Genomic DNA, 461,373 nt, shown 5'->3' with positions numbered 1-461,373 from the left:
GGCGCGCAGGTAGCCCCGGTCCGCGAACTCGGCCACCGCCGCGTCGAGGATGCGCTCGCGGGGGCTGCCATCGGCCGTCCTCCTCGGGCTAGCGCTCCTCGGGCCGGCGCCCCCCGCGCCCCCTTGGGCCGATGGGGCCGCCGTACCCCGGCGGCCCCTGCTTCCGAAACCATCAGGCCCCGCGCGGTGGTCGCCCGCGGGGGTGCCGCTGCTGGGCGTCCCGTCGTCGGCCATGGCTCGCCTCCATCCCCCTCGATCACGCGAAGTCCTTCCGCTCGAGGATCATCGTACCGGCCAGCGTGCCCGCCAGGAAGACCGCCACCAGGACGAGCAGGCCCGCCGCGTCGGGGTCGCCCGCCGCCGCCCGGTCGAGGGCGGCGTGGCGCTGCAGGCTGAGGTACCCGATGGGGTGCAGCCGGTCCGCCACCTGGCTCAGGGCGTGGAGGACGAAGGAGGCCAGTCCGACGCCGACGCCGGCGGAGATGGCCGTCTGGGCCCGGGGGAAGAAGGGCCCCAGGAGGAATCCGACGCCGCCACCGGCCAGCGTGGCGGCCAGACCCGCCAGGTGCGTCCACCGCTGGCGTCCGAGGTCGTAGGCGTCGCCCGCCACCGCCCAGCCCACCAGCGTGCTGACGGTAAAGATCGCCACCCACAGGATCACCACGCCCACGACGAAGGCGGCGATCTTGGCAACCGCCACCTGGCGGCGGGTCACGGGACGCGTGTAGAGGAACTCCACCGCCCCGAGGTCGGGCTCCCGGGCGACGCTGCCGCCCGCCTGCATCAGGCCGTAGATGGTGGCCAGCAGCACCAGGTAGCCCATGATGTACACGCCGTAGTAGCTGTTGACGTCGGCGATCATCGCCGGGGTGAAGCTGAACGCCTTCAGCAGGCTCTCGGGCATGGCCTTGAGCGCTTCCACCATCGCCGGGTCCTGGATGGAATCGAACAGTCCCAGGTAGAGGGCCACCACGCCAACCAGCACGGTGGTCCAGATCAGCAATCCCCGGCGTGCCAGCCGCAGTTCCATACGCGTCATGTGGATTGCGAGGCGCAGCCCGCCTCGGACGTTCATCGCCCCTGCCCTCCCACTTTGGGTCCCGTCCAGGGTCCCGCCAAGGATCCCGCCCGAAATCCCGCACAAAAAGCCCGTGCTGCGAGCAGGCTGCCACCCCATCGCAGCGCCCCTCCCAGCGCCCGCTCACGGCGCGCTATCATGGCGCCCCCTTACGGTTGGCCTCCCGACTCTCCCGGGACCCGGTACAGGGTGAGGAACACGTCCTCGATGCCCGGCTCGGCGATATTCAGATCCTCGAGCGTCAGCGGGGCGAGGGCCGCCACCAGCTCCTGCACCGGCGCCCGTACCAGGAGGCGGTACGTGCCGGGCTTGCCGGGCACCGGCTCGGGCCGCGGGTCGCCCAATCGGGCCAGCAGCTCACCCGGCAGCGGCGCACCCCCCTCCAGCCGCAGGGTCACGATCTTCATGTGCCGCCCGGGCAGATCGTCGACGGTCGACACCCGCAGCAGGCGCCCGTCGCGGATCATCGCCACCCGGTGGCAGAGCCGGTCGACCTCGTCGAGGACGTGGGTGGAGAAGAAGATGGTCGTACCGGCCGCGTTCACCTCGCGCAGGATCTCGAACAGCTCCGCCCGGATCAGCGGGTCCAGGCCACTGGAGGGTTCGTCCAGGATGAGCAGCCGCGGCCGGTGCAGGAGGGCCTGGACGATGCCCAGCTTCTTGCGGTTGCCCAGGGAGTAGGTGCGGACGGGGCGGGAGAGATCGAGCTGCAGGCGCTCCACCAGCCGGGCCACCCACCGCCGGTCGACCCTCGGGTAGAACCCGGCGGCGTAGTCCAGCAGCTCCTGGCCCGTCATGTCGGGGTAGTAGGCGACCTCGCTGGGCAGGTAGCCCACCTCGGCCAGCCAGGCGCCGCCGCCCGGCGGCACCGGCCGCCCGAACACCTCCACGCTGCCGGACGTGGGACGAACCAGCCCCAGCAGCGTGCGGATGGTGGTGGTCTTCCCCGCGCCGTTGGGGCCAATGAAGCCGAAGATCTCGCCCTCTTCCACCTCCAGGTCGAGGTCCTCGACGCCGCGCCTCCTGCCGTAGTACTTGGTCAGCCCGCGGATAACGATGGCGGCGGGCATGGGAGCACCTCCTTGCACCGCGGGCTCGCCTGTGGCCCGGAACGGGAATCCACTGCAACGGGAATCCACCGGTGGGGCGGGCGGTTGCATGGGGCGGCCGGTTGCACCGTGCCCTGGCTGACGACGGCGGGTCCATCCAGCACGCCTCCGTGGTAACACCCGTTTGAGGGTAGCACCCGTTTGAACGCCGGGTCCATCCGGCGGCGTCCGCAACGGTGGGCACGAGCGGTGGGGGCCGGTGGTTGCCGGCGCCGGTTGCCGTTTCGGGTTGCCATCCCCGGTCACCGGACGGGTAAGCCGGATTCGCCGGTCCCCCCGGGGGCCAGCCGGCTCGGCGTGGCTGGCGCGCTACGGATCCGCGGCCCCGACCGGCTGGCGGTTCGCCGCGTTCCGGCTATATGGTCTCAACAGCAAAACCTCGACAGCGGCGCCGATCCCGCATATGATGGAGGAACTCGCACCAGTCGCCTGCTTTCACCAGGCTGGCCGGGCGAGGAACACGCGGTGCGGGAAGCACGCCGGGAGTCGAGCCCGCCAGGCCTGCGCTGCCAACGAAAGGACCCCGAGACATGCCGACGACGCCGGAACCGCAGTGCCGCCCCCACGGATCTCCCGAATCCATCCCCGAATCTCGCGAGGATCATGCCGGTGCGGGAGGAGACGCGACACGGGAAGGGATGCCCAAGCTCCTCCCCGCGGCCACGCCCGCCGCAACGGTTACGGCCTCCATGGCCGCGGCCTCCCTTGAGGCAGCCCTCCAGCCCCTGGGCGAGTACACGCGCACATTGAAGCGTGTCTTGCCCCGCCACATCTTCCAGCCCGAGCCGTGGCGCATCCTCTGGTTGCTCCCGCTAGTGGCCGTTGCCGTGGCGGGCATCGTCACGGTCGCCCGGTTCGACCTGCACTGGGGCATTGATCTCGCCCTGGCGGTGGTCATCGGCCAGGCCTTCGCCAGCCTAGGCCTGTTCGGCCACGAGGTGCTGCACGGCAGCGTGGTGCGCACGCCCTGGCTGCGCAACCTGGCCGGCCAGATCTGCCTCTGGCCCTTCGCCATCGGCCCGCGGCTCTGGCGGCGCTGGCACAACGTCGAGCATCACGGCCATACCCAGGAGCACGGCGAGGACCCCGACGCCATGCACACCCTGGAGGAGTTCCACGCCCGCCCGGCCCTGCAGTACGTCTACCGCATCGCGCCGCCGGTGCGGGCGGTGCTGACGCTGGTCTCCCTCAGCGTGTGGTTCTCGCTCCACTCCGTCCAGATGCTGCGGCGCTTCCTGCCCGAGATGCCGGCCCGCGAGCGGCCGGTGGTGGTGGCCCAGTTCCTCCTGCCGGTGGCGAGCTGGGTGGCCCTCGGCGCCTGGATCGGGTTCGGTGACTGGGTGTTCGCCTACCTCGTGCCGCTGCTGGTCGCCAACTTCACCGTCATGAGCTACATCGTGACCAATCACCTGCTGAGCCCGCTGACGCCGGTCAACGATCCCCTGGCCAACAGCCTTTCGGTCACGGTCCCAAGGTGGGTCGACGTCCTGCACTTCAACTTCTCGCACCACACGGAGCACCACGTGTTCCCCGCCCTCAGCAGCAAGTACGCGCCGCTGGTCAAGCGGTGGTGCAAGACCCTGTGGCCGGATCGCTACCACGAGATGCCGCACTGGCGCGCCCTGTGGCTGGTGTGCACGACGCCCCGGGTCTACGAGCGGCCGACGGCCCTGATCGACCCGGTGCGGCAGCAGGTATACCCGGTGCTCGGCCACGGGCTCGAGCGGTTGGCCGGGGCCGGAACAGGGAACCGCGCGCACTCCGTGCCCGCCCCACTGCCCGTGTCCGCCGGCTTGACGGATGGCACGCAGCTCTCTCCGCCCGCCGCCCCTGCGTCCGACACCGCTCCTCCGCAATCACCGGGGCCGTCCGCGGAACGGCCTGCGACGCGCACCGCAGATCCCCGCAACCGCCGTCGTGGCGGCGTGGCGCCCAGGACAACCACGCCGTGACCGTTACGGCCGCGGAGGGCGGGCGAAGGCTATGTGAAGATTTGGACGGCATTCCTCCATGCCGGCGACCGGCATGGCAAGGCGAGGCGGGCCCGGGTTCCCGCGCACCGGTCCGCCGGCCGTGCGCGAGGCGTCGGCCCAGCGACGCGGAACCCGCCCGGGGTCAATCGGGCAGCCGCAGGAGCCGCCGGGCTAGCTTCCGGGAATCGGTGAGCTCGCCCGGCAGGCGCAGGTAAAGGGCGACGTCCAGCACGACGAGAGCCAGCGCGAGGGCGAGGTAGCCCCACCCGACGCGGTCGCGGACCAGGAGGGGCTTGAGCAGGACGAAGGCGATGGCCAGCTGCAGCCTCACGACGAGGCCCAAGGCCGCCCACTGGACGAGGGCGAGCATCACCGTAAGCGGCATCAAGAGCCGTTGTCTCAAGGTCGTCCCAGGCACCTCCCGGGCCGCGCCTGCGACGGGTTGCGGCCCGCTTCCGTTGGTAGCAGGCGCTGAGGGTGGTGGCAGGGGAGGAACCGGCAACTGCTTGGCGACCACGGTGCGCACCGGGCCGGCTACGCACACCCAGCGCACCGCACCCCGGGCGCAGGAGGCCCTGGGACGCCATGGGCCACAGAAGGTGCGGGGCAGGAGGAAGATCCCCCGCCCGGCTGCCCGGCGCGGGACGCCCCCAGGCAGGCAACGTTCCGCACCTTCACCCCCTGCGGACCGCACCTTCACGCCCCTGGGGAACCCGCACCCGGTTCCTGGCGGGCGAGGCGGCTGGCGACTCCCCCTGCCGGCGCCTGCAGCCGCTCCGTGGCCTCCCGCAAGGCCGCAGCGGCCTCGTCCACCATGCGCCGCAGCAGCTCGGCCACCGTGGGGATGTCGCGGATCAGGCCCACCCCCTGGCCCGCCCAGACGAACCCCTCGTCCAGCTTGCCCTCCAGGGCCGCCCTGGTGTTGGCCTTGCCGGAGATCAGGGGCAAGAGCTCGTCGAGGCCGGCCCCGCGGGCCTCGGCTTCGAGAATGCGCTCCGGCCAGGGACCCCGCAGCACCCGGCCCGGACGGCCCAGGCTCCGCTCGATGACCACCGTGTCGGTCTCCCGCGCATCCACCAGCGCCTGCTTGTAGGCGGGATGGGCCGGGCACTCCACCGTGGCCACGAAGCGGGTTCCCATCTCGATGCCGTCGGCCCCCAGCACCAGGGCCGCCGCCAGCCCCCGGCCGTCGACGATCCCGCCGCTGGCCAGCACGGGGATCTGGACGCTCTCCACCACCCGCCGCACCAGCACCAGGGTGCCGATGTCGTCCCGGCCGATGTGGCCGCCCCCCTCGACCCCCACGGCGATCACGGCGTCGGCGCCAAGAGCCTCGGCCTTCTGGGCCTGCCGGACACCGGCCACCAGCACCATCTTGAGCACGGGGTGGCCCTCGAAGGCCTTGAACAGGGGTTCGGGGTTGCCGCCCGTCACGCTGATGACGGGAACCTGTTCCTCAATGGTGACCCGGACGAACTCCGACAGATCCCGGTGTCCGATGGCGAAGTTGACGCCAAAGGGCCGGTCGGTCCGCTCCCGGACGCGCCGGATCTCCTGGCGCAACACCTCGGGCGATTCCATGGTGGCGGCGGTAAGCTGGCCCAGGCCCCCTGCTGCGGAGACGGCGGCGCAGAGCTCGCTGCGGGCCAGATAGGCCAGTCCTCCCTGGACGATGGGCAACTCCACTCCAAAACGCTCGGTAAAGCGCGTCCGCAACGCTTTCACCCCTCCGGGCTGCCGATCCAGGGCCGGTGCGGGACCGGAGATCGGGTATCATGGCAATGGTTTCGTGGGCTGGCCCGGGACTCCTTGCCGTGCCGGCATCGGCCCGCAGGGCTCGCAGCGGGCTCCCGTCGATCCTTGCCCGGCAGTTGTTGGGGGCGGGTTATCCGTAAAGGGCCGCCGGTGGTCGTCGCGCGGCGGTTGCTGGCGGCGGGTTTTCCGCGAACGGTACGCCGCCGGTCGTTGACCGGCAGCCCTGGGCGGCGGGTTGCTCCCCGCCGGCTCAGCCCGAGCCAGGGAAGGAGGACTCCAAGGTGCAGGGCAACCCCGCATTGATCCGGCTGCTGCTGGACGAGATCCGGCGCCACGGGGCGATTCCCTTCGCCCGCTACATGGACCTGGCCCTGCACCACCCCGAGCACGGCTACTATGCCCAGGACCGCCCGCTGATCGGGCGGGAAGGGGACTTCCTCACCGCCCCCTCCTTCCACCCGGCCTTCGGCCGCACCATCTGGCGCCAGGTCCGGGAGATGCTCCACATCCTTGGCTTTTCGCCCAGGCGGGGCCTGCCGGCCCGCCCCGCCCGCATCCTGGAGATCGGCGCCGGAGGCGGCCATCTGGCCCGGGACCTGTTGTTGGCGGCCCGGTCCGACGGCTACGGCCCCGGCCACCTGGAGTACGTGATCGTCGACGAGAGCCGCCAGTTGCAGGAGCGGCAGCGGGATTTCATCACCGCGGCCTGGCCCGAGGCTCCAGTGCGCTGGGTCCCCCGGGTCGAACAGGCCGGCCCGGTCCACGTGGTGCTGATGAACGAGCTGATGAGCGCCTTTCCCGTCCACCGCCTGGTGCGCAGGCCGGCGGGGCAGGTTGGGCATGTTGTCCCCACAGCCCCAGCCCCGCCGCCCGGAGAGATCGGGGTCCAGTCCGGCTGCCAAGACGCGGCGGGCGCCACCGGCGGCGGCAACGGCGGCAGAGCCGTGCCGGCTGCAACTGGCGGCAGCAACGACGACGGATTCGTGTCAACCGCCACCGGCGGCGGCAACCGCGGCGGGACCGTACCGGGCACCACCCGCGGCCAAGCCGTTTCGGCCGCCTCCAACGGCCACAACGGCGGCGGTCGCGGCAACCCGCCATTTGTGTCCGGCTCCGGTGGCGACCAGGGGGCGGCCCCGTGGCGACCCGCGCGCCGTGGTGGTCACCAGCATCCTTTCGAGTGGCGAGAACTCTACGTCACGGTGCAGGACGGCCGGTTCGTCCAGGTGGAAGGACCAGTCAGCGAGCCGCGGGCCGTGACCATTCTGCGGGAAGAGGGGATCGACCCGCAGCCGGGCCAGATCGTCGACGTCAACGTGGGAGCGGGGGACATGCTGCGGGCCATTGCGGGCGTCCTGGCCCGGCGGGCTTTCGTCATCACCATCGACTACGGTGGCCCAGCGGAGGTGGTCTACAGCCCCCAGCGCCCCCGGGGCACCGTCCGCGGCTACTACCGCCAGCGACTGCTGGACGACCCTTTCGCCCGGCCTGGCGAGCAGGACATCACCGCCGACCTGGACTTCACTTACCTGCAGCGGCTGGGCCGGCGGCTGGGGCTGCGGGATCTGGGGCTGCTGCCCCAGGGGGCCTTCCTCCTGAACCTTGGCATCGAGGAAGAAGAGGCCCTGCCCCTGGCGCGGCGGGCCTGGCAGGGGGATCTGGAGGCTGACCAGGCGCTGCAGCGGGTCTACGCCCTGTACGCCCCGGAAGGGCTCGGCGAGTCCTTCTGGGTGCTGGTCCAGGCCCGGGGCTTCCGCTGGCGGGCGCCCCGCCTGCAGGGGGTGCGGGTGCCGTGGCCGGAGCCGAAACCGTTGGCGGAACTGCTGGCTCTGGCCCGGGATCAGCAATAGGCAAGGCCGCTCGCCCTTGTATTTAAGCTTCGTCTGCTTCGCCTGCCTCTTTATTTTTGGGCAGGCGACGTGTCCAGACCAAAATACCAGCACCAATGATGGTAAATAGGCCACCAACCGCTGCCGCATCGGTGTCACCGTAAAGCAGACCATGGGCAAACAGAAGGAGGGACGCTGCAAAACCGAGCAGAGCGGCAAGAAAGTACCTCTTTGAAACCACCAACGAAATGCCAATTGCGTATAGGACATGCGGATTTGCCGCATTGAACACACCATCGACAAGTTCACGAATGCTCATGCTCTCAGCCTCGTTAAACGCTCGCCTTCGATGCCCGGACCCAATTAGGTCGGCTCATCGTTGCGTCCTTTCGGTCGGTTGCGTCCTTTCGGTCGATGCTTTCGGTCCATGGGTCTTTACCCATGCGCCCGTTCCAGCTCCCGCCGCAGCCCCTCCCAGTCCACAAGGGGCAGGGAACAGGTAAAGTTGCGGCAGACATAGGCCACGGGGCGCCCGCCCACCGGATCACGGCCTTGCCACACCGCCCGGCGCTCGGTGCCGGCACCGGGCGGCCGGATCGTCAAGAGGAGCCCCGGCAGGTAGAACCCGGCCAGCCGCCGGCGCCACTCCGCCATCACGGGGGCGTCAGGATCACCCACCAGGGTCACCTCCGTATACCCCTCCAGCCGGTCGGCCTCGACCCACACCGTCCGGGCCATGGCCAGCGGCTGCTCCGCCGCCAGGGCCCTCACCCGGTCGAGAAACCGGCCGGCCACGCGGTGGTAGCGCTCGTCGCCGGTGATCACCGCCAGCCGCGCCAGGACCCCGGCCGCTGCTGCCGGCGCAGCCGGCACCGCCTGGTCGAACAGCTCCACGGGCCGGGCCAGGGGGGTCTCGGCCTCCAGAGGCGCGTCGTAGAAGAGGCCACTTTCCTCATCCCAGAAGGTCTCGATCATGACCCCCGCCAGCCGGTCCGCCTCGTCCAGCCAGCGGGGGTCGCCGCCGGCGGCGTGCAACGCCAGAAGCCCTTCGATGAGGAAGGCGTAATCCTGCAGGAACCCGGGCACCTCCAGGGCCCGGCCCCGGTAGGCGTGGAGCAGCCGCCCGTCGGGCCGGCGCAGGGCCCCCAGGACGAACTCGGCCGCCCGGCGGGCCGCCTCCGCGTAGCCGGGTTCGTCCAGCACCGGTGCGGCCTGGGCGAAGGCGGCGATCATCAGGCCGTTCCATCCGGCCAGGATCTTGTCGTCCCGGGCCGGCGGGGTGCGGCGGCGCCGGGCTTCCAGCAGCCGCCGGCGGATGGACTCCAGCCGGCGGTCCAGCTCGGCAGGATCCAGGCCCAGGCTGCGAGCCAGGGCCGGGCGATCCTCGTCGGCCACCGCCCGGTAGAGCACCGTGGTGCCGTCCTCGAAGTTGCCCTCCTCGGTCACGCCGAACCAGCGGGCCGCCAGGGCGACGTCGACCGAGGCGGCAGCGGCGGGCTCCGCCTCGGCGGGTTCCACCGGTCCCGTGGGGCTGTTCGCGAGCCCCGTGGCGGCGAGGGGGTTCCTCGCAGGCTCCCCTCCGGCGGGCCCCCTACGGGTGCCGGGCGCGGCCGGACCCTCCAGGGCCTCCCGGAGCTGGGCGGGCGTCCAGACGTAGTAGGCTCCCTCGCGGCCGTCGCTGTCGGCATCCAGGGTGCTGATGAACCCGCCCTCGGGGGCGGTCATCTCCTCGCGGACGAAATCAAGGGTGCGACGCGCCACCCCGGCGTAGAAGGGATCCCCCGTGATCCGGTAGGCGTCGAGGTACAGGGGTACCAGCTGGGCCTGGTCGTAGAGCATCTTCTCGAAGTGGGGGATCAGCCACGCCCGGTCCGTGGCGTAGCGGTGGAACCCGCCCGCCAGGTGGTCGAACAGGCCCCCCAGGGCCATGGCTTGCAGGGTGTGCAGGGCCATGTCGAGGTAGCGCCGGGCGCCCGGGCCGGGCCCCTGGCCTCCCCCGGCCGGGTCCCGAGCCATCGGGGCGGCCGCCGGGCTCGCGCCGGAGCCAGCCTCTCGGCCCGCCCCGGCTGCACCCGCCTCGGCCGCCGGCGCCCGGCTGTCCCCGGTTCCCTCCTCAGTATGCCGTCCGGTCCCCGTCCCGGATCCGCCGGGTTGGTTCAAGCCGCTCCCGGCGCCGGCCCGCAGCAGCACCGCCACCGCCGTGGCATGGGGGAACTTGGGGGCCCGGCCGAAGCCACCGTACTGCGGGTCGTAGCTGCGGGCGATGCGGGCAGCGGCCTGCTCCAGCCAACGCCGTGCCGCCTCCCGGCCTGCAGTACCCTCAGGCGCCAGACCCAAGGCCACGCCGCCCGCCCCGGGCGCCCGAGTCCCGGCCCCGCCGCGCCCAGGGGCCACGCCCGCCTCCCAGGCCTCTTCCCCTTGCCCGGAGGCCTCGCCGGGCCCCGGGGCCGGAACCCCGCCGGCCTCCCCGGCGTCACCGGCGTCACCGGCGGCAGCCCCCTCCGGTCCCGGACCCCCGGGACGGCGGGCCGGCTCGGCCGTCCCCCGGTCCAGCAGGCCGGCACCGCTCACCGAACGGCGCAGCACCTCCGCCACCTGGCCGGCCACCCGCTCCACTTCGTCCCGGCGGTGGCGGTAAGCGTCCAGCACCGCCTCCAGCACCTTTGGGAACCCCGGCAGGCCGTGGCGGTCTTCCGGCGGGAAGTAGGTGCCGGCGAAGAAGGGCTTGAGGTCCGGCGTCAGGAACACCGTCAGCGGCCAGCCGCCCCCGGAACCCAGGATCTGCGCCGCCGTCTGGTAGACCTGGTCAAGGTCCGGCCGCTCCTCCCGGTCGACCTTCACGTTGACGAACCCGGCGTTCATCCGGGCCGCGATGGCCGGGTCTTCGAAGCATTCCCGCTCCATCACGTGGCACCAGTGGCAGGCCGCGTAGCCGATGCTGAGCAGGATGGGCCGGTCTTCCCGGCGCGCCCGCTCCAGCGCCTCCGTCCCCCAGGGGTACCAGTCGACGGGGTTGTAGGCGTGCTGCTGCAGGTAGGGTGAAGCCTGGTGGATCAGCCGATTGGGCCGGCGGCCGCTGCTCGCCATAAGGGGTGCCTCCCTTCGCCGGGTACCTCCCGGACGGCCGGTACCGGGGCGGGCCGTCACCGCCGTGGAGGTGGGCCGTCACGACCATACCGGTACCGTCATGCCGGCGCCTTGGTGCCGGCTACCGTCATACCGGGTGCCTGGGTGCCGGCGCCTTCATGCCCAGCCTTCATGCGATCCCTTCGGGCCGGTCCCTCAGCCCTTCACGCCGGGGCCTGAAACCCGCTGGCCTGCAACCCGCTGCTTTCATCCCGCAACCGATCCTGCCGCGACCGCCGCGACCTTCGTATTCCAATCCTAACATGCCGGCGGATGGGAGTCCCGGCACATGCCGGCGGATGGGGGGCCCGGAGGGCGGGGCGGCCACGCGGAACCTGCTCCTTTCCCTCACCTTCCCTGTACCGCCTCCCCCGGGTCACGGTCCTGGCACGGGCCTTGGCTTCCATGCCTCCTTGCGCTCGGCCCGCCGCCCCGGTGGCGCACCCGATCTCCACCGGATGATCCCCCGATTCCCCTCCGGATACAGATGGGGCAGACCCCGGCGATATACTGGGACCGGAACCGGGTGCGGGGGACCGGCCGAGGGTACGGGAACCCGTGCCGGACCACGGGGACCGGAGCCGGGACACGGGTGCCGCCACCCGCATGGCGCCCCGGCCGCGCCGGTACCGGCGGACCGGCCGCAGGTCCGGCGGGGACGAACCGGCCGCCCGGGCAGCTCCCGCGCCTGCACGCCGGGCGGCAAAGGGGGACCACCATGGACAGCCGCCGCCGTATCGCGCTCGTCGCCGGGTTGTTGCTCGTTGTGGCGGGTCTGGCCGCCGGCATCGCCGTCCTGGACAGGGACGAACCGGCCGCGCCGGGGCCGGGCGGAAGCCCGCCCAGTGGGCAGGCACCGCCGCCCGGCGCCCCGGGCGCGGGCGCTCCGGGCGCCGGCACCCCGGGAGCCGGGCAGAACCCGCCGGGTTCGTCGGGACAGGTGCCGGCTCCCGCCGAAGGGCCGGTGGTGGCCCCAGGGACCCGGGCACCCGACTTCACCCTGCGGGATCTGGAGGGCCGGCCGGTCAGCCTGTCGAATTTTCGTGGAAAGGTGGTCTTTCTCAATTTCTGGGCCAGCTGGTGCTACCCGTGCCGGCAGGAGATGCCGGAAATCCGCAAGCTGGTCGACCGGATGCCCGACGACGTGGTAGTGCTGGGTGTCACCACCAGTGACCCGGCCAGCCCGGAGGAGATCAAGGCCTACGTGGAAGAGAACGGGTACGACTGGGTCTTCGTCTACGACGAGGGCAGCCGGGTGGGGCGGCAATACCGCATCGTCTACCTGCCAACCAGCTACTTCATCGACCCGGATGGGGTGGTGCGGGCGCGGCACATCGGGCCCATGACGGCCGAGCAGATGGAACGGTACATCCAGCAGGCCCGGCCGGGCGGCGATTCGTAGGCCCGCGGCCAAGACTGGGAACCCGCCCCAGGGCTCGCCCCAGAGCCTGGCCCCGGCCCACCGGCCTGCCCGGCGGCCGGCACGGCGGCCCTGGCGGGAACGGTTGGGCCGGCCTGCCCGGCGGCCGTGCGGATGCCGGCCCATGCGTTCACAGTATCCGGTGTGGGGACCCGCCCGTGGGCCGGCAGGCCGGATCACGAGGGTACCCGTGCAGGCGCCCGGGCAGGCTCCTGGTGCACAGGGGGAGAGGAGGAGGGGGGCCCATGGTCAACGGAGGCAGTGAATCCCGGAGCTGGGCGGTAGCCTGCCACCTGGCGGCCCTGGCCGGCATCTGGATTCCCCTAGGCAACCTGCTGGGCCCGCTGGTGGTCTGGCTGGTCAAGCGGAACGACGACCCCTTTGTCGACCAGCAGGGCAAGGAAGCCGTCAACTTTCAGCTCAGCGTCACCCTGTACTTCATCGCCCTGATTGCCCTGGGCATTCTAGCCCTGGTGCCTATGGGCATGGCCGACATGCTGGTGGGCCCCATGGGCGGCCCGGGCCCGCGGGCCCTCACCTTCCTCTTCTTCGTGCTGCTGGCTTTGCTGGCGGCGGCCGTGTCCCTGGGGTGGCTCGTGCTGGTGATCGTGGCCGCCGTCCGGGCCAGCAAGGGCGAGGCCTATCGCTATCCGCTGACCTTGCGGCTGGTAAGATAAGGGCCCGCCTCCGCCAGAGCCCGGGCGGGCTGGCCGGGGTCGGGCGCGGGAGGCATGTACCGCTCCAGCGCTTGCCGCCAGGATGCAGGAAGGGGTTCGGGACGACCCTCGCGCCCCACGTGGACGGCCACCACCCGGCCGCGCACCAGCTCCTCCCGGCCAGGCAGCCGCACCACCCGGTGGCCGAAGGTGATGCTGGTCCGGCCGAGGGCTTCGATCCAGGTCTCGACCTCCAGCCGGTCGTCGAACCGGGCGGAGGCCCGGTAGTCGCACTCGGCGTGGACCACCATCAGGGCGTGGACGCCGCCGCCGGGCTCCACCGCCGCTTCCTGCCCGCCTTCCGGCTCGCCGGCGCTCCCCGCTCCCTGGGCCGTCGCTCCCTGCAGCCCGGCCCCCTGCGCCTCCCGCAGCAGGTCGACCCGCCCGACCTCGAAGTAGACGAAGTAGTTCCCGTAATAGACCACCCCCTGCGCGTCCGTCTCCGCGAAGCGGACCCGCAGGGGGGAACGCACCACGCGCCCGGTCTCCCCGGACGCAGGCCGGTCCAAAGGCCGATCGCCCAAGTCGATCCCTCGCCTCCGCCTCCATCCCGCGCTGGCGCCGCACCACCTGGCCCGGTCCCCGCGCCGCGCCCCGCTGCCGGGTACTACGCCCAGGGGCGCCGTCAGAACCCCAGCAGCATCCGCGCCCGCTCCGACATCATCTCGGGCCGCCAGGGCGGGCTCCAGACCAGCCGGACCCGGGCTTCCTTCACGCCCTCCAGCCGCTCGATGGCCTGCTTGGCCTGGCTGACGATCTGGTCGCCCAGGGGGCAGCCGATGGCCGTCAGGGTCATGTCGACCTCGACCACGCCCTCGTCGTCCACCTCGCACCGGTAGACCAGGCCCAGGTCGACCACGTTGAGCCCGATCTCCGGATCGATGACGTCGGTCAGGGCCTCGCGGACCTGTTCTTCCGTCACCTTCGCCATGGGATCACCTCCCGCTGCCGGGGGCCGAACCGGCTCCAGCGGAGGCAACCGGCCCAACCCCAGGCTCAACCTTAAGGATACCGCATCGCCTCACGGGCGGTCCCGTTCGTGTATCCTAGGGGAAGGTTGTAGGGGAAGTTTGCGGCATCCACCCTAGATTCCCGTACCGGCCGGCGCTCCGCGGCGCGCGGCCGCAGGAGGCGATGCACGTGCCTGCACCGACCGTTCCGGCAGAGACGCTGGCGTCGCTGGAAGAACGGGCACGCCAGCTCCGCCGCCACGTCATCCGTATGATCGCCCGGGCCGGCTCGGGTCACCCGGGCGGGTCCCTGTCCGCTGCGGAGATCGTCACCGCGCTGTACTTCCATGTGATGCGCCATGACCCGGCCCGCCCCAGCTGGGAGGACCGGGACCGGTTCGTCCTGAGCAAGGGGCACGGCGTGCCCATCGTGTACGCCGCCCTGGCGGAGGCGGGCTATTTCCCCGAGGCCTGGCTGGAGCGGCTGCGCCAGCTGGACAGCCCGCTGCAGGGGCACCCTTCCCGGCGGGACTGCCCGGGCATTGAGGCCTCCACCGGTTCCCTGGGCCAGGGCCTTTCCATCGCCGCGGGCATGGCCCTGGCGGGCAAGCTGGACGGCAAGGACTACCGGGTGTTCGTGCTGCTGGGCGACGGGGAGATCCAGGAGGGCCAGGTCTGGGAGGCGGCGATGTTCGCCGGTCACCACCGCCTGGACAACCTGATCGCGATCCTGGACTACAACCGCTACCAGCTGGACGACGCGGTGGACGCCATCGTGCGCCTGGAGCCGCTGGCCGACAAGTGGCGCGCCTTCGGCTGGGACGTGGAGGAGATCGACGGCCACGACCTCGGCCAGGTGGTGCCGGCGCTGGAGCGAGCCCGGGCCGGCACCGGGCGCCCGGTGATGATCATCGCCCACACCGTCAAGGGTAAGGGCGTGTCCTTCATGGAGAACAACAACGAGTTCCACGGCCGGGCGCCGACCCCTGAGGAGACCGAAAAGGCCCTGGCCGAGCTGGGGGACGAACCGGCCGCGGCCCGCTGACCGGCTGCAGTCCGCTGATGAGTGCGAGGAGGATCCTGCCATGTTCGGCCTTCCCACAGGCAAGCCAACCCGCCAGGCCTTCGGCGAAGCGCTGGTGGAGCTGGGCCGCCAGCATCCCGAGCTGGTGGTGCTGGACGGCGACCTGTCCAAGTCGACCTACACCCGCTACTTCGCCCAGGAGTTTCCCGAGCGGTTCTTCAACGCCGGCATCGCCGAGGCCAACATGGTCGGCCTGGCGGCGGGGCTGGCGTCGTGCGGAAAGATTCCCGTCTGCGCCAGCTTTGCGGCCTTTCTAATGTGCAAGGCCTTCGACCAGATGCGCATCGGCGTGAACTACGCGGGCCTCAACGTGAAGTTCGTCGGCAGCCACGGCGGCATCAGCATCGGCGAAGACGGCGTGTCCCAGATGGCCGTGGAGGATGTGGCCCTGGCCCAGGCGTTGCCCGGCTTCGTGGTGCTGGTTCCCGCGGACGAACACGCCACCCGTCGGGCGGTGGAAGCGGCCGTGGCGCACCCGGGCCCGGTGTACATCCGGGTGGGCCGGCCCAAGGCTCCCCTGGTCTACGACACCCGTCCCTGCGACTTCGCCATCGGCCGGGCCATCCTGGTGCGGGACGGCGGCGACCTGACCATCGCCGCCAACGGGCTGATGGTGGCGGCGGCCCTGGCCGCGGCCGAGCAGCTGGCCGCGGAGGGCATCGAAGCCCGGGTGCTGGACTTTGCCTGTGTCAAGCCGCTGGACCGGGACGCCGTGCGGGCGGCGGCGGAAGAAACAGGCGCCCTGGTGGTGGCGGAAGAGCACCTCAAAGCCGGCGGCCTGGGCAGCGCCATCGCCATGGCCCTGGCGGAGACGGTGCCGGTGCCGGCGGAGTTCGTCGCCCTGCAGGACACCTATGCCGAATCGGGCGCCCCGGAGGAGCTCATGCGCAAGTACGGGCTGACCCCGGAGGCCATCGCCGCCGCGGCCCGCCGGGTGCTGGAGCGCAAGCGGGCGGGGGTGGCGGGTGCGGCCCGCCGCTGAAGAGGGAACATCGCCCGCCGGGGTCGTCCCTGGGTGCACGGGGCCGGGACCGGCCGAAGGGCCTTGCCGCCTGCCGGTGCCCACCGGGACCCGGTCCCCTCCGCCGCGCCGGCCCCCTACTCCCCAACCCCCTACTCCCCGGCCCCCGTTCCCTGGCCCGCTTCCCGGCCCGACTCCCCGGCGGCAGCTCCCAGCACCTCGGCCGCCAGGGAGCCGTCCCCTTCCAGCGTCAGGGTGGCCCCCCAGTAGTCCCGGCTGCCCCCGGGCACCGTCTGGTGGTTGAACACGAAGTAGTCCAGGTCGTGGATGATCCGGTGGGCCGTGCGGACCCGGCCGGGGTCCCGCCGGCGGTAGCCCTCCTCCAGCGCCAGAATGAAGGCCTTGAGGTCCTGGCCGGCGGTGGGCGGTTGCAACCGCGCTGCCACGTCCCGCAAGAACTGTAGGCTCGCGCTTTCCAGCACCTGCTGGACGTCGTTCCACGCGGGGCTGTGGGCGTCCCGCAGCGCCGCCAGGTGCCCCCAGCCGGCGATCTGGTTCATCCGCTCGTGGACCACGTGCACGTTGCCCTTCGCCCGCTCCAGTTCCTCGCCCGTCGACGCCGCCAGGTGGCGGCCGACCTGCTCCAGTTGCTGGGGATCGGGGGCTTCGGGTCGTCCCAGCCCCTCCAGGGTGGCCTGCCACCACTGGCTTCCTGCCGGCGTCAGGGACCAGGCCACCACACCCGCCGCCACCACCGCCACGGCCACGCCGGCCGCCAGCCGGCGCCACCCCTGCCGCACCTTTCCCCTCCTCCCGCATGGGACGCCGCCCCTGCCGGGAACCCCGGCAGGCATAAGTTACCAGTTCCATGGTACCCGGAAGGACGCGCCGGGGGAAGACCCGGCCACGCCCTACCCGGTTCGCCCTCACCGGGGCTGGGGCGGCCTCGGCGCCCCGGTGCGCAACCCCTTCGTCCGCCGCGGCGTGCAGCCCGCCCGGCCCCGGCTCAACGGGGCGGAGGGCCGGAAGGGTCCTGAGGCCGCGGCGCCTCCCGCAGCGCCCCGGTGATGACCCGCACGTTGTGGCGCATCATGTCCAGGTAGGTTTCGGCCCCGCTGCCCGGAGGGCCCACAGAGTCGGCGTAGAGCTGGCCGCCGATGGGCACGCCCGCCTGGGCGGCCAGTTCCTCCATGAGCTTGGGATTGATGGTCGACTCCACGAAGGCCGGCACGCCGTAACGCCGCAGGTGCCCCAGCAGGCGGGCCAGCTCGGCGGCCGCCGGTTCTTCCTCGGTGCTTATGCCCCACACGCTGTCCACGACCCGGACGCCGTAGCGGCGACCGAAGTAGCGGTAGGCGTCGTGGGTGGTCACCAGCAGGCGGCGATCCGGCGGGACGGCGGCCACCTGGCGGGCGATCCAGGCATCCAGCGCCCTCAGCTCTTCCTGGAGGGAGGCCGCTCGCTGCCGGTAGAACCCGGCCCCCGCCGGATCGGCAGCGCTCAGGGCCGCGCGAATGGCGTCCACGTAGCCCATGACCAGCACGGGATCCATCCAGAGGTGCGGATCGACCTTCGCCGGATCGCCCGGCCAGGGCAGCAGGACGGCGGGGGGAAGGGTTTCCGCCACCCGCACCACCAGAGGGCCGCCCGTCGGCGGGGCAGGGGCCACCGGGTCCGGGGATGCCGCCCGCGGGGCACCGGGCCAGGCCGACGCGGAGCCGGGCGCCGCCGGGTCCGGGGACCCCGCCTGCGGGGCACCGGGCCAGGGCGCCACCGGGTCCGGGGGTCCCTCTGGGTCCGGAAGCCGGGTCCCCGGTGCAGGCCCGTCAAGGCCGGGCGGGGCGGGCGGCAGGCCGGAGCCTGTAGCCGTCCCTGGCGCCGAGCCGGTGGCGGGAGCCTGGGGCATCCCCTCCAGCAGCCGCTCGGCCCACAGGTCGATCCCGTGGCCGTTGAGCAGCACCACCCGGGCCCGGGCCAGGGCCAGGGCGTCCCGCGGCACGGGCTCGTAGCTGTGGGGATCCTGGCCCGGGGCCAGCAGGCTATGGACCCGCACCCGCGGGCCGCCGATGCGGGCCGCCAGGTCGGCCAGGATGGTGGTGCTGGCCACCACCAGGGGCCGCGGGTCGCCGGGGCCCATCAGCTGGCGCCACCAGTACCGGCCGGCCGCCAGCACCGAGCCGGCGCTCAGGAGGAGCACCAGCACCACCACCAGGATCGCGGCCGGTAGGGGTTGGGAACGCCTCATGCCGGCTCCTCCTCACGCGGGCCGGGCTGCGTCAGGGTCCCGTCCGGTTCCAGGGGATGAACCCGCAGGGCTGCCGCGGCGGCGGCGTCCAGCCACTGCCCCTCGGGGCTGGAGGCCTCCCCCGGCGCTTCGCTCCGCCCCGCCCCCTGCTCCGCAGCCACCGGTGCGGGCGGCTCTGGCCGTGGGCCCCGGCGCCCGGCCGGTTCCTCCGCCGGTGGCCCCGGAACCCGAACCTGGGAGGCTTCTTCGCGGCGCACCCAGAGCCCGTCCCGGGCGCGGCCGAGCACCTCCAGGCGGGTGCCCGGCACCAGTCCCGCCCGGCGCAGCCGGCCGAGAAGGTCCGGGTCCTCGTCGTCGACCCGGGCGACCACCGCCCGGGTCCCCGCCGGCAGCTGGTCCAGGGCCACCGGCGGCGGGCCGGGCTCCGCCGGCACCTCGCCGGCGGGGGTGGGAATGGGTGCGCCGTGGGGGTCGCGGGCGGGATGGCCCAGGGCTTCGGCCATCTCTTCCGCCAGGTGGGGCGGGGTGGCGTGCTCGAGCTCGTGGGCCACCTGGTGAACGTCTTCCCAGGCCATGCCGGCCACGTCGGTCAGGTACCGCTCCCACAGCCGGTGGGTCCGGATCAGCCGGCGGGCTTCCCGCACCCCGGCTGCGGTGAGGCGCGCACCCAGGGCCGGTCCTTGCGCCCGGGGCCCACGGCGCTCCCGGAAGCCGGCCCCCGCAGGCTGCGGGCCGCCGCCTGCGCCGTCACCGGCCGGCTGCGGTGCCTGGGGTCCGGGGTCCCCGGCCTCGGGTTCCGGATCCCAGGCCGCCAGGCCCCGGGCCACCAGCCGGGCCAGGGCCGCCCGTACCTCCCGGCGGGTCAAGCCGGTCCAACCGGCCAGAACGTCCAGCGGCACGCCCCGCGGGGACGCGGCCGCGGCTGCAGCGGGTCCTGCCGCGGGTCCTGCCCCCCGGGCGACCGCCTCGCCGCCTTCCACCCCCAGCTCGTGCAGGGCCTTGAGAACGTCCTCGGCGGCCACCAGCCGGGCGGTCCGGCGCCGCTGCAGGAGCCGGGCCAGGAGCCCCTGCTCGGGAGCCAGCACCAGGGCCACCACGAAACCCGCCATGGCCACCAGCACCATGGCGGGTCCCGAGGCCACGTCCAGGTAGAAGGACAGGTAGAGGCCGGTCACCGCCGCCACCGTGCCCAGCACCACGGCCAGGCCGATCAGGGCCGGGAAGCGGCGCACCAGCAGGTAGGCGGTGGCCGGCGGGGTCACCAGCATGGCCAGGGCCAGCACCACCCCGACGGCCTGTAGCGCCGCCACCAGGGTCGCCGACACCAGCACCATCATCAGGTAGTGGAGGGCACGGACGGGCAGTCCCGCCACCTCCGCGGTGACGGGATCGAACGCCCACAACTGCAGCTCCTTGAAGAGGAGCGCCACCAGCCCGGCCGCCACCGCCGCCACCACGGCCATGAGCACCAGGTCGGCGCGGGAGACTCCCAGGACGTTGCCGAACAGAATGTGGAACACGTCCACGCTGCTGCGGGCGCGGCTGAGGATGGCCAGCCCCAGGGCGAAGGCGCCGAGGAAGAGCAGGCCCGTGGCGGCGTCGGACTTGAGGCGGGTGTTCCGCTCGAGAAAGCCGATGCCGGCCGCCGTGAGCAGGGCGCTGGCCAGGGCGCCGGTAAAGTAAGGCCAGCCCAGCAGGTAGGCGACGGCCACGCCCGGCAGCACGGCGTGGGAGATGGCATCGCCCAGCAGCGACCAGCGGCGCACCAGGAGGAAGCTGCCCGTCACCGCTCCGGCCACGGCCACCAGCACCCCCGCGGCCAGGGCCCGGACCATGAAGGGGTAGCGCAGCGGCTCAGCCAGTATGTCGAGCCAGCCCGGATCGCCCGTCATGCCCGCACCCCTCCCGGTACCGGCAGGACCACCCGGTCCAGGTAGGTCAGCCGGCCGCCGTAGGTCTCCCTCAGCCGCTCGGCCGTCATGACCTCCGCCGGCGGGCCGAAGGCGATGACCCGGCCGTTGATCAGTGCCACCAGGTCGTAGTGGCCGATCCCCGCAAGATCGTGGTCGACCACCAGGATGGTCTTGCCCGCGTCCCGCAGCCGGCCCAGAAGCCGCCGCACCACCTCCTGGGTGGCGGCATCCACACCGGCATAGGGTTCGTCCAGCAGGATCAGGTCGGCATCCTGGGCCAGGGCCCGGGCGATAAAGACCCGCTGCTGCTGGCCGCCCGAAAGGGCCGCCAGGGGGCGCCGGGCGTAGGCCGCCATGCCGACCTCCTCCAGGGCCTCCGCCACCCGGCGGCGGTCCTCCGGCCCCGGGCGCCGGAACCAGCCCAGGCGCGGCACGCGCCCCATCATCACCACGTCGGCCACGGTGGCCGGAAAATCCCAGTCGATCAGCTCCCGCTGGGGCACGTAGGCGATCCGGCGCCGCTGGCGCTCCACCGGCTGGCCGAAGACCCGCACCGTGCCGGCGGCGGGCCGCACCAGCCCCAAAATGGCCTTGAACAAGGTCGACTTGCCGGCCCCGTTCGGCCCCACCAAGGCGACCAGCAAGCCCGCCGGCACCGCCAGCCGCACGCCCCGCAGGACGGGCCGGTGATCGTACGCCACATAGAGGTTGCGCACGGCCACGGCGGCCTCGCTCTCACCAGCCATGTTCCGTCCCCCCTGGGGGGCCGGGCCGGTTCAGCCCGGCGCGATCCGGACGAACCGGCGCAGCCACACCCTGCTAGTTGTTAGCCAACAACATTTTTGCATAAATGCAAAACCAGGGTACAGAGCGGCGCCCCTTCCTCGGGCGGCAGTTCAGGCCCGGCGGCAGCTTCTCCACCGGGGAGGCGGAGTCCGGGCAGCGGTCCCCCTTGCAAGAGGTGGCCCGGCGGGACACAGCCCCGCGGCCTGGGCTACCATCGCCGTTCCTCGGGGCTCCATGGCCGGCGCCCGGCGCAAGGGGCTCCCTGCCCCGGGCCCGGCCTAACCCTCCGGGCGGCGGGCGCCCGGCCGGCCCGGGTGGGTGAGCCCGTTGCGGCCGGGTTCGCCCGCCGGCAAAGGCCGGGCCAGGCCGCGTACCGGGTGCGGGCCTTCCTCTTCGGGAGGCCGGGCGTTGGGCCGGGGCACCTCCACCACCGCGATCTCCATCCACCGCCCGTCCATCCAGGTGTTGGCGTAGATCAGGTCGGGCTGGCCGTCCGCCTCCAGCCGGGGGTAGAGGTGGAAGCGCAGCCCGGCTACGTCGGCTGCGTTGTAGAAGCCGGAATAGTACAGGATGTCCAGCACCTGCTCGGCCAGGGCCAGGGCCTCCCGCCGGTCGGGGCAGATCACGGTGCCGTCTTCGCGCAGGGTGGTTTCCATGAAGACCCGGGCCAGGTCGTCCAGGACCCGGGTGTCGTACGGGTGGTCTCGCCGCGGCCGGGAGTAGCCCTGGCGCAAGGGGCGCGGGCCAGCGGCTCGCCGATCGCCCTCCGGGGCCCCGGGCGAGCCGGACGGGCCGGCCGCTGCCGGCGTGCCGGGCGGTTCCGGCGCCCGGCCGGTACCGCCCGAGCGGGCCGGTGGCCGGGCCGGGGCAGGATGGCCAGGCCGGGCACCTCCGGGTCCGGCGCCGGGTCCGGAACCAGGTCCGGCGCTGCCGGGTCCGGTGCCGCCGGGAGCCGGGCCCTTCTCTTCCTGGGGATCGGACGGCCCGCCGGGGCCGGGCCGGTGATTGCGCTCCATGGCAGTCGCCTCGCTTGCTCTGACGGGCCGGCCACGATGGCGGGCTCGCCCGGCGATGGCCGGCTAGCGATTAATCATAGCACAGGAGCGCCCGGGCGGAGACAACGCCACCCCATCCGGCACCCGGGCGGCCGGCCCGGCCCGCCGGCCACGACCCGCCAGGACCCGCAGCCGGGTGCCCGTCGCCGCCCCTGCTGGCCGGCCGCTCAGGGATCACAGGGCGCCCCCGGGGAAGACGGCCCCTTCGGGCAGTTCCTCCGCCCGGCCGGCCCTGCCCGCGGCCGCCGGCAGTCCCTCCGGTGAGAGCCCGGAACCGGCCGGGGCCGCAGGGCCGGCCCGCTCCAGGGGCGCCGGATGCCGCACGGACAAGACCGGCCGCACGGGAAGAACCGGCCGGGCCAGAATCCGCTGCAGGTACAGCGCGCCCGCATCCATGCCCTGGGCCCCCAGCAGGAGCAGGAGATCGCCTTCCCCCAGCAAGGAGACCGCCGCCGCCACCGCATCCCCCAGCCGGGTGAAGGTGCCGACCTGGGGGGGCTTGAGCCCGCCCGTCTCGAGCCCGGCCAGGCACGCCTCCCACTCCGCGGGCCGCACCATATCCCGCGCCGTGGTATCCCCCGCGCTGGCGGTCACCAGCACCGCCGCCCCGAGGCGGCGGGCCTCGCAGGCCAGTTGGAGGCCGTTGGCATAGTTGATGGCCGCACCCCGCCCTCCCCGCACGGCATAGACCACCACCGCCCGCCGGTGGGGGATCCCGGCGGCCACGGCGAAGCAGGCCGCCAGGCTGTCGGGCCGCCCGGCGGTATCGTCGATGACGGTGAAGGGGCGGCGCATCAGCACCTGGGTGCGGCGCCGAGGTGCGGCAAAGCCCGGCAGGGCGCGGGCGACCGTGCCCGGATCCAGGCCCAGCCACAGGGCGGCTCCCACGGCCGCCACCACGTTGAGGGCATGGTGGGGGCCCATGAGCTGAGTCTCCAGCCAGACGCCCGGCCGGGCCGGCGCCGGCCCCTCGGGAGCCACCCGAGCGCCGGCAGCCGGGGGCGCCCCGGCAGCCGGCACGGCCCTGAAGTGCCCATTCCCTTCGGGACGATCCCGGCCCAGCCGCAGGGCGGGCCCCGGCGGCCAGGCCGGCGGCAGTTCCAGATGCAACCGGTTCGTCCAGAGATCGGGGCCCACCCGGGCGGAGAGCGCCGCGGTGGGGGCGGCCACCTGCTCGGCCGCCAGCCGCAGGTGGCAGGCGGGACCGCGCCCGAACAGGACCACCGGCGCCCGGGCATAAGGGCCGAGGCGCAGGGCGGCCTCGCCCTCGTGCATCAGCACGCCGCCGCCGGGCGGGATCATGGCGACGAAACGGCCCTTGGCGGCCGCGTAGTCCTCGTAGGTGGGGTGGTACTCCAGATGTTCCAGGGGAGCCAGGTTCGTCACCACGCCCAGGTCGAAGGCCACGTCATCCACCCGCCGCTGGTCGGCACCCTGGGACGAGACCTCCATCACCGCCACCCGGCAACCGGCATCGGCCATCACCCTGAGGTACCGGTGGAGGTCCAGCGGGTCGGGGGTGGTCAGGTTGCCCGGCCAGCGGTGCCCTCCGGCGCGCACCTCCAGCGACCCGATGAGGCCGGCCGGGATTCCTGTGGCGCTCAGCAGATGGTGGAGGAGAAGGGTGGTGGTCGTCTTGCCGGTGGTCCCGGTGACACCCACCACCACCAGCCGGCGGGACGGGTGACCGTAGCGGTTGGCCGCCAGGCGGGAGAGGGCCGAGCGGGCACAGGGAACCTGAAGCCAGCTGACCCCGGGAGGCAGCGGCTGCCCCGGGGGCTGCTGGGCCACCACCACCCGGGCCCCCCGGCGCAGCGCCTCGCCGGCGAAGGCGGCACCGTCGTGCCGGCGCCCGGGAATGGCCACGAACAGGTCGCCGGGTTCGACCCGGGCGGAGTGGGAGCGGATCTCGCCGACCCAAGGAGGCAGCGGCTCGCCGGACAGGGAAAACGACAGCCCCTGCAGCAGCGGAACGACATCCAGCGCCATGGTAATGGTTCAACCCCCCCGTTTGGGGTTCCCCGATAGGCGTATGTCGCATGCCCCGGGCAGGTGTCACGGAGGGGGGAAACGGTCAAAGGCTCGCCAGCCAGCTGATCAGGGCAGGGGCCAGCAAGGTGAGGATGAGGCCGTGGACGAAGGCCAGGGCCGTGGTGCCCGCATCCCGCGCCGCCGCGGCGATGACGGGCAGGGTGGTGTCCATGGTGGTGGCGCCTCCCGGCAGGACGGCCAGCCAGGACCGCCGGCCCGCCAGGCGCGCCAGGAAGGGCACCGCCACCACCGTCAAAAGCTCCCGCATCACGTTGGCCAGAAAGGCCAGGGCACCGGCGGCCGGTCCCCAGAGCTGGGCCACCAGCACCCCGGCCATGCTGTACCAGCCGAAGGCGGCCGCCACCGCCAGGGCCAGGGCAGGCGGCTCGCCGGTCAGCCGCCCCGCCAGCCAGCCCCCGGCCAGGCTCCCCGCCGCACCCAGCAAGGGCAACAGGAGGGCCTTGCCCCGGACGGCCCGGAGGCTCTCCCGGGTGGCCGGCCACTGCCGGCCGAACTCGTACCCGTAAAGGGCCATGAGGAGGAGCAAGGCGTACCCGGAGCCGGCGGCGGCCAGCCGCCCGGCAGCGGCCACCAGGGGGGCCGATCCTTCCGGCCCGCCGGCCACCCCTCCCGTCCCGCCGCTCGCCGGCGCCTCCACCGGCGCCTCCAGCCCGCCGGCCATGGCCGCCGCTTCTCCGGCCACCGCCGCCCCCACGCTGCCTCCCGGCAGGCCGCCCAGCCAGTGGACGAACACGGCTCCCGCCAGCCAGCCGCCGGCCACCGCCAGGACGGCTGCGGCGCTGAGGCGCAGGGCTTCGCCGGACCGGCCAGCCCCCCCGGCGGCCGTGGCCGGGTCCCCCGCGGCGGGATCGTGGCGGGCCGGGTCCCGCCGGGTCCTCGGGGCCTCCGGGCCGAGGTTTCCCCGGGGGACGGGATCCGAAGGGAGAAGGTGGGGTCCTGCCGTCCCGCCCGAGAGCGTGATCGAGCCCTGGCGGGTTCGTCCCGCCACCTCGCCGGCCCCGCCCGCGGCCCTGGATCCAAGCCGCCGGGTGATGGGGGTGGCCTGGCACCACGCCATGCGGATACGCCGGCACCAGGCGCCGGGGGCGCGCCGGCGCCTGGCGCTGGGGGCGCCCTGCCGAAAGGCCGTACGAGCACGCCATGCGGCCCCCAGGGCCGAGCCCAGCAGTCCCGCCAGCAGCGCCCCGCCCGCCGTGGCCACGGCAAAGGCGGCGGCCCGCCCGCCCAGCCGGGCCAAACCGGACCCTACCTGGGGATCCAGGCCCAGCCGCAGGCCCATGAGAAAGAGCAGCGCCCGCAGCGTCCACCGGGATGCCGCATCCCACCAGGCTGCCGGCAGCCGGCCACCCAGGCCGCTCAGCCCCGCGGCCATGCCGGCGGCCAGGGCCACCAGGACCGCGGTCACGGCCGGCCTCGCCCCTGGGCGGGGCCCGCTCCGGCGGTGTCCCCGGCACGGGCCCCGGGCCGGCGCGGTCGACCCGCCGGACCCCTGCTGGTGGCGGCCACAAGGCGGCCGGCCGCTCCGGTCGTGCCGCCGGCCCCGCCGCGGCCACCGCCGCCGGTGTCGCCGCGGGCGGCCCCACCACGGGCGGCATCGCCGCGCCGGCCGCTTTCCAGCACGCCCATGAGCCGCGCAAACCCCAGGGCGCCCAGCAGGACGGCGACCGCCAGCGCCGCGGTGAACCCCAGCAGCCCCGCCACCGACCCGCCCGTGCGGCGCTGCCACAGGGCGGCGATCACCACAAACAATCCCAAGGCCATCGCCCGGACCACGGGCTTCAATCGCTCGCGCAAGCTGGTTCCCCCGTTTCGCCCACCCGTTGACCTGTCCTCGTGCGGGCCGGATACTGGAGATGGTAGCACCGTGGGGGTGCTGGCGCCACGCCGGCTGAGACGAGCCAACCGGCTCGAACCCCTCGAACCTGACGTGGGTAATGCCACCGGAGGGAACGGTGCGGTCCCGCTCCAACGAAGCCTCTGGATCGCTTCCTGGCGCCTGGGCCGCGTTCGTCCCGCGGCCCTTTTCGTTGCCGGCCGCACCTTGCCCTGCCGCGGCAGCCCCGCCAGCCCGTACCACTTGTGGGAAGGGAGCGATCCGCCATGCCCACCCCTGCCGAGCCCCGTCCTGGCGAGTCGGATGCGGGGGCTTCCCGCCCGCACAGGCGCCCGCATGCGCCCCACCCGGGCACCCCATCCCAGGCCCCGCCGCCCCGCGCCATGACCATCGCCGGCTCGGACAGCGGCGGCGGCGCCGGGATCCAGGCGGACCTCAAGACCTTCAACGCCCTCCGGGTCTTCGGTACATCGGCCATCACCGCCCTGACGGCCCAGAACACCGAGGGGGTCAGGGACGTCCACCTGGTGCCCCCCGGGATGGTGGCCGCCCAGATCGATGCCGTGCTGGACGACATCGGCACCGACGCCGCCAAGACGGGCATGCTGGGCACCACCGTCATCGTGGAAACCGTGGCGGAGCGCATCGGCTACTGGCGGGACCGGCTGGGTCCCTTCCCCCTGGTGGTCGACCCGGTGATGATCGCCAAGAGCGGGGCCCCCCTCCTGGACGAACCGGCCCGGGAGGCGGTGCGGCGGCTGCTCCTGCCCCTGGCGACGGTGATCACGCCGAACCGCCACGAGGCGGAGGAACTGGCCGGCGTCCCCATCCGGACGCTGGACGACGCCCGCCGGGCGGCCCAGGTCCTCCACGGGCTGGGGCCGGCCTGGGTGGTGGTCAAGGGCGGCCACGTGGCGGAAGATTCGGCCGACGCCGTGGACGTGGTCTACGACGGCCGCGACTGGCACCTCTTGCGGGCGCCCCGCATCGCCACCCGCTCGACCCACGGGACGGGCTGCACCTTCTCCGCCGCCATCACCGCCTACCTGGCCAGGGGGTACGGGGTGCTGGACGCCCTTCGAGCCGCCAAGATCTACATCACCGGGGCCATCCGCCATGCCCCCGCCATCGGGCGCGGCCACGGCCCGACCTGCTCCTTTTACCCCTGGGAGGCTGCGCCCGATGATCCGTTGGGTGACCCGTTGGGAGCGGCGGCCGGGGAGGGCGGCGCGCCGAACGGCGCGCCCGTGGACCAGGCCGCATCCGGGGCCGCGGGCCCTGAGGGCCGGCAGCTCGACGGAGGTGAAGAGGGATGACGGCACCTCAGCCCGGCGCGCCCCCCCACCGCACCCGGCGGCTGGTCCGGGCCGCGATGCTGATCGCCCTGGGCACCGTCCTGGCGGGCATGGTCCGGGTCCCCGTCGGAGTGGCCACCGCCACGCCGGTGCAGCATGCCGTCAACGTGCTGGCCGCCGCCTGGTTCGGCCCCGCGGGCGCCGTGACCGTGGCCTTGCTCATCAGCCTGCTGCGCAACCTGCTGGGGCTGGGCACCCTGCTGGCCTTCCCGGGAAGCCTCTTCGGCGCCGCCCTGGCCGGGCTCGCCTACCGGGCCGCCCGGCGCCCCGCCGCGGCCATGGCGGGGGAGGTGGTGGGCACGGGCCTCTTGGGCGGCCTGGCCGCCTTCCCCGTGGCCCGGTGGCTGCTGGGCCAGGCCGAGGCGGCCTGGTTCTTCTACGTGGTGCCTTTTACCGTCAGCAGCCTGCTGGGCGCCCTGGTGGGCGGCCTGCTGCTGCGCTGGCTCCCCGCCCCGGCCCCGGAGGGCGACGGGGGGCCGGTTCCCGGCCCGGGCCCGGGGTCCAGCCAGAGCCCGCCCTCGTCCCGCAGGTGACCCCGCGCCTTCAGAGGGGCGGCAATCGCCCCCGCGGGGAACGCGCGGACCGGGCCGCCACCGGGGCCGTGCGTCGTGGCACCCCCCGACCCGCGGCAGGCCGGCATGCACCGGTACCACCGGGGCCCCGGATCCGTCGCTCGCCCCGGACCGGAGCCGGGCGACGTGACAAGGTTCCGCCCCGCCCGGGGCTCGTGGCCCACCCTGGCCCGCCGTGGGCCGGGATGACCGGGGCGCTGCCCGGTTCGCCATGAACCCGGCGGTTCGCCCGGACCCGCGCCGGGCCGGCATGAGCCGGCTCCGCCCGGCCCCTGGACGCGCGTCTCGCCCTGGCCTGGCAGGACGATCAGGCGTTCCACAGGCATTCCAGAGGAGGGATCCCCGTGACGAACATGGGCGCTCCCCAGCCGCCGGCTCCGGAAGCCTCCAACTCCTCCACCGGCCCGGCGCCCGCGAGCTGGGCGGCGGAAGCCGCCCGGGTCCTGGCCCGGATCCGCCACCGGCGACCGCTGGTCCACCACCTGACCAACTACGTGGTGATGAACTGGACGGCCAACATCACCCTGGCGCTGGGGGCATCCCCCTTGATGGCGCCGGAACCGGAGGAGTTCCCCGCCATTGCTGCGGCGGCGGAGGCCCTGGTCCTGAACATCGGCAGCCTGCGGGCAGGGGATGAAGCCGTCTTCAAGGCGGCGCAGGCGGAGGCCCTCCGCCACGGGCGCGCCGTGGTGGTCGACCCCGTGGGGGCCGGTTTCACCCCCTTGCGCACCCGGCTGGCCCTGGACCTGCTGGCCGGCGGCGCGACGGCCGTGCGCGGCAACGGCGGCGAGATCCTGGCCCTGGCCGGGGCGGGCACCGGCCGCACCCGGGGCGTGGACAGCGGCGCGGTGGAGGAAGGGGAGGTGCTGGAGGCAGCCCAGGCGCTGGCCCGGCGTTACCGCTGCGTGGTGGTGGCCAGCGGACCGGTGGACCTGGTCACCGACGGCCTCCAGGCCTGGCGGGTGGCCAACGGCCACCCCTGGCTGGCGGCGGTGACCGGCGGCGGGTGCGGGGCGACCACCGCGGTGGCGGTGTTCCTGGCGGGCTCGGTCGCACCCCTCAAGGATGCCACCCTGGCCATGGCCGTCTACGGCCTGGCCGCCCAGCGGGCGGCGGAGCGCACCTCGGGGCCGGGCTCGTTCCAGGCGGCCTTCCTGGACGAGCTGTACCGGCTGGGGGCGGGGGGCACAGGGGATGCCGAAGGGCTTTCCATTCTCCCGGGGCCGCCACACGGATCCCGGGAACGGTGAACCGCGCGGAGACGGCGGGAGGTGATCCCATGACGGAGGGTTCAAGGAACGGTAAGGACGGGTCCGGCCGGGGCGGCGCCCGCCTCCCGTTGCCCGCGGGCATCCCTGCCGGGGGTGCGGATCCCGCCCGCCCCGCAACCGGCCTGCTCAAGGTCTACTTCATCTACGACCTGGGCCTTGTGGGCACCGCCGACCCGGCCCCTCTGCTGGAGCCGGTGCTGGCGGCCGGGGTCCGGGCGGTGCAGTTCCGGGCCAAGGCGGCGGCCGACCGGGTGGCCTACGAACTGGCCGAGGCCGCCCGCCGGATCACGGCCCGCTACGGCGCCCTGCTGGTGGTCAACGACCGGCTGGACCTGGCGCTGGCGGTGGGTGCCGACGGCCTGCACGTGGGACAGGACGACCTGCCGGCGGAGGTGGTGCGCCGGCTCTGGCCCGAAGGCCTGCTGGGCGTTTCCGTCCGGAGCCCCGAGGAGGCGCGGGCGGCCGAGGCCGCCGGGGCGGACTACGTGGGCGCCGGGGCGCTCCGTTCCACCTCCACCAAGGACGATGCCCGCGTCATCGGCCTGAAGGGGTTGAAGGCGGTGGTGGCCGCCACCCGCCTGCCCGTGGTGGCCATCGGCGGCATCACCCTGGATGACCTCCCGGCCCTGCGCGGGGCCGGCCTGGCCGGGGTCGCCGTCGCCTCGGCCATCGCCCGGGCGGCCGACCCGGGCGGAGCGGCGGCCGCCTTCGTGCAGCGGTGGGACCGGTGAGTGCACCGCAGGTGCATGACGCCGTCCCCTTTTCTACGGCACGGCACCGGCTCCGGCCCGTCGTGCTACACTCCCTTTGTAGTGCTTGCCCGTCTGCTTGCCCGGCCGCGTGGTCCCGCCGGCCGCGGCCCGACCGGACTCGGCCCAGCCGGCGGCGGCCACGGTCGAAAGGGGGGCCGGGCAAGCCAGCCCGACGACAGGAGTTGACCTGCCGTGTCCCACCGCCAGCCAAGCGGCCGGCGAAGCGCCGGTGCGGCCTCGGGCGCCGGTTCGTCCCGGCCGAACGCCGCCGGGGGCGGCCTGCCAGAGCCCGGTCATGGGGCCCAATCCGGTAGCGGCGGCCAGCCGAAGGCTCCGACCGGACCCACCCAGCCGGCGGGTCCCGGCACTGCCCGCGGCTCCTCCACGCCCGTCCGGCCCTCGACTCCCGCCGGTGCCGCCGGCCGGGCCGGTGCCGCCGGCCGCGAAGGCGTCGCCGATCCCCAGGGACAGCGCGTCCTGGGCGTCCTGCTGCTCGGCGTGTTCCTGGGGGCGCTGGACATCGCCATCGTCGGCCCGGCCCTGAGCGCCATCGGCCGGGACTTCGCCGTCAGCGAGCGGCAGCTCAGCTGGGTCTTCACCATCTACGTGCTGTGCAATCTGGTGGGGAATCCGCTGATGGCCCGGCTCTCCGACCTGCGGGGACGCCGGCCGGTCTACATGCTGGATGTGGCGCTCTTCGGCCTGGGTTCGGTGGTGGTGGCCGCCGCGCCCTCCTTCCCCGTCCTCCTGGCCGGGCGGGCGATCCAGGGTCTCGCCTCGGGCGGCATCTTCCCGGTGGCCAGCGCCACCATCGGCGAGACCTTCCCGCCGGAGCGCCGCGGCCGTGCCCTGGGCATGACGGGCGCCATGTTCGGCCTCGCCTTCCTGCTGGGGCCCGTGATCGGCGGCGTGCTGCTGCCCTTCGGCTGGCAGTGGCTGTTTCTGATCAACGTGCCCCTGGCCGCCCTGGTGCTGTCCTGGAGCCGGCGGGTCCTGCCGGCGCCGCGGCCGGCGGCTCGCACAGCCTTCGACTTCCCCGGCATGGTCCTGCTGGGGTCGGGCCTGGTGGCCCTGGCCCTGGCCATCAACCGCATCGACAGCCAGGCGGTGCTGGCCAGCCTGGCCTCGGCCCAGGTCTGGCCCCTGCTGGCGGCCGGGCTGGTGCTGCTGGTGGCCTTCCAGCGGGTCGAGGCCGCTTCGCCCGCGCCGCTGATCGACCCTGGGCTGCTGGCCAACCGCCAGCTGGCGGTGGCCAACGCCCTTTCCGGCCTGAGCGGCCTGCTCCAGGCGGGGCTGGTCTTCGTCCCCTCCCTGGCCGTGGCCGCCTTCGGGGTCGAACCCTCCACCGCCGCGTACCTGCTCGGGCCGGCGGTGCTGGCCAGTGCCGTAGGGGCGCCGCTGGTGGGCCGCCTGCTGGACCAGGCGGGCTCCCGGGTGGTCCTCACCGCCGGAACGGCCGTGCTGGCCGCCGGGCTCTTGCTGATCCCCGCGGTCACCCGCAGCATGGGCCTCTTCGTGGCGGACGGCGTCGTGGTGGGCCTCGGCCTGGCCAGCCTGACGGGCGCGCCCCTGCGGTATGTGGTCCTCAACGAAGCCGGGGCCGGCCACCGGGCGGCCGCCCAGTCCCTGCTCACCGTGGCCAGCAACATGGGCCAGATCGTGGGCAGCGCCGCCATGGGCGCCATCGTGGCCTCCCACGCCGGCGACGTGGCGGGATACGAGCAGGCGTACGTGGTCCTCGGCGCCCTGGCCGCCCTGGGCATCCTGGCGGCCCTTTCCTTGAAGAACCGGGAGGAAGAGCGCCGCACCGCGCTGAAGAACAGCCCCGCTTGAGGCAGGTGGCCCGAAGGCGCCGGCGTCCGGCGCAGGGGGGCTCCGGGCACCGGCCGGAGTCGTAGTGCCGGCTGCGGCACCGCCGGATCCGCGCTGCCGGATGCGCAGCACCGGATCTGCGCTGCCGGATCCGTACGGCCGGATCGACACTACCGGATCCCCACTGCGCGATCCGCACGGCTGGCTCCGTCATGGAAGGGGCAGGCGAACCGGCCTTCCGGGGCGGCCTGTCCCCCCCCCCGGCCCGGCGACCGGCAAGGAGGGTGGACGTGAAACGACGGCGGGTGCGGGCCCCCATGAGACGTCTGGCTGTCCTCTTCGTGGCGGCCCTACTGGCGCTGGGCAGCGGGTGCGGTCCCCTGGCCGAATGGGCGGGCTTGGCGCCGTGGGGGAATCCTTCCGCGGATCCTGCCGGCCATGCCGCCGGGCCCCAGGGTAGCTCCGGCGGCGGCCGGGTTCTTCCCGGCGAGGACGACGAACCCCGCCCCGCGGGCGAGCCCGCCGACCGCAACTGGCAGCGGGCCAGCCTGGCCAGCGTGGGGGATGTGCTGATCCACAACACCCTGCTGGCGGCGGCCCGGCAAGGGGACGGAACCTACGATTTCGGGCCGGCCCTGGCGGCTGTGGCGCCGGCCTTGCGGGCCGCGGACCTGGCGGTGGGCAACCTGGAACAGCCCGTCACGGGCGCCGACCTGGGAGGCTACACGGGGTATCCCCGGTTCAACTCGCCCCCGGAACTGCTGGCGGCCCTGCGCCAGGCTGGCTTCGACGTCCTGACCGATGCCAACAACCACACCCTGGACCGTGGCCGGCGGGGGGTGGAGCGCACCTATGCCAACCTGGAGCGGTTCGGCTTCATCCATGCCGGCACCGCCCGCACCCCGGAGGAACGGGACCGCATCGCCATCGCCGAGGCGGGCGGCATCCGCATCGCCTTCCTGGCCTACACCTACGGCACCAACGGCATCCCCCTGCCGGCGCCCTATCTGGTCAATCTGATCGATCCCCGGCAGATCGAGGCGGACATCGCTCGGGCGCGGCGGGCGGGCGCCGACCTGGTGTCGGTCTCCCTGCATTTCGGCAACGAGTACGAGACCGAGCCCAACAGACAGCAGGAGGACATGGTCGATCAGGTCCTGGCGGCAGGCGCCGACATCGTGCTGGGCCACCATCCCCACGTGCTGCAGCGGGCCGAGCTGCGCCCGATGAAGCGGGCGGGGGACGAGGCGGCAGCGGAAGCGCCGCCACCGGGTGCCTCAGGACCACCGGATCCGAGGCGGGAGGGGCCGGGGCGGGGGCCCGGTGAGCCCGGGGAGGAGGATCAACCCGGTTCCGCGGGTGGCGCCCCTGTGGCCGGCGCCCCTGCGGCCGGCGCCCCTGCAGCCGGTGCCCCCGGCGCAGGGGCCGCCGCTGCCGGGCCAGACCGTTCCTGCACCAGGCCCGGATCCGGGTCCGGGCAGCCTGCCGGGTACACCGGGTCCACCGGAGGCCGTCCCTGCCTTTATAAGGCGGTGCTGTTCTCCCAGGGCAACTTCCTGGCCGGGCAGATCGGGGAAGACCGCATGACCTCCGCCCTGTTCTGGCTCGACCTGGCCCGCGACCCCCTCACCGGCCGGGCAGGGGTCACGGGAATCCGTTACGTGCCCCTTTACATCCACAAGGGGAGGGTGGACGGGCGCTGGCTCTGGCGCCCCCTGCCGGCCCGGGAGGCGGCCGGCGATCCGGCCCGGTACCAGGTGCCCCAGGCCGATGTGCCCCTGCTGGAGCGGGCTTACCGGCGGGCCCTGGAGCGCCTGGAGGCACCGGGCGTCCGCTGGGTCCCCATGGAGGAGCTGGCACCCGCGCAGGGGCCGTGATCGAGGGCTCGTAGCTGCCTACCATTCCATCGTCATCTCTTATCAGCCGTAGGCGAATCTTGTGCCGCCGGGTCGCCGTTTCAAAGCCGCCCGGCCACGGCGACACCTGCCAGTGCGCCCAGCACGGCGATCAGGCCGGCAATGAACCATCCCGTTAGGCGGTCCAAGCGCTGTTCGAGGCGGTCGATGCGCTGTTCGATGCGGTCAGCCCGTTGCTCAATGTAGTTGTACAGGCGGTCCTGTTCCCGGCGGACATCGTCCAAGCGCTGGAGGATCAACCACGACGTGTCGGGGGTCGTAGGAGGCATGTCGGCGTCTTTGGACGCTGCCGTTTCGTGGTGCATGGTACCGCCTCCCAAACCACTGTGAGAAGAGCATAGCATAGCCACGACAGGCGAGGATGGGCCCATCAAACGCCGGGATCGGTTCTCCGATCCCCAACAGACCCCGCGCTGGCGCGTCTGGACGGAGCAGGTGACGCCCGTCCGCATGGAAGCGCTGGAACCCCCCGTCCCTCTACCCGTGAGGAATCGAGAGTGGCACGTCTGGAGCGATTAGCGGCGCATCGCCCCGTCGGTGTGCGGCAAGTTGGCGCACCGGCTCTAGGAGAGGTCCTCCGAGGACGCCCACGTGGCGACCGGCGACATGGAATCCGGCCGGCACCTCATCGTCGCAACCGTCGAACGTTGACGGCCCGGCCACGGGTGTAGGAACCCGCGGCCTCCCTCCGCCTCACCCGGCCGTCCCCGCGCTCTCCCCGGCCGCTTCGTCCGCCACGGCGTCGCCCGCTGCGGTTGCCAGCGCTCCAGCCAGGGGCCGGCGCGCCGCACCCGGCAGGGCCACCCGGCCACCGTCGGAGAGCCGGAACAGGTGAAGGCGCGACACCGGCAGCCGGACGCCCACCGCCTCCCCCTCGACCACGGCGGCGTCGGCGGGCACCAGGGCCTGCAGCCTCAAGCCGGTCCCGGCCGTGGGGCCGGCAGGGCCGGAAGGAGCCGCCCCGCCGGGGACGCGGCCGGCTTCCACCGTCACCAGCTTCTCGTGGCCCAGCAGCTCGATCATGGTCACCCGGCCGTCCAGGTGCCCGCGACCGGGCGCCACCAGCTGCACGTGCTGCGGGCGGATGCCGATGGCCACCTCGCCTTCCCGTGCCGTCGCCGGCAGCGGCAGGTACACGGGCAGGCCGTCCACCTGCAGCCGCGACCCGCTGACCCGCCCCTGCACCCAGTTCATGGGCGGGTGGCCGATGAAGGAGGCGGTAAAGCGGTTGGGCGGCGTCTGGTAGAGGTCGTAGGGGGTGCCCTGGGCGACGCAGCGGCCCCCGTTCATCAGCACCACCCAGTCGGCGATGCTCATCGCCTCGGTCTGGTCATGGGTGACCAGCACCGCCGTCACACCCAGTTCCCGCTGGATCCGCCGGATCTCGGCGCGCATGGCCTGCCGGAGCTGGGCATCCAGGTTGGAGAGGGGTTCATCCAGCAGGAGCAGGGCCGGCCGCTTGACCAGCGCCCGGGCCAGGGCCACCCGCTGCTGCTGGCCGCCGGAGAGCTGCTCCGGCCGCCGGTCCAGGAGGCTGCCCACCTGCACCAGCTCGGCCATCTCATGGACCCGGCGGCGGATCTCCGGCTCGGGAAGCCGCTGCATCCGCAAGGGGAAGGCGATGTTCTCGAACACCGTCATGTGTGGGTAGAGGGCGTAGCTCTGGAAGACCATGCCCACGTTGCGCCGCTGGGGCGGCACGTCGTTGACCCGCACGCCGTCGAAGAAGATGTCACCCTCCGTAGGCCGCAGCACGCCGGCCAGCATGTACAGGGTGGTCGACTTGCCGCACCCGGACGGCCCCAGCAGCGCCACCAGCCGGCCGGGTTCCAGTTCCAGGGTCAGGCGGTCGACGGCCGTTACGGTGCCGAAGCGCTTGGTGACCCCTTCCAGCCGGATCCTCACCGCTTTACACCCCCCGTGTACAGCACCATCAGGTAGCGCTGGAGGAACAGGTAGACCAGCATCACCGGGATCATGTAGAACACGGCGACGGCGGTCACGGTGCCGTAGCGGGCCACGTCGGCCTGGGAGAGCAGCGCCCCCAGGTACACCGGCAGCGTCTGCACACCGGCGCCGGGCGCCAGCACGTAGGGCAGCAGGAACTCGCTCCACCCGGACAGGAAAGCAAAGACCGCCGATGCCATCAGGCCGGGGCGGATGATGGGCAGCACCACCCGCCACCAGGCGGCCAGGCGGCTGGCCCCGTCCAGCAGGGCCGCCATCTCGTGGTCCCAGGACACCTGGTCGTAGAAGCCCTTGAGCACCCACACGTGGAACGGCAGCTCCAGGGCGATCTTGGCCAGCACCACGCCCGCCAGGGTGTCATACAGGCCCAGTTGCCGGAGCAAGAGGAACAGCGCCACCAGCAGGGTGATCCCCGGAAAGGCGTGGAGCACGATCAGCATGGCCAGCCACAGCCGCCGGCCCGGCACGGCCAGGCGCGACAGGGCGTAGGCGGCCGTGCTGGCCAGCAGGACCTCGCCCAGGGCCACCAGAAGGGCAAAAAGCAGCGTGTTGATGGTCAGCTGCACTATGGACGGGCCGAAGGGGTCGGGCTGCCAAAGGAACGACCAGTTCTCCCAGGTCCACCCCAGCGGCCGGAACCCTTCCATCCCATCGCTCCAGGACGCCACCAGCAGCCACGCGTAGAGCAGCAGCACCGGCGCCGTCACCGGCACCAGCAGAAGCCACGCCCAGCGCGCCGGGCGCTGGGTCTCGCTCAGGCTGCCGAGCACGCCGCCACCTCCCTTCCCGCGACCGGTGCCGCGATCCGTTCACCTGGACACCTTGAGCCCCTCGCGCTCCAACCGCCACGACGCCCAGGGGCTGCGCCGCGCTCCCCACGCCTCTTGCGCGTTCCCCACGCCTCTTGGCCGAGGCGCACCCGCCGGGCTCAGCTCACCTCGATCCGCGGCGGCTGGGTCAACTGGCGGAAGTTGAAGAAGCGCAGGTAGAGCACCGACGCCACCAGCCCGATGACCACCAGCACCGTGGCCAGGGCGGCACCCAGGCCGTACTGGGCGTTGCCGAAGTAATTGGACAGCGCCGTGTGGAAGGCGTAGAGGGCCCAGACCTCGGTGGTGTAGAAGCCCGGCCCGCCGTCGGTGGCCAGCAGGATGTACTCGTAGGACGCCAGCAGCGACAGGGTCTGGTACGCGGCGACGAACAGCGCCGGCCACCGCAGCTGGGGCAGCACCACCCGCCGCACCAGCGCCCAGGTGCCCGCGCCGTCCACCTGGGCCGCGACCAGCTGTTCCCGCGGGATGGCCTGGATGGCGGCGCTGAAGATGATCATCCCCATGGACGCCCCGACGAAGCCGTTGATGGCGATGACAACGGGCCATGGGTGCTCGTAGAGCCAGTTGCCGCCCGCCGGCAGGCCCAGCGCGCCCAGCACCTGGTTGATCACGCCGTAGGGCGGCTCCGCCGCGAAGTACTTCCACATGAGGACGTACACCACCGACGGCGTGATCCTGGGCAGCAGCCACACCGCCCGGAAGAACCCGCCCCAGCGCCGGGGCAGGAAGGCCGTGGCCAGCGCCAGCACCAGGGCAAGCCCCACGTTGAACAGCGTCAGGGTGGCGCCCACGTAGAGCAGCGTGTTGCGCAGCACCAGGCCCGCCACCGGGTCGGTGAGGATGCGCCGGTAGTTCTCCAGGCCGACCCAGCGGAAGCCCTCCAGGCCCGTGGCGACGCTGAGGTCGGTCAGGCTGAGGATCACCGTCAGCACCGCCGGGACCAGGAAGAACACGGCCACCACCAGGGCGAAGGGCAGGAGGAACCCTGCCCCCAGCCGCCACGGCGCGGCCGGCCGGGCGGCCGCGAGGACCTCGGCCGCCCGGCTCACCGGATGATCACCTCGTCCCGGAGCTGCGACTGCAGCTGCCGGACCACCGTGTCGACGGCCTGTTCGGGCGTCATCTGCCCGGCCACGACCGCCGACAGGCCGCGGTAGATGGCCTGGTCGTAGTTGCCGAACTGCTCGTGCAGCGGGACGAACCCGGCGTGCTCGACCATGTACGCGAGGTCACCCAGCAGCCGGTTCTCCTGGTACGCCGGCTGGTCCAGCTGCGGCTTCATGATCGCCAGGTGGTTGCTCTCCACCGCGTGGCGCGTGTTGAACTCGGGATTCGTCGCCTCGAGGATCAGCCGCGCCGCCAGCTCGGGGTGCTGCGAGTACTTCGTCACCATGTACACCAGCGGGTGCGAGAGGGTGACCCCCGGCTTGCCCTTCTCGCCCGCGGGCAGCAGCGCGTAGCCCAGATCCTGGACGTCGGCGTCACTCAGGCCGTACTGGTCCTGCCACTCGGCCACCTGCCACGAGCCGCCGACCCAGAGGCCCACCTGCTTGCCCGTCACCGTCCGGTGCCAGATGGACCAGTCGGTACCCAGCAGGGACGGCTTGAGCACGCCCAGCTCCCGCGCCCGTGCGAAGAACTGGTATTCCTTCAGAAGCGCCTCCTTGTCCAGCACCAGCTTGCCCGTTGCGGGATCCTGCATCTGGCCGCCGTAGGCCAGGTAGAACATGTAGAAGTCCACACCCGGCTGCGGCCGCGTCCACAAGCCCTGCCCCGCCGGCACGATGCCGCGGTCCTGCAGCTGCTTGGCCAGGTCGAGCAGGTCATCCAGCGTGAACTCGCCCTTCTCGATCTGTTCCGGCAACCGGGCGATCTGCTCGTCGGACCAGCCCAGCTGCTTCAGATGCGACTTCCAGAAGTAGAGGGGCCGCGCCTCGGTATCCTGCGGGATGCCCCAGATCTTCCCGTCCAGGGTCACCGACTCCCACAGCGTCGGGAACACGTCCTGGTACACCGGGCTGTCCTTGACGTACTCGTCCAGCGGGATGATGTGCCCGGCCGCGGCCCACGGCGCCACGTCCTCGTGGCCGCTGAGGATGATGTCCGGCGCCTTCCCGGCCTCGGCCGCCAGGATGAAGCGCTGCTTGTACTCGTCCCAGGGCCGGTCCTCGTGGGAGCCCTCCAACTGGACGCGAACGCTGGCGCCCTCCTGCTCCAGCTTCTCGTTCAGCCGGTCCACGGCTTCCCTGAGGTTGTCAAACCGCCAGTGCTCGGTGGGCTTGCCGATGGTCATGGCGCGCAGGGTGACGGTCTGGACGCCCTGCTCTCCGGACGAACCGGCCTCGCCCGTACCGCCGCCCGCCGCGCCCGGAGAGCTTCCCCCGCTGCCGCATCCGGCCAGCAGCACCAGGCTGAGGGCCAGCAGGGCCGCCAGCAGCCGGGCACCCGACCGGTTGCGGTCCTGGCGCCCCTGACGCCGCGGGCCACCCTCTAAGCCAGGCCTCCGCTCGCTACCGCTCCGGCGTTCCAGACAACGGTTCCACCAGCCAGCACGCACAGGACGGTCACCTCCCCTTGCTCGTCGCTCGCCGCGGACTCCTGCTGACGGCTCGCCGAGGGGCGGCATCCCGCAGGGTAAGGGCCAGGCCCCAGTCCCACCGCCTCACCCCGGCTTGACCGCCCGGGCACGCGGCCGGTCTGGGGCGGTTCCGCCCCTCATGGCGGCACCTCCTCCCGGGGAGCCCGGAGGCGCCCCTGGCAGGGGCATCGCCTTCCCGCAGTGCCGCCGCCCCGCCGCACCACAAGCGCCGTCACCGCGGTCTTGCCCGCCTGTTCCTCACCCGTTTGTGCTGGTCGCTTTTCTGAACGTGAACGGTGCTGGAAGGATGGCGAAGGTTGCCCCGCATGGCGCCGTACCGGGGCCGCCTGCTATTAGCAGGCTGCAGCAATGAGTGCTAACAAGCAATTGGAATATAGCCCTGGCTTGTGATCGATGTCAAGTTACGGCATATGAAGCCATTTATCCGGCCGCACCATCCATCTCTGGAATTCCCCGGTTGGACATGGGCGGGCCCCATGCCGCCCACGTCAGAGCCGGGCGAACCGCAGTGTAAAGCGGAGTGCCCAAGGAGCGGGGGCCGTGGCATCATGAGAGTAGCCGCCGCAACGAGGTGAGAAGTTTGGACCGGAGCCAGGACTGGTGGGACGAGGCTCTGGGAGACCTTGCCCATGCGGAAAGCGACGACCTGGAACGCGGCTTTTATAACTGGGCCTGCTTCTCAGCCCAACAGGCTGCCGACAAGGCCGTAAAGGCTGTCTGCCAGCGATTCGGGGGCGAGGCCTGGGGACATTCGGTCTATGCCCTCCTCGAGGCGCTGGCGGAGCAGGTTCCCGTACCCGACGACCTTCGGGATCGGGCCCTCGAGCTCGATAAGGCGCATATTCCCACCCGGTACCCTGATGCTCATCCTGTTGGAGCGCCGAGGCGACTCTACACGGCTTCCGAAGCCAGGAGGATGCTGGATCATGCACGGGTCATCCTGGAATTCTGTGCGCGTTACCTTTCCGTCTCTGAGCCTTGAGGAGGTCGTACAGCGCATCAGGGACAGCCTTCCCCGGCTGGCGCAGCAACTGCCGCTCCAGCGGGTGGTCCTCTTCGGGTCCTATGCCCGGGGGCGGTTTACGGCCCGCAGCGACATCGACTTGCTGGTGGTCTACCACGACCCTCCGGTGGCCGACGCCTTCCAGCGGGTACGGCGGGCCATCCCGCTGCGGGCCCTCGAGCCCCACGTCTACAGCGTCTCCGAGGCGCAGGCCGTCGCCGCCGTGCTGGAGCGGATGACCCGGGACGGGATCGTCCTGTTCGACAGCTGCAGGGATCGGCCTGCTATGGGGCCGGCGGGCCCCGGGGTGCGCCGGGGTGGGGCCGCCGGGTCCCCGGGGTGCGCCGGGTTCCACCGGCGCCAGGTTCAGGCGTCGCCCTCCCGTTGCCGGGCCAGCGGCGGCAGGCTCGACCGGGCGATGGTCTTGTCCAGCTCCTCGTAGCCGAAGTAGCGGATGGTCTCGTAGAGCTCGGCCCGGTCCTGCATCTCACCCAGGAGCTCGCGGGTCGAACCGGCCTGCCGCAGGTGCCGGTACAGCCGCTCCACGGCCCGCGCCGCCACCCGCAGGGAAGAGACCGGGAAGAGAATGATGTCGTAGCCCCACGCCGCCAGATCCGCCGCGCTGTAATACGGAGTCTTGCCGAACTCCGTCAGGTTGGCCAGGAGCGGCACGCCGGGCAGCGCCTCCCGCACGGCGCGGAATTCCTCCTCGGTGGTCAGGGCCTCGGGGAAGATGGCATCGGCCCCGGCCTCCACGTAGCGCCGGGCCCGGGCGATGGCGGCTTCCAGCCCCTCCACCCCGTGGGCGTCGGTGCGGGCGATGACGTAAAGGGACGGCGCCGTCTCCTTGAGGGCCCGGATCTTCTGCACCATCTCGTCGGCCGTGACCAGGCTCTTGCCGCTCAGGTGGCCGCACTTCTTGGGCATCTCCTGGTCTTCGATCTGGACCCCCGCCACCCGCGCCTCCACCATCTCCCGGCCCGTGCGGGCCACGTTCAGCACCCCGCCGAAGCCCGTGTCGATGTCCACGATCAGCGGCAGGTCCGTGGCGCGGACGATGTCCCGGGCCCGGTCGGCCACCTCCTGGCTGGTGACCAGGCCCAGGTCGGGCAGGCCGCGGCTGGCGGTATAGGCGGCCCCGGACAGGTAGACCGCCTCGAACCCGGCGCGCCGGGCCAGGAGCGCGGCCATGGCATCGTGGGCGCCCGGCAGCACAACCGGCCCCTTCCGCACCAGCTGGCGGAAACGCTCGGCCAGCTCGGGCTGGGGCGTTTCCTTCTGCAGCAACCAGGCCATGGGAATCCCTCCTCACAACCTCCCGGGCTCACGGGACGGACCGGCCCGCCCGGGCGGGTCGGTTCGTCCCGGACGGGCCGTAGCCGTCCCTGGCCGGCCCACCTTGCGCCGGAGGGCCGGGGAATCCGCCGTCCCCGAACGGCGCCCAAGGCGCCAACGGTGCCACAGGCGCCGGCCTCCCGGGCCTTCAGGGCCGGTGCAGCTCGTCCATGAAGCGGTCCACGGGCATCTCCGGCAGGGCGGGGTCTTCGGCCAGCAGGTGGAACAGCCGCTCCGCCCGCTTGGCCGGGAAGACCTCCCGCAAGGCGCCCCGCACCTTCTCGTGCAGCCGCGGCAGGGCTTCGTCCCGCCGGCGCCGGTGGCCCAGGGGGTACTCCACCTCCACCTTTTCGGTGGCGGTACCGTCGCGGAAGAACACCTGCACGGCGTTGGCGATGGACCGCTTCTCGGGGTCCAGGTAGTCGCGGCTGTACCGCTCGTTCTCCACCACCACCATCTTCTCCCGCAGGGCGTCGATGCGGGGGTCGGAGGCGATGGGCTCCTCGTAGTGCTGGTAGGTCAGCTCGCCGTAGATCAGGGCCACGGCGGTCATGTACTGCAGGGAGTGGTCGCGGTCGGCCGGGTTCGTCAGCGGGCCCTTCTTGTCGATGATGCGGACGGCCGATTCCTGGGTCTCGATGACGATGCGCTCGATCTCGTCCAGCCGGTCCTTGACCTGGGGGTGCAGGCGCAGGCCCGCCTCCACCGCCGTCTGCCCGTGGAACTCGGCCGGGTAGGCGATCTTGAAGAGCACGTTCTCCATCACGTAGGACCCCAGGGGCCGTGCCAGGACCACCTTCTCGCCCCGGAAGACCACGTCCTCGAAGCCCCAGCGGGGGGCGCTCAGGGCGGTGGGATAGCCCATCTCGCCCTTGACGGCGAAGAGCGCCAGCCGCACGGCCCGGCTCACCGCATCGGCCGCCGCCCAGGACTTGCGGGAGCCCGTGTTGGGGAAGTGGCGGTAGGTGCGCAGGGCGGCCCCGTCGATCCAGGCGTTGGAGAGGGCGTTGACCACCTCGTCGCGCCCGCCGCCCCACAGGGCGGTGGCCACCGCCGCCGACGCGACCTTCACGAAGTGCACGTGGTCGAAGCCGAAGCGGTTGAGGCTGTTCTCCAGCGAGAGCACGCCCTGGATCTCGTGGGCCTTGATGGCCATGGTCAGCACGTCGCGGACGGTGTAGGGCGCCTCGCCGCGGCTGCGCCGCACCCGGCTGACGTGGTCGGCCACGGCCAGGATGGCGCCCAGGTTGTCCGACGGGTGCCCCCACTCCTTGGCCAGGAAGGTGTCGTTGTAGTCCAGCCAGCGGATCAGGGCGGTGATGTTGAAGGCGCCCTCCACGGGATCCAGCACGTAGGGCGTGCCCGGCACCTTGACCCCATGGGGCACGATGGTGCCCGGCACCGTGGGGCCCAGCAGCTTGGTGCACTCGGGATAGGCCAGGGCGTAGAAGGCCGCCGCCAGGGAGTCCATCAGCACCCAGCGGGCGGTGCGGTAGGCCAGCTCGCTGTCGATGGCCTGGTTCAGCACATAGTCGGCGATCTCCACCAGGACCCGGTCCGGTTCCTGGGGTTTCGTGGCCCCGCCGGCCGGGGCGCTTGCGTCGTGGCTTGCCATGGTGCCGTCCTGCGACCTCCCCTGCGATGATCGCCACGGGATTCAACTGCCATCGCCACGGCATTCAACCGTCGCCGGTATCGCCTTGGCGGCTCTCGCCATCGCCTTCACGGCCGTCGCCATGCCCGGGGCACCCATGGCGCATCGCCGCCACAGGCGCCGCCATGGCGGTCCGCCGCGGAATGGCCACGACCGCTCAGGCCTTGAGCCCCCGCGGCCCCAGATATCGTACCCGCGGCCGGAAGAGCCGGTTCTCCGCGTGCTGCTCCACCACGTGGGCCACCAGGCCCGCCGTCCGCGCGGCGAAGAAGATGGGCGTGTACAGCTCGATGGGGATGCCGAGCACGTAGTAGATCGGCGCGGCGTAGTAGTCCAGGTTCGGATAGAGGCCCTTCTCCTCCCGCATGATGTCCTCGCCCCGCTGGCACATGGCGAGCCAACGGCGGCCCTCCTCGTCGCCGCGTTCGTCCACCAGCCGGGCCAGGGTCTGCTTGAGGATCCAGGCCCGCGGGTCGAACTTGCGCATGTAGACCCGGTGCCCGAAGCCCATGATGCGCTCCTTGCGGGCCAGCTTGTCCCGGATCAGCCGGTCGAGGCCCTCCACGTCGCCGGCCTCCAGCATCATGTGGGCCACGGCCTCGTTTGCGCCGCCGTGCAGGGGCCCCTTCAAGGACGCCACCGCCCCGGTCAGGGCGCCATAGACGTCGGACAGGGTCGAGGCGATGATCCGCGCCGTGAAGGTGGAGTTGGGCATCTCGTGCTCGCTGTAGGCGATCAGCGCCTGGTCGAAGGCCCGCGCCCCGGCGGGGTCCGGCCGCCGGCCGGTGATCATGTACACGAAGTTCTCGGCGAAGCCCAGCTGGGGACTGGGAAGAACCGGCGCCTCCCCCTGGGCCACCCGGGTCAGGTTGGCCACGATGGTGGAGACCTGGCCCACCAGGCGGACGCCCTTGGCCCGCTCGGCCTCGGGGTCGGGCGAGTCGGCCTCGGGGTCGAACCCGGCCAGGGCCGAGACGGCGGTGCGCAGGCGGTCCATTGCGTGCATCGACGCCGGCAGCTTGGCGAGGATGTCCCACACGGCCTGGGGGATCTCGGCGGCGAGGAGCTGCCGCTCCAGCTCCTGGCGCTCTTGGTCGCCGGGCAGCCGCTCGTGGATCAGCAGGCCCAGCACGTCCACGTAGGTCTTCTGGGTGATGAGGTCGAGCAGGTTGTAACCGCGGACCACGATCTCCTCGTTCTCCACGTCCAGGTAGGAGATGCGGGTCTCGGCGGCGATCACGCCCTCAAGACCGGGGCGATACTCCTGGTTCTCCATGACGCCACCCCTTTGGGAGGATGATCAGCGGGCGCGCGGCCGGAACCGCGCCCGAGCCACCGAATTGCCCTTGGATTCCTACCCGAAAGGAGCCCCGACCTCCTGCCAGGCCCGAACGATGCAATCGTACCGGCGCCGGCGGTCGCGGGAACCCCATTCGGGGCCGCGGCGTCCAAAGGGCAACGGCGCACCGTGAGGAGGAGCGTTTAAAGGGTCACAGTGCCAGGGGGCAGGCTGCCTCGACCGTCGGGGCCGCTTCATACCCGACTCTCAGGGCCGCCTCCAAGCGGCAGTCCAGAGGCGCCGTCGAAGGGCAGGACCGTCCAGAACGATGCAGGGACGGACGCGAAGGTGTCAAGGGCGGACTCCCGGGCAAACCGAGACTGGAGGGGGCGAGGACATTGCAATTCCCAGAAGGCGGGTTCTTGGGCCAGCCGATGATTCCAATCAGGGTGACGAGGAGGGCCAGCCGAGGGGTGACGGGGAGTGGGCGACGAACGCGGCGTCCCCGTGCAAAAGGCCGTCGAGCCCGGGCAGCAGTGCGACGCGTGGGATGGGTGGTGGGATGGGTGGCCTTGTTCACCGTGGCCATGGCCGGGTTCGCAGGTGCCCTGGCCCAGGCTTCCACGGGACGTGGCGCTCCGGGGAAGCCCCCGGAATCCGCCGGCTCCCCGGATCGACCCGTGTCCTGGGTGGTCGCGCCGGACGACGTTCAGGCCGCGGAAGCCTACCTCCGGGAGCGCTTCGCCGACCGGTTCGGTGGCCTCTACGTGGAAGAGGCGGGCAACGGCCAAGCGGCGGTGGTGGTCGTGCTGACGCGACCCCTCGACCCCGCCGGTGAGCAGGCGCTGCGGGATCGCCTCGCTGGACACCAGCTGCGGTTCGAGGAAGGCCAGTACACGCTGAGGGAACTCGAGCAAGTGCAGGCGACGCTGAACCAAAACATGGCCCGCCTGCAGGCCCAGGGAGTCGAAGTGGTGTGGACCGGGGTGGACGTTCGGACGAACCGGGTGACGCTGGGGGTCTCGAGCTCCGTCGCCGAAGCCCGGGCCGCGATCCAGAGCCTTCCCGGGGCGGACGCCATCGAGGTGGTGGCCGCCCAGCCCGCCCAGCTTCTTGGGGCCGAGGGCGGTCCAGCCGCCACCGTCGCGCCGGCTCCGGGGGCCGCGGACACGGGTGCGGCGACCACCTGGGAGCCCGCTTCCGGGAACGGCGCCCCAGCCCCTGCGGAAGGGTGGTGGGCCGGTCTGCTCGCGACCCTCAGCCGGTGGTGGGCGGCGCTGGTTGCGCTGTTGCGATAATTGCCGCTGCGTCATTCGGCCCCCCACACCAACCAGTGGCCATTGCGGCGGATGAGGTAGAAGTTCCCCCGTAGCGACAACGAGGCGGTGGCTCCATCGGCCTCGCGAGGAAGCGTTTGAATCCACCAGCTGGCCTCTAGCGTATCCTCACCGCAGTGGTTTCGGATGAGTTCCGCATGCGGTGCCTCGCTCGCAGGGCCGAATTCCGCGACGCGGCTCTTGTCCAGACCCTCGGCTTCATCGGCGGCATGGTTCTGATTGGCCAGCATGGAATCGAGGATCGGCCAAAACGACTGGTCCGCCGTCTTGCGGGCTGCGTCCTTGTCGCCTCGAGCTATAGCCATCAGGTGATCCGAAACGGAATCGATCAGGTCGGAAACATCGGCATGGCTTACGCGTTCGAGTCCGGCAGGATTGGGGCACGCGGCGGCGAGAGAAAACCCGTCATGCTGGGTCGGAACCGGCGGTGGAAAGATGTCGCTTGGAAGTGACGCGGTGCCTAGCGGGGTAGCCTTCGTTCAGACATTTTGGGCAGCCCGTTAACGGCTCAAGGTCTTGAGGGTTGTACGTGCTTTCACAGCGGATGCACACGAAATGCGCAAATCTCGGATTTCGCTCGAGCATTGTCCTCAAATCACAAAAAGTTTCCCAAGTCTCGTGCGTCTATCTAGGAATCCCCGCGCATGACACGGATGAGCCAATTTACCACTAAAAGCGACAGTGGTATCAACATAAACGTAATAAACACACTAATTACATTGGTTATGCCAGTAACAGGTATCGATAGCCTATTCCAGATAAAAGCCAGTACTTTTAATAAGACGATAAAAACGATTGCCATTAACGCAAAAACACAATACGTTCCTTCACATTATCGCCCCACTTCATTAATATTCAATCGACCAGCCGCCGGTGCGCTCTGTCTAATATTCGTTATTTCCTTCGCTCCCGGGGGAAGGTCAGGGATCTAACATTTATCAGCCCATGTCTTCCCAACCCCCACCTCCACTTCAGTCTCGGCTGGGTCGACCGGCACCGCCGGCCCCTAAGTGTTCCTAAGTGTTTCGGGTAACACGCGACACCAAAATCACGGGTTGTGGCGAGAGGACCAGGGTAGCCTTCGCAGAACCGTTACCCCAAGACCACCACACCCGCACCGCCGCAAGACATGGTCACGCTCCTTGCGTAACGCCCATGGCTGGGGCCGGCATCTCGGGCATCTCGTGGATGGCCGTGGCCTCGGCCGGAGCCGGTGGCCACGGGAACTGGGCCCTCGAGGGGGGTGCGTCTCATGTCGAACCGCACCGTGGGGCTGATTTCGTGGTCGGTGCTCGCCTTCCTCCTCTTCACAGCGGCCGGTTGCGCGCAATCGGGGACCACGGAACGCCTGGCGGCTTCTGCCGCGGCCACCGGCCAGAACCAGGGCCAAACTGGCGACGCCGGCCCGACGTCCCTGGAGGAACGCGGACCGGCATCGCCAGAACCAGCCGGCGGGGGAGCCTCGTCGCCCGCCGGGGCCGACCTGATAACGGTCGAGGCCTTCTTGCAGACCAACAAGGGGATCATCGCCTTTGTCTCCCAGGGGCTGTCGGACTGGTCGAGCGGGCTCAAGGAGCTCGGTATCTTGCCCATCAGCCTCGACGGCAGTCCTCTGGAACACGCCACCCCACCGGCGATTCACATCGACCCCGCTCTGACTCCGCCGAGGAACGAGAGTCACCTCCGCGTGGTTGCCACCCGGGTCACCACCCTGGGGGCGTACATCGCGCGCATCGATCTCCATCCGGATTCCATCGACGTCACCATCGTGCCGCAGGATGGGACGTTCCACGACGTCGAGATCGACTTGAACCGGTACAAGAACGGCCGGCGCGTTCCTGTCCGCTTCATTGTCACCGGCCCATCCCAGGAATTCGTGGTCGAAAAGGTGCCGGCACGGGAGTAGGCCACGCGCCGGCACCTGGGCAACAGGTCTGCAACCGCTACCTCACCGTCCAGCGCCTGATCCCTCACCGGTTCCGGTCCGCCGCCACCTCGTAGTGGATGTTGCGCGCCTCGAAGAAGTTGACGATCTCCGGCACGTCCACCTCGGTGGCCATCCACTTGGCCGGATTGGGCGTGCCAAAGTGGGGGCCGAGGCCGAGTTCGTCCAGGCGCCGGTCGATGACGTATTCGATGTAGGCGTTGAGGTAGTCGGCGCTGACGCCCAGGATGGGCCGCGGCAGCAGAGCGCGGTTGTAATCCCGCTCCAGCTCCACCGCCCGCAGGATCAGCCCCTTGACTTCCCGGGCGAAGGCCGGCGTCATCAGCTCGGGGTGCTCTTCCAAGAGCGCGGTGATCAGGTGGATCCCGAAGGACAGGTGCAGGCTCTCGTCCTTGAGCACCCAATCGACCAGGGTCGCCAGGCCCTTGAGCAGGTTGCGACGCCGGAAGGTGTAGGCGAACAGGAACCCTCCGTAGAAGAACACGCCCTCCAGCACGATGTAGTAGCCGATCAGGTTGCGCAGGAACGCCTGCCGCCCCTCCAGGGTCGAGACGTCGGGCCGGACCAGCAGCTGCCGGGTGAGCTCCTGCTGGAACGCCTCCTTGGCGCGGATGGCCGGCACGTTTCGGTGGGCGGCGAAGACCCGCTCCCGGTCGACGGGCAGGGTCTTGAGCACGTACTCGAAGGCCATGGTGTGGTTGGCCTCTTCCCAGATCTGCCGCGCCAGGTAGAGGCGAATCTCGGGCGGCGTCAGCAGCGGGTAGATGGACATCACCAGGTTGTGGGTGACCAGGGACTCCATCGGGTTGAAGAAGCCGAGCAGCAGCTCGACCGCCCGCCGCTCGTCGTCCGTCAGGCGCAGCTCCCAGTCGCGCACGTCGTCGGCCAGGGGGATCTCCTCGGGGAACCAGGTGTTGCGCTTGCCCTGCTGGGCGTGGGCGTAGGCCCAGGGATACCGCAGCGGGAAGAGCTGGATGGGCTCCAGGGGGTCGCCGCCCAGCAGGCGGTCGCCGGGCTGGTGCGTAGCGGGTGCCACAGGAATCGCCTCCTTCTTGGCTGGCACTGGTTGGAGTGCATTGGCTTGGGCCGCATCATCCACCGGGATGGGCGCCCCGTCGCCGGCTATCCGCAGTCGGGGCGGGGCCGGGCGCGGTGGGCCGGACCGGCGCGGCCCGTACGCCCTGACCCGCTTTCCGGTTTCTGGCCAGGTCACTGGCACGCCTCACAGATCAGGTCCGGGTCGTCGGGACGAACCCGGCAGGCGGCCGGCGCCTCGGAGGTGCCGGCACGGTCGCCACCGGATCCCGCCGGCAACCCTGCTCCGCCTCCGTCCCGCCCGGCCCCGGCCGGCGTCGCCGGGCCCTTCGGATGTGCGCCTGCCGGCGGCTGCAAGGCACCGGGCAGCACCGTGCCGCTGGGCGCCCCACCCTCCCCTTCGGGGTTCAGGAGCGCGGCCAGCCCCGCGCCGCCGTTCCACACCGCCCGGGAAGGCTGCGAGCCGGCCGCCCGAGCACCGGCTGCCGGGACGGCCCCGGACGGCCGTGCCCCGGCGGACGAACCGGCCGGAGCCGGTTCGTCCAGGTTCCAGCGCAGCTTGCGGCGGGCCTTGTTCACCCGCACCGTCGACGGCTCGGCGTACATCCGCGGCGCCATGAACAGGTAGTAGGTCGACTTCAGCCCGCGCCGCCACGCCTCCCGGTAGACCCGCTCCATGGCCCCCAGGTCCCGATCGGCCAGGAACAGGTTACGGCTGATGCCCATGTCGACCCACTTCTGGGCCCGGGCCGCAATCTCCAGGTAGGCCTCGGGCGGTACCTGGTAGGCGGTGGGGTAGCGGTGCCGGATGTCGGCGGGCAGCTCGGCGATGGGCTGGAGGTCGCCGCGTTCCTCCACGATGCGGTCCCGCACCTGCTCCCACAGCCCCCGCTGCCGCAGTTCCTCCACCAGCACCCGGTTGACCTCCAGGAACTTGCCCGAGAGGGTCTGCCGCGAGAAGACGTTGGAGTAGGGCGGGTCGAGGCTGGGAGTGGTGCCGGCGATCAGGCTGATGGTAGCGGTGGGCGCCACCGCCAGCACGGCGCCGTTGCGCATGCCCTGCCGGACGCGGGCCCGGACCCCCTCCCAGTCCAGCCGGGCGCTGCGATCCACGGTCACGGGCCGGCCGCGTTCCTCCTCCAGATCGGCCAGGGTATCCAGCGGCACCTTGCCCCGGGCCCAGCCGCTCTCGGCGAAGGAGGGGAAGCTGCCCCGCTCCCCGGCCAGCCGGTGGGAGGCCAGGATGGCATGGTAGCTGATGAACTCCAGCACCCGGTCGGCCAGATCGGCCGCCTCGGGGTCGGCGTAACCCAGCCCCAGGCGGTTGACCGCCTCGGCGAAGCCCATCACCCCGAGCCCCACCGGCCGGTGGCGCAAGTTGGAGCGCCGCGCCTTCTCGATGGGATACAGGTTGAGGTCGATCACGTTGTCCAGACCCCGCATGGCGACCGCCACCGTGGCGGCCAGGGCCTCCCAGTCGATGCCCGCCGGCCCCAGGTGCCGGGCCAGGTTGACGCTGGCCAGGTTGCAGACGGCGACCTCGTCGGCGGTGGTGGGGAGGAAGATCTCCGTGCAAAGGTTGCTGGAGTGGATCACCCCCGGCAGCAGGGAGCGCACGTTGCCCGCGTCCTTGAAGACCAGCCAGGGGTGGCTCGTCTCCTGCAGGGTGGCCAGGATCTCCCGGAAGAGCTGCCGGGCGTCCACCCGCTTCCAGGCCCGGGCGGGCAGCTCCCCGGCCTCGGCCTGGCGGATGCGGGCGGCGTAGGCGTCACGGAAAGCCGCGCCGAAGCGCTCGGGCAGCTCCGGCACATAGGCCGGGTCGAACAGGTACCAGGGCTCGCCCGCCTCCACCCGGCGCAGGAACTCGTCGGGGATCCAGAGGGCGGTGTTGACGCTGTGGGCCCGCAGGTAGGGGTCGCCGCTGTTGCGTTTGAGGTCGAGGAAGGCCTCGATCTCCAGGTGCCAGGGCTCGAGGTACACCGCCAGCGTCCCCCGCCGGCGGCCGCCCTGGTTCACCGCCTTGATCAGGGCGTCGTAGAAGTGGATGAACGGGATGACGCCCGACGACTCGCCGTTGATCCCCCGCACCGGCGATCCCGCCGCCCGCAGCCGCGTCACCGAGGCCCCGATGCCGCCCGCGTACTTGGCCAGCCGGCCGAAGTCGCCGGCCGCCTCCAGGATGTGGTCCATGGAGTCGTGGACGTCGGCCAGATAGCAAGAAGAGAGCTGGTGGTGGGGAGTGCCGGCGTTGAACAGGGTCGGCGTGCTGGGCAGGTAGCGGAAGGTGGACATGAACTCGTAGAAGCGCAGGGCCCAGTGCACGCGCCGGGCCGGTTCCTCCGCCAGGGCCAGGCCCATGGCGACCCGCATGAAGAGGTACTGGGGCGTCTCCAGCAGCCTGCGGCTCTCGGGCTCCCGCACCAGGTAGCGATCGGCCAGGGTGACCAGGCCGATGAAGGGCAGCGACTCGTCCCGCTCGGGGCGCAGGGCACCGGCCAGCTCGTCCAGGTCGAAAGCGAGCAAGCGCTCGTCCAGGGCGCCGCAGGCCACCCCGCGCCGGATGTAGGCGGGGAAGGCCGCCCGGTACCGCTCTGGGCCCGGCACCGGCTCGCCCAGCACCTGCCGGTACAGCTGGCGTAGCCGGGCCCGCACCGCCACCCGCTCGAACTCGGGATCGCGGTGCAGGTTCTGGGTGGCCGCCTGGACGAGCAGTGCCTCAAGGAAATCGCCGGTGCCCGCGGCACCCGTGGCGCTCGCAGCGCCGGCTGTACCGGCGGAAGCAGCAGCATCAGCGGCACCGGCGGCATCGGCGGCCGCATCGGCCAGCGCAGCAGTCGCCCCGTTGCCGGCCGGTGGGGCGCTCGGACCGGCGGGCGGTACGATCCAGGACAGGTCCTGGCGGAGGACGTGCTGCAGGCGATCCGCGTCAGGCAGGCCTGCGGTGAGCTCGCGGAGGATGGCGTCCACGGGGTTCCTCCCCTCTCCTCTGGCGGTTCCGCCCCCGGCCGGCGGCCGGCACGGAGGAGGAGAGGAACCGAACCCGGGCCGCGTTCCCCTGCCGCCCGCGGGCGCCCGGATGCAACAGGCGGCCCCGGAAGAACGCGGAGACACGCTCGGCCCGCCCTCACCCCTCCGCGGGGGCGGTACGGAAGCGCGATGTGGGTACTCGGGCTTCCGGCCGGCGGGGCCGGTTACCGTTGCGGGACAGCGCCGGACTTGCACCGGACTTCCCCCAGCGGGCTGCCGAGGGACCCCCGTGAGGTGGGCGATCCCTCGCATGGCGGCAGCCACGCCCTGCCCTGTCGGACAGGCACCGCGCTGTGGCCCAGCGGCCAAGGCACCAAGGGAGCCGAGGGCCACGTGGCCACGTGCCAGATATGGAAGTTTGTCCGAGGGGATCATACTACATGTTGTATTGGGCGGCAAAGCCGATGGGAGCCGGAGGGGACCCGCCTGCGCCCGGGACGCCACCCGCACGCCCCCGGGCGCGGGCGGGTTCCTCCGCACGGCCGGCGCCGCCCTTAGCGGCGGGTCGCCACCAGTTCGCTCAGGGCCAGGGGATCATCGGATTGGACGATGTCCACGCCCCACCCCGCCAGCTCCCGCAGGGTGCCCGGGTTGGAGCCGAAACTGTGCACGGCGATCCGGGCCCGGTGCAGCAAGTCCACCTCCCGGGGCGCCAGGTGCTCGGCATCGACGCAGAGGACATCGGCGCCGGCCGACCGCACCACGCCCACGGGATCGATCAGCCGGGCCTGGCAGATGGCGCCCGTGAGGATGTCGGGCGCCATCTCCTTGCACCAGCGCAGCACGTGATGGTCGAAGGAGAGCAGCATCACCTGGTCCTGCATGTCACGCTGGCGAACCAGCTCCACCACCCGCTCGCAGAGCAGGGTGGCGTCCGCGCCGTAGGGCTTGAGCTCGATTTGCAGGTAGACCCGTCCCCGAGCCCAGTCCAGAACCTCCGCCAGGGTGGGCACCCGCTCACCCCGGTAGCGGGCGCCAAACCAGGCGCCGGCGTCGAGCCGGCTCAGTTCATCCCACCGCCGGTCGCGAACCCGCCCGGTGCCGTTGGTGGTTCGTCCCAGCTCGGCGTCGTGGAGGACCACCACTTCGCCGTCGGCCGTCAGCTGCACGTCGAGCTCGACCATGTCCACGCCGGCCGCCACCGCCTGCCGGAAGGCGGAGAGGGTGTTCTCCGGGGCCCGGGCTCGCCCGCCCCGGTGGGCACAGGTCAGCGGCCGCTGGCGCTCCAGCGCCTGATGCAAAGCCGGCAGCCCTCGTTCCATGGGGTGTCCGACCAGCCTCCGCGCAAATTCGGCGGGCCGGCGGTAGTCCGCCGGCCCGATGTCACGACGTGCCTGCTTCTTCCCTTGACCTTCCGATCCACGTTCGCAGTGTTGGGCCCCCTGCCGGAGAAAAGCCGCTCTCGTGTACCCAGTGTAGCGGGGGCAGGCGGCGCCGGGAACCCCCTAGTGCAAGGTGATCCGGCCCTCCACCCGGGCGTTGAAGGGCTGGGGCAGCTGCTCGACGTAGCGCACCAGGGCGTCGATGTCCACCGGCCCCACCACCCGGTCCTGGCCCTCGGTGAACACGCTGAAGTTGTCGCCCCCGGCGGCGAGGAAGCTGTTGGCCGTGATGGTGTAGCGGGCGTTCAGATCCAGGGGCTGCCCGCCGATGCGGATGTCCGCCGGGTCCACCCGGTCGCCCACCGGCCTGCGGGGATCCCAGCTGTAGTCCAGGCCCGACACCTGCAAGATGCGGGGATAGGGCTGGTTGAGCCACTGCTGCTCGAGCAGCCGCTCGATCTGGGCGCCGGTCAGGGTCATCTTCACCAGGTCGTTGCCGAAGGGCTGGACCTCGTAGAGCTCGCCCCAGGTCACCTCACCGGCGGCGATGTCGGCCCGGATGCCGCCCGGGTTCATGAAGGCCACCTGGGTGCCCATGGCCCAGCGCTGGGCGTCGGCAATCAGGTTGCCCAGTTCCGACTCGCCCGCCGGCGTCTGCTCCCGCGTGATGTCGTCGGCGGCGGTGCCCACGACCCGGTTGATGATGGGCTCCACCTGCTCCTTCGCCCGGGCGACCAGGCGGGCGATCTGCTTGTCGGGCTCGGTGCCCGGCGGCACGTCGGCGTAGGTATCGACGATCCGTGCTCGCTTGTCGATCACGTCGCCCGTGGCCCCATCCAGCACCAGATCGACATCGGCGAAGGCAGTGCCGCTGGAATAGGCCTGGGTGACCAGCTTGCCGTCGATGATGCCCCAGTAGCCCCGGTGGGTGTGGCCCGAAAGGACCACGTCCACCTCATCGTCCATGGCCTCGACGATGGGCACGATGGCGCCTGAGATGGGCCCGCCGCGGCGGTCGCCATCGCCGCCCTGGTGCAGGAGCACGATGATGGTCTCGACGCGCTGCCGCTTCAGCTCGGCCACGTAGCGGTTGACGCTCTCCGCCTCATCCAGGAAGCGCACGCCCGCCACGCCCGTCGGGGTCACGATGGTGGGCGTCTCCTTCAACGTGACGCCGATGAAGCCCACCGGAATGCCCCGCACCCGCACGATGGCGTAGGGCGGGAAGAGGGGCTCCCCCGTCTTGGCGTCGACCACGTTGGCGGTCAGGTACTGGAACTTGGCTCCTTCAAAGCAACCCGTGACGGGGTGGCAGCCGCCCTCCTGCAGCCGCCTGAGCTCCGCCACCCCCTCATCGAACTCGTGGTTGCCGACGGCGCTGACCAGGAGGTGCATTCGGTTCAGGGCCTCGATGGTCGGTTCGTCCTGGAGCAGGGCCGAGACCGGCGGGCTGGCCCCCACCAGGTCGCCGACCCCCACCCGCAGGGTGGTGAACCCGTCCTTCTTGGCCTCCTCCTCCCAGCGGTCCCAGTAGGCCGCCAGCACCGCGGCGCCGCCGATGGGCCGCCCGCCCAGGGTACGGGACTGCAGCGCCCCGTGGAAGTCGTTGATGGCCAGCAGCTGCAGGCGCACGGTGCGGCTCCCCGCGCCCTCCGCCGAGGTGACGGCGGGAGAGACCAGCAAGAGCACCAAGACCACCGGCAGCAACCATGCCGGCAGCCGGCCCACCCGGCGCACGCCGGCACGGATCCACCTCTTCATGCGCCGCATGCGCGCAACCCCCTTCGCACCGGTTCTCAACCTGGTTGCCTGGCCGCGTCACCGGTCAACCCCGCTCGCGGGAGCGAGCCCTCATCAACGACCTCACGGGGGAACGGGTGGACAGGCTCGCCAGCGCTCCCTCCAGGGAGCGGGCGCATCTCCAGCCCGGCCCCCGGAAGCGGGTGAACAATCCGTACCGGTCGATCAAGAGCGTCCGCACCCCCATCTCCAGGACGGGCAGGATGTCATTGAGCAGGTTGTCGCCGATGGCCACCATGGCGCTGCGCGGGATTCCCGTCTGCCGCTCCAGCAGGGGGATGATCCGGCGCCGACCCCGCGGTTTCTCCGCTTCACTGAAGCGATAGGACTCGGGCGGTGGCAGGGTGACCCGTGACCGCGTCTCGGCCATGGCCGCCACACAGTCCTCCATGGTCAGGCCACCGCGCAGGGCGGCGGCGGTGATCAGGGTCCAGGCGTCGCCGAGGGTTAGGTAGCGGTCCCCCGCGCCCACGTGCCCGCCGGGCCGGGCGGGTTGCCACGGCCGGCGCACCGCGCCGTCCCAGGAGAAGGCGCTGCCCGGTGCCAGCAACGGGTGCCCCAGCAGGGTGTCGGTTTCGCGATCGAAAATCATGCCCAGCCGGAGGCGGCGGTTGAGCGGGGCCAGCGGAAAGGCGTCCCTCAGGAAGGGGCTTCGCTTCTGCACGGGCAGGCGTGCGGCCAGGGCACGGGCGTAAGCGGTGGTATAGAGAAGGTCGTCATACAGGGTGCCGTCCAGGTCGAAGATCACCAGCCGGACCTTGTCGCCGTCCCCCTGCGCGGTGGCCAGCGGGGACGGGAGCCTGGTTCGACGCCCTTCAGCCCTCGCGGCCGTCCTGCGGTGCCTCGCCGTGATCTGGGCGATGGTGGCCACCGTCACCAGCGCCATGTTGCCCGGAGCCTGTCGCCTGCCCCGGGCCAAGGCCTTCTGTGCAGGTTGTTCTTGTTCGACCCGGCTATGCGCCATGCCACTCGCCGCTCCTTTCGCCGGTCGCCGGGGAGAGCCGTGGGGGAGCCTGCCGCGACCGGGGGTCTTCCCCGTTCCCCGTCCTGTTTCAGGGTAGCGCGGCGAGCGTCCGCTCAGGTTAAAGGCACTTCGAGGCTTCGCTAAGGCTTTGTGAACGTTGCTCGTGTAGGCGCCGCTCGCTTGCGGGCGCTTCCTGCCCCTCCTGCCCTGGGCGGCGCCCACGGCCTAGGCAATCCCATCGGGTTCTCCGGCTGGCCGCCCCGGGCCGGTCACCCGGGGCCGCCAGCGGCAAGCAATGGACCGAGGGGATCCGGGGCGGCAACGCCAGCCCGGATCCCCTCGTGGACGCCGATGGGCGCAGCCGACCGGTCGCCAGCCGCTAGGATCTGCAGGCGGACCGTGTCGTCGCTGGCGCGGCTGCCACTGTTCTCCCGGCCGTCGCCAGCGGCGGCCCCCACTGCTGGTAAGGCGGTGAACAACAGGACCGCGACCAGGCCTGCGTAGGCCAGCGCCCGCCACCGTCGCGGCGTACCACCCCGTTGTACGCCCATCCGATGACCCCCTCTCCGGCCCCTGCCGGATCGACTGGTGTGGACGAACCGGACCCATCAGGCGGCGTCTCCCCGAAGACTTCCACCCAGAGGCGCCCAGCCGGCGGCGTCACCATGCCGTCACGGGAGGGGCGGGGGCCGCAGCAAGGCGGGTCCCTTGGCCCCGGGGGTGGGCCCGGCTCGTCCATCAGGACAATACGGCGGGCGAGGTGGTTTTCCATCCCTTCCCCACCGGGAACGCGGGCCAGGTCCACCGGGGAACACCCACCGGGACACGGCGCGGGCAGGGGCGAACCGGCAGGAAACATGGTAAACATTGACGAACCAGGCATCGATATCTCCAATTGGGCTCCGTGGGCATCCCACCCGGCTGCGGCACTCGGCCACAGGCTCTGCATCCGCGGACCAACCGGTCGGGCGCCAACGGGCGGGAAACCCCGGTCAAACTCGGCTCCTTCCGTCACCGCGGGTGATTCCCTCGATCCGACAATCCACGTGCCTGGGAAGACGGGGTGGGTCCATGCGTTCACCTCTGCGTTGGCTCTTGGCGGCGGTACGGTACTGGCTGGCCGGGGGCGATCCCCCGCGGGCCTGGGACGCCTACCGGAGCTGGTTGTCGGCCCACGGCCTCGACGCCTGGTTCCCCAAGCCGGAGGAACAGGCCGCCCTGGACCGGGCCGGTTTCCGCCCCAAGGGAGGAAGCCCCGCGGAATGCCGGTCGATCCTGCGGATCGTTCATCTTCCGGATGTGGCGGCCCCCGGTTCCGCGGGGCGCCGCCCCGGGGCAGCCGGTTCTCCCGGTGGCCCACCGGTCCCGCCACCGGCGCAGGCACCGCAACCTGTTGGTGACCCCGGCGCCGTCCTGAGGGAGCTGGCCGATTGGCTGCGGCAAGCCGGCTCGGAAGAGCTTGGGGTCGACGCCTTCCTCGAACACGTCGCCGGCTCCCTTGCCCGCCTGGCCTGGCCCGACGGGACCGGCGTGATCCCCTTCGTCCTCGGCATGCGGCTCGAAACGGCCCTGGCCCTGGCCGTTCACCAGGCCGACGATCCAGAGCAGCCGTGCCTGCTGGTCGGGGGCGACATCTCTGGGATCCAGCGGTTCATCTACACCATCAGCAGCACGGGCGCCCTAAAGTCCCTACGGGCCCGGTCGTTGTACCTGGAGATGCTGAGCCGGTCCCTAGCGGCCGACATCGCCTCCCTGGCCACCCGGGACCTTTTCGGCCCGGGGGCCGAAGGGTTGGCAGAGGTCTACGTCGGGGGCGGGCGATTCTACTGCATCTTACCAAACCGGCAGGACGTCCATCGGGCGCTGGACGACCTCATCCGGCGGCGGACGGGGGCCCTCCTGGACGAGTTCGACGGGGACCTGCGGGTGGGTGTCGCCCGCACGCCCTTCACCCCGGCCGACGCGTGGTCCGATGCCCGCTCCCTCTGGGCCCAGGTGCAGCATGGCCTCAGCGAGGCGAAGAACCGTCCCTTCCACGATCGGTTGGGCGACCCGAAGTTCTGGCAGCCGGGTTCCACCACGACCGAATGCCAGGTGTGCCGGCGACCCTCCGCCGACCTGGGTCCCCTCACCCCCGAGTTCGACCCGGATGAAGAACCGCCTCAGGCTTGTCCGGCCTGCCGGGCCTTCTATGAGGTCGGGGGCCGCTTGGGTGAACTTCTCGGCTTCGCCGAGGTGGCGGCGAATGGCCCCACCCGGCGCCCGACAACATGGCGGCTGGCCGGCACGACCTTGCACACCCTGGACGGCAAAGGCGGCCCAGACACGAGGGTCGTGCGGCGGTGGATCCTACCCGGGTACCGCTTGGGACCCACGGATCGGCGTCTGCCGGCAGCCCGCCAGATCGCTCAGGGACCGGACGGGGACGTGCTCACCATCGAAGAACTGGCGGCCCAGTCGACCGGGGCCAGCTGGCTCGGCGTCGTGCGGATGGACGTGGACCGATTGGGACGCCTCTTCGGCACGGGGTTACCCGACGGCTTTCGCAGCGTCGGCCATGTGGCCGCCCTCTCCCGCGCCCTGGAGGAGTTCTTCTCGGAGCGCCTCGCCGACATCTTGGGCTCGGACGGGGAGGGCAGGCCCCGGTCCATCACGATGATCTACGGCGGCGGCGACGATGCCTTCTGGATCGGGCCGTGGGACCAGGTGGTCGAGTCCCTGTTCGACGTCCACCGGGCGTTCGAGGCCGAGACCGGCGGCAATCCCTCGGTGTCCGTCAGCGCTGGCTTCATCGTGGCCCGGCCCCATACGCCGATCTACCGGCTGGCGGAAGTGGCGGGAGAGGCGGAAGACGCGGCCAAGGAGGCCGGTCGCAATCGGGTCGCCCTGTTCTGGGCGCCGGGGGTCGTGACACCAAGCCGTGATGACCAGCCGGATGGCGACGCCGGATTCCCTGGGCGGCACCGGCCGAAGTCCCCGTATGTCATGGAGTGGCAACGGGCGTGGCAGCTTCGGTCGGACTTCTTCGAGACCATCCGGCGCCAGTTCATGGCGCCGCCCGGTGAGGGTCCAGAACCGGCCGGCGAGGACGCGGGACGGTTGGAAGGCGGCCCTCGGGCACCGGCGCCGGCGCCCTGGCAGTTCCGTACGGACCGGGGCTTATCGCGAGCCTTGATCAACCGGCTCATCCAGCTCTTGCAGGCGGCCCACTACCAGGACCGGGAACCGCTGGTCGCGCTGGTCTGGGCTTTGTCCCGCTGGCGGGAGCGGTTGAGCCGTCGGGCGGACGGCGCCGAGGACGACCCGGCCCTGAAGGCCTGGAAGGCGGTGAGCGGCTCCTTCGTCCAACCGGAATTGCGTAGGCACCTATTACCCTTTTTGATTTGGATCGCGCTGTTGACGCGGGAGGAGGAGAAGGAATGAACCACCGAGGGGAAGCGGGCCGGCCCGGTGGATCCGGTTCTCGCCCAGGGCAAACCGCGCCCCGGCAGGATGCTGCGGTATATGGCGAATCGCGGGCCGCTGTCTTGCAGGTCGAGAAGCTCAGCGATCTTGACGCCGGCGTCCTGGTGAGGCACGCGGACAAGATCGGCGAGGATTTGAAGCCCAAGGTGAAACATGCCCAGTTGCGCCACATGCTGGACGAGGTGAACCGAATCCGCCTCGACCTGCGCAAGCCGTCCGAGAAGTCGGAGGAAACCCTGCTCACCCGGATCAAGCTGCTCAAGCCGCGGTTCGCCTACCTGGCAGGCCGGGAGACCAACCTCCGGCCCCTGTACAACGTGCTAAGCGCCATGATCGACCGAACCAAGGGGGCCGAGGACTTCGAACGACTTGCCGAATTCGTTCAAGCGGTTGTCGCTTACCACAAGTTTCATGGTGGCTCGGACCGTTGAACCCGCCAACCTCAAGGCGGGCATCGTGAGGAGGATTTCGGAGCGATGACCAGTGCGCAAACCGGTCGCCTGATCCGGGGCAAGGTGATCTTCGAGGGGCGTCTTCGCACCCTCACCGGCCTCCACATCGGGTCCCAGGTGGCAAGGATGGAGATCGGGTCCATCGACAGCCCGGTAATCCGCGACCCCTTGACCCGCCGTCCTTATATCCCGGGCTCGTCCCTCAAGGGGAAGCTTCGCGCCCTGATCGAGCGTTCACTAAACGGGATCGCCTTCAACCGGGAGGGGGGGTCGGGGATCCGGCGGCATGAGTGCAGCGATCCTGCCTGCCCCTCCTGCCGGATCTTCGGGTCGACGGGCAAACGTACGCCAGACGGAAGAGAACCGAACCAGCCGGCCCGCCTGGCCGTCCGCGACCTCTTCCTCACCGACGAGTCGGCGAAGGAACTGGAGGGCCTAGAGACGGGACTGCTGTACACAGAGTGGAAGTTCGAGAACGCCCTGGACCGGCTGACGGCGGCGGCCAACCCCCGCCAGATCGAACGGGTGCCGGCCGGGGCCGTCTTCGGCTTCCAAATGGTGTACACCCTGGACCAGGCGCCGGAGACGGTGGCCGAAGATCTCGACCGGCTCATCATGGGCATGCGGTTGCTGGAAGACGACGCCCTGGGTGGACACGGGTCCCGCGGGTACGGGCGCGTTCGCTTTGAAATGGTGACCGTCCGCCGTCGCCCCCTGGCCTATTACAGGGGTAAAGGAGAGGAAGAGACGCGGGAGATCGGCACCCTGGCCGGTTGGGACTCCAGCCTGGCCAGCTGGGCGGCGAGATGATGACGGCCATGGGGACCGTCTTCCACCTGCGCATCTGGCCCCAGGGGCGCCTGCGGATTGGCGACCGTGGCCTGGGCGAAGAAGGGGTCGCCCGCCGGATCCCCGCGGAGACCCTGTTCTCGGCCCTGTGTCACGCCATCGCCCAGGTGTGGGGCAGGGCGACCTTGGAGGATTGGCTGGCGGAGTTCCGTTCCGGTGAGGCGCCGCTGCGTCTGACCAGCGGCTTCCCGTCCGTGGAAGGCGTGGACTTCGTCCCCAAGCCGCTGCTGCCCGCTCCGGGGTTTGACGATCCCGACCTGCGGGCGGAGTGGGCCAAGGAGGTCAAGAAGACGGAGCTAGTTCGGGCAGAGACGTTCCTGCGCTGGCTGCGGGGCCAACCCATCGACTACCAGCGGTTGAAGGATGACCGTCAGCTCCTCGCCAAGGCCTTCGCCGTGACCACCGTCCCCCGCGTCGCCCTCGACCGCCTGGGGCGGAGCAGTGCCCTCTACCACACGGCAGCGGTGGTCACCGACCCCCATCGCCGGGCCGGGTTCCATCTCTGGATCGACGGGACGGAAGCCACGTGGCAGTTGATCGAACCTGCGCTGCGATGGCTCGCCGATCAGGGGATCGGGGGCAAGCGGACCCTGGGAATGGGTCGCTTCGCATTCCGCATGGAGCCTTGCGAGCCGGAATGGCAGAAGGCTTTGTCCGGAGAGGGACGGCACTACTGCCTCCTCTCACCGGCTGTCCCCCGCCCGGAAGAATTGCCGGGACTCATCGAGGGGAGCCACTACATCCTGCAGCAGCGCGGCGGGTGGGCCGCATCGGGCACCTGGTCGGCGCGGATTCGGCCCTACCGCGTGTTGGCTGAAGGGTCGGTATTTATCCGTCGGCCCTTGGGATCTCTGCTGGAGGTCACCCCGCCGGGAGCCCCCCATCCCGTCTATCGTTACGCTCTCGCCATGGCCGTGGCAGGGGGGTCAGACTGATGGGCGCGATCCGTCGCTTTCGCCTGCACTTCAAGGTGCGGACCCCCGTTCACATCGGCGCATCGGGCCTCCTGGGACCCAACGCCTACACGGTGACCGACCCGGCCGGGTCCTCGGGGGGGAGGGTGGTCGTCTTCTCCGAGCGCAGGCTGCTTGACTGGTTGGTAGAGCGGGGCTTGGCCTCGGCCTTCGTCACCTTCATGGAACGACAACACACGGGTCCGGCTGGCTACGCTCGCGGGCCGGTGGGGCAGAGCCCGCTAGAGACCTTCTTGCAACAGTTCTACCGCCGCCCCGTGCCTTGGGACCAACTGGCTGCTTACGCCGTGCCGTGGTATGGCTGGCGGGATGAACCCCGATGGAGACGGCCCAGCGGCTCCATACGACCTTTTTTGCGGGACGGCCGCCATCGCGTCCTCATCCCGGGTTCGTCCGTCCGGGGGGCTATGCGAGAGGCCATTCTCGGCCAATGGGCTGTGACGTCGGAGACGGTGAAGCTGCGGATCGAGGACTTCACCCGCCGGAAACTGGATGAAGACGGGTCCCGGGCACCGACCCACGCGGGCCATACCGGAGGACGCTCCGGCCAGCGGCGATACCCCGCCAGCGAACTGGACAAAGAATTCTTCGCCCGGTTGAAGTGGGTCGAAGAGAGCAAACGCGTCCAGCCTCCCCACCGGGACGTCCTTCGCGCCGTCAAGGTGGCCGACGTGTCCGATCCCTCGCAGCTTCAGGTGGCCGTCTACCTGGTGGTGAGCTGGAGCCTGCGCGCCGATGGGACGGAGTACGTCAAGCACGCCCAGTGGGTCGAGTGCCTTGAACCAGGCAGCCGGTTTGCCGTCGACGTCTCCTTCGACCCCTCCGTCCTGCGGCTCGGCATCCGGAATCCCCAGGAACTGCCTCCGGTCCCGCTGGACGCCCGCACCCTGGTCGAAGCCCTCGCTCGCTGGGCGAACGCCGTCTGGTCGGCCGAGGGGCAGGCGGCCCAACAGTACCCCCTTCAGGCCAGGCACCTGGCGTCGTTGCGGTCGTTCTACGGCAAAGGGAGTTCCGCCGGTTTCCGGATGGGTTGGGGATCGGGGTGGCTGGGAACCACCCTGGGGCCCCTGCTGCAGGCCGACACCCGCCGCGCCATTGGGGCGGTCTACTTCAACCGTCACCGGCAGTCCATCTTTCCCAAATCCCGTCGCTTGGCGGTTCTCGCCACCGGCGACCACGTGCCCATGGGCTGGCTGGATGTCGAGGACGTGGAGGCGGTCCGGTGAGACTGAGGGCGAGGCTCGTGAAGGAGCTTGCCCAACTTGAGGCTGGGGGCGATCTGGGATGAAGGCCGTTCTTATTGCCAATCTTGGCCACTCGGATCTGCAACTTAAAGCCGACATCCCCGATTGGGGGTTCTGGCGCACCGACCAGCCCGACCGGCGGAGGTATATGCCCACCGAGCAACTGCGCCAACTGGCTGAACGGATGCAAGACGCCGAGTCTGCGGAGTTGCGTGCCCTGGGGCTCCCCTTTGACCTCCCCTTGCTCCGCGCCTACATCCAATTCATTCCCATGGACGAAGGGAACCCCCAGCTGGATCGGATCTACCTCATCGGCTCGGAGCAAAGGGACATCCTCCATGCAAAGGGGGATACCTATCCCCTCGCCAAGGCGCTGAAAAAGCATAGTTCGATCCTGGGCTTGCCGCCGGTCAAACCCTATGCCCTGGAATGCGATCCGTCCGATTGGTCCGGCGTATTCGACGAGATGGAAAAGCTCGTGCGGGCGATCAGCCGGGACATCAAGAAGATCAACGATGAGGTCGTGGTCTACGTCGGCCTCAGCGGCGGAACCCAGCAAATGAACTCCGCCTTGATGATTGTAGGTGCCGATGTACTGCGCCAGGAGTTCAACGTCAAAGGCTTGTACGTTCCCCGGGGCGCATTTGCCCAGCCTGTCTCGTCCATCGAAGACTACCGCCGCCGGAAGGAGGCGACAGCCTTACGGGCCCTGGTAAAGAAGTATCAGTACCACACACTGGATGAGTATCTGAGGTCTAACTTCTCCCCGGACAACCGAAGGACGCGGGCCTTGATCGAACTGGCGCGATACGGCTCGGCCCGCCTCCATTCCGACTGGGACGCCGCCCAGCGGCAGCTGATGGCCATCCGGAATCTTTTCAACCAGCTCGACGTGCCGGCCCAGATTCGATCGCATCTGACCATTTGGGATCGCGAGATCCTGAATCTTAAGAACGACACGACCCATGGCATGTCCTGGCTGCAGGAGCTGGTTTGGCATGCCGGGGTGACGCTGGAACAAGGGGTATGGTGGGCCTTTCTCGTCCGGACAACCACCTTCCGGGAACTTGCTCTACGGATGGTAGCCGCCCGACTGGGAGTTCCCTTTCGCCATCCCCTGAGGGACCGTTGCCTGCCCTCAACGTACGTAACCAACGAGTTGCGCCAGTTTGCCCGTGTCTTCGCCCAACAGCGGGATTTCAAGGTCAACGGCGTCTATGACGTGAACCTCGACGGAGAGATCAACCACATCGTGCTGGAGTGCGTCTGCGAGTTTGAACTGCAGACATCGCCAAACCCGGAGCTGCAACAGGTCTACGACTTCCTCCAGTCCTTGCGCCCGTTGGTGAGCCTTCGTAACCGGGTCGTCCATGAAGGCATGGCGGTCAACGCCGAGCAAATCTGGGCGGCCCTGAAGGACCAGCGGGAAACCGTCTTCCCGGCCGGTGCGGCGGAGACGGCGGCAGCCCAGGATCCGGGGGTTCCGGAACAGACCGCTCTCAACGCCCTGCGGAACCTGCTGGGAAAGCTCGTACAGGTGACGGTCCTCCTGGGCGGAACGGGGCCTCAGAACCCCCAGGGCCCCTACGCCGACCTCAACGAGGTGCTGGATCACATGATCGAGGCATGGTCCCGCCGGGAGTGACGGGCACCAAAAGGCCGACAGTCCTACCGACCATCTCCCAAGGTCACCGGAGGCCTGGCGTCCGTCGCCAGGCCTCCGCCCTTCCCTCATCGCTCAAGCTCGCATTGCCCTGGCATATTCCTCGAAGAACCGCAGCGCCTGGGAAGTGCTCATCGAATCGGGGTTGGCCGCCTTCTCCCGCGACACCCCACCTTCCGGCGAGAGGGGCGAGTCGGTGGCCCCTACGCACTTCAGGGCGCTGAGGTCAACCTCCCGTCCGGGTTCGATGCCCGCCTTCATGCAGGCGGTGACGTAGGCGGCGCTGGTGCCGAACAGGTTCATCCCCGTCGCCTCGGCGAAACGCCACAGGGCGTTCATGTCGGGGTGACCGGGACTGCCGTCGTACAAAAGCACCGTGGCCCCACCAAAAGACCGCTGGTCAAAAAGCTCCAGATCATCTAGCCCAAGGTCGTGAACCAGAAGAACCGGGCCCCTCGCCTGAGGTCGCTGTGCAGCCCCAGCATCTTGAGGTGCTCGAGGAGGATGCCGCCGTGCCCCTGGACGATGGGCTTGGGGAGACCCGTGGTGTCCGAGCCGTAGAGCACCCACAGCGGGTGGTCGAAGGGCACCGGCTCGAAGGTCAGCGGCCCACGCCGGCGCAGCAGCTCCGACCAGGGCAGGGTTCGTCCCAGGAAGAACCCGGCCGCCACAACGCCGCTCGCCCCGGAACCGCCCTCGGGAGCGGAGCAGCCCGTACGCCGCGACCGAGCCCAAAAGCAGCGGCAGCAAGGTTCAACGAGAATGGTTCAGACGACCCTTAAGAAGGTACGAGCCGGTGACAAGTTTTTGGCAACAAGGCCGGGAACAGGGTGTCCAAAGAACGGATGATCACCCAATCCCGGGCAACATGCTGCAGGTAGAGGCCATACCGGTCTACCAGGACGGCCTGCACACCCAGTTCTCGCACAGGCAGCACGTCGTTGAGCAGGTTGTCGCCCACGGCCAGCATCGCCTGGCGGGGAATTCCGGTGACCTGCTCCAGCAGTGGGATGATCCGTCGCCACCCCTGCGGCTTTCCTGCCTCGGTGAAGCAGTGGCTGAAAGCTCCGTCAAGCCCAAGGAGTTTCAGGATCGTCTCGGCATGGCCCCTGGCGGCGTTGGTCACCAAAACACGGAGGGGCTCACCGGGAGAGGTGAAGAAGGGCTCTTCGCGGTAGGACTCGGGCGGCGGCACCGTAACCCACGAACGAACTTCGACCATCGCCTCGAGGCATTCGTCGAGGGAGAGCCCAAACCGCAGCGCCGTGGCCGTCACCAGCATCCACATGTCCCCGAGGGCCAGATAGCGCCCCGGTGCTCCGATGTAGCCGCCGGTATCGGTGACCCGCCTCCACGGTGAAGGAGAACCGCCCTCCCAACGTACCGCCACGCCGGGTTCCAGCTGAGGGTGGCCAAGCAGGACGTCCTCGATGCGATCGTAGATTCTCCCCATTCGCAGCCGGCGGTTCACGTCGGAGAACGGAAAGGTCTCGCGCAGAAACGTGCCGCGAAGGTCCTCAGGCAGATGGGCCGCAAGGACCCGGGCATAAGCAGTGCTGTAGAGGAGGTCGTCGTACAAGGTGCCGTCGAGGTCGAAGATCACCATCCGTACCGCACCGGGCTTCGCTTGGAACGGCAGGTCCGTTCACCTCCTTCTGCTGCGACCAGGTCCCGTCCCTAGCCTACCGCGGCCTGCCGCCGCACCCGTTAAGGGCCCATCAAGGCTTGCGTAAACTTCGGCAACAAAGCCACTACCGTTTCTGCAGGCGGCGACCACAGTCCGGCCGGCGGCCGGCGGCCGGGATCCCGCTCGAAACAGAAAAATGCCGGTACCGGGCGGGGTCGCGGCCCCATTGGTACCGGCAGCTGGTATCCCTTGCGTGGGATCCCTTCCCTACGGCCTCATCGCCGCTTGACCACAACGGCTGGCCGCTACAACTGCTGGGCATATTGTTCGAAAAACGCCAGCGACTCCGGATTGCTCATCGAATCCGGGTTCACCGCCTTCTCCCGCGGAACGCCCATCAGGATCTTCTTGATCGGCACCTCCAGCTTCTTTCCGTTCAGCGTCCGCGGCACCTCGGGGACGGCCACGATGTCGTCGGGCACGTGACGGGGCGAGAGGCTCTCCCGGATGCGCTGCTTGATGCGGCTGCGCAGGGCGTCGTCCAGTTCCACCCCTTCCCGCAGCACGACGAACAGGGGCATGTAGGGCCCGCGGCCGGGTAGCTCCAGGTCGATCACCAGGCTGTCGAGGATCTCGGGGATGTCCTCCACCACCCGGTAGATCTCGCTGGTTCCCATGCGGACACCCTGGCGGTTGATGGTGGAATCGGAACGGCCGTAGATGACGACCGTGCCGCGGCGGGTGATCTTCACCCAGTCGCCGTGGCGCCAGATGCCGGGGAACATCTCGAAGTAGCTTTCCCGGTACCGCTTCCCCTCCGGATCGTTCCAGAAGAAGAGCGGCATGGAGGGCATGGGCTGGGCGATCACCAGCTCCCCGACCTGGTCCACCACGGGCCGGCCCTCCTCGTCGAAGGCCTGCACATCCGCACCGAGACAGCGGCACTGGATCTCGCCGGCATGCACCGGAAGCAGCGGGCAGCCGCCCACGAAGGCGGTGCAGAGATCGGTGCCGCCGCTGACCGACGCCACCCAGAGGTCCTTCTTGACGTGCTCGTAGAGCCACTGGAACCCTTCGGGGGAGAGGGGCGAGCCGGTGGAACCCACGCTGCGCAGGGCGCTCAGGTCCAGCTCCCGGCCCGGTTCGATGCCGGCCTTCATGCAGGCGGTAACGTAGGCGGCGCTGGTGCCGAACAGTTTCATCCCCGTGGCCTCGGCAAAGCGCCAGAGGGCATACATGTCGGGATAGCCCGGGCTCCCGTCGTAGAGCAAAACCGTCGCCCCCACCAGCAGGCCGCTGGCGAGGTAGTTCCACATCATCCAGCCCGTGGTGGTGAACCAGAAGAACCGGTCCCCCGGCCCCAGGTCGCTGTGCAGGGCCAGCATCTTGAGGTGCTCCAAGAGGATCCCGCCGTGGCCCTGGACGATGGGCTTGGGCAGGCCGGTGGTGCCCGAGCTGTAGAGGATCCACAAGGGCTGGTCGAAGGGCACCTGCTCGAAGGTCAGGGGCCCGCCCTGGCGCAGCAGGTCGGACCAGGGCAGGGTTCGTCCGGGGAAGAACCCGGCCCCGCCGCCATCCCCGGCGGGACCGCCGCCCTGTCCCGCCGGGACCGGGCCGGCGACGGCCGCCATCCCGCCGACAACCGCCCGCCCGCCCCCCTCACCCAGGTACGGCACCAGCACCGTCGCCTCCAGGGACGACAGCTGCCGCTGGAGCTCCGCCACCACCGGCCGCCGGTCGTAATCCCGGCCGTTGTAGCGGTACCCGTCAACGGCAAAAAGGATCTTCGGCTCGATCTGGCGGAAGCGGTCGGCCACGCTGGGCGCACCGAAATCGGGCGAGCAGCTGGACCAGATGGCCCCCAGGCTGGCGGTGGCCAGGAAGGCGATCAGGGCTTCGGGGATGTTGGGCAGGTAAGCCACCACCCGGTCGCCCGGCCGCACTCCCAGCTCCCGCAGCCCGCTGGCCACCGCCGCCACCTGCTGGATCAGGTCCGACCACGTCAAAATGCTCAGAGGGCGCAGTTCGGACTGGTAGATCACCGCCGGGTCCTGGGGATCCACCACCGGCCGGGCGGGCGCGCTCCCGTCCTCGCCCGGCGTTCCCTGTCCGCCCGCCCTGGCGGCCGCGGCCCGCAAGGCATGCTGGGCGTAGTTGAGGCGCGCGCCCACAAACCACCGGGCGCCCGGCATCTCCCGCCGGCCCAGCACCCTGGTGTAGGGGGCCGACGCCTGGATGCCGAAATACTCCCACAGGCTGCTCCAGAACCCTTCCAGATCCCGCACGGACCACTGCCATAGGGCCTCGTAGGTGGAGAAGGCCAGTCCCCGGTGCCGGGCTAGCCAGTCCATGTAATGGCGCATGCGGGAACGCTGCTGCAGTTCCTCGGGAGGCGACCAGAGCAGGGTGCCCTCGCTGACCGCCGCCATGACCCAACCCCCCATTGCCGGGCGGGCGACCCGCCCCCTTCATTCCTCACCGCTTTGCCGGGACCGGTTCGCCGGGCGACGGACGCTGCCCGGCAAGCCGGGTCCGGTTGGACAAAGGAGATGATAAGATCGGACAACGGTAGGACGGCGGGCACAAGCCCCGACACGCCAGGTCCCAAAGACCTGTACCCTTACGAAAGGGGTTCGCAACACCAGGCGGGGACACCTGCCGGATCTGGCCGGGGGCCGGCGGACCCGCTCGGGGAGCGGAACCGCTCCGGACAACGACAACGGTTGGCCAATTCCCGCGCACACCGGTGCAGAGACGCCAAGCGAAGGTTGGCGAAGCCTGATTCCCGAGGCGCCGGGCGGTCTGGTCCGGCCACCGACGGGATGCGAAAGGAGGGGCCGCCGCGATGGTCTCCGAGCCGGCCAGCCGAGGCCACCGCCCCCGCTCGACGGGCGCCGGGGCCCTGCGGGGGGAACGCTGGCGTCGCCTGCGGCAGCTGGCCGCCCGCCTGCCCCAGTACGCACAGCTGGCCCGCCTCATCCTGGCCCTGAACCGGCGGAACGGGGTCCCTGGTGGAGGGCGTGCCCGCCGGCTGGTTCTGGCGGGCCTCGCCTATCTCCTGGTACCCCTCGACCCGCTGCCGGGCTTTGTCCCCGTGCTGGGCCAGTTGGACGACCTGCTGGTAGCGCTCTTCACCCTGCGCCTGGCCCTGCGGTCCCTGCCCGCACCCGTTCGCTCGTCCCTGCTGCGGCAGGCAGGGCTCGACAGCGCCACCGTGGAACACGACTGGCGCCTGGTCTGGGGCCTCTCCCGCGATCTGGTGGCCGCCACCGGGCGCGGTGCCTGGCGGCTGGGACGCGGCGGGGCCCGCCTTGTCGCCCGGCTGGGGCTTCACGCCGGGGCCCGGCTGGCCCGCCGCCTGCGGGCCCGGCTGTCTCGCCGCTCCCGGGCCAGGCCGTGACCGGCCCCGTGGCGGCCCGGCATCACGGCCTACCCGGCCTGAACGGCACCCAAAACCAGGGGCAGGCTCGGCCAGCCCGGCAGGCTCCCTCGACGCCATCGCATGGACCCTCTCGTGCTCCACCCCATCCACCCCGGGGGGATGGGTCCACAGGATCCACAGGTTCCTCAGGGGCCATGAGGGCGCATCAGAGTAACATCCGGAGCCCAAGGCGGCCGGAGCCCCCGTGCCCGGAGCCGCCTCCCACCCGGGCCCCGGTGTGCGGCAGGGAACGTTCGCCGCCCGGGACGGGAGCTCACGCCACGCGGACCAGGATCCGCCCCCGCACCCGCCCGGCCAGGACGTCTGCGAAGGCCTCGGGCAGCTCGTCCAGCCCCACCTCGCGGCAGACCAGGGCGTCCAGGGCGGGCGGCCGCAAATCGCCGGCCAGCCGCTGCCAGATCCGCATGCGCAGGGGCATCGGGCAGTATACCGAGTCGATGCCCAGCAGGGAGACGCCCCGCAGGATGAAGGGGAAGACGGTGGTGTTCAGCTGGCTGCCCCCGGTGAGGCCTACGGCCGCCACGGCGCCGCCGTAACGGGTGGTCCGCAGCACATGGGCCAGGGTGTCGCCCCCCACCGCATCGATGGCGGCCGCCCAAAGCTGCTTCTCCAGCGGCTTGCCGCCCTGCACCGCCACCTCGCTGCGGGGGATGACCCGGCTGGCCCCCAGGCGCTTGAGGTATTCCACCGCGCCGTCCTTGCCCGTGCTGGCCACCACCTCATACCCGCGGCGGGCCAGGATGGCTACGGCCACAGAACCCACGCCGCCCGTGGCGCCGGTGACCAGGACCGGGCCCTGGCCCGGCGCCAGGCCGTGTTCTTCCAGGCGATGGAGGGCCAGGGCGGCGGTGAACCCTGCCGTGCCCAGGATCATCGCCTCCCGCAGGTCGAGGCCGCGGGGCAACGGCACGATCCACTGGGCGGGCACCCGGGCGTATTCGGCGTAGCCCCCGTAGTGGCTGACCCCCAGCTCGAAACCCGTCACCAGGACGGGATCCCCGGGCCGGAAGCGGGGATCGGCCGACTCCACCACCTTGCCGGCCAGGTCGATGCCCGGCACCATGGGATAGGACCGCACCACCCGGCCGTCGGGCCGGCTGGCCAGGCCGTCCTTGTAGTTGACGCCGGAATAGGCGACGCGAAGGGTGACCTCGCCCGGCGGCAGGTCGCCGGCACCCAGCGTACGCACCCCCTGGCGCAGGCTGCCGTCGCCGTCCCGCTCGACCAGGTACGCCCTGAAAGACTCCGCCACCGCTGGACTCATGGCAGGTCCCCCTTATGGATGTTTCAGGCCTTCCCCTGCGCCCGGCGCTGCAGGTAATCGGCGATGCCGAAGGCACAGATGTCCAGGTCCAGGGCCACGGCGGGTTCCACCTCAGCCCAGTCCAGGCCGTGGGCCTCCGCGTCGCGGCGGATGTGCTCGGCCAGGCGGCGGCGGGTCTCCTCCGGGCCGGCCGGCCGCCCGTCCGCCTGCCCGCAGGCCACGAACAGGGGAACTTGTTCTTCCAGGCGCTCGGCGATCTCCTCGGGCGACAGGCTGGTGGCCGCAAAATGGGGCAGCAGCATCGTGGCCGGGCGCAACTGGGGCAGCCGCCGGGCGGACTGGAGCATCAGTTCCGGGTCGAACTGGTTGGGCGCGGTGGAAGGCAGGAGGTAGTCCCGGCCCAGGCGCCGGCAAAGGGCGGGATAGCGGACCCCCGCCTCGTCGGCGGTGACCAGAGCCCCTGTGCCCTCATCCAGGATCATGTACTGGTGCCGGGCATGGCCGCCGGCACCGATGAACCGCAGCCGGTGGCCGGCCCCCAGATCCAGGGTCTCGCCGTCCTCCGGCGTGAGCATCCGCTCCGCAGCCACCGGCTCGGGCAGGCCGAAGAGGCTTTCCAGGCGATCCCCGAAGATCGCCCGGGCTCCCTGCACCAGCCGGGTCGGATCCTGCAGGTGCCGGGCGCCCCGCGGGTGGACCACCACCTGGGCCCGGGGCAGCAGCCGGGCCAGGGTACCGGCCCCCGCCGCGTGGTCCAGGTGGATGTGGGTCAGGATGATGTAGGCGATCTCGTCCCGGGGAATTCCCTGCTGCTCGAGGGCCTCCAGCCATGCCTGGACGCCGGCCCGGCCGCCCGTCTCGATCAGCGCCGGGCGGGGTGCCCGGATGAGGAACCCGGCCGTGCGCTCGGCCTGGCCGCCCTCCCGCAGGTCTACAACGAAGGTGTCGGGGGCCACCCAACCGGCCCCGCGGTCGCTTACGTTGGCGGTCACGGCCCCGCCCCCTCTGCTTGCCATCTTCCAGCAGGGATACATTACGCGAACCGGCGGCCGGTGCCTGCCGGCAGGCCGCGCGGGAGGCGGGCCACATACCGCGGGCGTGCCCCGTTACAACCCGGCCGGTGGCCGGCGCAGGACGAACCAGTAGAACCCGTGGGGGCCCAGGGTCAGAAAGTACGGCTCCTCCCCCACCGGGGGCAGGGCCGAGCCGCCGAAGGCGTCGGCAGGTATGGCGCCCCGGTACGGCCCGAGGCCAAGCCGGACCCCCTGGACGTAGCGGGACAGGTTGGCCACCACCAGAACCGCCAGATCGCCGTGGCGCCGGATGAAGGCCAGCACCCGGGGATTGTCGGCCTCGACCAGCTCCAGGCTGCCGCGGCCCAGCGCCGGCAGACCCTTGCGCACGGCGATGAGCCGCCGCATCCAGTTGAGCAGCGAGTCCGAGCTGGCCAGCTGGGCCTCGACGTTGACCGCCTCGTAGTGATAGGCCGGGTCGACCACCACCGGCGCGCAGAGCCGCTGGGGGTTGGCCGGTGAGAAGCCCGCATTGCGCCCGCCGCTCCATTGCATCGGCGTGCGCACCGCATGCCGGTCGGGCAGGTAGATGTTGTCGCCCATGCCGATCTCGTCCCCGTAGTAGATCACCGGCGTGCCGGGCAGGGAGAAGAGGAGGCCGTAGGCCAGCTCGATCCGCCGCCGGTCGTTGCCCAGCAAAGGCGCCAGCCGGCGCCGGATGCCCAGGTTGACCCGGGCCTGGGGATCGGGCGCATAGGCGTCAAGGAGCGCTGCCCGTTCCTCCGGCGTCACCATCTCCAGGCTCAGCTCGTCGTGGTTGCGGAGGAACACGGCCCACTGGCAGGCCGGGGCGATGGCCGGCGCGTCCCGCAGCACCTGCTCCAGCGGCCGGGCCTCTTCCCGGGCCAGGGCGAGGAACAGCCGGGGCATCAGGGGGAAGTGGAAGGCCATGTGGCACTCGTCCCCCTGCAGGTAGCGGGCCAGTTCGGCCGGCGGCTCGTTGGCCTCGGCCAGCAGCACCCGCTCGCCGTAACGGGACTCCACGTGGGCGCGGAACTCGCGGACGAAGTCGTGGGTCGCGGGCAAACCCGCACAGGTGGTGCCCTCGGCCTCGTAGAGGTACGAGACGGCATCCAGCCGGAACCCATCGACGCCCAGGCGCAACCAGAAATCCGCCACCCGCAGCATGGCCCGGCGCACCAGGGGATTTTCATAGTTCAGGTCGGGCTGGTGGGCATAGAAGCGGTGCCAGTAGTAGGCCTGGGCCACGGGGTCCCAGGTCCAGTTGCCCTCTTCGTAGTCGGGGAAGATCACCCGGACCCCGCGGTAGCGGTCGGGCGTGTCGCTCCAGACGTAGAAGTTGCGCCACGGGCTGCCCGGCCGGGCGCGCCGGGCCCGCTGGAACCAGCGGTGCTGCCGGGAGGTGTGGTTCAGCACCAGGTCGATGATCACCCGCAGCCCGCGGCGGTGGGCTTCCGCCAGGAACCGCTTGAAGTCGCCCAGCGTGCCGTAGGCCGGGTGGACCGCCGTGTAGTCCGCCACGTCGTAGCCGTCGTCCGCCAGGGGCGACGGGTAGAAGGGCAGGAGCCAGAGCGCCGTGACGCCCAGGTCCTGCAGGTAGTCCAGCCTGGCCGTCAGGCCACGGAAGTCGCCGGTGCCGTCGCCGTTGCCGTCGAAGAAGGTGCGCACGTGCAGCTCATAGATGATGGCATCCTTGTACCACAGCGTGGGTGGAACCGGCCCCCCGGCCGGCCCCCGGCCGTCCGCCGCTGCCCGAACCTGCAGCACGGTACCGGCCGCTCCCCCTTGCGCCACCCCTTGCCGGGGATGGCCGGCAGCCTGTCCCTCCGGCGCCTGCACGCCAGCGGTCCCTCCCACCGGCTGGGTCGAAGCACTGTCCGGGTTGCCAGGGCCCTCCCGGGATGCCCGGGGCAACATCCTATGCAGCGGCCGGAAGGCCGGTCAAGGGCCGGGGTACCCCCTGGACATGCCCTGACAGGGCAGGGAACCGCTGATCTCCGCCGGCCTGGCCCGCGCGCTCGCCTTTACACCGCCGGGCGCCCGCTCACCTTTCCGCATGCCACCACCCGCCCCCGCGCCCGGCCCCTCCACCCTGCGTCACCCGCAGGTATGTTTGTCACCGCCGCTTCCGGCAGCGCCGCCCCCTCGACGTCGGTGGAGACGCGGCCTGTCGGCGCGGTGTCAAGCCCCTATAGGCAGGATTTCAGGCCGCTACAACGAATGTGCTAATGTTCGCATCGATTGGAGGAATCCTGCCATGGCAAAGGTCCGGCTGGTGGACGTAACGAAGCGCTTTGGCTCCACCGTGGCGGTCGACCGGGTCTCGCTGGACATCGCCGACGGGGAGTTCCTGGTCCTGGTGGGGCCTTCGGGTTGCGGGAAGTCCACGCTCTTGCGGCTCATCGCGGGCCTGGAAGACGTGACCGAGGGCCAGGTGTACATCGGTGACCGGGTGGTCAATGACGTGCCGCCCAAGGACCGGGACGTGGCCATGGTCTTCCAGAATTACGCCCTCTATCCCCACATGACCGTCTACGACAACATGGCCTTCGGCCTGCGGATGCGCAAGGTGCCGCGGGACGAGATCGACCGCCGGGTGCGCCAGGCGGCGGAGACCCTGGGCCTGACCAACCTGCTGCGCCGGCGTCCTGCCCAGCTCTCGGGCGGCCAGCGCCAGCGGGTGGCCCTGGGCCGGGCCATCGTCCGCGATCCCAAGGTGTTCCTGATGGACGAGCCCCTCTCCAACCTGGACGCCCAGCTCCGGGTGCAGATGCGCACGGAGCTGGCCCGCCTGCACCAGCGCCTGGGTACCACCACGATCTACGTCACCCACGATCAGGTGGAGGCCATGACCCTGGGTGACCGCATCGCCGTGCTGCGGGACGGCAGGCTGCAGCAGGTGGCCACGCCCCAGGAGATCTACGCCCGCCCGGCCAACGTCTTCGTCGCCTCCTTCATCGGCTCGCCGCCGATGAACTTCATCCGCGGTGTGGTGGAACAGGTCGACGGGGAGGTACGCTTCGCAGGCGGCGGCTTGATCTGCCGGCTGGAGGGCGAGCTGGCCGAAGTGGCCGGAGCTTACCTGCCCTCCGGGGACGGCCGCCGGCGGGAAGTGCTCCTGGGCGTCCGGCCCGAACACATTCACGCCCGGCCGGCCGAGGGCAGCGCCGTGCCCGGTGAGGCCCACCTGGTGGCCACCGCCGAGGTGGTCGAACCGCTGGGCGCCGAGACCTTCGTATACGTGACGGCAGGGGCGACGTCCCTGACGGTGCGGGTCGACCCGCGCCTGACGGTGCGCCCCGGCGACCGGCTGGCGCTGGCCCTGGACGGCGAGCATCTGCACCTGTTCGACGCCGCCACCGAGCAGTCCCTGCGGGAACTGGCCGCGCTGGTCCCGGCGTAGCGTACCGGTGTCGCGGTAAACCGTCGGCAAGATCGCAGGCCGAGGTCACCATGGCAGAGCGTGGCATGGGCGATGGAACAGCGTGGCACGGCGCATGGCGATCACGTCGGCAAGACAAGGAGGGCCAGGACCGGGTGCTGAGCTTTGATACGGACGGCGTGCGTTTCAACCTGCGGGTCGCCGGCGTGATCCTCGCCGGCGACCATGTTCTTCTTCACCAGATCGCCGGCACCGATTACTGGATCCTGCCCGGTGGCCGGGTCGAAGGGGGCGAGGCGACGAGTGCTGCTCTGCACCGGGAACTGCAGGAGGAGCTCGGCGTCAACGTCCAGGTGGGCCGCCTGCTCTGGGTTGTGGAATCCTTCTTTACCTTGCAAGGGCGGCGGTTTCATGAGCTGGGGTTCTACTACCGGGTGACGTTGCCCGGTTCCCCGGGCGGACGGGTCCCGGCGCGGGGGCAATCCAGCCACCGGCAGGATGGGTCCAACCTGCTCACCTTCCGCTGGTTCTCCCTTGGTGACCTCGGCCACGGCGTGCGGCTCTTGCCGCCCGTCCTGGGCGCAGCGCTGGCCCACCCGCCCCTGACCACCCGTCACCTGGTGTACCGGGACGAACCGGCCGATTCCTAGCACCCTGCGCCAACGGACTTCGGCTTTGCCCCTCCGCCGGGGGTTCGCCGGCCCGGGCCACGGCCATGGAACGAGCCTCCTTACCACGGGGCTCGCGGCTCATGCCTCGCTGGGGGGTGGGTCCTGCGGCTTGCGAGGGCGCCGCGCCACGGCCGGTGCCACCGGTGCCGGCATGGGCCCGTCCCCGGACCCGCCGGCCCCCAAGCCGCTGCGGGTTGCGGTGCCGCCGGCACGCGGGCTGGGGAGCGGTTCGGGCGGCGGGGAGGAGAACCGGCCGTCCGCAGGGCCCCCGTGGGAGGATGAGGGCCGTTTGCCGGGTTCGTCCGGCACCGCACCGGCCGTGTGGAACCCGGCGCCAGCGGGCGCGGTCCCTGCGGCCACCTCCGGCGTGGGCACCGTACCCTGCCGCCGGCTCTGCAGAATGAAGTATCCCGTCACCAGCAGCGTCGCAGCCACGTGGGCCGCCAGGAGCACCCTTTCGGGCACACCGGCCAGGGCCTCGTGCACAAGCCGGTCCTCGAGCAGCATCTCCACGGCCACCCACACCAGGATGCCGGCGCCCACGTAGATCAGCCACGGCCACCGGTCCATGAGCCCGCTGAGGAGCGAACTGCCCCAGATGATCAGCGGCACCGACAGGGCGAGCCCCATGACCAGCAGCCCCAGATGACCGCCCGAGACGCCGACCAGGGCGAGCACGTTGTCGAGGGACATCACCACGTCGGCCAGGATGATGGTCTGGACCGCCTCCCAGACACTGGCCGCTTCACGCACGTTCTCGTGGCCGCCGTGGTCGTCGACCACCAGCTTGCGGGCGATCCACAGCAGGAGCAGCCCGCCCACCACCTGCAGCAACGGGATGTGGAGCAGCCACGTGACCGCCGCCGCCAGCGCCAGGCGCAACCCCACGGCGCCGCCGGCGCCGAGCAGGATGGCCTGCCGGCGCATGCGCCCGTGCAGGCGGCGGGCCGCCAGGGCGATGACCACCGCGTTGTCACCGGCCAGCAGCAGATCTACAAATACAAGCCCAAAGAACCGCGCCGCCTGTTCCCAGAGATCTGCCACCCATCATGCCTCCCGGGAGGATCCAGCAGGTTGGCCCGCCGCCGTTGCGAAGCGCCGTGCCCCGATGCCGTGGGCGGCTCCGGCGGCGTTACCTATAACGTATAACGTACCACTGTTGGACAGGGTGAGGCGGGCGCGGGACTGGCCATACTTGCAGGTAAGAGGGCGTGGACCCGCCGGCTCCGGACCACGGGCTGGGGCGCACCGGCGGGCGTCCTGGTCATTCCATGGAGCGGGCCGCCGGGCCGCCGGTGAAGGGGTCGGGCGATGCGCTCCGATCCCACGCCCGTTTCCGGAAAACGGGGCGACCGGCTGCGATCTTGGTCGCCGGCGGGGGATCGGGTCAGGGGGGAGGCGGCATGGAAGCGGGAGTGCAAGGCACCGGTCGAACACGCACCGGCGGCGCGGGGCGCGGTCCTGCCGCCGACAGCTGGCGCTGGGCGGGCCGGCTGCTGGTGGCGGGAGGCCTGCTGGCGGCGGCGAGCACCGTCCTGCACCCCGTCACCTTGGACCCGGGCAACGCGGCGGAGGTGCTGGAGGCGGTGCGCCGGGCCCCCGAACGCTGGGTTGCGGTCCACGTGGGTCTGGGCCTTGGGGTGGCCGCCTGGTCCCTGGGCTGGTTCCTGGTGTACCAGGGCCTGCGCGAGGCGGGCCGTGCCCGCTGGAGCGGCACCGGCGCCATGCTGGCCACGGCAGCGCTGGCCGTGTGGCTGCCGCTGCTGGCGCTGGAAGCCGCCGGGCTCCCCCTTTTGGCCCGGGCCGCGCGCCCGGATGAAAGCCCCCTCTGGTTTGATGTGGCCTGGCCGGCCACCCTGGCGGGTGGGTACGTGGCCACCTGGCTCTACTGGCTGGCGGGGATGGCGGCGGCCTGGGATCTGGCCTCCTTGGCCCCCACCGGGGGTCCCCGGGTTTCCCGGAGCATGGCCCTGGCCGCCCTGCTGCCTGGGCTGCCCGGCATGGTGCTGGCCTGGCTCTTCCCCCATGCGGCCGTTCCCCTGCTGCTGGCGTCCCTGATCCCGGGCGCCCTGTGGGCGCTGGTTCTGGCGTGGCGCCTGGCCAGGGGACCCGGCGGCAGCCGGCGCTGAGCCGCGCCGGCTGGCCAGCCACCGGCCGGATCCACGCCGCCGATCCCTCAGCAACGCTCCCGGTATCCGTTACCTGGCGCCCCCAACGGGCCGGTGGCCTCGCTTGCGGGCACGTCCCGGGTCCGGCCGGGACTCCGGCCTCCGCTGCCTAGCACCATTCCAGACGGGCCAGACTGGCCTCCGGGCACCATTCCGGCCTGGCCTGATCGCGCCGCCCGCAGCCGCTCGCCGCACGTTCTTCCCCTCCGCCCCCGCGTTGCGCCCTGGCCATCCTCCGCGACGACTGCCCGCCGACCTCCATCCCCGGCCCGCCCGAGCCGCCTGCCGGCTCCGCCCTCCCCGCGCGGGGCCCGCCGGGCGGTCCGCTCCGTCCCCGGCATGCGGCATGCTTGGATCCCAAGCCAGCCATTTCCGCCCGTGAAATCGCCCCTACCGGCAGGAACGGCCCGGCGAACCGCGAAGAGCCGCACATGAACAAACATTATCGATAATACCTGAACACTTAGTCGAACATGTTAGATCAACACCCGGCCCCTGGGATGGCCTCGCCCCTGTGGCAGCCTTCGCGGCAGGCCCACGGCGGCCTCGGCCGCGAGGTGGCGCCAGGGCGGCCCGCGGCGGTCTCCACCCCCAGGCAGCCCCGAAGCGCCCCCACGGCGCCTTGCCCCCCAGGCAGCCCCAAGGTGCGGCCCGCGGCGGCCCGGGGGCCCGGCCCCGGAGCCGGGCCGGGCAGGAGCGATGTCACCATGCTGGCCGAAGAACGGCGCCGGCAAGTCCTGCAGTGGCTGGAAGCCGAAGGGCGGCTTGAGGTCAGCGAGGTGGCCCGGCGCCTGGCCGTCTCCCCCATGACCGTACGGCGCGACCTGGAGCGCCTGGAGGCGGACGGGTTGCTGGTGCGCACCCACGGCGGTGCCCTGCCCGTGGGCGCCGTCACGCCCAGGGAACTGCCCTACGCTACCAAGCGGGCCCGGCAGGTGGAGGCGAAGCGCAAGATCGGCCGGGCGGCGGCGGCCCTGATCCGCCCCGGCGAGACGGTGATCCTGGATGCCGGTTCGACCACGCTGGAGATCGCCCGCCACCTGCCGCCCCGGATCACCCTCAAGGTGGTGACCAACGACCTCTTGATCGCCCGGGAGCTGGCGGATCGCGAGGGCGTCGACGTGTACGTGACAGGCGGCCAGGTGCGCCGGGGTGTCTACAGCCTGCAGGGGCCCGAAACGGAGGCTTACCTGCGCGCCACCCACGTGGACCGGGCCTTCGTGGGGGCCGACGGGGTCGACGTGGCCTACGGCGTGTCCACCACCAACCGGCAGAAGGTGCCGGTGAAACAGGCCATGCTGGCCGCCGCCGAGCGGTCCTACGTGGTGGCCGACCACAGCAAGCTGGGGCGGCGCGCCTTTGCCCGGTTTGCCGGGATCGACCAGATCGGCACCCTGATCTGCGACGACCAGGCCCAGGCGTCCGCCGCCGTGCAGCTGGAGGCCCTGGCGGAAGCGGGCGTCGAGGTGGTGCTGGCCCCGTGACGGTCATCCCCGCTCCCGGACCCAGGGAAGGGAGAGATCCCGGCATGTTCGGACTGGTGGCCGACGACGTGACCGGTGCCAACGCCACCGCGGCCCGGGTGGCCGCGCGGGCCGGTGTTGCCGGCCGGGTGGTCCTGCACCCCCTGCCCCTGGCGGGCCCTGCCGCCGGGCTCGCCCCGGCCGGTGCGGCGCTCCTGGTGGCGCCCACCCACTCCCGGGCGGTCGAACCGGCCGTGGCGCGCCGGCGCGTGCGGGCGGCGTTTCAGGCCCTCCGGAGCGCCGGGTGCCGGTTCTTCGGCAAGCGCATCGACAGCACCCTGCGGGGCAACCTGGGAGCCGAGCTGGCGGGTGCCCTGGAGGCCCTGCCCGGGCACCTGGCCGTGGTGGTGGCCGCCTTCCCTGCCTCCGGACGCGCCACGGTGGGCGGGCGGCTCCTGGTCAACGGGGTCCCGCTGCTGGTGACGGAGGCCGCCCGCGATCCCCTCACCCCCGTGACGGACGACCACGTGGCCCGGCTGCTCGCCGCCCAGAGCGGCCTGCCCGCTGTCTACCTGCCGCCGGACGGCGAAGGCTACGACCACCGCCTGCCGGAGCGGCTGCGTGAGCTCCACCGGGCGGGCACCCGGGTGGTCGTCCTGGACGCGGCCCGGGATGAGGACATCGAAACCCTGGCCGCCCTGGTGGCCCGGGCCCCCATCCCCGTCCTGGCCGTCGACCCGGGGCCCTTCTTTGCGGCCTGGGTCGCCCACCGGCTGGGGGAACGGCCCAGCGAGGGCGTGGCCGGTGCGGACCACCACCGTGAGCTGGCCACCCCGGCCTCTCGGGCCGCCTCGCCTGCCGCCCCGCCGGCAGCGGGTCGACCTGGCGGGCCGGCATCCCCCGCCTCCCCGGGGGCTGCAGGCGCCGGCGCGGGTCCCTGGCTGGTGGTGGCGGGAAGCCTCACGGACCTGACCCAGCGCCAGCTGGCCGCCGTGACCCGGCGCTGGCCGGTGCCGCGCCTCCACGCCGCGCTGCCCCAGCTGCTGGCCGATCCCGTCGCTGCAGCCCAGACCCTGCTCCCGCAGGTCGAGGCCGCCCTGGCCCGCTGGGGGGTGGCGGTGGTGGAGACGGACCGCTCGGCGGCGACAACCCGGCCAACCCGGCCCCCCGCGGGGTCGCCCGCAGCGGCTGCCCGGAACGCCGGGCGCTCCGGCGGCGCCATTCCGGAAGGCCTGGCCCGGCAGGTGGCCCGCCAGCTGGGGACCCTGGCCGCCACCCTGGTGGACCGCCTCCCCGCCCTGGCGGGGCTCGTGCTGACCGGTGGCGATACCGCGGCGGCGGTGGCGGCGGCGCTGGGGGCCGGTGCCTTGCAGGTGACCGGCGAGCTGGCGCCCCTGGTGGCGGCCGGCTCCCTGGAAGGCGGGCGGCGGCCGGGGCTGGCGGTCATCACCAAGGGCGGGCTGGTGGGGGACGAGGACCTTCTGGTCCACCTGCTGGAGCCGCGGGTCCGCCCCCTGGCGAAGGGGACGGCAGCCGCCGCGGAGGGGCCGGGGCCACCCCGAGGGCCGGGGTCGCCCCACCCTGATCCGGGCGGCCGGTCCCAGGCCGCCGCCGGGGCAAGGCCTCCCCGCCCCCAAACCGGGACCTCACCCGGCCGAATCCCCTGAAGCCCGCCGGATGCCACGAAGGAGGTGCAGGAGCATGCCAAGCGACCCCTACCACCCCACGCCCCGCGACGGCCGCCCCCTGGTGGCCATCACCCTGGGCGACCCCGCGGGCATCGGGCCGGAGATCGTGGTCAAGGCGCTGGCCGATCCCGGAGTCTACCAGGAGCTGCGCCCGCTGGTCATCGGTGATCGCGGCGCGGTGGAGCGGGCCCGCACCCTGGTGCCCGGAGCGCCGGCGGTGCGGGTCGTCACCCGGCCGGCGGAAGGCGCTTACACCCCCGGCACGCTGGATCTGGTCGACCTGGCCAACGTGCCCCCGGACCTGGCCCTGGGCCAGGTGCAGGCCGCGGCGGGCCGCGCCGCCTACCAGTACATCGAGCGGGCGGTGGCCTGGGCGCTGGCCGGACAGGTGGATGCCGTGGCCACGGCACCCATCCACAAAGAGGCTCTGCGGGCGGCCGGCGTCCCGCACATCGGGCACACGGAGATCTTTGCGGAGCTGACCGGCTCGCCCGACCCCCTGACCATGTTCGAGGTGGCGGGCATCCGGATCTTCTTCCTGACCCGCCACGTCTCCCTGCGCCAGGCCCTCGACCTGGTGCGCAAGGACCGCATCGTGGCCACGGCCCGCGCCGCTTTGGAACACCTGCGGAACCTGGGCATCGCCCGGCCGCGGCTGGCCGTGGCCGCCCTCAACCCTCACGCCGGCGACGGCGGCCTGCTGGGCCGGGAGGAGATCGACGAGATCGCCCCGGCCGTCCAGGCCCTGCAGCAGGAGGGCCACCAGGTGGTGGGGCCCGTGCCGGCCGATTCGGTCTTCCACCTGGCGCGGCAGGGGGCCTTCGACGCGGTCCTGTCCCTTTACCACGACCAGGGGCACATCGCCGCCAAGAGCATGGACTTCGAGGGCACCGTCAGCGTGACCCTGGGCCTGCCCTTCATCCGCACGTCGGTCGACCACGGCACCGCCTTCGACATCGCGGGAACGGGCAAGGCCAGTGCCGTCAGCATGAAGCGGGCCATCCTGGCCGCCGGGCGCCTGGCCGCAGGACGGCCGGGTGCGGGGCGGGCGGGTACGGGGCACCGGGTGGCCGGCGGTCGCCCGGCGGCCGGACAGGAGGAGGCCGGGCTGTAATCCGCCCGGCCGGCGGACACGAGGCCGGGGGCCGGTTCCTCCCCCGCGGACGAACCGGCGCCCGCCGAGAGGGGAGCGTGACCTGTATGCACGGGGACGGAACGCAGATGGTCCTGGGCCTGGTGCTGGGCGTGGCCGTCCTGATCTTCCTGGTGTTGCGGACCAAGATCCACACCTTCCTGGCGCTGATCGCCGCCGCCGCCCTGACGGGCCTGGTGGGCGGGATGGCGCCGGGCGATCTGGCCCAGGCCATCACCCAGGGTTTCGGCAACACCCTGGCCAGCATCGGCATCGTCATCGGCTTTGGCGTCATGCTGGGGCGGATCCTGGAGGTGACCGGCGCCGCCCAGCGCATGGCTCTGACCTTCCTCCGGCTCTTCGGGCGCGGGCGGGAGGAGTGGGCGCTGGGGGCGACGGGGGCGGTGGTGTCCATTCCGATCTTCTGCGACTCGGGCTTCGTCATCCTCTCGCCGCTGGCCCGGGCCCTGGCCCGGGAGGCGGGCAAGCCCGTCCTGGGCCTGGGCGTGGCCCTGGCGGCCGGCCTGATGGCCACCCACCACCTGGTGCCGCCCACGCCGGGGCCTCTGGCCGCGGCCGGCACCTTCGGTGTCGACATGGGCCTGATGATCTTCTGGGGCCTGGTGATCGCCCTTCCGGTCTACGTGGTGACCATGCTCTACGCCCGGTGGATCGGCCGCTGGGCGGCGGCCCGGGGCATCACCGTGGAACGCGGTGCTGCGGCGCGGGCGGCGGGTTCCCGGGCGCAGGCGGCCACCACCGGCATGGCGCCCATCACCGGCGGGTCGGGAGCGGACGCTGCGGCCGGGACGGCCGCCGGCTGGGGCTCCGGGCTCGCCGGCACGGGCGGAGACGACGGCCTGCCCGGCGCCTGGCGCGCCTTCGCCCCCATCGTGGTGCCGGTGCTGCTGATCTTCCTCAACACGACGCTGACAGCCCTTCAGGCTCAAGGGACCCTGGCCAGTTACCTGATCTTCCTCGGCCACCCCGTGATCGCCGTGGCCATCGGCCTGCTGCTGGCCGTCTACGGCCTGATGGGTCGCGCCCCGCGGGAAGAGGTCCTGAAGCGGGTGGAAGAAGGGGTGGCGTCGGCCGGCATCATCATCCTGGTCACCGGCGCCGGCGGCGCGCTGGGCAACGTGCTGCGGGCCAGCGGGACCGGCGACTTCATCGCCCAGCAGATCGCCCAGATGCCGCTGCCGCCGCTGCTGCTGCCCTTCCTGGTGGCGACCCTGGTGCGGCTGGTCCAGGGCAGCGGCACCGTGGCCATGGTGACCGCCGCCTCCATCACCGCCCCCATCCTGGCCTCGCTGGACGTGGCGCCGGTGATGGCCGCCCAGGCGGCCGCCGTGGGGTCCATGGTCTTCTCGTACTTCAACGACAGCTACTTCTGGGTGATCAACCGCACCCTGGGCATCACGGACGTGAAGACCCAGATCCTCACCTGGTCCGTGCCCTCCACCCTGGGCTGGCTGGCGGGGCTGGTCACGCTGCTGGTGGTCAACGGCCTGTTCTTCTGACGGGCGAACCGGCGCGGCCGGTAAGAGCGGCCTGAGGCGGATGCCCCGCCGGGGAAATCGGGGCACCCCGTCGGCCCGGTGAACGCGGCGGGGCGGGTCTTCCGAAGACCCGCCCCGCCTGCTCTCCTGGGCGGGGACACCGGCGGCGGAGGGCGCCGGCGGCAAAGCCCGGTGACGGCGCCAGGGCCTAGGGTGGTGCACCTGGGCCGGTCCCGGCCTGCCGCCCCCGCGCCACCGAGGGGCGTCCCCCGGCCGGCTGTCCCGGAGAGGCGTCAGGTCCGGGCGTACGCCCGCTGCGCGTAGGCCTCGTGGCTTCCGGCGTGGCCCGCCGTGTGACCGTAGGCCTGTTGACCGTAGGCCTGCTGCCCGTACGGTGCCTGGAACCCGGAGGCGAAGCCGCCCTGGCCATGGGTGCCGTAGGCACCGGCGCCACCGTGGGCCGCCTGATGCATGCCCGCACCGGCCGTGGCGAAGCCGCGCTGGGCCGGCACCAGGCCCTGCGCCGCCACGGCCTGCCCCACCTGCATCAGCTGGTGCAGCTTCTGGGTGTACTCCTGCACGGCGTGCTGGTCGATGGGCGGCGAGGCGTACACCTGGTGCTGCTCGAGCCAGCGGTAGTGGTCCATGGCCATGCGCAGGTGCTCACCGGCCAGCTGGTACAGGTACGAGCGGGCCGGCTCGCCGCACTCGGTGGCCCCCCAGATGCACTGGACGGCGAAGGTCTTGCACGTGCGCAGGCAGTCGGAGGCCAGGGCGATGTCCAGGGGCTGCCCCTGGATGCCGGCCGCGCCGTAGACCTGGTTCGTCCCGTGGGCCTGGGGCTGGGACTGCCAGGTCGCGCCGCCGCCGGCCTGCCACTGGGCCTGATAGGGCGACTGCCAGGCGGCCGCCGGCCACTGCCAGGAACCGGCCTGCCCCTGCTGGCCGTCCTGGCCGTACCGGCCGTGGGTCCCGTAGCCGCCCTGTTCCTGCAGGAAGCCCATCAGCCGCTGGGCGGCCTGCTGGAACTCCCCGGCGTGCCGCTCCAGGGTCTGGCGCAGCGTGCTGTCCTGGCAGCTTCCGGCCAGGGCACGCAGCTTGGCCCCGGCGACGGCGTGGTCCCGGCAGAGTTCCCACAGCTCGGCCGCCTGGTGCTGGGCCATCTGGGGCATGAGCGTCCCTCCTCGGGGGATGGATTTGGCACTCGGCACGAACCCGCGCCCGCGGCCGCCCCTAGTATGCGCCCGCCGCCCCGCGGCCAAGGATGGTATGATGATGGCGATTACCACCAGCAGGCGGCGCGGCCGGGCCGTACAAGGCACCGGCGTGATGGGCCCGGCGGGCCCGGGCGGGCCGCCGGGGACCGGGAGGTCAGGCCGTGCCCCTCTTGCCCCTTCTGTTGTTTTTCCTGCTCTCGCTGCCGATGCTGTTCTTCTTGACGTATGCCCAGGTGGCCGCGCTGTCCTTTGCGCGCCTGGGCTTGAGTCCTGCCGGCGCCTTCCTGCTGTTTGCGCTGTCTCTGGTCGGTAGCGGCATCAACCTGCCCCTGCGGCGGGAGCGGGTGCCCCTGGATCCGCCGCCGGTTCCACCCATCGCCTTCTTCTGGCTTTTCCCCATGGTGCAGCCGCCGCGGGTGGCGGAGCGTGTTCTGGCCATCAACGTGGGCGGCGCGGTGATCCCCACCTTGTTCAGCCTGTTCCTGCTGGGCGCGGGCCGCGCGCCCCTGGTGGCTGCCCTCGTGGCGACGGTTCTGGTGGCGGCGGTGGCCAAGGCCCTGGCGCGGCCCGTACCGGGACGCGGCATCGTCCTGCCTGCCTTCATTCCGCCGCTGGCGGCGGTGGTCATCACCCTGCTGGTGGCGCCACCCGGCAGCCGCGCCGCCGTGGCGTACGTGGCCGGCACCCTGGGCACCCTGGTGGGCGCCGACCTCCTGAACCTGCGGGCCCTGGACCGCATGGGTCCGGGGATGTTGAGCATCGGCGGCGCGGGGGTCTTCGACGGGATCTTCCTGGTGGGCGTGCTGGCCGCCTTTCTGGCTTGAGGCGTGATGTGGCGTCCGGGCACCGGCCTGGCGGCGGAGCGGCATGGGCCTGGGGCCTGCGCACCCGGCCGGACGTACGGATCGAGGTCGTCCACCGCGACGGGGAGTGGGTCTGGTTGGCACGGCGACGCTACGTGGTCACCGCGGCCGATGAGGGACAGCGATTGCACCGGCTGGCCCGCCGGTGGCTGGCGGACGTGCCCCTCAGCGCCGTGTTCCGCATGCTGCGGCAGGGCCGTATCACCGTCAACGGCCGCCGCGTGCCCCGGGACACGGTCCTGCGCGCCGGGGACGTGGTGGAGGCCGAGGTGGTCGATGCGCCGCCCCGCCAGGCCGCACCCGGCGCCCCGCCCCCGTCGCCGGCAGCAAGGCCCCGGAGCGGTCCCGCCGGTTCGTCCCGGCCGCCCCGCTTGCCGGCCCCGGCCCGCCACGAGCCCCGGGTGGTGTACGAGGACGAGCACCTGCTGGCGGTCGACAAGCCCGCCGGCCTCCTCACCCACGGCGCCGGCGACCGGCGGGAATACACCCTGCTGGACTGGGTCCGGGACGAACTGGCCCGCCGCGGCACTCTGCCCGAAGGTGCTCTGTACCAGCCGTCGCCCGGGCACCGCCTCGACCGCAACACGTCGGGGCTGGTGGCCTTCGGCAAGACCCGCCAGGGAGCGGCTCGCCTGGCGGATTGGATGCGCAGCGGCGCGGCCGTCAAGGAGTACCTGGCCGTCGTCCGGGGCTGGCCGCCGGAAGGGGTCCTCCAGCACCAGCTGCAGCGCGATCGCCGGCGCCGGGTCACCCGGGTCTTGCCTGTCTCCGTAGCGCAAAAGCAGCCTGCCGCACCGGTGGAGATAGGGGAGGCTGGCCTCGAGAAGGCGCCGGGCGCGGCGGAGCAGGCCCGCAGCGCCACCCTTCACCTAACGGTCGTGGGCGCGTCCCGGGGCTACACCTTGTGCCGGATCCGCCTGCTCACCGGACGAACCCACCAGATCCGCGCCCAGCTGGCGGCCGTGGGTCACCCCCTGGCGGGCGACCGCAAGTACGGCGGGCCCAGGGTGGAAGGGCTCGACCGGCCCGCGTTGCACTGTCACCGGCTGGTTCTTCCCGGAGGAATGGAGCTGGTGGCGCCGCTGCCCGCGGACTTGATGAAGCTGTGCCGGCGTCTCGGGCTGCCGGTACCGCAGGGTGCGCCGGGCCGTCGCGAGCCCTGACCCGGCGGCTCCTACCACGGGGCGCCGGTTCCCGGCTCGGTGGGCGGGTGCCGGGCGCCGGCAACGTGCGGGCTGCCCGGGCCGCCGGTGCTGCCAGCGGGCGGCGCCCGCGCTGGGTTCCGGGCCGGGCTCTGCGAGGCCACCGGTCCCCGAGCCAGCCTTCGCTCCGCCTCAACCTTCCTGGTGAGGGTCGATGGGACCCTGCCACTTCCCTTCGGCCCGCAGCTTGCGCCGGTACTGGCGAACGGCCTCCTTCAACGTGCTCAGGGCCAGGGTGGCGCAGCGGGGCCGGGTAGCCAGGGCCGATTCGCCGACGAACTGCTTCATGTCTTCCCCGCGCAGGTGGAGGACCTGGTCCATGGTGAGGCCGTCGTCGACCACCTTTTGCAGCAGCATGGACGCCGCTGCCTGGCTGACGTTGCAGCCGCTGCCCTCGAACTTCACCCCGGCGATGCCGTGGCCGTCGCCCGTGCCCTTGAGGTAGATGTGCACCACGTCCCCGCAACCCGGATTGCCGCCCGACACCGTCACGTCGGCGTCGTCCAGCCGCCCGCGCATCCGCGGGTTGCGGGCCTCCTCGATCAGGATCTGGATCAGGGTCTCCCGGTCCCATTCCACGGTTGCGTCCCTCCCAGGCGGTTACCTAACTAATGTATCATGCGCGGCGGGAGTTCCATGGGGGGCCGGTGGATCCGGGCCGGTACGGAAAGACTGGTTGCTGTACCGGGTTTTATTACCTTACAATTCCCCTTAGCTAACTCATCTTTCCCGAGGAGGGATTCCCGTGTCCGAGGCCGCGGAAAAGGTCTTCCAGGAGCGGGGCTACGCCCACCCCGAGGTCCTGGTCAGCACCCAGTGGGTGGCCGAGCACCTGGACGAGCTGGCCGACCCCAACAGCACCAAGTACCGCCTCGTGGAGTCCGACGAGGACGTGACCCTCTACGAGGTCGGCCACATCCCGGGCGCCGTCAAGATCGACTGGCAGACCGACCTGCAGGACCCCGTGGTGCGCGATTACCTCTCGCCCGAGCAGTTCGCCCGGCTGATGTCGGAGAAGGGCATCGACAACGACACCACGGTGATCTTCTACGGGGACAAGAACAACTGGTGGGCAGCCTACGCCTTCTGGGTCTTCCAGCTCTTCGGCCACAAGAACCTGAAGATCATGGACGGCGGCCGCGCCAAGTGGGAGGCGGAGGGCCGGCCGCTGACCAAGGAAGTGCCCACCTTCCCCAAGACCAACTACAAGGCGGTCACCCGCTACGACCCCTACATCCGCGCCTTCAAGGAAGACGTACTGCGCCACATCGAATTCGGCAAGCCGCTCATCGACGTGCGCTCGCCCGATGAGTACTCCGGCAAGCTGCTGCACATGGAGAACTACCCCCAGGAGGGCGCCCAGCGGGGCGGCCACATCAAGGGCGCCAAGAACGTGCCCTGGGCCAAGGCGGTCAACCCCGACGGCACCTTCAAGTCCGCCGACCAGCTGCGCAAGATCTATCTGGAGGAACAGGGTCTCAAGCCGGACGACGACGTCATCGTGTACTGCCGCATCGGCGAGCGGTCGTCTCACACCTGGTTTGCCCTGAAGTACCTCCTGGGCTTCGAGAGCGTCCGCAACTACGACGGCTCGTGGACCGAGTGGGGCAACCTGGTGCGGGCGCCCATCGAGCGGTAATCGAACCAGCCCGGGACAGGACCATCGCCGGTAACGGCAGGAGGCCCAACCGGGGCCGCCTGCCGCCCGCGGGCGGGCCGGACGCCTGGAGGCTCCGGCCCGCCCGCGCCTTTTTCCCAGGGGCGGTTAGAACCGGCGGGCTGGTGCCCATGCTAGGTGCGCCGGCCCTGCATGTCCAGAAGGGCGCCGGTACCAGGGAGGTGGCGTCCGGTGCAGGATCCTTCCATTGCACGCAATGCCGGCCGGGCGGTGGACCCGGCCCCAAAGCCACAGGAAGCTGCAGCGACGGGTTCCCCAGAGGCACCCGAGCCGGTCTTCCACCCGCGCGCGGCACGACTCGGGACCTCCGGCGCAAGACCTGCGGGTTCTGGTTCGGTCCGGGCCGGGGGGTTCAGGCGGAGCCGGCCGGGCCGCCGTCCTCTACTGCTGGCGGCCACGGCCCTCCTGACCGCGGCCGCCCTGGCCGGGGGCTGCAGCCTGCCCTCCACCAAACCCAGCAGCGGTGGAACCCGGCAAATGGTGACCTCGCTGGCCGACGATCCCCAGGTCCAGCAGGCGTTTGCCGCCGGTCGCGGCGAGGTGATCGCCACCGATCCCCAGGCCCGGCGGATCATCCTGGAGGAGATGGTCCGCGAGCAGCGCCGCCTGCTGGAGGAACCTGCCGTCCGGGAGGAGGCGCTGCGGGTCAACGCCGCCCTCACCCGGGCCACGTCGACCCACCGGGAGACGCGCCCGGAGATCCTCGAGAACACCGTCGGCCTGCTGGAGGCGATTCCCGGCGACCCGGAGCTCCGCCGCCGGATGGTCGACGTGATGCGGGAACTCCTGAAGGACCCGGCCATCCAGGCCGACATGGCCGCCATGATGCGGGCCATGATGGCCTCGTCCGGTGCCGGAGGCAACAGCGGCCAGGGAGCCGGCGGCACCGGGGCAGGCGCGGGCCAGGGAGGCGAAGGTGAAAAGGAAGGCAGCGGCCCCGGCGCGGCGGGCACCCGTCCCGGAGAGGGCAGCAGCGGCCGCTGAGGGACTTCAGCAGGGCAGAGCAGGACGGGGCGACGCCGGGGAGGAAGGCGGCGGAGCGCCGCCCTCCGGCCTCCCGCCCCTCGCCACGGGGCAGGGTTCAGCCCGTGCCGGCGCCCTCCTTGCCGCCCGCAGCGGCGGTCCCGACCGGCGCCTGCCACAGGCTGGTTTCGTCCAGCATCAGCCCGCACGCCGTCTTGACCTCTTCCATGGTCTGGCGGGCGATGACCCGGGCGCGGCGGATGCCCTCCCGCAGGACCCGCTCCAGGTAGGCGGGGTCGTTCTCCAGTTCGGCCCGCCGGCGGCGGAAGGGCTCCAGGCTGCGGATCAGGGCATCGGCCAGGGTGCGCTTGAGGTTCACATACCGTAGCGTACCCGCGTCGTACTCCGCCCGCAGCTGGGCGTACTCCTCTTCCGTACCGAAGAGCTTGAGCAGGTGGAACAGGTTGGCCACCCCAGGGCTCATCTCCTCGCCCGCAGGCCCGGTGTCCGTCACCGCCTTCATGATCTTGTCGCGGATCTCCTCGGGCGGATCCGCCAGGGCGATGAGGCTGCGGGCCCCCAGGCTCTTGCTCATCTTCTTCTCCGGCTCGGTCAGGCTCATGATGCGTGCCGTATCTTCCTGGACCAGCGCCTGGGGCTCGGGAAAGATCCGCACCCCGAACAGGTGGTGGAACCGGCGCACGATCTCCCGGGCCAGCTCCAGATGGGGCAGCTGGTCCTCCCCGACGGGCACCACCTCGGCCTTGTACAGGACGATGTCGGCGGCCATCAGCACGCCGTAGGAGAGCAGGCCCAGGTGCACGTAGTCGGGGTGCTGCTCCACCTTCTCCTTGTAGGTGGGCACCCGCTCCAGCCAGGACACGGGTGTCACCGTGCCCAGGATCCAGGCCAGCTCCGTGTGTTCCGGAAGCGCCGACTGGACGATCAGGATGGACCGCTCCGGATCCACCCCGGCCGCCAGGTAATCGATCAGCAGTTCCCGCACGTTGGCCCGCATCTCCGCCGGATCGTAGGGCGTCGTCATGCCGTGGTAGTCGACGATGGCGTAGATGCACTCGTAGCGGTCCTGCAGCTCGATCCAGCTCTTGATGGCGCCCAGGTAGTTGCCCAGGTGGATCTGTCCTGTGGGTCGAATGCCGCTGAACACGCGCTTGCGCGCCACCGCTTGCGCCCTCCCGTCCTTGCCCGGCCCGTGAGTCTCGTAAGTCTCGGCAGGCGTTGCCACACGTGTGTTCATCATCTTAACCTTCCCGGCGGCCGCAGGCCAGCTTCCTGGTGACGTCCGGCGCCGCCGCCCGCGCCCGGCCGCTGGCCGAACCGGAGCGGCTCCCCGGGCGGCCCTGCCCGGCGCCCCGGGGCCGCGGCGGCGAATGCTGCCATACCGCCGGCTGCGCGCCAGCCATGCAGGCAGGCCTAACCAGCCATACAGGCAGGCCTAACCGGTTCCACACCTTGCATACCGATGATTGCCATGAACACCGGCTTGCGCCAGCCCCGTCCCGTCCCGGCCCGTCCTCCCGGAGCCCCCCTCGCCTCCGGGATGGGAACGCCGCCTGCCGGGGGAAGGCAACCGCCCCCCTCCCCGGGGTCGCCGCGGGCGCCGGGGGATGCTGCCGGGCCGGGCGCCTGGCCCGTGGCCGCCACCTTCATCGGCACCGTGGTGGGTGCCGGCTTCGCCTCCGGGCAGGAGATCCTCTCCTTTTTCACCCTCTACGGATGGCCCGGCAGCCTGGGCATCGTGCTGGTGGCCGTGGCCTTCGCCGCCGGCGGGAGCTGGTGGCTGGAGCTGGGCGCCCGCACCCGGGCCCGCTCCTACCGGGACGCCCTGGCCGCCACCGCCGGCCCCTGGGCCGGCAGCCTGCTGGACGGGCTGCTGACCGCCTCCCTGTTCCTGGGCGTCGGCGTAATGACCGCAGGAGCGGCCGCCGTCACCGCCGAGCAGCTGGGGTGGCCGCCCTGGGCGGGGCGGGCTGCCTTCCTGTTCCTCTGCGTGGTGACGGTCTGGCACGGGCTTCCCGGGGTCCTGGCGGCCAACACGACGGTGGTGCCCCTGCTGGTGGGCGTGGTGATCGTGGTGGCGGTGCACGGCCTCCGGGCGGCACGGCCGGCAGCGCTGGCGGCCCTGGCCCCCATGGCTGCCGCCCTGCCCGCCGCCCCCGCTCCCCACTGGCTCGTGGCCGCCCTCCTCTACGCCGGCTTCAACCTGCTGCTGGCGCTTCCCGTGCTCGTCCCCCTGGGAGCGTCGGCTCCCCCCGGCGCCCGGCGGCTGGGCAGCCTGGCGGGTGGGATGGGCCTGGCCGCCCTGGCCCTGCTGCTGCACATGGCGCTGCTCGCCCACATGCCTGCTTCTGCCACCCGGGAGATCCCGGTGCTCTACCTGGCGGCAGGGCTGCCCGGCTGGTTCCGGGCGCTGCTGGCGGTGGTGTTGTGGACGGAGATCTTCACCACCGCCGTCGGCAGCCTTTACGGCCTGGCCAACCGCCTGGGGGTGCCGGGCTCCGGTTCCTACCGCCTGGCGGTGCTGGTCACGGCTGCCCTGGCGATGGCCGTGGCGGAGGCCGGCTTTGCCCACCTGGTCCGGGTCCTTTATCCCTTGCTGGGCTGGCTGGGCCTCGGCCTGGTGGCCTGGCTGCTGCGGGGCGCGCGCCGCTGAGGTTCTGCCGCCTTCCCAGACAGCCCCGCTCCGGCTACCATGGGACTAGCGCCCCGGCCCTGCCGGTGGCCGGCCGGCCCGCCGCGGCCTGCCGTCCCGGGGCCGCGGCAGATCCGCACAGGGAAAGGATGGAGATCGTGCCCCCCAGGTCGACCCCAGCATCCGGAACCGGGCCCCAGGCCGGTGGCCGGGGGTCCCAGGCGGGAACCCGCTCCGGTCCCCCTCTCCGTCCGGGATCCGGGTCCGGTGGCTACGGCCGCTCCCGGCGCGAGGCGGAAGCGCGGCGCCGCCGGCTCCGGTGGCTCACCCTGGGCACGGCCGCCGTGATCGTCCTGGCCGTGGCCCTGGCCGTGGCCGCCACCCGCCAGGCGGACCGGCAAGCCGCCCCGGCGGACCTGTTCCAGCTGGAGCGGCAGCCGGCCCTGGGCTCCGCCAGCGCCCCGGTCACCGTGGTCGAGTTTGCCGATTTCAAGTGCCCCTATTGCCGCGAGTTCACCCTGAACGAGTTTCCCCGGTTCAAGGAAGCCTATATCGACACGGGGAAGGTCCGGTTCTACTTCATCAACTATCCTTTCATCGGCCCCGATTCCGATACGGCGGCCCAGGCCATGGAAGCGGTATACGCCCAGTCCCCGGAGGGCGTCTGGGCCTTCATCGACCGGGTGATGCAGCTGCAGGGGCCCGAAGACCAGCAGTGGGCAACCCCGGAATTCCTGGTGGACGTGGCACGCCAGGCGGTGCCCGGGATCGACGCCCAGCGCCTTTTGGATGACCTGCGGTCCGGGCGGTACGCCGGCGAGGTGGATGCCGACCGGGCCATCGCCGTCCGGGCGGGCGTGCGCGGCACGCCGTCGGTGTTCGTCAACGGCAAGTTCGTGGAGAACTGGTCGTTCGAGGGACTCAAGGCCGCCGTCGACCAGGCCCTGGCCGAGGCAGGAGGCAGCGGCGAGGGCGGCGGGCAGAACGGCGCCGGCGGCGGCCCGGCGGGAACGGGTTCCCAGGGTGGATCCTGACCCGGTCCGGGCGGGTGCTGGCGCCGGCCACGATGCCGGCCGGCTCCGGCCGTCCGGCGTTGCCAGCCGGGGCCGGGCCGTGAGGAGGCGGGGCGTTGCGCCGGTTCTTCCGGGAATACGGGCTTTACCTGGCGTGGCTGGTCGCGACGGTGGCGACCCTGGGGAGCCTCTACTTCAGCGAGGTCCTGGGGTTCATCCCCTGCAAGCTCTGCTGGTGGCAGCGGATCTTCATGTACCCCCAGGCGCTGCTTCTGGGCATGGCCAGCTTCCGGGACGACCGGCGCATCATCCCCTATGCCGTACCCCTGAGCGTGGCCGGCGGGTCGATCTCGGCCTTCCACTACTTGCAGGAGCAGGTGCCCGGCCTGCGGCTGCCCGTCTGCGGGGTGGACGTCTCCTGCTTCACCCCCTGGATCAACTGGTTCGGGTTCATCACCATTCCTTTCATGGCCCTGGTGGCCTTCGCTCTGATCGTGCTCTTCCTCAGCCTGGCCCGCCCGGACGAACCGGCCTGAACCGCACGGCGTGAGCCGCACGGCCTGGGCCGCACCCCCGCTTTCCGCCGGGCTGGCGCCCCAGGTGTGCCCGCTGGCTAGCGGCCCAGTTGCCGGATGAACCGGATCACCGCCCAGCGCTCCTCCTCCGTGAGCACGTCGCCGAAAGCGGGCATGGCGGTGCCGTCGATGCCGTGGGTGATCCACCAGTACAGGTCGCCGTCGGTGTGTTGGCGGGTGTGGACGCCGGTCAGGTCGGCCGGCGGGGGCAGCATGCCGGCCGCCGCCGGCCCGTCCCCGCGCCCCTCGGGGCCGTGGCAGGCTGCGCAGTGGGTGGCAAAGACCTGCCGCCCCCGCTCGATGACGGCCGGCGTGCTGGGCAGGGGGTTGGGAACGTCGGTGGTTGGGTAGGCGTCGATCCAGGCCACCTGGCCCAACAGCCAGGCGCCTGCCGCCAGGGCGATGAGGCCCGCAGCAAAGGGGATGGGCCACAGGCGCCGCCAGCCCAGCACCACCAGGACGGCGGCCTCCAGAAGGCCGAGCAAGGCCACCGTCGCCTGCACCGCCCCGGCGGTGGACTGGTAAGCCGCCCGCAGGCTGAGCCGGCCCTGGCGCTGGTTGCCGGGCGCCCCGGCCGCCTCGAAGTTGGTGACCGCCGTCTCCTGGCGGCCGTCCGCCAGGGCCAGGGTCCAGGTGAGCTGCCAGGCACCGGGCATGGGCAGCACGGCGCGGGCCTCCAGGGTCCCGTTGGCGCGGCCGGCAGGTGGACTCAAGGTGACCTGGTAGAGCCCCATGGGATGCTCCGGCATGTCCAGGCGCACGGCGCCACGGGCCAGGACCACCTGCCCCAGGGAGCGGGCCGAGAGGGTCACCGCGCCCCGGTCCCCCGGTTCCAGGGCCAGTTCCACCGGCACCCCGGCCACCTGGACCCGCCAGGTGACGGGCTCGGTGGCTGCGGCGGGCCGGTCGGCGGGCGGCAGCACCGCCAGGATCCCCGAGGCCAGCAGCACCGCCAGGGCGGCCAGAGCCTCTGCCCGCACCAGCCGGCGCACGACGGCCACCACGGGTCCGGGCCCTGCGGCCTGAAGCCGGTGGACGCCGCCACCTCCACCCGAGCTGCCGTCACCGGAACTACCTTCACCGTAGCCGCCTGCCGCCGCCCTCCGCTCCAGCCACGGCCGCAGGGCAAAAAGGTTCACCGCCGCGATGGCCAGCACCACGGCGACCAGCAGCAGCTTCACCAGCAGGGCCTGGCCATAGGGGCTGCGCAGCAAGGCATCGGCCCCGTAAAGGTTGCGCCGGGCAGCCAGGATCCCGCTGGTCGCGACGAGCAGCACGGCCAGCGCGCCCAGGTTGGAGAAGCGGCGGATCAGCGGGGGCAGGAGGGCAAGGACGGCGGGGGCCCGGTGTTCCGCGGGCCCGGAGGGGTGCAGGCGAGGGCGGCTGCCACCCGGCGGGCCCGCGTGGGGCCGGCCGGGTACGGGTCCGGCGCCTGGCGGCGCGGCAGCCCCGCCGGGTGTGGCCAAGCCGGTGGCGGGTGCCCGTGGACCGGCCAGCTCGCCGAGCCGCCGCCAGTCGAGCAGCGCCAGGCGCAGCAGGCCACCGATCCAAAAGGCCACCGCCACCACGTGGACGCCGTCGACCAGCAAGGCGCTGCCGCCCCGGATGCCGGCGTGGCTGTTCCAGACCAACGCCCCGGCGCCCGCCAGGCCGGGCAGGATCCACCAGGGGCCGGGGGTGGTGGCCCGCGGCCAGCCCGCCGCCGCCAGGGCCGCGCCCGCCAGCCCCACCGCCGCTTGCACCAGGGTGGCCCGGCCCGTGCGGGTGGCGACCAGGTAACGGCCGAGCATCTCGGGTCGTCCCCCGGTCACCTCCCAGGCGGCGACCAGAGCGCCTGCCAGGGCGCCCAGTGCCAGCACCAGCCCTCCCGCCACGGCAAGAGCCCGGCTGCGGCGCCAGTGGCCCGGACCGGCGATGGGGCCGGCCTCCCCGCGGAGGATCCAGCCGTCCAGCACGGCGGGGCCGGCCAGGCCCATCAAGCCCAGCAGGCCCACCCAACGCACGATCCCCGCCGCCAGTTCAGGCAAACCCGACCCCTCCCGCGAACCTCCCGCGGGCCACAGCCTTGTGGAACAGCCCGGGAGCCCGGCCGCACCGTCCGGGACCCATCTCCTTCTTGGGATTGGGCCGTACGGCACCCGGCCACCCTGCAGCTCCCAGGGCCACGAGGATCTCCAGGCACCTTCCGGCTGCGCAGCTCGCCGGCGCGGCCGGCCCGCCGCCGGGGCCTGACACCCGCCCTTACCGCGGGCGCCGGAGCACCGTCATCAACCCGACCGCCACCACGGCCACCAGGGCCACCACCGCGGCCCACAGCCAGGCCTGGGAGCCACCGTCCTGGGCCGGCGCTGGCTCCGCCCCGGCCGGCGGCGTGGTGGCCCCGCCGGGTTCGTCCTGGCCGGGTGCCGGGGGCGCGGGTTGCTGGTCCGCCGTGCCCGACCCGGGCGAGGGCGCGGCGGCCACCACGGAGAAGGTCACGTCCCCTTCCACCTGATGACCGTCCTGGGAGAGCACCTTATAATGCAGGACGTACTGGCCGGCCGGCATGGAGCCCCGCACCTCGGCGCGCAGGGTCTCCCCTTCGGCTTCCATGGGCCCCAGTTCCACGGTCCCGCCACCCTGCCGGGTCAGCGTCAGTTCGCCAAACTCTGGTTCCACCGCTTCGGTGAAAATCAGCTCGATCTTCCGGGGCGCTTCCTGCAGCTGCGCGCCCGGCTCGGGAAAGCTCCCAACCAGGGCCGCGTGGGCCTCCGCCGGGGTCCAGCCGCCGGCACCGGAAGCCACCAGCACCACTGCGAGGACCCCTCCAAGGAGGCTCGCCAGAAAGGCCGTTCGGACCAGCCGCCTCCAGTTCATGATCTTCCCTCCTGCCGTCGTCATGCCTGGTTCGCGCAGCACCGCTAGCGCCAAGGTCCCGTTTCGCCGCGGCGACGGTCGCCGGCCGGAGCTCGGCCGGCGGCCGGAATCTTGCCGCCACTCCCCGAGGGGGCGCGTGCCAGGCCGCGACCCGGACCCGGTACCGGTCGCCGCGGTAGCCGGCAGGGCCGCCCCAACTCGGGCATAGCACAACGGCCGTGGCGCCATCCATCGGGAGGGAATCCCATGCCCCGCAGCGACTCAGGCGGATAACCGATCCCGCCCGTCCGGCGGTCCCTACCCCGCGGTCCCCGCCCGGTGGTCCCTGCCCCCAGTCCCCGGCCGGCAGCCCTAGCCTGCGGCCCACCCGATCGAGCCGGCGAGGGAGGCTACGGCACCGGTGGCGCTAGGGGCGAGGCTGTTTCGACCGGCGCTGGGACTGAATCCCATCCAGCACCCCCAGCCACCCCACCACCAGCGCGCCCGCCATGGCGCCAAAGGCCGCCAATGGCTGCCAAGGCAGGGCGGCCTGCGGCACCACCTGCACCCGCACCGTGCGCGTCACCACCCGCTGGGGACCGACCCGGGCGGCCAGCACCAGGGCATACACACCGGGCTCCGCCTCACGGGGCACCCTCAACCGCAGCCTGGCCCCCGCCGGGCCGCGTTCTTCCCAAACGGTCTCCCAATCCCGCGGCCGGTCCGCCACCTCCCAGTTCACGGGATCGGAACCCATACCGCCCCTGTCACCGGGGCCAAGCTGGACCATCGTGAGGCGGACGGATGCCGTCCCGCCCGGCACCAGCCCGGTCGCCTCCACCCCGGCCGCCAGCTGGAGCGCCGGCCAGGCACCGGGGTCGACCCGGCCCACGTAATCCCGGCCGTAAGCGGCAAACCAGATGGCGCCGTCCGGCCCGCGGGCGAGCCACTGCACCCACGACTGGGGCTCGGCGGCCGGCAGCTGGAACAGCTCCATCGTGCTGGTGGCCGGGTCGATGCGGGCCAGGGCGTTGCCGGTGTGCAGGGCGGCCCAGAGTCGCCCCTGCCCGTCCCACTCCAGGTCGTTGGGCCGGGTGGCCTGGATCTCTTCGCCCGGGGGCGCCGGCGGCGTGAGCAGGGGAACCCAGGCCCGGGTCGTGACGTCGAGGCGGCCGATGGTGCGGCCGCCGTGCTCGGTGACCCAGACGCCCTCCCCGTCGGGCGTCACCGCCACCCCGGCTGGTCCCGCCACGTCGGGGGGAAGGGCAAAAGTCGCCCACGTCCCGTCCCGGGGGTCGAACCGGTACACCGTGCCGGTACGGGGGCTCACGGTCCAGAGGCGGCCGGCTGCGTCCCGGGTCAGATCCCAGGTGGAAGGCCACGGGTAGTCCGGCAAGGGAAGGGGGACCACCTCGACGCGGCCGGTGGCGGGATCCAGGCGGCCCAGCCGGTTGCCCTGAAATTGCAGCAGCCACACGGCATCGCCGGCCGGCAGCACCGCAGCCGCGCCGGCAAAGGGCAGGGGGTAAGCCTGCCAGCGGCCGCCGCTCCCGCTATTCGGGACGAACCGCCAGGCGGTGGGCGCGGGATCCCGACCGAAGTCGTTGTCGGTAAGCCACAGGGACCCGTCCGGGGCGGCGGCCAGGCGCGCCGGCTGGCGTACCTCCCGTGGCATGGTCACGAAGCGCCAGCGGCCGGTGGCCGGGTCCAGCCCACCCAGCCGGCGGGAGCCGGTCAGGGTCACCCACACCGTTCCGTCCGGTGCCACGGTCACGGCCCAGGGTTTGCTCCCCGGCGGCAGGGGATAGCGGTCGAACCAGCAGGTTCCGCCCGTAGCGGCCCCGGCCGGCCGCCCCGCACCCATCACAGCGACCAGCAGGGCCAGGGCCAGCAGGGTCGCCCAAAAGCCGCCCCTCCGGGCGGCCCGCTGTCCCCTGGGTTCCTCCGGCAGGGGCCGGTTCACGGCCGCCCCGCCCATGCCAGGGGGCGTAGCCCCGGGCCCCGTCCCGGCAGGAAGCGGCCGTCCTCTCACGGCCTGGCGGCGGCGCGCCGCCGGCCCGGCGTCCATGGCCTATCACCCCCAAGGTGCCCGCCCAGCGTGCCAGCTCGCCCCGATCGAAGCCTGCCAACCCCTATCCCAGTCTGCCAAAAAGAAAGGGCGCCGCACCATGGTGCGGCGCCCGCTGCTTTCCGGTGCAGGAGCTTACAGAACGATGACGTTCTGCGCCTTGGGGCCCTTCTCACCCTCGACCACGTCGAAGGTGACCTTCTGGCCCTCCTCCAGCGTCCGGTAACCGGCTCCGACGATCGCGGAGAAGTGGACGAACACGTCGCCCTGGCCGTCATCGCGGGTGATGAACCCGTAACCCTTCTCCGCATTGAACCACTTGACTGTCCCGGTCAAACCGCGGATACCTCCGTACTGATGTGAGACTCGCTAGCCGGGATTGCTCCCAGGACCCCGCTACCGGCCAGTGGGTGCCGGCCCCCACTGCCCCGCGCGCCGGCCCAGGTCGCGACGGTGAAGCCCGATCGTCGTGACCGGCCTACCGAACGGCTAACTGGTCGTAGTTTACCACACCCGCGGCCCGCGCACTACACATTTTTTTGGTCCCCGCGTTTCTGGTCCCCGCCCACCGTGCCGGCCTCACCGGCGGCGCTCTCCCGCCAGCGGCTGCGCCCTGGGTGGCCGTCCCCAAGGGCTCCCGCCCCCGCGGGCCGGCGGCCGCGCGTCACCGGCGGGTACGCGCCAGGGGATGCAGCGGCATGCCGCCCAGCACCCGCGCCACCAGGGAGGCACCCCCGATCCGGTACAGGTACCGCCAGAGGGTGGCCGATTTCAGCACCCGCGCTGCATGGCCCGTGACCCGGTACCCGTTGCGCAAGAGACCCACCCCGTCCCGGCGGCCCAGGCTGATCACGGTCCCCAGCAGGTGGGGCGTGAAGGGCTCCACGGGCTGCCCGCGCAGGCGGCGCGCCAGCGCGCGCCCCAGATACTCGCCCTGCTGCAGGGCCACCTGGGCCGTGGGCGGGAGGGGGCGCCCGTCCTCGCCGGGGAACGCCGCCGCGTCTCCCGCCAGGTAGACGCCGGCGAAGCCGCGGGCCTGCAAGTCCGGCCCCACCAGCGCGCGGCCCCGCCGGTCCACCTCAAAGCCCGCCTGTTCCACCAGGCGGTGGGCGCGAACACCTCCCGTCCAGATCACCGTGCCCGCTTCCAGCCGCCGACCGTCGGCCAGCACCACGTGGCGCGGGGTGACCTCCCGGATGGGCGCGCCGGTGATCACCCGCACCCCGGCCTTCTCCAGAAAGCGGGTGACGTAGCGGACCAGGGGCGGGTCGAACCCCGGCAGCAACGACGGGGCCGCCTCCACCAGGAAGATCTCGATGGCGCCCGGCGCCACCCCCGTCTCCCGGGCCAGGTCGACCCTCGCCTCGGCCAGCTCGGCAGCCAGTTCGACCCCGGTGTAGCCGCCCCCGCCGATGACGATGCGCCGGCCTTCGGGGCCCAGATCACCCGCGGCGTAACGCGCCAGGCGCTGCTCCACCGTGCTGCGGATGACCGGGCCCGAAGACAGGTCGCGCACCGTCAAGGCGCGTTCCTCCAGCCCGGCGATGCCGAAGAAGAGAGGCTCGCTGCCCACGGCCACCACCAGCAGGTCGGCCTCCAGGCGGCGGACGGCGCCGGTGGCCCGGTCTTCCACATCCACCACCCGCCGCCCGGGATCGACGGCGACCGCCCGGCCCAGCCACAGGGCCACGTTGGGGGGCAGGTAAGGTGCCAGGGGCAGGGCGATGCGCTCCCGCAGGCGCGGGCGCGCCACAGGCTCGTGCAGCAGTGTTGTAAAGTAGTGATACGGATAGGGGTTGACCAGGGTTACCCTCGCCGGGGCCGCCCGCAACCCGCGGGCCACGGCGAATCCGGCGTAACCCGCACCCAGGATCACCACATGGGGTGGGCCGTTACGGGAGGCCCCGGCCGGGCCCCGCGCCGGGTCGACCACAGCAGTCCCTCCTCAGGGGTTAGGGTGTCCAGCCCGCGGCCCCGCCCTCGGAAAGGGGTTTCCCATGGCGGAGGTCACCGTCACCATCCAGCATCCCACGGGCCTGCACGCCCGTCCAGCAGCCCTTTTCGTGCAGACCGCCAGCCGCTTCCGCAGCCGGATCGAGGTCACGGCCAACGGCAAGACCGTGAACGCCAAGAGCATGATGGCCATTCTGAGCCTGGGGGCACGCCAGGGCACCACCCTGACCCTGCGGGCGGAGGGCGAGGACGCGGCCGACGCCCTGGCGGCCCTGAAGGAACTGGTGGAAACCAACTTCGGCGAAGGGTCGTGATCCCGTGCAGGACGAACGGGCCACACCGGCTACCCCCCAACCCCCTGGCGCGCCCGGCCTGGCCACGCCGGGCCCGGCGGCGCCCGGTGAAGGCCCGCAGGCGGCGGGAGCCGTGGCGAGCGGTGGGCCGGCGCCGGGCGAGCGGGTGATCGAGGGCATTGCCGCCGCGCCCGGGCTGGCGCTGGGTCCGGCGTGGGTCTACCGGCCGCCCGACCTGACGGTGCCGCCGCCGGCGGGCCCCGTCGACCCGCAGGCGGAAACGGCCCGGTGGGAAGCGGCCCGGCGCCAGGTGCGGGAGCGCCTGGACCGGCTGGCCGCCCGGGCGCGGGAGCAGGCGGGGGAGGACGAGGCGGCCATCTTCGCCGCCCACCAGCTGCTGGTCGACGACCCCGAACTGGACGGCCAGGTACGCCAGGCCATCGCCGGCGGCAGCACGGCGGAAGCAGCCGTGGCCCGCGCCACCGAGGATTTCGCCCGCATGCTGGAGCAGCTCGACGACGAGTACCTGCGGGGCCGGGCCGCCGACATCCGGGATGTGGGGCGCCAGCTTCTGGCTGCCTTGCTGGGCGCTTCCCTGGATCTGACGCCGGACGAACCCAGCGTCATCGTGGCCCACGACCTGGCGCCGTCGGACACCGCCCGCTGGCCCCGGGAAAAGGTGCTGGGGCTCGTCACGGAAGCCGGCGGTGCCACCTCCCACGTGGCGATCCTGGCCCGGGGCGCCGGGGTGCCGGCGGTGGCCGGCGCAGCCGGAGCCATGGCGGCGGTTCGGCCCGGCCAGCCGGTGGTGGTCGACGGCACGGCGGGCCGGGTCGTCCTCGACCCCAGCCCCCAGCGCCGCCAGGCGGTCGAACAGGCCCTGGCCGAGCAGGCCCGGCGGGCCCGGACCCTGGCCGCCCTGCGGGACCTGCCGGCCGTCACCCCCGACGGCCGGCGGGTGGAGCTGGCCGTCAACATCGGCAGGCCCGAGGACATTGCCGCAGCGGAGCCCTTCGGCCCGGAGGGCGTGGGCCTCTTCCGCACCGAGTTCCTGTTCCTCGACCGGTCCGAGCCGCCGGGAGAGGAGGAGCAATGGCAGGCCTACGTGGCCGCGGTGCGGGCCCTTGGGGGGCGCCGCCTGGTGCTGCGCACCTTGGACGTGGGCGCCGACAAGCGGCTGCCCTTCATCGACTGGCCCGAGGAGATGAACCCGGCCCTGGGCTGGCGCGGGGCACGGCTGGGGCTGGAACGGCCGGACCTGCTGCTGGCCCAGTTGCGGGCCGTGCTGCGGGCGGCCGCCGAGGGGCCGGTCAGCGTGATGTTCCCCATGGTGACCACCCTGGAGGAGGTCCGGCGCCTGCGCCAGGCGGTCCAGGAGGCGGCGGCAAGCCTGGAGCGGGAAGGGATCGCCCACGGCCCGGTGGAAGTGGGGATCATGATCGAGGTGCCGGCGGCCGCCCTGGCGGCCCGGACCCTGGCCGGCGCCGTGGACTTCTTCTCCATCGGCACCAACGACCTCACCCAGTACACCCTGGCCGTCGACCGGACCAGCCGGCAGGTCGCCGGCCTGTACGATCCCCTCCACCCGGCGGTGCTGCGCCTGATCCTGGAGGTGGGCCGCGCCGCCGAAGAGGCGGGCATCTGGGCCGGCGTGTGCGGCGAGCTGGGCGGCGAGCCCCTGGCGGCGCCCTTCCTGCTGGGCGCCGGCATGACCGAGCTCAGCATGCACGCCCGCGCCCTGCCGGAGGTCAAGCAGGTGATCCGGGCCGTGCGCTATGCCGACGCCCGGCTTCTGGCGGAAGAGCTGGTCACCCTGCCCGATGGCGACGCGGTGCGCCGGCGCCTACGGGCCTTTCTGGCCGGGGTGGGCGTCGAACCAGCCCATTAGCACCGGCCCTTTTGCACCCTGTAGGTGAGGCCGAGAGGAGGAGCCCGCGGCCGGGAGCCCGTGACCGGACCCGGCTGCCGCTGTGACGGGGGTGATCACGGTGGCCATCCGGCGCGTGCTGATCGCCGGCGGTGGCTGGGGCGGCATCAAGGCGGCCCTGGAACTGCGCCGCCGCCTGGACCCTGCGGACGAGGTGGTCCTGGTCGACCCCAACCCCACCTTCCGGCTGGGGTTCCGCAAGACCTGGCTGCTGGTGGGCAAGACCCGGCTCGACGAGGCCACCCGCTCCAAGCATGCCCTCAACGACCGGGGCGTCCGCTACCTGCAGGCCCGCATCACGGCCATCGCCCCCGAGGAGCGCTGGGTGGAGGTGGAACCGGCGGGCGGGCCGGGGTCCGGGGACCGCCGCCGGCTGGAGTGGGACTACCTGGTGGTCGCCCTGGGCGCCCAGCCCCGGCCGGACCTGGTGCCAGGGCTGCTCGAGGCACCCGGCGCCTTCAACCTCTATGATCCGGAGGGCGCCCTGGCCGCCGGCCGCCGGCTGGCCACCATGACCGGTGGGCGGGTGGTGGTGGCCATCCTGGGAGTGCCCTACAAGTGCCCGCCGGCTCCCTACGAGGCGGCCCTTCTGGTCGACGAGGCCCTCCGCGGCCGCGGCCTCCAGGGCCAGCCGCCCGCCGGCCGGCCGAACTTCTCCATCGCCGTGTTCACGCCCCAGGCCGGCTCCCTGCCCGTGGCGGGCCCTGCCGGCTGCCAGGCCATCGAGTCCAGCCTGGCCCTGCGGCAGATCGACTTCCACCCGAACCGCCGGTTCGTCCGGGTCGAACCGGGCCGCCTGGTGGGCGAAGGGGGCGAGACCGAGCCCTACGACCTGCTGCTGGCCGTGCCTCCCCACCGGATCCCCGACGTGGCCGTGACCGCCGGGCTGGCACCGGGGGGCGGATGGATCGCCGTCGACCCCGCCACCCTGCAAACCCGGTTCCCCCGGGTGTATGCCATCGGCGACTGCACCCAGATCGCCATGGCCAACGGCCAGCCCCTGCCCAAGGCGGGCGTCTTCGCCGAGGGAGAGGCCGTGGTGGCGGCGGCCCACATCGCGGCGGCCCTGACGGGCAGCCGGCCGCCGGAACCGTACCGGGGCGAGGGCTACTGCTTCCTGGAGCTAGGCGGCGGTCTAGCCACCCTGGTGCGCGGCGAGTTCCTGGCCCGGCCTGCACCGCGGGTGGAAGTGGCCTCGCCCTCCCGGGAATTTCTGGACCAGAAGCTGGCCTTCGAACGGGAGCGGCTGGAGGGGTGGTTCGGACCGGCCTCTTGGTCCGCGGAGCCTTCGCGGCTAAAATAGTTTGAGTACCGAAATATTTGTCCGGTGGAGCCTGCCGCGAGCTCTGGAGGTTGACCCATGCCGGATCGAACACCCCCGCCGGCCGGTCCCGGTGCCGGCCATGCCCCTGCCCCGGGTGTCCCCGGCGGATGCCCCCCATCGGGCAACGGGAGGTCGCAGGGGGAGCCTGTGGCCGTTCGGGGCCGGCCGGCGGGGCCCGCCTTGGGGACGGGTCGGCCCCGAACGGGTACGGCCCGGCCGCAGCGGGAGATCCCCCGCACGGAGGAAGGGGCGGCCGGCGGCGGCCCGGCCGCGGAGGAGCAGCTCTCCCGGCACGGCTTCTTCATCTTGCTGCTCACCATGTTTTTGACGGTGGCCGGTTTCGGCATCGTCCTGCCGGTGCTGCCCTATTTTGCGCAGGATCTGGGCGCCAGCAGCCTGGAGATGGGCCTTATGGTCTCCCTGTACGCCCTGGCCCAGTTCCTGTTTGCCCCGGTGTGGGGGTCGCTCTCGGACCGGATCGGGCGCAAGCCCGTGCTGATCCTGGGCATGACCGGCTTCGGCCTGTCCTTCATCGCCATGGCCTTCGTCCACTCGGTGGCGGTACTGATCCTGGTACGCTTCCTGGGCGGCATGCTGTCGTCATCCACCTTCCCATCTGCTCAGGCCCTGGTGGCCGACCTGACGCCACCCGAACGCCGCGGCAGCTCCCTGGCCCTGATGGGTGGGTCCAGCAACCTGGGCTTCGTCTTGGGCCCGCTTCTGGGGGTGCCCATCACCTCCCTGGGCTACGGCTTTCCCGGCCTGGCCCTGGCAGGCGGCCTCGCCATCCTGCTCACCGCCCTGCTGGCCATCGCCGTGCTGCCCGCACCCCGGCCCCGGGCCGCGACCGCCGGCCGGCGCCCGCCCCTCACCCGGGCCCTGCGGCTGGCCGTCACCAGCGCCGAGGCACCGTGCTACTGGCTGGTCCTGGTGGCCGCCATGGCGGGTTCCAGCGTCTTCTCCATGCTGGGGTATTACCTGATGGAACGGATGGGCGCTCCGGAATCGGCCAACCAGCTGGCCTTCTCGGTGATGGGCATCGCCTCGGCCGTCATCCAGTTCACCGTGGTGGGCCGGGCCATGGAGCGCTGGGGCGAGACGCGGACCTCCAGTGCGGGGTTTCTGGCCGGTGCTGTGGCCTTCGTCCTGCTGCTTCTGGCGGGGCGGGTCTGGCAGGCCTGCGCGGCCGTGGCGGTGTGGGGTGTGGCCCTGGCCTTGATTCGCCCGCCCTTGACCACCCTGGTCTCGCGCCGGACCCGGCTGGGCCAGGGGACCGCCCTGGGGATCCAGGCCTCCTTCGAGAGCATCGGCCGGATGGCGGGCCCGCTGCTGGCGGGATTCTTGTTCAGCCTCCATCCCCAGCTGCCCTACGGCGCGGTGGAGGTGCTGCTGCTGGCCGCCCTCTTCTGGGGAAGCCGCGCCCTGCGCCGCCTGGAATCGGGAGACGCCGGTCCGGACGGCGCCGGCAGGACGGGGGCTGGCCCTGCGCCGGGTGAGGCGGCGCGGCCGGCGGCGGGAAGTCTGGTGGCGACGTCGACCCGGTAAGGGAGGCGCCGTCCCCCATCATCGTGGATGCGCCGTTCGGCATGGCGGCGCAGGATGGCGGCCCGGAGCGGGGACACCACCGGCGGCGCCCGGTGCTCAGGCGAGGCGGCTGCGGGCCGGCGTGGGGCCCAGTTCCTCCAGCACGGCCAGGGCCTCGGGGGCGCGCTCGTAGGCCAGGAGGATGCCGTCGGCGTAGGCATCGGCCACCCGAGCCGCCTTGAGCAGGGCCTTGCGGTCCACGTTGAGCGCGTACAGCTCGACCACAAAGGGCGTGTCGCCCAGAAGGTCACGGAAACCCCAGGCCAGGGTTTCTACCCAGTACGTCGTGCTGTAGTGGAGATCATAGATAGGCACTACGAAGAAGTCGACCAGCGGGGCCAGCTGGGCCACGTCCACGCCGAAGCGCCGGAACTGGTGATCGCCGTAGGGATCCGGGTAGAGGGTCAGCGAGAGCAGGGGCCGTGAGGACGCCGGCCGGGTTCCGCCATGGCGGCCTGCCGGACCCGGCAGGATCCCGCCCGCAGCGGAAGCGGAACCGTCCCCTCCCGCCTGCCCCGGGTCCAGCCGGTCCCGGTGGCCTCGACGCGGGCCGGGGCGCGGGCCGGACCCCGCGCCCGGGTCAGAGGGCGGTGCCGGCGGCCGCCCTGCCCCCGCCCGGGCCAGGGCCTCCCGGACGAACCCGGCAATGGTGGCCGCTCGCCACTCCTCTTCACCCAGCCCCGAGGCCGCCTGGGCCGCCCGGCAACGGGGGCAGCGGCAAAACCCTTCGCGGGGAAAGCTCACCGTGTCCAGCCGCAGGCCCGCGATGCCCTCCGCCGCGGCTCGCTCCACCAGCTCCAGCAGCCGCCGGCGGTAGGCCGGTTCGCTGGGGCAAACCCAGTCCCAGTCGAAGTAGGGGGTCCCCCGCACCGCCCGCAGGCCGTCGGGACCAACGGCCGCCAGGCCGGGGTCGGCCTCCACCGCCCGGTTGTCTCCAAAGCAGCTGATCATGTTGTGGGCCCCGGGGAGGGGCGGCTCGACCCGGCCCAGCACGCTTTTGATCTCGTAGAACACGTGGAGGGGAAAGGGCAGGTTTCGGGCGCCCGCCTCCCCCGCCCCCATCCGCTCGCCGCCGGGCAGGAACCCCATGTCCCGCAGCACCCGTAGGTCCCGCCGGTCGTAGGTGACGATGCCCCGCATCCCCATTCCCCCGCTCAGACGTTGAACCGGAACAGGATCACGTCACCGTCCTGGACCACGTAGTCCCGGCCCTCCAGGCGCAGCAGACCCGCCTCCCGCACGGCGGCCATGGAGCCTAGGCGGATCAGGTCCTCGTAGGCGACCACCTCCGCCCGGATGAAACCCCGCTCGATGTCGGAGTGGATCTTGCCGGCCGCCTGCTTGGCCGTCAGCCCGCGGCGGATGGGCCAGGCCCGGACCTCCTCCTCCCCGGCGGTGAAGAAGCTGATCAGCCCGCTGGCCTCATAGGCCGCCCGAGCCAGGCGCGTCACGCCTGGCTCGCCGATGCCGTACTCGCCCATGAAGGCCTCCCGCTCGCCGGCGGGCAGCTCGGCGATCTCGGCTTCCACGGGACCGCAGAAGGTGATGAGGGGCTCGCCCCACTGGGCGGCCGCCTGGCGCAGGGCTTCCTCGCCCGGGAAGGTCCCCTGCTGCAGCTGGCCCTCGTCCACGTTGACGGCCAGCACCAGGGGTTTGAGGGTGAGCAGGCCGAAGCCCTTGACCAGGCGCAGGTCCTCATCGGTCCAGGAGAGCTCCCGCAGGGGCCGCTCCTGTTCGAGCAAGGCCTGCATCTCCGGGAGCCGCTCCAGCAGGGCCTGGTCGTCGGGCCGGCGCTTGCGGGGCGGCGTGGCCTCCAGCCGCTGGCGGGCGCTCTCCACCGTCGCCAGGTCGGTGAGGATCAGCTCGTCGCGGATCAGGCGGGCATCCCGCAGGGGGTCCACCTCGCCCAGCACGTGGGGCAGGGAGCCGCCGCCGAAGGCGCGGATCACGTGGACCAGCACGTCCGCCCCTCGCACAGCTTCCAGGAACCGGTTCCACCGCGCCCGGTCCTCGCCCGGCACGGCGCCGGGGATGTCGGTCACCCGCAAGGCGGCGGGGGTCACCTTCCGGGGCTTGTAGAGGGCTGCCAGGCGGTCCAGGCGCGGGTCGGGAACGGACGCCATGCCCACCGTCGCCTGGCCGGGACCCCCCCGGCCCTCGCCGGCCAGCAGCCGGAAAAGCAACGACTTCCCCACCTGGGGAAGGCCGATCAGACCGATGTCCACGGGCGGGCCTCCTTGGTTCGCAGTTGGCTGGTGCGCCGCCGGCGGGTCCGCACCCGCTCCTCCGCGGCGGCGCGGCGGCGTTCCGGGCCCGGCGGCGGGCAGGGCGGCTGGACCCGGCCACCCTGCCCGGCCGGATGCCCCTTATGGGCCGGCCTGCTGGGGACTCCGGGCCACCACGCCGGCGATGCGCACCGCGAGCCGCCCGCCGGGGCCCGGTTCTTCCGTGAAAGTCACCGTGATGCGCACGCCGTCGCTGCGGGTGACCACCAGGGGGCCGCGCTCGTAGTTGCCCCCGACCGCCTCCACCCGCCAGCCCTGACCCAGGGGCCGCTGGACCAGCAGGTCCCGGCCGGCACCGGCCACCGCGGCATCCTGCTGCCGCACCAGGGCGGCGGCCTCGGCCCACCGCCCCCGGCTTACCAGGGTAATGAAGGCTTCCAGCACGCTCAAGGCCCGGTCCACCGGGCGACTCCATGCCAGCCGGTAGGTGTCCCCCGTCCAGATCCAGCGCTGCTCCCACAGGCCGGGGGCCGGGCCGTCCCGGGTGACCAGCACGGGGCTGCCGCCGGTACTCAGGGCGAGATCGAGCCCGCTGCCGTCAGGGGCCATGCGGACCTGCCGGATGACGATCCCGGCGCCGTCTTCCGGCCCGACCCCGGACTGCGGGCGGCCGGGGGACTTGGGCCCCGGGCTGCCCCCCAAGAGGCTCCACCCGTTTTGCGGCCCGCCGCCGGACGGCCTCCCGAAGACCAACGAGCCGCCGGGCACCACACCCCGGGGCACGGCCGGCGCCGCCGGCGGTTCAGGCCATCCCAGGAACCCCACGGGCACCCACTGGTCACCCCATGGTTCCAGCAGCGTCACGCGCAGCGACGGGTCCCGGCCCCCCAGGTGATGCTCCGTCACCACCACCAGCCGGGGCCGCCCGTCAACCCCGGGAAGAACCCACCCGTCCCGGAAGAGGGCGGCCAGTCCCCACCCCCCTCCGGCGGGCGATGCCTGCCACGGGGTGGGCTCGGGTGCCGCTGGCCCACCGGATCCCGGCCCTGGCTGCTGGCCGGTGCCGGTCGCTGCCCACCCTCCAAAACCTTGGCCCGCGGAACCAGGGGCAAGGGGAGCCGGCGGGGCCGACCCGGGGGCCGGATCCCTCCAGGACACCGGCGGCTCGGGCGGCACCCGCCCTTCGTCCTGTGCCGGGCCGGGTGGCGGGCCGCCCATCCCGGCACCCTGTGCCGCCCCGCCCGGCCGGGAGATCGAGGGAGCCTGCCCCCGCGTCCCAGGGTCAGGGGCAGCCGGCCCGCCCGGAGCAGGTGCCTGCCCGCCCGGTTCGACCGCGGCCGCACCGCCCGCCCCCGACCCGGCGGGTGGCAGGCCAGCGGGAGCGGCCCGCTCTCGCTCGTCCAGCACCTGGACGTGGACCCTGCCCTGGTCCGTCCAGGTGGCGATCACGTGCGCCACCGTTTCGGGAAAGCGGGGCCCGAAGGCGATCAGCAGCACGGCCGCACCCGGGCGGAGGCCGCCGGTTGTGGCCCCTGCCGCCCCGTCGCCGCCATCGCCGGGGGCCGTCCCACCGGCGCCCGGGCTCCCGCCGCCACCCGGGCTCCCACCGGCGGAACCCGGCCCGCCGGAACCGGCGCCGGATGGACCGGCGCCAGGCGGCTCACCGCTCAAGGAACCCGCCGCGGCCACCCGCCCCGGAACCTTGACCGGGGCCGCGGCCGGCACCGGGCGCGGCACCAGCACGTTGACGAACGGCATCTCGGGGGTGGCCAGTTCCAGCTCGAGGGCCGCGGGATCCCCCTCCAGGCGGGCCGGATCGAGCCGCTCGAGTCGGTAGAGCAGCTGCTGCACGGCTCGGGCGAAGGCGTCGCGCGGGCCGGTGCCCCCCCGGGCCGGATTCGCGGCCCCCGGCCGCGAATCCGGCCCGGCCTGCCCCGCCGCGCCGCCGCCCCCCGGCGGCGGCGCGGCGGGGGGTGCGGCCAGCCCCTGGCTGCCCGCGCCGGCGCCGGGCCCGCCCATCCCCAGGCCGCCCCCGGCGCCGGCCGAAGGCCCACCGGCGCCCGCCAGCAGCTCGACGGGAAGCCCACCGGCGCCGGCGGCACCGGAATCCTGGCCGGCCGCGCCGGCCAGGATTCCGGTGGCTGGGCCCCACGCCCCGGCGGCTGCCCCCGCCGCCTGCCGCCAGAAGGGACCTGCTACCAGAAGGGCGAGCACCACGGCGCCCGCTGCCCGCAGGCGCAGGCCCGGCGGCAGGCGGCGGCCCCGCCCGGGCCCCTCCGGCCGGGCGGGATTGTGGGGCCCGCCATGGCTTCCGCCGTGGCTTCCGGCCGGATCTGGGGCCGGGGCCGGAGCTTCCACGGCCGGCGCGCCCATACCCGGCGTGCCCTGCCGGACCCGGCCGGGCGAAGGCCCTGCCCCTGGGGCCGGCTCCGCCGTCCGGTCACCGGAAGGCCTCCCAGCCGCCAGGGCTGCCGCCGGTGATGCCGCCTGCTCTGTCCCGCCGGCAGGTTCCGGCCCAGGTTCACCCTCAGGTCCAGGAGCAGGTGCAGGACCAGGTGCAACAGGTAACGGGCCGCCCGGCCCCCGCCCGGGGGCATCCCCGGTCGTGCTGGGGCTTGACCGGCCTGCCGGTTGCGCCCTGCCGGGCTCCCGCTCAGGCCCGTGCGGAAACCGGGTCGAGGAGGTGTTCATATGGGGAGTTTAACATTTTTGAAATGATTTCGTCATCTTCGGTGAATAAGGACGGGTCGTGCCAAGACTGTGGAAACGCGGTTTCCCTGCGGAACCGCGGCTTCCCGGGGCAACAGCGCGCCACACCGCACACCCGGTCGCCCCCTGTCAGGACCAGGCGGCCGGGAACCCCTCTCCCAGCACCTCCGCCGCATCGGTCACCGCCACGAAGGCCTGGGGGTCCATCTCCCGGATCAGTTGCTTGAGCCGGGCCAGCTCCCGCCGGTTGAGGACGACCAGCACCACCGCCCGCTCTTCGCCCGTCCAGGCGCCCGTGGCCCGCAGGATGGTGGCCCCGCGCCCCAGCTGGACGGTCACCACCCGTGCGATCTCCCGGGGCCGGCTGGTCACGATCCAGGCGCTCTTGGCCCGCAAGGGTCCTTCCTGCACCACGTCGGCCACCCGTCCGCCCAGGAAGGTCACCAGGATGGAGTAGAGGGCGGTGTCGGCCCCCAGGGTCAGGGCGAAGGCTGCCAGCACCAGGCTGTCGGCCACCAGGAAGGTCTCGGCGATGCCGATCCCGTACCGCTCCTTGAGGAACCGGGCGACGATGTCGATCCCGCCGCTGCTGGCGCCGGCCCGGAACAGGAGCCCGATGCCCGAGCCGATGAAGGCGCCGCCGTACAGGCTGGCCAGCAGGGGCTCGTCCACCCGGAAGGCCACGCCCTCCGTCAGCCGCAGGGCCAGGGTGACCAGCAGGGTGGCCAGGCCCGTCCGCAGGATGAACCCCCGGCCGATGGCCCACCAGCCGAAAACGAACAGGGGGATGTTGAGCAGCAGGTAGAGCAGCGAAACGGGCAGGCCCGTGGCGTAGTGCAGCAGCAAGGAGACGCCGCTGAGGCCGCCCTCGCCCAGCCGCGCCGGCACGAGAAAGCCGTTGATCCCCAGGCTGAACAGGGTCGCTCCCGCGGCCAGGAAGGCCACCTGGACGAACCGGCCCGCCTGGAGCGGCCCTGCCCCCGGCCGCCCTCCGGGGCCCCCGGCGCCCGGGCCCGTGCCGGCGCCCTGCGAGGTGGTGGCCGTTCCGCCCACAGGTGCAACCCCCTTCCCGAACCGGCGGCAGGAGTTTCGCCGCCTACAGCCGCCACGCCAGCCGGGCCGGCGGCCGGACCGCCCCAGCCCGCAGCCCCCGGCGGCCCGGCCGCGCAGCGGATCCACCCTCCCCGCAGCGGATCAGTCCTTCCAATCGATCAGGATGGCATCGCCGTCGACCCGCACGGGATAGGTGCGCAAGGGCACGACCGCCGGCAAGGCCCTCACGGCCCCCGTCCGCACGTCGAAACGGGCCCCGTGGCGCGGGCAGATGCACACGTAGCCCTGCAGGCCCCCCTCGCTCAGGGACGCCTGGGCATGGGTGCACGTATCATCGGTAACGAAGAACTCGCCGCTGGCGGTATGCCAGACAGCCACAGGATGGCCGTCGATCTCCACCTTCAGCCCCGTTCCCGCCGGGACCTGATCCCGGGTCGCCACCTGCCTCCAGGCCATGGATCAACCCTCCTCCACGCGAAGGCCGGTGGCCCGAGGGCCACCGGCCTTGCCGGTTCGTTCAGAGCCTCGCTGCCGCCCAGCGCGCCGCCCCGCGCCGCCTTCCATGCGGCCGCCCGGCACAATGCAGGCCGCCCGGCGCAGCGGTACCTCTGGCGCAAGCGGCGGGCGCCGCCCGTCCCGGGGACCGGCCTCCCGGCTTGCCCAGCCGACCACCGCTTCCCAGGGGCGCCCGGTCACGCCCGGCCGCCCCGGTGGGACCGGTGGCGGAGCGGACGGCGGCCGGCCGGACCTGCAAGCCCGGCCGAACGGACGCAGCCGCCGGCCCCAGGAACCCCATCAGCCGACGGAGCCTTCCATCTCCAGCTGGATCAGGCGGTTCATCTCGATGGCGTACTCCATCGGCAGCTCCTTGGTGAAGGGCTCGATGAAGCCGCTGACGATCATGGTGGTCGCCGTCTGCTCGTCGATGCCGCGGCTCATCAGGTAGAAGAGCTGCTCCTCGCTGACCTTGGACACCGTCGCCTCGTGCTGGATGGTGACGTTGTCCTCGTTGATCTCGATGTAGGGGAAGGTGTCCGTCCGGGAGTACGGGTCCAGGATCAGCGCGTCGCACTGGACGTTGACCTTGGCCCGCTCGGCCCCCTCGTGCACCTGGACCAGGCCGCGGTAGCTCTGGATGCCGCCGTCCTTGCAGATGCCCTTGGACACCACGGTGGACGAGGTGTCGGGGGCCACGTGGATCACCTTGCTGCCGGCATCCTGGTGCTGCCCCCGGCCGGCGAAGGCGATGGACAGGATGTCGGCCTTGGCGCCGCGGCCGAGCAGGTACACGCTCGGGTACTTCATGGTGACCTTGGAGCCGATGTTGCCGTCGACCCACTCCATGGTGGCCTCTTCATAGGCGACGGCCCGCTTGGTCACCAGGTTGTAGACGTTGTGGGACCAGTTCTGGATGGTGGTGTAGCGGCAGCGGCCGCCCTTCTTGACGATGATCTCCACCACCGCGGAGTGCAGCGAGTCGGTGGAGTAAATGGGCGCCGTGCAGCCCTCCACGTAGTGGACGAAGGCCCCCTCGTCCACGATGATCAGGGTCCGCTCGAACTGGCCCATGTTCTGGGCGTTGATGCGGAAATACGCCTGCAGGGGGATGTCGACCCGCACGCCCGGCGGCACGTAGATGAAGCTGCCGCCGGACCACACCGCGGTGTTCAGGGCGGCGAACTTGTTGTCTTCCGCCGGCACCACCGTGCCGAAGTACTCCCGCACCAGGTCGGGGTACTCCTTGACCGCGGTGTCGGTGTCGCAGAAGATCACGCCCTGCTTCTCCAGGTCTTCCCGGATGCTGTGGTAGACGACCTCCGACTCGTACTGGGCGCTGACGCCGGCGAGGAACTTGCGCTCCGCCTCGGGGATGCCCAGCCGGTCGAAGGTGCGCTTGATGTACTCCGGCACCTCGTCCCAGCTGCGCCCCTGGCGCTCGGCGGGCTTGATGTAGTAGTGGATGTCCTCGAAGCGCAGGCCCGAGAGATCGGGGCCCCACGTGGGCATGGGCTTCTTCTGGAAGACCTCGAAGGCATGCAGCCGGATCTGCCGCATCCAGTCCGGCTCGTTCTTGTAGTGGGAGATGCTTTCGACGATCTCCCGGGTCAAGCCCTTGGGGGACTTGAACACGTAGTTCTCGGGGTCGTGGAAACCGTACTTGTACTCCTGGCCCAGTTCGACCAGTTCCTTGGCCACCCAGCTCACCTCCGGGCGTGGCCCCGTGGGCGATGGCGGACCAACCGTCCAGGGGGATGTTTTTGCGAATCTATCCTTATTTGGTTCTGGTCTAAGGTTACCCGCGGGCCGGTGTCACTGTCAACCGCACGGGGAGCACCGAAAGCGCCCCACGGCCCGGCCCCACGGCAGACCGGGACCGGCCCGCAGGACCGGAGGCGCTTGGCGTCATCCGCCGCATGCGCGGCGGGGACCCTCTGGCCGGCCGGCAGCGGGTGGTGGACTGCCCGGCCCGGGCAGGGGCCGGGCGCTGGCCCGGGCAAGCCCGGCAGGTCCTGCTGAAGAGACAGGTTGGCGCAGCTCAAGGCGGCGGGGCGGGGGAACGCGGATCAGTGGGCAGCGGGAATGCGGACCTCCAGGTAGCTCAACTTCCCCGCCTGGGGGTCGAGGACGTAGCCGGGGTGGAACTCGAGGCCACTCACCCGGGCCAGGTCGGGCTCGAGCCCCGTGCGGAAGGCCAGCACCACCCGCGCCTGCCGGGTGGCGCCCGGCGGGATGCCGCGGGTGAGATCATCGCCGTTGCTGCTACGGTAATACAGCTCGTACCGCCGGCTCGGGGTGAGCACTGCGCCCTGGGAAGGGCCACAACCGCCCAGCAGCAGCAACCGCTGGCCGTCGGCCGTGTTCTTCACCGTGACATCCACCAGCACCCGGCCGCTGTCCAGGCTGATGCCGTCGACGCGCAGGGAAAGCCCCCCTGCGCTGTACCAGGCGTCCGGAAGCGGCATGAGGAGTCCGGGTTGGGACGAACCGGCTTCACCGGCTCCGCCCGTGGGCGCTCCGCCCGCGGGCGCGGCAGTCCGGGCAGGCGTTGACGCGCCCGTTCCCACTTCGAGCGGACCCGGGGTGCAACCGGCGACCAGAAGGGACACCGTCAGCAGGACGGCCCCCGCCAGGACCGCCCGCAACGCCCTCCACCCGACTCGGCCGGCCATCGCACCCACCTCCCCGGGGCGTCCCGACCACCCCCGCGGGCCAGGGCGCCGGCACCCGTCGGCCCGGCCTGTCCATGGGCCTTCGTGCAGGACGGCGCACTCACCAGGGCGGGCCCGAAAACCGGACACCCCAGCTCACCAGCCCGTTCCTCCGTCACCTCCATGCTACGCCCGCGGGGCTGAGGCGCGGCTGAACGCCGCCTGAGGGCAGCCTGAGGGTCGGCCAGTCGGGAGAGGTCGAGCCAGCAGAGCCCGCCCGGTAGGAGCCGCCGGTCCTGCGCGTGCAACTCGGGGAATCCGCCCTGGAAGGATGGTGGAGACTTGCGGGAGCCCTTGACGATGGCGTTTCGGCGTGGAAGGGCCCGGCAGCCGTTACGGCCGCCACCGTGCCCGCGGAGCGCGCCTGGCGCCGCCGTGCGCCCCCGCCCCGTCTGGCACGGCCGTGCGCGCCCCACCGGTCTTTGCCGGCCCCGAGCCCCGCCCCCTCTTCGTTGCAGGCGCGCCTGCAGGCCGGGCCGCCGCCCCAACCCGGCGCCCTTGGCCCTACCCGCGCTTCAGGTCCTGCAGCGGAACGCCCTGGCGGCACAGGGGACAGTCGCCCGGCGGGTAGGCGGCCACGGAGCGGGTCAGCAGGGCGGCGAAGGGCACGCCGAAGTCCACGGCGCCGCCGCTGCGGTCGACCACGGCCCCCACGGCCACCACCCGGCCGCCCGCCGCCGTGACGGCCTCCATGGTCTTGCGGACCGAACCGCCGGTGGTCACCGCGTCCTCCACCACCACCACCGGCTCGCCCGGCTCCAGGCGGAAGCCTCGCTTGAAGGCCATGCCGCCGCCGGGCTCCTTCTCGGCGAAGAGGGAGCGGGCGGGCAGGCACCGGGCCACGGCGTGGGCCAGCAGGATCCCGCCCACCGCCGGGCCGGCCACGGCACCCACCGGCATCCCCGCGGGCAGCACGTTCTTCAGCGCCTCCGCCAGGGCCGCCCCGATGGCTTCAAGGACCTGGGGATACTGAAAGGCCTGGGCCAGGAGGAAGAACTCGTCGCTGTGCAGGCCGGTGGTCAGCCGGAAGTGCCCTCGGCGGTGGGCGCCCGTCTGCTCCAGCAGCGCTGCCACGGAGTCTCCGGCCGATCCGGCGCCGCCGGCCAATCCGCCACCGCCGGCCCATTCGCCCCCGGTCGCCCCTCGCTGGGCCATCCTGGGGTTGCCCCCGCTCATGCCTGGCTCACCTCTTCGTCGCCGGCAGGCCGGGCGCCGGCCCCAACTCCCGCCGGCTTCCCAGCAGCACCTGCGGCAATGCCTTCCGCAGAGTTGCCAGCGGGCCCGGTGGCCCCCGCCGGCCCACCGGCCCCGGGGGCGGCCGCCGGATTAGCCGCTCCGGCCCGCTCCACCTCGGCGGCGATGGCCTCCAGGGCCGCCCGGGGATCGGCGGCTTCCGTGACCGGGCGCCCCACCACCAGGTAGTCGGCGCCCGCCGCCACGGCCTCCCCCGGTGCGGCCACCCGCCGCTGGTCTGCCGCCGGCGCCCCCGAGGGACGGATGCCGGGCGTCACCAGCACCATGCCCGGGCCCAGCACCCGGCGGGCCGCCGCCAGGTCCACCGCCGCGCAGACGATCCCGTCAAGCCCCCAGGCCCGGGCCCGTTCCGCCCGCCGCACCACCTCGGCGGCCAGGGGCAAGGCGGTGCCTGCCGCCTCCCGCAGCGCCCCTTCGTCCAGGCTGGTGAGGACCGTCACCCCCACCAGGAGGGGGCGCAGGCAGCCGGCAGCGGCGGCCCCTTCAGCGGCCCCTTCCACCGCCGCCCGCACCATGTCCGCCCCGCCCGCCGTGTGGACGGTGATCATCCACGCGCCCCGGGCGGCCAGGGCGCGGGCGGCCCTGAACACGGTGTGGGGGATGTCGTGCAGCTTGGCGTCGGCGAAAACCCGCAGCCCCTGCCCGGCCAGGCGGTCGATCCAGCCGGCCCCCAGGGCGTAGAGCATCTCCAGGCCCACCTTGAACGCGCACCCCTGCGGGGCCAGGCGCCGGACCAGCTCCTCCGCCCGCCCGGCGTCGGCCACGTCCAGGGCCACCACCAGGCGCCCCGCCGGAGCCACCTCGACCATCATCCCGCTCCCTCCTGTCCGCGGCCGTGGGCCCGGCCGGTGAGCCGGGCCGCGTCCAGACCCCTGGCCGCCAGGATCGCCGCCAGTTCGTCCAGCACCCGCACGGGGGCCAGGGGGTCGGCCAGGGCCGCCGTGCCCACGGCCACCGCCGCCGCGCCGGCCAGCATGAGCTCCGCCGCGTCGCGGCCCGTGGCCACGCCGCCCATGCCCAGGATGGGGACCCGCAGCCGGCGGTACGCCTCCCAGATCCAGTAGACGGCCACGGGCCGGATGGCCGGGCCCGACAGCCCGCCCCCCACCGTGGCCAGCACCGGCCGCTCCGCGTCCACGTCGACGGCGGCACCGCGCAGGGTGTTGATCAGCGAGAGCCCGTCGGCCCCCGCCTCCATCACCGCCGCGGCCACCTCCAGGAGCCGGCCGCCCTCCGGCGACAGCTTGACCAGCAGGGGCCGCCGGGTCACCCGGCGCACCTGGCGCACCAGGGCCGCCGCCGTGGCCGGATCCCGGCCGAACTCGAGCCCTCCCGCCTTGACGTTGGGGCAGGAGAGGTTGAGCTCCAGGGCATCGACGCCGGCGGCATCCAGCCGGCGGGCCACGGCCGCGTACTCCTCCGCCGTCCGGCCCACCACGTTGGCGATGACCGGCACCGCCAGGCGGCGCAGCCAGGGCAGGTCGTGGGCGACGAAGTGCTCGACGCCCGGGTTCTGCAGGCCGATGGCGTTGAGAAGGCCCGCCGGGGTTTCCACCGCCCGGGGCGGCGGGTTGCCGGGCCAGGGTTCGAGACTCAGCCCCTTGACGGTCACCGCCCCCAGCCGGTCCAGGGGGTAGAACTCGGCCGCCTCGCGGCCGTAGCCGAAGGTGCCCGCCGCGGTGACCACCGGGTTCTTCAGCACCAGGGAACCGAGGCGCACTTCCAGGGAGGGAACCGGGTTCATCCCAGGATCACCTCCCGCGCCGGAAACCAGCGCCCTTCCCGGCAGGCCCGGGCGTACCGCACGGTTCCGGCGGGACCGCGCAGGGGCACGGCGCAGCCCAGGCACACCCCGTACCCGCAGGGCATGTAGGCGTCGACGACGAGAAAGCCTTCCGCCGCCGTGCCCTCCAGCGCCGCCTGCACGCCGCGCAGGAAGGGGGCAGGGCCGGCCGCCACCACGCGGCCGGGGCCCGCCGCGCCGGCCAGGGCCGGATGGGCGCGCAAGGCCTCAAGCCAGGTCCGGCCGCCTCCCGGGGTCCGGCCGCCCCCCGCCGCCTTCCCACCGGAGGAACCCGGCCAGAAGCCGGAGGAACCGGCCCAGAAGGCGAGGGGCGGCGCCGCCGGCGAAAGCCCGTTCCACACCGCCTCCAGTGCCGCTGCGGGGTCGCTCCCGTCACTGGCGGGGACCGGTGCCGGGCGCTCCGGGCTCGGGGAAGGCACCGGCGGCTGGGGGGGCCGGGGCTCGATCACGCTGGCCACCGTCACCGGCACACCAGCCGCCTGAGCCCGGGCGGCAAGGAGCCGCAGGGCCAGCACCTGCCAGCCGGGCGCCACCAGCAGCAGGGGCCGCGGCGCCGCGGCGTCCGGCCTGCACCCGGGCTCCGGCCCCGCTGCCGTTCCGGCCGCTGCCGCTGAGGCCTCCGCCGCCGCCCGGCCGCCGGCCGTCCAGCCCGCCGGCGCCGGCCGCCCCAGGGGCCCCAGCACCACCAGCCCGGCGCCCGGCGGCAGCGACGCCAGGGCCGCGGTGGCCGGCCCGATGACCCGGTACACGAGGGTGATGCGGCCCCCTTCGGCGTCGGCACCGGCCACGGAAAAGGGGCGACCCAGGAAGGGGCGCCCCACGGTTCCGCCTGTCGCCACGGGCGGCCGCATCCCCGGCCCGGAGCCGCCGGTCTCCCCGGCGTGCCCCGAGGGCCCTGAAGCCCTGGCGCCGCCGGGGTCCCCGGCGGTGCCGCCGGAGCTCTCCGGGCCGCCAGCGAAGCCGCTGGTCCCGCCCGCCGGCTCCGCCTCCGGCACCGGCGGCAGCGGGCTGCCGGCCGGGAGCGGCCGGCCGGCTGCGGGCACCAGCACCTGGACGAACTGCAGCGGCTCGACCCGCCGGGCCAGGGCCGGCTCGGCCAGCGTGGTCATGGCGACGCCCGGCGCCACCCACCGGGTCTCCACCACCCGGGCCAGGACGCGGGAGGGAGAAAACCCGCCGCCCTGGAGGCCTGGGCATGGTTCCGCAGCCCGGTTCACCGCCGCTCCCTCCCCGCCGGGAAGGCCTGAACCGTCCCGGGGACCTGGTGGCCCGACCGCCCGTCGCGGTGCGCTCCGCCACCCGCCCCGCCGCCGGCCACCGCCGGGCCGTGCCCCGCCGTGGCCCCGGGCGCCCCGGCGCCGGGCCGGCTCCCGCCGGCCGCCACCGGCTTGAGGTCCTGCAGGGCGCGGACCTGGGCCGCCAGGGCCCGCCGGTCGGGCCGGTGCATCAGCACCTCCACCAGGGCCGCGGCGGTATCCAGGGAGGTCAGGCAGGGGATGCCCCGCTCCACCGCCGCCCGCCGGATGCGGAACCCGTCCCGCTGGGGATCGCGGCCCTGGGTCAGGGTGTTGATCACCAGGCGCACCCGGCCGTCCCGCAGGGCATCCAGCAGCGGCGTCCGGGACGGGCCGGGGGCCGGTTCGTCCGGCGCGGCGGCAGAGAGCTTGGGCAAAACCGTGGCCTCCAGGCCCGCCGCCGCCAGGGCGGCCGCGGTCCCGGGGGTGGCGTAGAGCCGGTAGCCGGCCGCCGCCAGGCGCCGGGCCAGTTCCACCGCCGCCGGCTTGTCCGGGTCCGCCACGGTCAGCAGCACCCCCTGCCCCGGCTCGGGCAGCTTCATCCCCGCCGCCAGCAAGCCGCGGGCCAGGGCGCCTTCCAGGGTCACGTCGATCCCCATCACCTCGCCCGTGGACTGCATCTCCGGGCCCAGGGAGGGGTCGACCCCGGGCAGCTTGCTCCAGGAGAAGACCGGCAGCTTGACCGCCACGTGCTCGGGCGGCGGCAGGAGGCCCGTCCGCCAGCCCAGGCCGGCCAGGCGCTGGCCCAGGGCGGCCCGGGTGGCCAGCTCCGCCAGGGGCACGCCCGTCGCCTTGGTGATGAAGGGCACCGTGCGGCTGGCCCGGGGGTTGACCTCGAGCACGTAGAGCGTCCGGCCGTCCCAGACGAACTGCAGGTTGATCACCCCGCGCACCTCGAGGGCCCGGGCCAGGGCCACCGTGGCGGCCTCCACCTGGGCCAGCACCGCCGCCGGCACCCCGGGGGCGGGCACCACGGCGATGGAGTCGCCGGAGTGGACCCCCGCCCGCTCGATGTGGCGCATCACCGCGGGGATCACCACCGTCTCCCCGTCGGCCACCGCGTCGACCTCCAGCTCCATGCCGGCGATGTAGCGGTCGATCCAGACGGGCCGGTCGCCCGCCACCCGGGCGGCCGTCTCCAGGTAGGCGGCCAGTTCCTCCGGCGAGGAGGCCACCTGCATGGCCCGCCCGCCCAGGACGTAGGAGGGCCGGACGATCACCGGGTAGCCGATGCGCTCCGCCGCGGCCATGGCCTCCGCCACCGAGCGGGCCGCCGCCCCCCGCGGCCGCTGGAGGCCCAGCCGCGCCAGCAGCTGGTCGAACCGCTCCCGGCTTTCCGCCGCGTCCACCGACTCGGGGGCGGTCCCCAGGATGGGCACGCCCGCTGCCGCCAGGGGGGCCACCAGGTTGACGGCCGTCTGGCCGCCGAACTGGGCCAGGACCCCCACGGGCTGCTCCAGGTCCAGCACGTTGCGCACGTCTTCGGGGGTCAGGGGCTCGAAGTAGAGCCGGTCCGCGGTGTCGAAGTCGGTGCTCACCGTCTCCGGGTTGTTGTTGACGATCACCGCCCGGTAGCCCAGGGCCCGCAGGGTCCGCACGGCGTGGACGGCGCTGTAGTCGAACTCGATGCCCTGGCTGATACGGATGGGCCCCGCGCCCAGCACCACCACCACCGGCCGGTCGCCGTCGGCCGCCCGGCGCTCGCCGGCTTCGTCGGCCTCGCCGTGGGTGGAGTAGAAGTAGGGGGTCAGGGCCTCGAACTCGGCGGCACAGGTGTCGACCATCTTGTACCCGGGGCGCAGGCCGGCAGCCCGCCGCGCCTGCCGCACCGCTTCTTCCGTCGAACCGGTGAGCTCGGCGATGCGCCGGTCCGTCAGGCCAAGGCGCTTGGCCTCAAGGAGCAGGTCCGGGGGGACCGGCGCGTCGCCGGTGCCCGGGGCGGCGGCGGGACCTGCCCGCCGCCCCGCGTCCCGCAGCCGCTCCTCCAGCGCCACCACCCGGGCGATGCGGTGCAGGAAAAACCGGTCGATGCCTGTCCAGGCATGGAGCTCCTCCACGCTGCGGCCGCGGCGCAGCGCCTCCGCCAGGAGGAAGAGGCGCCGGTCGTCGCCCTCCCGGATGGCCGCCTCAAGGGCTTGTTCGTCCAGCTGGCGCGCCTCGGGCCACTCCAGGGCGTCGACCCCGATCTCCAGGGAGCGCACCGCCTTGAGCAGGGCGCCCTCGAAGCTGCGGTCGATGGCCATGACCTCGCCCGTGGCCTTCATCTGGGTCCCCAGGCGCCGGTCGGCGGTGGCGAACTTGTCGAAGGGCCAGCGGGGGATCTTGGCCACCACGTAGTCCAGGGCCGGCTCGAAGAGGGCCGAGGTGCCGGTGATGGGGTTGCGGATCTCGTCCAGGCGCCGGCCCAGGGCCACCCGGGCCGCCACCTTGGCGATGGGGTAGCCCGTCGCCTTGGAGGCCAGGGCGCTGGAGCGGCTGACCCGCGGGTTCACCTCGATGACCCGGTACTCCGCCCCGTCGGGCTGCAGGGCCAGCTGGACGTTGCAGCCCCCCTCCACGCCGATGGCGCCGACGATGCGCAGGGAGGCGGAGCGCAGCCGCTGCAGCTGCCTGTCGGTCAGGGTGAGCGCCGGCGCCACCACGATGCTGTCGCCGGTGTGGACGCCCACGGGGTCCACGTTCTCCATGCTGCAGATGGCGATGGCGTTGCCCGCCCCGTCGCGGATGACCTCGAACTCGATCTCCTTCCAGCCCAGCAGGCTCTCTTCCAGGAGCACCTGGCCGATGGGGCTGGCCGCCAGGCCGCGGTCGACCAGGGCCGCCAGCTCGGCCTCGTTGCGGGCGATGCCGCCGCCGGTGCCGCCCAGGGTGTAGCCGGGCCGGGCGATGACGGGGAAGCCCACCCGCCGGGCGAAGGCCAGGGCCTCCTCGTAGGAGCGGACGATGGTGCTCTGGGGCACCGGCTCGCCGATGGCCAGCATCAGCTCCTTGAAGGCCTCCCGGTCTTCGGCCCGCTGGATCGCCTCGGGCGGCGTGCCGAGCAGCTGGACCCCGTAGCGCTCCAGCACCCCTGCCCGCACCAGCTCCATGGCCAGATTGAGGCCCACCTGCCCTCCCAGAGTGGGCAGCAGGGCGTCGGGCCGCTCGCGCCGGATCACCGCCTCGGCGAACTCGGCGGTCAGGGGCTCCACGTAGATGCGGTCGGCGGTGCCGGGGTCGGTCATCACCGTGGCGGGGTTGGAGTTGAGCAGCACCACCTCCAGGCCCTCTTCCTTGAGGGCCCGGCAGGCCTGGGTGCCGGAGTAGTCGAACTCGGCCGCCTGGCCGATGATGATGGGCCCCGAGCCGATCACCAGCACCTTGCGCACCCCGGCGGGTGCCCGGCCCGGGTCCCGGCCCGCGCCGGCCCGGGCGCTCCGCACGGGGGCTGCCGGCAGGGAGCGGGTCGGTAGGGGGTCAGTCACCGGCCAGCCCTCCTTCCCCTGCCACCAGGGCGGGCTCGCCCCGCCCGGCCGCCGCCCGCGCCGGCCCGGGCGCCAGCAGGCGGAGGAACTCGGCCAGCAGCGGCGCCGCGTCCCGCGGGCCGGGAGCCGCCTCGGGGTGGAACTGCAGGCCCCGCACCCGCAGGTGGGGGTGGCAGAGGCCCTCCACCGTGCCGTCGTTGACGTTGATGTGGGTCACCACCAGCCCCGCCGCCTCCAGGGATTCGGCGTCCAGGGCATAGCCGTGGTTCTGGGAGGTCATGAACACCCGCCCGTCGCCCTGCCCGGAACCCGGCCAGGCCGCCGCGGCGATCTCCTTGACCGGGTGGTTGGCGCCGCGGTGGCCGAAGGGCAGCTTGTAAGCCCGGGCGCCGAAGGCCAGTCCCAGCAGCTGGTGGCCCAGGCAGATGCCGAAGGTGGGAACCGCCTCCGCCAGCCGCCGGACCGTGCCCAGCACCGCGCCCAGGTCCCGCGGGTCCCCCGGCCCGTTGGACAGGATCACCGCGTCGGGCCGCAGGTCCAGGATCTCGCCCGCGGGGGTCAGGGCGGGGACCACCGTCACCCGCCACCCCTGGGCCACCAGGGCGCGCAGGATGTTGCGCTTGACGCCGAAGTCCACCAGCACGGCGTGGGGCGGGAGGAACCCGGCGCGGCGGGCGGGCGGGGCGGCCGCCGCGCCCGCCGGTTCGACCCGGTAGACCTGCTGCGTGCCCGCCGCCAGGGCCGTGGGCGGGGTCCAGGCCGCCGCCCGGGCCGCCAGCTCGGCCGTGGCGGCACGCAGGTCAGTGGTCAGCACACCCCGCAGCGTCCCCCTGCGCCGCAGGTGCAGGGTGAGGGTCCGGGTATCGAAGCCGTCGGCGGCCGGCACGCCGGACCGGGCCAGGTGAGCCGTCAGGGGATGCAAGCCGATGGCGCCGGCATCGAAGAGCTCCCGGGCAATGAGCGCCGTGACCCGCGGGCCGGCCGACTCGTCTTCGTCCTCGTGGACGCCGTAGTTTCCGACCAGGGGGTAGGTGAGGACGACGATCTGGCCGTCGTAGGAGGGGTCGGACAAGAGCTCCTGGTAACCCGTCATGCTGGTGTTGAAAACCACCTCGCCGGTGACGGCCCAGGCGCTCCCTCCGGACTCCGGGCCGGACGGACCGGCGGCCGCGCCGCCGGGGGCGACCACCACCCGGCCGAACCACTGGGTGCCGTCTTCCAGCACCAGCCGGGCCGGCACCACCACTTTGGCGGTGGAGGTGGGAGCACCGGGCTCACCCGCCGGCTCCGCCGATCCTGCCTCCTGTGGCCCCAGGCTTCCAGGCTCCATGCGTGCGCCCTCCTTCGCCAACGGCACCCCAGGCATCCGCCTGGAACGGTCACCGTGGCCGAACAACCTTTCCTCCGTGCGATGCATCCGGGCAAGGCAAGCCATGCTGCCCGTTGCAGACTGCATAAATATACACATAGCCCTTAACATTATACAATCCCGGCCGTCTCCTGGGTCCCCGCCGCCTCCTGAGCCGCGGTCTCGCCGGCCGGCACCGGCACCGGCCCGCCGTCCAGGCGGAACACCATCCGCCCCCCGACCAGGGTGCCCACGGCCCGGCCCCGCAGGGTCCAGCCGGCAAAGGGGGTGTTGCGGCCCAGGCTGGCGAACCGCTCGGGTTCGACCACCCACCGCCGCTGGGGGTCGATCAGGGTGACGTCGGCGGGGGCTCCGGGCCGCAAGGTGCCGCCCGGAAGGCCCAGGATGCGGGCCGGTCCCGCGGCCATGAGCTCCACCAGCCGGGCGGGCGACAGGGGGCGGGGCACCAGGTGGGTGAGCAGAAGGCCCAGGGCCGTCTCCAGGCCCACCACGCCAAAGGCGGCCTCGGGAAAGGGGCAGTCCTTGTCCATCCCGTGGTGCGGCGCGTGGTCCGTGGCGACGGCGTCCACCGTGCCGTCGGCCACCGCCTCCAGGAGGGCTTCCCGGTCCCGGCGGGAGCGCAGGGGCGGGTTCATCTTCCAGTGGGGGTGGAACCCGGCCGCGGCCACGTCCTCGTCGCAGAGCAGCAGGTGGTGGGGCGTGACCTCCACGGTCACGGGGATGCCCCGCGCCTTGCCCCACCGCACCAGGTCCAGGGTGACGGCCGCGCTGGCGTGCAGCACGTGCAGCCGCGCCCCGGCCTGTTCGGCCAGGAGGAGATCCCGGGCCACCATCACTGCTTCGGCGGTGGCGGGGATGCCGGGCATCCCGGCGGCCGCCGCCACGGCGCCCGCATGCATGGCGCCGCCGGCGCTGAGTTCGGGTTCTTCCGCGTGGACCAGCACGGGCAGCCCGGCGGCCGCGGCCCCTTCCAGCACCCGGACCATCACGCCCGCCCGGGCGATGGGCCGGCCGTCGTCGCTGACCGCCACGGCCCCCGCGGCCTTGAGGGCGGCGTAGGGGGCGGGTTCGTCCCCGGCCAGGCCGCGGGTGGCGGCGGCGACCACGTAGACCCGCACGGCAGCCTCGGCCGCCGCCTTCATGGCCAGCCACTCCACCCGGATGGCATCGTCCAGGGGCGGGCGGGTGTTGGGCATGCAGGCCACCGCGGTGAAACCGCCTGCCGCCGCGGCCGCTCCCCCCGTGGCCAGCGTCTCCTTGTGGGTCTCCCCGGGGGTGCGCAGGTGGACATGGGGGTCGATCAGCCCGGGCACCACCCAGAGCCCCCGGGCATCGAGAACCTGCAGTCCTGCACCGGCGGGATTTGGCCCGGTACCACCGCCGGCTGCCGCGCCATCGCCCAAAGCGCCCGCGTCGGGAAGCCTGCTGCCGGCCTGGGCCGCCGCGGGGGCGCCGGGCAAGGGGGGGCCGGCATAGACGATGCGCCCCCCGGCGATCACCAGGTCGCCGGGCCCGTCCAGCCCCTGGCTGGGGTCGATCAACCGGCCGCCGCGGATCCAGAGGCGCATCAGCGGCCCCCCTCCCCGGTCCTGGCCTCGTCCCCGGGAACGGAAACGAGCCCGACACCGGCCGGGTGTGCCGCGCCCGCCGGTTCGGGCGCCACGCCGGCGCCGGCATCCGGAAGGGCCGGAGCCAGGGCCCACTCCAGGACGGCCATGCGCGCCGCCACGCCGCCAAGGACCTGGTCCTCGATGACGCAGCGGGGATCGTCCATCACGGCGGGATCCAGCTCGACCCCGCGGTTCACCGGGCCGGGATGCATCAGGATGGCATCGGGCCGGGCGCGCTCCAGCTCCCGGGGGCCGATGCCCCAGCCGCGCCGGTACTCGCCCAGGTCGGGCACCACCCCGGCCAGCCGCTCCCGCTGGATGCGCAGGGCCATGACCACATCCGCCCCGTCCAGCGCCGCATCCCGGCTCGGCGTGAGCTTCACGCCCGGGCAGGGCGGGGCCGCAGGCAACAGCCCCGGCGGCCCGCAGAGCCACACCTCGGCCCCCAGCCGGGACAGGAGCAGCGCCGCCGACCGCGCGACCCGGCTGTGGCGCACGTCGCCCACGATGGCCACCTTGAACCCCGCGGGCCATCCCTTGCGGGTGAGGATGGTGACGGCATCCAGCAGGGCCTGGGTGGGGTGCTCCCCGGTGCCGTCCCCGGCGTTGATCACGGGCACGTCCAGGACCGAGGCCGCGTAGGCGGCCGCGCCCGTCACGGGGTGGCGCAGGATCACGGCGTCAAAGCCCAGCGCCTGGCAGGTGCGCAGGGTATCCCGCAGGCTCTCCCCCTTCTGGACGCTGCTGCGGCTCACCGGCAGGTCGAAGGCCGCCGCGCCCAGCCTGTGGGCGGCCAGGTGGAAGGACTGGGCGGTGCGCGTGCTGTTCTCGTAGAACACCGTCACCACCCGGCGGCCCCGGAGGGTCGCCGGCCGGCGGCCGGTGCCGGCCCGGTCCCCGCCACCGCCGTTACGGTGCCCGGTGGTCGAGCCGGTCGCCGCGTCGGCGGCGGCCGGGTCATCCCCCGTATCCCCGGCGGTGCTCACGAGGACGGCGTGATGCTCGAGGGCGCGGGACAGCAGGTGAAGCAGGTCCCGGGTGGAAAGCTGCGCGATGCCGGTCAGGGAACGGCGGAAGCGCCGGGCAGGCAGGGCAGGCTCAAGGGGAAGAACCGGCGACCCGGCGGGTCCGGCCCGCTCCGGCCGGCGCGGGGCCTTCAGCGGGGCCGGCTGCGAGCCGGGCGGATCGGCTGGAGGCCGCGCCAGGGGCTCCGAAGGGGGCAGGGTGCGGATCCTGGCGGCCGCGGCACCGCCGTTCCCGGAGTACGGCAGCCGGTCTACGGGGCTCACGGGGTGGGGCGTCGTCCCGGTCCTCACGGTCTCGCCTCCAGATCGCCCCGTCCCGCAGGCACAAAAAAACTTCTTGCCTGCCGGCAAGAAGTCGTGGCAGCTGGCGCGGCCGGCTCGACACCGGACCTGGCTGCGGGCTTGCGCCCGCCAGGGCGGCTCCCGGCCGGGCGGCCGGTTCGACCGCGCCCTGGATGGCTCCTTACCGGCCTCACGGGACCAGTTTAAAGGGGCGTTTTTTGCTCCGGGCGGATGCTATCACGGGACCTGACCCGTGTCAACGACGATTTTTGAACCGAGCACCTGTGGGCCTACCGCCGCAGGATCCGGGTGGCGTTGAGCACGGCCACAAGCGCCACCCCCACGTCGGCAAAGACGGCTTCCCACAGGGTGGCCACGCCCCCGGCGCCCAGGCCGGCGACGATCGCCTTGACCGCCAGCGCCAGGACGATGTTCTGCTGCACCACCCGCCGGGTGGCCCGCGCCACCTTCACCGCCTCCGCCAGGCGGGAGGGGTCGTCGTCCATGATCACCACGTCGGCGGCCTCGATGGCCGCATCCGAACCCAAACCGCCCATGGCCACGCCCACCGCCGCCCGGGTCAGCACGGGCGCGTCGTTGATGCCGTCACCGGCAAAGGCGACCACCGGGCGGGAGCTGCGCCCGCGGCCACCCCCGCTGCCCTGCCGCCGCCGCCAGCCGCCCGCCGGGGCCCGGCCCGGCCGCTCCAGCCCCTCTTCCAGCGCGGCCAGCGCCGCGACCTTGTCTTCCGGCAAGAGCCCGGCGCGGACCTCATCGAGGCCCAGCTGGGCCGCCACGACCCGGGCGGCCGCCGGGGCGTCCCCCGTCAGCATGACCTGGCGCCGGACGCCCAGCCGGCGCAGGCTGCGCACCGCCTCGAGCGCCCCCGGCTTGAGGCGGTCGGCGATGACGATCCGGCCCGCCAGGCGGCCGTCCACCGCCACCAGCACCGCGGTCCCCCGGGTGGCGGGCAGGCCGGCCGTCTCCCCGGCCTCCGGCACCGAGCCGGCACCCAAGTCCGCAGCGATCCCCTCCTCCCGCAAGAAGCGAGGGCTGCCCGCCACCACCAGATGCCCGTCGACCCGGGCCCGGACGCCGCCACCGGCCCGCTCCCAAGCCTCCCTTACCCGCCTCCCGTCCAGGGGCTGGCCGTACGCCCGGGCCAGGGCTCGGGCGATGGGATGGCCGGAGTGGAGCTCGGCGTGGGCCGCCAGCTCCAGCATCCGGCCGGGCGGGACCGGCGCGCCGGCAACCCCGGCCACCTCGACCACCTCGAACTCGCCCCGGGTGAGGGTGCCGGTCTTGTCCCACACCATGGTGTCGAGCCGGGCCAGGGCGTCCAGGAAGTGGGCGCCCTTGACCAGGATGCCCCGGCGCGAGGCCGCGCCCAGGCCGGCGAAGTACCCCAGCGGCACCGAGAGCACCAGGGCGCAGGGACAGGCGATGACCAGCAGCACCAGGGCGCGGCGGAGCCAGAGGTCCCAGGCGGCGCCGGGCAGAACCAGCGGCGGCACCACGGCCAGCAGCGCAGCCGCCGCCACCACCGCCGGCGTGTAGTAGCGGGCGAAGGTGGTGATGAACCGCTCCGTGGGGGCCTTGCGGGCCGCCGCCTCCTCGACCAGCGAGAGGATGCGGGCTACCTGGGAATCGGCGTAGGGCCGGCTGACCTGGACGGCCAGCGCCCCGTCACCGTTCACCATGCCCGCCAGCACGGTGGCGCCGGGTTCGACCCGCCGCGGCACGGGCTCGCCCGTCAGGGCGGAGGTGTCGACGAAGGATGCCCCCTCCACCACGCGGCCGTCCAGGGGGATGCGGTCGCCCGGCCGCACCACGATGGTTTCGCCCACCGACACCTGGGCGGGGTCCACCACCTCCACCCGGCCACCCCGCCGCACCCGGGCCTGCCGGGGCCGCAGGTCCAGCAGCGCCCGGATGGACCGGCGCGACCGCCGGACGGCCAGGTCCTGAACGAACTCGCCGGCGGTGTAAAACAGCATGACGGCGGCCGCTTCGGCCAGCTCGCCCATGGCGATGGCGCCGGCCGTGGCCAGGGTCATGAGGAAGTTCTCATCGAACAGCCGGCCGTGCCGCAGGTTGCGGAGCGCCTGCCCGATGACGCCGTAGCCCGTGGCAGCGTAGACCGCCAGCAGCATGGCCCCGGGCAGCCAGGAAGGGATCCCTGCCGGTTCCGTCGTCTCCAGCCCGAGCGCCGCCAGGAAGACCAGGGCCGCCCCGGCAAGGCCGGCCAGCCGCCGCGCGGCTCCGGTGTCCCGCGGTTCCTGCCGGGCTCGCCGGTGGGGATCCCTCGGTGCGGGCGCTTCCTCCGCCGGGTGGCCGGGGGATGCGGCGCCGGCCTCTTGAGCCTGCAGGCGGGCGCCGGGTTCGACCCGGGCAATGACGGCCCGGGCCCGGTCCACCTGGCCGGGCGGGAGCAGGACGGTGGCCGTGGCGTAGCTGACGGTGGCCCCTTCCAGTCCCGGTTCGCGCCGCAGCGCCTCTTCGATGCGCTGGGCGCAGCGGGCGCAGTCCACGCCTTCCAGGGTATAGGCCTCCATCCGGGCCGGCCGCACCGGGGTCGCCATCCTCACCGCTCCTCGGCGTAGTGTTCCTGGGCTACCTGGATGAGGCGCAGCACGTGGCCGTCGGCCAGGGAGTAGTAGACGTTGCGCCCCTCCCGCCGGCTCCTGACCAGGCGCATGGCCTTGAGCAGCCGCAGGTGGTGGGAGACGGCGGGCAGGGACAGGTCCAGGACGGCCGCCAGGTCGCAGACGCACAGCTCGCTCAGGGACAAAAGGTACAGGATGCGGGTGCGGGTCTCGTCGGCCAGCGCCTGAAACAGGCCGGCCAGGCCGGCCACCTCGGTCACGCGGGCGCGCAGGACCGCCACCTGGTCTCCATGGGGTTCGAAGCGGGCGCAGGTCGCTTCCGCGCCGGCCGGCTCGCCGGTTCCCGCCCAGGTGGATTCCCTGAGGGCGTCCATCCCGCCACCTCCCGCCGGGCATCCCGGTCCGCACCCGGGGTCGTCGCCGGGGCGCGGCCGGAAGCGAGAGCACAAGGATCGAGATCAAAAAACGGTATCACGATTCCACAACTGTTTAATCGTTGTTCACGGTAAGGGTATGCCGCGGCGCCGGCCGGCGTCAACGGTCACCGCGCCCGGTGAAGTCAACGGTTACCGTTGCGAGGAAGAACGGGCGGGCCCAGTGGGAGCTCTGCCCATCACACCCTGAGCGGCCGGTGGCCGCCCGGGTTGCGGGCGATGCGGGCGAAATAGAAGCGGTGCAGGTCGCCTTCCCGCTGGTGGGCGCAGCGCAGGCCGAGGCGGGTGGCGATGCGCTCGAACTGGCCGTAATAGAAGGCATGCCACTGGTCGCGGTCGATCCCGAAGGCCGCCAGAAGGTCGCCGTCTTCGGGCGGCGGCTCCAGCTCGAGGCAGGCGATGCCGCCCTCCTCCCGGACGGTGACCACCCGGTCGCCACCGGCGGTGACCATCTGGGCCAGTGCCTGGGCAAACTCGATGCCCGAGCACTGGCGCAAGGGCCCCCAGGTCTGGACCACCTGGTCACCCAGGTAGCGGGCCAGGGACTCCGGCGAATCGCCCCGCTCCCGGGCATAACGCAAGAGCAGCATCAGATACCCCCGCAGGTTGGCGCGGGCGATGCGGAGCTGCTGTTCCAGCTCGGCCGGCTCGGGCCGGCCGCCGGGAGCACCGGCAGGATGGGCGTCCAAGGCATCACCTGCGGCCGGAGGGGGCCTGGGCGGGACCTCGCTCCAGGTGGCCGAGCCACGCGCTTTCGCCGGGGGGTAAGTCCCGGAGGGCCGAACACCGCCGCCGGCTGGATCAACCCGGCCGCCTTCCCATTGTAAACCACCCAGGCCCCCGGCATGTACCCGGCCTCTGGATGCGACGGCAGCAAGCTTCGGCAGGCGTCCCCGCCCCAGAGTCTGGCCGTCCCAGGGAATGGTTCGCCCGGCGGCGGGGCGCCGGGACCCGCTCGGGGCCGGCGCGGGGCTCGAGCAGCGCCGGGATCCGCGCGTCCCGGCACCCAGTGACAACGGCTCACATCGCGGAAATGGTTCAAGAAGCGCCCATTCTTCGACGCACCTTCGCCCGGGCTCACCGCACCAGTGTGACCACGCCGTACGCGCCCATCGTCAGAAGGATCAATGCCAGCGGCAACGCTGCCAGCGCAGCAGCGACGCGAATGTCGCCTTTCCTCCGGAGAACGACAATGGCGGCGATGGCGAGCAAGATCCCGACTGGAGCGACATACTGGAACCGCGGTGTGAGGGCGAAGTAGCAGAGGGGGCCAATGGCAAACAACGCTGCCGCGTAGACCCAGCCAGCCCGCCGGGTAACCCAGCCGGCGATGGCTGAGCCAATGGACACGATCCAGGCCGGAATCCCCAGCAGGGTTCCCGCCAGCAGCGAGCCAAGGGCTGCCCATGTCATCCCGAGCGTCCCCCTTTCGCAGGCCCGTCAGCGCCGGGAAGATGGTTCGCCAGGCTCCCCGCCATCCTCCTCCCCGCTGCCGTCCCCCCGGGGGGCCTCCGCCCCGCCCCAGGACTGGATCACCTGGGCCGCTCCGGCCTTGCCCTCCCAGAAGGCGGCCAGCGGCGGGCGAACCTGCCGCGCCACATCCCGGTGCTCAGGCCCCGGCGCGCCGGGGGCCGTGGGATAGGTGACGGCCAGGCGCTGCCAGCGGCCCCGAGCGTTCTGGTTCCACACGCCCAGCACCAGGTGCTCCAGCTGCTGCCGGTAGACCGCCGGCAGGGGGCTGCTCGCCCGCCAGGCGGCCAGGGACGTGACATCGGCCGGTACCGCCAGCAGCCGGCGGGTGAGCACGTCGGTGCGCCAGCGGCTGAGGAACCGGGCCAGCTCGACGGCCGCTTGGGTGTGGTCGTCGCCCCGGTACCGGTTCTTCCGGAAGACCATGAGTCCCCCGGTTTCCAGCAAGGCCGGCCGCGGCGCTCCTGCGGGAACGGGCGGCGGCAAGAGCACCAGCCCGTCGAAGCCGGGTGGAACCAGCGGGTCCAGGCGCCGGGGATCGACCGGGTCCGGGATGCCGCCCGCCAGGCGGCCGCCGGCATCGACCCGCGGAGCCGGAGGAACGGGCCAGCGCTCGGGGACGGCAGGGGTACCGCCGCCGCGGTCCGCCACCAGGGGCGGCACCGCCACCACCCCGGGCCGGGGGGCCGGTTCCTCCGGCCGGCGCGGCACCAGGCCGGCATAACGCTCCAGCAGCCACCGGCCCAGGGCCGGGGTGAACCCGCCGGCGGGTCCCTCCAGGTCGCCCTCGGCCAGCCACTCCACCACCCCCTCGCCGGTCACGGCATGCAGCCGCTGCTGGGACCGGAGCCGCTCCAGCCACGCCAGCGCCGCCCGGCCCTCCGGCCCGGCCCAGGTCACGGCGCCCGAGGGCGCCAGAGGCGCCGCCAGGCCACGCACCCGCAAAAGCTGCTCCAGGGGCAGGTCCGGCCGGGCCGCCCACAGGGTCAGAACAGGCTGGTCTCCCGGCGGTAGGGGTTCCGGCGGCTGGGATGCCGGTGGCTGGGATCCCTGCGCCCGGCCCGCCGGAGCCTCGCCCGCTCCAGCCGAGCCCGGCTCACCGCCCGAGGACTGGCCCGCCAGCCCCACCAGGCGCTCCACATCGGCATACGTCCAGCCCGCCAGCAAGAGCGCGTTGGGGTCGAGCCCCACGGCCCGCAGCCGGGCCGCCGCCACCCACCAGGTGTGGGGCGCCACCCAGCGGGGCCAGACCCAGCTCCGCCGGTCCGCCTGGTACAGCAGCAGCGCCGTGGGGTTGTACCAGCGGCGCTCGGACCGGCCGAGGTAGGGGTCCAGCGGCACCTGGAGGGGGTGGCGCACCAGCAGGGCGCTGCCCCACCCGCCGAAGACGTCGGGCGGCTTGCCGTCGGCCAGGGCCCGCTGCAGGCGGTCCTGCGCCTCGGAGGCCGGGATCCACTCCACCCGCACCCGGATGTTGGGGAACTGGCGGGCAAAGGCCGCCAGGGCCTGCTGGAGGTACTCGCGGTGGGTGAAAGGACCCGGTTCCGCAAGAGGTGGAACCGGCGGCGGGCCGCCCCGACGGCCGGGTTCGGTTCCCGCCCCGGGGCCGGTTTCGGAGGAAGAAGGAGCGCCGGACTTGCCCGCTTCCGGTGGCGCCGTGGGACCGGGCTGTCCCGCCAAGTCGGACGGACCGGGGGAACCGGCCGCGCCGGAGGGTTCTTGTCCGGAGGGAATCTCGGCCCGGGCCGGTTCCGAGGAACGGGTTCCGGGGCCGCCGGCTGCGCTGCGGCCGCCCCCCGGTCCTGCGGCGCCCGGGGCCCGGGGCTCGGGGCTGGGTCCTCCGGGCAGCCGCAGGGGATCGGGCAGGACGGCCACGGGCATCTCCGTCTCCCAGAGCACCAGCTCATAGGTCTTGCCGGGGTCCAGGGGGACGGGACGGTACCGGGCCCAGGGATCACCCTGGCGCTGCCGCCAGAGGGCGAGGGCCCCGGCGGCCACTACCAGCAGGGCCGCCACCCCGATCACCAGGGCCAGGCGCTGCCAGCGTTGCCGCCCGGCGGGTGGCCCTCCAGGCGTCCCCCGGCGCCGGTTCGTCCGCGGTGGCATGGTCTCTCCCCCCTGCGCGGTCCTCTCGTTCCCTACGGCTCTGGCCCCGCTACCAAGATGGCGGCGGCGATGCCCCAATCCTCCGCCCCGCTCCCCAGCAGGATGTGGCGGCGATCTCCCACGGCACCGGTCCCGCCGGCCACTGAATGGCAAGGCGATCTCCCGGCCGCCCGGGGCCGGCCGCGCCTTTGGCGGCCGTTACGGCCGGAAGCCGCTACGGCCGGAAGGCGTCACGGCCGGAAACCCACCAGCCGCTGCAGGGCCGCGTCGGCCGTGCCGTCGGGATGCAGGCCGAACCACCACTGCGCTTCGGCCACGGCCTTCTCCGTGGCGCCGCCGTAGACGCCGTCGGCCACCCCGGGGTCGAACCCCGTGGCCCGCAGCGCCAGCTGCAGCAGCACCACATCCTGGCCCACGTCCCCGCGCCGGTAGACGGGCAGGCGGTAGTAGACCTCGGTGGTGCCGGTGATCTTGACCGGGGTCCCCACCTGGACCAGGTGGTCCAGGGTCATCACGTCTTCGTTGAACATGCGGATGCAGCCGAGGCTGGCGTAGGTGCCGATGGAGCCGGGGTTGTTGGTCCCGTGGATCCCGTACGACCCCCAGGGGGCGCTGAGGCCGAACCAGCGGGCGCCAAAGGGGCCGCCGGGCCAGTGGGCGATGTCCGTCACCCGCCACTCGCCCACGGGCGACGGCTCGCCGGGCCGGCCCGCGGCCACCGGGAAGGTCTTGACCGGCACCCCGTCGCGGTAAACCGTCAGCTGCCGCCGGTCGATATCGATCACGATCAGCACGTCGCCGCCGGAGGCCGCCACCGCCTGCCCGCCCTGCAGGGCAAGTCCCGCCACCGACCGCCACCAGCGGGCAAACCGCCAGTAGGCGCTGCGGGCCCCTTCCTGCTCGCCGCAGACGGGACCGGCCCCCTCCAGGCCCCCTCCGGCCTGGTGCCCGCCCACCCAGAGGAGGGCGCCGGCCAGCACCAGGCCCGCCAGCATCCCCCGCGGTAGCCGCCGTCCCGGCCGGGGCGCCGGGCGGTGTTGCTCCGCCCGGGCCGCTCCTGGGGCTGGCGGGGGAGCGGGGGCTCCAGGGCCGCCCGGGCCGCCCCGGACCCGGGCCAGCTTGCCCCGAAGGGCCCGGACCGCATCGCCGGCGCCGGACGAACGGGCCCGGAAGGGCCACCGCCCCGCGTGCCGTTGACCACCGCCGGGCCGGAACGGCCCGCGCCCGGAAGCGCGGCCTGGTCCAGCCATAGGTCCACCCCCACCCGGTCCCGGTGGAACCAGGGATGCCGGGCCGGACCCCCGCCCGGACCCAGCCGGGTCCCCACCGGCCCGGGCACCAGGGACCGGCCCAGGCTAGGCTATGCGCGCTGCAGGCGGGGTAGAAGAAACAGGGGACGCGGGCACGGGAGAGGCCCGGCCAGGGGCCAGGTAGAACAGGCCGCGGGCGGCGCCGGGAAAGGGCGGGGCCTGGAAGGAACAAGGGGCCGCGTGCCGGTGCAGGGGCACCTGGGGGCGAAGCCGGGCGGCTTTCGGGGTGCCGGCTTGGGAGAATCCTGCTCATGATGAGGGGACCGGCGGCGGGGCGTCAGGTCAGCGCTTCCCCCGACGCCGCGTCGGCGGGGGCGGGGTGCAGCAGCCGCTGCAGGTCCTCGAGGGCCTCCCGGAGGGCCCGGGCACCGGCCTCGATGCACTCGGGCACCCGGTGCAGGTCGGTCAGTTCCACATCGGGCAGATCGGGCTGGACCACCAGGTCGGCGAACCGCTCCAGCTTGAAGGCTGCCAGGTCCCGGGCCATGAGGTCGAAGGCCTGCCCGAGAAAGTCCAGCAGGCCCGCGGGTTCGCGGCGCTGCCGCACCGACACGTCGACCGCCAGGACCACCTGGGCGCCCAGGGCTCGGGCCGCCTCGGCCGGCACCTTGTCCTTGACGGCACCGTCCACCAGGAGGTACGGTCCCAGGCGCTTGGGCTCGAAGATCCCCGGAATGGCGATGCTGGCCCGGACGGCCGCGGCCAGGCTCCCCTTGTCCAGCACGATGGCGCCGGGCATGGCCCGTTCGACCCGTTCCCGGTAGGCGGGCGGGCAGAAGACCGCCGCCCGGCCCGAGCGCACGTCGGCCGCCATGATCGCCACCGGCCGCTCCAGCTGCTCCAGCCGGATGCCGCGGGTCCAGAGGCCGATGAGGCGCTCCAGCTTCTGGCCCTGCAGCATGCCCTGAGGAACCGGCCGCCGGGGCCGCCAGCGCAAGCCCAGCACCTGAGCCAGCACGGCCAGCGCCGAACCCCAGGTGAGGTTGGAATCGTAGAGCTCGGCCGACCGCAGGCGCCGGGCCACGTCTTCCATCTGGGCGGGGCTCCAGCCGCAGGCCCAGAGGGCGGCCAGGATGGCGCCGCTGGAGGTGCCGGTGACGATGTCCGGCGAGTAGCCGGCTTCCTGGAGGGCCCGCAGCACCCCGACGTGGGCCAGGCCCCGCAGGCCGCCCCCGCCCAGGGCGACACCCAGCAGGACGGATCCGTGCCGCCTGTTCATCCGCCGCCACCTCCTCGCCGGCCCGGCGCCCGTTCCTATGCCTATTATGGTGCTTGCAAGCCGGCCCGAGCGCCCGGCGCTGGAGCGCCGGGCGCTGGAGCGGAGGGTGTTGAAGCGCCTTGGCACGCGAGCGCCGGGTGCCGGGGCGCCGGGCGCTAGCGCGAGCGCCGGGCCAGGGTCCGGTCGAGAACCGTGGCAAACATGGCGGCGCCCCGCTCCGCCCGGATCCGGCTGTTCGTATGGGCGCCGACCTCCAGCAACAGGGTCCTGGGTCCCAGATCCTGGTTGTAGTTGCCGCGGCCGTAGTAGATTCCCTTGACCAGCCCGGGAAAGCTGCGGTCGGCCTCGGCCTTGAGCCGGCGCGCAAAGGCCAGGTTCGTGCGGCGGAAGGGATTCTCCCGCCCGACCACCAGCCGGATCTGGGTGACCGGCTGGCCCTTCACCACCTCCCGGTAGAACTCGGGCGGCGTGGCGTCCCGGTGCACGTCGAGAAGCACCAGCGGGTTCTTCGGCATCATCTTGAGGGCCGTACGCCGCGAGCGGCGGTAGGCTCCCCGGTCGTGGGGCAGGTGCAGCGCCTCGGACTTCACCACCCGGAAGCCGTGCTCGGCCAGCTCGCGCCCGAGAACGTCGCCCACCTTGTGGATGCCCCCGCGGCCCTCCACGCTGTGGGTCCCGTCGGTCGGGATGTACGACTCGTCGTTATGGGTGTGGTAGATGCCGATGAGCCCCTCGCCCCGGGGAGTGGGCCGCACAGGGGCCGGGTCGACCACCTTCTGGAACAGGGCCCCCAGCGGCAGGGCCGCTGCCAGGGAGGCCGGTCCCGGCCGGGGGCCAGGCCCCCACCCGCCCAGGCCTGCCGCAGCGCCGGCCGGGACTGGTTCGGACCCGCCCGGCACGGCTCCCCAGGGATCGGGCACCATTCCCGGCGGGGCGAGCCGCCAGGGGGAGAAGAGGGCGGGCGGCGGCGCGGCAAGGCTGTCCAGGTTGGGACGACCGGGCTCCCCGGCCAGGGTCCCGTCGGCGGGGGGGAGCAGGGCACGGGCGTAGGCCGTGCGGCCGTCCACCCGGACGATGCGGTACCAGCGGTCGGCCGCGTCGATCCAGATGTCCCCGGCCATCATGATGCGGGCCGAAGCCAAAAGCAGCCGCTCCGTCCCGATCTCGCGCAGTTCCATGTGGGTATCGAAGAGCTCGTCGCCGGCAGGGTTCTGGAACCGCGGCCCCAGCCAGGCGGTGGTGGCCACCACCGCCACCGCCAGCCCTGCCAGGAGCCACGAGGCCGCGGCCGAGGGCGCCGCCGGCTGCTCCGCCTCCGCCACCGGCGGGCGCGCCACCGGCCGGGCCGCGCCGCGACGCCAGGGCGCGCGGCGGGCCAGCCACTCCCGCGCCTCCCCGACCAGTTCCGCCAGGGCGACCGCACCCACCCCCGCCAGGACCACCGCGTCCAGCACCCCGCCGCCCCCCAGGTTGGCCCAGGCGCCGGGGATCCCGCGGAGGCTGCCGGTGACCGCGCCGATCAGGTCGACCAGCATCACGCCCAGGGTCGCGGCGATGAAGGCCGACCGGCGCGAGCGCCCGGCCAGGTATCCGAAGACGGCCGCCACCACCACGGGAGCCCACAAGGGGTCCATGAGCCACCAGCGGCCGCCGCCGGGATCGCTGGGGAGGAACCAGTCGCTGGCGTAGACGGCCGCGGCCGTCCACAGGGATGCCACCAGGGCCCGGCGGCGCTCGAAGGCATGGTCGGCCGTGACCAGGAGATAGATGGCGACGGCCGCCGGGACCAGGGCCCCGCCCAGGTCGACGCTGACCCGGGGTCCCAGGGACACCTCCGGCAGGAAGGTGCCCGCGATCATCAGGCCGAGAAGGACCAGGGCCGCCGTCTTGCTGAGCCGCATCCGGTCCAGCACCTGGTGGGTCACGCCCAGCAGCACCAGAAGGGCCAGTCCGATGAGCAGCGCCGTCGTTCCCGCCAGCAAGGCCCGCCCCACCCCCTGGGATCCTGGGATCATGGTCCATGCCGTCCATGTCGCTGCGCATGCAGCCCGCCAGGGCGTTCCCGTTGGGCGCGCCCCCATAGGATGCCTCCACCCACCGCTCGGCTTGAGCGGGGCGCTTGGCTTGAGCGGGTCTTCCGGGGGGGTCGCCGAACTTGCAGCTCTGCTTCACCGGTGCAACTCCGCCACTCAGGTCATCACCCGACGCAGAGATACCACCTGCGCCCGATTGGGCCGCTTTCTGCAAGGCTGCTATTTTAGACTTGCAATCGGGCCCAACACCCGGCCCGGTTGCAACCGATAAGCGGGCAACACCGCTGTCGGTACACCCCTCTCGCGGGCGGCCGCACCGCCCCGTGACGCATCCCCCAGACACAACAAGCCTCCTTGCGGAGGCTTGTTGTGTTTCGTGATGGATTTCACAAGGCCTGGACTTGCAATTCGGGATGGCCCTCCGGGCGTTGCAATCCGGGAAGATCAGGATCAGGGCAGGAGCGTACCCCCGGGACCCAGCGGAAGCGCCATCCACTGGGCCAGGAGGAACATCGCCGCCATGGCCGCGGCCATGGCCAGGGCAAAGGCCCACTGGGCTTCGCCACGGAGGCGGCGCGCCCCCGGCACCAGCCGCCCGCCGGCCAGCCCCGAGAGCACCAGGCCGGCCGCGGCGGCCCGCAGCACCAGGCTCCAGGCGACCAGCCCCGCACCGGCGGGGAGGACTGCCGTCACCAGGGGGGGCAGGCCGGCCACCACGCCCCCCGCCAGGAGCTGGCGCCGCGGCGGCCGCCGGCCGTCGGCCAGCAAAAGGCCCAGCCCCCACGCCAGCAGCAGCCGGGCCGCCGCCAGAGCGGCAGCCGGCGCGGCGGCGAGCCCGCCCGCCTCCAGGGCCGCGCGCACTACCCAGGCCCCCGCGGCTCCGTCCAGGCCGAGGGCGGCGGCCCAGGTCCAGCCGACCCGCCGGCCCATCCGCCCGCCGGGCCGGAGCCAGCCGGCGTAGGCCGGGATCAGGAAGGCGGCAAGAAAGGCGGCCTGGAGCCACAGGCCCCGGCCCCACCCGGGGCCCTCCAGGCCAAGCCCCAGGGTCGCCAGCCAGTTCGACAGCAAAAGATAGGTGAAAAACCCGGCCGCCAGCCCGCGCCCGCCCGTGGTGCCGCCAGGCCAGCTGCGGGGCCTGCCGCGGGGCCCGGGCTGCCCTCCCCCGCGACCTGGGAGCCGGGAAAGGGCAAGGCCCAGCACCAGGGGGAGGCCATAAAGCACCAGCCCCCACCCCAGGCCGGCCAGCGGGAACCACCAGGCCGTCACCGGAATCCGGATCACCAGCGGCATCGCCTCCAGCGCCACAGCAAAACATGTTACCACTTGAGGGGCCGGCTGGGACACGATTCCTGGGACGGCCTGCGGGCCGGCTGCCGGCGGGCCCGCGGCGGTTTCCCCCTGCCCTGCGGGGCGGTAGAATTCGCGGTGGAGGGGACGAATCCGCTTCCGGAGGGAGGAAAGGGCATGGAGAACGTGGTCGGCCGGCTGGACCAGCCCCTGTTCCGCCAGACCATCGAGGAACTGGAACGGCGGCGGGTGACGGGTACGGCCTTCGACCGGCTGGTGGACGAGGCGCCCGCCGGGCAGCTGGGCCCGCGGGTGGCCCGCTTGCGGGAGGCCCTGGCGGCGCGCTTCGGCGAGCCCCGGGTGGATCCCGAGGCGGAGCAGCCCAACTTCCGCTTCCTCTTCGAGCTTTCGCCCAACACGTCGTACCTTGAGGTGGGCACCACCGACGGTCGCCGCGTCTACGTGGACTTCCTGAGCACGTACCTCTTCATGCGGTCCGTCACGCCCAGCAAGGAGACCTGCCGGGCCCTGTGGCTGCCGGCCTATGTCCAGGACGCCATCGCCGAGCTGAAGCGGATCGCCATGGAGGCGGGGGCCCTGGACCGGCCGGCGGCGTGATGCGGCGGCGGGCTGGACCCGCGGCGGACGGGTCCTGCTGCGCCGGTCCCCCCGGCAGGCCGGTCCGGCCGGCCCTGGCCCGGCCGGGCCCGCCCGACCCGGACCAGGTCTAGCGCCACACCAAGCCCGCGGGGGACCTGCGCCCCCCGGGCGGAGGAGGCTCTGTTGCAACATGGGTCCGGAAACCCAGGTGACGGCGGGCATCGCCCTGCTGGCCGGGATGGCCTACTTCTTCTCGCCGTGCGTCTGGCCGCTCTACCCGGCCTATCTGGCCCTGCTGGGTGGCACGGCAGGGCCGGCGCAAGGGACTGCCCCGCCGGGGCCGGCAACGGCGCCGGGTGGCCTGCGACACCCTTCTTCCCGGCGCCTGGCCGGCGCGGCCGGGTTCGTCCTGGGGCTGGGACTGGTGTTCATGGCCACGGGGGCCAGCCTGTCGGCGGCGGGAGCCCTGCTCATCGCGTACAAAAGCGTGCTGGAGAAGGTGGCGGGGGTCCTGATCGTCTTCTTTGGCCTGCAGATGCTAGGGGTCATCCGGCTCCAGTGGCTCCAGCGCGAGTGGCGCCCGGCGTGGGCGCAGGCGCCGGCCGCCGGCGCGGGCGGATTCTGGCCCGGGACCCTGATGGGTGCGGCCTTCGGCGTGGGCTGGACACCCTGCGTGGGCCCGGTGCTGGGATCCATCCTGCTGCTGGCTTCGTCCACGGGGACCGTTGCCCAGGGCATGCTCCTGCTGGCCGCTTTCACCGCGGGGTTTGCCGTCCCGTTCTTCACCCTGGCGGTGCTGATCGACCGCCTCCAGCCGGACCGGCTGCGCCGGGGCGGCCCCCTGCTCCGCCGGGTGGAACAGGCCAGCGGCGTGGCGCTGGTCCTGCTGGGCGTGCTGGTGCTGACGGGCCAGCTGGCCTACATCGCCTCCTGGCTCTGGTACACCGTGCAACCTTGAGCCCGGGCGCAACCTCAAGACCCCGGGCACCCCGGGCTTGAAGGCCACAGGCTGGAAAGGGGAAACGGGCCTTGCCGCCGCCCCGCCCGCAGGCCGGATCGTCCGCCCAGGCCGGGTCGATGGTCGCCAAGGCCCGCAGCCTGTTTCCGATCCCACGTACCGCCGGTCTTCCCGGTATCGCCGTGTTGCCGGTGGAACCGGCCCCCGGCCCCTGCCTCGCCCGGTGCGGCCGTCGCCTCGGGCTGCAGGGCCGCCCGTCCGGGCAGCGGCCGGGATCCCGCCCGGCGGAAGCCGTGACGGGCTCTACCGCCCGCAGGACCCCGCCGGCGACGGATGGCCGGCTCGGCCGGCAGGATCACCGGGCCGGAGAACCCGCCGGCCGGTCAAACCCGGGGGGCCGGCTGGAAGGCGTCGGCCCGGCCGGCCGCCCAGTTCGCCGTCCCGAAGGCCGGCGCTGCGGCGCCGCGGGTCGCGTCGGCCGGCGGCAGGGTGCCCCGCTGCGCCAGCTGCTGCTCCGCCAGGGCGATCATGCGGCGCACCATATGGCCGCCGACGGCACCCGTCAACCGGGTGGGCATGTCACCCCAGTACCCGTCGGGAGGAATCTGGATGCCCAGCTCCCGCGCCACCTCATACTTGAACTGATCCAGGGCCCGTGAAGCACCCGGGACCAGATGCCGGTTGCTCTGCTGACCACGAGCCAAGGCCTGTCACCTCCTCCCGAGGCCCGTGCCTTTTTGCCGAGGCTGGCAGTCGTAATATGATCCGTCGCCCTTCGCCTCACGCCGGCAAGTCATGGCAGGGGCGCCCCGGCGCACCTGGCGGCCAGGACCGGAGCGGCCGGTGGAGGCCCGCTCCCGAGGGAAGTCCCGGGGACGCGGCCGCCGGTGGGCCACAGGGCCCGGGCAGAGCCGGCGGCTGCCGGCCCTGGGGAGGCGGCCGCCCGGCCACGGTCGCTGGGCCGCACCCTATGGCGGTCCGAAACCCCTGCTGCCCCCGCAGTCAGCGGCTGCCGCCCCGCGCTCCGGCGGGGGCCCCGTGTTTCGGGCCGGCGCACCACCCTGCGCAGCGCGCCGTTCAGTCACCCTGGCGCGACCCCTCGGCGGCCGGGCCGTTCTCCCTGCTCCCCGTACGAGCCTCCTGCTGGCGCCCTTCACCCGGCTCGCCGGGCTCGCCGGGTTCGTCCCCTCCGGTCAGGACGTTGTCCGCCGCCGTGAAGGTATCGCCGCCCACCGTGGGCTTCCGGGGGTTGACCGGCCGGCCCTCCACCGGGCGGGGCCGGGAGGGGATGTCGCCGGGCAGGCCGGCCCGGATGCCCGCCCGGTTCACCACCCAGAAGGCCAGGCCCCCCACCACCAGAAGCCCCAGAACAATCATGACGCCCGTGTTCTCCATGGCCACGACCTCCTCTGCCGGGATGGTGATGGCGCCGCAACGCGGCCAGCGTGCCTGGGCCGGAACGGCCCGTCCCGTCAAGCAAAGGATGCCCCGCCGGCCCGGCCGTTGCGGAAGCGGCTGCGGGCACGAGGGATGCCCGGGCCGGACATGCCATAATGGCCGCAGGGGGCGGGGCGCACCGGGAACGCCGCGGCCGGGTCCGATGGCCCCGGCGGAACCGAGGGACTGCGCCCCGGACGGGCTGGTGCGCGGAGCCGCGGGTCATGCGGCGGGGGTCTCGGGTGCAGGCGAGCCGGTCCGCTGCACCGGGCCAGTCGTGGGCGGCGGGGCCCGTCGCGGGGGCCGCCGGGCGCCGGCGTACCGTGCCCGGGGCACGGCGCGGCGCGCAGGGCGCCTGCCGGGCGGCGGGCGGTCGCGGTGACTGCGCGGTGCCGGGCAGGGGTGGCAGGGTGCGCGAGCCGCTCATGCCTCCGGTCCCAAGGGACCTCCGGCCCTTGGGGGGAACGGTTGCGGGGAAAGGAGATGGACGTCTTGGAGGTCGGCATCCTTGGGGTTCCCATGGACCTGGGCAGCAGCCGCCGCGGTACCGACATGGGTCCGAGCGCCATCCGCTACGCCCGCCTGACCGAGGCGCTGAGGCAGGTGGGGTGGCAGGTGCGGGACCTGGGCAACCTGGAGGTGCCCGTGGCCGAAAGCCTGGATGCGGCCAACCCGCGCCTCAAGCACATCGAGGCCATCGAGCCGGTATGGCGGCTGCTGGCCCAGCGGGTTGCGCGCATGGTGACCGAAGGCCGGGTGCCTCTGGTCCTGGGTGGCGACCACAGCCTGGCCGTCGGTTCGGTGGGCGGCTTCCTCAGCGCGGGGGCCGGCGACCTGGGGGTCCTCTGGTTCGACGCCCACGCCGACTTCAATGACGCCGCCACCACGCCCTCCGGCAACGTGCACGGCATGCCGGTGGCGTGCATCGTCGGCAAGGGCGATCCGGAGTTGCTGGCCCACACCCGCTGGCTCCCGCGTTACCTGCCCCCGGACCGCCTGGTGATGATCGGCCTGCGGGACGTGGACCCCGGGGAACGGGAGAAGCTGCGGCAGACGGGCATGGTCACCTACACCATGCAACAGATCGACGAGCTGGGCATCGCGGAGGTGACCCGGCGCGCGCTGCAGCACCTGCAGGGCCGCGGCGTGAGGCGGCTGTACGTCAGCTTCGATGTGGACGTGGTCGACCCCGACGTGGCGCCGGGGGTGGGCACTCCGGTGGTAGGCGGGCTGACCTACCGGGAATCCCACCTGGCCATGGAGATCGTGGCCGAATCCCGCCTGCTGGCGGGCATGGAGGTGGTGGAGGTCAACCCCATCCGGGACGTGCACAACCGCACGGCCGAGGTGGCGGTGGCGCTCATCGCCTCCGCCTTCGGCAAGCGCATCCTGTGACCGGGGTCGGGGAACGGGCCGGCCCGGAACCTTCCACCGGTGGCTTGTCACCGGGTGGCTTGTGGCCCGGTGGCCTGTGGCCCGGAGCAGGGACCGCCGGAGGGGCCAGTGGTAATGTATTCATGAGGTGGACGGGCGCCGGCCGGCCAGCCGCCGGTGCCTGCCCGCCGAGGACCGGTGGCGCCGCCCGGCCGGTGGCCGGGACCACCGCGGCCGGATACGGCGACCGGGTGAAAGGGAGGTTCGGGATGAGCGACCGCATCGAAGTCCGCATCGAGTACTGCACCTCTTGAGGGTACCTGCCGCGAGCCGCCCGTGTGGCGGAAGAGATCCTGGAAGCATACCCGGACCGGGTCGCCTCCTTGACCCTGGTCCCCTCTTCGGGTGGCCGGTTCATCGTCACCGCCGGAGGCCGCGAGGTCTACAACAAGGCGGAAACGGGCCGGTTCCCCGAAGAGGGCGAGGTCCGCAGGCGCATCGGCGAGCTCTGGTAAGCCACGGGCGCCGGTTCCCGGCTGCCGGACGAACGCAGCCCGGTGCGGCAAGGCGGGGCATCACGCCCCGCCTTGCCGCTTTGTCATTCCTGCCCCGCCGCCCCCGCCCCCTCCCTGGCCCCGCCCGGCCCCGTCCGGCTCCGGCCCGGCAGCGGTTCCGGCCGGGACCGTTGCCCCGGCGCCTGCTCCTGCAGCCGCGGCACCTGCCCCCGCAGCCCCGGCACCTGCCTCTGGGGCAGCTTTGCCAGAACCTGCATGGCTTGCTCCAGCAGCCTCCGGTCCAGGGAAGCCATGGGCAGGCCGTCCAGGTGGCCGAGGCCGACCCACCGGACCGCTCCGGAATCCCAGGGCCCAGGCGTTTCGGCCACCCGACCGGCAGGGCCGGGCAGGCCCGCGCCGTGCGGGGGCGCCGCAGCGCCCGACCCCGCGCCCCCGGCCGGAGTCCGATCCCCGCCGGACCAGGCCAGGTAAAGGCGCCAGTGCCAGCGCCGGTGGCTGAAATCCCACCGCCCCTGCAGGGTGTCAGGGTACCAGCGCAGGGACCCCCCGAGTTCGGCGGCCAGCACCGCCCCCAGCCGGTCCCGGGCCTGCACCCAGGTCTCCCCTTCCTGCCGCAGGGCGTAGGGCAAGGCCCAGAGCCCGCCCAGCAGCCCCCCTTCCGGCCGGCGGATCACCGCCACCTGATCCCCCCGCAGGCACCCCACCACCACCACGTCCTCTTCAGCCCAGCGCACAGCCCGCTGGCGCACCGGCCAGGCCTCGGGCTGCCCCGACCGTCCGGCCACGCACAGGCCGGCCAGCGGGCAACGGTCGCAGCGCGGCCTGCGCGGCGTGCAGACGGTGGAACCCAGCTCCATGACCGCCTGGTTGAGGGCTCCGGGGCGCGGTCCCTGGACCAGCCGGCGCGCCAGCTCGTCCAGCCGGCGGCGCCCCGCCGCCCGGTCGGCCGGTTCGTCCACACCGAACAGGCGGGCCAGGACTCGCTGGGCGTTGCCGTCCACGGCCGGCACCGGGAGGTCGAAGGCGATGCTGCAGACCGCCCCGGCGGTATAGTCGCCCACGCCGGGCAGGGACCGGACCGCCTCGAAGTCCGCAGGAACCCGGCCCCCGTAGCGCTCCACCAGCACCCGGGCCGCCTGGTGCAGCTGGCGGGCCCGCCGGTAATAGCCCAGGCCCTGCCAGAGCCTGAGGACCTCCTCCTCCGGCGCGGCCGCCAGCTGGCAGGCCGACGGGAATCGCTGGAGAAAGCGAAGGTAATACGGCAGGGCCGTGGCCACCCGGGTCTGCTGGAGCATGATCTCCGACACCAGCACCGCGTACGGGTCCCGGGTGCGGCGCCAGGGAAGATCCCGGCAGTGAGCGTCATACCAATGGATTAACCGGGACCGGATCTCCGCGGGGTCCGGTCCCTCTGACGGAGCGTTGTTCATGGTCCGATTTCGCGCACTGGGAAGCGTGCTCATGGAACTCCTGCAAACGCTGGTCCTGTCCCTGCTGCTGGCCCTGGTGATCCGCGCCTTCGTGGCCGAATCCTTCGTGGTGCAGGGCCACTCCATGGAGCCCACCCTCCACCACGGCGAGCGGGTCCTGGTCCTGAAGCTGGGCGCCCGCTGGCGGCAGCCCCGCCCGGGGGAAATCGTGGTGTTCCGCCCGCTCCAGCAGCCGGGCGGCGAGTACATCAAGCGCGTGGTGGCCGGACCCGGTTCCACCGTGGCCATGGAGGACGGCCGGGTGATCCGCGACGGCACCGTCATCGACGAGCCGTACGTGGTGTACGGTGACCGCTCGGACCTGCCCCCGGTGGAGGTACCGCCGGGAACGGTGTTCGTCCTGGGGGACAACCGGCCGAGCAGCTACGACAGCCGCTCCTTCGGGCCGGTGCCCCTCGACCGGCTGGACGGGCGGGCGGTCCTGGTCTTCTGGCCCTTGTGGCGGGTGCGCTGGCTCCACTGAAGTCCCCGCCCGGTGGCCGAGCCCGGCCCCGGGACCGGGCCCCGCCCGCTCACAGTCCAAGACGGCCGGGGCCCAGCCGGCGCCGCCGCTCGGCGGGACGGGCGCCCAGGGTCGAACCGGCCAGCGCCGCCAGCAGCCCTGCCACCCAGAGCGGCCGGGAGCCGAGCACGGCCAGCAGCAGCACCGGCGGCGTCACCCGGCCGGCGGTGAGGGGTTCGACCCGGGCCAGGGCGCTGGCGGCCGCCAGGACCAGGAGTGCCGCTCCCCCGGCCCACACCAGCGCCAGAGGCAGGCGCAGCCAGACGCTGCGCCCGTCCATCCACCGGCCCCAGCCGGCCGCTACGATGCCGTAGGCTCCCGCCGCACCCAGCAGGGCCAGGGCCAGGGCGGGCCAGGCCAGCTGGGGGAAGGCCTCAGCCCCCTGCCGGGCAGCCGGTTCGACCACCGCCCGGGTGGCCGCCAGCCCGCCGAGCCACAGCACGACCCACGCAACAAGGCGGAGGATGACCGCCACGACGAAGCTCACACCCTTTCGCCTGCCGTTCACGGCCGCTTGCGGCAGCGAGTTCTTCTGCCGTGTGCTGGCTGATCGAGTCCTTCCTTGTCGAGTCCTTTCTTTCCGACGGCCGCGCCTTTTCCTCCCGCCCCGCTGCGGCTCGCAAAAATTGGTGCCGGCCGGACCGGGGGCCTGCCATATCCTGCCCGGCTGCCGCATAGGCTGGCTTGAGGCCCCGTGGCCCCCGCGGCATCACGCAGCACCGCACGCGGCATCATGCAGCACCGCATGGGTTTGCGCGCACCGGTCCCGCCGGTTCCCGCCAGCTCCGGTCACCACGAAGGAGGCTTGGTCATGGCGTCCCGTCGACCCCTCCCCTTCCGCCGGCCGGTCCGCGGCCCGGCAGGTGACGGCGGCCCCCGCCGGCCCGGCGCCGCGGCGGATCCCTCCCCAGGGGAGCACGCCCGCAGCGCAGGGGAAGGGCCGCCCCTGATGGTGGTACCGCCCCTGCCGGCCCCCCCGGCGACCGCAGCCATGGCCCGGCGCCAGGCCGCCGTCCCGGCGGCCCTCCCGGGCCCCGTCCCGGTGGCTGCGGGGCCCATTCCGCCAGGGCCGGACAGGCCCACGCGGGATACCGGACAGGAGCGGCCCGGTGCGGGGCGCTTGGCCGGCCCGGCCGGGGACCCGGCGCCCCGCGGGGCGCGCGGCAGCGGGCCGCAGCCGTGGGCCTGGGGGGCCGCCATGGGCACCGTGCTGGCGGTGGCCGGCCTGTATGCCACGATGGCGGCCTCCGTCCGCCACCCCGCGGGCGAACCCGTGCCGCACCCGCTGCTGCTCCTGGGCCTTGCCGCACCGGCGGCGGGGATGGCCGCCTCGGGCCTGGCCGCAGCGGTGCGCGGGCTCCGGCGCGGGTGGCGCCTTCACTCCCGGGCACCGGGCGGCAACGCCGGGGCCCTGCGCAGGAACGCCGGGGCGCAGGGCGACCCCCCCCTCAAGGACAACGGCGACCCCCGCCAAAGCCCCCCGGCGGCAGGGGTCAACCCCTGCTCGCAGGTTCCCTACCCGGTTTCGCCCCAGACCCTGCGCCATGTCGTTCCCCTCACCCGGCCTCCAGAGCAGGAGCCGGCCCGGCCCCGCCCCCGGCCGCCGGCCCAGGTCCGGGGACGGCACCACACCGTGGCCCAACCCGAAGCGCAGGGACGGCTCCGGTGGCTGCGGGCGGCCGCCCGCCGCGGGTTGGGCGGGTTGCCGCACCTGGTGGCCCTGGGCGGCTATCTGGCAGCCGCAGCCGGCTGGGCGGGCTGGGGCGCGGACGTGGCCCTGCCGGCCCTGGGGCAGGCCCTGTGGCCGGCCCGGGACCTGGCCGTCCTGGCCGCGGCCGTGCTGGCCGCCCTGGCCGCCGGCGATCTGGCCGGACGCCAGCGCCCCACCCCGGCCGGGAAGGAAGCCGGGACGGAGGTTCTGCAGGACGACCCCCGGCCCCTGGTGCTCCGCTGGATCCTGCACGGCGGTGCCCTGGCCCTGGCTCTCGCCGCCCTCGCACCTTGGGAGTTTGCCGCCCTGCCGGCGGACCATCCTGCCCGCCGGCTGCCCTCTGGGCTTTACGCCGCCGCTTCCGTGACCCTGGCAGCCTGGGTGCTGGCCCACGCCGCCGGGTCGGCCCGGCGGCCGGAAGACGCCCCCGCGGCGGCGGCTTCCTATACGATGCTGCGGACCGGGATCATGCTGGCCCTGGCCGGCAGGGCCGAGGTGCCCGCCCCGGCCCAGCCGGTCATCCTCTCGGGCCTGCTCTGGCTCTTGCCGGCCCGCGGCGGCAGGCGCCCTGCCCGCATGCGAGCCGGCCGCGGAACGGAGACCTCAGGGGCCGGCGACCCCGGGCCGGCGGCGGAGGGACGCCGGCCCCGGAAGCTCCTCCGCCGGCGGGTCGGCCGCCATGCCGGAGCCGGGCACGGCGGCCGGCCCGCCGCCCCACCGCACCGCTCCCCCGCACCCGCCGGTGAACAGGGATCCGGGGCACCCCTGCCCGCCCTCCCGGGCACCGGCGGCGGGTCCCGGTCCCCGGGCCGGCGGGCGGCCCGCTCCGTGGCCCTGGGCGTGGTCGCTGCCGTCCTCTTTGGGATCGCCCACACCGGGCTGCTCTGGATCACGGGCGCCTGGGAGGCGGGCCCCGGTCTCGGCAACAACCCTCCCGCCAGCGGGCCGGCCATCTCGGGGCCTGTCTCAGGGCCTGCGGGGACGGCCGCCACCGGCACCTTGGCCCCAGGAACGGCGGGCGGCCCGGGGTGGCCCAGCTTCCTTCCCCCCGGTCCCGCCGGGTACGCCGTTCTGGCCGCCCTGGCCGGCCTGGCCGGGTTCGTCCTGGGCTCAGCGACGGCGGCGGCCAGCCGGTGGTGTCTGGACACCGCCCGGCTCCCGGTCCCGGTCGCGGCACGGGCCCGGTCCTTGCCCGGCTCCGGCCTGGCCGAGGCCCCGGGGCCCGGAGGCATGGCAGGCGCTTCGGCGCCGGGAGCCGCCCCGGACCCTGGCACCGAGGCCAATCCCGCAGGTCCCGCAGCGGATGCTGGTCATGCCCTGGACGCCCCACCGGCACGCCAGGCGGCGGGCCTGGAAGTCGCGCAGGTCTTCCTCCCGGCGGTCGCCCGGCCCCTCTTGCCGCCCTGGCAGCCCCGCCCGCCGCTGCCGGCACCCGGCCCTGCTGGCGCCGCTGCGCGTCCCGGCACCCCACCCGGCACCGTGCCCGGCGGCCGGTCCGCGGAAGGCAGGGGGAAAGCCTGGGGGGGGGTCGACCAGGCCGGCGGTGGCACCGGGGGAGGTCCCCCAAGGTGCCCCCGGCCAGGCCGGCGTGCTGGGGGAGATCCCCCAGGGTGCCTCCAGCCATGCCGCTACGGTGGGGCAGGTCATCCAGGGTGTCTCTAGCCAGGCGGCGACGCTGGGGAAGGCCACCCAGGGTTCGGCGAGCCCGGCGGCCGTACCGGGAGATGGCTCTCGCGCCTTCCCCGGCCCGGCCACCACCCCGGGGGAGGTCGCCCACGCTGCCCCCGGCCCGGCCGGCTCGCCGGCCGAGGCCCCGCTCCCTGCCCACCCGCCGCAGGAACGCCTCGAGAAAGGTCTTGGTGGGGGTGGGCAGCCACCGTCCACGACCACCAGGGGGGAGGAAGACTCCCTGCCGGTACCCCAGCATGCCTCCGGCCGCCCCCCTAGCCAGCTCCAGATCCCGTCCGGGCACAACCCACCGCCCGGCATTGGGGCGCCGGCGTCCCCAGGGGCCAGGCCCTCCCCGGCGGCGCCCCCTGCGCCTGCCGCACCCGGCGCCTGCGGTGGACCGGTGGCTGCGGGGGCGGGAGCCGGTGCCGCAGCACCGGACGGAACCCTCCCGGCTCCGGACCATGGGGCGGGTGGACCGCAGCAGGTTCCCGCTGCCATGCCGACGAGCATGCCACGGCCCATGACACCGCCGGCTGCTGCTGACCCGGACGCGGCCCATCAACCGCCCGGCCCCGGGGGGACCGCCCGCCAGGCTACCTCGGGCCGGAGCGGAGCGATCCGGAGGATCCGGCGGCGGGTGTTACGGTCATCGGGCCGCCCCTCCCGGACTCCGGCGGGGTGCTCTCCGGCAGCCGCGCAAGGACCGCCCGTGCCCGGGGGACGCCCGCCTGCACCGGCGGGCCTGCAGCCCGAGGACCGGGGGAGACCTCCGGCCCGTTCCGATGCCCCCGGTCCCAGCCTGGGGCGAGTGGTCATGCCGGCGTGGGCGGGCTGGCGAGCGGCGGCAGGCAGCAGCTCGCCTGCCCCACAGCCCTCGGGCCCGCCCGGATCCCCCACGCCCGGCTCCCCCACCGGCCCGGGCGGCCGGCCCCCCCTTGGCAGGCCGGTGCTCCCCTTGCGCAGGCCCGCTGCCCGCGGCGGCAGCCTGCCCAACCGCTGACGCCCTGCTCCCCTGGGCCGCCGGCACAGCGCACCGCTGACGGGCTTCCGGGCTACCGCGATGGCCCGGGAGCCCGTCGGGCTTCGATCCTGGGCTCCGATCCTGGCGGCGGGGGCGTAGCGCCGAATCTCGACGCCAGGGAAGCCCCCTGTTCCGGCGCCCGCCGCGTGGCTGTGCACCCGAATTGACAATGCGTGCCATGTCTCGCGAAAGGAGCTCTCATCTGGAAGGCGAAACCATTCCCCCAGACAGGCTGTTCCAGAGGAGGGATGTGGCGTGATGCATCGTTCCCGTCGTCGCCGTGCCCGCCGGCTGCTGGCAACGGCACTGGCCGCTGCCGTCATGGGGACCGCCCTGGTAGCATGGCCCGAGACCGGCTCCGGCAGCCAGGCGCTGGCGGCAGGCGCACCGAAGGCATCACCCGCTGCGGCCGGCGGCACAGCTGCCGCCGGTTCTGCCGGTTTCACCGAGCCGGAACCCATCGACATCGGACCCGCCGTCCGGCACAAGCAATTCCCCGTGATGCGCAAGGGCCAGGTGATCGGAGCCGACCCAGTCGACCAGCCGGGCATCCGGTATGCCAGCGCGGCTTATGACCCCCTCCCAGGAACGCGGCGGACTTTCTTCACCCTGGACTATGCGCGGGGCAGGCTGGTGCCGACGACCTTCGTGCTTCGGGGCATCAGCGAGCACGCCGAAGTCTGGGTGGCGGAAAATCTGGCGTTCCCCGCAGGTGATCCGCGCAACGAGATGGTCGCCATCACCGACGAGCAGGTGGCCTACCTGCTCAATGAGTTCGAGGGCAACATCCGCCCCAAGGAAGAAGCGTTCTTCGGTCCCTGGGATCAGCACGACGGGTCCGAGGCCCTTCTAGATGTGTGGGGCTACGTGCCCGACGGCTATTACACCGCCGCCGACGGCAAGGCACGGGACATCATCCTGGTAGAGAACGTCAAGGACGAGAACTACTATGACCCGAGCTATCCCTCCTACGTGGCCGGGTTCTACGCGTCGGCCTACGAGGCCTACATGGACCGCAACATCGTCACCGTCGACGCCTTCGACTGGGCCCAGCGGCTGGGACCCAACGACGCCCCTTGGCGCCGCGTGCCCGGAACGGGCCGCGCCCACCTGTACGACGGGACCCTGGCCCACGAGTTCCAGCACCTGATCCACGATGACTACGACAGCGACGAGGACAGCTGGATCAACGAGGGGATCTCCGATTTCGCCGAGTTCCTGGTGGGATACGGCCATCCCGACAGCCACGTGGACTGGTACCTGGACAATCCGGAGAACTCCCTGACCGCCTGGGGGGATCAGGGCGACCGGCAGATCCTGGCCGACTACGGGATCGCGTACCTGTTCCAGCTCTACCTGCACGACCATTTCGGCGGAGGTGAGGTGATCCGCCGGCTGGTGGCCAACCCGGCCAACGGCTCCCAGGGTGTGGACGCCGTGCTGGCGGAATTGGGTTACCGGCAGCGGTTCACCGATGTGTACCGCGACTTCCAGGTGGCGCTGCTGGCGGCCGGCCAGTCCCGCCTGCCGCGGGAGTACGCGTTCGACAGCATCGACCTGACCCGGTTCGGCAGCCGCGGCGGCATCAACCTGGACGCCGCCACCTACGGGGACGGGCAGGTGGCGGGCTGGGCGACCGACGTGGCGGCCACCTGGACCCGCGATCAAGCCCGGGCGACCCGGGTGCAGTTCAACGGCGACGACTACCTGCCCATCCCCTGGTCGGTGGTCGCGGCTCCGGCCGGCGGCGAAGGGCTGGCCCTGTGGAGCGGCACCGGCGACCTGCTGGACCAGTGGCTCGTGCTGTCCCTCGACCTGCGGGGAGCCAGCGGCACGGTGCTGGAATTCGACCACTTCTACGACATCGAGGCGGCATGGGACTACGGGTTCGTCCAGGTCTCGGCCGATGGCGGAAAGACCTGGACCAGCCTGGCCAACGAGAACACCACGGACGTGCTGGACCCCCATGCCCACCCGCGGATCCAGGAAAACGTGCCGGGCTTCACCGGCTCGTCCGGCGGATGGCGCCACGAATCCTTCGACCTCTCGGCCTACGACGGCCGGTCCCTCCTGCTGGCCTTCCGCTACGTGACGGACTGGGCCGCGGCCGGCAACGACGGCGACCCCGCCAACGACGGCTGGTTCATCGACAACGTGGTGGTCCGGGCCAGCGGCGGGATGGTGGCGGGCCCCTTCGACGGCGGCAGCCTGGACGGGTTCAAGAGCCTGGGCGAAGCGACGGGCCAGCCCATCACGTACCTGGTGACCGTGGTGCAGCTGGAGCGGAACGGCAAGGTCCAGGTCCGGGACTTCCGCTTCCACAACCAGCCGCGCCAGGAGGACCTGAACGCCCTGCAGGCGACCCTCGGGCGGAGCAACGCCAATCGCCAGCTGATCCTGGTGACCCACCTGGGTCCCGGTGACGCCGGCACCACGGTACACTATCAGCTGGACGTGCAGCGGCGGGAGCGCTGACGCCAACCCCGCCTTGGCCGTGCGGTTCCGGTTCCGGCCTGCAGCCGGCAGGCCGGCGCGCGGAGGGCCGGGCAGGCGGCAGGCCGGGGCATCCGCCGGGCCCGGGGAACCCGGGAGCCCGTCGGGGACGGGACGCCTCCGGCGCCCGCAAAGGAACGACCCGGCCCGCGCGGCACGGCGGGGCAGTCCCGCTCGCCATGCCGGGGCAAGGGATGAACCGAGCGCGGGGCGTGGACACCGGGATAGGTGCCACGCCCCGCTTGCTCGCCTCAGCAGGCCGGCCGGCGTTGGACCTTCACCCGCAGCAAGCAGGGCCCCGGTAAGGCGCGGGCGGCCCCGGTAGGACGCGGGCGGGCGCGGCCCCGGAGGGAGGGCGTGGGCGGCGTACCCGCTCTCCCGGCCGGCTTGCCGGACCGGCTTGCGGGACGGGCCGCCCGGGGTGGCCGGGCGGGCCACCCCGGCGGCGACGGCCTGCCCACCGGGCGGCGACGGCCGGTCCGTCCGCCAGCGACGCCCTGTTCGGCCCCCCGGCCCCTCGAACCATGTGAGAAGGATGAAGAACCGGCGAACCGGCGGTGACAATCGGATCGTCTCCGGCGGCGAGGCCGCGGGGCTCCGCGGCGGTGCCGCCGCGGGAGGGAGGCCCGGCGCCGGCCGCCCAGGCGGCGGCGCACCGGGTGGCGCCCGCTTGGCCCGCGGCAACCCGGGCAGTGGTGACGCGGCCGTGCTCCGGCGCCCGCAGCGGGGCGTGGCAAGGGCAGGCCGGCAACCCCTGTCACCGTGCCCGGCCCGCGTGGCGGCTCTGGACGTGGCCCGCGGTCTCAGCATCAGCCTGGTGGTCCTCGGCCACACGCCCCTGCCCGCCTGGATCAACGGGCCGCTGAGCACCCTGCGCCTGCCGCTGCTGTTCTTCGTTTCGGGCTATCTCTTCAACTGGGACCGGTACGGCACCCGGCCCGGACAGCTTGTGCGCCAGCGGGCCCGCCGCCTGCTCCTGCCCTATCTGGCGGGCGGCCTCATGACCTACCTTTTCTGGCTCCTGGCGCGCCGCGCGGCGAGCCCGGAGGCCCAGGCCGTCCCCTGGTGGTGGCCCCTGGCCGGCTGGCTCTACGGCAGCGCCAGCGCCGGCTGGCTCGTCTTCAACCTGCCCCTCTGGTACCTGCCGGCCGCCTTTTGCGGCCAGGTGCTGTTCTGGGGGCTCCTGCGGCTTGTTGCCCGCCGGCCGCCGCTGCTGCAGGCCGCCGCCGCCCTGGCGGCAGGCCTGGCCGGGATCGCCCTGGGCCGGCACGCCCCGCTGCCGTGGTCGCTGGACGTCGCCCTGGCGGCCCAGCCCTTTTTCTGGGCCGGCTGGTTTGCGCGCCAGGCCGGACGAACCCGGCCCGGCCGCCCCGGCCCCAGGCCCTGGCCGCGGGCAGCGGAGGCCGCCGAGGCCGAGGGTGCAGCCGGCGGCGCCGGCGGCCTCCTGCCGGGGGATGCGACGGCTGCGCCGGGCCGCTGCGGAACAGATCACGACGCAGGGCCGGAAACCGGTTGGACGACCGTGGCTCCCGCCATGCCGGCCCTCACCGGAGGCAGGGCCCGGGCCCAGGCTGCGGGCCCGTCCCTCCTGCCTGGCCGGCTCGGGCGGCCGGGGGCGGTTTTGCTCGGGTTGGGGCTCTGGCTGGTGGCCCTGGTGGAGAACGGCGCCGTGGCCATCAACACCCGCCAGTACGGCCATCCCTTCTGGTTCTACAGCGGCGGCATCGCGGCGTGCGTGCTGGCCCTGCACCTGGCCACGGCGCTGGCGCGCCTGCCCCTGGCCTGCCGCACCCTGGCCTACCTGGGGCAGCACTCCATGGTGGTGCTGGTCTTCCACGTGGGCCTGGCATTCCCCGTCCTGGCATGGCTGCTGGCCGCGCTGGCGGGCGATCCGCTGCTGGATGCATGGGGCCTGTACTGGTTGTGGGGGCTTGGCTTCACGGCGGCCCTGGCGCGACTTGTACAGCCCTTCCCCCGCCTGGCCCTGGCGCTCGAGGGCGCCATGCCGCAGCGGGCCGGATCGCTCTGGCCCCGTCGGCCTGAGCTGCGACCGTCGGCAGCGGGCCGGCCCGTGCCGGCGCGCGCTGCCCGGGACCGCAAGTCCGGCCATCCCGGACGGCCCGCAGGTCGCGTCCAGCCCGGCCATCACCCCCAGACCCGTTGGCACGGCGCGGCCGACTGACGGTTGTCCGGGCGGTGCCGCCCCGCCGGAGTCGTCACCGGTGTGCCGTGGACCACGCCGCCCGGACCTTTTCGACCGCCGCCTCCAGGGCGTCGGCCGTCTCCAGCTCCAGCACCACCGGCCCGGCAAACCCCGTTTCGGCCAAGGCTGCGGCCAGCTCCGGCAGGCGCAGGCTTCCTTGTCCCAGGGGCAGGTGGGCCCTGCCGGCGGCTGCGCCGCCGGTCCCCTGGCCCGCTGGCGGCACGGCATCGTGCAGGTGCAGGCCGCGGATGCGGCCGCCCAGGGTGCGCGCCAGTTGCACCGGATCATCACCGTTGCTGACGGCGTGGCCTACGTCCAGGCAGACCGCGACCCCGGCGGCGCGGGCCACCGCGTCGAAAAGAGCCCAGGGCATCCCCTCCAGGTTCTCCAGCGCCAGAGCCGTTGCCGTTGCCGGGGGGACCTCGGCCTGGAGGCGGCGCAGGGCGGCCACCAGGCGGTTGGCCAGTTCGTCCAGCAGGCCGGGCCGCTGGTCGGCCGGTGTAGCCAGCACCAGTGCCTGGGTGGCGTAGTTGGCCGGGTGGACCGCCGCCAGGAGGGGGGCCAGGGGGGATGTGGCACGCAGGGCCGTGACGATGGAGGCGATGCTGCCCTCCCAGACGGGCTGGTCCAGGGCGGTGAGGTCAGGCCACACGTACGGCAGGTGGACGGTGGCCGCCAGGCCCTCGGCGGCCAGAACGGCACCGGCCTCGCGCCACGGGCCTGAAGCCGCATAGCGCGCATCCAGCACGCAGGCGTCGGCATGAAACTCCACGGCCCCCGCCCCTTGCCGGCGCAGCCGGCGGGCCTCGTCCCGCAAGGCGGCCAGGAAGCGGTCCGGGTCCTCGGGTCGATGACGGCTTCGCCAGAGGGAGCGGCAGGGCAGGGCCAGAAGCGGGTGCGGGCTGCGGGGCCGACCCGCCGGCGACGGAACCGGGGCCGGCGGAGCGGGCTCCGGTGGGGTCGATGGCGGTTCCGCCACGGGACCTCCTCCTCCCTTTTCCTCGCGCAGTCTCCTCGCATCCTCTGCCGGTTTCTTCCCGTAGGCTTTCTTGCCCAAGAGTTCCCCGCACTCCCCACGGCCCCTGCACGCAAAAAAGAAAAGGCCGCCCTTGCTCCGGCAAGTGCGGCCCCCACATCTATAAACCTTGGGGCCGAGCCAGCCTGTAAGCCGGGTTCTGTCGAGGGTGATCATCTATCTAGGGCACCCGGTCACCCGGGGCCTCAAGCGGCCAACCCGAGGGCTCGGCGGGCCACCTCATCGCCCTCCTACTCGGCCTTGCTGCCGGTGGGGTTTGCCTAGCCGGCCAGTCGCCTGGCCGCTGGTGCGCTCTTACCGCACCTTTTCACCCTTACCGGTGACCGGCGGCGCGCGGTGCGGGCCGCGCGCCGGGCCGGTTCCACCGGCGGTATGTTTCTGTGGCACTTTCCCGGGGGTCACCCCCGCTGGGCATTACCCAGCACCGTGCCCTGTGCAGCCCGGACTTTCCTCGGACGCGGCCTTGCGGCCCTGCGCCCGCGATCACCCGGCTGACTCGACCCGCCATGCCTGCCGCGCCGACCGCACGCCCGGCTCGACTGCACCCCCCTGCGCCCGCCTGCTCCGGCCACATCACGGGCGGAGCAGGCGGCAGGGCGTTCCAGGCCGCGCCCGGAATCGCGCAGCGGGCCTGGTGGGCGTGCTGCAAGCGCAGTCGCGGCGGATCCCGGGAGCGGTACATGGGGCCGCGACCCGGGCCTGCCCGCGGCCGCCCTGCGCGGCCTGGAACGCGACCCGGGGCCCGGCCTGGGACGCGGCACAAAAGGCGGGACAAACCTGCGGTCCCCGCGTGGGGGACTCCATGGCCATTTTACGGGCCACGGTGCGGCCTCACAAGGTCGGGACGAACCAGCCCCGCCGGAACCTGCCTCCCGTGCGCCGGGCCATGCCCGCCCCATGGCGGGACCTTCCGCCTGCACGCCGGGACGTGCCGCGCCCGCGCCGGAATCTGCCGGCTGCACCCGGGGGTTGGAGACCGGCACGGCCGCCGCGCTGCCCGGGGCGCGGCACCGGCCGCCATGCCTTGACGCGAACCAGTCCCGTCACCGGTCCCTGGTGCCCCCGGCACCTTCGCGGCGTCAAGCCGGTCCCGGCGTCCCCTGGGCGCCAGCCATGCCCTGGTCGATGCCCTGGTTGGCCAGCCGGTCGGCTTCCCGGTTCCGCTCCCGGGGCACGTGAATGAACCGCACCCGTTCGAACTGCGCTGCCAAGCGCGCCGCTTGCTCGAACAGCGGTTTCAGCCCCTCGTTCTTCACCCGGTACTGGCCGTTGAGCTGGCGCACCATGAGCTCGCTGTCGGAATAGACGTCCAGGCGCCGGGCACCCCGTTCCAGGGCGCGCTGCAGGCCGGTGACCAGCGCCGTGTATTCCGCCACATTGTTGGTCGCCGCGCCGATGAACCGCGCGATGCGTTCAGCCACCGCCCCGTCCGGCCCGACCAGCACCACCCCGATCCCCGCCGGGCCCGGATTGCCGCGGGCTGCACCGTCGGTATGCAGGCGCCACGGGGCAGCGGCCGCCGCCTCTGTCCTGTCCAAACCTTCCCCTCCTGCCGGCGTGCCCGCCGGTGAGCTCGCGTCCAGATCAGGAGCCATATTCCCCGCTTCCAGGGCCAGCACCTCCCCGAGAAACCCCAGCCATGCCGCCGCCTCGCTCCGCCGCCGCACCGCCCGCGGGGTTGAACCAGTGTTCGCCCGCAGCGCTTTCCGCCAGGGCCGGGCGAGCTCATGGAGCCAGCAGGCAAGCCACGGGCCGGCGCGCCCTGCGGCAGGTGGCCCGGTGACATCCTGGGCCGGCCCGGCACCCGGACCGGCACCCCTTGTCCCAAGGCTGCGGGCGGGGTGCGCCAGCAGGGCAGGCCCAACCCGACCCACGGCCTCTCCGGGGTCGACGCCCCACCGGAGCGCCAGCCCGGCCAGCCGGTGGGCGGCCTCGACCACCGGGGCGTCCCAGAGCCAGATGAACGGCCGTTCGTCCGGAGCGGCGCCCTCCGGACCCGCAGGGTTCGCTATGGCGAACGCCGGACAGCCCACGGGCAGGTGGGACGGAGGTTCAACCACGCGCCCGGCGATGATCACGTAGGCATGGCGACCGTCCACCACCACCCGCTCCTCTTCCAGGGCCAGGCACAAGCAGCGCTGATCAACGCGCAGCGACAACCGTTCCGGCCACAGCCTTCCGGTGCGCCGGTCCAGGGCAGGAAGGTGCAGGGCGGCGGCGCCGCGGGTGGGCTGCAACAGGAGCCGGGTCCCCGGCTCCAGCCGGCCAGTCCCTGCGCGCAGGATGGCCGCGATGGTCTCCCCGTGAAGGCCGCTGATGACCACGGCCCCGGCCTCGCCCGGCCTCAGGGGCAGTAGCCCCGGCCCCTGGCGGAGTTCGACCCGGTCCTGGGTGCCCGTTTCCTCCACCAGCCGCCGCGCCGCGGCCAGGGGCGCGGCCCGCAGGTCGGTGGCGATGGCCCGCCGGGCGCGGCCGCGCAGCACGGCGGTGACGGGCAGCAGGCCGTGGTCGGTGCCGATGTCGGCCAGCACCTCGACCCGGCCCAGCATGTCCAGAAGGGCCTCCAGCCGGGGTCCCAGGCGGCGCGCCGTCATAGGCAAACCCCTTCCTTGCCGCTTCCATTCCGCCGCTGCTATCATGGGCACGCAAGGGACGATCCCGCAAAGGGGGCTTCCCGATGAAAGTCACCGTTCCCATTCCCGTGCGCAAGGTCTATGAGATCAAGGGTCCCAAGCGCGTGCAGGAGATCCTGGACGAGCTGGGCCTGCCATACGAGTCGGTCATCGTGATCCACGAAAAGCGGCTGCTGACCCCCGATGCCCGGGTCCCCGACGACGCCGAGATCGAGGTGCGGCCGGCCATTTCCGGCGGTGCGTAGACCCGGTGCGTAGGCCCGGAGGCTTGTAGAAGAGGCGGCTTGTAGAAGGGTTCGTAGAAAGGAGGTGGCGCCGGTGAAGTGCACCAAGTGCGGCGAACCGGCCGTGGTGCCCATCCGGCGGCACAACGCGGCTTTTTGCACCGAGCACTTCTTCGAGTACTTCGACAACCAGGTCCAGCGCGCCATCAAGGAACACCGCATGTTCACGAAGGACGACCGCATCCTGGTCGCCGTATCGGGTGGCAAGGACAGCCTGGCCGTCTGGGACGTGCTCTTGCGCCTGGGCTATGAGGCCCACGGCTTCTACATCGATCTGGGCATCGGCGAGTACTCCAAGCGCTCCACGGAGAAGGTTCGGAACTTCGCCGCCGAGCGCGGCGCCACCCTGCGCATCGTCTCCGTGGAGGAGGAGTACGGCCTCGGCACCCAGGAACTGGCCCGCAAGGTCCGGCGGCCGGCCTGCTCCGCCTGCGGCCTGAACAAGCGGTACCTGTTCAACAAGGTGGCGCTGGAAGGCGGCTATGACGTCATCGTCACCGGGCATAACCTGGATGATGAGGCGGCCACGCTCCTGAGCAACGTGCTGCACTGGAACACCGGTTACCTGGCCCGGCAGGCGCCCGTGCTGGAGGCGACGGCTCCCAACCTGGTGAAGAAGGTCAAGCCCCTCTTCCGGCTGACCGAGCGCGAGATCGCGTCCTACTGCGTGCTGCGGGGGATCGACTACATCGTGGAGGAGTGCCCCATGGCCAAGGGGGCCAAGTCGATCCAGTACAAGCACATCCTCAACCAGCTGGAAGAGCTCTCGCCCGGCACCAAGGCGGCCTTCTTCTTCGGCTTCCTCGAGCGCGGCCGCCAGCACTTCGAGGAAGAGCGAGAGCAGGTGGAGATCCGCCCCTGCACCGTCTGCGGCCAGCCCACCACCACCGAGATCTGCGCCCACTGCCGCATGCTGCAGCGCGCCGGGGTGGCCGTGGCCGGAGCCTGAGGCGAGCGGGCCCGGGGCGGGCGATCCTCAGGTGAGCGGGGCGGGTGATGCCGAGCGGGGTGGCCGTCCTGGTGGCGGGGCAGGTTATCACCGGAGGTGAGATCCATGCCCCGCACCGGGGAAGAACCCGGCCCCGGCATCTACACGTGCACCCGCTGCGGGCAGACGGTGCGCCTGGACGACCCGGGCGACCGGCTGCCGCCGTGTCCTGACTGCCGCAACACCGAATTCACCCGTGCGGTGACGGATCCCGCGGCAACGGGGGTCAGCGCGCGGATCGAGCCCCAACAGGACGGCCGGAACGGGCGATGACGGAGGCCGGCGGAAGCAGGTGACGAAAGCAGAAGCAACTGAAAGCAAAAGAAAAGCGAAGAGGCCGGCACCAGCTGCCGGCCTCCGTCTTTGCTGGCTGGTTTGAGCGGGAGACGGGAATCGAACCCGCGGCCTTCACCTTGGGAGGGTGACGCTCTACCACTGAGCTACTCCCGCCTGTTGAGCTCCTTCCGCATGTCGCGAGACACCGTCTTCGGTCCTCGGTCGCCCGGGTGCGTCGGCTCACCGGGAACAATCCCCGGCATCGACCGGCTGGCGGCCAGCACCCGGAGCGGCGCCCGTCTCGTCGCGGCGCAGCCCTAATCATAGCGCAGGCCCCGACGAAAGGCAACCCGGCGCAACCACTCGACTGCATCAAGCTTCGGTAGGCGTCAGCCCGGTCCACGGTCTTGTCATGCCGCGAAAAGGACCGCCAGATAGCGGAGCGCCCGGACCCAGTCGCGGTCGGCGTGGGGCCCGTACAGCGCCGGGATCCGTGCCCGAAGCCGCGTCCTCAATCTGCTGCGTTGAGAGGCTGGTCCCGAACAACCGCCCTTATGGGATGGATGTCCCGGACGAAACATCGCGGCGTCGCTAGGCCGGGCGTGCGTACCGGTCCAGTTCCCCATTCGCTCGCGCCGCCGGCAGGCGGCCCAGGTGCCGGGCACCGTCTTCGCTCCACGACGCACCCCGCCGTTTCATCCGCCGGCCAGCACGTGATAGTTGGGGCCTTCGATCGTGCCAAGCCGGCGTCCATCGGCGTGCGTCCCAATCCCGTGCCACTGGTTTCTTGAGGTAACGCTTCAGTTCGTTCACCCGTTCCCGATGGTCGCCCTCCGCACGCCGGCGGGCGGCATTCAGGATCGCCGCCACCTCCCCCCAGGCCTTGCCCGCCTCGAGAGCCGCCGTCAGCTGCCGATGGGCTTCCGGCCATGCCGCAAGGCCCGACGCATGGCCTGTTTGACTTGAGGTGGAACGAGTCGAGGCGATAGGTGGCCTGGGAAACGCGCTCTCGCACGAGCTTAGCGCACAAGTGTGAGCACACCGTACACGCCCATCGTCAATAGAATCAATGCTAGGGGTAACCCTGCCAGCGCAGCGGCGAGGCGAATATCTCCGTTCCTCCGGAGAACGACAATGGCGGCGACGGCGAGCAAGATCCCGACTGGAGCGACATACTGGAAACGGGGTGTGAGTGTAAAGTAGTAGTAAAGGGGGCCAATGGCGAACAACGCTGCCGCGTAGACCCACTCAGCCCGCCGGGTGACCGAGCCAATGATGGCTGAACCCATGGACACGATCCAGGCTGGTATCCCCAGAAGGGCTCCCGCCAGTAGTGAGCTAAGCGCTTCCGCCGTCACCTCGATCACCCTTTCGCCGGCTCCACTTGTTATACTGTACCATTTGATCGCCCCTTCGTATGATGATCGCGCAATCGAACGGTACTGGGCGGCCCAAACCCGCCGCGAACGCTACGCCATCCTGAACGATGTCCAGCAAGTCTGCGGCTACCACCGGAAGTACGTTCGGGCCGTACGCGTGAAGCCGCGTGCGCCCCGGCACTCGGAGAGTCATTGCTCGAACCGCAGTTCAAGGCCGAAGACCTCGGCCAGGCCCCGGTGCCCGGCAGCGGTCAAGCGCACGGCGCGGGTGCGCGGTACCCGCCGGATCCAACCCAGGTCGAGGAGCCTCGACGCCAGCGCGGCGCCCAGCGCGCCGGCCAGGTGATGCTTGCGCTCGCTCCAGTCCAGGCAGGGAAAGGCGAATCGCCGGCGCTGCCGCCGCAAGCCGTCCACGTCGATCCCCCACCGGGCGAGCCGCTGGTGACCCCGCGCCGTCAGGTCGAACGCACCGGCTGACTCGACCAGCCAGCCCAGTTCAAGCAGGCGCTCGGTCAAGGCGACCCCGAGCCGCCCGGCCAAGTGGTCATAGCACATGCGGGCAAGACGGAGGGCCTCGCCCTGTTGCGCGGCCCGCAGCGAGCGAGCCGGCAGGGGCGGGGAGATGGCGGCCAAGGCCTCCAGGGCCCGGCCCACCTCCGGTCCAGCCAGGCGGAAGTAGCGATGGCGACCCCGTCGCTCGACTTCCAGCAAGCCGCCTTCCACCAACTTGGCCAAGTGCAGGCTCGCCGTCGGCCGCGACACACCGCCCAGCATGGCGAGCTCGCTGGCCGGGCGTGCGCTGCCATCCAGCAGCGCCAGGAGCATGCGGGCCCGCGCAGGATCACCGATGAGTGCGCCCATGGCGGCGAGATCCGCGTCGGCATTCATGGTTTGATGGTATTCAAATCGTTATGGCTCTACAATCCCCTGGGGCCCCTGGCCCGTGGCCCGACCACCGTCCCGAAGACGCCCGTCGCCGGCGACGGGAGCGGCGTGGGCGGGTCACCGCTCGGCGGGCCAGGCGGGCCGGCCCACGAGGCAGGAGCCACGTCGCCGCATGGCAGGCAAGAAATCGTCTCCACGGCGCGGGAAGCACGCCGCCATTCGGTGCGGCTGAAATCTCACCGTCGGCGCGGGCTCAAGGAGACCATCGCCTGTCGCACAGGCAGAGAAAGGAGGCCAGCCCTTGTCTGCACAAGCCGTCCCGGACAGCCACGTGGTGGTCGAACCCCGGATTCTCTACTTCGGCACGCCGGTCGTGCTCGTCACCACGCTGAACGAAGACGGAACGCCCAATCTCATGCCCATGTCCTCCGCCTGGGCGCTGGGGCACCGCCTCGCGCTTGGGTTCGGGGAGGGGTCCAAGACTCTCCTCAATCTCCGGCGAGAGCGGGAGTGCGTGCTCAACCTGCCTTCGCCGGAGCACTGGACCATGGTGGAACGGCTGGCGCCGCTGACCGGGATGAACCCGGTTCCACCTGCGAAACGGCATCTCTTCCGGCATGAGAAGGACAAGTTCGGAGTCTCGGGCTTCACCCCGGTGCCGTCCCAGGTGGTGGCGCCCCCCCGGGTCGCCGAATGCCGCCTGCAGATCGAGGCCCGGGTCGACCGGTGGTATCCCCTTGGAGACGCGGCCTGGATCGTGGTGGTCGAGGCGGTGCGAGTCCACGCCCATCCGGAGATCGTCGCAGGGCCACATCACATCGACCCGCGGGCCTGGCGACCGCTGATCTACAATTTCCGGCACTACTTCGAGCTGGGGCGGGAACTGGGCCGCACCTTCCGCGCCGACACGCCGTGCCGGCGCGCCGGCGCACAAGGGGGTGCAGGCCGGAAACCGGGTGGCGCTGCCCCGGGTCCCGGTCCGACCGCCCTGAGAGCGCGGCCACCCGGCTGCCCGGCGTCGTAGGAGCCCAGCCCGCTGGCGTCGTAGGATGACCACGGCGGTGCCAACCGGTCGAAGGAGGCCTCCAGATTGAGCGAGCCGGTCGTCGACGTGCTCTGGACGGCAGACGAGGCCGAGCGCCACGCCTTCGCGCCCGGCGAGGCAGCAGCCTTCCTGGACATCTTGCGCGCCACCACCACCATGACCGCCGCCCTGGCCGCGAGGGCCCGCGCCGTCGTGGCCGTGGCCGATCCCGCCAAGGCCCTCGCGTTGCGGGAACGCCTCACGCCCGCCCCCCTCCTGGCCGGGGAGGAGCGGATGGAACGCCGGCCGGGGTTCGATCTCGGGAACTCCCCTCGCGAGTTCACCGCCGAGCGTGTGACGGGCCGCACCCTGGTGATGTGCACCACCAACGGTACCCGGGCCGCCGTCGCAGCCCTGCGCGGTGGGTGTCGCCGGCTGTTCGCCGCGTCCCTGCGCAACCGGACAGCCACCGCCCGCGCGTTGCTGGCCGACCCGAGCGTCGACCGGATCACCCTGATCTGCGCGGGCACCCACGGCCGCTTCTCCCTGGACGACGCCATCGGCGCCGGGGCGGTGATCGAGGCGGTGATCGAGGCGCTGATCGGCGCTCCCGACAGCGCAACCCACCGTCCCGAGCCGACCGCCCCGCCCGGGGCGGCGGTGACGCCGCCGGCGGCCGCCCGCCCGCCAACCGGAGGCCGACCGTGCCGCCTCTCCGACGCCGCCGTCGCCGCCCTGCAGCTCTGGCAGGCCGCACGGCCCCGGCTTGCCGAGGCCCTAGCCGGCTGCCGGCACGGGCGCCTGCTGGTAGAGGCGGGGTTCGCGGCCGACCTCCCGGTGGCCGCCGCCGTGGACGCCGCGGATTTCGCCATCGCCTGGCAGCCCGCGCCCGACGTGCCGGAGGATGTCGGCGGCGGCTGGTTCGTCCCGACGCATTTCCCGGGAAATCGACGGCCGTCGCTTTGAGAGGGTTCCGCGGCCACTCGCTCCCGCGGCGGGGGACATGGTCCGGCGGGCGGCACCACGGGGCGCGGCGGGTGCCTCCGATGCGGCCACGGCCCGTAGCCCTGGCGAAACGGCCCGGTCCTGCGGCCTGCGGTCCGGCCAGGCTCTTGCACCGTCGCCGCGGCCATGCCCTTCGCCCGCCCCGTCAAGCGCTGGCCGCCAGTTCCCGATCCAGATCCCGGAGCCAGCGGATCTCCGCGGCGTAGTCCAGCTCGCCGTCGATGGGGGTCTCCAGCAACATGGGCAGGGCGCGCAGCCGGGGATGGCGCAGCAGGTTGGCGAAGCCCTGGCGCCCGATCTCACCCTGGCCCATCTTCTCGTGGCGGTCGCGGCGGGAACCGCAGGGGAACTTGCTGTCGTTGACGTGCAAGGCCTGCACCCGCTCCCAGCCCACGGCGCGGTCCAGGTCTTCCACCAGGCGGTCCACCTGGGCGGGATCGCGCCAGTCGTAACCCGCTGCGAACAGGTGGCACGTGTCGAGGCACACGCCCACCCGCGGGGGCCAGCCCAACCCCTCCAGAATGGCGCGGAGCTCCTCCAGCCGGCCTCCGATCTCGCTGCCCTGCCCCGACATGGTTTCCAGCAGAAGCCACGGTGCGCCGGGTTCTTCCAGAAGGGGAAGAACCGGCTCGATAGCCGCAATGATGCGCCGGATCCCGTCGGCAGGGTCACCCTCCACATAGCTGCCCGGGTGGGTGACGGCGGCGTCCGCCCCGACCCAGCGGCAGCGCTCAAGATCTTCGCGCAGCACGCGCCGGGCGAACTCGTAGGCCGCAGGCTTGGGGGAGGCCAGGTTCACCGTGTAGGGGATGTGGGCGATGGTGTAGCGCAGGCCGGCCTCCTCCCGGCGCTCGAGCCACTGGGCGCGCTCCGCCTCGCTCACCTGCCGCTGGGCACCGCCGCGGGGGTTGCGGGGGAAGAACTGCAGGGCGTTGGCACCCACCTGGACCGCGACCCCGGCCGCTGCAGGAAACCCCTTGGCTACCGAGAGGTGGCACCCCACCACCAGCGACCCCGCCTGGGATGGATCGAAGGGCATGTCCAAGGGCTCGCGCCTCCTTTGCCTTCCGGGCCTGCTTTGGATCCAGCTGGCCTGCTTCGTCCAGACCCTGGGTCCAGACTACCGCCCCCGGATCTCAGGGGGCTGGTGCGGGGGCACGGGTCCCCTCCCTGCCAGGCGAGGGCGGGCTGGCCGCGGCATCCACCGGCCACCCGCTCACCTGCGAGCCGTCTCCAAGCGCCCCGCCAACCTGCCCAGCGGCCGCCCGCGCGCCATCCCCCCACGGGCCACCGGCCGGCGTGCCGCCACCCGGCCGCCGGCCGGTGACGGCGTCACCGGGCCCGCCGTCACCGGCGGCCAGGGCGTCGATCTCCGCCGCCACCCGGGTCTCGTCCTCGGACCATCCCGCCAGCACCGCCTCCGCCGCGGCCACCAGCCCCTGGCGCAACCGGGCGTAGTCGGCGGCGGCAATCTTGCCGCTCCGGTAGTCGTACTCGAGTTCGGCCAGTTCCGCCAGAATCCGAGCTCTCCCCGTGGCCAGCGCCGGCCGGGGCCAGAGGGAGAAGAGGGTGCCGCCCACCACCAGATAACCGCCGATCCAGATCCAGGCCACCAAGGGGTTCAGGTAGAACTCGAAGCCGGCCGCGTCCCCTTCCCAGCCGCCCAGCACCACGTACAGGTCGCGGCTGAAGGAGGTCAGCATGGCGACCTCCGGTGTGGCCCCCAGGGTCTCGACAAAACCGGGGTAGAACCGGCGTTCAGGCTGCAGCCGGCCGATCTCCCGCCCCTCCCGGCTGACGGAGAGGTCGGCGTACACGGCCGGAACCCCTTCGGCCACCCGCTGGCCCAGGCCGTGGTATGTGATGGTGAACCCGCCAAAGGTGTAGCTCTCGCCGGGCGAAAGCCCCACCGCCTCCACCTGCTGGTAGCCGTACATGCCGGTGAGGCCGATCATGATCAGGACCACGCCCAGGTGCACCACGTAGCCGCCGTACCGGCGCGGGTTGCGGTTCAACATCTGCCACAGGCCGCGCAGGGAGCGATCGCCGGTGCTCTCGACCCGCGCCGCGTAGGCGGCGATGACGTCGGCCACGGTGGCCGTACCGACAAAAAAGGCGATGGCAAACCCCAGCACGATGGGAAGCTCCCGCAGGCCCAGGACCGCCAGGGCCACGCCCAGGGCCACGGCCCCCACCGCCGGCAGGGCCAAGAGGCGCCGCACCCGCGGCCACGAGGCCTTGCGCCAGGCCAGTACCGGTGCCACGCCCATGAGGATCATCATGGCCAGGAACAGGGGGACCCCCACCCAGTTGAAGAAGGGCGGCCCCACCGAGACCTGCGCTCCGAACAGCGGCGTGACCAGCGGCAGAACCGTTCCCCAGAACACCGCAAAGGTCAGGCCGGCCAGCAGCAGGTTGTTGAGGAGGAAGCCGGTCTCCTTGGAAAAAGGCGATTCCGGCCGCCGCTCGTCGGCCAGCAGGGGGGCCCGGTCGATGAACAGGTAGGACGCGACCACCAGCACCAGACCCAGAAAGCCGAGAAACCACGGGCTGGTGGGCGATGTGACGAAAGCATGCACCGACGACAGGATGCCGCTGCGGGTGATGAAGGCGCCGAAGATGGTCAGGAGGAAGACGAAGATCACCAGCCCGGCGTTCCACCGCTTCAGCATGCCGCGCTTTTCCTGGACCAGGGACGAGTGGATGAAGGCCGTCGCCAGAAGCCACGGCATCAGGGCGGCGTTCTCCACGGGGTCCCAAGCCCAGACGCCGCCCCAGCCCAGCTCCGTGTACGCCCAGCGGGAGCCGATGAGGATCCCCACGGACAGAAACAGCCAGGCCAGCAGGGTCCAGCGCCGGGTCACCCGGATCCAGGCATCCCCCGCGTTCCGTGTCCAGAGGGCCGCCATGCCAAAGGCGAAGGGCACCGCCATCCCCACGTAACCCAGATAGAGCGCCAGCGGGTGGGAGACCATCCACGGGTTCTGCAGCAGCGGGTTCATCCCCCGGCCGTCGGCGGGAGGGTTGGGCAACACGTCGAAGGGCCCCGACACCACCGCCACCTGAAGGGCGAAGAAGGCGGCCACGAAGCCCAGGGTTGCCAGGGCGTAGGGCAGCAGCGCCGGCACCGCGCGGCGCGCGCTGAAGGCCACCGCCGCCGTGTACCCGCTGAGCAGCCAGAGCCAGAAGAGCAGGGCCCCCTCTTGGCCCGACCACAGGGCGCTGATCTTGTACGGGGCCGGCATGTAGCGGCTGGACTGGCTGGCCACGTAGCGGAAGGAGAAGTCGTCGGTGAACAGGGCGTAGACAAGGATGAACACCGCCGCGCTGACGCTGACGAACAGGCCCGCCGCCAGCCAGCGGGCCGGAGGCATCCAGCGCAGCCGCCACCGCCATCGCCCTTCCAGCGGCGCCCACACGGCCAGCGCCAGGGCCAGCGCCAGGGCGAGGATGGTCAGGGCATGTCCCACGTAGGCCATGGAAGTCCTCCCATCTTCACATCCACCGGCGCACTGCCTCTTCCAGGGGGCCGGCGGAGGAGGAGCCGTCGCCGGCGGGGCCGGTCGGCCTGCCGGCACCTTCCGGCGATTGCACGGGGACCGGCGGAGCCGTTCCGGAAGCGGCGAAGCCGGGAGCCGGTTCGTCCCCGGCCGGCTCGCCCGCGGTCACGGCCTCACCCGCAACCAGCGGGCCGGGGTGGTGCCCCCTGCGGCCCTGCCGCCACCACCAGGCCAGCAGGCCCGCCCCGGCGGCTACCGCCAGGAACGGAGCCGCCCAGCCGAGAACATACCAGCCGTGCCGGGGCGGCATGTACACCACCCAGGCCCCGTACCGGTCGGCAAAGGCCTGCAGGATCTCGTCCCGGGTGCGGCCTTCGGCCAGCATCCGGCGGATCTCCTGGCGCATCTCCAGAGCGACGGCGGAGTTGGAATCGGCCACCGACTGGCCCTCGCAGACCGGACAGCGCAGGGCCCTTTCCAGCGCCCGCGCTTCCCGGTCGCCCGGATCGGCCGAGCCCAGCTGCCAGGCCAGGAGCGGGGCCAGCACCAGGGTGGCGGCCAGGACGGCGATCCACAGCCAGGACGGGCGGGTCACGGCGCTCACCCCGTCCACCAATGTAACCTAGGCGGCTGGGCCCTGCCACGGGCCGCCGCCCGAGTATCGGGTCGAAGAAGGACCCGTTCCGGAGGAGACACCCGACCCATGGCGCGAACGCTCCTTAGGCGGCTTAAGCACTGGGCCGGCCCGCTGCTCCGGCTCCCCCTCAACCGCAAGGCCACCTGGCTGCTGGTAGGGGTCAACGCGGTGGGCTCGGTGTGGGGCTTCTGGTGGTACCGTGACCAGCTGGCCGCCACCCCCGCCTGGAAGTGGCCCGTGGTGCCCGACTCGCCCACGGCGTCGACCCTGTTTACCGTGGCGCTGCTCCTGCAGCTCGCGGGCCGGCGGCTGCCCGCCCTGGAAGCCTGGGCGTACGCGGTGATGATCAAGTACGGGCTCTGGACGGTGGTGGTCCTGGGAGCTTACGCCCTCCGGTCCGGCTCCCTGGGGGCGGAGGCTGCCCTGCTCATCGCCTCCCACGCCGGCATGGCCGTGGAAGCCGTGATCTACCAGCGGGTGTATCCGGGCTCGCTGCGGGGGCTGGCCGCGGTGGTGGCCTGGAGCCTTTTCAACGACGGGGTGGACTATCTGGCCGGGCTCCATCCCACCCTGCCGGGACCGGAGGTGCGAACCCTGGCCGCGGCCAGCGCGCCGCTGCTCACCCTGCTGGCCGCCACTGCCGTCTACCGCGCGGCCGCTGGAGCGGCCGCCGGCGCCGCGACGGGCGCTCCCTCGCCGGCCGGGGACCGCGACGGCGGGAACGGTGGCCGTTGAAGGCCGTTGTGACCGTGGCGTGGAAGGGCGCGCAGGCCGCGATCCGGAAAAGGCCGCGATCTGTAGCGAGCCGTGGTGAGGGTCGAGTAACCCGGGTAGGATCGCGGCCCGGCTTAGCAGGCAAAGACGCTCAGCGGGCAAAGACGTGGTTGCCGATCCGGGCGGTCACCTCGAGGGAGCAGAAGAAGTCGCCCCGCGCCCCATCCCCCTCGCACGGGTGCCGCGCGGGGTTGTAGAAGTAGAGGGCCCCCTTGGAAGGATCCTGACCCGCCAGGGCTTCCCGGGCCGCCCGCCGCTCGGACGAACCCGGCCGCACCCGGGGCAGCTTCTCCGCCGCCGTGGGGAACTGGCCCGGCTGGAAGATCACGGCCCGGACGGAGTCGGGGAACCGCGGGCTGCGTACCCGATTGAGGATAACGGCCGCCACCGCCACCTTGCCCTCGTAGGGCTCGCTACCCGCCTCGATCTCCACCATGCGGGCCAGCAGCTCCAGCTCGTCCAGCTGGATCGCACCGCCGGCCGAAGCCGCCCGGGCACCCGTCCGGGACGCCGGCCGGGACCCGGCCTTTTCCGCCTTGGCCACGGCCTCCCGGCGGGCCTGCTCGCGACGCTTGGCCTCTTCCCTGCGGCGGGCTTCTTCCTTCCGGCGCGCCTCTTCCTGCTGGCGCAGGCGGGCCAGCCGCTCCTGGCGGGCCCGTTCTTCCCACCGGGCCTGCCACATGGCCCGGCCCAGCGCGAACTTGTGTCGCTGCTCGATCCGGGCGGCCTCCTGCGCCTCGCGCTCCAGCAGCTTCTGCCGCTCCACCTCCGCCCGGAGCGCCGGGCGGGGCACCAGCGGCGGGGACGAGCGGGCCTGCACGTCGTGGACGGAAGCCAGTGCGGAGAAGGACCAGAGCAGGACGCCCGCCATGATCCCGGCAGGGAGGACCTGCCGGGTCGCCGGGCATGCCCTGGGTGGCACCTGGGGCCGTACATGGGGACGTGTCATAGTGAGGCCATAGTAACCGGTATGTAACAAAAATGCAAGAGGTCCGTGTCGGAAATTTTACATCCCCGGGCCACGGCCCCAAGCCACGCCAAGCCCCTGGCGAAGCATCTTTCCACTTGACACGGCGCCCGCCCGGGACAGGGAGGCCGGGGCGACGGCCCGGCCGGTCACGACGGCTGCCACCCCTGGGGCATCCCCAGCATGAGCCGGAACGGTTCCACCAGCTCCGCCGGCGCCGCCAGCAGCACGTACTTGGCCTGCTCCCGGAAGTTGCGGGCGATGTTGGGCGCCAGGACCGACACCTCCGGATCCGCGGTGGAGTAGACCCGGTCCCCCGCCACCACGGGCACCTCGAAGAACAGCTCCTTGCCGCCGCCGACGATATCCACCAGCAGGTGATGGTCTTCCACCGGCCGGTTCAGTCGCCGCGCCAGGGCGCGGCAGGCATCCCGGGCCCAGGCTTCCCGCTCCCAGTACCCCGCCCGCACCAGGTCGCGGATCTCCGCCCCGTATTCGCCTGCCAGGGCCCGCGGGTAACTGAGGCGCGCCACCCGCTTGTACAGGCGGCGCCCGGCGCCCGTCAGGCGCTCCACCAGGTCGCGGGTCGCAGGATGGGGAACGGCCCGCAACAGTCCCAGGGCCTGCTCGTCGTCCAGGTCGACGAAGTCGTCGATGGCAAAGGCTCCCGCCCGCAGGGCCTCGGTCAGGGCCCGCCGGAGCATGGCGGCGGCGATCCGCCCCGTGTGATGCCAGTACACGTCCCGGTACATGATGTAGGAGGCAAAGATCAGGGTCTCCACCGCCGAGACGCCCTTGGGCGTCACCCCGACGCCCAGGCCGTCGGGGGTCCAGCAGACGGCGTCCAGCAGCCGCTGGTAGTCGATCCCCCGCCCGTAGGGCACGCCGATGTGCTCGCTGTCCCGGGCCAGGTAGTCCAGCCGGTCGGGGTTGATGGGGCCCGCCAGCAGGTTGGCCAGCCGCTGGGCCCCCGGGTCGTCCGGTGCCGGTTCTTCCCGGATGATGCGACAAAGGCGGTCCGGATCCACGCCCCAGAGCTCCGCCAGGATCTGACGGATTTCGGGGTTCTGCCGGATGATGGCGGCCCCCCGCTCTTCGTGGCGCGGCAGGCGCCCTGCCAGGAACGGGTCGTCGCCGGGGATCTCTTCGATCGTGTGGGAGAAGGGATAGTGGCCCACGTCGTGCAACAGGGCCGCCACCAGGAAGGTGGCCACGTCGCCGGGCGTGAGGAACGTGCCGTCCATGGCCGCCGCACCCGGCTGGCGGCCCGGCCGGGCCAACAGGGCCAGGACGAGCCGGCGGGCCATTTCATAGGTCCCCAGGGAATGCTCGAAGCGGGTGTGGACGGCACCCGGGTAGACCAGAAAGGCCGGTCCGGTCTGGCGGACCCGGCGCAGGCGCTGGAAGGCCGCGCTGTCGATCAGCGCCCGCAGGCGGCGGGTGGTGGGGATGTTGCCCGTCACCGGGATCCGCACCGGCGGCAGCCCCCGATCCCAGGCCAGAAGCTCGGGCACCTCCGCCGGATCCCAGGTGGCGGTGGTTGCCGGTGGGGTCAAACAGGCTCTCCTCCTTTTCCGCTGCCGCTGCGCCGCACGCCGGTGCTTCCCGCCGGCGGCGGGGCGTCACGCCGGCGGCAGCTCTCGGCGCCGGGCGTGGGACCTCCCGCCGGCAGCGTTTCACGCCGGTCGCTTCAACGCCAGCAGCGCTTCAAGCTGCGGCGCCTACCACCGGGGCGGCGAGGCGTCACGCCGGCTGTCCCTGGTCCGGGCCGGCCGCCGGAATCCCCACCCACTCGACCTGCCCGTCGGCATAGTGTTCCCGCTTCCAGATGGGCGCCCGGACCTTGAGCTCGTCGATGGCGTAGCGGGCCGCGGCAAAGGCGGCCGGGCGGTGGGGCGCAGCGGCGGCCACCACCACGCTGGCCTCGCCGATGGGCACGGCGCCGGTGCGGTGCCCGATGGCCAGGCGCGCACCGGGCCAGCGGGCCTCGGCCTCCGCGCCGATGCGGGCCAGTTCCTCGGCGGCCATGGGCAGGTAGGCCTCGTACTCCAGGTGCTCGGTCTCCCGGTCCCCGGTGAAGCGGCGGGTGATGCCCACGAAGAGGACCACCGCCCCGTGGCTGGGCCGTGCGACGTGGCGAAACAGCTCGTCCAGGGACAGGGGCTCCGCCGTCAGGAAGAACCGGCCCTCCGGCCCGGCCGCCACCCTGCCGCTTGGGCCGGCTGGCGCGGCCGGTTCGCCCGGCACCGAGCCGCCACTGACCGGCGGGATCAGCGCAATCTCGTCGCCCGGGCCGATGGGCGTGGACGGTTCGCAGTAGCGGCCGTTGACCGCCAGGCGGCACAGGTCCAGCAGCGGCCGCCATCGGGGATGCTGCCGGGCCAGTGCGTCCCGTACCGACCCGGCCGTGGCGCCTGCGGGCAACTCCAGTTCCAGCTGCCGCGCGCCCAGCCGCTCGGCCACTACCGCGAAGAGGCGCACCCGCACCGCGATCGCCGCCCGGGTTGACGAAGCCGCCGGATCGGCCATGGCCCTTCCCCCTCCCGCTTGCCCTCTTGCACCTTGCCCTCTTGTCTTGCCTACCCGCTCTAGCCAGTCGCTCTGGCGACTTGCTCTGGACGCTACTCTGGACGCTCGCTCAGGACACCCGCCGGGGCCGCCCGGCCTCGCCACTCTTTCTGGCCGCTCGCCCTAGCGCTCGGCGCAGCCACCCGTTCGGATCGCTCTTCCTGCCGGCTCCGCCTGGGCCCCTCGACGCCCAGCCGGGCAGCAGGACGCCTCGACACCCAGGCCTGCCGCCTCGCCTGGACGCCTCGACAGCCGGCCTGCCACCTCGCCCGGCCATCCCACCCGTTCCTTGCCTCTTTCCTTGTTTCGCCCTGGAGGCGCCCGCGCCTGCCGCCTCGCGGTGCGGCCGCGGTCCCGGTGCCCGGCGCCCACGCCTCTCACGCCTCTGCTGGGCCGGCCCCCGGTCCTAGTCCCGGAACCCTGCAGCCCCCCATAAGCAGGGCGCCCACCTTGGGCCGGCGGGCGCCTGAATGGACACGATTTCAGCCGCAGGCGACCGTCCTGGCCGGCGGGCGGGACCGTCCAGGCCGACCCCCACCCTATACCAGCCGGCCGCGCAGGCGGGAGCTGACGGCATCCACTACCAGGACGGTGGCCAGGATCCCCACCAGCACCATGCCAACGTTCTCCCAGTTGCGCAGCTGGACGTTGAAGATCAGGGAGGTGCCGATGCCGCCGGCGCCGATGACCCCGACCACGGTGGCGGCCCGGATGTTGATCTCGAAGCGGTACAGGGCATAGGAGAGGAATTCCGGCAGCACCTGGGGCAACACCCCGTGCCAGAAGGTCATCAGCGGCGAGGCCCCCACCGCCTGCAGCGCCTCGATGGGCTCGCGGTCGACGGCTTCCACCGCCTCCGAGTAGAGCTTGCCCACCGTGCCGATGGAGTGGAAGCCCACGGCCAGTACGCCGGCGAAGGGCGAGGGGCCGACGGCCGCCATGAAGATGATGGCCAGCACCAGCTCGGGGAAGGTGCGGATAGCATCCAGCAGCCCCTTGCCCACCACCGCCAGGGTCGACGCCACGTTCCGCGCCGCCAGGAACCCGAAGGGCACCGCCACGAGCGAGGCGATCAAGGTCCCCAGGAAGGCGATCTGCAGGCTTTCCGCCACGCCCTCGAAGACCTTGCCGGCATAGTCCCAGTTGGGCGAGAAGAGGCCGCGGAATACCGGCCCCGGATCGCCCACCAGGGCGAACCGGACCCCCTGGAAGGCCCAGGCGTAGAGGGCGGCCAGGATGCCGAGGGCGAGGCCCCACCGCCACCACGGCCGCCGCGGCGGTTCGAGCCCGGCGCGGGTGCCCGCGCCCCCAGAGCCCCGGAACGTCCCGGGCTGCCGCCCACCGGCATCGCCTGGGCCGGTACCGGTGACGCGGGTCGAACCAGCTCCTGCGCCCGGGCGCGCGCCAGGGTCGCCGGCCGGGGTGAGGGGGCCGGCTTCCGCAGCCTGGCCGCCGGCCACCGCCGCGGCCCCCGCGGGCGCCGCGGCGGTGGTGCCCGCGGGCGAGCGGGCCAGGCCGGGTTCTTCCGCCATGAGGACCGGATCGCTCGCCGCCAGGGCGGGCGCGCCCTCCACCAGGCGCTGGCGCCAGCGGGTGCTGATCCAGTCGACCACCACCACCAGCACGAACAGCATGACCACGATGGCCATCAGGCGGTCATAGCGGAAGAAGGTCAGCTGGGTCATCATGGTGGAGCCGATGCCGCCGGCCCCCACCAGGCCCAGCACGGTGGAGGTGCGCAGGTTGATCTCGAACATGAAGAGCGTGTAGGCGATGAAGTGGGGCAACACCTGGGGCACCACCGCGTAGACGGTGCGAGCCAGGCGGGAGGCGCCCACGGCATCCAGCGCCTCCAGGGGCCCGGGGTCGATGGCCTCCACCGACTCGCTGACCAGCTTGGCCACGATGCCCGTGGAGAACAGGGTCAGGGCGAGAACGCCCGCCGTGGGACCGATGCCCACCGCCGGGACCAGAAGCGCCGCCCAGACCAGGTCGGGGATGGAACGGATAAAATTCATGATGGCGCGGGCGATCTGGTACGCCCAGCCCGTGCCCGCCACGTTGCGGGCCGCGAGGAAGCTCAGGGGGACGGCCAGGATGGCCCCCAGGGTGGTGCCCAGCAGGGCCAGGCGCAGGGTCTCCAAAAGCGGCCCCACCGTCTCGGGGAGGTAGGCCCAGTCCGCCGGCCACATGCGGCCCAGCATGCGCCCTACGGTGTCAAGGCCCTCCCAGAGGTCGACCAGGCTGACCCGGGTTCCCTCCGAACTCCAGATGTAGAGCAGCACCAGCACCACGAGCCAGAAGAGGGTCTCCACCCGGGCCCGTCCCGGCATCCGGGGACGGCGTTCCCGGCCCGCAGGCACCTCCCTGCCGCCGGCGCCCGAACCCCGGGCAGGGCCGCCTGTTCCCCGGGTTCCGGGATCCCGCCAGCCGCGAACGGACAGGCTCACCGGGAGCTCCCCTCCATCGGCGCCACCGCCGCCTCCCGTGCCAGGGGCGCCGCGCCCTCCGCGCCCCCCCGGAAGTCTTCGGCGCGCACGGGCCGGCCGTAGATCTCCTCGAAGGTCTTCTCCGTGACCCCCGCGGCGGGCCCGTCGAACACCACCTGGCCGTTGCGCATGCCGATGATGCGGTCGGCGTAGGCCAGGGCCAGGTCGATGAAGTGCAGGTTGACGATGGTGGTGATCCCGTCCTCGCGGTTGATCCGGCGCAGGTCGCTCATCACCACGTGGGACGTGGGCGGGTCCAGGCTGGCCACCGGCTCGTCGGCCAGGATGATCTTGGGCCGCTGTGCCAGGGCCCGGGCGATGGCCACCCGCTGCTGCTGGCCGCCGGAAAGCTGGTCGGCCCGCACCCAAGCTTTGTCCGCGATCCCCACGCGGTCCAGGCATTCCAGGGCAAGGCGCACGTCTTCCCGCGGGAACCAACCCAGCAGCCCGCGCCAGGCCGGGGTGTGGGCCAGGCGGCCGGCCAGCACGTTCTTGATCACCGAGGACCGCTTGACCAGGTTGAAGGTCTGGAAGACCATGCCGATCTGCGAGCGCAGGCGGCGCAGCTCGGCCCCCTTCAACTTGCGCACGTCCACGCCGTCCACCAGGATCTCGCCCTCGCTGGGCTCGATCAGGCGGTTGATGCACCGCAGCAGCGTGGACTTGCCGGCGCCGCTCAGGCCCACGATGACCACGAACTCGCCGGGGTTGATCTTGAGCGACACGTCCCGAAGGGCCCGCACGCCGCCCGGGTAGACCTTGCTGACGTGGCGGAACTCGATCAATGGCGTCACCCTGCCGTTGTAGGATCCAGGCGCAAGGGGACGGGGAGCCTCCCGTGCCCCCCGTCCCACCGCGCCGGCACCGGTGTACTCAGTCGGCCAGTTCTTCCAGGTTGATCCCCATGTCCTTGGCCACGTTGCGGATGATGTCAAAGTCGCTGTCCTTGGCGTCGGTCAGGCCCTCGATCTCGTAGATGTCGAAGAGGACCTTCTTGCCCTCTTCCGTCTGGGCAATCTTGGCAAAGGCGTCGTGGATGCGCTTCTTCAGATCGTCGCTCAGCCAGCTGGCCACCGAGATGGTGTCGTTGGGGATGGGGTCGGTGTAGGCGATGACCTTGACCTTGTCCATCACGTCGGGGTAGTCGTCCTTGAGCAGGGTGCGAGCGTCTTCAAAGCTGGCGCCACCGTCCGTCTGGCCGTTGTACACGCTGAGCACGGCCCCGTCGTGGCTGCCCGCCATGATGGCCTCGATGTCCTTCTCCGGGTCGATCCCGTTCTTGAGCAGGTAGTGGGCCGCGAACAGGTAGCCGGAGGTGGAGGCGGGGTCCACGAAGGCGAACTTCTTGCCCTTCAGGCCCTGCACGTCATTGATCCCGCTATCCGCCCGGACGAAGATCTGCGCCCGGTAGCTGTCGTTGCCGTGGCGCACGCTCTTGAACATGACCTCCACCGGGTCGCCGCGGTCCTTGGCAATAACGTAGGCAAAGGGGTTGAGGAAGCCGATGTGGACCTGCTCGTTGGCCATGGCCTCGACCAGGCCGATGAAGTTGGTGGAAACGAAGACCTCGACAGGAATCCCCAGCTCGTCGGAGAGCATCTTCCCCAGCGGTTCGGCCGTCTCCTGAAGGGTGGTCGCGTTCTGCGAGGGGACGAAGCCCATGACCAGCTTGTCAGGGTCCTTGGGCTCCTCCGCTTGCTGGTTGCCGCCGCCGCAAGCGGACAGCACGAAGGCCGCGACCAGTAAAAGGGCCACCAGGATCGAGGCGGCTTTGCGCTTCGGCACGTCCGGAAAGCCTCCTTATTGATGCCCTAGTCGGCTGGCGAGCCGGGTGCCGGCAACCCGGCTCGTCCAAACCCAGATGTTGTTTGGCGACCGGCGGCCGACTTCCTTCCGGTGGCGCGCGGAAAGTCGCCGGGAATGCGTGGGGCCGCGGGGCCTCCTCCGGCACCCCGCTCCGGTACCCCTGCCGGACGAACCGGCCCACGGCATCGCTCGGCGAACCAGCTTTGGTGCACCACCACCGTGGAGGGGAGGCAGTGGTGCACCGGGTCGCCGGATGCCCGCGGCCACCTTCGTGTCTAGTGTAGGCAAGTGGGCTTGGTCCAACCCGTCCCCTGCGGTGGCGAGCACCGACGCAACGGTAAGGACCTGCGAATGCGGCGGGGGGCAAAGGAGGAGAAACATACCGGGGGTAAACAATCAGGACCGGATGGTGGCTTCACCAACCAGTCCTGGTTCCCGTAGTGTTCCCTTACGCGCCAGCGGCCCATCCTGGCCCGTTCAAGAAATCCTTCTGTGGTGCGACTTTCTTCACTGTGGGCGCGGGAGGACTCGAACCTCCGACCTCTTGAATGTGAGTCAAGCCCAGCGCTTTTCTTCCCTAATGTTGATTAGTATTCGTCAATCTAGCCGCATCCAATTGCGTTCTGCCGCTCAATTTCCCGTTTATTACAACGAATTTCGCGCCCGTCCACCGCCGTCCGTCTACATGCGTTGGAAAGATGTTGGAATGGGCGCCGCCCGAGAAGCCTTTGCGGAAGCGGTTTTCCGGCGACGCGCGAGGCGGAAGCTCGCATCCGGCCCCCCGGGAGACTGGCGGGGCCGCGAGAGATATGGAGGGTGATGCGGCATGTTCCTGCATGGCCAGGCGCCGTGGAGGTTGCACGTTCTGCGCAACGGGAGGGCGGAGGTCCATGAGTCCCCGGCGGTGGCCGGCGTACTGGCGAAGCTGGCCGAGGCCGTCGGCCGGGCGGCCGAGGAAGGCGGTGGAGTGCGGGTCCACCTGGAAAGCCCCTGCGGGCACGTGGTCTTCGCAGGGACGGCCGGCAGGGGGCTGAACTGGGAGACGGCCGCAGTGGTCGAACGGGTGCGCGAGGAGATGACGGCGGACCCCGAGGGGTGGGCGGCGTGGGTCGAGGACGCCGAGGCGGGGCTGGATGCGGTCGAGGCGGCCGTCGCGGGGCTGGTGTGCCTCGACGACGCCCCCACCGCGCTCGCGCGGCGGGTCCTGGCCCACTTCTTGCGGCAGGTCAACGCCGCGGTGGTGCAGGAGTTCGTGTTCGCCCTGGCCCGCCACGGGGACCCCGCCGCGCGGTGAGGGCGGCGCGATTCGGGGACGTGCAAGCCAAAGGGGCGCCACGCAGGCGCCCCTTCTCTCTTCAATTCAACCGGTGACCAGTCCCCTGAGAGCCGGCGTGGCACGGATGACGTCGGGGCGCCCCCGGGCCTGTACGGGCTCGCCGGGGAGCGACCCCGCGAACCCGCGCGCCAGGATGACGTGCCGCGGCGCGCTGGCCCCCGGGCGCGGGCGCTCAAGCCAGGCCTCAACGAGTTCGCCACCCTGAATCAGTTCGTCGAGCATTGCCCGCACCGCGGCGCCGGCGTACAGGCCGCCCACCCGCTGGCGGAGGACCTGCCAGCGGACCGCCCCGGGGCCATACCGCGGCGGCTCGCCGGCGGCGACGGCGCGAAGGATCGCCCGCCGCAACAGCTCCTGGCGCCCGACCGGCGGCGGAATTGCGCCCACCGTGACGATCGGCTCCATGTCCGTCACTCCCTGTTATTCGACCACGACATGGTCCGCCGTGACGAATCGCTCTCCGTCAACAGTGATGATGCGGCCTTCGATTCGCAAGGTGATCGCCTTCCCTTCCCCCATGATGGAAACGGCACCCGGCAGGTCGGCCACCCGGAGCAGGAGCAGGTGGCGCCCCATCGCCTCGCGGGCATAGTCGACCGCGATGGTGTCCCGTCGGTTCAAGTCCATCGCGAATCCTCTCCTCTCAAGAGCGCGGCCGCCCGTGACAACGCCCGCACGTGCGCCACGCGGTCCCCTGCGGCGGCCGCCCGGGCTGCGGCCCGTACGGCGTCCTTCAGGGCCTTCTCGCGCTTGGCACGCCCCGCCCGCTCTGCCGCCGCCGCCTCGGTGGCCGCGGCCTCCGCAGCGCGGCGCCGGGCAAACTCTTCGATGGCTTTATAGGCGCCCTGTCGCGCCCGCCAGCTCGCTGCGGCCTCCGCATGGGCCACCAGGGCCTCCACGGCCTGTTCCACGCCGGCCTGCAGCAGGCGCTCCAGGTCGGGAGGCGGAGGCTCGCCGTCTGCGGCGGCAAGCTCACGGGCCCGGGCCGCAAGGTCCTGCCAAAACGTTGCCGGCTCCTTTCTCACCACCACCACCCCTTTCTCAATTCGCGCTCAACCGCCGGCGGCGGGCGGCCGCGGGAGGGCCGCGGCCCCGGGCGGGTGACCCCTCCGCCCGGCGGCGCAGCCACTCGGGGCAGTCGCGCCAGCGAATCTCGTGCACCTTGCCCGTGAACGGATCACGAACCGCCACCCATCCCCATTGCTCCTGCCACGCCTCCAGCGGCCAGTACGGCGGCCAGCCCTGAAGCAGGTTCGCCAACTGTCTCGCCTGCTGGTGCATGGCCCGGGCCGACGCCGGGGTCAACGCGCCCTTGGGTGCCCGGAACCGCAGGGCGCCATTCTCAACCCACAGCCGCACGCCACGGCGGCGCAGTTCGTCCAGCAACTCTGCGGCCGTCATAGCGGGATGGCCCCCTCTTCAAACTCGCCGTCGTCATCCCCGCTGGCGCCCATGTGTGCCACACTCTGGCTTGGCACAGTTGGCACAGTTGGAAGAAAGCCTTGCGCCATGCGGGTTTCTTGGAAGTGTGCCAACTGTGCCAGCGAATTGTTTGTCACGGTTGGCCCGGTATCTGTGCCAGGCGTATCGGCCAGCTCCCAGACCCACGCGGGGCCCACCTTGCGAGTGCGAACGCCAACCTGGCGGGCGGCGCGCCACAGGGTGCGCTTGCTGGCGCCGATCTCGACCGCCGCGCGCTCTTTGATCTCGCCAGACGACACCGGTCCCTCGGCCAGGACCTCCAGGAGCCATTCGACGGCCCGCGGCAACTTCGGCTCACCGTCATGCTCCACCCGCGGGGCCAGCAGCGCCTCCGCGTCCACGTCCGCCGTCCCTTCCCAGTAGAAGGCGCCCTCCCGGATGCTGTACGCCAGCGAGGGCCCCTTCTCGGCCAGCGATGATTTGACGTGCGCCACCACCCGCCGGGCGCCCGTTTCATCGTCCGGGTCCTGGCCAACCAGCAGGATCGAGCGGGCCGCGGCCGCGAAGTCGATGCTGCCCAAGCCCCGATGGATGGCGCGGTCGGTTGAGGCCTTGGCGAGATGGCGAACCAGCAGGATGGCGCACCGGTACTCCTCGGCCAGGCGCGCAAGCCCGGCCAGTACGCCCCGCACCTCATTGGCCCGGTGGATGTCCACCCCGGCGCCAATGAACCCTTGCACCGGGTCGATGACCACCAGCGCGGGCCGATGCTGCGCGATGGCCGCTGCCAGGATGTCCACGTCCTGAAGGGTGACGGCCCCGGTCCGCTCGCGGCCCTCGTCGTCGCGGCCCTGCCAGCCGGTCAGCGCGAAGACCCGCTCCGGATCCGCACCCGCCGCATCCAGCCGCGGCCGCAGCGTATCGCCCAGGCCGTCTTCGGCCGTCAGGTACAGGACATTGGCCGGCTCCCGCCACTCGCGCGGCACGCCGTCCGGCCCCGGCAACGGTTCGCCCCGCGACACGCCCGCAGCAAGCCGCAGGGACAGCCAGGTTTTCCCCACGCCAGGGTCGCCTTCAACGATCGTCAGCTTGCCCAGGGGGATGTAGGGCCTCCACAACCAGCGGACCTCTTCGGGGTCCACGTCCGCTAGCCGCTTGACGGCCGGTCGGCGCTCCACCACCCGCCCTGAGCGGCCCTCAGCCAGTAGCGCCAGCGCGGACAGGTCCAGGTTCACGCCGACCGCCCCCCTGCCGGCAGCCCCCGCCGGGCCGCTTCGCGCTTGGCGATGCTGGCGACGACGCGCAGGACCTCTTCGGCCGGCAGCGGCGGCTTGAACCGGGCCTCGTTCAGCGCCAGCAGAAGGGCCGCCGTCGCGTAGCCGTCCACGCCGCGCCGGAGCAGGTGGCCCGCCAGCCGTGCGACGGTGACGTTCCGCTGGCCTTCCTCCACCCCGAAGGCCGCCAGCCGACGCCACTCCTCCGGCGGCGTGGCCCGCCGCTCATCGGCCCCGGCCAGTACTAGGTCCAGCAGCCATTGCGGCGCCGCCGCGATGGGGACCTCGCCCGGCCGGCTGGACAATTCCCAAACATAGCGCCGGCCGCTCACGTGAAGCGATGGTGCCGCCACGACGAAGCCGCCGTCACCGCGCACGTCCAGCCCCCGCGCCAGGGCCACCTTGTTGGGCACGGGACGGCCCGGATACCGGAACAGGAGATGGCGGCCGCCGCTCCCCGTCAGGGCCTCGACGGTTTCCGGGAGCGGGCCATGTTGAGCCTCCAGCTCCCGCAGGGACTCATCACCGCCTTCGTCAATGTCCAGAGCCCAGATCGTGCTCGCCTGCCCCGTGGCGATGCCGACGTTGGCCCACGGCCAGCGGGTCCACCAGCGGCGGATTGTGTTGGCGTCTTTGGTGGCGTCATGGACGCCGCGGGGCGTCAGCGGATGTTTTCCGGGGCTCGCGCAATCGGGCCGGCCGCACGTGCAACGTCCCTCGCGGATGGAGTGCAGCGGCAGGACGGACCAGCCGAAGCGGGCGGCGTACGCCAGCGCGGCCCGTAGCATCCGGTCCGGTGCCGCGTCGCCGTTTCGCTTGCCTTCCGATGGCGGTTGGAGTACGCTGGGGGTCGAAGGGCTCGTCCCCTCAACGCCCGCCCCGGCCGCCGCCGGGGCTTTTGCTTTAGTTGGCATCACGTTCGTCAGCCCCCTCGTCGCCCCCCGCTTCCCCCTCAAGCTCCTCAAGCACCCTCCACAGATCGTGCACTGTGCACCCTGCAAGACGCGCAGCCTCGACTGCGGACACCATGAGCCGACGGCCCACCCGGCGGACGGGAATGGCTCCCGATGCGGCTGCGGCATACCACGCGCTCCGGCACCGGCCGGGCATGAGGAGCGGCGCGGCGACGCTCAGCGGAATGAGCAAGGGCCTCTTGACACGACCAGTCATGGTCAGGCACAACCTCCCTTCACGTGTTGCGTCCAGCCTGTTTCAGGCATATCATGAGGGGGTACAAAGGGATACAGGGGGAGGAAACGGTGGGAGGCCTTGCCCTTTCCTTCGAAGTCGTCTGGCGGCCACAGCTCCCGGCAGAAGTGCATTACGCGAAGGAAGAAGGAGCAGCTGCGCTGCTCTTTCTGAGGGATGTTCGACCCGCTGACCCTGGCGCAGGCAGGCGCCTGCTCGAAACCGCGCGCTTTTGGAGCAACATTCGCAGGGGCTTCTTTGCGGCCCAAAGTCGGAATCTGGAAGAACTCGCAACCCTCTATCGGACGGTGGGGCTCCTGGGATTCGAGCATGAACCGCGCCTGGGCTTTGACACCCCATCTGACGCCTTTCGCGCCGCCGGGCTTGAACCGCCTCCGGATGCGGACGAAAACCCCGACCACTGGATCGTCGTGAGCGCACAGGAGATCATTGACTACCTTGAACCGTTTCGGGATTTAACCGCGCTATGGGACAACTTGCGGGCACAAAAACAGCCATCGTCGCTGGCCGACATCACGTTTGGCGGAACCCATCCGCGCGTCTTCTCACTTGGCGACCACGAAGACGAAGATCGGGAGGAACGCGAGCTGGCGGGCTTGATCCACGTGGACCGGAAGGGACATGTGAGGGGCGTTGTCGAGCGCATCGGCGACGACGAAGACGAGCATTGGGTAATCCAGCCCCCCACGGATTACGATGCTGTCGCATCTGCGTGGCGGGCGCTAAGCGTGCGCTTCCGTCAGCTCGCCAGGGACGTGACGATCGTGTTGGGGAATGGTCCACAGCTCAGCGTAAGACCTCGCGGGGCACGCGGGGCAGCCCTCCTTCACTGGCTGTCCACCGCTTTTGTACCGCCGCGGCGGTGTGCATCTGCAGATTGTGACAACTTGGTGCCACCCGGTCGTCGCCTCTATTGCAGCGCTCGCTGCAAGAATCGCGAGAAAATGCGGCGTCGGCGTGCTCGACACCGATAGCGAACGATAGCCTGAGAGATGAAGGCGGCGCCCGGCCCTTGGGTGAGAGGCCCTACCCGTAGGGGGCGCGCCCGCAGGGCATCAATCTCGTCACGGGCCTGCGCTACCGCGTCATCCACTGTGCCGCACACAGTTAGCCAACCTTTCAACTGCAGGACCGTATCCCTCGCCCGCTCCGTGGAGTTGCGGTGGCCGACAGCAACGGCCATGCCCCAACGTGGAGTTTGTGCATAGAGCCAGGTTTCGCGGTGTCCCACAGGTTGTGGGCCGGCACGTACACAGGTTAGCTCGGGATAAGGACGGCATCGCGTGCGAGTAAGGGGGGCAGGCATAAGCCCGCCCCCGTACCGAAAGTGAAGGAGTTGTTCTCAGAGCCCGAAGGTGATGGGGAATGTCATGTCGTTGATGTTCGGTTTCCCCGCCTACCCGCGCCTCCGTGCCTGATGTTCGGCCTCATTGAATAGCTCCCTTTCTGGGTCGTCCAGGCCGTCCGATTAGCCCTCGCAGGCGTAGGGAACGTTGCTGATGCCAGTCGCGCAGCTTCCCAAGGTCGAACCGGACACACCGCTTCCCCATCCAGACGGCGGCCCCTATTCGGATTGCCTCGTAGTCCTTAGCCCACTCGTATACCGTGCGGCGCGATACTGAAAACTCGCTGGCAACCCTATCTGCCTTGACGAGCACATCCACCACCCCCCTTCTTGGCGCCTTACCGCTTAATGCGCGTGGGTGAATGCGAAGCGTGAGCGCATGGAGCGCTAGCAGCCACGAAGGTACGGTTTCGCCCAACGGAATTCTCCGGATCGGCGTTGGCCCTTTCTATGCAGCACGGGAGTGAGGACAAACCGGGGACGCGCAACGTGCCGTGCGAATCGCACGCATCTTCGTCGCGCCTCTTCTCCGGTGTGCCCACCAACCCTGACACCCCAAACGTCCATGCTGGGCCCAACGGGCGACTACCCGTACCGACTAGCGGTACTCGCTTGGACGTGAGTGACGCGGGTCGCGGGTCTCGTCTCCCCGCACACGTCTCCCGAGCCTCAAGTTGCCTCCCGATCTGATCCCTGCCCTGATTGACACTCCGCCGGCTGTAGCATAATATAGTAGTGCAGGCATGCGCGGGGTGCCCGGAAGGTCGCCGGAAAGGCGGCAGCGCCGAGGAGGCGTGGGATCCTTCCGCCCGGAGCCTGCATTTTCTTTTTTCTAGATTTCCGCTAACCATTCCCAACCTGCACGCCGACTCAGCGTCTGGCCGTCGGTGGGGAATAGCTTCAACCCGTAACCAAACAAACTACCCTTCTTCCTGTACAAGTGTGATCGGAGCCCAGCGAGGTAGCTAATTTCGACATTGCCATATCGATCGGGCTCAAGAGCTTCACTTATCGCACCGTTACAGATGTCGATCACCTGTAGATTCTTCACCTGGTCCTTATTCTTCGGCACAATCCGGTCGATAACCGGACGAATCTGATTTTTCGGATCCGCAATTAGCGTCGTAATATAACCCCTTAGCTCGTCATATGACAAGGATGACCTATGTTCAAAAATACAATCGACCCGTCCTCCCCTATCATCCACGTACCATGACACACGTTCCAACAGGTAACGACTAGCGTATAGATAAAGAGCGGGCGGTTTCTTAAGCTTATCGGAACAAAGATCTGGCTTATATACAGCTACATAAATTACGCAAAATGGCTTACCTGCGATTTCTTGGATCATTACTTTCCTCTGCCTGTGATCCCGACGCTTTCTCCAGTGCAGAGGCTTATGTGGTGGTAAGCCCAGCCGTACCTTTATGTTGTCGATTGCAGCAGCAACCTGTAGATCATGCTCCGCCGCCTCGAGTACTATTGCCCCCATAATGAACCAGCGGGTTGCACCTGAACCGTCCTCGTACCACGTAAAGCCCTCGTCACCAGACTCATCTATGTAAGCACGAAACCGCTTCCTGGTCACGGAACCGACCGCCCCCCAAAACAGCACCTTATCCCTAGCGACCATTATGACTCCTCTCTCATGACGCCTCCAGCATTGAATAACTGCCGCTCCAATTTCAAGACCAATGCGTTATCTCTGATAGTGTCTTCTACCTCTGACTGGTAAAGCACTACTTGCTGCTTTCGGCCGCGAATATCTACAAGAACTTCGAAATCCGGTGGTCGATACCTGACACCCTCCACCCGCACGGACTTGAATCCACGCGAAGCCTGGGCTGCAATAGCTGCAACGAATCTCGACAGGAAATCCTGATCCACGATAATATCCTCCCCGCAGGCATGGTGACCGTACACCCCCATCAGGCAGGCCCTTAGAAACACTCTTCTATCAGGCGACCCACGAATTCCTTATCGCCCATCACCCAGACTCAACTGCCTCTGTGTGTCGGCGTCTGCGGGCGGCTCACGCTCAGCGTCGCTGGGAGCCGGGAAGTCGTACTCTGTAAAGGTCTCACCGTCAATGATCCGGTCGAAAGCTTCGTTGAGTTCGGGCTCCAAGTCCAACGTCGCCTCTAACACCCAGAGTAGCTCGAGCAATTCCCTGGTCATGGTGACATCCCAGAAGGGCCGGATGTCGTCAAGATCCGACGAGTGTCTCCCCCCGCGGTCCTTCATTCGTCGGTCCAGCCACCGCTCCACGGGTCGGTAACCAGAGATAGAGAATTCCCAAACGTCAGGACGGACGGGGCCGAAGACGTGCTCACCAACGGTCAGCCTTTGTGTTACGGGATCATAATGAAAGTTGTTTGGAACCGTTGCCTCCGCGCTCCCCCGTACATGCTTAGCCATACCGCGTGGGATAGGTCCGAATTCGTCTCGCAGCCGTTCACCAAACGTATGCAGCCAAATAAGTCGGCGTCCCAACTGAGCCACATCTCGAAATAGACTTCCATTCATCGTGATAGGCACCCGGGGACCGGGCACCTGCAGCTCGTCGGCAAAGCGCGTCGTGTACAGCCGACAAAATAGGATGGCGTAGACATAGGCGAACAAATCTATCGGATCGACGTTGAAGTTAAAGTGTCCACTGAGCAGCTCGAGGACCCCTGCCGTGATGTTGGGCACCGTCCCCGCAGCATCTCTCCAAAGGGGAATTACGTCCTTGCCGCCAAAGCTTCCTCGAAAGTGGTGAAGATCAGGCACATATGCGCATACCACCGCTGCCGGCCCTTCACCAAGAGGAAACGCCAGTAAGGACGTCAGGTATATCTGCCGCGAACTATGCACCTTCCAAAGTGGCGGACGAAGATAGTCCGCCACCCGGGGATCAAAGATTATCCACTGGCGATCAAAAGAACGAAATGCGTAACGTTCAATAGCGGGACAGGGCGTGGACTCATCGAGTTCCGCGATTGACGGTAAGCGCCTGCCGTCGAAGTTTTGGTACCGGCGGTCGATCTTACGATCTCTCGTTTCCTTAAACAACTCCCGTCTCTCTGTTAGGGAACTCGTCATGAGGGCCTTCCAGCGCTCACGTAGAACTTCCTGGGATTCCCCGATAGGCCACGAACGCTTTATCTCGGCTCCCGAATGCTGCCACGGGAAAATGCTTGTAAGAAGGGGCCACTGGCTGTATCGCCCAGTTGTTGTTGGCAAGAAGCGATCGTGCCACCCATTGGGTACTTCCACCCATTCGAGATCTCTAAACGAGCGAATTCTCGAAAGCATAGTGAGCTTTTCCTCAGCTGTTCCACGAATGCGTGTATAATATACTTTTGCTGGCTCCTCTGGGCGGGGACGGCCGAACCGAACAGCGATCGCTATTGCCACGGGCGTCTGGATGGCGAAAACGTTCTCCTCCGGCCGCGGGCCCAGGGCGTCGCCTCCGAGGTCAATGATGTAAAGCTCGTCCACCGTCCGACGAAGTTTCTCGCGGATACCAACAAAGCCCGGCCCGGTCATGTAAGAGGACGCGGTAATGAAGGACACGATACCGGGACCATCATTAGCCTCAAACACTTTCCACAGAGCCCATCGCCAAAAATAAACGTAATCGTTATATAACGCCTTCAGATGAACGCCCAAACCGGCTTCTCGTGCTGGACGAAGAAACTCCTGCAAGAGAGAATGTTCGGCGTCCGGGTGATCAGGGTCGTTGTCCGATCCAAACCTAATCCAACCGCCCTTGCGGCGGACACCTTGGCCTTCGGAATCGATAACCTGACGGTCGTATGGTGGATTACCAATGCAGACGAGAATCGGAGTTTCTTTCTTGACATCCTGAGCACGCCTGCGCTCCATTGTCAACGGCGCAACGAGAAGGCTAAATTGGCCACCGCCGGCTTTCGGATCGTCCGCCGAGTAGGGGCTTTCCAATGTATCCGTTAGAAAGATTCGGCAGCCTTCCTCTGGAATACTGCCACCGTGTGCCTTAATACGTTCCGCCATCCGGAGATGTGCGACGGCATATGGTCCAACCAGCAATTCAAAGCCATACAGATTTCGTGCAGCCCTTGAGGCATAGCTAGGTACTGAGCCCGGACCTAGCACCTGCCGAACATCGGCGAGTCCTTCCTCCAGCACACCCAGCAGGTATGTGCCCGTACCTACGGCGGGATCGAGGACGTTCACGCCATCGTCCAAGAAAGAACACTGCTTACCAAACTTCTCCCGAAGGAGCTCCCCCACTAGGCGAACCTGTGCTCGCACGATCTGTGGGGGCGTATAGTAGACCCCCCGCTCCTTGCGCAGGTCATTGTCATAAACCGCGAGGAATTTCTCATAAAAGTAGAGCCACGGGTCATCGTCCCTGGAAAACGCCTTTGGGTCGATGGCGTTGACAACGCGCTCAAGAGCATCCACAGCCAGGGACACGGACTGTCGCGCGTTGTTCATGAGCTCAAGGGCCGTACCAAGTAGGGCGTGCTTTTGCTTGAGGGCTGCGGCGGCAAGGTCAGTGTTAACCGACGGCAGATCCTCCGTCCGTGCCAGAAGCAACGCGTATGTAAACGTCTGTGCGAAGGCGTCCGCGAAATCCGCCGTAGTAGCCTCAGGGAACAAGTAAGTTTGCCATTCTTGGCGAACCATCGTTAGGGCCTGATCCCCACGTTCGACCGCGTCCTGAACCTCATCACGGAGCAGGCGACACAGCGGTGCGATACGTTGCGCCAGTGCCTCTGCAGATCGTGGCACTTGTGGTTGCCAGGTTAGGAAGGCTAGCAGCAGGTCCACCAGAGGGCGAATCGTTTCTTCCTGGAGCCGGACTGCCTTTCCCCTCAGAATCGACTGCGGTAGCCCGGCGGCCTGCAGCAGTTCTCCCGTTCGATATAGGCGCCATTCGATGCCGTTGGTATAGATTACGTTTGGTAGAAGACGGAACCGCTCCCACTGTGCTCGGGTGTGCCCACGAAACGTAGATGGATCGATGGGTGTTCCCGGGGCCTTCAGCTCGATGTGTCCGATTAGAAGGGCACCTGCACCGTCTGTCCACACGCCCACGTCGGGCCGCCCCAAGCCCTGGACTTGGACCTCCGTCCGAACCTGCACATTGTGTCCGAATGCAGCCGCTACTTGGTTAACGAGTTGTGCCACCGGCCCTTTGAGTTGATCCTCAGGGTTGGCACCAAACGATGGGGCCGTAACCTCACGCAACGAGGTCGCGAAGTGACGAACAGCCTCAATGGCTTGACCCCTCACGGCGATACCACGCCCTCTTGAGGAATGTTAGCTAGTGTGTATTTTAGCACCGCCCATATCCATATCCTGCCGTCGCTCCACCTGAAGTACACCGGCCGGTAGCGTCATCTCTATCCGAACGTCTCCTTGTGTTCCTCATCGCCCGTGTTGCTCCGTCTACGCCGAGCAAGCATTGAACCAGCCAGGATGAACGCGGGCGGGCGGGCGGCACGCCTCGATTTGGACTACTGGATGGCGTTGAGCAGTGTCTGGATGCGTTCCAACGGAGTCTCGGGGAGTCAAGTTCAGCAGGCGTGTCGCGCGGAGTGACACCATTTGGTCGCGCCGGTCCGGACCAGTCAACGCACGGATCTCAGGTGGCCACCGGTGATGGATCGTTCCATCGCGCCTTCGGGGTCGCCGTGGGACCCCCGGCCCGCTTGCGCCGCCCGCGCCCCCCTGGCGGCACCCTTCCGAAACCCCGCCGCCCCTTGCCACCCGCCCCGTGGTGCTACCCGGTGGAACGTCACCGTATCCGCCGGCACGCCCACCCTGGGCGATGCCCCGCGGCCGCATGGCCCGCCCGCGCCGGTGGAGCCGCGCGCCGCACAGCTCCGGCGCCGCCACGAGAGAAGGCGACCCCTGCCCCCTGGCGCCGTGGCCCCCGGGGGGCTGGATTCTGCAGCGGAGCAGGGGCGGCCGCGTGGGGCTGCGGCCCCGGGTGAAGAAGGCGGCCCCCGGGCAGCGTTGACCCTTGATTAAGAATCAAGAGGTCAGCCAAAAATCCGCTCCCAGCAACGGTTTATTGGTTCATTCCAACGTCTTTCCAACGCCGTCCGCACGTGCTATGCTGGTTCCAACCGCATCCAGCACGAAGAGGGGGCGATCCCGTGCGCGGTCATATCCGCAAGAAGGTGTGGGTCACCAAGGGAGGGGAGACCCGCCAGAGTTACGAGGTCATCGTATGGGTCCGCGATGCCCAGGGACGCCGGCGCCAACGGTCCCGGACGGTGGGGACCCGGCGGGATGCCGAGCGTTTGCTCCGGCAGTGGGTCGAGCAGATTGAAGGGGCAGGCGGCACCGCGCCCGCGGGCCGGATCACCGTGGCCACCCTCATGGAGGAACACTTCCTCCCTCACTGCCGGCGCACCCTGGAGGCCGCGACGGTGGCGAACTATGCGCACGTCGCACGGAAGCACATCCTGCCACGGTTGGGCAGCGAGCGACTGGACCGGCTCTCGCCCGCGGCCCTGAACCGCTTTTACGATGAGCTGATGGCGACCGGCGTTGGAATCCCCACGATTCGCCGGGTCCATGCCACCCTGCACCGCGCACTCGCCCTCGCGGTGAAGTGGGGCCTAACCCTCACCAACCCCGCCGCGCATGCCGATCCGCCGCGGGCGCCGCAGCGGCCGGTTGAAGATGTGGACCCGAGCCTGCTGGCGCGCCTGTTGGATGCGGCCCGCGAAGACCGGCTTTACGCACTCTGGTTGCTGCTGGCCCTGACGGGGCTCCGTCGCGGAGAGGCTTGCGCTCTGCGATGGGCAGACGTGGACCTAGATCGTGGAACCCTCGCCGTCCGCCGCGCCCGCGTGGTCGTGGAGGGGCGGGTGATCGAGAAGGAACCCAAGAGCCGTACCGGGCGCCGGGTGATTACGCTGCCACCCGGGGTCGTGGAGGCCCTGCGCCGGTGGCAAGCCGCCCAGAAGCGCGAGCGGCTGCGCCTTGGCCCCCGGTGGGGCGGAGGGGATTACGTCTTTACCAGCGAAGAGGGGATGCCGCTCCGGCCCGACCTTCTTCAGAAGCGCGCCTGGAAGCGGCTCCTGCGTGCGGCGGGGCTCCCCGCGACCCTCCGCATCCACGATTTGCGGCACTATCACGCCACGATGCTCGCCCACGCCGGAGTGCCAGCCAAGACCATCCAGGCGCGGCTCGGCCACCACAGCGCCGCTTTTACGTTGGACCGCTACGGCCACGCCATGCGCGCAGCCGATGCCGATGCCGCCATGCGGGCACAGCAGGCCGTCTTCGGGGAGGACAGCACCCATGGAAAAGAGCAACGCCAGGCATAGCCTGGCGCAGCGCCACCGCCACGGGGGGATGCGCGGCCATCGCCCCCGCGGCGCTTCCAACACCCTCGCGACCGCAGCGTTGGAACTATGTTGGAAATGCGGCCCTTCCGATCCCAGAAATCCTTGTGGGCGCGGGAGGACTCGAACCTCCGGCCTCTTGAATGTGAGTCAAGCGCTCTAACCGCTGAGCTACGCGCCCGCCCTATGCTGCGGCGTCACAACGCCATTATAGTGGGCCGGCCGGTCATCGTCAAACGCCGGGGATGTGGGAACCTTCCGGCGCGACGCCGGGATCGGCGGGCAAAACCTTGCCGGGGTTCATGATCCCGTAGGGATCCAGCAAGGCCTTCAGCGCGGCCATGACCGCCACGCCGGCGGGGCCGTGTTCTTCCAATAAGTAATCGCGCTTGCCCAGGCCGACGCCATGCTCGCCCGTGCAGGTGCCGCCGCGCGCCAGGGCATCGCGCACGATGGCCTCGCTGGCCCGGCGGGCGCGCCGCACCTCTTCGGGATCCGCCGGGTCGACGGCGAAGAGCACGTGGAAGTTGCCGTCGCCGGCATGGGCGACGATGCCGGCCGCGAAGCCCAGGGCCTCCACGGTGGCCCGCGCGTGACGAAGGGCGGCCGGCAGCTGGGACAGGGGCACGCAGACGTCGGTGCTGAGCTTCTTGCGTCCCGGCGCCACTGCCGTCACCGCCAGCCCGGCGTGATGGCGCGCGTCCCACAGGCGCTCGCGCCCGGCCGCGTCCCGTTCCACCGCAAAGTCCGTGGCGCCCCACCGGGCGCAGGCCGCCCGGCCGCGCCGCACGTCACCCTCCACCGCCGCCGGCCCGCCGGACCATTCGAGGAACTGGGTGGGCTTTTCCGGGTAAGTGGTGCCGCGGTACGTATTCACCGCCGCCAGGGTCCGCTCGTCCAGGAGCTCGATGCGCGTCGCTGCCGGGCAGCGCCGGGTCACCTCCACGGCGGCCTGGGCGGCGGCCTCCAGGCTGGGGAAGACCGCCCGCGCCGCCACCACCGCCTCGGGCAGCGGATACACCCGCAGGGCCAGGGCGGTGATGACCCCCAGGGTACCTTCGGAGCCGACAAACAGGGGCGTCAGATCCCAGTTGGGCAAGGCAACGCACCAGGAAGGCTTGAAACTCCGAGCGCCCGCCGCGACATCCGGCGAACCGCCCGCCACCGGCCCGCCTGAACCCAAGGAAGCCCCCGGCCGGTCCCCGCCACCCTCCCCGGCGCCCGCGGCCCCAGGCCGCTCCTGGCCGGCGCCCGTGGCCGCAGGACGCGCCTGGCCCGGCCACGTCGCGTCCACCCCCAGGGCAGCCGCCGGCCGCTGGGCCAAGCGGGCCAGGCGCCCCGTGCGCAGCACCCTGCCCCCCGCCAGCACCACCTCCAGCCCCAGCACCTGGTGCTTCATGGCGCCGTAGCGCAGGGCGTTGGTCCCGCTGGCGTTGGTGGCCGCCATGCCGCCCAGGGTGGCGTCGGCACCCGGGTCCACCGGGAAGAACAGGCCCTCCCGGGCGAGGTACGCGTTGAGGCGCGAGCGCCGGAGCCCGGGTTCGACCTGCACCACCCTTGCCTCGGGATCCAGGGCAATCACCGCGTCCATGCGCCCCAGATCCAGGCTGATGCCGCCGCGCACGGGAATCACATGCCCTTCCAGGCTGCTGCCCGCTCCGAAGGGAACGACGGGCACTCCCTCCGCCGCCGCCCAGCGCAGCACGGCCTGCACCTGTTCCGTGTTCTCCGGGTAGACCACCACGTCGGGGTTGTGGGGCGGGTGGATCGTCAGGTCCCGGCCGTGCTGCTCCCGCTCCGACGCTCCCGCCCGTACCCGCCCGGCGCCCACCAGGGCGCGCAGCGCTGCGGCCAAACGATCGCCGTGCAGGCTCGCCACCCCACTCCCTCCCGCCACTCCGTGCGGCTCCCGCCGCTCCGTCCGCGACCCCCTCGCGGTCCCGGCACCCTGGGGGCGGCCCGGCCAGCCGCCCGCGGCAGCCCTCCGCCTAAACGGGCCCCAGGTCCCGCTCGATAAGGAGGACACAAACCCTACAAGGGTTCCATCATGTTCCAGGCGCGGCACGGCCCAGGGACGCAACCAGGAGTCGGTTGGGGTTCTTCGACAAGTTTCGGCAGCAGCTTACCGTGGGCAGCACCGGTGGCTGGTGCTTTACGGTAACCCGCGCCGGGCCTGGAACCGCCGGCCCGCCACGCCAGGGGAGGAAGAGGAATGCTTCGCGTTGCCGTGGACGCCGTCGCCCCCGGAGCCATCCTGGCGCGCACCCTTTACACCACCACGGGGCAGCCGGTGCTGCGGGCAGGCCTTCCCTTGAATGATTCGGTTCTCCGGCGCCTGCCCTCCTTCGGGATCCGGTTCGTCTGGCTGGACGAACCGGCCCTGGCCGGGCTTGCCCCCGAGGAACCCCTGTCCCAGGTGACCTTCCTGCTCGCCGTCGGCGTCCTGATGCAAACGGCCACAGCGGCGGCGGGCGGCGAGACCCGGCTTCCGGCTACCCTGCGCAGCCAGCTGGCGGACGTGGCGGCCCGGATCGCCGACGAGCTGGAGGCGGCCCCCGGCCTGCCGGGCTGGAAGGACTCTGGAAAGGAACGGCCCGGCACCCGCACGCCCGGCCCGGACTGGCACGCCGCCTCCGGTGCCGGCGGCACCGGGGCGGTCCCCATGCCGCGGGAGCACGGCGCTTCGCCGGTCACCTCGGTCGACCCGGGCGCTCCGGCTCCCGGCGCCGCCTTGCCTTACCCTGTAGCGGGCAGCGGGCCCGAGGCGTGGGCGGTCACCGTCCTCAACCGTGCGATCCTGGCCGGGCGCCTCGCCCTGGCCGGTCCCTACCGGGGGCAGGTGCGGGATTTCGTCCTGGCCGCCCTGCTGCAGGATGCGGGCCTGTGGCGCATGCCGGGCGCCCCCTACCGCTGCGACCCGGTGGCGGCGCTGGACGGGACGCTGGGTACACCGCCCGGCGGTCACGGCGGCTCCCCCGGCGGCGACACGGCGGGCCCCGCCGGCCCCGGCGGCGGGCCGGGTGGCCCTGGCCGCCTCACCGGCCGCGGCCAAGCCCCCGGCCACGACGACGCAATCCCGCAGGGCGGTGCCTTCACCCCCCGCTCCACCGCCACCGGCAGCCGCACCCCCGACCCGAGCAGCACCGCTCCCCACGCCGGCACCGCCGGTCACGTCGCCCTGACCCTGAACTGGCTCTCCGGTGTGGAACTGGGCGGCCTGGTTCGGGCCCTGATCGCCCAGCACCACGAGCAGCTGGACGGAGGCGGCTACCCGGAGGGCCTTCGCGATGACGCCTTCCACCCGGCGGCCCGGCGCATGGCCGCGGTCACCGCCTACACCCTGGCGGTGCAGGGCTGCCCGCACCGCTCCGGCTGGCTCCCCCATGAGGCGTACGAGTGGCTGCTGGCCGAAGGGCCCCGCCTGTGGGGAGCCGACGTGGTGGAGGAGCTGGCTGCCATCCTGTACCCTTATCCGCCCGGCACCCTGGTCCAGCTGGACGGCGGGCCCTGGGCCGTGGTGACCGGCTGTACCGGTGCCCGCCGGCTGCGCCCCCGGGTACGGCTACTGCCGGCCCGCTGGCAGCCGGGTTCCGCCGCCCGGGAGGCGGCGGCAGGGGGGGCCGTGATCGACCTTCTCGAGCAGCGAACGCGGCAGATCACCGCCTGGGCGGTGGCCTGGCCGGCAACGGCGGCGGATGCTCCGGCACCCGCCGGCAAGGGGAGGTGAGAGAACGTGCGAGCCGAGTACATCCGCCCCTTCCTGGCGGCTGCCATCGACGTCCTCAAGGTGGACTTCGGCGTCGACCGGGTAGAACGGGGCGAGCTGCGCATCGAGACCAGCTACTACACCACCCAGGAAGTGACCGCCATCATCGGCCTGACAGGGGAAATCGAGGGAACGGCCATGTTCGGCACCACCAAGACCACGGCCCGCCGGATGGTGGAAGCGGTGACCGGCGTCCTGCCGCCCGTGTTCGACGAGATGGCCGAGAGCGCCTTCGCCGAGTTCGGCAACGTGGTGTCGGGCCGCGCCTCGATCCTGTTCGAGCAGCAGGGCTGGCAGTGCACCATCTCGCCGCCCACGGTGATCATCGGGCGCGGCGCCATCATCTCCAACGGCGGCATCCAGCGCCTGATCGTTCCCCTGGAGACCCCCCTGGGCGAGGTCCAGCTGGCCGTGGCCCTGCGGCCCGCCGGCCAGCCGGCCCGCGCCTGACGGAGGAGGCTATGCCGTGGCCAAGATCCTGGTTGCCGACGACGCGGCCTTCATGCGCATGCGCCTGTCCAACCTGCTGACCGAAGCGGGCCACACCGTGCTGGAGGCCACCAACGGCGCCGAGGCGGTCGAGCAGTACCGCCAGGAGCGCCCCGACCTGGTCCTGCTGGACATCACCATGCCCGTCATGGACGGTCTGGCCGCCATCGAGGCGATCCGCGGCATCGACCCCCAGGCGCGCATCGTGGTGTGCAGCTCCCTGGGCCAGCAGGCCATCGTGCTGAAGGCCATCCAGAGCGGAGCCCGGGATTTCATCGTCAAGCCCTTTCAGCCTGAGCGGGTGCTGGACGCCGTCAGCCGCGTCCTGGCGGGATGAACCGGCCCGCGCGGCAGGCGCGGGATGCACCGGCCCGCCGCCCACCGGCCGGCGGCGGGGACCGCGGCGCCCGCCGCGAAGACAAAAGGAGGCCACCATCATGCGACGACCCCATCTGGGCGTGGGCGCCAAGCTATGGCTCGCCTTCGGGACCCTGCTGGTCCTCCTGGCGTTCATCGCCTACACCGGCATCACGGCCATCCAGCAGTTGATCACCCTCACCGGCGAGGTCGACCGCATCGGCCGCACCCTGACCCTGGCCGCCCAGGTGCGCGCCCTGGCGGCGGAACAGGCCTCAGCCGTCCGCGGGTTCCTCCTGACGGGCGACCCCGCCTACCGCAACGCCTCCCAGGAAGCGGCCACGGCCATGTCCCAGACCCTGGCCGAGCTGCGCGACCTGGCCACCCAGGCCGCAACCCAGCAGGCCGTGGACGCCGTGGGCACCGCCGCCAACGCTTTCCAGCAGGCGGTCTCACCGGTCCTGGCCCTGCGCCCCACCACCCCCAGCGACGTCCAGCAGGCCCTGACCCGGGTGCGCGACCCCCAGGCGCAGCTGGACGCCGCCGTCGAGCAGCTGGTGGCCAACCGGCAAGAGCGCCACCAGCAGATCCTGGCGGAGCAGCAGGCCACCGAGGCGCGGGCCCGCCTGCTGATCTTCGGGCCCGCCGCAGCAGCCCTGGTGATCGGCCTGTTCATCGCCTCCACCCTGACCCGGTCCCTGACCCGCACCCTGCGTCAGGTGGTGCAGACGGCCCGGCGGGTGGCGGACGGCGACCTGACCGTGCCCCTCCTCAAGGTCCGCAGCCAGGACGAGATCGGGGAAATGGCCCAGGCCTTCAACGACATGCTGCGGGCGTTGCAGGAGCTTTTGCAGGCCGTCCAGGCTTCAAGCCGGGCCGTGCTGGTTTCGGCCCGCGAGCTGAGCGAGGCCGCCGAGCAGTCGGCCCAGGGCGCCGCGGAGGCGGCCCAGGCCGTCAGCCAGGTGGCGGCCGGGGTCACCGAGCAGGCCCAGGCCTCCGACGAGATGCGCCAGGCGATCGAACAACTGCGCCAGACCACCGAGCAGATCGCCACCGGCGCCCAGCAGACCGCCGGCGAGATCCAGGCCACGTCCCACCTGCTGGACCAGATGAACCGGGCCGTGGAGTCGGTGGCCGCCAGCGCCAGCCGGGCCCGGGAGCGGGCCGAGCAGGCGGGCGGCACCGCCGACCAGGGAGCCGAGGTCGTGCGCCAGACGCTGGACGTCATGGGCGCCATCCGCCGGGCGGTGGGGGAGTCGGCAGACCGGCTGCGCAACCTGGAGCAGCTTTCTTCCCAGATCGGCGAGATCACCCAGGTGATCTCCAGCATCGCCGAGCAGACGAACCTGCTGGCTCTCAACGCCGCCATCGAGGCCGCCCGGGCGGGCGAGCACGGCCGCGGCTTCGCCGTGGTGGCCGACGAGGTGCGCAAGCTGGCGGAGCGGTCCGCCGTCTCGGCCCGGGAGATCACCGGCCTGATCGACCGGATCCAGGCGGGTACCGCCGCCGTGGTCCAGGCCATGGTGGCCGCCACGGACCAGGTGGAACGGGGCGGCGTCATGGCCGGCCAGACGGGCGAGGCGCTGCAGGCGGTGCTGGAGGCCGTTCAAGCCGTGGTCGACGATGTCCGGGGCATCGCCTCCACCGCCGCCGACCTGCGGGCCAGCACCGAACAGGTGGTCCGGGCCTTCGACGCCGTGGCCGCGGTGACGGAAGAGAACACCGCCGCCACGGAAGAGATGGCGGCGGGCGCAACCCAGGCAGGAAAGTCGGTGGAACGGGTGGCCGCCGTGGCCCAGGAAAACGCCGCCGCGGCCGAGCAGGTCTCGGCTGCCGTGGACCAGCTCAAGGCCGCCGCCGGGCGGGTCGCCCGGTCGGCCGGCGACCTCAACCAGGTGGTAACCCGCATGGAACAGCACGTGAGCCGCTTCAAGCTGGCGGCCGGCGCGTCAGGACCTGCCGGCGTCCCCGCTGCGGGCGTCGAGGCCGCCCCGGCCCTGGCCGCGGCCATGGCGGCGGTGGCGTCCGGGGCCACCGGGCCGGGAGGCGAGGGCCATGGCCGCTGACGGGCCCCGCAGGCCGGAGGCGACCGCCCAGGAGCCGCGGGTGCTGGTCCTCTTCCGCCTGGCCGGCGAGGACTATGGCATCGATGTGGGCTGCGTCCGGGAGATCATCACCTGGCAGCAGCCCACCCGGGTACCCCGCACCCCGCCCTTCGTGGAAGGGATCATCAACCTGCGGGGACACATCATCCCGGTCCTGGACCTGCGCCGCCGCCTGGGCCTGCCCGAAGGGTCGCGGGAGCGCAGCACCCGCATCGTGGTGGTGGAACTGGACACCACGGTGGTGGGCCTGGTGGTCGACGCCGTGTCCGAGGTGGTGCGCCTGCCCGCCGGCACCATCGAGCCGCCGGCCGAGGTCCTGGCGGTGGACGCCAGCTTCATCGAAGGGATTGCCCGCCACGGGGACCGGCTGATCCTGGTCCTGCAGCCCGGTCAGGTGCTGGCACCGGCGGAATGGCAGGCCGTCCAGGCGGCACAGGCAGCGGAGGCGGCGCCTGCCGCAGCCGCGGCCGGGGGCGCGGATTCCCTCGACGAAGCGGGAGCCGGCGACACCGCGGAAGGGCCGGTCCGGCCCGTCCCCGAGGCCGCAGGGGGACCCGCTGAACCTCGCCGGGACGGGCCTGCCCCGGCCGGCGCGGAGGTTGCCGCAGGGTCCGGGCTGGAAGCCCCGGCCGGCGCCGTCCCTCCGCCGGCTTCCCGGCCCGGCCGGCCTCCCGTGGCCGGCTCTGGCGCCCCCGCACCCGGACCGCGCCCGGTCCATGCAGAGCAACCCGGGGACGCGGCGGAACCGCCGGGGACGGCCGGGGGGATGGTCCGGTGACCGGCGATCCCTGGCTGGACCTGAGCGACGAGGAGCGGCAGCTGTTCCTGGCCGAGGGCGGCGAGCTTTTGGATCAGCTGGAGGCCGGGCTGCTGGACCTGGAGACGGGGCAGGCGGGACCCGGCACGGTGCACGCCGTCTTCCGGGCGGCCCATACCTTGAAGGGCTCCGCCGCCACCGTGGGCCTGGACGGCATGGCCCAGCTGACCCACGCCATGGAGAACCGCCTGGACGCCTGGCGCCAGGGTCAGGCGGCGCCGGCCCCCGGTGAGATCTCCCGGTTGCTGGCTGCGGTCGACAGCCTGCGGGCCATGCTGGCCGCGGTGGCGGCCGGGAACACCCCCCCGCCACCGCCGGCCGAGTTGGTGAGCGCCCTGGCCTCCCCGCCGCCGCCAGACGCGGCCGCGCCCCTGGAGGAACCCGCGGCCGGGACCGCCGCAGCCGGTCCTGCCCGCTGGCTGGTGGAGGCCGAGCTGGACCCGGCCTGCCTGATGCCCGCCGTGCGGGCGCTGCAGGTCCTGCTGGCCCTGGAGGAACAGGCCACCCTGGTGGCCTCGGAGCCGCCCCGGGACGGCCTGGAGGCGACCTGGGCAGGGAACCGGGTCCGGGCCTGGGTCGAGGACACCGGCCCGGCGGAGAGGCTCCAGCAGGTGGTGGCCGCCGTGCCCGACGTGGCGGCCGTCCGGGTCGTTCCGGCCGAACGCGGCCGGCAACCTGCTCCGGCTCCCGCCGGAGCCCCGCTCCAGGACCCGGGTGCGGCGCCCCGCCCGGCGGGAGCGGTTCATGCGCCCGCTGCGGCGAACGCCGTTCCCACCGGCGAAGGGGCCGAGCCGGAAGGTCCTGTGTTGGCCGGGGCCGGGCTCCCGGGCCCGGCGCCCGCGGGTGCGGCCGCCGGGCCGCCCGCTCCCGTCCGCCCGGCACCCGCACCCGCCGGTGAGGACCGCACCATTCGGGTCGATGTCGCCCTGCTGGACCGGCTGCTGAACCTGGTGGGCGAGCTGGTGGTCGAGCGCGGACGCCTGGGCCAGCTGGGGCAGGAGCTGGGCCGGCGGCCCGCCGTGCACGACCTGGCCGACGAGCTCTTCCGGGTCACCGGCCAGATCGCCCGCATCACCGGTGCCCTGCAGGATGCGGTCTTGCAGGCCCGCATGCTGCCCGTGGCCCGGATCTTCCGGCGCTTCCCCCGGCTGGTCCGCGACCTGGCGCTGATGCTGGGCAAGGAGGTGGAACTGGAGCTGGTGGGCGAGGACACCGAGCTGGACCGTACCCTCCACGAGGTGGTGGCGGACCCCCTGCTCCACCTGGTGCGCAATGCCCTGGACCACGGCATCGAGGCCCCGGAGGAGCGAAGGCGGGCCGGCAAGCCCGCCACCGGCCGGGTGCGGCTGGTGGCCGCCCGGGAAGGGCATCACGTGCTCATCCGGGTGGAAGACGACGGCCGGGGCCTGGACCCCCAGCGGCTGCGCCGGGCGGCAGTGGAAAAGGGGCTGATTTCCCCGGACCGGGCGGCAGCCCTCAGCGACCGGGAGGCCTTCGACCTGATGTTCCTGCCCGGTTTCAGCACCGCCGCCCGGGTGACGGGTGTTTCCGGCCGGGGGGTGGGCCTGGACGTGGTCCGCCAGCGCCTGGAGCAGGCGGGTGGCCGGGTGGAGGTGCACAGCCGCCTGGGCCAGGGCACGGCCTTTACCCTGGTGTTGCCGCTGACCCTGGCCACCCTGCGAGCCCTGCTGGTGGAGGTCGGCGACTACGTTTATGCCCTGCCCCTGTCCGATGTGGGCGAGGCGGTACGGGTGACGCCCGGCGAGCTCCGTTCCCTGCAGGGCCGGTGGGTGACCACCGTCCGCGGCCAGGTGGTGCCCCTTCTCTGGCTGCGCCAGTTCGGCGACCCTCGCTTCGGGCCGCAGCCCGGGGACGAGCCGCTGGTCGCCGTGCTGGTGGAGCGCCGGGGCCAACCCATCGGCCTGGTGGTCGACCGCCTGCTGGGCGAGCAGGAAGTGGTGGTAAAGGGGCTGGGAGAACTCCTGGCCGGAACCCGGGGGCTCAGTGGCGCCACCATCCTGGGCGACGGGCGGCTGGCCCTCATCCTCGACACCCCGACCCTGGTGGCGGAGCTGGCCGCCGCCGCGGCCGGTCCGGCGGCCGCCCGCGCCGGGGAGGGGGGTCCGCCGCGATGAGGGCACCTTCCCCCATCCGGGTGCTGGTGGTCGACGATTCGGCCTTCATGCGCCGTGTCCTGACCCGTATCCTGGAGAGCGACCCCGCCCTGCAGGTGGTGGGAACGGCCCGGGACGGCCTGGAGGCGGTGGTCCGGGCGGCCTTGCTCAAGCCGGACGTCATCACCCTGGATGTGGAGATGCCCCGGCTGGACGGCCTATCGGCCCTCCCCCAGATCCTGGCCGCCCACCCCTGCCCTGTGGTGATGGTCTCCAGCCTGACCCAGCGAGGTGCCCAGGCCACAGTGCGTGCCCTGGCCCTGGGAGCCGTCGACTTCGTAGCAAAGCCCTCGGGCGCCATCTCCCTGGACCTGGACCGGGTAGCGGCCGAGCTGGTTGCCAAGGTGAAGGCTGCGGCGTCCGTTCCGCCGGAACGGCTGGTGGTGGCAGCTGGTGGGGGCAAGGGGAATGCGGCCAAAAGGTCCCCCACCCTGGGGGCTGGCCCGGCCGGGTCGGCCGGCGGCCGGGCAGCCGGGATACCGCTGTCCTTCCCGCTCAAAAAGGACGGTGGCCGCACCGCAGCTCCCGGGCCGTCCCGTGACGGCATGGCGCTGGACCGCCGACCCCCGGCACCGGGACCTGCCCCCGGGAAGCAGCCAGGACCGGCTCCGCTCGCGGGAGGCAGGACCGCCGGCGGGCATCTGGGCACCCCCTCTGCCGGGCGCCCCAGCGCGTCTGCGGGCCAGCCTGTGGGCAGGCCCCCCGCCGGCCGGCGGCTGTCCCATCTCGTCCTGATCGCTTCGTCTACGGGCGGTCCCGGAGCGCTCTACCGGCTGCTGGGCGCCCTTCCTGCCGGCCTGCCGGCGGCGGTGGTGATCGTGCAGCACATGCCGCCCGGGTTTACTCGAGCCCTGGCCGAGCACCTGGACGCCACCAGCGGCCTCGCCGTGGCCGAGGCGTGGGAGGGCGCGCCGCTCTGTGATGGCTGGGCCTGGGTTGCCCCGGGCGATTACCACCTGCTGGTCACCACGGCGGGCACCCTGCGACTCGACCAGGGGCCGCCGGTCCACGGGGTGCGCCCGGCGGCGGATATCACCTTCGCCTCGGTTCCTGAGGAACTGGCCCGGCGGGCGGTGGTGCTGGTCCTCACGGGCATGGGGGCCGACGGCGCCCGGGGCGCCCAGCAGCTGCACCAGCGGGGCGCCCGGGTCTGGGTCCAGGACGCCGCCAGCTGCGTGGTGCCCGGGATGCCCGGCGCCACTGCGGCCCTGGGCGTGGCCGAGCGGTCAGGGACCCCGGAAGAACTGGCCGCCTGGCTCGTCGAAGCCCTGGCCGGCGGCGGCGAGCCGGCTCCATAAGGCCGCGACGGCGTGGGGCGCGGAGCGGGAGCCGGCCTGCCCGGCCGGGGGCATGGCCAAAGGCACCGCCCGGTCAACAAAACCGGCCTGGGGAACGAACCGGGCCCGAATCGCTGCGGGTGCGGTCCCGGCACGCGGTATGGCCAGGCCGTCCCGCCGGGCGGCCCGCAGGGAGCGGGACGGCAGCGGGCTGGAGGGACCAGGCCAGAGGCGACAGGCCTGGAGGGGGGGAACCGGTGGGACATGGTGGAACGGCCATGGCGTGAGGGCAGCACGGCCCGAAGGCATGTACCCGGGAACGCGGAACCCGGCGACCCCGGCCGCCGGGGCGGCCCCGGCGACCCCCACTTCGCGGTGCTGGCCGCCGCCGCGCGCCAGGTCCTGGGAATCGACCTGGATGCCTACCGGTCCCGGCAACTGGAACGGCGCCTGCAGTTCTTCCGCGAGCGTCACGGCCTGCAGGACAATGCGCACCTGGCCGCCCGCCTGCGCGACGACCCTGCACTGGCCCGCCAGTTCGCCGATTTCCTGACGATCAACGTCTCGGAATTCTTTCGCAACCCGGACCGGTTTGAGGTGCTCAGGGACCGCTTCCTGCCGGCCCTCTTGCGCCGCCGCTCGCCGCTGCGCGTCTGGAGCGCCGGCTGTTCCATCGGAGCCGAGATCTACTCCGTGGCCATCCTCCTGCAGGAACTGGACCCCACGGGCCACCACGAGCTCCTGGGCACCGACATCGACGGGGCCGCCCTGGAACGGGCCCGCCAGGGCGTGTTTGAACCCCTGGAAGTGCGGGCGGTTCCGCCCGCCTTGCTGCAACGTTATTTCCGCCCCGAGGGCCAGGGGTGGGTCCTGCGGCCGGAGATCCGCCACCGGGTGCGGTTTGCCCGGCACGACCTGATCACGGACCCCTACCCGGGCGGCTGGGATTTGATCCTCTGCCGCAATGTGGTGATCTACTTCACGGAAGAGGTGAAGCGGCGCGTCTGGACATCCCTGGCAGGCAGCCTCCGCCCGGGCGGCATCCTGTTCATCGGCGGCAGCGAGAGCCTGTACGGCGTGGCGGGAACGGGCCTGCGCTACCTCACCCCTTGCTTCTACACCCGGGACGAACCGGTCTCCAGCGAGGCCGTACCCGCCACCCGGCCCGGCCCGGCAGGGTCCCCGTCCCTTCCGCCCCGCCGGTGACGGCCCGTCCACGGGTGATCCGCAAGGGCCGGGCCGCCGCCCCGCGTGTTTCGCCGCTTTCGGAGCCAGGACCGTCAGGCCGCGGCCGCCGGTGCCCGGGACCGGCCCCCGGCCAGATGCAAGGCCACCGCCGCCGCCCCCAGCACCAGTCCCGCCAGGTCGACGTGCGAGCCGGGATACATCAGCGCCATCCCCCCGGCCACCAGCAGCACCCGCTCGTACCAGCGGGCCGGTCCCCGCAGCCAGCCCGCCACACCGGCCACCAGGGCCGCCAGACCGGCGACCGCCGTCAGGGTCGCCCGCAGCACGGCCAACCCGGGCCCGTCCAGCAGCAGGTTCATCCCGGCGGGACTCAGGGTGAAGAGGAATGGAACCAGGAAGGCCGGCAGGGCGTACCGCCACGTCAGCCACATGGTGCGGAAGGGATTGCCGCCCGTGATGGCAGATACGGCGAAGCAGGACAGCGCCGTCGGCGGCGAAACCTCCGAGAGGACGGCATAGTAGAAGGTGAACATGTGGGCCGCCGGTTCGGGAACCCCCACCTGGACCAGGGCCGGTGCCACCGTCACCGCGGCCACGATGTAGGAGGCGGTGATGGGCAGGGCCAGGCCCAGCAGGAGGAGCACCACCGCCGACAACAGCAGGGTGGGGACCAGCTGCCCGCCCGACAGCGCCAGCACCAGGGAGGAGAACTTGAGGCCCAGCCCCGTCAGGTTCAACACCCCGACGATGATGCCGGCCACGGCGGTGGTGGCTACCACCGACAGGGCGGACCGGGCTCCCCGGTCCAGCGCCTCGACCAGCTTGCGGGGTGTCAGGGCGGTATCCCGCCGCAGGTAGGAGACGGCCACGGCCAGGGCCATCGACCACATGACGGCGTAGGCCGCCGTATATCCTGCCAGCAGGAAGGCGACGATGGCGACCAGCGAGGTCAGGTGAAACCCGTACCCGCGCAGGAGGCGCCCCAGCGGAGGTGCTTCGGCCACCACCGGCCTGACCGCTCCCCGCGCCGCATCCAGCTCGATCATCAGCAGAATGCACAGGTAGTAGAGGACGGTCGGCACCACGGCCCAGCGGATGACATCAAGGTAGGACACCCGCAGGATCTCGGCGATGATGAAGGAGGCCGCTCCCAGGATGGGCGGTGAGATCACGGCACCGATGCCGCCCGCGGAGAGCAGGGCGCCGGCCCGCTCGGCACTGTATCCGGCCCGCCGGAGCAGGGGCCAGGTGATGGCTCCCAGGGTGACCGCCGTGGCGACACCGCTGCCCGACGGGCCGCCCAGCAGGAAGGAGGCGGCGGTGACCGCCCGGCCAGGACCCGCCCGGTGACGGCCCACCAGGGCCAGGGACAGGTCCACGAAGAACCGGCCCGCGCCGGAAGCGTCCAGCAGCGCCCCGTACAGGGTGAAGAGAATGATGAAGGTGGCCGACACGCCCAACGGGACGCCGAAGATCCCCTCCAGGGAGAGGTACATCTGGCCGATCAGCCTGGAAAAGCTGTAGCCGCCGTGCCCCCACATGCCGGGGAAGTAGGGCCCCAGGAACCCGTAGGCAAGAAACGCCACGGCCAGGAGAGGCAGCACCCAGCCCGTGGTCCGCCGGGCCGCCTCCAGCACCAGGAGCAGCGCCAGCGTGCCCAGCAGCAGGTCCGGTGTCTCCGGGCGAATGATGCGGTAGGCCACCTCCCGGTAGAAGACCACCAGGTACGCCATGGTGACCACCGCCAGCAGGGCCAGGACGCCGTCGACCCACGGGATGCGGTGGCGGTCCTGCCGCCCCGAGGCAGGGTACAGCAGCAGGATCAGGGCCAGGCCGAAGCCCAGGTGGATGGCCCGCATGGGATGGGCCGGGATGTATGCGAAGGTGGCCCAGACGTGGTAGAGGGCCATGACCACCGCCAGGACCCGGATCACCACCGCCAGCGGTCCCCGGGGCCGGCGGGTCACCCCTTCATAGCGCTCGACCAGTTCGTCCACGTCATCGGAACCCGGCACCGGTCCCGGCGCCTCCGCCGGCGCTGCCTCCCGGGCCCTCGCCGGCCCGATGCCTTCCGCTCCGTCCCTCGCCATGCCGCGTCCCCCTTGCCTGCCTCTGGGGCCGTCACTCTGTGCCGGCCCGCCGCTCACCGTCCATCCTCGGCCCTGCCGTCCAAACCTTGCTGTGCGCACCTTCTGCCCGGATGCCGATGACGGCCGTGGCCCCGTCTTCCACCAGGCTGTAGAGGGGCAGGCACCGGTCGCCCACCACCAGGGACCGCCGGCCGGTGACCGTGGCCCGCACCCGGAGGGTCCCAGCGGGTTGCGGGACCGTCCCGCCCGCCCCCGGCTGCCCCAGCAGCCGGTTCGCCGCCTGGGGAATCAGGGGCATCTTCAGCGAGAGCCGGTACCACGGAACCGAGTTCCAGGTCCCACCCGCCAGGCGAGTCCTCCCCGCCGCGCCGGACGGGACGGGGACAGCCCCGCCGGCCTGGACCTGCTGCCGGTTGGCCTGGGCGCCGCCCGTCCCGGGACAGGCCAGGGCCGGGGCCGCGGCCATGGGCTCGAGCCTCGCCCTTGCCCCCAGCCCGTCCCCGTAGTACCACGCGATGTCCGGCGTGGGGGCTTCCACGGCGACCAGTTCCAGCCCCCGCCCCGTCACCCGGAACCGCTCGCGCACGGGAACCCGGAACATGGAGTGGCGGTACTCCAGAACCACCTCCTGGCCTGGCGCCACCGGCCAGCGGGCCAACGGTGCGGGCGGCCACCGCTGCGGGGACCCCCCGGCCAGGCCTGGTAACCGGCCGGGGGCAGCGGTCATGCCGCCCTCCGGCCCCACCGCCCGCACCTCCAGCCACCAGCGGGGCTCGCCGGCGCCGATGGCCTGCCGGATAAGGAGCCCGGCCAGGGTCACCGCCAGGAGGCCCGCTCGAGCCGCTGCCCAGGGCAAGGCGGCCCGGCGGCGCACCGTTCCCGCCGCCGGGGCCGGTGCGCCCGCATGGCGTGCGGCCTCAGCGGTTCCAGGCACCCTGTTCCTGGTAGTAGCGGATGGCACCGGGGTGATACTCCACCACCTGGCCCGTCACGGCGTTCTCCAGGGTGAGCTTCTCGGCCTCGGGGTGGACGGCCACCAGCTCGTCCTTGTGCTCGAAAAGGGTCTTGAGGATGTCGTAGGCCCTCTGCTCGTCCATGCCGGCAGGGACCAGGAGATAATTGGGCACGGCGACGGTGGGCGTGTCTTCCTTCACGTCACCGCTGTAGGCACCGGCGGGGAAGATGTCTTCAACGTAGACGGCGCCGTACTTCTGGACCAGGTCGTCCACCACTTCGCCCATGGGCACGATGTAGATGTCAAGCCCCGGCGTGTTCGCCAGGTCGCTCACGGCGCCCGTGGGATAACCGCCCGACCAGAAGAAGGCGTCGATGCGGCCGTCGCGCAGGGCATCGGCGGACTCCTGGACGCCCAGGAACTCCCGCTGGACGTCGGTGTCCGGGTCCAGGCCCGCCGCCTCCAGGATGCGCAGGGCCGTCACCTCGGTGCCGCTGCCGGGGGCGCCCGTGGAGACCCGCTTCCCCTTCAAGTCCGCCAGGGTGCGGATGCCCGAATCGGCCCGGGTGACCAGGTGATTGTAGTTGTTGTAGAGGACGGCCAGCGCTTTCACGGGCTGCGGACCGTCAAAGGGGTCCTGTCCCTGGACGGCCAGGTAGGCGGTATCCGCCAGGCTGAAGGCCAGTTCGGCGTCGCCCTGGGCCAGGAGCAGGATGTTGTCGACCGATGCCGAGGTGACCTCCGCGACGGCGTTGACACCCGGAAGGTGCTTGGACAACACGTCGGCCATGGCCCCGCCGTAGATGTAATACACCCCTCCGGTCCCGCCCGTGGCGATGCGGATCTGGCCCCCCTGGGCGCTGCCGCCGCCGCTGCCGGCCGGTGTGCCGGTGCCGCCGCAGCCGGCCAGCACCGCCGCCACCAGCGCGAGGACCAGGAACGGTACCGCCCTCCGCACGGTGAACCGCCACCGCATGCCCATCCCTCCCAGCTTCCTCCGGACCGGCCGCCGGAGGCCTGTCCAGACGCGTTCTCGCGACGGGATTCGGCACGGTGGGGAACCGTTCCTGCCACGTGGCAGCTTGCCTTACATTTATTGCCATGATGCCGCGGCCGGTGCCGGCCGGCCAGGCCATCCATTGGATCGTCCCGGCCAGGGTGCCGGGGGGTGCCCGTAGCGCGGTACCGGTGCCGGCGGAACAGGCGCGACCCATCCGGCAGGTGCCGCGGGCGGAATGGCCCACCCGGCAGGCACCGCGGGCGGCGCGGCGGGCACGGCGGGCATGGCCGGAGTGCCCGGGACGGGCGGCTCCACCGTCCGGGCCGGGCCCATCGCCCGGAGCGCCTCCACGGTGCCGGCATCGAGGCGCTGGATCACCGCCACGATCAGCCGGGCCGCTTGTTCCAGGTCGGAGAGATGCAGGATGGAGCCATGGCTGTGGATGTAGCGCACCGGGATGCCGATGGACAGGGTCGGTACGCCCGTCGAGGCCGTGTGGATCTTGCCGGCGTCGGTGCCGCCGCCCGGCATCACGTCGAACTGGATGGGAATGCCGTGGTCGCGGGCCGTGTCGACCACCAGGTCCCGCAGCCGCAGGTGGGGGATCATGCTGGCGTCGTAAAGGGAGATGGCCGGCCCTCCACCCATCCGGCAGGAAGCCGGCAGGCGGCTCCGGTCGATCCCCGGCGTATCGGTGGCCACCGTGGTGTCGATCACCAGGGCCACGTCGGGCGCCACGGCCCGGACGCTGGTGGTGGCCCCGCGCAGGCCCACCTCTTCCTGGACGGTGGCCACCGCGTAGACGGTGTTGGGGTGCGGCACCGTAGCGAGCCGGCGCAGCACCTCCACGAGGATGACGCAGCCGGCCCGGTTGTCCCAGGCCTTGGCCAGGAAGGCCCCGGGCGGCCCCAGGGGCTCGAAGGCGCTGGCCGGCACCACGGGGTCCCCCGGGCGAATGCCCAGCCCTTCGGCCTCCTGGCGGCTGGTCGCACCCACGTCGATGAACATGTCCCGCATGTCCACCGGGCGGCTGCGTTCCTCCTGCGGCAGGATGTGGGGCGGCTTGGCGCCGATGATGCCGGTGACCGGCCCGCGGGCCGTGTAGATGCGCACCCGCTGGGCCAGCATCACCTGGCTCCACCACCCGCCGATGGGCTGGAACCGTATGAACCCGCCCTCGTCGATGTGGCTCACCATGAACCCGATCTCGTCCATGTGGGCCGCCAGCATGACCCGCGGCCTCGCGGCCCCTCCGGGCCGCTCGGCGATCAGCGAGCCCAGGTTATCCGTCTCCAGGCGGGGGGCCAGTTGCCCCAGATGCCGGGCCAGCACCTCCCGCACCGGAGCCTCGTAGCCGGAGACGCCCGGCGCCTCCGCCAGCTCCCGCAGCAACGTCCAGCCTGCGGTCATGGCGACACCTCCCGGGCGTAACGTGCGCCCGCGGTGGCACGGTTATCCTCCGGTACCCACGGCCGCCGGTGCCCACACCCGTGTCGCGGCCGCGCCCCGGCATAGCAGGGGAAGGGCCCCCCTGCTCGAATAGGGTGTTTTCGTGCCCCCGGATGACCCGGGAAGGAACACCTGCCTCCGGCCGGCCCGTCCCCGCCCGGGAGCGGCAGCCGGCGGGAATGCGGGGGGATCCGGTCGCTGCCGGGGCGTCCCGCCCCACGGGGGCCGGGAAGGAGGGAAAGATGTGGCGGACCTCTACGACCTGACCGACCGGGAGCTGCAGGTGGCCCGGCTGGAGATCGAGCGGCGCCAGAAGTCGGCGGTGGTGGCCTGGCTGTTGTGGCTCTTCCTGGGCGGCCTGGGCGGCCACCGCTATTACCTGGGGCCGGTCTGGCAGGGCATCCTGATGACCGTGACACTGGGCGGCTTGGGCTTCTGGGCCCTGATCGATGCCTTTTTCATCCCGCGGCGCCTGCGGGCGGTCAACAAGGCCGTGGAAGAGGCGGTCGTGCGGGACATCCTGGCTCGACGGGGCCAGGACGGCCGGGCGCCGGTGGCCTCCCCGGCCGGCTGATCCTTCCGGAGCCTGCGGGCCTCAGCCGGCGGGCCTTCCATGGCGGGCGGCCGGGCCGGGCCGGACGAACCCGGCCCGGCCGCTTGTGGCCGGACCCGGGGCCGGTGGGCCGGTTGACGCCGCATGGCCTGCGGGTGAAACTGGTGGCAAGCCAAGGAACGGCAAGGACCGGCGCCATCTCCGGCAACGCCCGGAACGCGCCGGGAATTGCGGGAAAGGGGTGCGACCGGTGAGCCGGCTGGTCCGCCACGATCGCAACCGCCCCTATGAGGTGCGGCCCGAGGGAGCGGAGAAGAGCATCTGGATCTGCGCCTGCGGCCTGTCGAAGAACAAGCCCTTCTGCGACGGTTCCCACAAGCGTACCCGGGACGAGAAAGAGGGCGCCCTCTACATCTACGACGACGAGGGCCGCATCGAGGTCCAGTCCATGTACTGAGCCGGTGGACGGGCCCTACGCCGGCCCGCCGCGGCTTCCACCACCGCTGGGGGCCCATGGCGAGGCGACTGCAGAAGGTGGAGCGCCTCCTGCCGGCCCGCCCCGGGCCGGCAGGGGGACCGGAAACCGTCGGCGGGCGGGACGGTCGCCGGCGGCAGGCCCGGCGTCCCCGCGGCGGTCCGGCGGTGCCAGGCGCCCGCCGGCCGCGTCCCGCCGCTGCGTCGTCTCGCGCCGTCAGGGCTTCTGGGCCACCAGCAGCACCCGCCGCTTGATGTAGACCCATCCTTCGGGGCCTTGCGTCACCACCCGCTCCCGCACGGCCGCTTCATCCCGCTGCCAGCGGTCTTCCAGCTGGGCCAGCACCCCCGGCTCCGGGGCGACGGGATAGAGCCACCGATCCAGCGGCATAGGCTCCACCAGGACCTCCAGGCGTTCCAGCTCAAGCCCGGCCCCTTCCAAGACGCCCGCCCAGCGGCCCGGCGTCAGGGCTTCGACGTGGGAGGCATCCCGGATCCGCTCCAGATCGTTGAAGAGGGCAGCCGCCTGCGGATCGGCGGGTGGCGTCATGTCCACCACCCCCAGGCGGCCGCCGGGGCGGAGGACCCGGGCCATCTCGGCCACAGCGGTCACCACGTCGCCGAAGTGGTGGGCTGCCCGCCGGCAGGTGACCAGGTCGAAGGACCCCTCCGGAAAGGGCAGGGCGTGGACATCGCCGGTGACGAACCGGGCGTTCTGCACTCCCCGGGCTTCCGCCTCCCGGGCAAAGGCCTCCGCCATGGCCGGGGTGGCATCGAGGCCCACGACCTCCGCCACCTGGGGTGCGAAGGTCAGGCCGGTGTGACCTGCAGCCGTGGCCACGTCCAGCAAGCGCTGGTGGGGCTGGGGGTCGAGGGCCGCGACCAGGGCGAACAGGTCGGCCCCGGCCCGGTGCCCCGGGCTCTGGCGGTACGCCTCGGCATGCCGGCCGAAGAAGGCCTGAACCGCTGCCAGTTCCCCACGCCGCTCTCCCCCTGGATCGCCACCACCCTGCCGCCCGCCTGCCACCTCAAAGCCCCGTTCCATCGGGGCACCCCCTCTCCCTTCGGGCCGGCAACCGGTTCCTCCCGTGCCGAAACCCGGGTACCATGGTACCACGGCGCTTGTCCGCCGGTCTGCCCCGCCCGTCCCGGGCGGGGCGGCAACCGGACCCTGCCCCGTACCGCACCGCAGGGGGCACCGCCCGGCCGGGGCCGCCGGGGCGGGAGGGTGAGAAACCAAGCTCACGGGAGGGACGACCTTGGCCAACCTGGCGTTCGTCCACGGCTTTCTGGGACCCATCGTGTTCGCCTTCGCCGTCATGCGGGTGATCTGGACGGGATACCGGCTGCTGGCCGGGCGCGACCTGCCGGCCCATCGCCTGGTCGGGGGCCTGTCCGTGGGCCTGTTCGACCTGCAGGCCTTGCTGGGCATCATCTTGCTGGTGACGCTGGGCTTCGGGACCGTGGGCTGGCAGCACCCTGCCCTGATGCTGGCCGCGGCCGTCCTGGCCCACATGAGCGTGGCCGCCGGCCGGCGAGTGGAGGGGCGGGCGCCTGGACCTTTCGTGCTCGCCCTGATCAGCGTGGTGCTGGTGACCGTGGCCTATCCTGCGCCGTGAGCCACGCGCCGCGAGCCGCGGGACGGCAGGCGGAGCCCGGGTGGAACGCCCCGCACCGGATTGGGCGGGTGGCAAGGAGGACTTTCATGGCAAGGGCCTGGCGCAACCTGTACGTTTTTCTGATGGTCGCCTGGTTCGGGGTGATGGTCTACTACACGTTCATCCTGACGCCCACCCTGACCCGCGCCTTCCCCGGCGACTTCGGCACCATCGTCGCCACCCTCTTCCCGGGCTACTTCCGGCTGGGAGAGGTCCTGGGCCTGGTCGCCGCCCTGGCCGCTTGGATGGAGTTCCGCAGCCAGCGCCGCCAGCCCGGCGGCCCGGACGCTCCCGGAGCAGGCTGGCGGCTGGCGGCGGGGCTCATGGCCCTGGCGCTGGTGATCGTCAACCGGGAAGCGGTGCTGCCGGCCGCCCATGCCGCCCGTGGGACGGCCGCCTTCGGGCCGCTGCACGGCATCTCCATGGCCTTCAACCTGGCGACGGCCGCCCTGGCCCTGTTCGGCGGGGCCGGCGGGCTTCTCGCGCCCGCCGCCTCGCGCCCCAGGATCGCCGGGACGAACCGGCGCTGACGCCGGCCCGGTGCGCCCTTAACGCCGCCCATACCCCCGGAGCCGCCCGCCGGCGGCCGGCTCCGGGCCGGCGCGACGGGACCAGGACGTGGCCAGGAGACTGCCACCAGGGGCCTGCTGGCATCCCGGGCCGGTCAGCAGCCTGGGCTCCGGCCCCACCGTGCGGCCTCGCCGCGGCCGGGTTCGTCCCGCCGGGCCCGGGCGGCGATGGCTTCGATGTAGGGCGGGCGCAAGATCCCCCGGTCGGTCACGATGGCGGTGATCAGGGAGGCGGGCGTGACGTCGAAGGCCGGGTTGAAGACGGGTGTACCCGGCGGTGCCCACCGGACGCCGCCGAAACCCGTCACTTCCTCCGGGCTTCGCTCCTCGATGGGGATCGCGTCGCCCGACGGCAGGCTGGGGTCGACGGTGGACCAGGGGGCCACCACATAGAAGGGAATCCCGTGGTGACGGGCCAGCACGGCCAGCATGCGGGTCCCGATCTTGTTGGCCGTATCCCCGTTGGCGGCGATGCGGTCGGCGCCCACCAGCACGGCGTCGACCCGCCCGGCCGCCATCACCGCCGCGGCCGCGCCGTCGACGATCAGGGTGTGGGGAATGCCTTCCTTCTGCAGCTCCCAGGCGGTCAGGCGGGCGCCCTGCAACACGGGCCGCGTCTCGTCGACCCACACGTGGCGCAGCCGCCCCTGCCGCCAGGCGGTGCGGATCACGCCCAAGGCCGTGCCGTGGCCCCCCGTGGCCAGGGCCCCGGTGTTGCAGTGGGTCAGCACCTGGGCCCCTTCCGGCAGGAGGGCGGCGCCGTGCTCGGCCATGCGGAGGCACATGGCCAGGTCTTCCTCCTGAATGGCCCGGGCTTCGGCTTCCAGCGCGGCCGCGACCTGGTCCGGTCCTGCGCCGGCCGACCGCAGCTGGCGGTACCGGTCTTCCATCCGGGCCAGGGCCCAGTGCAGGTTGACCGCCGTGGGGCGGGTGGCCGCCAAGCGCCGCAGGGCCGCCTCCACGGCATCCTCGACGCCTGCCCCCTTGCCGGGGGTGCCCCCCGGTTCCAGGGCCCCTCCGCCCTTTCCCTGCGCCGCCCCTGCCGCCGCCAAGGCCACGCCGAAGGCCGCCGCGATGCCGATGGCCGGCGCTCCCCGCACTGCCATGGTTTCGATGGCGCGGGCCACCTCCTCCACCGACCGGCATGCCTGCCACCGTTCCTCCGCCGGCAGCCGGCGCTGGTCGAGGAGATGGACCACACCGCCTTCATAGCGCACAGGTCGGATCACGCCTGGCTCCTCCCGTCGTCCGGATCGGGGCGTCCCGGCGGAACAGGCCCGCCGGGGGGCGCGTCCCAGGACCCGCCCCCTCCCCGTACCGGTCCGGACCGGCTTCCCGCCGGAGCCCCCGCCCCGCCGGACGAACCCGCCCCACCCGGCGCATCCGCCTCGGAGGCCAGGCCCCAGCGCGCCGCCAGATCAAGCCCACGGTCCTGGCCCGCCGGGCCCCCGGCCATCTGCCGGTCAAGTTCCAGGGCCAGGGCCATGATCCGGGCCACCACTTCAAACAGTGCGGCCGGGATCGCCTGGCCCGGTGGCACCCGGGCCAGCACCGGCGCCAGGGGCGAGGTCACCTCCGGCACCCCCGCCTCCCGCGCACGGCGCAGGATGGCCTCCGCCATGGTGCCGAAACCGGCCGCCACCACCCTGGGGGCCGGATCGGTGCCGGGATCGAACCGCAGGGCGGCCGCCGCCCGCTGGGGCGGGGGTTCCGCCCCGTCAAGCCGGGATGGCTCCGTTGTCTCGCTCAAGGTATCCCACTCCTTAGCCCGGCGCAAGGATGCCCGGGGTGGGCGCAGCGAACCGGCACCCTGCGAAGTCTATCCACGGAAGCCTACCCCCACGGCCCCTACCGCCGGTCCCGGTGGACGGCGCGCACTCCAGCACCCGCGGGGTCGAACCCGGCGCCGGCCAGCAGGCGGCAGAGGGTTTGCGCGTCCAGGCCTACCCCAGCCAGGATGCCGGCCACCTGGGGCTCCACCGCCAGGTCCAAATAAACCCGCCCTCCCATACCGGCGGCCCGCACACGCCAGCGCCCGGCCCGGGGTAAAGCCCACTCGACCTCCAGGGTCCACGGTTTGGGTGGCACGCCCGCTCCCCCGGCCCCCTCCCTTCGGGGCGAGCGGGATGACCGCGAAGCCGCTCCGGGGCGGGGGGGACGGATCCGGACTGGCGGCAGCGGCGGCAGCCGCGGTCAGGCCCGCCCAGCCGCCGGGCGCACCCAGGGCCGAATTGCCCGCTGTTTCCACCGGGGACGCGCCCGGGGCAGCAGGAACGACGGGTCCGGGCGGCGAATCGCGGTAAACCCCACCGGCCGGCTGCCCCGGGCCGTGGGGCTTGCCGGCCGGCAAGCCCGGGTCCCGGCGGGGCATCGCCATCGGCAGCGCAGGGGGCGGGACTCCAGCCGGTGCCGCGGCGGCCTCCCCACCCCGCCGTGCCGCTGGGCCAAGAGCCGGGCCGCGGGATGTCCCGGGGATCGCCTGGGCGACCGCCGTTGCCGGCGGCAGAGCCGGTTCGGGCGCCCTGGTGGTTCCGCCGGCCGGCTCGTCCCGGGAACGGGCGGGCAGGCCCGGGCTCCCCTCCCCTCGGGCCGGCCCCGCCGGACGGCCCGGGAGCGGAGACGTGCCGAAGATTCCGTGAATGACCTCGCTATTCGGCCACGATGTTACGAAAACCCAAATCAATCACGTCTCACCCTTCGTATCCCGTCGACCGCGGTGGCAAGGGCCGCTACGCCTGGATTAAAATAGGGTAGGAGGGATCGGCGGTGACCGCCAGCCTGCTCCCGCTCGAACACCTCACCGACGCCGACTTCGGGTTCCTCGCGGCGGCCGTTTCCCCGCGCCCTGACGCCCGCGACCGCATCGCCCGGCTTTTGCGGGACGGCGGTGAGGCCATCGAGCGGGCGCTGGAGGACGGCCGCACCCATCAAGCCCTGCAGGAAGGCGACGCCGCCCGGAAGATCAGCCCCTACCTGCTCTTCTCCCTCCTGCTGCACCAGTGCCGGATCCAGGAACGGGCCCGCGCCGGAGATCCGGCACCCTCCGGCGACGAGCCGGTCCTCCAGGAGCCGCCGGCGGGGGCCGGAAGCGGCGCCGGCGACGACCTGATGCTCCTTGACGGGCCGGGTGCTGCGCCGGCGACCAGCGGACCCTGCACCGAACCCGGGCGCAGCAGGCCGGTCCTGGCGCTGCTGGAATCGCCCTGGACCGTTCACTACCTGGCGGAACTCCTGGCTTCCTTCGCTTACACTCCGCCGGGGATGGCCGCCTTCACCCTGGGCAGCCGGCAGTACCGCCTGCCCCTGGCCGAGGTCGATCTCGCCGCCCTGAACAAGGTGGCGCTTTTGGCCGCCGAACCCGACCGGCTGTCCATATACCGGCGCCTGGGCGACCTCACGCTGTTCCTGTCATCGGTTGCCCTTCCGGCCGGTGAAGGGGGCACCGCCCAGCCCCAGCCGGCGCCACCCTCTCCGCCGCGGCCGGCGGGGCGGGCGGCGGCTGACCCGACCCCGGCCCGGGGCGGTGACCGCTCGGGCGACGGCCGGCATCGGGACCGGGCCACGGAAGGTTGCACCGGAAGGACGGGCACCGGGGGGGAGACTCCGGATGCCGTGCCGGTGCTGCCTTACTCGGAGGGCGAGCTGGAGCGGGAGGGCCGCCGCTTCTACGAGTACGCCGCCCAGCACCGCGGTGCGGGGACCACCTATCTAGGCCAGACCCTGGCGGTGCTGGCATCCCGGTACGGCACCGCCCGCACCCTCCTGCGCCGGATTGTGCAGAAGGAGCTGCCGCGGGTGTACCCCGGTGGCCTGTACCAGCTGGCCAGCCGGTGGGGAGACGCTCCGCAGCCGGGTGCAGTGGCGCTGTCGGCCCCCGAGGGGCCGGCGGAATGATCCCCGGTCATGGGGCTGGGATCCATGGAGCGGCGACTCAGGGAGCCGCGCCCGTTGACCCCAGGCTCGGCCCGCGGGGATCCCGGACCCCGGGCCGGGCGGCAGGGCGGTCGCCTTGAGGGGGGCCAGGCCGGTTGCCCTGAGGGGCAGCGGCCCCGTGGCCGTGAGGGGCGCCGCCGCCCGCCGGCATGGCGGGACGAGGTGCCACGGAGATCGAGCCCCGTGCTGGCGGGCCGCTTGCCGGTGCCGGCCGCCGCACCACCACCGTGACTTCCTCTTCGGCGACCGCATCCTCCACGCCGAAGATGCCCTGCCACGGCCGGGGATACCTGCAAAGGCGGCGGCCCCGCTGGAGGGCGAAGAGGCCGTCCTCATACGCCTGGGCGAAGAAGACGGGGTCCTCCAGCAGCCGGCGGCGCAGCCCGGCCACCCACCGCCGCTCCCGCCGCCAGCGGGCCAGCTGCGCACCCAGCTCGATCACAGCCGCCCCCGTGGCCGCGGCCAGCCCCGCCTGCCACGCCCGTTCCCGCAACAGGAAGAACCCGGCCAGTGCCGCCAGCAGCGCCGCCAGCACGTGGGCATACGCTTGCGCCAGGAAGGTGAGGTAGAGGGCGGGCTCCACCTGGGCCCGCTGCCGGTACAGGTTGACCACACCCCGCCGGTCGATGCGGATGCGTACCTGCCGCTTGCGCACCAGCCGGTGGAGGCGGGCAAACCAGGCCGGGGCATCCAGGCGGCCGGCCTCCGCTGCAGCCCCGGTCTGGAGGGCGAACGCCGGCACGGCATCCTGCCGGGACGGCCGAGCCGGCGCTGCGGCGCCCTGGCCTGCCCGGACCACCGCCGAGCGGTCCCCCTGGCCCTTCCCTTGCGCTGAATCCCAGGCTCGTATATCCCCGGGTCGTACTGAAACGGTGGACCGCGGGGAATCCACGGTCTGGATGGGATCCATGATGCGGGTGGTCTCCTTCGCCGCGCCTGCGCCGCGCCCTCGCCGGTCGCGCCCGCGGCTCCGGCGGGCACCGGGCTCCGGCACCGGCCGCCCCCGGCCGGCGCGGAGCCCGCGGTTCCTCCGGGTCGAACCGGCCCGCGCCCACCGGCGCGACGGCCGGCGGTGGACCGGCAAGGGGTCTCGGTGCTCGTTCTGTCGAACGGCCACGAATCCCTGCCGGGACGGCGATCAAAGGCGAACCTGGTCGATCCAGACGTCGAATCCGGCCTCCCGGGCCCGGCGGGCCAGCCGCTCGGCGTTGGCTTGGTTCCGGAAGGAACCGATGATCACCCGGTACCAGACGCCCCGAGGCTCCGGCTGCTCCGCCTCCTGACCGGGCGGTGCCGGCGGGGCCGCAGGTTCTTCCGCGGGAGGACCGGGCGGAATCCAGTTCCGGCCGAAGTACTCGAGGAGCCCACGGGCGATGGCCTCCGCCACCTGCGCCTGGCCGGATGCGGAGCCCAGGTAGCGCGCCAGGATGCGGCTGCGGGAACCCGGCTGGACCGAATGCCAGACCTCGAATCCGTTGGCGGACTCGTCAACGTAGGCGTTGCAGTGGATGGACACGTAGACGTCGGCGCCCCAGGCGTTGGCCTCGTCGGTGCGCGGGCGCAGCGGCCGGGTCTGGTCGCCGGTACGGGACATCCGCACGGCCAGCCCGTGGCGCACCAGGTGCACGCGCACCCGGCGTGCAATGGCCAGATTGATATCCTTTTCCACCAGGCCGTTGCCCACGGCGCCGGGATCACTGCCGCCGTGGCCGGGGTCAAGATAGACCTTGGGCATGGAAGCCGCTCTCCTCCCCACGCTGGATGAACTCGAAGGCCAGCCGGTCTCGGGGCACGGGAACGGGCGCCGCCGGACCCCGGTGGCGCCCGCGGTGCCTGTATGGGGAGGCTATGCCCGGACGGCGGCCGGTGCGCCCGGCCCCTGTCCCGGAACGGAGCGGGCCCCGCCGGTCACGGCCGCGGTGGGCCGCACGCGGCGCACCTGAGGCTCCCGGCGCTGCCGGCCTGGCGCCGCCCGGTCCGATGACGGCCGGAATCGCCCCGCACGCCAGCGGTTCGCCCCGGTCCGGGGCGAGGCCAGCCAGTCCCGGCTGCCAGGGCCCGTGTGGTATAATCGCCCTGCATCCGCCAGCAGCAACCCCTGGTTGTTTGACGCCGTGCGCCTGTAGCTCAACGGTCAGAGCAGCGCCCTCATAAGGCGTGGGTTGTGGGTTCGAATCCCACCAGGCGCCCTGCAGCCGTCCCGGCCTGCCGGAAGCCGGTTGCGGTATCGGGTTCGCGGGACCCGGCGTTGCCCCAGCGAGGCCGGTCTGCCGTAGGGGCCCGGGCCGCGGTTCCTCGGCAGCAGGTCCGCGCGCCCGGAGCGGGCGGCGCGCCCGGACCGGGCCGGTGCCCGCCGCCAGAAGCGTGCCCGTACACCGCCACCGCGCGGGGGGGCCCGGCCGGGAGCCCGCAGCGCGGCGCGCCGTGGAACCCGCTGCGCTGCGCACCACGGTGCACGGTTGCGTTGGCCAGGCCGGCACCTGGTGGTGGGCCAGGCTGCCTGCGCCACCGGTGGTTGCCTTGCCGGGGGACGCAAAGGGGACTATAATGCCGTAGGGTCGCCAGCAGCCGCCGGCCGGCAGCCGTCGCCGGTTGCGGGGGACCGCAGGTTCTGGGCCCCATGGTCGAGTGGTTAAGACGCGGGCCTTTCAAGCCCGAGGTAGGGGTTCGATTCCCCTTGGGGCCACAAGGTAAGGCCACCCACAACGTAAGGTCACCGCAGGGATCGACCGGAGAACAGCCCCGCCGCTGCACCGGTTCCGGTGCGCGGCGGGGCGTTGTGTCTCCATGTCCCGATGCTTCTTGCGCCCGTCGAACGCCCCGGCCCAAGGCGCGCAACACCTCCTCGATGTATGGCGCCCCCGGCGGCCGGGATTGCTATGGACGAACCGTTACCTGAAACATTGTCATCTGTTTCAGGCAGCCGATCCTTGCGGATCGGCGGTGCCGGTCTTACCCGGCGGTGCGCCGGTGCCGGCTTCCCGCTTCCTCCGGGATCGCCTGCCTTGCGGCAGGTCTTCCATCCCGTCCACGGGCGTTTTCCGTCTCCGGGCCACTCCCGGCGACGGCGGCCGCCAGGGCCGCGAGATTCCGGGCCGCGTTTTCGTCCCGGTCGAGCACGAGCCCGCATTCCTCACAGCGGAAAACACGCTGCGAAAGCGGCAGCGACGGCTTCACCGCGCCGCACCGCGAGCAACGCTTGCTGCTGGGGTCGAAGGGCGGTGCTTCGACCAGAACCGCCCCGTGCCAGGGACACTTATACCTGAGCTGGCGGCGGATCTCCGCCAGGGCCGCATCGGCCAGCACCCGGGCCAGCCGCCGGTTCTTCAGCATGCCCGCCACGTGCAGCTGCTCGACCACCACCACGCCGTAGGTGCTCGCGAGGTGGTGTGTCAGCTTGTGAAGGGCATCCTGGCGGAGATTCCGGGCCCGCGCATGGATCTGGGCCAGCCGGCGACGGGCCGTTTGCCACCCCTGGCTGCCCTGCTGGCGCCGGGCCAGGGCGCGGTTCCACCGGGCGAGCCGTTTCAGGTTCTTCTCCAGCGCTCGGGGATTGGGCAAGACCTCCCCGGTGGAGAGCACCGCCAGGTGCTTGACGCCCGCATCGACGCCGACGACCTTCCAGGGGAACCGAGGCCGGCCCGGCGGCCGCTTCACCTCGCAGGTGAAGCTGACGAACCACCGGCCCCCTTCCCGGGCGACCGTGGCGGACAGGATGCGGGCCGTTCCCGCTTCGATGCGCCGGAGCAAGGCCGTGGCCGGCTCGTGGGTCTTCACCCGCCCGATCCGGGGCAGGACGACGTGGCTTTGGTCGTCCACCCGGATCGCGCCGGTAGTGAACCGCACCGACTCCCGCCCGCGGCCCTTTTTCCGGAACCGCGGAAACCCCACCCGGCGGCCCTTGCGTTCACCCTGGCGGCTTTTCGACCAGTTCTGCAGCGCCCGGGCGAGCCCGTCCAGCCCGGAGGAGTAGGCCTCCTTCGAGTTCTCTCGCCACCAGGGGGCGACGACGTGCTTTTGCCGGTTCCACTCCCGCCGCAGGGCGGGAAGGGTCCATGGCAATTCCACGTCTTCACCCCGGGCGTGGGCTGCCAAGCGCTCCTTCACCAGCGCCAGACCCCAGTTGAAGGCGAAGCGGCGGGCGCCCACGTGGGAGGCCAGCGCCCGTTCCTGGCGGGGGGTGGGGTCGAGGGCGAAACGGTACGCCTGCAACACACGCACGGGCAGCCCCCCCAAAATCATCCAGGGCCAGCATATCAGAACGTATGTTCGATGTCAAAGAGGGGCAGACGGGGCCGAGGGGAGGGGATGCGAAGATTGGATGACGTTGGGCGAGAAATGATAAGAAGCGCGTTAGCTGTTCTCAGTCCCTGGTGCCGGAGGGAAAGGACGATGGCGCGAGAAGGACCGCCGCTCCCGCCGGCCTCCCCGCCAGCGGCGCCGCCCCGTACGACCATGCGCCTGGCGCGGCCGGGGCCGGCAGGGAATGTCCCGCCACGCCCCGTTGCGCTGGTTCGCGAGCGCCCGCCCGCACCGGGGCGGCCTCTTCGCCCGCCGCGGGTGCGCATGTTATCCTTTACCACAACGGGGCGGGGCGGCGACCCTGATGCGGGCAGCGGACCTGGCGCTGGCGAGACCGGTGCCGGAATCGGACCCGGCGCCGGCGAAGGGTCCGGTGTAAGCGCCCGGCACCGCGCCGCCCGGTATCCTGCCCGGCCGGCGGTGACGACGACCGGCACCGGCACCGGCGGCGACCGTCAGGAAAGGGCGGGGAGAGGGCCTGGCCGGGTTCGTCCCCATCGGTCGGGGCCCGAGCAACAACCGGTCCAGGGGGGCGCAACCGCCGCCGACGCACCCTCTGGGACCCAGGAGGTGGAAAGGATGCGGATGGAGCAGGTGAAGGCCGAGCTGGAGCGCTGGGGCGAGGTCATCGTGACCCTGGCCTCCGGACGCAAGTTCGAGCTGCACATCGGCGACACGGAGTTCGACCTGCAGAACCGGGTGATCCGCATCACCGGGCCCGCCGCCCACTTCGTGCTGGACGGCGACGAGATCGAGCACGTGGAGATGCACTTCAGCCACCCGATGGAGTAAGTGGGTGCACAAGTGGTGCAAGGCCATGGCGGCCGGCAGGCTCCCGGGCACCGCTTGCCCGGGAGCCTGCCGTCCATCGCCTCGTCTTGTCCCTTTTCATCGCGTCAGCGCCCTGAGGTACCGCCCGGCCCCAGCCAGCCCCGGGCGCGCAACACGGCCTGGACTCGATCCCGGACCTGCAGCCGGCCATAGATCTCGCTGACCAGGTTCTTCACGGTGCCTTCGGACAGGTGCAACCGGGCGGCAATCTCCCGGTTGGACAGCCCCCGGGCCAGGAGCTGGAGGACCTCCACCTGCCGCGGGGTCAAGGGCTCGCCCTGCTCGGCCGGGGCGGGACGCGACAGGGCGTCCTTGCGGCTGGACGGCGGCGGGGCCCCGGTGGGCGTGCCGGCATCCCGCCGAACGCGGCCAGCACCACGGCCCGGTGGCATGTCGGAGCCCGTTCCTCCCGCCGCGGAACCGGTGGACGCGGCGCGGGCCAGGACTCCGGCCAGATCCCCCGGGATCAACCCTCCCCCGTATACGACCAGGCGGATGGCATTGGCCAGATCCTCCGGCGCCATGTCCTTGAGCAGGTAAGCCGCGGCACCGGCCGCCAGGCACTGGCGCACCAGGCGGTCGTCGTCGTAGGTGGTCAACATCAGCACGGGCATCCGGGGCCGCAAGGCCTGGAGCCGCCGCAGGCAGGCGATCCCGTCCATGTGCGGCATCCGCACGTCGAGCAAGGCCACGTCGAAGGATGCAGCTGCAGCCCGGGCCACCGCCTCCGCCCCGTCGGCCACGGCCGTCACCTGCAGGTCGCCCTGGAGTTCGAGCAGCAGGCGCAAACCGTCCCGCACAAGAGCCTGATCTTCCGCCAGGAGCACCCGAATCATTGTTCATCCCCTGCTTCCCCGGCCGAGCCGGTCATCCCCGCAACCACCATGGGCGCGCGGCGGGGGACCGTGATCTCGACGGCGAAACCCCGGGCTACCCGTGTCTCGAAGCGAAGGGTTCCACCCAGCCGCTGGACGGTGCGGGTCATGCGGGTGAGCCCCACCCCCGGAACCAGTTCGGCCGCTCCCAGGCCGTCGTCCTGAACCCGCAGGCGCAGGCGCCGCCCTGTGGCGGTGAGGGAGACCAGCACGTGCCGGGCCTGGCCGTGGCGGGCGGCGTTGGTCAGGGCCTCCTGGACGGCCCGGTAGACGGCACCGGTCACTGCAGGGTCGGTGTCGGATACGCTGGCGGCATCGGGATCGAACACCACCTCCACCTGGACACCGCTGGCCGCGCCGAAGTCGCCAGCCAGGCGCTGGACGGCGGCAGCCAGGGGAAGGCGGCCGGGGTGGAGGGAGCGGCGCAGCAACTGCCGTACCTGGGCGAGCCCATCGCGCAGCCCCGCCTCGACGGCCTCAAGGCGGGCCGCCGCAGCCTCCGGCTCCGTGGACAGCAACCGGCGGGCCAGGGACACCTGCAGCAACTGGGCCGTCAGGGCGTGCCCCAGGGCATCGTGCAGGGCACCCAGGAGTTCTTCCCGCTCCCGCTGCGCGCCCAGTTCGCCGCTGCGGGCCGCCAGTTCCGCGAGCCGGTCCTGGGCGGCCGCCAGCCCGGCCACCACCTGCTGCAGCCGTTCCCGCTCAGCCCGGTAGGAGGCGTGCATGTCGCCGCTCCAACCCGCCACCAGCAGAACGGCCCCGCCTAACAACGCGGCCTGCAGCCCGGATGCCTGCGCCGCCACGAACGTGGTGGCGACGGCGGCCGCCCCGTTGACCCACCGGGCCGCACCCCGACCCATCACCGTAGGCGAACCCATGAGCACCGCCGCCACCGTCCCGATCAGGGCCGCGTCGCCCCCGCAGGTAGCAGCCCACAGGGTCAGGACCAGCGCGCCCGCCCAGGCGGCCACCGCCGTCCAGCGGCGCGGGCCCCAGCCGGCGTCGCGGGCCCGCGCACCCCCTGCCGCCTCGGCCAGCACCTGCAGCACCAGCCCGCTCGCCAGGGCCACGGCCACGCCCGGTGCCGGCTGCGGGCGGTTGAGCAGCCACACCGCCGTGCCGGCGGCGAAAAGGGCCAGGCGGATCAGGTGGAACCCCGCGTCGTTCCACCCATCCTGTTCGCCGGTTTTCCACGGATCCACGCCCGCTCCCCCCGCCGCCCCCACCTGGTCCGGCGTAGCGCGCCCGGCACGGCGCGCAACGGTTCGGTGGTGGGAAGCTCCGGGCCCCCGTTGCGCCCCCCGCCGCCGGCGGCCCTGCGAAGTCGCCTTCGCTGCCGGCTAAGCCGCCCAGCGGCGCAGCCCCAGCACACCGGCCGTCCCCGCCAGCACCCCCATCAGCACCAGGGTCGCCACCGCCGGCCACTGGGCCGCACCCGGGCCACCGAAGACGAATGCCTCACGCAAGCCATCCAAAGCCCAATACACCGGGCTTAGCCGGCCTCCCTCCTGCAGGGACACCGGAACCACGTCCAGGGGCCAGAACGCGCCGCCCAGCATGGCGGCGATGGTGCCCACCAGCGAGCCGGCGGCGTTGATCTGCCGCGACGTGCGGGTGAACCCTGCCACCGCCAGGGCGATGCCGCATGCGGCCACCAGAGGTGCGATCAAGACCAGGACCAGGGCCGGCAGGCCGGCGGCGAACCACGGAGCACCGCCCAGCGCCGTGACGCCCACCATGGCCGCCGCCTGCAACAGCCCAAGGAGGAACAGCGCCAGGGCGTGGCCGGCCACCATCTCGCCGTAGGTGGCCCCCGCCACCAGCGAGCGGGACAGGGTGCCCAGCTCCCGTTCCCGGTGCAGGGCGGCCGCCTGGGTGATGAGGGAGACCAGGGCGAACATGACGTAGAACCCGTAGACCGTGCGCAACAGCGCAAAGTCGCCCGCCGCGGCTGCCTGCCGCGGTGCCTCGACCACCAACGACAGAGGACCCGCGGGCGTTCCGGTAACGAGGCCGGCCGCTACCGCCCGGATCCTCGCCATTTCCTCGCCGGGCTCGGCCCGCGGAGCGTACCAGAGTTCCAGCCGCGGCACGCCTGCTTCGACCGACCGGGAAAAGCCGTCGGGAATCAGGAGCACCACCCGCTCCCTGCCCTGGTGCAGGCGCGCGGCGGCTTCGTCCCGTGCCAGGCGCTGCAGGTTCATGGGCGTGGCGGACAGGCCGTCCAGCAACGGACCAACCCAAGGCCCTTGATCTTCGACCACCACCGCCAGCCTCGGCGGCTTGTCTGATGGGGCGAACAGGCTTGCTATCACACCGCCGAAGAACAGAGGGACGATCAGGAGCCACAGCAGGTTGAGCGGCCGCAGCAGGGTCCGGCGCGTGGTGGTGGCGGCAATGGCCGCTACCCGCCGCAAGGTGGCACCCCGGTGGCGATTGCCCGCATCCGGCGTCACGGTTCACCCCTCCCCCACCAATCGTGCCAGGAGCTGGTCCAGGGCCCACCCCACCATCAGCAAGGCCGCCCCCGCCGCCGTGAGGCGCAGGATTTCATCTTGAACCGCTGCCGGTCCTGCGCCGGCCATGAGTTCAAGGTAGCCGTCCAGCATCCACCGGTTGGGAACGAAGCGGGAGAGCCGGGCCAGGATCTCGGGAAAGATGAACAGGGGCATCATCGACCCGCCGAAGAACCCCAGCACCTGGGCCAGGGCGATGCTGACACCCTCCAGCACCTCCGGGGACCTGGCAAGCCCCACCAGGACGGCATTGACCCCTGCGGCCGCCAGAGTGGCGGCCAGGGTCAGGGGGATCCATCCCCCCGGGTGGCCCCAGTGGACGCCGAAGAGCCACCGGGTGACCGGCGCCATGACCACCATGAAGGCCAGGCCCGTGGCCACGCTGCCGGCAAAGGTGCCCGCCAGGTAGGCGGCGCGGCCGGTTCCTCCCGCACGGACGCGCAGGTACACGCCGGTGCTGCGGTCGGCCAGGTAGGCCCTGGTCCCCTCGCGGGTCGCCAGGTAGAGCATCATGACGGCCATGCCGGCGGCGTAGTAAGCCATGGCGTCAACCTGTGGTGGCGCGGCGCCACCAGACGCTGCCCCACCAGCCGGCAGGGGGGCGGCCTGTATCCTGAGGTCGACGGGCACTGGGCGGCCGCGGTCCCCCCCGCCGGCGCCACCGGCCCCTCCGGCTTCCCCCAGCGCAGCCGCTGCCGCGGCCTCGCGGGCCAGGGTCTCGACCACAGAGGCCGGTACCGTCCCGGGTTCGGCGATGACCCTGAGGGGCTCCTGGGGGAACCCCGCCGGCACGATCAGGGCCGCATCGGCCCGGCGCTGCCGGACCGCTCCCACGGCGGCCTCGCCTGATTTCACCCTCTGGATCTCGATCCAGCCGTCCGCCTCCCCCGCTGCCAGGACCTGCAGGACTGCCGGCGCCGCTTGGTGGCCGGCCGGCGCGGCGATCGCCACCCGGTAGGGCCGCTCGGGCCGGAATTCGGGGGTGAAGGCCTGGCGCAGGCTTATCCCGAGCACCAGGTTGAAGGCCAGGGGCAGGAGGAAGAGGATCAGCACGCCCCGCCAGTCCAGCACGAAGCGCAGCAGCTGGTTGGCCGCGATGAGACCTGCCTGTCGCAACCCGTCCATGGCCGAAACCCCCTAATCCCGCAGGGCCCGGCCCGTCAGGGCCAGAAACACCGTCTCCAGGTCGGGCGTTTCCACACGCATCCCGCGCAGCGGGATGCCGCGGCGAACCAGTTCCGCGACCACCTGGGCTGCCTGTTCCGGCCCCCCAGGCAGGACGAACCGGGCCTCGCCGCCCGTCACCTCGACGGGGACGCCCAGCTGGCGGGCGACCGCCTGGGGATCCGCGTCAACGTACACAGGGTCCCACGGCAGGCGCAGGATGGCGGCATCACCCGCCAGGGCCCGGACCTCGTCCAGCGGCCCCTGGGCAATGATCCGGCCGTGGTCCATGATGGCGACCCGCCGGCAGAGGAACTCGACCTCCTCCATGTAGTGGCTGGTGTACAGGACGGCGATGCCGGACGCAGCCAGCTTCCGGATGGCCTCCAGGATGTGGCGGCGGGACTGGGGGTCGATGCCCACGGTGGGTTCGTCCAGGAGCAGCAGGCGTGGCCGTCCCAGAAGGCCGATGGCGATGTTGAGCCGCCGCTTCATGCCGCCGGAGAACCGCTCCACCCGCTGGCCCGCGTGCTCCGCCAGTCCCACCAGCTCCAGGGCTTCTTCGATCTGCCGGCGCCTTTCCGCGCCCCGCAGGCCGCGCAGGGCCGCGAAGTGACCCATGTTCTGGGCTGCCGTCAACTCGGGGTAGAGGGCAAGGTCCTGGGGCACCACCCCCAGCAGGCGCTGCGCATCGCGGCGCCGGGCGGCCAGGGAGAAGCCGCCGACCTCCACCTCTCCACCGTCGGGCCTCAGCAGGCCCGCGATGATGGCCAGGGTGGTGCTCTTGCCGGCACCGTTGGGCCCCAATAGCCCGAAGGTCTCGCCGGGTTCCACCGCAAAGGAGATGCCGTCGACCGCTGCCTTCCGCCCGAAACGCTTGACCAGGTTCCGGACCACCAGCACGGGCCCTGCTCCTGGATGGGGTTCTCTCTCCGCGCCACCGGCAGATCCAGGGAATCCGGCACGGCGCCGGTCGGTGGCGCCCGTTTCCTGGTGTTCCTCCAGGAGCTTGAAGGGCTGGGTCATGGTCGCTCACTCCCCGGCTGTGGGTTCCCGCCGGTTCCGATGGTAGAGGGGCTGGCACCGCGCCGGTAGTGACCGCGGTCATGACTTGAGCGCAGGGCCTGACCAGTACCGGGCCGGCCGGAGCACGGGGCCGGTGCGGACACGCCCTAAAGGCATACCCAGGACCACCGTCCTGCGCTATACTCAGGGTGACTGTGCGCATATTTGTGCACAAGGGCGGGCGGCGGCGGGGGGCGCAGGCGTGGAACTGGTGCGCGTCGGCGAAAAGGTGATCGACCGGCAGCGGATCTACCGGATGGTCGACCGCATCCTGGAGCTGCGCGCCTCCGGCCTCTCCCAGCAGGACGTGGCCCATGAGCTGGGCATCGACCGGACCCTGGTCTCCCGCCTGGAAAGCCTGGGGGAGGTGCGGCGGGGCCATAAGCTGGGCCTGGTGGGCTTCCCCGTGGGCAACCGCGAGGCGCTGGAAGACGTGGCGCGCAGCGAGGGTGTCGACTTCGTCTGGCTGCTCACCGAGGAGGAGCGCCGGCGCTTCATCGGGGAACGCAGCGGCGCCGCCCTGCTCAACGATCTCATGGCCCTCATCGCCCGCGCCCGGGAACTGGACCACTTGATCTTCCTGGGCTCGGACATGCGGATCCGGCTGGTCGAAGCACTCCTGGGGTCGGACCGGGTGACGGGCATCCAGATCGGCACGTCGCCCATCACCGAGGACCGGTTCGTGGACCCTGAGGCCCTTCGCCGCCTGATCCGGCAGCTGCGGCTACCGCGGGACGACCGCGGCGGGCGCGAGCCCGCTCCCTAGCTGGCGCACCGGCTGGACCGGCTGGCGCACCGGCTGAGCGCACCCGGCTGGAGAGCGTTCCAAGCTGGAGACGGTTCTTCGGGATGGGAGGGCACCGGATGCATCCTTTCCGGCAGTATGTCAACCCCCACCTGGGCGAGCTCCTCGAGCAGATCCAGATGGACAAGCGCTTTGTCCGGGGCGAGGGCTGCTGGCTCTGGGACGACCAGGGCCGCCGTTACCTGGACTTCGTCGCCGCCTACGGCGCACTGCCCTTCGGCTTCAACCCGCCGGAGATCTGGGCGGCACTGGAAGAGGCGCGCCAGCGCGGCGAGCCGTCCTTCGTCCAGCCTTCCTTCTTGAATGCCGCCGGCGAGCTGGCCCGGCGGCTGATCGAGGTGGCCCCGCCGGGGCTGCGCTACGTGACCTTTGCCAACAGCGGTGCCGAAGCGGTGGAAGCGGCCATCAAGCTGGCCCGGGCGGCCACCGGCCGGCCGCGGATCCTCTCCACGGGCAACGGCTTCCACGGCAAGACCTTCGGCGCCCTCTCCGCCACCCACCGGGCAGCCTATCAGGACGCCTTCTTCGCCCCGGCCGAGGGCTTCGACAAGGTGCCCTACGGCGACCTGGAGGCCCTGGAGCGGGCGCTGGCGGCCCGGCCGGGCGAGTACGCCGCTTTCCTGGTCGAGCCGATCCAGGGCGAGGGCGGCATCGTGGTGCCGCCTCCCGGCTACCTGCGCGAGGCCCGGGAGGTGTGCCGGCGCCACGGGGTGCTGTTCATCGCCGATGAGGTGCAGACGGGGCTGGGCCGTACGGGCGTGCTCTTCGCCTGCCAGGCGGAAGGCGTCACACCCGACGCCATCACCCTGGCAAAGGCCCTGGGCGGCGGCCTCATGCCCATCGGCGCCGTGCTGTGCACCGAAGAGGTGTATACAGAAGAGTTCGCCACCAAGCACTCCTCGACCTTCGCGGGCAACACCCTGGCCTGCCGGGCCGGCCTGGCCGCCCTGGACCTCCTGACCCGGGACGAACAGGCCCTGGTCCGCCACGTGGCCGAGACCGGCGAGTACCTGCGGCAGGGCCTGCTGGCCATCCAGCGGCGCCATCCCCGGGTGATCCGGGAGGTGCGGGGGCGGGGGTTCATGCTGGGCATCCAGTTCGGGGTCGACCGGGAGACCTTCCCCGGCAACCTGCTGGGAGTGATGGGCGAGCAGGAGCTGCTCACCCCGGTCATCGCCTCGTACCTGCTCAACGTGGAGGGGCTGCGGGTCGCCCCGACCCTGAACGGTGCCGACGTGATCCGCATCGAGCCGCCCCTCATCGCCACCCGGGCGGAGTGCGACTACGCCCTGGCCGCCATCGAGCGGGTGGTGGAACTCATCGACCGGGATGACACCGCTGCCCTGCTCCGGCACCTGGTCAGCCCGCAGGCGACGACCGGGCAGGCCGTGGGCCGGCCCGCCCGCCACCAGCCTGCCCTCCTGGCGGTTCGCTCCCGCGAGCCGGAAGAGGCGGTGGCCCCCAGCGGCGATCTCCGGGAAGGGCGCTTTGCCTTCCTGGTTCATCCCGTCGACCTGGAGAACTACCCGGAGTTTGATCCCAGCCTGGCCGCCTTCAGCCGGGCGGAGCTGGAAGAGCTGGCCGGTCGTTGGAATCACCTCCTCAAGCCCTTCCGCATCGGCCGGACCCGGGTGGTCTCGGCGGCCGGGGCCACCGCCTACGGCGAGTTCTACGCCGTCCCCCGCACCGCCGACGAGTTCCTGGCCATGCCCCAGGCGGAGGCGGTGGCGGAGATCGAGGAAGCCATCGAACTGGCCCGCGAGAACGGCGCCCGGATCGTCGGGCTGGGCGCCTACACCTCGGTGGTCACCCGGGGCGGGCTGCACCTGCGGGACGCCGGCGTCGCCCTGACCACCGGCAACAGCTTCACCGTGGTGGCGGCCGTGGAGGCCATTGCCGAAGCCAGCCGCCGGCTGGGCTTCCCCCTTGGCCAGGGAACCGTGGCCGTGGTGGGCGCCACGGGCGCCATCGGGCGGGCGACGGCCCTGCTGCTGGCCGGTGAGGTGCGCCGGCTGGTGCTGATCGGCAACCCGGCCCGGCCCGAGCAGAGCCGGCGGCGGCTGCTGCGGGTGGCGGCCGATCTGGCCCGCCACGTGCTGAGCCTGGCGGCCTCGGGCCGGCCCCTGGGCCCGCTGGCGCAGGTCCTGGTGGAATTCGGCGGCTGGCCCGATCCCGCAGAACCCGCCGAGGCCTTCCTCCCCCGGCTGGAAGCCTGGATGGCGGGTGGACGGTGCCCCCTGGTCATCACCACGGACCTGGACGCCATGCTGCCCCAGGCCGACGTGGTGGTGACCGCCACCAGCAGCACCGCCCACCTGGTCACGCCGCGCAACGTGAAGTTCGGAGCGGTGGTGTGCGACCTGAGCCGGCCGCCCAACGTCAGCCGGGAGGTGGGCGATGCCCGGCCCGACGTGCTGGTGATCGACGGCGGCGTCATCGAGGTGCCCGGCCGGCCGTCCATGGGGTGGAACTTCGGCTTCGAACGCGGCCTGGTCTATGCCTGCATGGCGGAGACCATGATGCTGGCCCTGGAGCACCACTACCGGCACACCAGCCTGGGGGCCGACCTCAACCTGGAGACCATCCTCTGGCTGAAGGACCTGGCCCGCCAGCACGGGTTCCGGCTGGCCGAGCTGCGCAGCTTCGACCGCCCCCTGCAGGCCGAAGCCTGGGAGCGGGTGCTGGCCGCCCGCTCCGCCCTGGGCACGGCGGCGCGGTAGAACCCGGCCCCGGCCGCAGGGCCGGCCGCGCGGTGCACCGGTCGCGGCCGGTTCTTCCTTCTCGCTCTTTCATCGCCCCTTCTCGTACATCAGGCGCGGCACGGAAGCCCGGCTCCCGTCCCGGGGGCCGGGCTCCGCGTCCTCTTTGCCGCCAAGGGCCGCGGCTTCGTCCCCGGCCTCCACCACCGCCAGCCGGCCCTGTTCTACCAGGTAGTCCAGGTGCGCCACCGTCTCCCCCAGGGCGAACTCCACGTTGGCCAGGGTATCCATGACCCGCCCGAACAACTGCCCGGCCACCTGCCAGGCCGTCACTCGCCCGCCCGCGGCGACGATGGCTTCGACGTCCTCCAGCCGGCGCCGGTGGTGTTCGGCAAGTTCCCGGCACCGTCCGGCCAGATCGTCGAAGGGAGCCCGGTGCCCCGGCAGAACCCGCCGCGCCGGGAGCCGCCCCACCTGCCCGAGCGAGTCCAGATACCGGCCCAGGGGATTGGGGGTCGCCTGGGGGCCGGCGGAGATGTTGGGAGAGATATCGGGAAGGACCATGTCGTCCGCCAGCAACAGGCCCTCGTCCGGCTGCCAGAGGACCACCAGGCCGTCGGTGTGGCCCGGCGTCCAGAGGACCTGCCACCGCCGCCCGCCCAGGCGCAGCTCCTCCCCTTCCCGCACCGGCGTCACCTGAGGTTGGGGATCCACCCAGGAGACGATCCGGGCCCGGCGCTGGGCCAGAGGGGCGGCCAGTTCATCCGGAACCCCGTGCCGGGCGGCAAAGGCGTTGTAGCCGTCGACAGCGGCCGGCCGCCAGATGCGCCGGGCCAGCTCGAGTTCCCGGTCGTGCATCAGGACCGGCGCTCCCGTGCGCTGCTGCAGCCACCCCGCGGCGCCGAAGTGGTCGGGATGGAAATGGGTGACGAAGATGGCCTCCACATCACCGGGGCCGATGCCCAGCCGGTGAAAGGCCTGATTCCAGCGGGCTTCGGCCTCCGGGGTGTGGAACCCGGTATCCACCAGGGTCCAGCCGTGGGGACCGCGGAGGGCATAGGCATTGACCTCGCGCAGAGGCGCCGGGATGGGGATGGGAACGCGGTAGACGCCGGGCCAGACCTCCTGAAGGGACAGCCTCCCGGCACGCTCCCGCCCGTCCCCATGGGCGTCCTGGGCGTCCGCTACCGCCACCATGGTGCCAGCTCCTCTCCCGTGGGCCCCGGATCCGTCCTGGTTCGCAGGGACCGGCCTGGTGCCACCCCAGCCGGCTGTCCGGGTTCCGGGGCTACCTGATGACCGCCGGTGGCTTGCCGGCCCCCGATCGACCGGGTGCGCGCTGGCCCTCTCCCCGGGGCCCGGCCGTGGACCGGCGGGTCGCCTCACCGGCCGGCGGGCTCGTCCAATACCAGGACGGCCGCACCGCGGACCCGGCTCTCCTTGACGGCCGCCAGAGCCTGGTTGGCCTGCTCGAAGGGGTAGCGCTGAACGGCCACCTGGAGGGGCACCGAAGCCGCCACCGCCATGAACTCCTCGGCGTCCCGGCGGGTCACGTGGGCCACGGTCCGCAGGACCCGCTCCCCGTGCAAGAGCCGGTAGGGGAACGAAGGAATGTCCGTCATGTGGACCGCGTTGATGACCACGGTGCCCCCCGGCCGCACCGCCCGCAACGCCAGGGGCACCAGCTCGCCGGCCGGGGCGAAGACAATGGCCCGGTCACAGGCAGGAGGAACGGGCCCTGCCGCCTCTTCCTGCGCCAGGACCTCGGCACCCCCCGCCCACATGGCGCCCAGCTGCCGGGCCAGTTCCCGGTGGGCCGGACTGCGGGTGAAGACCACCACCTGGCAGCCCTGGTGGCGCGCCACCTGCAGCACCAGGTGGGCCGACGCACCGAAGCCGAACAGGGCCAGCCGCTCCCCCGGCTGCAGGCCGCTGAGCCGCAAGGCCCGGTAACCGATGACGCCCGCGCAGAGCAGGGGCGCCGCCGTGGCGTCGTCGTAGCCCGGCGGGATCGGGACGGTGTAGGTCGCCGGAACCGCCATGGCCTGGGCGAAGCCGCCCGGCGCATGGAGGCCGGTGAACCGGGCGTGGGGGCAGAGGTTCTCGTCGCCGCGGCGGCACGCCTCGCAATACCCGCACGCCCGGTGCAGCCAGTAGGCCCCCCGCCGCTCCCCGGGGCGAACGCCTTCCACGCCGGGGCCCACGGCCTCGACGATCCCCACCACCTGGTGGCCGGGAGTCACGGGGTAGGCGGGCGCCACCAGGTCACCCTCCGCCACGTGCACGTCCGTAAGGCACACGCCGCAGGCCCGCACCCGCAGGCGGATCTCCCCCGGTCCCGGCTCGGGCTCCGGAACCTCCACCAGGCACAGGGGGGCCGCCCGGGCATCGGCAGGCCGCAGCAGCTGCCAGGCCTTCACTGGGATGCCGCCCCCCCTTTCCCGTCCCTTGCCGGTTTCTGTTTTCCCCTTCCGCTGGGCAGGCCCTGCCAAGGCAACCTCGTCCCCGAAGTCCACCCCAGCGAGCCCGCCCGGCCCCATGACCGGGAGCCGTCGGGGGCCACCGGGGCCGGCAGGCTTCGGGGCCGGGCGGGTACCCCTCGCCGGTCCACGGGCTGATCGGCCCGGGCCGGCAGCGTTGCCCTATGCCCGCGGCCGTGGCATACTGGCGTCGCATCAGGTCGCACGCCAAGGTGGCCGGTGTAGAGGAGATTCAGTCATGGAACCCGATCCCTCCGTCGAATACCGGCAGTTTGATGGCCTCCCCAATGGCGACGTCCTGACCGGTCTTTTGCGGCTGCACCAGCTGGTCTTCGGTGATGGCCAAGCGGATCGCCTGCTGCAGGAAGCAATCAAAAGGCACCGCCTTCTGACCTTGGTGGCAATGGCGGGGCAACAGGTGGTGGGTTACAAGATTGGCTACGAGCGGAAACCCGGCCACTTCTACAGCTGGGTGGGGGCGGTGTCGCCCGGCTTCCGCCGGCGGGGCATCGCCAGCGAGCTGATGCGTCGACAACACGCCTGGTGTCGAGAACAGGGCTACGGTACCATCCGCACCACCACGAAAAACAAGTGGCGCGACATGTTGATCCTGAACCTGCGCCACGGATTCGACATCATCGGCGTCTACGTGGACGAGCAGGGCGAGCCGAAGCTGATCTTGGAAAAGCGGCTGCGCCCGTAGCCAAAGCATGGCGCTTGCCTGCGGGCAGCCCGCGCTCCGGATCGGTGGTTCCTCTCTCGGTCACCCGGCGGAAGGTTCCTTCCAAGTCAGGTTGCACAAATCATGACTCGGCCAGACGAGGAGGGGTAGGCTCTTGACCTACCCCTCCTCGTTTCGTGAACGTACTTAACTGGCACCGGAATGGGATTGACTGGCATCGCCGGCGCGAGCCGCCGCCTCACTCCAGGTAGTCCTTCAGCTTCTTGCTGCGGGACGGATGCCGCAGCTTCCGCAGCGCCTTGGCCTCGATCTGGCGAATGCGCTCGCGGGTGACGCCGAAGATCTGGCCCACTTCCTCCAGCGTCCGCTGGCGACCGTCGTCCAGGCCGAAACGCAGCCGCAGGACCTTCTGCTCGCGGTCCGTCAGGGTGTGGAGCACATCCTCCAGCTGCTCCCGGAGCAAAAGCTGGGACGCCGCCTCGGCGGGCGCCAGAGCATCCTCGTCCTCGATGAAGTCACCCAGGTGGCTGTCCTCTTCCTCGCCGATGGGCGTTTCGAGGGATACGGGTTCCTGGGCGATCTTCATGATCTCCCGCACCTTCTCCGGCTCGATGCCCATCTCCTTGGCGATCTCCTCCGGCGTGGGCTCCCGCCCGAGCTCCTGGACCAGCTGGCGCTGGACGCGGATGAGCTTGTTGATGGTCTCCACCATGTGCACGGGGATGCGGATCGTCCTGGCCTGATCGGCGATGGCCCGGGTGATGGCCTGGCGGATCCACCAGGTGGCATAAGTGCTGAACTTGAAGCCCTTCCGATAATCAAACTTCTCCGCCGCCTTGATCAGGCCCAGGTTGCCCTCCTGAATCAGGTCCAGGAACAGCATGCCGCGCCCCACGTAGCGCTTGGCAATGCTGACCACCAGCCGCAGGTTGGCCTGGATCAGCTTGCGCTTCGCCTCTTCGTCGCCCTGCTCGATCCGCTTGGCCAGCTCGATCTCCTGTTCCGGCGTCAAGAGGGGGATGCGCCCGATCTCCTTGAGATACATGCGCACCGGGTCGTCGAGGGCGACGCCATCCGGCATGGACAGGTCGTCCTCGTCATCGACGGGCTCGCCCAGCTGGTCGACGCCGGTTCCTTCGGCGGCCGCGTCCTGGTCGCCCTCGTCTCCGGCCTCGCCACCGCCGGCCGTGTCTGCGTCCAGGTCTTCAGGTCGATCCAGTCCCGCGACCCCGTCCAGGGCAGCCTCATCCATCATGCCGTCCAGGCCGGCATCGCCGGAGCGGGTACGGTGACCGCGCGCCGCCCGCCCGTTGCGGGCGCCGTTCCGCGACCGGCGGGGACCCGTCTCCACCTCGATGCCCAGGTCCTCCAGGAGCTGGTAGACCTCGTCCACCTGATCCGCATCCAGGTCGACAGCCTGCAAGGCGTCGGTGACCTCATCCTCCGTCAGCACGCCACCCCGCTGGCGTCCCCGGTCGACCAGGCGCTTGACTTCATCGATCTCCAGCAACGGGCTCTTGACCTCGCTCACGTCCATCGGACTCCCCCCTTTCCGCCGCGGTCCCGGGCCCCCGCAGCGTGGCCCCCGGCCACCTTCCCTGGCGGGGATCGGGACCCGTGATCATTGGCAGAAAAGCATTCGCCGGTCCCCGTCCCTTCCGGTACTGGACCGGCGAGGGCAGCCGCAGCGGGATCATCTTCCCACGCGGCCTTTCAGCTGCGCCGACAGCAGCTGAAACCTGGTCACCAGGTCGACAGGTACATCCTGGCCGCTTGCCTCCAGCTGGGCAATCCGGCGCTGGATTTTCCATAGGCTATGTCGCTTTAGGGTTTTGATATAATCATCTAAAATCCTTTCCATCTCGCCGGGCTCGTCCGGCCCGGGCTCCGGCGCCTGCACCAGGGCCGCCAGGACCGATACCGCCTCCTGGTACACGGCAGCCCCGGCAACGGCCGGCGAGGAAGAACCGGCCGCCCCAGCGGGCAGCCGCTCTTCCACCCCGTCGTGAACCCCGTTCTGGGGCTGATCGGCATCCCGATCTCTTTCATTTTCGGCAGAACCGGCCATGTTTCCTTCCTGCCGGCCCGTTTCCGATGGCCCGATGTCCCCACCCCCGGCGGCCAGGGTGTGCAGCCGGGAAAGCACACGGCCGGCGTCCACCCCGCCGCCCGTCGCCTGCGCCTCGCGGCAGGCCAGCTCGAACAGCAGGCGGTGGGCCGGTGTCACCCAGTCACCAGGCTCCAGCCGGCTGGCAATGAGGGCCTGCCACTGGGGGTGAAACAGGCTGGCGGCCACCAGACCTCGTTCCGCCCGGACCACACCAGCAGGAACTTCCTCCACCGGAACCCGACGGTTAGTATGCCGGACGGCCTGGACGTTATTCCCACCCGCATCGGGAAGGCCCGTCCCACCGGCTCCACCCGCCCTGCCGGCACGCTCCCCACGGACGCCTCCGGTCCCGGCAATGCTTCCCCGCAGGGTTCCCCGGGCGGGGCGCCCCGCGGCCGCCACCCTGCTGCGCAGGGCTCGGGCGGCCCGCCGCACCTCCTGCCAGAGGATCCCTTCCTCGACGCCCAGGGCGACGGCGTAGCGGCGGACGTACTCCCCGCGCTCCACGGGACTCGACACCCGCGCCAGCCAGGGCGCCAGGGCTTCCACCGCCTCCGCCCGCCCCCGGGGCGTCGCCGTGTCGACCTGGCCCATGACCTGCCGGAAGCGGTACTCCACCACCGGCACCGCCGCCTCGAGGATGCGCCGCAGGGCGTCGGGCCCTTCCCGCCGCACCACGTCGTCGGGATCGCGGCCCGGCGGCAACTGGGCCACCCGCACCTCCACCCCGGCGTCGGCAAACATCGCCAGGCCCCGCATGGTCGCCCGCTGGCCCGCCGCGTCGGCATCATAGGCGATAATCACCCGCTGGACGTAGCGGGCCAGGAGTTCCACCTGCTCCTCGCTCAGGGAGGTCCCCAGGGAGGCCACCGCCGCGTAGCCCACGCCGGCGCGGTCGACGGCGATGGCGTCCATGTACCCTTCCACCACCACCGCCGTGCCCGTTTCCCGCAGCCGCGGGCGGCTCCAGTCGAGCCCGTACCAGAGGCGCCGCTTGTTGAAGAGCGCCGTCTCCGGGGAGTTCAGGTACTTGGGCTCCTGGCCGTCCAGGGAGCGGCCGCCGAACCCGACCACCCGGCCCCGGGGGTCGGTGATGGGGAACATCACCCGGTGGCGGAACCGGTCGTAGTAGCCGCCGGCCGGGCGCGGCTGCGCCAGCCCCGCCTCGGCCAGCAAGGCGGGCGCGACCCCTCGCCGCTCCAGCGCCCCGACCAGCCCGTCCCACCCGGGTGGAGCGTACCCCAGGCCGTACCGGTCCCAGAGGGCGGGGGGCAGGCCGCGTTCTTCCAGATACGCGCGCGCAGCTTCCCCCGCCGGGGAGCGCAGGGCCTGCCGGAAGAACGCCGCCGCCAGCTCCAGCACCCGGGCCAGCTGCTCCTGCCGGTCCCGCACCCGCCGCTGGCCGGGCGACAGGGGCCGCTCGGGCAGGGCCACCCCAGCCCGCCGGGCCAGCTGGGCCACGGCTTCGGGGAAGGTCCAGCCCTCCTTCTTCATGACAAAGGTGAAGACGTCCCCGCCCACCTGGCAGCCGAAGCAGTAAAACATCTGCTTGGCGGGCGAGACGGTGAAGGAGGGGGTGCGCTCGTCGTGGAACGGGCACAGGGCCACGTACTCGCGGCCCGCCCGGCGCAGGGGCACGTAGTCGCCGATCACCTCGACGATGTCGAGGCGCTGGCGGATCTCGTCGACCACGTGCTCGTCCAGGCGGTACAACGCTCGACCCTCCCCGACCCTGTGGGGATTGAGTTCGCGCCGCACCACCCACGTCCTGCCGGCAATCTATTTTAATAATAAATCTTAATAGGCGGTGCGGCCCGGCACCGGACCGCCGGGCCCGCAAGGGGACAACCGGGCGGCCTGCCTCCGAGGAGGCGAGCACGCCGAGCCGGTACCAGCCGCCGTAGCTGCTACGAGCCGCCGAAGCTGCCACCAGGCGCCGGAGCCGGTCCGCGGAGCCGGAGCCGGTGCAAGGCGCCGGCCGGGCCCCTACGAGGCAGGCGTCGCCTCGACCAGGGCCGCGATGCCCTGGCCCACGCCGATGCACATGGTCGCCAGCCCCCGCCGCGCTCCGCGCCGCCGCATCTCGTGGACCAGCGTGGTCAGGATCCGGGCGCCGCTGCAGCCCAGAGGGTGGCCGATGGCGATGGCGCCGCCGTTGACGTTGACCCTGTCTTCCGGCAGCCCGAGCTCCCGGATGCAGGCCAGGGACTGGGCGGCGAAGGCTTCGTTCAGCTCGATCAGGTCCAGGTCGTCCACCTGCCAGCCCGCCCGGGCCAGCACGTTGCGGGTGGCGGGGACGGGCCCGATCCCCATGTACCGCGGGTCGACCCCGGCCACGGCGCCCGCCACCACCCGCGCCAGGGGCCGGAGCCCCAGCGACCGCGCCCGGTGATCGGCCATGATGACCAGGGCCGCCGCGCCGTCGTTGATCCCCGACGAGTTGCCGGCGGTGACGGTTCCTCCGGGCCGGAAGGCCGGCGGCAGGCTGGCCAGCTTCTCCAGGGTGGTGTCGGGGCGCGGGTGCTCGTCCACCTCCACCACGGCCCGGCGGCCGCGGGGTCCCGCAACCTCCACGGGGACGATCTCGTCCCGCCACTTCCCCGCTTCCTGGGCCGCCGCCCACTTGCGCTGGCTGGCCAGGGCAAACCGGTCCTGGTCCTCCCGGCTGATGCGGTAGCGCTCGGCCACGTTTTCCGCCGTCTCGCCCATGGACTCGGGCGGGAACATGGCGGCCAGCCGCGGGTTGACGAACCGCCAGCCCAGGGTGGTGTCGAACACCTGGACGTTGCCGCGGGGGTAACCCTGCTCGGGTTTGGGCATGACCCAGGGCGCCCGGCTCATGCTCTCCACCCCGCCGGCCACGAAGACCTCGCCCTCGCCGGCGCGGATGGCCCGGGCGGCCTGCAGCACCGCTTCCAGCCCGGAGCCGCAGAGCCGGTTGACCGTCACCCCGGCCACGTGCTCGGGCAGGCCGGCCAGCAGGGCGGCCATGCGGGCCACGTTGCGGTTGTCTTCCCCTGCCTGGTTGGCACAGCCCAGGATGACGTCCTCCACCTCGGCAGGGTCCACGCCCGCCCGCTCCACGGCGGCGCGGATCGCCACCGCCGCCAGGTCGTCCGGACGAACCGGCGCCAGGGCGCCGCCATGGCGGCCGATGGGCGTGCGCACCGCCGCCACGATGACGGGTTCTGCCACCGCGCACCCTCCTCTCCCGTGCCTGCGGGCGTCACCAGGGGCCGCCCGTCCCCCTCCATGGGTCCCGGGTCTGCGCCCAAGATGGTGACCACCAGCCCCCGGGCCGCAGCCTTCCGGCGCCCGGCGTGCCCGGCCGCCGGCCGCCCTCGACTCGCCCGGCGCCCACCACCCGGCTCGCCCCACCTCAGGGCGGTCCGGACCCGCCGGCGGCCGGCTCGTCCCGCCTCAGGGCCGCCTGGACTCGCCCGGCTCCCCGCCTGCCGCACTCTCGGTCCACCTGGGCTCGCCCAGCGCTCGACGGCGCAGGGCGGGCAGGGGGCGGTAGCGTTCCTCCCGGTAGTGGCGCCACAGGCCCTCCATCAGGGCCAGCACCCGCCGCCAGCCCCAAAGGGTCCCCCATTCCAGGAGCCCGCGAGGATAGCCGGTGCCCAGGCGCATGGCCCGGTCGACGGCCTCCCCCTCGGCGATCCCGTCCGCCTCGGCGGCCGCCGCTTCCTGGATCAACATCGCCACCACCCGGGCCGCCACGCCGCCCGGCCCGTCGGCCACGGGGTGGGCGGCCAGGCCCGCTCTCTCCAACCAGGACCGGGCACGGGCCAGGGCCGCGGGGCTTGTCGCGGGGCCTGCTGCCAGCTCCACCGCCTGGCCCAGGGGCGGTGCCGCTGCCCAGCCCACCACCCGCTGGGGGTGTCCAAGGCCCCCGGCCTGCTCGGCGACAGGTCCCGGCAACAGGCTGACCAGCAGCAGCACCCCGGGCGGCAGCCCCGCCTCCAGCCGGGCCAGGTCCTCCAGCGCTTGGGACCAGAAGCCGGGTGCCAGGGGATCGAGGTCCTCCCAGGTGATGACCACGGCGGCGGGCGCCGCCTTCGCACCCGGGCTCTCGGGGGCCCCGGGACCCGTCACCCCGGCCGGGCGGTGGAGGGCCTCGCGCAGCCCCGCGATCCGCTCGACTTCGACGCCCGCCTGGGCCCACCGCTCGCCAAGGGCTTGGGCCAGGGGCCCGTCGCCCACCACCCAGAGGTGGCCGGGCAGCCCTTCCTGCCCCCCGGTGGCCTCCACACCGGTCGCCTGGCCGGCGGCGGCAGGCCCGGTTTCCGGAGAGTTGCCTGCGAGCCCGCTCCCCGCCGCCACCTGCCGCCAGCCGCGCCAGGCCACCCCCACGGGCTCCCCCGCTTCGCCGTAGCGGTAGAAGCCGCGACCCGCCTTGCGCCCCAGCCAGCCCGCGGCCACCAGCTGCTGCTGGATGGGGTGGGGCCGGTAGCGGGCTTCGCCGCCATACCCCTCGAACACCGAACGGGTCACCGCCAGGTTCACGTCGATGCCGATGAGGTCCATCAGCTGGAAAGGTCCCATGGGGAAGCCGGCGGCTCGCACCAGGGCGTCGATGATCTCGACCCCTGCCGCTCCCTCGCCCAGCAGCCGGAGGGCCTCGCCGTAGAAAGGCCGGGCCACCCGGTTGACCACGAACCCCGGGGTGTCGGCGCACACCACGGGCTCCTTGCCCAGCCGGCGGGCCAGATCGACCCCGCGGGCCACGGCCTCGGGCGCGCTGAGGGCGCCGGCGACCACCTCCACCAGCCGCATGGCCGGCACCGGGTTGAAAAAGTGCAGGCCGATGACCCGCTCGGGCCCGGGGACCACCCGGGCCAGGGCCGTGATGGACAGGGACGAGGTGTTGCTGGCGACCAGGGCCTCGGGGCGGACCCGCCGGCCCACGCTCGCCAGCAGGTCCTGCTTGAGCCCCAGGTCTTCGGGCGCCGCCTCGATCACCACGGCCGCCGGGGCCACGGCGTCCAGGTCCGTGGTGGTCTGCAGCCGCCCGAGCCGTTCCGCCGCCGTGCCGGGAGGAACCCGGCCCTCCTGCTCGTGGCGCCGCCAGGCCTCCTCAAGCCGCCGGCGGGCCCGCTCCAGGGCGGCGGGCGCCACATCGTAGAGGACCACGGCAAACCCCGCCTCCACGGCCACCCGGGCGATGCCGCCGCCCATGGTGCCGGCACCCAGCACCGCCACCACGGCCCCGGAGTCCACCAGGGACCCACCCGCCGGCCCCGAGGGGGCCGGACCGGCGGCGGCCCCACCGGGCCCCGCAGAGGCGGCTCGGGCCTGCTCGCCGGGGGACGGTTCGCCCGCAACCGTTGACCTGTTCACCGGGGCGGCCTCCCGTCAGCGCCCCTGGAAGCGGGGCTCGCGCTTCTCCAGGAACGCCTGCACTCCTTCGGCGTGGTCGGCGGTGTGGCCGGCGATCTCCTGCAGGTACGCCTCGTATTCCAGCACCTCCGCCAGGCGGGCTCCCGCGGCAAAGTTGAAGGCCCGCTTGGCCAGGCCGATGGCCCGGGTGGCGCCGGCGGCCAGCCGCTGGGCCCACTGGCGCGTGGCTTCGGCCAGTTCCTCATGGGGCACCACGCGGTTGACCAGCCCCATCCGCAACGCCTCCCCGGCAGGGACCAGGTCGCCGAAGAAGGCCATTTCCGCCGCCCGGGCCGGCCCCACCAGCTGCAGGAGGAACAGGCTGGTGCCCGAATCGGGCGCCAGGCCCACCTTGACGAACACCTGCCCGAAGCGGGCCTGCTCCGAGGCCAGGCGCAGGTCGCAGGCCAGGGCCAGCCCCAGGCCGGCCCCCGCCGCCACGCCGTTGACGGCCGCCAGGACGGGCTTCTCCATGGTCCGGATCTTCCAGATGAGGGGGTTGTACCGCTCGCGCAGGGATGCGATGAAGGACTTCTCGCCACCCTCCTGCCGGCTCTTCAGGTCTTCCCCGGCGGAAAAGGCGCGCCCTGCGCCGGTGATCACCACGCAGCGCACCTCGGGGTCCCGCTCCGCCCGGCGCAAGGCGTCCAGCAGCTCGGAGGTCATGGTCCGGTTGAAGGCATTGAGCACCTCGGGCCGGTTGAGGGTGAGGGTGAGGACGCCGCCCTCCCGCTCGGCCAGGATGGTGGTGTAGCGGCCGTCGCCTTCGGCCATGAACGTCATCCCCTCCAGCAGGATCTGGCCCGGCCGGGGCGGCCCCGCAGGATCTGACCCGGCCTGGGCCTGTTACGCCAATTGGCGGGAGGCGGGTGGATTTCCTTGCGGCTTCCTTGCCGGGGGGTGGGGGGGCGCGGATCAAATGGCCTTCATCTGCTCGAAGGGATTGCGGCAATCCAGGCAATACCACAGGCTGCGGCACGGGGTCGGCCCGAAGGCGTTCTCCCGGCGGGTACGGCGCGACCCGCAGAAGGGGCAGGTGGCGGCATGGGCCGCAAGGGTCTCCAGACGCTGCAATGCCCCGCAGCCGGCAGGTCCCGGAGGCACCCGGCTGGCGGCCGCCGCGAGGTCCGGCGCTCCGGCGCCCGGCATCCCGGCATCCGGCTTCCCGGCGCCGGCGCCCTCGGCGTCTCTGCCCGGCAAACGTCCCGGCCCGTGCGGTTCCGGCGCAGAGCGCCCGGCGGCGGGCCGCCCCGCTCCCGCGGGCGGAGGAGGGGCAATGCCAAAGGAAGCCAGCTTCCGGCGCCCCGCGGGCGTGATCCGGTCGGTGGACCAGGGCGGGCTGTAAGCAACCCGCACCTCCACCTCCCGCACGCCCGGGACCGCCTGCAGCCGCCCGGCGACCACCTGGCGGATCAGCCCCAAGGCCGGGCAGCCCACGAAGGTGGGAAGCAGCGTGACCTGTACGCGGCCGGCGCGGGCGTCGGCCTCCACCGCCTCAACCATCCCCAGGTCGACGACGCTGACCACGGGGATCTCCGGATCGGGCACCTCCGCCAGGGCCTGCCACAGAGCATCCCGCAGCGCCTGGTTCTCCTGCTGCGCAGCGTCCGGACGCCGGCCGGCGGCGGGCCCGCTTCCGGCCTGGGCTCCGGTCTCGCCCGGCCGGCGGGACCCCCCGGCCCCGCCGTTCCCACGGGAGCGGTGATTCCCCTGGCACGGAGCCTGCCCGGGGGCGCTGCCGTCCCCGGGCGAACCGGCCGGCACGGATCCCGATGTCTGCGGCAACGGTCCCGTAGAACCCACGGGCTCTCCCTCCCATGGCCCGGCGCCGTAGCCGGACCCGGCCTCATGGCCATGCGTCCGCCGGCCCCCTTACCATTCCGCCGCCGGGTCCGAGCGGTAGACCGACGTCATCTCCGCCAGCAAGGCCGCCAGGGCGGGCGAGTGGTGTCCTCGCCGGCCTCCCAGGCCTCGCTCGCTCCCGGGGGCCGCCGGGCCCCCCTCGGTCCCGGGATCCGCCGGTTCCACGCCAGCCGGTTCTCCCGGTCCCGCCTGCCCCAGCACCGGTTCGGCCAGGCCGGCCTCTGCCAGCACCTGGCCAACGGCCGCCCACCACAGCCGGCGGAGCCCCTCCAGGCCGGTCCCCCGCCAGCGGGCAGCCTGCTCCTCCCCGTCTACCGGTTCGAAGAACCCGGCCGCCAGGGGCAGGGCCCGGGCGAGGGCCGACGCCAGCCGCTCCCGTGCCTCGCCGCCGGCGCGGCCGAGTTCGACCACCCACTGGCGGAAGTGGGCCTGGTGGTAAGCCTCCTCCCGGGCAATGCGGGCCGCCGCCGCGGCCAGCGGCTCGTAGGGCGATCGGGCCAGCGCCGGCCACAGCACGGCCTCGTACTCGCTGTAGAGGAAGTGGCGGGCGATCTCCGCGGCCCAATCGCCGTTGGGCTGTTCCAGCAGGACGGCGTTGCGAAAGTCCTGCGGATCCCGGCCGAAGGCCAGGGCATCGGGATCCCCGCCACCCTGGCCCAGGTCGGCGAGCAGCTGATAGAGCAGGGCGCTGTGCCCCACCTCATCCTGGGCGATGGAGGAGAAGGCCACGTCTTCTTCCAAGTAGGGCGCTACGCCCGTCCACTCCGACGCCCGGTGGCCGGCGATCAGCTCGTCGTCGGCCAGGGCGAAGAGCAGGGCCACCAAGCCCGGGGCAGCGCCCGCGGCAGCCGCGCCCGCCGGGTGGGCGGAGAGGGACTCCATGGCGTGGGCCCGGTTCGACCCGTTCACCGGCCCTCACCCCCTGGCCCGCGCCCGGCCCCAGGGCCCGTCCCGGCGGCGGACCCGGTGCCGGTCCCCGGCCTGGGCCCGGTGCCCTTGCCGGCGTCGCGGCCGGCAACCGCACTGCTCCCCGAACCAGCCATCCAGATACCGGGCCCCGCCGCACCGCCCCCGCCACCGGGCGCGGCGCCCCCGGGAGCCGGCCGCCCTTCCCGGTCCTGGCGCCGGGGCCCCCGACGGACCCGCACGTGACCGCTGCGGTTGAGCACGGCACCGGGTACCGCATCACCGGGTGCGCCCGGCTCGCCGGCCCGGTGGGCCGGGGCGACGGCTGCCGGCCCGTCCTGCCCCGGGGAGGAACCGTGGGCTCCGGCCGTGCCAGCGCCACCGCGCCCGGGCCCGCCGCGACTCGTGCCGCCGCCCGGCCCCCGGCCGAAGCGCTGCCAGAGGATCCGGGTCCGGGCAAAGCCTTCCCCCAGGCGGTACGTCTTGTCCGTGGCCGGCTGCCACCAGTCGGTGTCACCCTCGCCCACGGCTTCGATGCACGAGCGCGGCACGATCCACAGGCTGACGTATTCCTGCCGCCGGCAGTAGAGCTGCTGGGCCAGCAGCCGGGCGTTGCGCCGGTCCCCCGCCAGGAGGCTGCCGCAGTGGATATACGGCTCGCCCCGCCGCGGCTGGCCGAAGACCTCGTAGACCTCCATGGTGACGCCCATGCCGGTTCGTCCCCTTCCTGGGCCGGGATGGTGGCCCGTCAGGCGGCCGCAGCGCCGCGGGCCAGGGCCTCCCGCACCCAGCGGCTCTCCTCGTGGGAGAGGCGCCGGATGGCCAGCCGCGCCTCCGTCCTGGGTCCCTGCCCCTTGACCACGCGCCAGAATTCGTCCCAGTCGGGGTCGCCGTAGACCCAGCGGCCCTGCGCTTCGTCGTAGTGCAGCTCGGGGTCGGGGATCTGGAGCCCCAGGGCGCGGATCTGGGGCACGTACTTGCTCAGGAACTCCTGCCGTAGCTCCTCGTTGGTGCGGACCTTGATCCGCCACTTCATGGCCTGCTCCAGGTTGGGCGACATCTCGTCCGGCGGTCCGAAGAAGTGCAGCAGCGGCCGCCACCAGCGGTTCAGCGCGTCCTGGACCATCTGCTGCTGGGCGCGGGTGCCGCTCATCAGGGTGAGGATGATGTCCTCGCCGTGCTTGAGGTGGATCGCCTCTTCGGCGCAGATCCGCCGCAGGATGCGGGCGTAGGGGGCGTAGCTGGTCTGCAGCAGCGCCGCCTGGGTCACCAGGGCGGCCCCGTCGACCAGCCAGGCGATGATGCCGGCGTCGGCCCACGTGGGCGCGGGATAGCTGAAGACGTTGTGGAACTTGGCCTTGCCCGCCACCAGGGCGTCCATCATGTCCTCGCGGGTGATGCCGAGGGGTGCGGCCAGGTCTTCCGCCACGCGGTAGATCAGCTGGGCATGGCCGACTTCATCCTGGACCTTGGCCATGAGGGCCAGCTTGCGGCGCAGGGTGGGCGCCCGCGGGATCCACTCCCGCTCGGGCAGGGCCCCCATGATCTCGCTGTTGGCGTGGGTCTGGATGAGGCGCAGGCACTGGCGGCGGTACTCGCTGGGCATCCAGTCGCCCGCCTCCACCTTCTCGCCCCGCTCCAGGCGGGCGGTGAACTCGGCGATGCGCTCCTCCTCCCGCCAGTCGCGGGGGCCTGCCGGCCCGGACGGAGGCAACCCCGCCCCCTGGCCGGCTGCAGCAGCGGCCTGGCCCTGCATTCCCTGGTTTGCCATGGTTTCCCCTCCCCGTGGCGGCCCCGGCCGGGGCATCGGGCCCCAGGCTTCTTTGGGCCCGCCCAGGGCACGGGGCCACCCGGCTGCCGGTTCGACCGGCGGTTGCCGGTTCGACCGGCGCGCCGGGCACCCCAGGACCCCGGCCGGGGACCGCTCCGTGTTTCCCCCAGGGTGACGCGTCCCCAAGACTCCAAAACAAGACCCAAGACTCCAAACCAGGACTCGCAAAACAAGCGTCTTGCGATCCCTTGAGACTTGCGGTGACTTGCAAGGCGGCCCTGAGACTTGCGATGACTTGCAAGGCACCGATGGCGACCCGCCTGGCCCAAGCCCGCTCCCAGGGCCGGACGATCCCGCCTTCCGGGACGGCTTCGTTGCGGCCATGACGCCGGTCGCCCGGCCGGCACCGCCCTCAGGACGAGCCGGCCTCCAGGCCCTTGAGGATCAGCTCCGCAAAGGTGGCCGCCACGTCGTCCGGTGCCAAGGGCCCGTCCGGCGAATACCACTGGTAGGCCCAGTTGACCGCCGACAGCGCCAGCAGGGCCGCGAACCGCGGGTCGACCGCGCGGAACTCGCCCCGGGCGACACCGTCGGCGATGAGCTCCCGCCAGCGGGCTTCATACCGGTCCCGCTTGGCCTGGATGCGGGACCGCAGGTCCGCACGTAAGAAGCGCCACTCGTGGAAGAACACGCTGGCCGTGTCGCGGTGCTCGGCGATCACCGCCATGTGGGCGGCCAGGGCCCGCTGCAAGCGGTCCCGGGCCGTTGTGCCCTCCCTCCAGGCCTGCTCGATCCCGGCCAGGAACCGGTCGGCCGCGCGGTCCACGATCTCGAACAGCAGCTCTTCCTTGCTCTCGATGTGGGCGTAAAGGCTGCCCCGCTGCAGCTGCAGCCGCTCGGCGATGTCCTGCATGGAGGTGGCGTGATAGCCCTTCTGGCGAAAGAGCTCGCCGGCCACGGTGAGGATCTCTTCCCGGCGGGCGGTGGAACGGCCCATGGCTCCTCCCGGTTAACCAAACAAAGGTAAACCAACAAACGGTCGTTTGGTAATCAGCATAGCAGCGGCCGAACCCCGGCGTCAACCGTTGCCATCCAGCCCGAGCAGGCGGCGGCGCCCGTGCCGTCGCGGGCCGTAACGGTGCATTGGGCTCACTCCCCGGACTCCCCCGTCCCTTCTCCATGACGCCGCCTGTCAAGGCGAATCCCGGATAATACGGCCAAAGCCAGGGCGGGGAGGGGCCGGAGCCCGCCAGGCCCCGGGCCCGACCGGCCGCAGCGGGAGGGGATGGGGCGATGATGGCGGAACCAATGCAGCGCCTGACCGGGCTGCAGATGGCCTTAGGCATCGTCAACGAAGGCATGTTGTGGCTGATTTGCCAGCGGCTCGACCTCCAGCCCCGGTGCGGGCGCAAGCGGGGTCAACTGGCGAACTGGCTGTTCCGCGAAGCCTGCCGCCACCCGCAGCTGGCCCAGCGACTGGCCGCTGAACTGACCCCGTGCCTTCTTCCGGGCTACCGCCCGGGCAGCCCGCCGGAACCCCAGCAGGTGGTCAGCCTGCTCAAGCGGAGCCGCCGGAAAGGGCTGGCCCTCGGGCTGCTGTGGGGCATGGGGGATACCCTGGTTGACCCGGCCTGGGCTTCCGCCTGGAACCAGTGGCTCAAGGACTCGGCGGACTGGCGCCGGCGCTTCGAGCAATACTTGACCCTGCTGAACGAGCAGGAGACCGTGCAGGTTGCCCAGTCCATCGTCACCGAGGCCGAGGCCCGGCGCGACCGGATGCGGCAAGCCCTGGTCAGGATGGCCAGGTCCTGCCGCGAGGAGATGAAGCGGCTGAAGGAGCGCATTGCAACCCTGGAAGAGGTCAACCGCCAGCTGGCGGCCCTGCGCCCCTTGCAGAACACCCGCATCCTGGTCGTAGGCGACCCCAACCACGCCGGCGGTTACCAGCAGGTGGTGAACCGCTACGGGGGCGACATGGTCTTCGCCGACGGCACCAGCCGCCAGTGGGTGCGCAAGGCCCTGGACGGCCGCTACGACGCCATCGTCGTGGTCACCGCCTACGGCTACCACACCACCCAGATGATGATTCAGAAACACGCTAGGGAGGTGCCTCTCTTCAGCGCCCGGCGGGGCGGCCTGGGCGAAATGGAACGGGTGCTGGTCACCCAGGTGATCCCCGCCCTCTTTAAAAGGCTGAGGTCCCTGGACGAACCCGCCTCCGCGTAGGCGCCGCCGCCGGCGGGGCAGCCGTATGCAGCCCTGGGCGTGGGGAGGGGGGCGTGTACGGGCGCCCTGTGCCTGAAACCCGTGTTCACCGCAGGCCCCTATGGCCCGATGGAACCGCGCGATGCCGTGGGCCGTGGGTAAGGCACCATTCCTCTACGCTCAAGGCCCGGTCAGGGGGACTCCATCGAGGGGAGCGGCTACAAGCAGGAAGAAGTAGCCGAGCGGCCCCTTTGACGTCACCGCGCTGGCCGGCAAGTTGCAGCGCCGGCCCCAGGTCGTCGCCACCAGCCGGCACCCAGGGCCGGCCGAGGCCGTCAAGGCTCCCGGTCCACAGCCACGCCCCGCTCCGCCAGCTCCTGGAAGAACGCCTCCGGGTCCGGCCCGCCCGGTGCTTCGGGCGCCAGCACCCCCGGTCCCTCAATTCGCCCCTGGGCCATCCAAAGCGCTCCCAGGGCCAGCGGCACCGCCGTCAGGCTCGCCATGGGCGCCGCCGCCCGGTAGCTGCGTTCCACCACCTGGTCGCCCACCCGGCCCCGCACCCGGACGACGAGCCCGGAAGCGGGCCGGGATGGGGCCCCCACCCGTTCCAGGAGAGGAAGCAGCGGTTTGAGCACCGCGCCCAGCCGCTGCCGCCGGCGGTGGGTGGCCATCAGTCCCCAGCGGCCGAAGGCGACAGCCAGCCGGTTCAGGGCGGGCTCGGACAGGCCGCCCTTCAACCGCACCTCCTGCAGGCCGGGAAGGAATCGCGGTAACGTCACCGGTTCGGGGTGCCCGACGTGAAAGACCGTCACGGCACCAAGGGGTGGGGGGAACTCCACCCGTTCCGCCCCGGTCCCTGCAGGAACCTCCTCCCACCGTCCTGCGACAAAGGATGTGACCCGCCCGCTAAAGATGTGCATGGTGTGGAGGACCACGGCCCAGCCCCGGGAATCCGCCGAGCTGCCCGCCCAGGCGATATGGGCGGCTTCGACCCGGTCCATCCGCTGGGCAGCATGGCGCACACAAAGGTTGGTTAGCCCCGGCGTCCAGCCAAGGCCGGTCAGGATGGTGACCCCTGCCCTGCGAGCCGGCTCGTCCAGTTCGAGGACCCGCCGGGCCGCGTCGTGATCGTCACAGAGGCTGATGTAGGGTCGCCGGGCCTCGATGGCCGCCCGGGCCAGGGGTTCTTCCAGGAGGTAGAACGGGCCCGCCGCCCCCACCGCCACATCGTGGGCCGCCATCAGCTGGGCGGCTGCCCCAGGTGCCAGGATGTCGACCGCCTCCGCAACCACCCGGCAACCTGGCGCCGCCTCTTCCGCCGCCGCGGTGGCCACCGACCGGGCCGCCTCCAGATCCCGGTCCGCTACCGTCACCTGGGCCACACCGGGGGTCCTGGCCAGTTCCCGGACCGCCCGGCTTCCCATGTCCCCCGCCCCGCCGAAGACCACGAAGCGCATTGAGCATCCCCCCGCCGATGTGGTCGGTACTGGCAGGCTCGCCTTCGGCGCCCCCATGGTGGATGGGGCGCCTTCCGCCGGCGGCCGACCCAGCGGTACCGCCGGCCGGCTTCGGCGCCCCATGGTGCATGAGGCGCCCGGCCATCCAGGTCGGTTCTGGCAAGCGCGCAATGGCAGGTTCGCAATGACGGGCCCGTCCTCCTGGAGGGGGGTCTGGGACTTGGGGATGGGATGACGGCGCGTCGGACGATCGAGCATAGCCCGATGGATAGGTGGCCGGGGGAGGAGGCAAGGTGGCCCTGCTGTCGACCTCCGATCACGGCAAAACCCCGGGAGGTCGACAGCAGGAGGTAATTCCACCCAGTTGGCGCCACGCCTGCGTTTTTGGCTTGCCCGCATCCTGTTTTGCCCAGTATCCCTGTATCTGGATCGACAGAAAGCGGGCGCAGGAACCGTTGAAGGAGAACGGTTTCTTCGGTCGAAGATGGGGTTTGTAGGGTGCCTATGAGGAATCGAAACAAGGTGCACGGCGTGGAGGGGGCGATCGGCAAGCGGGTTTGTAGGGTGCCTATGAGGAATCGAAACGGGAGCCCGTTGATCTCGGAACGGTACCTGGACGATGTTTGTAGGGTGCCTATGAGGAATCGAAACATCGCTGACGAGCGGCACCGGGACGCCCGGCACATGGTTTGTAGGGTGCCTATGAGGAATCGAAACCGTGGTACCACTTCGCTTCCTGCATCCTGACCCCTCCGTTTGTAGGGTGCCTATGAGGAATCGAAACTCAACCCATAGCTCGTAGACCAACCCAGCGATCCGGTTTGTAGGGTGCCTATGAGGAATCGAAACGGTAGCAAGCGGATGCCGCGAATGGCGTGGGACAAGTTTGTAGGGTGCCTATGAGGAATCGAAACGAGCCACGCCGCGGTTTTGGGCCGCGATGTCGCCAGGTTTGTAGGGTGCCTATGAGGAATCGAAACGGTAGCAAGCGGATGCCGCGAATGGCGTGGGACAACTGGTTTGTAGGGTGCCTATGAGGAATCGAAACACCGACATGGACATGCAGCCCGCAGGCGCCGTCAGGTTTGTAGGGTGCCTATGAGGAATCGAAACGGGACGATGAGGAATGCCCCGAATGCCGGGGAACCGGGTTTGTAGGGTGCCTATGAGGAATCGAAACTACGGTACACACTTTCCTCGAATTCCTCCGGCCGGGTTTGTAGGGTGCCTATGAGGAATCGAAACGTCGAACGTGTCCGCTGGACACGTTCGACCGTATCCCTGTTTGTAGGGTGCCTATGAGGAATCGAAACCACACATAGCAAGCCGTGCCATGGTGGCCTTCGCCATGTTTGTAGGGTGCCTATGAGGAATCGAAACAGCCTGGAGGCGGCCGACGGGGAAAAGAAGGCCCACGTTTGTAGGGTGCCTATGAGGAATCGAAACCCGTATGCACGACATTACGCAAAAGCTGGCGGAATTAGTTTGTAGGGTGCCTATGAGGAATCGAAACATGAGCTGTTCCGCTTCAAGTCGTCCCGCCGCTTTTCGTTTGTAGGGTGCCTATGAGGAATCGAAACCGTCCTACTGGAGAACGTACCAGGGCTCCTTGTTCGTTTGCAGGGTGCCTATGAGGAATCGAAACCGGGCTCCACAACGACCTCCATCGCGTCGGGCGCCTGTTTGTAGGGTGCCTATGAGGAATCGAAACCGCCGCGAATCGAGACGACATATAATATGTACCGAAAGTTTGTAGGGTGCCTATGAGGAATCGAAACAGGCCTGCGGCCTTGACAGCATCTACGAATGCGGCGTTTGTAGGGTGCCTATGAGGAATCGAAACCACCGCTCCTTTCAGGAATTTTGCTGGCGGGGGAGTTTGTAGGGTGCCTATGAGGAATCGAAACCCCAAGCCGCTACGAAGGCCGCAGGCCGTAGGAAGGGTTTGTAGGGTGCCTATGAGGAATCGAAACCCAACGTGAATGTGGAGTCCGCAGGCGCCGTTCGTAGTTTGTAGGGTGCCTATGAGGAATCGAAACATGATCGTTGGGCTCGTCGACTTGTACACCCTCAACGGTTTGTAGGGTGCCTATGAGGAATCGAAACCCACATCCTTGCGTACGCCTGGCCGCTGCCCGGCCCGCGTTTGTAGGGTGCCTATGAGGAATCGAAACCCGATGTGGCGGCCGACGTCGGTTGCCGGGCCGCCCTCGGTTTGTAGGGTGCCTATGAGGAATCGAAACCCTCCTCGTCGGCGTACCAGAGGGCAACGGGGCACTGTTTGTAGGGTGCCTATGAGGAATCGAAACGTCGGTCGATAGCTGCCGCCAGTCAATCGCCACGTCCTGGTTTGTAGGGTGCCTATGAGGAATCGAAACATAAATGTCCGGCTTTTCCTTACGCAGGCGGGCCGTGTGTTTGTAGGGTGCCTATGAGGAATCGAAACTAGAACGTTCTTAAACTGCTCCTGCACGCTGTCAGCCGCGTTTGTAGGGTGCCTATGAGGAATCGAAACATGTGTTCGAGATCGAGCGGGACGAAGAGGAGATCGGTTTGTAGGGTGCCTATGAGGAATCGAAACCATTGACCCCACGGCCCCAAGCGGCGACCATAAAAGGTTTGTAGGGTGCCTATGAGGAATCGAAACATGCACCCGCCGGGCAAGCTCGCTGGCCTGATCTGGTTTGTAGGGTGCCTATGAGGAATCGAAACTGGGTGCGGGACCGGTACCCCGCGCGGTACATCTGGAGTTTGTAGGGTGCCTATGAGGAATCGAAACTAATACGCCACAGTAAATTCGCTCACGCTGTATTTGTTTGTAGGGTGCCTATGAGGAATCGAAACGCCAGCCAAGCCCACCGGGCCGCCGTAATCAACAGCGAGTTTGTAGGGTGCCTATGAGGAATCGAAACGCCACGTCGGTAGCGCGGACTGCCGAAGAGTATGGTGTTTGTAGGGTGCCTATGAGGAATCGAAACTCGGCGCCAATGATACGGAGATATCCATCACCGGCGGTTTGTAGGATGCCTATGAGGAATCGAAACAAGGCGAGCAAGTCGACGAAGCCAACGACCAACAGGGTTTGTAGGGTGCCTATGAGGAATCGAAACACGGAATCGTAAGGGGGATGCGCCATGTCCTGCACGTTTGTAGGGTGCCTATGAGGAATCGAAACCGACGTCCACTCGACCTCCGTGCCGATGGGGATCATGCGTTTGTAGGGTGCCTATGAGGAATCGAAACTCCCCACCGTCACCAAGCAAGGTCGTATCGCCGTTGCGGGTTTGTAGGGTGCCTATGAGGAATCGAAACGCAAGGAACTCCTGCGGATCGTTCAGCGGCCAATGGACGTTTGTAGGGTGCCTATGAGCCTGTTGCACCGACCCTGAGAGATCGGACCTAGTGGGAACGTACCGGGTCGATTCGCTCATGTCACATGGGCTGACGGTCAGGACGGGGTAGGCCGGGGGCCCGGTCGTTACCCTTCTACGCCAAGCCCGCCTCCGTACATCCAAAGGGCAAGGTGGCGGATCGCTCCCTGACCCTCCGCCAGAGCTTCAGCAAGGTGTGGGTCAAGCAAAGCAGCTTCCACTCGCTGTCACACGCGGCCAGACCGCGACGCAGGAACCGGTCGGCCCCTCGCACGGCCTTGATCTGCCCAAACACCGGCTCCACGGTCTGGCTACGCTTGGCGTAGATCGCCTGCCCTCGCCGGGTCCGCAGCTTGCGTTTCATCCGCTCCCGCAGGCTCAGCCCCTTCGGGATCCGGCCTCGCGGAGGGGGTGCATCCTTCCAGGCTTGGCGCTGCTTCCACTCCTTGCTCGTCGCCAGGAACAGTTCCGGCCCATCCGCCGGCGCCTGCTTCACGTTCGCCTCGCTCCAGTACCCCGCGTCGGCCACCACGGCGCGGATGGGTTTGTCCACGCCTGCTGCCTGGAGGTTGGCTTGCGTTTGTTGGAGCATCGGGTGCAGTTGGCCCACGTCGTTGGCGTCCTGCGTCACCGCCGCGGCCACGATGAGTTGGTCCTCCGTGACCACCGCCTGGGCGTTGTACCCTTGCACAAAGCCCTGCCGGGTCTTGAGGATCCGGCTGTCCGGATCCGTCACGTTGGCTTTGGCCGCCGGATCCACCGAGGCATCCGGCGCCTTCGGCTTCCGCCCCCGCCGCTTCTTGCCGGTCGCCTGCTCCTGGGCTTTCCGCTCCTCGATGCGGGCCTGCTGCCGGGCCGCTTCCCGGGTCGCCTCTTCCTCCAGCCGCCGCTTGCATGCCTTCAGCCGCTCCAGCCGGCTCTGGCGGGAGCGCAGTTCCTCCGGCAACTCATCCCCACGGCGCCCGGGGCCGTACCGCTCATCTTCTTCCCGGTCCGTGGCCTCCGCCTCCCGCAGCATCTTCTCCACTTCCTGGCGAATCGCATCGTAGGTTCGGTTGGCCGCCAGCGAGGCGTTGGCCTTGACTTTCGTCCCGTCCAGCGCCACCACGCCGACCTTCCCCAGCCCCGCTTCACGGCACAGCCGCAGCACCTGGGTGAACAGCGCGGCCAGCTCCCGTGCATGGCGCTGGCGGAAGCGGGCAATGGTCACGTGATCCGGCTTCTGGTTGGCGGTGATCACCCGGAAGGCCACGTCCTCGAGGCACAACCGCTCGATCCGCCGGCTCGACCGCTCGCCGACGCAGTAGGCGTACAGCAGCAGCGTCACCATCATGGTCGGGTCGTAACTCTCTCCACCCCAGCCGTCGGCGCGGTACTTCTCGTAAAAGGCCCGCAGGTCCATCTGCTCCACCGCATCGATCAGGAACCAGGCCAGATGGTCCTCGGGCAGCCAGTCGCGAAAGGAGCAGGTACAGTTGGTCACGGTTCACCGGGCGGAGGTTGTAGGCCATAGGGACACCTCGGGCAACGGAGAATTCCAATCCATGGCTTCACTTAAACCCACGTGGGGGCTATCCTGCGGAAATACCTGGGTTCGTGAAACAGGCTCAAATGCCTTCCCTTTTGCACGTCCACCTGCCATTCGCAGCCGTGGACGTACCGTTTATGGAGGTCGAGCCCGAAATACCGTGGCACGGCGTTGCTCCCCCTCTCCCGGGCTCTTGGGGCGGAGACGGAGATCGCAGCGCACTCACCTATCCGGGCTGTCGGCCCAAGCCGCGCCCATGTAGGCGGTTCGCAGGAGGGGGCCGACCAGACAACTTTACGAGCTCGAAGCCCACACCACCGTCGGCCGTCCCTCCTGCCTGTGCCCCGCCAAACGGCCGCCTACGAGTCTGGGAAGAACCTTACCCTGGCGGCCGAGCTTGTCCTGCTGCCCGCTGGGGGCTTGCACTCCGATCATGCCGACACCTGTGGTTCATGCGGGTCGGCACCAAATGGAAGGGGGGGCACCCTATTTTCCCCAACCAGGTCGTCTCGCCACTCCCGGAGGTCAGCAATCCCACTTACTGGGCCAAAGCCCGATCACTTTGGTCCCGCCAACCCTCCGGCTAAGACGTCTCTTGGCCGGGAGTAGGGGCACCCCCTACCGAAACTGATACAGGTAACTTTTCGATTAGCGTTCACAAGGCCGGCCTTGATCGGCGCTGTACAGGTCGGCCGTCTCTTCTTCGACGAACGCAAAATCGACGGCCCGGCCGATGTCCCGGAAGGAATGGTCCGCGGGCAGACGGTTCCTCACGGGCGCCGACTACTCACCAAGGTGCATGGGAAAGGAAAGCGTGAAAGGACTGCGCCCCCGCCTTGAAATATGCACATATGCACATATATACTTCTTAAAGCGGCGGGGCCCGGCCATGCGCCGGTAGTACTGGAGAACCAGAACGGGCGGGAAGCAGGGGGGGGTGACCGAGACGGAACTCTCGCGGATTACGGATGCCTTCAAGGCGCTGTCAGATCCTACGCGCCTCCGGATCGTCCGGCTCATGGCCGCGAATGATGAGGATGTGTGTGTCTGCGAACTCGTCGACTCCCTTGAGGTACCCCAATACCACGTGTCACGGCACTTGAAAGAGCTCCGCAACGCCAGGCTACTGCGGGCACGACGAGACGGCCGGTGGGTCTACTATTCGCTCGATCTCACGGACCCGGTCGTGAAGGAGCTGGCAGAGGTCGTCAGGCGGCTCCCTGCCGACTTATTCCGTGAAGACCAGAAAAACTTCGAGCAACGGATGACCTTGCGCGTCGGCGGCCGCTGCCGCGCGGGGATTCAGAAGAAGCACCTGGCCCCCAACGTCCGTGTTCGGAAGTAGTGCGAAGGAGGAATTGTCATGGACGAAAAGAGCCTTACCACGCGCGCCGTCGCCGAAGAGGCGGAACGCCATTCCTCGAGCCGAGAAGATGAGGACGCTGAAGAGGAAGAAGGCTTCGAAGGTCCCTGGTACCGCTTCCCCCCCATCCGTAATGCTGGCCTCGGAGGCATCGTGTTGGGCTTGGGCTGGTTAGCCGGGAAGCTAGGCCTTGGCCCCGCGGTCCAGATCCCCTTGTACGTCGTTGCCATTGCCCTCGGGGGCTACTTCTGGGTACGCGAGGGTTGGGAAGAGTTCATTGAAGAGCGGGAAGTAGGCATCGAAGCTCTCATGGCCTTCGCCACGTTGGGAGCCGTCCTTCTCGGCCAGTGGTTTGAGGCCACCTTCCTTGTCTTTCTCTACGGGCTGGCAGAAGGCCTGGAGGAGTACACCTTCGCTCGCACCCGCTCCGCCATCAAGGCGTTGCTCGATTTGGCCCCCAAGGAGGCGCGGCTCCTCGAGAACGGCCGGGAGCGCATGGTGCCGGCGAGCTCCCTGAAACCGGGCGATCGGTTCCTCGTGCGGCCGGGCGAATCCATCGCCACCGACGCCATCATTCGTGAAGGGCGGTCGAGCATTAACGAAGCTGCGGTCACAGGCGAGTCGGTGCCTGTGGCAAAGGGCCCAGGCGACCGGGTCTTTGCCGGCACAGTGAACGGTGAGGGCGCCCTTGTTCTGGAGGCCACGGCTACTTTCGAGGACAATACCCTGTCCAAGATCATCCGCCTGGTCGAACAGGCTCAATCAGAAAAAGGGCGGGCTCAGCGCTTCATCGAGCGGTTTGGTAGGCGTTACAGCCCTGTTGTCCTGCTTGCAGCCGTGGCCTTGGTCGTGCTCCCGCCCCTGATCGGTCTCGACTGGTCGACCTGGGCCACCCGCGCTGTGGTCCTCCTGGTAGCAGCGGCACCTTGCGCCCTTGTCATGTCGACGCCCGTGGCCATGGCTTCCGCCATCGGTACAGCCGGCAAGAACGGCGTGCTCATCAAGGGGGGCATCCATCTTGAGAACCTCGGCATGGTCCGCGCAGTGGCCCTCGACAAGACCGGAACGCTGACGCGCGGAGAGCCCGTGGTGACTACCATTGTCGCAGCGCCCGGATGGACGGAGCGGGAAGTGCTGGCGCGAGCGGCCGCGATTGAGCGTTTCTCCGAGCACCCCCTGGCCCGAGCCGTCATGGCCAAGGCCCAGAATGAAGGGATCGAGGTACCCGAGGCCGGGGACTTTCAGGCTCTACCCGGAGCCGGGGCCAGGGCGGTGGTCGGCGAGGTGAGCCTCTATGTTGGGAGCCCCGCTCTCTTTCAACAGCTGGGAGCCCGGGTCCCCGCGGAGCTGTCGGACAAGATCGACGAGCTGCGGGACAGCGGGCATACGGTCGTCTTCGTGGGCACCGATGAGGAAGTGAAGGGGCTGCTGGCCATCCGCGATGAGATCCGGCCCGAGGCAAAAGACGCTCTACAGGCATTGCGCGAAGCGGGTATCGAGCACTTCATCATGCTAACCGGCGACAATCAGCGGACGGCGAACGCCATCGCCCGGGAACTTGGCATCGACGATGTCCGGGCGGAACTGAAGCCGGAGGACAAGGCCAGGATCGTGCGGGCGCTGGCTGAAGAGTATGGCGGTGTGATCATGGTCGGCGACGGCATTAACGACGCGCCGGCCCTTGCCGCTGCCACGGTCGGGATGGCCATGGGCACCGCGGGAACCGACGCCGCTATTGAGGCGGCTGACGTCGCCCTGATGGCCGACGATCTGAGAAAAGTGGCTTACGCTGTTCGCCTGGGGCGCCGGGCCCGCGCCATCAGCCGCCAAAACATCATCTTCTCGCTAGCCGTTCTGGCGATCTTGATCCCGGGCGCGCTGACAGGCTGGGTTGGCGTCTCGCTGGCCGTTGCCGCTCACGAGGTGAGTGAGCTGCTGGCCGTCGCCAACGGCCTTCGTGCCCGTTAGAGGCATCGATGAAGGGGCAGGACCCGGCCGGAGTGCCGGGCCCTGCCCCGCCTTTCCGCGTCAGGCCACCTCGTAACCGGCTTCCTCGACGGCCTCTTTTGTCTCAAACCCGAGTAGGGTGCCTGGAATGACCCGGTTGGTTTTGGAGGTTGCCAAAGAGGAACGTTATCTCTTCTTGAGGAAGGTGAATTCGTCCTACTCCGCGACAACTCGTCCAATCGCCCACGGGGACCAAAAAGCAAACCATGTCCAAGGTTGACCACGGCGCAGCACCAGGCGCCACACCCAAAATCACCGGCATAACACCAAGCCGCCCTGCTCTACTTACGCCAGATTACGCTATTACGCTAGGCCGCGCCGTAACACCCGCGCCGCAACGGCCAGTGCCACCGCATCGAAGGCCAGGAGGATTCCCACCATAGAGAAAACCAGCTGCGTATCCCAGCCGTTGAGGACCAGCGCGCGGGTGGCCTCGATGGCGTAGGTCATGGGATTGGACCGGGCCAGGACCTGCATCCATCCCGGCATGAGGTCGAGGGGGGCCAGAGCGGTACTCAAAAAGAGCAGGGGCAGGCTCAGGAACGCCGTGATGGTAAAGAACTCGGGATGCCGGCGAACGGCGAAGGCGAGGGCAATCGACAAGGTGGCGACCCCCGCCCCATAAAGGGCACCGATGCCAAGGGCCGCCACGATCCCGCCCAGGCCGGTGGCAAATCGAACCCCTAGCCCGTAGGCTGTCAGGATGATAAGCAAGTTCTGTACGGCGGTCACCGCCATGATGTAGACGAACCGGCCGGTGACGATGGACAGCCGCTGGATGGGCGCGGCCAGAAGGCGCTGCAGAAACCCGGTCTCCCGGTCGAAAAGGAGCTCAACCCCACCGTTTATGGCCCCGTTGAACACCGTCATCACCATGGCCCCGGCGCTCATGAAGGCCAGGTAGTTGTGCCCCGGCACATCGCCCGCCGCCATGCGGGCCAGCAGGTGACCGAAAAGCAACAGCCAGAGCACCGGCTGGCTCAACGTCGACAACCACGTCAAGGGCTCCCGGCGCAAGCGGAACCACCACCGCTGGAGCATCACACGGTTTTCCAGCCAGAATTCGCCCATCCTCCGCCCCCTCCAGCAGCGCTCGCCGTACCGTCCCGCTTGGATTGGATCCGACCTTCGGCAGCTTAGACCCAGCTTCCGCGAGTTCCGACCTAGTCCCCGCCAGCTCACACCCAGCCCTTGCCAGGGTAACCTAGCCTGCCGTCTCCCCATCCCGCAAGGCTCGCCCGGTCAAGTAGAGGAACACGTCGTCCAGGGTGGCCGGCCGAGCCGCCACCCCCTCAAGAGCGATCCCCGCCGCCCGGCAGGTGGCCAGGACCGGTTCCAGGGCGGCAAGGGAATCCCGCACCCGCAATCCGATGCGAACGGCAAGCCCGGAGCTGGAACCGGGCCAGTCCACCTCCACCTCCATGACCGGTTCCAGGACCTCGAGCTGCCGGGCCAGCTGCCGCACCTGTTCGGCCGGTTGGCCTGCCGCCACCCGCAACTCCAGATACTCGCTGCCATAGCGGGCCTTGAGCCGCGCCGGGGCATCCAGGGCAAGGCACCGGCCCCCGTCGATGATGGCCACCCGGTCACAGAGCCAGTCTGCTTCCTCCAGGTAGTGGGTGGTGAGCAGAATGGTGGTTCCCCGGTCCCGGAACGTGCGGATGTACTGCCACAGCCGCCGCCGGGTCTGGATGTCGAGGCCCAGGGTGGGTTCGTCCAGAACCAGCACGGCAGGCCGGTGTACCAGCCCCATGGCCAGGTCGAGCCGCTTCCGCATCCCGCCGGAGTAGTCTCGGACGACCCGGTCCGCGGCGTCGGACAGGTCGACCAGCTGCAAGAGCTCCTCCGCCCGCCGGGCTGCATCGGCAGGGGGAAGATGGTACATGCCGGCCACCAGCAGCAAGTTCTCCCGGCCGGTCAACAGGGGATCCACGGCCGTTTCCTGAGGAACCCACCCGACATAGCGCCTGGCCCGCGCGGGTTGCTCCGCCACGTCGATCCCGAGAATCCGGACCCGGCCGCTGGATGGTTTGAGCAATGAAAGCAGCACCTTGATGGTGGTCGTCTTGCCGGCTCCGTTGGGGCCCAGCAGGCCGAAGATCTCCCCTTGCTCGACACGGAAGCTGACGTCGCGGACGGCTTCAATGGCGCCGAAACGCCGGGACAGGTGCTCCACCTCGATCGCCGGTACCCGCGTTGGACCCGGACCGCCACCCGCCGCCGCCAAGGTCCGCCCCGCCGCCCCTGTCACGCCCAGGTCACCATCCGTACAAGAGCGGCCAGAGTCGGACCCATCCCTGCAAGGACCTGGGTCAGGAAAAGCCCAGGGTCCGTCCAGATCCCTCCGGCCCCTGCGAAGGGGCCCCAGGTGGTGCCGATGGCGGCCACAGCCTCCGACAGTCCCTGCGCCCCCATCTCCATGGCCATGGCCTGGACCCCATATCCGGGCCGGCCGAATCCGTAGAGCAAAAGGAACGTCAACGGCCCCGTGACCGACGTGAAGAACCAGATGGGATAGGCCCAGCGGGCCACCCGGCGGTGGCGGTCGTAGCGGCCGCGCAGACCCAGGACCAGCGTCACCAGCACCAGGGGGGCCGTCACGCTGGCCGCCAGGCTGTGGGCGCCCAGGATCACCAGGTAGATCAGCCGAATGGCGGCCTGGCCTTCGAACGGCGTCGTCCCGTAGAGGACGCTCTTGGTCAGGTACAGGATGAGGAACACCGCCTGCAACCCGGCCGCCAGCAGCATGCCCCGGCGATGCCCCGCCACGTCACCCGCACGGATCCGCCGGTACGCCCGGGCGATCACCACGGCGCTGATGGCGTTGAGGGTGGCGTTGGTCGCGGCGATGACAAATACGGGGTCGATGGTGGCTCCCGCCTTCCCTGCATGGCTTTCTTGTGGCGTCGTGGTTCTGTCGAACTTTGTGGTGGTTCGTCCGAACTTTATGTGTGCCTGTCTAAACCTGTCCAACCTCTACTGGCTTCATCAGCGGCCTGTCCTGTCCCCATCATACCCATGACCGTTGCTTAAAACCTAGCCGGACCTAGCCGGCCGTCAGGGCCGCGAGATGCCGTCCGGGGTGGATTTCCTAGGGCCGCATCGGCCTATTCGTCCCAGCCCCTTCCCGCCCCGCACGGGACCCGTGCCCGTTCGCTTTCCGCAACGGCCGTCAACCGGCCTGCCCGGGCCCGCCGTCAACTGGCCTGCTCGGGCCAGAAGTGCCGCTTCAGCTCGGGCACGCGGCTGCGAGCCACCGGAATCGTCACCGGCTGGCCGGCGTGGACCACGGTCAGGTTGTAGGTCCCGTTGAAGAACGGGCTGATCTCCCGCACCTTGCGCAGGTTGACAATGTAGCCCCGGTGGCAGCGGAAGAACCGGTCCGGGGGGAGCAGGTCTTCCAGCTCCCGCAAGGTGTAACGGGTCGGGAGGCGGTGGGTCGCCGTGTACACGAAGACCTGGTCGTTCTCCGCCTCGGCATAGACCACTTCTTCCACGGGGATGGGCACCGCGGCCTCATCCCGGACCCCCATCACCCAGCGTGGCCGGGGCCGCCCACGGCCACCGCCTGTCGCGGCCGGCCCGCCCCCCGCTCCCTCCGCGGCGCCCGGTGCAGCCGCATGGTCGGCCGCCGCTGCCGCCCCTGGCCGCCCCGTCTGCGCCGGTACCCCACTTGGCGGCGGCGAACCCGCCTGCGCTCCGGCTCCTGCGGCCGTGGATCCCGCCACCGGCGTCGCCGGAGTTCTCGCCGGCCCTGCACCCCCCCGCAAGGCCAGGCGCTCCCGGACCCGGCTCAAGGCCTCCCGCAGCCGGTCGTCGCTGTAGGGCTTGAGGAGGTAGTCCAGGGCCCGGGCCTCGAAGGCCTTGACGGCGTACTCGTCGTAGGCCGTGGTGAAGATCACGTACGGAGCGCCGGGCTGCTGCTTGAGCCGCTCGGCCAGTTCCAGACCGGAAATTCCCGGCATGGCGATATCCAGGAAGACCACATCGTAGTCCAGGGCGCCGATCAGCCGCAGGGCTTCCCGGGCGGTGGCCGCCTCGCCGGTGATCTCGACCCCCGGTTCCCGGCTCAGCCGGTAGCGCAGCTCCGCCCGGGCGGGGTACTCGTCGTCGACGATCAGGGCGCGGATGGGACGGCCCCCCGGCGGCGGGCCGTCCAGATCCCACTCCCACTCGGGGTCGCCGTTCTGGTCGAACGCGGCCCCGCCGCGGCCCGGCCCGCCCTCGGGCGACGGACCCCGCCCGGCCCCGGTGGCGGGCAGCGGTCCTGCTGCTACGTCAGCACCCCGGTCTTCTTCTGGCCGCCCTTCCGGCTGCCGCTCGGATCGGGGCCGGCGCTCGTACCCCTGCGGCCGCTCAAGCTCATCAGGCCCTTCCCGTTCCGGCCGCTGCCGTCCCGCCCGTTCCTGTTCGTCCGGCCGTTCCAATTCTGGCTGTCGCTCGGCAGGCACCATCATGGCGCCGGTTCCTCCTTATCGCGCCGGTTCCTCCCTGGCCGGCTGTACGGCCAGGCGCCGCAAGGGGACCACCAGGCGCACCAGGGTTCCCCGTCCCGGGCGGCTCCGCACCTTGAGCCCGTACGCCTCCCCGTACAAACCCACCAGCCGCTGGTTCACGTTGGAAAGGCCCAGCCCCATGCCCTTGCCGACCCCGGGCCGGAAGATCTCCTGGCGCAGTTCCGGCGGGATGCCGACCCCTGAATCGGCCACCACCACGTGCAAGTGGCCGCCGCGCACCCGGGCCGCCACCGTCAGGCGCCCGCCGCCTTCCCGGGGTGCCAGCCCGTGGACCACCGCGTTCTCCACCAGGGGCTGGATGGTCAGCACCGGCACCAGGCAACCGAAGGCCCGGGGGTCGATCCGCACGCGGAAGCGCAGGTTGTCGCCGAACCGCGCCTGCTCGATCTCCAGGTACATCTGCACGTACTCCATCTCGTCTTCCAGGCGGATGAACTCGTCCCGTACCGTCAGGGCCCGGCGGAGGAACACCGCCAGCTTCACCAGCAGGTCGCGGGCCCGGTCGGGGTCGGTGCGGCTGAACATCAGGACCGTGTTCAGGGTGTTGAACAGAAAGTGCGGGCGGATCTGGGCCTGCAGGGCCTCGAGCCGCGCCCGGGCTGCCAGTTCCCGCAGCCGCTCGGCCTCGGCCAGCTCCATCTGCAGGCTGAGCAGCTGGGCGATCCCCGCCCCCAGGCGGTGGACCATGCCGGGGATGTCGTTGCGGTGGGTGCGATACAGCTTCAGCGTCCCCACCACCTGGTCCCGGACCTTGAGGGGTGCGATGACCGCCGCCTGCAGGGGGCAGGGGCAACCGGCGATGGGACATTCGAAATCCGCCTTGGAGGCCACCAGCCGCAGCCGGCCCGTCGCCAGCACGTTGCGCGTGGCCCGGGTGAGGATGGGCTGGTGCCGCACCATGAAGGGGCAGCCCAGGCCGGCGTAGCCCAGGATGGTCTGCCGGTCCGTGATGGCCACGGCGTCAACCTCGGCGATGTCGCGGATGATCTCGCAGATCTTCTGGGCCGTTTCCTCGTTCAGCCCCTGCCGCACGTAGGGCAGGGTCTCCTCGCCGATGCGGAAGGTGTGGTCGAGGAAGGTCCATTCGGCCGTCACAGTGCATCCACCCCGCACCCGGTACCCCGTCGTGCGGCACCCGTACCGGCTGCACCCTGAAGACCCGTGCCTATGTGAAGTTCGTCACAAATCGGCCAGTTCTTTCTTGACCCCGTCACAGCCAGATGGTATTTTCGACGTTAACATATTCGAGGCGCCCGCGGTACGGAGGGGGTCCGAACGGTATGCTGGTATACGTGAACGGTCGCTTCGTCCCCAAGGAGGAGGCGACCGTGTCCGTTTTCGACCACGGCTTTCTCTACGGCGACGGGGTGTTCGAGGGCATCCGGGCATACAACGGCCGGGTCTTCAAACTGGACGAACACATCCAGCGGCTTTATGAATCGGCCCGGGCCATCCTGCTGGAGATCCCCATCCCTCCCGAGGAGATGGCCGCCGCCGTGGTGGAAACCTGCCGTCGCAACGATCTGGCGGAAGCCTACATCCGGGTGGTGGTCTCCCGGGGCCCGGGGGACCTGGGCATCGACCCGCGCAAGTGCCCCCGGGCCACGGTGGTCATCATCGCCGACCGGCTGGCCCTATACCCCGCCGAGCTTTACGAGCAGGGCATGCGGGTGATGACCGTCGCCACCCGCCGCACCTCGCCGGCCGCCCTGAACCCGCGGGTCAAGTCCCTCAACTACCTGAATAACATCCTGGCCCGGCTGGAGGCCAATCTGGCCGGTTTTGCGGAAGTCATCATGCTCAATGAGGAAGGGTACGTGGCCGAATGCACGGGCGACAACATCTTCATCGTCCGCCATGGGCGGCTCCTGACGCCGCCGCCCCACCTGGGCATCCTGCAGGGGATCACCCGGGACACGGTGATGGAGCTGGCCCGGCGGCGGGGCATCCCCGTGGAGGAGGCCGTCTTCACCCGGCACGACGTGTACGTGGCGGAGGAATGCTTCATCACCGGTACCGCCGCCGAGGTCTGCCCGGTGATCGAGGTCGACGGCCGCAGGCTGGGGGACGGCCGGCCGGGTCCCATCACCCGCCAGCTGATGGCCGATTTCCGCGAGTACGCCCGCAGCCACGGCACCCCCATCTGGGACGAACCGGCCGCCCAGGCGGCAGCCGGCGCCTGAGGAGGAACGTCCCGGAAGGCGGGAGGCAAGCCCGGCGCCCGCGGCCTGACCTGGGCCGCGGGCGCCCGCCTTTTGAGCCGCGCTCACCGCACCCGCGCTTCAGCCCCTGCCCCCGTCACCACTCGTCCCCTCCCGTCACCACTCGTACTCCCGCTTGAAGAACCACCACAGGCCCACGCCCAGCGCCAGCATGAAGGCCAGCAGGGCCGGATACGCCCAGGGCAGGTCCAGCTCGGGCATGTACTTGAAGTTCATGCCGTAGATGCCCGTGAGGAAGGTCAGGGGCAGGAAGATGGTCGAGAGCACCGTGAGCCTCAGGATGAGGCGGTTGGTGCGCTCGGCCGCCAGGGCGAGCCGCAGGTTCATCAGGGTGACGACCAGCTCCCGGGCGTTCTCGAGCCGGCCGCTCAGCCGCCCCGCGTGGTCCCGCAGGGCGCGCAGGTAGGGACGCAGCTGGCGGTCGCCCAGCCCCTCGCCCCGGCCTTCGTAGCCGTTGTAGCTGCTCTCCAGAAGCCGGTCGAGCACCTCGCTCAGGCTGTTCAGCCGCCGGTGCAGCTGGCCGGCCCGCCGGTGCAAGGTGCTGAGGAACGACACGCCGCCGGCATCCCGCCACCGCCCGGGGGCGGGGCGCCTGGATCCATTGACCGCCGCGGGCCGCGGTCCCCGCACCCGCCTCCAGCGGGGCTCGCCCGCCGGCGGCTGTCGGGTCCGGTCCGAGGCGGCACCCGCCGGGGCCTCGCCGGTTTGACCGGCGGCGGGGCTGGTTGGGGCCCTGCCGGTTCGGCCGCCGGCGGGATCCGCCGGGGCGGGTGCGGTTTCGCCGGATGCAGGGCCTGCCCGGCCCGGGGCACCTGCGCCCGGAACCGTGTTCCCGGTGCGGGCCGCGTCGCCCTGGCCGGCAGGCGCGCCCCCGGGGCCGGGTTCGTCCCTGAGGAAGTGGGCCTCCACCGGCTCCAGGCGGTCTTCCAGGCGCTGGACATGGTCGCCGTAGCTGTGCAGGACGTCTTCCAGCAAGAAGTAGAGGAGCCACGGCGCCGTACGGGGCACGGAGGGCGGGCCGGTGGCCAGCCGCTCCCGCAGCCGCTCCCACGGGTCGCCGCCCCCGTCGCAGACGGTGGTCACTTCGCCGGGGGCCAGGATGACCAGGCAGGGACGGCCGGCCGGCAGCAGGATCTGAAAGACCAGGGTCCCACCGGCGGCTTCGACCCCGTAGGGTGCCGTGCCCGACTCCAGCCGGCTCCAGAGGAAGGGAGCCAGGGCGCGGCGCCGGCGCAGCAGGTCCCAATCGGCCGGGGTGGGGTCCCGCACATCGAGCCAGACCACCACCCGGTGGCCGCCGGCACGGCCCGCAGTGCCACGTGTTGCAGGCTCGGCGCGGCCGTCACCTGGTGCCTCGACGCGAGCCGCTCCGCCCTCAGGGTCGCGGCCCGGGGCCCCGGAAGCTTCCGCGCCTCCCGGTCCCTGGCCTGGAGCCTGCCCGTCGCCAGGCACCCTGCCTTCCACCAGGCCCCGCTCCGACCACTCCCACGCCCGGATCAAGCCGCATGCCCACCTCCAGGCCGGTGCCCCTCCTTCTTGGCAGCGCCAGCTCTCCGGCACCGCTTTGCCTGCCCAGCCCTCGGCAGCGCCAGCCCTCCCGCACCGCCGTGCCAGCCCAGCCCTCGGCAGCGAGACCCGCCGGCCGCCGCCTGGCCGGACCAGCCCTGCCACCCGCCGAGCCCCGGCGCCGTGTCGGCACGCCCGCCCGGGTGGCCCACGCGGCCTGCAGACTCACCCCACCACATACCCGCCCCGCCGGCACACCCGTTTAGTCTTGCTGGATCACCTCGGCGATATGAAGGCTGACGATCTTCCCGGCAAAGCCCATGAGATCCTTGCCGGCCGCCCGCCCCTCGGCCGATTGCAGCGCCGCCTGCAGGCTGGCGCCGTCGTCGAAGTACATTTCGGCCATCAGGTAGTAGGGCGACGAGCCCCCCGGCGAGCCGGTCACCCGGGCGATCTCGACGCGGCGCAGGCCCGGCATACGCTGGGCCAGGGGCAGGTGCACCTCCCGGTAGTGCCGGTCGAAAGCCTCCGGGTCGTCGGGATGCTGATATAGGGCCACTAGCTTGACCACCATCCATCCCCCTCTCGCGGACTGGTGCGCCTTTCCGGAGGTTTCGGCGGGGCGGCAAGGGGTTCCTGGGCGCGGCGCCATGTGACCCGCATTGCGGGCGGTTACCATCGGCGGGTCATCCCCGCGGGGCCCTTAGAGGATCCATCGACGCCACCTGTCGCGGATACGCTGGTGCTCGTGCGCCCAGCCCTCCCAAGCGGTTTGCGCCCAGCGCTTGATCGCAAGGGTCCGGGCCTTGCCCGCCCCGGCCTGCAGCACATCCAGGACCGTCAGGGCCCATGGGCCGGGCCGGGGATCAAGTCGCGACCAAGCGATCCGCCGTCCGGCGCGCCTGGCCAGTTCCACGTGTGCCTTCTGCACCTGCCGTCCCGTGAACCCGCGTTCGACCGCCAGGTACAAGCCGGCAAGGGCAAACACGGCGGTGATCGGCTTGGTACGCTCCCCCACGTGTTGCGCAGCATAGGCATCCACGCAGTGCTGGTGCACGAAGGCCGGATCGGGGCGCCCCGGGTTTTCGGCGACCAAGCGATGGTAGAGCTCCAGGCATTCCCCGCTCGCATGGAAGGACCGGCCACCGGCAAGTGCCGATCCGCGACCTCGAGACCACATTCCGGGCATCGAGTCCAACTGCCCGTCGACATTGATCAGATGGCGGCGGCCACCCTGGTGGTGCTCCCGTCCCTCGTGCTGTCCCTGGTGCTCTTCTTCCTGTTGCAGCGGGAGTTCGCGGAGGGACATACCTTGAGTGGGATCAAGGTTAGTGGGACCAAGGGTGACTCCCGGGGTCAAGCGGGTGCGGACCGGAGGCACGCCACAGGGCCCCGGCCGGAGGATCCCCACCGGGTCCCGGCGGAGGATCCCCGCCGGCCCCCGGCGAAAGGCTGCCGGGCGGGTTCCGTCCCGCCATTGCGTCACTGAGCGCCAGGAGCCCCGTGGCCGCCGGGACATGACCGGGGCAGGGGCGGGGGAGGGCCGCCATTGCAAGGCACAGGACGACCACAGCCCGCAGGGCGATCGCGGCCGGGTACGGAGAAGCGGCCACGGGACGGTGCCAGCGAGCCGCTCTTGCCCGGCTCCCCCATCCTCACCGTGCCGGAAGAGCTGGCAGCGGTGGAGCCCGTGGCGGTGACGGGGAACTTCTGGGTGTCCCTGCCGGACCTCGACCCGGCCACCGCGGCGGCGCGGTCCGTGGGCGTGCTGAGCGGCGTCGCCCGGGCCCTGATCGAGTTCACCGGAGCCCCGGTGGGGCGGCAGCCCGGGCACGGGGACGGCCACGGCCCGGCGGAGGGTCCAGGGACCGGTGAGGCGCCCGGTCCCCTGCTCATGCCCGTGGTCGAGCAGGACGGCCGGCGCCTGTGGCCGCCGGCGCCGGAAGGCGGCCGGGCGGCCGCCGCCGGCCCAGGTACGACAGGCGCAGAAGCGTCTACCGCGGTGGGGGCCCGCCACGGCCCGGCGACGACCGCTTCGGGGGCGCCTGCGGCGGTGGGGGCCTGCGACCGCCCCGCCACCACCGCCGCAAGGGCGACCGCGGCGGGAGCCGGCGACGGCCCGGTCACGTCCGGCCCAAGGGTGTCTGCGGCCGCGGCGGCCGGCGACCGCCCTGCCGGTCGCCTTCCTGGTTCCGAAAGCCCCGAGACCATCGGGGGTGCCCCCCAGCAACTCCCGTCCCCGGCCAGCCCCGAGCTGCACTACCTGGAGGGCTGGGTGCCCCAGTGGCACATCAACCTCCCCGGCCTGCCGGACTGGCGCCTGGAGGTCACCTGGCTGGCCCCGGCCGGCCAGCGGGGCTTTGCCGTCGCCCTGCGCCTCTTCCCGGCGGCCGGTTCCGGCGAGCGGCCCCCGCTGCCCGCGGGGGTGCGCCTGGGGCTGCTGGTTCGTCCGGGGACCGTGTACCGCACGGTCTACCACCGGCGGCCCCTGGCCGGTGATGCCGGGCCCTTCCCCTACCGCTGGACCAGGGCTCTGGCCTGGGAGGCTCCCGGCACGGTGCCCGTTGCAGCCCTGGCCCTGCGCTCGGCCGCAGGCGATCCACCCGCGCGGGAGGCGGGCGGCGATGGCTGGGTGTTCTGGTCACCCCCCGGCGCCGAGGAGCTCATCGTGTACGGCGGGGTGGCGCCCGAAGCCGACGGCGCCGCCACCACGGCGGTGCACCTGGCCCGGGTGGGATGGCAGCGGCTGCTGGACGCCACCCTGCAGTGGCTGGCCGCCCGGGATCCCTTTCGGCCCCAGCGGGACAGGAACCGGCCGCAGGCGGCAGGCGAGCAGGACCCGGTCGAACCTCACGGGGACCGCCAGCGGGTGGCACCGGCGCCCGAACCCGCCCTGCCCCCCTGGCGCCGGGCCGCCTTGCGCCGGGCCGGCCTGGACCGGGCCGTCGCCCTGGGCCTGCTCAGCCCGCCGGAAGCCCGTGCTCTGGAAGACCGCCTCCGGCGCAACCTCTGGTTCAGCTTGTTCTACGCCCACGGCCGGACCCTGGACGGGGACGACTGGGTCCTGCTCACCTCGCGCAGCCCGCGCTACTACGTGAGCGGTGCCCACTGGACACGGGACAGCCTGCTCTGGGCCTTTCCCGCGCTGCTATCCACCGACCCGGACCTGGCCCGAGAGATCCTGGTGGCCGCCTTCGCCCGTTACACCCGCTACCCGGGGGAGCACAGCCAGTACCTGGACGGCACGGTCCTCTATCCGGGCTGGGAGCTGGACCAGGCTGCGGCCTGGCCCCTGACCCTGGCCCGGTACCTGGAGGCCACTGGCGACGCCTCCATCCTCGACGAACCGGCCGTCGCCGCCGGACTGGCCGCCGTCCTGGCCGCGGCCGAGGCCCGGCGGGATGAGGCCACGGGGCTCGTCGCCACCTTCCTGCTGCCGTCGGACGACCCGGCCCAGGCGCCCTTCGTGACCTACGACAACGCCCTCTACGCCCAGGCGCTGGAGGACCTGGCCCGGGCATCGGCCCGGACCCAGGCCCGCCGGGACCGGCCCGCCGCACCAGGCCATGGGGATGCCTCCGCGGTGGCCGTACTCCCGGTGGCCGTGGGGCCAGAGGTGCCCTGGCGCCCCACCCTCGCCGCCGGCAGCGCCGGTCGCGCCTCGGCGGCTGGCCACACCCCGGGCGCCGGTGCCGCCCCGAACATCGCGCCCGCCTCCACCGCCGGTGCTGCCTTCAGCGCCCTGGCATCCTCTCGGCCCGGAGTGGCCCCACCCGCCGGCACCGGACCCGCGGGCACCCGGACCACCCGCCATCCGGGCGGCAGCCCGGATCCCGCCTGGCTGGCCGGGCGGGCCGCGCAGACCCGCCGGGCCGTGCTGGCCCACTGCGTGGTGCCCGGGCCGTGGGGCCCCCAGCTTGCCTGGGCCGTGGCCGGGCCCGGCGGCGCGGGCGCCGTGCTGTACGACGAGCCGCCGGGCACGCTGGAGCTTCTGGGCCCCTACGGCTTCGCCCGCCGCCGGCCGGACGACCCGCTGGACGTGGCGGCGGTGCTCGCCAACACGGTGCGGTGGATCTACTCGGCGCACAATCCCTACGGGCCGCCGGCGGGACCCTTCGCCACCCCCACCTGCCCCCACGCCCGCCATCCCTGGCTGCTCAGCGTGGCCGCCGGCTTGCTGGCCGGGCGGCGGGAGTACCTGGGATGGCTGGCCCGGGCCCCCATGGACAGCGGCTTCGCCTGCGAGACCGTGGACGCGGCGACGGGGCAGGTCCGCACCGGCCCTGCCTTCGCCACCTGCGCCGGGTTCGTCACCTGGGCCGCGCTGGCCGCCCTGGAACGACTCGCCCTGGAAGAACCAGACGGCAGGAGTGCCCGGGAAGCACCCGGGATGGGCACCGGGTCAGGGGATTCCGCACATTAGACGCCGGAACGATTCCAGGCATCGGAACGGGAGGAGAGGGCTGTGGCAGATTTCGCGCCTGGACGAGGTGTCCACGGCACCCAAGACGCACAAGACGAACCGGCGGGTAGTGCAGCCGCGGAACCCGGATCCCAGGGAACTGCCGGCACCGGGACTCCGGGAACGGGAGCGGCACCGGCCGGCCCGACTGGCCCCCAGGCCAACCCCCATGCCGAACCCCGGGCCGAGCCGGAGGTCAAGGCCCAGGTTGCGGCGCCGGCCCCGGCCGCCGAGCCTGAGCCCGTTGACGTGCTGGTCATCGGCGCCCACCCGGACGACGCCGAGATCGGCATGGGCGGCACCCTGGTCAAGCTGCACCGGCTCGGCTACCGCATCGGCCTGATCGACCTGACCCGGGGGGAGCTGGGCAGCAAGGGCACCCCGGAACGGCGGGCCCAGGAGGCGGCGGCCGCCGCCCGGGTGTACGGCGCCCGTTTCCGCCTCAATCTCCACCTGGGCGACAACCGGGTGGAAGACTCCCCCGCCCTGGGCCGCAAGCTGGCCGCCCTGATCCGCCGCTGCCGGCCGCGGCTGGTCTTCACCCACCATGGCGACGACCGCCACCCCGACCACCGGGGGGCGTGGGCCCTGGTGCGGCGGGCCGTGTTCCAGGCGGCCCTGCGCAACCTGGATCTGGGCGAGCCGTACCACCTGGTGGACGCCCTGCTCTTCTTCCCCGTCAACGAGTGGGTCGAACCCAGCTTCGTCGTCGATATCACGGACACCTTCGAGGGGAAGCTGCAGGCCATGCGGACCTTCGCCAGCCAGTTCGTCGAGCCCACGGCCCCCATCGACCACAAGTACTTCGGGGTCGAGGACTACCTCGAGGCGGCCACCGTCCGTGCCCGGCACTACGGCCTGCGCATCGGCGTGCGTTACGGCGAGGCGTTCCTGGCCGACGCGGTGCCGGTCGCCGATCCCGTGGCGGCCTTCCGGCGGGGCTGAGAACCCGGCTGCCCGGGTCCCGGCTGTCCGGGTCCCGGGCGGCCGCCCGGTCCCGGGCCGGTCCCCGCCGCGCCGCGGGCTGCCGGGGCGGGGGGCCGTGCCGTGGCCCGCGAACCCGGGGAGGCTCCGGGCGTCTCCACCCCGGGCGAAGAACCTTGACCGCTGCCCGGCGCCGCAGCCGGCCGGGCTGCCGCCATGGCCCGGAGGAGGCGCCGCTCCGCTTCCTGCAGCCGCCTCACCATGGCGATGGGGGGCACCCCTTCTTCCCGGGCCAGTTCGGCAATGGATCGGGGCGTCCCCCCGTCCAGGCCCCACCGCCGCGCCAGGATCCTGGCGTCGGCGGGCGGAACCAGCTCCAGGCCCCGCCGCACCCAATCCGCACCTGCAATCTGGGCAAGACTGCCGAGATGGACGAACACGGTGCCTCCCTCCCCAACCCATACATGCTGCGGCGGGCTGGGGGGTGATGGGCGGCCGTCCCTTCGCGCCGCCCCCGGCCCTGGAGCTGCCCGGCAGTGCTTCCGCAGAGCGCGAGCGAGATTGACGGTGATATCGTGTGATGAAGCGTTATTGGCGGGGACTTTTGCGCTTCGCCACCGTCCACATGGCCAGGCTGGCCACAACGGTGTCTTTCCGGTATCTTATGGTGTGGTTCCCCACGGCGCTTCCATGCCCCAGGCTGGTCCCCGGCGAGAGGGCCTGGCTCGCGCGTCTCTCGTGACGTCCTTTCTCCGGTCCATGACGAAGCGGTGGGAGCGAATCGTCAGGAGGTGGTAGCCGGTGACGGGAGGCAAGGGCCGCGTCCGGCCGGTGCCAGGCGCATGGCAGGAGTTTCTGGCCAGCGAGGCGGGGGCCGGGATCCTCCTCATCGCCTGTGCCGTCATCGCCATGATCTGGGCCAACTCGCCGGCATATGAAGCCTATCGGGCCCTGAAGGAACTCCCGGTGGCGCTGCGGCTCGGGTCTATGGAGCTGGACATGACCCTGGCCGAGTGGGTGAAGCACGGGCTGATGTCGATCTTCTTCCTCGCGGTCGGTCTCGAGATCAAGCGGGAACTGCTGGCCGGAGAGCTGGCCGATCCGCGCCGGGCCGCCCTGGCCGTCATCGCGGCAGTGGGCGGGATGGTGGTTCCGGCGGCGATCTACAGCGTGGTGAATGCCGGCGGGCCCGGCGCACCGGGGTGGGGTATCCCGATGGCCACCGACATCGCCTTCGCCCTCGGGGTCCTCAGCCTGCTCGGCCCGCGGGTGCCCGTTGGGCTCAAGGTCTTCCTCACCGCGGTGGCCATCGTCGACGACCTGGGGGCCGTACTGGTCATTGCCTTGTTCTACAGCGGGGGTCTCCAGCCCGGTCCCCTGCTGCTCATGGCGGTGGCGCTGGCAGGGGCCCTCGCTTACGGCCGCCTGGCCCGCGGCCAGCACCTGGCGGTGTATCTGCTCTTCGGTCTCCTGGCATGGTACGGCTCGCTCCAGGGGGGGATCAGTCCCTCCGTCGCCGCCGTCCTCCTGGCCTTGACCGTCCCCATGGAAGCCACGGAGGGCAACGTGCCGGCCCGCGGCACCGGCGGCCCGGCCGGCAGTGGGACCACGCCGGCCCACGCGGCGGCCGGTCCCCTTCACCGCCTTGAACACATGCTGAGCCCCTGGGTGACCTATGCCATCCTGCCCTTGTTCGCGCTGTTGACGGCGGGAGTATCGCTGGAGGCCGCCTCCCCGAGCCGTGTCACCATGGGCGCGTTCCTTGGCCTGCTCCTGGGCAAGCCCGCCGGACTCCTGGGCGCCAGCTGGCTCGCTGTCCGCGCCGGCTGGGCCTCCCTGCCGGCCGGCACGGGCTGGAGCGCCATGGCCGGTGCCGGCCTGCTGGCAGGGATTGGCTTCACCATGTCCCTCTTCATAGCGGGCCTGGCGTTCGACGGCACCCCTTACCTCGATCAGGCGAAGATCGGCGTCCTGACCGCATCGGCGGTGGCCGGTATCGCCGGCCTGGCCGTGCTGAGCGCGGGCACGGCACGATCCGCGACGCGAGCCACAAGATAAGGGGACGGGCAGGCGGCAGCGGAACCGGGCATGGGGCCGGGGCCCTAGGACCGGGCGCGGAGCCCGTGCGAGGGACCCGGCCGCAGGGACGGGTCACGAGGCTCGAGCACGGAGCTCGGCCGCACAGACCGGCCGCGACACCCGAGCACGGAGCCCTGCCGCAGGGACCGGTCACAAGGCCCGGCCGCCAGGCCTATGCCTGTACCCGCCTGCGGGAAGGCAGGGGGAATTCTCGCCAGGGGGTGGAACCATCGACGTCCTGACCCTGCTGCTGCTGGGACTGGGCATTGCGCTGTTGCTGGGGGTGGCGCTGACCTGGCTGGCCGATCGGGTCGCCTTCCCCGCCCTGGTGCTGTTCCTCGGCCTGGGCATGCTGGCCGGCAGCGACGTCCTGGGCTGGGTCTACTTTGACAACGCCCGCCTTGCCCACCAGGTGGCCACCGTCGCCCTGGCGCTCATCCTGTTCGAAGGCGGGCTGGCCTCACGGTGGAGCGAGCTGCGCCCCGTCCTGGCTCCGGGGCTGGTCCTGGCCACGGCCGGCGTCGCCATCTCCGCCGCGCTGGTGGGAGCGGCGGCGGCCTGGCTGCCCGGTCTGGACTGGACCCATGGGCTGCTCATCGGCGCCATCGTCGGTTCCACCGACGCCGCCGCCGTCTTTGCCATCCTGCGCCGCACGCCGCTCCCCCGCAAGCTGGCCGCCACCCTTGAGCTGGAGTCAGGGACCAACGATCCGGTGGCCATCTTTCTCACCGACCTGTTCGTCCGCATCGCGATCGAACCGGTCACCCCCCTGGAAGGCCTGGCGCTGCTGGTCCGGCAGGTCGGGTTCGGCGCCGTGGCGGGATGGGCGGCCGGGCGGGCAGGAGCCGTCGCCATGAACCGCCTGGCCGCGGAATCCAGCTACCCGTACATGCTGTTGAGCACGGGCGTCGCCCTGACGGCCTACGGCGCGGCGGCGGTGGTGGGCGGCAGCGGCTTTTTGGCGGTCTATCTGGCCGGGCTCATGATGAGCCGCTACGCGCCGGTGTACCGGCTCACGGTGGTGCGGTTCCACGAGGGCCTGAGCTGGGTGGCCCAGGTGGGCATGTTCGTCCTCCTCGGGCTGCTGGTCTTTCCCAGCCAGTTGCCGGAGGTTGCCGGCGGGGCCCTGGTGATCACCGGCGCCCTCATGCTGGTCGCCCGGCCCCTGGCCACCTGGATCTGCACGCTGCCCTGGGACTTCGACTGGCGCGAGCGCCTGTTCCTCGGCTGGGCGGGCCTGCGGGGCGCGGTGCCCATCGTGCTGGCCACGGTCCCGCTGGCCGCCGGGCTGGAAGACAGCTGGTACCTGTTCCACGTGGTGTTCTTCGTCGTCCTGGCATCGGTGGCCGTCCAGGGCACCACGCTGGCTCCCCTGGCCCGCTGGCTGGGGCTGGCCGCGCCGGGGGCGGGACCTGCGGAGCCCCGGCTGGAGCTGGCGCCGGTGGGCCGGCCCGCCGTGGGCCTGATCCACGTGCAGGTCTCCGAACATGCCCCGGCGGCGGGGCGCAGCCTCTCCCAGGTCAACCTGCCCGGAGGGGCGACGGTCACCATGCTGGTGCGGGACGGCCGGGTGATCCCGCCCCGGGGCCGGACGGTGCTCCATCCCGGGGACCACCTGTACGTTCTCGTACAGGAGCGGGACGTGGAGCCGGTGATCGCTCTGCTGGCGGGCACCGAACCCGGCCCGAGGGGTGGAACGGGCCGGCCCCCAGCCGGAGACGGCGCACCCCCGCCGCCCGCACCGGCATCGGAGGTCACCTGATCCAACCGGACGGCCACCCGGGCTGCCTCGCCCTGGGTGACGATGGGGGCTGCCTCACCCTTCGCCCCCGCCGCCCTCGCTGCCGCCTTCCTCCACCGCCGCCCGGCCCGCCGCCAGCCGGGCGATGAGCACGCGGAAGGGCGAGCAGCTGACGTAGTCCAGCCCCGCCCGGTGGCAGAAGGCGATGGACGCCGGATCGCCGCCGTGCTCGCCGCAGATGCCCACCTTGAGGTCGGGCCGGACCCGGCGGCCGTCGGCCACGGCCAGCTGGATCAGCCGGCCCACCCCGGCGGCGTCCAGGGACACGAAGGGGTTCTCCGGCAGGATCTTCTCCGCCAGGTAGTGGTGGAGGAACTTGCCCTCGGCGTCGTCGCGGCTGAAGCCGAAGGTGGTCTGGGTCAGGTCGTTGGTCCCGAAGGAGAAGAACTCGGCCACCTGGGCGATCTCGCCCGCCGTCAGGGCCGCCCGCGGCACCTCGATCATGGTGCCGATCCGGACCTTCAGGTCCAGGCCCGTCTCCGCCTCCGCCTCCCGGCGCACCGCCTCGATGCGCTCCCGCAAGAAGGCCAGCTCCCGCACGTGGGCCACCAGCGGGATCATGATCTCCGGCCGGGCGTCCACGCCGCGGCGCCGCAGGTTGGCCGTGGCCCGGAAGATGGCCCGGGCTTGCATCTCGTACACCTCGGGGAAGGTGATGCCCAGGCGGCAGCCACGGTGGCCCAGCATGGGGTTGGCCTCGTTCAGGGCCCGCACCTTGCGCAGCAGCTCGCGGCGCTCCTCCAGCCGGGCCGGGTCGCCGCCCTCCAGCTCCAGCCGCGTCACCTCCACCAGCAGCTCCTCCAGGGAGGGCAGGAACTCGTGGAGCGGCGGGTCCAGCAGGCGGATGGTCACCGGCAGCCCGGCCATGGCCTCCAGGATCCCTTCGAAGTCGGATTGCTGCATCACCGCCAGCTCGGCCAGGGCCGCCTCCCGCTCCTCCCGGGTCTCGGCCAGGATCATGCGCTGGACGGCGGGCAGGCGTTCGGGTCCCATGAACATGTGCTCGGTGCGGCAGAGGCCGATGCCCTCGGCGCCGAACTCCCGGGCCCGGCGGGCGTCGTCCGGCGTGTCGGCGTTGGCCAGCACCCGGAGGCGCCGAGCCTGGTCCGCCCACTCCAGCAGCTGCCGGAACTCGGGCGACAGCTCCGGTTCCACCAGCGGCACCTGGCCGGCGAATACCCGGCCCGTGGCCCCGTCGATGGTGATCACGTCGCCCTTGCGGAAGACCCGGCCGGCGACCTGGAACTCCTCGCGCTCGAGGTCGATGCGCAGCGCCTCGCAGCCGCAGACGGCGGGCTTGCCCATGCCGCGGGCCACCACGGCGGCGTGGCTGGTCATGCCGCCGCGGCTGGTCAGGACACCCTGGGCCGCCACGATGCCGTGGATGTCATCGGGGGTGGTCTCGGGCCGGACCAGGATGATCGCCTGGCCGTCCCGGCCCAGCCGTTCCGCCTCATCGGCGTCAAAGACGATGGCCCCCACCGCCGCCCCCGGCGAGGCGGGCAGGCCCTGGGCCAGCGGCTCGACCGCCGCGTTGGGGTCCACGTGCTTGTGCAAGAGGCGGGCCACCTGGTCGGGGTCGACCCGCAACAGCGCCGTATCCCGGTCGATCAGGCCCTCCTGCACCATGTCGCAGGCGATGCGCACGGCGGCCGCCGCCGTCCGCTTGCCGCTGCGGGTCTGCAGCAGGAACAGGCGCCCACGGTCGACGGTGAACTCGATGTCCTGCATGTCCCGGTAGTGGCGCTCCAGGCGCTCCGCCACCTGCTCCAGCTGGCGGTAGAGCGCCGGCCGCTGCTCCTTCAGCCGGGCGATGGGCTCCGGCGTGCGGATGCCGGCCACCACGTCCTCCCCCTGGGCATTAGGAAGGTACTCGCCATACAGCTCGCGGGCACCCGTGGAGGGATTGCGGGTGAACATCACGCCGGTTCCCGAGTCGGGGCCCGTGTTGCCGAAGACCATGGCCTGCACGTTGACACCGGTGCCCAGGTCGTCGGGGATCTTGTGGATGCGGCGGTAGACCTTGGCCCGCTCGTTGTTCCACGAGTCGAACACGGCCCGGATGGCCAGCTCCAGCTGCGCCCGCGGGTCCTGGGGGAAGTCGCGACCGGCCTCCTGCCGGACGATCTCCTTGAAGGTCGCCACCAGCCGCTCCAGTTCCTCCGCCGGCAGTTCGTGGTCGAACCGGACGCCGCGCCGCTGCCGGGCGGCTTCCAGGGCGTACTCGAAGCGGGCGGCCGGTACCCGCAGCACCACGTCGCCGAACATCTGGATCAGCCGCCGGTAGCAGTCGAAGGCAAAGCGCGGGTCCCCCGTCTCCCGGGCCAGCCCCTGCACCGCCTGGTCGTTGAGCCCCAGGTTGAGGATGGTGTCCATCATCCCCGGCATGGAGACGGGCGCCCCGGAGCGGACCGACACCAGCAGGGGCCGCTCGGGATCGCCGAACCGGCGGCCGATCTCGCCCTCAAGCCGCGCCAGCTGCTGCTCCACCTGCTCCATGAGGCCGGGCGGGAACGCCCCACCGGCGGCCAGGTAGGCCTTGCAGGCCTCGGTGGTGATGGTGAAGCCCGGCGGGACGGGCAGGCCGATGCGGGTCATCTCCGCCAGGTTGGCGCCCTTGCCGCCCAGGAGGGCCCGGCCGGCCCCCGTTCCCTCGTCGAAGAAGTAGACCCACCGCCGCGGCGCCGCCTGGGGCTGGGCCGCGGGCTCAGCGGTCCCCGTGCTCATGGCGCTCCCCCTTCGCCAGGATCTGCAGCACCGTGTTGGCCGTCTCCTCCACGGCCTTGTTGGTGACGTCGATGACGGGGCAGCCCAGTTCCCGGAAGATGCGCTGGGCGTAGGCCAGTTCTTCCTGGATGCGCTGCATGCTGCCGTAGCTGGAGTCCTCACCGAGGCCGATGGCCTTGAGCCGCTCCCGCCGGATCCGCTGCAGGGCGTCGGGGCGGATGATCAGGCCCACCAGCCGGTTCCGCGGTACCTTATACAATTCGGGAGGCGGCTCCACCTCCGGGACCAGGGGCACGTTGGCCACCTTGTACATGCGGTGGGCCAGGTACATGCTGACCGGCGTCTTGGAGGTGCGGGAGACGCCCAGCAGCACGATGTCCGCCTGGAGCAGGCCGCGGGGATCCTTGCCGTCGTCGTACTTGACGGCGAACTCCACGGCTTCCACCCGCCGGAAGTACTCCTCGTCCAGGCGGTGGCGCAGGCCGGGCTGCAGCCGCGGCGGGCGCTCCGCCACCCGCATCCAGGCCGCCATCATCGGCCCCATGATGTCGACCACGGGGATGCCGGCCGCCTGGGCCTTCTCGTTCAGTGCCCGGCGCAAGTCCTCCAGGATCAGGGTGTGGACGATCAGGCTGCGCTGCTCGCGGCGGGCCCGCGCCACGATCTCGTCGACGGTCTCCATGCGATCGACGTAGGGGAAGCGGTAGAAGGTCGCACGATGACCGTTGAACTGGCTGGCGGCCGCCCGGGCCACCAGCTCGGCGGTCTCGCCCAGGGAATCGGAGACGATGAACACCACCGGTTCTGCCACCAGGTTCCCCCTCCCCCGGCCATCGGGTGTCAGGATTGGACATCCTGGCGCCAATCCCTGGTGCCGGCGGCCCGGGCTTCAGCGGCCGGCGGCCGGGCTAGACGCCGGCCGCCAGCTCCCCGAGGGCCGCCACCCGGCCGGCCAGGCCGGTCACCCTCTTCAGCAAGGCGAGGCGGTTGGCCCGCAGGGCCGGATCTTCCGCCATCACCAGCACCCGGTCGAGGAAGGCGTCGACGGCGGGCCGCAGCCCGGCGATGGCCCGGAAGTAGGCGCCGTAATCCCGGACGGCCAGGGCCTCCTGCACCGCCCCGGCGGCCGCTTCGGCGGCGGCGTGCAGCGCCTGCTCCTCGGGCTCCCGGAACAGGGCCGGGTCGACCGCTTCCGCCTCCGCCCGCCCCGCCAGGTTGGCGGCTCGCCGGTGGACGGTCAGCACATCGGCGGCCAGGGGCGAGGCCAGCAGGTCCGCCACCGCCCGGGCCCGCGCCCAGACCCCGGGCACGTCGCGGGCGTCGACCGCCAGCACCGCCTGGATGACGTCGTGGGCGTAACCTGCCTCGGCCAGCAGCCCGCGCAGCCGCGCCACCAGGAAGTCCAGCAGCCTGGCCCTGACCTCGCCCGGGTCGAACCGCACCTCCACCGCCGGCGACGCCACGGGCGGCAGGTAGCCGGCCAGGGCCTGATCCAGCAGGACATCTAGAGGGGGCAGCGACGGGTGGCCTGATCCGGTTGCGCCTGTGCCGGCGGGCGTTCCGGCGCCGCCTCCCGTCCGGCCCGCCGGCCCTTGCGCCGCGGGCCCGGCCAGCAGGCGGAGCAGGCCCACCCCCGCCCGGCGCAGGCCGTAGGGGTCCTGGGAGCCCGTGGGCTCCAGGCCCGCGGCGAAGCAGCCCGCCAGGGTGTCGACCCGGTCGGCGATGGCCAGCAGCAGCCCCGGCCGCGTGGCGGGCAGCTGGTCATCGTCCCCGCCCCGCGGCAGGTACTGCTCGGCCAGGGCCTGGGCCACCGCCGGCGGCTCGCCGTCCAGCAGGGCGTACTCCCTCCCCATGCGGCCTGCCAGCTCCGTGAACTCGTAGACCAGGGCGGTCACCAGGTCGGCCTTGGCCAGGCGGGCCGCCCGGGCCGCCTGCTGCCGCTCTTCGGCCGGCAGCCCCAGCCCCTCCGCCAGCCAGCCCACCAGCCGCTCCAGCCGCCGCGTCTTGTCGAGCAGGGTGCCCAGGCCCGGGAGGAAGGAGACCCGCTCCAGGTCCGCCACCCGGTCCACCAGGGGCCGCTGGCGGTCCTGCTGGAAGAAGAACCGGGCGTCGGCCAGCCGGGCGCGGATCACCCGCTCGTTGCCCCGCCGGACCGTGTCGAGGTGCCGCTCGTCGCCGTTGCGTACGGCGATGAAGTAGGGCAGCAGGCGGTCGCTGCCCGGCTGCCGCACGGGGAAGTACCGCTGGTGGACCTTCATGGTGGTGACCAGCACGTCCCGCGGCAGCTCCAGCATCTCGGCGGCGAAGGAGCCCGCGAAGGCCGTCGGGTACTCCACCAGGTCGACCACCTCGTCCAGCAGCTCGGGGTCGATCTCGGCCTCGCCCCCCGCCGCCGCCGCTGCCGCCTGGGCCTGCTCCACGATCCGCTGCCGCCGCTCCTCGGGATCGACCACCACATAGGCCTCCGCCAGCCGGCGGCGGTACTCGTTTTCCGACGCCGAGGCCAGTTCCACCGCCCCGGGATGGAGGAACCGGTGACCGTAGGTCTCGCGCCCGGCCCGCACCCCGGCAAAGGAGACCGGCAGCACCTCCTCGCCCAGCAAGGCCACCAGCCAGTGGACCGGGCGGATGAACCGGTGCTCGCCGGCCCCCCAGCGCATGGTGCGGCGGAACTCCAGGCCGCCCAGGACGACCGGCAGCAGTTCCACCAGCACCTCCGCCGCAGGCCGCCCCTGGTGGACCTTGCGGGCGAAGACGTACTCGCCCTGGGGGGTCTGGCGCACCACCAGCTGGCTCACCTCGACCCCCTGGCTGCGGGCGAAGCCCAGGGCCGCCGGCGCCGGCTCGCCGCCCGGACCGAAGGCCGCGGCCCGGGACGGCCCGCGGACCCACTCCTCCCGGGCCTCCTGCCGCGGTGACAGCCCCTGCACCACCAGGGTGAGCCGGCGCGGGGTTCCCAGGGACCGCACCACCTCGTACGTCAGGCCCGCCTCCGCCAGGGCCGTGCCGGCCCGCTCCGCCAGCTGGCGGCGGGCCTCCCCGCAGTCGCCGGCAGGGATCTCCTCGCACCCCACCTCGACCAGAAGATCGAGCCGCTGGTCCATCTCGGACTGGTCCATCTCACGCTGCTCCATGGTCCTGGCTCCTTCCCCCGACGAGTTTCGCTGTCAACCCCGGTACCCGCCCGGATCAGCCCGCCGCCGGGCCGGAGGCCGGTTCGTCCGCGGGGGCGGGACCGGCGCCCCAGGCTCCGGCCTGCAGCAGCGGGTAGCCCAGCCGCTCCCGCTGGGCCAGGTAGGCCTCGGCCGCCTTGCGGGCCAGGGCCCGCACCCGCCCCAGCAGAGCGGTGCGCTCGCTGGCGCTGACGGCGTTGCGGGCCTCCAGCACGTTGAACAGGTGGGAGCACTTGAGCACGTAGTCGTAACCGGGCAGGGCGAGGCCCTGGTCCAGGGCGCGAGCGGCCTCCCGGGCGGCGTCATCGAACCAGCGGCGGAGCATGTCCACGTCGGCATGCTCGAAGCTGTAGGCCGAGTGCTCGTACTCCGCCATGCGGAACATCTCGCCGTAGGTCACGCCGTCGACCCAGCGGATGTCGAAGACGGTGTCCACCCCCTGCAGGTAGGTGGCGATGCGCTCCAGGCCGTAGGTGAGCTCGACCGACACGGGCTTGCACTCGAAACCCGCCACCTGCTGGAAGTAGGTGAACTGGGTGATCTCCATGCCGTCCAGCCAGACCTCCCAGCCCAGGCCCCAGGCGCCGCCGCTGGGCCACTCCCAGTTGTCCTCGACGAAGCGGATGTCGTGCTCCAGGGGCTCAATGCCCAGGGCCTTCAAGCTGCCCAGGTAGAGCTCCTGCACGTCGGGCGGGGACGGCTTGAGGATCACCTGGTACTGCCAGTGCTGGTAGAGCCGGTTGGGGTTCTCGCCATAGCGCCCGTCGGCGGGCCGGCGGGACGGCTCCACGTAGGCCACCCGCCACGGCTCGGGGCCCAGGGCGCGGAAGAAGGTCAGGGGGTTCATGGTGCCCGCCCCCGTCTCCACGTCGTAGGGCATGCCCAGCACGCACCCCTGCTCGGCCCAGTACTGGTTGAGCCGGAGGATCATCTGCTGGAAGTCCACCGGAAAATCCCTCCTATGGCACAAAAGTCGAATGTGGCACGAAAATCGAAGGCCGCCCGCCCCCTCAGGGACGGGCGGCCCCTGGCCCCCGCGGTTCCACCCTGATTGGTCCACCGGCACCCGCCGCCGGCGGCGGCCGCGGACGAACCCGGCCCCGGGCCCGCCACGCCCCTCGACGGGCACCGCACCGGCCGCCGCTTCCCGCCCCGCAGGCGAGCAGCCCGGCAAACCCACCTCACTCCGTGCGGGCTTTACTCGGCCGAGGACGGCCTCCGCAGCCCCGGGGCGCCGCCATGATCCCCATCATCTTGCTCCGCCTCCGGGGTGCTGCTCTCCTGCGCCGCCTCCACCTTTCCTCCCGCGGGCTCAGGGGCGCCTTCCCCCGGGGTCCGGGCCGGCCTTCCACCCTCGCCGGCTCGCTGCCACCGGAAGGACCGGGGTACTCCTCCCCTTCATCGCCTGACAACGACCGGCCGGCCGCCGGCAGCCTGGCTGCCGGCCCGCCCGCCGGCTGGACGGTCAAGGTGAATGTCGTCGATTGCGTATATTCCGTCGATATCGGCAAAACAGGCATTCCGCCTGCAGATGCCGCCCGGAAGGGCCCCATTCGGCGACGCCGCGTGGAATCCTCCCGGCGGTGGGGCTCGCTCCGGCTGGCGCGCCCATCAATGGCGGGGTCCCGGATCCTGGGTCCCGCCCGCCGCCCCGTCGCCCGGGGAATCCCAGGCGCCGCTGCCCCCGTAGGTGCCGCCCTCACCATAGCCGCCCGCCGGGCCGCCGGCCGCACCCGGGCCCGTGCCGGTCTCGCCCCAGCCGCCGGCCCCCGCCGGGCCCGCACCCCCGGTGCCGCCCGTTCCCTGGCCGGCTCCGGCGGTGCCGTCGTTGCGGCGTTCCACCACGATGGTCGCCCGGGTGACCAGGGCCGCGATGACGCCCACCACCGCCAGCATGGGCGCCAGCAGCGCCCCCAGGGCGCCCACGGTGACGGGCAGCTCCACCAGGGTCTGCCCGTCCTGGTTGCGGATGACGATGCGGCGCACGTTACCCTCGTTGATCAGCTGCCGCACCCGGTCAACCAGCTCGGCCCCCTGGACCTGGATCCGCTCCTGCCAGGTGTTGCGGCGGGACTCCTCCTCCAGGCGGATCAGGGCCTCCACCACGTCCCCGCCGCACTGGTCCAGAAGCTCCTTGGCCCGGCGGTAGCTGACCCCGGCCCGCTCCCTCAGGATATCGATCTTCTCCAGCTCGCTCACCCGCTCCACCCCCTTGGGTCACGACCGGCTAGCGGCCTGCGCTCGCCCCGGGTGCCGGCGGCCCCGCCGGCGGCATCGCTGCTTCATCCAGTATTGCCAAAATGCCGGCCGATCGAAAGGGCTGGCCCAGGTGGTAGACCAGGTGGGTCTGGGTCACCTCCGCCGCCCGGGCCAGGGTCGCCGGCGCCGGCCGCAGCCGGGCCGCCAGCTGGGGGTTCAGCCGCCCGGCCAGGCGAAGCACCTGCCAGGTGGCGGGGTCCAGGGACAGGGCCGCCGGCCGGCCCGGCCGGCACCTCCGGCAGAGGGCGCCGCCCATCTCGGCGCTGTAACCCGCGGGCAGGGCCCCCTCCCCGGGCGCGGGGGCGGGCGGGCCACCCCCCGCGCCGCGCCCCTGCGGCAGCACCAGGGGCCGCCCGCAGTCCTGGCAGGCCTCCAGCTGGATGCCCAGGCCGGCCAGATCGAGCAGCCGGAGCTCCGCATGGCGCAGCCAGAGCCCCTGGGCCACGCGGTCGGCAGGGGCCGCCGCCAGCCCCCGCAGCACCGCCAGCAGTACGAGGAAGACCCCGGGGCTCGGTGCCCCTTCGTGGGTGAACGCCTCGGCCAGCTCGGCCACGTAGGCGGCGGCCGCCAGGGCCTCCAGGCTCCCCCGCAGGCCGGCGTGGGCGTCCAGCACCTGGACCTGGCTTACCCCGTCCAGGGAGCGCCCTTTCCACAGGAGGAACCGGCTGTAGGTGTAGGGCTGCACCCCGGCCGCCAGGGAACTGCGCGGGCGGCGCACCCCCTTGGCCAGCACGGTGCGGCGGGTCCCGTCCCGGTCCACCAGGGTCACCAGGCGGTCCCGCTCGCCGTACTCCCTGGTCCTGAGCACGATCCCTTCCACGCTGTAGAGGGGCATGCCGCCCACCTCCCCGCCCCGGGCGGGCTGCGTGGGGCCCGGTTGGGATGGCACCACGAGGGCCGCTCCGCGCCGGGTCGCCCGGCCCGCCATCAGCCCGCGACGCGGAACAGCAGCCACGTGGCGGTGAGAAAGTACACCAGGGTGCCCACCACGTCCAGGGTGGTGGTGACGAAGGGGCCCGATGCCACGGCCGGGTCGACCCGCAACCCGTGCAGGGCCAGGGGCACCACCACGCCGATGGCCGCCGCCACCAGGGTGTTGAGCCCCATGGCCGTCCCCACCGTCACCGCCAGCGCGCCGTTCCCCAGCACCGCGTAGACCAGGCCGATGCTGGTGAGGGCCAGCACCAGCGCCAGGAGCAACCCCACCTGCAGTTCCCGCCCCAGCACCCCCAGCGCTTCGCCGCGCTCGATCTCCCCCGTGGCCAGCCCCCGCACCGCCGTGGCCAGGGACTGGGTGCCCACGTTGCCCGCGGTGGCCGCCAGCAGGGGGATGAAGTAGGCCAGCTCCGCCACCCGCTCCAGGGTGCCCTCGAACCCCTGGATCACCTTCGCCACCACCAGCTCGCCCAGCAAGAGGCCGACCAGCCAGGGCAGGCGCAGGCGGGCCCGCAGCCAGGAGGTGCCGGCCGCCGCCCCCTCGGGCGTGGCGGTCAGCCGGTAGATGTCCTCGCTGGCCTCCTCCTCCAGCACGTCGACCACGTCGTCCACGGTGACGATGCCCAGGATCCGCCCCTCGGCATCGACCACCGGCACCGCCAGCAGGTCGTACTTGGCCACCACCCGGGCGACCTCTTCCTGGTCCATGTCCGGCGGCACCGTCACCACGCGGGTGCGCATGATGCGGCGGATGGGGGTGTCGGGCGGCGCCACGATGAGCTCCCGCAGGGAGAGGACTCCCTGCAGCCGCTCCTCCCGGTCCACCACGTAGACGTAATAGATCGTTTCCGCGTCGGGCGCCAGCCGGCGCAGGGCGTCGATGGCCTCGGCGGCGGTAAGGTCGTCCTGCAGGGCGACGAACTCGGTGGTCATCAGGCCGCCGGCGGTGTCGTCCAGGTATGCCAGCAGGGACCGCACGTCCGCCGCTTCCCGGTCGCGGAGCAGCCTCAGCAGGTCGACCGCCCGCTGGGGCGGCAGCTCACCCAGCAGGTCCGCCACCTCGTCGCTGGACATCTCCTCCAGGACGGCCCCGGCCCGCTGGCGGTCCAGGACCGCCAGGATCTCCGACTGGACCGGCGCCGGCAGCTCCTCCACCACCAGGGCGGCCTGCTCCGGCGGAAGCCACCCCAGCAGCCGGGCCCGGAGGGCCGGCTCCTGGCTCAGGACGAACTCGGCCAGGTCCGCCGGGTGCAGCTCGCCGGCCAGCCGCCCCGCCGCCGCCGCATCGCCGTCCTGTACGGCCCGGGCCAGCTGCTCCTGCCAGGGAGCTGCCGCGCCGGCGGTGGCGGGGCGGGCCGGTGGATTCCGCCGCCCCTGCTGAGCGGGGGCGGCCGGTGCGTTCCGGTGTCTCTGCTGCCCATTCCCTTCCGACTGCGCCACCGGACCACCTCACTGGTGGAAGCCGAAATTGCTCAGGGCACCCTGCTTGTTCCTCCAGTCGGGCTTGACCTTGACCCACAGGTCCAGGTAGATCCGGGAGCCCAGCAGGGCCTCGATCTCGAGCCGCGCCAGGCGCCCGATCTCCTTCAGCATGCGGCCCTGCTCCCCGATCAGGATGCGCTTCTGCCCCTCCCGCTCCACGTAGATGGTGGCGGGCACGTAGACCACCCCGTTGGGCCGGCGCTCCACCTTCTCGATCTGCACCGCCACCGCGTGGGGCACCTCTTCCCGGGTCAGGTGGAGGATCTGCTCCCGGATGAGCTCCGCCATGATCTGGGCCTCGGGCTGGTCGGTCACCATATCCTCGGGGAAGAACCGGGGCCCCTCCGGCAGCAGGCCCTCCAGGGTCCCGACCAGCTCGGCGACGCCGACCCCGTGCAGGGCGGAGACGGGGTGGACCGCGGCGAAAGTGCCCAGCTCCGCAAAGCGGGCGGCGATGGCCGGCACCTCCCCCGGGGCCACCTGGTCGATCTTGTTGACCACCAGGACCCGCGGCGTCTTGAGACCGGCCAGCTGCTCGGCGATGAACCGGTCACCCGGCCCCGGCTCCCGGTCGGGAGCCTCCACCAGCCAGCAGACGGCCTCCACCTCCTGGAGGGTGCGGCGGGCGATCTGGACCATGTGCTCGCCCAGCAGGTGCTGGGGCTTGTGGATGCCCGGCGTGTCGACGAAGACCAGCTGGGCCCCGGGCCGGTTGAGCACCCCCAGGATCCGGGTCCGGGTGGTCTGGGGCTTGTCGGACATGATGGCGATCTTCCGCCCGATCAGCTGGTTGAGCAGGGTCGACTTGCCCACGTTGGGCCGGCCGATCAGGGCGACGAAGCCCGAACGGAAACCCTGGGCGCGGGCGCCCGGGGCGGGATGGGCGCCCGGCCCGCCCGGGGCGCCGGGCAGGTCCGGCCGGCGCTCGTGGGGCTCGCGGGGCGACTCGGCGGCTCCGGCCCGGCCAGGGGCCGGCGACTCCTGCCCCGGTCCACCGGTTGTCATGCGCCATCCCTCCTCTCTGCCCGGGCTAGTTGCCCGCCGGCGCCTGGCGGTTGTCCGTTTCGCCGGCGGCGTCCGGCCCCTGGTCCGGCCCCTGGATCTCCACCCGGGTGGACGTGGGAACCAGGTGGACCCAGACCGGACCGGGCACCAGGGTCACGGGCTGGCCGCCGGCCTCCAGCCAGCGGGTGGGTGCGGCGGCCGACGGCTTCTCCCAGCGCCCCTCCCGCCACCGCCCGCCGGTGGCGATGAGCAGGCGCCCGGAACCCGTCACGTCCACGTCCAGCCGCCCGGCCGCATCGCCGGCGATGGGCCGGGACGGCACGAACTGGATCAGCAGGCTCGCCGGCGCCAGGGGCTGCCCGGTCTCCTCCGCGGCATGGGGGCCGAAGGCGGTCTCCCGCCGGAAGCCTTGCCCCGTCCACCGGTAGCGCACCCACCCCTGGCGCCAGCCGGGCCAGTGGATGACCAGTTCCTCGACCTCCTGGCCCGCCGGACGGGCTCCGGGGTCCAGGAAGGTGAAGGGGGCGGCCGGCGGCTGCGCCGTGACGGCCCAGCCGCGTTCTTCCGCAGCCGCCACGGCCACCGGCAAGGATGCATAAAGATTATGGGGCATCGCCCGGCCGTTGTCCCGGGTGAAGACCCGCCGCCCCCCGCCCCGGGGATCGGAGCGGACGCCGTCCAGGTCATCCAGGCCGCTGGCCCCGATGCGGGCATAGTGCTGGGGGCTGCCCCCGGCGTGGACGTACAGGGCGTCCCATTCGGCCGCCAGGTCCAGGAAGTAGTGGCGCGAGCTGCGCACGGGCCCCACCCGCTCCGGCCGCTGGGTGACGAACAGGGCCAGCAGGCGGGTGATGCCGCCTTCCGCCGGCACCTCATACACCAGATCGGCCGCCGCCAGTCCCGCCTGGGGGCGGGCGTCAGGATGGTTGTCGATGCTGGCCAGGATCGGGCGCTGCTCCAGGAGGGCCGGATCGTCCAGCGGCAGGCCCGTCAGCGGGTTCACCGCCGCGGGCGGCGTTGGGGCGGGTTCGGCCGGTCCGGGGGGTGGTGGCGAGGGCGGGGCCGTGGCCGGTTGCGGCCGGCTGCACGCGGGCAGGACCAGCGCCACGCCGGCCAGGACCAGCACGGCCAGGGCCAGGACCGGGCCCGGGACGAGCCGCCGGCCGGGGTGAAGGTGCGGCACGGCGGGCCGGCGACCGGACCGCTCCGGCGACGGCGGCAGGGATGGCTCGCGCGGTGACGGCGGCAAGGGTGTCTCCTCCTCCCGTCAGGTTGGAATGGGATGGCCGCTTGCGGCTCCGCCGGCGCGGCCCCCCTGGCACCCGCGGTGGTCCCAGGCAGGTCCCGGCGGCAACCGGCCAGCGGCGGGGGACGGCCCGGCCGAGCCAGCCTACCGGGCCGGCCGGCGGGCCGCTGCCCGCCGCCGGTCCCGCGCAGGGGGGCGGGGAACCGGCTCGTCCCGGGTCGCGCGGCGGACGCCCAGGGAGCTCACGGCGAAATACAGCGCAGGGAGAAGGGGCCAGAGCCGCCAGGGCGCTTCCCGGGCGTGGGCCAGAAACAGGCCGGGGAGCTGCAGCAGCCCCTCACCCAGCACCACCACCCCCGTCAGGGTGGCCAGCAGGGCGGCCGCCAGCACGGCCCCCGCGGCCACATCCTTGACCCGGCCGGCCAGGGGCCGGAACTCCTCCGTGGCCAGGTCCACCGCCCCTTCGATGGCCGTGTTGAGCCACTCCAGCAGGATGACCATCCCGGCCGCCAGGATCAGGACGGCCCACTGCCAGGACGCGGCCCCGAGCCACCAGGCGGCGGTGAAGAGCAGCGTGGCGGCGGCGAAGTGCAGGCGCATGTTGGCCTCGGTGGCCCAGATCCAGCGGAAGCCGGCCCACGCGTAGCGGAAGGACTCGGCCAGGGTGCCGGCCCGGCCGAAGCTGGGCCGCCGGCCGCCCGTCATGGCCGGCTCAGCCCGCAGGCGGCCAGCGCCGCTTCCGCCTTCTCGTGCATGCGCCGCTCGCCCTCCGCGTCGGGGTGGTCGTAGCCCAGCAGGTGGAGCACACCGTGGGCCAGCAGGTAGCCCACCTCCCGGTCCAGGGAGTGGCCGTAGTCCCGGGCCTGGGCCGCCGCCCGCTCCAGGGAGATCACCACGTCACCCAGGGGCACCGGCTCCGGCCCGGGCGCCACCTGGGCGGGGACGGCCGCCTCCCGCACCAGCGCGGCCACCTCGTCCGGTTCCAGCTGCGGGAAGGAGAGCACGTCGGTGGGCGCGTCCTTGCCCCGGTAACGCCGGTTGAGTTCCTGGATGGCCACGTCGTCGACGAAGGTGAGGGAGATCTCCACGGGGACCCCAAGGCCCTCGGCCGCCAGCAGGCGGCCCACCACCGCCGGCAGGAGGCGATCCCAGTGGGGTGGCACGGCCAGCCGGTCCTGGTGGTTGTCCATCGCCAGCACGGGCTGGGACGGCACGGCGCCGCCATCCTGGTGCATCCCGTTCCCTCCTGCTTCGTTGCCTCCGGCCGGGCCGCCCCAGGCCGGCCGGACGCCCCTCTCCTGCGATCTCAGCTGCCCGGCCTCAGTCGCCGCCGTCCGGGGGGCGGGAGCCGCCGGGACCGCCGGCTCCCGCGGCCGGTCCCGGCGGGTCATCCGCTCCCGTCGCGGCCCGCTCCGGCGCGGCCGGCTCCGGGGTCTGGGGTGGCCGGGACGCGGTCCGGGAGGGCGGCCCTTCCTTGCGCCGGGCCCGCTCCATCTCCTTGAGCACCACCTCGGGGTACTCGATGCGGTGATGGAAGATCCCCGTCAGGACCCGGACGAAGGTGCTGGCGATCCGGTCCAGGTCGCGGAAGGTGAGGTCGGCCCGGTCCAGCTGGCCGTCGTTGAGGCGGTCCTTGATGATCTTGCGCACCACCTGCTCGATGCGGCCCGGGGTCAGGTGTCCCAGGGACCGGACCGTCGCCTCCACCCCGTCGGCCAGCATCACCACCGCCGTCTCGCGGGTGGTGGGGGGCGGGCCGTCGTAGCGGAAGTTGCCCTCCAGCACCTGGTCCGGCTCACCCATCTCCTGCGCGCGCCGCAGGAAGTATTCCACCCTGGTGGTCCCGTGGTGCTCCCGGATGAACCGGATGATCTCTTCCGGCAGGCCGTGCTGCCGTGCCAGCTCGACGCCGTCCTTGACGTGGGCGGTGATGATCAGGGCGCTGAGGTTAGGCGACAGCTTGTCATGGGGGTTCTCGCCCCCGAACTGGTTCTCGATGAAGAAGTAGGGGCGCCGGATCTTGCCCACGTCGTGGTAGTAGGCTCCCACCCGCGCCAGCAGGGAGTTCCCGCCGATCTCCTCCACCGCCGCCTCGGCCAGGTTGGCCACCATCAGGCTGTGGTGGTAGGTGCCGGGCGCCTCCACCAGCAGGCGGCGCAGCAGCGGCTGGTTGGGGTTCGCCAGTTCGATCAGGCGGACCGGCGTGACAAGGCCGAAAAAGCTCTCCAGGAAGGGCAGCAGGCCGATGGTGAGAATGGCCGCCAGCAGCCCGCCGAAGGCCGACCAGCCCACCTGCTTCCAGACCTCGAGCCCGGTGAGGGGCGGGCTGCCGAACATCAGGGCCAGGGCCAGGGTCGACGCCACGTTGACGCCCGCGATGATGGCCCCGGCGCGGATGAAGTCGGACCGGTGCCCCAGGCGGGAGACGGAAAAGGCTGCCGCCGCCCCTCCGAGGAAGGTCACGATGCCGAACCGCAGGCCGTCGCCGGCCATCACCCCCACCGCCACGGAGAGCAGCATGGCGGCCACCAGGGCCGTACGAGGGTTCAGCAAGACCGCCAGCAGCATGGGTCCCGTGGCCACCGGCATCAGGTAGGGCGACACGGGCTGGAGCAGGCGGGCGAAGACCAGGGTGATCACCGGCACCAGGCCGAACAGGACGAACCGCGGTTCGTCCTCGTAAACCCGGCGATCAAAGGTGCCCAGGTACGCGCCCCCGGCCGCCATGCCCAGCAGCACCAGCAGGCCCGTGCCCGCCCAGATGCCCGCCAGGTCCCAGGGATCTTCCTGCAGCAGGCCCGCGTCCCGCAGGCGGACCATGTCCTCTTCCGTCACCTTTTCCCCGGCTTCCACGATGACCTCGCCGGGGACGATGACCACCGGATCGACCTGTTCCGTGGCCCTGCGCCGGGCCTCTTCGGTGCCTTCCCGGTCGAAGATCAGGTTGGGCCGCAGCACGCGGCTGCCCACCTGGCGCATGAACTGCCGCAGGGGCTGGGGGTAGTCCAGGTTCTCGATCTCCTCGCCCAGCCGCAGCCGGGTGGCGGCCAGCTGGTCTTCCTTGATCCCCTGGTCCAGCTCCCGCCGCACCAGCGTCCACAGGTCGCGGCGCATGGCCTCCAGCGTGCCCTTGCCGGCCGCCAGGACGGCGTCCGCCACCTCCGCCGGTAGAGAAAAGCCCAGCCGCTCTTCCAGCCGGGTGCGATCCGCAGCCGTAGGGGCGGCCTCCGCCGGCGCACCCTGGCCGTCTGTCTGGTCCCGCCGGGCCATGGCGTCCTGCACGGCCGCCACGGCGGCAAAGGCGGCCTCCAGGTCCCGCCGGGCCTGCTCGGCGGCCGAATCGTCCTCCTGGTACTGGTCGGGGACGGCCCGGGCCGCCTCCTGGCGGAGGCGTTCCGTCGCCGGGCGGTCGATGAGCTGCTTGGGCGCCACCAGATCCCGGGGAGCCGCCTGGCCGGGCCGCACCCGCACCTGGGCCGGCGCCACCGCCGTGGCCAGAAGCAGCGTGAAACACAGGAAGAACAGGCCACTCCACATGAAGCGCCGCACCTGGGGCTCCCGCCACTGCTCGCCCAGGTGGCGATCAAGCCACCGCCCCAGGCCGGCAAAACCTCCGTCCATCTTGTCCACTCCCGGCACAGGCGTCGCTCGCGGTGGCCGGGCGGTAGCTCACCGCCCGGCTTGCTGGGCCGGCATCCCGGCGCCAGGACGGCCGGCCGCCTCGCCCGCACCCTGCCCACCGTTGGGGCGCCCTTCCCCAGGGGCACCGGCCGGCGGCGCCGCTCCCCCCTCCCGGTGCGTCCCGTCGCGGCCGGCTGCAGCCTGTTCTTCCTGGCGTTCGTACGCCTCGTACGCGAGGATGATCTGCTGCACCAGGGGGTGGCGCACCACGTCCCGCTCCGTCAGGTAGACGAACTGGATGCCCTCGATGCCCTTGAGGACCTGCTGGACGTGGGCCAGGCCCGAGTGGCGCCCCCGGGGCAGGTCGACCTGGGTCACGTCGCCCGTCACCACCGCCTTGGAGCCGAAGCCCAGGCGGGTGAGGAACATCTTCATCTGCTCGGGGGTCGTGTTCTGCGCCTCGTCCAGGATGATGAACGAATCGTCCAGGGTACGCCCGCGCATGTAGGCCAGGGGAGCCACCTCGATCAGGCCCCGGTTCATGTACTTCTGGAAGGTCTCGACGCCCAGCATGTCCCACAGCGCATCGTACAGGGGCCGCAGGTAAGGGTCGACCTTGTCCTGGAGATCGCCCGGGAGGAAGCCCAGCTTCTCGCCGGCCTCTACGGCAGGCCGGGTCAGGATGATGCGGGCCACCTGGTGGGCTTTAAGGCTGGCGATGGCCACGGCCATGGCCAGGTAGGTCTTGCCCGTCCCCGCGGGACCGATGCCGAAGACGATGCCGTTCTCGCGGATGGCCTCGACGTAACGGCGCTGGCCCAGGGTTTTGGGGCGGATCGGCTTACCCCGGGCCGTGGTCACGATGACGTCGTCGGTCACCTCGGGGATGCGCTCGGCCCGCCCCTCCCGCGCCAGCTGGATGGCGTACCGCACGTCTTCGGGCCCCAGGGCCACCCCGCGCCGCACCTGCTGCAGAAGGCCCTCGAACAGCGTGGCGACCTGCCGCACCTCCTCGGGGCGGCCGCGCAGGCGGATGTGATCACCCCGGGACACGATCTGCACGGGAAAGCTGTCCTGGATCAGGCGCAGGTTCTGGTCCCCGCGCCCGAAGAGCTGCAGCGCTTCGCTGTGGTCCGCCAGGTCGATCACGGCCACGTGGCCTTCGGCGGCCGGCGGCGCCGCACCGTTGGGCTGCCGCGCATCGGGCAATGAGCCCATCGCCCTCCTTCGTGCACCGGGTGAGGTCCTCCCGCGCCCCGCGCCCGGCAGGCTCAGCCCCGCGGCCCATCCCGCCCGGGGCGCACCGCCTACCGCGGCTGAAAGGGGCGCTGGACGCCGATATCCTCGATCACCTCGACGGTGGTGCGGACCCCGGCGAACCCGGCGCCCTGCTGCACCACCTGGCTGCGCACCGCCACCACCCGGCTTCCCGGCGGCAGGCCGGCGGTCACCCGGGCCACCACCTGCCGCTCCACCAGCCGCACCGCCTGCTGCAGGGTCAGCACATGCCGGGCCAGCACCACCTGGTGGCGCGTTTCCCTGAGCAGTTCGACAGGCGGCGGGCCATCCCTCCACCCGGGGATGGCCACCAGGACCCGGCGCTCGACCTCGTAGCGGCCGGGATCCCCCCGCTGCCAGTATACCGGCAGGCGCCAGGATCCGATACGCAGGACGATTCGGGTCGACGCGCGTCCCGTGCGCACGGGCCGGGTCTGCTCGAGGGGCACCTCGCGGTACTCGCTGTACCAGGTCCGGGCCAGCACCCGGCCCAGGGCGGCCACCGGCTTGCCCTGGCTGGAGGACGGGGACGGGCGGCCGCCGCGGGCGGCATCGGCGGGAGGCGGCGGCAGGTAGGCGCCGCGGATCAGGATCTGCCCGGCCTTCACCACCTGGCCGGGCTGGACCACCGGCTCACCCCGCAAGGTCATGACCTGGACGACGACGCCCGGCCGGCGGGCGACCACGTGGGCCGGGCGGTCGGCGGGCACGGCCGGCGGGGGATCCTTTTCCACCACATCCAGCACGACCTTGACGCCGTAACGGGTGATGCCCACCCAGGCCACCCCCGGCACCTCGAGGGGCAGCCGCTCGGCCAGCTGGCGGAGGTCGATGGCAGCCTGGCGCACCCCGGGGCGCAGCCCGGCCCGGGCCAGCTCCTGCCGCAGCACGGCCTCCGGCAGGTGTTCCAGGCCCCGGATCTCGATGAACCAGATGGCACCGGACAGGTAATAGACCAGCAGCGCCGTCGCCAGGGCGCCTCCCAGCAGCACCCTTCGCCGCTGGAGGCGTCGCCACAGGAAGGGCCAGCCCACCCGCCGGCCGAAGCGCACCCGGCAGCGGGCGGCCCGGGCCACCGGCCGCAGGCCACCCACCTGGCCGGCGGCCACCCAGCCCCGCAGGGACCCGTCTTCCCGCCGGCGCACTCGCCAGAGGACCAGCCCCCGGGCGGCCGCCAGGTTGAGAAAGGCCTCGGGCCCGGCTCGGGGCAGGCCGGGATCGTCACCCGGTGCCGGGGCGGGATCCCCCGGCCGGCGCTTGGACAGGGGGACGAACCGGCGGCCCCGAGGCGAGGGGCTGACGGTCACCTCCACCGCACCCAGCAAAAACTGCCACAGCCCTCGGGTCACCGGGCCTTCCCTCCCGGACGGGAGGCGCCTCTGCCGGAGAAGCCGCCCGTCCTGCGGGGCCCGGCCCTGCCGCTTTCTTCCCCGCCGCCGGACACCGGCAGGAAGCGCAGCTGTTCCACCTGGCCCTGCAGGCACAGCTGTTCCCGGTCGATCCGGCCGATGGCCAGCTCCCGGCCCGTGACCTCCAGGCGGCCGCCGGGCACGGCCACCAGCACCCGGCCCGGACCGAACAAGAGGACTCCCCGGTGATTCTCAACCACCAGCTCGAGCCCGCCCAGCAAGGTGATGCGGGGAAGGTTGCGCACCGCATCCCGCGGCAGTTCCAGGGCACCGGCAAGGGAGTCCTCCAGGCCCGCCAGCCACTGGCGCCACCCCTCCCCACCGGCGACCCCTCCGCCTGCTCCGCCCCCGCGCCCGTCCCGCGCCAAGGCGCTGCCTCCTTCGTGCACAAGCCTCCGGTGAAGGTTACGGCGGGGGACGGAGCGATATGATGGGCAGGTCACGGCCCCGCACCGGGGTCGGGGGCCTTGCCGGCGGCCACCGGCTCTCCCCGGGCAACGCGGCAGGGGCCGCGGCGTCACCGCGGCCCCTGCCGGACCTGAGTCGTTCGCGGAAGTTCGGGCGTCACCGCTTGCGGCGAAGAGGGGGTTCCGGCGTCCACGGGCGCAGGGCGCGGGGCCGGCCCAGCACCTCCGTCCAGATCCAGGCGGTGCGCAAGGCTTCCCGGCGGGCCGCCGGCGCCATCAGGGCGACCGCGGCCGCCGGCGGCAGGGGTCCCTGCCGGCCGGAAGCGGCCGGGCCCGGCGCGGCACCCCCATCCCCCGTGGCGGCGGCCGCCGGACCGCCCGGAGCGGCCGAGGTCCCGGTGCCGGCCCGGATGGCCGGCCGGGCGGCCGTCGCGTGCCTTCCGGCAGGCCCCTCCCGGGTGAGCCGGCCCTCGCGGCCCGGCCCGCCCTCCCGGCCAGGGCTTCCCTCTCCGCCGGGAAGGCCCTCCCCGCCGGGGCCGCCCTCGCCGCCCCAGAGGCCCTCACCGCCGGGCACCCCCTCCCGGCCGGCCCGTCCTTCGCCACCCGCCCGCCCTGGACCTCTGCCGCCGGTGCCCGCCCGGCCGGTTGCCGGCCGGTGTTCCGGCGCCGCCTCGCCCCCCTCCGGGCGGCTGCGGGCCGGCGGCCGGACTCGCCCGGGTTCGTCCCGGGGCAGCGCGATGTCGGTCTCCCGGAGCAGATCTTCCAGCTGGGACAGGAGGTCACCCCAGAGGTCGCCCCAGGGGCCCCGCCGGGGACCGGTCCGGGGCCCTTGGGCCGGCACCTGCGGGCGGCCGGCCCGCGGTGGCGGGGCCCCTGCTGCAGCGGGGGGACGGTGCCCCGGAGGCCCACCGTCCGGGCCGTCCCCTCGGCCCCGGGCAGCCGGGAATCCTGGGGTTTCCGCCCGGCCCGGCTCCCCCAGCCCGCGGGGCCGCGCCGGCTGCGGCCCGGGCGGCGCCAGGTCTCTCCCGGGCTCCTGGTGCGCCGGGGGCTCCCGCCGTCCGGCCGCGGGGCGGTCCGGTGCCGGCCCGGTCCCTTGACCCGGCCGTTTCCGGTAAAAGTCGGCCAGACCCCGGGCCACGCTGGCCAGGACCGCGAGCAGGATGGCCAGATTGATTCCCGATTCCAGCAGCCACTCCAACCAGCCGTTCACCACCGCCCACCTCCCGGCGCCCGAACCCGGAGGAACCGGCGCGGCGTCGCGCCCTGCCGGAAGCGGCAGCCCCGGACGCCAAAAAGGCCGCCGGCGCCCGGGCAGCCGCCCGGCTCACGTATCCTGCCGCGGCGGCACCCCTTCGTCCTGGCCCGGACCGCCCGCCAGGGAGGCGCGCATCTCGGTATCGGCCTGGAGGTTGCGCAGGTTGTAGTAGTCGAACACGCCCAGGCGGCCCTGCCGGAAGGCCTCGGCAATGGCCAGGGGAATCTGGGCCTCGGCCTCGACCACCTTGGCCCGCATTTCCTGGACCCTGGCCCGCATCTCCTGCTCCGCGGCCACCGCCATGGCGCGGCGTTCCTCCGCCTTGGCCTGGGCGATGTTCTTGTCGGCCTCCGCCCGGTCCATCTGCAGCTGGGCGCCGATGTTGCGGCCCACGTCCACGTCGGCGATGTCGATGGACAGGATCTCGAAGGCCGTGCCTGCGTCCAGCCCCTTGTTGAGCACCACCCGGGAGATGGAATCCGGGTTCTCCAGCACCGCCTTGTGATCTTCCGCGGAGCCCACGGTGGTGACGATGCCCTCTCCCACCCGGGCGATGATGGTCTCCTCGCCGGCGCCGCCCACCAGCCGGTCGATGTTGGCCCTCACGGTGACCCGGGCCTTGACCCGCAGCTCGATGCCGTCCTTGGCCACGGCGGCCACCACGGGCGTCTCCACCACCCGCGGGTTGACGCTGACCTGCACCGCCTGCAGCACGTCACGCCCGGCCAGGTCGATGGCCGCGGCTCGCTCGAAGGTCAGCGGGATCTCCGCCCGCTGGGCGGCGATCAGGGCGTCGACCACCCGGTCCACGTTGCCGCCGGCCAGATAGTGGGCCTCCAGCTTGTCCAGGCTGACGTCGATGCCGGCCTTGTCCGCCTTGATCAGCGGGTTGATGATCCGGTGGGGTGGAACGCGGCGCAGCCGCATTCCGATCAGGGTGATGATGGGCACCCGCACCCCTGCCGCCAGGGCCGAGATCCAGAGCCCTACGGGAATGAAGCTGAACAGGACCGTCAGGCCCACCAGGATGAGGCCGATGCTCACCAGAAGAACCGGCCAGGAAAGATCCATGGTCGTCCCCTCCCCTTGCCTCGCCCTTGCCGCCGCCCGGCGGCTGGGTTCCTCGCACCGGCGGCCGTGGCCGCCGGTCTCCCGCCCTCACCGGCTGCCCGCTGCCGCTGGCCAGGCCCCCGGCCGGGGGCCGGCCCTAGGCGACGGCCCGGGTACCGGCGCAAAAGCTGCTTGCCCCGGGGCGCCCTGCCCGCCGCCAGAGCCTGCAGCGGCACCGCCCGGGATCGCGGCACCCTAGTCCCCATGGGACGCCTCTCCGGCCTCCGAGCCGGCAGCGGTGCTGCCACCGGAACCGGCGACGGGACCGGAACCGCCCGCGGCGCCAGGGGCCGCCTCCCCGGACCCCCCCTCCCCGGAACCCCCCGGACCGGTGTCGGGTCCGGCCGCCCGCACCACCACCCGGCGCCCTTCCACCCGGATCACCTCCACCCGCGTCCCGGCGGCCAGGTACTCCCCTTCCGTCACCACATCCACGCGCCGCCCGGCGATGGCCGCCGTCCCCGCCGGTCGCAGCGGGGTGAGGGCCGTTCCGGCCATCCCCACCAGCGCCGCGTCTTCCGCCGTGGCGCGAAAGCCTTCGGCCTCCCCCAGCCGGGTGGGCAGGGCCAGCCGCCGCCAGAGGCCCCTGCGGCCGGCCACCCGCGCCAGGACGACCAGCACCCCGGTGGTCACGGCAAGGCCGAGCAAAAGGGATTGCAACCCCCGCACGGGGTCCCCGGTCACCAGCACGATGGCCGCGCCCATGGCCAGCAGGCCGGCCACCCCAAACACGCCGAAGCCCGGCACCAGCAGCTCCACCGCCAGCAGCAGCACGCCCACGAGGAAGAGCAGGAGGACCTCCCACCCGGCAATGCCGGCCAGCAGGTGGCCGCCGAAGAAAAGGGCCAGGCTCAACAGGCCCACGATGCCGGGGAAGCCGAAACCGGGGACGTAGAACTCGGCCACCAGGCCCGCCATGCCGAGGGAGAGCAGGATCGGCGCCACCACGGGGTCGGTGACGAACCGGGCCACCCGCTCGGCCGCGGTGGGGACCAGTTCGTCCACGGGCAGGCCGCCCCACCCTGCAGCCTCCAGGGCGGCCTGGCGGCTTGCCGCCAATCCCTCGATGAAGCCGATCTCCCGCGCCCGCTCGCCGGTGAGGGTGAGGATGTGGCCACGCTCCACCAGGCCGGGGACGGCCACGTCCTTGTCCACCATGGCGGCGGCCACCTGGGGATCGCGGCCGCGGCTGCGGGCGGCGGCTTCGAATTCGGCGCGGACGTAGGAGACGGTCTTCTCGTCGGCGGGACGCGGCTCGGCGGCGCCCAGAGTGGCGTCGGGCGCCATGTAGAGGGAGGGAGCGGCGATGGCGATCAGCGCTCCGGCGGAGATGGCGCGGTCGGGAACCCAGGCGGCCACGGGCACCCCGGCCGCGGCGGCGGCGTTCACGGCACCGCGGATCTCGGTGGCCCCGTCCACCCGGCCGCCGAAGGTGCTGATCTCAAGCAGGACCGCCGCCCCGCTGCGGCGGGCTTGTTCCAGCCCCCGGCGGACAAAGCGGGCCAGGCCGGGTTCGATGTTGCCGCGCACGGGGATGACCAGCACCCGCTGGGGCGGGCCGCTGGCGGGCGGCGCCTGCTGGGCTGCCGCTGGCGAGCCGCCGCCCAGCCCGTGGGCCGCCAGGGCGGCCAGCAGGGCCAGCAGGCCGGCCACCCGCAAGAGGACCGTCCGGAACCGGTTCGGGTTCACCACCTGAGCCTGCCTCCCCCGGGCTCCCCCATGCGGTGCGACCGGCCGCGCCCTGCCGGCCCGGCGGGTGCCTGCCGGCGGGTCTGGGGCGTGGCGACCGGCACACCGCACCCAGCTAGTTCATCCGGCTCAGCAGCTCCCGCACGATCCGGCTGGCGTCGCTGCCCTCGGCCCGGCCGCGGATGCGGGGCATCAGCTGACCCATGACCTTACCCATGTCCTGCGGCCCCCGGGCGCCCACCTGGGCGATGACCTCTTCCGCCAGCAGGGCGAGCTCGGCCTCGGTCAGCGGCTCGGGCAGGTAGGACGCCAGGACCTGGATCTCTTCCTCCATCTGCTCGACCAGGTCCTGCCGGCCGGCCCGGCGGTACTCCTCCAGGGCCTCCTGGCGCTGGCGCTTCTCCCGCGCCAGGACCTGCAGCACCTCGTCATCGCTGAGGGGATGTCCCCGCTCGATCTCCTCGTTCTTGATGGCAGCCCGGGCCATGCGAATGACCGAGAGGCGGGTCTTGCCCGCCTCCCGCGCCTTCATGGCCTCCTTCATGTCCTGTTCCAGGCGCTCCTTCAGGGACATGGGAAGACCTCCCCCGCCGTCCCGCCGCCCCGGGTGCCCGCCCCGGGCTCCTCGCCGCGGCGTCGCCTCCCGAGGAACCGCCGGTCTTGCACCGGTCTTGGAAGACCCGACCGTCACGGCGCGATCGGGCCGTCACGGAGATCCCGGGCGGAGCCTCCGGGCGCTGGGCGGCCCTAGCGGCTCCGCCGGCGGCGGCGGGCGGCATCGCTCTTCTTCTTCCTGCGGACGCTGGGCTTGTCGTAGTGCTCGCGCCGGCGCACCTCGCCGAGAATGCCGGCCTTGCGCAAAGCCTGGCGGAACCGGCGCAGGGCGTCGTCCAGGGTTTCGTTTTCCCGGCGCTTGATCTCGGCCACCCCGGATCCCTCCTTCCCAGCCACGACCTCCGGCCACCGGGGTGGCCGCAGGGAGCCATCAGCCGGGTGGCCACTGCAAGGTGCGACCGCCCAGCACGTGGTAGTGCACGTGGAAGACGGTCTGCAGGGCATCGCGCCCGGTGTTCACCACCACCCGGTACCCGCTCTCGGCCACGCCCACCCGGCGGGCCACCTCGGGGATCACCCGCTGCAGGTGCCCGAGCACGGGGACGTCGTCGTCCCCCGCCTCGTTCAGGGAGGCGATGTGCCGCTTGGGGATCACCAGGACGTGTTGCGGCGCCTGGGGGTTGATGTCCCGGAAGGCGAGGACGTGCTCGTCTTCGTAGACCTTGTCGGCGGGCAACTGCCCCTCGACGATCCGGCAGAACAGGCAATCCGCCACGGGCTTCACCTCCCTGTCCTTGCTCCCGCCGGCGGGATCAAAGCCAGTTTCGCCACACGGGGGCCCGGGTCCTTCAGCTGCCTGGCGGAGCCTCCCGGGCGCCCCCTGCCCCTCTCGCGGGGCACCTCATTCCCCGTCTCCATAGGTTGTCCGGAGGCGGGCTCGTTCACCATGCCGCTCCAGCGCCAGTTCGATGAGGCGGGTGATCAGGTCGCGATAGGGAAGGCCCGCCGCCTCCCACAGCTTGGGGTACATGCTCAGGACGGTGAAGCCGGGAATGGTGTTGATCTCGTTGACCAGCAGCCGTCCCGTGGCCCGCTCGAGGAAGAAGTCCACCCGGGCCAGGCCGGCGGCGTCGATGGCCTGGAAGGCCGCGATGGCCAGCCGCTGCATCTCCTCCACCACCCGGGGCGGAAGCGGGGCCGGTACGATGAGCTCCGATCCGCCCTCGGTGTACTTGGCCCGGTAGGTGTAGAACGCGTCCCGGGGCCGGATCTCGCCCGGCACCGAGGCCACGGGGTCGTCGTTGCCCAGCACGCTGATCTCCAGTTCCCGGGCGTCGACGCCCCGCTCGACCACCACCTTGCGGTCGTAGGCGAAGGCCTCGGCCAGGCCGGCCTCCAGGGCGACCCGGTCGGGACAGCGGGTGATGCCTACGCTGGACCCCAGGTTGGCGGGCTTGGTGAAGCAGGGGTAGCCCAGGGACTGCTCGATGGCGTCCAGCACCGCCGCCGGCTCCCGCCGCCACCGGGCGGCCGTTACCACCAGGAAAGGCACCACGGGCAGGCCCCGAGCCCGGAAAAGCTCCTTCATGACCGCCTTGTCCATGCCGACGGCCGAGGCCATGACGCCGGCCCCCACGTAGGGGATGCCGGCCAGCTCCAGAAGCCCCTGGACGGTGCCGTCTTCGCCGAAGGTGCCGTGCAGCACGGGGAAGACCACGTCCAGCGGCTCGAGCCGGCGCCCCTGCACGGGCGCCCCGTCCTCCCCGGCCCCTCCGGCTGCCGACGAACCGGCTCCGCCGCCGGCCTCCAGCAGCAGCAGGCGGGAGCCCTGCGGGCCGGGCACCACAGCCAGGGGGATGCCGTCGCCGGGTTCGACCCCCCGCCCTGCCTTCAGCAGGCCCGGCGCATCGTGGGGCAGGATCCAGAGCCCCTCCCGGGTGATCCCGATGGGCACGGGCTCGAACCGCCGCCGGTCCATGGCCTCGAAGACGGACCGGGCCGACATCAGGGAGACCTCGTGCTCCCCCGACCGGCCGCCGAACAGGATGCCCACCCGCAGCCGGCGCGGCCCGGGTGCGGCCCCCGGGCCCGCCGCGGCCGGTCCGGTGGTCCTTCCGCCGTCCTGGCGACGCGGGGCCGGTGCGGGCCCGCCGCCCTGGGGGGCCGCCGCGTGTTCTTGCATGATTTCCCCGCCTTTCCGCAGCCTGCCGCGGCCGCACGGTGTCCGGCAGAGGCGCCTCCGGCCGGAAGGCTTCCGGGCGGCACCAACGGTACGGGGCCAGCCGGGCACCGCGGCCTGTCGCCGGCCCTGCGGCTTCTCGCCCGATGGTATCGATTCAATGGTATCTATGCAGCAAAGGGCCGGCCATCGCCTGCCGGGGTCCCACCCTGGAGACCGTCGCGGCCTTCGCCGACCCGTCCCTCGGCGGCCCGGCGGGCCTAACCCAGATCACCCAGCACGTGCAGCACCAGGCCGGCCACCAGGACCCCCGCCGTCTCGGTGCGCAGGATGCGGGGCCCCAGGGTGACCACCCGGGCGCCGGCCCGCCGGGCGGCCTCGACCTCCCCGGCGTCCCAACCGCCCTCCGGCCCCACCAGGATCAGCACCCGCCGGCCGGCGGCCGGGCGTCCCCAGGCAGCGGCGGCGGCCTCGAGCTCCTCCCGCAGGCCCCGGGCCTCCTCTTCCTCCCAGGGCATGAGGATCAGGTCCCATGCCTCCCCCCGGGAGAGCAGCCCGTCCAGAGAACAGGGCGGTTCGACCTGCGGCACGGCGGAGCGCTGGGACTGGCGGGCCGCTTCCCGGGCGATGCGCTGCCAGCGCTGGACCCGCTGGGCGGCGCCTGCCTCCCCGGGGCGGCTCACCGAGCGGGCGGCCAGGACGGGCACGAAGCGGGCGACCCCCACCTCCGTGCCGTGCCGGATCACCTCTTCCATTTTGGGTCCCTTGGGCAGGCCCTGTCCCAGGGTGACGGCGACGGGCGGCTCGCTGGAGGGCAGCTCTTCCCGGGCCTCCAGCTGGGGCGGGGAGCCCGGCGCCAGCCGGCCCAGCCACCGCCGGCCGGCGGGCGTGACGGCCACCACGGGATCGCCGGGACGGCGGCGCAGGACGCGCAGCAGGTGGTGGGCGTCGTCGGCAGCCAGAGGCGCCGCGGCGCCAGGGGCCAGCTCGCGGTCGACAAAGACGTGGGGGACGAACATGCCCTTTCCTTCCGCCTTCCCGCTCCTACTGCGCCCCGGAGGGCGAACCGGCCGGCGTCCCGGCAATCTTTTCTGGCGCCGTGGCGCCGGGCCGCCGCAGCCGCCAGGCCTCCCAGCCCTCGGCCCGGCGCCGCTCCTCCAGCTGCCAGCCGCGGTCGTGGCAGCGTTCTTCCAGGGCGGCCGTGCCGGCCGCGCCCTCCAGCAGCCCCGAAAGGATGATGGTGCCGCCCGGCCGGGTCAGGGCGTCCAGGTCGGCCACCATTCCGGACAGCACCTCGGCGGTGATGTTGGCCACGGTCAAGGCGGCGGGCAGGTGCCCGGCCCACCCGGCGGGTGGCGCCTGGCGAAGGCCCGCCGGCGTCGCGCAAGCCAGGCCGATCCGCTCCGCGACCCCGTTGGCCGCGGCGTTCTCCCGGGCCACCCGCACGGCCACCGGATCGATGTCGATGGCCAGCACCCGGGGGGCACCCAGCCGGGCGGCGGCGATGGCCAGGATGCCCGACCCCGTGCCCACGTCCAGCACGGTACCCCCGAGGGAGGCGGGCTCCGGGCCTGCGACCGGCGCGCCGGCACCACCCGCGCCGTGGGGCGGGGCCGCCGGACCGGCGGGGGCTTCCGAGCTCCCCTCTCCCCCCGGCGGTACCAGCACCTCCTCCAAAAGCTCCAGGGCCAGGCGGGTGGAGGCATGCTGCCCCGTGCCAAAGGCCATCCCCGGATCCAGCACCAGGGGCAGCCGGGGACCCGGGTCCACCTGATCCCGCAGCCAGCCGGGGACCACCAGGAGGTGCCGGCCCACGGGCAAGGGCTTGAAGTAGGCCTTCCAGGCCTCCGCCCATTCGGCCTCGTCCCGGGCCCGCACCGCCGGCGCCCAGGGACCGACGGCCGGGAAGACCTGCCGCACCCGCCGCCACCGCTCCCCCAGCTGCCGGTACCGCTCCTCGAAGCCCTCCTCGGGCAGGTAGGCCCGCAGGCGCACGGCACCGTCGCGATCCTCCCAGACCAGGCCGGAGCCCGCGATCTCCACCAGGGCAGCGGCGGCGGCCTCGGCCGCCTGGGCGGGTACGTCGATCACCATCTCCAGCCAGCGCACCGGCACCCCCCCGTCCGGTCCTGCCTACAGGTTGAAGGCGTCCCGCATGCGCTGGAACAGGCCGCGTTCGTCCGATACGGTCTCGCCCCGCAGCCGGGCCAGTTCCAGCAAGAGCTCCCGCTCCCGGTCGGAAAGCCGCCGGGGGATCTCCACCCGCACCCGGACCAGCTGGTCGCCCCGGCCGCTCCCCCTCAGCCGCGGCATGCCCTTGCCCTTGAGCCGGATCACCTCGCCGGGCTGGGTGCCCGGCGGCACCAGCAGCTCCTCCTCGCCGTCCAGGGTGGGGACCCGCAGCCGGGCGCCCAGGGCGGCCTGCGCCATGCCGACGGCCACCTCGGCCACGATGTCGTCGCCCTCCCGCCGAAAGACGGGATGGGGCTTGATGCGGATGCGCACGTACAGGTCGCCCGGCGGGCCGCCGCGGCGCCCGGGCTGCCCCTGGCCCCGCAGGCGCAGGCGCATGCCGTCGTCGACCCCGGCCGGGATGTCGATCTCCAGGGTGCGGCGCTGGGGCACCTCGCCCCGGCCGCCGCAGGCCCGGCACGCCGCCGCCGCCAGCCGCCCCGCCCCCCCGCAGCGCGGGCAGGTCTGGACGGTGACGAACTGGCCGAAGGGCGTGGTCCGGGCCGTACGCACCTGCCCGCTGCCGCCGCACTGGGGGCAGCTCACCAGCCGGCCGCCCTCGGCGCCCGTACCGCGGCAGGCTGCGCATTCCTCCGGCCGCTCGACCCGGATCTCCCGGCGGCCGCCGCGGGCGGCCTCTTCCAGGGTGAGTTCCAGCTCCATCTCCAGGTCGGCACCCCGCGCGGGGCCGCCCCGCCGCGCCGACCGCCCGCCGCCGAAGACCGCGTCAAACAGGTCGCCGAGGCCGAAGTTGCCGAAGCCGTCAAAGTCGCCGAAGCCGCCGAAGGGACCGAAGCCGCCGCCCGGGCCGCCGGCGGTGCCGAAGCCGCCGGCGCCGCCCGGCCAGCCGCCGGCCGCCGGCCCCTCGGCGGTACCGAAGCGGTCGTAGGCGGCTCGCTTCTCGGGGTCGCCCAGGACCTGGTACGCCTCGTTGATCTCCTTGAACCGGCGCTCTGCCTCGGGGTCGCCGGGGTTGGCGTCCGGGTGGTAGCGGCGGGCCAGCCGCCGGTAGGCCTTTTTGATCTCTTCCTGGGAGGCGTCCCGGGACACGCCCAGGATCGCGTAGTAGTCCTTTGCCACGCCGCACCTCCTCCCTCACCGGGCAGGCGCCCGGGCCGGTGCCCCGGCCGGCCGGGCGGCCGAACCGCCCCTACCCCAGCCCGGCCCCCGGCCGGCTCCATGGTCCGGGGCGAGAACCGGCTGCAGCGACCCCCGGCGGCTGCTCAGTCGCCACCGGTACCGGTCCGCTCGTCGTCCCTGGACCGGAAGCCCGTGTCGTACACGTCGCCCACCGCGCCGGTGCCACCGGCCGCCTGTCCGGGCGAGCCGCCCCCGTCGTTGCCGGCCGTGGCGCCGCTGCCGGCCGCGGCCGCCTGCTGCTCGTAGATGCGCCGGCCCACCTCCAGCACCGCCTCGGAGAGCTCCTCCGCCCGGCGCCGGATGGTGCTGAGGTCGTCGCCCTGGGCGACCTCTTCCAGCGCCTTGATGCGCTCTTCGATGCGCTGCTTGAGGGCCTCGTCCAGCTTGCCCTCGTTCTCCTTGAGGGTCTTCCGCGCCTGGTAGATCAGGCTGTCCGCCTGGTTGCGGGCCTCGATCAGCTCCTTGCGCCGGCGGTCTTCCTCGGCGTGCTGCTCGGCCTCCTTGATCATCCGCTGGATCTCTTCCTCGGACAGCCCACCCTGGGACTTGATGGTGATCTTCTGCTCGCGCCCGGTGCCCAGGTCCTTGGCGCGCACGTGGACGATGCCGTTGACGTCGATGTCGAAGGTGACCTCGATCTGCGGCACGCCCCGGGGCGCCGGCGGAATCCCGTCCAGGATGAACCGGCCCAGGGTCTTGTTGTCGCGGGCCAGCGGGCGCTCGCCCTGGACCACGTGGATCTCCACCTGGGTCTGCCCGTCGGCGGCGGTGGAGAAGATCTTGGACTTGGACGTGGGGATGGCCGTGTTGCGCGGGATCATGGGCTCCACCACGCCGCCCAGGACCTCCACGCCCAGGGTCAGGGGCGTGACGTCGACCAGCACCAGGTCCTTGACCTCGCCGGCCAGCACCCCCGCCTGGATGGCGGCCCCCATGGCCACCACCTCATCGGGGTTGACCCCCTTGTGGGGCTCCTTCCCGAAGAACTCCCGGATGGCCCGCTGCACCGCGGGGATGCGGGTGGAGCCGCCCACCAGGATGATCTTGTCGATGTCCCCGGGCTTCAGGCCGGCGTCCTCCAGGGCCCGGCGCGTCGGCCCCATGGTGGCCTCCACCAGGTCGGCCGTCAGCTCCTCGAACTTGGCCCGGGTCAGGGTCATGTCCAGGTGCTTGGGGCCGCTGGCGTCGGCGGTGATGAAGGGCAGGTTGATGTTGGTGCTCAGGGTCGACGACAGCTCGATCTTGGCCTTCTCCGCCGCCTCCTTGAGCCGCTGCAGCGCCATGCGGTCCTGGCGCAGGTCGATGCCGTGCTCCTTCTTGAACTCCTCGGCCAGCCAGTCGATGATCCGCTGGTCGAAGTCGTCCCCGCCCAGGTGGTTGTTGCCGCTGGTGGCCCGGACCTCGAAGACGCCGTCCCCCAGTTCCAGGATGGACACGTCGAAGGTGCCGCCGCCCAGGTCGAAGACCAGGATCTTCTGGTCTTCTTCCTTGTCCAGGCCGTAGGCCAGGGCGGCCGCCGTGGGCTCGTTGATGATGCGCAGCACCTCGAGGCCGGCGATGCGGCCGGCGTTCTTGGTCGCCTGGCGCTGGGCGTCGTTGAAGTAGGCCGGAACGGTGATCACCGCCTGGGTGACCGGCTCGCCCAGGTAGGCCTCGGCGTCCTGCTTGAGCTTGCGCAGGATCATGGCCGAGATCTCCTCGGGGGAGTAGAGCTTGCCGTCCACCTCCACCCGGGCGTCCCCGTTGGGCCCTTCCACCACCTTGTACGGCACCCGCCCGGCCTCGTCCCGCACCTCGGCGAAGCGCCGCCCCATGAAGCGCTTGATGGAGAAGATGGTCCGCTCGGGGTTGGTGACGGCCTGCCGCTTGGCCACCTGGCCCACCAGCAGCTCGCCGCCCTTGGACCAGCCCACCACGGAAGGAGTCAGGCGGCTCCCCTCGGCGTTGGTGATCACCGTGGGCTCGCCGCCCTCCAGCACCGCCACCACGGAGTTGGTGGTGCCCAGGTCGATGCCCACCACCTTGCCCATGTCGCGTCGCCTCCTCCAGCACTCAACCTGCGGCCGGTGCGCCGGCTCCGGTTCATCCGGACGAACCGGCCGTCCCCTCGCCCGGGGCGGCCTCCGGCGGCGCCACGGCCACCTTCACCATGGCCGGGCGCAGCGTTCGTCCCCGGTACAGGTAGCCCTTCTGGAACACTTCGATGACGGTCCCGTCGGGATGCTCGGCCGTTTCCTCCCGCGCCACCGCCTCGTGCCGGTAGGGGTCGAAGGGCTGCCCCTGGGCCGCGATGGGTTCCACCCCGGCCTGGCGCAGCACCTCGAGGAACTGCCGGTGGACCATGGCCACCCCCTGCACCACCGGGTGGTCGTCCTGGCCGGCGGCCGCCAGGGCCCGCTCCAGGTTGTCGACCACCGGCAGCAGCGCGCGGGCCAGCTCGGCCTCCGCCTCCTGCCGCCACCGGGACTGCTCTTCCATCATGCGCCGGCGGTAGTTGGTGAAATCGGCCTGCAGCCGGCGCAGCTGATCCAGGGTCTCCTGGGCCTGCCGCCGGGCCGCCTCGGCCTCCGCCCGGGCGGCAGCGGCCTCGGCCCGCGCCGCCTCGGCTTCCGCCCGGGCCTGATCCAGCTGGCGCCGCGCATCGGCCAGGGCCGCCTGGGCCGCACCCAGGTCCCCCGCCGGTTCGTCCCCGGAGCCGGGGCCGGATTCACCGGACCCTTCCGGCACCGCGCCCCCTGGAGTATTCGTCACCGCCTCACCCGTCACGATGGGCCCTGCCTCCTTCCCAGCGCCCCGCACCCGTCCCGGCTCCCGGACAAAAAAGCCCCGCCACCGGCTGGCAGGGACAAGCTTTCCCGTCCGGCGGCGGGCCCGGTCACCGAACCGACCGCTCGAGGGCTTCGGTCAGCAGCTGGGCCAGCAGCTCCATCAAGCTGGTGATCCGGGGGTAGTGCATCCGCTTGGGGCCGAGCACGGCAATGCGACCGGCCACCTCGCCACCAAGACGGTACGTGGCGCTGACCACGCTGCAGTCGTACAGATCGGGGTGCGGGTTCTCGTGTCCGATGGTGATGACCAGCTCGTCGTTCCCCTGCCGGCCCAGCAGGTCCCGAACCAGCTCCTGCCGCTCCACCAGACCCAGCACGGCCTGGGCCCGCTCCAGGTCCTGGAACTCCGGCTGGCGGAACAGGCGGCGCGTGCCCATGACGAAGACCGGGTGGTCGTCGTCCGAGGCCGAAGGCCGCAAGGCCTCCAGCGCCACCTCCAGCAGCGCCCCGCAGGCCGCCAGCTCGTCGTAGAGCTCGCGCAGCACCGTGTGCCCCACCCGGTCCAGGGTCAGGCCGGCCAGGCGCCGGGTCAGGGCCGCCGAGATGCGCTGCAGGTCCGCCTCGCTGGCGGGTTCGGGCAGCTCCACCAGCCGCTGCTGGACCAGCCCCTCGTCGGTCACCAGGACCAGCACCGCGCGCCGCTCGCTGAGGGGGAGCACCTGCAGGTGCCGGAAGGTCACGGGCTCCACCCGCGGAGCCTCGACCAGAGCCAGGCAGTCCGTGGCCTCGCTGAGGACCTGGGCCGTCTGCCGCAGCAGGCGGCCCACCTGGTCGACCCGCTCGGCGTAAAGCCGGCGCAGGCGTTCGACCAGTTCCGGCGGCGGGACCACGGCCTCCATCAGCATGTCGACGAAGAAGCGGTACCCGCGGTCCGACGGGATGCGCCCGGCCGAGGTGTGGGGTTGCTCGAGGAAACCCATCTCCTCCAGATCCGCCATCTCGTTGCGGATGGTGGCCGGGCTCACCCCCAGCCCGTACTTGCGGGCCAGGGTCCGGGAGCCCACGGGTTCCGCCGTGTCGACGTAGTCTTCCACCACCGCTTTGAGGACCTGCTGCTTGCGCCGGTCCATGGTGATTCCCCCCTCGGCTCCGGACCCCGCTTCCCCACCGGGAACCTGCACCTGCCGCACGCCGGCGGCCCCGGGACCCTTCCAGCCCGGGGCTTGCCGGGGCCAAAAGGCCGGCAGGCTGCCGGCCGGCGCCCGTGGCCGGTACGGCCCGCCGCCCATGACCGGACCGGCGGCCTCGACCCCGGCCGCCCGGTGGGCTCTCTCCGGAGACCGAGTCGACGCCCGCTGCCGGAGCCGGCTGCCGCCTGCCCGGCGGTCTCACGGACCCGGAGCCGGCACCCGGATGCGGGCCGGTTAGCACTCAATATCAGAGAGTGCTAATGATCCTCTTAACAAGGTAGCACCGGCGGCGCCGGCCGTCAACGGGACGGGTCCGCGCCGACGAACTCGGCCAGCACGCTGTTGGCCACGGGCACCGCCTGAAGGCTGAGGCGCAGGTACCCTGCCTCCCGCAGGAGCCAGCCCCCGGCCAGCAGCCGGGCCACCGCCTCCGGGAAGGCTTCCGCCGGGGTCAGGCCGAACCGCCGGGCGAAGCGAGCCTCCTCAACCCCCTCGGCCAGGCGCAGGCCCAGGATCATGGTCTCCTCCATCGCCTGGCGCCGGCCGACGGGTTCTCGCAGGTCCACGGCCGGCTCGCCTTGCTCCAGGCTGGCGGCGTAGGCCAGGGGGTGCAGCCGGTTGCGCCGCCGCTCCCCCTGCCAGCAAGACCAGGCGCCGGGCCCCGCCCCCAGATAGGAGCCGTTCAGCCAGTAGACCCGGTTGTGGACCGACTCCCGCCCGGGCCGGGCGAAGTTCGAGATCTCGTACCGGACGAACCCGGCCGCGCCTAGCACCTCGTACGCACGGTCGAACATGGCCCGCTCCACATCCTCCCCCGGCAGGTCCAGAAGGCCGGCCTCCCACCGGCGGTGGAAGGGCGTGCCCGGGTGCAGCTCCAGGCCGTAGCAGGAGACGTGCTCGGGCTCCAGCGCCACCACGGCCCGGAGGGATTCCTCCCACTGGGCCAGGGTTTGCCCGGGCAGGCCGAAGATCAAGTCGACGTTCACGTTGTCGAACCCGGCCCGGCGCACCCGCTCGTACGTGGCCTGAAAATCCGCCCAGGTGTGGTCCCGGCCGATGGCCTGGAGCAGCTCGTCCTGCACCGCCTGCAGCCCCAGGCTCAGCCGGGTGACCCCGCCCCCGCGCAGGGCCCGCAACCGGCCTTCGTCCAGCGTGCCGGGATTGCACTCCACGGTGATCTCCGCCCCGGGGGCCAGGGCGAAGCGGCGGTGCACCGCCTCCAGCAGCCGCTCCAGTTCGGCGGGCTCCAGGAGGGACGGCGTGCCGCCGCCTACGAAGACCGAGACCAGGGGCCGGGTCAGGCCGGGATCGGCCGCCAGCAGGTCGAGTTCCCGCTCCAGGGCGGCCAGGTAGCGGCGCTTGCCTTCGGGGTCGAGCAGGTAGGTGTTGAAATCGCAGTAGTAGCACCGCTGGCGGCAGTAGGGGACGTGGATGTAGAGGGCGGGTCCGGCATCCCAATCGGGCCAGGTCCCGGCCCCGGGCGGGTCCGGATCCAGGCGGGCGGCCGCGGGGGCCGGGGTCCCGGCGCCAGCACCGGCCCCGCGCCGGGCCTCACCGGCCGGCGGGGACGGGCTGCGGGCCGGGTTCGTCCGGATGCCGGGGGCGGTGGACCCGCCAGGGCCTGAAGGGCCGCCCCCCGCAGGCGAGCCGCCGGTCCCCGCCGCCGGCCCTTGGCTCACGCCTGGCACCGGCCCTGCGGACCCGGCCGGCGCCCCGACCTTGTCGCCGGCGGCGACCGGCCGCATCACCTGCCCCCGCCTCCCCGGGGCTCGTCCACCCGCAGCACGGCCATGAAGGCCTCCTGGGGGATCTCCACCCGGCCCACCTGCTTCATGCGCTTCTTGCCTTCCTTCTGCTTCTCCAAAAGTTTCCGCTTCCGGGTCACGTCACCGCCGTAGCACTTGGCCAGCACGTTCTTCTTCAGGGCGCGGATGGTCTCCCGGGCGATGACCCGCGAACCCACCGCCGCCTGGATGGGTACCTCGAAGAGCTGGCGCGGGATCAGCTCCTTGAGCCGCTCCACCAGGGCGCGGCCGCGGGCGTAGGCCTTGTCCCGGTGGACGATGACCGACAGGGCGTCCACCAGTTCCCCCGCCACCAGCACGTCCAGCCGCACCAGGTCCGACTCCCGGTACCCCTCCAGCTGGTAGTCCAGGGTGGCGTAGCCCTTGGAGCGCGATTTCATCTGGTCGAAGAAGTCGTACATGATCTCCGCCAGGGGCATGAGGTACTCCAGGCGGACCCGCCGCGGGTCCAGGTATTCCATGTTGACGAACTCGCCCCGGCGCTCCTGGCAGAGCTCCATGATGGAGCCCACGTAGTCCTTCGGCGTGAAGATGGAGGCCCGCACGTAGGGCTCCAGGAACGCCTCGATCCGGTCGCGAGGCGGCAGGTCGGCCGGGTTCTGGATCTCGACCTCGCTCCCGTCCCGCAGGCGGATGCGGTAGACCACGCTGGGCGCGGTGGTGATCAGGTCCAGGTCGTACTCGCGCTCCAGGCGCTCCTGGACGATCTCCATGTGCAGCAGGCCGAGGAACCCGCAGCGGAAGCCGAAGCCCAGGGCTTCGGAAGTCTCCGGCTCGAACACCAGCGCCGCGTCGTTGAGGTGCAGCTTCTCCAGCGCCTCCCGCAGCCGGTCGTAATCGCCGGGGTCCACGGGGTAGAGGCCCGTGAAGACCATGGGCTTGGCGGGCTGGTAGCCGGGCAGGGGCTCCGCCGCCGGGCGGTCGACCAGGGTGATGGTGTCGCCCACGCGGCAGTCCCGCACGTTCTTGATGCCCGCGGCGACGAAGCCCACCTCCCCGGCGGCCAGCTCGTCCACGGGAACCAGCATGGGCCGAAAGGTGCCCAGCTGGTCGACTTCAACCTCCGTGCCCGTGGCCATCAGGCGGATGCGGTCGGCGGGGCGCAACCGGCCGTCCCGCACCCGGACGTAGGCGATGACGCCGCGGTAGGGGTCGTAGTGGCTGTCGAAGACCAGGGCCCGCAGGGGCGCCTCGGGATCGCCGGCCGGGGGCGGGATCCGCCGGACCACCGCCTCCAGCAAGGCTTCCACGCCGGTGCCTTCCTTGGCGGACACCAGGAGGACCTCGCCGGGATCGAAGCCCAGGTCGGCCAGCTGCTGGCGCACCTCGTCAGGCCGGGCCGCGGGCAGGTCGATCTTGTTGATCACCGGGATCAGCACCAGGCCGGCGTCCAGCGCCAGGTAGAGGTTGGCGACCGTCTGGGCCTCCACCCCCTGGGTGGCGTCGACCAGCAGGATGGCGCCCTCGCAGGCCGCCAGGGCCCGGGAGACCTCGTAGCTGAAGTCCACATGGCCCGGCGTGTCGATCAGGTGCAGGGTGTATTCCTGGCCGTCGGCGGCGCGGTAGAACATGCGGACCGCCTGGGCCTTGATGGTGATGCCCCGCTCCCGCTCCAGGTCCAGCATGTCCAGCACCTGGTCCCGGCGCTCCCGCTCGCTGATGGTGCCGGTTTGCTCCAGCAACCGGTCGGCCAGGGTGGACTTGCCGTGATCGATATGGGCGATGATGCAGAAGTTGCGGATCCGGGCCTGGCGGCCCCCTCCGGCAGCCTGGTTCATCCTGCACCGAGACCTCGCCGTTTGCGGAATCGGAATGGCGCGCAATGCCCGGGCCGTTCACCGGGCCCCGGACGCCCGGTCCCGGGCGCCACCTTGACCCGGGCCCGGCACCCCGCCGCCTGCTCAGGCCGGCGGGATTCCTAGAGCCTGGGCAATCGCCGACCACAGCATCTCGTCACCCACGGCCCCGTCCAGGGCCACCCGGTCGTTGACCACCGTCTTGGGTACGGCCCAGACCTGGTACTGGCGCGCCAGCTGCGGGAACGAGCTGGCCTCCACCGCCTCGGCGATCACCCGGGGGCTGGCCAGGGCCAGTTGCATGGCGGAGCGCACGGCCCGCGGGCAATGGGGTCAGGTGGGGGTGAAGAACACCCGCAGGTGGACCGTTTCCTCAGCCTGTTCCAGGAGGGCGAGGCGATGGGCGTCCAGCACCCCGCCCGCCGCGGAGGAACCTGCCCCGAGGCCGCCCTCCGCCGGGCCCCGGGTTTCCCCGGTTCCGCCCGGCGCCGCGGCCTCGCCGCCCGGCTCGCCCGGGCCCTCGCTCACCGTGGCGCCCCGGTCCTCGCCGCCCGGGGCGCCGGGCGCCGCCCCATGGCCGTCCCCGCGGCCTGCTTCCACCAGCGCCTCCAGCAGGGTGGCGAACTCGTAGCCCATGGGCGGCCCCACGAAGCGGATGCGGCCGCCGGCCCGCCCGTGGATCACCAGGGTGGGGGTGCGCTCCACGCCCAACTGGCGAGCCCGCTCGCTCTCCCGGTCGAGGTCGCGCACCGCAAGCCCCAGCCGGGGGCCGAGGGCACAGACCTCTTCCAGCAGCTGCACCGTCTCCTCGCAGCGCGGGCACTCCCGGCCGGGGATGATCAAGCGGGTATCGCGGACGAAGAGGTCAAGCTCCACGGGAGCGTCGACCGCCGCCAGCCGCTCGGCCACCGCCCGCCTCTGGGACTCGGCGAGGATCGCCACGGGCCCATCGCCTCCTCACGCCGGCGGCAGTTCCCGGCCGCCCCCGGCCGGGAACTGCCGCTACCGTTGAGGATACCGGCGAGGGCCCGCCGTCACAAGCCCGGCCACCCCCGTCTCAAGCCCGGCCACCCCCGGCCCGGAGGCACCGCCCGGCGGGCCCGGGTCCCCCGGAACCGCCCGCATCCCGCGGCCCGGCCCGCCCGGGGCTCCACCCGGACCCGCCGCGACCCGCCGGACCGGGCCCCCGGGGCCGGATCTCAGCGGGGCGGCGCCACCCCCGGCGGGCACTGAAAGGGACGGTCCGCCTGGGGCACCTTGCCCGCTTCGATGACCGCCGCCAGCGCTTCGGCGAACATCCGGGCGCTGCGGTCCGCTTCCTCGGGCGTGTTGCCGTAGCCGCCGATCTCCACCAGCACCGCACCGGGCCGGACATGCTGGTTGTAGCGGTTGTCCGACAACAGCACGCCCTTGACCAGGCCGGGGTAGCGGGCGTTGAGCTCCGCCACGATCCACTGCACGAAGCAGAAGTTCTTCTTCCAGTGGGGGTGCTCCAACCGGCGGTCGGTCCCCACGACGAAGAGGATGCCGGCGGCCGGCCGCCCGCCCACCTTCACCAGGGTCGAATCCCGCGGGATCCCGTCGCGGTGGACGTCCAGCACCACGTCGACCGTGGGATAGCGGTCCAAAAGGCCGGGTTCCTCCTTGCTGCCGGCCAGGGCCGCCAGGGAACGCTGGTAATTGCCGATGCGCGTCACCCGCTGGCCGTCCCGGTCGAACACCTGGCGCAGGTGGACCGCGCCGATGCCGTGCTCCTCCAGCACCTGCTGGATCACCGCCCCGGCCCCCACCACGCTGGCCCCGGGATCGCTGGTGAACGCCTCCACCGCCGGGTCGAACCCGGCCCCCGCCGGCACGGCGCCCACGTACGCCTCGCTGGTGTGGGTGTGGTAGATCAGCACCCGCGGCCGGTCGCCGGTGACCGCCACCTCCCCGCCGCCCTGGGCCGGCGCCGGCGGGCGGAAGCGGGGCAGGCCGCCGGCCAGCACGTCGGGGGGCGCCAGCCGGCCTACCACCGGCCCGCCCTCTTCCTCGAAGACTTCCAGATGATGCTCTCCCGGGAACTGGGCGGCCACCAGGGTAAGGGGCTCGTCCAGCCGGACGCCGCTGGCCTTCTCGACCAGCAGGTAGGCCAAGCGGCGGCCCAGCTGGCCGGCGTCGCCCGCACCCGCGCCGGCATCCCCCGCGCCCTCGCCTTCACCGGCGGGCGAACCCGGCCACACCGCACGCAGGACGGCGCGCCAGCCCCACAGGCGCTCGCCCAGGGCCTGCCAGAGATCGGGCTCCTCCCCGCTGCCGCCCGCGGCCGGGGCACCGGCATCCCCGCCGCCGGCGGCCTCGCCGCCCGCAGCACCAGGGCCGGCGCCGCCCCCACCACCAGGAGCAGCACCGCCTGCAGCACCGGGTGCAGCACCGCCTGCGCCACCGGGTCGAGGGCCGTCCTCCTGCCCTGGCTGGGGAGCCCGGCCGCCGCCGCTCAGGGCCGGAACGGCCGGTTCCTCCAGATCCTGGCCCGGACGGGCTGGTGCGGTGAAGGCACCGCCACCCGCCAGCCGGGCGGGTGCCTCCGCCCGGTCCCAGGGCAACCCTCCCCCCAGCCCGGCCAGGAAGAGGAACACCGCGACCACCAGACCGGCGTAGGTGGCCACCAGGGACCAGGCGTCGGGACGCCCGCCGCCGCCTTGCGGCCGGGCGCCGTCCTTCCCGGCGGGCCCCGGCCTGCCGGGCGGTCCCCCGGGTCCCGAGGCGTCCCGGGCGCCGCCATCGCCGGAGGAACCGGCACCCGTTTCCTCCTGCGCCCCGGGCGGGTCGCCACGCGAGCCTGCGGCGTCCGGCGCCCCGGGGTCCCGGGTGCCGGCAGCACCGGTTCGCCGGGAAGCATCGTCCCCCCTCGTCGAGGCCGCCCGCACCCCGCCGGCCGGGACCGGCCCTGCCGCTCGCCCCCCGGGCCGGCGCGCCCCGGCCGCCGCCGGGTTCATCCCCGGCAGGCCGGATCCCGGCGGCACACCGGGACCCGTCGCCGCGCCGGGTTCTGCCGCGGCGACGGCCTCGCGGGCCCCGGTCCGGGACGGGACGGCAGGCCGGGAACGATCGGGCACCACCGCTCCAGGGGACGGGCGGCGGCGCCCGGCAGCCGGCCGGCCCAGGGCCGGCGGCACGGGAGCCGGGGCGAGAGGGCCTGTCCCATCGCCGGGCTGCAGCCCCGGCGGGGGCGCGGCCCGGCTCGCGCTCCCTCCCGCGGCCTCACCGGGCGGTGGGGCCGGGTCGTCGCCCGCGGCACGCCCTGCCTCCCGGTCACCTCCCACTGCCGGGCCGCCGCCCGCCCCCCGGGCCGTGCTGGGCCCGCCGCCGGCCGGCAGGGCGTATCCGCCGGAGGCATGCTCCAGAGCCGGCCCGCCGGCCGGTTCGTCCCGGTGGGAGGCTCGGGCCCGGTCCGGCTGGGACCGGCCCGCGGTGGGCGGGAGCGACGGGTCGCCGGAAGGCCGGGCGGCCGGTGCAGGCGCGCCGGGTGTGCCGTGACCCGGAGGCCGGTGTACGGACATGGCTGTCCCTCCATTCGCCTCCGCTGCACACCTATGCGCCAAGTCAGGTGGTCATGCCGGGGGCCGGCCGCAGGGCACCGGCCCGAGGGCCTCAGCCCCGCCAGGTACCGGGACGGGGTCCGCCTCCAGGTCGAGACAGCGGAGAAAGCCGGAGCAGAGAGCAGGGCGTGGAGCGGGGCGAGAAAGAGCGGGGAGCCGAGCGTTCAGCCTATGGCGACAAGTTGCGGAAGGCTGGCGTGGCCTTGCGCGGAGAGCCGGGCGTGCAGGGCACGGGGTGGCGGAGAGGGCAGGGTGCAGGCAGTGAGCGGAGAACGCCGGTCCCGGCGCACGGCAGGGCGGGCTCCCGCCGGAGCCCGCACCCGCAGCCGGCCCAGGCCACGGGCCTGGCGTGCAGCCGGAACCGGTGGATCCCCAACCGCTCCCTCTTCACCTGAGTTCCGTCGGGACGAAGGCGTCGATGATGCCGATGATCAGCGAGGCCAGCAGCGCGCCCAGGATGGAGACGCTCATGCCGGGCACGATGAACTGCACCGCGTAGATCACCACCGCGGCAGTCAAGAAGCCGACCAGGCCACGGGCCTGCGGGGAGATGTTCTTCCCCAGGAGTGCCTCGACGAGCCAGCCGATGGCGGCGATGGCCACCGCTGCCAGCAGGGCGTTGACGAAGCCGATGATCCGGAACCCGGGCACCAGGAAACCCACCAGCAAGAGGACGATGGCGGAGACGATGAAGCGAATGATGGCCCCAATCACCACCAGGGTCACTCCTTCCAGCCGCTAGCTCCTTCACCGGCTGTAGGCTAACCCTCCGGGAGAGCCGCTATTCCCCGCCGGCAGGAAGAGCTGGGCGCCGGGAGGCGCCGTCCCCTTGCTACGCCCGGCCCCGTGGATTAACATGAAAGTCTGGCACGGAGGTGAAGACGGTGCCCAACACCCGTTCGGCGCGCAAGCGGGTCCGGATTGCGGAGCGCAACCGCCTGCGCAACAAGATGTACAAGACCCGGATCAAGACGGCCATCCGGCGCCTCGAGGAAGCCCTCTCCGGAGGCGATGACGACGCCATCAGGGCGGCCCTGCGGCGGGCCCTGAGCGCCATCGACCGGGCGGCGGTGCGGGGTGCGATCCACCGCAACACCGCAGCGCGCAAGAAGTCTCGCCTGATGCAGCGGCTGAAGAAGCTCGGGCGCGCTTCCTGAAAGCGTGCCCCGCAGCCGGGAGCCGGCTTATCGCCTGCTGCCGGCGCCGTCGTGCTGCCGGTACGCTGCTGCCGCGGCCTGCTCTCTGGGGCTGCGCCCATGCTGCTGGTGCATGCGGGTGCGGGGCTGCCTTTTTGCTGCTGGTGCTGCAGGCCGCCGGGCAACGGCCTGATCGCTAGAACTGGTTGGTACTACGGCCGCTTCTGTCGGGAAGCGGCTTCTTTTTTGGCATAGGGTTTCGGGGTTCCCGTGGGCTCGGGTTCCGCCACCTGCAGCCCGGCCAGAAACCAGACCAGGCGCTCCAGGCCGATGCGGGCCGGCCACCGTCCCTGCTTGATGCCCACATCGGCCTCCAGAACCGCTTCCAGGGCCGCCATCGCCCGGTCCGGCGCCAGCTGGCGGGACTGCTGCCAGGCCTTGCGCGCCACGAAGGGGTGAAGTTGCAACCACGCTTGCAGGTCGGCCACATCGCCCCCTTGCCGGCGGAGGCTGGCCGCATAGGCCAGGATGCGGTACTGCCGGGCGATCAGGGCCAGCAGGCGCAGGGGCGGCTCGCTGGCGTCCAGCAACCGCCCCACCAGTTCCATGGCCTGCCGGCGCCGCCCGGCCACGATGGCATCAACCAGCTCGAACACCCCGGCCGTCGCCACCGCCACCCCCACCTGGCGCAGGTCGGCAGCCGTGATCCGCCGGCGGTCGCCCACGTAGGTTGCGACCTTGGCCAGCTCGCTGGCCAGCCGCCGCAGGTCGGGTTCGCCCGATTCCACCAGCCAGGCCACCGCCTCCGGGTCGAGCTCCTTTCCCCAGGCGGCCGCCTGCCGGGCCAGCCACTGCCCGAGGGCCTCGTCCCGCAGGGGCTGGCAGGCCACCGCCCAGCCTCGCTGCCGCAGGCGCCGGACGGCGGCGCGCCGGCCGTCCAGATCCGGAGGATGGCTGATGACCAGTACGGCGCTGGGCGACGGGTCGTCCAGGTAGGCCAGCAGCGCCCCTTCGGCGGGGTCGGCGCTCCGGCCCGTTCCGGCGGACGAACCGGACCCCGCGCCGCCCGCCTCCGGTTGGTCCGCACCGCCTTGCGATCCCGCGGCGCCGGCGTGCCCGCCGGCGTCCCCACCGGTGGTCCGGCCGCCTCCGCCTTGCGCACTGCCCCCCGTCCCGCGACCGCTGCTGGCGGCAGCACCCCGCGGGGCCAGCCAGGCTGCCTCCCGGACCACCACCAGCCGCCGTTCCGCCAGGAACGGGACCGTCCGGGCCTGTTCCACCGCTTGCGCCGGCGCGGCCGACCGGCCGTCCAGCTGGGTGAGGTTCAGCACATCGCCGTCGGGCAGCAACGTCCTGCGCAACGCCTGGATGATGGCGTCGTGCCAGTAGGTCTCCGGGCCGTGCAGCACGTAGACCGGCTGGATCTGGCCCTGCTCAATGGCGGCCAGCACGGTGGCGGCAGGTTGCGATTCCAAGGGCAGGCGGACCTCCTCCCTTGCGTGCCTCCAGCCAGCATCCTACCGGACATCCTACCGGACCGTCGCGCCCTTCACGACCCCCTGAACGCCCGGGAGGCCTCGGAGTTCCCGCCGCCGGGAAGCATGACCCGGACCTCCAGGCGCTGGCCCGGTCCTGCCCGGACCGACACCGCACCCAGCCGGTCGGTCCGCAGCACGGGGATGCCGGCACGCTGCAGGCGGGCCAGGGTCTCCACATGGGGCAGCCCGTAAGGGTTCGGACCGGCGGAAACCACCGCCAGTCGCGGCCTTACCGCCGCCAGGAAGGCGGCGGTGGTCGCCCCGCGCGAGCCGTGGTGGGAGACCTTGAGCACCTCGGCGCGCAGGTCCACTCCCCGGCGCAGGAGCTCTTCCTCGCCGGCTCGCTCCAGGTCGCCGGTCAGGAGCAGGCGCGGTCCGCCGCAATCGAGCCGCAGGACCAGCGACCGGTCGTTTTCGCTGCCGGCCGGCCCGCCGCCGCGGCCGCTTCCCCTTGCGCCATCTGCCGCCGCGGCGCCGGTCCCGGCCGCGCCACCCGGCTCCTGGGGATGCAGAACGTCGACCCGGCAACCGGGCGCCGGCTGCCACCGCCATCCGGCCGCCGGCCGCACCAGGGGCACGCCGCGCCGGGCAGCGGCCGCCTGGATGGCCTCGTCCAGCGGCACGCCCGGGATGCCGCCCAGCCAGACCATCTGGGCCCCCAGCTGCTCGATGACGGCCCCTGCCCCGCCGGCGTGGTCCCGGTCTCCGTGGGTGACGACCAGCAGGTCCGGCCCCCGGCCCAGCAGCCGCCGCACCACCGGCACCGTGACCTGCTCCCCCACGGCGTCGGCCACGACCGGCGGCGGCCCGGGCCAGTACCGGCCGGGTTCGGCCTGCAGGGCTTTGCCGCCGGCGTCCACCAGGGCGCTCCGGCCCCCCGGGAACTGCACCAGGATGGCGTCACCCTGCCCCACGTCGAGAAACCAGGCCACCCACGTCCCCGGGGCGGGCGGCCGGAGCAGCCAGGCGGACAGGGCCACCGCCGCGACCAGCCCCGTAGCGGCCGGGGCCAGCTGCTGCAGAGGGGGCAGGGGGCGAGGACGCCGGCGCCGGGCGTAGGCCGGGCGCCCGTCGCCCAGGCACCAGAGGATCCAGGTGGTGGCCAGGGCCAGGCAGCCCGCGGCCGCCGGCGCCAGCCCGCCGGCGGCACCCGGTACCCGCCCCGCCACCATGGCCGTCTTCACCATGAGCGCCAGGCTGGCAGCTGCTGGCCACCCCGCCAGCCTGGCCAGCAGGGCGGCCGGTTCCTGCCAGCCGGAGGGCAAGGGGAGAGCATGGAGCGTCGCGCCCAGCGCCGCCGCTGCGGCGGCCGCCACCAGGGCCACGGCGGAGACGGGCACCACGGCCAGGTTCGCCACCAGGGCCAGCAGGGGCGCCCGGCCGAAGAGGGCAACCTGCACGGGCAGGACGGCCAGCTGCGCCGCCAGGGTGACCGCCAGGGCATCGCCGGCCCAGCCGGCGACGTGCCAGAAGGCCCCCCGTACCCGGCCGGCCGTTCCTTCCCGCCAGGGCGGCTCTGGGGGGCGCGTGGCCCAGCGGCTCGCATCGGCGCAACCGGCCGGCACCCCGGCGGTGGAGGTGCCGGCCCGGGACCCGCCACGGGGTACGAGGGCACCCTGGTGCTGTCCCGGCGCCGCTTGCGGTGGAACCGGACCGGCGCCGGGCCGGTGCCTCCTTTCCATGACGGGCTCGCGCGGGTTCGCCAGGAGTGGCGCCAGGAAGCCCAGCGGCGGTTCCGGAAAGGCGTGCTCCAGGCGGGTCGCAGCGAGCCCGGCCGGCGCCGCGTGCTCCCCTCCGGGCCGTCGCGGTCCCACCGGCGCCACGAGGGCCCGGCAGCGGTTCCACCACCGCCGCCAGGCCCGCTGCAGGGGGCTTCCCAGCAGGATCAGTCCCGCCGTCGCCGCGAAGGACAGCTGGAACCCCGGATCCAGGAGGACCAGGGGCCGCCAGGCTGCCTGCAGAAACCCCGACCATACCAGAATGGTGAGGGGGCTCACCGGGCGGGCCAGGGCCCGCGCAAGCTCCGCGAGCAGAAAGGTTGCGGTGGCCCGCAGCACCGACGGCGGCCCGCCGGTCAGGCCTGCATACAGGACCACCACCGCCATGGCACCCGCCCGCCGCCGGCGCGGCAGCCAGCGCGCCCTGCCGGCCGTCCAGGTCGCAAGGGCCGCGGCCATGGCCACATGCTGGCCCGACACGGCCAGGGCGTGAATCAGTCCCGTTTCGGCCAGGGCGTTCCGCGCCGTCACGGAAAGGCCCTGGCGCTGATCGAGGAGCAGGGCTGCGGCCACGCCCCGGGGGCCCGGCGGCAAGGCGAGGACCAGGCCCGCTTCCAGGGCATGCCTGAGCCGGGCCAGACCCCGGCCGGCCCAGCTGAAGGGCCCCGGCGCGACCTGCACCCGGGGCGGCCCGTCGGCCCGGAGCTCATAAGCATAGCCCTGGCGCAGCCCGGCCGCCCGGTCGTCGTAGCCGCCGGGATTGGTCGCCGGGCGCAGCCGCCGCAGGGTGCCCGTCACCTGGACCACCGCCCCCGGCGGGATCCCCTGGCCTGGGCCCGCACCCATGGTCCGGGGCCAGCGGACCCGAAGTCGGGTGCGCACCGGGGTGTCGCCGATGGCCGTCACGGCCAGCCGCTCGGCTCCCTCCAGGCGCCCCGTCACCACCACCGGCCGCACCCCTTCCCATGGGGCCGGCCCCCAGGCGTCACGGATCCAGCTGTCGGCTGCCAGCCAGGCGGAGCCGGCCGCCAGCGCCACCAGCAGCGAGCCGGCCATGCGCTCCGGAACCCACCACGGCCGGCGACCGCCCCGGCCGTCTCCGGCCGCCCCGTTCCACGGCATGGTGACCAGGGCGGCCCCCAGCCCGAGCAGCGCCGCCTCCGCCGCGGGTGCGCCCGGCGGCGGCGGGCCGGCCTGGTAGCCCGGCCAGCGCAGCAGGGCCCACAAGCCGACGGTAGCCGCGTAAGCCAGCATCCAGCCGGTGCGGTAGACCACCCTGCCCTCTCTCCTTCAACCGGGCGCCGGGAGCATCAGGGGCCGGCGGTGATGTGCGGAAGCAGCTGGGCCAGGGTCTTCTCCCCAATGCCCGGCACCCGGGTCAGGTCCTGGGGACGGCGGAAGGGGCCGTTGACCTCCCGGTCCGCCACAATGCGCTGGGCCAGGGCCGGCCCGATGCCCGGCAGAGCCTCCAGCTCGGCCGCCGTGGCGCGGTTGATGTCGATCCGGCCCTGGGGCCCGCCGGCGGCGCCGGCTCCCCCGCCGGTGGCGGTGCCGGCCGCGGCCCCCGGAGCGGCGGCGGTGACGCCGTCCCGGGCCGGGACGAAGGTTCCGGCCGCCAGCTCCTTCTGGGTGGGCACCAGGACGCGCGTGCCGTCGGCCAGGGGAACCGCCAGATTCAGGGCATGCGGCGCCGCTGCCGGCGCCGGGCCGCCGGCAGCGGTGATGGCATCGACCACCCGGGCACCGGCCGGGAGGAGGTACACGCCGGGCTGGGCCACGGCCCCGGCCACGTGCACGGTGAGGACCGGCCCGGAGGGCCCGCCCGCCGCGCCCGGCCTCACCGGCCTTCCGGCGGCACCGGCTGCACCCGGATAGAGTTGGGCCCAGACGGCGGGCGAGGCAGGGTCACCGGACTCCCCGGCCCCTGCCTGACGCTCACCGGCCGCCTCCGGCCCCTGGAGCGCGGGGTCGCCGGGTGGGGACGGGGTATCCCCGGGCGCCGTTCCTGGCGTCGCCCCCGCCCGTAGGGGCCCGGGCTGGTCGCCCTTCGACGCAGCGCCCGTCTCGCTCCCTGCTGTCTCGGGCTCCCCCGGCGGCGCGGTGGCGGAGACCTCCGGCCGGCCAGGCCCTGGAGCCGGCCCCGGCTCCACCAGCAGCGGTGCCGCCGCACTGCCGGTCATGGCGCGCCACGACCAGACGGCGGCCAGGAAACAGAGCCCCAGCAGCGGCGCCACCGTTCCGGCCCGGCGCCGCCGGGAGGCCGGACCGGAAACCACCGGAGGCCGGGGTGGTGGCGTGAAATCCGCCCCCGAGGGCGGGCCCGGCTGGGCTCGCCCCGGGCCCCTCCGCGGGCCGGGCACCCGGGCACCGGCTACGGATCCGGAGGGGCGGCTTGCGCCAGGGGCAACCCGCTCCGGCGGCTGGAAGAACACCACGCCGGCACGCTCGCCGTGGTGCGTCGCATGGGGCGGGCGGAACGACCCCGGATCCATGTCCCATGCCTCCCCGCGCAACAAAGGGTCCCGCCCTCCGCGATCCGGCCAGGCCCTGCGACCGGCCGGATGCCCCTCGCGACCCCTACCCCGGGGACAGGCAGCGAAGCTCGCGGTGATGGCGGGCTTCCGGCTCGGGCACCGAAGCGCCAAGGACGGCAACCGTAACTACCAATTTATTACACCACACCGGGGACAATGTCAAATACTGGATGAACGGGCGACCCGCGTGAGGCCGCCGGGCCGCCTGCTCACGCCGAGAATCGAGTAGGAGGGGCCGGTCACGGCCCCGTCCTCTCACACCACCCGGCATGCGGGTCCGCACCGGGCGGTTCGTCGAGCATGGCGAAGTTGGTGGTAGTACTGGGTCAGGCTCAGCAGCCCCTGGGCAAGCCAGTAGCGCTTGCCCAGGGCGCTGTTGAGCGGGCCGCCAGCCATGGCCCAATAACCCCGGCGCGAAAAGGCCCACTGCCGGGCCTTCCACTCGGGATGTCCCAGGGCGCGGAGTTCCCGCAAACGGGTGCGGGGCCGTTTCCATTGCTTCCAAAGGCACGCCTGCAAGCGTCGCCGGAGCCAACCTTCCACGGTATCGAGGAGGCTTGCCATGTCCGCAATCCGGAAGTACGCAAGCCAGCCCCGCAGGTAAGTGTTGATCCGGCGGATCCGCTCGGTCATGGAAACGGACCACGTCCGGCTGGTCAGGGTGCGAAGCCGGTCTTTGAGCCGCTGCACCGTTTGGGGGGCCACCCGCAGGCGGACGCCGTCCCGGCCGTGATACATGCTGAAGCCGAGGAACTTGCGTCGCCACGGCCGATCAACCGCGCTCTTTTGTTCGTTGACCTTGAGCCGAAGCCGCTGCTCGAGGAAGCGCCGTACGCCTGCCATGACCCGGTGCCCTGCCCGTTCCGAGCGGACGTAGATGTTGCAATCGTCCGCATAACGGACAAAGCGGTGTCCCCGCCGTTCCAGCTCTTTGTCCAGGTCGTCGAGAAGGATGTTGGCCAAGAGCGGGCTGAGGGGGCCGCCCTGGGGCGTCCCTTCTTCCGTCCGCACCTTCACCCCACCGACCATCACGCCGGCCTGCAGGTAGCGGCGGATCAGCATGCGGACGCGCTTGTCCGCGACCTTCCGCATCACCCGGGCCATCAGGACGTCATGGTTCACCCGGTCAAAGAACTGTTCGAGGTCCAGGTCGACCACCCAGGCGTACCCTTCCTCGACGTGCCGCCGCGCCGCTTCGACTGCCTGGTGCGCGGAGCGTCCCGGCCGAAAGCCGTAACTGTGCTCCGAAAAGTCGGGGTCGAAGATCGGCGTCAGCACCTGCAGCAAAGCCTGCTGGATCAGGCGGTCCAGGACGGTCGGGATACCCAGTAGGCGCGTGCCGCCCCCGGGTTTGGGGATCGCCACCCGGCGGACGGGCTGCGGCTGGTAGGTTCCCGCCAGCAGCTGGGCGCGTACCTGCGGCCACCGCTCCCGCAGAAAACCCCGCAGTTGTTCGACGGTCATGCCGTCGATACCCGGCGCGCCCCGGTTCTGCTCCACCCGTCGTAGGGCGGCCCCCATGTTCTCCCGGGCCACCACCTGCTCCATCAGGTCCACGCCACCACGTCCTCCGCGGGGAGGGGCGCCGGTCTGTCCCGGCCGGGTGCTCCGCTCTCACCCAGGCCCCGGTGGGATTCACCACCGCTTCCTGGGCGAGGCCCTCTCGGGTTGGCTGCTCTCCTCGCACCCGGCGCGAACGCGCCAACACCCTCCCGGACTCGACGTTCGGCCCTTCCCGCCGGCCCGGCCGGCGGTACTACGGCCTCTGCTGACTCCTGCCGGCTCAGCCGCGCCTTGCGGTCGCGGGTTGCCAGCTCCGCTGGCCTACCGGCAGGCCTCCCCGGGTAAGAGCGAGCACTTTCGTCGCACACCCGCCGCGTTTACAGCGCCGCCCTTCGGCCCATCTCGGGCTTCGCTGTGTTGTGCCAGCTCGCCCAGACGGCGCCGCCTCGCCCGCGGTTCCTGGTCGTCGGGTCGCGACTTTGCCTCCGGCTTCCTTCGGATCCCGCGTCGCCGCGGGCACCCTTGCCTTCGGCTAGCGGTTGTACGGGGCCACCCTCCGCAGGGGACTTTCACCCCTTAGCACTCGCCCATGCCGGGCGCACACAACGAGGACGGGTGCACCCGCACCCGTCCTCCGGTGGCTGCGAACCGCAGGCGACCGCGAACCGCAAACCGTGCCTTAAGCACCCCTTGCGCGCCCTGAGAATCCTTGGGAATGAATCGCCGGGCATCACCGTGCCGGCACCGCGGGCCCGTGCCGCCGCGCAAGGCCGGCACCAGGTCCTGCATCCTGGCCCCGGCGCCGGTGCCACGTTCCTGTCCCCGGAGCCGCGGCCCGTGGCCCGGCCGCGCCTTCGCACGGGGGCCGTTCCCCGGCGCCTGCGGGGCCCCATGGCCCCGCCTAGCGGACCACGATGTTCACCAGGCGACCCGGCACGGTGACCACCCGCGCCACGATCTTGCCGTCAATCCACTCCCGGACCCGCGGGCTGGCCAGGGCCTGCCGGCGCAGATCTTCCTCGCCCAGGCCCGCCGGGACCTGCAGCCGGTCCCGCACCTTGCCGTTGACCTGGACCACGATCTCCACGGTGCCGGCCTCCAGCACCGAGGGATCCCACTGGGGCCAGGGCTGCCGGTGCACGCTGCCCCGCGTCTCCCGCCAGCCCAGCAGTTCCCAGGCTTCTTCCGCCAGGTACGGGGTAAAGGGCGCCAGCATGCGCAAGAGGCGGTCCAGCGCCGCGGCCAGCAGGTCGGCCCGCTGCGCCGCCGGTTCGACCCGGTCCCGGTAGCCGTAGATGGCGTTGACCAGCTCCATCAGGGCGGCCACCGCCGTGTTGTACTGCATGCGCTCGGCCATGTCGGCGGTCACCCGGGCGATGGCGCGGTGGACCTCCCGCCACAGGGCGTGTTCTTCCGGCCCCCAGCCTTCCGTTACGGGCATCACGCCAGCATCTGCCGCGGCCGCCTGCCGGCCTCCGGCCGGCGGCTGCGGGGCCTCCGGCCGGGGCGCCGCCACCGCCCCGTCGCGGGCTGCCGCCACCTGGCCCGTGACGCCACGGATCGCACCGGCGCACCCCGCCACCAGCCGCCAGACCCGGTGGACGAACCGGCTGGCGCCCTCGATGCCGTGCTCCGACCACTCCAGGTCGCGCTCGGGCGGCGCGGCGAAGAGGATGAACAGGCGGGTGGCGTCGGCCCCGTACTCCTCCAGGATGTCCTCGGGGCTGACCACGTTGCCCTTGGACTTGGACATCTTGGCGCCGTCCTTGATCACCATGCCCTGGGTCAGGAGGCGCTGGAAGGGCTCGGGGCTGGGCACCAGGCCCTCGTCGTAGAGCACCTTGGTGATGAACCGGGAATAGAGCAGGTGCAGCACGGCGTGCTCGATGCCGCCGATGTACTGGTCGACGGGCAGCCAGTAGAACACCTTCTCCCGGTCGAAGGGCTGGTGCTCGTCCCGCGGCGACGTGTAGCGGTAGTAGTACCAGGACGAGTCGACGAAGGTGTCCATGGTGTCCGTCTCCCGCCGGGCCGGGCCGCCGCAGGCCGGGCAGGTGGTGCGCACGAAGGACTCGGAGGTGGCCAGGGGCGAGGCCCCCACCTCGAAGCGCACATCGTCGGGCAGGAGGACCGGCAGCTGTTCTTCCGGCACCGGCACAACGCCGCAAGCGTCACAGTAGACGATGGGAATGGGCGCACCCCAGTAGCGCTGCCGGGAGATCAGCCAATCGCGCAGCCGGTAGTTCACCGTCCGCCGGCCGATGCCCTGGCGCTCGAAATCCTCGGCCATGCGCCGGTAGGCTTCCCGGCTGTCCATGCCGTCGTAGGGGCCCGAATGGATCATGCGGCCCGGGCCGGTGTAGGCCTCCTCCAGCCGGTCGCCCTCGGCCGGCACGCCCTCGCCCTGGATCACCACCCGGACGGGCAGGCCGTACTGGCGGGCGAACTCAAAGTCCCGCTCGTCGTGGGCCGGCACCGCCTGGATCGCGCCGGTGCCGTAGTCCATCAGCACGTAGTTGGCCGTCCAGATGGGGATCCGTTCCCCCGTGGCCGGGTTGATGGCGTAGGCGCCGGTGAAGACCCCCTCCTTGGCGTCCACCGCCTCGGCCCGGTCCCGGACCGTCAGGCGCGTCACCCTTTCCACGAAGGCGCGCACCGCCTCTTCCTGCGGGGTCCCGCGGGCGAGCTCCAGGGTGAGGGGGTGATCGGGAGCCAGCACCATGAAGGTCGCCCCGTAGATCGTGTCGTGGCGGGTGGTGAAGACGGTGAGCTTCTCATCCCGCCCGGCGATGGGGAAGTCCAGCTCCATGCCCTCGCTGCGGCCGATCCAGTTGCGCTGCATCACCTTGACCCGCTCCGGCCAGCCCTCCAGCAGGTCCAGGTCGGCCAGCAGCCGGTCGGCGTAGGCGGTGATCTTGAAGAACCACTGTTCCAGCTCCCGCTTTTCCACCGGCGTGCCGCAGCGCCAGCAGGTCCCGTCCTCCACCTGCTCGTTGGCCAGCACCGTGGCGCAGCGCGGGCACCAGTTCACCGGCGCCTTCTTCCGCTCCACCAGGCCCCGCTTGTAGAGGAGCAGGAACAGCCACTGGGTCCACTTGTAATACCCCGGGTGGGAGCAGGCGATCTCCCGCCGCCAGTCGTAGCTCAGGCCCAGGCGCTGCATCTGCTCCCGCATGGCGGCGATGTTGGCGTAGGTCCAGCGGGCGGGGTGGGTCTGGTTGGCGATGGCCGCGTTCTCGGCCGGCAGCCCGAAGGAGTCCCACCCCATGGGGTAGAGGACGTTGAACCCGCGCATGCGGTAGAACCGGGCCGTGGCGTCGCCGATGGAGTAGTTGCGCACGTGGCCCATGTGGAGCTTGCCCGACGGGTAGGGGTACATCTCCAGGCAGTAGTACTTGGGGCGCGACGGGTCGGCCTCCACGTGGTAGAGGCCTTCCTCGGCCCAGCGCTGCCGCCATTTCTTTTCCGCAGCATGGAAGTTGTACCGGTCGTCGAAGGCCATGGCCATAGCCTCCTCCTGGCTCCTGGCTGGTCGCGGCGGGGCCCAGGGCGCCGTGGGATCCCCCGGGCCAATACGCCGGGAGCCTCCCGCCCTCAAGGGACGGGAGGCTCCCGCGGTACCACCCTTCTTGATCAGTGTGGAGCGGATGGGACTCGAACCCACGACCTCGTCAATGCCATTGACGCGCTCTCCCAACTGAGCTACCGCCCCACGCCTCTGACCCACTCGCGCCCTTAACGCGGGCCACGTCACCGGCTCCGGCGGGAACCTGCCGCCCGTCCTTCGCCGGTGCGGCTCCCGGGCGAGTTCCCCTGCCGCGCGCCGCCGGTTCGCACCCCCACCGGCTCTCTGCAGGCCGCCTGCAGGGTACTGCTCCCGTTCACGGCCTTTGCCTTTCCGGTTGTCGAACCGCGTAGCCCATTATAGAGAGGGTCCCGCAGCAGTGTCAAGGCAGGTGGCCGGCGACCGGCCCGGGGTACCGGCGGGGCCCATGATGCGGCCGCTGCACCGCGCGGGGCCGCCCCGCAGCCGCGCCACGGCCACGGCACGCCACCGCCCTGCCCGCCCGCCGCGCCGGCATCACCCCTCGGGCAGCGCCTCCAGCTCCAGGCGCCGCGCATCGCCCCACAGGCGCTCGAGGGCGTAATATTCCCGCTCGGCCGCCAGGAACACGTGCAGCACCACGTCGTCGAAGTCCACCAGCACCCAGCGGGCCGCATCATACCCTTCCCGGTGGCTGGGCACCTGCCCCTTCTCGGCCAGATCCTCTTCGACCCCGTCCGCGATGGCCCGCACGTGGATGGCGTTCTGGCCGTGGCAGATCACAAAGTAGTCGGCAATCAGGGTGATCCCTTCCATGTCCAGGACCACCACGTCGCCCGCCTTCTTCGCCTCGGCGGCGCGGGCGATGGCCAGCGCCTTTTCCCGGCTGGTCAAGCGCCTCATCCCTCCCTGCCGGCCGCGGCCGTCGCCGTTCCTGCGGCCGTGCCGGTGAAGTCCGCCCCCACCACGATGCGCGCGTCGATGCCTTCCGGCAGGTCCTCGGCCGTTTCCACCCGCACCGTCACGGCCGATCCGGCCAGGGCCTGGCGCAGGCGGTCCGCCACCGCCGTATCCTCGGGACGAACCACCACCACCGTGGTGGCGAAGTCGAAGCGCTCGGCGTTGCCGACGGTCACCACGCGAAAACCCAGGCTGCGCAACAGGTCGGCGGCCTGGCCCGCGGCGCCCCGCCGGCCGTTCCCGTTCAGCACCTCGAGGCGCACCTGGGCGTTGGCCTCCACGTCGACCCCCGCCAGGATCTTCATGGCCTCGCGGCGGGCGGCCGCTTCGTCCACCAGCCAGTAGCTGAGGCCGTCCACATAGCCCGGCCGGCCCGGCAGGATGCCCATCTCCAGCCGGTCCAGGTCGAACCGGGGCAGCAGGGCCGCCAGACCCAGCATGCGGGAAGCGGGCATGTTGGTGGTGATCTGGCTGCCCAGGGTGCTGGCCAGCTGGGGCAGCTTCAGGACCCCCTGCATGCTCAGCACCTTGTCCGCCAGCGCCCGGAGGAACTGCTGCTGCCGCTGGATCCGGAAGATATCCCCGTCCTGCCGGTAGCGGACGTAGTGCAGCGCCTTCTCGCCGTCCAGCACCTGGCACCCCGGCTTCAGGTCGATGCGCAGGTTCTGGCTGCGCGCCGTGTAGCGCATGGGCTTGTCGATGCAGACCTCGACGCCGCCCACGGCATCCACCAGGGCCCGGAAGGCGTCGAAGTCGATTTCCACAAAGTAGTCGATCCGGATGCCGAGGAAGTCTTCGACGGTTTCCTCCACCCGCTGCGCTCCCGCGCCGGGACCGCCTTCGGCCTGGCCGTAGGCGTGGGCATGGGCGATCTTCTCCGGGTGCGGCCGGCCGGGGATGGCGACCCGGGTGTCCCGGGGGATGGACAGCAAGCCCACCCGCCCCGTGGTGGGGTTGACGTTGACCACCATGATGGTGTCCGACCGCTGGGGTGCCGACGGCTCTCCCGCACCCGCGCCGGCGTCGACCCCCAGCACCAGGATGTTCAGGGGACGGTCGGCGGCGGCTGCATGCTGGGACCCCGGGTCCGCGTCCTGTGGCACCTGCTGCACGTGGCTGAAAAACCCGTACAGGGTCGACCCCAGCCAGAAGGCGCCCGTCACGCCGGCCACCAGCAGGACACCCGCCAGTACGGCCAGCACGCGGGCCGCCCTGCGCCGCGGGCGCTTGGGCTCCTGTTCCACCGGTCCAATCAAGGGCATGCTCACCGTCAAGACGCTCCTTTACGGCCCTCGCGCCGCAGGAGGGCGGGCGCTCCTGCTCGCGGCCGCCTCCTGCCATGGTAGCGGCCGGCCTGCCAGGCTGCCAGGTCGACCGGTACCAGCCTCGGGCGGGGACCGGCCGCAGGGCCGTTCCTGGCCCCGGGACGCCCGCTCCGGCCGGGTCCCGATCGGGGTGCCGGCGCCGCCGGGGACGCGCGCCCTCCCGCGCTCAAGACTTCGCGTCTCCGCCGGCGGTTCCCGCCCCGCGGCGCAGCCACTGGTTGCGGGCGGCCACCGTGGCCTCGGGCAGCCACAGGCCGCGATCCAGGCAATAGCGGATCAGGTCGTCCAGGACGGCGGCCATGGCCTGGTCCAGGTCGCGGAAGGCCAGGCGCCGCAGCTCCTCCACACCAGGGTACGTGCGGCCGGGCTCCAACTTGTCCGCCAGGAACAGCAGGCAACCGGTCCGGCCCAGGCCCGGGCGCGCCGTGGTGTGCCACCGGACCGCTTCCAGGACCTCGGGATCGTGGGTGAGACCTTCCTGCGCCGCCTCCCATGCCGCCACCGGGCCGTGCAGCAGGATGGGGTCGGCGCGCTCCGCCGCATCGGGTTCCCATCCCGCCTGGCGGGCCAGGCGCAACAATTCGCCAGGCGGGCGCTCCCGGGCCAGGTCGTGGATCCAGGCGGCCAGCTCCACCGGCCGGGGATCAGTGGCATGGTGTCCCGCCAGCCGGCGCGCCATCTCCACCACCCGCACCACGTGCCGGTACCGGCCGGGGCTGAGGGTGGCCTGCGCTTTCAACTGGGCGCGGCGCAGCGCCTCTTCCAGGGACAAGGCTTGCAAGGGCAAGGCTTGCGGCACCTTTCCCGGCCTTTCCGGCAGCGATCCCGGCATGTCGAGTCTCCCTCCGGGCTCACAGGGCGACGCCGGACGAACCCGGCCGCGCAGCCGGGTTCCCGCCGGCGGGCGGCCACACCCTGGCAGCGCCTCCTCCTTCGGGTCCGCCGGCCGCGTTCCGCGCCCTGCCTTCGACCCCCGCATCGCCCCCCGGCCCCGTCCCCGGGGGCGCCTGCTCCCGGGCCTGGGCGGCCTCCCTTGCCGGCCCGCGTTCCGGCCCGCCCCCGGCCGGTGCGGGCCGGGCCGCGGGCTCCGCCGCCGCGGGGCGGTAAAGCCCATACTTTTCCACGTAGTCCTCCACCGCCGCCGGCACCAGGTACCGGATGGACTGCCCTGCGGCCACCCGCTCGCGCAGCTCCGTGGACGAGATGCCGATCTCCGGGATGGGCAGGACGTGGACCCGGGCGCGGCGGACCGCCGGCAACCCGTCGAGAAACCTCTGCAGCACCGCGCCCGGCAGCCCCGGCCGCGTCACCACGATCAGGTGGCAGACATCCAGCAGCCCGAGGCCGCCCCGCCAGGACGGCAGGGTCACCACCGAATCCGCCCCTGCGATGAAGTAAAGGGATGCACCCGGCCCCGCCATGGTGGACAGCTGGGTCAGGGTGTCGATGGTGTAGGAAGGGCCCTCCCGGTCCAGTTCCAGCCGGGTCGTGTAGAAGTGGGGGTTGCCGGCGGTGGCCAGCACCGTCATGCGGTACCGGTGCTCGGCGTCACTGACGCCCGCCGGGTCCTTGTGGGGCGGCCTTCCCGCCGGCACGAACAGCACCCGGTCCAGGCGGAAGTGGACCCGCGCCGCTTCCGCTGCCACTAGGTGGCCGATGTGAATGGGGTCGAAGGTCCCGCCGAGCACCCCCAGCTGCAGCGGCCGGCCGTCCCGGCGCGGCTTCAGCCACTCCTCCAGCCCTCTGGCCACCGGAATCCTCCTTCGGACCCGCCCCTCCACCCCTGTACCCCTCAGGCGGCGCCTCAAGAGGCGCCGCCTTCGCCGCCGGCCTCCGGCCCCGAGGAGTTCGGGCCCGCCCCGGCCCCGGCGGGTTCCACCGAACCCGCCTCGTCGCCCAGCACCAGCTCCATGGGTCCCAGCCGCACGGTGTCGCCGGTTTCGGCCCCCGCGGCGCGCAGGGCCTGTTCGGCCCCCAGGCGCTCCAGGCGCCGCAGCAGCCAGCGGACGGCTTCGTCGTTGTCGAAGTCCGTCATGGCAACCCAGCGCTCCACCAGAGGGCTGGTGACGACCCAGGTTCCGTCGGGCTCGCGGCGGACCTCCAGCCGGCGCGGGTCCGGTCCCGGCCGGTACACCTTGCGACCGGCCGCCACCAGGGGCTGCGGCACAGGGGCCCGGGCCAGCAGCTCTTCGACCCGGTTCAGCAGCCGGTCCACGCCCTCCCCCGTGGCCGCGGAGATGGGAACCAGCTCCAGGCCGGCCGCCCGTGCCGCCTCTTCCAGGGCGGGCAGGTGCTGGGCGGCCTGGGGCAGGTCCGTCTTGTTGGCCGCCACCACCCCCGGCCGGTCCAGCAGGGCAGGTTCGTATGCTTCCAGTTCGTCCCGCAAGGTGGCCAGGTCCTGCCGGGGATCGCGCCCTTCCGTCGCCGCGGCGTCGACGACATAGATCAGGACCCGGGTGCGCTGGATGTGGCGGAGGAACTCGTGTCCCAGGCCCACGCCCTGGTGGGCCCCCTCGATCAGGCCGGGGATGTCCGCCACCACGAAGCTGCGCCCGGGCCCCCGCTGCACCACACCCAGGTTGGGTGCCAGGGTGGTGAAGGGATAGGCCGCCACCTTGGGCCGGGCGGCGGAAATCCGGGCCAGCAGGCTCGACTTGCCGGCGTTCGGCCAGCCCACCAGCCCCACATCGGCCAGCAACCGTAGCTCCAGCTTGAGCCAGCGCCGCTCCCCCGGCTCTCCCTTCTCCGCCAGGCGCGGCGCCTTGCGCTGGGGGGTGGCGAAGCGGGCGTTGCCCCGGCCGCCGCGCCCGCCGCGGGCCACCACCACCTGCTGGCCGGGGTCGGCCAAGTCGGCCAGCACATCGCCTGTGTCCCGATCCCGGACCACCGTACCGGGCGGCACCCGCACGTAAAGGTCCTCGCCGCGGCGGCCGTGCCGGTTGCCACCTTCCCCGTGGGTACCGCGACCCGCCCGGTAGTGCCGGCGGTAACGCAGGTCGGCCAGGGTGGTGAGGGCCGGGTCGACCACCAGGATCACGTCCCCGCCCCGGCCGCCGTCACCGCCGTCGGGACCTCCCCGGGGAACATACTTCTCCCGCCGGAAGCTGACGGCCCCGTTCCCACCCGTACCGCCTTCCACGTAGATCTCCGCTTCGTCGACGAAATCGGACAAGGGCGTCACCCCGTGCTGCGACCCTGGCTCCCCGCGGCGGCAGCGGGGCCGCCGCCTTCCAGGCCCCACCGCAACCAGCCCTGCCGGCCGTCCCACTGCAGCCAGATGCGCTGGCCCGGCGCCTGCCGGGCTGCCTCCAGGGCTGCTTCCAGGGCCGCTTCCAGCGCAGGCTCCACCGCGGCTGCGGCGTTCCCCTGCTCCGGTCCTTTTGCGGGCGCGGCCGGCGCGGGCGTCCCGTCCCGGCGGGCCGGCCGCCCCAGCCCCCCGTTACCGCGGGCTTGCCCGGCCGCCGTGCCCGGGGCGGAACCGGGGACCGGCGGCCGCCAGGCCACCTCCAGCCCCAGCTCCTCGCAGCGGGCCCGCCACACCAGGTAGCAGGAGGCCGCCTCCACCGGCCAGCAGCGCAGGGCGGCGCCCTCCCACTCCAGCTGGCGGCACCACTCGGCAAGGGCCGTAGCGGCCCGCTCCGGCCGCCCCAGCTGCAGCCATCCCAGCGCCACCTGCAGCCGGTTCACTGCGCCGTGACGCCAGGCCCGTACCACGCTCACCAGCTGGCCGGCGTCCACGCTCAGCAGCGGGGCGGCGCCGGGGGCCCTTTCATCCCGTTCCGCCATCAGGATCCCCCACGGGCCGAGCCAGGTTTGCCGCGGCCGCCGCCAGGATGACCGCGGCCTCCGCAGCAGGCCAGGTAGCAAAAAGCCTCCGCCCAACCGGTACCGGCCGCAGCGGAGGCGCCTGGCAAAGGGGCAAGGTCAGTCGGCAGCAACCTGGGCGGGCTCTTCCGCCGCCAGCGGCATCACGTTGACCACCCGGCGGCCGCCCCGGGTGCCGAACTGGACCACGCCATCGATGAGAGCAAACAGGGTGTCATCGCCGCCCCGGCCCACGTGCTTGCCGGGGTGGAACCGGGTGCCGCGCTGCCGCACCAGGATGGTGCCCGCGCGCACCACCTGCCCCTCGTACCGCTTGACGCCCAGGTACTTGGGGTTGCTGTCGCGGCCGTTGCGGGTGCTGCCGCCGCCCTTCTTGTGGGCGAACAGCTGCAGGTTGATCCGGCGCATGGGCCTCACCTCCCTCCGGTCGACCGTTCTTCCACGCGCACGTACTCGTCGTAGTCGCTGGCGATGGCCTGGATCCCGATCCGGGCCGTCTCCAGGATCGCCTGGGCCGCCCGGTGCAGGTCCGCCGGCACATCGCCAGGGAGCTGGCAGACCAGCCGCCCTTCCTCGTCCAACTCGACCTCAGGCACCAGGTGCAGCACTTCCTCCAGACCGAGAATGGCCGCCTGCCCCAGGGCCGACACGGCGGCACAGACGATGTCGTCCCCGCGGTCAGCGAACCCCGCATGACCGGTGATCTCGAAGCGCGTGATGGCGCCCTGGCCATCGCGGAAGAACACGGCCCGGATCACGGCTCACGCCTCGATGCGGTCGATCTTCACCCGGGTGAAGGGCTGGCGGTGACCCCGCTTGCGCCGGTAGTTCACCTTGTGCCGGTACTTGAAGACGATGATCTTCCGGTCGCGGCCGTGGCCCAGCACGTGGCCCGTGACCCGCGCGCCCTCCACCACCGGCGTGCCCAGGCGGAATTCGTCCCCCTGCTTGACGGCCAGCACCCGGTCGAAGACCACCGTCTCGTTCTCGTCCACGGGCAGCTTCTCCAGGCGCAGCACGTCCCCTTCCTGCACCCGGTACTGCTTGCCCCCCGTCTCGATGATGGCGTACATGGCGTCACCCCGCCTCCACCTGGCTGCGTTCAGATCCGTGCCGGTCACCGGCATCCGTTCCGGTTGATCGCCGCGGCAGCATCGCCGTGCCCTTATCCGAGGGGAAAAAGGCAGAAAAAGGGGCCCCCGCGGCGCCGGGGCCTTCACAGCGCTAGTATTCTAGTCGCCCGGCCGCCGGGGTGTCAAGGTAAAGGCCGCCGGGTCAACGGGGCACAGGACACGTTGGTGCCGTACCCGGTGGTGCCCTGCCCGGTGGGTGACGCCCTGGGCGGTGGCCCTCCGGCGCCTGCATAGCTGCAGGCGGGCCGAAGCTGCCCTGGCCGGCGGTTGACGGGCCGGGCGGTGGCCGGGACCGGTGCGGGGCCCGCGCGGCCGCCGGGGTGCGCGGGGACGCCCGCCGGCGCGGCACGGGCGACGACCTTGGCCGCTCCTCTCAGGACACCACCCGGGCCCGGGCATAGGTCCGGTAGGCCCGGGTGATCTCCACCACCACCCGCTGCCCCACCCGGTCGCCCGCTCCCTGGATGTCGATGACGTACCCCTCCAGGCGCGCAATGCCGTCGGCCTGGTTGCTGGCATGGCGCTCCTCGACCTCCAGCTCCAGGCGCTGGCCGGCGTGCACAGGCAGGGCCTGGCGTTCCACTTCCTCCCGGCTGCCCAGGGCCACCAGGTGCATGGCTTCCAGGTGGACGTCTTCCCGGCCCCGGATGAACACGCTGCGCCCAGTCTCCCGTTCCAGCTCCCGCAGGTTGGCCCCGCCGGCGCCGATGAGCAGCGATGCCACCGACGGGTGCACCTCCACCAGGATGGCCTCGCTGGGCGAGTGGCGCAGGATGCGCTTGATCTCGCGGCGCACGCGGCGCGCCGCGCTCTCCTCGCTGAGCACCCGGCCCCGCCCCTCGCAGTAGGGGCATTCCCGGGTCAGCTGTTCCAGCAGGCTGCGCCGTCCCTTCTTCCGGGTCATCTCCACCAGGCCCAGGGCCGTGATGCCCAGCACCGTGGCCTTGGTGTGGTCGCGGGCCAGGTGCCGCTCCAGCTCCTGGACGACCCGCTGGCGGTGGGCGGGTTCTTCCATGTCGATGAAGTCGATGACGATGATGCCCCCGATGTCCCGCAGGCGCAGCTGGCGCGCGATCTCCGCCGCCGCCTCCATGTTGGTCCGGAACACCGTGTCGGCCAGGTTCTTGCTGCCGACGAACTTGCCCGTGTTGACGTCGATGGCCGTCAGCGCCTCGGTCTGGTCGATGACCAGGTAGCCGCCGCTCTTGAGCCACACCCGCCGCTTGAGGGCCCGCTCGATCTCCTCGTTGACCCCGAATTGTTCGAAAAGGCTAATTTCCCGGTTCTGGTAGAGCTGGACCCGGTCCCGCAGCGGCGTGGCGAAGGCGGCCATCAGGTCCAGCACCCGCCGGTACTCGCCGGGGTCGTCGATGAGCACCTGGTCGACCTCCGGCGTCAGCATGTCCCGGACCACCCGGAAGACCAGGCCCAGGTCCCGGTAGAGCAGCACCGGCGCCCGCTGGCGCCGGGCCCGCTGCTGGATGTCCGCCCACAGGCGGGTCAGGTACTCCACGTCGCCGCGCAGCTCCGCCTCGCTGCGGCCCTCGGCGGCGGTGCGGACGATCAGCCCGGCACCCGCGGGCTGCAGTTCCTGGGCCAGCTGCTTCAGGCGCTGGCGTTCCTTCTCGTCGTGGATGCGCCGGGAGACGCCCACGTAGTTCACGCCGGGCATGAGCACCAGGAGCCGCCCGGGCAGGGTCAGGTGGCGGGTGACCCGGGCCCCTTTGGTGCCCGTCGGCTCCTTGGTGATCTGGACGATGATCTCCTGGCCCGGGCGGAGGATGTCGGTGATGGCGGCGTGGCGGATGTCGTCGGGAAGGTCGTCGGCGTCGTCGGCCTCGTCGCCCCGGGGAACGGCGTCGGCGACGTAGAGGAAGGCGTTGCGCTCAAGTCCGATGTTGACGAAGGCGGCCTGCATGCCGGGGAGGACGTTCTCGACCCGCCCCTTGTAAATGTTTCCGGCGACCCGCTGGGTGGAGGGGCGCTCGTGGTAGATCTCCACCAGCCGGCCGTCTTCCAGCACGGCGACCCGCGTCTCGTCGGGTTCCACCGTGACCAGGATGGACTTGTTCATGAAAAACCACTCCAAACTTGTAGATAAGCTCAGTTTAATCCATTGCCACGCCTTTGATCCATGGTACCGGCGTCGCCCGCGGGTGCCGGCACCACCTGCGGGTGCCAGCACCATCCGCGGGTCCCGGCGCCGGCCGCGCGCCGGGCCGGTGGGTCCCGCCGCCCTGCCGGCCTCCCCGGGATCGCGGCCGTCGGGCCGGCCGGTGCTGGTTCTTGCCATGGATGAATATGGCGGGACGGGGCGCGGGCAATACGGCCGGGAGGCCGTCGCCGTCCAACCGGGACCTCCCTGGACGGCCCCTGCGGAAGACGCCTGGCTGGATGGCGAGGGGCGCCGCCGGGGGCACCCCGGGGGCATACCTGGAGCTGGCATGGCTGGAGCGGCATGCGGCTCGGCAGAGGTCGCAGGGGGTTCTCCGGAGCGAAAGTCGGTGGACGCCGTGCGGGCTCCCGCCGTGCCGGCTCCCGCCGGGGACGGCTTCTGCCCGCCGTACCACGGGATCAGGCGGCCGCACCCCGCCCACTTCCGGCGGGCGCCGCGGCCGGGCCGGCCTCGGGACCGGATCGACCCCTACCCTGCGGTCTTGACCCGTTCCGGGCGACCGCCGGGGCGGAGCCGCCGGCGGGACCGGGGCCGCAGCACCCCTGCCCCTTGCGGACCCGCCGGCCCGCAGGGGCGGCGGCCGTCAGGCGTGCCATTCGAGCAGGTCCCGCACGGGCGCGTCCAGCCCCAGCTGGAGGATGCCGCGCAGCAAGCGCCCCTCGTCCAGTTCCCCCAGGGGGCGCTGCTGGGTGTCGACCACCACGATCTCGTGGTAGCTGCCCGGCCGCAGGGCCTCCGCCACCTGGCGCAGGCTGGTGGTCTCCAGGGCCACCAGGCGGTGCACGGGCAGCACGCCTGTGCGGCGCAGGCGGCCGCGCTTGGTCCACAAGCCCCGCAGGGCGGTGACGCCCACCCACTGCTCTTCCCGCGCCGTGCCGATCCAGATGGTCAGGGCCGCCGCCAGGAGGTGAGGGGCCAGGACCTGCCAGTAGAAGGCGAGAAAGGTGGCCGCCGCCAGGACCAGGGCCACGGACCGGCCCAGCCGGCCCAGCATCATGACCGCCTGGCGCGGCCCGCGGGTACGCTTGAGGAAGGCCAGGAGGATGCGGCCTCCGTCCAGCGGCAGGGCCGGCAGCAGGTTGAACAGGGCCATGGCCAGGTTGGCGGCCTGAAAAGGAGCGACCCACGGCCCCACAAGCCACCCTGCCTGGTGGAGGGCGATGCTGAGAGCCAGAAGCAGCAGGTTGTTGAGCGGGCCGGCCAGGGCCACCACCGCTTCCACCAGGGGTTCCCGCCGGCCCGGCCCGCGGATGTCGGCCACGGCGCCGTAAGGCAGAAGCTCGAGGCGCGCGATCTCCAGCCCGCAGAGCCGGGCCGCGACCAGGTGGGCCAGCTCGTGGGTGGCCAGGACGGCCAGGAGCAACAGCAACTGGCCCGGCAAGCCCAGCAGAGCCGCCAGGGCCACCAGGACCAGCAGCAGCGGATGGACGAACACGGCCACGCCCAGGATGCTGCCCAGCTGCAGGGGCCCTCGCCTCCTTGCGCCCGGGCCGCCCCCCGGGCCCCGAGGGTGCCATGGCGAGGGCGCCTGGCGACCGCCGCCCTAGCGACCGCCTTCCGGCGGCAGGTGCAACTCGGGGTCGACGGCCTGCCCCCGGCGCCGCATTTCAAAGTGCAGGTGGGGTCCGCCACCCTCGCCTTCGGCGGCCACCGCCGCCAGGACCTGGCCCGCCGTCACCGCGTCCCGGTCCCGGACCACCACGTGGTCGACGGCCGCATAGCGGGTCACCCAGCCCCCGCCGTGGTCCACCTCGACCATCCAGCCCAGGCCTGCCCGGTCGTACCACACCCGCGTGACCACGCCGGCCGCCGCCGCCCGGACGGCCGTTCCGGCCCGGGCGGCAATGTCGATGCCCTCGTGAAAGCGCGGGGCACCCCCTTCGTCCAGCTGCCAGCCGAAGGGTTCCGTCACCCGGCCTTCCAGCGGCCAGGCCCAGTGCGGCTCCCAGCCTCCTCCCCCGGAGGAACCGGCCCCGGAACCGCTGCCGGCCGCGCCGCCGCCCGCTGAAGCGCCCGCCCCCCCATCGCCGTCGCCGGTGAACCCGGCGGAGCCGGGACCTGAACCTTGGGCGCCACCATCCCGCTCCGGCGACCCGCCGCCCGGCTCGGTCCCGAACGGGCCGGGACCGGTTGCCTCGCCGGCCGCCAGGCCCGGCTCCCCGCCGCCGGCACCCGGAAGGGCCGGGCCGGCAGCGCTGTCCGGTGCGGCAGCGCCCCCCGCGGGGCCGGCCGCGACGCCCCCCGGGCCGCCTCCGGCCGGGGCGCCCGCCGGGGAGTTCCCGGCCGGGGCGCCGCCTGTGGAGAGGCTCCCACCGGCCTGCCCCCCGCTGGCTCCGGACCCGGCGGGGTCCGGAGCCAGCGGGGCCAGCGGGGCCAGCGCAGGCACGCTGCCGCCGGTGACGCCGGCGCCCCCGGCGCCGGCGTCACCGGCGTCCTGGCGCCCCAGGACGGCCACCTGGAGCCAGCCGCCGGCGGGCAGCCCGGAGAGCCAGCGGGCCACCTGGGGCCGGTCGAGCCAGTTGGCGCTGACCATGCCCCCGGTCGCCCGCGCCCAGGCCTCGCCCGCGTCACCGGGCAGCCACCGGCCCGCCACCAGGGCCAGCGCCAGGAGCAGGGGCACCCACAGGGCCGGGCCTTGCCGCGCTCCGGGCATCCATCCCCCCGGTGGCGGCTGCAGGCCGCCTGTGACGGGGCCGGCGGGGCCGGCGAGGCCGGCGCCGGGTCCAGGGTCCGGGCCCGGCAACGGCGGCCCGCCCGCATCGCCCGCCGGGACGGGCCGGTCAGCGCCGCGGCCGGCCCCGGCCGCCGGCCCGGGGGCCGGCGAGGCCGCTTCACCACCGGCAAAGGCACCACCCGCGGCCAGGGCACCGGCCGCACCGTCCCGGGCCGCGCTCTCCCCGGCCGGACCCTTCTCGCCCGCTCCGCCGCCTGCACCTGGAGGCACCATGGGCCGTCCCTCCCGGCGCAGTATATGGATCGCCTAGCCATCCCTATGCCGGCGCCGGACCGGCCCCGGCCGGGGTGGCGGGCTTTGCGGCGGCCGCGGTCGTCCCGGGCGGTCCGGACCTCCAGGATCAGGATCCAGGATCAGGATCCCGCGCAGGATTCAGGATTCAGAACAGGATCTTGTGCCGGCGGGCGTAGGCGCTCATCAGGAGGCCCAGGCTGATGCAGTTGGTAAGGAGGTTGCTGCCCCCGTAGCTGATGAAGGGCAGGGGCAGGCCGGTGATGGGCATCAGGCCGACGGTCATCCCGGCATTGATGATGAAGTGGGTGGCCAGCATGGACACCACGCCGGCCCCCAGCAGCATGCCGTAGGTGTCCCCGGCCTGGGTGGTGTCGTGCAGGGTACGCAGGAGCAGAGCCAGCAGCAGCAGGACCAGCACGGTGATCCCCACGAAGCCCAGGGTCTCGGCGGCCACGGCGAAGATGAAGTCGGTCTGGGGCTCGGGCAGGAAGCTGGTCGCCGTCTGGCTGGTGCCGGTCAGCCCCTGGCCGAACAGCCGGCCGTTGCCCACCGCCAGGCGGGACTGGAGCACGTGATACCCCGCGCCCAGGCCGTTCTGCCCGTCGTTGTACGGATTGATGAACACCACCAGCCGCATCAGCTGGTGGGGCTCAAGGAACGAGATCTTGTCAGGGAAGCGCAGCTGGGCCCACACCAGGCCGGTGGCCGCGGCCAGGCCGGCCGTGGCCAGGCCGAAGAGGCGCCAGACCGGGTAACCGGCCATGAGCAGCATGCCGCCGGTGATCCCGAAGAAGACCAGCACCGTCCCCAGGTCCGGCTGTTTGAGCACCAGCAGGGCCAGGGGAGCCACCATGGCCCCCACCGGCACCAGGTCCAGCCACGTCCAGGGCCGGTCCTCGTGGCGGGCGAGCCAGTCGGCCAGGACCAGGATCAGGATGGGCTTGACGAACTCGGCCGGCTGCAGGCTGACCGGACCGGCCTGGATCCAGCACCGGCACCCGTTGATCTCGGGCGCCACCACCAGCATGGCCGCCAGGCCGGCGATGGCCGCGCCGTACAGGTACCACTGCACCCGCGGCAGAGTACGGTAGTCGACCCACAGGGTGACGGCCAGCATGGTGGCCAGCCCGGCGACGGCGAAGACGGCCTGCTTCTCCACCAGGTCCAGCATCCCCCGGGCCCGTACCGCCACGGAGATCAGGACCAGCCCGCAAGCCATGAGGACCATGACCAGGGCGATCAACGGCAGATCCAGAGTTTTGAGCAACCGCCGGTCCAGCAAGCCCACGGGCCTTCCCTCCCGCGCCGGCCGCCCCGCCGGCGCCGACGCCCGGACAGGCATCGGCGTCCGCGGCCGCTTGCCGGCGCCATCACCCTCCCATGATAGCAGCCGTCCGGCCGGTTCGGGGGCGGGGCTCGCTGCCGCGGCTGGCGGCGCGGCCCAGTGGCCGCTCCTTCCGCCCGTCACCGCCACCTTCCCACCGCCCGGCGGGTCCGGTGGCGGGTGCCGCCGCGGTCCGCCGCGCCTTGGGTTCCCTGCCCTGGCAGGCTCCCGGCCCTCGATGCCGCCGGCCGGGCACCCCGGGCCGCCGCCCGGGGGCCGCCAGCCTCCGGTCCCCACCCCCGGTGCTGCCAGGCCGCCCGTGCCCATGACTCCGGCCACGCCGGCGGCCCTGAGGCGCCCGCGGTGGCGCCGGGGCGGTCCCTGGCATCTCATCCGGCCCCGGCTCGGTCGTCGCCGGCGCCCGTCAGTCCTCTCCTTCGGCCGCCGCCAGCGGTCGCCGCCGGACGGCGCGCACCGGGATGCTGGCCACCAGGGCCACCGCCGCCGCCTCCCGGTGCAGGCTGACCTCCATCCCCGCCCGGTCCACCTCCAGATAACGGGAGATGGCTCTGATCAGATCGTCCTTGAGGGCTTCCATCAGCTCGGGCTCCATGTCGACCCGGTCGTGGACCAGCATGAGCTTGAGCCGCTCCCGGGCGATGTCCTTGCTGGCCACCCGGGCCGTCCCCCAGCCCGGGGTTCCCCCGGCACGGGGTCCGGCCGTCCCTCCGTTCCCGGGCGCCCCGCCCCCGCCGCGTCCCAGGACGCGGGCCAGAAGCTGGATCACCCCACATCCCTCCCCATGGTCCCCGGCTGCGGCCGCTCCTCAGGCCCCGCCCAGAAGCCGCCGCAGCCGCCCGAACAGGCCGTGTTCTTCCTTGAAATCGGGGAAGGGGACCTGCTCGCCCAGCAGGCGCCGCACGATGTCCCGGTAGGCGCGGCCCGCCCGGCTGCGCTCGTGGGCCACCACCGGCTCGCCGCGGTTGGTGGAGTCGACCACCTGCTCGTCCTCGGGCACCACCCCGATGAGCTCGATGGCCAGCACGTCCAGCACGTCCTCCACGCCCATCTGGCGCCCCTGCTGGACCATGTCGGGGCGCAGCTTGTTGATGATCAGCCGCGGCGCCGCCAGGCCCTCCGCCTCCAGCAGGCCGATCACCCGGTCGGCATCGCGCACCGACGACACGTCGGGGGTGCACACCACCAGCGCCTCCTGGGCCCCGGCGATGGCGTTGCGGAACCCCTGCTCGATGCCCGCCGGGCTGTCCACCAGCACGTAATCGAACTCGGCCGCCAGCTCCTCGCACAGCGCCTTGAACTGTTCGGGCCGGACGGCGGTCTTGTCCTTGGTCTGGGCCGCCGGCAGGAGGAACAGGCCGTCGTAGCGCTTGTCCTTGATCAACGCCTGCCGCAGCCGGCAAAAGCCCTCCACCACGTCCACCAGGTCGTAGACGATGCGGTTCTCCAGGCCCATGACCACGTCCAGGTTGCGCAGGCCGATGTCGGCGTCGACCAGCACGACGCGCTTGCCGGTCAGGGCCAGGGCCGTGCCCAGGTTGGCGGTGGTGGTGGTCTTGCCCACGCCGCCCTTGCCCGAGGTGACGACCAGCGTGGTGCCCAAGGCGTACCCTCCTCCGTGGCTGCCATCGGTGATTCCTGCTTCGCCCCTGCGGGCGCAGGGACGCCGGCCGGCGCGGGCGCGCCCCTGCTGTTGCGCGCCCCCGGTTCCCCGCGCCTGGTTCCGTTCCGTCCTGCTAGGGGTGGGCGGCCTGCGCGCGGTCCCGGTCGTCCCGCTCCGCGGCGCGCTCCCGCTGCCGCTGCCAGAACCAGCGGGCCGGGTCAAAGGGTTCGATCAGCACCTGCCCGTCCCGGACGCAGGCGATCTCCGGACTGCGCCCGCCTGCGGGTCCGGCGACGGTCCGGCCTGCCGCGCCGGGCGGCGGCTCCCCGTCGGGGGCGCGGCCGATCCAGCGGGCGATGCGGAGCTGCACCGGCTCCATCACCAGGGCGGCCACCACCGCCTGCTCGTCGCCTTTGAAACCGGCGTGGACCGTACCCCGCAGCCGCCCGAAGACCACCACGTCGCCGGCCGCCAGCACCTCGGCGCCGGGGTTGACGTCGCCCAGGATCACCACGTCGCCGTCGTAGACCAGGCGGTGGCCCGAGCGCAAGGTCCGCCTCACCACCACGCCAGCGCGCGCCCGGCCCGCCCCCCGGGACGAACCGGCCCCTGCCGGGGGTGCGGCCGCGGGCTGGCGCCAGTGCGGATCCGTTTCGCCCCACGCCGTGACGGCGAGGCCGGAGGCTCCGCCGGCGGGGCCTGGGGATCCGGCGGCAGGCCTGCGGGAGCCAGGGTATTCCTCCCCGCCTTGCTCCCCGGGCGTCCCGGGCCGGCCCCGCGGAGCCTGTGGGCGGTGATCCCCGCCGCCCGGGCCATCCGGCGGCCCAACCTGCCGGCCCCGGCGGCGGACCCTGGCGGCCCGGACCGCTTCACCGGCCGCACCGGCCCGGTTCCCCTCGCCGGCCGGTGCCGGGCCGACCGGCCTCCGGCCGGTCTCCGGGAAAGACGGCGGGGCACCGGCCAGCGGAAAATCCGAGGCCGGCTCCCGGCCGCCCTCCTGGGCCGGTTCCCGGTGGCCATGCCGGTGCCCATCGGGCACCGGCATGCCCGCCCCCGCCGGCCACGCGAAGCCGTTGGACCGCTCGCGGAGCGGGTGCCGGGAACGCGTCTCGTCCACCTGCTCGGTGATGACGTGCAACAGGCGGGTTCCACCGTAGCGGCTGACCAGGCCTTCAATGGCCATCACCTGGTCGGCGGTCAGTTGCAGCCGGCCCGTATCCAGCACCAGGGCGGGACAGTCCCGCAGGCTGGGGTCACCGGCCAGCATCCGTTCCAGGGTGGAGCACAAGGTGGGGAAATCCAGGTCGGCGGTCACGGAGACGACCACCTCGTCTCCGACCCGCGTCACCAGCGGTGATCCTTTCACCGCGGCCCCCCCTTCCAAACCGGCGCTGACCCGGTCCTTCGCTCCAGGGGGGACAAGTCCTGCCGCGAAGGGTGTCGGACGAACCCGCCCGGCCGTCGCAAAGTTCGGCACGACGACGCCGCCCGGCGACAGCGGCGGCCCGGCGACGGCGGCCGCCGGGGCGCTCCCGGCGGGCCCGCCCGTCCCTGGCTTCGCCCAGGATCCCATGGGCACCGGGTCCGGTCAGTCGGAAGGGACCACCGCCGCGCTGCGGGCCGCGTCTTCGTGGGCCTCCTCCGCAGCCGTCTCGGGATTGGCCGGCAGGCCGTACCGGCCGGCGAAGTAGGCGTCCAGCATGGCGCGGGCCACCGGACCGGCGGCCAGCGAGCCGCCGCCCCCGGCCCGGACGACGACGGCCACAGCAATCTCCGGTTGCTCGCCCGGGCCCGCGGGTGCGAAAGCGATGAACCAGCCGTGGTTTTCGTACTCGGGCTCGCGGGTACCTCCCTGGGCCGTACCCGTCTTGCCCGCGGCAACGTAGGGCGCGTCGCGGAACACACCGTAGGCTGTGCCGTACCAGCCGCCGTTGTCCTGGGTCACTGTCACCATGGCTTCCCGCACCTTATCCAGGAACGCCGTCGGAACGTCCACCGTGTTCAGCGGGTCGGGCTTCGCTTCCCACAGCACCCGGCCCGTCTGCGGATCCCGGATCTCCTGGACCAGGTACGGGCGGTAGCGGGTGCCGCCGTTGGCCAGGGCGGCGGTGTAGACGGCCATCTGCAGGGGCGTGAAGGCATTGAACCCCTGGCCGATGGAGGCATTCAGGGTATCTCCGGCGTACCAGCGGCGGTCGGATTCGGTGCTGTTCGGGTTGGCACGGGCCACCAGCTCGGCCTTCACTGCCGGCGTGGCCAGCCAACCCTGGACCTCCCCGGCCAGGTCCCGGAGACCGGTCAACTGTCCGAGCCCGAACTGCGTGGCGACGTCGGCGATGGCGTCAATCCCCGCGTTGAGACCCGTCTGGTAGAAGTAAACGTTGCATGAGCGTCCGATCGCCTTGTCAAAGTCGACGTGACCGTGGACACCCCAGTCCGGCCAGGCCCGGCCGGCAAAATAGAACTCACCGCCGCAGTAGGTAGAGCCGGGCAGGACACCGCGCAGCATGGCCGCCAGCCCCGTGATGGGCTTGAAAGTGGAACCGGGCGGCAAGGCGTCGGCGATGGCCAGGTTCCGTGTTGGCCCCTCGACCCGCTTGCCGCGGTACCGCTCGTTCCCATGGACGTACTGGTAAACCTTGCGGTTCACCGCATCGTAGCGCGGGTCGCTGGGCTCCATGAAAGCCTGACGGGCGAAATCGTTGGGGTCAAAGGTTGGATAAGAGGTCATGGCCAGGATAGCCCCGGTCCGCACGTCGATGGCCACGGCGGCGCCGTTACGGGCCGGGCAGGGGCACGGCCTCGTCTTCAGTTCCCGCAGCTCCTGGATCCGCCGGGCCAGCGCCTCTTCCGCCGCCTTCTGCACCCGGGCATCCAGCGTCAGCACCAGGGTGCTCCCGGGCTTGGGCGGCGCGGCATACCGGTCGGCATCGCCGCCCAGCAACAGGTGGCGGGATTCGTCGCTGAGGGGCCGGCCGCGGGCATCCACCTCCACCAGCCGCTGGCCGTCGACCCCCGTCAGGCCGCGCACCGTCCGCCCGCCGGGCAGCTGCACCGGGCCGTTGTAGGTGGCTTCGATGCCCGAATCCCCTTTCAGTTCCCACGGGCGGTTCCCCTCACGTACATAGCCCAGCACATGGGCCGCCAGGGTGCCGCCCGGGTAGTAGCGCAGGGGCTGGGGTTCGACCACCACCCCGGGCAAGCGGTCGCGGTGCTCCGCCAGGGCGGTGATCTCGGCAGGGGTCAGCTCCGCCTTGAGCCGGACGGGGATCTCCGGCACCGGCCGGACGCGGAGCTCGGCCTCCGCCTCTTCGATGGCCTCGACGGGGATGTTGAGGATCCGGCTCAGCAGCCGGCGTGCCTCCGGGTCCAGGCCCTCCCGGGTGTAGACCAGGTAGGCGGAATAGGCAGGCAGGTTGGTGGCCAGGACCTGGCCGCGCCGGTCCAGGATCTGCCCCCGCGGTGCGGGCACGTACACCTTGCGCAGCCGCTGGCCGGCGGCGTACTCGCTGAGCTCGTCGCCCATGACCACCTGCAGCATGTACAGGCGGCCCAGCAGGATGACCGTCCAGGCCACCAGCAGTCCCATCAGGATGTTGCGCCGGCGCAGGCGCTGCCGGCGGGCCAGTTCTTCCGGGTTCATGGCCATCCTCCCCGCCAGCCGCCCGGGATCTCCGCCTCCCGGGCCTCCCGCTCCCGCCGCTCGATGCCCACCACGAGGCGCAGGAGCAGCGGCGCCGCCACCGCCGCCGCCACCATCTCCGGCCAGAGAGCCCGGGACCATGCCACCAGGTCGGCCATGGCCAGGGGCAGCCCGGCGGCGGCCGACACCACCAGGCCGCGCGCCAGCTCCGCCACCCAGGTGGCGGTCACCCCCAGGGCCGTGGCCAGGCCGGGCACGTCCCGGTACAGGCTCTCGCCGGCCTTGCCTCCGGCCCAGCCGCCCAGGGCGTGGAGCAGGGTCCAGGACCCCACCAGCCGGCCCGTCCAGAGATCGAGCCAGAAGCCCGCCACCGCCCCCACGGCCATGCCCTGGCGCGGCCCGTAGACGACGCCGGTGGCCAGGGCCAGCAACAGGGGCAGGTGGAACCGGGGCAGGCCCAGGGCGGGAAGCGGCCCCACCTCCAGCCAGAGCAACAGCAGGCTCAGCACGGTCCAGCGCAGGGGACGCCTCATGGCGCCTCACCCTGCCGCGCCGGCTCCAGCAGCAGCACGGCCGCCAGGCGGTTGAGGGGCGCGCTGGGTTCGACCGTCACCTGGATGCCCAGGCCCGTGGGATCGCGACCCACCGAGGTCACGGTGCCGATGGGCAGTCCCGGCGGGAAGACCGGTCCGAGCCCCGAGGTGACCACATCGTCGCCCACCTTCACGTCGGCGCTGGCGGCGAAGAGGGTCATCACCAGCTGGGGCAGGTCGCCTCCCCGGCCGTAGGCGACGCCGGCCTCCCCGCTGCGGCCGATCAGGGCCCCGATGCCGCTCTCGGGATCGGTGACCAGGAGGACCCGGGCGCTGTGGGGGGTGACGGACACCACCCGGCCCACCACGCCGCCGGGCACCACGGCCACCATGCCCGGTCGAACCCCGTCCGCCGAGCCCTGGTCCAGGATGATCTCCTGGTACCAGCGGTCCGGGGTCCGCCCGCTCACCCGGGCAGCCAGCACGGCGTCGGGCCGGGCCTGCTTGAGGCCCAGCAGTTCCTCCAGCTGGCGGTTCTCCCGTTCCAGCTGCCGCACTTGCGCCTCCACGCCCCGCAGGCGCTCCAGTTCCTCCCGGAGGGTCTGGTTCTCCGCCTCCAGCCGCCCCAGGGTCGCCAGGGTCCGACCGATCTCCCCGGCCCCCCGCGCCATGCGGGCCGTAACGCCACTGAGGGGCGCCAGGACCTCCTGCAGCGCCCCTTCCAGCAACGCGGGCCGTGGCCGCAGGTTGCGGGTGGCCGCCATCACGCTCCCCGCCACGGCCAGGACCAGGGCCACGGCCAGCAGCCTGCGGAGCCACGGCACCATCGCCCTTCCGCCCCCCTCCGCCCTCAGCCGGACGAACCGGCCTCAGGCCAGGCGGCGCGAGGTCGCCAGGCTCCGCTGGACGTTGTCGATCACATCCAGGTACTTGCCCGCACCCAGGGCCACCGAGAGCAGGGGGTCTTCGGCGATGTGCACGGGCATGCCCGTCTCCTCGGCCACCCGGCGATCGAGGCCGCGCAGCAGGGAACCGCCGCCGGTCATCACGATGCCGCGGTCCATGATGTCCGACGCCAGCTCGGGCGGCGTCCGCTCCAGCGTCACCTTGATGGCGTCGACGATGGCCGCCACCGTCTCCGAGAGGGCCTCCCGGATCTCCGCCGCCGTCACCTCGATGGTCTTGGGCAGGCCCGTGACCAGGTCACGGCCCCGGATCTCCACCGAGCCCTCGTCCTCCATGGGGTAGGCGGAACCGATGGCGATCTTGACCTCTTCCGCGGTCCGCTCGCCGATCAGCAGGTTGTAGTTGCGCTTGACGTAGTTGACGATGGCCTCGTCCATCTCGTCGCCGGCGATGCGGATGGACCGGTGGGTGACGATGCCGCCCAGGGAGATGATGGCCACCTCGGTGGTACCGCCGCCGATGTCCACGATCATGTTGCCGGTGGGCTCGTGGACCGGCAGCCCGGCGCCGATGGCCGCCGCCATGGGCTCCTCGATGGGGTACGCCTTGCGCGCTCCCGCCTGCTCGGTGGCGTCGACCACCGCCCGCTTCTCCACCTCGGTGACCCCCGACGGCAGGCAGATCACCACCCGGGGACGAACCAGCGCCCGGCCGCGCAGCGCCTTGGCGATGAAGTGGCGCAGCATGGCCTGGGTGATCTCGAAGTCGGCGATCACGCCGTCCTTCATCGGCCGCACGGCGATGATGTTGCCGGGGGTGCGGCCGATCATGCGCTTGGCCTCCTCGCCGACGGCCAGTACCTGCTTGGTCTCCGCCTGGACGGCCACCACCGAGGGTTCCTGGATCACGATCCCCCGGCCCCGCACGTAGACCAGCGTGTTGGCCGTCCCCAGGTCGATGCCCATGTCGCGAGAGAAGTACCGGTATACCGATTCAAGCACCACCAACGCCCCCTGACCGTGCCACCTCTTGACCTTCCTTCGCCTCACCTGGCCGGCGCCTCCCCTGGACCGGGGCGCATCAAAGCCGCCGGCCAGGCGCCTTCCCCAGACCCGTGCAGCCTCCCGCTGCCCGTGCCGCGCCTTCCCGCGGGAGCGCCCTCACGCCTCCCACACCAGGCCGGCCTCGCGCAAGCTGGCGTAACACTGGTTGCCGATGATCACATGGTCCAGCACGTCGATCCCCATGATCCGCCCGGCCTCCACCAGGCGGCGCGTCACCTGGACGTCTTCCGGGCTTGGCGTGGGATCGCCGCTCGGGTGGTTGTGCACCAGGACCAGCGCGGCCGCTCCCCTGCGGACGGCGGCCCGGAAGACCTCCCGCGGGTGCACCAGGGACCCGTTCAGCGTACCGATCGAAATCAAGTCCACACCTAGTACATAATGTTTCGTGTTCAACTGAACCACGTATAAATGTTCCCTATCCAGGTCTTTCATGCCGGCCATCAGCAGCCGGCTGACGTCCTCCGGACCCCGCACCCGCGGCCGAACCGGCCACGCCGTGGCCAGGCGCCGCCCCAGTTCTACCCCAGCCACAATCTGAGCGGCACGGGCGGGCCCGATGCCCGGGATCTGGCGGAGTTCCTCCGCCCGGGCCGACGCCAGCCACTGCAACGCATCCCACTCCCCGCCGGGCTCCGGCGCTCCCGCCCTTTCCTCCGGTGGTTGGGCGGGCGCCGTGCCTCCGGCTGCCGGCCCGTCGGCCACGGCCCGGCAGCCGGCAACGCTACCGGTGGCGGCCGCTGCGCCGGCCCGCCGGCCACCGCGGCCCGGTTCGTCCCGCTGGAGCCGGCGGGTGGAACCCCCGCTGCCCCAGGCCAGCACCCGGCGCGCCAGATCCAGGGCCGATTCGCCCCGTCCCGTCCCCGAACCGATGAGAATGGCCAGCAGGTCGACGGTGCTCAGGGAGGCGGCGCCGCCCGCCAGGAGCCGCTCCCGCGGGCGGTCCGACGGGGGCAGGTCTTTGACCCGCAAGGACTCGGGCCGCCGGACCCGCCTCATCGCCCGGAAGCCCCCGGGCCCGGGTGGGCCAGGATCCTCTCGGGTCCCAGCACCCGCACGCCGAAGAGGGAGAGCAGATCGGCCAGCAGGGGCAAGGGCAGGCCAACGACGTTAAAGTAACACCCCTCGATGCGGGGAACAAGGGTCGCGCCGAGGCCCTGGATGGCATAGGCGCCCGCCTTGTCCATGGGCTCTCCCGTCGCCACGTAGGCCTCGATCTCCGTCCGGGTCAGGGGGCGCATCCAGACCCGCGTCAGGCGGGTCCCCGTGGCCGCGCGGCCGGTGGAGGCGTCCACCACCGCCACGCCGGAGGCGACCCGGTGTTCCCGACCGGCCAGGGCGCCCAACATGGCCATGGCTTCCTGCCGGTCCTGGGGCTTGCCCAGAAGCCGGCCGTCCAGCTCCACCACGGTATCGGCACCGATGACCAGCGCTCCGGGGTGGCGCCGGGCCACGTCCTTGGCCTTACGCAGCGCCTGCCGCAGGGCCCAGTCCTCCGGGTCCACGGTTCCGGCCGGCCCTGCGGGCAGGGGTTCTTCCGCCCGGGACGGGTCCTGTACGAAGGGCAGGCCGAGCATGGCCAAAAGCTGCACCCGCCGCGGCGAGGACGATGCCAGGACCAGCCTGCGGTGCGAGCTTGTCCCCTTCACCGGCCCTCCCCCCGCATCACGCCGCGACGGGACCCCGGACCAGGCGGGCGGCTGCCCCCAGGGCCCATCCCCGCAGCCGCGCCGCCCGGCGCACCTACCGGCGGCGCTGCAGCCATAACAATGCAGCGAGGATGCCCAGCAAGCCTCCCGCCGTGATGTCGAGGCGCAGGCCCAGGGTCACCGCGCCCAGGTACGGCACCACCAGGGTGGTGGGCTCCAGGGAAGGGCCCAGCCCCTGGGACAGCCAGGGCAGCCACCCCGACAGCCCGTGGCGTGCCGCCAGGTTGCCCAGGGCATTGCCCACCAGCACCGCAGCCAGCACGCCCCATCCTCCGCCGTTGCGTCGCATGACCTCCCGTCCTTTCCTGGACGGTGGCTCTTTTCGGTACCGGCACGCTGTTGCCTCCCTTTTGTCGAAAAGTGATGTGGATCACCATTATTTTGTGGCATGCCATTATTTTACATCCTGTTGCTGTCCCCGGCCAGCTGCTCCCGGCGACCGGCACCCGGCGGTTCCGGCCGGCCCCAGTGGCTTGGGGGCAGTAAAAGAAGGGCGGGCGGTTCTGCCGCCCGCCCCTGGCCGGTGGCCTGGGCTAGCCCTTGGGATTGGCCCGCCGGATTGGCCCGCCGCCCCTGGACCCGACCCTGGGCCGGGCCCCTGCCGGGCCGGAACATCTGCCGGCACGCCCGTCCCGGCCTGCCGACCTGCCGCCCTGCCGCCCTTGCCGCGCGCCCTGGACGCGCTGCCCGCGCTGGAGGCAGCGCCGGTGGCGTTCAACCCAGCTCCGCCAGGCGCTGGGCCAGGAGTTCCAGCCGCGCCGCCAGCTCCTGCTCCCGCTGGCGCTCCTGTTCGACCACCTCCGCCGGCGCCCGGGTCACGAACCCCTGGTTCTGCAGTTTGGCCCGCACCCTTCCCAGCGCCGCCTCGGCCTGCTCCCGTTCCCGCTCAAGGCGCCTCCGTTCCGCCTCCAGATCGATCAAGCCGGCCAGGGGCATGTAGGCGACCACGCCCGGCCCCACATAAGCGGCTGCCTGCGCGGGCCGCTCCCCGCTCCCCGTGGCGATCTCCAGCCGGTCGACCCCGGCCAGGCGGCGAATGGCTTCGGCCTGCTCGCGGAAGGCCTCTGCCTGGGCGGGTTCCTCCGCGTAGATCAGGACGTGGGCCTTGCGCCCGGGCGGCACCCGGAACTCCGCCCGGATGCTGCGCAGGCCGTGGATGGTGTCGATCACCCGCTGGAACCGCGCGATGCGGCCGTCGTCGCCGGCGGCCGCCTCCGGCCACGCCTCGCCCGCCCGCGGCCAGGGGGCCAGGGCCAGGGTCCGGGGCCCGCCGCCGGGACGCGGCAGCTTCTGCCAGATGGCCTCGCTGATGAAGGGCATGAAGGGATGGAGCAGCCGGAGGGTCTGCTCCAGGACCTGCCAGAGGGTGTACTGGGCGGCGTAGCGGCTGGACGCCGCACCGGGGTCGCCCTCACCCGCCCCCGCCAGCGCTTCCGGCTGCACCGCCGCATCCTGGGCCGCCGCCACCTCCGCGCCGGTCGCCGCCGGTGCTGCCAGCCGCGGCTTGACCAGCTCGATGTACCAGTCGCAGAACTCGTCCCAGATGAAGTTGTATAGGGCCCGGGCCGCCTCCCCCAGCTCGAAGGCCTCCAGCAGGCGCTGCACGTCGGCCGTCACCGCCTCCAGCCGGGCCAGGATCCAGCGGTCGGCGGCGTTCTCGCGCCGGGGCTCGCCCCGGGACGGGTCGAAGTCCTGGAGGTTCATCAGCACGAAGCGGGCCGCGTTCCACAGCTTGTTGGCGAAGTTCCGGCTGGCCTCGGCCCGCTCCCAGGAGAAGCGGGCGTCGTTGCCCGGCGCCAGGCCCGTCACCAGGGTGAAGCGCAGGGCGTCGGCCCCGTACTTGTCGATCACTTCCAGCGGGTCGACCACGTTGCCGCGGGATTTCGACATCTTCTGCCCCTGGGCGTCCCGCACCAGGCCGTGGAGGAGCACCGTGCGGAAGGGGACGTCCCCCATGAACTCGAGGCCCATCACCATCATCCGGGCGACCCAGAAGAACAGGATGTCATAGCCCGTCACCAGCACCGAGGTGGGGTAGAACCGGCGCAGATCGGGGCTGTCCGCGTCGGGCCAGCCCAGGGTGGAGAAGGGCCAGAGGGCCGAGCTGAACCAGGTGTCCAGCACGTCCTCGTCCTGGTGCAAAGCGTCGCTGCCGCAACGCGGGCAGCGGTCGGGGTCCTCCCGCGCCACCACGGTCTCACCGCACTGCCGGCAGTACCAGGCCGGAATCCGGTGACCCCACCAGATCTGCCGGGAGATGCACCAGTCGCGGATGTTCTCCAGCCAGTGCAGGTACACGCGGGTGAACCGCTCGGGCACGATGCGGGTGCGGCCGCTGCGGACCGCCTCCATGGCCGGTTCGGCCAGGGGCTTCATGCGGACGAACCACTGGCGCGAGATCAGGGGCTCGATCACCGTCCCGCAGCGGTAGCAGACCCCCACGTTGTGGCGATGGGGCTCCACCTTCACCAGGTGGCCGCCCTCCTCCAGGTCGGCCACCACCCGGCGGCGCGCCTCCTGGCGGTCGAGCCCAGCGTAGCGGCTGCCGGCGGCCTCGGTCATGCGCCCGTCGAAGCCCACCACCTGGACGGCCTCCAGGCCATGGCGCCGCCCCATCTCGAAGTCGTTGGGGTCGTGGGCCGGCGTCACCTTGACGGCGCCGGTCCCGAACTCCGGATCCACCAGGGGATCGGCGATGATGGGGATCTCCCGGCCCACCAGGGGCAGGCGCACCCGCCGGCCCACCAGGTGGCGGTAGCGCTCGTCCTCGGGGTGGACGGCCACCGCCGTGTCGCCCAGCATGGTCTCCGGCCGCGTGGTGGCCACCTCGACCGCCCCTTCGCCGTCCACCAGCGGGTAGCGCAGGTGGTAGAGCCGGCCCTCCCGCTCCTCGTGCTCCACCTCGATGTCCGCCAGGGCCGTATGGCATTCCGGGCACCAGTTCACCATGTAGTCGCCCCGGTAGATCAGGCCCTTCTCGTACAGCCGGACGAAGACCTCGCGCACGGCGCGGCTGCAGCCCTCGTCCATGGTGAAGCGCACCCGGTCCCAGTCCACCGAGGCGCCCAGCCGGCGCAGCTGCCCCAGGATGTTCGCCTCGTACTGGTTCTTCCACGCCCAGACCCGTTCCAGGAACCGCTCCCGGCCCAGGTCCTGCCGGCGCAGGCCCTCTTCCCGGGCCAGCCGCACCTCCACCACGTGCTGGGTGGCGATGCCCGCGTGGTCCGTGCCGGGCACCCAGAGGGTGACGTCGCCCCGCATGCGGTGCCAGCGGGCCAGGATGTCCTGCATGGTGTTGTTCAGCGCGTGGCCGATGTGCAGGTTTCCGGTCACGTTGGGCGGAGGGATCACCATGGAGAAGACGGGCCCGGGCGCGTCCCGGTCGGCGTGAAAGGCCCGCTCCTCCAGCCAGAAGCGGTAGATGTCCTCCTCGAAGTCCTGCGGCCGGTAGCGCGTCGGCAGTTCCGGCGCCACCGCCTGGTGCAGCGGCTCTCCGCTTGCCATGCTCCCTCTCCTTCCACCGGCGCGGCGGCTTGGGCCCGCGCGCCGGCACCAGGCTGTCGTCCCCTGGCCGCCCGCCCCCGCCCGGGCCGGCAGCAGGGCACCCGCGGCGCCCGGAGGGAGGAACCGGCCCCCGGCGCCGTCCCAGCAGGGTCCAACCCGGGCGGCTCCCGCCCGGCGGGGGCGGCCCATGAAAAAAGCCCCTCGCCCCAAGGGGCGAGAGGCCTTGCTCTCGCGGTACCACCCTTCTTCCGCCCCGCCCGGCAGCGCCGCCATGGCCAGCCGCCACGGACCGGCAACGGGCACCCTCTGGGTGCGGGACGCTCACGGCGCGTTCACGGGCGCCACCCGCCCGGCCTACGCCCCCCTGCCATCCCCCGCCCCCCAGGGTCCGGCCCGGGCCGGGGGCACACCGGCAGGCGAGTTGGGACCGGGAGCTCCGGGGCGACTTCGGGCCCGCCTTACCGGAAGGCGCCTTCCAGCCGCCGGGCGCCTCTCTCTGGCCGGGGTTGCGGCCCCTACTCCTCCCCGTCATCGCCCTCTGCCGCGCCCCCGCGGGCCGCCAGCAGGACACGCGCGCCGGCCGCGGGGCGAGCTGGATTGGGTTGACTGTAGTGTAAAAGAAGGAAAGGCAGCCCTGTCAAGGCCCGCGGCGCGGCAGAACCGGCAGCCGGCACCCGGTAAAGCGGGACCCGGAAAGCGGGACCCCTTGCACCGGGTGCGGCTGGCTGCCGCGCAGCCTCTCTCCCACCCACAGGGCCGGGCTGGAAGACCCCTGACCCGGGGGCGAAGGAGCCGGCCTCCGGCGAGGAACCCTCACCCTGGGGACCGGCCGCGGCTAGTCGGCGGCTGCGGCCCGCGGGCCCGCCGCGGCAGGGCCGATCCCCGCACCGCCGCCCGGCCCGGCGTCCAAGGCCCGGACCATCAGGTACATGTCGGCCAGCCCGTCCGCCTTGCGGCGTCCGGCCGTGAACCGTCCCCGGGAGCGGAACCCTGCCGCCCGGTAACAGCGCAGGGCGGCCACGTTGCGCACGTCGACCCGCAGGAACAGCTGCTTGAGACCGATCCCGGCGGCATACCGGGCGGCCGCCCGGACGGCGTCCCGACCCAGGCCCCTGCCCCGGTAGCGGGGGTCGCCGATGCGGATGCGCAGTTCGGCTTCCCGCCGCCCCCAGTTGATTTCCACCAGCTCCACATCGCCGATGACCTGGCCCGACGGCAGGCGCACCGCCAGCACCACGTGCCGCGGGTCGGCCTGCGCCGCCTGCCACCAGGTGCAGGCCGCGGCCAGGCTGTCGAAACGCTGCCCGGCGAAGCGGACGACCGCCGGATCCCGTTCCCAGTGCACCAGCCAGGCGAGATCGGCGGGGGTCAGGGGCGTCAGGACCACCCGCTGCCCCCGGATTTGTACTGTCATCGTCCCGGTTCCCCTCGTCCCCAACTGGCGCGGCGGCCGGGGCACCCCAGCCGCCGCGGGTCACAGGCCAGGGGGTTCGGGGAACGGGGGGCGTTTTCCTACCTCGCCGGGACAAGCACTTTCCGGCAGGGCCGTCAGTCCTGGGCACCGGGCGCCCGCCGCGCCCGGCACCCGGTCCTGGGACCGGCCGGGATTGCGCTAGGCGTTGGGCTGCGGGGCGGCCGTCAGCACCTCGGCGCCCACGTCCTGACCGGCCCGCGGCACGGCCGGTTCTTCCCGTACCAGGGCGGCCCGGAGCACCTCCTCCACCGTGTTCACCGGCACCACCTCCAGGCCGCAGTGGCCCAGCGACTCCTGCCAGTTCTCCCGGGGCAGGACCACCCGGCGGGCGCCTGCCTGGCGCGCCGCCGCCACCTTGGCCTGGATGCCGCCCACCGCCCGGACCAGGCCCCGGGCGCTCACCTCGCCGGTGGTGGCCACCTGGTTGTCCACCGGGACGCCCGTCAGGGCCGAGTAGATGGCGGCCGCCAGGCACGCCCCGGCGGAGGGGCCGTCCAGGGGAATGCCCCCCGGGAAGTTGATGTGCAGGTCGTAGTCGGCGGGATGAACCGGCAGCAGCCGCCGCAGGGCGGTGAGGACGTTCTCCACCGAGCCGCGGGCGGTGCTCTTGCGCCGCTTCACCGGGCGACCGCCGCCGCCGAATTCCTCCTCGTCGATGACCCCCGTCAGGGTGATGCGCCCCTGGCCTGCAGCGGCAGCCCGGGAGGCGACCACCTCGATCTCGATCAACGTGCCCAGGTTGGGCCCGTACACGGCCAGGCCGTGGGCCACCCCCACCTGGGGCCGGTCCGCGACCCGGCGCTCGGGCCGGGGCGTGTACTGCCCGGTGTTGACCACCCACTCCACGTCGGCGGTGGTCACCCGCCTGCGCCCCTCGGTCTCCGCCAGCCCCGCGGCGATCTGCACGATGTTGACGGCTTCCCGGCCGTTGCGGGCGTACCGCTCGATGACCCGCACCGCCCCTTCGTCCATGGGCAGGTCCAGGCGGGCCGCCGCCCGGCGGGCGATGAGGCCGACCTCTTCCGGCGTCAGGGGGCGGAAGAAGATCTCCACGCACCGCGAGCGGATGGCGGGCGGGATCTCGTCCGGCATGCGGGTGGTGGCGCCTACCAGGCGGAAGTCGGCCGGCAGCCCGTTCTCGAACACGTCCTTGATGTGGGCCGGGAGGTTGGGATCGTCGGGATTATAGTAGGCGCTCTCCAGCAGCACCTTGCGGTCTTCCAGGACCTTGAGCAGCTTGTTCATCTGCACGGGGTGCAGCTCGCCGATCTCGTCGATGAACAGGATGCCCCCGTGGGCGCGGGTCACCGCCCCCGGCTTGGGCTGGGGGATGCCGGCCACTCCCAGCGGGCCGGCCCCCTGGTAGATGGGGTCGTGGACCGACCCGATGAGGGGGTCTGCAATGCCCCGCTCGTCGAAGCGGGCGGTGGTGGCGTCGATCTCCACGAAGGCCGCGTCGGGCCGGAAGGGCGAGCGCGGGTTGCGCTTGGCCTCCTCCAGCACCAGCCGGGCCGCCGCCGTCTTGCCGACGCCCGGCGGGCCGTAGATCAGCACGTGCTGCGGGTTCGGGCCGCAAAGGGCGGCCCGCAGGGCGCGCAACCCCTCTTCCTGGCCGACGATGTCTTCGAAGCGCTGGGGCCGGGTCCGCTCCGCGAGGGGCTCGGTCAGGGCGATGGCCCGCAGTTGGGACAGGCGGTCCTGCTCCTTTCGCGACTCCTTGCGCACGGCCACCTTGCTGCCTTGCTGGGCCTTCAGCAGGTTCCAGAAGTAGAGGCCGATCACCACGGCAAAGAAGAACTGCACGAAGGTGATGATGCTCCCGTAGTCCATGGCCGCCGGGCTCCCCTCACGCTTGGTGGGCGGAACGGCGGCGCAGGTGGAGGGCGCCGGCGTTCCGGGAATCGGTCCTAGTATCTGCCCGGGTGCCCGCCTTCACCCCGAGACCCGTGGGCAATGGCCGGCAGCGGCACCAAGGCACCTGGTAAGACCCCGGACAGGGGCCGGCGGGCGGGGACACGGCGGGGTGGCAGGGCGGGACCGTCGGCAAGTAGTGCAGTGGGGGAGGGGAGGGGAGCGCCACAGGCCGTGAGCGCGCGAGAGATGCCGGCCGGGGGCGCCGGCTGCAGGTGACCCGCGGGGACGGAGCCTCCGCAAAACGGCGACTGCCGGCACGGAGGTGGCGGGGCGTGATGCCCTTTGCAGGGTGTGGTGCCCCTGCTTCCCACCGCCGTACCGGCAGTCCTGCCGGGTGACATCAGGCCCGCGCCCCTGGCGGGGCGACCCAGGCCGGCTGGGACTGCGTGCCGGCCCTTGTGGCGGTCGCCCGGCACCGGCGGTCCGGCGCCTCAGGCCGATTCTTCCTGCTTCTTGGCGCGCTCGCGGGTCACCATGATGGGTTCCCGCCGCTGCCGCACCGTCTCCTCGGTGACGACCACCCGGGCCACATCGTCCCGGCCGGGCAGCTCGTACATGAGGTCCAGCATCAGCTCTTCCACGATGGCCCGCAGGCCGCGGGCGCCGGTGTTCCGCTTCAGCGCCTCCTGGGCGATGGCCCGCAGCGCTTCGGGCTCGAACTCCAGCTCCACGTTGTCCAGCGCCAGGAGCTTCTGGTACTGCTTGACCAGCGCGTTCTTCGGCTCCGTCAGGATCCGCACCAGGGCGTCCTCGTCCAGGGCGTCCAGGGTGGCGATGACGGGCAGGCGCCCGACGAACTCGGGGATGAGCCCGAACTTCAGCAGGTCTTCGGGCATGATGTGGCGCAGGATGTCCCCCACGTTGGTCTCCTGCTTGCTGCGCACCTCGGCGCCGAACCCCATGACCCGGCGCCCGATGCGGCTGGCGATGATCTTGTCCAGGCCCTCGAAGGCGCCGCCGCAGATGAAGAGGATGTTGGTGGTGTCGATCTGGATGAACTCCTGGTGGGGGTGCTTGCGCCCGCCCTGGGGCGGCACGCTGGCCACCGTTCCCTCCAGGATCTTGAGCAGGGCCTGCTGGACGCCTTCGCCCGAGACGTCCCGGGTGATGGAGGGGTTTTCCGCCTTGCGGGCGATCTTGTCGATCTCGTCGATGTAGACGATCCCGCGCTCGGCCCGCTCGATGTCGTAGTCGGCGGCCTGGATGAGCTTCAGCAGGATGTTCTCCACATCCTCGCCCACGTAGCCCGCCTCGGTGAGGGAGGTGGCGTCGGCGATGGCGAAGGGCACGTTCAGCAGCTTGGCCAGGGTCTGCGCCAGCAGGGTCTTGCCCGAGCCCGTGGGGCCGATCATCAGGATGTTGCTCTTCTGGAGCTCCACGTCGTCGATGCGGCCGCCCAGGTGGATCCGCTTGTAGTGGTTGTACACCGCCACGGAGAGGATCTTCTTGGCCCGCTCCTGGCCGATGACGTACTGGTCCAGGAAGGCCTTGATCTCCGCCGGCTTGGGCAGGTCCTTGAGCTCGACGTCGGCCTCCTCGCTGAGCTCCTCTTCGATGATGTCATTGCAGAGCTCGATGCACTCGTCGCAGATGTAGACTCCCGGCCCCGCCACCAGGCGCTTCACCTGGTCCTGGTACTTGCCGCAGAACGAGCACTTCAGCTGGCCCTTCTCGTCGGTGAACTTGAACATGACGACCCCTCTCTTGCCGGGTGGCTACCCGTCCGACCGCTTGGACCGAGGCTCGAGGACATGGTCGATGATCCCGTACTCCTTGGCCTCCTCCGCGGTCATGAAGAAGTCCCGCTCGGTGTCCCGCTCGATGCGCTCCAGCGGCTGGCCGGTGTGCTTGGCCAGGATCTCGTTGGCCACCTGCCGCAGCTTGAGCAGTTGATCGGCGTAGATCTTGACGTCCGACGCCGTGCCGCCGACCTGGGAGTGGGGCTGGTGGATCATGATACGGGAGTGGGGCAGGGCGTAGCGCTTGCCCTTGGTCCCGCCGGCCAGCAGGATCGCCCCCATGCTGGCCGCCAGGCCCACGCAGTAGGTGGCGACGTCGGGCTTGATGTGCTGCATCGTGTCGTAGATGGCCAACCCCGAGTCGACGCTACCGCCGGGGCTGTTGATGTAGATCGAGATGTCCCGGTCGGGATCGTCGGTCTGGAGGAACAGCAGCTGCGCGATCACCGAGTTGGCCACCACGTCGTCGATGGGGGTGCCAATGAAGACGATGCGGTCCTTGAGGAGCCGCGAGTAGATGTCGTAGGCCCGCTCCCCCCGGTTGGTCTGCTCGATGACGTACGGCACCAGATTCATTCCAGCCCACCTCGCCCTCGCCCACCGAAGCCGGCGGCGCACCCGCAGGGCCGGCCGGTCTCCGGCCCGGCCGGGCCCCGAAGGGTCGAACCGGCCGCCCGGAGGCGCGGCTTCGGTGTCTATTATATTGGCCCGATTCTGCGGCCGCCTGCACCTGTCAGGGAATCTGAACCGGCCCGGGACCTTCCGGCGGTACGCCCGGTCCCCGCGGCCGGCTTTCCGTCACACCCTTGCAGTTTGTCATTCCGCGGCCCCGGTCGATGCGCCGGGCGCCTCCGGCGCGTCCGGCGCCTGGGCGCCTTCTGCGACCGGCCCTTCTTGGCCCTGCCGCCCAGGACCGGCGGGAGCCCCCGCCACCGCAGCTTCGGTGGCAGCGGCCTGCGCGGGCCGCCCTCCAGCGGCCTCGCCGCCGGCGGCCGCCGTCCCCGCCGCCTGGCCCGTGGCCCGTTCCACCAGCCAGTCGATGGTCTTGCGCCGCCGGATGTTCTCTGCCACGTCCAGGACCAGGCCGCTACGGGTGAATTGCTGGCGCACCCGCTGATAGGGCTGGCCCATGGCCGCAGCCAGGCTGCGCAGTTCCGCTTCGATCTCGGCGTCGGTCGCCTCGATCCCCTCCGCCTTGGCCACGGCATCCAGCACCAGGTCGGTGCGGACGTCTTCCACGGCCTGCGGCCGCAGGGATTCGGCCAGTTGCTCGCGGGTCTGGTTGGTCGCCTGCAGGTACGATTCCAGGCTGTCGCCCTGGCGGCGCAGCCGGTTCTCCAGGCTGTTGATGCGATCCTCCACCTGGCGGCGCACCAGCGTTTCCGGTACCTCCAGGCGAGCCCCTTCCACCACCTTCTGCACCACTTGCCGGCGCAGGTCCGCCCGGGCTTGCTCCTCGGCAATTCGGGTCAGTTCTTTCTCGACCTGGGCGCGCAACTCCTGCAGGCTGGAAAGTCCCGCCACCTCCTGGGCGAACTCGTCGTCCAGCGGCGGCAGCACCTTGCGCTTGAGCTCCTTCAGGCGAATGTGGAAGGTTGCCGTCTTGCCGCGCAGGGACTCCTCGGGGTGGTCGGCGGGGAAGGTCACCGGAACCTCCTTCTCCTCGCCGGGGCGCATGCCCAGGATCTGCTCTTCCACGCCGTCCAGCAGGCGGCCGGCGCCCAGCTCGACGGCATAATCCTCGGCCTGGCCGTTGGGAATGGGCTGGCCGTCCAGGGTCCCCTCCAGGTCCAGGACCGCCACCATGCCCTTCTCGGCGACCGCATCCTCGCCGGCAGGTTCTAGGGTCGCCCGCAGCTCGCGCCAGCGCTCCAGTTCCCGCTGGACGTCCTCCTCGGTGACGGTGGCCACCGGCACTTCGACCCGCAGGGACCGGTAGTCGCCCAGGTCGACCTCAGGCTTCACCTCCACCTCGGCGGTGAAGCGCAGTCCCTGCTCTTCACTAAAGGTTTCGATGTTGAGCTGGGGCCGGTCGATGGGTTCGATGCCCGTTTCCGCCACGGCCCGGCTGTAGGCCTCGGGCAGGAGGTGATCCAGGGCTTCCTCGAAGAGGGCCGCCTTGCCCAGATGCCGCTCCACCAGGAACCGGGGCGCGCGGCCCTTGCGAAAACCCGGGATCTGGACCCGCCGGACCAGATGGCGGTAGGCATGGTCCAGGGCCCGGGCCACCGCCTCCGGCTCGACCTCCACGGTGAGGGTCGCCCGGCGATTTTCGATCTTTTCCACGGTCGCCTTCAAATCAGCCCATCCTCCCCGGCTCGCCCCGGCGCAAGCAACAGGAGCAAGCCCTCGCCGTACTGCACGCATGCTGCATGCCAGAGCAGGATCCGATCCGCAGGACCCGAAAAGTTTAGCATACCAGGCGACGACCGGCCAAGGCATGGCACCGGCGCCTGCCCTCTGGCCGTGCCCGCGGCGCGTGGCCGCTTCCGTGCACCTGCGTCACCGGGGCCCGTCACCCATTTCCACGATCGGGCCCGGGCCGCGGCGGGGCGGCACGGGCCCGGCCGGTTCCCGGGAACGCAGCTTGTCGCAGCGAACCCTTTGCGCAAGTGGCGCCGGCGCCCGCCGGCTTCATGCGCAGATGGCGCCCATCGGCACCGGGATGCGACCCGGCACCCGAGGGCGCCACCATGGAGCGGGAGACGGGATTCGAACCCGCGGCCTTCTGCATGGCAAGCAGACGCTCTACCCCTGAGCTACTCCCGCACGCTGTCTCGAATGAACCGCGGCTGCTTGGCGAAGCGCTTGGGCCGGCCTGGTGTGGACGGCTTCGGACCGCCTGACAGCATTTTATGATAGCATAAAATCCGTGACGGCGCAACCCGAACCCGCCGGCTGCACCCCGTCCCACCAGGCTGCCCCGGGCAGGCGCAGCGCCCTGAACCCGGGTGAGCCCCTGCATCTTCAAGCCGGCTCAAGCAGCTGGCGCCAGGTCGCGGGGCGGCCGGCCGGACCTGCCGGCCTCGGCCGGGGTGGCCGTCCCTGTGCGGGCGGGGAGACTCGAACTCCCACGGGACGAACCCACCAGATCCTAAGTCTGGCGCGTCTGCCGTTCCGCCACGCCCGCCTGCTAGCGGGATCCGGGATCGCAGCAAGGTTCATTTTAGCATCCCGGTCCGGCGAGTGTCCACGCCGCAACGGGGCCGTGGGCGGCGCTGTCCCCCGGCAACCGGCAGCGGCCGGGAGGGTTCCCATGGCCCGTGGCAAAGTGGCAAAGTGTTGGATTGCGGGGCCCCTTCCCGGCCGCGCGCTGCGGGCCGCAGCTGCGCGGGCCCGGGGTGGAACCCGCCCGACGGCACCGCACGAACCTGACCTCGATCGCAACAACCCTCAGGGCAAAGGAGTGGACGGCAGAGTGGGAGTCAACGAGCTCACCCAGGCCGGCTGGCAGGTGGACCCCGAATCGGGCTGGCTCGTGGAGAACCAGACGGTGGGCTTTCAGGTCCGGTGGCGCCTGCAGCGCCTGCTCCACCACGAGCGTTCCCCCTACCAGGACATCGTGGTGGCGGAGCTGGAGGGATTCGGGCGGGCCCTCTTCCTCGACCGGATCCTGCAGGTGGCCGAGCTGGACGAGTTCATCTACCACGAGATGCTGGTTCACGTGCCCCTGGCGTCGCTGCCCCGGGCGCGCCGGGTCCTGATCATCGGCGGCGGTGACGGCGGCACCTTGCGGGAGGTAAGCCGCTGGCCCGAGGTGGAGGCCATCGACATGGTGGAGCTCGATGAAGCGGTGGTCCGGGTCTGCCGCCAGTGGCTCCCCCAGGTGGGCGGCACCGCCTGGTCGGACCCGCGCCTGCAGATCCACTACGCCGACGGCTTCGCGTTCCTCCAGAAGGCCGAGCCGGGCCGCTACGACGCCATCCTGGTCGACTGCAGCGACCCGGGCACGCCGGCCGACACCCTGTACGGTGAGACCTTCTACCGGCTGGCTTACCGGGCCCTGGCCGAAGGCGGCCTGCTGGTCCAGCAGGCCCTCTCTCCCTTCATCCACCGGGAGGCCCTGACCACCATCACCGGTCGGCTGGCCACGGTGTTCCCCGACAGCGGGGTGTACTATTGCCCTTCCATTGCGTACCTCATCGGCCTGCAGGCCTTCGTCTGGGGAGCGCGCGGGACGGACCCGGGCGCCGGGCCGGTGCGCGGCGCCCCGCAGGGGACCCGGTGGTACACTCCGGAGGTGCACCGGGCGGCTTTCGTCACCCCGCCGGCTCTGGCGGCGCTACGGCCAGCCAGCGCCGGATGACGGGGTCGCGGGCGTGATCACCGGGGGTGCGCTGGCGGGCATCGCGGGCCCGCGGGTCGGCGCCCCGGTCGAGCAGCCAGCGCACGGCCTCCCGCTGTCCCGCCAGGGCCGCCACGTGCAGGAGCGTCCCCTGCCAGTCGTTGCGTGCCGAGAGCCACCCCGGGTCCCGCTCCACCCAGGCGGCCAGTCGTGCCACGTCGCCCAGACCCGCGGCCGCGAAGGGCCCGATGGCGGCCCCCCGCTCGACTAGAAGGCGAGCCACCTGCGGGTGCCCGAAGACGATGGCCCAGTCCAGGGGCGTCTGCCCCCCTGCTGCGGCCACGTCCGGCCGGGCGCCGCGGTCCAGCAGCAGCTCCACCACGGCGCCGTGTCCGTACCGGGCGGCGTAATGCAGGGGGACCAGCCCCCAGCGGTTCACCGCATCGGGGTCGGCCCCCAGGTCCAGCAGCCGCTGCGCCACGCCGGCCCAGCCGTGGCGCGCGGCATGGTGGAGCGGCGTCATGCCGGTGGCCGCCGCTACCCGGGCCAGTCCAGGCTGGGTCGCCAGCAGCGCCAGCACCTCCTCCCTCCGCCCGTCCCGCCCGGCCCGGAGCAGGCGGGCAGCCGGTTCGTCCCCGTCCTGTGCACGCCCTACCGGCCGCGTTCCGCCGTGTTCGGCCGCGTCCTGTGCGCACCCTAGCGGCCCGGCCCCGCCCGGACGGTCCCCGCCCGGGCCGCCCCTGCCCTGCCGGGCCCAGGCCGTTTCGGCCCTCCCCTGCCGGGTGGCGTCCTGTTCCGGCACGGCGGGCTCCTGCCCGTCCCGGCGACGGCCTTGTGGAGATGGAATGGCACCCTGACCCTCCATCCCGCTCACCTCACCGCCATGATGACTTCCAGTTTGGGCCCTGGTGAGCTCCCGGCGCCAGCTCCTGCACCGCCCCGGGGGCCGGCCCTGGCCCGCGCCGGCCCCCTTCCTGGAGGCATCCCTGTCCGGGATGAGTCCCCTGCCCGGCTCCCATGCTAAGACCCGGCGGTGCCGCGCGCCACCCGCTGGCGGTGCCGCACCGCGCGACGCCACGCAAGGGGGAGTCGCCATGGCCAGGCGCGAGGGGCTGACGGCCGGCCAGCTGACCATGCTGGCCCTGGGCAGTGCCATCGGAGGAGCCTTCTTCCTGGGTTCCGCCGTGGCCATCCGCAGCGCCGGGCCGGCCGTCCTGCTGGGGTTTGCCGCAGGTGGCGCCCTCGTCTACGTGGTCCTGATGGCCCTGGCCGACCTCACCCTGGACGACCCGGCCCCCGGATCCTTTCGCGACTACGCCCAGCGCGCTTTCGGCCCCCTGGCCGGCTTCGTGGTGGGGTGGGTGTACTGGGCCGGGCTCACCCTGGCCATGTCCAGCGAGGCCACGGCGGCGGCCGTGTTCCTGCGGGCGTGGTGGCCCGGCCTGTCCGGTCCCGTGCTGGCGACCCTGATCGTGCTGGTGGTAACGGGCTTGAACCTGCTGGGCGCACGCCAGCTGGCCCGGCTGGAAGGCGCGCTGGCCGGCGTCAAGGTGCTGGCGGTGGCGGGGTTCGTCCTGGTGGCCCTGAGCCTGATCGCGGGGCTCTGGCCCGGCAAGGCCCCGGTGGGGCTGGGCGCCCTGGCGCGCGAGCCCTGGCAGGCCGCAGGCTGGCGCGGGCTGCTGGGGGCCATGCTGGTGGTGATGTTCACCTACGCCGGGACGGAGATCATCGGGCTGGCGGCCCCCTCGGCCCGGGATCCCCGGCGGACCGTGGTCCGGGCGGCGCGGTGGACGGCTGTGGTGCTGGCCGGGCTGTACGTGCTGGCCGTGGGGGTGCTCTTGGCCCTGATCCCCGCCCGCAGCGTGAGCGTTTCCGCCAGCCCCCTGGTGGCGGCCCTGGCCGCCCACGGGCTGGGGACCGCCGCCCGCGCGGTCAACGGGGTCCTGGTGACGGCCATCCTGTCGACCATGCTGGCGGTGATGTTCAGCCTGGGCCGGGTGGTGCGCTCCCTGGCCGAAGACGGCATGGGGCCGCCCTGGCTGGTGGACCGTAGCCCCGTCCCGCGCCGCGGGATCCTGTTCTCCGGTGCGGTGATGCTGGCCGGGGTGGCCCTGGGCTACCTGGTGCCGCGGCAGGTGTACCTCTTCCTGGTCAGCGCGGGCGGCTTCGCCCTGCTGCTGGTGTACGCCGGCATCGTGGCCGCCCACTGGCGGCTCCGGGCGGCACAGGCCCGGCTCCACGCCGCCGGCGGCCGGGCCGCCGGGTCCCGGCCCACCCTGGTGCCTGGATTCCCCTGGAGCAACGCCCTGGTCCTGGCCGTCGTGGCAGCGGTGCTGGCGGGCATGCCCCTGGTACCGGGCCAGGGCGCCGGGCTGGGGGCGGGTCTGGCCATGACCGCCCTGGTCTCAGGGATCTACGCCTGGCGGGCGCGGAGGCGCCTGCGGACGCCGGCAGTGGCCCCTACTCCCGGTCAGCCAGCCCCGGCCCGGGGCGAGCAGGCCCCCGCGGCCCCTGCCGCCCCCGCTCCCCACCGTGCTCCTTCCTCCCGGCGGCTCCCGCCGGATCCGGCGAGGACGCCCCTGCAGGCGCCGGACCGTCCCGAACCTGTCCCTGCACCCGCCCTGGGGTGGGAGGTGGCCCCCGAACTCACCCCGGGCGAACCCGCCACCGGCAGGACGCCGCCCCGGCCCCCGGTGCCCCCGGCGGCCGGCGGGCTGGGAGCAGCCCGCCAGGGGCAGCAGCCAGGCCGGTCCCGCAACCCTGGCCACCGCGGGCACAAAGACGAAGGGCCCGCCGGATGACACCTCCGGGCGAGCCCTGCGGGGGTGGGCCATGAGGGAGTCGAACCCCCAACACCCCGGTTAAAAGCCGGGTGCTCTGCCAGTTGAGCTAATGGCCCCTCTTGTGCTGGGGCGGCAGGATTCGAACCTGCGATCGAGGATCCAAAGTCCCCTGCCTTGCCGCTTGGCTACGCCCCACCGAGACCGGCATAAGGCCAATGGGCGGCTCGAAGCCTGTTCGGCTCGGAGCCGCCGCGCTGGGTGACTGAGGGGATTCGAACCCCCGACCTCCAGGGCCACAACCTGGCGCTCTAACCAGCTGAGCTACAGCCACCACGTTTCGTACCGCCGTTTCACCTTGCCCCGGTAGTCCCCGGCCACCCTTGGAACCGTTCCGGGGGCCTTCCGGGGGGACCGTCGCGGGGGCCTTCCCGGGGTCTTCCCGGGCTCTGCGGGCCCGTGCGGGGGCTTGCCCCGGCCGGCAGCGGACCGGTTGGCACCCAGCCGGCGTCCGGACGGGCCCGGGGCTGCCCAGCGGCGCCGGAGCCTCGATCGCGCCCGCGCCACACGGCCCCTCGCCGCCCGATCGCGGCGCCGGGTCCCGGCATCCCACCGGCTTCCCTATGATAGCACACCGGGCGTGCCCCGTGGACCCACCGGGCGTTCCTGTTCGTCCCACTCCCGGCACCGCGCCGGCTGGCGCGCCCGGAGGGATTTGAACCCCCGACCCACCGCTTAGAAGGCGGTTGCTCTTCCGCTGAGCTACGGGCGCGGGTGGAAGCGCCGGCGAACGCCGCGCGCCCGCTGAGCGGGAGACGGGAATCGAACCCGCGTCACCGGCTTGGAAGGCCGGCGCTCTACCATTGAGCTACTCCCGCGTGTGAGATCCCGTCGCGTGACGGGCCGGCTCTTCATACGGAATACGGACCGCTCGGGCCCGCTTCCACGCCCGGGCGCGGGGGGCGCCGGATTGTCGGGGCGGGCGGATTCGAACCGCCGACCTCTTGCTCCCAAAGCAAGCGTGCTGCCCCTGCACCACGCCCCGCCGGTCCACGCCGTCAATTAACTATACCGTCCGCCAGCCAGGCGCGCAACGCCGGCAGCAGCGCGCGCAGTGCCCGGGACCGGTGGCTGACGCGATTCTTCGCCTCCGCGCCCGCTTCGGCGAAGGTCATGCCCAGCTCGTCCGAATAGAAGAGCGGGTCATAGCCGAAGCCGCCCTGGCCCCGGGGAGCTTCCAGGATCCGCCCGGGAGCCTCCCCTTCCGCCCATGTCCAGCGGCCGCCCGGCAGGGCCAGCACCACTACGCAGCGGAAGCGCGCCGTGCGCCGCGCAGGGGGCACGCCGGCCAGTTCCGCCAGCAGGCGGGCGTTGTTGGCCGCGTCGGTGGCGCCGGGCCCGGCGAACCGGGCCGAGTGGACCCCGGGACGCCCGCCCAGGGCATCGACGCATAGGCCGGAATCGTCGGCCAGGGCCGGCAGGCCCGCCTGCCGGGCCACGGCCTCCGCCTTCAACCGGGCGTTCTCCAGGAAGGTGGAACCCGTCTCTTCCGGCAGGCGCACGGGCCCCACCTGGTCCAGGGTGAGGACCTGGACGGGCAGTTTCGCCGCCTCCAGGAGCTCTTCCAGCTCCCGCACCTTGCCCGGGTTGTGGGTGGCCAGCACCAGCCGGGCCGGCGCCCGGCCGGATCCTTCCGCTGGCGGGTGCTTCCCGTGCCGCTGCATCTCCATCACACCTTTTCGGCTTGCTGGCTTTGGCTTGCTGGCGCCTTGCCGGGCCCCGGCCCGTTGGGGGCGGGGCCCGGTCCATGGGCGCCCTCCCGCGCCTTCTCCGCCGGGCGACCGGCGACCGCCAACGGGCCCCGGCCCGCGCGTGGCCGGCAACTCAGGCCTGGCCCACGGGGACCAGGCCGGCCTTGAGCAGCTTCAGGGCGGCCGCCGGGTCGACCGCGGCCAGCAGGCCGGCATGGCTCAACAGGTACTCCCCGTCGACCCAGAGGCGGGCCTGCCGGGGCCGCAGCACCGGCCCTTCGTCCTGGGGGTCCAGGGCCGCCGCCAGGATCGCGGCCGGGTCGGGGGCGTGGCGGAAGATGCCCCCGGTGCCGATGACGTGGCGGATGCCCCGCAGGTCCTTGCCCCGCTGGATCCAGCGGCGGCCGTGGGGCGTGGCCAGGGCCTCACGGCGGCCGGCGTGGCGTTCCACCGCCAGCCGCACCGCCGCCCGGGCCAGTTCCTGGTCGGCCAGCCGCTCCTCGGTCTCCCGGGGGCCCGGCACGAAGGCCGGGTCGGCGGCGCGCCGCCGGACCCGGTCCAACCAGGGGCTCGGACCACCTCCCGCAGGGATGAACCCGGCCGCCTCGGCGAGGGACGGCGCTCCATGGCGCAGGCCCAGGTCGCCCTCGACGGTGCGCTGGCTGCGGGGCGGCGGCAGGCCGCGGAGCACGGTCTTCCCGTCGGTGGGGAGCCCGTCGGCCACCGAATGGACGTCGGTGGTGGCCCCGCCGATGTCCACCACCAGCACATCCCCCAGGCCTTCTTCCGGCCCGGCGCCGGCGGCCAGAAGCTCCGCCCCGCGCAGGGCGGCGGCCGGAGTCGGCATCAGGATGGAGCCCAGCCGGGACTCCACCTCCTTCCACCCCCGGGCCACCACGATGCGCTCCATGAAGACCCGCCGAATGGCCTCCCGCGCGGGTTCGACCTGCAGGGTGTCCAGGCGCGGCAGCACGTTCTCGACCACCCGCACCGCCTTCCCCGCCGCCTCCAGGATGGCGGCCGCATCGGGGCTGGCCTCCCGGTTCCCGGCCACCACCACGGTGGCGCTCGTGGGGCAGCGGGCCAGGGCGCGGGCGAAGTCCAGCAGGGCGGTGCGGTTTCCCCCGTCGGTGCCGCCCGCCAGCAGGATGATGTCGGGCTCCAGCTCCGCCAGCCGGTCGAGGTCAGCCGGACGCAGCAGGCCACTGAAGGTGGCCAGCACCCGCGCCCCCGCTCCCAGGGCGGCGCGGCGGGCCGCCTCGGCGGTCAGGCCGGGCACCAGGCCGACGGCCACCATGCGCAGGCCGCCCCCGGCGCTGGAACACGCCAGCCGGTGACGAAAGGCGGGCAGGCGCCCGCCCAGGGCCTCCCGGAGGGCCTCCAGGGCCCTCTCCAGCCCCTGTTCCAGCCCGGTGGCGTAGGTGGTGGGGGCCTGGGCGCGGGCCAGAAGGCGCGGCGGGTCCAGGTCGACGGCCGAAACCTTGGTAAAGGTGCTGCCGAAATCGACCAGCAGGGCGACGTTCATCGGACCCTCCCCATCCCGGTCCCCCGGTCCTCGTCCCGCTCCCCCGGAGCGAATCGCGGGTTCCAACACGGCGCACCCCGGCTACTTCCCCTTGCGCACGCCGGGGAAGACGCCGCCGATGGCGCGCCGCGTATCCAGCACGGTAACGAAGGCTTGGGGCTCGCGCTCCCGCAGGGTGGCCAGCAGCTGGGGCAGCCGCTTGCGTTCCACGGTGATCAGCAGGACGGTGCGGTGACCTTCCCGGCCCTGGCCCTCCAGCTCCGTCACGCCGTAGCCCTGTTGCCGCAGGTCACCGGCCAGGATCCGGCCCCCCGACCCGTGGGGGATCACCTGCACCATCTCGACGCCCAGGGCCAGCCGCTCCTCCAGCACGCCGCCCAGGTAGCTGCCGCTGGCGAAACCCAGGGCGTAGAACAGCAGGGTGATGGGATCCTCGTGCAGCCGTTCCACCACGAAGCCCAGGGCCACGATGTAGATGCTGACCTCGAACAGGCCGACCAGGGATCCCAGCAGCCGCTGGCCCCGGAAGACCAGCATCAGGCGCAGCGTGCTCAGGCTGACGTCCGCGACCCGGGCCAGGAAAACCAGGACGTAGCTGAGACCGTCGCTCACCGCTGGGCGCCTCCCCGCGGCCGGCGGCCGGGAGCCGGTTCCACCGGCGCGCCTTGCGCCCCTGGCGTAGGGCCGGCGGGCGAGACGGGCCGGCCCCCTCCGGGCGAACCGGCGGGGCCATGCTCCGACGGGACGCGGCGGCCTTGCGGCCGGCCCTGGTGCAACCAGCGGGCCGCCAGGCCGATGGCGCTGGGGCCGAAGCGCCCGCGCACCCGGTCGACGGCCTCCGCCAGCCTTTGGGCCCGCTGGTCGCCGGGCCAGAGCTGCAGCTGCTGAGGGTCCTGGCGGTGGACCAGGCCGCCGGCGGCCACCCCTACCAGCCGCACCCAGCGCCCGGCGGGCACATGCCGCTCCAGCAATTCCCGGGCCACGGCCAGCAGCTCCCCGTCCCCGCAGACGGGCTGCTCCAGGCTGCGGCTGCGGGTGATGGTGGTGAAGTCGGCGTAGCGCACCTTGAGGGTCACCTGGGTCGCCCGGTAGCCGCAGCGGCGCAGCCGGCTGCCCAGTTCCTCACAAAGTTCGGCCAGCACCGGCAGGACCTGCCCCGCCCGCCGGTCCCGGGCCAGGGTGCGCTCCTCGCTGAAGGACCGCACCGGCGCGCCGGCTCCCACCGGGCGCGGATCCCAGCCCCGCGCCCGCGCCTGCACTTCGGCCACTCGGCTCTTCAGGACGGGATGCAACCGGGCCGGATGGGCCGTGGCCAGCTGGCCCAGGGTCTCGATGCCCAGGCGGCGCAGGCGGGCGGCCGTCACCGGACCCAGGCCGGGCAGAGCATCCACCGGCTGGGGCGCCAGCCACCGCTCCACCGCGTCCGGCGGGACCACCAAAAGCCCGTCGGGCTTGGCCATCTGGCATGCCATCTTGGCCACCAGCCGGTTGGGCCCCACGCCCACGGTCATGGCCAGCCCCACCTCCCGCCGCACGGCTTCCCGCAGCCGGCGCGCGGTCGCCGGGCCGTCGCCCCGCACCTCCAGGTACGCCTCGTCGATGGACACCGGCTCCAGCACCGGGCTCTCCCGGGCCAGGATCGCCATGACCCGGCGGGACACTTCCTCATACCGTTCCCGGCGCACGGGGAGGAACACCGCCTGGGGGCACAGGCGGCGCGCCTGGGCCAGGGGCATGGCGGAGCGCACCCCGAAGGCCCGGGCTTCGTAAGAGCAGGTGGCCACCACGCCCCGGGACGCGGGATCGCCGCCCACGATCACCGGGCGGCCCGCCAGCTCGGGCCGGTCCAGCTGCTCCACGGCCGCAAAGAAGGCATCCAGATCGCAATGGAGGACCCAGCGGTCCATCAGGTTCCTCCTCGGACGAACCGGCCTGCGCCCGGCCGGCAGGGCGGGCGGCCACGCCACCGTGGCCGGCCCCAACCGGCCGCGTCACGCCACGGGGAACCGGCGGGCCGCAGCCGGCCGGCGCCGCCGCGGCGGAGCCGCCGGGCCGCAGCCAGCCGGCGCCGCGCGCCGGCTTCCGCCCACAAACACGCCGGCGCCCCGGGCGGCCGGGATCACCGGCCACCCGGGGCGCCCCGGTGGAGGTGCGGGGATTTGCACCCCGGTCCGCCGGCGGGCCAGCCGGAGCCTCTACGAGCGTAGCCCCTGGATGGGTCTCGCCCTCCCGTCCCCCAGGGGCAGGGTCCGGGACGGGCCAGCCCGCTTCGATCTCACCGCCCACCCCGCGGGCCGGGCAGGCGGCCAGCCTGCTGCATGGAACCGCGCCAGCCCCGCAGGCAGGGGCTCACGCGGCTTGGCCGCTAGCGATTAAGCAGCCAGAGCGAGCTCTTCGTTGGCACTTATTGGCCGTTCCGCTGTTTAACGAGGGGCGGAACCTCGGCTCGCTTCTCCAACCCACCCTACCGGCGTCGAATCTAAATCACCCCCGCAGGGATGCCGTCGCCCGCCACGCCGCGGCGGGCGACCCCGCCGCCGCGCCCGCCCTTCCCTGGGCCGGCTCGCCGGGCGGCGGGCACAGAAAGGCTGAGTACATTATAGCGCAATCGCGCCGCGGTGGGGGCGGGGGGGAGGCCGCGCCACCGCCGCGCAGCATGGTGGCGCAGCGGCCGTCCCCACGCAGCGATCGCGCCGGCCCGGCTCCCGGCCCGCACCACCGGCGGCAGTGCCACCGCCGGTCCGCCCCCGTCCCGGCCCCCGCTCACCGGCGAGCGCGCAGGGCCTGGGCGATGCGCCGCTGGGCTTCCCGCTGGGCAATGGTGGCCCGCTTGTCGTAGCTCTTCTTGCCCCGGGCCAGGGCCAGTTCGACCTTCGCCCAGCCGCCCTTGAGGTACAGCTTGAGCGGCACCAGAGTGTAGCCCCGCTCCCGCACCCGGCCCGCCAGGTAATGGATCTCCCGGCGGTGCAGCAGGAGCTTGCGCGGCCGGTCCGGCTCGTGGTTGAACCGGTTGCCGTGCTCGTAGGGCGCGATGTGGACGCCGTAAAGCCACACCTCGCCCCGTTCCACCCGGGCGTGGCTGTCCCGCAGGTTGACCCGGCCCGCGCGGATGGACTTGATCTCCGTACCGGTCAGCACCAGCCCCGCCTCGAAGGTCTCGTCGACAAAGTAGTCATGACGTGCCTTTCGATTTTCTGCCACCAGGCGCACTCCGTCGCCCCGTGCCGCCATGGGCTCTCCTCTCCCGGCCCTTGCCGCCGTTGCTCCGGGCGGCGGCCGGCGCCGCCGCCGCGGCGGTGCGGGCCGCCTTCTTCCCTCGCCCAGCCTGGGTGGTCACGGCGCCACCCCTGCGGCGCCCGCCGCGCCCCGTCCGGCCGGCATCGTCTTCCAGCTCGCCGGCCAGCTCCGCCAGCACCAGGTCGATGGTGCGGGTCTGGGGATGGACCGCGGCCACCACCACCTCCACCTCGTCGCCCAGGCGGAAGGTGCGGCGGGTCCGCTCGCCCACCAGGCTGTAGAGCTTCTCCTCGTAGTGATAATAGTCGTCGGTCAGCGTGCTGACATGGACGAGCCCTTCCACCAGGTTCGGCAGGGTGACGAACAGGCCGAAGGAGGTCACCCCCGAGATGATGCCCCGGTAGGTCTCGCCCACCTTGTCCGCCATGAACTGGACCTTCTTCAGGTCGACGCTCTCCCGCTCGGCCTCCTCGGCCACCCGCTCCTGCTGGGAGCAGTGGTCGGCGATCTCGGGCAGGAGGGCCTCCAGCTGGTCGACCCGGGCCGCCGGCAACGTGCCCCGAGCCACCAGCTCCTTCACGATGCGGTGCACCACCAGGTCGGGATAACGCCGGATGGGCGAGGTGAAATGGCAGTAGAACCGCGCCGCCAGCCCGAAGTGGCCCAGGGCCTCGGTGGCATAGCGCGCCCGCTTCATGGTGCGCAGCACCACGGCATTGACCAGGTACTCCTCGGGGCGGCCTTCCACCTGCTTGAGCACCTGCTGGAAGAGCCGCGGGTGCAGCTTGCGCCGGGGCGGCAGGTGATAGCCCAGGATGGTGAGGAAGGCCGCCAGTTCCTCCACCTCGTCGGGGTCGGGCTCCTCGTGGACCCGGTAGAGGAAGGGCGCCTGCCGCCAGTGGCAGTGCTCCGCCACCGTCTCGTTGGCGGCGATCATGAACTCCTCGATGATCCGGGTGGCCACGGTGCGCTCCCGGCGCAGGAGCTCCCGGGGCATGCCCTGCTCGTCCAGGACCACCTTGACCTCGGCGATGTCGAAGTCGATGCTGCCTCGCCGCTCCCGGCGCGCCGCCAGCCGGGCCGAGAGCCGCGCCATGTCTTCCAGCATGGGCAGCACGTCGGCGTGCTTTTCCCGCAGCGCCCGCACCTCGGGGTCGGCGGGGTCCCCCTCCAGCATCCGCTGCACGCCCTCGTAGGTCAGCCGGTGGCGGGTGCGGATGACGCTGGGGAAGATCTCGTAACCGACCCGCCGCCCCCGGGCGTCGAAATCCATCAGCACCGTGACGGTCAGCCGGTCGACCCGCGGGTTCAGGCTGCAGATGCCGTTGGATAGGCGGGGCGGCAGCATGGGCACCACCCGGTCCACCAGGTAGACGCTGGTGGCCCGGCGGCGCGCCTCGAGGTCGAGCGGGCTCCCCTCGGGGACGTAGTGGGACACGTCGGCGATGTGCACGCCCAGCCGCCAGGCCGCCTCGCCGCCCTCGGGCAGCCGCTCCAGAGAGACCGCGTCGTCCAGGTCCTTGGCGTCGGCGCCGTCGATGGTGACGATCAGCCAGTCGCGCAGGTCGCGCCGGCCCCGGCGGTCGCGGGCGGTGACCTTCTCGGGCACCTGCTCCGCCTGGGCCAGGGCCGCCGGCGGGAATTCCACCCGCAGGCCCGCCTTGGCGACGATGGCCGCCACGTCGACGCCCGGCGCATCGGCCGGGCCCAGCACCCGCACCACCCGGCCTTCGGGGCCGCGCCGCTTCTCCGGCCAGCGGGTGATCTCCACCACCACCATGTCGCCGGCCTGGGCGCCGCCCAGCCGGCCCTGGGGGATGAAGACGTCCCAGAACACCCGCTGGTCCACGGGGGTGACATAACCGTAGCCTGCCTCGCCCCCGTGCCACTCCAGGCGCCCCACCAGCTCGCGGTTGGCCCGCTCCAGGATGCGGATGACCTCGCCCTCGGCCTTCCGCCCGCCCCGGGCGCGGCCCACCAGCCGCACCACCACCCGGTCCCGGTGCATGGCCCCGTTGAGGTTCTCCGCCGGGATGAAGACGTCGTCCCCGTCGGGCTGGATGAGGAAGGCATAGCCTTTGGGGTGTCCCTGCAGCACGCCCACGGCCAGGTTCATCCGCTCGGGGACGCCGTAGCGGCGGGTGCGGGTGCGGACGACCCGGCCCTCGGCCTCCAGCCGCTCCAGGGCGGCGCGGAAGGCGGCATCCGCCGCGGCGTCTTCCACGCCCAGGGCCGCGGCCAGCTGGCTCGCCGTCAGGGGGCGGTAGGCCTTTTCCCGCATGAAGGCGACGATGCGCTCTTCCCAGCGGGCCACCGCCGCCGGGGCGGCCGCCGGGCCACCGGCGGCGGGGGTGGCCCCAGCGGCCGGGGTGGCACCGGTGGACGCTGCGCCCGCCGCCCCCGTCCCTTCCCCGGCGACAGCCCGCTCGGGCTGCTCCAGGCCGGCGCCGGCTGCCGGGCCGGCCGGGGCCTGTTCGTCCCGGCCGGCAGCCTGGGCCGCGAGGCCGGTGGTGGTCTCGCCCTGCTTCCTTCTCCGCCTTGCCAAATGAAGGTCCCTCCCGGGCCCGGGAACGGCCCGGGACCCGCAGTCCGGCAGGCGCCGGTCCCCGGGGGACCGGGCCGGGGCCGGCTCGCCCGACCCTGGCACGCCCTGCCTGTCCCCATGATACACGGCCGGCGGCCGCCGGCCTACGCCCGCCGCACCGCGGTCCCGGCGCCTAGCCGCCCAGCCGCAGGAAGAGGGGCGCGAAGACCAGGGCCACCACGGACATCAGCTTGATCAGGATGTTCAGGGACGGGCCCGCCGTGTCCTTGAAGGGGTCGCCCACGGTGTCGCCCACCACCGCCGCCCGGTGGGGGTCGGAGCCCTTGCCTCCCAGGGCGCCCCCCTCGATGAACTTCTTGGCGTTGTCCCAGGCGCCGCCCGCGTTGGCCATGAAGATGGCCACCAGCACGCCGGTCACCATGGCCCCCGCCAGCAGGCCGCCCACCGCCTCGGGCCCAAGGATCAGGCCCACGGCCAGGGGCGCGGCCACCGCCAGCAGGCCCGGCAGCACCATCTGGGCCAGGGCCGAACGGGTGCTGATGTCCACGCAGCGGGCATAATCGGGCCGCTCCTGCCCCGTTAGGATGCCCGGCCTCTGGCGGAACTGGCGCCGGACCTCCTCGATCATGGCAAAGGCGGCCCGGCCCACGGCCTCGACGGCCAGAGCGGAGAACAGCATGGGCAGCATGCCGCCCACCAGGGCGCCGGTGATCACCCGCGGGTCCAGCAGGTCGATGGCCCCCAGACCCGTGGTGGTGGCGTAAGCAGAGAAGAGCCCCAGGGCCGTCAGGGCGGCGGAACCGATGGCGAAGCCCTTCCCCATGGCGGCGGTGGTGTTGCCCACAGCGTCCAGCCGGTCGGTGACGGCCCGCACCTCCGCCGGCAGACCGGCCATCTCGGCGATGCCGCCGGCGTTGTCGGCGATGGGACCGTAGGCGTCAACGGCGACGGTGATGCCCGTGGTCGCCAGCATGCCCACGGCGGCCACGGCGATGCCGTACAGGCCGGCGTAGTGGTGGGCCACCAGGGTGGCCACGCCCACCACCAGGACGGGCAGGGCGGTGCTCTTCATGCCTACTGCTAGACCAGCCAGGATGTTGGTGGCGGTGCCGGTGGCGGAAGAACGGGCCACCTGCTGCACCGGCGGCCGGTCGCCGGAGGTGTAGTACTCCGTCATCAGGCCGATGAGGACGCCGGCCAGCAGGCCGGCCACCATGGCCGCCGCCGCCCGGGGCAGCCCGAGCCAGCCCGCCGCCAGCCCCCCGCCTGCCGCCAGCAAGAAGGCCGCGGCCAGGGTACCCCGGCGCAGGGCGGCGGCTGGATCGCCACCCGCCCCGGCCCGGGTGATGGCGATGCCCAGCAGGGAGGCCACCACGCCGACGGCGGCCAGCACCAGGGGAAAGAGCACCTGGGCCGGTCCGGCTGCCGCCGCGCCCGCCAGCGGCCCCGCGCCGCCGTTTCCCGCCAGCCCCCCGCCGACCCCGCCGGCTGCCGCCCCCCCGGCCGCCGCCACCACCACGGCCGCCACCACCGACCCCACGTAGGATTCGAAGAGGTCGGCCCCCATGCCGGCCACGTCGCCCACGTTGTCGCCCACGTTGTCGGCGATCACCGCGGGATTGCGCGGGTCGTCCTCCGGGATCCCGGCCTCCAGCTTGCCCACCAGGTCCGCGCCCATGTCGGCCGCCTTGGTGTAGATGCCCCCGCCGACCCGGGCGAAGAGGGCGACGGAACTGGCGCCCATGGCAAAGCCGTTGAGGACCGCCAGGGTCGCCGGCCGGGCCGGGTCGACCCACGCCAGGTACAGGACGCCCAGGCCCAGCAGGCCCAGGCCCACCACCGCCAGCCCCATCACCGCCCCGCCGCTGAAGGCCACGGCCAGAGCCGCCGGCAACCCGCCCTGCTGGGCCATCCGGGCGGTGCGCACGTTGGCGGTGGTAGCGACCCGCATGCCGCCGAAGCCGGCCGCCAGGGATGCCGTGGCCCCGATCAAGTAGGCAGCGGCCGCCGCCGGGCCGAAGCCGGCGCCGGGCGCCCAGCGACCGGCCACCGCCAGCACGCCCGCCATCACCAGCACGAAGGCCACCAGCGCCCGGTATTCCCGGGCCAGGAAGGCCATGGCCCCCTCCTGGATGGCCCGGGCCACCTCGACCATCTTGCCCTCGCCGGCGTCGACCCGCGCCACCGAGCGGGCCAGGGACACGGCCACCACGAGCGCCAAGAGGCCGGCGGCCGGGACCAGCAGGGCCAGTTCCCGCTCCACCACGGCATGACCCCTCCCTCGGTCGCCCGCGGTCCGGGGACCTGCCCCCGCGGGCTCCTGGGAAGTCCTATGCCGGTGGGCGGCTTGTCATCCCGGCCGCCAGGACCGGAAGAAAGGGGGAAAAACGCGGGGCCCGCATCCTCGCAGGATGCGGGCCCCGCGGCCGCGGCCCGGTACCGGCCCCCGCGGCCCTCCCGGCAGCACGGCGGCCTTCCCGCCAGCCGCCAGGCCGGGCGCCGGCTGCAGCTCACTTCATGAAATAGCCCAGCACGAAGGACGTGACGAAGAACACCACGGCCAGGATCACCGTCATGCGGCCGAGGAAATCGTCCAGCCCCCGCCGCTTGCCGAAGAAGGCCTCGGCCCCGCCGGCGATGGCCCCCGAGAGGCCGGCGCTGCGCCCCGACTGCAAGATGACCACGGCAATCAGGCCGATCACCGCCAGGATGTGCAGGATCAGCATCACCGTCTCCAAGGCATCCACCCCAATCCCGCCGCCGGCCGCTGCCGCCCTGCGGCCGGCGGTGGCTGTGCGGTGCCATGCTACCACAGCCGGCGGGGACCGGCAACGATGGCGGCCAGAGCCCTAGCGGCGGCCGAAGGCGGCCCAGCCGGCGTACTGGGCGCTCTCCCCCAGCTGCTCCTCGATGCGCAGCAGCTGGTTGTACTTGGCGACCCGCTCCGAGCGGGAGGGAGCGCCGGTCTTGATCTGGCCCGCCCGGGTGGCGACGGCCAGATCGGCAATGGTCACGTCCTCCGTCTCGCCCGACCGGTGGGAGATGATGTTGCGGTACCCTGCCCGAGCCGCCGTGTCCATGGTGAGCAGGGTCTCCGTCAGGGTGCCGATCTGGTTCACCTTGACCAGCACCGCATTGGCCGCCCCCGCCGCGATGCCCCGCTGGACCCGCTCCACGTTGGTGACGAACAGGTCGTCGCCCACCAGCTGCAGGCGGCCGCCCAGCTGGGCCGTGAGCCGGCGCCAGCCTTCCCAGTCTTCCTCGGCCAGGCCGTCCTCCAGGGAGACCAGGGGGTAGCGCTCCAGCCAGCGGGCGTACATGGCGATCAGCTCGTCGGCCTCCAGCCGCTGGCCCTGTCCCTCCAGCACGTAGACGCCTTCCTCCGGCCGGTACCACTCGCTGGCCGCAGCGTCGATGGCCAGGGCCACGTCCTCCCCGGGCCGGTAACCCGCCCGCTGGATCGCCTCCATGAGCACGTCCAGGGCCGCCTCGTTGGACTGAAGGTTGGGAGCGAAGCCGCCCTCGTCCCCCACGCCGGTGGACAGCCCCCGCTCGCCCAGCACCCGGCGCAGGGCGTGGAAGATCTCCGCGCCCATGCGCAGGGCGTCGGCGAAGGTGGGCGCGCCCGCCGGCACCACCATGAACTCCTGCACGTCCACGTTGTTGTCGGCGTGGCGCCCGCCGTTGAGGATGTTCATCAGAGGAACCGGCAGCAGCCGGGCGTTGACCCCGCCCAGGTACCGGTAAAGGGGCAGGCCCACGGAAGAGGCGGCGGCCCGGGCCACCGCCAGGGACACCCCCAGGATGGCGTTGGCGCCCAGCCGCCCCTTGTTGGGGGTGCCGTCCAGCTCGACCAGGGTGCGGTCGATGGCGGCCTGGTCCAGGGCGTCCATCCCCACTACCTCGGGGGCGATGACCTCCACCACGTTCTCCACCGCCTTGAGGACGCCCTTGCCCCCGTACGCCTCGCCGCCGTCCCGCAACTCCACCGCCTCGAAGGTACCCGTCGACGCCCCCGACGGCACGGCGGCCCGGCCGAAGGCGCCGTCTTCCAGCCAGACGTCCACCTCCACCGTGGGGTTGCCCCGGGAGTCCAGGATCTGGCGGGCTTCGACCCCCGCGATCAGCGTGCTCACCGGGCTCGGTTCCTCCCTTCCGAATCGCTCTGCCGCTTTCCTGGAGCCGGTTCTACCGCTTCCTGGCTGTGGAGGCGTCCCCGGGCGCCCGGGCCGCCGCCCGGGACCGGTGCCTGGCCCACCGCGCCGGGCCGGTCCATGGCCGTCCCGCCCCCGCCGGCACCGCCCACCTCCGGCCGGGGCGGAGCCGCTAGCTCCCCGCGATCAGGGACCGGCCCGTCATGGCCCCCGGCGGCTCCAGCCCCAGAAGTTCCAGCAGCGTCGGCGCGGCGTCGGCCAGGATCCCGTCCCGTAGCCGCACGTGGCGGCGCCGCCGGTCGACCAGCACGCAGGGCACGGGGCTGGTGGTGTGGGCGGTGTGCGGCTCGCCCGTGGCCGGGTCGACCATGATCTCGGCGTTGCCGTGGTCCGCCAGCACCAGGGCGGCCCCGTCCTGGCGGCGGATGGCCTCCAGGACCCGGCCGAGGCAGCGGTCCACGGTGGCACACGCCTGGATGGCCGCTTCCAGCACGCCCGTATGCCCCACCATGTCGGGATTGGCGAAGTTGAGGACCACGGCGTCGAAGCGGCCGCTGTCGACGGCGGCCACCACCCGCTCCGTCACCTCGGGGGCGCTCATCTCCGGCTTGAGGTCGTAGGTGGCCACCTTGGGGGAGGGGACCAGCACCCGCTCCTCCCCGGGGAACGGCGTCTCCTCGCGGCCGTTGAAGAAGTAGGTCACGTGGGCGTACTTCTCCGTCTCGGCGATGCGCAGCTGGGTCAGCCCGGCCCGGGAAACCACCTCGCCGAAGGTCTCCTTGAGGTACACCGGCGGGAAGGCGGTGGGCAGGGGGAACTCCTCGTCGTACTCGATCATCTGGGTCAGCGGCACGGGGCCCACCCCCTGGGGCCGGGCGAAGGCGTTGAAGGCCGGGTCGGCCAGGGCACGGGCCAGCTGCCGCGCCCGGTCGGCCCGGAAGTTGAAGAACACCGTCTCGTCCCGGGCGGTGATCCGGGGCAGGGGCTGGCCGTCGTCGCCGGTGATCACCACAGGCTCGATGAACTCGTCGGTCTGCCCGGCAGCGTAAGCCTGTTCCACCGCCGCCTGGGGCGAGGGGGCGCGGCGGCCCTCCCCCAGCACCAGCGCCCGGTAGGCGCGCTCGGTGCGGTCCCAGCGCTTGTCCCGGTCCATGGCGAAATAGCGGCCCACCACGGTGGCGATGCGGCCCCCGGCCGCCGCCACCCGCCGCAGGTACTCGGGCGCGCTGGTGGGCGGCGTGTCCCGGCCGTCGGTGAAGGCGTGGACCACCGTCTCGACCCCCTCCCGCCGGCCCAGTTCCAGCAGGGCCAGCAGGTGCTCCAGGTCGGAGTGGACCCCGCCGTCGGACACCAGCCCGATCAGGTGAAGCCGGCCACCCCGCTGCCGGGCCCGCCGCGCCGCGCCCACCAGGGCCTCGTTGGCGAAGAAGGACCCGTCGGCGATGGCGCGGCTGATGCGGACGATGTCCTGGTAGACGATGCGCCCGGCCCCCAGGTTGAGGTGGCCCACGTTGGAGTTGCCCATCAGGCCGCGGGGCAGGCCTACCGCCTCGCCGCTGGCCTCCAGCTGGCTGTGGGGCCAGTGGGCCCACAGCTCGTCCATCACCGGGGTCTCGGCCAGGGCGACGGCGTTGTTCTCCCGCTCGGCCCGCAGCCCCCAGCCGTCGAGGATGATCAGGGCCACGGGGCGGGGCCGGTGGATCCCGGCGATGGTCATGGCCGTCCTCCCTCCGGGACGCCGCCGGCCCGGGCCGCCGCGCCTTCCCGGACCAGCCGGGCGAAGGCCGCCCCGTCCAGGGAGGCCCCGCCTACCAGGGCGCCGTCCACATCGGGCTGCGCCATGAAGCCGGCGATGTTGTCGGGCTTGACGCTGCCGCCGTACAGCACCCGCACCGCAGCGGCCGCCGCGGGACCGTGCAGCCGCGCCACCAGTTGCCGGATGGCCGCCGCCACCGCCTGGGCGTCGCCGGGGGTGGCCGGGGTGCCGCTGCCGATGGCCCACACCGGCTCGTAGGCGATGACCACCTGGGCGGCCTGGCCGGGCTCGAGGCCCGCCAGCGCGAAGGCCACCTGCCCCAGCACCACCGCCGCCGTCCGGCCTTCCCGGCGCTGGGCGGCATCCTCGCCGACGCACAGGATGGGGGTGAGCCCGCCCGCCAGGGCCGCTTCCAGCTTGCGCTGGATCAGGGCGTCGGTCTCGCCCAGCAGCTGGCGCCGCTCCGAGTGGCCGACGATGACGTAGCGGCAGCCCAGCTCCCGCAGCATGGGGGCCGAGATGGCCCCGGTGAAGGCACCGAACTCCCCCCAGACCAGGTCCTGGGCCCCCAGGGCGATGGGACTGCCGGCCAGCGCCTGACCCGCCGCCGCCAGCGAGGTGAAGGGCGGGCAGAGCACCACCTCGGCGGACAGGGCTTGTCCTTCCAGGCCCTGGCGGACCGCCGCAGCCAGCTCCGCGGCCTCCCCAGGCAGGGTGTGCATCTTCCAGTTTCCGGCCAGAAGGGGCCTGCGCCCCGCCGGCCCGCCGGAGGCCGCCGGGTTCATCCCGCCATCCCCCCGCCCGGCCCGGCCGGGCCGCCGGGGTCGCTGACGCCACCGGCCCCACCCGCACCGCCCGGGCCGCTCCCGTTCCCGCGAGGCGTCGGCGCCTCGGGCAGGACCGCCACCCCGGGCAGCTCCTTGCCTTCCAGCAGTTCCAGCGACGCCCCGCCCCCGGTGGAAATGTGGTCGATCCGGCCGGCCACGCCGGTGCGCTGGACGGCCGCCACGCTGTCGCCGCCTCCCACCACCGTCACCGCCTCCAGCCCCGCCAGGAACTCCGCCAGGGCAAAGGTGCCGCGGTGGAAGGGTTCCACCTCGAACACCCCCAGGGGACCGTTCCAGAACACGGTGCCCGCCCCCCGCAGCCGCTCCTGCCAGGCCGCCAGGGTGGCCGGTCCCACGTCCACGGCCATGGCCCCGGCGGGGATCCGGTCCACGGGCACCACCCGGCTGGGCGCCCCCGGCTCGAGCTTCTCGGTCACCACCACGTCGGCGGGCAGCAGCAGGCGATCGCCGGCGGTCTCCAGCCACCGCCGGGCGGGTTCGACCTGCTCGGGTTCGTAGAGGGAGCGGCCCACGTCGAAGCCCCGGGCCGCGAGCAGCGTGTTGGCCATGGCGCCGCCGATGGCCAGGCCGTCGCACACCTCCAGGAGCCGCTGGATGACCCCGATCTTGTCCGACACCTTGGCGCCGCCCAGCACGGCCCAGAAGGGCCGCCGGGGGCGTTCCAGCAGATCGCCCAGCACCTCGAGCTCCCTCTCCAGGAGGAACCCGGCCGCCGCGGGCAGGCGCTCCGCCACGCCGACCACCGAGGCATGGGCCCGGTGGGCGGCGCCAAAGGCATCGTTCACATACACATGGGCCAGGCGGGCCAGGGCAGCGGCAAACTCCGGGTCGTTGGCCGTCTCCCCCGGATGGAAGCGCAGGTTCTCCAGCAAAACCACCTCACCGGGCTGGAGACCGGCCACTTCCCGCTCCACCTGGGGCCCCACCACCTCCGGCAGGGCCCGCACGGGCCGGCCCAAAAGCTCCTCCAGGCGCCGGGCCACGGGGGCCAGCCTGAGCTCCTCCACCACCTTGCCCTTGGGCCGGCCCAGGTGGGAGCAGAGGATGACCGCCGCGCCCTGCTCCAGCAGGTAGCGGATGGTGGGAAGGGCGGCGCGGATGCGGGTGTCGTCGGTGATGCGGCCGCCTTCCAGGGGAACGTTGAAGTCGGCGCGGACCAGCACCCGCCGGCCGCGCACGTCCAGATCGCGCACCGAGCGCTTGCGCAAGGCCGGGCCTCCTTTCCAGGCCCGGGGCGCCCGGCCGCTCCCGGCCGGGCGCCCCGGCTTCCTGCCAGCTACCCCATGCGCCGCTCTTCACAGGCCCTTCTCGCCGATGAAGGCCACCAGGTCGACCAGGCGGGCGGCATAGCCCCACTCGTTGTCGTACCAGGCCACCACCTTGACCATGTTGCCCTCCATCACCATGGTGGACAGGGCGTCGACCACCGACGAGTAGGTGGAGCCGCGGAAGTCGCTGGAGACCAGGGGCTCCTCGGTGTAACCCAGGATGCCCTTCAGCGGGCCGGCGGCCGCCTCGGCGAAGGCCTGGTTGACCTGTTCCACCGTCACCGGCTGCTTGAGCTCGGCCACCAGGTCGACGATGGACACCGTGGACACCGGCACCCGCAGGGCGAAGCCGTTGAGCCGGCCCTGCAGGTGGGGCAGCACCAGGCCCACGGCCTTGGCCGCGCCGGTGGTGGTGGGGATGATGTTCATCGCCCCGGCCCGCGCCCGCCGGAGGTCCTTGTGGGGCAGGTCCAGGATGCGCTGGTCGTTGGTGTAGGCGTGGACGGTGGTCATCAGCCCGCGGACGATGCCGAAGCGGTCGTCCAGGACCTTGGCCACGGGGGCCAGGCAGTTGGTGGTGCAGGAGGCGTTGGAGATCACCCGGTGCCGGGCGGGATCATACCGGTCGTGGTTGACGCCCAGGACGATGGTGATGTCCTCGTTCTTGGCCGGGGCGGAGATGATCACCTTCTTCGCCCCGCCGCCCTCGATGTGGGCCACCGCCTTGGTGGCGTCGGTGAACACGCCGGTGGACTCGATGACCACCTCGGCTCCTGCCTGGTCCCAGGCCAGCTGAGCCGGGTCCTTGATGGCGGTGAAGCGGATGCGCTTGCCGTCGACGATCAGGGCGTCGTCCTCTGCCCGGACGTCGGCGTCGAAGATGCCGTAGTTGGAGTCGTACTTGAGCAGGTGGGCGAAGGTGGCCGCCGGCGCCAGGTCGTTGACGGCCACGATCTCGATGTCGTCCCGGCGCCACGCTTGCCGGAAGAACCGGCGGCCGATGCTGCCGAACCCGTTGATGCCAACCCGAACGGCCATGACATCCCGCTCCTTTCCAGCCCGTGCCTACGGGTCCATCATAGCAGTTTCCCCTGATGATTCCTTGAGGGGCGCCGCCGTGGCCGGGGGAGGTGCCGCCGTCCCCGCACCCTGCTCTCCCACATCCTGCCCCTCCGCGCCTTGCCCGCCCGGGCCGGCTGGGCCGGCCGCCCCCACGCCCTCCGCCCCGGACGGGCCGCCCTCGCCGCAATCAACGCCCTGGACCGAACCACTCCGGGTCGAACCCGCCGCCGGGCCGCGGCCCGCCGGCTGGCCGGCGCCGCCCCCGGCCAGCCGGCGGGCCACCACGTCCAGGGTGACCACATTCAGGGCCGTCATGTGCTCCACCGCCTGCAGCGCCTGGCGCTGGGCCGAGGCCAGCACGGCCCGCAGGGGGCGCCCCGGTTCCACGGCCACCTCCAGGGTGATGGCCACCCCCTCCTCCCGGTCCGTGACGCCGGCCCGCAACACCTCGGCCACCCCCGTCACCCGGGCGGCCGCGTAGGCGGCGATGCTGCCCACCACCTGGCGGGTGATGAAGAAGCGGCCCAGGGAGCTGTAGGTGGGGCGCACCATGGTCTTCTCGATCACCTGGCCGGAGCCCGCCGGCCGGTTCTTCCCGCGGTAGAACAGGCGCAGCGGGTCCAGCAGGTAACCGGAGAAGCTGCGCTTCACCTCGAAGGTGGGCGCCGGGATCACGTGCCGGCCCTGGGTCCGGCGGATGAGCTGGGCCCGCCGGATCTCCGCCGGCGTGGCCACCTCTTCGATCCCGATGTAGCGCGCTGGAGCCGGCAGGCCCAGGGTGGCGGCGATCCGGTCCACCATGTCCCGGGAGGTGCCCAGGATCAGCACCCGGCGGGGCCGGAGGGCCTCCAGGGCCCGGCGGACCTCGTCCCGGTGGGCCGGGTCGACGAACAGGGCGCGGCGGATGGCGCCGATCTTGGTCGCCTCCCGCTTGGCCGACACGCCGGCCACGATGCGGCTCTCCCGGATGAGCAGCCCGTCGTCGATCAGGGCGTCGGCCTCCACCTCGCGCGCCACGGCAGCGGCGCGGTGGCTCTTGCCGGTTCCGCTCGGCCCCACCAGGGCGACGACTTCCATGACGGCCTCCCTCGCGCTCGCGGCCGGGACCGGCGTCCTCGCCGCCGGCCCGGGCCTGTCACTGCCGGGCGCGGCGCAGGGCACGGGCATGGGCCTCCACGGTGAACTCGATGTCCTGGTCCGTGTGGGCCAGGGAGACGAAGGCCGCCTCGAAGGCCGAAGGCGGCAGGTACACGCCCTCCCGCAGCATGCCGTGGAAGTAGCGGGCGTAGAAGGCCGTGTCGGAACGGCGCACCTCCTCCAGGTCCCGCAGCGGCCCCGGGTGGAAGAACCCGGTCCACATGGACCCCACCCGCTGCACGCAGTAGGGCACGTCCTGCGCCCGGGCCTCGGCCAGCAGGCCTTCCGCCAGCCGCGCCGCCTGGCGTTCCAGACGCTCGTAGGTGCCGGGCTGGCTCAGCACCTCCAGGGTGGCCAGCCCCGCCGCCATGGCCAGGGGGTTGCCCGACAGGGTCCCCGCCTGGTAGACGGGCCCCGCCGGGGCCACCCGCTCCATGATGTCGGCCCGGCCGCCGTAGGCGCCCACCGGCAGGCCGCCGCCGATGATCTTGCCCAGGCAAGTCAGGTCGGGGACGATGCCCAGCAGGCCCTGGGCGCCGCCCAGGCCCACCCGGAAGCCCGTGATCACCTCGTCGAAGATCAGCAGGGCCCCCGCCTCCCGGGTCAGGCGGCGCAGGGCCGGCACGAATCCCGGTTCGGGCGGCACCACCCCCATGTTGCCGGCGATGGGCTCGACGATCACTGCGGCGATCTGCTCGCCGTGCCGGGCGAACAGCTCCTCGACGGCTGCCACGTCGTTGTACGGCAGCACCCAGGTATCCCCGGCGGCTCCCGCGGTGACCCCCGGCGACCCCGGCAGGCCCAGGGTCAGCACGCCCGAACCCGCCTCCACCAGCAGGCTGTCGGCATGGCCGTGGTAGCATCCGGCGAACTTGACGATCTTGTCCCGCCCGGTGAAGGCCCGGGCCAGGCGCAGGGCGCTCATGGCCGCCTCGGTGCCCGAGTTGACGAACCGGACCCGTTCCATGGAGGGCATGGCGGCGGCGATGGCCTCGGCCAGGGCCAGTTCCACCTCGGTGGGGGCGCCGTAGGCGGTGCCTTGCTCCGCCTGGCGCTGGACGGCCTGGACCACGGCCGGGTGGGCATGGCCCAGGATCAGAGGCCCCCAGGCCATGACGTAGTCCACGTAGCGGATGCCGTCCACGTCGGTCACGTAGGGCCCCTTGGCCCGGTCGATGAAGCGCGGCGTGCCGCCGACGGCGGCAAAGGCCCGGACGGGGCTGCTCACCCCGCCCGGGAGCAGCTGTCGCGCCCGCTCCCAGAGCTCCCGGGAGCGGGCGGCGCGGCGCTCTTCCCCGCTGTCCATGGGCGTCCCCTTTCTGCTCCTGGGGCCTGGCCGGGCCGGCCAGCCAGGCCTCATGGGCGGCCTCGTTGCGCTGGGCCGCAGCCGGTCACCCGGCCGGCGGCCTAGCCGCGACCGGGGCTGCGGCGGCTGCCCGGGCCCGGAGTCGCCGGGCCGCCGCCAGCGGCATGGCGCCGGCGGTTGGCGGGCCGGCCCATGCGGCCGGACCTCGGGTGATTTCAGGTTGAATGGTACAATGAACCGGCAAGGAAGACGAGGAGGGCGCGCCGTGGAAGTCAACTGGGACCCCGTATTGATTCAGATCGGCCCCCTGGCCATCCGCTGGTACGGGTTCTTCATGGCGGTGTCCATGGCCGCGGGCCTGTACGTGTTGGTGCGGGACGGTATCCGGCGGGGCTACGACGAGGAGTTCCTCTACAACGCCAGCGCGCTGATCATCGTCGGCGGGATCGTGGGCGCCCGCCTGGTCTACGTGCTGACCAATCCGGGCGATTACTTCGCTCCCGGCCGTTACGGCGAGATCATCCGCGTCGACCACGGCGGGCTCTCCCTGCACGGCGCCCTGCTGGGCGGCGGCCTGGCCGGCTGGTGGTACATCCGCCGGCGGCTGCCGGGGCCGGCCTGGCCCCATTTCCAGCGCCTGCTGGACCTGGCGGTGCCGGGCGTGGCCATCGGCTACATGCTGGTACGCATCGGCAACCTGTTCAACGGCGAGGTGCTGGGCAACTTCACCACCGCCCTGCCCTTTCCCCGTCACCCCGTCCAGCTCTATGCCTCGGCGGCGGGGCTCGGGCTCCTGCTCCTGCATCAACGGCTGGCGCGCCGCCGGCCTCCCGCCGGTTATCTCTTCTGGAGCTTTCTCTACTATTACCAGTGGTGGCGGGTGGCGGTAGAAGAAACGGTGCGGGACGCCCCCATCGCCTGGCCCGTCTACGCCAACCCGGCCTACGGCATCGAGATCCTGACCGTCACCCAGGTAACCACCTGGCCGCTGCTGGTCCTGGCCTGGTGGCTGCGGAAGCGGTCCCTGGAACAGGACATTGATCCGGTCTGGGAGCCCGGGGACGGGGCGGGGCTGGATCGCGCCACGGAAGACGGCAGCGAAGGGGAGCAGTAGACCCCCGCAGCCTGGGACCACGCCCTCGGCGGACCCCCGGCACCGCGCTTGCCGGGCCTGCCCGGCCGAGGCCGGCTCCGGCGCGCCCCCGGTGCGGGGGCAACCGGACCGGAATCCCGGGGCTCCGCCCGCCCGCCGGCCCTGAAGGCCGCCGTCCCTCCCGGCTTCAGCCCGAGGGGCCGGGTTCTTCCCCCGGTGCCCCGTCCGGAGACGAGCCGCCCGGCATCCCGCCCGGTGCCGGGCCGCCCGGTGCCGGGGGTGGGGCCGCCGGTGATGAGGGCTTGCCCCTTCCCGGCGCAGCGTCCGCCGGGTCCGCTTCCGCCGCCGTGTCCGCCTCCGGGGCTGCATGGGCCTTTGGGTCTGACGGGGCGAGCGACCGGGAGTCGCCGCCCAGGCGGGTTCCGCCCCGCGGGCGCGGGTACACGGTGCCTCCCCGGCGGCGGCCGCCGGTGGTCCCGCGCCCCCGCCCGGTGAGTCCCACCCGGTCGAGAAACTCCGCCACTGCCTCCACCTGCTGGTCGTCCAGGGCGGCGAGCCGCTGGCATGCCTCGGCCAGGGCCGGCCGGTCCAGCAGCTGGAGCGCCAGTCCCGCCAGCGGCGGGGGCAGCAGCGCCTCCAGCGCCAGCCGGTCCGTCAGGAAAACCGAAACGGGCACTTCGTAGAGGGCCGCCAGCTCCCGCAGCACGTCCAGGCTGGGTTGCCGTTCGTTGCGCTCGTATTTGCTGATGGTCGAGAAGTGCATCCCCGTCCGCCGCTCCACCTCGTAGATGCTGAGGTTGCGGCTCTCGCGGATGCGGCGCAAGCGGCCTCCCAGGTCGTCCACGCTGGTCACTCCAGGCGGTGGTGAATGGTCCACCCCGCGGGCCATGCCCGGCACTCCCTGCCATGCATTCCGGCTGGGCGGGAGGCTTCCTATAGCCACAGCGGACATACACCGGCGTGATGTAGCCGCTGTGTCGACACCGGGTGCGGGAGGCCCCGGACGAACCGGCCGCCAGGCCGCCGGTTCGTCCGGCGGGTGGCACCCGGTTGGACCGGTCGCGCGGGCGGGGCAGGGGGAACGGCAGGGATGTGGGCGGCGGCTGTCTAAGGGTTGGCGCGGCCGGCACCGCACTGGTGAGGACTTCCATAGCCCTCGCCGTCCCCTGGGGTGTATCGCGTGGACGGCACCATTGGCAAGGTATCGGCGGAAGGAGGATGCGTAGATGCCCGTGCCGGAATTCCGCAACGAGCCGCTGACGGACTTCAGCCAGCCGGCCGCGCACCAGGCCATGACCGAGGCCCTGGCCCGGGTGCGGGCGGACTTCGGACGCCACTATCCCCTCTGGATCGGCGGCCGGGCGGTCGACACGCCGGAGCGCATCGTCTCGTACAATCCGGGCCGCAAGTCGGAAGTGGTGGGGACGGTGGCCCGGGCCGGCCGCGAGCATGCCGAGCAGGCCCTGGCCGCCGCCTGGGAAGCCTTCGGACCCTGGAGCCGCCTCTCGGCGGCCGCCCGGGCGGCCGTGCTGTTCCGGGCCGCCGCCATCATGCGCCGGCGCAAGCTCGAGCTGGCGGCGTGGGAGGTCTACGAGGCCGGCAAGACCTGGCCGGAGGCCGACGCCGACGTGGCCGAGGCCATCGACTTCCTCGAGTACTACGGGCGGCAGGCCTTGCGGCTGGAGGAACCGCAGCCCCTGACGCCCCTGGCCGGGGAGTTCAACGAGGCCTTCTACATCCCCCTGGGCGCCGGCCTGGTGGTGCCGCCGTGGAACTTCCCCCTGGCCATCCTGACCGGCACCACCGCGGGCCCGGTGGTGGCGGGCAACACGGTCGTCCTCAAGCCGGCCAGCAACACCCCCATCATCGCAGCCAAGTTCATGGAGATCATGATCGAGGCCGGCATCCCGGCCGGGGTGATCAACTTCCTGCCCGGCCCCGGCCCGGAGGTGGGCGACTACCTGGTGGCCCACCCGCGCACCCGGTTCATCAACTTCACGGGCTCCATGGAGGTCGGCCTGCGCATCTACGAGCAGGCGGCGCGCCGCCAGCCCGGCCAGATCTGGCTCAAGCGGGTGGTGGCGGAGATGGGCGGCAAGGACGCCATCATCGTGGACGAGAGCGCCGACCTGGAGGACGCCGCCAGCGGCATCGTCACGTCGGCCTTCGGCTTCCAGGGCCAGAAGTGCTCGGCCTGCTCGCGGGCCATCGTGGTCGACAGCGTCTACGATGAGGTCCTGCGCCGGGTGGTGGAGAAGACCCAGCAGCTGCGGGTCGGCCAGGCGGACGACCCGGCCACCCAGGTGGGTCCCGTCATCGACCAGGCGGCCTTCCAGAAGATCATGCGCTACATCGAGATCGGCCGCGGCGAGGGCCGGCTGGTGGCCGGCGGCCAGGGCGACGACCGGGAGGGCTACTTCATCCAGCCCACCGTCTTCGCCGACGTGGACGGCCGCGCCACCATCGCCCAGGAGGAGATCTTCGGGCCCGTGGTGGCCTTCATCCGCGCCCGCGACTTCGACCACGCCCTGGCCCTCGCCAACGACACCATGTACGGGCTGACGGGCTCCGTCTACGCCCGCGACCGGTACAAGCTGGAGCGCGCCAAGCGGGAGTTCCACGTGGGCAACCTGTACTTCAACCGCAAGTGCACCGGCGCCCTGGTGGGCGTGCACCCCTTCGGCGGCTGGAACATGTCCGGCACCGACGCCAAGGCCGGCGGGCCGGATTATCTGCTCTGGTTCATGCAGCCCAAGGCGGTCTCGGAAAGGCTGTAGGGCGCCGGCACCGGAACAGCGGGAAGGCCTGAAGCCCGGGGGGCGGGCACCCAGGGCAGGGATCAGGGGCGTGCCCGCCGGCCCCACCGGCTCCCCCTGGTCCTGCCCGGCGGGCTCCTGCCCGGCGGCCCCGCTCGGGGCGGGTGAACCGGCGGACCCGCAGCCCGCGCGGCCGGGTGGACCTGCGAGCACCGGAGGCCCGGTCGGCTACAAGCCGGGTCAAGGGACCGGCGGGGCAGGAGGATACAGGTATGGCATCGGGCGGTACCGCCGGGGCAGCCCTGGCTGCGGCGGTGCCGCCCGGCCCGCGACGGTGCCGCCCGGCCCGTGCCGGCCTGCAGCCGCCGGGCGGGCGTTTGCCCGCCCGGCGGTCGCCTGGCCCCGGCGGAGTCTTTGACGCTGGCAGCCGGTTCCGCCTATAATAGCGATAACGGTTGTATTTTTAGAACCGGTATCGAGTAGTTGGCCGAGCCGGGGGTGGCGGCGCCCCCGCCCGTTCCGTGGGGTGAGCCCGGTGACCATCCGCAGGATCCTGGAGACCCTGGCCCAGCACGAGTACCGCCTGACCTGGCAGCGGTGGGCGGTGGCGGCAGCGGTGGTCCTCAATCAGGACCGCCTGCTGACGGCGGAAGGGCTCTACTCCCAGCTCAAAAAGGATTGGCCGGACATCGGCCTGGCCACGGTCTACCGCACCCTGGACCTGCTGGTCGAGCTGGGGCTGGTGGACCGGGTGCAGGTGGGTGAAGGGCCGACGAAATACGGGCTCCGCAACGCCAACCTGGAGATCCGCCAGCAGCTGGTGTGCGAGTGCTGCGGAGAGGTCGCCCCCGTCGACGACCGCCAGCTGGAGCCGCTGTTCAAGCACCTGGCCCACACCAGCGGCTATCAGATCTCCGAGATCGAAATCAAGGTGACCGGCATCTGCCCGCGCTGCCGCAGCGCCGCACGCTCGGGCACGGCTTCCGGGGCCGCCGCTTCCCGGTCTCCCGGAGGCGGCAACACGGGAGCCTCCGCGGAGAGCGGGGATCAGACCACCGCCGCCCTGCCGCGACCCACAGGAAGCCCGGCACCCGTTCTTCCCGACGAACCCGGCGCGGGGCGCGCCCAGGCGGGGGCCGGCGCCTAGCGCGCCCGTACCTGCGGGATGGCCGGTGGCATGACCTGCCGGCGCTGCCACAGGCGGCGTGGCCGCTCCGTGGCCACGTGCCCCGGCCGCACCTCCCCGTGGGCCCCCGACCGGTCGGCCCGCCAACGGGGGCACGGGCCGCACCCACCGCCTGGCCACGGCGACGTGTGCCGCAGCATGGCGCCGGGTACGCCCCCAACGGGGGCACCGGCCGCACCCACCGCCTGGCCGGCCGGGTCCTCCGGCCGGCCTTGCCGTCGGGTGGCGAGGTTCCCGAATCGAGTAGGAGGGGCCGGTCACGGCCCCGTCCTCTCACACCACCCGGCATGCGGGTCCGCACCGGGCGGTTCGTCGAGCATGGCGAAGTTGGTGGTAGTACTGGGTCAGGCTCAGCAGCCCCTGGGCAAGCCAGTAGCGCTTGCCCAGGGCGCTGTTGAGCGGGCCGCCAGCCATGGCCCAATAACCCCGGCGCGAAAAGGCCCACTGCCGGGCCTTCCACTCGGGATGTCCCAGGGCGCGGAGTTCCCGCAAACGGGTGCGGGGCCGTTTCCATTGCTTCCAAAGGCACGCCTGCAAGCGTCGCCGGAGCCAACCTTCCACGGTATCGAGGAGGCTTGCCATGTCCGCAATCCGGAAGTACGCAAGCCAGCCCCGCAGGTAAGTGTTGATCCGGCGGATCCGCTCGGTCATGGAAACGGACCACGTCCGGCTGGTCAGGGTGCGAAGCCGGTCTTTGAGCCGCTGCACCGTTTGGGGGGCCACCCGCAGGCGGACGCCGTCCCGGCCGTGATACATGCTGAAGCCGAGGAACTTGCGTCGCCACGGCCGATCAACCGCGCTCTTTTGTTCGTTGACCTTGAGCCGAAGCCGCTGCTCGAGGAAGCGCCGTACGCCTGCCATGACCCGGTGCCCTGCCCGTTCCGAGCGGACGTAGATGTTGCAATCGTCCGCATAACGGACAAAGCGGTGTCCCCGCCGTTCCAGCTCTTTGTCCAGGTCGTCGAGAAGGATGTTGGCCAAGAGCGGGCTGAGGGGGCCGCCCTGGGGCGTCCCTTCTTCCGTCCGCACCTTCACCCCACCGACCATCACGCCGGCCTGCAGGTAGCGGCGGATCAGCATGCGGACGCGCTTGTCCGCGACCTTCCGCATCACCCGGGCCATCAGGACGTCATGGTTCACCCGGTCAAAGAACTGTTCGAGGTCCAGGTCGACCACCCAGGCGTACCCTTCCTCGACGTGCCGCCGCGCCGCTTCGACTGCCTGGTGCGCGGAGCGTCCCGGCCGAAAGCCGTAACTGTGCTCCGAAAAGTCGGGGTCGAAGATCGGCGTCAGCACCTGCAGCAAAGCCTGCTGGATCAGGCGGTCCAGGACGGTCGGGATACCCAGTAGGCGCGTGCCGCCCCCGGGTTTGGGGATCGCCACCCGGCGGACGGGCTGCGGCTGGTAGGTTCCCGCCAGCAGCTGGGCGCGTACCTGCGGCCACCGCTCCCGCAGAAAACCCCGCAGTTGTTCGACGGTCATGCCGTCGATACCCGGCGCGCCCCGGTTCTGCTCCACCCGTCGTAGGGCGGCCCCCATGTTCTCCCGGGCCACCACCTGCTCCATCAGGTCCACGCCACCACGTCCTCCGCGGGGAGGGGCGCCGGTCTGTCCCGGCCGGGTGCTCCGCTCTCACCCAGGCCCCGGTGGGATTCACCACCGCTTCCTGGGCGAGGCCCTCTCGGGTTGGCTGCTCTCCTCGCACCCGGCGCGAACGCGCCAACACCCTCCCGGACTCGACGTTCGGCCCTTCCTGCCGGCCCGGCCGGCGGTACTACGGCCTCTGCTGACTCCTGCCGGCTCAGCCGCGCCTTGCGGTCGCGGGTTGCCAGCTCCGCTGGCCTACCGGCAGGCCTCCCCGGGTAAGAGCGAGCACTTTCGTCGCACACCCGCCGCGTTTACAGCGCCGCCCTTCGGCCCATCTCGGGCTTCGCTGTGTTGTGCCAGCTCGCCCAGACGGCGCCGCCTCGCCCGCGGTTCCTGGTCGTCGGGTCGCGACTTTGCCTCCGGCTTCCTTCGGATCCCGCGTCGCCGCGGGCACCCTTGCCTTCGGCTAGCGGTTGTACGGGGCCACCCTCCGCAGGGGACTTTCACCCCTTAGCACTCGCCCATGCCGGGCGCACACAATGGCGGCGGCCGCCTCCCGGCGGCCGCCGTCGCATGGCCGGGCAAGCTTCCAAGACGCCCCGGGAAGGCGCCTTCTTTTCTGCGGCGGGATGCCGTCAAGACGCCGACGCCAGGCGCGGGATCTCCTCCACGGGGAACTCCAGCTCGATCAGCTCGCCACCCCGCAGCACCGTCAGCCGGGCCCGGTCGCCCGGCCGCCGGTACGCCAGCACCTTGCGGATGGTCCCGGCGTGGGTCACCGGCTGGTCGTCGGCGCGCACCACCATGTCGAAGGGCTTGATGCCCGCCCGCTTGCCCGGCCCGTTGTCGGCCACGTGGCCGACCACCAGGCCGCGGTCCACCGGCAGGGCGAAGAGCTGGGCCAGGGCGGGGTCCACCACGTCGGGCTGGCCCGAGAAGCCCAACCAGGGATGGGTGGCACGGCCGAACTCGATGATCTGGTTCACCACCCGGCGCACCACGTCGCCCTGCACCGCCAGGCTCATGCCGTGGGACCAGGGGATGCCGTTGACCCCGGCCACGGCGCCGTCCAGGGTGACCAGGGGCCCGCCGGTGTTGCCGGGGTGCATGGGCGCCTGGGTGACGATCAACCCGTCCACAGGAATGCGGTCGGGACGGTACAGGGTCATGTCCACGGTGCTGACGATGCCGAAGGTGGCGTTGAGCTGCAGGTTGAGAGGGTAGCCCGCGGCCACCACGAAGTGGCCCACCCGCAGCTCGGTCGTGGGCCGCCAGGTGGGAAGGGGCCCCGGGAACCGCTCGGCGAGCCGCAACACGGCGATGAAGTACACCGGATCCGACCCGACGACGGTGGCATCCACCTTGGTGCCGCCGGGCAGGGTCACCACCACCTCGGCGGCGTCGTCCACCGTCTGGGCGTTGCAGATCACGTGCCAGTGGTCGAAGAGGATCCCCGTGCCGAAGGCCGTGGTCTGGCGCTTGCGGTCGGTCCCTGCCACGTGGCAGAGGAACGGCCGCACCCGCTCCAGGGTTTCGACAATGGCCGTCTCCCAGCCGAACGGTTGCATCATGGCGATCGCCCCAACCCGTCGAGCCCGGCGCGCGCCGGGCTTTCGCGAAGTTACCGGGCCTTGGAAGGGAGGAAGCGCTACCGGCCCCAATGAACCAAGGGGCGGCGCCGGCCTGTCTTGCACCGGTCACCGCCCCTGATGTGCGCCCGGCAGGAATCGAACCTGCGCAAGACGTGGCTCCGGAGGCCACCGCTCTATCCGCTGAGCTACGGGCGCATGCGCGAGCGCCGGTGGCGCCCGCCGCGCTACTCATTATACCCCGCTCCGGGCATGATGCCAAGGGCTGCCCCGGACAAGGCCGGGCTTCCGGAGCACCGCGATCCACAAGCCGAGGGCCGCGAGGCCTGGCGGCGGGCGCGCCGCGCGTTCGGGGGCCGGCGTGCCCTGCGGCCTGCCCGCCGGCGTACCGCGCACCCCGGCGACCGGGTTGCCTCGCCGCCCCGCAGGCACACCGAGCGGCCCGCGGGCGGCGGACCGGCAGGACTCGCCCTGCGGGACGGCCGGTGGCGGACGCGGCCGGATACGCCCCGCCTCCACCGCGCGGGCGGCTTCAACCTCCGGCGGCTCGCCGGCGGAAGGACGGTGAGGACCGGCCCGCCCTGGACGTGGCCCGGACGGGTCCCGTCCGGGGATGGGCGTTCCTGGCAGGGACTGCGGCGCCGGCGCCGAATCGTCTTGTCAGGCCTGGTTCCAGGCGCGCGGGTGCGGGATGGATCGCCCGCTGGGCCGGTCCAGCCCGGCGGCCCGGGCGGGCACCGATCCCGGCCGGCCACCTGCCCGGCAAGGAGGATGGAGCTCATGGCACCCGCAAGCGGGTTGCCGGTGCAACCGGCACATCCCGGCCGCCACGATGCCGGTGCAGCGCAGGGTCGCGCGCCAGCCGGCCACCATCACCACGGCACCGGTCATCAGCACGGTGATCCGCTGTTGCGCCGGCACGGCCAGCCCCGGGCCCACAGCTGGCTGGCCCAGCGGCCCACCACCTTCTGGGGGAAGGTCAAGCAGTTCGTCTGGGGCTTCCTCTTTTTCGACTGGTATCACGAGCTTCAACATGCCCGCTCCCAGTACAACGACGTGATGAACCTGGTGCTGTTCGGCGAGCTGTTGGGGATCCCGCTGATGAACTCGTCCATCGGGCTGCGGCTGCTGCCGTATGTCCTGCCCGACCTGGACGCCTGGAAGCACCGGCAACTGGAAGAGCACCTGGTCGAGGAGCATGCGCCCCACATCCATTAGGGGTCAGGGCTTGGAGCTTCGAGGAGCTTGCGCCCCCTGAGGGTGCCCCGGGGGACACGGCCCCGGTGGAACCGGCGGGTGAGGTGAACCCCGTGCCCGAACCGCTTCTGGACCGTATGGCGCTGGCCGTGGCCGTCCTGCTGGTCCTGTGGTGGGTGGCCGGCCGGCAGTGGAACCGGCACCGGGCGGTCCGGCTCGCCCGGGTGACCCGGGAAGCCATGGCCGCGCTGGGCGGCGACGTCACGCTGCGCGCCCTGGGTGGCGGCACCAGCGGCTTCATCATGGAAGTGGGCCGCCCCGGGCCGGGCACCCGCTCCGCCCAGATGCTGTGCCTCCTGGAGCCCCGCGATTTTCCCCTGGCCTGGGCCTGGACCCGCTGGCGCGGGCGGCGGGACCAGTTCATCCTGAAGATTGAGGCCACGGCGTCCTTGCGCCCGGCGCGCCTGGAGGGCCGGGGCGGGCCGGCGGGCGGATTCGGCCTGCGCCGGCTGCTGCTGGCCGCCACCCAGGCCGAAAGCCCCCATGTTCAGGTGAGCTTTGGTGTGGGGCCGGGCGAGGAAAGCGACATCCCGCGGGCCGTCCAGCTGGCGGCCGGGCTTGCCCGGGGCGAGCTGCAGCTGGCGGCCCGGGGACAGGATCCGGCTTGAGATGCCACTGCTCTTATCCCGCGGCCTGGTCTTCGCCCAGGCACGATGCCAGGAGGCGGTCTATGGCCTCGTAGCCTTCATCCAGCCGCACGCAGCGGCCCGAGGCCACCAGGGCCACCTGGCCGGTGCCGATGCCGTACCGGGTGGCCAGCCACATGCCCCTCAGGGAAGTCAGGGGAACGGTGACCACCTGCAGCCTCCAGCCGAAACGGTCCGCCAGGTGAGCCACCAGGGACTCCAGCTGCCGCTGCCGCGCCTGTTCCTCCGGCGGATAGTCCTGGGTCTGGTCTGCAGGCCACTCCAGGCCACAGCCCGCTCCCCAGCCCATGCCGCGCGGGCACATCTTGTAGATGAGGGGAAACAGGCCGACGATCTCCACCCGCAGGGGACGTCGCCGGCTCTTCCTGTCCAGGGTCGCCACTTTCCCGTCCCTCCCTGGCACACCGGCTTGGCCCCGCCCGCGCCGGATTCCTTAATGGCACCGCCACTCCGCCAGCAGGGCCTCCCAGGCAGCCTCCAGGTCGCCCGGCTCACCGCCTGGCGCCGCTTCCAGGCGGATGTACAGGCGGCGGCGAGTGAAGCTGCACTCCAGCACCAGCGCGCGGGCCGGCCGCCATCGCCCGGGGAACCCGCGCCGTACAGCACCTGCGGCCCACCAGCCTGGGTGGCCGTCCAGCAGGCAGCTACCCGTGGCGTCGATCCGGCCGAGCCCCCAATCCCTGGCGGCGGGGCGGCCACCGCCCCTCTTTCCTGATGCCCTTGCCTGCGCTCCGCCCTTTCCAGGCCGGGGGCCAGCGTTCCGCCCGCCGCGCCCCGCTGCCGACGCCGCCTCCGCCGCCGGCGTCCCGGGGCCGGCGCCCACCGCTCCGGCCGGCGTGACCTGGAGGAAGAGCTCCGCCCGCAGTGCCACCCTGCCCCCCGTCCCGGTCCGGGCAGCCAGCCACCAGTGGCCGCGGCCCGCCGTGGCCCAGCTGACGCCATCCCGCACGTGCCAGCGGTCGACTTCGGGGGGGAAGGCTCCGTCCCCCAGGCGCCATCCGGCCGGCACCCCCAGCAGCAGCAGGTTGCACGTGCCGAAGACCACGCTGCGGACGGCCAGCAGGTGGGGCCGGGCGGCATCCAGCCCGGCCCCCTGGGCCCCCGCGCTCACCCGGTCACCTGGGCCAGGGCCCAGTGCTGGTCGGGATCGAAGAGGTCATCCACAGCCTGCTTGAGGGCCTCCAAGCCGTGCACCTCGCTCTTGTACAGGGGCAGGAAGGCGCGCACCAGGTCGCCCAGTTCCCGCTGGATCTGCTCCAGATAGCCCGCCTGCTCCTGGTACTTGTTCAGAAGGTACTCGTCGCCGCTGGCTTTCTCCACCTCTTCGCCGCGAATGACACCGTTGACCAGGACCCCGCCCACGGGAATGTCATAGGCGCGCACCATCTTGATGAAGCGGGTGACCACGGAGATGGGCAACGCCAGGGGCAGGGTGACGAAGAAGAAGGCGGTCAGGTTGGGGTCGACCAGCAGCCGCTTGACCGCCTTGAACCGCTCGTCCATGGCGATCAGGTCGGCCAGCATGGGGTCCTTCTTGACTTCTTCCATCACCTTTTCCTTGCGGAAGCTCAGCTGCACCCGTAGCGAGAGCGCCTCCTTGCGCGACTCGATCATCCGCTGTAGCCACAGGCCGTAGATCTTGGACAACCCGATGAGCCGCACGGCGTTGGCCACCGCCGCCGTATCGAGCACCAGGATGTCGTACTCCTGCCCTTCCCGCAGCATGATGTCGACCATCTTGTCGAACATGGCCGACTCTTCGAAGGCTGGGTTCGTCACGGCGATGTCGACGAAGGGCTTGGCATCGACGGGGATGTCCGCATACTTGAGGAATTCCTTCACCCGCTGGCCGATGTTCTCCCGGTAGCGGGCCACCACGTCCGAGGCATCCACCTCGACGGCATGGAGGTTGGGTACGCCCTGTACCGGGCGCACCTGGCCGCCCGACAGGTCCTGGCCGAACACGGACGTCAGCGAATGCACGGGGTTCAGGCTGGCCAGCAGGGTGCGCTTGCCCTGCTCGGCAAAATGGTACGCCAGGACGGCGGCACAGATGGTCTTGCCCACACCGCCCTTGCCGCCGGTGAACACGAATTTCAACTGGGGGTGCTCCTGCAAGAAGGCTCCGATGTGCTGCACCCGTGGTCACTCCTTTGCGGCTCCCCAGGCCCCGCCCGGGCCCCGGCCGTCAGGCCTCCAGGGCGATCTCGCAGTTCATCAGGTAGCGGGAAGCCTGCTCGATCATCTCCAGCCCCTTGGGCTCCCGGGTGAACATGGGCACCACCGATTGCACCCGGTCGCCGAACTTGCGGGCAATGTCGGCCAGGTGCTGCTGTTGCATCAGGACCCGGTTCCGCAGGTACTCCGACGTGCCGGGGCGATCCAGCAGCTCCCGCGGGTACACCTGGTTGACCACCAGGCCGGACATCTCCATGCCCAGGGCGTGGAACATCGCCAAAGCCCGCTCCGTGTCCAGGATCGCCATCTTTTCCGGGATCAGCACCATGAAGAAGGCGGTGCGGCGGCGGTCGGTGATGAGGTCGGTGAAGGCCTTGATCTTGTTGCGGATGTCGATCAGTTCCTGCATCACCGCGTCCTCATGGCCCTTCTCGCCCTTGAGGGTCGCGGCAATGGCATCGTACTCGGCCACCTTGGAGCGAGCCTCGGTGATCTTCTCCACCCATTTGGAGAGAATGTCCGCCATGGCCACCATGCGCACCCCGTGGCCGAAGGGCGGCATGTCGAAGATGTAGATGTCGTATTCGTGGGCCGCCACCAGCTCGGCCATGGCATCGTAGGTGGCGGACTCGTACATGGCCGGCTCCGCGGAGGTGGAGTCGATGTACTCCTCGATCTCCCGCGGCACCTCGTCCAGGCCGTACATGTCCTTGATCTTCTGTTTCACCGACGCCTGGTAATCGGCCACCCGGCGGTCCGCGTCGATCTCGACCACGAACAGGTTGGGGGCCACCTCGATCTCGCCCAGGCCGTAGAAGTTGCGCTCGAAGATGTCGCTCAGCGAGGCCTGGGGGTCGGTGCTGAAGAGCAGCGTCCGCTTCTTCTTCACCTGGGACATGTACCAGGCCAGGGACGAGCTGGACGTGGTCTTGCCCAGGCCGCCCTTGCCGGCAAAGATGACGATCTCCACGTCGGGGTGCTCGTTGAAGTACGACTCCAGTCCCCGGGGCCGTACCAGGGTGGGCATGCCTCCACTCCTCCCTTTCAGCGTCTCCGGCGGCACCGGCGCCAGGCCCTCGCCAGGAGTCCCGCTCACCCTCAGTAGATGGCGTCGGTGAAGTCCCGCTCCCGGAAGACCCGCTGCTTCCACGACTCGATGTTGGGCACGGCGTACGGCAGGATGCGCAGGCTGTAATAGGGCGGCAGCACGGGGATGCCCAGCATGTCGCCCAGGGTGATGAACATGAACAGATGCTCCAGGTGCATCCGGGTGCGCAGCGCCGCCGTGACGTTGCCGTGGCTCGCCATGCCGTACATGACGCCCCGGAGCTTGGTCAGGAACCCGGCCTTCTGCTCCTTGCGGGCGCCGTTGGCCGGCCCGTCCTTGCGACCCAACATGGGCATGCGCCTCCTTTGTCGACCTTAGCCCGGCCCGGCCGGTGGAACCGGCCCGGCCGCCGGCACGGATGGCGGATCCGGCGGCGGGCCCTGCCCCCGTGGCAGGGCCCGCCACGACGGCCGCCTCGGTGCCGGTCAGTCGCCCGGTGCCGCCTGCGGCTGGGCCAGCAGGCCCGCCTTGGCGCGGCCGTACGCCTGCAGCGTCAGGATCGCCATCCGCAAGCCGAGGACGAAGAGCACCACGCCGATCAGCACCGACGCCCAGTCGATGATGTTGGCGACGGTGGGCGCCAGGGTCTTGAGCGGGTCCTGGGTCAGCGTCTTGGCGGGCCCGCCCAGGGCGGCCTGGAGGAAGCGCACCGTCTGGACGGCGATGGCCGCCAGCGTGGTGACGATCATGAACAGGGCCGGGAGCAGGGTGTAGCGGCTGGGCGCCTTGACCCGGGCCAGGTGGATGGTGATCAGCATCAGGGCCAGGCCGGCCAGCAGCTGGTTCGACCCGCCGAAGAACAGCCAGATGTTGTTCCACGAGCCGCTGACCGCCATGATCCACGGCAGCAGCAGGCCGATGAAGGTGGCCACATGCTTCTGGGCGAGGATGCTGTCCCCGAACACCTCGACGGAGACCAGGCGCCAGAAGCGGGTGACCAGGGCCTGGACGGTGATGGCGTAGATGACCAGCACCGTACCGAAGAACACGCGGATGGCGTTGTCGGACATGAAGGCGCCGAGGATCGGCTTGGTGATCAGCGTCGCCCCGAACACCCAGGAGCCCACGCTGGCGCCGCCCAGCTCGGCGATGCGCTCCGGGCTGAGGACCATGTAGGAGGCCAGGGAGACCAGCGCCAGCAGGCCCTCGCCCAGCATGGCGCCGGCGCCCACGGGGTGGGCGTCGGGCTCGATGTCCAGCTGCTTGGCGGTGCTGGACGAGCTGACCAGGCTATGCCACCCCGAGATGGCACCGCAGGCGATGGCGGTGAACAGTACAGGCCACATGGGGTTGCCACCGGCGGCAAAGCTGCCCTTGGGCCCCCAGAAGCCGACGTACGCCGGCTGCGCCAGGGTGACCCCGGTCAGGGGGGTGACCAGCGCGCCCACCAGGATCACCAGCACCGCGAACATGGCGGGGAAGAAGGACACGTAGTTGAAGGGCTGGATGAAGGTGGGCAGCGGCAGGATCGAACCCACGTACAGGATGACGCAGCACAGCGCCGCCCAGAGCCAGACGTTGAAGTTCAGCGCGCCCTGGGCCGTCAGGTTGAACTTCACCGCCTGGCCGAGGCTGGTGGAACCCAGCCAGAAGGACAGGATCATCAGGGCGAAGGCGATCAGGGTCACCGCACCCACGTTCATCCGGCGCTTGTACAGCAGCTGGCCGCAGATCACACCGGTGAGGATGATGCCAGCGGTGGCCACGAACGACCCCGCGAAGGTGTTCCAGAAGACGGCGATCAGCTGGATGAAGGTGGCCGAGATGATCAGCAGGTAGAACAGGATGAAGCCCAGCAGGGTACTGCGTCCCGCGGCCCCGGTGAACTCGTAGGTGATCGGGCCGAAGGACCGCCCCTGGTTGCGCACCGACAGCATGATGGCCCCGTAGTCCTGGAGCCAGCCGATGAAGAAGTTGCCGAAGATGATCCACAGCAGGGCGGGGACCCAGCCGTACTGGATGGCGATGAAGGGTCCCAGGATGGGCCCCAGGGCGGCGACGCTCTTGTACTGGTAGCCCCAGAGCACGTAGCGGCTGACGGGGAAGTACTCGACCCCGTCGGTGTACATGTGGGCCGGCGTGGTGCGGTTGGGGTCAGGCCGCCAGACCGTGCGGTCGTACCAGCGCCCGTATCCCCAGTAGGCGATGCCGTAGGCGATCAGCGCCAGCACCACGAACATCGCCGGCGAGTTGAGCATGGCCCTCTCCCCTTTCCCCTCGAGCCGCGCGCCGCCCGCGGGCGCGGCTCCTGCGGGCGATGCCGTCTTGTACCTTCCGCGGGCCGGGGATGATGACGGGCCATGACTCCTGCTGGGATCGACCGCCCGCCGGCGACCCGGTGCGGGCCGCCCTGCCGGCGCGGGCCTTGAGCCGCAACCGGCGGCGGGACGGCGGCGGATCGCGGCCTGGGTGGGCGCCGGCGATGCCGCCCGGCGGCGATGAGCCCGCGGAAGGCGAAACTCCGGGCTCCGATACCGGCCCCCAGGGTACCTCCCGGCGGCACTCCCCGGGTGGCCGGCGCAGGCCCGGACCTCAGGCTGGTGGTCTCAGGCGCCGGTCAACCGCCCCGCACCAGCCGGACCGGCCCGAGGCCGGGCCCGCCGGCAGCCGGTGCCGGGCGACCTCCCACCTCCCTGCCTGGAGCCCCGGCCGGCGATCCCTCCCCCAGCGGGGACCGGCGGCGGGGCGCCTTTCCCGTCTCAGGACCCGACCGGTTCGTGCGAAACCGGTGCCCTGGTCCGGTTTAGCGGTGGATTTCGTCGAGCGGAAGGAAGTTCCTGCTCCGCGGCGGTCCGGACAGCTCGCCGGCCCCGCCCCCGTCAATGGAGGAGCCACCATACGGGCACGCCCGCCAGACCCGCCCCCGCCCTCTCCTGGGGGCCGAAGCCGGCCAGGTTGGCCGGCAGAACCACCGGGGCAGGCACGGGTTCTTCCAGCTGCCGCAGGAGCTCCCGCCGCACCCGGGCCAGTTCCGCCCCCAGGCGGGGCGGGACCTGGTGGTCCCCCTGGAGGCCTGCGGGCATGATGACCGGCCCGGCCGCCGCCGGGGCCCAGGTAGTCACTCGGGCCCAGGCCCGGGCCCATCGAGGCGGCGCCGTCAGGGTATCCCAGGGGAGCAGCACCCAGCGGGTGCCGGCCCGCCGGCCGGCAGCCTCCACAAGGGCTTGCAGGTGCTCCGGGTCCCGGGCCGTCACGCCCTGGAGGACCGTCCCCCACAGCGCTGCCACGGCAGGAGCGGGCACCGGCGAGACCAGCACCCGGGGTGCCGGGTGGCGGCCCGCCGGTCCGGCTTCCGCCCTGCGGAGCTCGTCGCCGTCCAGTTCGTCAAGGCCTGCTAGGTAGGTTATGGTATAACGGTCCGGCACGAGCCGGCCGGCGGGCCGGGGAGGAACCGGGCCGCCGCCCGGGGGACGCAGCCCGGCGGCCGGCAGCAGCCAGCGGTCCCCGGGCTCCCACGGTACGGCGGGGCGGGTGGAAGCCTGACGATCGGCCATCGTGCCATCATCCTTCCCGTTCTGTCATGGCGGTGCCGCCGCTCCTCGCCGCGGTGCCGCCGCCCGGTTCCCCGGCCGGCCGGGCCCCCGGCGAAGGGCCACCGCTGGAGCAGGCCGCTCCGGCGGCCGCCGGGGCGGTGGTCCCGGGCCGCAGGCCGCGCAGGCAGGCCGGCCACGGCTTGTTCAGCTGCCGACCGGCGCAGCGCCGCCTGCCGGCACCGCGGGCGGCTGCCGGCCGTCCCGGCTGCCCCCGGGACGGCGGGGGTGCCCGTAACAGCCCGCCCGACCGGGAACCTGTTTTCAGCATGGTGCCGGTCCGCGGCACAGGCAAGGACCGCGGCGCAGGAAACGCCGGCCCGGCTGCGAACCTTCACGGGGAGGTCGAGGCCATGTTCCAGAAGATTCTGATCGCCAACCGCGGCGAGATCGCCGTGCGCATCATCCGGGCGTGCCGGGAGCTGGGCATCCGCACCGTGGCGGTTTTCTCGGAGCCCGACGAGGACGCCCTGCACGTGGCCATGGCCGACGAAGCCTACTGCATCGGCCCGGCCCCGGCCACCCGCAGCTACCTTCACATCCCCAGCCTCATCGAGGCGGCCAGCAAGGCCGGCGTGGACGCCATCCACCCGGGCTACGGCTTCCTGTCGGAAAACGCCCACTTCGCGGCCGTTTGCAAGACGTGGGGGATCGAATTCATCGGCCCGCCCCAGGAGGCCATCGAGACCATGGGGCTCAAGTCCCTGGCCCGGGAGGCCATGCTGCGGGCGGGCGTGCCCGTGGTGCCCGGCAGCGAGGGTACGGTGGAGGATGAAGACGAGGCCCTGGAGATCGCCCGGCGCATCGGCTACCCGGTGCTGGTCAAGGCGGCGGCGGGCGGCGGCGGCCGGGGCATCCGGGTGGCGCGGAACGAGCAGGAACTGGCCCAGGCCATGGCGTCGGCCCGGCGGGAGGCCGAATCGACCTTCGGCAACGGCGCCGTCTACCTGGAGAAGTTCCTGGAGGAACCCCGCCACATCGAGATCCAGGTGATAGCCGACAAGCACGGCCACACGCTGCACCTGGGCGAGCGGGAGTGCTCGGTACAGCGGCGCCGGCAAAAGCTGATCGAGGAGGCGCCCTCGCCGGTGATGACGCCGGAGCTGCGCCAGCGGATGGCGGAGGCGGCCGTCCGCGCGGCCGAGGCGGTGGAGTACGTGGGCGCAGGCACGGTGGAGTTCCTGGTGGACCGGGACGGCAACTTCTACTTCATCGAGATGAACACCCGCATCCAGGTGGAGCACCCCGTCACCGAGATGATCACGGGCATCGACCTGGTCAAGGAGCAGATCCGGGTGGCCGCCGGCGAACCCCTGTCCTTCACCCAGGAGGACGTGGCCTTCCGGGGTTGGGCCATGGAATGCCGGATCAACGCGGAAGACCCCGGCAACCGCTTCCTGCCCTCCCCCGGCACCATCACCGCCTGGGAACCGCCGGCCGGTCCCGGCGTGCGCCTGGATGCCGGCTTCCGGGCCGGTTCGGTGGTCCAGCCCTTCTACGATTCCCTCGTGGGCAAGCTGATCGTCTGGGGGCGCGACCGGCAGGAGGCCATCGCGCGCATGCAGCGGGCCCTGGCGGAGTTCCACATCGACGGCATCCGGACCACCATCCCGCTTTACCAGGAGATCCTGCGCCGCGACGACTTCCGCCAGGGCCGGTTCCACACCCGCTGGCTGGAGGAAGAGGTGCTGGCCGGACCGGCAGGCTAGGCGAGCCATCGAGCCGGGAAAGAGAGCCGGCGCCCGGCGGGTTCGACCCGCCGGGCGCCGTGTTGCGACGGATACCGTGCCGTGCCTTTTCCCGGGCAATGGGATCCTGAAGAACCCGGCCGGCGGGAGTCCCCTGCCGGCCCGGCCCCGCGGGCATGCAGCCCGGGGATCAGCGCTTGGAGAACTGCGGCGCCTTGCGGGCCTTCTTGAGGCCGTACTTGCGGCGCTCCTTGACCCGGGGATCCCGCGTCAGCAGCCCCGCCTGCTTCAGGGGCTTGCGGTAGGACTCGTCCACGCGGAGCAGGGCGCGGGCGATGCCGTGCCGCACGGCCCCTGCCTGGCCGGAGATGCCGCCGCCGCCCACCCGGGCAAGCACGTCGTACTTGCCCAGGGTCCCCGTCACCTTGAGGGGGCGCTCCACTTCGGCTCGCTGGGCAATGGTGGGGAAATACTCCTCCATGGGGCGGCCGTTGATGATGATCCGCCCGTCTCCCGGGATCAGGCGGACCCGCGCCACGGCCTCCTTGCGCCGCCCGGTGCCCCAGTAAACGGCTGTGGTCGCCACCTTCTCACCTCGCTTCCCGCCGAACCTGTGCCACACGCCCATGCCGTCCTCGTCGCGTGCTCGCAGCCGGTCGCACCAGGTCACCCCGGAGGGTGACCACCGGCCGGACCCGCTCCAGCCGTGGGTCCGGGCCGATTCCGCCCGTCATGGCGGAGCACCGGCCGGCGGGCCCGCGGCCCTGGCGGAGCCGGTTAGCCGTCCTGGCCGGCAGCCGCGCCGCCGTCCCAGACCGGCGTGCCGTCGCTACGCAGGACCAGGGGGCGCGGCTGCTGCGCCTGGTGAGGGTGCTCCGGCCCGGCGTAGACGTGCAGCTTGCGGAATTGCCGGCGCCCCAGGGCGGTGCGCGGCAACATGCGCCGCACGGCCAGTTCGACCATCCGCTCCGGCCGGGTCTCCAGCAGGCGCCGCGCCGTTACGGCACGCAGGCCGCCGGGGTAGCCGGTGTGGCGGTAGTAGACCTTCTTGTGGAGCTTTTCGCCCGTCAGGCGCACCTTGGCAGCATTGACGACGATGACGTGGTCGCCCGTGTCCACGTGGGGCGTATAGATGGGCTTGTGCTTGCCCCGCAGGATCTTGGCCACCTGGCTGGCCAGACGGCCAAGGGGCACGCCCGCAGCGTCGATCACATACCACTGCTGCTGCACGTCCTGGGGGCGGGCCATGAAGGTGGTCCGCATGGTGTTGCCTCCCGTCGTTCCGGTCCCGGGGCGAAATCAAGAAAGGAGCCCGCGGCGCCGCCGGGGCCGTTATGACGCCAGGAACCCGATAAAAACAGCATTTTCTATGCTAGCCGGAGGTCTCCCGGCTGTCAAGGGAACACGACGCCGGGCGTATCAAGGCCGGGAAAGGCCGGGCGGGGCGCCGGGCCAGGGAGGTCCCTCCGCCACCCAGTCGTCGTACTCCACCCGCCACAGGACCAGGCCGTGGGCCGGCGCCGTGGGTCCGGCCAGCTGCCGCCGGCCCGTGGCCAGCAGCATGTCCACGTGGCCGGCGGGCCAGCGTCCCCGACCGATCTCCACCAGGGTACCCACGATGCCGCGGGCCATATGCATCAGGAACCCGTCGGCTTCCAGCACGATCCGCAGCAGCGGGCCGTGTTCCTCCAGGCGGCAGCGATAGAGGGTGCGGCGGGTATTCCGCACCGGAGATCCCGCCGCCTTGAAGGCCGCAAAGTCGTGGTGGCCCTCCAGGCGCCGGGCCGCTTCAGCCATGGCCGCCGCGTCCAGAGCCAGCGGCAGATGCCACTGCCACCGCCGGTGCAGGGGGTCCGCCACGGGCGCCCTCCACAGGTGGTACACGTAGGTCTTGCGCCGGGCGGCGTACCGGGCGTGGAACCCCGCCGGCGCCTCGCCGGCGGCGACGGCCACCACGTCGGGCGGAAGCAGGCCGCGCAAGGCCGGTACCAGGCGTTCCGCAGGGAAGGGGCGGGCAGTCTGCCAGTGGATGACCTGGGCCCGGGCATGCACGCCGGCGTCGGTGCGGCCGGCGGCGGTGACCCGCACGGGATGGCCCAGCAGCCGGGAGAGAGCCTCTTCCACCACCTGCTGGACGGTGCGCCGGCCGGCCTGGCGCTGCCAGCCCGCGAAGTCGGTGCCGTCATAGGCCAGCACGGCCCGCAGCGTCCGCTGGCCGCCCGGTACCGGGCGATACCCGGCGCGGGGGCCGGCGGGCGCCTTCCGGGGTCCGCCCGGTGCCGGCACGGGCTCCCGGGGCGTGACGCCGGAGCCTGCGGGTTCGCCCCGCCCCGCCCCGGGCGAGGAAGCCACCGCGGCCCTCGCCCCTGCGTCACCGGGCAGGGCGCCGGGACTGCAGGGGCCGGGCTCGGCGCGGCAGCGTTCGTCCTGGTGGCGCTGGTCCCAAGGTCCCGGCATCCCTCTACCGCCCCCACCACAGGGTCATCCCAAACAGGACGGTGGCCAGCGCCACGGCCATGGCGTCGGCCCGCCCCGGCCGCAGCTCCCGGTAGCGGGTGCGCCCCGCACCGCCGCGGTAGCCGCGCGCCTCCATGGCCAGTGCCAGGTCATCGGCGCGGCGGAAGGCGCTGACGAACAGGGGGACCAGCAGGGGAACCAGCGCCCGCAGCCGCTGCACCGGCCCGCCGCGGTGGAACCGGGCGCCCCGCGCCAGCTGGGCCTTCATGATGCGGTCCGCCTCTTCCGCCAGGGTGGGGATGAAGCGCAGGGCAATGGTCATCATCATGGCCAGCTCATGGGCAGGCACCCTTCGGCCCAGGCGCCGCAGCAGCGCCTCCAGCCCGTCGGTCAGGGCGATGGGTGAGGTGGTCAGGGTCAGCAGGGAGGCGGCCGCGACCAGCAGCAGCAGCCGGACCGCCAGGCGCAGGCCCAGCTCCAGTCCCTGGCGGGTCGCCACCAGCGGTCCCAGATGGACCAGGGGATCACCCGGCACGGCCACCAGATTGAGCACCAGGGTGAGCGCTGCCAGCCAGGCCATGGGCCGCAGGCCGGCCACCAGGTAGGCCAGCGGCAGCCCGGCCACCAGGGTGCCGGCCAGAACCAGGGCCGCCAGGAGCCCGTAGGCGGCCCACTCCCGGACCAGGAACAGCACCACGGTGTAGCCCGCCAGCAGGGCGATCTTGGTGCGGGGGTCCAGCCGGTGGACGAGGCTTTCACCGGGGACGTACTGGCCGACCAGAGGCTCGGGGATCACGGGCCTCCCTCCTCCGCCACGGGCGGCCCGGGGATCGCGGCGGGCCCCGGGTCGGCCTCCCTGCTCTCCTCGGGAGCCCGCCGGTCGCCGGCCCCGGCCTCGCCCGCCGGGCCCCCCTGCGTCCCGGCATCTCCGCTCCCGGTCCGCGCGCCCGATACCGGGGCGCTCGCCCCGTCAGGGGCGGAGGGGCGACCCTCCCCGCCGGCCACGGGCCCCAGCAGGTGCGCCACGGCCAGGAGCTCAGCCTCGGCCTCGTCCAGGCTCACGCGCCGGGGGTTCACCGGCAAGCCCCGCCGGGCCAGCTCGCCCAGCAGCCGGGCCGTGGCGGGCGGCCGCAGGCGGCACTTGGCCAGCAGGGCTTCATCCGCCAGCACCTCGCCCGCAGGGCCGTCGGCCACCACCCGTCCGTCCCGCATCAAGACCACGCGCCGGGCCAGGGCGGCCACCTCGTCGACATCATGGGATACCAGCACTACCGTCAGCCCCGCGTCCCGGTGGAGCCGGTCCAGCAGTTCCACCAGGGCTGCTCGCCCTTGGGGGTCCAGGCCCGCGGTGGGTTCGTCCAGGACCAGGGTCCGGGGCATCATGGCCAGCACACCGGCGATGGCCACCCGCCGCATCTGGCCGCCGCTCAGGCTGAAGGGCGAGCGGTGGGCCAGCTCCGGATCCAGGCCGGCCAGGGCCATGGCCCGCTGGACCCGCGCGGCCACCTCCTCCTCGGCCAGCCCCAGGTTCCGCGGTGCGAAAGCGATGTCGTCCCATACCGTTTCGGCGAAGAGCTGCTGCTCGGGAAACTGGAAGACCAGGCCCACCCGGCGGCGCGCCTCGGCCAGCCGGTCGTCGCGGTCGCGCCCGGGCGCCCAGAGATCCAGGCCGTCCACCTCCACGCGCCCGCGGGTGGGACGCAAGAGGCCGTTGAAGTGCTGGACCAGGGTGGACTTGCCGCTGCCGGTAGGCCCCATGATGGCCACCCTTTCCCCGTCTGCGATGGCCAGGTTGACCCCCTTGAGGGCCTCCCTGGCGGCATAGCCCGCACCGCCATAGACGTGAACCAGCCCCTCGACGCGAATGGCCATGGCCCCTCCGCCCGCCCCTCAGAGCCTTTCCTGGGCCGCGGCCGGGGACAGGCCCAGGGCGGCCAGGAAGTCGTCCACGGTGATGATGCCCGGCGGCAAGCACCACCCGCGCCGGCGCAAGCGGGCGGCCAGCTGGCCCATGGGGGGCGGCACCAGGCCCAGCCGCTCCAGCCAGGCAGGCCGGCCGAAGAGTTCCCGGGGCGCGCCGGTCGCCACGATCCGGCCCCGGTCCATCACCGCCACCCGGCGGGCCCGGGCCGCTTCTTCGAGGAAGTGGGTGATGAGGACCACGCTGATCCCCTTCTCCCGGTGGAGCCGGCCCACGGTGTCCAGCACCTCCGCCCGGCCGGCGGGGTCCAGCATGGCCGTGGCTTCGTCCAGCACCAGGCAGGCGGGTTCCATGGCCAGCATGCCGGCCAGGGCCACCCTTTGCTTCTGCCCGCCGGACAGGCGGTGGGGCGGGTCGGCGCGCCGCTCCCACAGGCCGACCGCCTCCAGGGCGGCCCGCACCCGGCGCCGGATCTCCTCCCGGGGCAGGCCCAGGTTCTCGGGTCCGAAGGCCACGTCTTCCTCCACCGTGGGCGCCACCAGCTGGTTGTCCGGGTTCTGGAAGACCAGGCCCACCAGCCGCCGGATCTCCCAGCGGGCCTCGGGATCCGCCGTGGAATGGCCTGCCACCCGCACCTCGCCCCGGGTGGGCAGGATCAACCCGTTGAGCAGCCGGGCCAGGGTCGACTTCCCGGATCCGTTGGCGCCGACCACGGCCAAAAACTCACCCCGGCGCACCTCGAGGTCGATGCCCCGCAGGGCTTCGACGGCGTCGGGTTGGCCGGGGTGGTACACGTAACTGGCTTTCCGAACCTCGATCAGTGGTTCCCCCGTCACGGCGCCGGGCCCTCCACCGCCGCGCCGGGCCGGGCCACCGGGGCTCACACCAGCTCCAGAAGCGCCATGGGCGCGCCGTCGCCCCGGCGCGGCTCCAGCTTCAGGACGCGGGTGTAGCCGCCGGCCCGGTCGCTGTAGCGCGGTCCGATGACGTCAAACAGCTTCTTGACCACCTGCTTGTCGTAGAGCACTGCCAGCGCCTGGCGCCGGGCATGAAGGTCGCCGCGGCGGGCCAGGGTGATCAGGTGCTCGGCCAGCCGCTGGGCCTCCCGGGCCCGGGTTTCGGTGGTCTCGATGCGCTCGTGGATGAACAGCGACGTCACCAGGTTCCGGACCAGGGCCTGGCGCTGGTCCGTGGGCCGGTTCAACCGGGATTTGTGGGCCATGATCATTCCCTCCTGCTGCCTGCCCCCGGCCGGTCCCAGGGCCGGGCCGTCAGTCCTCAGGCTGCTTCAGCGACAGCCCCAGGGCAGCCAGCTTCTCCTCCACTTCCTCCAGCGACTTCTTGCCAAGGTTGCGCACCCGCATCATGTCCTCGGGGGTCTTCTCCACCAGCTCGCCGATGGTGTTGATGCCCGCCCGCTTCAGGCAGTTGTAGGAGCGCACCGACAGATCCAGCTCGTCGATGCTCATCTCCAGCAGCTTGGCGCGGGCATCGTCTTCCTTCTCGACGGCCGTCCCGGTGCCCCGCGCCTGGTCGGTCAGGGTGAGGAACAGGGCCAGGTGATCCGTCAGGATCTGGGCCGCCTGGCTGGCCGCCTCATCGGGCGCGATGGTGCCGTTGGTCCAGACCTCCAGGGTCAAACGGTCGTAATCCGTCACCTTCCCCACCCGGGTGTTCTCCACCTGGAAGTTCACCTTGCGGATGGGCGTGAAGATGGAATCGACGGGAATCACCCCGATGCTGCGGTCGGGGTCCTTGTTGCGGTCGGCCGGCACGTAACCGCGGCCCCTCTGCACCGTCATCTCCATGAAGAGCCGGCCGTCGGGTTCCAGCGTGGCGATCAGGTGATCGCCGTTGACGATCTCCACGTCCGGCGGCGTGATGATGTCGGCCGCCCGCACCTCCCCCTCGCCCTGGGCCTCGATGCGCAGGACCTGGGGTTCGTCGGTATACATCTTGATGGCCAGTTCCTTCAGGTTGAGGATGATCTCCGTCGTATCCTCGACCACGCCCGGCAGGGTGGAGAACTCGTGCAGCACCCCTTCGATGCGCACGCTGGTGACCGCCGCGCCGGGCAAGGACGAAAGCAGGACCCGGCGCAGGGCATTGCCGAGGGTAATGCCGTACCCGCGCTCCAGCGGCTCGACGACGAACCGGCCGTACGTCCCGTCGTCGCTGAGCTCCACCGTTTGGATGGTCGGCTTCTCCATCTCGCTCATGGCTCCGCCCCTCCTGTCGAGCCGCCGACAGCGGGCCTGCGCCGGATCAGACGCGGCGCCGCTTCGGCGGGCGGCACCCGTTGTGGGGGATGGGGGTGACGTCCTTGATGGCGGTCACTTCCAGGCCCGTGGCCTGCAGGGAGCGGATCGCCGCCTCGCGACCCGGACCAGGGCCCTTCACCCAAACCTCCACCTCGCGCATGCCGTGCTCCATGGCCTCGCGGGCCGCCTGCTCGGCGGCCAGCTGGGCCGCATAGGGCGTGCCCTTCTTCGACCCGGTGAAGCCGTTGGTGCCGCCCGACCCGAAGGCGATGGCGTTGCCCTGCAGGTCGGTGATGGTGACAATGGTGTTGTTGAAGGTCGACCGGATGTGGGCGATACCCCGCTCCACGTTCTTCCGGTCCTTGCGGCGCAGCCGGGTTGCCGCCCCCCGGCGGCCACCCCGGCGCGGTGCGCCCGGTCGTGCCATGGGCCAGCCTCCTTAACCCTTACTTCTTGCCCGGCCGCTTCTTGCCGGCCACCGTGCGGCGCGGTCCCTTGCGCGTCCGGGCGTTGGTCTTGGTGCGCTGCCCGCGCACCGGCAGGCCACGGCGGTGACGCAAGCCGCGGTAGCAGCCGATGTCCATCAGGCGCTTGATGTTGCGCTGGACCTCGCTGCGCAGCTCGCCCTCCACCTTGTAGTCCCGCTCGATGATGGCGCGCAGGCGGTTGATCTCGTCTTCCGTCAGATCCCGCACCCGGGTGTCGGGGTTCACCTGGGCTTTGGCCAGGATCTCCCGGCTGCGGGACAGGCCGATGCCATAAATATAAGGAAGCGCGTACTCGACGCGCTTGTCGCGCGGCAGGTCGACGCCTGCGATGCGGGCCATCCGAACACCTCCAGGCTTAACCCTGCACCTGCTTGTGCTTGGGGTTCTCGCAGATCACCCGCACCTTCCCCTTGCGGCGAATGATCTTGCACTTGTCGCAGATGCGCTTGACCGACGGACGGACCTTCATCGTAAAAGCCTCCTCGCAACTCCGCCCCGCCGGCGCGGGACGGAGCCGGCCCAGGCTGCGGTTCCCTTGCCTCACGGGTCGCGGCTGGCCGGATCAACTCCGGTGGCGGTAGGTAATGCGCCCCCGGGTGAGATCGTATGGAGACAATTCCAGGGTGACGCGGTCGCCGGGCAAAATACGGATGAAATGCATGCGGATCTTGCCCGAGACATGGGCCATGACTTTATGGCCATTATCCAATTCTACACGAAACATCCCGTTAGGCAAGGGCTCCACCACGGTCCCCTGGACCTCCACCACGTTCTCCTTGCGTGCCACGGCCTCACCCCCCTTGCACCTCCGGCTTCTGGTCCGCGCTGTCCTTCTCCCCGAAGTACTGGGCCACCAGGCCGCTTAGCGCCCGGCGGAGCTCGGCATTGCTGGGCCGCTGGCCGGCCTCCAGGCGCTGGCGGATCTCTTCCGCCCAGGCGTGATGGAACACCAGGTGGCGCACGTTCTTCCGCTTCGGCCGGTCCGCCGGGCGCAGGTCGCCGTCGGCCACCAGGACGAACCGGTCATCCAGGACGCCCACCACCAGGTACGGGCGCCCCTGGTCGCGCCCGGCGCGGGATGTGACCAGTTGCCCGATGGACTGGTGCACGAAGCCACCTCCGGCCACAATTTATAGTATGGCCAGGCCATTCCCTCAAGATTCCGGTCCTGGCCGCTATTGTCGGCTGTGGTTCAGAAGGCGCCGCCCGTCAGGACCTCCGGCCCGCCGGCGGTGATCAGCACCGTATGCTCGAAATGGGCGGACAGGCTGCCGTCGGCGGTGCGCACCGTCCAGCCGTCGGGGTCCGTCCGGACCGCATGGCCGCCGGCGTTGACCATGGGCTCGATGGCGATCACCAGGCCGGGCCGCAGGCGCAGGCCGGTGCCGGGCTGCCCGTAATTGGGCACCTGGGGATCTTCGTGCATGGCCCGCCCGATGCCGTGGCCCGCATAGTCCCGGACCACGGAGAAGCCCGCGGCCTCCACGTACTCCTGCACGGCATACCCGATGTCGCCCAGCCGGTTGCCGGCGCGGGCGGCGGCGATCCCCCGGGCCAGGGATTCCCGGGTCACCTCCAGCAGCCGCCGGGCTTCGGGGGAGACCTCGCCCACCGCGAAGGTGGCGGCCGAGTCGCCGTAGTAGCCATGGTACCGCGCGCCCACGTCGATGGAGACCAGGTCCCCTTCCCGGATCACCCGGTGGGGGCTGGGGATGCCGTGGACCACCTCGTCGTTGATGGACGTGCAGATGCTGGCCGGGAAGCCCTGATAGCCCTTGAAGGCCGGTTCCGCCCCCGCCTCCCGGATCAGGCGTTCGGCCAGCCGGTCCAGCTCTGCCGTGGTGATCCCCGGGCGCAGGGCAGCCGCCAGTTCCCGCAGGACGGCGGCCACGATCCGCCCAGCCTCCCGCATGTACCGGATCTCCCGCTCCGACTTGAGCTCGATCATGCGCCAACCCCCGTGATCCGGGCGATCTCCGCCTCTACCGCGTCGATGGGCCGGCCCGCGTCCACCGTGTGGAGAAGGCCGGCCTCCCGGTAGTAGCGGACCAGGGGTTCGGTCTGCTGGCGGTACACCGCCAGCCGCTGCTGCACCGTCTCCTCCCGGTCGTCGGAGCGCTGCACCAGCTCCGCACCGCAGCGATCGCAGCGCCCCTCCACCTGCGGCGGCTCGAAGCGGACGTGATAGGTGGCCCCACAAGCGGGGCAGACGCGCCGGCCGCTGAGGCGTTCCACCACCACCGCATCGGGCACGTCGAAGTACAGGACCCCGTCCAGGCGGGCACCCAGCCCTGCCAGCACCTCGTTGAGGCCTTCCGCCTGGGGCACGGTGCGCGGGAACCCGTCCAGCAGGAACCCCTTGCGGCAGTCGGGCTGCGCCAGCCGCTCCCGGACCAGGCCCAGGGTCACCTGGTCGGGCACCAGCTGGCCGGCCTCCATGTAGCGCTTGGCTTCCAGTCCCAGCGGCGTCCCTTCCCGCACCGCCGCGCGGAACATGTCCCCCGTGGCGATCTGGGGCACGCCGGCCCGCTGGGCCAGACGCGCCGCCTGGGTTCCCTTCCCCGCGCCAGGCGGACCGAGAAAGATCCAGCGCACGTTACCCCTCCCCACCAGGGCCCCTACCAGGCCCCACCGGCGACCCGCCGGGTTCCCCCCGCCGGGCGCCGGGCGTCCTGCTTCAGCCGGTCCCGGCCGGCTTCCAACCGGCCTCTCCTGCCCCAGCCACCGCTCCACCGGACTCGCCACCCGCCGCGCCCGGCAAGGACCGAGGCCCGGGCCGGTTCCACCGGCCGGCGGGCCTCAGCGCTTCATGAAGCCCTGGTACTGGCGCATCAGCAGGTGGGCTTCGATCTGCTTCATGGTCTCCAGGGCGACACCCACTACGATGAGCAGGGCCGTCCCGCCAAAGTATATGGAGGCGATGTTGGTCACGCCCCGCACCAGGAGGGGCAGGACGGAGATCAGCGCCAGGAACAGCGCCCCGAAGACGGTGATGCGGGTGACCACCCGGGCTAGGTACTCCGCCGTCGGCCGGCCCGGCCGCAGGCCGGGGATGTAGCCGCCGTACTTGCGCAGGTTGTCGGCGATGTCCTGGGGGTTGAACGTGATGGCCGTGTAGAAGAACGTGAAGCCCACGATCAACCAGAAGTACACAGCGGTGTTGAGCGGTGTCCCCCAGTCGAACCACCGCGCCAGGAACTGGGCCCAGCCTGCCCGCGGGAAGAACCCGGCTACCGTCAGGGGCAGTCCGACCAGCGAGGCGGCGAAGATCACCGGGATCACCCCGGCCTGGTTCACCCGGATGGGGATGTGGGTGCTCTGGCCGCCGTAGATGCGCCGTCCCACCACCCGCTTGGCGTACTGCACGGGGATCCGCCGCTGGCCCTCGGTCACCCAGACCACGGCCACGATGACCACCAGCCCCAGGACCACCAGCAGGAGGATCTGGAACAGGTTGACCGACCCGGCCCGCCACATCTCGGCCAGGGTGACCAGCCCGTGGGGCAGGCGCGAGACGATGCCCGCGAAAATCAGCAGGCTGATCCCGTTGCCGATGCCCTTTTCGGTGATCTGCTCACCCACCCACATCAAGAGGACGGTGCCGGCCGTCAGGGTGATGGCCACCACCGCCATGCCGGGCAGGCCCGGCCATTCCAGGGCCCCGGCCCGGTTGAGGTAGAAGGCGATGCCGCCGGCCTGCAGCAAGGCCATGACCACGGTGCCGTACCGGGTGAGCTGGGTGAGCTTACGGCGACCCTCCTCGCCCTCCTTGGCCAGTTCCTCCAGCCGGGGGATCACCACCGTCAGCAGCTGGACGATGATGGACGAGTTGATGTAGGGCGTGATGCTCATGGCGAACACCGAGACGGTGGCCAGGGCGCCGCCCGCGAACAGGTCCAGCAGCTGGAAGATCGAGCCCGTGGCGAAGAGCGGCGCCACCCGCTCGGCGATCACGCCCGGCGTGGGCACGTGGACCCCCAGCCGGAAGACCAGCAGCATGGCCAGGGTGAACAGGATTCGCCCCCGCAGGTCCTCGATCTTGACGGCCCGGCCCAGGTTGGCCAGCATTTCAGATCACCTCGGCCCGGCCGCCCGCCTGCTCGATCTTGGCGCGGGCCGACGCGCTGAACTTGTGGGCCCGCACCGTGAGGGCCACCTTGAGCTCGCCGTCCCCCAGGATCTTGATGCCGTCCCGGGCATCCTTGACGATGCCCCGCTCCTGCAACAGCTCCGGGGTGACCTCGGTGCCCGGCTCGAACCGGTTGAGCGTCTCCACGTTCACCACGGCGTATTCCTTCTTGAAGGGCGCGTTGGTGAAGCCCCGCTTGGGAATGCGCCGCTGCAGGGGCATCTGGCCGCCTTCGAAGCCTGGCCCCTTGGCGCCGCCCGACCGGGCCTTCTGGCCCTTGGTCCCGCGGCCCGCCGTCTTCCCATGGCCCGAACCGATCCCGCGGCCCACCCGCTTGGGGCGGCGCCGGGCTCCCGGTGCGGGCCTCAGCTCATGCAATCCCGCCATGCTTCCAACCCCCGTCGTCCGGACTCGAAGCCGGCCCGCGCCGGCCGGACGAACCGGCGCGGATCGCGGGTGAACCCCGGCTGCGCAAGCCTCAGCCGATCAGCTGCTCGACGGGCTTGCCCCGCAGCCGGGCCACTTCCTCGGCGCTGCGCAGGGACTTGAGACCTTCCATGGTGGCGTACACCACGTTGGCCGGGTTGCTGGAGCCCAGGGACTTGGTCAGCACATCGCGAATCCCCGCCAGCTCCAGCACCGCCCGCACGGCGCCGCCGGCGATGACCCCCGTGCCCGGCGCCGCCGGCTTCATCAGCACCCGCCCGGCGCCGAACTCGCCCACCACGGGATGCGGGATGGTGGTGCCGACCCGGGGCACTTCGATCATGCTCTTCTTCGCCTTCTGGACCGCCTTGCGGATGGCGTCGGGGATCTCCGCCGCCTTGCCCATGCCGACGCCCACCCGGCCGTTGCCGTCACCGACCACCACCAGGGCGCTGAAGTTGAAGCGCCGGCCACCCTTGACCACCTTGGCCACGCGGTTGATGGCGACCAGCCGCTCCTGCAGCTCGTCCCCGTCCTGCTGCCGCCTGCGATGACGCGCCACGCCGTCCCCTCCTTTCCCTGCCGGGGCCTTAGAAGTCCAGACCCGCTTCCCTGGCGGCCTCCGCCAGGGCCTTGACCCGGCCGTGATACTTGTAGCCGCCGCGATCGAAGACCACCTTGCTGATCCCCCGGGCCAGGGCCCGCTGGGCGATGGCCCTCCCGACCACCTTGGCCGCCTCCACGTTGCCGCCGTAGCCTCCCACCGCTTCGCGGAGCTCCGGTTCCACCGTCGAAGCGGCGACCAGGGTGACGCCCGCTTCGTCGTCGATCACCTGGGCGTAGATGTGCTTCAGGCTCCGGAAGACGTTGAGGCGCGGGCGCTCGGCCGTTCCGAGGACCTTCTTGCGGACCCGCCGGTGCCGGCGGTCGCGGGCTTCCTCGCGCGTCTTGGGCTTCCGCGCCATTTCGGACACCCCGTTCCTTCAATTGCTGAGCCTCGTCGGCGTGAGCCTGCTGAATCTCGTCTGCACGGGCCCTTGGTGCCTCGACCGCGTTACTTGCCGGTCTTCGCCGGCCGCAGGGCCACCCGCTCGTCGGTGTACCGGATGCCCCGGGGCCCGTCGGCGTAGCGGAACCGGCTGAGGGGCCGCTTGGCCCGGATGGTGGCCGCCACGTTGCCCACCAGTTCCTTGTCGATGCCCCGGACCACCACGGTGTTGGCCGCCGGGACGTCGATCTCGATGCCCTCCGGCGGCGTGTACTCCACCGGGTGCGAGTAGCCCAGGCTCATCACCAGCTTCCGCCCCTGCTTGGTGGCGCGGTAGCCGGTCCCCTCCAGGGTGAGGGAACGCTCGTACCCCTGGGTCACGCCGGTCACCATGTTGGCCAGCAGGGTGCGGAAGAGGCCGTGCAGTGCCCGGCGCTCCCGCTCGTCGTCCCGGCGGCGCACCTCCACCGCGCCGTCTTCGATCACCACGTCCAGGCCGGCGGGGATGGTGCGCTCCAGCTCACCCTTGGGGCCCTTGACCCGCACCACGTTCCCCTGGACGGTCACCTGGACCCCCTGGGGAATGGGGATGGGCTTCTTGCCAACCCGCGACACGCAATCCACCTCCCGCTGCCAGATTCCCGCGCCGGGCCCTTACCAGATGTAGCACAGCACCTCGCCGCCGACGCCCTCCGCCCGGGCTTGCTTGTCGGTCATGATGCCCCGGGAGGTGGAGAGCACCGCGATGCCGAGCCCGCCCAGCACCCGCGGGATCTGGTCCTTGCGGGCATAGATCCGCCGCCCGGGCCGGGAGATGCGCTTGAGCCCCTGGATGACCCGCTTCTTGCCCGGGCCGTACTTGAGGAAGATGCGGATCACGCCCTGCTTGCCGTCATCGATCCACTGGTAGTCGTGGATGAACCCTTCCTGCTTCAAGATGTCCGCGATGGCTCGCTTGATCTTGGACCCCGGCACGTCGACCCGCTCATGCCCCACGGTGTACGCGTTGCGGATCCGCGCCAGCATATCCGCGATGGGGTCGGTCATGGTCATGGGCAGAACCCCCTTTCCCGCTACGCCGGGAGCTCACCAGCTGGCCTTCTTCACGCCCGGGATCTCGCCGCGGTGGGCCAGCTGCCGGAAGCAGTGCCGGCACAGGCCGAAGCGCCGCATGTAGCCGCGGGGCCGGCCGCAGATCCGGCAGCGGTTGCGCCGGCGCACTTCAAACTTGGGCTCGCGGCTGGCCTTGACGATCAGCGCCTTGCGCGCCATGAAGCCACCTCCTCACTGGCGGAATGGCAGGCCCAGCAGGCGCAGCAGCTCCCGCGCCTCCTCGTCGGTCTTGGCCGTGGTCACGATGGTCACGTCCATGCCCCGGACCTTCTCGATGTCGTCGTAATCGATCTCGGGGAAGATCAGCTGCTCCCGCAGCCCCAGGGAATAGTTCCCGCGCCCGTCGAAGCTGTCGGGCGAGAGGCCGCGGAAGTCGCGCACCCGGGGCAGCGCCAAAAAGATCAGCCGGGTCAGGAAGTCCCACATCCGCTGCTTGCGCAGGGTCACCTTGCAGCCGATGGGCATGCCCGCCCGCACCTTGAAGGCGGAGATCGACTTCTTGGCCCGGGTCACCATGGGCCGCTGCCCCGTGATCAGGGCCAGTTCCTTCACCGCCGAATCCAGCAGCTTCGGGTTCTGGATGGCGTCCCCCACGCCCATGTTGATGACGACCTTCTCGATGCGGGGGACCTCCATGATGCTCTTGTACCCGAAGCGCTGCATCAGCGCCGGGACGACTTCCTTCTCGTACTTTTCCTTCAGGTTGGTCACCACGGTGGCCATGGTCGTACCCTCCCGTGCCGGCGCCGCGCCGGTCCCTGCCGGCCGTTCGCGCCGGCCTCGCTGCTGCCCTTGCGGACGAACCCGGCCGGTCCGGGGCAGGGCCTCAGCGGTCGATGACCTCGCCGCACTTCTTGCAGGCCCGGACCCGGCGGCCGTCGTCCAGCTGCTTCTTGGCCACGCGGGTGGGCTGGCCGCACCGGGGGCAGACCAGCATCACGTTGGAACGGTGGATGGGCGCCTCGCGCTCGATGATGCCGCTCTGCACCACCCCGGGCCGCGGCCGCTGGTGGCGCTTGACGATGTTGACGCCCTCCACCACCACCCGCTCCTCGGCGGGCAGGGCCCGCAGCACCTTGCCCTTCTTGCCGGCGTCCTTGCCGGCGATGACCAGGACCGTATCGCCCTTGCGAATGGTCATCTTGCGCGCCATGGGGGACCCCCTTTCCGCGCGGCTCCCCTCCCGGGCACGCCCGCCGGATCACAGTACCTCGGGCGCCAGGGAGATGATGCGCATGAACTGCTTATCCCGCAGCTCCCGGGCCACGGGGCCGAAGATGCGGGTTCCCCGCGGCTCGTGGGCGTCCCGCAGGATCACCGCCGCATTGTCGTCGAAGCGGATGTGGGTGCCGTCCTCCCGGCGCAGGCCGTGGCGGGTGCGCACCACCACCGCCCGCACCACGTCACCCTTCTTGACCACGCCCCCGGGCGTCGCGGCCTTGACCGATGCCACCACCACGTCGCCGATGTTGCCGTACCGCCGCGCGGAACCGCCCAGGACGCGAATCACCATCAGCTCTTTGGCGCCGGTGTTGTCGGCGACGACCAGGCGCGACTGCGGCTGGATCATCCGTCACCCCTCCTTGCCGGCGCGGCCAGCGGCTCAGGCCGGAGGCTGCTCTTCTTCCGGCAGGTCCTCCGCGGCCAGGGCCGCCAGCTGCGGCCGATCCAGGATCTCCACCACCCGCCACCGCTTGTGGCGGCTCAGGGGGCGGGTCTCCATGATCCGCACCTTGTCGCCCACCCGGCATTCGTTGTTCTCGTCGTGGGCCATGAACTTCTTGGTGCGGCGAATGCGCTTCCCGTAGAGCGGGTGGGGCACCAGCGACTCTACCGCCACCACCACGGTCTTGTCCATCTTGTCGCTGACCACCACGCCGACCCGCGTCTTGCGCTTGCCCCGTTCCTGGGCCATCGACCGGATTACCTCCCTTCGCTACCGGTGCCCCGCAGGGCAGCCAGCTCCCGCTGCCGCTGGATGGTCTGAACCCGGGCGATGTCCCGCCGCACCTGGCGCAGGCGCATGGGGTTGTCGAGCTGGCCGGTGGCGGCCTGGAACCGCAGGTTGAACAGCTCTTCCTTGAGGTCGCGGAGCTTCTTGTTCAGCTCCTCGTCGGACAGTTCCCGCAGCTCCTTAGCCTTCATGGGCCTCACCACCCACCGCGCGGGCGACGAACTTGGTCTTGATGGGCAGCTTGTGGGACGCCAGCCGCATGGCCTCCCGGGCCGTCTCTTCCGGCACGCCGGCGATCTCGAAAAGGACGCGGCCGGGCTTCACCACCGCCACCCAGTACTCCGGGCTGCCCTTGCCGCTACCCATGCGGGTTTCGGCGGGCTTCTTGGTCACGGGCTTGTCGGGAAAGATCTTGATCCACACCTTGCCACCGCGGCGGATGTAACGGGTCATGGCCACGCGGGCCGCCTCGATCTGCCGGTCGGTGATCCAGCCCCGCTCCAGGGCCTGCAAACCGTACTCGCCGAAGGTCACGGTGTTGCCCCGCTGGGCCACACCCCGCATCCGGCCGCGGTGCTGCTTGCGCCACTTGACGCGCTTGGGCATCAACATGGCTTATCGGCCTCCCTGGGCGCCCTGCTCGGCGGCCTCTGCCGGCCGCTTGGCCTCGGGCAGGACCTCCCCGCGGTTGATCCATACCTTCACGCCGATCTGTCCGTAGGTGGTGAACGCCTCGGCCTGGCCGTAGTCGATGTCGGCCCGCAGGGTGTGCAGGGGCACCGACCCCTCCGCCGTCCACTCGCTGCGGGAGATCTCGGCGCCGCCCAGGCGGCCGGATACCCGGATCTTGCAACCCTTGGCGCCCGCCCGCATGGTCCGCTGCAGGGCCTGCTTCATGGCCCGCCGCCAGGCCACGCGCCGCTGGATCTGGGCGGCGATGCTCTCGGCCACCAACTGGGCGTCCAGCTCGGGCTCCTTGACCTCGACCACGTTGATGGCCACCTGCCGGCCGGTCATCCGCTCCAGTTCCTGCCGGAGGCTTTCGACGCCGGTGCCGCCCTTGCCGATGACCATACCCGGCTTGCCGGCGTGGATGGTCAGGCGGATGCGGTTGGCCGCGCGCTCGATCTCCACCCGGGAGATGCCGGCGTCATACAGGCGCTTCTTGATGTACCGGCGGATCCGCTGGTCCTCCAGCAGCAGGTCGACGAACTCCTGCCGCCGGGCATACCAGCGGGAATCCCAGTCGCGAATGATACCCAGGCGAAACCCCTTCGGGTGCGTCTTCTGGCCCACCTTAACCCTCCTTTCTCTCCGCCACGATCACCGTCACGTGGCTGGTGGGCTTCAGGATGGGGAAAGCCCGCCCCCGCGCCCGCGGCCGCCAGCGCTTGAGCCGCGGCCCCTCGTCCACGTACGCCTTGACAATGTAAAGCCGGTCCTCGTCCAGGTCGTGGTTGTTGGTGGCGTTGGCCACTGCCGAGCGAACCACCTTTTCCACGATCCGCGCCGCCCGCTTGGGCGTGAAGCGCAGCAGGGTCAGAGCCTCGCCCACGGGCTTGCCGCGGACGAGGTCCACCACCTGGCGCGCCTTGCGCGGCGACAGCCGGACGAATCGAGCCACCGCCCGGGCCTCCATGGTGTTCCCTCCTTGGCGGCCCGCCCTCACCGCACCCGGGCCTGCCGCTCCGTCTTGTCGGCGTGGCCGCGGAAGGTGCGGGTGGGCGCGAACTCACCCAGCTTGTGACCGATCATGTCTTCGGTGATGTAGACAGGGACGTGCTTGCGCCCGTCATGCACGGCGATGGTGTGCCCCACCATCTCCGGCACGATGGTGCTGTCCCGGGACCAGGTCCGGATGACCCGGCGCTGGTTCTTCTCGTTCAGGGCCTGGATCTTCTTCAGCAGCTTCGGGTCGACGTACGGCCCCTTCTTCAGCGATCGCCCCATCCAGCCTGCACCTCCTTTACCCGGGCTGACGGCTTGCACCCCGGGCGGCGGGCCCGCCCCCGTTGCGGGGCGACCCGCCCTGCCGCCGGCCGCCGGGCCGCGGCCGGGCACCCGCACCTGACGAACCGGCCTACTTGCGGCGCCGGACGATCAGGCGATCCGAGGGCTTCTTCTTGCGCGTCTTCTTGCCCAGGGCCGGCTTGCCCCACGGCGTCACCGGATGGCGGCCGATGGGTGCCTTGCCTTCGCCACCGCCGTGGGGGTGGTCCACCGGGTTCATCACCGAACCGCGGACCGTGGGCCGGCGGCCCAGCCAGCGGCTCCGGCCCGCCTTGCCGATGGTCACGTTCTCGTGGTCCAGGTTGCCAACCTGGCCGATGGTCGCCTTGCACTCCAGCCGGACCAGCCGCACCTCGCCCGAGGGCAGGCGCAGGTGGGCGTAGTCGCCCTCCTTGGCCGCCAGCTGGACCTCCGCACCGGCGGCCCGGGCCAGCTGCCCGCCCTTGCCCGGCTTGAGCTCCACGTTGTGGATCGTGGTGCCCACGGGGATGTTGCGCAGGGGCAGGGCGTTGCCCGGCCGGATGTCGGCGTCGGGACCGGACATCACGGTGTCGCCCACCTTGAGGCCGACGGGCGCCAGGATGTAGCGCTTCTCGCCGTCGGCGTAGTGCAGCAGGGCGATGAAGGCCGTCCGGTTGGGATCGTACTCGATGGACGCCACCCTGGCCGGCACGCCGTCCTTGTCCCGCTTGAAGTCGATGATGCGGTACAGCCGCTTGTGTCCGCCGCCCCGGTGGCGCACGGTGATGCGCCCCTGGGCGTTGCGGCCCGCCTTCTTCTTCAGCGGCGCCACCAGCGACTTCTCGGGTTCGTCCCGGGTGACGATCTGCTTGTAGTCCAGCACCGTCATCTGGCGCCGGCCAGGGGACGTGGGCTTGTACTTGCGAACCGCCATGGTCAGAGCCCCCTTCGGGCGCCCGGCAGGGCCCGGCGCCCTCCACGCCTCACGGGTTCACCACCCGCGTCAGGACACGTCCTCGAAGAACTCCTTGATGCGGTGCCCTTCCGCCAGGGTGACGATGGCCTTCTTGGCGTCGGGCTGGTAACCGGCGAACCGGCCGACCCGGCGCAGCTTGCCCCGCACCCGCACGGTGTTCACCTTGGCCACCCGCACCTTGAAGATCTGTTCCACGGCCCGCTTGATCTGGGTCTTGTTGGCCTTCGGGTGCACGAGAAAGGTGTACTTGTTGTCGGCCAGCTGCTGCATGCTCTTCTCCGTGATCACCGGGCGCAGGATGACATCATGGGGATCGGTGATCATGCCCCCAGCACCTCCTCCGCCCGCTCCACGGCTTCCCGGGCCAGGACCACGTGGCCGTGGCGCAGCACCTGATAGACGTTGAGCCGGTCCACCGTCTCGGTGTCGGCTCCCGGCAGGTTGCGCACCGACAGGTAGAGCGTCTTGTTCGGTTCCGCCAGGACGAACAGGGGCCGCTTGCCCTCCAGGTCGAGGCGCCGGATCAGGGCCGCCATCTCGCGGGTACGGGGCCGCTCCAGCCCCAGGTCATCGAGCCCCTCCAGCACGATCAGCTCGCCGTCGGCCACCTTGGCCGACAGGGCGGACCGCAGCGCGGCCCGGCGCGCCTTCTTGGGCAGGTCCTGGGTATAGTCCCGCGGCTGGGGGCCGAAGACGATACCGCCCTTGCGCCACTGGGGCGCCCGGATGCTGCCCTGCCGGGCCCGGCCCGTGCCCTTCTGCCGCCAGGGCTTGCGGCCGCCGCCCGAGACCATGCCCCGGGTCTTGGTGGCCGCCGTACCCCGGCGCTGGTTGGCCAGGTAGCGGACCACCGCCTGGTGCATCAGGGCCTCCCGCACCGGGGCGCCGAAGACCGCGTCGCTCAGCTCGATCTCCCCGACCCGCTCGCCCTGGGTGTTGTAAACCGCCACCCTCGGCATGGGGTTGTCCTCCTTTCGCCGCCCGCCGGGCCTCACGCCGGCCGCGTCTTGCGCGGGACGTTGGTCTTGCGGATGGCGACCACGCTACCCCGCGGCCCGGGTACGGCGCCCTTCACCAGCAGCAGGTTGCGCTCGGGATCCACCCGCACCACCTGCAGGCCCCGCACGGTGACCCGCCGGTTGCCGGTCCGGCCCGCCATCCGGCGCCCCTTGAACACCCGGCCGGGGAAGGTCGACGGCGCCAGGGAGCCGGGGCCGCGGTGGTACTTGGAGCCGTGGCTCATGGGTCCCCGGCCGAACCCGTGCCGGGCCACCGGGCCCAGGAAGCCCTTGCCCTTGGAGGTCCCGGTGACGTCCACGTACTCCCCGGCCTTGAACAGCTCCACCGTGAGCTGCTGGCCGACCTCGGGCATGGACTCCCCCTCGCCCTCCAGCCGGAACTCCCGCAGCACGCGCACGGGATTGACCCCGGCCCGGGCGAAGTGGCCTGCCATCGGCTTGTTCACCTTGCGGGGCTTGATCTCGCCAAAGCCCAGCTGGACCGCCCGGTAGCCGTCCCGCTCCGGGGTGCGGGTCTGCACCACCACGCAGGGCCCCGCCTGGATCACGGTGACCGGCACCGCCCGGCCCTCGTCGTCGAAGATCTGCGTCATGCCCAGCTTGCGACCCAACAGGCCGACGCCCATGGGTTGCACCTCCGTTTGCCGTCCTGCCCCTTGCCCGAACGCCTGGCCGAGCCAAGGACTCGGCTCAGAGCTTGATCTCGATGTCGACCCCGGCAGGCAGGTCGACCCGCCGCAGCGCATCGATGGTCTTGGGCGTCGGGTCGATGATATCGATCAGGCGCTTGTGGGTGCGCATCTCGAACTGCTCGCGGTGGTCCTTCTCGCCGTTGGGTGCCGTCAGGACCGTGAACACGCTGCGCTCCGTGGGCAGCGGCACGGGCCCGGAGATCTTGGCCCCCGTGCGCCGCGCGGTCTCCACGATCTTGTCGGCCGACTGGTCGAGCACGCCGTGGTCGAACGCCCGCAGCTTGATCCGGATCTTTTGCCGGGCCATCGGTGGTCCCCCCTTGCGCTCTCGTCCCAACCGGACCTACTCCAGGATCTTGGTGACGACGCCGGCGCCCACGGTGCGGCCGCCCTCGCGGATGGCGAACCGCAGCCCTTCCTCGATGGCGATGGGGGTGATCAGCTCCACCGTCATCTCGATGTTGTCCCCGGGCATGCACATCTCCACGCCCTCGGGCAGCTTGATCTCCCCCGTCACGTCCGTCGTCCGGAAGTAGAACTGCGGCCGGTACCCGTTGAAAAACGGCGTGTGCCGCCCGCCCTCTTCCTTCTTCAGCACGTACACGTTCCCCATGAACTTCTTGTGCGGGTTGATCGTCCCCGGCTTCGCCAATACCTGCCCGCGCTCGATCTCGTCCTTGTCAATCCCTCGCAGCAGGCACCCGATGTTGTCCCCCGCCACCGCCTCGTCCAGCACCTTCCGGAACATCTCCACGCCCGTCACGACCGTCTTCCGCGGCTTGTCGGTGAAGCCCACCAGCTCCACCTCGTCGCCCACCTTCACCCGGCCCCGCTCCACGCGGCCCGTCGCCACCGTCCCGCGCCCCGTGATGGAGAACACGTCCTCCACCGGCATCAGGAACGGCTTATCCACGTCCCGCTGCGGCGTCGGAATGTACTCGTCCACCGCCTTCATCAGGTCCAAAATCGCCTGCTCCGCCGCCGGATCCCCTTCCAGGGCCTTCAGCGCCGACCCCTTGATCACCGGCACCTCGTCCCCCGGAAAGTCGTACTGGCTCAAAAGCTCCCGCACCTCAAGCTCCACCAGCTCCAACAACTCCGGATCGTCCACCATGTCCACCTTGTTCAAAAACACCACGATGTACGGCACGCCCACCTGCCGCGCCAGCAAGATGTGCTCCCGCGTCTGCGGCATCGGCCCGTCCGCCGCCGACACCACCAGAATCGCCCCGTCCATCTGCGCCGCGCCCGTGATCATGTTCTTCACGTAGTCCGCGTGCCCCGGGCAGTCCACGTGCGCGTAGTGCCGCGCGTCCGTCTCGTACTCCACGTGCGCCGTCGCAATGGTGATCCCGCGCTCCCGCTCCTCCGGCGCCTTGTCGATCTGGTCGTAGGCCACAAACTGCGCCTTCCCCTGCTTCGACAGCACCTTCGTGATCGCCGCCGTCAGCGTCGTCTTCCCGTGGTCCACGTGCCCGATGGTCCCCACGTTCACGTGCGGCTTCGTCCGCTCGAACTTGGCCTTGGCCATGGGGTAATCGCCTCCTTGCACCCTGTTCTGCTGCCGCTGCTCTGCTGTGGCTCCGCCCGTTCTGGCGCCCTCCGGCCGGCGGGCTGCCGGGATCAGGGACGTCCGGCCGCCGCCGCCTTCGCCCTCGGCCGCTGCCAGCCCGCGCCGGACGCTAGCGGGCCGCCCGGGCCCGGTCGCCCCGGGCCTCGATGATCTGGTCGGCGATGTTGCGCGGCACCTGCTCGTAATGGCTGAACTGCATGGTGTAGGTGCCGCGCCCCTGGGTCTTGGACCGCAGGTCCGTGGCGTAGCCGAACATCTCCGCCAGCGGGACCAGGGCCCGGATCACCTGCAGCCCGCCGGCGTCGGGCTCCATGCCCTCGACCCGGCCGCGGCGGGCGTTGATGTCGCCGATGACGTCGCCCATGTACTGCTCGGGCACCACCACTTCGACCTTCATGATGGGCTCCAGCAGCACCGGGCCCGCCTGCTGGGCCGCATTGCGCAGGCCCATGGAGCCGGCGATCTTGAAGGCCATCTCCGAGGAGTCCACCTCGTGGTACGAGCCATCCACCAGGGTGACCCGCACGTCCAGCATGGGATAGCCGGCCAGGATGCCGTTCTCCAGCGCCTCCCGGACGCCGGCTTCCACCGCCGGGATGTACTCCTTGGGCACCACGCCACCGACGATCTTGTTGACGAACTCGAACCCGGAGCCGGGCTCCATGGGCTCGATCTCCAGCACCACGTGGCCGTACTGGCCGCGGCCGCCGGTCTGCCGGATGTACTTGCCCTCGGCCCGCGCCGGCCGGGTGATGGTCTCCTTGTAAGCCACCTGGGGCTTGCCGACGTTGGCCTGCACCTTGAACTCCCGCATCAGGCGGTCGACGATGATCTCCAGGTGCAGCTCGCCCATGCCGGAGATGATGGTCTGGCCCGTTTCCTCGTCGGTGTGGACCCGGAAGGTCGGGTCCTCCTCGGCCAGCTTGTTGAGCGACTCGCCCAGCTTGTCCTGATCGGCCTGGGTCTTGGGCTCGATGGCCACCGAGATCACCGGCTCGGGGAACTCCATGGACTCCAGCACGATGGGCGCGTTGGGGTCGCACAGGGTCTCGCCGGTGATGGTGTCCTTCAGGCCGACGGCGGCGGCGATGTCGCCGGTCCATACCTCGTCGACCTCTTCCCGGTGGTTGGCATGCATCCGCACGATGCGGCCGATGCGCTCCTGCCGGCCCTTGTTGCTGTTGTACACGTAGCTGCCGGCCTTCAGGTGGCCCGAGTAGACCCGGAAGAAGGCCAGCTTGCCCACGTAGGGGTCGGTCATGATCTTGAAGACCAGCGCCGAGAAGGGCTCGTCATCGCTGACCTTGCGCTCGATCTCCTGGCCGGTCTTGGGATCGGTGCCGCGCACGGCCGCGATGTCCAGGGGCGAGGGCAGGTAGTCGACCACCGCATCCAGCAGCAGCTGGACGCCCTTGTTCCGGTAGGCGGAGCCGCACAGCACCGGCACCAGCTGGAGGTTGACCGTGCCCTTGCGCAGGGCGGCGCGGATCTCGCCGGTGGAGATCGGCTCGCCCTCCAGGTATTTCATCATGAGTTCCTCGTCGACCTCGGCCACGGCCTCCAGCAGCTTCTCCCGGTACTCGGCGGCCTGCTCCTGCATCTCGGCCGGGATCTCCGCCGCCTCGTAGCGGGTCCCCAGGTCATCGCGGTAGAAGATGGCCTTCATCTCGACCAGGTCGATGATGCCCTGAAAACTGTCCTCGGCCCCGATGGGCAGCTGGATGGCCACCGGGTTGGCGCCCAGCCGCTCCCGCATCTGGTCCAGGACGCGGTAGAAGTTGGCGCCGACCACGTCCATCTTGTTGACGAAGGCGATGCGGGGCACCCGGTACTTGTTGGCCTGGCGCCACACCGTCTCCGACTGGGGCTCCACGCCGCCGCGGGCGGCGAAGATGGCGATCACGCCGTCCAGAACGCGCAGGGAGCGCTCCACCTCGACGGTAAAGTCCACGTGGCCGGGCGTATCAATGATGTTGATCCGGTGATCCCGCCAGAAGCAGGTGGTGGCGGCGGAGGTGATGGTGATGCCGCGCTCCTGCTCCTGCACCATCCAGTCCATGGTGGCGGCGCCTTCGTGGACCTCGCCCATCCGGTGCACGCGCCCCGTGTAGTACAGGATGCGTTCCGTGGTCGTGGTCTTGCCCGCGTCGATGTGGGCGGCGATCCCGATATTGCGCGTGCGCTCCAGGGGATACTCCCGGGGCATGTCGTCCCTCCTTCCTCCGCCGCGCCCGGCCGCCGGCCGCTGCCGGCGGCGCGCCCGCCAGCCTGCTTACCAGCGGTAATGGGCAAAGGCGCGGTTGGCTTCCGCCATGCGATGGACCTCTTCCTTGCGGCGCACGGCGCCACCGGTGTTGTTGGCGGCGTCGATCAGTTCATTGGCCAGGCGCTCCACCATGGTCCGCTCGTTGCGCTGGCGGGCGTATTCCACCAGCCACCGGAGCGCCAGGGACAGGCGCCGTTCCGGCCGCACCTCCAGGGGCACCTGGTAGGTGGCACCCCCCACGCGCCGGGGGCGGACCTCCAACGCCGGCATGGTGTTGCGCACCGCCTGTTCGAAAACCTCCAGGGGATCCCGGCCGGTCTTGGCGGCGACGCGCTCGAAGGCCTGGTAGACGATGCGCTGGGCCAGGCTCTTCTTCCCGTCCCACATCACCTTGTTGATGAGCCGTGCCACCCGCTCGCTGCCGTAGACGGGATCCGGCTCCACCGGGCGCCGTGGCACCCTGCCTCGCCTGGGCATGCCCTTCCTCCCTCCATACCGTCCTGCTGGCCGGCTGCCACCGGCCGGGCCTGGACATCAGGGCCAGCCCGGCCCCTGACACGCCACGACGCCCGCTCCGGGCGTAAAAAATTCCTCGCCAGCTCCCGGGACGAACCCGCCCCGCGCCTGCAGGGCCACCGGCGGCGAGGATGCGCCCGGCAGCGGGCGCCCGCAGGGGCCGCCCGCCGGCCGCGAGCCCGTGATTCAGCCGACAGCCGTCAGGACTTGGGCCGCTTGGCCCCGTACTTGGACCGCCCCTGGCGGCGCTTCTCGACCCCGGCGGCATCCAGCGCGCCCCGGATGATCTGATAGCGCACGCCCGGCAGGTCCTTCACGCGACCGCCGTGGACCAGCACCACCGAGTGCTCCTGGAGGTTGTGGCCCTCACCGGGGATGTAGGCCGTCACCTCGACGCCGTTGGTCAGGCGCACCCGGGCGATCTTCCGCAGGGCGGAATTGGGCTTCTTGGGCGTCGTGGTGCGCACCTGCAGGCACACGCCGCGCTTCTGGGGGTTGCCCCGCAGCGCCGGCGCACCCGTCCGGCGGGTCACCCGCTCGCGCCCCTTGCGCACCAGCTGGTTGATCGTCGGCATCGAGCGTCACCTCCTTCCCATCCCGGGCCAGGGGGCCGCCGCCGCCTCATTCTTCGAGAATGGCGGCGGAGGCGGCCCCGACCTTGATCCGGCAAGCGCTTCCCAGTTCGCGCATGGTGTCGACGTATTCCACCGCGATGCCGCGCGCCTGGCAGGCCTGCACCAGGTCGCGCACCACGTGGGCTTCCGCGTCGCGGGCCACGTAAACCTGCAACGCCTCGCCCTTCAGGACCGCCTTCAGGGTCTGCTTGGTACCGACGGTGCGGCGCCGGGCCGCCCGCAGGCGATCCAGGGACATCCCTCACTGGCCCTCCTTCGTGCGGCCGCCCTCCGGCCGCCCCCGATTCATCAGGCCAAAACACACTAGGTAAGTGTAGCACCGGCCCTTTTTCAGTGTCAACGCGAGCCGCCTCGCCGCCGGGCCGCCTGGCGGGGCGGCGGGGTGGCGCCTCGGGTGCGCACCGCCTGCCTCCGGGCGGGCGGCCCGCCGCACGGCCGCAGTACCCGACTCAGGGCGGTCCTGCCCGCCCCACGGGAGCCGGGTCATTCCGCGGCGGGCTCGTCGCCGGCCACCCCGGCACCGCCCGCCTCCGGGCCTTCCCCGGCGCCGGCTTCCTCCACCGGCGAGCCGTCGCCCGCGCCCGGACCGGCGGTACCGGCAGCCTCCTCCAGCAGCGCGGCGCCGTCGCCGCCCGCGGCCAGGGCCTGGGGGAGCACGTGGCCGTTGGCGGTGCCGTCCAGCGCCCCGTCGCCGGCCGCGGCCACCGCGCCGTCCTCACCCAGGGCGCGGGCCGCCAGGGTCTCGCTGCGGCGGGCCTGGGCCATGACCTCCCGCTCGGTCTTGCCCTCGACCAGGATCTGCATCCGGCGATAGCGGCTCATGCCGGTTCCGGCCGGGATCAGCTTGCCGATGATGACGTTCTCCTTGAGGCCCAGCAGGGGGTCGGTCTTCCCCTTGATGGCCGCCTCCGTAAGGACCCGGGTGGTTTCCTGGAAGGAGGCCGCGGAGAGGAAGGATTCGGTGGCCAGCGCCGCCTTGGTGATGCCCAGCAGCACCGGCCGGGCCGTGGCCGGCCGCGCCCCCTCGGGCAGCTGGGCGTTAGCCTCCTCCAGCTCGAAGACGTCGACCAGGCCGCCCGGCAAGAGGTCGGTGTCCCCGGCGTCCTCCACCTTCACCTTGCGCATCATCTGGCGGATGATGATCTCGATGTGCTTGTCGTTGATGTCCACGCCCTGCATGCGGTAGACCTTCTGGACTTCCTGCAGCAGGTAGAGCTGGACGGCCTGCACGCCCCGCACCTTGAGGATGTCGTGGGGGTTGATGGGCCCCTCGGTCAGCACGTCGCCGGGTTCCACCCGGTCCCCGTCGCGGACCAGGAGGCGGGCACCGAAGGGCACGGTGTAGGCCTCCCAGGTGCCGTCGTCGCTGATGACCCGCACCTCGCGCCGCTGCTTGGTCTCGACCACCTTGACGGTGCCGCCGACCTCCGTCATCACCGCCTGGCCCTTGGGCTTGCGGGCCTCGAACAGCTCCTCGACCCGCGGCAGGCCCTGGGTGATGTCCTCGCCGGCCACGCCGCCGGTGTGGAAGGTGCGCATGGTCAGCTGGGTGCCCGGCTCGCCGATGGACTGGGCGGCGATGGTCCCCACCGCCTCGCCGATGTTGACCATCTTGCCCGTCGCCAAATCGCGCCCGTAGCAGCGGGCGCAGACGCCGTACCGGGAGCGGCAGGCCAGCACGGAGCGGATCTCCACCTGCTCGATGCCGGCGTCCACGATGACCTGGGCTCGGTCCTCGTCGATCTCTTCACCCGCCGGCACGATGACCTCGCCCGTCTCGGGGTGCACCACGTCGCGGACGGCGATGCGGCCCACGATGCGGTCCTGCAGGGATTCGATGACTTCCTCCCCGTCCCGGATCTCCGACACCGTGATGCCCTCGGTGGTGCCGCAGTCTTCCTCCCGGACGATGACGTCCTGGGACACGTCCACCAGGCGCCGGGTCAGGTAACCGGAGTCGGCCGTGCGCAGGGCCGTGTCGGCCAGGCCCTTGCGGGCGCCGTGGGTGGAGGTGAAGTACTCCAAGACGGTGAGGCCCTCGCGGAAGTTGGCCCGCACCGGCTGCTCGATGATCCGGCCCGAGGGGTCGGTCATCAGGCCGCGCATGCCGCCCAGCTGGGCGATCTGGGTCAGGTTACCCCGGGCACCGGAGATGGCCATCATGTAGACCGGGTTGAAGTAGTCCAGGACCTGGGTCAGCTCCTGGGTCACCTTGTCCTTCGTCCGGTTCCAGATGTCGATGATCTTCTGATAGCGCTCTTCGGCGCTGATGAGGCCCCGGCGGTACTGGCTCTCCACCTGCTCCACCTGGGCTTCGGCCTCGGCGATGTACTCGGCCTTGCGCTCGGGGATCTTCACGTCCCCGATGGCGATGGACGCCCCGGCCTGGGTGGCGAAGCGGAAGCCCAGTTCCTTGACGGCGTCCAGCATCTCCACCGTCTTGGCGTAACCCAGGCGGCGGAAGCTCTCGGCCACGATGTCGCCCAGCTTCTTCTTGTCGACCACCTGGTTGACGAACCGGAGTTCCACGGGCAGGGCCTCGTTGAAGATCACCCGGCCCACCGTGGTCTCCAGCAACCGCCGCCCCTGGGCCGTCTCCACCCGCGCCTTGATCCGGGCGTGGACCTCCACCTGCTTGAGCTGGTAGGCCAGCAGCACCTCATCGGCGGAGCTGAAGATCCGGCCCTCGCCCCGGGCGCCCTCCCGCTCCAGCGTCAGGTAGAAGGAACCCAGCACCATGTCCTGGGTGGGCGTCACCACGGGCTTGCCGTCCTTGGGGTTCAGCAGGTTGTGGATCGACATCATGAGGACCCGGGCCTCGGCCTGGGCCTCCGCCGACAGGGGCACGTGCACCGCCATCTGGTCGCCGTCGAAGTCGGCGTTGTACGCCGTGCAGACCAGCGGGTGGATCTGGATGGCGCGGCCCTCCACCAGCACCGGCTCGAAGGCCTGGATGCCCAGGCGGTGCAGGGTGGGCGCGCGGTTCAGCAGGACGGGGTGCTCCTTGATGACCTCCTCCAGCACATCCCAGACCTCGTCCCGCACCCGCTCCACCATGCGCTTGGCGCTCTTGATGTTGTGGGCGTAACCCAGCTGCACCAGCCGCTTCATCACGAAGGGCTTGAACAGCTCCAGCGCCATCTCCTTCGGCAAGCCGCACTGGTGCATCTTCAGCCGCGGGCCCACCACGATGACCGAGCGGCCCGAGTAGTCCACGCGCTTGCCCAGCAGGTTCTGGCGGAAGCGGCCCTGCTTGCCCTTCAGCATGTCGGACAGGGACTTGAGGGGCCGGTTGCCCGGACCCGTGACCGGCCGGCCCCGCCGGCCGTTGTCGATCAGGGCGTCCACCGCCTCCTGCAGCATGCGCTTCTCGTTGCGGACGATGATGTCCGGCGCGCCCAGGTCCAGCAGCCGCTTGAGCCGGTTGTTGCGGTTGATCACCCGCCGGTAGAGGTCGTTGAGGTCCGATGTGGCGAAGCGGCCGCCGTCCAGCTGGACCATGGGCCGCAGGTCGGGCGGGATGACCGGGATGGCCTCGAGGATCATCCAGGTCGGGTCGTTGCCCGACTTGCGGAAGGCTTCGACCACCTCCAGCCGCCGGACGGCCCGCAGGCGGCGCTGGCCGCTGGAGTTGCGGATCTCGGCCCGCAGCTCCTCGGCCAGTTCGTCCAGGTCGATCCGCTCCAGAAGCTCCTTGACCGCCTCGGCGCCCATGCCGGCGCGGAAGGCGTTGCCGTACTTCTCCCGGGCCTCCCGGTACTCCGTCTCCGTCAGCAGCTGCTTCTCCATCAGCGCCGTCTCGCCCGGGTCGATCACCACGTACGCGGCGAAGTAGAGCACCCGCTCCAGGGCCCGGGGCGACATGTCCAGAAGCAGGCCCAGCCGCGAGGGGATGCCCTTGAAGTACCAGATGTGGCAGACGGGCGCCGCCAGCTCGATGTGCCCCATGCGCTCGCGGCGGACCTTGGCCTGCGTCACCTCGACGCCGCAGCGGTCGCAGACGATGCCCTTGTAGCGGACCCGCTTGTACTTGCCGCAGTGGCACTCCCAGTCCTTGGTCGGGCCGAAGATGCGCTCGCAGAAGAGGCCGTCCCGCTCCGGCTTCAGGGTGCGGTAGTTGATGGTCTCGGGCTTCTTCACCTCGCCCTTGGACCACTCCCGGATCTTCTCGGGCGAGGCCAGGCTGATGCGGATGGCGTCAAAATGGTTGACGTCCTGGGCAAGCCCGTCGCCGATGCGGTCCTGGAAGCTCTCGATGGTCTTCATGCCTCACTCGCCCCCTCCGCTGGCCCGCAGGTCGTCGTCCTCGTCACCGGGCGCGCCCGCCTCGTCCTCCCCGTCGGCGGGTTCGTCCGCCGCGTCGTCGCCCACGTCCGGGAGGTCGAAGCCGGCATCCAGGTCGGTGTCGTCATAGGCGTCCGGGCTGTCCCCCCAGTCGCCCTCACCGGCCTCGTCACCTTCCAGGCCTTCGTCGCCGGCCCCGTCATAATCGCCGTACCCGTCACCCTCGTCGTACGAACCGGCCTCGGCCGCCCGCCGGCCCGCCCGCACCCGGGCGCCCGCCCGGGCCAGCTCGCCCAGGTCCAGGTCCAGCTCGCCGCCGGTGTCGGCGGCTTCCTCGTCCTCCCGCAACACGATCTCCCGGTTGTCCTCGCTCAGGATCTTCACGTCCAGACCCAGGCTCTGCATCTCCTTGATCAGGACCTTGAACGACTCGGGCACGCCCGGCTCGGGCACGTTCTCGCCCTTGACGATGGCCTCGTACGTCTTCACGCGGCCCACCACGTCGTCGGACTTGACGGTCAGCAGCTCCTGCAGGGTGTAGGCGGCGCCGTAGGCCTCCAGGGCCCACACCTCCATCTCGCCGAAGCGCTGGCCGCCGAACTGGGCCTTTCCGCCCAGGGGCTGCTGGGTGACCAGCGAGTACGGCCCGGTGGAGCGGGCGTGGATCTTGTCGTCCACCAGGTGGGCCAGCTTGAGCATGTAGACGTAGCCCACCGTCACCTCGTTGTCGAAGGGCTCGCCGGTGCGGCCGTCATACAGCACGGTCTTGCCCGACTCGGGCAGGCCCGCCTTGCGCAAAAGCTCCCGGATGCTCTCCTCGCCGGTGCCGTCGAACACCGGGGTCGCCACCCACAGCCCCAGGGCCTTGGCCGCCCAGCCCAGGTGGCACTCCAGGATCTGGCCGATGTTCATGCGCGAGGGGACCCCCAGAGGGTTGAGGACGATGTCCACCGGCGTGCCGTCGGGGAGGAAGGGCATGTCTTCCTCCGGCATGATGCGGGCGATGACGCCCTTGTTGCCGTGGCGGCCGGCCATCTTGTCGCCCTCGGAGATCTTGCGCTTCTGGGCCACGTAGACCTGGACCAGCTGGTTGACGCCCGGCGCCAGCTCGTCGCCGTTCTCCCGGGAGAAGACCTTGACGTCGACGACGATGCCGCTTTCGCCGTGGGGCACCCGCAGGGAGGTATCCCGCACCTCCCGCGCCTTCTCGCCGAAGATGGCGCGCAGGAGCCGCTCCTCGGCGGTGAGCTCCGTCTCGCCCTTGGGCGTCACCTTGCCGACCAGGATGTCCCCTGCCCGGACCTCGGCCCCGATGCGGATGATGCCGCGCTCGTCCAGGTCGCGCAGCTGGTCTTCGCCCACGTTGGGGATGTCGCGGGTGATCTCCTCCGGACCCAGCTTGGTGTCGCGGGCCTCGCACTCGTACTCCTCGATGTGGATCGAGGTGAAGACGTCATCCTTGACCAGCCGCTCGCTGATCAGGATGGCGTCCTCGTAGTTGTAGCCCTCCCAGGGCATGAAGGCGACCAGCACGTTGCGGCCCAGGGCCAGCTCGCCGTGGTCGGTGGAGGGGCCGTCGGCCAGGACGTCGCCCTTCTCCACCCGCTGGCCCTTGCGCACCAGCGGCCGCTGGTTGAAGCACGTGCCCTGGTTGGAACGCTCGAACTTCATCAGGTGGTAGGTGTCCCGCTGGCCGTCGTCGGTTTCGACCACGATCTCGCGGGCCGTCACCCGCCGCACGGTGCCCGCCCGGCGGGCGGTGATCACCACCCCCGAGTCCACGGCGGTGCGGTACTCGACGCCCGTGCCCACCAGGGGGGCCTCGGTGCGGATCAGGGGGACCGCCTGGCGCTGCATGTTGGCCCCCATCAGGGCGCGGTTGGCGTCGTCGTGCTCCAGGAACGGGATCAGCGCCGTCGCGATGGAGAACACCTGCTTGGGCGAGACGTCCATGTAGTCGATCTCTTCGGGCGCGGCCAGGCGCACCTCGTCGCGGAAGCGCACGGCCACCCGCTTCTCCTTGAAGTACCCGTTCTCATCCAGCTCGGCGTTGGCCTGGGCGATGACGCACTCGTCCTCCTCATCGGCCGTGAGGTAGACCACGTCGTCGGTCACCCGGCCCTTTTCCACCCTCCGGTACGGCGTCTCGATGAAGCCGTACTCGTTCACCCGGGCATAGGTCGCCATGGCGCCGATCAAGCCGATGTTGGGACCTTCCGGCGTCTCGATGGGGCACATGCGCCCGTAGTGGGAGTGGTGCACGTCCCGCACGTCGAACCCGGCCCGCTCCCGGCTCAGGCCGCCGGGCCCCAGGGCCGACAGCCGGCGCTTGTGGGTGAGCTCGGAGAGCGGGTTCGTCTGGTCCATGAACTGGCTGAGCTGGCTGGAGCCGAAGAACTCCTTGACCGCCGCCACCACGGGCCGGATGTTGATCAGCGCCTGGGGCGTGATGGCGTCGGCGTCCTGGATGCTCATGCGCTCCTTGATGACCCGCTCCATCCGCGCCAGGCCGATGCGGAACTGGTTCTGCAGGAGCTCGCCCACCGAGCGCAGGCGGCGGTTGCCCAGATGGTCGATGTCGTCGGTGGTGCCGACGCCGGCAAACAGGCCGAAGGCGTAGTTGATGATGGCGGCGATGTCTTCCCGGGTCAGGGTGCGGACCGTGGTGTCGGGCTGGCCGTTGCCCAGGACCACCACCTCGCGGTCCTCGGGGGTGCGCACCCGCACCCGCCGCACGCCCGCCGCCTGGACCCGCTGGGCCAGCTGGCGGTCGAACCGCTGGCCCGCCTCCACGATCCGCTCCCCCGTCTGGGGATCCACCACGTCTTCCGCGGCGTAAAGGCCGATGAGCCGCGCCCGCAGGTTGAGCTTCTTGTTCATCTTGTAGCGGCCCACGGCCGCCAGATCGTAGCGCTTGGGGTCGAAGAACAGGTTGTCCAGAAGCTGGCGGGCGCTCTCGTCGGTGGGCGGTTCCCCGGGCCGCAGGCGCTTGTAGATCTCGATCAGGGCCTCGGCCTGGGAGTCGGTGTTGTCCTTGTCCAGGGTGGCCCGGACGTGTTCGGTATCGCCCAGCAGCTCCAGCAGCTCGGCATCGGTCTGGTAGCCCAGGGCCCGCAGCAGCACGGTGGCGGGCTGCTTCCGGGTGCGGTCGACGCGCACATACACCACGCCGCTGGCATCGGTTTCAAACTCCAGCCAGGCACCGCGGTTGGGGATGACCGTGGCCGAATAGAGCGGGTTGCCGTTGGCGTCATAATCCACGCTGTAGTAGACGCCCGGCGAGCGGACCAGCTGGCTGACCACGACGCGCTCGGCGCCGTTGATCACGAAGGTGCCGTGCTCGGTCATCAGCGGGAAGTCTCCCATGAAGACCTCCTGCTCCTTGACCTCGCCCGTTTCCTTATTAATGAGGCGCACCCTCACCCGCATGGGCGCAGCGTAGGTGACGTCCCGGTCCTTGCACTCCTGGACGGAATACTTGGGCTCGCCCAGCGAATAGTCCACGAACTCCAGCACCAGGTTGCCCGTGAAGTCCTGAATGGGCGAGATGTCCTGGAAGGTCTCCTTCAGGCCTTCGTTGAGGAACCACCGGTAGGAGTTCAGCTGCACCTCGATCAGGTTGGGCAGGTCCAGGACTTCGTGGATGCGCCCGAAGCTCAGCCGCTCGCGCTTCCCGCTCTTGACCACGTGCGGCATGCCTTCACACCCCTTCGGCAGAGGATCCGCCATCGTTGCGCCCGTCCGCCCCTGCCGCCCGGCACGGCAGGGCCAGCCGCTCGCCGGCGGCCCGCAGCGGCGCCGCCGGTTCGACCACCACCCGGCCCCGGCAACGCCCGGGCCGGTCCCTTCCCTGCGGTCACCTCCGGTTCATACCCTTTACACAGGCGGCCCATCCCCAGAGGGATCAAGGCGGCAAGCAAATCGCCACAAGCATGGAGTCCACTTGCAGGAACTATGCGTCCCGGTGCCGAACCACCAGGCCAAGGATGGCGGCACCATGGTCATGCGGGCTCCGGGAATCGTCCCGGGGTCGGTGGGTCTTGTGCGCATGGTCACCTGCCACTGACGGAAACCAATAACAGTGGCAAGGTATAATGCTAGCGCAAGGCCATACCCCTGTCAATGCCGCCAGCCTGTCCCACGGTTTCCCGCAGCAGCCGAAGGGTAAGGCCCACCCGGTCGGGATGGGCTTTCTTGTTGGCGGCTTACTGGCGGCCTTCTGGTGGCACCCCGCCGTCGTCCTTTGGGCCTGCACAGCGCCATCATGCGGGCCTGCACAGCGGGCCTAAAAGGAGTAGGCGCCGGTGCCGCCCCGCAGGACCGCACCGGCGCCGCAGCCCAGCGTCTCGCCCCAGCCCACGGTCTTACTGGATCTCCACCGTGGCGCCCACTTCGGCGAGCTTGGCCTTGATCTGCTCCGCCTCTTCCTTGGAGGCGCCCTCCTTGATCGGCTTGGGCGCGTTGTCCACCAGGTCCTTGGCTTCCTTCAGACCGAGACCCGTCAGCTCGCGCACGACCTTGATGACCTGGATCTTGTTGGCGCCCACGTCCTTGAGGATGACGTTGAACTCCGTCTTCTCCTCCTCGGCCGCCGGAGCCGCGGCGCCCGCCGCCGCCGCGGGCGCGGCCACCGCCACCGGAGCCGCCGCGGAGACGCCGAACTCCTCCTCGAACTTCTTGACCAGCTCCGCCAGCTCCAGCACGGTCATGCCCTTCACGATGTCCAGCACTTCCTGCACCTTGGACACCGCAATCCCTCCTCGTGGGGTCATGTTGGGGTGGCCGGAATTCCGTCCGGCCACCGGTCTTAAGCGGGACGCGCCGGCTCAGGCCTGCGCCTCCCGCTGGCGCCGCAGCGCGTCGACGGCGTAGACGAAGGACCGCAGAGTGGCCGCCAGGACGCCGGCCAGGCCGTACAGGGGCGCCTGCATGCCGCCCATGACCTTGGCCAGCAACTCCTCCCGGGAGGGCAGGTCGGCCAGCTGCTGGACCTCCTTGACACCGATGATCCGGCCGTCCAGGAGGCCGCCCTTGATCTGCAGCTGGTTGTACTCCCGGGCAAAGCGGGAAAGCTCCTTGGCCGCCACCACCGGATCGTCGAAGCCGAAGGCCAGGGCCGTGGGCCCCTCCAGCAAGGGGTCCAGGCCCTCGATGCCTGCCTTCTCCGCCGCCCGGCGGATCAGGGTGTTCTTGATGACCCGGTACTCCACGCCCTGGGCGCGCAGGCGCCGGCGCAGCTCCGTGGTCGCGGCCACGTTCAGCCCGCGGAAATCCGTAAGGATCACGCCCTGGGCGCGCTGCAACTTGCCTGCCAGGTCTTCCACCAGCGCTTCCTTCTGGGCCCTGTTGAGCAAGGTGTCACCCCCTTCCGGGCCGGACCGCCCGGTGCCGGGGAACAAGAAACCCCGGCGGCTCCCGCCGGGGTACGGTTGCAGCACGGGTTCGAGTCAGGACCCGGCGGGTCGAACCCGCCCCCGCGGCCCGAGGCCGCGGCCACCGGGGACGGCGCCCCGCCGCGGCCGCCCGCCGGCCGCACGGCCGTCAGCAGGCATGACCGGAGGTGACCGGGGCGCCTCCATCGCCCGATGGGGCCTGTCCTGACCGGCTGTCACCGTTACCTCGGCAGGCGGGCCCGGACGGCCCTTTAAGCACAGGCACCTGCTGTCTGCGGTAACGCCTTGCGGCGGGCGGGCCTGGCGGCCCGCCCGCCGTGCTCACCGTGAAGAAAGGAAACCAGAACTTCGGCCCCGGAGCAAGCCCTCGGGCCGAAAGATGTCAAGCCACCTGCCCGACGGCCGTCGGGCGGATGCGGATGCCCGGACCCATGGTGGACGAGACCGTGACCGAGCGGATGTACTGGCCCTTCGCTGCCGCGGGGCGGGCCCGCACCACGGCCTCAACCAGGGCATCCAGGTTCTCCTTGAGCTGTTCGACGGTGAAGGACACCTTGCCGATGGGGACGTGGACGTTGCCCGCCTTGTCGGTGCGGAACTCCACCTTACCGGCCTTGAACTCCCGCACCGCGTCGGCCACCTCGAAGGTCACGGTCCCCGTCTTGGGGTTGGGCATCAGCCCGCGCGGGCCCAGGATGCGGCCCAGACGCCCCACCACACCCATCATGTCGGGGGTGGCGATGGCCACGTCGAAGTCCAGCCAGCCCTGCTGGATGCGCTCGGCCAGCTCTTCCGCCCCCACGACGTCGGCGCCGGCCGCCTCGGCGGCCTTGGCCGGCTCGCCCTTGGCAAAGACCAGCACCCGCACGGTCCGGCCGGTGCCGTGGGGCAGGGTGACGGTGCCGCGCACCACCTGGTCCGCGTGGCGCGGATCCACGCCCAGGCGCAGGGCCACCTCCACCGTCTCGTCAAAGCGGGCCGAGGCCAGCTCCTTCACCTTGGCCAGGGCCTCTTCGGGCTCGTAGAGGCGCTGGCGGTCCACCTGGGCCGCCGCACCCCGATAGCGCTTGCCGTGCTTCGGCATACAAGATCCACCTCCGTGGTCCGGACGACGGCCTTGCAGCCGTCTCCCACAGGTGATTCATGGAAGAACAGGCCGATCAGGCTCGGGGCGGGCCCGCGTCAGGCCTCGACCACTTCGATGCCCATGCTGCGGGCGGTGCCCTCGATCAGCCGCATGGCGGCTTCCACGTCCGCCGCGTTCAGATCGGGCATCTTGAGCTCCGCGATCTCCCGGATCTGCTTCCGGGTGACGCGGCCGACCTTGTTCTTGTTGGGCGCGCCCGACCCCTTCTCGACGCCCGCCGCCCGGGCCAGCAGGATGGAGGCCGGGGGCGTCTTGGTGATGAAGGTGAAGGACCGGTCCTGGTAGACCGTAATCTCCACGGGGATGATCAGGCCCACCTGGTCCTTGGTGCGCTCGTTGAACTCCTTGGTGAAGGCCATGATGTTGACGCCATGCTGGCCCAAAGCCGGACCGACCGGCGGCGCCGGTGTGGCCTTGCCGGCCGGAATCTGCAGCTTGATCTTGCCGATGACCTTCTTGGCCACGTCGCCTCTCCTCCCGCTCCCGCAGCGTCCCGCCCGCCGGCCGCGGGTCCCGCGGCCGGCACCTGCACCAGGGTCCGGCCTGCCGGACCGCACGGAAGCCGCCGGCCGGCACCGGGCGGGCGGCCACGGTCACTGCACCATTAAAGCTTCTCGACCTGGGTGAAGTCCAGCTCCACCGGAGTTTCCCGGCCGAACATGGAGACCAGGACCCGCAGCTTGCCCTTCTGGTGGTCGATGGTCTCCACCTGGCCGATGAAGCCCTCGAAGGGCCCGTCGGCCACCTTGACGGACTCGCCCACCTCGAACCGGATGAGCGGCCGCGGTTCGTCGACGCCCATCTGCCGGCGGATCTGCTCGACCTCCGACGGCAGAAGGGGCGTGGGCTTGCTCCCGGCCCCCACGAAGCCCGTAACCCCCGGCGTGTTGCGCACCACATACCAGGAGTCGTCGGTCATGATCATGTCGACCAGCACGTACCCCGGGAAGACCTTGCGCTGCACGGTGCGCCGCTTGCCGTCTTTGACCTCGATGGCCTCCTCGGTGGGAACAAGGACCTCGAAGATCTTGTCCTGCATGCCCATGGTGCGCACGCGCTTCTCGATGTTCGCCTTGACCTTGTTCTCGTATCCGGAGTAGGTGTGGATCACGTACCATTGCCGGCGGGGGTCGCTCGGGGCCGGCGGCTGGCCCGTGCTCTCCGGGACCGTTTCCCGGCCGGCCGCCTCCGGGCCGTCTCCCGCGGCGGCCCCTGCCGCTCCATCGCCGCGTCCTGGCGCGGCGGGCCCGTCCAGTGCCCCGCCGGTCCCCGGCTCGTCGGATCGGAATTCTTCCGCATGCCGCTCTCGCACCATGGTCGCGGGTTCCCGAGGAACCCGTCACCCCCTTCGCCTTGTGCCGGTACCGCCTGCCGCACCTGCCCTGATCCCCCGGCTCCCGGGTCACCTTGCCCGGCTCGTCGCCGGCTTCCGGGTCCCCTTGCCCGGCCCGCCGGGCCCGCCCGGCCGCCGGTTCGCCCGGCGGTGCCGCCCTGGTGAAGGCACCCGTCGCCGGCCGGCGCTGCAGCGAGCTGGCGCGGGCCACCGGCCACGGCAACCGGAATGGCCGCAGCGGGAAGGGCCCGCCCCTTCCCACACTACCGGGCGTATCGCATCGACTTCGCCGGGCGTATCACACCGGCCGGCCCTTGCTGCAGGGGCGGCGCCGCGCCGGCAGCGGCTGAGCCGTGACGGCTTGCCCGTTCAAGCCGGGAAGGGTCGCCGGATGATCCCCCTGCGATGGCCGCCATGGGTCAATGTCTGGATCAACCCGGCAACACCAGCTGGATGACCTGCCGGATCACGAAATCCACGACCCAGATCAGGGCTGCCAGAAAGGCGACGGTGCCCAGCACCACCGCCGTGTAGGTCACGGTCTGCTGGCGGTTGGGCCAAACCACCCGGCGCAGCTCGGCTACGGTCTGGCGGAAGAACCGGGCGACCCTCTCCACCGCCCCGCGCACGGATACCCGCCTGCCCATCGCTGCATCCCTTCCTGCCGCCCCGGCCGGCCGGCTGCCCGCCGCCGGTGGGGCGACCGATCCGCGCTGCCGCGCCATGGCACCGTCACCTCACAAGGGCAAAAAAAGAAAGCCCTGGCCATGATGAGTTTTACAATCCACGTCCCCAACCCACGCACCTGCTCCCTGGCTGCACGCAGCGGCTGCGCACGGCAGGACCGCAGGCACAGAGCCGCATTGGGAAGCGGAAAGAAAGATGGCAGGCCCGGAGGGATTCGAACCCCCAACCTGCGGATTTGGAGTCCGCCGCTCTAACCAGTTCGAGCTACGGGCCTGCGAATACGGCGCAAACTACGACCACAGCCCGGAACAGAAACCCGGAGCGCTTTGATTATACCTGCCCCCTGCAGGGCGGTCAATTGCCGGCACGACGGCCAGGGGGCCGGAGGGCGCTGTCCCGGACTGGGGTCCTTGCCGGGAAGGGCCGGGCTCATCCGGCGGCACCGGGCCGGGGCCTGGCGCTGGCGTCACCGGCCTCGGGCCAGGCCACCTGCCGCCACGCCCCCCGCTCCGGCGCCTGCAGACCCCACCCTTGCCGTCAAGGATCAACGGGTCTCGCGGTGAACGGTGTGACGACCGCACCACTTGCAGTACTTGCGCAGCTCCAGCCGCGAGGTGTGGGTGCGCTTGTTCTTGGTGGTGGCGTAGTTCCGCCGCTTGCACTCGCTGCATTCCAGGTTGATGACGACGCGCATGGCTCATTCCTCCACGGCCGCCCGCCCGGACCCGCCCCGCCCTGCCTTCACCGCGAGGATGCGATGACGGTGCACTGCGCCAGGGAGGACAGGTACCGGTGCGGCCGGCAGGCTGAAAGCGCAGCGGGGCAGGCGGCCCTGCCGTTTGCCCCACTGAATGTAGCACGGGGCAGGACGCCTGTCAAAGACGGCCTGCCCCGTTCGCCGCCGGAAAGCCCTGCCTGCTCGCCGGCAGCGACCTACTCCAGGATCTTGGTGACGACGCCGGCGCCCACGGTGCGGCCGCCCTCGCGGATGGCGAACCGCAGCCCTTCCTCGATGGCGATGGGGGTGATCAGCTCCACCGTCATCTCGATGTTGTCCCCGGGCATGCACATCTCCACGCCCTCGGGCAGCTTGATCTCCCCCGTCACGTCCGTCGTCCGGAAGTAGAACTGCGGCCGGTACCCGTTGAAAAACGGCGTGTGCCGCCCGCCCTCTTCCTTCTTCAGCACGTACACGTTCCCCATGAACTTCTTGTGCGGGTTGATCGTCCCCGGCTTCGCCAATACCTGCCCGCGCTCGATCTCGTCCTTGTCAATCCCCCGCAGCAGGCACCCGATGTTGTCCCCCGCCACCGCCTCGTCCAGCACCTTCCGGAACATCTCCACGCCCGTCACGACCGTCTTCCGCGGCTTGTCGGTGAAGCCCACCAGCTCCACCTCGTCGCCCACCTTCACCCGGCCCCGCTCCACGCGGCCCGTCGCCACCGTCCCGCGCCCCGTGATGGAGAACACGTCCTCCACCGGCATCAGGAACGGCTTATCCACGTCCCGCTGCGGCGTCGGAATGTACTCGTCCACCGCCTTCATCAGGTCCAAAATCGCCTGCTCCGCCGCCGGATCCCCTTCCAGCGCCTTCAGCGCCGACCCCTTGATCACCGGCACCTCGTCCCCCGGAAAGTCGTACTGGCTCAAAAGCTCCCGGACCTCGAGCTCCACCAGCTCCAAAAGCTCCGGATCGTCCACCATGTCCACCTTGTTCAAAAACACCACGATGTACGGCACGCCCACCTGCCGCGCCAGCAAGATGTGCTCCCGCGTCTGCGGCATCGGCCCGTCCGCCGCCGACACCACCAGAATCGCCCCGTCCATCTGCGCCGCGCCCGTGATCATGTTCTTCACGTAGTCCGCGTGCCCCGGGCAGTCCACGTGCGCGTAGTGCCGCGCGTCCGTCTCGTACTCCACGTGCGCCGTCGCAATGGTGATCCCGCGCTCCCGCTCCTCCGGCGCCTTGTCGATCTGGTCGTAGGCCACAAACTGCGCCTTCCCCTGCTTCGACAGCACCTTCGTGATCGCCGCCGTCAGCGTCGTCTTCCCGTGGTCCACGTGCCCGATGGTCCCCACGTTCACGTGCGGCTTCGTCCGCTCGAACTTGGCCTTGGCCATGGGGCCACACCCTCCCGATCTGCACGGAGATTGCAGGCATTCGCCCAAAATAAGCGGCTCTATTGTACTGAACTGGATGGGGTGGGACAAGCGGACGGCAGAGGAGGAAATGGCCAGCCGGCCGGGCCCGGACGAGCCCCCGCCCCCGGGTCCCTTGCCGACGGGGGCTTCCCGCACCGCCCACCGCTGGCGCCCGCCCTTCAGGATGCCCCGCCGCGGGCAGAAACGGCATGGCCCCCGCGCCACGGCGGGGGCCATCACACCTTCCTTGAGCTGCCGGGCGGAATCGAACCGCCGACACCAGCCTTACCATGGCTGTGCTCTACCGACTGAGCTACGGCAGCCCGGGGCCGCTTCACAGGCCCACAGACAACAATCAAATGGTTGCGGGGGTGGGATTTGAACCCACGACCTCCGGGTTATGAGCCCGACGAGCTACCTGGCTGCTCTACCCCGCGTCGTGTGGAGAGGGCTGGATTCGAACCAGCGAAGGCGTAAGCCAGCAGATTTACAGTCTGCCCCGTTTGGCCGCTTCGGTACCTCTCCATGCCTGCGCTCGTCCCGCCGCGGCCGTCCCACCGGGCGACCGCTGGGCCGAACGCCGATTCTCATTATATCAGGCCTGTCAAGCGACCCCGGGGAAGGCGATCGGAGCTGGCGGACGGATTCGAACCGACAACCTGCCGCTTACAAGGCGGCTGCTCTACCGTTGAGCTACGCCAGCACGGATCCAACCGCAAGACCGATGATACCACGGGAGTCGCCCCCTCGCAACTGGCTCCCGGGGCTCCCGGCCGTCCGAGAAAACGCCACCGCCCGGGAAGCGCCCCGATGCAGGCGGCCCACGCGGCGACACCCCAGGGGACGCCCCCGGGCGGTGCCGGCGCGCTCGCCGCCGTGCTCCCGTCGCCGGGCCGCACCCGCACCCGCCCTGGCGGACCCCGGCCGCGCCGGTGCCGGCGCGCTCCGGGTGCGCACGCGCGCCCCGGCCCGCCCTTTCCCCGCGCGGCTTCCACGCACCCCGGCGGACCCCCGCCCGGCGGCCCCGCCAGTGCAGCCGGCCCGGGCTTCAAGCCCGGGCCGGCTGGTCCAGCTGCTGATTGCGCGATTCGATATAGCGCTCCAGCTTCCGCTTGACCCGCTGGAGGGCGTTGTCGATGGACTTGACGTGCCGGTTGAGCTCATCGGCGATCTCCTGATACGATTTGCCATCCAGGTAGGCGATCAGCACCCGCCACTCCAGCTCGCTCAGGATTTCGCCCATCTTCTGCTCGATGTCGCCAAACTCTTCCCGGCTGATGAACAGCTCCTCCGGATCCGTCACCCGCGACCCGGAGATGATATCCAGCAAGGTTCGGTCCGAATCCTCATCATAAATGGGCTTGTTGAGCGATACATAAGAATTCAAGGGAATATGCTTCTGGCGCGTGGCCGTTTTGATGGCCGTAATGATCTGGCGCGTGATGCAAAGCTCAGCAAAGGCCCTGAAGGACGACAGCTTATCGCTGCGGAAATCACGGATGGCCTTGTAAAGCCCAATCATGCCCTCCTGGATGATGTCTTCCCGGTCGGCGCCCACCAGAAAATAGGAGCGCGCTTTGGCGCGGACGAAATTCTTGTACTTTCCGATGAGGTATTCCAGCGCCTCCGGGTTTCCCTGCCGGGCGATTTCGACGATTTCTTCATCTTCCATCCGGTCCAGATCCCGATCTACCAGTGAAGACGCATGCGCCTGGGCGTTCACCGTCTCCATCGCCTCCGTCAGACAGGGTCACGGCGGCTAGCGGGGTCCGCGCGCAACGAGGGTTTGCCGTAAGGGCGGGTACCCGACAACCGGTTTTGCTCCCATGATATGCGCGAAGTTGCGGAAATACCGACCGGTGATGGCGCCTACGGGACGGAAAGCTTCCTGGTCGGAATCTACATGTGGACAAATCGCAAGGCCATTATACTGGCGTGCTTCGACAAGCGTCAAGGATGCGGGCGGGTCCCGCTTTCCCCTGCCGGACCGCTGCCGCCGGTTCCGCCGGGAGCCGCGCCGCGCTGCCGGCGCTGGCGCGCCGCCTCGAACAGCAGGATGCCGGCGGCCACCGATACGTTGAGGGACGCCACCTTCCCGGCCATGGGGATGAAGACCCGGTCGTCGCACTGCCGGAGCAGCAGCGGGGGGATGCCCCGGCCCTCGCTGCCCAGGACCAGCGCCGTGGGCCGGGTCCAGTCCCACTGGTCATAGGGCTGGGCCCCTTCCGGGTCGGCCGCCACCACCCAGACCCCTTGTTCTTTGAACCGGCGGACCACCTGATTGAGGTTGGCCACCTGGGCAACCGCCAGGTGAACCAGGGCACCGGCAGAGCTCTTGAACGCCGTGGGCCCCAGCGGCGCGCTGCGATGGACCGGGACCACCGCGCCATGGGCCCCCGCCGCCTCCGCCGAGCGGAAGACGGCACCCAGATTGTGCGGGTCCTGGATTCCGGCGCAGATCACCAGCAAAGGAGGCTCGCGCCGCCGGGATGCCACCTCCAGCAGATCCAGAGGGTCCGGTTGCGGCAAGGGGGCCGCCAGGGCGATGACCCCCTGGTGTCCCTCGGTCTGGGCGCGACGCTGCAGCTCCGCCGGATCGATCTCGGTGACCGGTACGCCCCGGCGGCGGGCCAGCGCCTCCAGCTCTGCCAGGGCCGCGCCCCGCCGCCCGGCGGCCACCCAGACGTGCCGGACGGGATGGCCGCTGCGCAGGAGCTCCAGCACCGGCTGCCGCCCTTCCACCTGGAGGAACCCTGCCCCGCCGGGGGCCGCCGCGCGGGGGCGCCCCCCGGCGCCGCCCCCTGTCGCGGGCCGGCGCCGGGGGCCCCGGATTCCTCCCCTGTCCCGGCCCCGCCCCGCCGGAGCCGTCACGGTCGCGCCCCCCGCGCCAGCGGCTCGGGGTGCTCCCGGCGGCGCACCCGCGTCCCCGCCGGCGTGTCTTCCAGGATGTAGCCCAGCTCGGCCAGGCGGTCGCGGATCCGGTCGGCCAGCTCGTAGTCACGGATGGAGCGGGCGTACTGGCGCACCTCCACCAGCAGGTCCAGCAGCGCCTGGGCATCTCCGGCCGGTTCGCCCGCGGCGCCGGTGCGGAACAGGCGCAAGGGGCGCCCCAGATCCCGGATCAGGTCCAGGGTGGCCTGGATCCAGGCCCGCGGGCTGCCGGGCCCCAGCGCTTTGTGGCCGTCCCGGGCCAGGGTGAAGAGGGCCGCCAGCGCGTCGGCGGTGTTGAAGTCGTCGTCCATGGCCTGCTCGAACTCGGCGCGAGCCTGGGCCAGGCGCGCGGGCCAGTCCACCTGTGCCGCCGGCACCAGGCTGCTCTCGGGCGCACCCGCCCGCTCGGGGGTCCCTGCCGCGGTCCCCACCGCGCTGCCGGGACCCTCCAGACCCCGGCGGGCTTCCGCCGGGTCGTCCTGCGCACCCCCGGAGGCCGCCCGAGCTGCCGGTTCGTCCCCCGCCGGCGCCACCGCCAGCAGGTGCTCCAGATGGGCGATGAAGTTGGCCAGGCGCTGGCGTGCCCGCTCGGCCTGCTCCAGGGCTTCCAGGCTGAACTCCAGCGGGTTGCGGTAGTGGGCGGAGAGGATGAACAGGCGGATCGCCTCGGGGTGGAAACGGGCGCGCAGGTCCCGGACCCGCCAGAAGTTGCCCATGGACTTGCCCATGCGCTGGCCGCCCACCTGGACCAGGGCCACGTGCATCCAGTAGCGGGCGAAGGGTTGGCCCGTGGCCGCCTCGCTCTGGGCGATCTCGTTCTCGTGGTGCGGGAAGACCAGGTCGCTGCCCCCCGAGTGGATGTCCAGGGTGGTGCCCAGCTCGTCCATGGCCATGGCCGAGCACTCGATGTGCCAGCCGGGCCGCCCCGGGCCCCAGGGGCTGTCCCAGGCGGGCTCGCCCGGTTTCTGGGCCTTCCAGAGGGCGAAATCCAGGGGGTTGCGCTTGTTCTCCGAAGCTTCGACCCGGGCACCGGCCAGCAGCTGCTCGGTACGCTGGCCGGAGAGCTTGCCGTAGTCGCGGAAGCGGGAGACGTCGAAGAAAACGTCGCCGTTGGCGACATAGGCGTAACCCTGGTCGATCAGGCGCTGGATCAGGCCGATGATGGCCCCGATCTTCTCCGAGACCCGCGGGTGGACGTCGGCCCGGACGATGCCCAGGGCGTCGGCGTCCTCGAAGTAGGCCCGGATCTGCTCGTCCGCCAGCTCCTTGACGCTGATCCCCCGCTCTGCGGCCCGGCGGATCAGCTTGTCGTCGATGTCGGTGAAGTTCTGGATGTAGCGGACCCGGTACCCGCGGTACTCCAGCCAGCCGCGCACCACGTCAAAGAAGAGGAACGTGCGCAGGTTGCCTACGTGGAAGTAGTCGTAGACCGTGGGGCCGCAGTTGTACATGCGCACCCGGCCGGGCTCCAGCGGCTCGAACGGCTCCTTCTGTCCCGTCAGGGTGTTGTAGATCTGAATGGCCATGCTCGTCCCCTTCCTCTGTCCCCTTCCTTGACCCCTTCACGCCCGGCTACTGCCCGCAGGCCGCTCCCGCCGGCCGGCGGCCGCGTTCGTCCGATTCAAGGGCCGCGGGCGCAGCACCCGGTCGCCCGGCGCCCTGCGGTCCCCCGTTGACGTGCTCGCGGGTGGCCGCGGCCCTTTCCTGCTCCAGCGCCGCCCTCTCCTGTTCCAGGGTCAGCAGGCGGTGTTCCAGCTCCTCCACGTAATCCTGCAGGCGCTGGATCGCCTCGGACACGGGGTCGGGCAGCTCGCCGTGGTTCAGGTCGACCCCCACGCGGCGGCCGTCCCGGATCACCACCTTGCCGGGGATCCCCACCACCGTGCAGTTGGGGGGCACCGGCTTCACCACTACGGCGCCCGCACCGATCCGGCAGTTGTCACCGATGGTGATGGCGCCCAGCACCTTGGCCCCCACCCCCACCAGGACGCCGTTGCCCAGGGTGGGATGACGCTTGCCCCGCTCCTTCCCCGTGCCGCCCAGGGTGACCCCCTGGTAGATGGTGACGTCGTCGCCGATCTCCGCCGTCTCCCCGATCACCACGCCCAGGCCGTGGTCGATGAAGCACCGCCGCCCGATGCGGGCACCGGGATGGATCTCGATCCCCGTCAGCCACCGGGAGAAGTGGGATATTCCCCGGGCAATGAAGTACAGGCGGCGCCGGTAGAACCAGTGGGCAATGCGGTGCATCCACAAGGCGTGCAGCCCGGGGTAGAAGAAGACCACCTCCCAGACGGAGCGGGCGGCGGGGTCGCGCTCGAAGACCACCTGGATGTCTTCCCTCAAGCGTTCCAGCAGGCGGCGCAGCATGGGCTCCACCCCCAAATGAAAGGGCCCTTCCGCCTTCAGAGGCGGGAGGGCCCGCGGTTCCACTCTGATTGGGTGCCGGTCCCGCGGCGGGACGGCCGGTCACCCCCCTCCTGCCGGCCCCCGGGCCACCACCTCCACCGGCTCGCAGCCGAACCACCGGCGGAGGCCGTGGCATCCCGCCCAGGCGGGAGCCCGGCAGCACCCGATAACGGCGGGCATCCGGCGACGCCTACTGGGCCGGCCAGAAGGCCCCGGCCAGGCCGGGGCGCCGGAATCCGGGCAGGGTCGAACCCGGCCCGGAGAGCCGGCCGTTGGGCGCGCAGCTCCCGGGTGCACTTCGGCAACGCCCCGGCCGGGGACCGCTTCCAGCCGGCGGCGGTCCCTCTCTGGCGGCGGAACGCGCCTACTCTCCCGTTCGTCGCCTGTGTCGCAATGATCGTCGTGCCAATTGCCATGCCAGCGGCGCCGGAGCCGGCGACCGGAAGTGTGGCGCCTGCCGGCCTGCCAGCGACTGGCTTGCCGTCATTATAGCCGCGGCCTTCCACCGGGGTCAACGCGCCGTGGTGCGAGCCAAAGGGCCCCCGGGGCGGCCCCTGGGGCACGCCCGGCGGCGGGCCCGGCGGAGGCCACGGCGGCAGCCCCGGCGCCCCGGCAGCGGGACGGGCCGTGCCGCGCCCCCTTGCCTTCCGGGCGCCCGCGACGTCACCCGCCCCAGCGCAGCACGCGGTACATCACCCGGGCCACACCGGCGGAGATCATGCCCAGGGCCTCGGCGGCCGCCTCCGACAGGTCCAGGTCGCGGCCCTCCACGTACGGCCCGCGGTCGTTGATGCGCACCCGCACGCTGCGGCCGGTTTCGGGGTACGTCACCAGCAGCACGGTGCCGAAGGGCATCGTCCGGTGGGCCGCGGTCATTTCCCGGCCGGTGAAGATCTCGCCGCTGGCGGTGGGCCGGCCATAAAAACCGGGCCCGTACCAGGAAGCGACGGCCGGAATCCAGTTCGGCCCAGCGCCCGTCTCCGCTGCAGGGGCGCCCGCGTCCCGGTCGACAGGGGCCTCGTCCTGCTCCTTGCCTGTCGCGGCACCCTCCTGGCTGCGGGACGGGTCCTGCGGGGCGGCAACGGAGCCCGGCTCCCCCGGCCCATCCCCTCGGGAGGAACCGCCCCCGCCCCCCGGCCCGCTCTGGCCATCAGCTTCCTGGTCAGCGGCTGCCTGGGCCGAAACCTCAGCCCGCAGGCCGGCATCGGGGATCAGCGCCACCGGATCCGGCAGGGCACCGGCGGTGACGGCACCGGCGGTGACGGCACCGCCCGCCCCGGCCCCCGCCTCCACCCCCTCCCCCGCGAGGGCGGGGATGCTTGCGCCGGCCGGCCGTGGCCCGCCACGCCCGGCCGGTCCCGGGGCGTCATCCACTGGACCGCCCCCCTCCCCGTTGCCGCCGGGAGACAGGGTCGGCCAGGCCTCGCCGGCGGCCATCTCCGGCGGCACGCTCCACCCGCCGGGGTTCAGCTCGGGCAGGGCCGGCGGCCACCAGCCCGCCAGCTGCCGGTGTAGGTCCTGCCACACGGGCTGGACCGGTGTCGCCGTGGCGGCCACGGCATCGCGCGCCGCGGCGACGGCGTCGTCCAGACGGGGCAGGGCCGCCTGCCCCCACTCCCTCAGGCTGCCGGCGGCACCGCGCCACTGGGCACGGGTATCGGCCGCCAGAAAGGCCGCGAAGTCGTCAAGCCGCTGCACCTGTTCCCATACGTTGCCTACCCAAGCGCCCGCGGCGCCCGCCACCGCCACCGGCTCCGCGACCAGGGAGCGGGGCGGTGCGACGGCCGCCGGCCAGGCACCACCGGCGGCTGCCCCCATGGCGAGCACCAGCAGCATGCCGCGGAGAGCTCGCCCGAGGGCCCTTGCCGTCTCCATGCCTTCACCCTCCCCACTGCGGGGGGCCATGGCATCCGCATCCTCCGGGAGCGGTCCAGCGCCGGTCCGGCCACCGTCCCTGCTGGACAGTCACCATCCTGGCCGGCGGGCAGGCCGGGGCGAAGGTCGTCAACGCCGCCGCCGGCGCCGCCCTGCCCCGCGGGGTCAGCCCTCGGTGGGCGGGTGGTCGGGCCCTGGCCCCTGATGCCGGCGCCGGCCGGGGTGCGGGTAGAACCCTGCCATGGCTCCCCCTGCCGGTGCTGGCACAATGCGCCAGCAGGACCAAGTCTGGCCGGAGCGGGCGTTTTCTATGCGGGCCCCCCAGGCCCCGGCCCGGCGCAGCGGGCTCGCAGGTGAGAAGCCCGGACGGTGTCTCGCGGGGAAGCCAGGACAGTGATGGCGGGACGCCGGAGCAAGGGAAGGGGGATTACGAGCAGGCAGGTGAACAGGAGGTGGCCATTAGGCTGGCGCTCGGCGAGGGGTGCCGCGCCCTGCTTGCCGGGGGCAGCGGCGCGGGAAAACCGGGCGCGGGAAGGCGGGGAGGAACAGGTGCCCCGCCGGGCCCATGAGCCCGCAAGGGCACCTTGCCCGCCCGGCGGCGCCGGGAAGGGGCGGGCCGGGCAAAGGGCCTGGCCGGCCTGGCCGCACAAGCCTGGTGTCCCCGCGGGACGGCGTCCGTCGGGTGCTCAGGGTGCGGCAGGACGCCTGTTCAGGGCGTGTCAGGCCGCCGCAGCAGCACGGCCACGGCCATGGCCGCCACGCCCTCCCGCCGCCCGATGAAACCCACCCCTTCATTGGTGGTGGCCTTGATCCCCACCGCGCCCACCGGGACCCCGAAGGCCGCCGCCACCGCCTGCCGCATGGCCGCCACATGGGGCCCCAGCCGGGGTTCCTCCGCCACCACGGTCAGGTCCAGCTGCGCCGGCTCCCAGCCGTGACGGCGCACCAGGCCGGCCACCCGGGCAGCCAGGGAGGCGCTGGAGGCGCCGGCCCAGCGGGGGTCGCCCGGCGGGAACCAGTGGCCGATGTCGGGCAGGCCGGCCGCCCCCAGTACGGCGTCCATGGCCGCGTGGAGCACCACGTCGGCATCGGAATGCCCTTCCAGGCCTCGCTCCCAGGGGATCGGCACACCTCCCAGCACCAGCGGGCGGCCTGGCGCGAACCGGTGCACGTCGTAGCCGAAGCCGACCCGCCAGGGCAGGACCGCCCCAGGCCCACCGCCGCCCCGGGGACCGCTGGGGGATCCGGCCTGGTCCGGGGCGGGCTGGTCCGCGGCGGCCTCCGCCCCCGGCGCCGGCAGCCGGGACGTGCCCCCCGCGGGATGGCGGGCCGCACCGGGGGCCTGCTCCTGCGCCTGCACCAGGTGGGCCGCCACGGCAAAGTCCACGGGCCAGGTGAGCTTGAGGTTGGCCGGGTCCCCCGGCACCACCGCCACCGGCACCCCCAGCCGTTCCAGGATGGCGGCGTCGTCGGTGAACCCCTGCCAGCCGCGGCGGCGCACCTCCTGGTGAGCAGCCCAGATCAGGTCCAGGCGGAAACCCTGGGGTGTCTGCACCGCCCGCAGGCGCCGGCGGGGTAGGGTGGATGCCACCCACTCGGGCAGGGAACCCCCGGCCGGGCCCGCGCCCGCCGGGTCTACCGGCAGGGCCGCACCGGCCCCCTCCCTCTCGCCCTCCCCGGCTCCGGGGTCGGGGCCGGGGGGATGGCCGGCCACCTCCTTGATGGTGTCGCCCACCGGCACCGCCGGTACTGCCGCCCCGTACCGGCCGGCGGCCGCCAGCACGGCGCGGATCAGGTTCGGGGTGACCAGGGGGCGGGCGGCGTCATGGATCAGGACCCAGGCCGGCGGCTGCGGCCCCTCCGCCAGGCAGCGCAGGGCTGCGTAGACCGAATCCTCCCGCTCTGCGCCGCCGTCCACCAGCTGCACCGCCACGCCGGGGGGCAGCCAGGGGCGCACCCGCTCCTCCCAGAGAAGACGCTCCTCGGGGCGCAGGGCCACCACCAGGCGGCCGATCCCCGCGGCCGCCAGGGCCTGAAGGGAGCGGGCCAGCACCGGCCGGCCCGCCAGATCCCGGAACACCTTGTTCAAGCCGCCGCCCAGGCGGGTGGAACGACCGGCGGCGGGGACCACGGCGGCCACACCGCCTGCCAGGGCGGTGGCCCCACCGGCCACCGTCACCGGTTCATCCGGACGGGTCACGGCGCCGCCCGCCCCATCACCCGGGGCCGTGCGAAGATCATGCGCCCGGCGGCGGTCTGCAGCACCGTGGACACTTCCACGTCGATGCGCTGGCCGATGTACCGCTTGCCGCCCTCCACCACGATCATGGTGCCGTCATCCAGGAAACCGACGCCCTGGCCCGCCTCCTTGCCCTCGCGGATGATCTGGACCTCCATGGACTCGCCGGGCAGCACCACCGGCTTGACGGCGTTGGCCAGCTCGTTGACGTTGAGCACCGGCACGCCCTGCAGGCCCGCGATCTGGTTCAGGTTGTAGTCGTTGGTGACCACCTTGCCGTTGAGCCGCCGGGCGAGCCGCAGCAGCTTGGTGTCGACGTCGTCTCCCTCCACGTCGCCCTCGTAGATCTCCACGGGCACGGGCGATTCCTGCTGGATGCGGCGCAGGATCTCCAGGCCCCGCCGTCCCCGGTTGCGCCGCAGGGTGTCGGCCGAGTCGGCGATGCGGCGGAGTTCTTCCAGCACGAAGCCGGGCACCACCAGGGTTCCCTCGAGGAACCCCGTCTCGACCACGTCGGCGATGCGGCCGTCGATGATGGCGCTGGTGTCCAGGACCTTGTACGAACCGGCCGGCCGGGATGGGGCGCGGTCCCGGTCCCGTTCCCGCTCCCGGTCCCGCTCCCGCCCCGGTCGCGGCAGGGCGGCCAGCAGGTGGACCAGGTCATCCCGCCGCTTGACGGCCACCACCGCCCCCAGATAGGCCAGCAGCACCGCGAAGATGGGGGGCAGCAGCGGGCCCACCACCGGCACCAGCCCCAGCGGGCCGCTGAGCAGGTTGGCGATGACCAGGCCCGCGATCAGCCCCAGCACCCCGGCCAGGGTGTCCTGGATGGGCGTTCGCACCAGCCGGGATTCGACCCACTGGGTGAACTGGACCACCTGCTGCCAGATGCGCAGGGCCGCCGCATACCCGCCGAGGCCGCCCAGCAACAAAAAAAGAACCATGATTCCGTATGTCCACTGGCGGGGCAGCTCGGCCAGGATCTGTAGCGACTCCTGCTGCAGCAGCCCATAGTAGGCCAGCCCCAGGCCGCCCAGGGCACCCAGGACGGCGAAGGCCAGCCGGATGGACCGCATGCGCACGCCTCTCGCCTCCCTTCAGCCGGCCCCATGTCGCCGTTGGCCCGATGGATCCGCGAGGGGATCCGCGAGGCGCCCGCCACTGCAGACTGCCCGGCGCCTGGCGGCGGGCCGGCCCGTTCCCGGATCCCGCTCTCCGGCCCCCCAAAGGACTTCGCCCCCTCAGCCTCCTTTGGGCGGGTCTGTGGCAGTCTCTGGCGGGTGCAGTTCGATTATACCCCCGCGTAGGCCCCCGCACAGGAAGGGCGACGCCGGTGCCGACGGCCGGGTCCCGGTTTACGCCCCGCCCGCCGGCTCGGCCGCCCCGAGGTGCCGTTCCACCAGGGCGTCGGCCTCGTCCCGCCCCATGCCGCCGGCCAGGGCCAGCTCGCTGACCAGGATCTGGCGCGCCTGATCCAGCAGCCGCCGCTCACCCCCGGACAGGCCGCGGGCCTTCTGGCGGGCGCTGAGGTTGCGGACGACCACGGCCACCTCCAGGATGTCGCCGCTGCGCAGCTTGTCGGCATGCTCCCGGTAGCGGTGGTTCCAGTTGGAGTCCAGGGGTGGAACCGGTTCACACAGGGCCTTCAGCACCGCCGGCACCTGGTCCGCCGGGATCACGGGCCGCAGGCCGCTCTGCGGGGCGCTGGCCGTGGGGATCATGAGCCGCATGTCCCCCACGGGCAGCCGCAGGATGTAGTACCGGTGCCGTTCCCCCAGCACCTCCCGTTCCTCGATGGCCTCGATGACGCCCGCGCCGTGCATGGGATAGACGACGCGATCCCCCACCTGGAACACCGCCTCACCTCCCAGGGCCGGGGCCGGGGCCAGGGCAGCACCACGGCTCCCGCTCCCCCAGTGTACACCAGGGAGACCCCCTGCGGCAAAAGATTAAATTTATCACCCTGATTAAGCCCCGTCAACGGACTCTTTGGGACTGGCTGCCCACCGGCGCCCCGGGAGCCCAGGCCTTGATTGACGCGCCTTTCCCGGGGTGCCTATAATAGCGCCAGGCCGTGGGGACGCCCGTGCAAGAGGGGTGACGCGGTTGAAGGACCTGTTGGTGGATGAGTTTCAACACGCGGTGGCCGACTGCCTGGTACGTCACCGCAGCGTGTTGGACGTCCTGTCGAAGTTTCAGGAAGCCAACGCCCGCGTACACCGCGCCGTGGCCAAGGCCGTAACCAGTTGTGGCTGCATCAGCATCCACGCGCAGCGGCCCAAGATTCCCGCCCAGAGCACCCTCCGGGACTTGAAGAGCTATATGGACGACCATGTCGACGGGACGCTTTGCGAAAGCTGCCGCGAGGTCGTCGAGGAGGAACTTGGCAAGCAGCTTTTTTATTTGGTCGCCCTCTGCAACCTGTTCGACATCAACACCTTCGACCTTTTCATCAAGGAGAACCGCAAGCTCTCCACCCTGGGGATGTACCACATCTCCTGAGGGCCGGACTTCCCGAGCCGGATCCCCTGCCCGGGCTGGCAAGCCGGGACCCGGGACGCAGCATTGGCGGGGACGGCTGCACGGCAGAAGCCAGGCAAGAGGGGAACGCCGGTTCCGTGGCCGGACGGGGTTGCGCGCCCGCGGGAACTTCCCCGCTGCACCCGTTGCAGGACGGTGCCGGTTCCGGCCGCGAGGAGGCGGAAGCTTGTTCCGCGTCACGGCTGCGGCCCGCACCGCGGCCGCTAGCTGGCGCGGCCACGGCTAGCTGGCGCGGCAGCAACGGCCACCCACGCCGCGCCCCGGAGGCGGTTCCCGCCGCAAGGGGATCGCCCACGCTGCGGCCGGAAGGCGGCAGCCGCAGAGGACACGATTGGAGGGCAGGGGGCGGCACCCCGGGGTGCCGCCCCCTGCCCTCCAGCCCTCGCACGGAAACTCGCGCCGGCAAGCCGCACCCGGCGCCGTTCAAGGGCCCTGGGCCGCCAGGGCATCCCGCAACAGCTCCGCCACCTCCGGGCGGGTGAACTCGGGCGGCGGCAGCTCGCCGGCCCGGAGCATGGCCCGCACCCGGGTACCGCTCAGATGGAGGCGGTCGGCGGGCGGGTGGGGACAGGTCTTCACCGTGGCCATGACCCCGCAGCGCCGGCAGTAGAAGGCATGCTCGAAGCGCAGGGGGATGATGCCCAGTTCCTCCGGCGCGAAGCGGTCGAAGATGCGATGGGCCGCGTAGGGGTCGTAGTAGGAGCCCACCCCGGCGTGGTCGCGCCCCACGATGAAGTGGCTGCAGCCGTAGTTCTTGCGGATCAGGGCGTGGAAGAGGGCCTCCCGCGGGCCGGCGTAGCGCATGGCCGCCGGGAAGGCCGCCAGGACCACCCGCTCCTGGGGGTAGTAAGCCCGGATGGCCACCTGGTAGCTTTCCAGCACCACGGTCCGGGGCAGGTCGTCGGCCTTGGTCTCCCCCACCAGCGGGTGCAGCAGCAGCCCGTCGACCATCTCCAGGGCACACTTTTGCAGGTATTCGTGGGCCCGGTGCAGGGGGTTGCGGGTCTGAAAGCCCGCCACCAGGCGCCAGCCCCGCCGGGCGAAGAGGCGCCGGGTCTCGGCCGGCTCCAGCACCCACTCCCGGGCCCAGGTGGGCTGGCGCTCAAACACCACCACCGGCCCGCCCGCGCACCAGTCGCTCTCCCCGGCCAGCCGCGCCACCCCGGGATGCTCCAGATCGGTGGTCCCGAAGACCAGCACCGCCTCCCGCTGCCGGTCCCGGCGGAAGACGTCCCGGACCTCCATGAGCCCGCAGGGCCGGCCGCCCTCATCCACCAGCAGCACCGCCGGCGCCCGCCGCACGGCCTCCACTTGGTCCGGCGGGACCGAGAGCACCACGGGCAGCGACCACGGCAGGCCCGAGGCCAGCCGCATGGTGTCCACGCAGCTCTGGTAGTCTTCCGCGGTCATGAAGCCCTCCAGCGGGCTCAGGGCGCCGGTGGCCAGAAGCTCCAGGTCCGAGCGCTCCCGGGGTGAGAGCACCAGCCGGGGCAGGCCGGCCGCCTGGGCTGCACCCCGCCGCTCCGCCGCCAGGGCGGGGTCATCCACCAGGCGCCGGCAAAGGCGCCCGCCGTGGGGTGGAACCAGCCCTTCCTCCCCCACGTCCACTCCCAGCTCCGGCCCGGCGGCCCGGGTCGCCCCGGGCGCCTCCACCTGCGGTGCGGCGGGGCTCGCGCCCCTCCCTCCCTGGGTACCGCCTCCTGCCCAAGCCGGTCCCCCGGCTGCCTGCGCCCGTGCCTGGGCCGTTCCGCCGGCTCCGGTTCCTTCCCATCCCGTCATGCCACCTGTCTCCCCTTCCGCCCTGCCGTCAGGCATGCAGGCCGCACTCCGTCTTGTTGAACCCCGCCCAGCGGCCGGCCCGCGGATCCTCCCCCGGCGCCACGGGGCGGGTGCAGGGGGCGCACCCGATGCTGGGGTAGCCGTGGTCGTGCAGGGGGTTGTAGGGCACGCCGCGCCGGAGGATGTAATCCCACAGCTGGCTGCGGGTCCACCGGGCCAGGGGGTTGACCTTGATCAGGCCGAACCGGCGGTCGGCCTCCACCACCGGAGCGCCGGCCCGCTGGGGCGTCTGCTCGCGGCGGATGCCGGTGACCCACGCGTCGAAGCCGGCCAGGAACCGCTGCAAGGGTTCCACCTTGCGCAACCGGCAGCAGAGATCCGGGTCCCGCTGCCACAGGCTGGGGCCGTGGCGCCGGGCCTGTTCTTCCAGGGTGAGAAGGGGCCGGACGGCCACCGGCTCGATGCCGTAGTACTCCGCCACCCGCCGGCAGGTGGCGTAGGTTTCGGGAAAGTGCAGGCCCGTGTCCAGGTAGAACACGGTCACGGCCCCCAGCTTGCCGGCGGCGGCCGCCATGTCGATCAGGGCCACGTCTTCCGCCTGGAAGCTGCAGGCCAGGGCCAGCCGGCCCGGAAAGCGGTCCAGGGCCCAGCCCAGGATGGCCTGGGGAGACGCCTCTTCCAGGGAGCGGGCCAGGGATGCGATCTCTTCCTCCGGCAGGGCCAGGGGGCGCGGCGCCTGCGCGTTGGCCAAGGTCTCCACCTCCCGAGGTTGGAGCCAGGTCCCGGTTCCGCCCCGCGAGGCCAGGGCTCGCGACCACGGCCGTGGCAGGGGGCAGG

Annotated in this window: 383 protein-coding genes, 19 tRNA genes, 2 other RNA genes, 1 pseudogene, 1 CRISPR repeat array and 2 riboswitches (1 of these 408 cut by a window edge); of the genes and pseudogenes, 95 read left to right on the top strand and 310 right to left on the bottom strand. The window is 72.1% G+C overall.

Translation table 11 applies throughout. The features are described from left to right. The 3 genes from ACZ5T9_RS04485 to ACZ5T9_RS04475 all read right to left on the bottom strand — a co-directional run. On the bottom strand, window positions 1-36 hold the beginning of the coding sequence (locus ACZ5T9_RS04485) for a TetR/AcrR family transcriptional regulator (RefSeq protein ID WP_464834080.1). Its footprint begins 528 nt before the window's first position; 36 of the gene's 564 nt are visible here — the first part of the coding sequence; it begins with the start codon at window positions 34-36; its stop codon lies off the left edge, out of view. Between the two features lie 220 nt (window positions 37-256). Further along, the gene (locus tag ACZ5T9_RS04480) at window positions 257-1,075 is read right to left on the bottom strand and encodes an ABC transporter permease subunit (protein WP_464834079.1); all 819 of its coding nucleotides are present in this window, start codon (window positions 1,073-1,075) and stop codon (window positions 257-259) included. A gap of 152 nt (window positions 1,076-1,227) precedes the next feature. Then, complete coding sequence (locus ACZ5T9_RS04475; protein WP_464834078.1) at window positions 1,228-2,148, bottom strand: ABC transporter ATP-binding protein; 921 nt, start codon at window positions 2,146-2,148, stop codon at window positions 1,228-1,230. A gap of 677 nt (window positions 2,149-2,825) precedes the next feature. Here ACZ5T9_RS04475 and ACZ5T9_RS04470 point away from each other — a divergent pair. Next, window positions 2,826-4,139: a fatty acid desaturase family protein gene (locus ACZ5T9_RS04470; protein WP_464834077.1), complete on the top strand. Its 1,314-nt coding sequence runs from the start codon at window positions 2,826-2,828 to the stop codon at window positions 4,137-4,139. Window positions 4,140-4,302: 163 nt separating this feature from the next. On the opposite strand, the gene ACZ5T9_RS04465 is transcribed toward ACZ5T9_RS04470, so the two are convergent. Continuing rightward, a complete protein-coding gene (locus tag ACZ5T9_RS04465) occupies window positions 4,303-4,563 on the bottom strand; it encodes a hypothetical protein (protein WP_464834076.1) in 261 nt (86 codons plus the stop codon). Between the two features lie 293 nt (window positions 4,564-4,856). Continuing rightward, the gene (locus ACZ5T9_RS04460) at window positions 4,857-5,885 is read right to left on the bottom strand and encodes an NAD(P)H-dependent flavin oxidoreductase (protein ID WP_464834074.1); all 1,029 of its coding nucleotides are present in this window, start codon (window positions 5,883-5,885) and stop codon (window positions 4,857-4,859) included. A gap of 311 nt (window positions 5,886-6,196) precedes the next feature. Here ACZ5T9_RS04460 and ACZ5T9_RS04455 point away from each other — a divergent pair, with 311 nt between their 5' ends. After that, the gene (locus tag ACZ5T9_RS04455; protein WP_464834073.1) at window positions 6,197-7,765 is read left to right on the top strand and encodes a class I SAM-dependent methyltransferase; all 1,569 of its coding nucleotides are present in this window, start codon (window positions 6,197-6,199) and stop codon (window positions 7,763-7,765) included. A gap of 22 nt (window positions 7,766-7,787) precedes the next feature. Here the strand turns inward: ACZ5T9_RS04455 and ACZ5T9_RS04450 are convergent, their stop codons facing one another. Both ACZ5T9_RS04450 and ACZ5T9_RS04445 read right to left on the bottom strand, forming a co-directional pair. Continuing rightward, on the bottom strand, window positions 7,788-8,063 hold the full coding sequence (locus tag ACZ5T9_RS04450) for a hypothetical protein (protein ID WP_464834071.1): 276 nt from the start codon (window positions 8,061-8,063) through the stop codon (window positions 7,788-7,790). Window positions 8,064-8,179: 116 nt separating this feature from the next. Next, the gene (locus ACZ5T9_RS04445) at window positions 8,180-10,831 is read right to left on the bottom strand and encodes a thioredoxin domain-containing protein (RefSeq protein ID WP_464834070.1); all 2,652 of its coding nucleotides are present in this window, start codon (window positions 10,829-10,831) and stop codon (window positions 8,180-8,182) included. A gap of 757 nt (window positions 10,832-11,588) precedes the next feature. On the opposite strand from ACZ5T9_RS04445, the gene ACZ5T9_RS04440 reads away from it, so the two are divergent. Next, complete coding sequence (locus ACZ5T9_RS04440) at window positions 11,589-12,272, top strand: TlpA family protein disulfide reductase (protein WP_464834068.1); 684 nt, start codon at window positions 11,589-11,591, stop codon at window positions 12,270-12,272. Window positions 12,273-12,535: 263 nt separating this feature from the next. Beyond that, a complete protein-coding gene (locus ACZ5T9_RS04435; RefSeq protein ID WP_464834066.1) occupies window positions 12,536-12,967 on the top strand; it encodes a DUF4870 domain-containing protein in 432 nt (143 codons plus the stop codon). On the opposite strand, the gene ACZ5T9_RS04430 is transcribed toward ACZ5T9_RS04435, so the two are convergent. Together ACZ5T9_RS04430 and ACZ5T9_RS04425 are read right to left on the bottom strand one after the other, a co-directional pair. Further along, window positions 12,937-13,482 (bottom strand): acyl-CoA thioesterase, encoded by a 546-nt coding sequence (locus tag ACZ5T9_RS04430; protein WP_464834065.1) that lies wholly within the window; start codon window positions 13,480-13,482, stop codon window positions 12,937-12,939. The genes ACZ5T9_RS04435 and ACZ5T9_RS04430 overlap by 31 nt on opposite strands. Window positions 13,483-13,631: 149 nt before the next feature. Then, window positions 13,632-13,937 (bottom strand): metal-sulfur cluster assembly factor, encoded by a 306-nt coding sequence (locus tag ACZ5T9_RS04425; protein WP_460039987.1) that lies wholly within the window; start codon window positions 13,935-13,937, stop codon window positions 13,632-13,634. A 209-nt stretch (window positions 13,938-14,146) separates the two neighbouring features. Between ACZ5T9_RS04425 and ACZ5T9_RS04420 the strand changes: the two genes are divergently transcribed. Both ACZ5T9_RS04420 and ACZ5T9_RS04415 read left to right on the top strand, forming a co-directional pair. Next, window positions 14,147-15,001: a transketolase gene (locus tag ACZ5T9_RS04420; RefSeq protein ID WP_464834064.1), complete on the top strand. Its 855-nt coding sequence runs from the start codon at window positions 14,147-14,149 to the stop codon at window positions 14,999-15,001. 40 nt (window positions 15,002-15,041) lie between these two features. Continuing rightward, complete coding sequence (locus tag ACZ5T9_RS04415) at window positions 15,042-16,022, top strand: transketolase family protein (RefSeq protein ID WP_464834063.1); 981 nt, start codon at window positions 15,042-15,044, stop codon at window positions 16,020-16,022. A gap of 131 nt (window positions 16,023-16,153) precedes the next feature. On the opposite strand, the gene ACZ5T9_RS04410 is transcribed toward ACZ5T9_RS04415, so the two are convergent. The 8 genes from ACZ5T9_RS04410 to ACZ5T9_RS04375 all read right to left on the bottom strand — a co-directional run bounded on the left by ACZ5T9_RS04410 (window position 16,154) and on the right by ACZ5T9_RS04375 (window position 25,846). Next, on the bottom strand, window positions 16,154-16,801 hold the full coding sequence (locus ACZ5T9_RS04410; RefSeq protein WP_464834062.1) for a hypothetical protein: 648 nt from the start codon (window positions 16,799-16,801) through the stop codon (window positions 16,154-16,156). A gap of 206 nt (window positions 16,802-17,007) precedes the next feature. After that, window positions 17,008-18,246 carry a metal ABC transporter solute-binding protein, Zn/Mn family gene (locus ACZ5T9_RS04405; protein WP_464834060.1) on the bottom strand — a complete coding sequence of 413 codons (1,239 nt, stop codon included), beginning with the start codon at window positions 18,244-18,246 and terminating at the stop codon, window positions 17,008-17,010. Then, window positions 18,243-20,138 carry a metal ABC transporter permease gene (locus tag ACZ5T9_RS04400; RefSeq protein ID WP_464834058.1) on the bottom strand — a complete coding sequence of 632 codons (1,896 nt, stop codon included), beginning with the start codon at window positions 20,136-20,138 and terminating at the stop codon, window positions 18,243-18,245. The genes ACZ5T9_RS04405 and ACZ5T9_RS04400 overlap by 4 nt, the downstream gene beginning before the upstream one ends. Continuing rightward, the gene (locus tag ACZ5T9_RS04395; RefSeq protein WP_464834057.1) at window positions 20,135-20,905 is read right to left on the bottom strand and encodes a metal ABC transporter ATP-binding protein; all 771 of its coding nucleotides are present in this window, start codon (window positions 20,903-20,905) and stop codon (window positions 20,135-20,137) included. The genes ACZ5T9_RS04400 and ACZ5T9_RS04395 overlap by 4 nt, the downstream gene beginning before the upstream one ends. A gap of 318 nt (window positions 20,906-21,223) precedes the next feature. Then, window positions 21,224-21,961, bottom strand: coding sequence for a hypothetical protein (locus ACZ5T9_RS04390; protein ID WP_464834056.1), 738 nt, complete (start codon window positions 21,959-21,961; stop codon window positions 21,224-21,226). Window positions 21,962-22,174: 213 nt separating this feature from the next. Further along, a complete protein-coding gene (locus ACZ5T9_RS04385; RefSeq protein ID WP_464834055.1) occupies window positions 22,175-23,989 on the bottom strand; it encodes a Mur ligase family protein in 1,815 nt (604 codons plus the stop codon). Window positions 23,990-24,074: 85 nt separating this feature from the next. Continuing rightward, window positions 24,075-25,457, bottom strand: coding sequence for a LysO family transporter (locus ACZ5T9_RS04380; RefSeq protein WP_464834054.1), 1,383 nt, complete (start codon window positions 25,455-25,457; stop codon window positions 24,075-24,077). Beyond that, window positions 25,454-25,846 carry a hypothetical protein gene (locus tag ACZ5T9_RS04375; RefSeq protein WP_464834053.1) on the bottom strand — a complete coding sequence of 131 codons (393 nt, stop codon included), beginning with the start codon at window positions 25,844-25,846 and terminating at the stop codon, window positions 25,454-25,456. Before ACZ5T9_RS04375 ends, ACZ5T9_RS04380 begins: the two co-directional genes overlap by 4 nt. A 62-nt stretch (window positions 25,847-25,908) precedes the next feature. After that, window positions 25,909-26,018: riboswitch (TPP riboswitch) on the top strand. Window positions 26,019-26,152: 134 nt separating this feature from the next. Between ACZ5T9_RS04375 and thiD the strand changes: the two genes are divergently transcribed. The 6 genes from thiD (at window position 26,153) to ACZ5T9_RS04345 (ending at window position 33,525) form a co-directional block, all read left to right on the top strand. Further along, entirely contained in the window at window positions 26,153-27,202 is a 1,050-nt protein-coding gene (thiD, locus tag ACZ5T9_RS04370; RefSeq protein WP_464834052.1) for a bifunctional hydroxymethylpyrimidine kinase/phosphomethylpyrimidine kinase, read from the top strand. After that, the gene (gene thiW / locus ACZ5T9_RS04365; RefSeq protein WP_464834051.1) at window positions 27,199-27,774 is read left to right on the top strand and encodes an energy coupling factor transporter S component ThiW; all 576 of its coding nucleotides are present in this window, start codon (window positions 27,199-27,201) and stop codon (window positions 27,772-27,774) included. The genes thiD and thiW overlap by 4 nt, the downstream gene beginning before the upstream one ends. 392 nt (window positions 27,775-28,166) lie before the next feature. Continuing rightward, window positions 28,167-29,063 (top strand): hydroxyethylthiazole kinase, encoded by an 897-nt coding sequence (thiM, locus tag ACZ5T9_RS04360; protein WP_083855413.1) that lies wholly within the window; start codon window positions 28,167-28,169, stop codon window positions 29,061-29,063. Window positions 29,064-29,092: 29 nt separating this feature from the next. Beyond that, entirely contained in the window at window positions 29,093-29,815 is a 723-nt protein-coding gene (gene thiE / locus ACZ5T9_RS04355) for a thiamine phosphate synthase (protein ID WP_460039998.1), read from the top strand. Window positions 29,816-30,028: 213 nt separating this feature from the next. Further along, complete coding sequence (locus ACZ5T9_RS04350) at window positions 30,029-31,669, top strand: MFS transporter (RefSeq protein ID WP_464834049.1); 1,641 nt, start codon at window positions 30,029-30,031, stop codon at window positions 31,667-31,669. A 296-nt stretch (window positions 31,670-31,965) separates the two neighbouring features. Then, window positions 31,966-33,525, top strand: a complete 1,560-nt coding sequence (locus ACZ5T9_RS04345; RefSeq protein ID WP_464834048.1) for a CapA family protein — start codon at window positions 31,966-31,968, stop codon at window positions 33,523-33,525. An 80-nt stretch (window positions 33,526-33,605) separates the two neighbouring features. Here the strand turns inward: ACZ5T9_RS04345 and ACZ5T9_RS04340 are convergent, their stop codons facing one another. From ACZ5T9_RS04340 to ACZ5T9_RS04320, 5 genes are all read right to left on the bottom strand, one after another. Beyond that, complete coding sequence (locus tag ACZ5T9_RS04340) at window positions 33,606-33,869, bottom strand: hypothetical protein (protein WP_460040001.1); 264 nt, start codon at window positions 33,867-33,869, stop codon at window positions 33,606-33,608. 388 nt (window positions 33,870-34,257) lie between these two features. After that, the gene (locus tag ACZ5T9_RS04335; RefSeq protein ID WP_464834046.1) at window positions 34,258-35,469 is read right to left on the bottom strand and encodes an ABC transporter ATP-binding protein; all 1,212 of its coding nucleotides are present in this window, start codon (window positions 35,467-35,469) and stop codon (window positions 34,258-34,260) included. Beyond that, entirely contained in the window at window positions 35,466-36,302 is an 837-nt protein-coding gene (locus ACZ5T9_RS04330; RefSeq protein ID WP_460040003.1) for a carbohydrate ABC transporter permease, read from the bottom strand. The genes ACZ5T9_RS04335 and ACZ5T9_RS04330 overlap by 4 nt, the downstream gene beginning before the upstream one ends. Before the next feature lie 158 nt (window positions 36,303-36,460). Further along, window positions 36,461-37,414, bottom strand: a complete 954-nt coding sequence (locus ACZ5T9_RS04325; RefSeq protein WP_460040004.1) for a carbohydrate ABC transporter permease — start codon at window positions 37,412-37,414, stop codon at window positions 36,461-36,463. After that, the gene (locus tag ACZ5T9_RS04320; protein WP_464834045.1) at window positions 37,411-38,922 is read right to left on the bottom strand and encodes a sugar ABC transporter substrate-binding protein; all 1,512 of its coding nucleotides are present in this window, start codon (window positions 38,920-38,922) and stop codon (window positions 37,411-37,413) included. Before ACZ5T9_RS04320 ends, ACZ5T9_RS04325 begins: the two co-directional genes overlap by 4 nt. Before the next feature lie 562 nt (window positions 38,923-39,484). Here ACZ5T9_RS04320 and ACZ5T9_RS04315 point away from each other — a divergent pair. Together ACZ5T9_RS04315 and ACZ5T9_RS04310 are read left to right on the top strand one after the other, a co-directional pair. Continuing rightward, window positions 39,485-39,946: a HEPN domain-containing protein gene (locus ACZ5T9_RS04315; protein WP_464834044.1), complete on the top strand. Its 462-nt coding sequence runs from the start codon at window positions 39,485-39,487 to the stop codon at window positions 39,944-39,946. Further along, complete coding sequence (locus ACZ5T9_RS04310) at window positions 39,891-40,409, top strand: nucleotidyltransferase family protein (RefSeq protein WP_464834043.1); 519 nt, start codon at window positions 39,891-39,893, stop codon at window positions 40,407-40,409. The genes ACZ5T9_RS04315 and ACZ5T9_RS04310 overlap by 56 nt, the downstream gene beginning before the upstream one ends. Here the strand turns inward: ACZ5T9_RS04310 and prpB are convergent. From prpB to mmgD, 3 genes are all read right to left on the bottom strand, one after another. After that, entirely contained in the window at window positions 40,334-41,263 is a 930-nt protein-coding gene (gene prpB / locus ACZ5T9_RS04305; RefSeq protein WP_464834041.1) for a methylisocitrate lyase, read from the bottom strand. The two genes, ACZ5T9_RS04310 and prpB, sit on opposite strands and share 76 nt — an antisense overlap. Window positions 41,264-41,450: 187 nt before the next feature. Then, a complete protein-coding gene (locus ACZ5T9_RS04300) occupies window positions 41,451-42,917 on the bottom strand; it encodes a bifunctional 2-methylcitrate dehydratase/aconitate hydratase (RefSeq protein ID WP_006903200.1) in 1,467 nt (488 codons plus the stop codon). A gap of 196 nt (window positions 42,918-43,113) precedes the next feature. Beyond that, on the bottom strand, window positions 43,114-44,232 hold the full coding sequence (mmgD, locus tag ACZ5T9_RS04295; protein ID WP_464834039.1) for a citrate synthase: 1,119 nt from the start codon (window positions 44,230-44,232) through the stop codon (window positions 43,114-43,116). Between the two features lie 548 nt (window positions 44,233-44,780). Here mmgD and ACZ5T9_RS04290 point away from each other — a divergent pair. Then, a complete protein-coding gene (locus ACZ5T9_RS04290; protein ID WP_464834038.1) occupies window positions 44,781-45,533 on the top strand; it encodes an alpha-lytic protease prodomain-containing protein in 753 nt (250 codons plus the stop codon). 1,291 nt (window positions 45,534-46,824) lie between these two features. Next, entirely contained in the window at window positions 46,825-47,478 is a 654-nt protein-coding gene (locus tag ACZ5T9_RS04285) for a hypothetical protein (RefSeq protein WP_464834037.1), read from the top strand. Window positions 47,479-47,542: 64 nt separating this feature from the next. Here ACZ5T9_RS04285 and ACZ5T9_RS04280 read toward each other — a convergent pair whose 3' ends face one another. The 6 genes from ACZ5T9_RS04280 to ACZ5T9_RS04255 all read right to left on the bottom strand — a co-directional run bounded on the left by ACZ5T9_RS04280 (window position 47,543) and on the right by ACZ5T9_RS04255 (window position 56,216). Then, window positions 47,543-48,553 (bottom strand): ribonucleotide-diphosphate reductase subunit beta, encoded by a 1,011-nt coding sequence (locus ACZ5T9_RS04280; RefSeq protein WP_464834035.1) that lies wholly within the window; start codon window positions 48,551-48,553, stop codon window positions 47,543-47,545. 173 nt (window positions 48,554-48,726) lie between these two features. Further along, on the bottom strand, window positions 48,727-51,519 hold the full coding sequence (locus ACZ5T9_RS04275; protein ID WP_464834034.1) for a ribonucleoside-diphosphate reductase subunit alpha: 2,793 nt from the start codon (window positions 51,517-51,519) through the stop codon (window positions 48,727-48,729). Window positions 51,520-51,712: 193 nt separating this feature from the next. Continuing rightward, window positions 51,713-51,785, bottom strand: a riboswitch (cobalamin riboswitch). Window positions 51,786-52,073: 288 nt separating this feature from the next. Next, window positions 52,074-52,841, bottom strand: a complete 768-nt coding sequence (locus ACZ5T9_RS04270; RefSeq protein WP_051009233.1) for a glycerophosphodiester phosphodiesterase — start codon at window positions 52,839-52,841, stop codon at window positions 52,074-52,076. Window positions 52,842-53,024: 183 nt separating this feature from the next. Then, window positions 53,025-54,671, bottom strand: coding sequence for a bifunctional metallophosphatase/5'-nucleotidase (locus ACZ5T9_RS04265; RefSeq protein ID WP_464834031.1), 1,647 nt, complete (start codon window positions 54,669-54,671; stop codon window positions 53,025-53,027). A gap of 55 nt (window positions 54,672-54,726) precedes the next feature. After that, window positions 54,727-55,665 carry an HAD family hydrolase gene (locus ACZ5T9_RS04260; protein WP_464834030.1) on the bottom strand — a complete coding sequence of 313 codons (939 nt, stop codon included), beginning with the start codon at window positions 55,663-55,665 and terminating at the stop codon, window positions 54,727-54,729. 269 nt (window positions 55,666-55,934) lie between these two features. Then, on the bottom strand, window positions 55,935-56,216 hold the full coding sequence (locus ACZ5T9_RS04255; RefSeq protein WP_464834029.1) for a hypothetical protein: 282 nt from the start codon (window positions 56,214-56,216) through the stop codon (window positions 55,935-55,937). Between the two features lie 520 nt (window positions 56,217-56,736). On the opposite strand from ACZ5T9_RS04255, the gene cas10 reads away from it, so the two are divergent. Genes cas10 through ACZ5T9_RS04225 form a run of 6 tightly spaced genes read left to right on the top strand, consistent with a single transcriptional unit; the run spans window position 56,737 to window position 64,294 of the window. Then, window positions 56,737-59,088, top strand: a complete 2,352-nt coding sequence (cas10, locus tag ACZ5T9_RS04250) for a type III-A CRISPR-associated protein Cas10/Csm1 (protein ID WP_464834028.1) — start codon at window positions 56,737-56,739, stop codon at window positions 59,086-59,088. Next, on the top strand, window positions 59,085-59,561 hold the full coding sequence (gene csm2, locus ACZ5T9_RS04245; protein WP_464834027.1) for a type III-A CRISPR-associated protein Csm2: 477 nt from the start codon (window positions 59,085-59,087) through the stop codon (window positions 59,559-59,561). Before cas10 ends, csm2 begins: the two co-directional genes overlap by 4 nt. Before the next feature lie 45 nt (window positions 59,562-59,606). Further along, window positions 59,607-60,392 carry a type III-A CRISPR-associated RAMP protein Csm3 gene (gene csm3, locus ACZ5T9_RS04240; protein WP_464834026.1) on the top strand — a complete coding sequence of 262 codons (786 nt, stop codon included), beginning with the start codon at window positions 59,607-59,609 and terminating at the stop codon, window positions 60,390-60,392. Further along, a complete protein-coding gene (gene csm4, locus ACZ5T9_RS04235; protein WP_464834025.1) occupies window positions 60,389-61,366 on the top strand; it encodes a type III-A CRISPR-associated RAMP protein Csm4 in 978 nt (325 codons plus the stop codon). Before csm3 ends, csm4 begins: the two co-directional genes overlap by 4 nt. Next, on the top strand, window positions 61,366-62,631 hold the full coding sequence (gene csm5 / locus ACZ5T9_RS04230; protein WP_464834024.1) for a type III-A CRISPR-associated RAMP protein Csm5: 1,266 nt from the start codon (window positions 61,366-61,368) through the stop codon (window positions 62,629-62,631). Before csm4 ends, csm5 begins: the two co-directional genes overlap by 1 nt. Window positions 62,632-62,689: 58 nt before the next feature. After that, complete coding sequence (locus ACZ5T9_RS04225) at window positions 62,690-64,294, top strand: hypothetical protein (RefSeq protein WP_464834023.1); 1,605 nt, start codon at window positions 62,690-62,692, stop codon at window positions 64,292-64,294. Window positions 64,295-64,387: 93 nt separating this feature from the next. Here the strand turns inward: ACZ5T9_RS04225 and ACZ5T9_RS04220 are convergent, their stop codons facing one another. The 4 genes from ACZ5T9_RS04220 to ACZ5T9_RS04205 all read right to left on the bottom strand — a co-directional run bounded on the left by ACZ5T9_RS04220 (window position 64,388) and on the right by ACZ5T9_RS04205 (window position 68,368). Next, entirely contained in the window at window positions 64,388-64,687 is a 300-nt protein-coding gene (locus ACZ5T9_RS04220) for a hypothetical protein (protein ID WP_464834021.1), read from the bottom strand. Between the two features lie 44 nt (window positions 64,688-64,731). Then, a complete protein-coding gene (locus tag ACZ5T9_RS04215; protein WP_464834019.1) occupies window positions 64,732-64,983 on the bottom strand; it encodes a hypothetical protein in 252 nt (83 codons plus the stop codon). A gap of 107 nt (window positions 64,984-65,090) precedes the next feature. Further along, complete coding sequence (locus ACZ5T9_RS04210; RefSeq protein ID WP_464834017.1) at window positions 65,091-65,918, bottom strand: HAD family hydrolase; 828 nt, start codon at window positions 65,916-65,918, stop codon at window positions 65,091-65,093. Window positions 65,919-66,244: 326 nt separating this feature from the next. Beyond that, entirely contained in the window at window positions 66,245-68,368 is a 2,124-nt protein-coding gene (locus ACZ5T9_RS04205; protein WP_464834015.1) for an acetoacetate--CoA ligase, read from the bottom strand. A gap of 416 nt (window positions 68,369-68,784) precedes the next feature. Between ACZ5T9_RS04205 and ACZ5T9_RS04200 the strand changes: the two genes are divergently transcribed. After that, window positions 68,785-69,339, top strand: a complete 555-nt coding sequence (locus ACZ5T9_RS04200) for a YkvA family protein (protein ID WP_464834013.1) — start codon at window positions 68,785-68,787, stop codon at window positions 69,337-69,339. Window positions 69,340-69,634: 295 nt separating this feature from the next. On the opposite strand, the gene ACZ5T9_RS04195 is transcribed toward ACZ5T9_RS04200, so the two are convergent. From ACZ5T9_RS04195 to treS, 3 genes are all read right to left on the bottom strand, one after another. Further along, the gene (locus ACZ5T9_RS04195) at window positions 69,635-70,645 is read right to left on the bottom strand and encodes an acrylyl-CoA reductase family protein (RefSeq protein WP_464834011.1); all 1,011 of its coding nucleotides are present in this window, start codon (window positions 70,643-70,645) and stop codon (window positions 69,635-69,637) included. A 23-nt stretch (window positions 70,646-70,668) separates the two neighbouring features. After that, complete coding sequence (locus ACZ5T9_RS04190; RefSeq protein ID WP_464834010.1) at window positions 70,669-71,637, bottom strand: MBL fold metallo-hydrolase; 969 nt, start codon at window positions 71,635-71,637, stop codon at window positions 70,669-70,671. A 114-nt stretch (window positions 71,638-71,751) separates the two neighbouring features. Continuing rightward, a complete protein-coding gene (gene treS / locus ACZ5T9_RS04185; RefSeq protein ID WP_464834008.1) occupies window positions 71,752-73,518 on the bottom strand; it encodes a maltose alpha-D-glucosyltransferase in 1,767 nt (588 codons plus the stop codon). Window positions 73,519-73,936: 418 nt separating this feature from the next. On the opposite strand from treS, the gene ACZ5T9_RS04180 reads away from it, so the two are divergent. Next, a complete protein-coding gene (locus ACZ5T9_RS04180) occupies window positions 73,937-75,082 on the top strand; it encodes an ABC transporter ATP-binding protein (RefSeq protein WP_464834006.1) in 1,146 nt (381 codons plus the stop codon). A gap of 134 nt (window positions 75,083-75,216) precedes the next feature. Next, window positions 75,217-75,711, top strand: coding sequence for an NUDIX hydrolase (locus tag ACZ5T9_RS04175; protein ID WP_006903135.1), 495 nt, complete (start codon window positions 75,217-75,219; stop codon window positions 75,709-75,711). A gap of 99 nt (window positions 75,712-75,810) precedes the next feature. Here the strand turns inward: ACZ5T9_RS04175 and ACZ5T9_RS04170 are convergent, their stop codons facing one another. Next, a complete protein-coding gene (locus tag ACZ5T9_RS04170) occupies window positions 75,811-76,776 on the bottom strand; it encodes a TerC family protein (RefSeq protein WP_464834005.1) in 966 nt (321 codons plus the stop codon). A gap of 359 nt (window positions 76,777-77,135) precedes the next feature. On the opposite strand from ACZ5T9_RS04170, the gene ACZ5T9_RS04165 reads away from it, so the two are divergent. The 5 genes from ACZ5T9_RS04165 (at window position 77,136) to ACZ5T9_RS04145 (ending at window position 83,703) form a co-directional block, all read left to right on the top strand. After that, entirely contained in the window at window positions 77,136-77,861 is a 726-nt protein-coding gene (locus ACZ5T9_RS04165; protein WP_464834004.1) for a hypothetical protein, read from the top strand. Between the two features lie 746 nt (window positions 77,862-78,607). Beyond that, the gene (locus tag ACZ5T9_RS04160) at window positions 78,608-79,384 is read left to right on the top strand and encodes a DeoR/GlpR family DNA-binding transcription regulator (protein ID WP_464834002.1); all 777 of its coding nucleotides are present in this window, start codon (window positions 78,608-78,610) and stop codon (window positions 79,382-79,384) included. Between the two features lie 44 nt (window positions 79,385-79,428). Then, on the top strand, window positions 79,429-81,030 hold the full coding sequence (locus ACZ5T9_RS04155; protein ID WP_464834001.1) for a four-carbon acid sugar kinase family protein: 1,602 nt from the start codon (window positions 79,429-79,431) through the stop codon (window positions 81,028-81,030). A 34-nt stretch (window positions 81,031-81,064) separates the two neighbouring features. Further along, on the top strand, window positions 81,065-82,165 hold the full coding sequence (gene pdxA, locus ACZ5T9_RS04150) for a 4-hydroxythreonine-4-phosphate dehydrogenase PdxA (protein WP_464833999.1): 1,101 nt from the start codon (window positions 81,065-81,067) through the stop codon (window positions 82,163-82,165). An 86-nt stretch (window positions 82,166-82,251) separates the two neighbouring features. Beyond that, window positions 82,252-83,703 (top strand): GntP family permease, encoded by a 1,452-nt coding sequence (locus ACZ5T9_RS04145; protein WP_464833998.1) that lies wholly within the window; start codon window positions 82,252-82,254, stop codon window positions 83,701-83,703. Between the two features lie 272 nt (window positions 83,704-83,975). Here ACZ5T9_RS04145 and ACZ5T9_RS04140 read toward each other — a convergent pair whose 3' ends face one another. After that, a complete protein-coding gene (locus ACZ5T9_RS04140) occupies window positions 83,976-84,854 on the bottom strand; it encodes a hypothetical protein (RefSeq protein WP_464833997.1) in 879 nt (292 codons plus the stop codon). A 206-nt stretch (window positions 84,855-85,060) separates the two neighbouring features. Between ACZ5T9_RS04140 and ACZ5T9_RS04135 the strand changes: the two genes are divergently transcribed. Next, the gene (locus ACZ5T9_RS04135; RefSeq protein ID WP_006903127.1) at window positions 85,061-85,723 is read left to right on the top strand and encodes a DUF1614 domain-containing protein; all 663 of its coding nucleotides are present in this window, start codon (window positions 85,061-85,063) and stop codon (window positions 85,721-85,723) included. A 116-nt stretch (window positions 85,724-85,839) separates the two neighbouring features. After that, entirely contained in the window at window positions 85,840-86,925 is a 1,086-nt protein-coding gene (locus ACZ5T9_RS04130; protein ID WP_464833995.1) for an RluA family pseudouridine synthase, read from the top strand. Between the two features lie 171 nt (window positions 86,926-87,096). Here the strand turns inward: ACZ5T9_RS04130 and ACZ5T9_RS04125 are convergent, their stop codons facing one another. Continuing rightward, window positions 87,097-87,543 carry an iron-sulfur cluster assembly scaffold protein gene (locus ACZ5T9_RS04125; protein WP_464833993.1) on the bottom strand — a complete coding sequence of 149 codons (447 nt, stop codon included), beginning with the start codon at window positions 87,541-87,543 and terminating at the stop codon, window positions 87,097-87,099. A gap of 166 nt (window positions 87,544-87,709) precedes the next feature. On the opposite strand from ACZ5T9_RS04125, the gene ACZ5T9_RS04120 reads away from it, so the two are divergent. Together ACZ5T9_RS04120 and ACZ5T9_RS04115 are read left to right on the top strand one after the other, a co-directional pair. Continuing rightward, window positions 87,710-88,603 carry a sulfurtransferase gene (locus tag ACZ5T9_RS04120; RefSeq protein ID WP_006903124.1) on the top strand — a complete coding sequence of 298 codons (894 nt, stop codon included), beginning with the start codon at window positions 87,710-87,712 and terminating at the stop codon, window positions 88,601-88,603. A gap of 516 nt (window positions 88,604-89,119) precedes the next feature. Next, window positions 89,120-89,626, top strand: a complete 507-nt coding sequence (locus tag ACZ5T9_RS04115) for a hypothetical protein (protein WP_464833991.1) — start codon at window positions 89,120-89,122, stop codon at window positions 89,624-89,626. A gap of 97 nt (window positions 89,627-89,723) precedes the next feature. Here the strand turns inward: ACZ5T9_RS04115 and trpS are convergent, their stop codons facing one another. Further along, window positions 89,724-90,788: a tryptophan--tRNA ligase gene (trpS, locus tag ACZ5T9_RS04110; RefSeq protein WP_464833990.1), complete on the bottom strand. Its 1,065-nt coding sequence runs from the start codon at window positions 90,786-90,788 to the stop codon at window positions 89,724-89,726. Between the two features lie 471 nt (window positions 90,789-91,259). Here trpS and ACZ5T9_RS04105 point away from each other — a divergent pair, with 471 nt between their 5' ends. The 3 genes from ACZ5T9_RS04105 to ACZ5T9_RS04095 all read left to right on the top strand — a co-directional run bounded on the left by ACZ5T9_RS04105 (window position 91,260) and on the right by ACZ5T9_RS04095 (window position 93,807). Continuing rightward, a complete protein-coding gene (locus ACZ5T9_RS04105; protein ID WP_464833989.1) occupies window positions 91,260-92,279 on the top strand; it encodes a YkvI family membrane protein in 1,020 nt (339 codons plus the stop codon). A 128-nt stretch (window positions 92,280-92,407) separates the two neighbouring features. After that, on the top strand, window positions 92,408-93,292 hold the full coding sequence (locus ACZ5T9_RS04100; protein ID WP_464833988.1) for a DsbA family protein: 885 nt from the start codon (window positions 92,408-92,410) through the stop codon (window positions 93,290-93,292). A 95-nt stretch (window positions 93,293-93,387) separates the two neighbouring features. Further along, on the top strand, window positions 93,388-93,807 hold the full coding sequence (locus ACZ5T9_RS04095) for a disulfide oxidoreductase (RefSeq protein WP_006903119.1): 420 nt from the start codon (window positions 93,388-93,390) through the stop codon (window positions 93,805-93,807). Between the two features lie 77 nt (window positions 93,808-93,884). On the opposite strand, the gene ACZ5T9_RS04090 is transcribed toward ACZ5T9_RS04095, so the two are convergent. The 5 genes from ACZ5T9_RS04090 to ACZ5T9_RS04070 form a co-directional block, all read right to left on the bottom strand. Then, a complete protein-coding gene (locus ACZ5T9_RS04090; RefSeq protein WP_464833987.1) occupies window positions 93,885-95,873 on the bottom strand; it encodes a c-type cytochrome in 1,989 nt (662 codons plus the stop codon). A 214-nt stretch (window positions 95,874-96,087) separates the two neighbouring features. Further along, entirely contained in the window at window positions 96,088-96,702 is a 615-nt protein-coding gene (locus ACZ5T9_RS04085; RefSeq protein ID WP_464833986.1) for a copper resistance CopC family protein, read from the bottom strand. A gap of 406 nt (window positions 96,703-97,108) precedes the next feature. Beyond that, complete coding sequence (locus ACZ5T9_RS04080) at window positions 97,109-98,644, bottom strand: Vgb family protein (RefSeq protein WP_464833985.1); 1,536 nt, start codon at window positions 98,642-98,644, stop codon at window positions 97,109-97,111. A gap of 240 nt (window positions 98,645-98,884) precedes the next feature. Continuing rightward, window positions 98,885-99,085 (bottom strand): cold-shock protein, encoded by a 201-nt coding sequence (locus ACZ5T9_RS04075; RefSeq protein ID WP_006903115.1) that lies wholly within the window; start codon window positions 99,083-99,085, stop codon window positions 98,885-98,887. 328 nt (window positions 99,086-99,413) lie between these two features. Then, window positions 99,414-100,682, bottom strand: coding sequence for an NAD(P)/FAD-dependent oxidoreductase (locus ACZ5T9_RS04070; RefSeq protein WP_464833983.1), 1,269 nt, complete (start codon window positions 100,680-100,682; stop codon window positions 99,414-99,416). 64 nt (window positions 100,683-100,746) lie between these two features. Here ACZ5T9_RS04070 and ACZ5T9_RS04065 point away from each other — a divergent pair, with 64 nt between their 5' ends. From ACZ5T9_RS04065 to ACZ5T9_RS04050, 4 genes are all read left to right on the top strand, one after another. Further along, the gene (locus tag ACZ5T9_RS04065) at window positions 100,747-101,016 is read left to right on the top strand and encodes an HPr family phosphocarrier protein (protein WP_006903113.1); all 270 of its coding nucleotides are present in this window, start codon (window positions 100,747-100,749) and stop codon (window positions 101,014-101,016) included. A 112-nt stretch (window positions 101,017-101,128) separates the two neighbouring features. Continuing rightward, window positions 101,129-102,883, top strand: coding sequence for a phosphoenolpyruvate--protein phosphotransferase (gene ptsP, locus ACZ5T9_RS04060; protein WP_464833982.1), 1,755 nt, complete (start codon window positions 101,129-101,131; stop codon window positions 102,881-102,883). Window positions 102,884-102,983: 100 nt separating this feature from the next. Next, window positions 102,984-104,225, top strand: a complete 1,242-nt coding sequence (locus tag ACZ5T9_RS04055) for an NAD(P)/FAD-dependent oxidoreductase (RefSeq protein ID WP_006903111.1) — start codon at window positions 102,984-102,986, stop codon at window positions 104,223-104,225. 201 nt (window positions 104,226-104,426) lie between these two features. Further along, entirely contained in the window at window positions 104,427-105,791 is a 1,365-nt protein-coding gene (locus tag ACZ5T9_RS04050; protein ID WP_464833981.1) for an MFS transporter, read from the top strand. Window positions 105,792-105,887: 96 nt separating this feature from the next. Here ACZ5T9_RS04050 and ACZ5T9_RS04045 read toward each other — a convergent pair whose 3' ends face one another. The 24 genes from ACZ5T9_RS04045 to ACZ5T9_RS03930 all read right to left on the bottom strand — a co-directional run bounded on the left by ACZ5T9_RS04045 (window position 105,888) and on the right by ACZ5T9_RS03930 (window position 139,597). Continuing rightward, window positions 105,888-106,970 carry a hypothetical protein gene (locus tag ACZ5T9_RS04045; protein WP_464833979.1) on the bottom strand — a complete coding sequence of 361 codons (1,083 nt, stop codon included), beginning with the start codon at window positions 106,968-106,970 and terminating at the stop codon, window positions 105,888-105,890. A 14-nt stretch (window positions 106,971-106,984) separates the two neighbouring features. Beyond that, entirely contained in the window at window positions 106,985-108,055 is a 1,071-nt protein-coding gene (gene ychF, locus ACZ5T9_RS04040; RefSeq protein ID WP_464833978.1) for a redox-regulated ATPase YchF, read from the bottom strand. A 141-nt stretch (window positions 108,056-108,196) separates the two neighbouring features. Further along, window positions 108,197-110,272, bottom strand: coding sequence for a hypothetical protein (locus tag ACZ5T9_RS04035; protein ID WP_464833976.1), 2,076 nt, complete (start codon window positions 110,270-110,272; stop codon window positions 108,197-108,199). A 621-nt stretch (window positions 110,273-110,893) separates the two neighbouring features. Further along, complete coding sequence (locus ACZ5T9_RS04030; protein ID WP_006903106.1) at window positions 110,894-111,817, bottom strand: YitT family protein; 924 nt, start codon at window positions 111,815-111,817, stop codon at window positions 110,894-110,896. Between the two features lie 141 nt (window positions 111,818-111,958). Continuing rightward, complete coding sequence (locus tag ACZ5T9_RS04025) at window positions 111,959-112,273, bottom strand: non-heme iron oxygenase ferredoxin subunit (RefSeq protein WP_006903105.1); 315 nt, start codon at window positions 112,271-112,273, stop codon at window positions 111,959-111,961. 339 nt (window positions 112,274-112,612) lie between these two features. Continuing rightward, window positions 112,613-114,013, bottom strand: coding sequence for a Fe-S cluster assembly protein SufB (gene sufB, locus ACZ5T9_RS04020; RefSeq protein WP_464833975.1), 1,401 nt, complete (start codon window positions 114,011-114,013; stop codon window positions 112,613-112,615). Between the two features lie 368 nt (window positions 114,014-114,381). After that, window positions 114,382-114,987, bottom strand: coding sequence for a hypothetical protein (locus ACZ5T9_RS04015; protein WP_464833973.1), 606 nt, complete (start codon window positions 114,985-114,987; stop codon window positions 114,382-114,384). A gap of 543 nt (window positions 114,988-115,530) precedes the next feature. After that, window positions 115,531-116,100: an orotate phosphoribosyltransferase gene (gene pyrE / locus ACZ5T9_RS04010; protein ID WP_464833972.1), complete on the bottom strand. Its 570-nt coding sequence runs from the start codon at window positions 116,098-116,100 to the stop codon at window positions 115,531-115,533. Window positions 116,101-116,198: 98 nt separating this feature from the next. Continuing rightward, window positions 116,199-117,092, bottom strand: a complete 894-nt coding sequence (gene pyrF / locus ACZ5T9_RS04005) for an orotidine-5'-phosphate decarboxylase (RefSeq protein ID WP_464833971.1) — start codon at window positions 117,090-117,092, stop codon at window positions 116,199-116,201. Next, window positions 117,089-118,024, bottom strand: a complete 936-nt coding sequence (locus tag ACZ5T9_RS04000) for a dihydroorotate dehydrogenase (protein WP_464833970.1) — start codon at window positions 118,022-118,024, stop codon at window positions 117,089-117,091. The genes pyrF and ACZ5T9_RS04000 overlap by 4 nt, the downstream gene beginning before the upstream one ends. Further along, the gene (locus ACZ5T9_RS03995; RefSeq protein WP_464833969.1) at window positions 118,021-119,301 is read right to left on the bottom strand and encodes an iron-sulfur cluster-binding protein; all 1,281 of its coding nucleotides are present in this window, start codon (window positions 119,299-119,301) and stop codon (window positions 118,021-118,023) included. The genes ACZ5T9_RS04000 and ACZ5T9_RS03995 overlap by 4 nt, the downstream gene beginning before the upstream one ends. After that, window positions 119,298-122,801, bottom strand: a complete 3,504-nt coding sequence (gene carB, locus ACZ5T9_RS03990; RefSeq protein WP_464834390.1) for a carbamoyl-phosphate synthase large subunit — start codon at window positions 122,799-122,801, stop codon at window positions 119,298-119,300. The genes ACZ5T9_RS03995 and carB overlap by 4 nt, the downstream gene beginning before the upstream one ends. Before the next feature lie 34 nt (window positions 122,802-122,835). Beyond that, a complete protein-coding gene (carA, locus tag ACZ5T9_RS03985; protein WP_464833968.1) occupies window positions 122,836-124,173 on the bottom strand; it encodes a glutamine-hydrolyzing carbamoyl-phosphate synthase small subunit in 1,338 nt (445 codons plus the stop codon). 149 nt (window positions 124,174-124,322) lie between these two features. After that, on the bottom strand, window positions 124,323-125,780 hold the full coding sequence (locus tag ACZ5T9_RS03980; RefSeq protein ID WP_464833967.1) for a dihydroorotase: 1,458 nt from the start codon (window positions 125,778-125,780) through the stop codon (window positions 124,323-124,325). Beyond that, a complete protein-coding gene (locus ACZ5T9_RS03975; protein WP_464833966.1) occupies window positions 125,780-127,138 on the bottom strand; it encodes an aspartate carbamoyltransferase catalytic subunit in 1,359 nt (452 codons plus the stop codon). Before ACZ5T9_RS03975 ends, ACZ5T9_RS03980 begins: the two co-directional genes overlap by 1 nt. Window positions 127,139-127,419: 281 nt before the next feature. Further along, window positions 127,420-129,711: a heavy metal translocating P-type ATPase gene (locus ACZ5T9_RS03970; RefSeq protein ID WP_464833965.1), complete on the bottom strand. Its 2,292-nt coding sequence runs from the start codon at window positions 129,709-129,711 to the stop codon at window positions 127,420-127,422. Between the two features lie 2 nt (window positions 129,712-129,713). Beyond that, on the bottom strand, window positions 129,714-130,109 hold the full coding sequence (locus tag ACZ5T9_RS03965) for an ArsR/SmtB family transcription factor (protein ID WP_464833964.1): 396 nt from the start codon (window positions 130,107-130,109) through the stop codon (window positions 129,714-129,716). Between the two features lie 239 nt (window positions 130,110-130,348). Then, window positions 130,349-130,858: a hypothetical protein gene (locus tag ACZ5T9_RS03960; RefSeq protein WP_464833963.1), complete on the bottom strand. Its 510-nt coding sequence runs from the start codon at window positions 130,856-130,858 to the stop codon at window positions 130,349-130,351. 388 nt (window positions 130,859-131,246) lie between these two features. Then, window positions 131,247-131,582 carry a hypothetical protein gene (locus ACZ5T9_RS03955; RefSeq protein WP_464833962.1) on the bottom strand — a complete coding sequence of 112 codons (336 nt, stop codon included), beginning with the start codon at window positions 131,580-131,582 and terminating at the stop codon, window positions 131,247-131,249. Between the two features lie 27 nt (window positions 131,583-131,609). Then, a complete protein-coding gene (locus tag ACZ5T9_RS03950) occupies window positions 131,610-133,745 on the bottom strand; it encodes an extracellular solute-binding protein (RefSeq protein WP_464833960.1) in 2,136 nt (711 codons plus the stop codon). A gap of 230 nt (window positions 133,746-133,975) precedes the next feature. Then, a complete protein-coding gene (locus ACZ5T9_RS03945; protein ID WP_464833959.1) occupies window positions 133,976-134,740 on the bottom strand; it encodes a L,D-transpeptidase family protein in 765 nt (254 codons plus the stop codon). Between the two features lie 592 nt (window positions 134,741-135,332). Then, the gene (locus ACZ5T9_RS03940) at window positions 135,333-136,274 is read right to left on the bottom strand and encodes a patatin-like phospholipase family protein (RefSeq protein ID WP_464833958.1); all 942 of its coding nucleotides are present in this window, start codon (window positions 136,272-136,274) and stop codon (window positions 135,333-135,335) included. 155 nt (window positions 136,275-136,429) lie between these two features. Next, the gene (gene spoIIP, locus ACZ5T9_RS03935) at window positions 136,430-138,289 is read right to left on the bottom strand and encodes a stage II sporulation protein P (protein ID WP_464833957.1); all 1,860 of its coding nucleotides are present in this window, start codon (window positions 138,287-138,289) and stop codon (window positions 136,430-136,432) included. Between the two features lie 468 nt (window positions 138,290-138,757). After that, window positions 138,758-139,597, bottom strand: a complete 840-nt coding sequence (locus ACZ5T9_RS03930; RefSeq protein ID WP_464833956.1) for a hypothetical protein — start codon at window positions 139,595-139,597, stop codon at window positions 138,758-138,760. A 174-nt stretch (window positions 139,598-139,771) separates the two neighbouring features. Here ACZ5T9_RS03930 and ACZ5T9_RS03925 point away from each other — a divergent pair, with 174 nt between their 5' ends. Next, entirely contained in the window at window positions 139,772-140,212 is a 441-nt protein-coding gene (locus ACZ5T9_RS03925) for a hypothetical protein (protein ID WP_116899909.1), read from the top strand. Window positions 140,213-140,384: 172 nt separating this feature from the next. Continuing rightward, the gene (locus tag ACZ5T9_RS03920) at window positions 140,385-141,152 is read left to right on the top strand and encodes a cytochrome c biogenesis CcdA family protein (RefSeq protein WP_464833955.1); all 768 of its coding nucleotides are present in this window, start codon (window positions 140,385-140,387) and stop codon (window positions 141,150-141,152) included. Window positions 141,153-141,535: 383 nt separating this feature from the next. On the opposite strand, the gene ACZ5T9_RS03915 is transcribed toward ACZ5T9_RS03920, so the two are convergent. Both ACZ5T9_RS03915 and ACZ5T9_RS03910 read right to left on the bottom strand, forming a co-directional pair. Next, window positions 141,536-141,856, bottom strand: coding sequence for an alpha/beta-type small acid-soluble spore protein (locus ACZ5T9_RS03915; RefSeq protein WP_006903083.1), 321 nt, complete (start codon window positions 141,854-141,856; stop codon window positions 141,536-141,538). Between the two features lie 373 nt (window positions 141,857-142,229). After that, the gene (locus ACZ5T9_RS03910; RefSeq protein ID WP_464833954.1) at window positions 142,230-142,547 is read right to left on the bottom strand and encodes a hypothetical protein; all 318 of its coding nucleotides are present in this window, start codon (window positions 142,545-142,547) and stop codon (window positions 142,230-142,232) included. Between the two features lie 525 nt (window positions 142,548-143,072). Between ACZ5T9_RS03910 and rocF the strand changes: the two genes are divergently transcribed. Both rocF and ACZ5T9_RS03900 read left to right on the top strand, forming a co-directional pair. Then, window positions 143,073-143,984 carry an arginase gene (gene rocF, locus ACZ5T9_RS03905; protein WP_464833953.1) on the top strand — a complete coding sequence of 304 codons (912 nt, stop codon included), beginning with the start codon at window positions 143,073-143,075 and terminating at the stop codon, window positions 143,982-143,984. A gap of 248 nt (window positions 143,985-144,232) precedes the next feature. Then, window positions 144,233-144,478, top strand: coding sequence for a SelT/SelW/SelH family (seleno)protein (locus tag ACZ5T9_RS03900; RefSeq protein WP_006903078.1), 246 nt, complete (start codon window positions 144,233-144,235; stop codon window positions 144,476-144,478). A gap of 83 nt (window positions 144,479-144,561) precedes the next feature. On the opposite strand, the gene mutY is transcribed toward ACZ5T9_RS03900, so the two are convergent. Further along, window positions 144,562-145,908: an A/G-specific adenine glycosylase gene (gene mutY, locus ACZ5T9_RS03895; RefSeq protein ID WP_464834389.1), complete on the bottom strand. Its 1,347-nt coding sequence runs from the start codon at window positions 145,906-145,908 to the stop codon at window positions 144,562-144,564. A 31-nt stretch (window positions 145,909-145,939) separates the two neighbouring features. On the opposite strand from mutY, the gene lepB reads away from it, so the two are divergent. Beyond that, on the top strand, window positions 145,940-146,431 hold the full coding sequence (gene lepB, locus ACZ5T9_RS03890) for a signal peptidase I (protein ID WP_156821679.1): 492 nt from the start codon (window positions 145,940-145,942) through the stop codon (window positions 146,429-146,431). Window positions 146,432-146,480: 49 nt separating this feature from the next. On the opposite strand, the gene ACZ5T9_RS03885 is transcribed toward lepB, so the two are convergent. Beyond that, window positions 146,481-146,957, bottom strand: a complete 477-nt coding sequence (locus ACZ5T9_RS03885; RefSeq protein WP_464833952.1) for a hypothetical protein — start codon at window positions 146,955-146,957, stop codon at window positions 146,481-146,483. 711 nt (window positions 146,958-147,668) lie between these two features. Between ACZ5T9_RS03885 and ACZ5T9_RS03880 the strand changes: the two genes are divergently transcribed. The 3 genes from ACZ5T9_RS03880 to ACZ5T9_RS03870 all read left to right on the top strand — a co-directional run bounded on the left by ACZ5T9_RS03880 (window position 147,669) and on the right by ACZ5T9_RS03870 (window position 155,548). After that, on the top strand, window positions 147,669-149,843 hold the full coding sequence (locus ACZ5T9_RS03880) for a hypothetical protein (RefSeq protein ID WP_464833950.1): 2,175 nt from the start codon (window positions 147,669-147,671) through the stop codon (window positions 149,841-149,843). Window positions 149,844-151,131: 1,288 nt separating this feature from the next. Continuing rightward, window positions 151,132-153,348, top strand: coding sequence for a peptidase M6 (locus tag ACZ5T9_RS03875; protein WP_464834388.1), 2,217 nt, complete (start codon window positions 151,132-151,134; stop codon window positions 153,346-153,348). Window positions 153,349-154,036: 688 nt separating this feature from the next. Continuing rightward, window positions 154,037-155,548 (top strand): acyltransferase family protein, encoded by a 1,512-nt coding sequence (locus ACZ5T9_RS03870; protein WP_464833949.1) that lies wholly within the window; start codon window positions 154,037-154,039, stop codon window positions 155,546-155,548. 34 nt (window positions 155,549-155,582) lie between these two features. Here ACZ5T9_RS03870 and ACZ5T9_RS03865 read toward each other — a convergent pair whose 3' ends face one another. The 3 genes from ACZ5T9_RS03865 to ACZ5T9_RS03855 all read right to left on the bottom strand — a co-directional run bounded on the left by ACZ5T9_RS03865 (window position 155,583) and on the right by ACZ5T9_RS03855 (window position 159,199). Continuing rightward, window positions 155,583-156,548 carry a TIM barrel protein gene (locus ACZ5T9_RS03865; protein WP_464833948.1) on the bottom strand — a complete coding sequence of 322 codons (966 nt, stop codon included), beginning with the start codon at window positions 156,546-156,548 and terminating at the stop codon, window positions 155,583-155,585. A 169-nt stretch (window positions 156,549-156,717) separates the two neighbouring features. Continuing rightward, an RNA gene (gene rnpB, locus ACZ5T9_RS03860) (RNase P RNA component class A) lies at window positions 156,718-157,104 on the bottom strand. A gap of 580 nt (window positions 157,105-157,684) precedes the next feature. Then, window positions 157,685-159,199 carry a tRNA (adenine(22)-N(1))-methyltransferase TrmK gene (locus ACZ5T9_RS03855; protein ID WP_464833947.1) on the bottom strand — a complete coding sequence of 505 codons (1,515 nt, stop codon included), beginning with the start codon at window positions 159,197-159,199 and terminating at the stop codon, window positions 157,685-157,687. Between the two features lie 83 nt (window positions 159,200-159,282). Here ACZ5T9_RS03855 and ACZ5T9_RS03850 point away from each other — a divergent pair, with 83 nt between their 5' ends. The 3 genes from ACZ5T9_RS03850 (at window position 159,283) to ACZ5T9_RS03840 (ending at window position 160,783) form a co-directional block, all read left to right on the top strand. Then, on the top strand, window positions 159,283-159,483 hold the full coding sequence (locus tag ACZ5T9_RS03850) for a MoaD/ThiS family protein (RefSeq protein ID WP_006903067.1): 201 nt from the start codon (window positions 159,283-159,285) through the stop codon (window positions 159,481-159,483). A 73-nt stretch (window positions 159,484-159,556) separates the two neighbouring features. Beyond that, on the top strand, window positions 159,557-160,471 hold the full coding sequence (locus ACZ5T9_RS03845; RefSeq protein WP_464833945.1) for a TIGR00269 family protein: 915 nt from the start codon (window positions 159,557-159,559) through the stop codon (window positions 160,469-160,471). Between the two features lie 105 nt (window positions 160,472-160,576). Further along, window positions 160,577-160,783: a zinc ribbon-containing protein gene (locus ACZ5T9_RS03840; protein ID WP_464833944.1), complete on the top strand. Its 207-nt coding sequence runs from the start codon at window positions 160,577-160,579 to the stop codon at window positions 160,781-160,783. A 105-nt stretch (window positions 160,784-160,888) separates the two neighbouring features. Here ACZ5T9_RS03840 and ACZ5T9_RS03835 read toward each other — a convergent pair. From ACZ5T9_RS03835 to ACZ5T9_RS03825, 3 genes are all read right to left on the bottom strand, one after another. Next, window positions 160,889-160,960: transfer RNA gene (locus tag ACZ5T9_RS03835), tRNA-Gly, on the bottom strand. An 845-nt stretch (window positions 160,961-161,805) separates the two neighbouring features. Beyond that, window positions 161,806-162,153, bottom strand: coding sequence for a hypothetical protein (locus ACZ5T9_RS03830; protein ID WP_464833942.1), 348 nt, complete (start codon window positions 162,151-162,153; stop codon window positions 161,806-161,808). A 201-nt stretch (window positions 162,154-162,354) separates the two neighbouring features. Further along, a complete protein-coding gene (locus ACZ5T9_RS03825) occupies window positions 162,355-163,026 on the bottom strand; it encodes an ArsR/SmtB family transcription factor (RefSeq protein ID WP_464833941.1) in 672 nt (223 codons plus the stop codon). 325 nt (window positions 163,027-163,351) lie between these two features. On the opposite strand from ACZ5T9_RS03825, the gene ACZ5T9_RS03820 reads away from it, so the two are divergent. Together ACZ5T9_RS03820 and ACZ5T9_RS03815 are read left to right on the top strand one after the other, a co-directional pair. Beyond that, a complete protein-coding gene (locus tag ACZ5T9_RS03820) occupies window positions 163,352-164,074 on the top strand; it encodes a flavin reductase family protein (RefSeq protein WP_464833940.1) in 723 nt (240 codons plus the stop codon). Window positions 164,075-164,140: 66 nt separating this feature from the next. Further along, window positions 164,141-165,040: a 2-phosphosulfolactate phosphatase gene (locus ACZ5T9_RS03815; RefSeq protein ID WP_464833938.1), complete on the top strand. Its 900-nt coding sequence runs from the start codon at window positions 164,141-164,143 to the stop codon at window positions 165,038-165,040. A 184-nt stretch (window positions 165,041-165,224) separates the two neighbouring features. Here the strand turns inward: ACZ5T9_RS03815 and ACZ5T9_RS03810 are convergent, their stop codons facing one another. From ACZ5T9_RS03810 to ACZ5T9_RS03800, 3 genes are all read right to left on the bottom strand, one after another. Further along, complete coding sequence (locus ACZ5T9_RS03810) at window positions 165,225-166,118, bottom strand: deoxyribonuclease IV (protein ID WP_464834387.1); 894 nt, start codon at window positions 166,116-166,118, stop codon at window positions 165,225-165,227. 97 nt (window positions 166,119-166,215) lie between these two features. Further along, the gene (locus ACZ5T9_RS03805; RefSeq protein WP_464833937.1) at window positions 166,216-168,558 is read right to left on the bottom strand and encodes a heme lyase CcmF/NrfE family subunit; all 2,343 of its coding nucleotides are present in this window, start codon (window positions 168,556-168,558) and stop codon (window positions 166,216-166,218) included. A 16-nt stretch (window positions 168,559-168,574) separates the two neighbouring features. Next, window positions 168,575-169,174, bottom strand: coding sequence for a cytochrome c-type biogenesis protein (locus ACZ5T9_RS03800; RefSeq protein WP_464833936.1), 600 nt, complete (start codon window positions 169,172-169,174; stop codon window positions 168,575-168,577). A 108-nt stretch (window positions 169,175-169,282) separates the two neighbouring features. On the opposite strand from ACZ5T9_RS03800, the gene ACZ5T9_RS03795 reads away from it, so the two are divergent. After that, on the top strand, window positions 169,283-169,951 hold the full coding sequence (locus ACZ5T9_RS03795) for a DUF1405 domain-containing protein (RefSeq protein ID WP_464833935.1): 669 nt from the start codon (window positions 169,283-169,285) through the stop codon (window positions 169,949-169,951). A 130-nt stretch (window positions 169,952-170,081) separates the two neighbouring features. On the opposite strand, the gene ACZ5T9_RS03790 is transcribed toward ACZ5T9_RS03795, so the two are convergent. From ACZ5T9_RS03790 to ACZ5T9_RS03765, 6 genes are all read right to left on the bottom strand, one after another. After that, window positions 170,082-170,939 (bottom strand): cell wall hydrolase, encoded by an 858-nt coding sequence (locus ACZ5T9_RS03790; protein ID WP_464833934.1) that lies wholly within the window; start codon window positions 170,937-170,939, stop codon window positions 170,082-170,084. A gap of 167 nt (window positions 170,940-171,106) precedes the next feature. After that, window positions 171,107-172,513, bottom strand: coding sequence for an HD domain-containing protein (locus ACZ5T9_RS03785; RefSeq protein WP_464833933.1), 1,407 nt, complete (start codon window positions 172,511-172,513; stop codon window positions 171,107-171,109). A 187-nt stretch (window positions 172,514-172,700) separates the two neighbouring features. Further along, the gene (locus ACZ5T9_RS03780; RefSeq protein WP_464833931.1) at window positions 172,701-173,486 is read right to left on the bottom strand and encodes a molybdenum cofactor biosynthesis protein; all 786 of its coding nucleotides are present in this window, start codon (window positions 173,484-173,486) and stop codon (window positions 172,701-172,703) included. 578 nt (window positions 173,487-174,064) lie between these two features. Next, complete coding sequence (gene phnE / locus ACZ5T9_RS03775; RefSeq protein ID WP_464833929.1) at window positions 174,065-175,975, bottom strand: phosphonate ABC transporter, permease protein PhnE; 1,911 nt, start codon at window positions 175,973-175,975, stop codon at window positions 174,065-174,067. Then, window positions 175,972-176,799, bottom strand: coding sequence for a phosphonate ABC transporter ATP-binding protein (gene phnC, locus ACZ5T9_RS03770; protein WP_464833927.1), 828 nt, complete (start codon window positions 176,797-176,799; stop codon window positions 175,972-175,974). Before phnC ends, phnE begins: the two co-directional genes overlap by 4 nt. A gap of 88 nt (window positions 176,800-176,887) precedes the next feature. Next, window positions 176,888-177,799: a phosphate/phosphite/phosphonate ABC transporter substrate-binding protein gene (locus ACZ5T9_RS03765; RefSeq protein ID WP_464833925.1), complete on the bottom strand. Its 912-nt coding sequence runs from the start codon at window positions 177,797-177,799 to the stop codon at window positions 176,888-176,890. Window positions 177,800-178,646: 847 nt separating this feature from the next. Here ACZ5T9_RS03765 and ACZ5T9_RS03760 point away from each other — a divergent pair. Then, window positions 178,647-179,114: a hypothetical protein gene (locus ACZ5T9_RS03760; protein WP_464833924.1), complete on the top strand. Its 468-nt coding sequence runs from the start codon at window positions 178,647-178,649 to the stop codon at window positions 179,112-179,114. 66 nt (window positions 179,115-179,180) lie between these two features. On the opposite strand, the gene ACZ5T9_RS03755 is transcribed toward ACZ5T9_RS03760, so the two are convergent. Genes ACZ5T9_RS03755 through ACZ5T9_RS03730 form a run of 6 tightly spaced genes read right to left on the bottom strand, consistent with a single transcriptional unit; the run spans window position 179,181 to window position 182,640 of the window. Continuing rightward, complete coding sequence (locus ACZ5T9_RS03755; protein ID WP_464833923.1) at window positions 179,181-179,561, bottom strand: hypothetical protein; 381 nt, start codon at window positions 179,559-179,561, stop codon at window positions 179,181-179,183. A 15-nt stretch (window positions 179,562-179,576) separates the two neighbouring features. Continuing rightward, complete coding sequence (locus ACZ5T9_RS03750) at window positions 179,577-179,783, bottom strand: hypothetical protein (protein ID WP_464833922.1); 207 nt, start codon at window positions 179,781-179,783, stop codon at window positions 179,577-179,579. Next, complete coding sequence (locus tag ACZ5T9_RS03745) at window positions 179,774-180,181, bottom strand: hypothetical protein (protein WP_464833921.1); 408 nt, start codon at window positions 180,179-180,181, stop codon at window positions 179,774-179,776. The genes ACZ5T9_RS03750 and ACZ5T9_RS03745 overlap by 10 nt, the downstream gene beginning before the upstream one ends. A gap of 16 nt (window positions 180,182-180,197) precedes the next feature. After that, complete coding sequence (locus ACZ5T9_RS03740) at window positions 180,198-180,557, bottom strand: TubC N-terminal docking domain-related protein (RefSeq protein WP_464833920.1); 360 nt, start codon at window positions 180,555-180,557, stop codon at window positions 180,198-180,200. Next, entirely contained in the window at window positions 180,554-181,813 is a 1,260-nt protein-coding gene (locus ACZ5T9_RS03735) for an AAA family ATPase (protein ID WP_464833919.1), read from the bottom strand. The genes ACZ5T9_RS03740 and ACZ5T9_RS03735 overlap by 4 nt, the downstream gene beginning before the upstream one ends. Beyond that, window positions 181,810-182,640: a bifunctional DNA primase/polymerase gene (locus tag ACZ5T9_RS03730; RefSeq protein WP_464833918.1), complete on the bottom strand. Its 831-nt coding sequence runs from the start codon at window positions 182,638-182,640 to the stop codon at window positions 181,810-181,812. Before ACZ5T9_RS03730 ends, ACZ5T9_RS03735 begins: the two co-directional genes overlap by 4 nt. 471 nt (window positions 182,641-183,111) lie before the next feature. On the opposite strand from ACZ5T9_RS03730, the gene ACZ5T9_RS03725 reads away from it, so the two are divergent. Beyond that, on the top strand, window positions 183,112-184,035 hold the full coding sequence (locus ACZ5T9_RS03725; RefSeq protein ID WP_464833916.1) for a CGNR zinc finger domain-containing protein: 924 nt from the start codon (window positions 183,112-183,114) through the stop codon (window positions 184,033-184,035). A 1,203-nt stretch (window positions 184,036-185,238) separates the two neighbouring features. On the opposite strand, the gene ACZ5T9_RS03720 is transcribed toward ACZ5T9_RS03725, so the two are convergent. The 3 genes from ACZ5T9_RS03720 to ACZ5T9_RS03710 all read right to left on the bottom strand — a co-directional run bounded on the left by ACZ5T9_RS03720 (window position 185,239) and on the right by ACZ5T9_RS03710 (window position 189,473). Beyond that, window positions 185,239-185,994 carry a DUF3800 domain-containing protein gene (locus ACZ5T9_RS03720; RefSeq protein WP_464833914.1) on the bottom strand — a complete coding sequence of 252 codons (756 nt, stop codon included), beginning with the start codon at window positions 185,992-185,994 and terminating at the stop codon, window positions 185,239-185,241. A gap of 44 nt (window positions 185,995-186,038) precedes the next feature. Next, window positions 186,039-186,293 (bottom strand): hypothetical protein, encoded by a 255-nt coding sequence (locus ACZ5T9_RS03715; RefSeq protein ID WP_464833912.1) that lies wholly within the window; start codon window positions 186,291-186,293, stop codon window positions 186,039-186,041. Between the two features lie 90 nt (window positions 186,294-186,383). Continuing rightward, the gene (locus ACZ5T9_RS03710; protein ID WP_464833911.1) at window positions 186,384-189,473 is read right to left on the bottom strand and encodes a type ISP restriction/modification enzyme; all 3,090 of its coding nucleotides are present in this window, start codon (window positions 189,471-189,473) and stop codon (window positions 186,384-186,386) included. A gap of 1,067 nt (window positions 189,474-190,540) precedes the next feature. Between ACZ5T9_RS03710 and ACZ5T9_RS03705 the strand changes: the two genes are divergently transcribed. Continuing rightward, a complete protein-coding gene (locus tag ACZ5T9_RS03705) occupies window positions 190,541-191,722 on the top strand; it encodes a tyrosine-type recombinase/integrase (protein ID WP_464833910.1) in 1,182 nt (393 codons plus the stop codon). A 126-nt stretch (window positions 191,723-191,848) separates the two neighbouring features. Here the strand turns inward: ACZ5T9_RS03705 and ACZ5T9_RS03700 are convergent. Next, a tRNA-Val gene (locus tag ACZ5T9_RS03700) sits at window positions 191,849-191,921 on the bottom strand. 51 nt (window positions 191,922-191,972) lie between these two features. Next, the gene (locus ACZ5T9_RS03695; RefSeq protein ID WP_464833909.1) at window positions 191,973-193,619 is read right to left on the bottom strand and encodes an FAD-binding oxidoreductase; all 1,647 of its coding nucleotides are present in this window, start codon (window positions 193,617-193,619) and stop codon (window positions 191,973-191,975) included. A 333-nt stretch (window positions 193,620-193,952) separates the two neighbouring features. Between ACZ5T9_RS03695 and ACZ5T9_RS03690 the strand changes: the two genes are divergently transcribed. From ACZ5T9_RS03690 to ACZ5T9_RS03655, 8 genes are all read left to right on the top strand, one after another. Then, window positions 193,953-195,467 carry an HD-GYP domain-containing protein gene (locus tag ACZ5T9_RS03690; protein WP_464833908.1) on the top strand — a complete coding sequence of 505 codons (1,515 nt, stop codon included), beginning with the start codon at window positions 193,953-193,955 and terminating at the stop codon, window positions 195,465-195,467. Between the two features lie 6 nt (window positions 195,468-195,473). Beyond that, complete coding sequence (locus tag ACZ5T9_RS03685) at window positions 195,474-195,956, top strand: chemotaxis protein CheX (protein ID WP_006903049.1); 483 nt, start codon at window positions 195,474-195,476, stop codon at window positions 195,954-195,956. Window positions 195,957-195,972: 16 nt separating this feature from the next. Further along, window positions 195,973-196,332, top strand: coding sequence for a response regulator (locus ACZ5T9_RS03680; RefSeq protein WP_006903048.1), 360 nt, complete (start codon window positions 195,973-195,975; stop codon window positions 196,330-196,332). A gap of 100 nt (window positions 196,333-196,432) precedes the next feature. Next, on the top strand, window positions 196,433-198,418 hold the full coding sequence (locus tag ACZ5T9_RS03675) for a methyl-accepting chemotaxis protein (RefSeq protein WP_464833906.1): 1,986 nt from the start codon (window positions 196,433-196,435) through the stop codon (window positions 198,416-198,418). Continuing rightward, window positions 198,408-199,235 carry a chemotaxis protein CheW gene (locus ACZ5T9_RS03670; protein WP_464833905.1) on the top strand — a complete coding sequence of 276 codons (828 nt, stop codon included), beginning with the start codon at window positions 198,408-198,410 and terminating at the stop codon, window positions 199,233-199,235. Before ACZ5T9_RS03675 ends, ACZ5T9_RS03670 begins: the two co-directional genes overlap by 11 nt. Continuing rightward, the gene (locus ACZ5T9_RS03665) at window positions 199,232-201,409 is read left to right on the top strand and encodes a chemotaxis protein CheA (RefSeq protein ID WP_464833904.1); all 2,178 of its coding nucleotides are present in this window, start codon (window positions 199,232-199,234) and stop codon (window positions 201,407-201,409) included. Before ACZ5T9_RS03670 ends, ACZ5T9_RS03665 begins: the two co-directional genes overlap by 4 nt. Next, window positions 201,406-202,746, top strand: a complete 1,341-nt coding sequence (locus tag ACZ5T9_RS03660) for a protein-glutamate methylesterase/protein-glutamine glutaminase (protein WP_464833903.1) — start codon at window positions 201,406-201,408, stop codon at window positions 202,744-202,746. The genes ACZ5T9_RS03665 and ACZ5T9_RS03660 overlap by 4 nt, the downstream gene beginning before the upstream one ends. Window positions 202,747-202,989: 243 nt before the next feature. Beyond that, complete coding sequence (locus ACZ5T9_RS03655) at window positions 202,990-203,931, top strand: CheR family methyltransferase (protein WP_464833901.1); 942 nt, start codon at window positions 202,990-202,992, stop codon at window positions 203,929-203,931. 74 nt (window positions 203,932-204,005) lie between these two features. Here the strand turns inward: ACZ5T9_RS03655 and ACZ5T9_RS03650 are convergent, their stop codons facing one another. The 4 genes from ACZ5T9_RS03650 to ACZ5T9_RS03635 form a co-directional block, all read right to left on the bottom strand. Beyond that, entirely contained in the window at window positions 204,006-206,003 is a 1,998-nt protein-coding gene (locus ACZ5T9_RS03650) for a TRAP transporter permease (RefSeq protein ID WP_464833899.1), read from the bottom strand. Between the two features lie 31 nt (window positions 206,004-206,034). After that, window positions 206,035-206,877, bottom strand: coding sequence for a hypothetical protein (locus tag ACZ5T9_RS03645; protein ID WP_464833898.1), 843 nt, complete (start codon window positions 206,875-206,877; stop codon window positions 206,035-206,037). 43 nt (window positions 206,878-206,920) lie between these two features. Then, window positions 206,921-207,940 carry a TAXI family TRAP transporter solute-binding subunit gene (locus ACZ5T9_RS03640; protein ID WP_242823205.1) on the bottom strand — a complete coding sequence of 340 codons (1,020 nt, stop codon included), beginning with the start codon at window positions 207,938-207,940 and terminating at the stop codon, window positions 206,921-206,923. A gap of 111 nt (window positions 207,941-208,051) precedes the next feature. Further along, a complete protein-coding gene (locus tag ACZ5T9_RS03635; protein WP_464833896.1) occupies window positions 208,052-209,368 on the bottom strand; it encodes a M42 family metallopeptidase in 1,317 nt (438 codons plus the stop codon). A gap of 283 nt (window positions 209,369-209,651) precedes the next feature. On the opposite strand from ACZ5T9_RS03635, the gene ACZ5T9_RS03630 reads away from it, so the two are divergent. Both ACZ5T9_RS03630 and ACZ5T9_RS03625 read left to right on the top strand, forming a co-directional pair. Continuing rightward, on the top strand, window positions 209,652-209,981 hold the full coding sequence (locus tag ACZ5T9_RS03630) for a TM2 domain-containing protein (protein WP_006903038.1): 330 nt from the start codon (window positions 209,652-209,654) through the stop codon (window positions 209,979-209,981). 229 nt (window positions 209,982-210,210) lie between these two features. Next, entirely contained in the window at window positions 210,211-210,417 is a 207-nt protein-coding gene (locus ACZ5T9_RS03625; protein ID WP_006903037.1) for a CDGSH iron-sulfur domain-containing protein, read from the top strand. 234 nt (window positions 210,418-210,651) lie between these two features. On the opposite strand, the gene ACZ5T9_RS03620 is transcribed toward ACZ5T9_RS03625, so the two are convergent. After that, window positions 210,652-211,479, bottom strand: a complete 828-nt coding sequence (locus ACZ5T9_RS03620) for a class I SAM-dependent methyltransferase (protein ID WP_464833895.1) — start codon at window positions 211,477-211,479, stop codon at window positions 210,652-210,654. A gap of 214 nt (window positions 211,480-211,693) precedes the next feature. Here ACZ5T9_RS03620 and ACZ5T9_RS03615 point away from each other — a divergent pair, with 214 nt between their 5' ends. Together ACZ5T9_RS03615 and ACZ5T9_RS03610 are read left to right on the top strand one after the other, a co-directional pair. Then, window positions 211,694-212,053: a hypothetical protein gene (locus ACZ5T9_RS03615; RefSeq protein ID WP_006903035.1), complete on the top strand. Its 360-nt coding sequence runs from the start codon at window positions 211,694-211,696 to the stop codon at window positions 212,051-212,053. A gap of 86 nt (window positions 212,054-212,139) precedes the next feature. Continuing rightward, window positions 212,140-212,622 carry a DUF4149 domain-containing protein gene (locus ACZ5T9_RS03610; RefSeq protein ID WP_464833894.1) on the top strand — a complete coding sequence of 161 codons (483 nt, stop codon included), beginning with the start codon at window positions 212,140-212,142 and terminating at the stop codon, window positions 212,620-212,622. A 134-nt stretch (window positions 212,623-212,756) separates the two neighbouring features. On the opposite strand, the gene mtnA is transcribed toward ACZ5T9_RS03610, so the two are convergent. The 3 genes from mtnA to ACZ5T9_RS03595 form a co-directional block, all read right to left on the bottom strand. Further along, window positions 212,757-213,887, bottom strand: a complete 1,131-nt coding sequence (gene mtnA, locus ACZ5T9_RS03605) for an S-methyl-5-thioribose-1-phosphate isomerase (protein WP_464834386.1) — start codon at window positions 213,885-213,887, stop codon at window positions 212,757-212,759. Then, window positions 213,887-214,411, bottom strand: a complete 525-nt coding sequence (locus tag ACZ5T9_RS03600; protein WP_464833893.1) for an EscU/YscU/HrcU family type III secretion system export apparatus switch protein — start codon at window positions 214,409-214,411, stop codon at window positions 213,887-213,889. The genes mtnA and ACZ5T9_RS03600 overlap by 1 nt, the downstream gene beginning before the upstream one ends. A 98-nt stretch (window positions 214,412-214,509) precedes the next feature. Next, window positions 214,510-214,653 (bottom strand): hypothetical protein, encoded by a 144-nt coding sequence (locus ACZ5T9_RS03595; RefSeq protein WP_006903031.1) that lies wholly within the window; start codon window positions 214,651-214,653, stop codon window positions 214,510-214,512. A gap of 774 nt (window positions 214,654-215,427) precedes the next feature. Between ACZ5T9_RS03595 and ACZ5T9_RS03590 the strand changes: the two genes are divergently transcribed. Then, window positions 215,428-216,555 carry a hypothetical protein gene (locus tag ACZ5T9_RS03590; RefSeq protein WP_464833892.1) on the top strand — a complete coding sequence of 376 codons (1,128 nt, stop codon included), beginning with the start codon at window positions 215,428-215,430 and terminating at the stop codon, window positions 216,553-216,555. Between the two features lie 37 nt (window positions 216,556-216,592). Here ACZ5T9_RS03590 and ACZ5T9_RS03585 read toward each other — a convergent pair whose 3' ends face one another. Together ACZ5T9_RS03585 and ACZ5T9_RS03580 are read right to left on the bottom strand one after the other, a co-directional pair. Next, entirely contained in the window at window positions 216,593-217,336 is a 744-nt protein-coding gene (locus ACZ5T9_RS03585) for a hypothetical protein (protein WP_464833891.1), read from the bottom strand. 396 nt (window positions 217,337-217,732) lie between these two features. Beyond that, window positions 217,733-218,329, bottom strand: a complete 597-nt coding sequence (locus ACZ5T9_RS03580) for an N-acetylmuramoyl-L-alanine amidase (protein WP_464833890.1) — start codon at window positions 218,327-218,329, stop codon at window positions 217,733-217,735. Between the two features lie 381 nt (window positions 218,330-218,710). On the opposite strand from ACZ5T9_RS03580, the gene ACZ5T9_RS03575 reads away from it, so the two are divergent. Both ACZ5T9_RS03575 and ACZ5T9_RS03570 read left to right on the top strand, forming a co-directional pair. Beyond that, window positions 218,711-218,783, top strand: a tRNA-Ile gene (locus ACZ5T9_RS03575). Window positions 218,784-219,208: 425 nt separating this feature from the next. Continuing rightward, window positions 219,209-219,280 (top strand) — tRNA-Glu (locus tag ACZ5T9_RS03570). Window positions 219,281-219,546: 266 nt separating this feature from the next. Here the strand turns inward: ACZ5T9_RS03570 and tnpB are convergent. Then, the gene (tnpB, locus tag ACZ5T9_RS03565; RefSeq protein ID WP_464833889.1) at window positions 219,547-220,815 is read right to left on the bottom strand and encodes an IS607 family element RNA-guided endonuclease TnpB; all 1,269 of its coding nucleotides are present in this window, start codon (window positions 220,813-220,815) and stop codon (window positions 219,547-219,549) included. 660 nt (window positions 220,816-221,475) lie between these two features. Here tnpB and ACZ5T9_RS03560 point away from each other — a divergent pair. Next, the gene (locus ACZ5T9_RS03560; RefSeq protein WP_006903027.1) at window positions 221,476-221,688 is read left to right on the top strand and encodes a hypothetical protein; all 213 of its coding nucleotides are present in this window, start codon (window positions 221,476-221,478) and stop codon (window positions 221,686-221,688) included. Window positions 221,689-221,792: 104 nt separating this feature from the next. On the opposite strand, the gene ACZ5T9_RS03555 is transcribed toward ACZ5T9_RS03560, so the two are convergent. The 5 genes from ACZ5T9_RS03555 to ACZ5T9_RS03535 form a co-directional block, all read right to left on the bottom strand. After that, entirely contained in the window at window positions 221,793-222,563 is a 771-nt protein-coding gene (locus ACZ5T9_RS03555; RefSeq protein ID WP_464833888.1) for a response regulator, read from the bottom strand. Further along, window positions 222,560-223,804 (bottom strand): sensor histidine kinase, encoded by a 1,245-nt coding sequence (locus tag ACZ5T9_RS03550; protein ID WP_464833887.1) that lies wholly within the window; start codon window positions 223,802-223,804, stop codon window positions 222,560-222,562. Before ACZ5T9_RS03550 ends, ACZ5T9_RS03555 begins: the two co-directional genes overlap by 4 nt. A 138-nt stretch (window positions 223,805-223,942) precedes the next feature. Then, on the bottom strand, window positions 223,943-225,058 hold the full coding sequence (locus ACZ5T9_RS03545) for an ABC transporter permease (protein ID WP_464833886.1): 1,116 nt from the start codon (window positions 225,056-225,058) through the stop codon (window positions 223,943-223,945). Between the two features lie 3 nt (window positions 225,059-225,061). Next, entirely contained in the window at window positions 225,062-226,243 is a 1,182-nt protein-coding gene (locus tag ACZ5T9_RS03540; protein ID WP_464833884.1) for an ABC transporter permease, read from the bottom strand. A gap of 12 nt (window positions 226,244-226,255) precedes the next feature. Beyond that, entirely contained in the window at window positions 226,256-227,308 is a 1,053-nt protein-coding gene (locus ACZ5T9_RS03535) for an ABC transporter ATP-binding protein (RefSeq protein ID WP_464833882.1), read from the bottom strand. Between the two features lie 241 nt (window positions 227,309-227,549). On the opposite strand from ACZ5T9_RS03535, the gene ACZ5T9_RS03530 reads away from it, so the two are divergent. After that, on the top strand, window positions 227,550-228,113 hold the full coding sequence (locus ACZ5T9_RS03530; protein ID WP_464833881.1) for a transcriptional regulator: 564 nt from the start codon (window positions 227,550-227,552) through the stop codon (window positions 228,111-228,113). Window positions 228,114-228,211: 98 nt separating this feature from the next. Further along, window positions 228,212-230,872: an aminotransferase class III-fold pyridoxal phosphate-dependent enzyme gene (locus ACZ5T9_RS03525; RefSeq protein ID WP_464833879.1), complete on the top strand. Its 2,661-nt coding sequence runs from the start codon at window positions 228,212-228,214 to the stop codon at window positions 230,870-230,872. 69 nt (window positions 230,873-230,941) lie between these two features. Here the strand turns inward: ACZ5T9_RS03525 and ACZ5T9_RS03520 are convergent, their stop codons facing one another. Further along, a complete protein-coding gene (locus ACZ5T9_RS03520) occupies window positions 230,942-232,048 on the bottom strand; it encodes an MBL fold metallo-hydrolase (protein WP_464833877.1) in 1,107 nt (368 codons plus the stop codon). A 185-nt stretch (window positions 232,049-232,233) separates the two neighbouring features. After that, window positions 232,234-233,271 (bottom strand): zinc-dependent alcohol dehydrogenase family protein, encoded by a 1,038-nt coding sequence (locus ACZ5T9_RS03515; protein ID WP_464833876.1) that lies wholly within the window; start codon window positions 233,269-233,271, stop codon window positions 232,234-232,236. Window positions 233,272-233,569: 298 nt separating this feature from the next. Here ACZ5T9_RS03515 and ACZ5T9_RS03510 point away from each other — a divergent pair, with 298 nt between their 5' ends. Then, on the top strand, window positions 233,570-234,034 hold the full coding sequence (locus ACZ5T9_RS03510) for a GNAT family N-acetyltransferase (protein WP_006903017.1): 465 nt from the start codon (window positions 233,570-233,572) through the stop codon (window positions 234,032-234,034). 217 nt (window positions 234,035-234,251) lie between these two features. Here the strand turns inward: ACZ5T9_RS03510 and rpoD are convergent, their stop codons facing one another. The 10 genes from rpoD to ACZ5T9_RS03460 all read right to left on the bottom strand — a co-directional run bounded on the left by rpoD (window position 234,252) and on the right by ACZ5T9_RS03460 (window position 247,042). Further along, window positions 234,252-235,550, bottom strand: a complete 1,299-nt coding sequence (gene rpoD, locus ACZ5T9_RS03505; RefSeq protein WP_006903015.1) for an RNA polymerase sigma factor RpoD — start codon at window positions 235,548-235,550, stop codon at window positions 234,252-234,254. Between the two features lie 156 nt (window positions 235,551-235,706). Continuing rightward, complete coding sequence (dnaG, locus tag ACZ5T9_RS03500; RefSeq protein WP_464833874.1) at window positions 235,707-237,836, bottom strand: DNA primase; 2,130 nt, start codon at window positions 237,834-237,836, stop codon at window positions 235,707-235,709. A 273-nt stretch (window positions 237,837-238,109) separates the two neighbouring features. Continuing rightward, window positions 238,110-239,318, bottom strand: coding sequence for a thiolase family protein (locus tag ACZ5T9_RS03495; RefSeq protein ID WP_464833873.1), 1,209 nt, complete (start codon window positions 239,316-239,318; stop codon window positions 238,110-238,112). Between the two features lie 225 nt (window positions 239,319-239,543). After that, entirely contained in the window at window positions 239,544-241,466 is a 1,923-nt protein-coding gene (locus ACZ5T9_RS03490; protein ID WP_464833872.1) for a 3-hydroxyacyl-CoA dehydrogenase NAD-binding domain-containing protein, read from the bottom strand. A 15-nt stretch (window positions 241,467-241,481) separates the two neighbouring features. Next, window positions 241,482-242,288, bottom strand: a complete 807-nt coding sequence (locus ACZ5T9_RS03485) for an enoyl-CoA hydratase/isomerase family protein (RefSeq protein ID WP_464833871.1) — start codon at window positions 242,286-242,288, stop codon at window positions 241,482-241,484. 132 nt (window positions 242,289-242,420) lie between these two features. After that, window positions 242,421-243,308: a PaaD-like zinc ribbon domain-containing protein gene (locus tag ACZ5T9_RS03480; RefSeq protein WP_464833869.1), complete on the bottom strand. Its 888-nt coding sequence runs from the start codon at window positions 243,306-243,308 to the stop codon at window positions 242,421-242,423. Window positions 243,309-243,377: 69 nt separating this feature from the next. Continuing rightward, window positions 243,378-244,277, bottom strand: coding sequence for a 1,2-phenylacetyl-CoA epoxidase subunit PaaC (gene paaC / locus ACZ5T9_RS03475; protein ID WP_464833867.1), 900 nt, complete (start codon window positions 244,275-244,277; stop codon window positions 243,378-243,380). Beyond that, on the bottom strand, window positions 244,274-244,984 hold the full coding sequence (locus ACZ5T9_RS03470) for a phenylacetic acid degradation protein PaaB (protein WP_464833866.1): 711 nt from the start codon (window positions 244,982-244,984) through the stop codon (window positions 244,274-244,276). Before ACZ5T9_RS03470 ends, paaC begins: the two co-directional genes overlap by 4 nt. 38 nt (window positions 244,985-245,022) lie before the next feature. Further along, complete coding sequence (gene paaA, locus ACZ5T9_RS03465) at window positions 245,023-246,045, bottom strand: 1,2-phenylacetyl-CoA epoxidase subunit PaaA (RefSeq protein ID WP_464833864.1); 1,023 nt, start codon at window positions 246,043-246,045, stop codon at window positions 245,023-245,025. A 412-nt stretch (window positions 246,046-246,457) separates the two neighbouring features. Further along, window positions 246,458-247,042, bottom strand: a complete 585-nt coding sequence (locus tag ACZ5T9_RS03460; protein WP_464833863.1) for a TetR/AcrR family transcriptional regulator — start codon at window positions 247,040-247,042, stop codon at window positions 246,458-246,460. Between the two features lie 296 nt (window positions 247,043-247,338). Between ACZ5T9_RS03460 and ACZ5T9_RS03455 the strand changes: the two genes are divergently transcribed. Beyond that, the gene (locus ACZ5T9_RS03455; protein WP_464833862.1) at window positions 247,339-248,271 is read left to right on the top strand and encodes a hypothetical protein; all 933 of its coding nucleotides are present in this window, start codon (window positions 247,339-247,341) and stop codon (window positions 248,269-248,271) included. A gap of 314 nt (window positions 248,272-248,585) precedes the next feature. Here ACZ5T9_RS03455 and ACZ5T9_RS03450 read toward each other — a convergent pair whose 3' ends face one another. The 3 genes and pseudogenes from ACZ5T9_RS03450 to ACZ5T9_RS03440 all read right to left on the bottom strand — a co-directional run bounded on the left by ACZ5T9_RS03450 (window position 248,586) and on the right by ACZ5T9_RS03440 (window position 255,380). Then, window positions 248,586-249,707 (bottom strand): saccharopine dehydrogenase family protein, encoded by a 1,122-nt coding sequence (locus tag ACZ5T9_RS03450; RefSeq protein WP_464833861.1) that lies wholly within the window; start codon window positions 249,705-249,707, stop codon window positions 248,586-248,588. A gap of 489 nt (window positions 249,708-250,196) precedes the next feature. Further along, a CRISPR array of direct repeats spans window positions 250,197-253,019; the repeat unit is 30 nt; unit sequence GTTTGTAGGGTGCCTATGAGGAATCGAAAC. A gap of 174 nt (window positions 253,020-253,193) precedes the next feature. Continuing rightward, a pseudogene (locus tag ACZ5T9_RS03445) lies at window positions 253,194-254,589 on the bottom strand (transposase). Between the two features lie 665 nt (window positions 254,590-255,254). After that, window positions 255,255-255,380 (bottom strand): transposase, encoded by a 126-nt coding sequence (locus ACZ5T9_RS03440; RefSeq protein WP_464833860.1) that lies wholly within the window; start codon window positions 255,378-255,380, stop codon window positions 255,255-255,257. A gap of 163 nt (window positions 255,381-255,543) precedes the next feature. Between ACZ5T9_RS03440 and ACZ5T9_RS03435 the strand changes: the two genes are divergently transcribed. Together ACZ5T9_RS03435 and ACZ5T9_RS03430 are read left to right on the top strand one after the other, a co-directional pair. Then, window positions 255,544-255,951 carry an ArsR/SmtB family transcription factor gene (locus ACZ5T9_RS03435; protein WP_464833859.1) on the top strand — a complete coding sequence of 136 codons (408 nt, stop codon included), beginning with the start codon at window positions 255,544-255,546 and terminating at the stop codon, window positions 255,949-255,951. Window positions 255,952-255,969: 18 nt separating this feature from the next. After that, the gene (locus ACZ5T9_RS03430; protein WP_464833858.1) at window positions 255,970-257,937 is read left to right on the top strand and encodes a heavy metal translocating P-type ATPase; all 1,968 of its coding nucleotides are present in this window, start codon (window positions 255,970-255,972) and stop codon (window positions 257,935-257,937) included. A gap of 342 nt (window positions 257,938-258,279) precedes the next feature. On the opposite strand, the gene ACZ5T9_RS03425 is transcribed toward ACZ5T9_RS03430, so the two are convergent. From ACZ5T9_RS03425 to ACZ5T9_RS03405, 5 genes are all read right to left on the bottom strand, one after another. Further along, on the bottom strand, window positions 258,280-259,047 hold the full coding sequence (locus ACZ5T9_RS03425; RefSeq protein ID WP_464833857.1) for an ABC transporter permease: 768 nt from the start codon (window positions 259,045-259,047) through the stop codon (window positions 258,280-258,282). A gap of 133 nt (window positions 259,048-259,180) precedes the next feature. Beyond that, the gene (locus ACZ5T9_RS03420; protein WP_464833856.1) at window positions 259,181-260,227 is read right to left on the bottom strand and encodes an ABC transporter ATP-binding protein; all 1,047 of its coding nucleotides are present in this window, start codon (window positions 260,225-260,227) and stop codon (window positions 259,181-259,183) included. Further along, the gene (locus ACZ5T9_RS03415; protein WP_464833854.1) at window positions 260,224-260,949 is read right to left on the bottom strand and encodes a DUF420 domain-containing protein; all 726 of its coding nucleotides are present in this window, start codon (window positions 260,947-260,949) and stop codon (window positions 260,224-260,226) included. The genes ACZ5T9_RS03420 and ACZ5T9_RS03415 overlap by 4 nt, the downstream gene beginning before the upstream one ends. A gap of 224 nt (window positions 260,950-261,173) precedes the next feature. Continuing rightward, window positions 261,174-262,433, bottom strand: a complete 1,260-nt coding sequence (locus ACZ5T9_RS03410) for a LytR/AlgR family response regulator transcription factor (RefSeq protein WP_464833853.1) — start codon at window positions 262,431-262,433, stop codon at window positions 261,174-261,176. Window positions 262,434-262,448: 15 nt separating this feature from the next. After that, window positions 262,449-263,588, bottom strand: a complete 1,140-nt coding sequence (locus ACZ5T9_RS03405; protein ID WP_464833852.1) for a histidine kinase — start codon at window positions 263,586-263,588, stop codon at window positions 262,449-262,451. Between the two features lie 185 nt (window positions 263,589-263,773). Here ACZ5T9_RS03405 and ilvE point away from each other — a divergent pair, with 185 nt between their 5' ends. Continuing rightward, on the top strand, window positions 263,774-264,676 hold the full coding sequence (gene ilvE / locus ACZ5T9_RS03400; RefSeq protein ID WP_006902989.1) for a branched-chain-amino-acid transaminase: 903 nt from the start codon (window positions 263,774-263,776) through the stop codon (window positions 264,674-264,676). Window positions 264,677-264,811: 135 nt separating this feature from the next. On the opposite strand, the gene ACZ5T9_RS03395 is transcribed toward ilvE, so the two are convergent. From ACZ5T9_RS03395 to ACZ5T9_RS03385, 3 genes are all read right to left on the bottom strand, one after another. Next, on the bottom strand, window positions 264,812-266,215 hold the full coding sequence (locus tag ACZ5T9_RS03395) for a magnesium transporter CorA family protein (RefSeq protein ID WP_464833851.1): 1,404 nt from the start codon (window positions 266,213-266,215) through the stop codon (window positions 264,812-264,814). A gap of 268 nt (window positions 266,216-266,483) precedes the next feature. After that, complete coding sequence (locus ACZ5T9_RS03390) at window positions 266,484-266,795, bottom strand: EthD family reductase (RefSeq protein WP_464833849.1); 312 nt, start codon at window positions 266,793-266,795, stop codon at window positions 266,484-266,486. A 129-nt stretch (window positions 266,796-266,924) separates the two neighbouring features. Continuing rightward, window positions 266,925-267,530 carry a DUF5946 family protein gene (locus tag ACZ5T9_RS03385; protein ID WP_464833847.1) on the bottom strand — a complete coding sequence of 202 codons (606 nt, stop codon included), beginning with the start codon at window positions 267,528-267,530 and terminating at the stop codon, window positions 266,925-266,927. 240 nt (window positions 267,531-267,770) lie between these two features. Between ACZ5T9_RS03385 and ACZ5T9_RS03380 the strand changes: the two genes are divergently transcribed. The 4 genes from ACZ5T9_RS03380 to ACZ5T9_RS03365 all read left to right on the top strand — a co-directional run bounded on the left by ACZ5T9_RS03380 (window position 267,771) and on the right by ACZ5T9_RS03365 (window position 275,448). Next, on the top strand, window positions 267,771-270,644 hold the full coding sequence (locus ACZ5T9_RS03380) for a hypothetical protein (RefSeq protein ID WP_464833846.1): 2,874 nt from the start codon (window positions 267,771-267,773) through the stop codon (window positions 270,642-270,644). A 42-nt stretch (window positions 270,645-270,686) separates the two neighbouring features. Next, window positions 270,687-271,628: a bacillithiol biosynthesis deacetylase BshB1 gene (gene bshB1, locus ACZ5T9_RS03375; RefSeq protein ID WP_464833844.1), complete on the top strand. Its 942-nt coding sequence runs from the start codon at window positions 270,687-270,689 to the stop codon at window positions 271,626-271,628. A 780-nt stretch (window positions 271,629-272,408) separates the two neighbouring features. After that, window positions 272,409-273,665: a Na+/H+ antiporter NhaA gene (gene nhaA / locus ACZ5T9_RS03370; RefSeq protein ID WP_464833843.1), complete on the top strand. Its 1,257-nt coding sequence runs from the start codon at window positions 272,409-272,411 to the stop codon at window positions 273,663-273,665. Window positions 273,666-273,969: 304 nt separating this feature from the next. Next, window positions 273,970-275,448 (top strand): potassium/proton antiporter, encoded by a 1,479-nt coding sequence (locus tag ACZ5T9_RS03365; RefSeq protein WP_464834385.1) that lies wholly within the window; start codon window positions 273,970-273,972, stop codon window positions 275,446-275,448. Window positions 275,449-275,502: 54 nt separating this feature from the next. Here ACZ5T9_RS03365 and ppdK read toward each other — a convergent pair whose 3' ends face one another. The 33 genes from ppdK to ACZ5T9_RS03200 all read right to left on the bottom strand — a co-directional run bounded on the left by ppdK (window position 275,503) and on the right by ACZ5T9_RS03200 (window position 317,047). Continuing rightward, window positions 275,503-278,214, bottom strand: coding sequence for a pyruvate, phosphate dikinase (gene ppdK / locus ACZ5T9_RS03360; protein ID WP_464833842.1), 2,712 nt, complete (start codon window positions 278,212-278,214; stop codon window positions 275,503-275,505). Then, a complete protein-coding gene (locus ACZ5T9_RS03355) occupies window positions 278,195-279,025 on the bottom strand; it encodes a pyruvate, water dikinase regulatory protein (protein ID WP_464833841.1) in 831 nt (276 codons plus the stop codon). Before ACZ5T9_RS03355 ends, ppdK begins: the two co-directional genes overlap by 20 nt. 97 nt (window positions 279,026-279,122) lie before the next feature. Further along, window positions 279,123-281,348 carry a glycine--tRNA ligase subunit beta gene (gene glyS / locus ACZ5T9_RS03350; RefSeq protein ID WP_464833840.1) on the bottom strand — a complete coding sequence of 742 codons (2,226 nt, stop codon included), beginning with the start codon at window positions 281,346-281,348 and terminating at the stop codon, window positions 279,123-279,125. Window positions 281,349-281,403: 55 nt separating this feature from the next. After that, window positions 281,404-282,333, bottom strand: a complete 930-nt coding sequence (gene glyQ / locus ACZ5T9_RS03345) for a glycine--tRNA ligase subunit alpha (RefSeq protein ID WP_464833839.1) — start codon at window positions 282,331-282,333, stop codon at window positions 281,404-281,406. Between the two features lie 665 nt (window positions 282,334-282,998). Further along, window positions 282,999-283,586 (bottom strand): DUF4342 domain-containing protein, encoded by a 588-nt coding sequence (locus ACZ5T9_RS03340; RefSeq protein ID WP_464833838.1) that lies wholly within the window; start codon window positions 283,584-283,586, stop codon window positions 282,999-283,001. Window positions 283,587-283,614: 28 nt separating this feature from the next. Continuing rightward, window positions 283,615-284,481 carry a DNA repair protein RecO gene (gene recO / locus ACZ5T9_RS03335; RefSeq protein ID WP_464833837.1) on the bottom strand — a complete coding sequence of 289 codons (867 nt, stop codon included), beginning with the start codon at window positions 284,479-284,481 and terminating at the stop codon, window positions 283,615-283,617. 92 nt (window positions 284,482-284,573) lie between these two features. Then, complete coding sequence (mgtE, locus tag ACZ5T9_RS03330; protein ID WP_464833836.1) at window positions 284,574-286,022, bottom strand: magnesium transporter; 1,449 nt, start codon at window positions 286,020-286,022, stop codon at window positions 284,574-284,576. A 9-nt stretch (window positions 286,023-286,031) separates the two neighbouring features. Next, window positions 286,032-287,069: a GTPase Era gene (era, locus tag ACZ5T9_RS03325; protein WP_006902971.1), complete on the bottom strand. Its 1,038-nt coding sequence runs from the start codon at window positions 287,067-287,069 to the stop codon at window positions 286,032-286,034. Between the two features lie 25 nt (window positions 287,070-287,094). After that, window positions 287,095-288,318, bottom strand: a complete 1,224-nt coding sequence (locus tag ACZ5T9_RS03320) for a DUF3048 domain-containing protein (protein WP_464833835.1) — start codon at window positions 288,316-288,318, stop codon at window positions 287,095-287,097. A 141-nt stretch (window positions 288,319-288,459) separates the two neighbouring features. After that, window positions 288,460-289,020: a diacylglycerol kinase family protein gene (locus ACZ5T9_RS03315; RefSeq protein WP_006902969.1), complete on the bottom strand. Its 561-nt coding sequence runs from the start codon at window positions 289,018-289,020 to the stop codon at window positions 288,460-288,462. Next, a complete protein-coding gene (ybeY, locus tag ACZ5T9_RS03310; protein ID WP_464833834.1) occupies window positions 289,017-289,550 on the bottom strand; it encodes an rRNA maturation RNase YbeY in 534 nt (177 codons plus the stop codon). The genes ACZ5T9_RS03315 and ybeY overlap by 4 nt, the downstream gene beginning before the upstream one ends. Before the next feature lie 85 nt (window positions 289,551-289,635). After that, on the bottom strand, window positions 289,636-291,936 hold the full coding sequence (locus tag ACZ5T9_RS03305) for an HD family phosphohydrolase (RefSeq protein WP_464833833.1): 2,301 nt from the start codon (window positions 291,934-291,936) through the stop codon (window positions 289,636-289,638). Window positions 291,937-291,984: 48 nt separating this feature from the next. Next, entirely contained in the window at window positions 291,985-293,145 is a 1,161-nt protein-coding gene (locus ACZ5T9_RS03300; RefSeq protein WP_006902966.1) for a PhoH family protein, read from the bottom strand. Between the two features lie 98 nt (window positions 293,146-293,243). Then, entirely contained in the window at window positions 293,244-294,563 is a 1,320-nt protein-coding gene (gene yqfD / locus ACZ5T9_RS03295; RefSeq protein ID WP_464833832.1) for a sporulation protein YqfD, read from the bottom strand. Beyond that, entirely contained in the window at window positions 294,560-294,991 is a 432-nt protein-coding gene (locus tag ACZ5T9_RS03290; protein WP_006902964.1) for a YabP/YqfC family sporulation protein, read from the bottom strand. Before ACZ5T9_RS03290 ends, yqfD begins: the two co-directional genes overlap by 4 nt. Window positions 294,992-295,187: 196 nt before the next feature. Continuing rightward, window positions 295,188-296,240: a hypothetical protein gene (locus tag ACZ5T9_RS03285; protein ID WP_464833830.1), complete on the bottom strand. Its 1,053-nt coding sequence runs from the start codon at window positions 296,238-296,240 to the stop codon at window positions 295,188-295,190. Between the two features lie 114 nt (window positions 296,241-296,354). Then, on the bottom strand, window positions 296,355-297,356 hold the full coding sequence (floA, locus tag ACZ5T9_RS03280) for a flotillin-like protein FloA (RefSeq protein WP_006902962.1): 1,002 nt from the start codon (window positions 297,354-297,356) through the stop codon (window positions 296,355-296,357). 234 nt (window positions 297,357-297,590) lie between these two features. Beyond that, entirely contained in the window at window positions 297,591-299,087 is a 1,497-nt protein-coding gene (locus ACZ5T9_RS03275) for an NfeD family protein (RefSeq protein WP_464833828.1), read from the bottom strand. Window positions 299,088-299,199: 112 nt separating this feature from the next. Beyond that, the gene (locus tag ACZ5T9_RS03270) at window positions 299,200-299,658 is read right to left on the bottom strand and encodes a GatB/YqeY domain-containing protein (RefSeq protein WP_464833827.1); all 459 of its coding nucleotides are present in this window, start codon (window positions 299,656-299,658) and stop codon (window positions 299,200-299,202) included. Window positions 299,659-299,831: 173 nt separating this feature from the next. Further along, window positions 299,832-300,011, bottom strand: a complete 180-nt coding sequence (gene rpsU, locus ACZ5T9_RS03265; protein ID WP_006902959.1) for a 30S ribosomal protein S21 — start codon at window positions 300,009-300,011, stop codon at window positions 299,832-299,834. Between the two features lie 58 nt (window positions 300,012-300,069). Beyond that, on the bottom strand, window positions 300,070-300,414 hold the full coding sequence (locus ACZ5T9_RS03260; RefSeq protein WP_006902958.1) for a histidine triad nucleotide-binding protein: 345 nt from the start codon (window positions 300,412-300,414) through the stop codon (window positions 300,070-300,072). Between the two features lie 126 nt (window positions 300,415-300,540). Next, window positions 300,541-301,821 carry a D-alanine--D-alanine ligase family protein gene (locus ACZ5T9_RS03255; protein ID WP_006902957.1) on the bottom strand — a complete coding sequence of 427 codons (1,281 nt, stop codon included), beginning with the start codon at window positions 301,819-301,821 and terminating at the stop codon, window positions 300,541-300,543. 257 nt (window positions 301,822-302,078) lie between these two features. Beyond that, window positions 302,079-302,837 (bottom strand): RsmE family RNA methyltransferase, encoded by a 759-nt coding sequence (locus ACZ5T9_RS03250; protein ID WP_006902956.1) that lies wholly within the window; start codon window positions 302,835-302,837, stop codon window positions 302,079-302,081. Window positions 302,838-302,862: 25 nt separating this feature from the next. Beyond that, window positions 302,863-303,927, bottom strand: a complete 1,065-nt coding sequence (locus ACZ5T9_RS03245; RefSeq protein WP_464833824.1) for a 50S ribosomal protein L11 methyltransferase — start codon at window positions 303,925-303,927, stop codon at window positions 302,863-302,865. Between the two features lie 24 nt (window positions 303,928-303,951). Beyond that, on the bottom strand, window positions 303,952-305,130 hold the full coding sequence (gene dnaJ, locus ACZ5T9_RS03240; protein ID WP_464833823.1) for a molecular chaperone DnaJ: 1,179 nt from the start codon (window positions 305,128-305,130) through the stop codon (window positions 303,952-303,954). A gap of 143 nt (window positions 305,131-305,273) precedes the next feature. After that, complete coding sequence (gene dnaK / locus ACZ5T9_RS03235) at window positions 305,274-307,220, bottom strand: molecular chaperone DnaK (protein WP_464833822.1); 1,947 nt, start codon at window positions 307,218-307,220, stop codon at window positions 305,274-305,276. 52 nt (window positions 307,221-307,272) lie between these two features. Continuing rightward, on the bottom strand, window positions 307,273-307,956 hold the full coding sequence (gene grpE / locus ACZ5T9_RS03230; protein WP_464833820.1) for a nucleotide exchange factor GrpE: 684 nt from the start codon (window positions 307,954-307,956) through the stop codon (window positions 307,273-307,275). 109 nt (window positions 307,957-308,065) lie between these two features. Next, the gene (hrcA, locus tag ACZ5T9_RS03225) at window positions 308,066-309,088 is read right to left on the bottom strand and encodes a heat-inducible transcriptional repressor HrcA (protein WP_464833818.1); all 1,023 of its coding nucleotides are present in this window, start codon (window positions 309,086-309,088) and stop codon (window positions 308,066-308,068) included. Window positions 309,089-309,447: 359 nt separating this feature from the next. Then, window positions 309,448-310,893, bottom strand: coding sequence for a radical SAM family heme chaperone HemW (gene hemW, locus ACZ5T9_RS03220; RefSeq protein WP_464834384.1), 1,446 nt, complete (start codon window positions 310,891-310,893; stop codon window positions 309,448-309,450). Further along, entirely contained in the window at window positions 310,893-312,731 is a 1,839-nt protein-coding gene (gene lepA / locus ACZ5T9_RS03215) for a translation elongation factor 4 (protein WP_464833816.1), read from the bottom strand. The genes hemW and lepA overlap by 1 nt, the downstream gene beginning before the upstream one ends. A 123-nt stretch (window positions 312,732-312,854) precedes the next feature. After that, a complete protein-coding gene (locus ACZ5T9_RS03210) occupies window positions 312,855-313,691 on the bottom strand; it encodes a thioredoxin family protein (RefSeq protein ID WP_464833814.1) in 837 nt (278 codons plus the stop codon). Between the two features lie 257 nt (window positions 313,692-313,948). Beyond that, window positions 313,949-316,291, bottom strand: a complete 2,343-nt coding sequence (gene spoIIP, locus ACZ5T9_RS03205; RefSeq protein WP_464833813.1) for a stage II sporulation protein P — start codon at window positions 316,289-316,291, stop codon at window positions 313,949-313,951. 426 nt (window positions 316,292-316,717) lie between these two features. Then, window positions 316,718-317,047 carry a phage holin family protein gene (locus tag ACZ5T9_RS03200; RefSeq protein ID WP_464833811.1) on the bottom strand — a complete coding sequence of 110 codons (330 nt, stop codon included), beginning with the start codon at window positions 317,045-317,047 and terminating at the stop codon, window positions 316,718-316,720. Between the two features lie 167 nt (window positions 317,048-317,214). Between ACZ5T9_RS03200 and rpsT the strand changes: the two genes are divergently transcribed. Next, window positions 317,215-317,487, top strand: a complete 273-nt coding sequence (gene rpsT, locus ACZ5T9_RS03195) for a 30S ribosomal protein S20 (RefSeq protein ID WP_006902944.1) — start codon at window positions 317,215-317,217, stop codon at window positions 317,485-317,487. 191 nt (window positions 317,488-317,678) lie between these two features. On the opposite strand, the gene holA is transcribed toward rpsT, so the two are convergent. The 37 genes from holA to ACZ5T9_RS03010 form a co-directional block, all read right to left on the bottom strand. Continuing rightward, window positions 317,679-318,941, bottom strand: a complete 1,263-nt coding sequence (holA, locus tag ACZ5T9_RS03190; protein ID WP_006902943.1) for a DNA polymerase III subunit delta — start codon at window positions 318,939-318,941, stop codon at window positions 317,679-317,681. A gap of 74 nt (window positions 318,942-319,015) precedes the next feature. Next, window positions 319,016-321,997: a ComEC/Rec2 family competence protein gene (locus ACZ5T9_RS03185; RefSeq protein WP_464833809.1), complete on the bottom strand. Its 2,982-nt coding sequence runs from the start codon at window positions 321,995-321,997 to the stop codon at window positions 319,016-319,018. Between the two features lie 35 nt (window positions 321,998-322,032). Further along, a complete protein-coding gene (locus ACZ5T9_RS03180) occupies window positions 322,033-323,214 on the bottom strand; it encodes a ComEA family DNA-binding protein (RefSeq protein ID WP_464833808.1) in 1,182 nt (393 codons plus the stop codon). Between the two features lie 297 nt (window positions 323,215-323,511). Then, entirely contained in the window at window positions 323,512-324,804 is a 1,293-nt protein-coding gene (ltrA, locus tag ACZ5T9_RS03175) for a group II intron reverse transcriptase/maturase (protein ID WP_464834381.1), read from the bottom strand. Between the two features lie 856 nt (window positions 324,805-325,660). Continuing rightward, a complete protein-coding gene (gene leuS, locus ACZ5T9_RS03170) occupies window positions 325,661-328,261 on the bottom strand; it encodes a leucine--tRNA ligase (RefSeq protein ID WP_464833806.1) in 2,601 nt (866 codons plus the stop codon). 137 nt (window positions 328,262-328,398) lie between these two features. After that, a tRNA-Ala gene (locus tag ACZ5T9_RS03165) sits at window positions 328,399-328,471 on the bottom strand. A 369-nt stretch (window positions 328,472-328,840) separates the two neighbouring features. Beyond that, complete coding sequence (gene rsfS / locus ACZ5T9_RS03160) at window positions 328,841-329,197, bottom strand: ribosome silencing factor (protein WP_006902938.1); 357 nt, start codon at window positions 329,195-329,197, stop codon at window positions 328,841-328,843. A gap of 5 nt (window positions 329,198-329,202) precedes the next feature. Next, entirely contained in the window at window positions 329,203-330,525 is a 1,323-nt protein-coding gene (locus tag ACZ5T9_RS03155) for an LCP family protein (RefSeq protein WP_464834383.1), read from the bottom strand. Between the two features lie 229 nt (window positions 330,526-330,754). Continuing rightward, window positions 330,755-331,420, bottom strand: coding sequence for a bis(5'-nucleosyl)-tetraphosphatase (symmetrical) YqeK (yqeK, locus tag ACZ5T9_RS03150; RefSeq protein ID WP_006902936.1), 666 nt, complete (start codon window positions 331,418-331,420; stop codon window positions 330,755-330,757). Between the two features lie 19 nt (window positions 331,421-331,439). Then, on the bottom strand, window positions 331,440-332,339 hold the full coding sequence (gene nadD, locus ACZ5T9_RS03145; RefSeq protein ID WP_006902935.1) for a nicotinate-nucleotide adenylyltransferase: 900 nt from the start codon (window positions 332,337-332,339) through the stop codon (window positions 331,440-331,442). Window positions 332,340-332,392: 53 nt separating this feature from the next. After that, window positions 332,393-333,769, bottom strand: coding sequence for a GTPase ObgE (gene obgE, locus ACZ5T9_RS03140; protein WP_464833804.1), 1,377 nt, complete (start codon window positions 333,767-333,769; stop codon window positions 332,393-332,395). Continuing rightward, window positions 333,766-334,374, bottom strand: a complete 609-nt coding sequence (locus ACZ5T9_RS03135; protein ID WP_464833803.1) for a Spo0B domain-containing protein — start codon at window positions 334,372-334,374, stop codon at window positions 333,766-333,768. Before ACZ5T9_RS03135 ends, obgE begins: the two co-directional genes overlap by 4 nt. 138 nt (window positions 334,375-334,512) lie before the next feature. After that, on the bottom strand, window positions 334,513-334,821 hold the full coding sequence (gene rpmA / locus ACZ5T9_RS03130; RefSeq protein ID WP_006902932.1) for a 50S ribosomal protein L27: 309 nt from the start codon (window positions 334,819-334,821) through the stop codon (window positions 334,513-334,515). A 5-nt stretch (window positions 334,822-334,826) separates the two neighbouring features. Continuing rightward, window positions 334,827-335,171, bottom strand: a complete 345-nt coding sequence (locus tag ACZ5T9_RS03125; RefSeq protein ID WP_464833802.1) for a ribosomal-processing cysteine protease Prp — start codon at window positions 335,169-335,171, stop codon at window positions 334,827-334,829. Between the two features lie 3 nt (window positions 335,172-335,174). Next, complete coding sequence (rplU, locus tag ACZ5T9_RS03120) at window positions 335,175-335,486, bottom strand: 50S ribosomal protein L21 (RefSeq protein WP_006902930.1); 312 nt, start codon at window positions 335,484-335,486, stop codon at window positions 335,175-335,177. Between the two features lie 433 nt (window positions 335,487-335,919). After that, complete coding sequence (locus ACZ5T9_RS03115) at window positions 335,920-337,620, bottom strand: Rne/Rng family ribonuclease (RefSeq protein WP_464833800.1); 1,701 nt, start codon at window positions 337,618-337,620, stop codon at window positions 335,920-335,922. 685 nt (window positions 337,621-338,305) lie between these two features. Beyond that, a complete protein-coding gene (locus ACZ5T9_RS03110) occupies window positions 338,306-339,163 on the bottom strand; it encodes a site-2 protease family protein (protein WP_006902928.1) in 858 nt (285 codons plus the stop codon). 102 nt (window positions 339,164-339,265) lie between these two features. Then, a complete protein-coding gene (locus tag ACZ5T9_RS03105) occupies window positions 339,266-340,669 on the bottom strand; it encodes a M23 family metallopeptidase (RefSeq protein WP_464833797.1) in 1,404 nt (467 codons plus the stop codon). Window positions 340,670-340,835: 166 nt separating this feature from the next. Continuing rightward, the gene (locus ACZ5T9_RS03100; RefSeq protein WP_006902926.1) at window positions 340,836-341,978 is read right to left on the bottom strand and encodes an FtsW/RodA/SpoVE family cell cycle protein; all 1,143 of its coding nucleotides are present in this window, start codon (window positions 341,976-341,978) and stop codon (window positions 340,836-340,838) included. Window positions 341,979-342,438: 460 nt separating this feature from the next. Beyond that, on the bottom strand, window positions 342,439-342,801 hold the full coding sequence (minE, locus tag ACZ5T9_RS03095; protein ID WP_006902925.1) for a cell division topological specificity factor MinE: 363 nt from the start codon (window positions 342,799-342,801) through the stop codon (window positions 342,439-342,441). Between the two features lie 39 nt (window positions 342,802-342,840). Then, complete coding sequence (gene minD, locus ACZ5T9_RS03090; protein ID WP_006902924.1) at window positions 342,841-343,635, bottom strand: septum site-determining protein MinD; 795 nt, start codon at window positions 343,633-343,635, stop codon at window positions 342,841-342,843. A 133-nt stretch (window positions 343,636-343,768) separates the two neighbouring features. Further along, a complete protein-coding gene (locus tag ACZ5T9_RS03085) occupies window positions 343,769-345,001 on the bottom strand; it encodes a septum site-determining protein MinC (protein ID WP_464833796.1) in 1,233 nt (410 codons plus the stop codon). Between the two features lie 222 nt (window positions 345,002-345,223). Then, window positions 345,224-347,278: a penicillin-binding protein 2 gene (gene mrdA / locus ACZ5T9_RS03080; RefSeq protein ID WP_464833795.1), complete on the bottom strand. Its 2,055-nt coding sequence runs from the start codon at window positions 347,276-347,278 to the stop codon at window positions 345,224-345,226. After that, entirely contained in the window at window positions 347,275-347,811 is a 537-nt protein-coding gene (locus ACZ5T9_RS03075; protein WP_464833794.1) for a hypothetical protein, read from the bottom strand. Before ACZ5T9_RS03075 ends, mrdA begins: the two co-directional genes overlap by 4 nt. Next, window positions 347,808-348,638, bottom strand: a complete 831-nt coding sequence (gene mreC, locus ACZ5T9_RS03070) for a rod shape-determining protein MreC (protein WP_464833793.1) — start codon at window positions 348,636-348,638, stop codon at window positions 347,808-347,810. The genes ACZ5T9_RS03075 and mreC overlap by 4 nt, the downstream gene beginning before the upstream one ends. Before the next feature lie 42 nt (window positions 348,639-348,680). Next, window positions 348,681-349,682, bottom strand: a complete 1,002-nt coding sequence (locus tag ACZ5T9_RS03065; protein WP_464834382.1) for a rod shape-determining protein — start codon at window positions 349,680-349,682, stop codon at window positions 348,681-348,683. A gap of 195 nt (window positions 349,683-349,877) precedes the next feature. After that, window positions 349,878-350,777 (bottom strand): RadC family protein, encoded by a 900-nt coding sequence (radC, locus tag ACZ5T9_RS03060; RefSeq protein WP_464833791.1) that lies wholly within the window; start codon window positions 350,775-350,777, stop codon window positions 349,878-349,880. Then, entirely contained in the window at window positions 350,774-351,427 is a 654-nt protein-coding gene (locus tag ACZ5T9_RS03055) for a Maf family protein (protein WP_464833790.1), read from the bottom strand. The genes radC and ACZ5T9_RS03055 overlap by 4 nt, the downstream gene beginning before the upstream one ends. 94 nt (window positions 351,428-351,521) lie before the next feature. Further along, complete coding sequence (locus tag ACZ5T9_RS03050; protein WP_040826154.1) at window positions 351,522-351,776, bottom strand: hypothetical protein; 255 nt, start codon at window positions 351,774-351,776, stop codon at window positions 351,522-351,524. A 425-nt stretch (window positions 351,777-352,201) separates the two neighbouring features. After that, window positions 352,202-354,991 (bottom strand): valine--tRNA ligase, encoded by a 2,790-nt coding sequence (locus ACZ5T9_RS03045; protein WP_464833788.1) that lies wholly within the window; start codon window positions 354,989-354,991, stop codon window positions 352,202-352,204. 835 nt (window positions 354,992-355,826) lie between these two features. Further along, the gene (locus ACZ5T9_RS03040) at window positions 355,827-356,405 is read right to left on the bottom strand and encodes a GNAT family N-acetyltransferase (RefSeq protein WP_464833787.1); all 579 of its coding nucleotides are present in this window, start codon (window positions 356,403-356,405) and stop codon (window positions 355,827-355,829) included. Window positions 356,406-356,603: 198 nt separating this feature from the next. After that, window positions 356,604-358,295 (bottom strand): ATP-dependent protease LonB, encoded by a 1,692-nt coding sequence (gene lonB / locus ACZ5T9_RS03035; protein ID WP_464833785.1) that lies wholly within the window; start codon window positions 358,293-358,295, stop codon window positions 356,604-356,606. A 515-nt stretch (window positions 358,296-358,810) separates the two neighbouring features. Then, window positions 358,811-360,070 (bottom strand): ATP-dependent Clp protease ATP-binding subunit ClpX, encoded by a 1,260-nt coding sequence (gene clpX / locus ACZ5T9_RS03030; protein WP_464833783.1) that lies wholly within the window; start codon window positions 360,068-360,070, stop codon window positions 358,811-358,813. A gap of 24 nt (window positions 360,071-360,094) precedes the next feature. Next, a complete protein-coding gene (clpP, locus tag ACZ5T9_RS03025) occupies window positions 360,095-360,694 on the bottom strand; it encodes an ATP-dependent Clp endopeptidase proteolytic subunit ClpP (protein WP_464833782.1) in 600 nt (199 codons plus the stop codon). A gap of 240 nt (window positions 360,695-360,934) precedes the next feature. Next, window positions 360,935-362,416 carry a trigger factor gene (gene tig, locus ACZ5T9_RS03020; protein WP_464833781.1) on the bottom strand — a complete coding sequence of 494 codons (1,482 nt, stop codon included), beginning with the start codon at window positions 362,414-362,416 and terminating at the stop codon, window positions 360,935-360,937. 396 nt (window positions 362,417-362,812) lie between these two features. Next, window positions 362,813-362,887: transfer RNA gene (locus ACZ5T9_RS03015), tRNA-Gly, on the bottom strand. Window positions 362,888-363,166: 279 nt separating this feature from the next. Continuing rightward, window positions 363,167-363,248 (bottom strand) — tRNA-Leu (locus ACZ5T9_RS03010). Between the two features lie 288 nt (window positions 363,249-363,536). Between ACZ5T9_RS03010 and speE the strand changes: the two genes are divergently transcribed. Beyond that, window positions 363,537-364,424, top strand: a complete 888-nt coding sequence (gene speE / locus ACZ5T9_RS03005) for a polyamine aminopropyltransferase (protein ID WP_006902909.1) — start codon at window positions 363,537-363,539, stop codon at window positions 364,422-364,424. Here the strand turns inward: speE and ACZ5T9_RS03000 are convergent. Beyond that, a complete protein-coding gene (locus ACZ5T9_RS03000; protein ID WP_464833779.1) occupies window positions 364,378-364,983 on the bottom strand; it encodes an ankyrin repeat domain-containing protein in 606 nt (201 codons plus the stop codon). The two genes, speE and ACZ5T9_RS03000, sit on opposite strands and share 47 nt — an antisense overlap. A gap of 514 nt (window positions 364,984-365,497) precedes the next feature. Between ACZ5T9_RS03000 and ACZ5T9_RS02995 the strand changes: the two genes are divergently transcribed. Further along, window positions 365,498-367,204 carry an amino acid permease gene (locus ACZ5T9_RS02995; RefSeq protein ID WP_464833778.1) on the top strand — a complete coding sequence of 569 codons (1,707 nt, stop codon included), beginning with the start codon at window positions 365,498-365,500 and terminating at the stop codon, window positions 367,202-367,204. A 25-nt stretch (window positions 367,205-367,229) separates the two neighbouring features. Here ACZ5T9_RS02995 and ACZ5T9_RS02990 read toward each other — a convergent pair. From ACZ5T9_RS02990 to hemL, 22 genes are all read right to left on the bottom strand, one after another. Next, window positions 367,230-367,302, bottom strand: a tRNA-Lys gene (locus tag ACZ5T9_RS02990). 8 nt (window positions 367,303-367,310) lie between these two features. Continuing rightward, window positions 367,311-367,381 (bottom strand) — tRNA-Gln (locus ACZ5T9_RS02985). A 62-nt stretch (window positions 367,382-367,443) separates the two neighbouring features. Then, a tRNA-His gene (locus ACZ5T9_RS02980) sits at window positions 367,444-367,517 on the bottom strand. A 363-nt stretch (window positions 367,518-367,880) separates the two neighbouring features. Further along, window positions 367,881-367,955, bottom strand: a tRNA-Arg gene (locus tag ACZ5T9_RS02975). A gap of 35 nt (window positions 367,956-367,990) precedes the next feature. After that, a tRNA-Gly gene (locus tag ACZ5T9_RS02970) sits at window positions 367,991-368,061 on the bottom strand. A 95-nt stretch (window positions 368,062-368,156) separates the two neighbouring features. Further along, window positions 368,157-368,228: transfer RNA gene (locus ACZ5T9_RS02965), tRNA-Pro, on the bottom strand. A gap of 13 nt (window positions 368,229-368,241) precedes the next feature. Next, window positions 368,242-368,907, bottom strand: coding sequence for an XTP/dITP diphosphatase (locus tag ACZ5T9_RS02960; protein WP_464833777.1), 666 nt, complete (start codon window positions 368,905-368,907; stop codon window positions 368,242-368,244). Window positions 368,908-369,067: 160 nt separating this feature from the next. Continuing rightward, entirely contained in the window at window positions 369,068-370,459 is a 1,392-nt protein-coding gene (gene glmL / locus ACZ5T9_RS02955) for a methylaspartate mutase accessory protein GlmL (RefSeq protein ID WP_464833775.1), read from the bottom strand. Between the two features lie 81 nt (window positions 370,460-370,540). Next, window positions 370,541-371,071, bottom strand: a complete 531-nt coding sequence (locus tag ACZ5T9_RS02950) for a DUF2179 domain-containing protein (RefSeq protein ID WP_464833774.1) — start codon at window positions 371,069-371,071, stop codon at window positions 370,541-370,543. Beyond that, window positions 371,068-372,366 (bottom strand): DNA polymerase IV, encoded by a 1,299-nt coding sequence (gene dinB, locus ACZ5T9_RS02945; protein WP_464833772.1) that lies wholly within the window; start codon window positions 372,364-372,366, stop codon window positions 371,068-371,070. Before dinB ends, ACZ5T9_RS02950 begins: the two co-directional genes overlap by 4 nt. A gap of 234 nt (window positions 372,367-372,600) precedes the next feature. Continuing rightward, window positions 372,601-372,951, bottom strand: a transfer-messenger RNA (tmRNA) gene (gene ssrA, locus ACZ5T9_RS02940). A gap of 271 nt (window positions 372,952-373,222) precedes the next feature. Beyond that, on the bottom strand, window positions 373,223-373,690 hold the full coding sequence (gene smpB, locus ACZ5T9_RS02935) for an SsrA-binding protein SmpB (RefSeq protein WP_464833770.1): 468 nt from the start codon (window positions 373,688-373,690) through the stop codon (window positions 373,223-373,225). Continuing rightward, on the bottom strand, window positions 373,632-376,241 hold the full coding sequence (gene rnr, locus ACZ5T9_RS02930; protein ID WP_464833769.1) for a ribonuclease R: 2,610 nt from the start codon (window positions 376,239-376,241) through the stop codon (window positions 373,632-373,634). The genes smpB and rnr overlap by 59 nt, the downstream gene beginning before the upstream one ends. Window positions 376,242-376,413: 172 nt before the next feature. Next, window positions 376,414-378,507, bottom strand: coding sequence for a sodium-translocating pyrophosphatase (locus ACZ5T9_RS02925; RefSeq protein ID WP_464833768.1), 2,094 nt, complete (start codon window positions 378,505-378,507; stop codon window positions 376,414-376,416). A 244-nt stretch (window positions 378,508-378,751) separates the two neighbouring features. Continuing rightward, window positions 378,752-378,967 carry a preprotein translocase subunit SecG gene (secG, locus tag ACZ5T9_RS02920; protein WP_006902896.1) on the bottom strand — a complete coding sequence of 72 codons (216 nt, stop codon included), beginning with the start codon at window positions 378,965-378,967 and terminating at the stop codon, window positions 378,752-378,754. A 123-nt stretch (window positions 378,968-379,090) separates the two neighbouring features. After that, window positions 379,091-380,377: a phosphopyruvate hydratase gene (gene eno / locus ACZ5T9_RS02915; RefSeq protein ID WP_464833767.1), complete on the bottom strand. Its 1,287-nt coding sequence runs from the start codon at window positions 380,375-380,377 to the stop codon at window positions 379,091-379,093. A 190-nt stretch (window positions 380,378-380,567) separates the two neighbouring features. Next, window positions 380,568-382,112: a 2,3-bisphosphoglycerate-independent phosphoglycerate mutase gene (gene gpmI, locus ACZ5T9_RS02910; RefSeq protein ID WP_464833766.1), complete on the bottom strand. Its 1,545-nt coding sequence runs from the start codon at window positions 382,110-382,112 to the stop codon at window positions 380,568-380,570. Beyond that, entirely contained in the window at window positions 382,109-382,936 is an 828-nt protein-coding gene (tpiA, locus tag ACZ5T9_RS02905) for a triose-phosphate isomerase (protein ID WP_006902893.1), read from the bottom strand. Before tpiA ends, gpmI begins: the two co-directional genes overlap by 4 nt. Then, on the bottom strand, window positions 382,933-384,207 hold the full coding sequence (locus ACZ5T9_RS02900; protein ID WP_464833765.1) for a phosphoglycerate kinase: 1,275 nt from the start codon (window positions 384,205-384,207) through the stop codon (window positions 382,933-382,935). Before ACZ5T9_RS02900 ends, tpiA begins: the two co-directional genes overlap by 4 nt. 87 nt (window positions 384,208-384,294) lie before the next feature. After that, window positions 384,295-385,305, bottom strand: a complete 1,011-nt coding sequence (gene gap, locus ACZ5T9_RS02895) for a type I glyceraldehyde-3-phosphate dehydrogenase (RefSeq protein WP_116899726.1) — start codon at window positions 385,303-385,305, stop codon at window positions 384,295-384,297. Window positions 385,306-385,332: 27 nt separating this feature from the next. Beyond that, window positions 385,333-386,406, bottom strand: coding sequence for an Asp23/Gls24 family envelope stress response protein (locus ACZ5T9_RS02890; protein ID WP_464833764.1), 1,074 nt, complete (start codon window positions 386,404-386,406; stop codon window positions 385,333-385,335). 58 nt (window positions 386,407-386,464) lie between these two features. Further along, the gene (gene hemL / locus ACZ5T9_RS02885; RefSeq protein ID WP_464833763.1) at window positions 386,465-387,772 is read right to left on the bottom strand and encodes a glutamate-1-semialdehyde 2,1-aminomutase; all 1,308 of its coding nucleotides are present in this window, start codon (window positions 387,770-387,772) and stop codon (window positions 386,465-386,467) included. A 265-nt stretch (window positions 387,773-388,037) separates the two neighbouring features. On the opposite strand from hemL, the gene ACZ5T9_RS02880 reads away from it, so the two are divergent. Continuing rightward, a complete protein-coding gene (locus ACZ5T9_RS02880) occupies window positions 388,038-388,886 on the top strand; it encodes a prolipoprotein diacylglyceryl transferase (RefSeq protein ID WP_464833762.1) in 849 nt (282 codons plus the stop codon). 166 nt (window positions 388,887-389,052) lie between these two features. Here the strand turns inward: ACZ5T9_RS02880 and ACZ5T9_RS02875 are convergent, their stop codons facing one another. Further along, complete coding sequence (locus ACZ5T9_RS02875) at window positions 389,053-389,754, bottom strand: helix-turn-helix domain-containing protein (protein WP_464833760.1); 702 nt, start codon at window positions 389,752-389,754, stop codon at window positions 389,053-389,055. 337 nt (window positions 389,755-390,091) lie between these two features. Between ACZ5T9_RS02875 and pruA the strand changes: the two genes are divergently transcribed. Together pruA and ACZ5T9_RS02865 are read left to right on the top strand one after the other, a co-directional pair. After that, the gene (gene pruA, locus ACZ5T9_RS02870) at window positions 390,092-391,642 is read left to right on the top strand and encodes an L-glutamate gamma-semialdehyde dehydrogenase (RefSeq protein ID WP_464833759.1); all 1,551 of its coding nucleotides are present in this window, start codon (window positions 390,092-390,094) and stop codon (window positions 391,640-391,642) included. Between the two features lie 514 nt (window positions 391,643-392,156). Further along, entirely contained in the window at window positions 392,157-392,768 is a 612-nt protein-coding gene (locus ACZ5T9_RS02865) for a Fur family transcriptional regulator (RefSeq protein WP_464833757.1), read from the top strand. 312 nt (window positions 392,769-393,080) lie between these two features. Here the strand turns inward: ACZ5T9_RS02865 and ltrA (ACZ5T9_RS02860) are convergent, their stop codons facing one another. The 3 genes from ltrA (ACZ5T9_RS02860) to ACZ5T9_RS02850 all read right to left on the bottom strand — a co-directional run bounded on the left by ltrA (ACZ5T9_RS02860) (window position 393,081) and on the right by ACZ5T9_RS02850 (window position 396,181). Next, window positions 393,081-394,373, bottom strand: coding sequence for a group II intron reverse transcriptase/maturase (ltrA, locus tag ACZ5T9_RS02860; RefSeq protein WP_464834381.1), 1,293 nt, complete (start codon window positions 394,371-394,373; stop codon window positions 393,081-393,083). 656 nt (window positions 394,374-395,029) lie between these two features. Then, on the bottom strand, window positions 395,030-395,965 hold the full coding sequence (locus tag ACZ5T9_RS02855; protein ID WP_464833755.1) for a S1C family serine protease: 936 nt from the start codon (window positions 395,963-395,965) through the stop codon (window positions 395,030-395,032). A gap of 141 nt (window positions 395,966-396,106) precedes the next feature. Continuing rightward, window positions 396,107-396,181: transfer RNA gene (locus tag ACZ5T9_RS02850), tRNA-Arg, on the bottom strand. Window positions 396,182-396,763: 582 nt separating this feature from the next. On the opposite strand from ACZ5T9_RS02850, the gene ACZ5T9_RS02845 reads away from it, so the two are divergent. Together ACZ5T9_RS02845 and ACZ5T9_RS02840 are read left to right on the top strand one after the other, a co-directional pair. After that, window positions 396,764-397,201 (top strand): DUF7990 family protein, encoded by a 438-nt coding sequence (locus tag ACZ5T9_RS02845; protein WP_464833753.1) that lies wholly within the window; start codon window positions 396,764-396,766, stop codon window positions 397,199-397,201. A 92-nt stretch (window positions 397,202-397,293) separates the two neighbouring features. Continuing rightward, a complete protein-coding gene (locus ACZ5T9_RS02840) occupies window positions 397,294-397,848 on the top strand; it encodes a hypothetical protein (protein ID WP_464833752.1) in 555 nt (184 codons plus the stop codon). 13 nt (window positions 397,849-397,861) lie between these two features. Here ACZ5T9_RS02840 and ACZ5T9_RS02835 read toward each other — a convergent pair whose 3' ends face one another. From ACZ5T9_RS02835 to ACZ5T9_RS02805, 7 genes are all read right to left on the bottom strand, one after another. Continuing rightward, window positions 397,862-398,269, bottom strand: a complete 408-nt coding sequence (locus ACZ5T9_RS02835) for a hypothetical protein (RefSeq protein WP_006902881.1) — start codon at window positions 398,267-398,269, stop codon at window positions 397,862-397,864. A gap of 51 nt (window positions 398,270-398,320) precedes the next feature. Next, on the bottom strand, window positions 398,321-398,998 hold the full coding sequence (locus ACZ5T9_RS02830; RefSeq protein ID WP_464833750.1) for a hypothetical protein: 678 nt from the start codon (window positions 398,996-398,998) through the stop codon (window positions 398,321-398,323). After that, window positions 398,995-400,026 (bottom strand): ArsA family ATPase, encoded by a 1,032-nt coding sequence (locus tag ACZ5T9_RS02825; protein ID WP_464833749.1) that lies wholly within the window; start codon window positions 400,024-400,026, stop codon window positions 398,995-398,997. Before ACZ5T9_RS02825 ends, ACZ5T9_RS02830 begins: the two co-directional genes overlap by 4 nt. Window positions 400,027-400,075: 49 nt before the next feature. Then, on the bottom strand, window positions 400,076-401,092 hold the full coding sequence (locus tag ACZ5T9_RS02820) for an ArsA family ATPase (protein WP_006902877.1): 1,017 nt from the start codon (window positions 401,090-401,092) through the stop codon (window positions 400,076-400,078). Between the two features lie 71 nt (window positions 401,093-401,163). Then, a complete protein-coding gene (locus ACZ5T9_RS02815) occupies window positions 401,164-401,463 on the bottom strand; it encodes a DUF7990 family protein (protein WP_116899714.1) in 300 nt (99 codons plus the stop codon). 135 nt (window positions 401,464-401,598) lie between these two features. Continuing rightward, window positions 401,599-403,371 carry a carbon starvation CstA family protein gene (locus ACZ5T9_RS02810; RefSeq protein ID WP_464833747.1) on the bottom strand — a complete coding sequence of 591 codons (1,773 nt, stop codon included), beginning with the start codon at window positions 403,369-403,371 and terminating at the stop codon, window positions 401,599-401,601. A 621-nt stretch (window positions 403,372-403,992) separates the two neighbouring features. Further along, window positions 403,993-404,667: a hypothetical protein gene (locus ACZ5T9_RS02805; RefSeq protein WP_464833746.1), complete on the bottom strand. Its 675-nt coding sequence runs from the start codon at window positions 404,665-404,667 to the stop codon at window positions 403,993-403,995. A gap of 389 nt (window positions 404,668-405,056) precedes the next feature. Here ACZ5T9_RS02805 and accC point away from each other — a divergent pair, with 389 nt between their 5' ends. Further along, window positions 405,057-406,412, top strand: coding sequence for an acetyl-CoA carboxylase biotin carboxylase subunit (gene accC / locus ACZ5T9_RS02800; protein ID WP_464833745.1), 1,356 nt, complete (start codon window positions 405,057-405,059; stop codon window positions 406,410-406,412). A 169-nt stretch (window positions 406,413-406,581) separates the two neighbouring features. On the opposite strand, the gene rpsI is transcribed toward accC, so the two are convergent. The 64 genes from rpsI to ACZ5T9_RS02480 all read right to left on the bottom strand — a co-directional run bounded on the left by rpsI (window position 406,582) and on the right by ACZ5T9_RS02480 (window position 458,072). Beyond that, window positions 406,582-407,019, bottom strand: a complete 438-nt coding sequence (gene rpsI / locus ACZ5T9_RS02795) for a 30S ribosomal protein S9 (protein WP_006902872.1) — start codon at window positions 407,017-407,019, stop codon at window positions 406,582-406,584. A gap of 149 nt (window positions 407,020-407,168) precedes the next feature. Beyond that, window positions 407,169-407,654, bottom strand: a complete 486-nt coding sequence (gene rplM, locus ACZ5T9_RS02790; protein WP_006902871.1) for a 50S ribosomal protein L13 — start codon at window positions 407,652-407,654, stop codon at window positions 407,169-407,171. Window positions 407,655-407,810: 156 nt separating this feature from the next. Next, entirely contained in the window at window positions 407,811-408,848 is a 1,038-nt protein-coding gene (truA, locus tag ACZ5T9_RS02785) for a tRNA pseudouridine(38-40) synthase TruA (protein ID WP_464833744.1), read from the bottom strand. A 4-nt stretch (window positions 408,849-408,852) separates the two neighbouring features. Further along, complete coding sequence (locus ACZ5T9_RS02780; protein WP_006902868.1) at window positions 408,853-409,644, bottom strand: energy-coupling factor transporter transmembrane component T family protein; 792 nt, start codon at window positions 409,642-409,644, stop codon at window positions 408,853-408,855. Next, the gene (locus tag ACZ5T9_RS02775) at window positions 409,641-410,720 is read right to left on the bottom strand and encodes an energy-coupling factor transporter ATPase (protein WP_464833742.1); all 1,080 of its coding nucleotides are present in this window, start codon (window positions 410,718-410,720) and stop codon (window positions 409,641-409,643) included. The genes ACZ5T9_RS02780 and ACZ5T9_RS02775 overlap by 4 nt, the downstream gene beginning before the upstream one ends. Window positions 410,721-410,738: 18 nt before the next feature. Then, complete coding sequence (locus tag ACZ5T9_RS02770; RefSeq protein WP_464833741.1) at window positions 410,739-411,605, bottom strand: energy-coupling factor transporter ATPase; 867 nt, start codon at window positions 411,603-411,605, stop codon at window positions 410,739-410,741. Window positions 411,606-411,649: 44 nt separating this feature from the next. After that, entirely contained in the window at window positions 411,650-411,991 is a 342-nt protein-coding gene (gene rplQ, locus ACZ5T9_RS02765) for a 50S ribosomal protein L17 (protein ID WP_006902865.1), read from the bottom strand. A 49-nt stretch (window positions 411,992-412,040) separates the two neighbouring features. After that, a complete protein-coding gene (locus ACZ5T9_RS02760) occupies window positions 412,041-412,988 on the bottom strand; it encodes a DNA-directed RNA polymerase subunit alpha (RefSeq protein WP_006902864.1) in 948 nt (315 codons plus the stop codon). A gap of 46 nt (window positions 412,989-413,034) precedes the next feature. Beyond that, entirely contained in the window at window positions 413,035-413,457 is a 423-nt protein-coding gene (gene rpsK, locus ACZ5T9_RS02755; RefSeq protein WP_006902863.1) for a 30S ribosomal protein S11, read from the bottom strand. 19 nt (window positions 413,458-413,476) lie between these two features. Beyond that, the gene (gene rpsM, locus ACZ5T9_RS02750) at window positions 413,477-413,857 is read right to left on the bottom strand and encodes a 30S ribosomal protein S13 (protein ID WP_006902862.1); all 381 of its coding nucleotides are present in this window, start codon (window positions 413,855-413,857) and stop codon (window positions 413,477-413,479) included. Window positions 413,858-413,873: 16 nt separating this feature from the next. Continuing rightward, window positions 413,874-413,987: a 50S ribosomal protein L36 gene (rpmJ, locus tag ACZ5T9_RS02745; protein ID WP_006902861.1), complete on the bottom strand. Its 114-nt coding sequence runs from the start codon at window positions 413,985-413,987 to the stop codon at window positions 413,874-413,876. A gap of 93 nt (window positions 413,988-414,080) precedes the next feature. Next, on the bottom strand, window positions 414,081-414,305 hold the full coding sequence (infA, locus tag ACZ5T9_RS02740; RefSeq protein WP_006902860.1) for a translation initiation factor IF-1: 225 nt from the start codon (window positions 414,303-414,305) through the stop codon (window positions 414,081-414,083). Between the two features lie 4 nt (window positions 414,306-414,309). Next, window positions 414,310-414,627 (bottom strand): KOW domain-containing RNA-binding protein, encoded by a 318-nt coding sequence (locus tag ACZ5T9_RS02735; RefSeq protein ID WP_006902859.1) that lies wholly within the window; start codon window positions 414,625-414,627, stop codon window positions 414,310-414,312. An 83-nt stretch (window positions 414,628-414,710) separates the two neighbouring features. After that, window positions 414,711-415,466, bottom strand: coding sequence for a type I methionyl aminopeptidase (gene map, locus ACZ5T9_RS02730; RefSeq protein ID WP_464833740.1), 756 nt, complete (start codon window positions 415,464-415,466; stop codon window positions 414,711-414,713). Beyond that, window positions 415,463-416,113: an adenylate kinase gene (locus ACZ5T9_RS02725; protein ID WP_464833739.1), complete on the bottom strand. Its 651-nt coding sequence runs from the start codon at window positions 416,111-416,113 to the stop codon at window positions 415,463-415,465. The genes map and ACZ5T9_RS02725 overlap by 4 nt, the downstream gene beginning before the upstream one ends. Window positions 416,114-416,317: 204 nt before the next feature. Further along, window positions 416,318-417,586, bottom strand: a complete 1,269-nt coding sequence (gene secY, locus ACZ5T9_RS02720) for a preprotein translocase subunit SecY (protein WP_464833738.1) — start codon at window positions 417,584-417,586, stop codon at window positions 416,318-416,320. A gap of 1 nt (window position 417,587) precedes the next feature. Further along, entirely contained in the window at window positions 417,588-418,034 is a 447-nt protein-coding gene (gene rplO / locus ACZ5T9_RS02715) for a 50S ribosomal protein L15 (protein ID WP_006902855.1), read from the bottom strand. Between the two features lie 91 nt (window positions 418,035-418,125). After that, entirely contained in the window at window positions 418,126-418,635 is a 510-nt protein-coding gene (rpsE, locus tag ACZ5T9_RS02710) for a 30S ribosomal protein S5 (protein WP_006902853.1), read from the bottom strand. A 28-nt stretch (window positions 418,636-418,663) separates the two neighbouring features. Continuing rightward, window positions 418,664-419,038, bottom strand: coding sequence for a 50S ribosomal protein L18 (gene rplR, locus ACZ5T9_RS02705; protein ID WP_040826147.1), 375 nt, complete (start codon window positions 419,036-419,038; stop codon window positions 418,664-418,666). A gap of 89 nt (window positions 419,039-419,127) precedes the next feature. Then, on the bottom strand, window positions 419,128-419,676 hold the full coding sequence (rplF, locus tag ACZ5T9_RS02700; protein WP_464833736.1) for a 50S ribosomal protein L6: 549 nt from the start codon (window positions 419,674-419,676) through the stop codon (window positions 419,128-419,130). Between the two features lie 39 nt (window positions 419,677-419,715). Beyond that, the gene (gene rpsH, locus ACZ5T9_RS02695) at window positions 419,716-420,114 is read right to left on the bottom strand and encodes a 30S ribosomal protein S8 (protein ID WP_006902849.1); all 399 of its coding nucleotides are present in this window, start codon (window positions 420,112-420,114) and stop codon (window positions 419,716-419,718) included. 33 nt (window positions 420,115-420,147) lie between these two features. Beyond that, on the bottom strand, window positions 420,148-420,333 hold the full coding sequence (locus ACZ5T9_RS02690) for a type Z 30S ribosomal protein S14 (RefSeq protein WP_006902848.1): 186 nt from the start codon (window positions 420,331-420,333) through the stop codon (window positions 420,148-420,150). A gap of 12 nt (window positions 420,334-420,345) precedes the next feature. Next, window positions 420,346-420,897, bottom strand: coding sequence for a 50S ribosomal protein L5 (gene rplE / locus ACZ5T9_RS02685; RefSeq protein ID WP_006902847.1), 552 nt, complete (start codon window positions 420,895-420,897; stop codon window positions 420,346-420,348). Between the two features lie 103 nt (window positions 420,898-421,000). Further along, window positions 421,001-421,327, bottom strand: coding sequence for a 50S ribosomal protein L24 (rplX, locus tag ACZ5T9_RS02680; RefSeq protein ID WP_006902845.1), 327 nt, complete (start codon window positions 421,325-421,327; stop codon window positions 421,001-421,003). A gap of 48 nt (window positions 421,328-421,375) precedes the next feature. After that, window positions 421,376-421,744, bottom strand: a complete 369-nt coding sequence (gene rplN, locus ACZ5T9_RS02675) for a 50S ribosomal protein L14 (RefSeq protein ID WP_006902844.1) — start codon at window positions 421,742-421,744, stop codon at window positions 421,376-421,378. A 33-nt stretch (window positions 421,745-421,777) separates the two neighbouring features. Beyond that, window positions 421,778-422,089, bottom strand: a complete 312-nt coding sequence (gene rpsQ / locus ACZ5T9_RS02670) for a 30S ribosomal protein S17 (RefSeq protein WP_006902843.1) — start codon at window positions 422,087-422,089, stop codon at window positions 421,778-421,780. Between the two features lie 8 nt (window positions 422,090-422,097). After that, window positions 422,098-422,319, bottom strand: a complete 222-nt coding sequence (rpmC, locus tag ACZ5T9_RS02665) for a 50S ribosomal protein L29 (protein WP_006902842.1) — start codon at window positions 422,317-422,319, stop codon at window positions 422,098-422,100. Further along, window positions 422,309-422,740 (bottom strand): 50S ribosomal protein L16, encoded by a 432-nt coding sequence (gene rplP / locus ACZ5T9_RS02660; protein WP_006902841.1) that lies wholly within the window; start codon window positions 422,738-422,740, stop codon window positions 422,309-422,311. Before rplP ends, rpmC begins: the two co-directional genes overlap by 11 nt. Before the next feature lie 3 nt (window positions 422,741-422,743). Continuing rightward, on the bottom strand, window positions 422,744-423,424 hold the full coding sequence (gene rpsC / locus ACZ5T9_RS02655) for a 30S ribosomal protein S3 (RefSeq protein WP_006902840.1): 681 nt from the start codon (window positions 423,422-423,424) through the stop codon (window positions 422,744-422,746). Between the two features lies 1 nt (window position 423,425). After that, the gene (gene rplV, locus ACZ5T9_RS02650) at window positions 423,426-423,767 is read right to left on the bottom strand and encodes a 50S ribosomal protein L22 (RefSeq protein WP_006902838.1); all 342 of its coding nucleotides are present in this window, start codon (window positions 423,765-423,767) and stop codon (window positions 423,426-423,428) included. Window positions 423,768-423,793: 26 nt separating this feature from the next. Beyond that, a complete protein-coding gene (rpsS, locus tag ACZ5T9_RS02645) occupies window positions 423,794-424,078 on the bottom strand; it encodes a 30S ribosomal protein S19 (RefSeq protein WP_006902837.1) in 285 nt (94 codons plus the stop codon). A 130-nt stretch (window positions 424,079-424,208) separates the two neighbouring features. After that, a complete protein-coding gene (rplB, locus tag ACZ5T9_RS02640; RefSeq protein WP_006902836.1) occupies window positions 424,209-425,033 on the bottom strand; it encodes a 50S ribosomal protein L2 in 825 nt (274 codons plus the stop codon). A gap of 69 nt (window positions 425,034-425,102) precedes the next feature. Beyond that, complete coding sequence (gene rplW, locus ACZ5T9_RS02635) at window positions 425,103-425,399, bottom strand: 50S ribosomal protein L23 (protein ID WP_006902835.1); 297 nt, start codon at window positions 425,397-425,399, stop codon at window positions 425,103-425,105. Beyond that, entirely contained in the window at window positions 425,396-426,034 is a 639-nt protein-coding gene (rplD, locus tag ACZ5T9_RS02630) for a 50S ribosomal protein L4 (RefSeq protein WP_006902834.1), read from the bottom strand. Before rplD ends, rplW begins: the two co-directional genes overlap by 4 nt. A gap of 32 nt (window positions 426,035-426,066) precedes the next feature. Further along, on the bottom strand, window positions 426,067-426,720 hold the full coding sequence (gene rplC, locus ACZ5T9_RS02625; RefSeq protein WP_464833733.1) for a 50S ribosomal protein L3: 654 nt from the start codon (window positions 426,718-426,720) through the stop codon (window positions 426,067-426,069). Between the two features lie 64 nt (window positions 426,721-426,784). Continuing rightward, window positions 426,785-427,093: a 30S ribosomal protein S10 gene (rpsJ, locus tag ACZ5T9_RS02620; RefSeq protein ID WP_006902832.1), complete on the bottom strand. Its 309-nt coding sequence runs from the start codon at window positions 427,091-427,093 to the stop codon at window positions 426,785-426,787. Window positions 427,094-427,129: 36 nt separating this feature from the next. Further along, window positions 427,130-428,317, bottom strand: a complete 1,188-nt coding sequence (tuf, locus tag ACZ5T9_RS02615; protein WP_006902817.1) for an elongation factor Tu — start codon at window positions 428,315-428,317, stop codon at window positions 427,130-427,132. Window positions 428,318-428,468: 151 nt separating this feature from the next. Next, window positions 428,469-430,565: an elongation factor G gene (gene fusA / locus ACZ5T9_RS02610; RefSeq protein ID WP_006902830.1), complete on the bottom strand. Its 2,097-nt coding sequence runs from the start codon at window positions 430,563-430,565 to the stop codon at window positions 428,469-428,471. A gap of 66 nt (window positions 430,566-430,631) precedes the next feature. Beyond that, on the bottom strand, window positions 430,632-431,102 hold the full coding sequence (rpsG, locus tag ACZ5T9_RS02605) for a 30S ribosomal protein S7 (protein ID WP_006902829.1): 471 nt from the start codon (window positions 431,100-431,102) through the stop codon (window positions 430,632-430,634). A gap of 239 nt (window positions 431,103-431,341) precedes the next feature. Continuing rightward, window positions 431,342-431,716, bottom strand: a complete 375-nt coding sequence (gene rpsL, locus ACZ5T9_RS02600; RefSeq protein WP_006902828.1) for a 30S ribosomal protein S12 — start codon at window positions 431,714-431,716, stop codon at window positions 431,342-431,344. Window positions 431,717-431,762: 46 nt separating this feature from the next. After that, window positions 431,763-432,014: a ribosomal L7Ae/L30e/S12e/Gadd45 family protein gene (locus ACZ5T9_RS02595; protein WP_006902827.1), complete on the bottom strand. Its 252-nt coding sequence runs from the start codon at window positions 432,012-432,014 to the stop codon at window positions 431,763-431,765. A 245-nt stretch (window positions 432,015-432,259) separates the two neighbouring features. Then, complete coding sequence (gene rpoC, locus ACZ5T9_RS02590) at window positions 432,260-436,042, bottom strand: DNA-directed RNA polymerase subunit beta' (protein WP_464833731.1); 3,783 nt, start codon at window positions 436,040-436,042, stop codon at window positions 432,260-432,262. Window positions 436,043-436,045: 3 nt separating this feature from the next. Next, window positions 436,046-439,756 (bottom strand): DNA-directed RNA polymerase subunit beta, encoded by a 3,711-nt coding sequence (gene rpoB, locus ACZ5T9_RS02585; protein ID WP_464833729.1) that lies wholly within the window; start codon window positions 439,754-439,756, stop codon window positions 436,046-436,048. 668 nt (window positions 439,757-440,424) lie between these two features. After that, on the bottom strand, window positions 440,425-440,808 hold the full coding sequence (gene rplL, locus ACZ5T9_RS02580; RefSeq protein WP_006902824.1) for a 50S ribosomal protein L7/L12: 384 nt from the start codon (window positions 440,806-440,808) through the stop codon (window positions 440,425-440,427). Window positions 440,809-440,886: 78 nt separating this feature from the next. After that, on the bottom strand, window positions 440,887-441,414 hold the full coding sequence (gene rplJ, locus ACZ5T9_RS02575; protein WP_006902823.1) for a 50S ribosomal protein L10: 528 nt from the start codon (window positions 441,412-441,414) through the stop codon (window positions 440,887-440,889). Between the two features lie 421 nt (window positions 441,415-441,835). Further along, window positions 441,836-442,537: a 50S ribosomal protein L1 gene (gene rplA, locus ACZ5T9_RS02570; protein WP_006902822.1), complete on the bottom strand. Its 702-nt coding sequence runs from the start codon at window positions 442,535-442,537 to the stop codon at window positions 441,836-441,838. Window positions 442,538-442,635: 98 nt separating this feature from the next. Further along, window positions 442,636-443,064 (bottom strand): 50S ribosomal protein L11, encoded by a 429-nt coding sequence (gene rplK, locus ACZ5T9_RS02565; protein WP_006902821.1) that lies wholly within the window; start codon window positions 443,062-443,064, stop codon window positions 442,636-442,638. A 140-nt stretch (window positions 443,065-443,204) separates the two neighbouring features. Further along, window positions 443,205-443,915 carry a transcription termination/antitermination protein NusG gene (nusG, locus tag ACZ5T9_RS02560; RefSeq protein ID WP_006902820.1) on the bottom strand — a complete coding sequence of 237 codons (711 nt, stop codon included), beginning with the start codon at window positions 443,913-443,915 and terminating at the stop codon, window positions 443,205-443,207. Window positions 443,916-444,364: 449 nt separating this feature from the next. Continuing rightward, complete coding sequence (gene secE, locus ACZ5T9_RS02555; protein WP_207635409.1) at window positions 444,365-444,580, bottom strand: preprotein translocase subunit SecE; 216 nt, start codon at window positions 444,578-444,580, stop codon at window positions 444,365-444,367. A gap of 236 nt (window positions 444,581-444,816) precedes the next feature. Further along, window positions 444,817-444,894, bottom strand: a tRNA-Trp gene (locus tag ACZ5T9_RS02550). A gap of 270 nt (window positions 444,895-445,164) precedes the next feature. Beyond that, entirely contained in the window at window positions 445,165-445,314 is a 150-nt protein-coding gene (gene rpmG / locus ACZ5T9_RS02545) for a 50S ribosomal protein L33 (protein WP_006902818.1), read from the bottom strand. A gap of 239 nt (window positions 445,315-445,553) precedes the next feature. Then, complete coding sequence (gene tuf, locus ACZ5T9_RS02540; protein WP_006902817.1) at window positions 445,554-446,741, bottom strand: elongation factor Tu; 1,188 nt, start codon at window positions 446,739-446,741, stop codon at window positions 445,554-445,556. Window positions 446,742-447,012: 271 nt separating this feature from the next. After that, window positions 447,013-447,085: transfer RNA gene (locus ACZ5T9_RS02535), tRNA-Thr, on the bottom strand. Between the two features lie 37 nt (window positions 447,086-447,122). Beyond that, window positions 447,123-447,199, bottom strand: a tRNA-Met gene (locus ACZ5T9_RS02530). Between the two features lie 5 nt (window positions 447,200-447,204). Then, window positions 447,205-447,287, bottom strand: a tRNA-Tyr gene (locus tag ACZ5T9_RS02525). 106 nt (window positions 447,288-447,393) lie between these two features. After that, a tRNA-Thr gene (locus ACZ5T9_RS02520) sits at window positions 447,394-447,465 on the bottom strand. Window positions 447,466-447,810: 345 nt separating this feature from the next. Beyond that, entirely contained in the window at window positions 447,811-448,434 is a 624-nt protein-coding gene (gene sigH / locus ACZ5T9_RS02515; protein WP_242823324.1) for an RNA polymerase sporulation sigma factor SigH, read from the bottom strand. A 278-nt stretch (window positions 448,435-448,712) separates the two neighbouring features. Further along, on the bottom strand, window positions 448,713-449,504 hold the full coding sequence (gene rlmB / locus ACZ5T9_RS02510) for a 23S rRNA (guanosine(2251)-2'-O)-methyltransferase RlmB (RefSeq protein ID WP_464833727.1): 792 nt from the start codon (window positions 449,502-449,504) through the stop codon (window positions 448,713-448,715). Window positions 449,505-449,629: 125 nt separating this feature from the next. Beyond that, on the bottom strand, window positions 449,630-451,219 hold the full coding sequence (gene cysS / locus ACZ5T9_RS02505) for a cysteine--tRNA ligase (RefSeq protein WP_464833726.1): 1,590 nt from the start codon (window positions 451,217-451,219) through the stop codon (window positions 449,630-449,632). Between the two features lie 46 nt (window positions 451,220-451,265). Beyond that, window positions 451,266-452,063, bottom strand: coding sequence for a serine O-acetyltransferase (gene cysE / locus ACZ5T9_RS02500; RefSeq protein WP_464833725.1), 798 nt, complete (start codon window positions 452,061-452,063; stop codon window positions 451,266-451,268). Between the two features lie 702 nt (window positions 452,064-452,765). Then, complete coding sequence (locus ACZ5T9_RS02495; RefSeq protein WP_464833724.1) at window positions 452,766-453,977, bottom strand: septal ring lytic transglycosylase RlpA family protein; 1,212 nt, start codon at window positions 453,975-453,977, stop codon at window positions 452,766-452,768. Window positions 453,978-454,686: 709 nt separating this feature from the next. Then, window positions 454,687-456,177: a 2-C-methyl-D-erythritol 2,4-cyclodiphosphate synthase gene (gene ispF, locus ACZ5T9_RS02490; RefSeq protein WP_464833723.1), complete on the bottom strand. Its 1,491-nt coding sequence runs from the start codon at window positions 456,175-456,177 to the stop codon at window positions 454,687-454,689. Next, a complete protein-coding gene (locus tag ACZ5T9_RS02485; RefSeq protein ID WP_464833722.1) occupies window positions 456,174-457,298 on the bottom strand; it encodes a PIN/TRAM domain-containing protein in 1,125 nt (374 codons plus the stop codon). Before ACZ5T9_RS02485 ends, ispF begins: the two co-directional genes overlap by 4 nt. A 273-nt stretch (window positions 457,299-457,571) precedes the next feature. Then, window positions 457,572-458,072 carry a CarD family transcriptional regulator gene (locus ACZ5T9_RS02480; protein ID WP_464833721.1) on the bottom strand — a complete coding sequence of 167 codons (501 nt, stop codon included), beginning with the start codon at window positions 458,070-458,072 and terminating at the stop codon, window positions 457,572-457,574. A gap of 250 nt (window positions 458,073-458,322) precedes the next feature. On the opposite strand from ACZ5T9_RS02480, the gene ACZ5T9_RS02475 reads away from it, so the two are divergent. Next, the gene (locus ACZ5T9_RS02475) at window positions 458,323-458,718 is read left to right on the top strand and encodes a nucleoside triphosphate pyrophosphohydrolase family protein (protein ID WP_464833720.1); all 396 of its coding nucleotides are present in this window, start codon (window positions 458,323-458,325) and stop codon (window positions 458,716-458,718) included. A gap of 462 nt (window positions 458,719-459,180) precedes the next feature. Here the strand turns inward: ACZ5T9_RS02475 and sat are convergent, their stop codons facing one another. Both sat and ACZ5T9_RS02465 read right to left on the bottom strand, forming a co-directional pair. After that, window positions 459,181-460,536, bottom strand: a complete 1,356-nt coding sequence (sat, locus tag ACZ5T9_RS02470; RefSeq protein ID WP_464833719.1) for a sulfate adenylyltransferase — start codon at window positions 460,534-460,536, stop codon at window positions 459,181-459,183. A 28-nt stretch (window positions 460,537-460,564) separates the two neighbouring features. Then, window positions 460,565-461,296, bottom strand: coding sequence for a phosphoadenylyl-sulfate reductase (locus tag ACZ5T9_RS02465; RefSeq protein ID WP_464833717.1), 732 nt, complete (start codon window positions 461,294-461,296; stop codon window positions 460,565-460,567). Window positions 461,297-461,373: the final 77 nt, after the last annotated feature.

Source organism: Thermaerobacter nagasakiensis (assembly GCF_055396825.1).
The sequence above is the reverse complement of the archived record's forward strand: the minus strand, read 5'-3'. Positions and strand labels throughout refer to the sequence as shown.

Excerpts from the sequence above, each read along its gene's own strand:
- ACZ5T9_RS04480 (WP_464834079.1), bottom strand. The coding sequence starts at position 1,075 with ATGAACGTCCGAGGCGGGCTGCGCCTCGCAATCCACATGACGCGTATG.
- ACZ5T9_RS04475 (WP_464834078.1), bottom strand. The coding sequence starts at position 2,148 with ATGCCCGCCGCCATCGTTATCCGCGGGCTGACCAAGTACTACGGCAGG.
- ACZ5T9_RS04470 (WP_464834077.1), top strand. The coding sequence starts at position 2,826 with ATGCCCAAGCTCCTCCCCGCGGCCACGCCCGCCGCAACGGTTACGGCC.
- ACZ5T9_RS04450 (WP_464834071.1), bottom strand. The coding sequence starts at position 8,063 with ATGAGCATTCGTGAACTTGTCGATGGTGTGTTCAATGCGGCAAATCCG.
- ACZ5T9_RS04445 (WP_464834070.1), bottom strand. The coding sequence starts at position 10,831 with ATGGCGAGCAGCGGCCGCCGGCCCAATCGGCTGATCCACCAGGCTTCA.
- ACZ5T9_RS04440 (WP_464834068.1), top strand. The coding sequence starts at position 11,589 with ATGGACAGCCGCCGCCGTATCGCGCTCGTCGCCGGGTTGTTGCTCGTT.
- ACZ5T9_RS04435 (WP_464834066.1), top strand. The coding sequence starts at position 12,536 with ATGGTCAACGGAGGCAGTGAATCCCGGAGCTGGGCGGTAGCCTGCCAC.
- ACZ5T9_RS04425 (WP_460039987.1), bottom strand. The coding sequence starts at position 13,937 with ATGGCGAAGGTGACGGAAGAACAGGTCCGCGAGGCCCTGACCGACGTC.
- ACZ5T9_RS04415 (WP_464834063.1), top strand. The coding sequence starts at position 15,042 with ATGTTCGGCCTTCCCACAGGCAAGCCAACCCGCCAGGCCTTCGGCGAA.
- ACZ5T9_RS04405 (WP_464834060.1), bottom strand. The coding sequence starts at position 18,246 with ATGAGGCGTTCCCAACCCCTACCGGCCGCGATCCTGGTGGTGGTGCTG.
- ACZ5T9_RS04400 (WP_464834058.1), bottom strand. The coding sequence starts at position 20,138 with ATGACGGGCGATCCGGGCTGGCTCGACATACTGGCTGAGCCGCTGCGC.
- ACZ5T9_RS04395 (WP_464834057.1), bottom strand. The coding sequence starts at position 20,905 with ATGGCTGGTGAGAGCGAGGCCGCCGTGGCCGTGCGCAACCTCTATGTG.
- ACZ5T9_RS04390 (WP_464834056.1), bottom strand. The coding sequence starts at position 21,961 with ATGGAGCGCAATCACCGGCCCGGCCCCGGCGGGCCGTCCGATCCCCAG.
- ACZ5T9_RS04385 (WP_464834055.1), bottom strand. The coding sequence starts at position 23,989 with ATGGCGCTGGATGTCGTTCCGCTGCTGCAGGGGCTGTCGTTTTCCCTG.
- thiD (WP_464834052.1), top strand. The coding sequence starts at position 26,153 with ATGCCCACCCCTGCCGAGCCCCGTCCTGGCGAGTCGGATGCGGGGGCT.
- thiW (WP_464834051.1), top strand. The coding sequence starts at position 27,199 with ATGACGGCACCTCAGCCCGGCGCGCCCCCCCACCGCACCCGGCGGCTG.
- thiM (WP_083855413.1), top strand. The coding sequence starts at position 28,167 with ATGGGCGCTCCCCAGCCGCCGGCTCCGGAAGCCTCCAACTCCTCCACC.
- thiE (WP_460039998.1), top strand. The coding sequence starts at position 29,093 with ATGACGGAGGGTTCAAGGAACGGTAAGGACGGGTCCGGCCGGGGCGGC.
- ACZ5T9_RS04345 (WP_464834048.1), top strand. The coding sequence starts at position 31,966 with ATGAGACGTCTGGCTGTCCTCTTCGTGGCGGCCCTACTGGCGCTGGGC.
- ACZ5T9_RS04340 (WP_460040001.1), bottom strand. The coding sequence starts at position 33,869 with ATGCACCACGAAACGGCAGCGTCCAAAGACGCCGACATGCCTCCTACG.
- ACZ5T9_RS04310 (WP_464834043.1), top strand. The coding sequence starts at position 39,891 with ATGCACGGGTCATCCTGGAATTCTGTGCGCGTTACCTTTCCGTCTCTG.
- prpB (WP_464834041.1), bottom strand. The coding sequence starts at position 41,263 with ATGGCCTGGTTGCTGCAGAAGGAAACGCCCCAGCCCGAGCTGGCCGAG.
- ACZ5T9_RS04300 (WP_006903200.1), bottom strand. The coding sequence starts at position 42,917 with ATGGCAAGCCACGACGCAAGCGCCCCGGCCGGCGGGGCCACGAAACCC.
- mmgD (WP_464834039.1), bottom strand. The coding sequence starts at position 44,232 with ATGGAGAACCAGGAGTATCGCCCCGGTCTTGAGGGCGTGATCGCCGCC.
- ACZ5T9_RS04285 (WP_464834037.1), top strand. The coding sequence starts at position 46,825 with ATGTCGAACCGCACCGTGGGGCTGATTTCGTGGTCGGTGCTCGCCTTC.
- ACZ5T9_RS04270 (WP_051009233.1), bottom strand. The coding sequence starts at position 52,841 with ATGGAACGAGGGCTGCCGGCTTTGCATCAGGCGCTGGAGCGCCAGCGG.
- ACZ5T9_RS04265 (WP_464834031.1), bottom strand. The coding sequence starts at position 54,671 with ATGCGGCGCATGAAGAGGTGGATCCGTGCCGGCGTGCGCCGGGTGGGC.
- ACZ5T9_RS04260 (WP_464834030.1), bottom strand. The coding sequence starts at position 55,665 with ATGGCGCATAGCCGGGTCGAACAAGAACAACCTGCACAGAAGGCCTTG.
- ACZ5T9_RS04255 (WP_464834029.1), bottom strand. The coding sequence starts at position 56,216 with ATGGGCGTACAACGGGGTGGTACGCCGCGACGGTGGCGGGCGCTGGCC.
- cas10 (WP_464834028.1), top strand. The coding sequence starts at position 56,737 with ATGCGTTCACCTCTGCGTTGGCTCTTGGCGGCGGTACGGTACTGGCTG.
- csm2 (WP_464834027.1), top strand. The coding sequence starts at position 59,085 with ATGAACCACCGAGGGGAAGCGGGCCGGCCCGGTGGATCCGGTTCTCGC.
- csm3 (WP_464834026.1), top strand. The coding sequence starts at position 59,607 with ATGACCAGTGCGCAAACCGGTCGCCTGATCCGGGGCAAGGTGATCTTC.
- csm4 (WP_464834025.1), top strand. The coding sequence starts at position 60,389 with ATGATGACGGCCATGGGGACCGTCTTCCACCTGCGCATCTGGCCCCAG.
- csm5 (WP_464834024.1), top strand. The coding sequence starts at position 61,366 with ATGGGCGCGATCCGTCGCTTTCGCCTGCACTTCAAGGTGCGGACCCCC.
- ACZ5T9_RS04225 (WP_464834023.1), top strand. The coding sequence starts at position 62,690 with ATGAAGGCCGTTCTTATTGCCAATCTTGGCCACTCGGATCTGCAACTT.
- ACZ5T9_RS04210 (WP_464834017.1), bottom strand. The coding sequence starts at position 65,918 with ATGGTGATCTTCGACCTCGACGGCACCTTGTACGACGACCTCCTCTAC.
- ACZ5T9_RS04205 (WP_464834015.1), bottom strand. The coding sequence starts at position 68,368 with ATGGCGGCGGTCAGCGAGGGCACCCTGCTCTGGTCGCCTCCCGAGGAA.
- ACZ5T9_RS04200 (WP_464834013.1), top strand. The coding sequence starts at position 68,785 with ATGGTCTCCGAGCCGGCCAGCCGAGGCCACCGCCCCCGCTCGACGGGC.
- ACZ5T9_RS04195 (WP_464834011.1), bottom strand. The coding sequence starts at position 70,645 with ATGAGTCCAGCGGTGGCGGAGTCTTTCAGGGCGTACCTGGTCGAGCGG.
- ACZ5T9_RS04180 (WP_464834006.1), top strand. The coding sequence starts at position 73,937 with ATGGCAAAGGTCCGGCTGGTGGACGTAACGAAGCGCTTTGGCTCCACC.
- ACZ5T9_RS04165 (WP_464834004.1), top strand. The coding sequence starts at position 77,136 with ATGGAAGCGGGAGTGCAAGGCACCGGTCGAACACGCACCGGCGGCGCG.
- ACZ5T9_RS04160 (WP_464834002.1), top strand. The coding sequence starts at position 78,608 with ATGCTGGCCGAAGAACGGCGCCGGCAAGTCCTGCAGTGGCTGGAAGCC.
- ACZ5T9_RS04155 (WP_464834001.1), top strand. The coding sequence starts at position 79,429 with ATGTTCGGACTGGTGGCCGACGACGTGACCGGTGCCAACGCCACCGCG.
- pdxA (WP_464833999.1), top strand. The coding sequence starts at position 81,065 with ATGCCAAGCGACCCCTACCACCCCACGCCCCGCGACGGCCGCCCCCTG.
- ACZ5T9_RS04145 (WP_464833998.1), top strand. The coding sequence starts at position 82,252 with ATGCACGGGGACGGAACGCAGATGGTCCTGGGCCTGGTGCTGGGCGTG.
- ACZ5T9_RS04140 (WP_464833997.1), bottom strand. The coding sequence starts at position 84,854 with ATGCCCCAGATGGCCCAGCACCAGGCGGCCGAGCTGTGGGAACTCTGC.
- ACZ5T9_RS04115 (WP_464833991.1), top strand. The coding sequence starts at position 89,120 with ATGGTGACCTCGCTGGCCGACGATCCCCAGGTCCAGCAGGCGTTTGCC.
- ACZ5T9_RS04100 (WP_464833988.1), top strand. The coding sequence starts at position 92,408 with ATGGAGATCGTGCCCCCCAGGTCGACCCCAGCATCCGGAACCGGGCCC.
- ACZ5T9_RS04085 (WP_464833986.1), bottom strand. The coding sequence starts at position 96,702 with ATGAACTGGAGGCGGCTGGTCCGAACGGCCTTTCTGGCGAGCCTCCTT.
- ACZ5T9_RS04065 (WP_006903113.1), top strand. The coding sequence starts at position 100,747 with ATGGCGGAGGTCACCGTCACCATCCAGCATCCCACGGGCCTGCACGCC.
- ACZ5T9_RS04045 (WP_464833979.1), bottom strand. The coding sequence starts at position 106,970 with ATGCGGGGCATCGTCACCTACGACCGGCGGGACCTACGGGTGCTGCGG.
- ACZ5T9_RS04025 (WP_006903105.1), bottom strand. The coding sequence starts at position 112,273 with ATGGCCTGGAGGCAGGTGGCGACCCGGGATCAGGTCCCGGCGGGAACG.
- ACZ5T9_RS04015 (WP_464833973.1), bottom strand. The coding sequence starts at position 114,987 with ATGGCCGGCCGAGTCGGGTGGAGGGCGTTGCGGGCGGTCCTGGCGGGG.
- pyrF (WP_464833971.1), bottom strand. The coding sequence starts at position 117,092 with ATGATGGTCGAGGTGGCTCCGGCGGGGCGCCTGGTGGTGGCCCTGGAC.
- ACZ5T9_RS04000 (WP_464833970.1), bottom strand. The coding sequence starts at position 118,024 with ATGAACCCGGTTCCCTCCCTGGAAGTGCGCCTCGGTTCCCTGGTGCTG.
- carA (WP_464833968.1), bottom strand. The coding sequence starts at position 124,173 with ATGGAGCCTGGAAGCCTGGGGCCACAGGAGGCAGGATCGGCGGAGCCG.
- ACZ5T9_RS03980 (WP_464833967.1), bottom strand. The coding sequence starts at position 125,780 with ATGCGCCTCTGGATCCGCGGCGGCCGGTTGATCGACCCCAGCCAGGGG.
- ACZ5T9_RS03970 (WP_464833965.1), bottom strand. The coding sequence starts at position 129,711 with ATGGCGACCCCGGTGCGGCCGGCCCGGATGGAGGCCTATACCCTGGAA.
- ACZ5T9_RS03965 (WP_464833964.1), bottom strand. The coding sequence starts at position 130,109 with ATGGACGCCCTCAGGGAATCCACCTGGGCGGGAACCGGCGAGCCGGCC.
- ACZ5T9_RS03955 (WP_464833962.1), bottom strand. The coding sequence starts at position 131,582 with ATGACATGGGCAGCCCTTGGCTCGCTGCTGGCGGGAACCCTGCTGGGG.
- ACZ5T9_RS03950 (WP_464833960.1), bottom strand. The coding sequence starts at position 133,745 with ATGCCACCGCGGACGAACCGGCGCCGGGGGACGCCTGGAGGGCCACCC.
- ACZ5T9_RS03945 (WP_464833959.1), bottom strand. The coding sequence starts at position 134,740 with ATGCTGGCGGGCCTGGTGCTGGCCGGCGCCCTCCTCTGGGTGGGCGGG.
- ACZ5T9_RS03940 (WP_464833958.1), bottom strand. The coding sequence starts at position 136,274 with ATGAACAGGCGGCACGGATCCGTCCTGCTGGGTGTCGCCCTGGGCGGG.
- spoIIP (WP_464833957.1), bottom strand. The coding sequence starts at position 138,289 with ATGATCCCAGGATCCCAGGGGGTGGGGCGGGCCTTGCTGGCGGGAACG.
- ACZ5T9_RS03930 (WP_464833956.1), bottom strand. The coding sequence starts at position 139,597 with ATGCCGCTGGTGATCCGGATTCCGGTGACGGCCTGGTGGTTCCCGCTG.
- ACZ5T9_RS03925 (WP_116899909.1), top strand. The coding sequence starts at position 139,772 with ATGGAGAACGTGGTCGGCCGGCTGGACCAGCCCCTGTTCCGCCAGACC.
- ACZ5T9_RS03920 (WP_464833955.1), top strand. The coding sequence starts at position 140,385 with ATGGGTCCGGAAACCCAGGTGACGGCGGGCATCGCCCTGCTGGCCGGG.
- ACZ5T9_RS03910 (WP_464833954.1), bottom strand. The coding sequence starts at position 142,547 with ATGGAGAACACGGGCGTCATGATTGTTCTGGGGCTTCTGGTGGTGGGG.
- rocF (WP_464833953.1), top strand. The coding sequence starts at position 143,073 with ATGGACGTCTTGGAGGTCGGCATCCTTGGGGTTCCCATGGACCTGGGC.
- mutY (WP_464834389.1), bottom strand. The coding sequence starts at position 145,908 with ATGAACAACGCTCCGTCAGAGGGACCGGACCCCGCGGAGATCCGGTCC.
- lepB (WP_156821679.1), top strand. The coding sequence starts at position 145,940 with ATGGAACTCCTGCAAACGCTGGTCCTGTCCCTGCTGCTGGCCCTGGTG.
- ACZ5T9_RS03880 (WP_464833950.1), top strand. The coding sequence starts at position 147,669 with ATGGGCACCGTGCTGGCGGTGGCCGGCCTGTATGCCACGATGGCGGCC.
- ACZ5T9_RS03875 (WP_464834388.1), top strand. The coding sequence starts at position 151,132 with ATGCATCGTTCCCGTCGTCGCCGTGCCCGCCGGCTGCTGGCAACGGCA.
- ACZ5T9_RS03855 (WP_464833947.1), bottom strand. The coding sequence starts at position 159,199 with ATGACGGCGCGCCGCCTGGGACCCCGGCTGGAGGCCCTTCTGGACATG.
- ACZ5T9_RS03850 (WP_006903067.1), top strand. The coding sequence starts at position 159,283 with ATGAAAGTCACCGTTCCCATTCCCGTGCGCAAGGTCTATGAGATCAAG.
- ACZ5T9_RS03840 (WP_464833944.1), top strand. The coding sequence starts at position 160,577 with ATGCCCCGCACCGGGGAAGAACCCGGCCCCGGCATCTACACGTGCACC.
- ACZ5T9_RS03825 (WP_464833941.1), bottom strand. The coding sequence starts at position 163,026 with ATGGGCGCACTCATCGGTGATCCTGCGCGGGCCCGCATGCTCCTGGCG.
- ACZ5T9_RS03810 (WP_464834387.1), bottom strand. The coding sequence starts at position 166,118 with ATGCCCTTCGATCCATCCCAGGCGGGGTCGCTGGTGGTGGGGTGCCAC.
- ACZ5T9_RS03805 (WP_464833937.1), bottom strand. The coding sequence starts at position 168,558 with ATGGCCTACGTGGGACATGCCCTGACCATCCTCGCCCTGGCGCTGGCC.
- ACZ5T9_RS03795 (WP_464833935.1), top strand. The coding sequence starts at position 169,283 with ATGGCGCGAACGCTCCTTAGGCGGCTTAAGCACTGGGCCGGCCCGCTG.
- ACZ5T9_RS03790 (WP_464833934.1), bottom strand. The coding sequence starts at position 170,939 with ATGACACGTCCCCATGTACGGCCCCAGGTGCCACCCAGGGCATGCCCG.
- ACZ5T9_RS03780 (WP_464833931.1), bottom strand. The coding sequence starts at position 173,486 with ATGGCCGATCCGGCGGCTTCGTCAACCCGGGCGGCGATCGCGGTGCGG.
- ACZ5T9_RS03760 (WP_464833924.1), top strand. The coding sequence starts at position 178,647 with ATGTTCCTGCATGGCCAGGCGCCGTGGAGGTTGCACGTTCTGCGCAAC.
- ACZ5T9_RS03755 (WP_464833923.1), bottom strand. The coding sequence starts at position 179,561 with ATGGAGCCGATCGTCACGGTGGGCGCAATTCCGCCGCCGGTCGGGCGC.
- ACZ5T9_RS03750 (WP_464833922.1), bottom strand. The coding sequence starts at position 179,783 with ATGGACTTGAACCGACGGGACACCATCGCGGTCGACTATGCCCGCGAG.
- ACZ5T9_RS03740 (WP_464833920.1), bottom strand. The coding sequence starts at position 180,557 with ATGACGGCCGCAGAGTTGCTGGACGAACTGCGCCGCCGTGGCGTGCGG.
- ACZ5T9_RS03730 (WP_464833918.1), bottom strand. The coding sequence starts at position 182,640 with ATGCTACGGGCCGCGCTGGCGTACGCCGCCCGCTTCGGCTGGTCCGTC.
- ACZ5T9_RS03690 (WP_464833908.1), top strand. The coding sequence starts at position 193,953 with ATGCTTCGCGTTGCCGTGGACGCCGTCGCCCCCGGAGCCATCCTGGCG.
- ACZ5T9_RS03675 (WP_464833906.1), top strand. The coding sequence starts at position 196,433 with ATGCGACGACCCCATCTGGGCGTGGGCGCCAAGCTATGGCTCGCCTTC.
- ACZ5T9_RS03670 (WP_464833905.1), top strand. The coding sequence starts at position 198,408 with ATGGCCGCTGACGGGCCCCGCAGGCCGGAGGCGACCGCCCAGGAGCCG.
- ACZ5T9_RS03660 (WP_464833903.1), top strand. The coding sequence starts at position 201,406 with ATGAGGGCACCTTCCCCCATCCGGGTGCTGGTGGTCGACGATTCGGCC.
- ACZ5T9_RS03655 (WP_464833901.1), top strand. The coding sequence starts at position 202,990 with ATGGTGGAACGGCCATGGCGTGAGGGCAGCACGGCCCGAAGGCATGTA.
- ACZ5T9_RS03650 (WP_464833899.1), bottom strand. The coding sequence starts at position 206,003 with ATGGCGAGGGACGGAGCGGAAGGCATCGGGCCGGCGAGGGCCCGGGAG.
- ACZ5T9_RS03640 (WP_242823205.1), bottom strand. The coding sequence starts at position 207,940 with ATGGGCATGCGGTGGCGGTTCACCGTGCGGAGGGCGGTACCGTTCCTG.
- ACZ5T9_RS03635 (WP_464833896.1), bottom strand. The coding sequence starts at position 209,368 with ATGACCGCAGGCTGGACGTTGCTGCGGGAGCTGGCGGAGGCGCCGGGC.
- ACZ5T9_RS03620 (WP_464833895.1), bottom strand. The coding sequence starts at position 211,479 with ATGGAACGGGGCTTTGAGGTGGCAGGCGGGCGGCAGGGTGGTGGCGAT.
- ACZ5T9_RS03610 (WP_464833894.1), top strand. The coding sequence starts at position 212,140 with ATGGCAAGGGCCTGGCGCAACCTGTACGTTTTTCTGATGGTCGCCTGG.
- ACZ5T9_RS03580 (WP_464833890.1), bottom strand. The coding sequence starts at position 218,329 with ATGCCCAAGGTCTATCTTGACCCCGGCCACGGCGGCAGTGATCCCGGC.
- ACZ5T9_RS03560 (WP_006903027.1), top strand. The coding sequence starts at position 221,476 with ATGCGGATGGAGCAGGTGAAGGCCGAGCTGGAGCGCTGGGGCGAGGTC.
- ACZ5T9_RS03555 (WP_464833888.1), bottom strand. The coding sequence starts at position 222,563 with ATGATTCGGGTGCTCCTGGCGGAAGATCAGGCTCTTGTGCGGGACGGT.
- ACZ5T9_RS03540 (WP_464833884.1), bottom strand. The coding sequence starts at position 226,243 with ATGGACGGGTTGCGACAGGCAGGTCTCATCGCGGCCAACCAGCTGCTG.
- ACZ5T9_RS03535 (WP_464833882.1), bottom strand. The coding sequence starts at position 227,308 with ATGACCCAGCCCTTCAAGCTCCTGGAGGAACACCAGGAAACGGGCGCC.
- ACZ5T9_RS03525 (WP_464833879.1), top strand. The coding sequence starts at position 228,212 with ATGCATCCTTTCCGGCAGTATGTCAACCCCCACCTGGGCGAGCTCCTC.
- ACZ5T9_RS03520 (WP_464833877.1), bottom strand. The coding sequence starts at position 232,048 with ATGGTGGCGGTAGCGGACGCCCAGGACGCCCATGGGGACGGGCGGGAG.
- ACZ5T9_RS03510 (WP_006903017.1), top strand. The coding sequence starts at position 233,570 with ATGGAACCCGATCCCTCCGTCGAATACCGGCAGTTTGATGGCCTCCCC.
- rpoD (WP_006903015.1), bottom strand. The coding sequence starts at position 235,550 with ATGGACGTGAGCGAGGTCAAGAGCCCGTTGCTGGAGATCGATGAAGTC.
- ACZ5T9_RS03485 (WP_464833871.1), bottom strand. The coding sequence starts at position 242,288 with ATGACGTTCATGGCCGAAGGCGACGGCCGCTACACCACCATCCTGGCC.
- ACZ5T9_RS03470 (WP_464833866.1), bottom strand. The coding sequence starts at position 244,984 with ATGGGCGTCACCATGGAGGTCTACGAGGTCTTCGGCCAGCCGCGGCGG.
- paaA (WP_464833864.1), bottom strand. The coding sequence starts at position 246,045 with ATGGCAAACCAGGGAATGCAGGGCCAGGCCGCTGCTGCAGCCGGCCAG.
- ACZ5T9_RS03460 (WP_464833863.1), bottom strand. The coding sequence starts at position 247,042 with ATGGGCCGTTCCACCGCCCGCCGGGAAGAGATCCTCACCGTGGCCGGC.
- ACZ5T9_RS03455 (WP_464833862.1), top strand. The coding sequence starts at position 247,339 with ATGATGGCGGAACCAATGCAGCGCCTGACCGGGCTGCAGATGGCCTTA.
- ACZ5T9_RS03450 (WP_464833861.1), bottom strand. The coding sequence starts at position 249,707 with ATGCGCTTCGTGGTCTTCGGCGGGGCGGGGGACATGGGAAGCCGGGCG.
- ACZ5T9_RS03430 (WP_464833858.1), top strand. The coding sequence starts at position 255,970 with ATGGACGAAAAGAGCCTTACCACGCGCGCCGTCGCCGAAGAGGCGGAA.
- ACZ5T9_RS03425 (WP_464833857.1), bottom strand. The coding sequence starts at position 259,047 with ATGGGCGAATTCTGGCTGGAAAACCGTGTGATGCTCCAGCGGTGGTGG.
- ACZ5T9_RS03410 (WP_464833853.1), bottom strand. The coding sequence starts at position 262,433 with ATGATGGTGCCTGCCGAGCGACAGCCAGAATTGGAACGGCCGGACGAA.
- ilvE (WP_006902989.1), top strand. The coding sequence starts at position 263,774 with ATGCTGGTATACGTGAACGGTCGCTTCGTCCCCAAGGAGGAGGCGACC.
- ACZ5T9_RS03390 (WP_464833849.1), bottom strand. The coding sequence starts at position 266,795 with ATGGTGGTCAAGCTAGTGGCCCTATATCAGCATCCCGACGACCCGGAG.
- ACZ5T9_RS03385 (WP_464833847.1), bottom strand. The coding sequence starts at position 267,530 with ATGTCCCTCCGCGAACTCCCGCTGCAACAGGAAGAAGAGCACCAGGGA.
- ppdK (WP_464833842.1), bottom strand. The coding sequence starts at position 278,214 with ATGAGCACGGGGACCGCTGAGCCCGCGGCCCAGCCCCAGGCGGCGCCG.
- glyS (WP_464833840.1), bottom strand. The coding sequence starts at position 281,348 with ATGGAGCAGCGTGAGATGGACCAGTCCGAGATGGACCAGCGGCTCGAT.
- recO (WP_464833837.1), bottom strand. The coding sequence starts at position 284,481 with ATGCCCCTCTACAGCGTGGAAGGGATCGTGCTCAGGACCAGGGAGTAC.
- era (WP_006902971.1), bottom strand. The coding sequence starts at position 287,069 with ATGACAACCGGTGGACCGGGGCAGGAGTCGCCGGCCCCTGGCCGGGCC.
- ACZ5T9_RS03315 (WP_006902969.1), bottom strand. The coding sequence starts at position 289,020 with ATGACGGGCGGCCGGCGGCCCAGCTTCGGCCGGGCCGGCACCCTGGCC.
- ybeY (WP_464833834.1), bottom strand. The coding sequence starts at position 289,550 with ATGCACCAGGATGGCGGCGCCGTGCCGTCCCAGCCCGTGCTGGCGATG.
- ACZ5T9_RS03305 (WP_464833833.1), bottom strand. The coding sequence starts at position 291,936 with ATGGACGGAGGTTTTGCCGGCCTGGGGCGGTGGCTTGATCGCCACCTG.
- floA (WP_006902962.1), bottom strand. The coding sequence starts at position 297,356 with ATGGATCTTTCCTGGCCGGTTCTTCTGGTGAGCATCGGCCTCATCCTG.
- ACZ5T9_RS03270 (WP_464833827.1), bottom strand. The coding sequence starts at position 299,658 with ATGTCCCTGAAGGAGCGCCTGGAACAGGACATGAAGGAGGCCATGAAG.
- ACZ5T9_RS03255 (WP_006902957.1), bottom strand. The coding sequence starts at position 301,821 with ATGCAAGAACACGCGGCGGCCCCCCAGGGCGGCGGGCCCGCACCGGCC.
- ACZ5T9_RS03250 (WP_006902956.1), bottom strand. The coding sequence starts at position 302,837 with ATGTTCGTCCCCCACGTCTTTGTCGACCGCGAGCTGGCCCCTGGCGCC.
- dnaK (WP_464833822.1), bottom strand. The coding sequence starts at position 307,220 with ATGGGCAAGGTGGTGGGCATCGACCTGGGCACCACCAACTCCGTGGTG.
- hrcA (WP_464833818.1), bottom strand. The coding sequence starts at position 309,088 with ATGGACCGGCGCAAGCAGCAGGTCCTCAAAGCGGTGGTGGAAGACTAC.
- hemW (WP_464834384.1), bottom strand. The coding sequence starts at position 310,893 with ATGCGGCCGGTCGCCGCCGGCGACAAGGTCGGGGCGCCGGCCGGGTCC.
- lepA (WP_464833816.1), bottom strand. The coding sequence starts at position 312,731 with ATGAACCAGGCTGCCGGAGGGGGCCGCCAGGCCCGGATCCGCAACTTC.
- spoIIP (WP_464833813.1), bottom strand. The coding sequence starts at position 316,291 with ATGTCCGTACACCGGCCTCCGGGTCACGGCACACCCGGCGCGCCTGCA.
- ACZ5T9_RS03180 (WP_464833808.1), bottom strand. The coding sequence starts at position 323,214 with ATGGATCCGGGGTCGTTCCGCCCGCCCCATGCGACGCACCACGGCGAG.
- ltrA (WP_464834381.1), bottom strand. The coding sequence starts at position 324,804 with ATGGAGCAGGTGGTGGCCCGGGAGAACATGGGGGCCGCCCTACGACGG.
- leuS (WP_464833806.1), bottom strand. The coding sequence starts at position 328,261 with ATGGCCTTCGACGACCGGTACAACTTCCATGCTGCGGAAAAGAAATGG.
- ACZ5T9_RS03155 (WP_464834383.1), bottom strand. The coding sequence starts at position 330,525 with ATGCCCTTGATTGGACCGGTGGAACAGGAGCCCAAGCGCCCGCGGCGC.
- yqeK (WP_006902936.1), bottom strand. The coding sequence starts at position 331,420 with ATGCCGGGATCGCTGCCGGAAAGGCCGGGAAAGGTGCCGCAAGCCTTG.
- ACZ5T9_RS03135 (WP_464833803.1), bottom strand. The coding sequence starts at position 334,374 with ATGGCGGAACGGGATGAAAGGGCCCCCGGCGCCGCCCCGCTGCTGAGC.
- rpmA (WP_006902932.1), bottom strand. The coding sequence starts at position 334,821 with ATGCGCCGGATCAACCTGCAGCTGTTCGCCCACAAGAAGGGCGGCGGC.
- rplU (WP_006902930.1), bottom strand. The coding sequence starts at position 335,486 with ATGTACGCCATCATCGAGACGGGGGGCAAGCAGTACCGGGTGCAGGAA.
- ACZ5T9_RS03115 (WP_464833800.1), bottom strand. The coding sequence starts at position 337,620 with ATGAACAAGTCCATCCTGGTCACGGTGGAACCCGACGAGACGCGGGTC.
- ACZ5T9_RS03105 (WP_464833797.1), bottom strand. The coding sequence starts at position 340,669 with ATGGTGCCTCCAGGTGCAGGCGGCGGAGCGGGCGAGAAGGGTCCGGCC.
- mrdA (WP_464833795.1), bottom strand. The coding sequence starts at position 347,278 with ATGAACCCGGAAGAACTGGCCCGCCGGCAGCGCCTGCGCCGGCGCAAC.
- ACZ5T9_RS03075 (WP_464833794.1), bottom strand. The coding sequence starts at position 347,811 with ATGAGGCGTCCCCTGCGCTGGACCGTGCTGAGCCTGCTGTTGCTCTGG.
- mreC (WP_464833793.1), bottom strand. The coding sequence starts at position 348,638 with ATGGTGCCGTGGCTCCGCAGGCTGCTGGCCGTGGCCCTGGTCCTGGCC.
- ACZ5T9_RS03065 (WP_464834382.1), bottom strand. The coding sequence starts at position 349,682 with ATGGGCATCGACCTGGGGACGGCCAACACGCTGGTCTACGTGCGGGGC.
- radC (WP_464833791.1), bottom strand. The coding sequence starts at position 350,777 with ATGAGGCGGGTCCGGCGGCCCGAGTCCTTGCGGGTCAAAGACCTGCCC.
- ACZ5T9_RS03050 (WP_040826154.1), bottom strand. The coding sequence starts at position 351,776 with ATGCGACGCAACGGCGGAGGATGGGGCGTGCTGGCTGCGGTGCTGGTG.
- ACZ5T9_RS03045 (WP_464833788.1), bottom strand. The coding sequence starts at position 354,991 with ATGGCAAGCGGAGAGCCGCTGCACCAGGCGGTGGCGCCGGAACTGCCG.
- ACZ5T9_RS03040 (WP_464833787.1), bottom strand. The coding sequence starts at position 356,405 with ATGACAGTACAAATCCGGGGGCAGCGGGTGGTCCTGACGCCCCTGACC.
- lonB (WP_464833785.1), bottom strand. The coding sequence starts at position 358,295 with ATGGACTACGGGAGCATCATCACCTTCGTGCAGTTCTTCTTTGCCGTG.
- clpX (WP_464833783.1), bottom strand. The coding sequence starts at position 360,070 with ATGTTCAAGTTCACCGACGAGAAGGGCCAGCTGAAGTGCTCGTTCTGC.
- clpP (WP_464833782.1), bottom strand. The coding sequence starts at position 360,694 with ATGAATCTGGTGCCGTACGTCATCGAGCAGACCAACCGGGGGGAGCGG.
- ACZ5T9_RS02995 (WP_464833778.1), top strand. The coding sequence starts at position 365,498 with ATGGCCAGGCGCGAGGGGCTGACGGCCGGCCAGCTGACCATGCTGGCC.
- ACZ5T9_RS02960 (WP_464833777.1), bottom strand. The coding sequence starts at position 368,907 with ATGCAGCGGCACGGGAAGCACCCGCCAGCGGAAGGATCCGGCCGGGCG.
- glmL (WP_464833775.1), bottom strand. The coding sequence starts at position 370,459 with ATGAACGTCGCCCTGCTGGTCGATTTCGGCAGCACCTTTACCAAGGTT.
- dinB (WP_464833772.1), bottom strand. The coding sequence starts at position 372,366 with ATGGACCGCTGGGTCCTCCATTGCGATCTGGATGCCTTCTTTGCGGCC.
- smpB (WP_464833770.1), bottom strand. The coding sequence starts at position 373,690 with ATGGCGGCACGGGGCGACGGAGTGCGCCTGGTGGCAGAAAATCGAAAG.
- secG (WP_006902896.1), bottom strand. The coding sequence starts at position 378,967 with ATGCTGATCCTGCACATCCTGGCGGTGATCGGCCTGATTGCCGTGGTC.
- gpmI (WP_464833766.1), bottom strand. The coding sequence starts at position 382,112 with ATGACCATCGCCGGGATCCACCGGCCCCGCCCCGTGGCCCTGATCATC.
- tpiA (WP_006902893.1), bottom strand. The coding sequence starts at position 382,936 with ATGAACCCGGCGGCCTCCGGCGGGCCGGCGGGGCGCAGGCCCCTTCTG.
- gap (WP_116899726.1), bottom strand. The coding sequence starts at position 385,305 with ATGGCCGTTCGGGTTGGCATCAACGGGTTCGGCAGCATCGGCCGCCGG.
- ACZ5T9_RS02890 (WP_464833764.1), bottom strand. The coding sequence starts at position 386,406 with ATGGAAGTCGTCGCCCTGGTGGGGCCGAGCGGAACCGGCAAGAGCCAC.
- hemL (WP_464833763.1), bottom strand. The coding sequence starts at position 387,772 with ATGGACAGCGGGGAAGAGCGCCGCGCCGCCCGCTCCCGGGAGCTCTGG.
- ACZ5T9_RS02875 (WP_464833760.1), bottom strand. The coding sequence starts at position 389,754 with ATGGCCCGCGGGGTGGACCATTCACCACCGCCTGGAGTGACCAGCGTG.
- pruA (WP_464833759.1), top strand. The coding sequence starts at position 390,092 with ATGCCCGTGCCGGAATTCCGCAACGAGCCGCTGACGGACTTCAGCCAG.
- ltrA (WP_464834381.1), bottom strand. The coding sequence starts at position 394,373 with ATGGAGCAGGTGGTGGCCCGGGAGAACATGGGGGCCGCCCTACGACGG.
- ACZ5T9_RS02855 (WP_464833755.1), bottom strand. The coding sequence starts at position 395,965 with ATGATGCAACCGTTCGGCTGGGAGACGGCCATTGTCGAAACCCTGGAG.
- ACZ5T9_RS02845 (WP_464833753.1), top strand. The coding sequence starts at position 396,764 with ATGGCACCCGCAAGCGGGTTGCCGGTGCAACCGGCACATCCCGGCCGC.
- ACZ5T9_RS02820 (WP_006902877.1), bottom strand. The coding sequence starts at position 401,092 with ATGCCCACCCTGGTACGGCCCCGGGGACTGGAGTCGTACTTCAACGAG.
- ACZ5T9_RS02815 (WP_116899714.1), bottom strand. The coding sequence starts at position 401,463 with ATGTTGGGTCGCAAGGACGGGCCGGCCAACGGCGCCCGCAAGGAGCAG.
- ACZ5T9_RS02810 (WP_464833747.1), bottom strand. The coding sequence starts at position 403,371 with ATGCTCAACTCGCCGGCGATGTTCGTGGTGCTGGCGCTGATCGCCTAC.
- ACZ5T9_RS02805 (WP_464833746.1), bottom strand. The coding sequence starts at position 404,667 with ATGGCCGATCGTCAGGCTTCCACCCGCCCCGCCGTACCGTGGGAGCCC.
- accC (WP_464833745.1), top strand. The coding sequence starts at position 405,057 with ATGTTCCAGAAGATTCTGATCGCCAACCGCGGCGAGATCGCCGTGCGC.
- rpsI (WP_006902872.1), bottom strand. The coding sequence starts at position 407,019 with ATGGGCGTGTGGCACAGGTTCGGCGGGAAGCGAGGTGAGAAGGTGGCG.
- rplM (WP_006902871.1), bottom strand. The coding sequence starts at position 407,654 with ATGCGGACCACCTTCATGGCCCGCCCCCAGGACGTGCAGCAGCAGTGG.
- truA (WP_464833744.1), bottom strand. The coding sequence starts at position 408,848 with ATGCCGGGACCTTGGGACCAGCGCCACCAGGACGAACGCTGCCGCGCC.
- ACZ5T9_RS02775 (WP_464833742.1), bottom strand. The coding sequence starts at position 410,720 with ATGGCCATTCGCGTCGAGGGGCTGGTTCACGTCTATGGCGGTGCGGGC.
- rplQ (WP_006902865.1), bottom strand. The coding sequence starts at position 411,991 with ATGGCCCACAAATCCCGGTTGAACCGGCCCACGGACCAGCGCCAGGCC.
- ACZ5T9_RS02760 (WP_006902864.1), bottom strand. The coding sequence starts at position 412,988 with ATGAGCGAGATGGAGAAGCCGACCATCCAAACGGTGGAGCTCAGCGAC.
- rpsK (WP_006902863.1), bottom strand. The coding sequence starts at position 413,457 with ATGGCACGACCGGGCGCACCGCGCCGGGGTGGCCGCCGGGGGGCGGCA.
- rpsM (WP_006902862.1), bottom strand. The coding sequence starts at position 413,857 with ATGGCCCGCATCGCAGGCGTCGACCTGCCGCGCGACAAGCGCGTCGAG.
- rpmJ (WP_006902861.1), bottom strand. The coding sequence starts at position 413,987 with ATGAAGGTCCGTCCGTCGGTCAAGCGCATCTGCGACAAGTGCAAGATC.
- map (WP_464833740.1), bottom strand. The coding sequence starts at position 415,466 with ATGATCGAGCTCAAGTCGGAGCGGGAGATCCGGTACATGCGGGAGGCT.
- secY (WP_464833738.1), bottom strand. The coding sequence starts at position 417,586 with ATGCTGGCCAACCTGGGCCGGGCCGTCAAGATCGAGGACCTGCGGGGG.
- rplO (WP_006902855.1), bottom strand. The coding sequence starts at position 418,034 with ATGGCGGGATTGCATGAGCTGAGGCCCGCACCGGGAGCCCGGCGCCGC.
- rplR (WP_040826147.1), bottom strand. The coding sequence starts at position 419,038 with ATGGCGCGGAAGCCCAAGACGCGCGAGGAAGCCCGCGACCGCCGGCAC.
- rpsH (WP_006902849.1), bottom strand. The coding sequence starts at position 420,114 with ATGACCATGACCGACCCCATCGCGGATATGCTGGCGCGGATCCGCAAC.
- ACZ5T9_RS02690 (WP_006902848.1), bottom strand. The coding sequence starts at position 420,333 with ATGGCGCGCAAGGCGCTGATCGTCAAGGCCAGCCGCGAGCCCAAGTTT.
- rplE (WP_006902847.1), bottom strand. The coding sequence starts at position 420,897 with ATGGCCACCGTGGTGACCAACCTGAAGGAAAAGTACGAGAAGGAAGTC.
- rplX (WP_006902845.1), bottom strand. The coding sequence starts at position 421,327 with ATGGCGCGCAAGATGACCATTCGCAAGGGCGATACGGTCCTGGTCATC.
- rplN (WP_006902844.1), bottom strand. The coding sequence starts at position 421,744 with ATGATCCAGCCGCAGTCGCGCCTGGTCGTCGCCGACAACACCGGCGCC.
- rpsQ (WP_006902843.1), bottom strand. The coding sequence starts at position 422,089 with ATGGCCCAGGAACGGGGCAAGCGCAAGACGCGGGTCGGCGTGGTGGTC.
- rpmC (WP_006902842.1), bottom strand. The coding sequence starts at position 422,319 with ATGAAGGCTAAGGAGCTGCGGGAACTGTCCGACGAGGAGCTGAACAAG.
- rplP (WP_006902841.1), bottom strand. The coding sequence starts at position 422,740 with ATGTTGATGCCCAAGCGCGTCAAGTGGCGCAAGCAGCACCGCGGCCGG.
- rplV (WP_006902838.1), bottom strand. The coding sequence starts at position 423,767 with ATGGAGGCCCGGGCGGTGGCTCGATTCGTCCGGCTGTCGCCGCGCAAG.
- rpsS (WP_006902837.1), bottom strand. The coding sequence starts at position 424,078 with ATGGGGCGATCGCTGAAGAAGGGGCCGTACGTCGACCCGAAGCTGCTG.
- rplB (WP_006902836.1), bottom strand. The coding sequence starts at position 425,033 with ATGGCGGTTCGCAAGTACAAGCCCACGTCCCCTGGCCGGCGCCAGATG.
- rplW (WP_006902835.1), bottom strand. The coding sequence starts at position 425,399 with ATGATCACCGATCCCCATGATGTCATCCTGCGCCCGGTGATCACGGAG.
- rplD (WP_006902834.1), bottom strand. The coding sequence starts at position 426,034 with ATGCCGAGGGTGGCGGTTTACAACACCCAGGGCGAGCGGGTCGGGGAG.
- rplC (WP_464833733.1), bottom strand. The coding sequence starts at position 426,720 with ATGGGCGTCGGCCTGTTGGGTCGCAAGCTGGGCATGACGCAGATCTTC.
- rpsJ (WP_006902832.1), bottom strand. The coding sequence starts at position 427,093 with ATGGCCCGGCAAAAGATCCGGATCAAGCTGCGGGCGTTCGACCACGGC.
- tuf (WP_006902817.1), bottom strand. The coding sequence starts at position 428,317 with ATGGCCAAGGCCAAGTTCGAGCGGACGAAGCCGCACGTGAACGTGGGG.
- fusA (WP_006902830.1), bottom strand. The coding sequence starts at position 430,565 with ATGCCCCGGGAGTATCCCCTGGAGCGCACGCGCAATATCGGGATCGCC.
- rpsG (WP_006902829.1), bottom strand. The coding sequence starts at position 431,102 with ATGCCCAGGCGAGGCAGGGTGCCACGGCGCCCGGTGGAGCCGGATCCC.
- rpsL (WP_006902828.1), bottom strand. The coding sequence starts at position 431,716 with ATGCCGACGATCAACCAGCTGGTGCGCAAGGGGCGCGAGCGGGTGACC.
- ACZ5T9_RS02595 (WP_006902827.1), bottom strand. The coding sequence starts at position 432,014 with ATGTCCCTGGATCGCCTGCGGGCGGCCCGGCGCCGCACCGTCGGTACC.
- rpoC (WP_464833731.1), bottom strand. The coding sequence starts at position 436,042 with ATGAAGACCATCGAGAGCTTCCAGGACCGCATCGGCGACGGGCTTGCC.
- rpoB (WP_464833729.1), bottom strand. The coding sequence starts at position 439,756 with ATGCCGCACGTGGTCAAGAGCGGGAAGCGCGAGCGGCTGAGCTTCGGG.
- rplA (WP_006902822.1), bottom strand. The coding sequence starts at position 442,537 with ATGCCGAAGCACGGCAAGCGCTATCGGGGTGCGGCGGCCCAGGTGGAC.
- nusG (WP_006902820.1), bottom strand. The coding sequence starts at position 443,915 with ATGGTGCGAGAGCGGCATGCGGAAGAATTCCGATCCGACGAGCCGGGG.
- secE (WP_207635409.1), bottom strand. The coding sequence starts at position 444,580 with ATGGGCAGGCGGGTATCCGTGCGCGGGGCGGTGGAGAGGGTCGCCCGG.
- rpmG (WP_006902818.1), bottom strand. The coding sequence starts at position 445,314 with ATGCGCGTCGTCATCAACCTGGAATGCAGCGAGTGCAAGCGGCGGAAC.
- tuf (WP_006902817.1), bottom strand. The coding sequence starts at position 446,741 with ATGGCCAAGGCCAAGTTCGAGCGGACGAAGCCGCACGTGAACGTGGGG.
- sigH (WP_242823324.1), bottom strand. The coding sequence starts at position 448,434 with ATGGAAGATGAAGAAATCGTCGAAATCGCCCGGCAGGGAAACCCGGAG.
- cysS (WP_464833726.1), bottom strand. The coding sequence starts at position 451,219 with ATGGCCATTCAGATCTACAACACCCTGACGGGACAGAAGGAGCCGTTC.
- cysE (WP_464833725.1), bottom strand. The coding sequence starts at position 452,063 with ATGCTGCGCCGCCTGCTGGAACGCTTGAGGGAAGACATCCAGGTGGTC.
- ACZ5T9_RS02495 (WP_464833724.1), bottom strand. The coding sequence starts at position 453,977 with ATGGAGACGGCAAGGGCCCTCGGGCGAGCTCTCCGCGGCATGCTGCTG.
- sat (WP_464833719.1), bottom strand. The coding sequence starts at position 460,536 with ATGACGGGATGGGAAGGAACCGGAGCCGGCGGAACGGCCCAGGCACGG.